Consider the following 461,373-nt stretch of genomic DNA (forward strand, 5'->3'; position numbering starts at 1 on the left):
ATTTTGGTTAGAACTGGGGCTGGTGAATATTCACTTCGTGAACACTTTGATAAATTAAGTGGGATTAAAATAGATTATATAGCCAATGACCTTAATGATGCTATAAACTGGTTGTATAAAAATTCTTGTTTAAATAATCAAGTGTAATATTACCCTGCTAATGAGAGCTGTCAATACAAACAAGGTGTTTCAACATGTAGCATCTTTTTTTGAAATAAAAAGGTTACGAGTCCTTTCATAAACAGAGTGTTGAGGTCGTTGGAATTAAGGTAAACCAGTAGAAGTGATGGTGACGGAATTAAAACAGACCGAACTATGAAAAATGACAAGAAACATGAAAGCTAACCAGGGGGAAATTGCTTAGAAATCTATGAATGGAGAGTGAATCGAATTGCTCCATAAAAAAAAACAAAAAGCACCTCGTGACCGGTCGAAGCTGATTGCAGTTACATTGTGGTCTTGTGTTGGGAGCCTGCTGCTGAAAACTTTCTGTCAGAGTTTATTAATGAAAACACCAGATTATGAAGAAGTAAAGGCAATAAGGACAAAGTTAGAGGAGTAGACCCACTTATCAAGGCCAAAATTAAAAAACATAGCATATAATTAATATGCTATGTTTTTTCTTGTTACACTAATGCACCCATTACTTTAATTGCTACATAAGGTTATCTTATGATGGAATAAAAACAAGTGTCAGTCAGCTTGTTGCCATCTGCGGATAAATCATCATTTCTTAAAGTGCCTTCAAATACAAAGCCAAGTTTTTCTGGGATAGCCCGACTTTTAAGGTTTGTAGATTCACACCTTATTTCAATTCTTCTAAATTTGATATTGTTTAATCCGAAGTCAGCTAATTTCTCCACTGCTTCTGTCATATATCCATTCCCACTAAATTTAGTATTTACCCAATACCCAATCTCACATTTAGGAATGGTCCAGTCAATCCTCTGAAGGCTAGTTGTCCCAATGAAGTGATTGCTGTTTTTATCAAAAATAAGAAAACGGAAACTTTCCCTCTTTAAAAAATTGATATGAGCATTTCTTAAATTGATCTCTGTTTCTTCAGCAGTAGGAAGTTTTTGAGCGAATGGCAACCACGCTTTTAATTCAGAAAAGGAATCCTTTATTGCTTGGTTTACAATTTTCCCGTCTCCTGTTTGGTGTGGTGCTCGAAGAATGAGTCTTTCTGTTTCTAACTGTAAAGGAATATCTAACAATAAAGGGTTCATTTCATTTCTCCTCTCGGAATTTTATATTTTAGCGTGTATGGAGAGTATTTAGTTCATACTGTTCGTTGTCAATTTATTGTAGCAGATACTTGATCGATTCTTTAGAATATGAAGGTGCATCTTAAGTAAGTGGAATTTTTGTTTGAGATTGTTCTCTGTTTAGTTATTTAAAATTTCCAACTGAACAACAAAATCATAAAGTGGGGTTGAGTAAATGCTTGGATTACCAAGAGGGGAAGTTTTTTTAGTTCCTTGGTTTGCTGAATGGGTCAAAGAATTTGATATGGAAAAGAAACGAATAGTAGAAGTTATCGGTCAGTACATAGTGAATGTCCACCATATAGGAAGTACAGCAGTAAATGGTTTGAGTGCGAAACCCATTATTGATATAGCGATCGAAATCAATCATTTTCTTGACGGAGAACAGTGCGTAACAGCTTTGCAAGGGCTGGGTTATTCTTATAGAGGGATCAATGTGTTACCTGAAAGACACTATTTCAGTAAAGGAGAACCACGTACACATCAAATCCATATGTATCAAACGGGCAATAGATATCTACTCGAACAAATAAATTTTAGGGATTACCTGAGAAGTAACGAACTAGCAAGAAGTGAGTACCAACAGCTTAAACTTAACCTAGCAAATGTAAATAAAAATGACAAACACAAATATGCAGAGGGAAAAACAGAATTTGTTAAGTCGATTTTAGATAAAGGTTCTCTTTAGGTGCTGAAAAAATTGATTTTATGCACAAGAAAAATCGCTGCAAAGAAGAGTTTCTTCTTTCTAATCAACAAATTGCAATTATTACCGATTCATGCTATAATGAAAAGTAATTATTTTTGTTCGGCGTAAAGGATAGTATGAAGATTGACTTTTCGTCTTGAGGGTACTTTGGGCAAGGATAGTATAATACATTGTGTGGTAAACGCACGAGGAGGCAACAATCATGGAACAAGGTACAGTAAAATGGTTTAACGCAGAAAAAGGTTTTGGATTTATCGAACGTGAAGAAGGCGACGATGTATTCGTACATTTCTCAGCTATCCAAGGCGACGGATTCAAATCTTTAGACGAAGGTCAAAAAGTATCATTTGACGTAGAGCAAGGTTCTCGTGGAGCTCAAGCTGCTAACGTTCAAAAAATTGCTTAATCTTCATTCTTTTAAAACAGGTTCTCTACGGAGAGCCTGTTTTTTTTGCATGAAAAAACCCTACTCAACGTACAAGTAGGGAGATGGTACAAGGTATTCGTAAAAATTTCATGCTTCAAAGGTTAGTTTAGTATAACATACTGGATTGACAATATGCGGAATTTCCATAAATTAATTTCTTTTATTTTCTTTATAAAGCGGACTGTTCAGTCATTCTGTTATTAAGAAAGATTGAAATGAAGTCATAATTTACTTATTAATCAATTAAATGAATATTTTTCCGGAGTGGAATATGGTAAAATCATTATGTTCTTTCTATAAAAATTGGAAATGTGGTGAATATATTGAAACGTATTTTGGGATCTTTTGTTTTTATATTTATCTTCAGTTTTTCTTTTGTTTTATTCGCAAGTGCAGAAGAGGTGAACATGTCATCTGGAGTCTCCATAAATGGAGAATTGAAATCCAAAAGTTCAATGAACCGATACAATTTTACAACGAATGCTGATGGAGAAGTATACATCAGGCTAGATAAGGCATCTGCCTCTTTTAGTATTACTCTATATGATTCGAAAGGGAATAAGATAGATTCTAATGAATCTTCATTTCCTGGTGAAGCTCTGGTTATCGATAATAAATTGAAAAAAGGGAATTATTATATTGAAGTTATGCCCAGTGAATGGGAAGGCGTAACTAAAGGTACATATCAACTAAAGGCGACATATCCAGGTGCTTTTAAGCGTAATTTAACAACCTTTGAACCAAACGACACTTTTGAAACAAGCATGAAGGTATCTAATGGTACCTATTATAAATCAACGATTGATAGTGAAATTGATAAGGATGTTTATCAGTTCACTTCCAACAAAGATGGTGAGTTATATCTTACTTTAGATCAGGAAACATCTGAATTAGAAGTCACTGTCTATAATGAGAACAAAAATGAAATTGTATCTGACTATACGTGGAATGCTGGAGAGAATATTGTCATTCACGAAAATATAAAAAAAGGAACCTATTATGTCAAAATAAAACCATACACCTCTAATTGGGAAGGAATATCAAATGCTAAGTACCGACTTAAAGTGACGTATCCAGGTTCTTTTAAAAGAGATTTAAATACTTACGAACCAAACGACACGTTTGAAACAGCAAGTCCGCTCATCTCAAATCAATATTACAAATCAAAGCACGAATCGGATTTGGATAGAGACGTATATCAATTTTCAACAGTGAAAGATGGAAAAGTGAAGATTAATCTAGATAAAATAACAGAAGGAGCCTCTATCGCTTTATACGACAAGAACGGTAATGAAATCACTAGGGAATATTTACCTGATATCTTTGGGACAAGTCCAGTTATTGATTTAAATCTAAAAAAGGGCAAATACTATATTGTTGTTGAGCCTAGACATTGGGATGGTGTATCCAGTCAAACATATCGTTTAAAAGCATCTTATCCAGATAAAACACCAAGCATAAACACAGTAACTGATCAATCAACAAATATCGTAGGTAATGCGGAAACGAATGCCAAAGTTTTCGCATATATTGGTCAAAAAAAATTAGGCTCTACAAATGCAAAAAAAGGGAAATATTCAATCAAAATTCCTAAACAAAAAGCTGGAACTTTAATCACTGTGTATTTAGTAGATTCTAATGGAGCGAGAAGTGGCAGTAAAACAATAAAAGTGTTAGATAGAACGCCTCCCGCTATACCAAGTGTTAATAAAATCACAAAAAATACAACGGTTATAACAGGTAAAGGTGAAAAATATGCTACAGTGTACGTTTATCATAAAAACAAGAAGTTAGGAACTGCAAAATTAAATAAAAATGGACAATTTAAAGTGAAAATAAAAAAACAGAAGAAAAATGCATTGATAACCGTTTATTTAAAGGATGCTGCCGGAAATAAGAGCAAATCTAAAGTGGTAAAGGTTTATTAGTGGACTATGTAAGACAACTTAAGGAGATATTGAAATGCTAAAACGATTCTTATTTATTTTTTCAACGCTCCTCATGGCGATTGCAGTATTATTTATCGCCGCAAAGGATTCACCTGGGAAGAACACGATTTCGTTAGATGACCCATTACCATTTATGCTGTCAGTAGGGATGGTGGTTTTCTTATTTATTCCTCCTTTGGTGATGTCGTTTTTTGATCATATTGTGGTTAGAGTAATATCTGGAATCTATCAATGTTTTATTGTGTTCTCATTCCTTGTCTTAATCCCTATAGGCTTTTTTATTCCAAACGGGGGAATGACTATTTTGATTTCAATTTTAGGCTTTTTGGTTAGCTTGTCCAGTATGGTCGTTACATTTATGCGAGGTCATCATAAAGAAAAAGGAGTTAGCATATAGCGATCCATAAAAAAGCCACGACTCAATAGAGAAGTGGCTTTTTTACGTTTGATCAAAAATCATAGAATTCTCTTCGGTCAGTCATAAAGTAATAAAATACTGCCATTTCAAAGAATATCAATCATAACGTCGAAATATCAATCACAAACCGGTAACGCACATCACTTTTCAGCACCCGTTCATACGCTTCATCAACTTGATTAGCGTTGATGACTTCAATTTGTGGTGCGATGTTGTGAGCAGCTGCGAAATCGAGCATTTCTTGTGTTTCTTGGATGCCGCCAACGAGTGAACCAGCAATGCTGCGGCGGCCGGAAATTAATGAAAAGACGTGGAATTGATCCGGCTTAGGCGGTGCACCGACGTTCACCAAGGTTCCATCTACACGGAGTAAGGACAAATAGGCATCCACGTTAATGTTGGCAGAGACTGTATTGAGAATGAGGTCATACTGACCGGCTAGTGTCTGAAACGTTTCAGGATCACTTGTAGCAAAGTAGTCTTTTGCGCCAAATGATAGTGCTTCTTCTTTTTTATTCAAAGAGCGGCTCAATACCGTCACTTCAGCACCTAGAGCGCTCGCGAATTGAATGGCGACATGACCGAGTCCGCCCATTCCGACGATAGCAACCTTTTTGCCAGGACCTGCCTTCCAGTGCTTTAATGGTGAATAAGTGGTAATGCCAGCACAGAGAAGAGGACTTGCGGCATCAAGGGGCAGTTGATCAGGAATGCTGACGACAAATCGTTCAGTCACAACAATTTTTTGACTGTAGCCGCCATAAGTCGGCTCCCCGTCATAGTCACGGCTGTTATACGTTTGGACAACCCCTTTTGTGCAATACTGCTCGTCTCCATTTTGACAATATTCACAGGTACCGCATGAATCCACAAAGCAGCCAACGCCTACACGGTCTCCGATCTGAAACTTTGTCACATCATCCCCTACAGCTGCAACGACCCCAGTAATCTCATGACCTGGAACCATCGGGAAAATGCCGCCGCCCCATTCATCAAAAGCGCTGTGGATATCTGAATGACAGATCCCGCTAAATTGAATATCAATTAAAATATCATGTGGACGAAGAGCTCTTCGTTCAATGGTCGTCCGTTCAAAATTCGCTTTTGCGTGTGAAACACTTAAAACATTTGATTGGTGCGTCTGACACATTCTTGATCATCCTTTCAAAAATAAGATTCGATTCTTTCTTCTATACTGTACGTCTTAAAGTGAACTCTAAGTCAATAGAAAACCCTCTTCAGGCTTTTAATAAAAGAATTGAGCCAAAAGCATCTTGCTTTCTTTTTCAAAATGGAGATGATGAGGAAAGGGAGATCGGAAGGTAAGAGAAAGAAGGAGAGTACAATGAAAATAGCACAAGCAGCAAAACAGCTCGATTTATCCACTGCGACACTTAGATATTACGAAAATATTGGTTTGATTAGGGAAATCAAACGTGACGATCATGGGATTCGTGATTATACAGAGGATGATCTTCAATGGATTGAATTTATCAAGTGTATGAGAAATGCAGGGCTCTCGATTGATGCGCTTAGAGAATATACAGCCTTATTTTTTGAGGATGATGATCATACGTTATCTTCGCGAAAAAACATTTTGGTCAATGAACGAGAAAGACTCGTCCAAAAACAAAAGGAAATCGAAGAGACCATTAAACGGTTGGATTTCAAAATAGAAAGTTATGAAGATATTATCCACAATCATGAGAAAAAACTCGCTCATCAGCTGAAAACTCATTCTAATTAAACGAAGAAAAACCTGTGACAAGTCACAGGTTTTTTTGATAGAGTTATCTTTTTGTGTAACGCACCCAGTTATAATGTGCGTGGAGCGGGGTAACACCGTTGTAGGAGCCGAGCCATTCATCGACACCTGCACCATTCCACAGGTTCATCATAATTTTCCCTGGTGTTTGAGGAATTTGAGTGGTGGCGGTATGTTTTAATTGTCCATCGACATACCATTTGATAGAGTTTGGCTGCCAGTCAAATGCATACGTGTGATAAGAGTTCGCTGCATCGAAACCAAGGTTGACGATCTTTTCATGATTTCCTACACCATTGGTATAGTAGTTAAACTGTACCTTTGTCGTATCTTTTCCTAGAAATTCAATGTCAATCTCATCCCAAGGCGTGCCATCAGTCGGTCCCGTATAAGTGAAGAAAGAAGAGACGATCCCCACATTTTTGGCTGGCTTCATGTTGACTTCATATAGCCCATAGCCGTACGTTTGAACGGAGCGGTTTTCTCCGCAGTCAAACTTGTTATAGGCAGGACTTGTGAGTGATAAACGCATTTCACCTGATGAGGTCATCGACACGTTATTTGCACGCCACGTACAGTTAAACATGTTTCCATTCGAGTATCCATCGGCTTTTTGCCATAACCCCGTATTATAGTTGTTAAAAGGTTCATAAAACGATCCACCCGTTTGTGCCGAGGCACCCGCAGTAAATGTGGATAAACTCAAGACTAATCCAGTGACAACCAGCATCAACATTCGTTTTACATGATAAGACATATAAGCATTCTCCTCTCCTTTTTGGAAGCGCTTTCTTAATAGATCATACATGATTCTGATAAAATGGAAAATCGGTCTAATTTCTGATATTAAGCAGGAGAGGTTGCTAGAATCTTCCCTTATTCTTGGGAAATGAAGTATCAATAGAAAAGGATCAAAAACACCAGTAGTGATGGTTGGGTTTTTAATCCTTTATATATGTGTTTTCTTTTTTGATCAGCTACCGAAAAAATCTTTTCGTATGCTGTTTACTATTTTTCTGTAGCTGCAATATCTAATAAACAGCCCACGAGTTCTTTTTTCCTAGAATAGAACGGAAAATGATCAGCATCAAGGGTATAAATACGTTCAAAAGATCTAGTGGCATACATCTGTCTTTGCAAGTCAATCGGAATGGAGCGGTCTTTTGTTGTTTCAATATATACGCTAGGCACATGTCCAAAGCGTATATTTGTTAGAGAGACCTTATCTTCAAAAGGCTGAACAGGCTGTGGGCGTATATTCCTTTTGAACAATCGCAGATCTTCCTCCGAACTTTCGTTGAGCATATCCTCTGCAATGAATTCTTCTATTAATGTAAGGGTCTGATCCTTTTCGTTCAACGTTGCTTTAGGACCACCTGATGCAATATCACTGACGGCTTGTCCATTCTCTGGGACAAAGGCGCAGACGTATACAAGTTTTTTGATCTTCTCTGGTATTTCCTCTGCTGCTTGTGATATGACCATTCCGCTCATACTGTGTCCTACTAAAATGACAGGCTGGTCTATTTTGTCAATTGTTGAAACAACTTTTTTTACATAGCTTTTTAGTGATACGTCCTGTGGAGGCGTAACATCTTCGCCGCTGCCAGGTAAATCAATAGCAACTACTTTATGACCTTTTTGTTGAAGAGCAGGTGTTATTTGGTCCCAGCACCAGCCACCTTGAAATGCACCATGAACGAATAGGAATGTATTCAATGAGATCACCTCTATTGTTTGATGTAACTATTATAGTTACACTTAGAAATACAGTCAAATGATATCGATTAAAAAAGAATGATTGACAAAGCGGACAGTTGTCCGTAAGATAATACCGTTACAATTGTCCTAAAGAGAAGCAAAGAAATTTGATTTAACACATAGAGATAAGTGTCATGTGGATGAAGGTAAAGAAGGTGAGCATGGTGGAAAAGGATATTGGGGAGGAAATTGAAGAGATCGCATTCTCCTTGTTTCAAGAATTTGGTGTAGAAAATGTCAGCATGCATAAAATTGCGAAAACAGCTGGTGTTGGGCAGGGCACTTTATACCGCCGCTACGCCAATAAAAGTGATTTGTGCCTTTCTATCCTTGGGGAGAGATTTGAACAGCTGATCCCAGCTTTGCATCTTTACTTGAGCAAAATAAGTGATCAGCCGGTCCGTGAACGTTTGCGCTACGTTCTCGAAGAAATTCATCTGATCGTCGGTCACCATTTAGACTGGATTCGAATGCTCACAATCTCTGGGAATTTAGAGCAGACAAGTAAAGTGTATGAGAGTCATTACAGTCAATCACTTAGACAAATCATTCGTGATTTGCTTGAAGAAGCGAGAGAAAAGGGAGAAGCGAACATACAGGATATAGAACTGACAACGTTATGTATGTCCTCTCCAATGACGCCTGAGCTCATGTTTTATATACATGAATCTGGCTATTCAATCGAAAAAATTGCTCAATTTGCTGCAGAAAAACAGATTTTATCCGTCTTTCAATAGACATGAAAGTGGCTCATTTCTGACCACCCTGACTTCCTAAGGTTCATCTAAATTGAAAAAGAAAAGGAGCCAACTTAATATGAACAAACAGAAAGCAGCAGCTTCTGAAATTCGAACGCTGCCCATTATTATTTCTTTTATCACAGCTGGATTTATTGGCCTGTTCAGTGAAACGGCATTAAACATGGCGCTGAGAAGTTTAACGTTAGACTTTGGAATTGAAGCGACGACTGCTCAGTGGTTGACAACAGGATATTTATTAACACTTGGTATTCTCGTACCGATTTCAGGACTCATTCTTCAATGGTTTACGACAAGACAGCTTTTCATTACATCGCTCGTCTTTTCAATCATCGGAACATTTATTGCAGCGGTTGCGCCGGTCTTTAGTATTTTAATGGTAGCACGTGTCGTGCAGGCAGTCGGCACAGCATTGCTTCTGCCGTTGATGTTTAATACGATTTTGGTCATCATCCCGCCTCATAAACGAGGCAGATCGATGGGGATTATTGGTCTTGTGATCATGTTTGCACCAGCTGTCGGTCCAACCGTCTCTGGTCTTATTCTGAAATCGCTGACGTGGCATTGGATTTTCTGGATTTCACTTCCTTTATTAATTGCTGCACTCGTATTTGGTTATATCTTTATGCAAAATATTACAGAACCAACAAGACCGAAAATCGATATCTTATCAATTGTGCTTTCAACCATTGGTTTCGGCGGAATTGTGTATGGCTTTAGCAGTGCCGGAGAAGGCGGCGGCTGGAGCAGTATGCATGTCATCGTGGCAATTGTAGTTGGTGTCATAGGGATTCTCGTGTTCTCCTTAAGACAGTTGAACATGAAAGAACCAATGCTGAACTTAAGCCCGTTTAAATATCCGATGTTTGTCATTGGGTTACTTTTGATTTTAGTGTGTATGATGGTGATGCTGTCTGCTATGATGATTTTGCCATTGTATCTGCAAACGTCCTTGGCGCTTTCTACATTTACAGCAGGTTTAATGCTATTGCCAGGTGGAATTATCAACGGACTGCTATCCCCAATCATGGGTGGTCTATTTGATAAGTTTGGTCCAAAATGGCTTGTCATTCCAGGTCTTGTCATTGTCGCAGCGACGATGTTTGGCTTTACGAATCTAGGTGTGAATACGTCGATTGGATTCATTGTAACCCTTCATATTACATTAATGATCGGAATCGCGATGATCATGATGCCTGCTCAAACAAATGGATTGAATCAGCTGCCGCCAGAGCTATATCCGCATGGTACAGCGATTATGAATACATTGCAGCAGGTGGCAGGAGCCATTGGTACTGCGATCGGTATCTCGATCCTTTCATCAGGAGCCCGCAGCTTTATGGAAAATGTGTCTGATCCCGCAAATCCGATGAATCAGCTGCTCGCCTTTACAAATGGCGTCCAGCATGCATTTATCTTTGCAGTGATCATGACGATCATCGGTTTGATTATTGCCTTCTTCATTAAACGAGTGAAGGTAGAACAGCAAGTATCATAAGAGAAATGAAAAGCACTGTGGACATAGCGCCGCAGTGCTTTTTTATTTGCTCAATGCTTGTTTCAAAGAGAGTGAAAACGGGGAGATAGTTAAAAAATGAACATTGAAAATTTGTTGCTGGTTTAGTAGGAGGAAAAGAGGAAAAGGAAACGAATGAGTAACTAAGAAATGAATAAGATAGGAGTCTGAGATCATGAACTTAGAAGAACAAATCAAAATCGCTGCTTCATTACGCCAGCCATCTGAAGGTTCATTAGCGAGTCAATCGGAACTAAAGCCAGTAAATCCTCCTGATGTGAACAAAATGGAATATGACATTCCAACAAGTGCTGGCGAAACAAAGGTGTGGGTGTTTAAGCCAGTGAACACATCAAAGCAGCCGCTTCCTGTTTTTGTGAATTTACATGGCGGCGGATTTATCATGGGCAGTGCTGAAATGGATAATCCATGGTGTCCAGTCATTGCAGACCGGGCGCAATGTATCGTGGTCAATGTCGAGTATCAGCTTGCTCCTGAGCACCCTTTCCCAGCCGCTCTCCATGAATGCTACGATGTACTGAAGTGGCTGTATGAACACCCTGATGAACTTCAAATCGATCGGAATGCATTAGCTATTGGTGGACATAGTGCAGGAGGAAATCTGGCAACGGCTGCTTGTCTACTGAATATTCAAAAAGGAAATACACTCCCAATTGCCTATCAAGTGCTTGATTATCCGCCACTTGATCTGGCCACTGATCCAGCACAAAAGCCAGCGTTTGAAGAAGCGATTCCAGTTGAATTGGCGAGACTCTTTAATTCCTTCTATCTGCAAGGCCAAGATCCGCACAATCCGCTCGTTTCTCCGGTTTTTGCAGATCGTTCATCCTTAGCACAAATGCCTCCAGCTCTCGTCATCACAGCAGAGAGGGATTCGCTAGCTGAAGAAGCCGAGCAATATGCTGCCAAATTAAAAGAAGCTGGGGTAGACGTCACGTACAAACAATTTAAAGGAGTTCCTCACGGCTTCACGCATGTGGGAGATTTAGCCATAGCTGAAGAAGCTTGGCATCTGATGGGGGATCAATTAAAGAAGGCGTTTGAATAAGAAAAGTAGAGTGATTCAAAAGCACAGGAGACAATGGGCCTGTGCTTTTATTACTATTTCTGAAAAAGAAAAGTGAATGTAAAAAGGGTCAGATATCTTTCCTCAAGGAATTATCCCTGGCTACTATATGAATAAGACTCATTGGAATTCCATTTACCTTGATGCAGACATTTGTAGAGGAGTTAATTGAACATTCCTACCAATTGGTTTTTCAAAAATGAACAAAAAATTTCAACATGACATCCTCCAAAATGATTCAAAAGGAAGTGACTGCGGAGTTGTATGTAAGTTAGACATAATGCCATCATTTGACTCTCTTCAAAATTGACTTGAGCGAAACGCTGTCGTTATAATTTAACCAGTTAGAAGACGCGAATAGGGGGATATAAAATGGGCTATACAGTCATTACAGGAGCAAGCTCAGGTATTGGATATGAGGCGGCTCTCGCCTTTGCAGCAAGAGGGAAAAATCTTATATTAGCTGCACGCCGGCTCGATAAACTCCAAGAATTGAAGAAGAAGATTCATGATCAATATCCCGATATCAAAGTAGTCATACAGTCAGTCGATTTAACAAACATAGAGCAAGTGTATTCATTTTATGAGTCATTGTCAGATTATGAGCTGGATACGTTCATTAATAATGCAGGGTTTGGCCACTTTGGCTCTATAGGAGAACAAGATTTAAGTAAAATTGGGAATATGCTTCATCTGAATATCGAAGCATTAACGATTCTATCCACCTTATTTGTTCGTGATTATGAGCAAGTAGAGGGGGCTCAGCTCATTAACATTTCTTCACGAGCAGGCTATACAGTCGTTGGCAATGCGGTCACCTATTCAGCAACGAAGTTTTACGTGAGCGCCTTTACAGAAGGGCTGGCCCTAGAGTTGAAAGGAAAAGGAGCCAAATTACAGGCAAAAGTATTAGCGCCATCTGCGACAGAATCAGAATTTGCAAAGCGTTCATTGGATGTAGACGAATTTGAATATGAAGGCAATTTCAAGAAATATCATACATCAAAAGAAATGGCAGCTTGTATGCTTGAGCTTTATGACAGTGAAAAAACAGTCGGTATTGTGGACGGAAAGACATTCGAATTTGAATTAAAAGATCCGATCTTTTCACATGCTGGTACAGTTATGAAATAAAGATTCCATCACTGAGGGAGATATCCTCAGTGATTTTTTTATGGTGTGATTGACTGTGTGGTCAAGCATAGGAGGAATGTAACAAGTGAAGGCGATGAAGCATCACAAAATTGCCCTTCATTACTATACAGAACAGGATTTTGTACGTCCTAGGAAGATCGCTCAAAATGGATACCGATTAGATGAGAAAAATGCTTTAAAGAAACTAATGAAAAAAACACCTTCGCGTTAGGTGTTTTTTTCATGCATTCTTTGATAAAACAAAGAATCACAAGTCCAGTAGATAAGACTGCTCATGATGATGATGGGTAAAGACGCCTTACTCCCAATTCCATCAATAAAAAAGAGCATAACAACCATTGCTATCAGTAAATACGCAGCTAAATAAAGAGGATGGAAAGCCTTTGGCTGCAAAGAAAACAATAACTGCAAAGGAACCGCAAAGACGAAATAAAAAACAAAAAAGATAGGAATATAAAATATCAGAAACGCAGGCTCAGCTTGAATAGGTGGAAATAAGCAGACAAACAAGCCGAGTAAAATAGAGCTGATGAATAGTGTGATTAGGATTTTGTAAAAGGGTTGAAGCGAATGCAAAATGTATACTCCTTTTTTGTAAAATTTACTATATTTTATCATAAATTCATTATCAAGCGTCGGTTATTTTTAAAATACGCCACCTTCAATACTCAACTTAATTACAGCAAAATTAGGTAATAAGAATTGAATAAATCATTAATATAACGCCCTTTTTACCTTTATTTGGTTCTATATCTTTGGCCTCATGTCGATGAATGAAGGTATGGTATAAAGTAAAGCCTATAGAAAGAGATTTAGCCATGAAATCCATCAAATGAGGAAAAGAGATGATCCAATGAACATGACAAAATGGTTAGGTGCTGTCCTTCTTTCTGTTTTATTACTGGTGACAGCAGCCTGTGCGAACACAGGCACTCAAGAGAATACTCAAAGCGAAAAAGAAAACGTATCCAATGAAACAAAAGAGAAAAACAAAGCAGTTGAAACAGGGAATAAGTCCTTATCAAATATTAAGGTATTAGCCACAGGGGGGACGATTGCTGGCAGTTCAGACAGTGATACAGATACGACGGGCTATAAATCTGGTGCACTTGGCATCGATAAAGTCATCGCTTCAGTTCCACAGCTGAAGGATATTGCAAATGTCACGGGTGAGCAGGTAGCGAATGTTGGAAGTGAAAATGTTGATGATGCTCTTCTTTTAAAATTAGCCAAGCGAGTGAATGAACTATTAAAAGATGATCAAGTAGATGGCATTGTCATCACGCATGGAACAGATACACTTGAAGAAACAGCTTACTTTTTACATCTGGTTGTCAAAAGTGATAAGCCTGTTGTGGTCGTTGGCTCAATGAGACCGGCATCGGCTATCAGTGCAGATGGCCCGCTTAACTTGTATCATGCGGTGAAAATTGCATCCACCAAAGAAGCAAAGGGTAAGGGGGTCATGGTCACATTAAATGATCGAATTGCTTCGGCTCGATTTATTACGAAAGCAAACACGACCACAACCGATGCCTTCAAGTCACTTGAGCAAGGATACATCGGAGTAGTTACTGGTGAAGTGGTGTCCTTTTATAACGAACCGACAAGAAAACATACAACTGAAAGCGATTTTGATGTATCGAAGATAAAAGAATTGCCACAAGTCGATATTTTATACGGCTATCAAAATGATCAAAAATATATGTATGATGCAGCAGTAAAAGCAGGTGCGAAAGGGATTGTTGTAGCCGCAGCAGGAAATGGAACGATGTCAACAGAAGCCATCAAAGGAGCAGCAGATGCAGTGAAAAAAGATGTGGTTCTCGTGCGATCAAGCCGTACAGGTAATGGGATTGTCACCCACGAAAAAACGGATGATGAACATCACTTTGTGTCGTCTGATTCATTAAACCCGCAAAAAGCACGTATTCTGCTCATGCTGGCACTAACGAAGACAAAAGATCCAGATAAAGTGCAGAGGTATTATGAACAATATTAATGAAGAAAAAGACCCGAGGCATATTGGGTCTTTTTTTATGCATGTTCCTGATGTTCAGCACGCTCCTTTAAAGAGAGTAAAATATGTCGCCAAATATCGTCTACATCAATAAGAAAGTGCCCTGCTTGATCTATATAATGGGTTTTGACGTTTGGAATCGCCTGAGCTATTTTTTCTATTTCTACAAATGGAGCCATTGTATCTTCTTTTCCGTGCCAGACATCAACAGGAATTTGAATATCTTTCATATCGAATGCCCATGGTTTCGAGAGTAAAATGGGTTCACGAATACATTCATCCACCGATTGACGAGTCGCTTCGTGTAAATGTGTCATCATCATCTCTAACTGCTCATCGGTTTGAAGGAATTGCCGATCCCACGGATGTAAATGCTTGTTCCCGTTTTTGGCCAGCTTCTTAAATTTCTCTGGTTTGTTCTCAATCATTTTCTTCTGGGAACGATAGCTTGCTTTCAATAGCCAAGGAAACTTCTTACTAAGGAAAAAAGCCAATTTGTTTTCTTTCAGCATACTTTTAGGCGGTTTCCCGTTCTGAAAAGGGGTTGTACTTGAGATCAGTGCAGCTGAAAGGACGTGCTCCGGCAATTGATAGGCACAACCAGCAGCGAATGCGCCGCCTCCAGATACACCCATCACTGAAAAATGTTGAATACCAAGATCATCTGCCACTTCCAGCACGTCTTTTGCCCAGTCTAAAATTGTACGGTCAGGTAGAGGGGTAGATAAACCAAATCCAGGTCGATCAACACAGATGAGACGAATGCCGAGTTCTTGAGAGATTGGATCATCATCTAAAAACATCACTCTTGATCCAGGTGTCCCATGAAAAAAGAATACTGGAAACCCCTCAAGATCACCGTATTGAGTCAAACCAACGTACCGGCCATCTTGTAAATGAATGCTTTGCATATTTTCATCCCCTTAATAGTTTAGATAACTTAAATGTTGATGAGAGAAACACCGTATTAAGGCGCTTCTTTTGCAATCTGATAGATTTTTTCGTATAGAGATAGTAATGTTTTTAAATCTTCTTTTGGAAGCTTTGCATAATATTTTTGTATAAGGTGCAGTTGAATGTCTTCCGTATTCTTGTGATAGTCATGGCCCTTTTGAGCAAAATCAACAATGATTTCTCTTCGGTTATGTGGATTAATTTCTCGTTTGACATAGCCGAGCTTCTCAAGCTTTGATACAAGCTGGCTAGCTGCGCTGGCAGAAATCGAAAAGTAATCAGCTAATTCATTGATTGTTCTCGTTTTCGTGCGCAATAGCTCAAGTGTCAGCTCTTGTTTGGCTGATAAATCTGCATACTCATGTTTTAAAAATCGCTGATACTCTTCTACATAAATTGAGCCTAGTGCATTCGAGTATTCAATGATCTTTTTACCGTAATGAATGATTTCCTCATCCAATGACATCACCTCTCTTTTATTATAGGCAATCTTTATATTTAAGTGAAGTTAAATATAAAGAAAAGTTAAATGAATGACGGATATACTTGAAAGGGAGATCACGGGTATATCCACTTTTTCATCAAAAAGGGACAAAGAATACTTCCCATGATTCCCGCACATTCATAAAATGTCGTTGGCTTGAATTTGAACACGTAGTACGCCAAAGTAGCCATGAAAAGGTCGCAGAAGAAAAATACGTATAAGTCCTTTTTGGTGATAGCGCAAATGACTGTTCTGTTTGTTTTCACATGAATCACTCCTTATGAAGTCAATGCCTTTTTCATTGTATTATGATAAAAATCCATTTATAATAAAAAAATAAACCAACTGGTCGGTTTTATTTTGTCCGTATGAAGAAATGCAGGGTAGAAAGGGATTGTGACACATGACAAGTACACAAAGCGGGGCTGGAAAGAGTGAGAAGACGAAGCAAAAAATCGTCACCGCTTCTCGTGATTTATTTGCGAAAAAAGGATATTCAGAAACATCCGTGCGCGATATTTTAGAGGCTGCTGAGGTGAGTAAAGGCAATCTCTATCATCATTTCAAAGGAAAAGAGTTTTTGTTTCTTCATATTATGGAAGAGGATCATCGTTTGATGATGGAAACGTGGCATGAGGAGAAGAAAACACAGCACCGGGCTGTCGATAAGCTCGCTGCATTTGCAGAGATGCTCAGTCAAATGGGCATTAACTACCCATTAATGAGAGCGAGTGAGGAATTTTGTGCCAGTGCTTTTACATCAGACGAAGTCATGGAGCGGCTGAACAAGATTGATGTCGATTTTGATGATGTGATGAGAGATATCTTACTTGAAGGAAACAAAGATGGCAGCTGGTCGATCCAGCATGTGGAGTCAAAAGTGAAAATATTACTTTCCGTTTTTTATGGATTAGACGTGTTATATAAAAATGACACCATTGAGCAGAAGAAAGAGTTACAAAAAGAGGCGATCTCATTGTTTATTCACGGAATCAACCATCATGAGTAACAAGTGAGTCAGTAAAGGGGAAACAAACATCATGCAAAAACCGATTCGTGAGCAAAAAGCAGTACTCGTGATTTTATTAAGTAATATATTTATTGCGTTTTTAGGCATTGGTCTCATTATTCCTGTCATGCCGCTATTCATGAATGTCATGCATCTAACAGGGAGTACGATGGGATACCTTGTGGCGGCGTTTGCCGTTGCCCAGCTCATCGCATCACCTATTGCAGGGAGATGGGTAGACCGCTACGGAAGAAAGATTATGATTGTGTCTGGGCTGTTTCTATTCGCGTTATCAGAACTCGTTTTTGGTCTTGGAACACACGTGTACGTCCTGTATGTTGCAAGGCTTCTAGGCGGTATTAGTGCGGCATTTATTATGCCGGCTGTCACTGCATATGTCGCAGATATTACGACCGTTCAAGAAAGATCAAAGGCGATGGGCTATGTCTCTGCGGCCATTAGTACCGGTTTTATCATCGGCCCGGGAATTGGCGGGTTTATAGCAGAATACGGCGTACGCCTGCCATTCTTTTTTGCGGCAGGGATTGCGTTTATTGCCGTCATTTCGTCTATGTTTATGCTGAAGGAGCCTTTAACAAAAGAAGAGCGAGAGAAGCAAATGAATGAAGTGAAAGAATCGACTTTCTTTAAAGATTTGAAAAAATCAATTCATCCAAGCTACCTCATCGCCTTTATCATTGTGTTTGTCCTCGCATTTGGACTATCTGCATATGAAACAGTCTTTAGCTTGTTCACAAATCATAAGTTTGGATTTGGTCCAAAAGATATTGCCGTGATCATTACCGTCAGCTCGATTGTGGCAGTCATCATCCAAGTACTTGTGTTTGGTAAACTGGTAAATGCCCTAGGAGAAAAAAGAGTCATTCAGCTATGTCTGATTATCGGGGCTGTCCTTGCTTTCGTTTCAACCGTTGTTTCAGGCTTTTTGGTTGTTCTGATTGTGACATGTGTCATTTTCCTTGCGTTTGATTTATTGCGTCCAGCATTAACGACCTTCTTATCCAAAATCGCTGGCAACCAGCAAGGATTTGTCGCAGGGATGAACTCTACCTACACAAGCCTAGGTACGATTTTCGGGCCGGCACTTGGCGGCATTTTATTCGATCAAAATATTCACTTCCCATTTTTATTCGCAGGTGTTGTCTTATTTCTTGGATTAGGCTTAACCCTGATATGGAAGGGGAAAGTGACAGAAGAAGCATCAGTAGAATAATATCATCCAGAATGTAAGAGACCTTTTAAATGAGGTCTCTTTTTTAAAAAAATTGCGCCTTTGCTGCAAAATCCCTTTTTTGGCAAAGAATTCTCTATGTCAGCAGCTTTTTCTTTATAATGGAAGGAAAGGAGGAGAAATCGTGCATCTATTGAAGCAGCAAAAGGCACCATTAATGAAAAAAGGAATTCGACAGATCGATCCGGCATATCCAGTGTTTGTAGATGCGGTCATGGATGGCATGATACAAGGACATCTTTATGTAGATGATGAAGCGCATCCGCTTGTTTATTTTCTCGAAGCTTCATGGGGCATTTATTATGTGGCAGGAAGGAGTGAAGCGGAGCTGTTGCGCTGTTCAGACTTCATTGTGGATGTGTACGAAAGGCAGAAAAGACAAAACGGCCGATTCACCTTATTTTCAGCAAATCCATTAACTGATGCGATGATGAAAAAATGTCTTGGGTTACATCTGAATGAGATGGAAAGACATGCGTACGTTTATTCACAGGCATATTCTCATGCCACTCAGCCTCATCCAGGCTATAGAGTAGAGCGGACAAATGAGCAGGTGATGACTGCAAGCAGTGCTTTCCCTTCTAGCTATTACGAAGCCTATTGGGGAGAAACAGCTCGTTTTCTATCAAAGGGAATCGGGATTGCCATTTTAAATGGAGAGAACGTGGTCAGTGAATGCGTCTCTATTTTTTCAAGTATGGATCGTGCGGAGATAGATATTTGGACAGATGAGTCTTATCGCGGAAAAGGTTTGGCGCTGCTGGCAGCTCAGCATATGATCAGCATCTGTCTTGAAAAAAAGAGGACACCGCATTGGGATTGCGATGTCCATCACCTAGCTTCAATCAAACTGGCAGAGAAGTTAGGCTTTCAGAGGCTCAAAACCTATCGATTGTTTTATGGTTCAAGATGAGAAGGTTTTGAGATACCACGCATCCATTGCAGAATGCTCAGAGCCTTCAAGCGGTTCTGAAAGAAGAGAAAAGCCATATCGCTGATAAAGGCCTATAGCTGCTGTTAATTCCCGGCGGGTTTCTAAATAACACGCTTCGTAGTATGCAGAGGCATATTCCAGCGCCGTATCCATCAGTTTTTTGCCCGCACCTTTTCCTTGTGCTTTTGGACTTAAATAAAGCTTTTGTAATTCACATACTCCCTTTGTAAATGGAGCAATCCCTACACCGCCCACAATCTCACCCTGCTCTTCAGCAATCCAATAGGCTGCATGAGTCAATGATTGATAGTATTCGAAAAGCTGGTCAAGTTGGGGATCAGTGTAGGCTGTTCCTTCAATCGCTAGATTCGCTGATTCTAGTGACTGGCGGATAATCGCTGCGATATACGGGTTATCTTTTTGCTCAATGGGTCTAATGTTCATTTGAAGTACCTCCATTGTTATGGGTTAGGAGTTGATATCACATGTTCTGGCTGCAAACCGCCTTTTTTACAATCGTTGTCTTGTGTCTCTCATGGTGGGCAGGGAAAAGACGCCGGCAGCGCCATGCGGGGTTCATTGTCCCAATATGCTTGATTTTATTTGGTTTGGTTTTATTGATTGTTAGTTTTTTTATTGGCAGATGGGAAGGCATGGTGCTTAGTCTAGCGAGTATCTCTATCGTTCTCTCTTCCATCATTTGTTTAATCATCGTCACTGGGATTCAATTTTTTAAAAAAGATGACCCTTCTTAAGCAGGAGCATCTGTATTCATCATGTTTTTATATTCTTCACGAAGGATGCCCATGATGATGACATCTGAGTATGTACCGTTGAAATAGAGCGCTTGGCGTCTTTTTCCTTCGTATTGAAATCCGGCTTTCTCATAGCTTCGAAAGGCCCTTGGATTGTGGGAAAAGACTTCAAGCTCAAGACGGTTGAGTTCTAATGTGTCAAAGGCAAATGCTTGAACCATCCGAACAGCTTCAGTGCCATAGCCTTTTTGAAAATGCTCTGGCCCGTGAAGCGCAATGCGGAAGCTTGCCGTATGATTGATTGGATCAATGTCCACAATCGCCGCATCTCCAATCATCTCTTTCGTGTCTAGCAGACAAATGGCGAAATCTCGTCTGCTGTCATCCTGCAAAAAGCGGGTATAGGCGGAGCGAATTTCTTCTAGTGTGAACGTTTTGCGTGTGCCAGTCATATAAAGTGTTTCTGCATGCTGGCATCCTCTTTGAATACCAGGATAATCTTGCTCTTCAATCGGTCTCAAAAATATACGAGTCATGACGGATCACCCTCCTCTATATATCGAGAGATTTCAATTAAATTCAGATCAGGATCACGGATATAAACAGATTCAATTGGACCTAATGTACCTGTGCGTCTGACCGGCCCCTCTTCAATGGGGACCACTTGCTTCCGGAGGTGCAGCAGCAAACTGTCCATGTCTAAATCGGTGATAAAGCACAAATCATGAGATCCAGGAAGAGGATGAGCTGCTTTTGGCTCAAATTCATGACCAGCTTCATGAAGGTTGATCTTCTGTAAACCAAAACGAAGCGCTTTACGGCCTTCACCAAAAGTTTCTTCCTTCATCCCTAATACGTTTGTATAAAAGCGAATGGTGTCCTCCATATGTTGTACAGTCAACACGATATGATCAAGTCGTCGTATCATCAGTCTCTCCTCCAAGTATGATCATTGATTGAACTGACTCTATTATATCATCACCTGAAGAGGATACCTTATTTAATCACGGTTTTATAGCTCCAGCTTTCCAAGGACATTTCCTTTCCGCGCAGTACCCTTTCATCAAACTCCATCCAGCCATTTTTTCGGTAGAAATGACGATTGGCCTCGTTGTGTGTCATCAGTGTAAACAGTCCGCCGCCTTGCCGGGCGATAAAGGGAAAAAGGCATTGCTTTAACATGCGGCTTCCGAGTTTTTTTCCTTGCTGGTCTTTTGCCACGACAAGTGCTTCTAAATACCAGTAAGGCTGCTTTAAGGAAGAACATGCTTTTTTCGCCTCCTTTAACACACGGAACACATGCTGAACCGCCGATATACCGCCAATGAAGAGCAGCTTTAACCCACCTGATAACACATAATCCATGAAGCCTGGTTCAGGAAGACGCGGATGCTTTAAAAGGGCAGCAGACACAATGTTCTCGTTTTCAACCCCGACCAAACAGATTTGATGCTGAAAATACACCTTTGTATTGACCAAATGCAGCTGACGAGCGAAAGCAGACCGGTTTGAGACCTTTTCACATAATAGGTCAAAAAATGAATAGTCCTGAAACGAATCATCTAACAACTCTGCCACTTGAGGCAGTTCATCCTCTCTAGCAAGTCTAAAATGAAACATATAATGGTCCTCCTTTACTGAACACATATAGATTATTGAACATGTGTTGAGTATAATAAGAAGTAAACCAATCGAACATCGGCAATGGATGAGATCCTGTTCATAAATAGACATTTGGCGCCTGATTGTTCAACAATGGAGGGGATGTCATGAAGGACAGACGAACAATCAAAACAAAAAGAGCCATTCGGGAAAGCTTCCTTGAGCTGTTAAAGGAAAAGGAAGTGCAGCAGATTACGGTATCAGAGCTATCAAGGAAAGCGGATTTAGGCAGGGGAACCTTTTATTTGCACTATCAAGATGTGTTTGATTTATATGAACAGCTTGAGAAAGAACTATTCGATCAGCTCGGGGGGTTATATGATGAAACCTTTCCAAGTCAGGATCCTCTTGATATGCTTTCCTTTTTAAACAAAACGACGGAGTACTTGAAAGAGAATCAATATATGTTGACGTTATTTGTAAAACCAAATGGTCCAACGACAAACCAATTCAAAGCATTTTTCAAAGAAAAAATCATGAAAGAGTGGCAGCTTGATCAGCGTCCTATTACAGAGAATGAGCAAATAGAGGCCTCTTTTGTCGTGTCTGGTGTCGTGGGTGTACTCGAGGAATGGATTCACGAAGAAATGACCATTGATGCCGGCAAGCTCGCGCATAAATTATACGAGCTTCTCCTCAAGGTGGAACAGGAATCGTAAAAAGTTATGTAGCCTTTGTCTTTCCTTTTTGATAAAATAGAATATATGTTCTTATTTGAAGTAAGGGAGTGGTGGGAGTGAGTGAGAAAAGGAAGCTGCTTTTTTATGGGGCGATGAGTATCGATGGATATTTAGCGAGAGAGGATCATCGGCTCGATTGGCTGATAGGGACAGAGGGCGAAGAAGAAACGAGCTATGACACCTTTTATGCGTCAGTCGATACACTGATCATGGGGCGCAATACATATGAACAAGTTCTTCAGCTGTCACCAGATGAGTTTCCTTATGAAGGAAAGACATGTTATATCATGTCACGTACGTTACAAGACAGTCTGGAAGGAACCCATATCATTCGCGAAGATGTCTTATCATTTGTGAAAAAATTAAAGAATGAAACAGGCCGGAATATTTGGATTGTCGGCGGCGGGGGACTGCTTCAATCTTTCATAAAAGAAAGATTGGTTGATGAGCTTTTTCTTCAAATCGTACCTGTCATCATTGGAAGAGGAATTCCTCTCTTTTCGCCGGCGGATCTGGAATCTAGGTTCTCATTACAGGAAGTAAATCAATATAAACAAATTGCTGAAATGCATTTTATCTTAAAAGAAGAGGATCACTGAACCAAGGTGGTCTTTTTTTTATGAAATAAACTCGTTGACAAGAAAATATCCTAGTGTTAGGATAAATTTATCCTAGTGTTAGGATTTATTGAAAAAGGAGTAGTTGCCATGGTGCAGCATGATCATGAATTAGATTTAAGGCTATTCCGCGTGTGGATGAAAGCCTATCAAGCCCTTTTTACAAATATCCAAAAAGACATTGAACGTTATGATATCGGATTTGAAAACTTTCAGATCCTTGAATTGCTCTACAGTAAAGGGCCTCAGCCTGTTCAAAAAATTAGCGATATCCTCTCAATCCCAAGTGGAAGCATGACATATGTCGTGAACAAACTAGAAAAACAAGAACTGGTGAAAAGGCAATGTGCGCCTTCAGATAAGCGGGTATTTCATGTATGGCTGACGGAAAAAGGGAAGCAATTGTTTGACGATATTTTCCCTAAACACACAGAGGTCATTTCGCAAAATCTAGCCTTTATTGAAAAAGAAGAAAAAGAGCAGCTCATTGAATTACTGAAAAAAATCGGTTTAGGTGCAAAACAACTTCGCGAAAAGGGGAAACAAGATGACACTCAGCTTTGATACGTTGGTACGTGAAAGACGATCCGCATCAAATTTTTTGCCAAATATCTCGATTTCGAGAGAAGAGCTTAACAGCATATTTGAAGAGGTCAAGCTGGCACCATCAGCTTTTAACTTGCAGCATACACAATATGTTGTCGTCCAAACAGAAGAGCTGAAAGAACAAGTAAGAGAAGCGGCATTTGGACAATATAAAGTGCACTCTGCTTCAGCAGCGATCATCGTACTCGGAGATCCAAAAGCTTATGAGCATGCAGGGGACATATATGAAGGCCTGAAAATGCTAGGCATTTTAAATACGCAGCAATACGAAGAAATGGTCAGAGAGACCGTGAGCTTTTATGAGCAGAGAGGGGCAGATTTCCAGAAGGAAGAAGCGATCCGAAATGCTTCCTTATCTGCCATGCTGTTTATGCTTGCCGCTAAAAATAAAGGCTGGGATACTTGCCCGATGATCGGTTTTGATCCCGAAGCAATGAAAAATGTATTAAACATTCAATCAGATTTAGTTCCTGTGTTAATGATTACACTTGGAAAAGAAAAAGTAGAAAGCAGACAAGCGAGAGGTTATAGAAAGCCAGTTTCTGAATTTGTGACATATTTATAAGATAGGGGGTTCCAATCATGGAACTAGGAATTAGTACATTTGTCGAAACAACACCTGATTTTCAAACAGGAAAAACAGTCAGTCATGCACAGCGTATTCGAGAAGTAGTAGAAGAAATTATTTTAGCAGATCAAGTCGGTCTCGATGTATTTGGCGTAGGTGAGCATCACCGTGAGGATTTCGCCGCATCGAATCCAGCTGTCGTCTTAGCGGCTGCAGCAACACAAACGAAAAATATTCGTCTGACGAGTGCAGTGACAGTCCTTTCATCAGCAGATCCTGTACGTGTATTTCAGGATTTTGCAACGCTAGATGGACTATCAAACGGACGTGCAGAAATTATGGCAGGCCGTGGTTCATTTATTGAATCATTCCCGCTCTTTGGCTATAACCTTGATGACTATGAAGAATTATTTGAAGAAAAGCTTGATTTGCTGTTGAAGTTGCAGCAGTCAGAGCGTGTTACATGGAGCGGCAAGCACCGCCCAGCCATTCAGGATGTTGGGGTATACCCAAGACCTGTTCAAGATCCGCTTCCGATCTGGATCGGCAGTGGAGGAAACCGTGAATCCGTCGTACGTGCTGGATTATTAGGATTACCGCTTGTACTTGCCATCATTGGCGGAAGTCCAAGACAGTTCGCACCGCTCGTTCAGCTGTACAAGCAAGCGGCAGTGCACGCTGGGCATGACCCTGAAAAATTAACTGTAGCATCACATTCTCATGGATTTGTTGCGGCAGAAACAGAGCTGGCAGCAGATCAATTTTTCCCATCCACACAGCATGTGATGAACACATTAGCGAGAGAGCGAGGCTGGGGACCTTATACTCGTTCTACGTTTGACGCAGCGAGAACTTTAGAAGGTGCGCTATATGTAGGAGATGCAGATACGGTGGCAGAGAAAGTCATTCATCTTAGAAAAAATGTAGGCATCACACGTTTTATGCTTCATGTACCGGTTGGTTCAATGCCGCATGATCAAGTGCTAAAAGCCATTGAGCTATTTGGAAAAGAAGTGGCTCCTAAAGTAAGAGAAGAGGTTGCCCGCTGGGAAGCAGAGCAAAAATAAATAAAAAGGCCGATCAAGAGAATAGGCTTGATCGGCCTTTTCTTATGCTTAAGGATCAGTGATACATGGTTTTACTGTAGGACATTTAGCAGCAGAAGCAATTGGTGTGATCGCCAAGGTGAAGAGGAAAACAATTTGAAAACAGATGAGCCATTTTTTCATGAAATCACCTCCGTTCACAATTGTTTCACTAGATTGAGATGAGGACAAAAGCATAGAAGTATGTAACACACTCTATCATAAGACAATGATATCATAATTTTCAAAAAAATGAAAAAATAAACTTACAAAAGTTCTAAATTATGGTATAGTTTATACGTTCAACAAAAAAGGGAGGGATTTTTTTATGAAAAAGGTCATATCTTCTGTTTTGGTTGGAGCAATTGTCTTAACGGGTGCTGGGATCACAACTGCTCCAGTGGAAGCAAAGGAGCAAACAAACAGTGAAGTAACGGCTCAGGCCAGTCGAACTGTTTCAGTAACAAGAACATATACGACATCAAACATCCCAGAAAGTATTGTATATGCAGAGGATGGCTGGGTAGGGATTTTAAAACAAACCTCTATTGAAGAATTAGGATTAGGAAAATATAGAGTCACATTTACTGGAACAGTGGTACGCGATCCGGGATTTAATTAAATAAACGTAAAGCTGACAGGTGGACAAGCCTGTCAGCTTTTTTCATGAGGATAATAAAGAATCATTTGCATCCGTACCATTTGTTCTCCGGTTTGTTTATACGTGTGCGTCCGGTCCGCTTTAAAACGAATAGAGTCTCCGGCTTTTAAGGTGTATTGTTCATCACCAATGGATAAATCAAGGACTCCCTCAAAAACAGTGATCAATTCCTCTGTTCCCCCAATGTGTTCACTCGCACGAAGCGACCCGCCTCGATCAATTTCCACTCGGTACATTTCAAATTTCCCCCGGTCGTCAAAAGGGAAAGTCGTGTATACACGATATTTTCCATCATCTTCAGTTAAAACCTGTGCATCTTCCTTGCGTACTACCTTGATTTCAGGCTGTGGTGCGTGAATGAGCTCACTAAAAGATACCTTTAATCCGTTGGCGATTTTCCACAAAGTCGTGATGGTAGGGGTTGATTCTCCTCTTTCAATTTGTCCAATCATCGTCTTGCTGACACCAGTTAATTCTGCCATCTTTTCGAGGCTTAATTTTTTTTGATCTCTCAGAAGCCTCACATTTTTAGAAATAATCGATTGTACGTCTTCCATGAAAAAAGCTCCTTTCTCTATTTACTTTATAAAGACCGAACGTTACAATAAAACGTAATGTACGCAATAAAGTAATTAAAGTCTAAATAACGTATAAGGGAGGCGGCATTTTGATTGTATCCATGTTGATCTATGCTTTTGTTAGCAGCTTTACCCCAGGGCCCAACAACATCATGGCCATGGTCTTTACAAATAAATATGGGGTCAAGCAAACATTTCGATTTTGTTTAGGTGTAGGTATCGGATTTCTCGTCATTTTGTGTTTGAGCTGCTTCTTTAATCTCATCCTTTATCAAGTGATGCCGAAAATAGGATGGGTCATGGCGTTCATCGGAGCTGCATACATGATTTATTTAGCGGTCAAAATCATGAAAAGTAAAGGCGGGGATGACGAAACACTTGATCGCTACAATCATTTTATCCCTGGTATGATGCTGCAATTTATCAACCCAAAAGCGATTTTGTATGGATTGACTGTGATTTCAACATTTGTTTTGCCATATGGACAATCTAATATGCAGTATGTCATATGGACGCTGATTCTCGCACTCATTGGCTTTCTTGGTACATTCAGCTGGAGCTTATTTGGCTCTTTGTATAAGCGTTTTTTGACTGCTTACGAAAAACCGTTCCAGTATGTGATGGGGCTGCTTCTGATATACAGTGCGATTTCGATGATATGGGGCTATGTGATGTAAGTAGTCAGGAGCTTGGCAGCTGTCTGCCCATCACAACAGTATCATAATATAATCCGTCACTCAGCCGTTTATCGTTTTTTAATACGCCTTCAATCAAAAAGCCGTGGTTCTCATATAACCGAATAGCTTTTTTGTTCGTTTCCAGCACTTGAAGTGACATCTTCTGTATACCCTGCTGATCTGCCCAGTCGATTGAAGCGGCTAAAAGCTCTTTCCCGATGTGATAGCCCCAAGCATCTTTCTGGATGGCGACGCCAAATGTCACTTTGTGAGCAAATCGCTTGAGTGAATGGCCCTCGCATCTTGAAAAACCGACAATTTTTCTTTCAATAGCAGCGACCAAAAATAAATGCCGGCTTTGCTTGCTATCCTCTTGAATCAAAGCCTCAAATGCTTTTTCATCAAGAAAGGCTTCGCCCGGTTCACGGTCTAAATACTCTGTTTCACCATCGATTTTCAGTCTGAGAGCTGATAACTGTTTGGCATCGGCCGCTGAAGCGGACCGAATATGATAGGTCAACCCACGAACTGTGAATATTTTTTCAGAGACGATCATGAAATAGAACACCAACCCTTCTTCTAATGTCTATCATACCTGAAACGTGTACATCGCACACTCAGATGTTTTGTATCTTTCAAAAAGGCTAAATGAATAGTATCAAACGTGGAGGTGGAACAAATGAGTAAAGAAAAAGGACATATGGATAAAGCGAAAGGAAAAACAAATCAAGTCAAAGGTCAAGTCAAAGAAAAGCTTGGTGAAGCAACCGATCATCAAAACTTGAAAGCAGAAGGGAAAAAGGATCAAGCAAAAGGAAAGCTTCAAGATAAAAAAGGGGATGTCAAAAATAAGCTGAACGAGTAGAACCGAAACAAGTGCGTTGCTTCATGTATTCCTCATCACATGTCTTTCATCAAAAAAATGAATAGATGTGTGAAAAGAATTGATTATACGTTCTCACGATCATCATGTAGACTTGAGAGAGAAGACATGATCAAGGGAGATGGATAAAATGGAGCACGTGTGGGGAAAAGTTGACGAGTATATCACAGACAAGTTGATTCCTAAAGATGATGTATTGGAGCAAACCCTTACTCATAATAAGCAAGCGGGTCTGCCAGAAATTGATGTGTCACCAGCCCAAGGGAAAATGCTTTATTTATTAGCAAAAACGAAGAATGCAAAGCGCATTTTAGAAATCGGGACACTCGGTGGATACAGTACTATTTGGCTGGCTCGTGCTCTTGAAGAGGATGGGGAACTCATCACATTAGAGGCTGTCAGCCATCATGTACAGATCGCACAGCAAAACATTAGCAGAGCGGGCTTATCAGAACGGGTGAGCATTTTGGAAGGAAAGGCATTAGATACGTTATCTCAGTTAAAAGAGAAGGCTGCGCTTCCATTCGATTTCATTTTCATTGATGCAGATAAACCGAACAATCCGAAATATCTGAAGTGGGCGTTAGATTTCTCGAAAAAGGGAACAGTCATTATTGCAGACAATGTCGTCAGAAATGGTGCAGTCCTTCATGACTCTGATGAGGATGAACGAGTACAAGGAACTCGTGAATTTTTCGATTTACTCAAACAAGAGCCGAGAATAGAGGCAACAGCGATTCAAACTGTTGGGGAAAAAGGTTATGATGGATTTGTATACGGAATCGTCAAATGAAACAAAGCTTAACCACATGTGGTTAAGCTTTTTCTTTTAGAAAAACCATCTAGCAGTGCCCATCAGCATGACGCCGGCAAGAACAGTAAGTGACAGGCTTTTTGTCCAAACAGCAATGAGTACAGTAGGAGTCAAGACAACAAGATACATCCAGTGAATGGTGACGCCTGTGCCTGTTGATGTATGGATGAAGAGATGCTCTGCAATCAAAGCTGTAAAGATACAAATAGGAATAAACGATAACCATTTCAGCACCACTTCAGGCAGCTGAATACTCCGTACAAATATAAAGGGTACGACTCTCGGAATGACGGTGACGATCATACAACCAACAATGAGCCATAACATAAAGCTGCTAATCATTTATCTGTCACCACCCCAATAGTTGCGACAAGTACAGTTGCTATGAGAACAGCCACATGTGATGGAACAAAATGAAGCAGAACAAACATAGCAATGACCATATACAACACAAGCGACAGGCGATGAGTTAACTTATTTTTGGGTACTGTCTGTAACGAAAGGACTAACAGTGCAGCAAACATCGCTGATAAAGCAAAATCAAGACCAAGCGCTTCAGGATTTGAAATCCAATGTCCAAAAATGCCGCCAAGTATGCAGGCCGCAATCCAGCATAAATACGCCGTTAAGTTCAGTCCGTGCATCCACCTGTTATTCAGCTTTCCTTTCTGCGCTAATTTATTTATCGCTACACCGAAGGATTCATCAGTCAGCAATAGACCGAATCCTATATTTTGTTTCACAGAGTAGCGTGTGAAATGAGGAGCAAGCGTCAGGCTGAGCAATAAATGCCGCAGATTGACAATAAATGTAGTGAAAATAATAGCGGAAAGGGGACTCCCTGTCACAAGCAGTGCACAGATAATAAACTGTGAAGCACCTGCGTAAATAAAAATCGATAAAAGCGCAATGTCCCATATACTTAACTGTGCGCTAATTCCAACAATTCCGAAGGCAAACCCAATACTCATATAACCGAGCAGGGTTGGCACACAATCTTTTATTCCCTCGAGAAACGGTTCATGTTCCGTGCTGGGAATGTGTTTCCTCGCTTCAATTTCCAACGTCCTCTACTCCTTTTCTCCGTGGCCACCTATAGTTTTACTTACTATATGAAAACGAATTCAGCATGTCAATACCCGTTTATCTTCTATTATATGAAGAAAAATGGTGACAAAAAAGGATTGAAGTCAACCAGAATTTGTTATAAAGTAGTCTGAAAATAAAAATAAATGAGGTGACGACAATGCTATGGAAGCCTTTATTTGAACATGATGTACCAAACACCCTCCGTCCATAACGGAGAGTGATCTCCGTTTGTGGATATGGCGATCAATATATCCAGTAACGGAGGGGAAAAGATGAAGGAAAAATATATAGGCGCCCTTTACCTAGCAATCGCTGCAAGTATTTGGGGCGGCATGTACGTTGTTGTCAAAGTAACAGTAGCGGTGGTTCCGCCGCTTGAGCTAGTATGGATGAGATATGCTGTAGCAGGAATCGTGCTGGTATGCACCATTTGGCGCTTGGGCTATTCCTTTCGATTAGATAAAAAAGATATCCCGCTTGTTGTCATGATCGGATTGATCGGAAATTTCCTATCAATTGTGACCCAAGAAATTGGCACCATGTATACGTCGGCACAAATGGGGGCTGTGATTACATCTGCGACCCCTGCTTTTATGGTGCTGTTTGCGTTCTTTCTATTAAAAGAAGCCATGACTGTTCGAAAGTGCGCATCCATCCTGCTTGCGACAGCAGGTGTATGGCTCATGATTGGACCAGTCGCAGTGCAAACAGATGAATTTGTTGGCGGTCTTTCATTAGTTTTCGCTGCTTTAACTTGGGCACTGATGTCTGTTTTGCTGAAACGAGTTCCAGGAAAATACCCTCAAGTCGTGACGACCACATATGCGATCATCATTGCATTCATTGTCTTAACACCAGCTGCTTTATTTCGTTTACCTTATCTAGATGTGGAGCAGATGGCAAGGCCAGAGATTTGGGGCGGCGTTCTCTATCTAGGCATCATCTCAACAGCTCTAGCATTCTTTTTGTGGAATAGAGGGCTTCAATTGATGGATGCCTCGAGCGGCAGTCTGTTCTTTTTCTTTCAACCGATCGTAGGGGCAGCTCTCGGCTGGCTGCTTTTAGGTGAAGAGATGGGGATACGCTCATTCATTGGGATTCTATGTATCTTTGCAGGAGTCTATACTGTACTGCGTCAAAAGGAATAAGAAGAGATGTCCCTTATAAAAGGGGCATTTTCTTTAAAATGGACAGGGAAGAGAGTAGAGGTTGGGGGGAAGCAGAATGATACAATTTCCGCATTTGCAAAAAGGACAAACAATTGGCGTTACAGCACCTTCCTCAGGTGTACGGCCATCTTTGCATGACATGTTTCAGCTTTCATGTGAACGAATGAAAAATAGAGGATACGATGTCATATGTGGAGAGACGGTCTGGCAGCAGGAAAAGGCAAAATCTGCGCCTGCGATAGAACGAGCAAACGAACTTCAGTACATGATGACATGTGAGGAGATTGATCACATCATCCCGCCATGGGGAGGACAGCTGCTTATGGAAGTGCTAGAGCATCTCGATTTCTCATCGATGAAAAAAAAGTGGATTCTTGGTTACTCAGATACGAGTGCACTTCTGCTGGCGTTGACATTAAAAACAGGCATTGCCACAGCGCATGGACCGAACTTAGTCGATCTTCAGGGAGAAGACCTTGATCAAACGACTGTTATGTGGGAAGAAGTACTTTCAACAAAAGAAGAAATGGACATAAGCCAGTTTTCTTCATCTATGTATCAAAAGGAATGGCAGCGTGACGATCCGATTAAACATGTCTTTCATTTAACAGAACCTACCGCATGGCATACGGTTGATCAACAAGAAAAGATGGTAAAGGGCAGACTGCTGGGTGGCTGCATTGATGTCATACGTCATTTAGCAGGGACACCTTATGGGGACGTCAAAACTTTTCAGAAAACATTCATAAAAGATGAACCGATTCTCTGGTATTTCGAAAACTGCGAATTAAATGCTGCAAGCGTGAAGAGATCGCTTGTTCAATTAAAACTAGCAGGTTGGTTTGATCACTGTTCAGGTATCATGTTTGGGCGTAGTGCAGTAAATGTGCCCGTTGAAGGGTATCAGTATCAGGATGTATATGAAGAATTACAAAAGGAATTACAAATCCCCATTTTTTACGACATAGATTGTGGGCATGTCCCGCCGCAAATGACGCTGATTAATGGGGCATATGCAGAAGTACAGCTGCATCCTCAAGGAAAAGCCGTACTAAAGCAAACATTTTTAGCATAAAAAAGGAAAGGGCGAACCCTTTCCTTCATATAACATTACATCCCTTTTGTTTCTTCACCTGCTTTTGGAACTTCCCACGCCGACTCACGGAATACTTTTTCCCATTTAGATACGACAATACATGCAACGGCATGCCCTGGAACATTCACGCCTGTTCGTGCCATATCCATAATTCGGTCAACACCGGCTATGATGGCAACGCCTTCTGCGGGAAGACCGACTGCATGAGCGGTTGCCAAAAGAACAACGAGTGAACCGGATGGCACAGCTGCAATACCTTTACTCGTTAACACAAGAACAAGCATCATTAAAAGCTGCTGTGACAGACTCATGTCGACACCAAACGCTTGTGCAAGGAATACGCAGGCAACCGATAAATATAAACTTGATCCGTCACAATTGAGAGAAAGACCAGATGGAATCACAAAGGAAACGATTCTTTTTGGACACCCGTATTTCTCCATTCGTTCCATCAATTGAGGAAGGACAGTTTCAGTACTCGTAGTAGAGAAGGCAACAAGGAACAAATCCCAAATCATTTTTAATACTTCGAAGTAGTTAAAACGGAAGATCAGTGCGACCAGAGGGAATAAAGCAAAGAGAATAATGAATAATCCTAAAAATACTGTTCCGACAAGCTTCATCATTGGGATTAATAAAACAATGCCATATTGGCCGACAGAAGCAGCCATTAATGCAAGAACCCCAATAGGTGCTGTCACCATCACCATCTGTGTGAGCTTAAACATAATTTGTGCCACTGATTCAAAGAAGGTGAGAACAGGAGCAGAGGCTTTACCGATGCCGCTTGCCGCTACACCAAATAAGATGGCGAAGAAAATGACAGCAAGTAAATCATTCTGAGCCATAACATCGACGATATTGGTTGGAATGATATCTAATACCATTTGTTTAAAGTCAACGACCTTCTCCGTATAACCATCTAATTCCCCAATATCTTTCTTAGCTAATTTAGAGAAATCGAGGCCAACGCCAGGCTTTAGCCCATTTGCCAATAATAGCCCGATCCCAAGAACAATGGTTGTGATGACCTCAAACCAAATGATCGTCTTTAATCCAAGGCTGCCCATTTTCTTCATGCCGCCGCTGCCGGCTGCACCAATAACAATGGTAGAGAACACGATTGGAACAACGATCATTTTAATCAGCCTGATGAATCCATCTCCAATTGGCCTGAGGGCCATTCCGAAGTCAGGGAAGAAATGGCCGATAAGAGCTCCTATCACCAAAGCGATCATGATTTGAAAAGCGATAAACTTTTTCATCATCTCTTACCTCCTTTAAATGCTTGGAAAAATATTAAGAATTTTCCAATAAATAAAAATTCTATGTGGCCATGTTTTGTCCTCCTTTGTATTTAGAAAGATTTTATTTAAGAATCATTGGAATTATGAAGAAAGAGAAGAAAATAGGGCTATTACATGTCTATTGATCTAAGAAAAAATCAATTTTAAAAAACATGAAACTTTTTTAGAAAAATGTATTGACCCTTTTATATGATTCATGGTATATTTTTATTCGTCGCTGATGACGTATTTGAAACACAGACGTTCACACACATGCGGCAAACAAATTTCAAAAAGATGTTGACTTAATAAAAACGATATGTTAAGATAATTAAGTCGCCTGATTAAGCGCCCGTAGCTCAATTGGATAGAGCGTTTGACTACGGATCAAAAGGTTAGGGGTTCGACTCCTCTCGGGCGCGCCAATACAAACCACGCGGGTGTAGTTTAGTGGTAAAACCTCAGCCTTCCAAGCTGATGTCGTGAGTTCGATTCTCATCACCCGCTCCATTTTTGAACATGATCTTTGAAAACTAAACAAGACAAAACGTACCTGTTAATTCGAGTTTTTATAAAAAAATCCTATGATACTTCATAGGTAGTCAGTCAAACGCTGATGAAAAACAAAACTTCGGTTTTGTACTTTTTCGGAGAGTTTGATCCTGGCTCAGGACGAACGCTGGCGGCGTGCCTAATACATGCAAGTCGAGCGGACAGAAGGGAGCTTGCTCCCGGATGTTAGCGGCGGACGGGTGAGTAACACGTGGGTAACCTGCCTGTAAGACTGGGATAACTCCGGGAAACCGGAGCTAATACCGGATAGTTCCTTGAACCGCATGGTTCAAGGATGAAAGACGGTTTCGGCTGTCACTTACAGATGGACCCGCGGCGCATTAGCTAGTTGGTGGGGTAATGGCTCACCAAGGCGACGATGCGTAGCCGACCTGAGAGGGTGATCGGCCACACTGGGACTGAGACACGGCCCAGACTCCTACGGGAGGCAGCAGTAGGGAATCTTCCGCAATGGACGAAAGTCTGACGGAGCAACGCCGCGTGAGTGATGAAGGTTTTCGGATCGTAAAGCTCTGTTGTTAGGGAAGAACAAGTGCGAGAGTAACTGCTCGCACCTTGACGGTACCTAACCAGAAAGCCACGGCTAACTACGTGCCAGCAGCCGCGGTAATACGTAGGTGGCAAGCGTTGTCCGGAATTATTGGGCGTAAAGGGCTCGCAGGCGGTTTCTTAAGTCTGATGTGAAAGCCCCCGGCTCAACCGGGGAGGGTCATTGGAAACTGGGAAACTTGAGTGCAGAAGAGGAGAGTGGAATTCCACGTGTAGCGGTGAAATGCGTAGAGATGTGGAGGAACACCAGTGGCGAAGGCGACTCTCTGGTCTGTAACTGACGCTGAGGAGCGAAAGCGTGGGGAGCGAACAGGATTAGATACCCTGGTAGTCCACGCCGTAAACGATGAGTGCTAAGTGTTAGGGGGTTTCCGCCCCTTAGTGCTGCAGCTAACGCATTAAGCACTCCGCCTGGGGAGTACGGTCGCAAGACTGAAACTCAAAGGAATTGACGGGGGCCCGCACAAGCGGTGGAGCATGTGGTTTAATTCGAAGCAACGCGAAGAACCTTACCAGGTCTTGACATCCTCTGACAACCCTAGAGATAGGGCTTTCCCTTCGGGGACAGAGTGACAGGTGGTGCATGGTTGTCGTCAGCTCGTGTCGTGAGATGTTGGGTTAAGTCCCGCAACGAGCGCAACCCTTGATCTTAGTTGCCAGCATTCAGTTGGGCACTCTAAGGTGACTGCCGGTGACAAACCGGAGGAAGGTGGGGATGACGTCAAATCATCATGCCCCTTATGACCTGGGCTACACACGTGCTACAATGGACAGAACAAAGGGCTGCAAGACCGCAAGGTTTAGCCAATCCCATAAATCTGTTCTCAGTTCGGATCGCAGTCTGCAACTCGACTGCGTGAAGCTGGAATCGCTAGTAATCGCGGATCAGCATGCCGCGGTGAATACGTTCCCGGGCCTTGTACACACCGCCCGTCACACCACGAGAGTTTGCAACACCCGAAGTCGGTGAGGTAACCTTTATGGAGCCAGCCGCCGAAGGTGGGGCAGATGATTGGGGTGAAGTCGTAACAAGGTAGCCGTATCGGAAGGTGCGGCTGGATCACCTCCTTTCTAAGGATATATGGAGCAGCGTGCGTTTTCGTCTTGTTTAGTTTTGAAGGATCATTCCTTCAAAACATGTCTCTAGCGAGACAGGATTGTTCTTTGAAAACTAGATAACAATAAGTAATACATTCACATTGAATGCAATGCAAAGTTCATCACACATAGTGATTCTTTCTAAAGTAAGAAATGGTTAAGTTAGAAAGGGCGCACGGTGGATGCCTTGGCACTAGGAGCCGATGAAGGACGGGACGAACACCGATATGCTTCGGGGAGCTGTAAGCAAGCTTTGATCCGGAGATTTCCGAATGGGGAAACCCACTGCTCGTAATGGAGTAGTATCCATACTTGAATACATAGAGTATGAGAAGGCATACCCGGGGAACTGAAACATCTAAGTACCCGGAGGAAGAGAAAGCAAATGCGATTCCCTGAGTAGCGGCGAGCGAAACGGGAACAGCCCAAACCAAGAGGCTTGCCTCTTGGGGTTGTAGGACACTCTATACGGAGTTACAAAGGAATGATATAAGCGAAGAGGTCTGGAAAGGCCCGCCAAAGAAGGTAACAGCCCTGTAACTGAAATGTTATTCTCTCCAGAGTGGATCCTGAGTACGGCGGAACACGTGAAATTCCGTCGGAATCCGGGAGGACCATCTCCCAAGGCTAAATACTCCCTAGTGACCGATAGTGAACCAGTACCGTGAGGGAAAGGTGAAAAGCACCCCGGAAGGGGAGTGAAATAGATCCTGAAACCGTGTGCCTACAAGTAGTCAGAGCCCGTTAACGGGTGATGGCGTGCCTTTTGTAGAATGAACCGGCGAGTTACGATCCCGTGCAAGGTTAAGCAGAAGATGCGGAGCCGCAGCGAAAGCGAGTCTGAATAGGGCGCATGAGTACGTGGTCGTAGACCCGAAACCAGGTGATCTACCCATGTCCAGGGTGAAGTTCAGGTAACACTGAATGGAGGCCCGAACCCACGCACGTTGAAAAGTGCGGGGATGAGGTGTGGGTAGGGGTGAAATGCCAATCGAACCTGGAGATAGCTGGTTCTCTCCGAAATAGCTTTAGGGCTAGCCTCAAGGTAAGAGTCTCGGAGGTAGAGCACTGATTGGACTAGGGGCCCCTACCGGGTTACCGAATTCAGTCAAACTCCGAATGCCGATGACTTATCCTTGGGAGTCAGACTGCGAGTGATAAGATCCGTAGTCGAAAGGGAAACAGCCCAGACCGCCAGCTAAGGTCCCAAAGTATACGTTAAGTGGAAAAGGATGTGGAGTTGCTTAGACAACCAGGATGTTGGCTTAGAAGCAGCCACCATTTAAAGAGTGCGTAATAGCTCACTGGTCGAGTGACTCTGCGCCGAAAATGTACCGGGGCTAAACGTATCACCGAAGCTGCGGACTGTTCTTACGAACAGTGGTAGGAGAGCGTTCTAAGGGCTGTGAAGCCAGACCGGAAGGACTGGTGGAGCGCTTAGAAGTGAGAATGCCGGTATGAGTAGCGAAAGACGGGTGAGAATCCCGTCCACCGAATGCCTAAGGTTTCCTGAGGAAGGCTCGTCCGCTCAGGGTTAGTCGGGACCTAAGCCGAGGCCGAAAGGCGTAGGCGATGGACAACAGGTTGATATTCCTGTACCACCTCCTCACCATTTGAGCAATGGGGGGACGCAGGAGGATAGGGTAAGCGCGGTATTGGATATCCGCGTCCAAGCAGTTAGGCTGGGAAATAGGCAAATCCGTTTCCCGTGAAGGCTGAGCTGTGATGGCGAGCGAAATTTAGTAGCGAAGTTCCTGATTCCACACTGCCAAGAAAAGCCTCTAGCGAGGTGAGAGGTGCCCGTACCGCAAACCGACACAGGTAGGCGAGGAGAGAATCCTAAGGTGATCGAGAGAACTCTCGTTAAGGAACTCGGCAAAATGACCCCGTAACTTCGGGAGAAGGGGTGCTTCTTAGGGTGTTAAAGCCCCGAGAAGCCGCAGTGAATAGGCCCAGGCGACTGTTTAGCAAAAACACAGGTCTCTGCGAAGCCGTAAGGCGAAGTATAGGGGCTGACGCCTGCCCGGTGCTGGAAGGTTAAGAGGAGCGCTTAGCGTAAGCGAAGGTGCGAATTGAAGCCCCAGTAAACGGCGGCCGTAACTATAACGGTCCTAAGGTAGCGAAATTCCTTGTCGGGTAAGTTCCGACCCGCACGAAAGGCGCAACGATCTGGGCACTGTCTCAACGAGAGACTCGGTGAAATTATAGTACCTGTGAAGATGCAGGTTACCCGCGACAGGACGGAAAGACCCCGTGGAGCTTTACTGCAGCCTGATATTGAATGTTGGTACAGCTTGTACAGGATAGGTAGGAGCCTTGGAAACCGGAGCGCTAGCTTCGGTGGAGGCATCGGTGGGATACTACCCTGGCTGTATTGACCTTCTAACCCGCTGCCCTTATCGGGCAGGGAGACAGTGTCAGGTGGGCAGTTTGACTGGGGCGGTCGCCTCCTAAAATGTAACGGAGGCGCCCAAAGGTTCCCTCAGAATGGTTGGAAATCATTCGCAGAGTGTAAAGGCACAAGGGAGCTTGACTGCGAGACCTACAAGTCGAGCAGGGACGAAAGTCGGGCTTAGTGATCCGGTGGTTCCGCATGGAAGGGCCATCGCTCAACGGATAAAAGCTACCCCGGGGATAACAGGCTTATCTCCCCCAAGAGTCCACATCGACGGGGAGGTTTGGCACCTCGATGTCGGCTCATCGCATCCTGGGGCTGTAGTCGGTCCCAAGGGTTGGGCTGTTCGCCCATTAAAGCGGTACGCGAGCTGGGTTCAGAACGTCGTGAGACAGTTCGGTCCCTATCCGTCGCGGGCGCAGGAAATTTGAGAGGAGCTGTCCTTAGTACGAGAGGACCGGGATGGACGCACCGCTGGTGTACCAGTTGTTCTGCCAAGGGCATCGCTGGGTAGCTATGTGCGGACGGGATAAGTGCTGAAAGCATCTAAGCATGAAGCCCCCCTCAAGATGAGATTTCCCATTCCGCAAGGAAGTAAGATCCCTGAAAGATGATCAGGTTGATAGGTCTGAGGTGGAAGCGTGGTGACACGTGGAGCTGACAGATACTAATAGATCGAGGACTTAACCTATATTCTAATGTGAAGCATGAACATTGTTATCTAGTTTTGAGAGAACATTCTCTCCATCAGGTTTGGTGGCGATAGCGAAGAGGTCACACCCGTTCCCATACCGAACACGGAAGTTAAGCTCTTCAGCGCCGATGGTAGTTGGGGGTTTCCCCCTGTGAGAGTAGGACGCCGCCAAGCTTGTTATCTTTATATCATCGCGGGGTGGAGCAGTTCGGTAGCTCGTCGGGCTCATAACCCGAAGGTCGCAGGTTCAAATCCTGCCCCCGCAACCAAAATGGTCCGGTAGTTCAGTTGGTTAGAATGCCTGCCTGTCACGCAGGAGGTCGCGGGTTCGAGTCCCGTCCGGACCGCCATTTTTATGACTTGTAAACGAAAACGTATAGTTTCGTTTTTTTTTATGTCTTTTTCTTTCTAGAAGTACCCAAGATGCAATGAAATGATGTGTGTTTGGCTACAATATAAGAAAGAAAAGATAGATTATTTCAACTCAGCCTGGTTTTTTCACACCAGGCTTTCTTTATATCATTTTTAGTTGGAACTGAGACTTATATTCGCTACACTAATACTAACTGTGTTTGACCTCATGTCTACTTAACCAATTGATTGCAAGAAGGGGCTGTCTTTTTATGGATGAATTTGATCTTATTCGCCGAATCACACCAAAAGATACATATCAGCGCTCTTTGATCATGGGCATCGGTGATGATGCAAGTGTTTATCAACCTCATTCACATTGTGAAGAGGTCGTTTGTGTTGATACAATGGTGGAGCATGTTCATTTTCGTTTTGACTTTTCAACACCATTTGAAGTTGGCTTTAAAGCACTGGCAGTCAATGTCAGTGACATCGCTGCAATGGGAGGGACCCCAAAATATTATCTTGTTTCAATTGCGATCCCGCCTCATGGTGATGAGACAATTGTTACGGAGCTTTACGAGGGAATGAAAGTGTTGGCTGACTCTTATCATATGGATTTGATTGGTGGAGATACAGTGGCCACCCGCAGTGACTTTGTCATTACCGTGACGGTCATTGGTGAGGTTTCAAAGGGAAAAGCTTGTTATCGTCACAGTGCTCAGACTGGAGACGTTGTCTTTGTCACAGGTGAACTTGGTTCATCAGCTGCTGGGTTATCAATCTTAATGAACGAAGCAGCCCCTTCTAAGGCGGTCGATGCTGATTTTTTTCTTAAGCGTCATAAAATGCCTCAGCCTCATATTGCTGCTGGACACATTTGTTCAAGTTTCCCGCGTGTTACCTTGAATGATGTGAGTGATGGATTAGCGAGTGAGTTGAATGAGATAGCCGAAGCGAGCTGTGTGATGATCGAGATAGAAGCTGATAAGCTTCCAATTCATCCAGATTTACAGGTGCTGCGCAAAGACTGGCTTGAATGGGTGTTGTTTGGGGGAGAAGATTTTGTTTTAACTGGTACGATACCAGAATGTGATTGGGAAAGCTTTGAATCGCAATGTCAAAAAGAAGGCATTCAGATCACACGTATTGGACAAGTCAAAGATGATCAAGCAGTCAGTGTTATGTTAAAAGACAATGATCAACAAACAATGTTAATGAAAAAAGGATATAATCATTTTAAGAAATGAGGTGACATCAACGGTGAAATTAACATGGACGACAAAAGGTGCGGATGAGACGAAACGAATTGCCGCTGCATTGGCCAAACTTGTGATGCCAGGCGATGTATTGACATTAGAAGGAGATTTAGGTGCAGGTAAAACCACTTTTTCAAAAGGTTTTGCGGAAGGCTTAGGAATTACCCGTATCGTCAACAGCCCCACCTTTACAATTATTAAAGAATATACCGATGGCAGACTGCCACTATATCATATGGACGTGTACCGCATGGAAGATGCAGAAGAAGAGATCGGCCTCGAAGAATATTTTGAGGGTGAAGGTGTATGCTTGGTTGAATGGGCACATCTTATTGAACCTCAATTGCCTTCTTCCTATTTAAAAATTGAAATGCTGAGAACAGAACGTGAAGAAGAACGGCATCTCACGTTTGATGCAAAAGGGGAGCGTTATGAGACCCTTTGTAAGGAGATGAAAGAATTTGACCATACTGGCCATTGATACATCAAACCATACACTAGGAATTGCTCTTGTAAGAGACTTCACTGTGATTGGGGAGAGCATTACGTATTTAAAAAAGAACCATTCCGTCCGAGCGATGCCTACTGTTGAAGCATTGATGAAAGAATGTGGTGTATCACCAAGCGAACTAAGCAAAATCGTTGTAGCAAAAGGACCTGGTTCTTACACTGGCGTTAGAATCGGTGTTACCATCGCAAAAACACTTGCGTGGACGCTGTCTATCCCGATATCAGCTGTTTCGAGTTTAGAAACACTTGCGGCAAATGGCCAATATTTTGATGGATATATCTCACCTTTATTTGATGCGAGAAGAGGCCAAGTTTATACCGGACTATATATGTTTGAAAAGGGTAAGATCAAAGAGGTAGAACCAGATCAAAATATCTTGCTCACGGATTGGCTTCATGAACTGAAGCAGACAGGAAAGCCTGTTCTATTTCTTGGACAAGATGTGCATCTTCATGAAGAGAGCATTCGCTCCATTTTAGGAGAAACGGCTGTACTGGCAGAGGGGACATTCCATAACCCAAGACCTTCAGTGCTTGCATTTTTAGGCGCAGATCGTCCTGCTGAAGATGTCCATCAGCTTGTTCCTAACTATATTCGTTTGGCAGAAGCGGAAGTGAAATGGCTTGAAGGACAAAAATAATCTTCACATAGCAGAGATACGACAAATGACAGTAGCGGATATTCCAGAGGTGTATACGATTGAAGTGCATTCGTTTACAGCGCCTTGGAAAAAGGAATCGTTTGTGTATGAGATTCTTCATAACCAATACAGCCATTATTTCCTCATTGAAGAAAATAAACAGCCTGTAGGGTATTGCGGAGTCTGGATTGTCATGGACGATGCACAAATTACGAACATTGCGATTCTCCCTGAGCATAGAGGAAAAGGCTACGGGGAAGCATTGCTTCGATATGTCATGGAATTTTGCAAAGAAAAAAAGACAGATCATCTTTCTTTAGAGGTGCGGGTTTCAAATACACCAGCACAATCCCTCTATGAAAAGCTCGGTTTCAGACCAGCTTCTATTCGAAAGAATTATTATACGGATAATGGAGAAGATGCATTAGTCATGTGGGTGAATATAAATGAGTGAACAAACAGATCGATTCATATTAGGTATAGAAACAAGCTGCGATGAAACAGCTGCGTCCATTGTCAAAAATGGAAAGGAAATCGTGGCAAATGTGGTGGCCTCGCAAATAGACAGTCATAAACGATTTGGCGGAGTTGTACCCGAAATTGCTTCAAGGCATCACGTGGAGCAAGTCACCATCGTATTAGAAGAAGTGATGGCACAGGCGGGTATGACTTTTAAGGATTTAGATGCGATTGCTGTCACAGAAGGACCTGGCCTCGTCGGTGCTTTGCTGATTGGTGTCAATGCAGCAAAGGCACTGAGCTTTGCCCATCAAATTCCTCTTGTTGGTGTTCATCATATTGCAGGGCATATTTATGCAAACCAGCTTGTTGATGAATTGGAGTTCCCATGTTTAGCTCTTGTTGTCTCCGGCGGACATACTGAGCTTGTTTTAATGAAGGAACATGGATCTTTTGAGGTCATCGGAGAAACTTTAGATGATGCAGCTGGAGAAGCGTACGATAAAGTGGCCCGGACGATGGGTCTCCCGTACCCAGGCGGACCTCATATTGATCGGTTAGCACATGAAGGAGAGCCGACAATTAAGCTTCCTCGTGCATGGCTTGAAGAAGGGTCTTATCACTTTAGCTTCAGTGGTTTAAAATCAGCTGTGATCAATACCTTACACAATGCGTCACAAAAGGGAGAAACGATTGCCCCAGAGGATTTGGCCGCAAGTTTTCAAGCAAGCGTCATTGAGGTGCTTGTTGGGAAAACATTGAAAGCGGCTGAAGCCTATGGCGTGAAGCAGGTCGTTCTAGCTGGAGGAGTCGCTGCCAATAAAGGACTAAGAAAAGCTTTAACCTCAGCATTTACGAAGCTGCCAGAAGTGAAAGTCATTATTCCGCCATTATCTCTTTGCACAGACAATGCAGCCATGATCGCTGCCGCTGGAACCATTGCGTTTGAAAAAGGAATCAGAGGCGATATGGCGATGAATGGCCAGCCAGGATTGCCGCTAGTCTCATATGAATAAAAACTCCTGTGGATGACAGGGGTTTTTATTTTTTATGAAAGCGATTTATTCACATGTAAACGTTATATATCCACAATTGTTAGAAAATTTTGTTTTAAAATGAAGAGGATGTGTATAAACACGATCTTTTTTGTGGATATGTGATTAAAACTCTGTGGATAAAGTGGATAAGTCTAATGTATTTAAGAATAATCAAGAAGTTATTGTGGGTATCATTGTGGATAATGAATTTTCTTTGAAAGAAAAAAGAGTACCTTTTAAGGCACTCTTTAAGCTTCTGACAGCTCTTCCCACTCCGCAAAAAGTGATTCCAGCTCTTGATTGAGTGTATCATTTTCTGTTTGAATGGCTTGGACCTTCTCGTGATCTTGAAAAATATCAGGATCACATAGCAGCTGTTCATTTTCACCGAGCTTGTCTTCGACGACAGCAATGCGTTCTTCAATTTCTTCGATTCTGCGCTGCTTTTGTCTTTCTTTCTTTTTCAGTTGTTTTTCTTCCGCATAAGAAAGCTTTGCCTTTTCTGCTGGCTGTGCAGCTTGTTTTTTAAGCGGCTCATTTTCTTGAAGTGCTTCCAGCTCTAGTTGTTCATTTTTCTTTTCAAGGTAGTAATCATAATCACCGAGATATTCACTTGTTTCTGTAGGCGAAAGCTCAAATACTTTCGTGGCGAGACGATTGATAAAATAACGATCATGCGAGACAAATAAGATGGTTCCTGGATAATCGATTAGTGCATTCTCTAAAATTTCCTTACTATCTAAGTCCAGATGGTTTGTCGGCTCATCGAGAATAAGAAAATTGGCTTTTTGGAGCATCAGCTTTGCCAGTGCAAGGCGTGCTTTTTCTCCACCGCTTAATGCATGGACGGGCTTTAAAACATCATCACCGGAAAAAAGGAAGTTTCCTAAACATGTCCGAATTTCTTTTTCATTCATATGAGGATAGTCATCCCAAAGCTCATTGAGCACTTTTTTCGAGGATGTCAGTTTGGCTTGCTCTTGGTCATAGTAGCCGATCGTGACATGAGATCCAAAAGTGATGTCGCCTTTTACTGGTGTTAATGTGTTCGTTAACGTTTTTAAAAGGGTTGATTTCCCGATCCCGTTAGGACCAATGAGTGCCACACTATCCTCGCGTTTAATCTGAAAAGAAAGAGAGGATAGGAGCGGTGTTTTTTCATCATAACGAATATCGAGGTCATGCACCTTGAGTACATCATTGCCGCTTTGTCTCGTAATATCAAAATGGAAGTTTGCGGATTTTTCATCACCTAAAGGCTTATCTAAACGATCCATTCGTTCGAGCTGCTTGCGTCTGCTTTGAGCGCGCTTTGTGGTTGAAGCTCTTGCTAGGTTGCGATCCACGAAATCCTGAAGCTTTGAGATCTCTTCTTGCTGCTTTTCGTATAGTTTCATATCCCGCTCGAGCTGCTCTGCTTTCAGCTCAAGATACTTACTATAGTTCCCTGCAAACTTTTTCATCGAAGTTCTTGAGACTTCATAGACGTGGTTTACGACTTTGTCTAAGAAATAGCGGTCATGGGACACGATGAGAATGGCACCTGTATAATTTTGCAAATACTGCTCCAGCCATGATAAGGTATCAATATCTAAATGGTTGGTCGGCTCATCCAGAATTAAGAGTTCTGGTTTCATTAATAAGAGCTTTCCAAGTGCTAAACGGGTTTTCTGGCCGCCGCTTAAAGATTGGACGGTTGTCTCATCTTCAAAATGACTAAAGCCGAGTCCATGAAGAATGGAGCGGACATCTGCTTCATATTGATAGCCGCCTTGATCTTTAAATTCCTGCTGAAGCCTGTCATAGGTTTTCATCAGGGCTTCCAGCTCAGAACCTGTGGAAGAAGCCATTTTCTCCTCAATGGTTCTCATCTCTTGTTCCATCTCTTTTAAATGATCAAAAACCGATAATAATTCGTCTTTTAGCGTACGTGTAGACGTCACATCGGTATGCTGTGCTAAATAGCCGATCGATAGGTCTTTTGGTTTGATGATCTCACCTTGCTCGTAAGACATTTGACCGGCAATGATTTTCAAAAGCGTGGATTTGCCTGCGCCGTTACGACCTACAATGGCAATTCGATCCCTTGCTTTGACTTCCAATTTTATATTCGTTAAAACGGTATCAGCGCCAAACGATTTGGACAGCTGATTCACTTGTAGAATCATCATGTAACTTCACCTCTGCTATAATATGTTAAGTGTAGCTTATCAGCAGTAAACCGGCAAATGTTACATACAATCGCCATATTCAAATGAAAGACAGATAGGAAAAAATAGTGTATCATTTGAGTGAGGGAGCGTTGAAAGATGAGTCAATTTAGCCACTTTAACGAACAGGGAAGAGCAAAGATGGTCGACATTAGTGACAAATCGTCTACAGTGAGAACCGCCGTTGCTGTTTCAAGTGTTCGTATGATAAAAGAAGTGTTTCATAAAATACAACAGCATGAAATTGGAAAAGGGGATGTGCTGTCTGTTGCACAGGTTGCTGGCATCATGGCAGCAAAGCAAACATCTACCATCATTCCAATGTGTCATCCGCTTGCACTAAAAGGCGTGGATATCTCCTTTCATTGGGAGGAAGACGGAAATGCGCACATCCTGAACATACAAGTACAGGTGAAAACAAAAGGAAGTACGGGTGTGGAGATGGAAGCGCTCACTTCTGCTTCAGTATGTGCACTGACCGTTTACGATATGTGCAAAGCGATTGATAAAGGCATGATCATCGGTCCAACCTATCTAATTGAAAAGACAGGCGGGAAAAACGGTGATTTTCACAGAGCATCTGATATTTAAGTTGGAGGACCTTATATGAATATAGATCAGTCAAAAATTCCACAAGCGACAGCCAAACGTTTGCCGCTATACTACCGTTTTTTAAAAAATCTGCATGCATCAGGAAAACAAAGGGTGTCATCAGCAGAGCTTAGTGATGCAGTCAAAGTGGATTCTGCTACCATTCGCCGAGATTTTTCGTACTTTGGTGCACTTGGGAAGAAAGGGTACGGCTATAATGTCGATTATCTCTTGACCTTCTTCAGAAAGACCCTTGACCAAGATGAAATGACCAATGTCATGCTCATCGGTGTCGGGAATTTAGGGACTGCTTTTTTACACTATAATTTCATAAAAAATAATAATACAAAAATTTCAATGGCTTTTGACGTCAATGAGAGTAAAATAGGAAGTGAGATAGGCGGCGTGCCTGTCTATGATTTGGATAAGCTTGAAGAGCATGTTCAAGAGGTAGGAGATATCCCTGTTGCAATTTTGACAGTACCTGCCGTAGCAGCTCAATCCATTACAGATCGTTTGATTGCCCTTGGCATCAAAGGAATCCTTAACTTTACGCCGGCTCGATTGAATGTGCCGGAACACATTCGAATTCATCATATAGATTTGGCGGTTGAACTTCAGTCTCTTGTGTATTTCTTAAAGCATTACTCTGTTACGCAGGAGGACTGACGAAAAGGGGTAAAGGGGGTGGAGCAAATGGGTCCGATCGGTCCTGGGAGTTTGATTCTGATTGCGATTGTAGCGCTCATTATTTTTGGGCCGAAAAAGCTTCCTGAATTAGGAAGAGCAGCAGGAGATACATTACGTGAATTCAAAAATGCCACAAAAGGCTTAGCTGATGATCAGGAAGAAAAAAAGAAAAAAGAAGATCAGTAGAATAGGATGAGCTTCATGAATGTCAAAGATATGCCGCTTATGGAGCATATTGTGGAACTGCGAAAACGCCTAGTGATCATTGCGATGTTTTTTGTCGCCTTTATGGTGGCTGGTTTTTTTCTCGCTAAGCCGGTCATTGTGTATTTACAAAATACCGATGAAGCGGCAACACTGACGCTGAACGCATTTAAGCTTACAGATCCACTGTACGTGTTTATGCAGTTCGCATTTGTCATTGCTTTGGTTTTGACGTGTCCCGTTATTTTATATCAGCTGTGGGCGTTTGTGAGTCCTGGCTTATATGAAAAAGAAAGAAAGGTGACACTTGCTTACATTCCGATTGCACTGCTTTTATTTTTGAGCGGTGTGGCTTTCTCTTACTTTATTTTATTTCCGTTTGTCGTCGATTTTATGATGCGAATGTCGAATGATTTAAATGTAGAGCAAGTCATTGGGATTCATGAGTATTTTACATTTCTAATGCAGCTAACACTTCCATTTGGCTTTTTGTTTCAGATGCCCGTCGTGTTGATGTTTCTCACCAGACTCGGCATCATCACACCGATGTTTTTATCAAAAATACGGAAGTATGCCTATTTTGTCCTCCTTGTCATTGCCGCACTCATTACACCGCCAGAGCTTGTTTCTCACCTCATGGTCACCTTGCCAATGCTCGTTTTATACGAAGTGAGCATTATCATTTCAAGAGTGACCTATCGCAAAATGCAGCAAACAGAGGAGAAAGAAAAACATTATGTTTCATAAAAAAGCATCATGATCCAATAAGGGATCACGATGCTTTTTCTATTGTGTAAGAAATTGATTGATCGTGTGAAAGAGGTGCTCATAATAGGCAGGCTCATGCGGGACAAAATTATGAATACCCACTTCTATGCTTTCCTCACGTCGTTCTCCGTTTGCATCAACTATAAAGCCCTCGATACGAATTCTTTCACATGATCCTGTTAAAAGCTGCTGTACATCAAGCAGCTTTGCTCTGTACAGACCAGCGACTTCTTCTTTCTGTAGATGAACTTCCATATGCTTTTCTTCATTCATATAAAGATACACATGGCAGAACTCACGGTCAATGAAAGAAGGCAGGTGAATTTCATCTTTTATGATTCCTGTATAAGTAAGGTCCTCAAAAGGAATAGAAAGACCAAGTTCTTCTTCTACCTCTCTTAAGCCATCAGAAGGCTGTTCATCTGCGAGAAGGTGACCTGCTGCGGTGATATCAAACAGTGAAGGAAAATCCTTTTTTGCAGGACTCCTTAGCTGAAAATAGAGATACACGGTGCCAAGCTCCTTTTTAAGAAGCCAGAAATGAAATGTTTCATGCCAAAGACCTTGGGCGTGGACATCTGAACGAGCGGCAGCTCCAATGGTTTCATGCTGATCATTGAAGAAACGAAGTTTTTCATGTTCCATGAAGTTACATCCTCCATAAAAAAACCATTTTCCAAACGCGGAAAATGGTTTTTAATTTATTTTTGTTGCTGTTTTTTGAGTTTGACAGAGAAGGCAAACATTTTAAGCGCGATATTGATATTATAGGCCGCAAACACCATCAGCAAAATGCTGTAAAATGACCACATGTCACCTGGGTTTTGAATGGCCATATAGGTGAAAGCGACACCTACGGCAAAATAAATGATGCCCCATACGACTGGGTTTCTCATGAGAAAAAGCCTCCAATAATCATTTGCATGGTTTGAGATTGTTCTTCAATCATTTTTTTCACTGGCTCAATCTGCACAAGAACGACAAGTGAATTCATCAGCATATGAGCGCCGATTGGAACAATGATTCGTTTTGTTTTCGCATATAAAAAGGCAAAGGTAAAGCCCATTGCGGTATAGAGTAAGATATGGGGAAAATCATTGTGTACAGCAGCGAAAACCACTGAACTGGCAAGTGCTCCAATGAAGAAATTCGTTTTTTCATAAATCACACCAAAGATGATTTTACGGAAAATGATTTCCTCTAAGATTGGACCAATCAGGGCGATGACGATCACAAGCCAAGGAACGGCATCCATAATGGATAAAATAGTTTGCGTATTTTCTGACTCACGGCCAATTCCGAATGCATATTGTTCAATCGCCCCCGCAATCGATTGTGCAAAGAGAGAAAGAAAGAAACCGCCAATGATCCATGCGATAGCAGAACCGATTGAAGCAGGCGCTTCATTTCGCAGTGAAGCTTTTGGGACGGTTCGAAGGATGAGCAGAATAATGATCAATCCGATACAGAAACTGATGATTGTCCACGTTCCTGATAATTTTGAAAGCTCTGTTTGAGTCATCGGTGTTTGAATGAATCCCAGCCATTTCATTATGAGAAAATAAGGAAACGCAGATACCTGTACCAATATATACGTTAAGATGATGTACCAATATTGTTTTTTCAAGTAACGAAAACCCCTTTACTAAAAGAACTAAATTTATTGTAACATAAGTCTTCTTTTTCGATGAAAAGGAAAGAATCTGAGATTCAAAAAGATCGTGAAAGCGTAAAAATTTTTAAAGGTTTTCACTTGAAATTGCAGAAGACATTCTTTATTATAATAAATGTGTTAGCACTCGCTGGTGATGAGTGCTAAAAAAGACTACATATAAAAATTGAGGAGGTTGTTTCTTATGTTAAAGCCATTAGGCGATCGCGTAATCATTGAACTCGTTGAATCTGAGGAAAAAACCGCTAGCGGTATTGTTTTACCGGATTCTGCAAAAGAAAAACCGCAAGAAGGTAAAATTGTTGCAGCAGGTTCAGGGCGTGTACTTGAAAGTGGTGAGCGCGTTGCGTTAGAAGTAAGCACAGGCGACCGCATTATCTTCTCAAAATATGCAGGCACTGAAGTGAAATATGAAGGAAAAGAATATTTAATCCTTCGTGAGAGCGACATTTTAGCTGTTATTGGTTAATCACATAAAAAAGCATTGAGATATATTTTCTAAAAAGACTGAGGAGGTTTCGTTATTATGGCAAAAGATATTAAGTTCAGTGAAGAAGCACGTCGTGCGATGTTACGTGGTGTAGATGCACTTGCAGATGCTGTAAAAGTAACTTTAGGACCAAAAGGACGTAACGTGGTTCTTGAGAAAAAATTCGGTTCTCCACTTATCACAAATGATGGTGTAACGATTGCAAAAGAAATCGAATTAGAAGATGCATTTGAAAACATGGGTGCAAAACTTGTGGCTGAAGTTGCAAGCAAAACAAACGACGTAGCTGGTGACGGTACAACGACTGCAACAGTTCTAGCTCAAGCGATGATCCGTGAAGGTCTTAAAAACGTAACAGCTGGTGCAAATCCTGTTGGCGTTCGTAAAGGGATCGAAGAAGCAGTAAAAGTAGCACTTGAAGGCTTGCACGAGATTTCTAAACCAATCGAAGGTAAAGAATCAATTGCTCAAGTTGCGGCTATTTCTGCAGCAGACGAAGAAGTCGGCAGCCTAATCGCTGAAGCGATGGAGCGCGTTGGCAACGACGGAGTTATCACAATTGAAGAATCTAAAGGTTTCACAACTGAGCTAGAAGTGGTTGAAGGTATGCAGTTTGACCGCGGATATGCTTCACCATACATGGTGACAGATTCTGATAAGATGGAAGCAGTTCTTGAAAATCCTTACATCTTAATCACAGATAAAAAGATCACAAACATTCAAGAAATCCTTCCTGTACTAGAGCAAGTTGTACAACAAGGAAAACCATTATTGCTTATTGCTGAAGATGTAGAAGGCGAAGCACTTGCAACTCTTGTTGTGAACAAACTTCGTGGTACATTCAACGCAGTAGCAGTAAAAGCACCTGGATTCGGTGATCGTCGTAAAGCAATGCTTGAAGACATCTCTGTTCTAACTGGCGGAGAATTAATCACAGAAGATCTAGGACTTGACCTGAAATCAACTGAAATCGGTCAGCTTGGCCGCGCGTCTAAAGTCGTTGTGACAAAAGAAAACACAACAATCGTTGAAGGTTCAGGAGATTCTGCTCAAATCGCAGCACGTGTGAACCAAATCCGTGCACAAGTAGAAGAAACAACTTCTGAATTCGATAAAGAAAAATTACAAGAACGTCTTGCAAAACTAGCTGGCGGCGTCGCTGTCATCAAAGTTGGTGCTGCAACTGAAACAGAACTAAAAGAGCGTAAACTACGCATCGAGGATGCACTGAACTCAACTCGCGCAGCAGTTGAAGAAGGTATCGTATCCGGTGGTGGTACAGCACTTGTGAATGTATACAACAAAGTCGCTTCAATTGAAGCTGATGGTGACGTTCAAACAGGTGTAAACATCGTTCTACGTTCTCTTGAAGAGCCAATTCGTCAAATTGCTCATAACGCAGGTCTTGAAGGATCCGTTATCGTTGAGCGCTTGAAAAACGAAGAAATTGGCGTAGGCTTCAACGCAGCAACAAACGAATGGGTAAACATGATCGAAAAAGGAATCGTTGACCCAACAAAAGTAACTCGCTCTGCACTTCAAAACGCAGCTTCTGTAGCAGCAATGCTTCTAACAACTGAAGCAGTCGTAGCTGACAAACCAGAAGAAGGCGGCTCAGGCGGCGGAATGCCAGATATGGGCGGCATGGGTGGAATGGGCGGAATGATGTAACACCCTCGAAAACCCCTTGAAATATAGGGGTTTTTGTTATGTCTTCATGATTTTGATCACATGCAATAAAAAGTACCAAGGATGATGAATTGAAACCCTTACTGCTTCTCAATCGTTAAAATAAGAGCAAGTGATTTCATGGGTCTTTACCCGACACGGTATTTTAAAAAGAAAAGCGGTGATCATATGGGCTTCACTACGTGGGTGGCGATTATTGTTGCACTGGCTGTCGTGTTTGGATTGTTTGGATCGAAGAAGCGTGATAAATAAGGAAAGAGTTGAAAACCCACTTCGAATTAAGGAGTGGGTTTTTGTTGCAAATACAACTTTTATCAGTTATATTAGCTATAGTTAATTGTTGTAAATACAACAAAAGGAGTTGAAATACATGAAAGAAATATTGCGGGAGATCGGTGTGATAGCTCGCGCGCTTGATTCCATAAGTAATATTGAATTTAAAGAGTACGATTTAACGAAGGGGCAGTATTTGTATCTTGTGCGTATTTGTGAGGAGCCTGGTATCATTCAGGAAAAGCTGGCGGAAATGATTAAAGTGGATCGAACTACGGCGGCTCGGGCTATCAAAAAATTAGAACTGAATGGGTTTATTGAGAAAAAAGATGATCGTGTGAATAAAAAAATCAAAAAGCTGTTTCCAACTGAAAAAGGGGAAGCGGTCTACCCAATGATTAAACGAGAACATGATTATTCGAATCAAGTGGCGCTGGATGGGTTTTCTAAGGAAGAAGCGGAACAGATTTATGAGTATCTTCTCAGGGTGCGAAAGAATATAGAAAAGGACTGGGAAGGTGTGAAAAAAGGGATAAAGAGAGACTACTAATTAATAAGGAGGGACGACTTTATGACCGTCACTTTCATTCGGTGCAATGAACAACATGTAAAGGAGCTTCAGAAAATTGGAACCGATACATTTAAAGAAACCTTTCTGGATCAAAACAAAGTGGAACATATCGAAGCGTACGTGAAGACAGCTTTTCACCTAAACCAGCTGTTAAAGGAATTACAGCACCCTTCTTCACAGTTTTATTTTGTTCAAGTGAATGGGGAAGTAGCTGGTTATTTGAAGATCAATATGGATGATGCCCAATCAGAAGAGATGGGGAGTGAAGCGTTAGAGATTGAAAGAATTTATATCAAGCAATCCTTTCAAAAGCAAGGATTAGGCAGATATTTAATCGATCAAGCCATTGAAATTGCGAAAAATCATCATAAACGGGATGTTTGGCTTGGGGTGTGGGAGCACAATAGTGCGGCCATCGCTTTCTATCAAAAGCTTGGGTTTGTTCGAACAGGGGTGCACGCCTTTCTCATGGGGGACGAAGAGCAAATGGATTTCATTATGACCAAAACATTGAGCTGATCAAAAAGGAGGAAGGGTACATGCATATCCCATCATTTTTTCGAGTGAAAGATATGGAGAAAATCAAATCATTTATTCAATCTCATTCATTTGCTACAGTTGTGACGACAATGAATGAAAAGCCCATTGCGACACATATTCCAGTGAGTTTTCATCAAGTTGGAGATTCGTATGTGATCTCGGGGCATATGGCGATTGGGAATCCTCAATGGAAAACCTTTGAAGAAAATGAAAAGGTGCTCGTCATCTTTCAAGGGCCGCATGCCTACATATCTTCTTCATGGTATGAAAAAGAAGCAGTACCAACATGGAATTATCAGGCTGTTCATGTTTATGGAAAGGCGGAACTGCTTGAAAAATCGGAACTGGTTAAGGAATTAACCACAATGCTGGAGACATACGAAAGTCACAGAGAACAGCCGGTGCTATGGGAGACGTTGTCTGAGGAACTGTTAGAGAAGCAAATGAAAGGCATTGTAGGCTTTAAGATCATCATTGATGAAGTTCAGGCTGCTTTTAAATTAAGCCAAAATCGCCACGAAAGGGATTATATCCGCATCATTGAACACCTGGAAGCAGAGGATGAAGTGGAAATGGCTGAGGAGATGAAAAAGAGTTCCATTTAAGAGACTTCTCGAAAGATTAGTTAATAAAAAGAATGAAACGTTACTTATAAACAAAAACACTTTCTTCTAGGAAAGTGTTTTTTAGTGGTGATAAAAAAAGCCCTCATCATTCAAGGGAATGAGTGAAAGTTTATTTTACTTTAACTGTGAATGTCACGTCTTTACTATTCATGTAATCGTCAGTTGTGACATCTCCAAATTTCAGTTTTAATTCTTTGATGTTTTTAATGTTGATCTCTTTGCCTTCAGGAGCTAAGAATTGAATAACACCATCCTGTTTAACGCCACCTTCAACTTCGCCACCAATATCACCGTCAGTCATAAACATATTCGCATCTAATTGCATGCTTCCAGCTACAACTTTTCCTTGATCTGGATAGAAGTTTAGAACTTTATCTGTCGTATTTTCGATATTCATTCCAACATTGATTCTATCCTTCATAATTTTAATCTCGCCAAGGTTTACTTTCATTCCTTGAGCCGTTGTTTTGTGTTTGCTCGCATTTATTTTCTTTGAACCATCGTCTTTTTTGTTTTTTGATTGTGTTTTTGTGCTTGTAGACTCTTTTTCTTTAGATGCACCTGTAGACACATCTTCTGTTGAGCCGCAAGCAGCCAGTGTAAATGTTAGCCCTAAAGCTAAAAATAAAGCATAGAATTTCTTCAAAATGAAAATCCCCTTTTGTTTAATTTATATAAGCGTCTTGTGCTTATACATTGACCATGACTATTATAATAGGATAAAAGCACTTTCGAATCAACAAAAAATGATAAAAATAGAAAATAATTGTTTTTAAGTGTTTTTTTATAAACCAGTTAGCTTAAAATTACATAAAATCCACTTCTTGTGACTTAAAACGAACTTGAATTTCCTTATAATAGAATTATTATAAGGGATTGGGAGTGATTGAGATGGATGGTTCGTCAATCAAGACGGTAAATAGAGAGGATCAACATGAATTCTTGTTTCTGAATATATCTTCAAATACAGTTGGGGCTCTTTCAAAGGAATCTGCTGAGAGGATTCTATGGGGGCGGGATACCGATGAAATACACCAATTGATGTATGTTCCTATTGAAAATTATGAAGACCTCAAATGGCTGATTCATTCTTTGCATAAAGCCATCATGGATGAAAAAGATGTACGTGTCGTTCTTGAATTGGCTGATCTACTCTATTTCTTTGTTGTCCCTGCTTACAAAGAAGAATTGATGAGCAAGGAAGATTTGTCACACATGGTGAATGATATATTATTTATGTTGGATCTTTGGACAGATGAAAACATAATAGAGTTAGTCAATTCCATTCAATATGAATTACAAATAGTAGAGAGAAAAGGCTTGTAGAGAAATCTCTACAAGCTTTATTCTCTATTCTTATGCAGTTGTGTTATTGACGACAGGCTCTTTTCTAAACACGCCCATGCAACCTGCAATGATGATTAATACAGCTGGTAGGATGAAGAACATAGAAATAGAAATAATGCCACCAACAGCAGATACTAATAATAAAATTCCACCAAGCTTTGCTTTTTTCTTTACGATGACAGATGCGACAATGGCAAGAATAGAGAAAAGCATTGCTGCCCAGCCTAATCCCGTAATTTCACTTGTGCCTGAATCGCTAAATGCCGCATCGATTCCTCCGAAAGCAAGAGCGAACATTGCGCCGAAAAATCCGAAAATACCTCCAATTAAACCTAAAACAAATTCTGTCGTTCTTTTCATAATACTTTCCTCCGATATGTAAATAAGAATTATTGGTACTTAAGAACCAACACAATCTTACTAATCGGCATTCTTTTCATAAAGTTAATAGTTTTGTTAAAAAAAACAAGAAAATCCATAAAGGATTTTCTTGTCCAATTATTGGGCTCTTTCCCAAGTGATTTTTGTTTCATTTGTTGTTTTCTTTCCTTTTGCGAGTACCTTACCGTTTTCTTGTTTCACGGTGATGTTTAGGTCATAAAAGGAATAGAGGGCGCCGAGGCTGTCATTTTCCGGTTTATGAAGATTGTTTTCTTTTTCAGTTGATGCTCCAATGGCCAGCGTTTTTGCAAAGTTTAAACCGATGACTTCAGCGTAATCACTATTGGTATCAGAGGAAGCCGTTACGTTTAAAGAAATGACTTTTTTCTTTTGATCAACGGTGATGTCAGTGTCTTTGATGAGTTTAGACTGTTCCATCACTTCTTTCGTTTCCTTTTGAATGCGTTCATTAATCGTTGGAAGTGCCTTAGATTCTGGTTTTTGTTCTTTTGTCGTATTTGAGCAAGCTGCTAGAATGGAGAGACTTGCAACTAGACTCATGAAAACAAGTAGACTTTTTTTCACGTTCGTTCTCCTTTTTTCGTCGAATGTTGTATGTTTATGTTACCACGAATCGTTGTTTTGATTAAAAGAGAAGTGTTGATAAGCTGTGAACAATAAAAAGCACCCAATGGAGGGTGCTTTTTTCTTATTGTGCTGAAAGGCTTGTACTTAATGGGATAGAAGAAATGACGGTGAATTTAGGAGCTGCGGCACCGGATTCTAAATTTTTACGTAAAAGTGACGATTTGATTGACCCGTCCCAATTTTTATAGACACTTCCTGATGTATTTGCACGAAGCTGTACATTCGAAAAGCTTGCTTGTGAATAGCTGTTTGTTCCATTATCCTGTACGCCATGTACCATTTTGACAACATCAAGGTTTTTCAGACGGCTAGGGTTGTAAACAGGCTGCTTATAGCGCAGTTTCCCATTGACATATAGTGACACCGTACCATCACCATTGTTGATGAGCTTTAAGTTGACACGTGCGCCATCTTTAATACTTGTATCGTATTCGCTGTTCCAGTATTTACTGCCGCCTTGTGAGCCGCTGCCTAGAAAAACTTTATAGCCAGAAGACGTTTTTGAAATACCGCTCTCTACTACAGCAGAGCCGAGACCGAGATACCAGTCCGCATAGCCGTTTTTAATGGTGGCTGTTTTCGGAAGGACAATATCAGCAGAGATACCTGACCATTTGGCTTCATCTGTTTGCGTCACAATGGCGCCGTGACGAGGACTAGCCGCTGAGGCAGGAAGACTTGAAAACATCAAAACGAAGGCCAAACTTACAATCAAAACGGTGAAACACTTTTTCATGAAAATTCCCCCTTAAATTTGATTCACTTTTATTATATAAAATGAAAGAGGGGGGCTGCTTACCATGTTCTGACTGTTTATGGTAGTATTTATGAACTTTATCGGTCATAAAGTGGTCAACTTGTATTTGAATTGTAATGTGTCTGTAAAATAACTGGGTTCATCTTCATGTATAATGAGTGCAGAAACCAAAAACGGAGGATTTCTTAATGAATAAAAAGCTTATCACGACAATCGTAACAGTAGCTAGTTTATTTTTAGCATTCAGTTTCTCACATGGAGCAAGTGCAAAAAAAGTAAGCGGCAATATTACTTGGTATAATGGTGTCGGCAAAAAAGGCGCAGATGGAAAAAAACTCGGTCATTGGGATGCAGCAACTAAAATGGGCTTTGACGTACCGAAAAAAGGTACAAAACTAAGAGTGACAACAAAAGCGAAACCACATAAAGTGATTACAGTATATAAATATGATGTAGGCAGAATGCCAAATGCTGTACTAGACGTAAGTCCAAAAGCATTCAAAGCACTTGGGTATAAAACAAGTAAAGGTGTCGTAAAAGGGCATTACACTTATTAATACATAGGCATGCAAAGAAGCGGGAAAAGTTCATTTTCTGGCTTCTTTTCTTGTAGAGAGGGTCTGAAAGGCAATGAAAAAATCAACATGGTGGATCATCACAGTCATTGGCGTCGCAGTGATTGCGGCAGTTATTTTCTTCATGATGAAGCCTGGGCAAGAGGCGAAACATACAGGGAAAGTCAAAACAAATCAAGATGCAAAAGACGAATTGCTCGTTTCATTTACAGATCAAAAGTTAAACAATACTTATTACTTGCATGATCGGGCGCTTCATACGGAGAAACTGACAGCATATCCTTCGATTGCTTATGATTCTACGAAACAAGTTTTATATTACACGTATACGGATGAAGACACGCAAAAGGTGAGTATTCGGGAATTAAATGTGAAATCTGACGAAGAAAAAACACTGTTTACGAGTGACGATTCTATCGACAGTATGAGGCTGTCTGGTGACGGAAAGAAGTTATTTCTAAGGTATAACAAGGATTCTGGAGAGCAATTTTATGTCGCATCTTTTGATTTGAAAACACACAAAATGAAAGAGCTGTATCCGGAAAAAAGCAAGGATGATACGGTGAGTTCATTTGCATATGATCCGACTTCAAATGATTTGGCGATCCAGCATTATTCTTTAAAAGAAGATTATCAAAAAACCGATGAAGCGAATGAAAAGGGCAGAGATCCTGAACCAACAACCATGAAAATCACCCTTCAAACAGGTGAGAAGGGAAAACGCATTGCACGTATCTCACAAACGATCAATGATATTTCATTTTCTCCAGATCATAAGAAATTGATTTATACAGAAGTAAAGGTTCGTAAAGAAAAAGAAATATCCTCGATTAAGTTGCTTGATGTAGAAACTGGAAAAACGACGACACTCGTTAAAAACAGCCAGGATGTTCATATTTTAAGTGCTGCACAGCCGCAATTTTCTACTGACGGGTCGTCTGTTTATTTCTTAGGTGTTGCAAAAAACGCAGAAGAATTAAAGGATGACACCGGACGAAAGGCGAAGGTAAGAACGATTTTTGAATACAATATGAAGAAGAAAACGGTGGAAGCCGCTTGGGAGAAGGATGGCGGAATTGTTAACAATTTCACTGTCAATCGATAAAGGAAACGTTCAGTTATTTATATAACTGGACGTTTTTTTATTTTGTCACTTGAAATGCTGGAGAAATGGTGGATTTATAGATGGAAAATCAATTTTTAAGCAGTGATACGAGGGCTATTTTCATATTTTGCTTATGTGACAGAGGAAAAGAAAAAGAGTAATATGAGTGAACATAAAAAAACGAGAGGACTGATGACATCTCGTTTTCTCTGTTTTATTTGTTTTCATCTAATAAGTTTTGAAAGATAAACAGGGCATTAATGGAGTGAGGGAAGCCAGCAACCTTTGTACAGTGTTTAATAATCTCCATAATCTCTATAACAGAAAGTCCCATATGTAATGCTTGTTCAAAATGAGTCTTTAACTCTTCATCACAATTGCCTTTTGTGATGAGGGAAGATAATGTGCTGATGGCCTTTTGTTTTTCATCTAATATGAAGTGATTGAATTCTTTTTGTTCACTGAGTTCAATGGTTAGTTGTTCAATGTTTGACCGAATGCTCTCGTTTTCATAAATTGAAAGCTTCTCTCTGTTACCTGCCGCTGTTTCTTGTTTGACCTGGCAAGTCTCTTTTTCTTCATTCAAATTGAACTCCTCCGTTTTTTATCGCAATTTTCCATTTGTTCGTTCATTATGGCTTAAGTGCCTTTTGATAGATGTAATGGGTATATAGTAGTATTATCGGTTGCTGCGTCAACATTTTAAGTATGGAATGCTCCTCAAAGGAATGATTCATGCAATTTATTTTTCCATTTTGAAATGGATCATAAAAGGGCTAATGAATGGATGTCCGTTAGCCCCTTTGTAATCAGCAGTTTCATAAGTTCTACGCATTTAGTGGAAGAGTGGTTTCATTTTTACTGAATGATATCCATCGGCCTCATCATGTCATAATCTTCATGTTCTAAAATATGACAATGCCACACATACCGGCCGCTGTATGGAACAAATCGAGCAACGATCCGAATGACTTCACCTGCATGCGCCTGAATGGTGTCCTTGTAGCCTTGTTCATGTAAAGGAGGCGCTTCGTTTGGTCCTGTATATACGATTTCTCCTGTCGATTGATAGACTTCTGTATCAAATGGTCTTCTGTCTAAAACCCTAAATTGAACAAGGTGCAAATGAATAGGGTGTGTACCCCTGGTTGGATTGACGATAGACCATACCTCTAGACTGCCAAGACGAGGATTTTCCGTGACAGGATCATTCCAAAAATGGTTATCGAGCAATAGGATAGGGCGGCCGTATTTATCCTGTGTGCCGGTAAGTGTGAGTGTACGCTCTCTATCAGCTCTACTTGGCCGAAGCGGTGGCAGCGGTTTGAAAATCGGACGTAATGTCTTAGGTACTCTCCCTTTTAGTGGACGTGTGACTTTGAATTGCATAATGTTCGCATCTGTTTCAGGGTTCACATCCTGTCCGCAGCCGGCTGTATTTTTGAGAGTGATCGTTTTGTTTTCGTAAGCTGAAAAGTCGATGATGACATCGAAACGTTCAGCAGGCGCGATGCTAAATGATTGATGGCGAACGGGTCTTGGCAAAAATCCCCCATCGGAACCAATTTGCATGATTGTAGCGTCGTTATCTAGATGCAGCTCATAAGTTCTAGTATTGGACGCATTTAAAATACGAAAACGGTATTTTCGCGGCTCTACTTCTAAATACGGCCATACTTTTCCATTGACTAAGATTGTTTCTCCACAAAAAAAGGGCACGATGGATGGATCTGGTATGTCACTGTCTTCTGGCGTGTTGTTTGGTCTGCTAGGATAAAACAGTGAGCCATCCTCCTGAAATGTACGGTCCATAATCATTAAAGGAATGTCATAGTCATCTTTCGGAAGCTCTAAGGACTTTTCAAATGCATCTGAGATTAAATAAAACCCAGCTAAACCGGCGTACACATTTAGTCGTGTCAATGCCATCGCATGATCGTGATACCACAATGTGCAGGCTTGCTGATGATTTGGGTATACGTAAGTCTCTCTTTCAAAGAAGGGGCCGGTTGCTTCAAAGTCCCGTGAAAACCAGGCTTCTGGATAGCCGTCACTGCTTGCTGGTGTGACACCGCCATGCAGATGAACGACTGTTTTGACCTCTGGTTCATCGTGATGCCCAGGATGAATGGTGTGATCGACAGGGAGGAAATGTTTTAATGGCAATTTGTTCATCCATTTCACTTTGACCTTTTCATTTCGATTGGCTTTAATGGTTGGACCAGGCAAACTGCCATTATAGGTCCATAGCTTGGTTGGGGGCAGGTCTCTATGAACTTTTAAGAATACCTCCTCCATAGCAATTTCATAATACGTTTGTCTTGGGTTCTTTTTGACGGGCTCCGCGACTTCTGGAATTGGAAGCTCGTCAACAAATTTTTCTAGGTTCATGTTGACTAATCCTCACTTAAATACAATTTGATACAGTATAAGTGCGGACATCCAAATAGGTGAATAAAATAAAAAAACCCGCTTTTCAGCGGGAGAATTACGGGTGTTTATTTTCAAGCGCCGCATTTGCAGGCACTTTTTTATTCGGTTTAAAGATAAAATAAGCAGCCAGTACGCTAAAGGTAATGATACTCGTCAAAATGAGCTGTGGCCGCATGGATTCGATAAACAGCATCGATGCCAAGATGGCGCAAATGACCAAAATGGTAAAGTACGTGAGGTATGGGAACAGCCACATTTTGATTTTGAGCTGTTCTGGATTTTCTTTTTCGATTTTACGGCGCATTCTTAATTGTGAAACGGCGATGACCAAGTAGACAAGAAGGGCAATGGCTCCAGATGCATTGACTAAGAACAAAAAGATGGTTTCAGGATAAAAATAGTTCATCATGACAGCAATGTAGGAAAAGAAGGTACCTGCGACTGTAGCCGCTACAGGAACACCACGTTTGCTGATTTTCATAAAGCGTTTCGGCGCTTCGCCTCTTTCTGCTAATGAATAAAGCATTCTGGACGTTGTGTACAATCCGGAGTTTAAACAAGATAGAACAGCTGTTAAGACAATAACGTTCATGACTTGAGCGGCTGATGGAACACCGATGTATTCTAATACCGCAACGAACGGGCTTGTTAAAATGCTTGCGGAATTCCACGGAAGTAAGGTGACAACGACAGCAATTGATCCGACATAGAATACGATAATACGCCATACAACAGAGCGTGTGGCTGTCGTCACAGATTTGACTGGGTCTGCTGATTCACCAGCCGCTATGGCCACAATCTCCGTTCCCATGAAGGAAAAGATGACGACAACGATTCCGAGTAACACAGAGCTGAATCCATTTGGAAGGAAACCGCCGTTCCCTGTTAGATTGGCAAGACCTGAAGTATGATGACCGCCAAAACCAAAGATAAATGCAAAACCAATGAGTAGAAAGAGAATGATGCTGACGACTTTAATCAATGAAAACCAATATTCAAATTCGCCAAAAGATTTAACAGAAAAGATATTTGTTAATGTTAAGAGGATTGTGAGGATAAGACTTGTGAGCCAAACAGGTGCATCTCCATACCAATATTGAATAATGGCAGCACCGGCAATGGCTTCGATGGCGATGACGATCACCCAGAAGAACCAGTAAAGCCAGCCGATTGTAAACCCGGCCCATGGACCGATGGCATCGCTCGCATATTGTGAGAAAGAACCGCTTGTCGGATAGGCACATGCCATTTCTCCAAGCATTCTCATAATAAAGATCACCAGAAGTCCGGCAAAAGAATAGGAAAGAATGGATCCAGGCCCTGCAGAATGAATGACAGCACCACTACCAACAAATAGCCCTGCCCCAATGACCCCAGCAATGGAAATCATCGAAATATGTCTTGTTTTAAGGTTTTTTTGAAGACCGTTTGTCATGTTGGACATTTCTTTACCTCCAAACATTTCTCATGAATAGAGAATTTGTTTTTAGAATATTTTAAATTTTATCATACTGAATTGTCATTCAGCATTGGACAGGTTATCAAACTGACATTTCAAACCTCTTAACATGATGTTAAAAAGTAGAAAGGATTTGAGAGATTATGTTCCCTCTTTTCCCTCTGTTTATTTTTAAAAATAGCATAAAAAAGGAAGGAGGGAAGTTGTGTCTCAAAATAAAATTATTCTGATAATTTACCAGAGAAGAGTGATTTGACGATATGTCCATTTCGAAGAGAATTGGAAAAAGGTTGATGGGAGTAGGTCTTGAGGTCATTTGACCTTGTAAAAATAAGTTTACTTAGGTCAACACATTTCTATTTATCCTATTTTGCTGACATAAGCGAATCATGTTGCTGTAGACCCACACGGGCTTTGCTTTGTAAGATAAATAATAGAAAAGTGATGTGTGAGGAGGCGCGGTTCAACATGGAGCGCTATAACGAATTAAGACAAGGTGAAACAGGTGCTTGGGTCAGCATCATTGCCTATGTGATCTTATCTGCGGTCAAACTCATTATTGGGTATGTGTTTCATTCAGAGGCTCTTTCAGCAGATGGATTGAATAACACGACGGATATTATTGCATCCCTTGCTGTGTTGATTGGGCTGCGTATTTCTCAAAAGCCGCCTGATGAAGATCATCCGTATGGTCATTTTAGAGCGGAAAATATTGCGTCTCTTGTGGCTTCCTTTATCATGATGCTTGTTGGACTTCAAGTTTTGCTGAGTGCAGGCCAGTCGCTCTTCTCATCTGAGCATCAAACGCCGGATTTGATCGCGGCTTGGACAGCAGCAGGAAGTGCTGTTGTGATGTACGGTGTGTATATTTATAACCGCAATCTGTCCAAACGAATTAATAGCCAGGCTCTCCATGCGGCAGCTGCTGATAATAAATCAGATGCGTATGTAAGTATTGGAACATTTGTAGGAATTATGGCCTCTCAATTTCAGCTGGCATGGATTGATACGCTAGCAGCCTTTGTCATTGGCTTAATTATTTGTAAAACTGCGTGGGAGATTTTCAGAGATGCCTCTCATTCGTTAACAGACGGTTTTCATATCAAAGATATGTCTAAATATAAAGAGACCATTGAAGCAACACCAGGAGTAGGCGATTTAAAGGATATAAAAGCGCGTTATCTTGGAAGTACAGTCCATGTGGATGTAGTGGTTGAGGTCGAGCCTAACTTGAACATAGCAGAAAGCCATGATATTGCAGATGAAATTGAACGAAGAATGAAGCAGGAGCATGATATTTTACACTCTCATGTTCATATGGAGCCAGCAAGTAAGTCAAAAGAAGAGAAGAAGTCTTTCCCATCGTGAGAAGGCTTCTTTTTTATACGTGCTGATGTTATATGCAAATGCGCGTTGTATGGTAAAGTTAGACTATATGAAATTTGACAGAAACGTGATAGGAGGATCAGGATGGCATTTGATGAACCGATGCATTCAGATTTACAAAAAATCGTAGATAACATCAATAAAGTCATGGTTGGGAAAAAAGACATTGCGATATTAAGCCTTGTAGCGATTTTGGCGAAGGGGCATGTGCTGCTCGAGGATGTGCCTGGTGTAGGGAAGACGATGATGGTTCGTGCTTTGGCAAAATCCATTGGCTGTGAGTTTAAGAGAATCCAATTCACTCCTGACCTTTTGCCTTCAGATGTAACAGGCGTGTCGATTTACAATAAAAAGACGAATGAATTTGAATTTAGGCAAGGACCGATCATGGGGCAGATTATTTTAGCTGATGAGATCAACCGGACTTCTCCTAAAACACAATCAGCATTGCTTGAAGCGATGGAGGAAGGCAGTGTCACAGTGGACGGAGAAACGATGCCGCTTGCGGATCCTTTTTTCGTCATGGCGACACAAAACCCAGTGGAATATGAAGGGACTTATCCGCTGCCAGAAGCGCAAATGGACCGGTTTTTATTCAAACTGCAGATGGGATATCCGACCATGCTCGAGGAGCTGGAGGTGCTCAACTTGCAGGAGAAACAATCCCCGATTGATACGCTCCAAGCTGTCATGACAAAGGAACATATCCATGCGTTGCAGCAGGCTGTTCAGACTATTCATGTGGATGCATCCATTAAAGAATATATTGTTGAAATTGCTCAAGCGACGCGTAAACACCCAGCTGTTTATCTAGGTGTGAGTCCAAGGGGATCGATCGCCTTGATGAAAGCGGCACAGGCGTATGCACTTTTGAATCAGCGCGATTATGTGATTCCTGATGATGTACAGTATTTGGCGACTTATACATTACCGCATCGTATGATTTTGACATCAGAAGCGACATATGAAGGGAAGAAGGCGGAGACACTGCTGCGGCAAATGCTTGAGCAAATTGGCGTGCCAGTTCAAAAGTCGATGACTCAATGAAGTCACGTCATCGTGTAGCAATTTCATTATGGTTAAGGGTGATGATGCTCATCATTCTCACTGCGGCAGCCTTTTGTTATGCCATGTTTCAGGGAGGGTTTGTGAGTTGGTTCCTTTTTTATGCATTTTTACCATATGCTTTGTATGCTTTGCTGTTTGCACTTGTGCCGCTTCGCGCGACAGCCAAGAGGACAATACAGCAAACAAGCTTAAAGGCGGGGGATGTGCTGTCCGTTGATCTTGAAATCAAGCGGACACATCCATTTCCGTACGTTTACGTCATGATAGAGGATGCTCCGCCAAATACCTTTCACTTACAGGAACAGATTGAAATGAAGCAAATGCTTTTTCCTTGGTTTCGGAAAACTTGGCGATTTTCCTATCAATTGAATGATGTCATGCGAGGAGAGCATCATTTGACAGCGGTTAGAATCAAAACGGGTGATATGTTTGGGTTTGTTGAAAAAGAAATCATCATTCCGTTAGAGAAAAAGCTGCTTGTCTACCCAAAAGTGCTGGATATCCCTGTAGAGCCTGCTGAGTCAGTGAGTGAAAATGGAGGCAAAGCGGTTCACTCGTGGTTCAATGAACCGGCCCATGTGACAACAGGTGTACGGGAATATCAGCAAGGAGACCGTTTTGCTTGGGTGGACTGGAAGACGACGGCCAGAAGAGGCCAGCTGATGACGAAGGAATTTGAACAGAATCAAGCAAAGGACCTTGTTGTGTTTGCTGATTTTACTGATCAAGCTGTTTTTGAAACAGTCGTCTCTATTGCGGCATCTGTTCTTCAAACGGCTGTGAAAAAAGGAGTGCCGTCAGGTCTTGTCCCTCTAGGAGATCAACATGCCTTTCGAGTCGATCAAGGAGAACTTCATTTACAGGACATGCTTTATTATTTAACAAGGGTGCAGCATCAGCCTTCCCGCGCACTAGAATATAAACCGTTAGCAGCGAGTGAGTACCAGCACTCAGGAAAATATGTCGTCACGGGTCAGCTGCAGGAGGAGCTTGAGGCAAGTCTCTTTGGAAATCGAAACAGAAAGAACATCACCGTGCTTTTAGTGAAGAAAGCCGTTGACCATTTCACGACAAAAGAAAAACAGCTTGTAGACCGGCTCAAGGCCTCTGGAATACGCATCACCCTTTTATTTGAAGACCGGCTGCACGAAAGAACTGTGAGGTGACAAACATTTATGCTGCATTCACATCTGCGGCAAAGCCGTTTTGAATTGTTCATCTATTATGCTGTAGCTTTTCTGCTGTTATGGGAGTGGCTTCGTCCGCTTCAAGATTTTACAGAGACGAGCCATACGTCTTATTTCATCATTTTTATCGGGCTTACGTGTTTGTTTACGTTCTTTCGTCTGAAGTGGTATGTGACGTTTCCTATTTGTGCTGGACTGATTTTGCTCGCCTTATATTTGATCTTTTATCAATCAGCGCCAGGCTATCCGGCTGCTTTGTTTGCTGATATCAAGGATAATATCACGTTAATGAGCATGGGCATGTGGAGTGATATGTACCCGTCTTTCCGCACATTGTTGTTTTATATTTTGCTGTGGCTGCTTGTCTACTTGCTACATTATTGGGTGGTCTATCAGCAGCGTATCTTTTTCTTTTTACTGATGACGATTGTGTATGTCACGATTCTTGATACGTTTACGCCATATGATGCGACTTTTGCAATTGTTCGTATTATGGTATTTGGCTTTTGTTTGCTTGGATTGCTGTATTTTGATCGACTGCGTTCAGCTGAGGGCGTTCGAGTGTCACAGAAAGCACGTCTAAAGTGGTTTTTGCCTATGCTGGCGCTTGTCCTTCTATCAGCGTCACTGGGTGCTTCTTTGCCAAAGTCTGATCCGAAATGGCCCGATCCTGTTCCGTTTTTTAAGGCGGTCACGAATCAAGATGGGACAGCCGGGCAGAATAAAGTGGGATATAGTGCAGATGATTCGGCGCTAGGCGGACCGTTTAGTGAGGACCGCACACCTGTTTTTAAATGGAGCGGAAAGGAGCCATCTTACTTTCGTGTAGAAACAAAAAGCATTTACACAGGAAAGGGCTGGGAGGATGCTTCAAATGATACGAAGCCTACTCGGCTAAAGGACGACACTGTGCCGAATCGGTGGTTTACTGAGCGAGTGAAAACAGAGGAGCATGAAACAAGAATTGATATAGAATCGGATTATCGATTTAATCATGCTGTGTATCCTATTGGAACGATCATGCTGACGCCAATGGAAAACATTCCGCTGCAAATCATGGGCAAAACGGAGAAAATTGTCCCGTCTATGCAAAACCCACCTAAAAATTTGGGGAACTATCAAGTCAGCTTTTTATCTCCTACATTTATCCTGGAGGATTTGCAGAGAATCAAAGTACCGACAAAGAAGCAGGTGAATCAGCAGGTTGGCCGTGAATACTTACAGCTTCCATCGTCACTTCCAGAGCGTGTGAAAACTTTGGCAAACAGCTTAACGGAAACGAAGGACAATATGTATGATAAAGCCAAAGCAATCGAGGATTATTTAGGATCTGCGAAGTTTTCATATGAAACGCAGAATGTCGCTGTGCCTGGTCGTAATGAAGATTATGTGGATCAATTTTTATTTGATACGATGATCGGCTATTGTGATAATTTTTCAACCTCTATGATTGTAATGCTTCGTTCGATCGGAATTCCGGCGAGATGGGTGAAAGGGTATACGTCTGGCCAGTTATATGAAACACAGATGGATGGAAACAATGTGTATGAAGTGACCAATAACAATGCGCATTCATGGGTAGAGGTTTATTTTCCAAACAGAGGCTGGGTCACCTTTGAACCGACAAAAGGATTTACAAACCCAGAGACATTTACGAATGAAGCTGTTTCAAGCGATCAAACGGATGATCAAAAGGAAGAAAAAGATCAGTCTAGTTCTGATGCAAGTGAAGATCAGCAGCAAGACCAGCCGAAGCAGCAGGAGACAGAGCAGCCGGCACAACCAAAGGAACAAACAGCGCAGGCAAAGCCAAATATGGTGCAGGTTGGTTGGGTTATAGGTTATGCGGCCGGAGCTATTGTCTTGCTTGGTTTCATCAGCTGGATGCTTTATCGATTTAGAACAAGATGGCTGCCATTCTTTATTGTAAGAAAGGTGAAACGTCTGCCAGAGGATGAAGCATTCTTCTATGCGTATGCAGCTCTATTAAAGCAGCTAGGGCGCAGAGGAATCGAGAAAAAGCCAGGTATGACACTAAGAGAATTCGCTTCGTTGATTGATGAGAAGAATGGAGATCATCATATGTCAGAGCTGACCCAGCTTTATGAACGTGCGCTCTACCGGCGAGAGGATGCCTCGGCGCTTTGGCAGCAATCGGCAAAGTTATGGGAAAATTTAATAAACAGGAGATAGTCTTGACCGCGTACCTTCCTGTTGTTAGAATAGGTGAATATTAAAACCTTCTAAAATACATGAAATTGAAGCGTTCGGATGTGAGTCTGGGCGCTTCAAAAGCGTGATTCACACTGAGAGCAGGTTTTCTCCTCTCATTTTTTCTGTGCGTTTATAAAAAACTATATTGGACATAGAGGTGACACCATGACAAATTTAGTAAATGAAATGATTTTGGTTCTCGATTTCGGCAGTCAGTACAATCAGCTGATCACACGCCGTATTCGTGAATTTGGTGTGTACAGTGAGCTTCATCCGCACACTTTAACTGCTGAAGAAATTAAAGAAATGGCACCTAAAGGAATCATCCTTTCTGGTGGACCAAACAGTGTTTATGATGAAGGATCTTTCCGCTGTGATGAAAAGATCTTTGATCTAGACATTCCGGTTCTAGGCATTTGCTACGGCATGCAGCTCATGACTCACTATTTAGGCGGGAAAGTAGAAGCGGCCAGCCAGCGTGAATATGGAAAAGCAGATATCCATATTAACGGAACACCTGCTTTATTCAAAGACCTTCCGACTGATCAAGTCGTTTGGATGAGCCATGGTGACCTCGTTGTTGAAGTACCAGAAGGCTTTACAGTCGATGCAACAAGTGCACATTGTCCAAACTCAGCCATGAGCTTAGCTGAGAAGAATTTCTATGGCGTTCAATTCCATCCAGAGGTTCGTCACTCTGAGTACGGAAATGACCTATTGAAAAACTTTGTCTTCGGCGTGTGTGATTGCGATGGCAAATGGTCAATGGAGAACTTCATTGAAATCGAAATGCAGAAAATCCGTGAAACAGTAGGCGACAAGCAAGTATTGTGCGCACTAAGCGGCGGTGTGGATTCATCTGTTGTGGCGGTATTGATCCACAAAGCCATCGGCGATCAGCTGACATGTATTTTCGTTGACCACGGTCTTCTTCGCAAAGGCGAAGCAGAAGGGGTTATGAAAACATTTAGCGAAGGTTTCAACATGAACGTGATTAAAGTAGATGCGAAAGATCGTTTCTTAAACAAGCTAAAAGGTGTGTCTGATCCTGAGCAAAAACGTAAAATCATCGGTAACGAATTCATTTATGTATTCGATGATGAAGCGGACAAGCTAAAAGGAATCGATTACTTAGCACAAGGAACACTTTACACAGACATCATTGAGAGCGGAACAGCAACGGCACAAACAATCAAATCTCACCACAACGTAGGCGGTCTTCCAGAAGACATGCAGTTCGAATTGATTGAGCCACTCAATACGCTATTCAAGGATGAAGTCCGTGCCCTAGGTTCAGAGCTTGGCATTCCTGATGACATCGTCTGGAGACAGCCATTCCCAGGTCCAGGGCTAGGTATCCGTGTACTAGGTGAAATTTCTGAAGAAAAACTAGAAATCGTCCGTGAATCTGATGCGATTCTACGTGAAGAAATTGCCAACTTCGGCCTTGAACGCGACATCTGGCAATACTTCACGGTTCTCCCAGACATACGCAGCGTAGGTGTTATGGGTGACGCAAGAACATACGACTACACAATCGGCATCCGTGCTGTTACATCTATCGATGGTATGACGAGTGACTGGGCAAGAATCCCTTGGGACGTGCTTGAAAAGATCTCAACTCGTATCGTCAATGAAGTGAAGCATATTAACCGCGTGGTGTATGATATTACGAGTAAGCCGCCTGCTACGATAGAATGGGAATAAATGTAAAAGAGCTAAAAACCTTTGTGTATCAAGGGTTTCTAGCTCTTTTTTATTTTTAACTGCACTTTTCCCTTCCGTTTTAATGTGTTAATGAATCATTCCATCCCTTACACACATCAATCCATTGTGAATAACCAGAGTGTTTTTCTAATTGTTTTATTGTGAGTTCAATAGCACTGTTACTGCTCCCGCAGGCTGGATAGACTGTCTCAAAACGTTTGAGTGAAATATCTAAATAAACAGAAACGCCATTCTTTATAGCAAAAGGACATACTCCGCCAATTTCATGACCGACCAAGTCAACGACCTCATGAGGAGAAAGCATTTTAGCTTTTGTTTTAAAATATTCCTTGAATTTTTTGTTATCAACTTTTGCATCGCCAGAGGTCACAATTAAAATAGCTTGTCCATTTACTAGAAAGGAGAGTGTTTTTGCGATTCTTTCAGGTTCGCAGCCCAATGCAGAAGCAGCCAAGTCTACGGTGGCACTAGACACTGAAAATTCTTGAATTCGAGTATCCATATCATATTGTTTAAAATAATCTTTTACTTGTTTGATGGACATTATCATTTCTCCTCTTTATTATCTATTATTTAATCGATATTGATGTGGTGTTAGGTGATACTTTCTCTTAAATAAACGAATGAAATGCTCTACATTTTGATAACCTACGGCTGCCGCAATATGATCTACTTGTGAATTGCTGCCAGTGAGCATTTCGCAGGCTTTTTCCAATCTTATTTCTTGTCGAATCTCACGAAATGATTTGCCAAGCTTACGAGCTATATATTTTGACAGGTAAGACTGTGAAAGGTTAAATTCCTCTGCCATCTCCTGGATGGTGATATGCTCACAACATTGCTGAATATATTGGAGCATTTCAATAATACGTATATCACGATATTGTTTGACCTGATTGACGTTCATATGACTTGGTTTGAATCTTAATAAGAGACATAATAATATCTCAAACAAATTATTCATAATCAACTGGTAACTAGGGAACCGATTATAATTTTCTGTAAATAGTTGAAGAGAGCAGTCTAGCAAATTTTTATCCAAGTGACTATGGAAAATAAGAATATTTTTATTTTCTTTTATATACAATGCATTCAAAAAGAACTCTGAAATGACATTGTTTCCTTTTAACATTTTAAAAAACACTTTTTGAAAAGTACTCTTACGGATCATGATTTGCATTGCGATTGTATTCTCCATTACAATTGGCTTGTGTATGGTGTCAGGAGGAATAAAGGCAATATCTCCTGATTTCAAAGTCATTTTTTTATCTTCCACTTCTACATACATCTCATTTTCCAGAACATAGATCATTTCAAAGAAATCATGGATAGCCGACAATTGAGGCATAAAACGGCTATACTTTCTCACTTCGATATCTTTCTCCTGACCTAACCACATGGTATCTTCCTTTTCAAATTCGTTCTGCCCTTTTTGCAAAAATTCTTCTATATATATTTGCTTATGCATTAAATTGTGTTTATCATAATCCTTCAAAAATAATTGCAATGATTGATTGTCATGCTTTTTCTGTTGGTATTGTTGATAAAAGATTTCTTGCTCGTTATATTCTCTTAAATATTGCATCACTTCATGTTTTTCAAGTTTATCTTTTTCCATCTACATCCAAACCTCTAGTTTATTTACTGCAACTACCAGGGCCTTCACTGTTGCTTCTATAATATCTTTATCAATTCCAGCACCCCAATGCATGTTTCCTTGATATGAAATTCCAATCTGTGCACAGGCTTTTGCTTGGGAATCTTTGCCCAAAGAATTCTGTTCATAGACTTCCAAAACATATTCAAGATGAAAATATGCTTTTAACGCATTACTGATGGCATCTAAACTTCCAGTGCCAGTTCCTTGTATTTCAATTTGTTGATCATCTCTCAGCAAAGTTAAGGTAACTTCCTGCTTCTCTCCTTTATGAAATTGATAATCAAGCAGCTGGAAATGAGGGTGATAATCAACATACTGTTCTTTAAAAACATGATATATTTCTTCGACAGACAATTCCCTACTTGTCTGATCAGATACTTTCTTCGCTTCATAACCCATGGCTTCATTCATTTTATATGGAAGTTGAATGCCATAATTTGTTTCTAGTATATAACCTATGCCGCCTTTTCCAGACTGGCTGTTGATTCGAATCACATCCGTTTGATAATTCCTACCCAAGTCAACTGGATCTACTGGGATATACGGAACGTCCCATTTATCAACTTTATTTTCTTTTCTATATTTCATACCTTTAGATATCGCATCTTGATGTGAACCAGAGAATGCGGTGAAAACCATCTCCCCAGAATAGGGCTGTCTCTCAGGAACAGTGATTCTTGTTAGTTTTTCATATTTTTTACGAATCGCTTCTAGGTTATTGAAATTCAATTTTGGATCATAACCTTGTGAATATATATTCATCGCCAAGGTAATCAAGTCAACGTTCCCTGTACGTTCACCGATACCAAATAATGTACCTTCGACTCTTTCTGCGCCAGCCAGAACACCAAATTCTGCATCACTCACCCCAGAGCCGCGGTCATTATGAGGATGAACAGATAATGTCACACTGTCTCGGTAAGACAGATTTTTGTGTATATACTCAATCTGACTTGCAAAGATATGAGGCATTGAATATTCAACTGTTGTCGGAATGTTGATGATGGCTTTATGAGTTGGTGTCGGTTTCCAAATATCTAAAACACTATTACAAATATCTAACGCATAATCAACTTCTGTTCCTGGAAAGCTTTCTGGACTATATTGAAAATAAATATCACTATTTGTTTTTTCGGCAAGTTCTTTTACTAAAATAGCTCCATCAATGGCAATTTGTTTAATTTCATCTTTTGTTTTCTTAAATACTTGTCTGCGCTGCGCTTCTGAAGTCGAATTATATAAATGAACAATCGCTTTCGGTACTCCCTTAATGGCTTCGAAGGTTCGGCGGATAATATGCTCTCTCGCTTGTGTGATCACCATAATCGTGACATCGTCTGGAATCATATGATGATCAATCAGTGTCCGTAACAGCCTAAACTCCGTATCAGAAGCAGCTGGAAATGCGATTTCAATTTCTTTAAAACCTATCTCTACTAGTAACTGAAACATTTCTAATTTTTCTTCTAAGTTCATAGGAATAGGTAATGCTTGATTACCATCCCGTAAGTCCACACTGCACCATATCGGAGCACTTTCTAATGTTTCTTTCTTCACCCAATCATAAGTAAGCTTCGGTGGCAAAAAGTATTTCTTTTCGTATTTTTTGTGGTTAAACATCATCGATTCCTCCTAGAAAATAGAATATAAAAAAAGCCTTTCATCCCCAATATTTACCTTGGAGACGAAAGACTTCTTCTTACGCGGTACCACCCCTGTTTCATGATAAACAAACATTATCATGCCCTTATTCGGATACAGATTGTTTGATCTGTATCCTTCCCATATAACGGTGGGGTGCCGACCTTAACTACATCAATACTTTTCATTTCACTAAGGCTACTCTAAGGTGAGTTCCCTGCTTTTTTGTTATTGCTTCTCATCAACCAGCAACTTTCTGAAAACATTTCGGCAAGTACTATTCCTTATCATCGCATTCTCATTTTTCTGATTTTTTCTATTATACCAAGTCTATAAAAAAGAGATAGTGATAGGGATATCTTTTTTAATTGATTTTTTTTGTTCTATGGGTGCTTATCTTTAATCCTCTTCACCAAATAAAATTCCGAGGCCACAAATAAAGGTGAGTGAATTCATAGCGAACAATAAAATCGCACCAATTTTTTTCATGACAATGAACCTCCTCTTAAATTCGATCTGCTAGCCTTCAAAATTTAAATTCACTGGTTCATCCTCTAAATGATCCACAGTATTTTGTTCTGTCACGGGGACACTTTCATCTACAATTTTAAAACTAAGTTCGTCCATCCAAATGTGACCTTGACCATGTAGTAATATGCCAAACGCAATGACTTCACTTTTGACTGGAACATCCAATACTATACTAAAATGATTCCAGCCGTTTGTTCCTGTAATGGGGCGGTTCATCATGTTGTCAAACGCAAGAACTTCACCTGAAGAATGGTCAATCCTCATCCATAAACCAGCTGAACCTTTCACATCTTCGCTTTTGACAAAAGCAGAAAATTGAAGGCGTTCTCCACGGTAACGATCAGACTTAATTTGCTGCATCAATGTCGCGAAACCTCGAGCTTTTTCATCTTTTGATTTTAAATAAGCGGAGTTAGTACCACTGTGAACAATTCTGTTATCCAAACCTGTTTCATAGTCAGATGGGGTGTCCCCCGTCATAATCCAGCCAGTAGGTGTGTTCTGATGATCAGCCATAATTGTTTCCTCCTCATTAATCACATTCCTTAATAATCTCCGATAACGTGCGGGTGACATGTCATATATTTTCTTAAAGGCTCTAGTGAAGGATTCCTGTGAACCAAAACGATACTGCAATGCGATGTCAATCGCCCGTTGGTCCGTATGAATTAAATCCTTCGCCGCTTGGGTCATTCGACGTTCCCGTATATAGTCAACAACTGACTTCTTAATCACTTTTTTGAACATACGGTGAAAGTGAAACCTAGAATAACCAGCGTGTTTCGCTAGAGTTTGAAGCGGTAAATCATCTTTCAGATGTTGTTCAATATAATTTAATGTTTCTTGAATCGTTTTCTCATGTTCTTGATAGGACAACCGAGCACCTCCTTGCCTTACGAGTTTAGTATAGCGGAAATGCTTTTTAGGAAACTTGACTTTTTGTGCTATGTTGCAATTTTAGAATGGACCTTATAGTCCTAGGTTCAGGACTGGGTATCCGTGTACTGGGTGGAGTTTCTGAAGAAAATCTAGAAATCATCCGGGAATAATATTTAATTCTACTCGAAGAAATTTCCATCTTAGGCTTTGAGTGAGACATCTGACAATATTTTGAGGTTCTCCCAGACATCCACAACAAAGGTGCCATGGATGACGCCAGAATATACGACTAAACAATTGGTATCGGTGCTATCACTTTGATTAATTACAGTTTCAGCAGAACTGCAAAAAATATTTAATTAGATAAATGTAGGTTGAGGGATATTGAAGGAAAATCAGATGTGAAGGGGATACAATGAATGAACAACTTAAAATTATTATTGATCTCATAATTAAAGCAGATAATACAATTGAAAAGAATATCATATTCGAAAAATTTTTTAATAAATCAGATCATATAAAAATATTCAAATATTAATGAAAGTTTTAAAAATAGGGAAATTAACGGTTATAAAATATTTCTCCTGACTATACAAAAATGTGGATTCTTGATAGTAATTATATTGGAGGGGATTACCGAAAATAAAAGTTGGTAAAGTTGTACATTTTGATTTGAATATTTTGACGTATTTAAACAGGTTATTAAATGATTATAGACAAAATATTCAGAAGAATGAATTTCTCGATTATCTAAATTTTTTTAAAAATAATCAATTCAATTATAATATTACTACTGCATTAATGGAACGCTCAATGTCCGATATAAGTGGTGTTGATAAGAATATTTGGAGGGTACTCTAAAAAAACTGTTGAGCCCATTTTAAATACAGTTTGGGATATTTACCATGTAAGATTAATAGAACAATCTTTTTTTATAGATAATAGTAATAAGGAAGAGATATTTTTATCATAATTTCAGTTCAAGAGATGATGCTTTTAATGAGTTATCTAAAATAAATCAAATAAAGGTTTTTGTAATTAATGATGGAAGACCGCTTGCAATTCGAGATATAGGTATAAAAGATATTTGTAACGACGAATTTTACAATGAGCTTTCATTCTTCATTTTTATTGCTATTTTTGGGCATTCTTCTCTGTTTTGATTTATTAGCCATATCGATCCTACAAATATAGACATCCCAAACATCTTTAAAATAAAACTTGTCAAAAATGTATATCCTTCGATTTCAATACCTAGCATAATTGTGGCTATTATGATTCCTATAAAACCAGCTAAGAAATATAAAATCAAAAATACACCTCCTCTAAAAACATCCTACTAAAACATTGAAAAGAACCCCTAACCAGGAGTTCCTTTCTCTATTCAATATTTTCTTAATGGGATATTTCCAATAAAGTTTTTTAGTGAAATTTTATAATGTTGTTCAATGTCACGTCCAAGGTTTTCATGTAATACCTTCATTTGTTCAATTATATAATTAAGATCGAATACATTATATAACTGTTGAGTTTCCCAAATAGTGGTGAGTCGAGCCTTATTATCAAATGGTATTACTGAAATAATGGGGTCGTCTTCCTCATACTCCATTGTGTAATATCTATACTCTGTAACTTTGTTTTTTTTCTTTATCTTTTTAATCCAGTCGTGCAAAGATGCATAAAATTCTAATAAGGCGATATTTTCTTCAAAATATACTTCGCCATTTATAACTATTTTAAACTCTCCCTCTACTCTTAGAGCTGTTGATGGATCTTTCTTCATGTTCTTTGGAATATCTTTCTCATCAGATGTGAACATATAATCAAATTCTACTTGATTGGATAAGCTGTCCATATTTTACCATCCCAACCTATAACTATTTTTATTTTTGTCTCACCTTTTGTTCCGATTTTCTTTTTCAGATTTGCAGTGATGACAAAGGATAGTTTTTTATTATTGTTTATAGTAAACGAAACATTTTTAGATTGTAAAGCTTCTTTTATCCATTTATTTACTGTGCTCTTGCTTTTGGTATCAAATTTTCTGTATCTACCTTTTGCATTACTAAGATGTTTGTTGCTAACAGAAAACTTAGAAACTTTTTTTATACCTTGTTTAATTACCTGTTTTTTAAAAGTTTTTATTATTAGCTTCTTTCCGTATTTTTTAATAGCATATTGAATACCAAACCTAGAAACAATTCCAACTATTATTGCTGGAACAATTGATGACTGAGCTTCTATGGTGCTAACTTTATACTCTTTTCCTGTTTCATCATCCACAAAGGTTGCTGTAAAATCATTTCCTTCAATCTCTTCAATTAACACGTTGAATTTGTTAGTTTCTTTTTCCCCATTTTCTAACTCTGTAATACCATCAACTGTGATTTCACCTGTCTCATGATTAATTTTCATGTCAGTTTGGACATTCATACTCTCAGCTTCAAGCTGAGTAGATATATTAACTTCATCTAGGCTTTCCTTAACTTCCATTAACATATCTTGTTCTAGCTCTATCCCCAATTCTTTTTCAACATTCACTTCATATTCTTTACTAGCATTCTCTTCTATTCTTAAAGCATCAGAATCAATTTCGCCTGATTTTGCACTTGCAAATTCAGGAACAACTCCACACAAAAACAATGTTAACACAAGAATTTTTATTAAAACCTTTTTCAATCTAATTCTCTCCCTTGTTACAAATAATCATCCCATTGCCATACTCTCTGTCATAACCTAGCTTTCCAAGATCAACTGTATTTTTCTTGAGTGTTTGATGAACATTCTCTTTAGATTTGTATTTTTTAGAATACAAACAGCCTATAGCACCTGTTGCAAACGCAGTTGCAAAGGATGTACCTTTTACCTTTGTATATCCTCCGTGTATATCAGTTGTTTTAATATTTACTCCAGGCGCAGAAAAGTCAATTTTTCCTTTTGCTGAAATTGGATCAATTTTTAGTTTTTCGTTAAGTGAGGATATCGATAAGACGCCTTCATATTTTGCAGGGTATTCAACAGTTAGACCTAATGTATTTCCAGAAGCAGCTGTAATTGTTATATTGTTATCTAAAGCAATTTTTATAACATTTCGTAATTCATCGTAGTCTTTTCCAAATCCGAAACTTATATTAATTATGTCTACCTTTTGCTCAATACACCATTTAATCCCTTTGACAACATCTTCAACTTTTCCTTTGCCATTTTTATTTAGTACCTTGACATCATAAATAATGGGATTCTGTGAAATACCTTTTATTTCTTCACCAGTTGCAGCGATTATTCCGGCAATTGCTGTACCATGACCATAATCATCTTCGATAGATTTTTTTGGTTTAATAGCATTGTACTCATAAAAAGTTAAATCTTTAAACTCTTTATGTGACTTATTAATACCGCTATCAAGGATAGCAATTTTGACATAATTCTTATGATTATTAGGTTTTTCATGACCTATAACTTTATATCCCCATAGCAGGTCTTTTTCCTTCTCTGTCTTGTATGATTTACTATTATCCTCAGAAACATCGCCAGATAGTCCCCAACATAATACAATTGCAAGAATCACTAGGCACGAAACAAATAGTAATAAGGCTTTTGACTTTTTCATTCAAGCTTCCTTCTCACATGCAGTATTTAGAATTAATACAGAATATACCTCCCTTCCCTTTTTATGAAATACAAGAATATATTAACCTATATTTATTTTGATGTAAATGTTATTTAAGGTAATATATCCTTATATATTTAAAATTTCCCATGCGTGTACTACTGTAAATATGCCAGTTCTTCTTCTTGACTCGTTTACTTAATAATTATCTATGATTTTTTTGATTAAAAATGTTTTGCCACTGCCAACTATGACCTGATAACACAATGAGTTTATTCATTACTTGTTGTAACCTCACTCCAACTCCACATGTCCAACGTTCTCCAAAATTGAAAGCGAAACAAGTAAACGTAAAAATAATGTCACTAAAATAGATTTTGAAAATGAAAAATCTAAATTAATCAGTGAAATTGCAAATGGACAAAAGCTCTTTTTTTGGAATATGAATTATTCCAACTAAAACAGATTAAAGAATAGGCTATTTTTATTTGAATCTTGTACTTAGAAAAGAAAAGTAAGTGAAATAGTGTAATTACTTAAGTGTGGATCTGCATTTTGTTCAAAAATTTTTACTATTACTGATACTATAATTATAGAAAGGGTGTTGAATATTGCTGGAATTGTAAGTAAATTAGAAGGGTTACCATGCAAAGAAACTCTAGTCATAAACTTGACTAGAGGTTTCTTACTGGGTAATTGTGCAATTTTAATTCATTCACTTTAACGCTTCTGTTTAAAAATCATTCAGTTTATTTGAAATCCCTCTTCAAAATCGAATAAATAAACACATCATCAAACCCATTCTGACCAAGATCATACTCCCTTAATAAACCCTCTCGAACAAAATCAACATTCTCCAATAATTGAACAGAGGACGTATTTGCTGGATCAATAATCGCTTCAATCCGATTCAGATACATTTCCTGAAACCCATATCGTAACACCGCAGCAATTGCTTCGCTCATGATGCCTTTTCTCCAATGATCGTGGTGTAATTCATAGCCGATTTCCGTGCGGCAGTGCTGTTTTTCTAGATTGAGAAAGCCGCAGCTGCCGATGATCGCAGGATCATCTTTTAGAGAAATGCCCCAGCGGATGCCTGTTTGTTCTTTGAAGATGTCGTGATACCACTTGATTTCTCCTTTTGTGTCTTCAATCGTTTCATGAGCATCAATGCCCATGTAGCGGCACACGGTTTCATTGGATAAGTAGATGTGCATATCCTCAGCGTCTTCGATTGTTGCTTGTTTTAAGATTAGTCTTTCGGTATGTATGGTTGGAAATGATTGCGGGAATATCAGTTTATGTCTATACATATTTTTCTCCTCGTGCAATTTTATTTAAATTATACCTGTACTGGTCGATTTTGTGTAATGCTTTGGTATAATATGTGAGAATGTGATTGCGGGGATAATTCACAAACAGAATTCGATTAAAAGCAAAAGAGGATAATTGAAATGGGTATTTTTCTAATTATGATCGTCATCGTGATGATCATCGTATCTTTAGCGATCTATTTGTTTAAAAAGGGAATCATCCATTCTAAAGTGTTAGTGATTGTAGGTTCTGTTTTAGGAGGAACCGCACTATTTGTTTGGGTGGCTATGTTTTTTAATTTTCACTCTGTATCTTTAACAAATGAATCGCTAGGTCATTTTAAGATTGGTGAAAAATTTGAGAGAGATCATACTTTTGTGGAGAATACTCAATTCTCCCATCCTAAACAGAGGGTCTATATGGAAAAAGAAAATCAAGATTTTGTAGTATCAGTTGATCAACATCATCGAGTTACATCTATTTACAATCAGTCAAAACAGAAAAAACTCAAAACATCTAAGGGAATCACTATTGGAGACGATTATTCATCTGTGCTACAAACATATGGAGATCAATTCAAGAAGCTCTGGTTTGTCGAAGGGTATAGCAAAGGTATACAATATCAAGATCAATCAAACGGTATCATTCTGGAGTTCTTTTTCAATGACAATAAACTAGCACTCATTGAACTTCGTAGTAAGCGGAAATAAAAAAGTAGAAAGTAAAAACAAGCATTTCAATTGAAATGCTTGTTTTTATGTTTCTTTTCCATAACATGTCTTACAATAAAAAACCCCTTCATTCCTGAGCCAAGCCTTTACCTCTGTCATTCCTCGTCTCTTTGGATAGACCAGCTTGACGTACACTTCTTCGTTTCCTTCTATCTTTTTCTGACAGCTAGCACACGTGGGTTCTTCAAATAGAAACAATCGACTTACTCCTTTTTGTACATATTTCTTCCATTATATCAAATGTTCGACATGTTCTTTGCGGCCCGTTATTCACTTTTTCTATTTTTGTCCGACATATGCTAAGGAAAAGAAATTTCCATTTGTTGAAACCGTTTGAGAGAAACCTTGCTCTAACAGGTGTAGGAGGTGTGGATGAGATGAAGCAAGTGCGTCTAATTAAAAAAGCACAAAAAGGGAATGTCCCGGCATTTGAGAAATTAATGCTGATGTATCAGGAGCGTTTATATAAAACGGCTTTTCTCTACACAAGAAATAAAGAGGATTCGTTAGATGCTGTTCAAGAGACGGTATTTAAAGCGTTTAAGCATCTATCTGGTTTGAAAGAACCGGCTTATTTTTCTAGCTGGCTGACGAGAATTTTGATTCATACAATTTTTGCGATGAAGAAAAAACAGCAAGATGTTGTTCCGTTTGAACAGCAACACGAAAGCGTGGAGCGTCATGATTTTTTGGAAGACAAGCTCGATTTAAAAAATGCACTTGAAGTGTTAGATGAGCAATACCAGGTGGTCATTCAGTTGTTTTATTTTCAAGATTATTCGATTTCGATGATGTCTGAACAGATGGGTGTGCCTGAAGGAACGGTCAAAACTCATTTGTATCGAGCAAGAAAGTTATTAAAGCAAACATTGGAGAAGGAGGAGAGTGTCGATGGAACGACAAGAAATGAAAAAGCTTTATGATGAGATTGATGTACCAACGGTGGAAGTGACCTCTGCGATTCGCCAAGCTATTGGGGATGTGAAAGCGGAACAGAAAAGACATTGGTTTAAATGGAACTGGAGAACGCCAATATACTCTGCCATTGTTCTCATCGTCCTTTACTTTTCATCAGGTTTCCTTTTTCCTTCTCTTAATACAGCAATGGCACGTGTACCGATTATTGGGCAGTTTTATATGATGTTTCACGATAAAGTTGGAATGGCTCTTTTTCAGAGTGATTTGGTGAAGCATGTCAATGAGGGGGCTGAATCAAGAGGGGTGACTGTGAAAGTAAACAGTGTGTACTATGATGCCGGGCGGCTTGTTTATACGTTTACTGTCGATCATTTGAATACAAAGGAAGGTTCTGTACCATTCATCGTCAGCAACTTAGATGATATAAATGAAAATTTCCAACCGAGTTACGACAATCAGGAATTGAAAAAATTAAAGGATGGCCGATATGTTGGACAAATGGAAGTCTATACAAATGGACAGACAATTAAGCAAGGTCAAAAAGCCCCACTCGTCATTTCAAAAATTGGAGATATTGTAGGGAATTGGCGTTTTGAATTACCTGTAGTGAAGCAAAAAACAACTTTATTAGCTGGACAAAAAGACGTGTCTATTTTAAATGGACGTTATCAAATAAGAAATGTAAAGGTAGAAAACGGAGTGAATGGCTCGGCTATTCAATATGCCATTGATTACAATGGTTTTGCCAAAGATGATAGAGTTAGTATATTTGGAATGAAGGATAATTTAGGGAATGAGTACGAGTTAGAATTAGGAACAAGGTTAGGAAGAAATCCACTTTCTCCTAAAAAAAATAGAGTCGATCATTTAACCATTTTGAATCAGCCGATCAATCCAAAGGCGACTGAATTGACATTTTACACAGATGTGAGATACGAACGAGAATACAGCCACATCATTCCTCTCAAGACAAAGCTGCCTGTTCAGTTCAAAACAAAACACCATGGCATCGGAATCAAAATCATTAAGATAGAGCAAAAAGACCGTTCTGTGATTGTTGATTATCAATTTACTGGAGTAGATCAAAAAGAATTAGATCAGGATGTGATGGAGAATATAGGTGAATTCATTGGATTAGGCGATGTTGAAAAGATGAAATCATGGCCCGATCCACAAGCAGACTATGAAAGCGGATATTACTTGAAGGGGAACCATGCGAAGGTGACGAATTTAAAGACAGCTTCCATGCAATCCACCTTTGAATTTGATGATAAGAATTTAGAGACTTTATCATTAAACCATTTTTCTTTTAAAGAATATGGGCTTTATCTTGATTTGACTGAACTGAACATGTTGGCACCACAGAAAGCGATAAAGGTAACCATTCCAGTCAAAAAAGAAACTTCAAAAGCTAGTCGATAAATAAGAGAGCGAACATGATTATACATGTTCGCTTTTTGTCTGTTGTACCACCAGTCGATGACGATTAAACGAATACCGAATCAACATCAACGCCACAAAACTAGCTAATCCGCCAATCCAGCTTAAGTTCGTGACATTTGTATACTGTATAATCACACCGCCCATTGACGATCCAAGCATCATGCCGATGTTCATAATCGCTGTATTAAAGCTTAGCACGGTTTCTGATGCTTGTGGTTTAAGGGAGATCAGATAAAATTGCTTCGCTGGTGTTGTTGTCCATGTGGCGATGCCCCAAATGGCGAGTGTGATCAAGACGCTAATTGTAGAGAATTGCGTAAAGAATAAGGCAAAGAGAGCGAACATCTGGATCATGATGCTGATCGAGATGGTTCGGTTTGGTCCCCATTGATCAACGGCGAAGCCGCCAAAGCGTGAGCCAATAAAAGCAGAAATGCCTAAGACGAGCAAGGCCATGCTTGTCATTTCAATTGAAAAGCCGGCGGTCTGTCGTAATAAAGGAGAGATATAAGCAAAGACCATCGTGTAGCCTAAGATCCAAAAGACCGTCGTGGCTAAGCCGCTGATCACTCTTCGGTCTTGAAGAATGTGTAATTGCTGCTTTAAAGGTAGATGTGAATGTCCCTCTATGCGTGGCAGCAATTGATAAAGAAGCAAGAAGAGACAAGCAGTACCTAGTGCAATGATGAGAAAAATATAGTGCCAATCCACATGACCTGATAGAAATGTCCCAATCGGCACACCAAGTACGAGTGAAACGGTGAATCCAGTGATGACAGTTGCCATTGCACTTCCCTTTTTTTCTGGCGGGGCGATCTGCGCTGCATAATTCGTGGCGACGACAATATATAAACCGCCGCTCATGGCCATGATGACCCGAGAGAGCAGAAGCAGCACAAAATGATGACTGAAAAAGGCGAGCATATTGCCTAAAATAAACACAAAAATAGCTGATAACAAAACCTTTTTTCGGTTCAGCTTCGACGTTGCCATGACTAAAAAGAGAGCGCCTACTGCATAAAAAAGAGAATAGACGGTGATGAGCTGTCCGGCAGCAGGAATGGAGATGTGTAAATCAACAGCAATGATATCTAGAATGCCTGACACGACGAATTCTGACGTGCCTGTAACAAATGAACCGACAGCTAAAAGAATGATCAATAGCTGATGAGATGTGTTTTTCATTTTGAACCCTTCCTTCATGTTGATACGTTGTCTTTAGTTTAAATTCCGTGCTAACATAAGTAAAATTGATGTTTTTCATGAAGGAGATGAGTAAATACTCATGAGCTTTGTTCGCTTTGATATTATCGCAAAAGTTGTGGAGCTTGGCAGTTTTACAGCAGCAGCTGAAGCATTAAATATGACGCAGTCAGCTGTCAGTCATGCAGTGGCGAATTTAGAGTCAGAGTGGGGTGTGTCTTTATTCATTCGTGACCGAAAAAAGGGCATTATGCTGACGGAAATTGGTCAAACGCTTCTCCCGCATATTAGAGAAGTGTTAAATAGAGTGGAGAAAATCCAGCAAGAAATTGCGTTAACGAAAAATATTGAAACGGGCCTGATTCGTATCGGCACATTTGCCAGTGCCTCTGCTTGTTTATTGCCTAAACTGCTTGTGAGCTATCAGAAAAAACATCCAAAAATCGAATTTAAATTCTATGAGGGAACGTATGAAGAAATATTGGAGTGGCTGGATTCTGGTATCATTGATGTTGGATTTGTTGTAAAAGGCCATGCGGATGAAGCCTTTGATTTACTGCCGCTTATGAAAGATGAGATGGTCGTCGCCTATCACCCAAATCATCGATATGAACAGCAGCCCATTGTAGATATAACAGATTTGGCGGGTGAACCATTTATTATGCCGACTGGCATGTATCAATCACATGTAGAGGATATTTTTTCAGAGGCGCAAATGAAGCCAGCTGTTTTATTTGAAGTTCATGATTGTACGACCATTGCCCGTATGGTCGGGGAAGGACTTGGCGTCACAATAGGCCCTGAGTTATTTTTAAAAACGCAGCAGCTTGTGCATATTCGCCAGCTGAATGTCTCTCATCATCGTGAGGTTGCACTCGCCTGTCCGTCGCTCTCTCAAGCTTCTCCGGCAGTGAAAGAGTTTTTCCATGTAGCCGAAGCGGTTTTTGCAAAAGAGAAGGATTTGGGGAAGGGTGTATAAAGAACTAGATGTGAATTTCCAAATTCGTGTAATAAGACGAATGAAGCGGACATTTCTTTGAAAAATGTTCGCTTTTCGTATTGTGTTTTAAAAATGAAGTTGGTACAATAGACACAGAAATCAAATAGATAGAAGTCGTATAATCGCGGGGATATGGCCCGCAAGTTTCTACCAAGCTACCGTAAATGGCTTGACTACGTCAATTCACACTCGTTTGATATAAATCATGCATTGTTCTTGTTTTATGTCACAGTCTGAATTCACATATGTAGTCAAGCGTCCCAAAATTGTTGGGGCGTTTTTTATTTGACTAGTGAATGGGGCAGGCTAAAGCAAAAGGACATGAAGGGAGTCAGTTGGCTTGAAACAGTTTTTTCAGTTTGATGAATTAGGTACGAATTACCGCAGAGAGATCATCGGTGGTTTAACCACATTTTTGTCGATGGCTTACATTCTGTTTGTTAATCCGATCACACTTGCATTAGTGTCTGTGCCGGATTTTCCAGATAAATTACGAATTGATCAGGGGGCAGTCTTTACAGCGACGGCGTTAGCTTCTGCTGCAGGGTGTATTCTGATGGGATTGATCGCCAGGTATCCGATTGCGATTGCACCCGGTATGGGTCTGAATGCGTTCTTCGCCTTTTCGGTTGTACTTGGCATGGGCATCAAATGGGAAGCTGCACTTTCAGGTGTGTTTGTTTCAGGATTGATTTTCGTTGCTCTTTCTTTAACAGGTTTCCGTGAAAAAATCATCAATGCCATTCCGGCTGAGCTGAAGCTGGCAGTTGGTGCGGGTATTGGTTTGTTCATTACGTTTGTCGGTCTTCAAGGCTCTGGCATTATCGCCAATAATGATAATACGCTCGTTTCGCTTGGAAATATTCATAGTGGTCCGGTTCTGTTAACGGTGTTTGGTATCGTTGTGACGGTCATTTTAATGGTGCTTCGAGTGAATGCAGGTGTTTTCATTGGGATGCTTGTGACAGCTATTGCAGGGATGATTTTTGGTCTTGTGCCAGTACCATCTCAAATTGTGGGAAGTATTCCAAGCTTGTCTCCAACCTTTGGTCAAGCCTTGATTCACTTACCAGAAATTTTCTCCATTCAAATGCTTGTCGTGATTTTAACGTTCTTATTCGTTGGGTTCTTTGATACAGCTGGTACACTTGTGGCTGTGGCAACACAGGCTGGTTTAATGAAAAATAATGAGCTGCCTCGTGCAGGAAGAGCGCTTCTGGCGGATTCTTCTTCTATTGTTGTAGGTTCTATTCTTGGTACATCTACAACAACATCTTATGTTGAATCTAGCTCAGGTGTTGCTGCTGGTGCGCGTTCTGGTTTTGCAGCTGTCGTCACAGGTATTTTCTTCTTGCTTGCGATGTTCTTCTCACCACTTTTATCCATCGTTACATCGAATGTAACAGCACCTGCTTTAATCATTGTCGGTGCGCTGATGGTCGCTCCGCTGGCGAAGATTGCATGGGATCGTTTTGAAATTGCGGTACCAGCTTTCTTAACGATGATTATGATGCCACTGACATACAGTATTGCAACAGGGATTGCGGTTGGCTTTATTTTCTACCCGATTACGATGATCTTTAAAGGGAAAGCCAAAGAAGTACATCCAATTATGTATGGATTGTTTGTCATCTTTATTCTATATTTTGCTTTCTTAAATCATTAATTGAACATTTGAAACAGCAGCTCATGGAAGCTGCTGTTTTTTTGTTAAAAAAATCAAAACATAGTTGACTTATAGGAATTATGTGTTTATGATAAAAAGACATAATTCGCTGATTGGATCACCAAAGGCGCTTTGATTTCCTTTTTTAATAGAAGGTTTCAGGGTGCCTTTTTTTCTTGCAGACATTCAAAAGGGGAGGAGATGTCTTTTGTCACGCTGGCTTCGACAGGTGATTGAACGAAAAAAGCAGGTGCTGATTCAAAAGCTCCTTTTATGGGGGCATGAAGAAGGGCAGGAAGCACTCATGCATTACACAATTCATGAGCTGGAAAATGAGGTTCTCTATTTAAAAGAGCGAAAACAAAAATAGGGGGATGAGCGATGGATGAACAAAAGCTGAATTATATTTTATCTGCCTTAAAAGGGATCGACTATGGATCAGTGGTCATCACCATTCATAATGGACATATTACACAGGTTGATACGACCAAAAAGACTCGGTTCCCCGCTCATCAGGAGAATCTCCGGGTCCAGCAAGGAAAGCGGAGTCAATATCGTTGACCATGAATTTCAACATTGATAAAAAGCTGATGGAGGCCGTCAGCTTTTTTGTTTTGTCTTATTTTCTCTCCATTTTAAAACCTCTGCTGCCTTGTATCCGTCTATTCGTATGAACGTCAAGGAATCTTGACTGAATAGAGAGACTCCGCTACTTTAAGAGGAGTCATCCGAACAGTTCATGCACTTTTAGCACTGTAAGGATTGGATAGGAGTTGATATGAGATGTTAGAGAAAGATCAAGATCAGGGGACATCTGAAAAGAAAAACGAAGAGTCATCAATAGATCAAGAAACAAGGCAATCCCGCCTCAGCCGCAGCGCTGCAAAACGAGGAAGAACCTCAAAAACAGCGGATGATGAGCGCTCAGCTATACAGCGTATACTGCAAGGTGTAGGAGGCGCGTTTAAGCGGTATGGTTCATATGGACTGGCGATGTTAAAATCACCGAGCCGGGCCATTAATCAAGCGGAAACATTGCGTATGAAGTACGCCTGGATCTCGATTGTGTTATTCAGCGTGTTTTTTGCTTTAGGCAACTATGTTCAATTAAAGGCGTCAAAGACCCGTTTATTAGGCTTTGGCATTCATTATTCTTTTGGCGACGCCTTTTTGAGAGTGGCAGTCTTTACACTCATTGTGTTGACATTGATGATGCTTACCGTCTGGCTGCTCGGAAAGTACATGCTAAAAGGCAACATATCACTGAAAGAAGTGATCATGAAGTTTGGTGCTGCGCTAGTGCCGGTGTTGGTTTTATCCATCCTTTGGCTTGTATTTGCCATGCTGAATATTCCATATGTGACCGTCATAATATCCGTAATGATGTTTGTCGGCCTCCAGTTGATTGCGGTCGTGCTCTTTCGCTCGATTCAATCGGAGCATGATGCCGTACGTGGAGATTTGATGTATGCGGGCTGGGTCTTTTTATTGGTTGAGCTTGTTATCATTGCGCTGCTCTGGGGCATAGTCGGGGAGTATTTGATTCCATCACTTGTTCCTGTTCGATTTGGATAAAACACACTGAAAACCTCCTTTTTTGAAAAAGGAGGTTTTCATGTTGAGAAGAGAAAAAAACGGGTAAACTCTTGGTAACAAACACCATCCTTGTTGTCGAAAGATATATGTGTTTTGATCGCGTAAATTTGATTGTATCAAGGTATGTTCTCTAGTAGAATATGGGGTGCTTTATTTGATTTTTTAGTGCAGGGGGTTCGAATCGTGCTTCAACAACTTTTATCCAATGCGTTCACCATGGTTTTAATCATTTTAGTGATTAATATTGTTTATGTTTCTTTTTCCACCATGCGTTTGATTTTAACGATGAAAGGCAGACGGTACGCAGCTGCTTTTGCGGGTACGATCGAAATGCTCATTTATGTCATTGGGTTAAGTATCGTTTTAGATAACTTAGATCAAATACAAAATGTCATTGCGTATGCGCTAGGTTATGGGATGGGGATCATTGTCGGGATGAAAATTGAAGAGAAGCTGGCACTTGGCTACACAACTGTTAACGTGATCACAAAAGAATTGGATGTCGATCTCCCAAGACAATTGAGAGAAAAAGGATATGGTGTCACCAGCTGGGTAGCAGGCGGTCTTGAAGGAGACCGGACAGCATTGCAAATTTTAACACCGAGAAAATATGAACTGCAATTATATGAAACGATTAAGACGCTGGATTCAAAGGCGTTTATCATTTCATATGAGCCCAAATCGATTCACGGCGGCTTCTGGGTGAAGGCTGTGAAGAAAAGGAGAATTAAAGAATGACCGCAAAACCAAAGAAGAAAAAATTCTATGTGGAAGACAACATGACGATTGATCAAGTGTTGTCCCAGATGGCAGCGGAAGGCTACTCGCCTGTCCGTCGAATGGAGGAACCGATTTTTCAAGAAAAGAAGGAAAATGGGTCGATTCAGATCATTCCGATTGGGAAAAAAATCGTATTTGAAGGAAAAATAGTCTAAATCCGAACATTAAAACGACGACTTCATAGATTGTTCGATAAATCCGTTGACATCATGAACATCCGTTGTTAAGATAAACATGAAATCAAAACACGAGCCTCATATAATCTTGGGAATATGGCCCATAAGTTTCTACCCAGTTACCGTAAATGACTGGACTATGCAGGATAGTGAACAAAACTGACATGGCAATTCAAAAGCGAACAGCGCTTACCATGGCCCGGTTTGTGTTGCTTCCTAACAATGCAATGCAAATCGGGCCTTTTTGTTCGGCGTTTGACAAGCTGCTTAGGTTTGGGAAGCGTGTCAAACGATACAAAATCGAATATCAGCTTAAAGGTGGGGACAAAATGAAGCCGCTTGTAGGTGTCATCATGGGAAGTACATCTGATTGGGAAACAATGAAAAATGCGTGCGACATCTTAGAGGAATTAAACATTCCGTACGAAAAACAGGTAGTATCCGCACACCGGACACCTGACTTGATGTTTGAATATGCGACTGAAGCAAGAGGTAAAGGACTAAAGGTCATCATTGCCGGTGCTGGAGGCGCAGCACATTTACCGGGGATGGTCGCAGCAAAAACGACACTGCCGGTCATTGGTGTGCCTGTACAATCAAAGGCACTAAACGGGCTGGATTCCTTATTATCCATCGTTCAAATGCCAGGCGGTGTACCAGTTGCTACAGTAGCCATTGGCAAAGCCGGTGCAACAAATGCAGGCCTTCTTGCCGCACAAATGATTTCAGCATTTGATGAAACGATCGCAGCTCGCCTTGAAGAAAGAAGAGAGCAGACAAAACAGACTGTTCTAGAAAGCAGTGATCAGCTTGGCTAAGCAGACCATTTTTCCAAACGCAACCATCGGGATCATTGGCGGCGGACAGCTTGGCAGATACATGGCTGTCAGCGCAAAGCAAATGGGGTACCGAGCAGCAGTTCTAGACCCAGTTGCACAATCTCCTTGCGGACAGGTTGCCGATAAAGAAATCACAGCCGCATATAGTGACCTTGAAGCGATTCGAAAGCTGGCAGACATCAGCGATGTGGTGACTTATGAGTTTGAAAATATTGATTATGATGCACTCAATCAGCTGAAGGAAGAAGCCTATTTACCACAAGGAAGCGACCTTCTCCTTTTAACTCAAAATCGTGAGACCGAGAAAAAAGGAATTGTAGACGCAGGCTGTGAAGTAGCGCCTTACCGCATCATTCATGATGAAAAAGAGCTGGAAGACGCAGTGGACGTGCTCGGTTTGCCAGCCGTGCTGAAAACATGCAGAGGCGGCTACGACGGAAAAGGACAGTATGTCATTAAAGAAAAAGGACAGCTTCAGGAAGCAGCTGCACTGCTCACACATGGAACTTGTATTTTAGAAAGCTGGGTTCCATTCCAAATGGAGCTATCAGTGATCGTCACTCGTTCTGTTCATGGAGAGATTGCAGTATTCCCAGTCGCTGAGAACATTCATAAGCATAATATTTTGTTCCAAAGCATTGTGCCTGCAAGGGTAGAGAGCCGCATTCAGGAGAAGGCGAAAGAACTGGCAACAACACTGGCTGAAAAGCTGGGGCTGGTTGGTACTCTTGCTGTAGAACTGTTCCTGACAAATGACGGAAAGCTGCTCGTCAATGAACTGGCACCACGCCCGCATAATTCTGGTCATTATACACTCGATTTATGTGAGACAAGTCAGTTTGAACAGCACGTCCGCGCTATATGTGGTTTGCCGCTTGGCGGTACAGCCCTTTTATCAGAGGGAATGATGGTGAATTTATTAGGCGATGAAGTGGACATTCCAAAAGAGCATCCTGAGCTTCTCAAAGAAGCGAAGCTTTATCTATATGGAAAGCATGAAGTAAAAGCCGGCCGCAAAATGGGGCATATGACGTTTATGAAACAGCTCGATGATGAGTGGATGACAAACATCACAAAGATATGGACTGAAAGAGATGGAGGAAACGGGAAATGATCGAACGTTACGCACGACCAGAAATGTCAGCAATCTGGACAGAGGAAAACAAATTTAATGCATGGCTTGAAGTAGAAATTCTCGCTTGTGAAGCTTGGGCAGAGCTTGGCGTCATTCCGAAAGAAGACGTTGTGACAATGCGCAAAAATGCAAGCTTTGATATTGGACGTATTTTAGAGATTGAACAAGACACGCGCCACGACGTGGTTGCCTTTACGCGTGCTGTCTCTGAATCTCTAGGAGAAGAAAGAAAGTGGGTTCATTACGGATTAACATCGACAGACGTAGTAGATACGGCGCTTTCATATCTATTAAAACAGGCGAACGATATCTTGCTCAAGGACATTGAGAGATTTGTTGACATACTAAAAGAAAAAGCAAAAGAGCACAAATATACCGTCATGATGGGCCGTACACACGGTGTACACGCTGAACCGACAACATTTGGCCTGAAGCTTGCTCTTTGGTACGAAGAAATGAAGCGTAACCTAGAACGTTTTAAACAAGCAAAAGCTGGCATTGAATATGGCAAAATCTCTGGAGCTGTTGGCACATATGCGAACATCGACCCGTTTGTTGAGCAATATGTATGTGAGAAGCTTGGCATCAAAGCTGCACCAATTTCAACCCAAACCTTGCAGCGTGACCGCCATGCAGATTACATGGCTACTCTTGCTTTAGTCGCAACGAGCATTGAGAAATTTGCTGTTGAAATTCGTGGTCTTCAAAAGAGTGAAACACGTGAAGTAGAAGAGTTCTTTGCCAAAGGACAAAAAGGGTCATCAGCGATGCCGCATAAGCGTAACCCAATCGGTTCTGAGAATATGACGGGAATTGCCCGCGTGATCCGTGGATATATGCTGACAGCTTATGAAAATGTACCGCTTTGGCATGAGCGTGATATTTCTCATTCATCTGCTGAGCGCATCATTTTACCAGATGCAACGATTGCACTGAACTATATGCTCAACCGTTTCTCAAACATCGTGAAAAACTTAACGGTTTTCCCTGAGAACATGAAACGCAACATGGACCGCACCCTTGGCTTAATTTACTCACAGCGCGTTCTTCTTGCATTAATCGATACAGGCATGGCTCGTGAAGAGGCATATGACACGGTTCAGCCAAAGGCAATGGAAGCGTGGGAGAAGCAAGTGCCGTTCCGTTCATTAGTAGAAGCAGAAGAAAAAATCACGTCACGTTTAACACCGGAACAAATCGCTGACTGCTTCGATTACAACTATCATTTGAAAAATGTTGATATGATTTTCGAACGTCTAGGTCTTGCGTAAGAAATGGGCCGCCTGCTTGCCAGGCGCCCAATCCTGAAAATTGCCAACATTCAAATTAGGAGGCCAACCTGAATGACTGTGAAACAAGAACTTCTCTACGAAGGCAAAGCGAAAAAAATCTATCAGACCGATGACGAGCATATTTTATATGTCGAATATAAAGACTCAGCTACAGCATTTAACGGCGAAAAGAAAGCCGAAATCGAAGGCAAAGGCAGACTGAACAACGAAATTTCGAGCTTAATCTTTCAAATGCTGCATGAGAAAGGAATCAACAATCACTTTGTGAAACGCCTTTCTGAAACAGAGCAGCTCATTCAAAAGGTACAGATTGTTCCGCTTGAAGTGGTTGTACGAAATGTAGTGGCAGGCAGTATGTCAAAACGCCTCGGCATTCCAGAGGGAACGAAACTGGACAAACCTTTGATTGAGTTCTACTACAAAGATGATGCACTCGGCGATCCGCTCATTACAGAAGATCATATCCGCATTTTACATGCAGCGACACCTGAGCAGGTCGAGGAAATGAAACAGATCACAAGACAAGTGAATGAAGAGTTAAAGCAAATCTTCTCAGACTGCCATGTGAATTTAATTGATTTCAAGCTTGAATTCGGAATAGATCACGAGAATCGTATTTTGCTAGCTGATGAGATTTCACCTGATACGTGCAGGCTTTGGGACAAAGATACAAACGAAAAGCTTGATAAAGACGTGTTCAGACGAAACCTGGGCGGCTTAACGAATGCATACGAAGAAATTTTCAAAAGACTTGGAGGCCATAAACATGTATAAAGTGAAAATTTTTGTCAGCTTAAAAGAGAGCGTTCTTGATCCACAAGGAAGTGCCGTGCAGCACGCTTTGCACAGCATGTCTTATCAGGAAGTAAAGGATGTCCGTATCGGGAAATACATGGAGCTTGTCATTGAAAAATCAGATCGTGATTTAGACACAGTCGTCAAAGAAATGTGCGAAAAATTACTTGCCAACACGGTGATTGAAGATTACCGCTATGAGGTGGAGGAGGTTGTCGCACAGTGAAGTTTGCAGTGATCGTCTTGCCTGGCTCTAACTGTGATATCGATATGTACCATGCGATTCAAGATGAGCTAGGTGAACAAGTTGAATATGTATGGCACGACGAAACGAGTCTTGACGGATTTGACGGTGTACTCGTACCAGGCGGTTTCTCTTATGGGGATTACTTAAGATGTGGTGCGATCGCCCGTTTCTCAAACATCATGCCGGCGGTGAAAAAAGCAGCTGAGGAAGGAAAACCTGTTCTTGGTGTTTGTAACGGGTTCCAAATTCTTCAGGAGCTTGGCATTCTTCCGGGTGCGATGAGACGAAATAAAGATTTGAAGTTTATCTGTCGTCCAGTTGAACTCATTGTAGAAAACAACGAAACGCAATTTACAAGCGGTTATCAAAAAGGCGAATCCATTACGATTCCTGTAGCGCACGGTGAAGGCAATTTCTACTGTGATGAAGACACTTTAGCAAAGCTCATTGAACGCGGCCAAATCGCTTTCACTTACGGAGACGATATTAACGGCAGTGTGAATCGTATTGCAGGTGTAACGAATGAAGAGGGCAATGTACTCGGCATGATGCCGCACCCTGAGCGCGCGGTTGATTCATTACTAGGCAGCGCAGACGGACTTAAATTGTTTCAATCTATCGTGAAAAATTGGAGGGACACTCATGTCACTACTGCTTGAACCAAGTCACAAGCAAATTAAAGAAGAGAAATTGTATCAGCAAATGGGATTGAGTGATGAAGAATTCGCTTTAATCGAATCCATTATTGGCAGGCTGCCAAACTACACAGAAACGGGCATTTTTTCTGTCATGTGGTCAGAGCATTGCAGTTATAAAAACTCAAAGCCTGTTTTAAGCAAATTCCCGACAAAAGGAGAGCACGTCCTTCAAGGTCCTGGGGAAGGCGCTGGAATCGTTGATATTGGAGACAACCAAGCGGTTGTATTTAAAATCGAATCACATAACCATCCATCTGCGATTGAACCGTATCAAGGAGCGGCGACAGGTGTCGGCGGAATTATCCGTGATGTATTCTCCATGGGTGCGCGTCCAATTGCTGTATTAAACTCTCTTCGTTTTGGTGAACTGACTTCACCGCGCGTGAAGTACTTGTTTGAAGAAGTAGTGGCAGGGATCGCAGGCTATGGAAACTGTATCGGAATTCCAACAGTCGGCGGAGAGGTTCATTTCGATCAAAGCTATGAAGGCAACCCGCTCGTAAATGCAATGTGTGTTGGATTAATCAACCATGAAGACATCAAAAAAGGGCAGGCCAAAGGTGTCGGCAACACGGTCATGTACGTTGGTGCTAAAACGGGACGTGACGGTATCCACGGTGCAACATTTGCATCTGAAGAATTTTCTGATGAATCAGAAGAAAAACGTTCAGCGGTTCAAGTCGGCGATCCGTTCATGGAAAAACTGCTGCTTGAAGCGTGCCTTGAAGTCATCAAAAACGATGCACTCGTTGGAATTCAGGATATGGGAGCGGCTGGCTTAACAAGCTCAAGTGCGGAAATGGCGAGTAAAGCAGGTTCTGGTATCGAGATGAATCTAGATCTTATCCCGCAGCGTGAAACTGGCATGTCAGCATACGAAATGATGCTGTCTGAATCTCAAGAGAGAATGCTTTTGGTCATTGAAAAAGGCCGTGAACAAGAAATCATTGATATTTTTGAAAAATACGATCTTGAAGCGGTATCAGTCGGTCATGTGACAGACGATAAAATGCTTCGTTTACTTCATCAAGGTGAAGTGGTATGTGAGCTTCCTGTTGATGCCCTTGCAGAAGAAGCGCCGGTTTATCACAAGCCATCAAGTGAGCCTGCATACTATCGTGAGTTTTTAGAAACAAAAGTTGAAACACCTGCTATCACAGATGCAGCCGACACGTTAAAGCAGCTCCTTCAGCAGCCGACAATTGCAAGTAAAGAATGGGTTTATGACCAATATGACTACATGGTTCGAACAAATACAGTCGTTGCACCAGGCTCTGATGCGGGCGTTTTAAGAATCCGTGGAACGAAAAAAGCTCTTGCAATGACAACCGATTGTAACGCACGTTATCTCTACCTTGATCCAGAGGTCGGCGGGAAAATCGCAGTCGCAGAAGCAGCACGTAACATTGTGTGCTCAGGCGCTCGTCCGCTTGCAGTAACAGATAACCTGAACTTCGGTAACCCAGAAAAACCAGAAATTTTCTGGCAAATTGAAAAATCTGCTGACGGTATTAGCGAAGCATGCCGCAAGCTAAGCACACCGGTTATCGGTGGTAACGTCTCTTTATATAACGAATCAAATGGAACAGCGATTTATCCAACACCAGTTATTGGGATGGTTGGTTTGGTGGAAGATACAGCTCATATTACGACGCAGTCGTTCCAGCAGGCTGGCGATGTGATTTTCGTCATTGGTGAGACGAAGGAAGAATTCGCAGGCAGTGAGCTTCAAAAGATGACAGAAGGCCGTATTTACGGAAAAGCACCAGAAATTGATTTGGATGTAGAGCTCACGCGTCAGGAAGCCCTTCTTGCTGCGATTCAAAACGGACTTGTTCAATCAGCACACGATGTGTCTGAAGGCGGTCTTGGTGTTGCACTTGCTGAAAGTACATTTGGAACAGACGGTCTTGGCGCTCATATCCAAATTGATTTAAACAGCGAAGCTTCATTATTCAGTGAAACACAGTCACGTTTTGTCGTCACAGTGAAACCAGAGCACCGCGAAGCGTTTGCTGCGGCTGTCAAAGATGCGAAAGAAGTTGGAACGGTCACAAATGATGGGGTATTCACTGTCAAAAATCAAGAAGGACAACAATGGATTCATGCAGCGGTCAACGAGCTTGAACGCGCATGGAAAGGAGCGATCCCATGCTTGCTGAAATCAGAGGCTTAAACGAAGAGTGTGGCGTCTTTGGGGTTTGGGGACACGAAGAAGCCCCGCAAATCACATATTACGGATTGCATAGTCTTCAGCACCGAGGACAAGAGGGTGCGGGAATCATTGCAACAGATGGTGAAAACCTGACGGCACATAAAGGCCTTGGATTGATTACGGAAGTCTTTCAAAACGGTGAGCTAAAGGATTTGAAAGGAAAAGGTGCGATCGGACACGTTCGGTATGCGACAGCAGGCGGAGGCGGCTTTGAAAATGTGCAGCCCCTCTTCTTCCGCTCGCAAAACAACGGCAGTCTTGCCCTTGCTCATAATGGGAACTTAGTGAATGCAACGCAATTAAAGCAGCAGCTAGAGAACCAGGGGAGTATATTCCAAACATCTTCTGACACTGAAGTGCTTGCTCATTTAATTAAGCGCAGCGGCTATGTTGAATTGAAAGAGCAGATCAAAAATGCCCTGTCCATGCTTAAAGGCGCATATGCTTTCTTAATTATGACGGAAACAGAAATGATTGTGGCTCTTGATCCGAACGGCTTACGTCCGCTTTCACTTGGTATGCTTGGGGACGCGTATGTTGTTGCGTCTGAAACATGTGCATTTGATGTTGTCGGTGCCACGTATTTACGAGATGTTGAGCCTGGAGAAATGCTGATCATTAATGATGAAGGCCTGAAATCTGAACGCTTCTCCATGAACATTAACCGCAGCATGTGCAGCATGGAATACATTTATTTCTCAAGACCTGACAGCAATATCAATGGCATCAACGTGCATAGTGCGAGAAAGAACCTTGGCAAAAAGCTTGCCGAGGAAGCGCATGTCGAAGCAGATGTTGTGACAGGTGTACCAGATTCGAGTATTTCTGCAGCGATTGGATATGCCGAAGCAACAGGTATTCCATATGAGCTCGGTTTAATTAAAAACCGTTATGTCGGCAGAACCTTTATCCAGCCGTCTCAAGCATTGCGTGAGCAGGGCGTGCGCATGAAGCTGTCAGCTGTGCGCGGGGTCGTCGAAGGAAAACGTGTCGTGATGGTCGATGATTCCATCGTACGCGGAACTACGAGCCGCCGCATTGTGACGATGCTAAGAGAAGCGGGTGCGACGGAAGTCCATGTCCGCATTAGTTCACCGCCTATCGCACATCCATGTTTTTATGGAATTGATACGTCCACACATGAAGAGCTGATTGCTTCTTCTCATTCAGTGGAAGAAATTAGACAGGAAATCGGTGCAGACTCCATTGCATTTTTATCTGTAGACGGTTTAATGGACGGGATTGGCAGGAAGTATGATGATCCGCAGCGCGGTCAATGTTTAGCATGCTTTACTGGGAAATATCCGACTGAAATTTATGAAGATACTGTTCTTCCGCATGTGAAGGAAACAGCACTGACGAAATAATCGAATAAAGGAGCAGCAGTCAAGATGATTTGATATGCTGCTCTTTCATTCTGCTGAAAATAAATGGAAGAGAAGCAGCTAAAAGGAGTGAATGGGATGTCAGAAGCATATAAAAACGCCGGTGTCGACATCGAAGCAGGATACGAAGCCGTCAAACGAATGAAAACACACGTGGAACGTACAAAAAGAGCAGGCGTCATGGGTGCTCTAGGCGGATTTGGCGGTATGTTTGATTTATCTGAGCTGCCATACAAAAAGCCCGTTCTTGTCTCAGGAACAGATGGTGTCGGAACGAAATTAAAGCTTGCCTTTTTAATGGATCAACATGATACGATCGGCGTTGATGCCGTGGCAATGTGTGTGAACGATGTGCTGGCACAAGGGGCAGAACCGCTCTTTTTCTTAGATTACCTAGCAGTTGGAAAAGCAGATCCGATAAAAATTGAATCAATCGTCAAAGGTGTGGCTGACGGCTGTGAGCAGTCTGGTTCAGCGCTTGTCGGCGGAGAAACAGCAGAGATGCCGGGTCTTTACACAGAAGATGAATATGATATTGCTGGTTTTTCAGTAGGCGTCGTTGAAAAGGATGAAATTGTGACAGGAGAGAGCATCAAAGAGGGGCACTTGCTTATTGGACTCAGCTCAAGCGGAATTCATAGCAATGGGTACTCTCTTGTTCGTAAAGTATTGCTGGAAGACGCTGGTCTGGATCTGCATCAAACGTATGAACCTTTTACAAGACCGCTTGGAGAAGAGCTTCTTGAACCGACCAAAATTTATGTGAAGCCTGTTCTTAAACAAGTGAAAGCCGGCAAGATTGACGGCATGGCACATGTGACAGGCGGCGGCTTTATTGAAAATTTACCGCGTATGCTGCCTGAAGGGCTTGGCGTTGAGATTGATAACGGCTCATGGCCAGTACCGCCAATTTTCTCCTTTATTCAAGAAAAAGGACAGTTAAAGGCAGAAGAAATGTTCAACGTGTTTAATATGGGCATTGGTTTTGTCTTAGCGGTAAAAGAAGATGACCTTGTCGAAGTGATCAGAGGACTTGAAGAAGACGGAGAGAAAGCATTTCTCATCGGCCGTGTTCAAAAAGGAGAAGGTGTCACATTCGGCGGTGGAAGCCTCTCATGAAGAAGTTTGCGATCTTCGCCTCTGGAAGCGGGACGAATTTTCAAGCCATTATGGATACATTAAAAAAAGAACAGTGGCAGGCAGAGGCCGCCATTGTGATTTGTGATAAACCGGGTGCAAAGGTGCTGGAGCGTGCTGAGAAAGAGGGCATTCCCTCCTTTGCCTTTACCCCGAAGGCTTTTCCGAATAAAGCCGCTTTTGAACAAACGATCATTGAACAGCTTAGGCTGCATGAAGTGGAATGGATTTTCCTTGCTGGGTATATGAGACTGATTGGTCCAACATTACTTGAAGCATTCAGAGGGAAAATTGTCAATATCCACCCGTCCTTGCTGCCAGCCTTCCCAGGGCTGGATGCCATTGGACAAGCCTATCAAGCAGGCGTCAAAGTGGCGGGTATCACCGTCCATTTTGTCGATGAAGGCATGGATACAGGTCCGATCATTGACCAAGCGTCGATTTACATCGAACAAGGGGAAGAGCTTGAATCGATTGAAAAAAGAATGCATGAACTAGAACACACACTATATCCAAAAGTGATCAAATCACTTTTAGAATTATCTTAATGAGGTGACGAAGGCATGACGATCAAACGCGCATTAATCAGTGTTTCCGATAAAACGAATCTTGTACCTTTTGTGAAAGAATTAACAGAACTTGGCGTTGAAGTGATTTCAACTGGAGGTACACATAAGCTTCTTCAAGAGAACGGCATTGATGTCATTGGAATTTCAGAAGTCACTGGATTCCCTGAAATCATGGACGGACGACTCAAAACACTTCACCCGAACATTCATGGCGGGCTTTTAGCAGTGAGAGAAAACGATGAGCATATGGCACAGATTGAGAAGCATGGCATTCAGCCGATTGATCTTGTTGTCGTGAATCTCTATCCATTCAAAGAGACGATCTCAAAAGACGATGTGACGTATGAAGAAGCGATTGAAAACATTGATATTGGCGGACCGGGAATGCTTCGTGCAGCATCAAAAAACCACCAAGACGTCACAGTGATTGTCGATCCTCGTGACTATGATACAGTCATCCAGCAAATCAAAGAAGGCGGCGTGTCACTCGAGAAAAAACGTGAGCTCGCTGCAAAGGTATTCCGTCATACGGCTGCTTACGATGCTCTGATTGCGGATTACTTAACAAACTTTGTGGGCGAAACAGAGCCAGAACAGTTCACTGTCACGTTTGAGAAAAAACAATCCCTTCGTTATGGAGAAAACCCGCACCAAGCGGCGACTTTCTATGAAAATGCTCTTCCAGCCAAAGGTTCTTTGGCTACTGCAAAGCAATTACATGGAAAAGAACTTTCCTACAACAATATCAAAGATGCAGATGCCGCTCTTCAAATTGTACGTGAATTCACGGAGCCAGCAGCTGTTGCTGTGAAGCATATGAACCCGTGCGGCGTTGGTACAGGAGAAACGATTGCAGAAGCATTTGACCGAGCATTCAAAGCAGATGAGACGTCTATTTTTGGCGGCATTGTGGCACTTAACCGTGAAGTAGACAAACAAACGGCTGAGGTGCTGCATACGATTTTCTTAGAAATTGTCATCGCCCCATCGTTCAGCCAAGAAGCACTTGACGTGTTAACAGCGAAAAAGAATCTTCGTCTATTAACATTAGATGTAGAAGCGGATCTCGGGAAAAAGGAAAAGCAGCTGACAAGTGTCCATGGCGGACTGCTTGTTCAGGATATTGACACGTACGGCTTAGAGGAAGCAACGATTTCTATTCCAACGAAAAGAGAACCAACAGAAGACGAATGGAAAGACTTAAAGCTTGCTTGGAAAGTAGTCAAGCATGTGAAATCAAATGCTATTGTCCTTGCGAAAGATCAAATGACAGCAGGAATCGGTGCTGGTCAAATGAACCGCGTGGGCTCAGCTAACATTGCAATTGAGCAAGCTGGTGAAAAGGCAAAAGGAAGCGCACTAGGCTCTGATGCATTCTTCCCAATGGGCGATACAGTGGAAGCTGCTGCAAAGGCAGGCGTCACAGCGATCATTCAGCCAGGCGGATCTATTCGTGATGAAGAATCGATTCAAAAAGCAGATGAATACGGCATCGCCATGGTCTTCACTGGCGTTAGACATTTCAAACATTAAGGGGATGACAGTGTGAACGTATTAATTATCGGCAGAGGCGGAAGAGAGCATACCATCGCATGGAAAGTGAATCAAAGTGAACTTGTCAGCCAAGTATTTGTCGCACCCGGCAATGATGGAATGACAGATGCTGCGAAGCTTGTACCAATCGACGAAGGCGATCATGAGGCGTTAATTCGTTTTGCAAAAGAAAACGAAATCGGCTTAACCATTGTCGGTCCAGAGGTCCCTTTAATCGCAGGTATCGTTGATGCATTTGAAGAAGCAGGTCTAAAAGTATTTGGACCGAATGCAAAAGCTGCGGTCATTGAAGGCTCAAAGGAATTTGCAAAAGACTTAATGAAGAACTACGATATCCCAACAGCCGCTTACGCTGCTTTTACATCGTTTGAAGAAGCAAAAGCATATGTAGAAGAAAAGGGTGCGCCGATTGTCATTAAAGCAGACGGGCTTGCCGCAGGAAAAGGCGTCACAGTGGCCATGACGCTGGAAGAGGCCGTCGATTGTCTGCATGATTTCTTAGAGGATGAAAAGTTTGGCGATGCAAGTGCATCTGTTGTCATCGAAGAATTTTTAACAGGCGAAGAATTTTCACTCATGGCCTTTGTCAACGGAGAAAAGGTGTACCCGATGGTGATTGCGCAGGATCACAAACGGGCCTTTGAAGATGACAAAGGGCCGAACACTGGCGGAATGGGCGCTTATTCACCAGTTCCGCAAATTTCAGATGAAGTGGTTCAGAAAGCCGTGGAAGATGTTGTGAAACCGGCAGCTCGCGCGATGGTGCAGGAAGGGCGTCCATTTACAGGCATTTTATATGCAGGTTTAATGCTGACACCAGAAGGCTCAAAGGTGATTGAATTCAATGCACGCTTTGGCGACCCTGAAACGCAGGTGGTTCTCCCTCGTCTTGAATCAGATTTAGTCCAAGTATTCCTCGATATTCTTGATGGAAAAGATGTGGACTTACAGTGGAAAGACACTGCGGCTGTCAGTGTGGTTCTTGCATCAGAAGGATACCCAGAAGACTATGCAAAAGGCACACCGATCGGTGCCTTGCAAACGACTGTCTCTGATGTCGTGACCTTCCATGCAGGAACAAAAAAAGAAAACGATCAATTCGTCACAAATGGCGGACGTGTAGCGAATGTGACCGCATTTGACGACACATTTGAAGCGGCAAGATCAAGAGTGTATGAAGCGGTTGAAGAAATCATACAGCCAGGTCTATTTTATCGCCGTGACATCGGTGCCCGTGCACTGAAGGCTGCGGGGAAAAACGTTTAATCAAAACACCTTTCTATCTGATGAGATGGAAAGGTGTTTTTTGTTCATGAGAAGGGATGCCGGCGGAATATGAAGAAGTAGTATGGGATGACGAGTTTATGAGGAGGCAGCATGGTCATTCAAGGAATTATTCTATTTGCAATCGTGTTACTTATTTTATTTATACTGTTCTCAAATCTCATCATGTATGAAGCGAGAAAGCAAAACAAAGCCAAAAAAGGCTCAGCCATTCGGTATATGATCATGTCGATTTTTTCTGGTATCGTCATTGTTTCATTTTCCATTTGGATTTTTTTTATTAGCTGATTTATAAGAGAGGATGAGTATATGGTGCAATTGAAGGAACTTGCGAACAAGCGTTTTTCTGCCTCGATCTGTATTGATTCATTTAATGAGCGAATCCGTTTGGATGACTACAGCGGCAGGGTGCGGGATGTGATTCAGTCGGTTCTTCAGGAAGCGGCAGACTCCAAGGCTTCTAAGGTCATTGTGAAAGTCAGGCGTGAGCATATGCCTCTTTTTTTAGAAAAAGGCTTTCGGCTTGAAGGCGTGTTTTCTCATTATTTTCTTGGAAGTGATGCGTACGGCATGTCGCTCTTTCTGACGGAGGATCGAATGAACAGCCCGTATTGGCTGAAGGAAGATGAAATTGTTGCGTCTATTCAGGAAAAGCCTCTCAAAAAAGACCAAGGCACGTGGCAGGATGAGTATGTGATGCGGAAAGCGGATACGCAGGATATTCACAAGCTGGCAAAGCTCTATGATGCCGTTTTTGAAACGTATCCTACGCCAATGAATGAGCCAGATTACATCCAAAAGGTGATGGAGGAAGGGACCGTCTTTTATGCCGTTGAACATGACGGTCACATTGTGAGTGCAGCATCCGCTGAAATCAATGCGCCGTATGGTCATGCGGAATTAACAGATTGTGCGACCCTTCCATCATACAGAAAACTAGGATTCATGCATCATTTGATTCTAGCACTCGAAAAAGAACTTCAATCCATGCACATCTATGTCTTTTATTCTCTCGCACGTGCACTGTCCTATGGAATGAACCAAGTGTTTTATCAGCTCGGCTATACGTATACCGGGCGTTTCCAAAACAACTGCTATATTTTTGACAAAATTGAAGATATGAATCTATGGGTGAAAACGCCGAATGAATCATGAAATGGTTCTCATCTGATCAAGCAGACCAGATAGGCGGTACGCCATGATACTGAGCTGCAGCTTCATCCGATCATCTGTTGATTTGAGGCTGCAGCCTGTTCTCGTTTCAATTTGTTTCAGCCGGTAGCTTAATGTATGCCTGTGAATAAACAATTCTCCCGCAGATTTTTGAATATTTTCATTGTGTGCCAAATACACTTCGAGTGTATGGATCAGGTCAGCGCCCTGTTTTTTCGTATAAAGCAAGGGACTTAACAGCTCCACGTAAAAGTCATGCAAATTCATACCCGCTTCATTCATTTCAAGCAGCATCCCGTATAAGCCGAGCTTTTGATAATGAATGATGCATTCGTCTGTCTTTAAAAGCGGAAGAAGCCTTGCTGCATACTGCGCTTCCTTCGCGCTTTTTGAAAAGAGACCGATCTGGTCATAGGCTCTCCCAATGCCAATCACAATCGGGTGGACGGGAAAAAAATAAGACCAAGTGCTTCGGCACTCTTCTGCTGCACGATACCACTCCGCTTCTTGAAACGCTTTTTTTCCTGCTGGTGTAAGAACAAAAATGGAATCGAGCCTTGTCTTAAGTAAAAAAGGAATATGTCTGCGTTCAAATATCGACGTGAGTAATTGAGATAGGCGCTGCATCATTTGGTGATCGAGCTGTGTGTGCTGATGCTGAAATTGAAAGTAGATGACCACCTGCTCATCGCTCATATCGTATTGCAGCTTTGTTGCCTGTTCGACCACATAGCTTTCTTCTGTGTATTGCTGCTGCAAAATATCATCTAACAAATGACCTTGCATTTGGTTTTCTGTATCTTGAATGGCTTTTTGCTTCAGCCATTCAATCGCATACACCGCCCCGGCATGCTCGATGGCAATCGCGTCGAGATGATGCCACGCATCCTTTTTCTTTAAAGATACAATAAATCCGAAAATATCGCCCATCGCAATTACTGGGCATGCAGCGAGGACAAACGCACCGCACGTGTCATAAACGAGCCTTCCTTTCTCCTCAGCCTGCTTGAGAAGAGGCGTCGTTTCGATTGGTTCATGATCTGTCAAAAAGCCAAAAGCAGGAGAGTACGTCACTTCATCTTTGATGAGATGAGCTGCTGTTTGCTGTAAAAAAACATCAAGCACAACGATGTTCGCCGAAGTGAGATGTGCCAGCTCATCTGTAATTTGGGTGACATTTTTATTGCTGACATTTAAATGGGTTAGTCTTTGGTGAATGGCTGAAGAATATTTAAGCTGATGGAGCTGGCTGCTGACGATTTGCTCTAGAACGGCTTTTGTAATGTCTGAGAAGTTGACATGTGAAGGAATCTCGATGAGTGGAATGCCGCTGTTTTTGGCAGCTTCGATCAGTGATGCCGGAATTTCCGTTAAGTATACGCCTTTATAAATCGCAATGGCCGATAGACGTTGAGATTGAATCAGCTCCTCAAGCCGGGCACGCCTTTCTAGATTGTCTGCAAGCCCAAAGCCGGTTGTGACGAGCAGCTCCCCTTCTGAAAGCCTTGAAGTATCTTCGATAATTTCCACGATGGTCACCCACTGAATGAGGCGGTCTAGTCCATTTTCCCCAGCAAGCAGCTTTGTTTCCTTCATGATATCGAGCGAGAGTGCATCTTTGACGAGAATCGCCATAGACTCATGACCTCCTTTTGAACACTCTTATACACGATGTATAAAAAATGCGTGTGAAATTCGGGCATGTGGCGAATGGAGGATGACTGCCCTCTTGATTAAGCTAATCTTATAACAAGTATACAAAATTTTCTTGCGATTCATGAAAAAAGAAAGATGCAGCTGCTGACGAGAGAGGGAGGAATGACAAAGTGGAGACCCGGGATTACTTAATCAAACCAATGTTGAATCAGCATTATCCTGTGGCTGTGAAAGGAGAGGGGATTTATTTATATGATCGGGACGGGAAAAAATATTTAGACGGCTCATCGGGTGCTGTCACGGCGAGTATTGGACATGGCATACGAGACATCATTGATGCCATGACAGAGCAAGCGGAAAAGGTGAGCTTTACGTACAGGTCACAATTCACAAATGAACCAGCAGAAGAACTTGCCTATGAATTGAGTACACTCTGCCCAGGGAACCTGAACTGGTCTTTTTTTGTCGGAAGCGGATCAGAGGCAACAGAAACCGCCATGAAAATAGCCATTCAGCATTGGCAGGAGCAGGGGAAGGCTGAGAAGAATCACATCATCTCAAGATGGATGAGTTATCACGGCATCACACTCGGTGCGCTGTCGATGTCAGGACATATTGCAAGGAGAGAGCGCTTTGAACCACTGCTCGAAAAACACCCGGTGCTGTCTCCGCCATACAGCTATCGTTCGTGGCTGCCAAAGGAAGAAAGCAAGCAGGTCGAATGGTATGTACAGGAATTTAAAACCGTCATCCAGCGTATAGGAAAAGAGAGGATTGCGGCTTTTATTGCAGAGCCGATTGTTGGAGCAGCGGGCGCGGCGCTTGTTCCGCCAGATGGATATTTTGCGGCGATGAAGCGAGTTTGTGAGGAAAACGATATTTTAATGATTGCAGATGAAGTCATGACAGGCTTTGGACGAACTGGGAAAATGTTTGCCATGGAACATTGGGGCGTCGTACCAGATATTATGGTACTCGGAAAAGGCATGAGCGCCGGCTATTCACCGATTGCGGCAGCTGTCTCAGCGGATCATGTGATTGCACCGATTCTCAGCGGTTCGGGCTCTGTGATGGCAGGCCACACTTATAGCGGCAATCCGCTTTCAGCAGCCGTCTCACTGGCTGTCATTCGATATATGAAAAAACACCAGCTTTCAGAACGGGCTGATCTGTCTGGCCGATATTTAATGAATGCTTTAAAGGATTTGCAAACAAATCATTCCATCATAGGAGATGTGAGAGGAAAGGGGCTGCTCATTGGCATTGAATTTGTCGCAGACCGATTATCGAAAACACCATTTCCTGCTCATGCTCAAATGACACATTTAGTTGTGGAGACGGCCAAGCAAAATGGTTTGCTTGTTTACCCAGCAAGCGCTGGAGAGGATGGTGTAGGAGGTGCAGCGGTCATGATCGCACCGCCGCTTTCCATTACGCAGCAGGAGATGGATGAACTGATTCATTTATTCGGGCAGACAATGACGCAGGTCGAGCAAGAAGTCATCAATCGAGGGTTTTTCCCATCTGCCATGTAGGGAGGAAAGATGATGAACAAAACAGCGAACTTAGATCAAGTCATCACGCATTTTAGAGACGGAATGACCATTATGTTTGGCGGGTTTGGCGGTGTGGGGTCCCCGCCATCATTGATCGATGCCATCCTAGAAGCCAATATTAAAGACCTGACATTGATCGGAAACGATGCAGGCTTCCCGCAAATCGGTGTTGGCAGGCTGATCACAGAAGGAAGAGTGAAGAAAATCATTGCCTCTCATATTGGCTCAAATCCAATTGCCGGGCAGAAAATGCAGGCAGATACACTAGACGTTCTTTTTTACCCGCAGGGCATCCTAGCAGAAAAGATCAGGGCAGGGGGGATGGGTTTAGCGGGCATTGTGACAGATGTCGGCATGGATAGCCTCAATCTTGATGAGAAACAATTGGTTCAGCTGGATGGAAAGAAGTATATTCTTGAGCCTGCACTGACCGCGGATATCGCGATTGTGAATGCCCTCAAAGCAGATGAAGCAGGCAACCTGATTTTTGATAAAAGTGCACGGAATACAAACCCGATTGTGGCGATGGCAGGAGACTGGACCATTGCGGAAGTAGAAGAGATTGTGCCTGTGGGCGGGCTTCATCCAGAGGAAATCGTCACACCAGGCGTATTTGTGAACCAGATCGTGCAATCAAAAGGAGTGAACTGGACATGGGCATGGGAGACATCGATTTAAGACACCGCATAGCCAAACGCGCGGCACAGGAAATTGAAGATGGCATGATTGTGAATCTTGGGATCGGAATCCCAACCCTTGCGGCTGATTACATTCCAGCGCATTACAACGTTTGGCTGCATGCAGAAAACGGCATTATGGGGGCAGGCGCTTCACCAGCACAAGGGGAAGAAGATCCGAATTTGTGCAATGCCGGGGGTTTTCCCATTACGTTAACAAAAGGCGGATCATATATGGACAGCACAACCGCTTTTGGCATCATTCGCAAAGGGATGCTGGATATGACCATTTTAGGTGCACTTGAAGTCAGCAGTCATGGGGATCTTGCCAATTGGATTGTGCCAGGGAAACGAGTGCCGGGTATGGGTGGAGCCATTGAACTTGCGCAAAAAGCGAAAAAGGTGGTGGTCGTGATGAGCCACCTTGATAAACATGGACAATCTAAGATAAAAGCAGCCTGCACGCTGCCCTTAACTGCTAAGTCTTGTGTAGATCTGATTATTACGGATATGGCAGTCATTGAGGTCAAATCACAGCTACTCATTTTGCGTGAAGTCATGCCGCCGTTTCAGCCGGAAGATGTCATGAGGGCGACAGAGGCGCCGCTCATTTTAGCGCCTGATGTCAAATCTGTTGTGTAGAAAGGATGACCGACTTTGCAGCCAACCACACGTATCAGAAACTGGATGAAAGAACATAAGGAGGAAGCCGTGACGCTTCTTCAGCAAATGGTGCAATGTGACAGCACACAAGGAAATGAGCAAGAAGTACAGCAAATCGTAGCAAATAAGCTTTCTGCCATTGGCTTTGATGTTGACGTATGGGACATTGGCGGGGATGACTTGCTGAACCACCCGTATTTTTATTCCCCGAGACGTTCCTTTAAAGGAAGTCCTAATGTCGCCGGACGATTGAAAGGAAAAGGGGGCGGCAAATCTATTTTATTAAATGGGCATGTCGATGTTGTCCCGGCAGGTGATCACAAACAATGGACATATCCGCCCTACAGCGGGCATATCATAAACGGGAGACTTTATGGACGCGGGGCAACAGATATGAAAGGTGGAAACGTTTCTTTACTCTTTGCACTTGAAGCACTGCATGCGCTTCAGATTCCGCTGAAGGGAGATGTCGTGTTTCATAGTGTTGTCGAAGAAGAGAGCGGCGGCGCAGGCACCCTTGCAGCCATACTGAGAGGATATACAGCAGATGCAGCCATCATTCCAGAGCCAAGTCATATGAAAATCTTTCCGATTCAGCAAGGATCTAAATGGTTCAGACTGCATATTAAAGGAAGGGCTGCTCATGGCGGAACAAGATATCACGGCGTTTCTGCTATTGAAAAGAGCACGATAGTCCTTTCACATATAGCGGCACTTGAAGAAGAAAGAAATCAGCGAATCACTGAGCCGCTGTTTCAGCATATCCCAATCCCGATCCCAATCAATATCGGGAAAATTCAAGGCGGTGATTGGCCATCCTCCGTAGCAGACCTTGTCACAATGGAAGGCAGGCTCGGGGTGATGCCGGGTGAAACGGTAGAACAGGCAGAGAAGGAATTAGAAAATTGGATGGCAGGACTCGGAGAAAAAGATGAATGGTTTCAAGAGCATCCTGTTGAGGTCGAATGGTTTGGTGCAAGATGGCTTCCGGGTTCAATCGATACGGATCATCCGCTTTTAGGTTTATTGAAGGAACAATATGAAGCGGTCATGAAGCAGCCGCCGAAGATCGAAGCCGCCCCTTGGGGAACGGACGGCGGATTACTGTCACAGGCGGCTGGTATTCCGATCATCGTGTTTGGACCTGGAACAACGGAGCTTGCCCATTTTCCGAATGAATCCATCGACATTGAACATGTGATTGAAGCAGCAGAAATTATTGCAGGTACAATTGTAGAATGGTGTGAAGCAGCGGAATGAGATGAAAATGATCACAAAAAAAGAAGGCTGCCTACTCAGCCTTCTCTTTATGTGTGTCCTGCTGCTCACACATATATGTCACTGGACAAAAACGAAGAATGCCAGATCCCAGTTTCATACCGCCAAACATGATGCCCAAAAGAAGCATTTTACTCCATGGTTTTCTAGCATATAAGGATCCAGCCACAGTACATATCGTCATTCCGCAGGCAATTCTAATGAGCGCTTCCATTAAGCCGAGATTAGGTTTCATTGAAGGTGAATCTCCTTTTTTAAATTATTTTAAGTGTGATTTCAAGAAATTGTAACGTTTCATTAATGCGTAACGTAGTTCGTTATGTTACGATAGGGCTAATACAAATGAAGGAGAGTATGTGAATGTCCGAACGTACTTTTAATTGGAGAAACAATGACATCCGCACACAAATCGATGTAGTCGACTCAAAAATAGTTCCAACACTCCTTTTAACGAATGGACTCGTGCTTAACCCGTTTTTGAAGCAATGGGTGAAGGCAAATATTTGGATACATGATGATCGAATTGTTTATGTCGGAGCAGAGCTTCCTCAAAATAAATCAGCTAAACGTGTGATTGATTGTGAAGGGAAATACATTGTGCCTGGGTATATAGAGCCTCACGCGCATCCGTTCCATATTTATAATCCCCAATCACTTGCAGAATATGTGTCTCAATTTGGCACAACAACGATGGTCAGCGATAACTTATTTCTTCTTTTGCAAAGCAATGAAAAGAAAGCGCTTTCCACTCTATGTGAATTAAAAAAGCAGCCATTTCAGTATTTCTGGTGGTCCAGATACGATCTTCAAACGGAAGTCAGATATGAAGATGAGATGCTGCCAGTTAACTACCGGAAGGAATGGATTGATCATCCTGACGTCCTCCAAGGCGGCGAATTAACAAGCTGGCCAAGATTGATGGACGGTGATGATCTCATTTTATATTGCATGCAAGAAACGAAGAAGCAGAGAAAACGAATTGAAGGGCATTTCCCAGGAGCTTCTGAGAAAACGCTAACAAAAATGAAGCTGTTTGGCGCGGACAGTGATCATGAAGCGATGAATGCGGACGATGTGTTAAAACGATTGTCCCTTGGCTATCATGTTTCATTGCGGCATTCTTCCATCCGCCCAGATTTAGTGAACATTTTAAGAGAACTGCATGAGCGTGACTTTAGACACTATGACCATTTTTTCTATACAACAGATGGTGCTGCCCCTCACTTTTATGAGGAAGGCATGATTAACCGTTTGATTTCGATTGCCCTTGAAGAAGGCGTGCCGATCATTGATGCGTATAATATGGCGACATTTAACATTGCAAAATACTATCAAATTGATGATTTACTAGGCGTTGTTGGCCCAGGCCGGCTGGCTTCTTTGAATATTTTAGATGATCCAATGAACCCAAATCCAGAAACGGTCATATCTAAAGGGATTATCCTCAAATTAGATGGCGAGAACCAGCATCAATTCCAAGAAACAAAATGGGAAAATGGCGGGCTGGCTCCATTAGATTTAGGCTACGATCTCACGATGAGTGATTTGCAATTTTCTATGCCGCTAGGTGTCAAGATGAGAAATGCCGTTATTATGGAGCCTTATACAGTGGAAATTGATAACTCCATCAACCAGCTCTCATGTGACCATGATCAAAGCTTCTTTAGCCTGATTGACCGAAAAGGTGAGTGGCGTGTGAATACGATGCTAAAAGGGTTCGCAAATAAAGTGCAGGGCTTTGTCAGCTCATTTTCGCTCACGGGTGACATTTTAGTGATCGGGAAAAATAAAGAAGATATGATGCTGGCACATAAGCGGATGAAAGAAATTGGCGGGGGAATCGTACTCACAGAGAACGGGGAAATTTTGCATGAAATCCCGCTGCAATTATCAGGCTGTGCATCGGCTGAACCGTTTGAGACTGTTCTTCAGCAGGAACAAACATTACGCGAGCTGCTCATTGAGCGCGGCTATCCATTTGACTGCCCAATTGATACACTTGTCTTTTTCCAAAGTACACATTTGCCGTATATTCGAGTGACACCAAGAGGAATATTTGATGTCATGAAAAAAACTGTACTCTTTCCGTCTATAATGCGTTAAAATATAACAGAGTGGAGCTGTATCATCTTTGTCACATTTCTGACTGCTGTTATAGGGCAGAAGTGAGCCATGGTTCTCTCACTGCCATGTAAGTGATCATGATCTTATGTGGAGCTGTTGACAAAGCAGAGGGCTTTGACATGACGAATGAAGTATTCTAATTGTAAAATGAATTTGCCGGTTACGCTGACCGGCCAACATATTTTGAATAACCCGAGCAAGGCGGGGCGCATATTTGTGGTCTCGCCGAGCTTTCTACAAAGCCTGTATATGAGGGCAGAAGACCTAACCAAGCAGAAGTCATCTTTATACTGGAAGCAAACAAGTTTGTCAGATTGTCATACAAGGAAAATGACAGAACTTGTCGAATTTGTTTACGATAAAGAAGCTTCGGCTTACGAAAGAACCTGACGGCATTTTCAGCGTAGACCCAAACCTGTCATGATCTGTTCAAAGCTCATTGCTGAGGTTTTAAAAAATTAGTCAGGAAAGATACCGCTTTCTTAGAAGAAGATCGTGCGAAGCGGTGTGGCAATAGTAAAGGAGAAGATGTATTAAGATGCAAATTGATAAATTAAGGGGCAAAAGCTTAGATCAGTTATTCAACTCCATCTTATCCCTTAAAGACCTGGAAGAATGTTATCGATTCTTTGATGATTTATGTACCATCAATGAAATCCAATCTTTATCACAGCGTCTTGAAGTAGCGCGTATGCTTCGCGAGGGAAACACGTATCATAAAATCGAGACGGAAACAGGTGCAAGCACTGCAACTATCTCACGTGTTAAACGCTGCTTGAACTACGGAAACGATGCCTATACGATGGCTCTTGACCGCGTAGCAGAACAGCAGGAAAATAACGAAACAAAATAAAGCAGCTTTCACTGTAAACAATCCTTTTTACGAAAAATGGACTTGTTTGCAGTTTTTTTATGAAAAGGCGGGCAGGGGCTGATAAAGTGCCTCTGTTTTTTACTTTAGCTCGCCCATAAACCATCTTTCTCCCTCATAGGAGATGCCTTCTTCGCTTGAGATGATTTCCTTAAACTCTACTGCTTGCAAACTTTATACGAAAAATGTCTATAAAAAAAGGTGCGTTTCCGCACCATTTCGAGCTAGACAGATGGCTGTGTGCCTGAGAACATAGGCACTTCGCTTGTCTGGCCATTCTCTTGTCTAAAAATAATATGTTTTTCATTAAAATGAATAGGCGATTCTATTCCCGCAGCTGCGGATAAGTTAAACAAACCTTCTCTAAGAGACAGGATATAATTGCACACTCGGTATTTTTTTTCTTCAATTGATAAACCCTTTTGCAGCTTTGGATCAGTCGTGGCGACCCCGACTGGGCATTTATTCGTGTGGCAGACTTGGGCGCGAATGCATCCGACTGAAAACATGAGACCTCTGGCAATATTCACAAAGTCAGCTCCCATTGAAAGGGCAATCGCAATTTTATCAGGCGAGAGAAGCTTGCCAGAAGCAAAGAGCTTCACTTGATCTCTGACACCGTATTCTTTCAATATTTGATGAACCATGGGGAGTGCCGTGAAAATCGGAAGCCCTGCGGAATCTGCCAATTCATGAAAGGACGCCCCTGTACCGCCTTCTCCGCCATCCACTGTAATGAAATCAGGGTGTTTCCCGCTTTTTTTCATATAGCTGGCAAGCTCTTCAATATTTTCTTTATGTCCGACAACAAGTTTGATTCCAACTGGCTTTCCGCCTATACTCCGAAGCTGTTCAATGAAATCAAACATGTCAGGAATGGAGTGGAACATCTCAAAGCGGTTTGGGCTGTCAATGGATTGGTGAGGCGGTAATTTACGGATATTCGCTATTTCTTCCGTCACCTTTTCGCCGTCAATATGACCGCCGCGTGTTTTTGCTCCTTGTGCCAGCTTGAGTTCAAAGGCTTTGACTTCCTCGTGTTCGCTTTTTTTCTTGAATTCTTCAAAGGAAAATGCGCCATCCTCTGTTCTAACGCCAAATAAACCGGGCCCAATCTGGCAAATGATATCTGCGCCGCCTTTGAGGTGATAAGGAGAAAGCCCGCCTTCACCTGTGTTCATCCACGTCCCGCCGGCCATTTTTAATCCTGAGGATAGAGCTGTAATCGCCCTGTCGCCTAAGGAGCCGTAGCTCATGGCAGATTGACCGATCAGTCCTTTCACATGGAAAGGCTTTTGACATGTGTGTTCGCCAATGACTTGTACATCCTCTTGATGGAGAAAGAAAGGATTTGCTTCGACTTCTTTGAAATGTTCACTTCTTCGCAGTAAATTGTCTTGATCAATCTGATACACTTTTGTTTTAATTTTTTCAGATTGATCGATTCGTAGTTCATCTCGCTGCTTTGGAAACAGGACGTTTCGAATGTAATAGCCTGGCTTGTCAAAATCACGTTTTGATCCAAAGCCCATCGTCCGGCTTTTGTACTTCCCTGACATGACTGCCTGCTCGTATTCTCTTCTTGAGAAGGGCAGCTCCTCTCGGTCATTCAGAAACAGATATTGGCGAAGCTCAGGTCCTATTTTTTCAAAAATAAACCGCAGCTTTCCAATGACCGGATAATTTCGCAGAACTGAATGTTCCTCTTGTTTTTCATCCCTCATCCAAATCCAGATCAATAGAATGATTGGGATGATCAAACAAATGACTAGCAATGCGCCGATGACAATTAAAGTTGTTGTCATGAAGATCCCCTCTTTTCTCTTTCATTGCTGTTGTTATTCCACTTTTTAATGAAAGAGAAACCACACCAGCATATTGTGACGTTTAGAAATGAAAAGGCGGGGTAACTTACAAATAAGATCATAAGGGGAGGGAACATACATGAATAAGCGTCCAAATGCGTATGTACTTGCAGGATTAGGGGTTGGAGGAGCTGTGTTATTAGCGGTAAAAAATAAACAGCATCTGAAAAAATGGGCAAGCATGTTCCGGTCAGATGAAAAGATTCCTGAAAAAGCCGGCCACCCAGATCCATTAGATATCCAAGACAACAAGATGGTCGACGAAGGGGCCATGACATCCGTTCATTATTTTAATGAAGTGAGACAATAGTTTGAAAAAACCGTTTTGAAAGATCAAAACGGTTTTTTTCTTGTGATGTTATAGCGAAGAGGATCGACAATAGTAAAACCGATCAGCCCATTGTGATCAGGTGTTGAGAATTGGAATTCAACGCCTGACAGTTGATAGGTTGAGAGAATTTCCTGATCCGTCAAACGTAAAGAAAGCTCATCCTCATATACCGGTACGTTCCGCAGGACCTTGGATTCTTCTGCAAATAACTCCAAGCCAGCCACTCGGCCCTCTTTGTCGATATCTACATTGACACATTCATTGACATCTAATTCAATGGTTTCTTTGATTTTCATATGCTCCGCTTGCGGGGTGATATAGATGTATCCGATGTCTATATTTTGTTCATATGTGATCGTTCTTTTCAATGGGGTCACCTGTTTCATTTTAATTTTAACTGTAGCTAATTAACGAGATTTGAAATTATGAATGGGTATCGAAAATAAATTAAAGAATATCAATTATTATAATAAACTAAAATTAAGAACATAGCAGGATGTGCAACGAATGTATCTTTGTATATACTTTAAAGGGATAAATTAACTATATTGGAGATGAATTATAAATGGCGGATTTGTATTTTTTTGAAAAAATGTCTGAACTGAGCCATATAGTACTTGTGTTGTGCGCATATGCTTTTTATTGGAGACTTAAGAAAACTAGAAATGAGAGGAAGCTCACTAATTTTGAACTTTTTCTAAAATATTTTATTTTATTTGGAGTATTAACTTGGGGAATCTCATTTGTGGTTTTAACAGTCTCATAATTCTGCGAAAAAAGTCGAATTAGCACTATTTATGTAAAAACAACTTATTTCTACCTTAAAACGAAAAATAAACTAACACTATATGTTATTATCAAAAATGACCATAAAATCAAATTTATGGTTTTTTTGTAGGTTATTTTAAGGAAAAGGGGAGTTTATACATTGATGAAAAAATTATTTGTATTCACATTGGCTTTATTACTTTCTATTGCAACAATAGTGCCAGTAGCATCAGCTGAAAATTCAGTAAATCCTGAGGCTGGATTGAAAGGGTTAACAAAAGAACAAATTGAAAAATCTGTAGCTGAAATAGAGTATATCTTTACTAAAATTCTAGTATTTGATGACGAAGCAGGTTATGTTGTTAACGAAAAGGAATTAGAAAAAGCTTCATACCCAGTTTATCAAAAAGAAGGCATGATCGCTTTTGCGAACTATATGAATCAACAAAAAGGTATTGCTACTACACAAAAAAACACTGTTCAACGTTGTCTTGAAGATGCTCTTGGTATAACCAAGGGGGCTTTAAATCAGGTTCAAAAGGCTATTGAAAAAGGTGAATGGTTAAGTGTTCTAGGGTTCCTAACTTTAACTGGAATTGCGGTATCACCTCCTGTATTATTTGGCTTTTTCTTGCTATGTGGTGCACCAACAGCACAAGTTGCTCCACTTGAAAAATAAAAAAAATGTGTTCATTTATTAAGAAAGCAGATGCTTAGCATCTGCTTTTTTGTTTCTAAATCTTTAAATCACGCCACCCATTTTCAAAAGAATGAAACTTTTAGCTAAAGGAGGTTACCCATTTTTTGCAGACACTGATTTTGTTATAATATTTAAATGGAATGAAACGAATGGAGGAACGTTTTTCATGTATGATGTTACCGAGTGGAAGCATGTCTTTAAACTCGATCCAAATAAAGAAATTTCTGATGAACAGCTAGAAGCGATTTGCGAATCTGGGACGGATGCCATATTGATTGGCGGAAGTGATCATGTGACAGAGGACAACGTGCTTCAATTGATGTCAAAAGTCCGCCGGTTTCTAGTGCCATGTGTGCTCGAAATCTCCACACATGAGATGATTGTGCCTGGCTTTGATCTGTATTTCATCCCGACCGTTTTAAACAGCTCTCACCCTGACTGGATTGTTGGGCTCCATAAGGACGCGATGAAGGAATTCGGTGATTTGATGTCAATGGAAGAGATTGTGCCTGAAGGTTATGTCATCTTAAATGAAGAGTGTAAAGCGGCCAAGCTCACAGAGGCAAATACAGCGCTGGATATCGATGACGTCAGGGCATATGCGAGAGTGGCAGAGCATTTGATGAAGCTGCCCATTTTTTATCTGGAATACAGCGGAACGCTTGGAGACATAGAGCTTGTCAAAGAAACAAAAGCAGTGCTTGATGAAACAGTTCTTTTTTATGGCGGCGGCATCGAGAACGCTAAGCAGGCAAAAGACTTCTCCCAGCATGCAGACGTCGTGGTTGTAGGAAATGTCATTTATGACAATTTCAAAGAAGCATTAAAAACAGTGGATGCAGTCAAAAAGTCATCATAGTCAAATAAGACGAAACGGGTTAAAATAGAACATAAGTTCGAATTGGCGGTGAATGGAATGAATGAAATATCGAATCATCTATTAGAAGGGCTGAATGACGCACAGAAAGAAGCAGTCAAAGCAACAGACGGTCCTTTATTGTTGATGGCAGGAGCAGGAAGCGGGAAGACACGGGTGCTCACACATCGAATTGCCTACTTGATGGCAGAAAAGCATGTGGCTCCGTGGAACATTTTAGCGATTACATTTACAAATAAAGCAGCACGTGAAATGCGTGAACGTGTCCAAGCTATTTTAGGGCCTGGCGCTGATGACATCTGGATCTCTACGTTCCACAGCATGTGTGTCCGCATTTTAAGACGTGATATTGACCGCATTGGTGTAAATCGCAACTTCTCTATTTTAGACACATCTGACCAGCTTTCAGTCATCAAAAACATTTTAAAAGAACGGAATATCGATCCTAAAAAGTTCGACCCGCGCAGTATTTTAGGATCAATCAGCAGTGCAAAAAACGAACTCATTGACGCAGAGGAATACGCCAAAACAGCTGGTGATTTCTATGATCAAGTGGTCAGCGATGTCTATACAGATTATCAAAAGCGTTTACTCAAAAACCAATCACTCGACTTTGATGATTTAATTATGATGACAATTCGTCTGTTTGAGCGCATTCCTGAAGTGTTAGAGCACTATCAGCGGAAATTCCAATACATTCATGTCGATGAGTATCAGGATACGAACAGAGCACAGTACATGCTTGTGAAACTGCTCGCGCAGCGCTTTCAAAATATATGTGTTGTCGGTGACTCGGATCAGTCTATTTATCGCTGGCGCGGAGCGGATATTACAAACATTCTCTCCTTTGAAAAAGATTATCCATCCAGTGAAGTGATTCTGCTTGAGCAAAATTACAGATCGACGAAACGCATTTTGCATGCCGCAAATACGGTCATTCAAAACAATGCAAACCGGAAGCCGAAAAATCTTTGGACAGAAAATGATGAAGGAGCGAAGATTGCCTATTATCGTGCAGATAATGAATTTGGTGAGGGTCAATTTGTCGCAGGAAAGATTCGTCAGCTTCATCAGAGCGGAAAGCGCAAATTATCCGATTTTGCGATCCTTTACCGGACAAATGCCCAGTCTCGTGTCATAGAGGAAACGTTAATGAAAGCCAACATTCAATACAACATTGTCGGCGGCACAAAGTTCTATGACAGAAAAGAGATCAAGGACATTTTGGCATACTTACGCCTAGTGGCAAACCCAGATGACGATATTAGTTTTGCACGAATTGTCAACGTACCAAAGCGCGGAATCGGTGCGACATCTGTTGATAAAATTGCAGCATATGCGGAGATGAATGACCTGTCTATGTTTGAAGCACTTGGTCAGGTGGATTTCATTGGACTGAGTGCACGGGCAGCCAATGCGCTTGATGAGTTCAAACAGCTCATTGATCAAATGACGAACATGCAGGACTATTTATCTGTCACTGAATTAACAGAAGAAATTCTAGAGAAAACAGGCTATCGTGAAGCGCTGAAGCTCGAAAAAACGATTGAAGCACAAAGCCGCTTAGAAAATATTGACGAGTTTCTATCCGTCACTAAGAACTTTGAAGAACAAAATGAAGACAAGTCACTTGTGACCTTCCTGACAGATCTCGCCCTCGTCGCAGACATTGATAAGCTGGATGAGAATGAAGAAGAAGATCAGGATGCTGTCATCTTAATGACACTTCACGCCGCAAAAGGTCTAGAATTCCCTGTTGTTTTCTTAATGGGAATGGAGGAAGGTGTCTTCCCGCACAGCCGTTCATTAATGGAAGATGCAGAGATGGAAGAAGAGCGCCGCCTCGCTTATGTTGGCATCACACGGGCTGAAGAAGAGCTTTATTTATCAAGTGCGAAAATGAGAACACTTTTCGGCCGGACAAACATGAACCTTGAATCTAGATTCATTCGAGAAATACCAGCCGATTTATTGGACAACCTAAATGAGAAAAAAGAAACAAAAACACCGTTTGGCCAAACAAGAGAAAGACCGCAAAGACGGGGACCTGTCTCACGTCCGCAAACACAAACGATTCAAAACACAGGCGGCGGCAGTATTGGCTGGGCTGTGGGCGATAAAGCGGCCCATAAAAAATGGGGCGTTGGTACGGTTGTGAGTGTGAAAGGCAGCGGAGACAGCACAGAGCTTGACATTGCGTTCCCAAGCCCTACAGGCATTAAGCGTCTTCTCGCAGCATTTGCACCAATCGAGAAGCAATAAACTGATAGGACTGACAAAACGGATGAATTGAAAGGAAGAAGCAGATGGATAAAGAAGCAGCGAAACGCCGGATCGAGGAACTGCACCAGATTTTGAATCAATACAACTACGAATATCATACACTTGATCGTCCAAGTGTTCCTGACGCTGAATATGATGCGCGGATGCGTGAGCTGATCTCTTTGGAGGAAGAGCACCCTGACTTAAAAGCAGCAGATTCTCCATCACAAAGAGTAGGCGGTGCTGTTTTAGACGCCTTTCAAAAAGTGCGTCACGGCACACCAATGCTCAGCCTTGGGAATGCGTTTAATGAACAGGACCTTCTTGATTTTGACCGCCGGGTTCGTCAAGCAGTCGGTGACGATATCGCATACAATGTCGAGCTGAAAATTGATGGACTCGCTGTTTCTCTCCGCTATGAAAATGGCGTGTTTGTCCGAGGAGCGACGCGCGGCGATGGAACAACGGGTGAGGATATTACTGAAAATCTCAAAACGATTCGTTCCATCCCGCTTAAAATCAAACGCCCTCTGTCGATTGAAGTGAGAGGCGAGGCATTTATGCCAAAACCTTCTTTTGAAGCATTAAATGAAAAAAGAATTCAAAACGAAGAAGAGCCGTTTGCAAACCCGCGTAATGCGGCTGCAGGTTCACTTCGTCAGCTTGATACGAAAATTGCAGCGAAACGAAACCTTGATATATTCGTCTACAGTATAGCGGAGCTTGATGAAATTGGTGTTGAAACGCAAAGCGCAGGACTTGATCTTCTCGACGAACTTGGCTTTAAAACAAACAAAGAAAGACGGATGTGCCAAACGATCGAAGAAGTCATCGACCTCATTGAAACATTAAAAATAAAGCGTGCCGATTTTTCATATGAAATCGATGGAATTGTCATTAAAGTCGATTCACTCGCTCAGCAGGAAGAACTCGGCTTCACAGCAAAAAGCCCGCGCTGGGCGGTTGCGTACAAGTTTCCGGCTGAAGAGGTCGTAACGAAGCTGCTTGATATTGAACTAAGTGTCGGACGTACAGGCGTGATTACACCAACAGCGATTCTTGAGCCTGTCAAAGTAGCAGGGACGACAGTTCAGCGTGCATCTCTTCATAATGAAGATTTGATCAAAGAAAAGGATATTCGCTTGTTTGATCAAGTGATTGTGAAAAAAGCCGGCGATATTATTCCTGAAGTCGCAGGTGTCCTTGTCGATCAGCGTACAGGCGAAGAAAAGCCGTTTCACATGCCAACTGAATGTCCAGAGTGTCATAGTGAGCTGGTGCGAATCGAAGGCGAAGTGGCCTTGCGATGCATCAACCCAGAATGTCCTGCCCAAATACGTGAGGGGCTCATTCACTTCGTTTCCCGTAATGCAATGAATATTGATGGGCTTGGCGAGCGGGTCATTACACAGCTCTTCAAGGAACAGCTAGTCTCTCGTGTGTCCGACCTTTACCGTTTAACGAAAGAAGAGCTCATTCAGCTTGAACGAATGGGCGAAAAATCTGTCGACAATTTACTGCGTTCGATTGAGCAGTCAAAAGAAAACTCTCTTGAGCGTTTACTATTTGGACTCGGCATTCGATTTATTGGATCAAAGGCGGCAAAGACCTTGGCGATGCATTTCGAAAACATCGATCAATTAAAGCAAGCAACGAAAGAACAATTACTTGAAGTCGACGAAATTGGTGAAAAAATGGCTGATGCCGTCGTCACGTACTTTGAGAAAGAAGAAATACTCGATCTGCTGAACGAACTAAAAGAGCTTGGAGTCAATATGACCTATACAGGGCCAAAGCCGGTAAAAGCAGAAGAAAGTGATTCCTACTTTGCAGGAAAAACCATTGTGCTGACAGGAAAGTTAGAAGAAATGGCGCGAAACGATGCAAAAGCAGCGATCGAAGCGTTAGGCGGCAAGCTGGCAGGTAGTGTGAGTAAAAAAACAGATCTAGTCATTGCCGGAGAAGCAGCGGGGAGTAAGCTGACAAAGGCAGAAGAACTCAATATTGAAATTTGGGACGAAGCTAAAATGCTCGAGGAGCTAAAGAAATAAGAGGAGTGTTTTCTATTGAAAAAGTTGTTATTGCTGCTGACAATGCTCACACTGGTATTGTCAGCGTGTGCACCTTTTGGGGGAAAGGAAGAGGAAGAGGTCACACAAAAAACGGATGAAACGAAGGAAACAAAGGAAACAGCCATCATCCCGATGTACAATATCTCAGACTCCTATTACAAAATGGTGCTGCCGTTTAAACAAGGAGCTGCGAGAGGTTTAACAGCGGAGCGTCTCAACACACGCTTGGACATTGATGAATTTGAAACAGGACTCATGCGCCTCGCAACCGAGTCATTTAATACGAACGACTATCTTTTCCAAGAAGGACAGCATTTAGATGAGGATACCGTTCTCAGCTGGCTGGCACGCAAAAAAACAGGCAGTGATCTGAAAAAGGCAGAAAAAGATGATAAAGACTTTAAGAATCTAGGCTTGAATCCTGCTCTTCCAAACTCAGGTTCAACAAAGTCTAAAAATGAAAATAGTCCCATCTACTTAGCTTCGATGCTAGAGCATAATTACTTAATTAGAAAAGATAAAAACAGCTTACAGCTTGGCGGAGTTGTCATTGGTCTTGCACTGAACTCTGTTTATTATTACCGTGAAAAGATCGGTGACCCACAGCAAGAGGTGACCATCGATTCATCGAAAAATTCAAAGAAACTTTTGGCAGAGGGTGAAAAAATCGCTGAACAAGTGATCAAGCGCATTCGTCAAATGGACGGACTGCAAAAAGTGCCTGTCATGATTGCCCTTTATAAGCAAGCACCAAAATCATCTATCGTTCCAGGTAACTTTATCGCCAAAACGGATGTGAAAGCAGGCTCCGCTGATATCGGAAATTGGGATACGATCGATGAGGAGAATGTATTCTTCCCTTCAGATAATGCGAAAAGCAGCTACAAAGATGATTCAGAGCGATTTGACCGCTTCAAGACAAAGGTCGAAGACTACTTCCCGAATTACACTGGTGTTGTAGGAAAAGGCTTTTACAAAAACGGCAACCTGCAAAAAATGAAAATCGAAATTCCAATGCAGTTCTATGGAAAAACGGAAGTCGTAGCCTTCACACAATATTTAACCGGTGAAGTCATGGATTACTACAAGAGTACCAATATCGAAATCAACATTACATCTTCTGATCAACAAGAAGCCTTGATTACGAAAAATGCTGAAGACAAAGAACCGACTGTTCATATATATGACTAAATAAAAACCGCCTTTTGGCGGTTTTTTAAATTAGTAAAAATGTATCAAATTATGAAAATATTGTTATAAAAAGTAGAAGTGTAGAAAATAATGTATTATTATGGGTGATAATGAAGAGAAAATGGAGATAAATATGAAAAACAAATCATTTTACTTTTTATTAGGGGGACAATCCCTAGCTAATTTCGGGGATTCACTATATGTCCTCGTTCTGACCATCCTGACATACCAATTAACAAATTCTACACTAATTGCTTCAATGGTGGCTGTCTCCCAGTTTGTTGGACAAGCACTTGGAGCGGTACTCATTCCTTTCTTTATGTATCAATTTAAGCTGAAAAGACTCATTATCTATTTGCAAATGTGTCAAATTGCTTTCTTCGGTTGCTTGATTTTCATTTATATTTTACAACTATCAACATTTACTATTCCTCTCTTTTTTATCATTGTATTTTTCCTTTCTTTGATAGATGGGGGAACCATTCCTGTTCGAAATTCGATGATCCCGCGTTTAGTAGAAAAGAACTTTTTACTAAAAGCCAATAGCTATATCTTAACTTCTGACCAAATTGTCCTTTTACTAGGATGGCTTTTAGGAGGGCTGTTTATTGGCATTCTTGGGCCGCAGTTTCTCCTCATTACGACACTTGTTTTATATAGTTTGTCGCTCATATCTATGCTTTTTATCATTGATACTGGGGCTGTAGCTAAACTAGAGCAACAGTCTGAATCATTTGGTACACGAATCTTTTCTGGCTGGAAGATCATGTATGAAAAGCCAACCATTCGAACATTAACGATTTTAGAAATGCTGTCCATGAGCGGCAGAAGTATCTGGACTGGTGCTATTATTCTTGTGTATGTCACTGAAGTCTTACACCAGCCTGAAACATGGTGGGGCTTTATTAACGCAAGCTATTTTGGCGGAACCATTCTAGGCGGTCTGCTCGTGCTGCGGTTCGCAAAGCATGTGGAACAGCGTTTGTTTGATCACATTTTTTACAGCTCGGTGATCGTAGCTCTGCTAACCCTGTGCTTAGGGTTGAATCATTCAGCATGGATGAGTTTATTGTTTGTCTTTTTATTAGGGCCGGCTTTTCAGCTTCGCAGTATTTCTATTCGTACCTATGTACAAGATACACTGAGTCAAATTGAATTGCCTAAAATACTATCAGCCCAACATACACTATCGACTTTTATATATGGAATGTCCATCCTCGTTATGAGCACCATGACCGATCTCTTTGGGGCAAGAGTCGTCTTTTTTATCAACGTTGTCCTGTTTACTGTGTCGGCTTTCCTAGCGTCTAGATTAAAAAATGAACAAATTTAGACAGTTTATCTCAATTATTTACAAAAATACCATTATGTGATTTAATAAGTTCGTAGAAATGTTAACTATATGAAAAGTAGAGGTGGCGTAATTGACTAGTAGTTTAGTATATTGGCCATTAACACATCCGCAGCGGCGCGTGATGAACATGGAAACATTTTATCCAGAAACACCAATTAATCATATTGGCGGTATTATTTTCGTCAATGGGCCGTTGCAGCTCGATAAACTGAAGCAGGCCATTGCAACATGTATCATGACGACAGAATCTCTTCGTCTCAAGCTAGTAGAGAAAGATGATGAGATGCTTCAATACGTTGATCCAAACGCCGATCATCATATTCCTGCCTATGAGTTTTCCACACATAAAGACATGCTGGAATGGGCTGAAAAAGCCTTCAAAACACCATTTCAATTACTAGAAACCTCTCTCGCCGAATTTGCTGTATTAAAAGTCGGTGAACAACAATCCGGTTATTTCATCAAATGCCATCATACAGTAGCAGATGGATGGTCGATGAAAGTAATCATCGATAAAATTAGCCAGCTTTACACTGCTCTTACACAAAGCTCCTCTATCGAACAAGAAGCAGACAATCATTCTGTTTTTATTGATAAAGAATCAAAATATATGAACTCCCCAAGATTTAAAAAAGATCAGCAATTTTGGAAAGAAACATTATCTGATGTGTCTGATAGTTATTTGGTACAGGGAACTGACCAAATCAAAGGCCATCGGCAAAGCCATTACCTTGATCGCCAACTCTCAGAACGAATCTATGAATTTATAGATACCCATCATTGTTCAATCAACTCTTTATTTACTTTAGGACTCTTCGTTTACTTGCATAAAAGATACCAGCAAAAAGATTTTATTATTGGGACGCCAGTTCTCAATCGTTCCGGGCAAAAGGAAAAAGCCACGTCCGGTATGACCGTTAGCACAATGCCATATCGAATGAAGATGAACCCTCATTTATCTCTATTAGAAAGTTTGTCAGACGTTCAAAAAAGCTATAAGACTTACTTCCTGCATCAGCGTTATCCCTATGACGCACTTGTCAAAGATTTAGAGCTTGCAAAGGCAGGATATGATCAGCTTTTTCAAATCTATATCAACTCCTACAGCACAAATATGGTGCAGGAGATGGAAGGATACAAAGTGGAATACATGGAGCTTTACAATGGATTCCAGCCATATGGCTTGCAAGTAGCTGTGAAAGAATGGGATGAAAAAGGGCAAATCGAGCTGCAATATGACTACAAAATCTCAGATTACAGCAATGAAGACATCAACTTTCTGCATGAAAGGATGCTTCTTTTTGTCGAGAACATACTTACCCAGCCCAAGCAGCTCTTAAAAGACGTACTGCTTATGACAGAGGAAGAGGAACATCGAGAGCTATATCAATGGAACGACACAGGCGTGCTATTCCCACAAAAGCAAAAAATTCATGAATTAATCACAGACATGTCAAAGACTTCTCCTGATCGAATCGCGATTCAGGACGGCTCTCATATCATGACATACGGTGAACTTGAGAGAAAAACCAACCAAATGGCGCATTTCCTGCAAACACATGGCTTACAGAGACATGACTTTGTTGCAATATGTATGAATCATTCACCAGAACTGATTGTACTATTGCTGGGGATTTTAAAGGCTGGAGGTGCATATGTACCGATTGATCCTGAGTATCCGCAGGAACGCATTCAGTTTATTTTGGATGACAGTCAGGCAAAGCTGTTTTTTACAGATCATGCATCTGCATACCATTTTAATGGTGATACGTACAATATCTACAACGTGTGGGATCAGTTGGATCCGTATGATGTGGAACATTCATTCATTGGAGATGATGAAGACGTCGCATACATGATTTATACGTCTGGTTCTACAGGACAGCCAAAGGGAGTGATGATTGAGCATCAAAGCTTAGTGAACTATATCATGTCTGCCAAAACAAACTATACAGATTCAGAAGATGACCATTTTGCTCTGTATTCGTCCATTGCATTTGATCTAACCATTACCTCCATTTATACGCCATTGGTTATTGGCAGTACAGTAGTCATCTATCGTCAAGAGGATCAGCCAGGCTTTTTATTAGAACATATTTTGTTTGATCAAAAAGCAAAGGTGATCAAGCTGACACCAGCTCATATGGCACTGTTAACAGATGCTGCACTGTCTCAGTCAGTGGTTAAACGGATGATTGTAGGAGGAGAACAATTATCGACTTCTTTGGCTAAAAGAATTACTGAGGCAAGTGATGGAAGGATATCCATCTTTAATGAATATGGACCAACTGAAGCAACCGTTGGCTGTATGATCCATCAGTTCCATCAAGATGATGGCGGGACATCGGTGTCAATTGGAGTGCCGATGCCGAATACAGAGATTTATCTTTTAGATGAAAATCAGCAAGTGGTGCTGCCAGGGACGATAGGAGAAATATATATTTCAGGCGCGGGTGTTGGAAGAGGATACTGGCAAAGACCTGATTTGCAGAAATCACGTTTTCTGCCCAATCCATTTGTAAGTCATCGCCGCATGTACCGAACCGGTGACATTGCGAAACGTGCAAGTGATGGAAAGATTGAATACATTGGCCGGATTGACCATCAAATCAAGCTTCGGGGCTACCGGATAGAGCTGGGTGAAATCGAACTTGCGCTTATGGCAATCGATGAAGTGGATAAAGCAGCTGTCATTGATCTAACTGATGAATCTGGAGAAAAACAGCTGGCTGCTTATATTGAATTGAAAGATGAAGAGCTAACCTCCTTTTTACTAAGGAAGAAATTATCAGATCAGCTGCCAGCTTATATGGTACCTGCCTATTTTGTTGTATTAAAAGAACTCCCGCTTACCCAAAATGGAAAAATCAATCGGGCAGCACTGCCTGATCCATTGTTGTCTCAAGTGGAAACAGCTGTTGAATGGTCGAAGGAAACAGCGGACATTGAAGGGATGATAGTAGACACAGCAAAAACTATCTTAGGGCATGAAAAGGTCGAACCGGCTGATCATTTTTATCAGCTTGGCGGCGATTCCATAAAGGCGATTCAATTTATTGCGAAGTTAAAAGACAAAGGACTCTATTTAAAAACCAAAGATCTATTTACTTATCCCATTTTTAGAGAAATGGCACAAGTCGTTCAGCAGGAACCAGTCTTACATATCTCACAAGAACAGGCTGTGGGCGATGTGAAATCGATCCCAATCATCGAATGGTTTTGGTCCCAGCGGTTAAAAGATAAACATCTCTGGCATCAATCTATCATTGTTCATTCAAAGAAAAAGATGGATGAAAGAATCGTGCAGAGTGCTTTAAAAGAGCTGGTCATTCATCACGACGGATTAAGGTTAAAAGTACATGAGGCGACAAACACCCTCTATTATGATGAAAACATTCAGGATATCCCGCTGACGATACACGATTTTACGGCATTGTCAGAAGAGAATGTGGAAGAAGCGCTGCAAGAAGTAGGATGTCAGATCAAGCAAAGGACTCATCTTTATCAAGGACCATTGATTCAGGCAGCGCTTTGTCAAACTGCTTCTCAATCACATCTCATTTTTGCCGCCCATCATCTTTTAGTTGATGGTATGTCTTGGCAAATTCTTGTGGAGGATTTGATTCAATTATTTCATGCAGAGAAGGGTTCAGCAGAAGTGCTTCCGCCAAAAACTCATTCATATCAAACATTTACAGAGCGGGTTAACGAGTATGCAGTATCAGAAGATGTAAAAGAGGTGTTCAACTATTGGAAAAATGTGGTTCAGGGTATTCAGCCTCTGTATCAAGTTTCTTCTAATGAGGGATATGTCAAAGACGAAGTCAAATTAACGAAGGCTTTATCTGTGGAGCTCACGGATCAATTGACCAATCAAGCGAATAAAGCGTACCAAACGCAGCCTCACGAACTGTTAATTTCAGCCTTAACGCAAGCCTGTTATCAGCAAACGAATCAAAAACGGATTTCTTTGGAATTAGAAGGTCATGGCAGAGATGCTGTGGAGGAAAATATTGATGTATCTAGAACGTGCGGCTGGTTCACCACCATGTATCCTGTGAATGTTCATGTTTCTGAATCACTCTCAGATCACATACGGGCTGTCAAAGAAACGATACGTGAGGTGCCGAATAAAGGTGCAGAATATGGGCTGTTGTCATTCATCAATAGGCAGCTTCCTGATCATTCAGCGCCGCAATTACGGTTTAATTATTTAGGTGAAATCGATCAGGTGCTTAAACAATCATCTGATTATGAGATGTCTTACTTTACATCGGGGATAGATTCGTCATTGGATAACCCGTTAACAACCGTCATCGATATGGTCGCTACCATCAAGGGCGGTCAGCTGATTTTCCATCTTTCTTTCAGCGAAAAACAGCTGTGTGAAACAGATATGATGCAGCTATTGCAAGAGATAGAACAGCAAATTGAGCGTATGGTACAGCATTGCTTAGAACAAGAAGGGATCGAATTTACACCGTCTGATTTTGAAACAGTTGATATGTCTCTTGAAGAAATGGATTCATTATTTACATGAGGAAAAATCAGCATGTTATCTACATTTCATTTTTGTTAGCTGTCTTATGGATAAGCGGCTTTGCCGGGGGGACACATGCAAAAGCAGTGATTTCATCTAAAGCCATTGATCAAGTGATAGAGGAACAGATGGAGCTTGGGCGCATTCCCGGCATGTCCGTTGTGGTTGTGAAAAAAGACGAAGTGGTGTACCAAAAAGGGTTTGGCTATGCGGATCAAAAGAAAATGAAGAAAGTGACAGCCAGTACTTTCTTTGAAATTGGTTCTACATCAAAGGCGTTTACCGCTCTTGCTATTGTGGAGTTAGAAAAGCAAGGGAAACTTCATTTGAAAGAACCGGTGAGCAGCTATATTCCAGGCTTTTTTCCAACATACCATGGAAAGTCTCAGCGTTTGACGGTGGAGCAATTAATGCATCACACAAGCGGCATTCCCTTTCAATCCATTGCACTTATCCAGCCAGATCATGCAAAAGATGCGCTAAAGAAAACAGTCCATCAACTGAAATCAATTGAGCTCCATCACAAGCCTGGCAGCTCCTTTGAATATGCCACCATCAACTATGATGTTCTTGGTCTCATCATTGAAAATGTGACAGGAACGTCATATGAGGCATATATGAAAGGACTGTTTAAAACGCATCATCTTAACCAAACAGAAGCTGGGCTAAAACGCATGAAATCTGGTGTTGTTTCAGAAGGATTTAAACTGCATTTCCTTGCTCCACATGCTTATGAAGCACCAGAATATCGAGGCAACACCCCTGCAGGCTATATTGTGATGAATAATCAGGATGTGGGGACTTGGCTGCAATATCAATTGACCGATTCAACTTGGTCTCGTTTTGTAAAAAATCCTGATCAGTTAACTGTGAAAGTCCCAGAAGAAGGGGAGCATGTCTATTACAATGCCGGCTGGTATATAGAAAAAACGCATGGGCAGGTGGAATCACTATTTCATGCTGGATCTAATCCGAATTATTCATCATTTTTTCTGATCCAGGCAAAAGAAGACGTTGCTATCGGAGTGTTAGCCAACATGAATAGCAGCTACACAGAGAAAACGGCACGTCTTATTGCCAAAACAATGACGGGTACAAATGAAGAAGCAGAGTCATCCATGGATCCATTTCAGCTCATTGATCAATTGAGTGTGGCAGCCACATGTCTTTTTATTTTGCTGCAAATAGTGTCAGTCGTTCGTTTTATCAAATGGAGGAAACGTGTAAGAAATGGCGTTCTGGTTCGCAGGCACATCTCACTTGGCGTATGGCTGAAAAGTATCGGCTGGGTACTGCTCCTAATTGGGATATTGCTTCTGCCAATGATTCTTTCGCAACTAGCCTTTAAGGGACTGCCTTGGAAAATGACTTTTGTATGGGGACCTTTCTCTCTCATTGAATTAGCGATTTCTTATTATTTGTTTTTCATTTGGTTTTGTACGATTGGTTTCATCAAAGGATTTATGGTGACATCTACTGCTGGAAAGAGAGGACAAGAAGATGACCGTCAAACAGATTTCAGGCATTCATCCTTATAATGATTTGTTTTATCGCAGCTGTTTCTTCAATTGCTTTTTTCCAATTGTGAAGCTGCATGGTCAAGAAGTCGCTCCATATTTATTAAATGATCAATTTGCATATGGACTTACAGAAGACGGTTTGCTACAGATTGACTGGATGTCGGCACACGATCCAGAAAAGATTATGAATTTACAGGGCATTCAAGTTGAAAAAATGACGCATTGTACCAATCTCATTGAAAAGGTCAAACAAGATGTGAGGCGTGACCGCCCGGTGATTGTATGGGTAGACCCTTACGTTCAGCGAGGTAGAAAAGAGTATTTGACAACACATAGCCGTCATTCGATTTTAATCACGGGTTTTCATGAAAATCAGCAAACCTTTCAGGTATTAGAGAATCGTCATTTAGATAATTTGTCGTATGAGCATCAAGTGCTGTCATATGGAGATGTGCAGAAAGGGTATGATACCTTTCATGATCATTTTCAGCCGAATGATCAATTCCATTCCTATGCGGCCTTCCACTTTGATCCGGTCAAGGTCTCGACTGAATTATTTGATCAAAAAACGGCTTATTTCCTGAGAAATATGCATGGTCACATTGACGCAATCGAAAAAGGAATTACAACTCTTGAAACATTTTATGAACAGTTTCCTCAATGGGATGATATCGAGAAGCTCGTAGCATCTTTCAATCAGATCATCAATACGAAGAAAGTAGAGATGTATCGACTGAGACTCATAAAAGGCGATCTACCTGAGCTGTTTCAATGGATGGAAAGTATTTTAGCAGAATGGGAGAAAGCGAGGCATCAGGCAGCAAAACTCTTTTTTTCAGGGGAAATGTCTAGTCGGTACCAAGCCAACATTAAAGCTTCCTTACAACAAATCATCCAAGATGAAAAAAAATGGCTGGAAATGTTGAAAATCAAATGCAAAAGGGAGTGTGGCGTGTCGTGAAGTTATTTTGCTTACCGTACGCAGGTGGAGCAAGTACCGTATTCAGTAAGTGGAAATCATATATAGACCGGTCTATAGAAATTCATGCCCTTGAACTCCCTGGGCACGGGACAAGAATGACAGAGCCTGTGCTGACAAATTTACAGCAAGTCGCAGATGATCTTTATCTACAGGCGTCCTCTTCCTTAAAAGAAGGAGAACCCTATGCCATTTTCGGTCATAGCATGGGAGCTGTACTTGCATACGAATTACAAAAAAGAATGAAAACAAGATTAAACAAAGAGCCTTGCCATGTTTTTTATTCTGGACGCTTTCCACCACATATTCCAGAGAAGAAAGTCTATCATCAGCTGTCAGATGCCAAATTAAAAGAGGCGATTATTGCGATGGGGGGCGTTCCTGAGGAACTTGCCGATAACCATGCAGTGCTTGATTTCTTTCTGCCGATTTTAAGAGCAGATTTTCAGCTTTTGGAGACTTATCAGTGTGATGAAGTCGTTCCAGCTGCTTGCCCAATTTCTATTTTTTATGGTACTCGTGATCTGCCTTCTGTGCTGTTTGATTTAGACGATTGGGATCAATATACAAGCAAAGATTGTGCGTTTTTTGAATTCGATGGAGATCACTTTTTTATTCATTCATTAACAAATGAAGTCGTAGAAAAAATCAATGTCATTTTAAAGCGAATTGGAGTGTTGGAGAAATGAACACGAAACACGTAGGCGTGATTGGAGCAGGTGTGATGGGGGCTGATATGGCATTAGACCTTTCAGCAAATGGCTATCAAGTCACATTGGTTGATGTCACAGAAGAAAAACTAAACGAAGCACTAGAAAAGATCAAGAAAACCTATCAATTGGTGCAATTTGTGAGAAAAAAGAAAATCTCATTGTCCTTAGAAGACGTATTGTCTCAAATTCAGCTATCGACTTCATTTGAAGGCTTACATGACGCACATATCGTCATTGAAAATGTGACGGAAGATTGGGAGATAAAAAAAACCATTTATGAAGAGCTGCGAGATATTTGTTCGAAAGAAACCATCTATTTTGTAAACACGAGCTGCATTTCCATTACAAAGGTAGGATCCCTTATGCATCATCCTGAAAAAGTTATTGGTGCACATTTTATGAACCCTGTTCCTCTTAAAGCGTTAGTTGAGGTGATTAGAGGAAAAGCAACTTCTGATGAAACAGTTGAAACGGCAAAAGGTTTCTTGAAATCCTTTGATAAAACACCTGTTGTGGTGCATGATTTTCCAGGGTTTGTTTCCAACCGTGTGCTCATGCTGACAATCAATGAAGCGATTTGGGCGGTGCAAGATCAAGTCGCGACACCAGCTGATGTCGATAAAATTTTCCGCGGGGGCTTCGGCCATAAAATGGGGCCGCTTGCGACAGGAGACTTAATTGGGCTTGATACGATTTTGAATTCATTGCTTGTTTTATACGAGAGCTACAAAGATCCGAAGTTCCGCCCATGTCCTCTGCTTGTCAAAATGGTCGATGCTGGTGAGTATGGCAAAAAATCAGGTAAAGGCTTTTTCCAATATGACATGTGAGAGGAGAAAAACAAATGGCTAAACAAATCAAGTGTGTTGTCTGGGATTTAGATCATACATTATGGGATGGAATTTTACTTGAATCAGATGAAGTGACGTTAAAGCCATCGATGAAGGAAGTGCTAACAGAGCTAGATGAGCGCGGGATCCTTTTATCCATTGCAAGCCGGAATGATGAAGCTGCTGTGAGGGAAAAGCTCTCCGCCTTTGGGATCGAACATTTCTTTCTTTATCCAGAGATTCATTGGAATGCCAAATCTAGTTCATTAGAGAGAATCAGCGAGCGCTTAAATATTCATAAAGATACCATTCTCTTTATCGATGATCAGCCATTTGAACGAGAAGAAGTGAAGGCAGTTCATCCAGAGATTACTTGCTGGGATGCGGTCGATTATATGACATTGCTCACAGATGATCGACTGCGACCAGCTTTTATCACAGAGGATGCAAAACGGCGCAGAGAAATGTACATGGAAGCAGATCAAAGGCAGCAGGAAGAAGAGAAATATGAAGGGCCGCCTGAAAAATTTTTGGCCTCTTTAAATATGAAATTCGTTATATCAGAAGCAGGAGAACAAGATCTCCAGCGAGCCGAAGAACTTACCGTTCGAACCAATCAATTAAATGCAAGCGGGAAAACCTACGATTACGCAGAGCTTGATTATTTCCGTCAATCAGACAATCACTTGCTTCTCGTCTGTGAACTTGAAGATAAATTCGGTTCATATGGAAAAATAGGACTCTCTTTAATAGAAGAAACAGGTGATACATGGCATGTCAAACTACTGCTTATGTCTTGCCGTGTTATGTCACGTGGAGTCGGGACCATTTTACTGACAACGATTTTGCAAGAGGCGAAAAAGAGAGGAAAACGGCTTGTAGCTGATTTTAAACAAACCGATCGAAACCGCATGATGTATATCACTTATAAGTTTGCGAATTTCAAAGAAATCGAGAATGGGGAAGATGGCTATATTTTGTTCGAAAACGATTTAAGCATGATTCAGCCCTTCCCAGAATACGTAGATGTCAACATTGAGATAAAGCAGAAGGACCCTGCCAAATAAAAAAGCGAAAAGCGAGGAGATTGAATGATGAACCTACACGAACAAGTAAGAGCATATATCGAGCAAAACCTAGTGGTATTTGATGAGGAAATGGAGCTTGGAAATGATGATCATATTTTTGAACAAGGCTTTGTCAATTCACTATTTGCGATGAAACTAGTGAACTATATTGAACATGACTTTCACTTCCAATTAGACAATGAAGACCTCGACATTGCTAATTTTAGTACGGTCAACCGTATTGTCGCCTTAATTGAGAAAAAACAACAGGGGGCGGCTCTTCATGAAAACAGCTGAACAAACAATCGATGCCATTGAAGAAATACGACAATATTGCAATGAACATATCCGTCCATTTGCCAATGAATTCGATGAGACAGAACATTTGCCGGAGTCGCTGATTCGAGATATGGCGAAAAGAGGCTATTTGGCGGCAGGTATCCCATCCTCCTATCAAGGATTGGGGCTTGATCCAATTGCATATGGACAGTTCACGGAACAAGTGGGGAAAGCTTGCTGTAACGTACGGACATTATTAACAGTGAATTCACTAGTAGGGGAAGCCATTCTTCGTTATGGAACAGAAGACCAAAAACAAGGCTGGCTCGTTGAATTAGCTAAAGGGGAAAAAATCGGTGCCTTTGCTTTGTCAGAGCCGAATATTGGCTCAGATGCCAATCATGTTGAAACTAGCTATCAAAAAAAAGGACAGTCCTATGTATTAAATGGGAAGAAAAAGTGGATTTCCTTCGGAGCGATTGCAGATTTCTTTATTGTGATTGCACGAGACGGCGAACAAGTCACGGCATTCCTTGTCGATCGAGATCAGACGGGTGTAGAGATTGAGAGAATTACTGGAATGATGGCAAATCGAGCGTCTTATTTAGCAGAAATCACTCTTGATCATGTGCAGGTACACGAAGACTGTGTCTTAGGGCCAGTTGGGGGCGGTTTTAACCACGTAGTGTCTCTGGCTTTAGACCATGGACGATACAGTGTTGCCTGGGCAGGGCTTGCCATTGCACAAGAAGCCGTTGATTCTCTCGTTACGTATTCACGTAAAAGAACTCAGTTTAATGAAAAACTGTACAAGCATCAAATGATCAAAGGAATGATCGGAGATGCAGTCACTCAGCTCCATGCAGCGAGAGCTTTATGCCTAAAGGCTGGAGAAATGCGAGAAGCGAATCATCCTGATGCGATCACAGAAACATCCATTGCAAAATATTTTACCTCCAAAATTGCTGTCGACATTACAAATACAAATGTCCAAATCCATGGTGGGAGTGGATTTAGCCGGGAAAACTCAGCTTCAAGATTATATCGTGAAGCGAAGGTACTTGAAATTATTGAAGGGACTTCGCAAATTCAGCAGCAGGTCATTGCTAACTATGGTTTACGCCATTATTTCGTGAAACATTCTTAGAAAGAAAGGAGATGATCCCATGGCATTACAGCCGAAGAAGCTGGATAAACAGAACATTGAAAATATGTTAGGTATCACTACGATCCAAGAAGGACTGCTTTTTCATCATTTAATGCAACCGGACGGAACGGCTTATTTTGAACAACTGCTGATCCAAATAGACGGGCCGGTTGATCGAGATCTCTTTGCACATTCATGGATGCATGTCACCAAACAGCATGAAATGCTTAGAACATTGTTTAGATGGCAGGAACTCGCAAGGCCAGTACAAATTGTGCTGAAGCAGCATCAGCCTGACATTCGATACCGTGATTTGACCCAAGCTGAGGAGCCTCTTCATTTGCTGAAAGAGGAAATAACAGCACAGGATCGAGAGGAACGATTTGATCTACAGGAAGTTCCATTTCGCTTGACATTATGTGAAGTAAATGAAGAAGTCAGCTGGGTTCTCATTAGCTTTCATCACATTTTATTGGACGGGTGGAGTCTTGGGATTGTATTAAGTGATTGGATGAGTGCATATGAGCGCTTATCAAATGAAGACAAACCTCTTCTTGAAAAAAGACCGTCCTATCAATCATTTGTTAAATGGCAGCAGCAAAATCTTCAACAGACAGAAGCACAAGCTGTCTACTGGAAAAATGTTTTCGATGGCTGGAGTTATGCAGAACTACTTCCAAAGTCAGGCGGTGCATATGAAGATTCAGGTGCTTTTCATCAATATGAACATCAAGTGGATGCTTCCATTGCGGAGAGGCTGAGCAAATTCACGAATCAACATGATGTGACATTGGCATCTGTCATGTATACGCTGTGGGGAGTTTTGCTATCTAAGTACGCCAACCAAGATGATATTGTCTTTGGAACAACAGTATCAGGAAGAAATGCGGATGTTCCTCAAATTGAAAAGATGACAGGTTTGTTCATTAACACATTACCGCTACGTGTCTCATTCGAACAGGATCGGCCGATTGTTGAACAGATGCAGGAAGTGAGCCGGGAAATCGCAGTGAGAAATGAATATGAACATACTCCGCTATCCGACTTAAAGAAATATGCAGGAATGACGGCAGAACAATCATTATTTGATTCAATCGTCGTCATTGAAAACTATCCACTAGATCGAATGCTCACGAAAAGCGATCAGCCTGTGCGTATTCGCAGATTTGAGATGAAAGAACAGACGGAATTCGATCTCACGCTTAGTGTACAGGCGTTTGATGAACAGCTGCATTTTTCATTGGTGTATAACCCCGTCAGCTTTTCCGCTGAACAAATTGAAAAGTGGTGTCAGCATTTTCTTCATCTCCTGTCTGATGCTTGTGATCACCCACAAAAATCTGCTGCTCAGTTACAGCTGCTATCAGAAGAAGAGATAGAAAAGCAGTTAACAGTTTTTCAGCAATATGGCGGGGCAACGTCTATCAATGAACCAACGGTGATTGACCTATTTGAAGAGCAAGTGGAGCGAACGCCAACGGCAGCCGCAGTTGAGTTTAGCGGTACGACGGTTACATATGAACAACTCAACAAGAGAGTGAATCAGCTCGCACGCTATTTACAAAATAAAGGGGTCAAACAGGAGCAGCGTGTCGGCATTTTAGCAGAGCATTCCATTGAAATGGTGATAGCATGCTTAGCTATTTTAAAAGCTGGCGGGGCTTACGTGCCAATTGATCCTGAATACCCGCAGGAACGAATAGAGTATCTACTAGAAGACAGCGGAGTAGAATGGCTCCTAACTCATCCGATTAAAGGACTCACCTATGCCTATAACGGAGAAAAAATTGATATCACACAGCCGGATCTATATACCGGATCATCAGATAACTTGGCAGAAGCCATCACCTCAGACCAAACAGCCTACTGCATTTATACATCAGGAACGACAGGAAGACCTAAAGGTGTACTCATTCATCATCTTGGTTTAGCCAACTATATTGATTGGGCGAAACAAGTATATGTTCGAGGAGAAACAAGGCATTTTGCTTTGTACACATCATTGTCATTTGACCTGACAGTTACTTCTATTTTCACACCGCTCATTTCAGGAAATACCATCATGATTTATCACCATGAAAATCGGCAGCTGCTTGTCGAAGATATCATAAAAGATAATCGCGTACATGTGATGAAACTGACACCATCTCATTTACAGTTTATTAAGCACCTGTCTTTCCCAGAAAGCCAAATGAAATGTTTTATTTTAGGCGGAGAACAGCTGGAAACATCTTTAGCGAAATCCATTCAGCAGTCATTCCCGCAGCCTATAGAAATTGTGAATGAATATGGACCAACTGAAACAGTGGTTGGCTGCATGATTCATCGATATGACCAGGACCTTGATCAAGACGTGTATGTACCGATTGGAAAACCTGCACAGCATACAGATATTCTTCTTTTTGACAGACATATGAATCTTATGCCGGAAGGAACCATCGGTGAATTATATATTGGGGGGAAAGGTGTTGCAAAAGGGTATTTGAATCGCCCAGAGCTGACCGAAGAGCGGTTTGTCGATCATCCTTTCCAGCCAGGTGAAAAAATTTATAAAACAGGTGATGCAGCCCGCATTCTGCCTAATGGGCTCATTCAGTTTTTAGGCCGAAATGATGATCAAGTGAAGCTGAGAGGCTATCGTATTGAAACAGGTGAGATTGAATTTTGGCTGAATGAACAGCCAGGGGTCAAAGCAGCAGCTGTTGCTGTAAAGCCAGATGTTTCTGGTACACCATGTTTAGCCGCATATGTTGTCACGACAGCCATACTCGATCAAGCTGCAATGAAACAAGCACTAGCCGGTCAGCTGCCAGATTATATGATTCCAACTCACTTTGTTCAATTGGATGATATGCCGCTGACTGCCAACGGCAAATTAGATAAACGGGCTTTACCTGCTTTGAAACAGGGGCAACAAATGAAAAAGCAGGCGGGCTCTGACAATCTTTCTGATACTGAGAAAGTCATTCAAGATATCTGGAAAAAAGTCCTCGGCTTAGATGAGGTAAGTGTTCATGACAAATTCTTTGACATTGGCGGGCATTCTCTAAACCTGATTCATGTTAATCAACAGCTCGCTAAGCAATTGAATCAAAGCATTCCAATGGTCGAAATGTTCCGCCGTCCAACGATTAGAGAGCTAGCTGCATATTTAAGCGGTGCAACAGAGCAGAAGGGATCTGGCACACAGCCTGCGAACCAAAAGAAAAGAAAAGCCAACGAGCCGATTGCGATTATTGGAATGGCAGGTAAATTCCCTGGTGCAGAAAATGTTGAGGCATTTTGGCGAAATTTGAAGAATGGAGAAGAATCGATTTCATTCTTTTCCGATGAAGAATTGCTAGAGGCTGGAATTGACCGCCAAACCTTTGAGCGTTCCGATTATGTAAGAGCAAAAGGTGTGATTGATGGACCTGATTTATTTGATGCATCCTTCTTCGGCTATTCACCAGGTCAGGCAGAAATCATGGATCCTCAAATACGGCTGTTGCATGAGTACGCCTATAAGGCGCTGGAAGATGCGGGGTATGTGCAGGAAGATTATCAAGGTAAGGTCGGTTTGTTTACTGGGTCCACATCCAACTTTCAATGGATTCAGCGTTTTGCATCTTCGCTTGATAGCAGCATGTCAGAGCTGTTTGAAGTGGGCTCGCTCAATGATACGTATACCGTGAGTACAAGAATTGCCCATAAATTGAATTTGAAAGGACCAGCGCTCACATTGCAAACCGCTTGTTCGACTTCTTTGGTCGCCTTGCATTTGGCCTGTCAATCCATTGCAAATGGTGATTCAGATGTAGCGCTTGCGGGAGGCGTGTCGATTTTACACCCAGTGAAATCAGGCTACATTTATCAGCAGAACATGGTGAAATCAAGCGATGGTCATTGTCGTGCATTTGACGATCAAGCAGATGGAACTGTTGGCGGAGATGGTGTGGGTCTTGTTGCTTTAAAAGCACTTAGTGAAGCCATAAAAGATGGAGACCATATTTATGCGGTCATTAAGGGCTCTGCCATCAACAATGATGGTGATCAAAAGGTTGGCTTCAATGCTCCAAGTGTTGAAGGTCAGACAAGGGTCATTCAGGATGCCTTACATCAAGCAGATGTTTCACCAGATACGATTGAATATATAGAAACACACGGAACTGGAACGTCACTTGGAGATCCGATTGAAATAGAGGCGCTCACAAAAGCTTTCGACACAGACAAAAAACAATTTTGCCGCATTGGGTCTGTGAAATCAAATATTGGACATTTGGATGCAGCGGCAGGAGCAGCTGGCTTGATTAAAGCTGTGCTTTCTCTTCAGCATCACACATTTGTGCCTAGTCTTCATTTCAAAAAAGCCAATGAAAACATTGCATTTGAGCATAGTCCTTTCTTTGTAAACACTGAGCTGACCGACTGGAAGCAGCCAGTATCACATTTGCGGAGGGCTGGTGTGAGCTCATTTGGAATGGGCGGAACCAATGCGCATGTCATATTAGAAGAAGCGCCGAAAAGGGATCGTCAGCAAATGCCTCGTTCGGCTGAGCTGCTTGTCCTTTCAGCAAAGAGCAAAACGAGTTTGGAACGAATGAAAGACAACCTTGTGAATCAGTTGGAAAACACGCCTTCTCTCAATTTGGCAGACGCAGCTTATACCTTGCAAACAGGCAGGCAGTCCTTTGGATTCCGTCAAGCCTTTGTTGCGGCCAGCAGAGAAGATGCATTGCGTGTATTAACAGAAAAGCAAGGCAAGGGTATTGGGAAGCTCATGCATTCGCATGTGGAGAAACAAAAGATTATTTTTATGTTTTCTGGACAAGGCAATCAATACCTCAATATGGGATTAGATTTGTACCGGGAGGAGCCTTACTTTAAGAAGCAAATGGATGCTTGTTTTCAAGCATATGAAGAAGCAACAGGGCGAAGTCTTGCTCGCATTCTTTATCCATTAGCGGCTGAAACAGAAAAGGCACGCGAAAAATTGGCAAGCACTCAATATGCACAGCCAGCCATTTTTGCCATTGAATATGCCCTTTCCATGCTCTTCATTGAATGGGGGATTCGTCCTGATGCAATGATCGGCTATAGCTTTGGCGAATTAACGGCAGCCGCTATATCAGGCCTTTTCAGCTTAAAGGAAGCAATGTCGATGGTCGCCTGCCGGGCGAATGCGATGCAGTCGTCGCCAGCTGGCATCATGATGAGTGTTCCATTACCTGAAGCAGAGTTAAAACCGATGCTTCCAGAAGATATTTCTCTCGCTGTTGTCAATGATTCCTCATGTATCGTGTCAGGTCTTGAAGCAGCGATAAGTGAATTTGAACAAGAGCTGAAGAATAACAGATTGATGTGTATGCGATTAGGTGGAACCATTGCTGCTCACTCACATGTCATGAAGGAAGCAGCGGAGCAATTTGGTGAAAAATTAAAGGATATTAAAGCCAAGCAGCTACGTATTCCATTCATTTCGAATTTGACAGGAGACTGGATGACAAATACGAGTGCTCAGGATATGTCCTATTGGAAAAGGCATATGACCGATACGGTTCGTTTTGCTGAAGGCATCACAAATATTTTACAGCAAGACAATATTCAATTAATTGAGATTGGACCAGGTCAAGATTTAAGCGTGATGGTCAACCGGTCACTGAACGGCATGAATCAGCATGTATGTCATGTGCTCAGACATGCAAAACAAGATGTGACGGATACTGAATTTTTACTTGGGCAGATTGGACGTCTTTGGACACACGGAATAACCATCGACTGGAACAGGTTCCATCTAAACCGTCAGCCGCAGAAAATGCCGCTGCCAACGTATGCGTTTGATCAAACCTCCTATTGGTATGATGCATCAGACCGTGTAAAACGCGATAAACCTAAGCAGTCTGGACGAAAGGAGCAAATGGATGAATGGTTCTATACCCCTTATTGGGAGGCGGACCTTTCCCCTTATGTGTCATCAGATGATTCCTCTTTTGGAGCCTTGCTTTTGTTTGCGGATTCATCTGTCTTTGGAGAGAAGGTTGCAGCCGAGCTTCTGACGAAACGGAACGAGTTCGTAGTGGTTCAGAAAGGAAATGAATTTACGAAGCATGATGAAAAAAGCTACACCATTCGGTCAAATAAGCCTTCTGATTATGAAAAGCTCATATCAAATCTGGCAGATGACCAAATCAACGTGTCAGAAGTTTGTCATCTATGGGGGCTTTCAGAACGACAGCCGTCTCAATCAGAAGAAGAATGGGTGAAACAAACGCAGCAAGATGCTTATTACTCCTTGCTTTATATCGGACAGACTTTGAAAAAATCTGTTTTGGACCAAAAAGTATCCATTACAATTCTATCCTCATTGACGTATGCCGTTGGCGGTGAGTCTATCCTTTATCCTGAAAAAGCAATCCATCTTGGACCTGCCATGGTTATTTCACAAGAAACACCGAACTTGCGTTACCGCATTCTTGATGTCGATCGCCCGGTGGCAAATGGGGTGCAGGAAAAGAGGTTGCTGAAACAAATTAGCGATGAGTTAGATCGAACATCTGGACAGCTTCTCACGGTCTATCGACGAAATAAGCGATATGTGAAAAAGTATGCCAAAGCTCTAGTTCCCGAAACAGGACATACTCAGTTGGCTAAAAAAGATGGTGTCTACATTTTAATTGGCGGTCTTGGGTTTATTGGATTGAATATTGCACAGTCTTTGACCGAGCAAACGAAGGGAACGTTGATCTTAACGAGCAGGTCTGGACTGCCTGATAGAAGCAAGTGGCAAGAGTGGCTTGCTACGCACGATGAACAGGATCCAACTAAGAAAAAAATACAAAAGGTAATGGCACTTGAAGAGGCTGGTGCAGAAGTTCTCATAAAGAAAGTAGATGTTCGCCACAGGGAAGATATCCAGCAATTGATCAACACGGTGGATGCGGCCTATGGACAGATTGACGGTGTGATCTATGCAGCTGGAGTGACGGGTGATCAATCCTTCAGAGTGATGGAGCAAACAGATGTCACATTCTCAGAACCCCACTTTGAAGCGAAGATGAATGGTGTACTTCATCTTGATGCCGCCTTAGGTGACCGATCACTTGATTTCTGTTTTGTACTGTCATCTTTGTCACCGATCTTAGGCGGACTCGGTTTCACAGCCTATACAGCTGTGAATCATTTCATTGATGCGTACGTGTATGAACGAAATCTTCGTTCAGAAATGCAGTGGTCTGTCATTAGCTTTGACGGCTGGGAATTTGAGCAAGGAAAGCAGCTTGATCTCCCAATCGGAGATGATGTCACCGAAACGTTAATTACAGAAAAAGAAGGAAGAAGGATCTTTGAACGATTGCTTTCACTGGATCAAGTGGAACAAATGGTTATTTCAACAACGTCTTTACATGATCGAATTCACCGATATGTAGACCGTTTATCCCGTGAGGAAGAGAGTGCCGGAGAGCATGCACAAGATGGAAACTTATATTCTCGGCCAGCGCTGTCAACGAATTATGTTGCACCTGAAACGGAGCTAGAGAAGGAACTAAGTCAGCATTGGCAAGCTTTCTTTAAAATTGATGAAATTGGCATAGATGATCATTTCTTTGAAATGGGTGGAGATTCTCTAAAGGCGATTACTTTCATTGGCATCATTCATCGCGCATTCAGTGTAGAGCTGACGCTTCCACAATTCTTCCAAATACCAACGATCCGATTAATGGCAGAATATATCGACCAAGCAGACACTGCTGCTTATCATGCGATTGAAAAAGCCGAAATGAAGGAGCATTATCCTCTGTCGTCTGCGCAAAAACGGTTGTATCTCATGCAGCAAATGGATGTAAGCAGCACAGGATACAACGAATTTAAAGCAGGACGAATTAAAGGAAGGCTCGATATCAACAGGTTGGAATGGGCATTTCAGCAGCTTATAAAGAGACACGAAAGTTTGCGGACAGCGTTTGTACTAGAGAATGGCGTCCCTTATCAAAAGATTGAAGAAGAGGTACCATTTGCAGTCATGTTGTTTGACCTCACAGAGGGATCGACACAAGGATCTGAGGAAGATCAAAAACAAGTGATTGAACAATTTTTGACTGCCTTTACGTTAAGTGAGGCTCCATTGATGAGAGTTGGTGTGATGAAGCTGGCAGAAGAGGAATTCGTGCTCATGCTGGACATGCATCACATTATCTCGGATGGTCTTTCTCAAGATATTTTGGTCAACGACTTTATGCAGTTATACGACGGCAGGACGCTTGAGCCTCTCGCTTTGCAATATAAAGATTTTTCAGAATGGCAAAATGACATACTTGCGTCTGAAGCATTGAAAGAATCGAGTGATTACTGGAAAAACCGGTTAGAAGGTGCCCCGCTGCTTGATCTGCCAACAGATTTCGATCGGCCAGAGGTGAGACAATTCCGCGGCGGACATTATACGTTCCGTATAGAAGAAGCGGAGCTGAACGCGTTTAAGCAGGTGATTTTAAAGGAAGACGCAACATTGTTTATGGGTCTGTTAAGTCTGTATCAGATTTTGCTTCATAAATTAAGCGGACAATCAGATATCACGGTTGGGGTTCCGGTAGCAGGTAGAAAACAAGAGGAGCTGCAGCAAGTCATTGGTATCTTTGTCAATATGCTGCCACTTCGTTTATATCCTAAAGCAGAGCTGACTTATCAGCAATTCCTTCAGGATGTAAAGGCGCATGTGATCGATGATTTCGGTCATCAAGAATATCAATATGAACAAATGGTGCAAGACCTCCAGCTGAGCCGGAGTGTCAGCCGGAATCTATTGTTTGATGCTGTGTTCGCCTTGCAAAATATGAATCAGCCAGAACTGAAAGTTGGCGGTTTAACCTTTAGTGATTATCCGTACGAGACAGGAACGTCGCGATTTGATTTACTCTGGATTGCGTATGAACAGGAAGACGGTCTTTCTTCAACGATTGAATATAATACTGAGCTTTTCACAGAGGAAACCATAGAGCGGATTGCAGGTTTGCTGAAAGACATCATGCGGGCTGTTTCAGTAGATGCGGTGAGAATAGAGGAAATTGAACTGACTTCTTCATTCAAGCAATTAGACGACGTATCTCTTTTCGAATTAGATGACTTAAAAATATAAGTAAAGAGGTGAATGGAAGAGTGATTGAACATGATGATTTTCAACTGAAAGCAGCGGCGAAGGAAAGGGTGAGGGAAAGAGCCTACTGGACATCTATTTTATCAGATGTTCAGCTGGATGGCCGCATTCCTCATACGGTTTCACAAGCCAAGCCTGCTGCTATGAACCGATCGCTTCATTCGTCCTTCCCGATGGCTGTAAACCATTCGTTAAAGCAATTATGTGGAGATTCTGATTTGCGCTTGTTTATCGTGCTGACCACAGCCGCTTTTGGCTTGCTTCAGCGTTATAGCGGAAAAACTGAGTTGATGGTGACTGTTCCTACAATGGAACAGTCCGCCAATCAATCCACCATTAATCATATGTTGCCGCTTAAGGCAGAGATTGATCCTCATATGAGCTTTAGCGCAGGGTTAGACGCAGTGAAACAATCGTTTCAGGAGGCAGTGCGTCATCAAAACTATCCTGTTCATATTTTAATGGATGAGCTTTGGCATTCAGTAGGAGATGACAAGAAGCGTGTCAATCTGGCATGTGCGTTTGAGACATTGCATGGGCATACTGACCGAGAACAGCTGCACGCGGATGTGCTCATTGTTTGGAAGAAAGAACAAGATCACCTTCATGCTGAAGTTCACTGGGATGCTTCCATTTATGAAGATCAAATGATGGAGCAGTTCTCTAGACATTTCATGACACTCACAGAGCAATTTCTTATAACGCCTGAACAAGCGATGAGCACACACTCATTTTTATCTGATATCGAGAAAAGTCAGCTGTTTGATTCGTTTCAAGGTGAGTCGCTCGCTTATCCAGTGGATCGTGATATTGTGTCATTATTTCAACAGCAAGTCCAATTGCATTCAGCACGAACGGCCGTTGTGTTTGGCACCACCTCCTATACATATGAAGAGGTTGATGATTTATCGGATCGCATTGCGCTTAGACTGTCTCAAAGTCAGATGACACGTGAGACCCCAGTTGGTCTCAGAATGAATCGGTCTGCTGAACTGGTCATTGCCATTCTTGGCATTTTAAAGGCTGGCTATGCTTACTTACCGATTGATGTCCATCTGCCGATTGAAAGAATTCGGTATATGCTCAAAAACAGCGGCGCTACAGCCATAGTATCGGACGAAGACGGACACGAAGGTTTGGATGTCGAGGTTCATGTTATTCAAGACATGCTTCAAGAATCCCCAATTAGAGAGAATCTCACTTGGTCTATTTCGCCTTCGGATATGGCGTATGTCTTGTATACATCGGGTACGACTGGGCATCCAAAAGGGGTCGTTATTGAACATCGTCATGTCATTAATTTGGTATACGGAATGAAAACACGCTTTTTTGATCTACTCCCTGGTGATTTGCAAGTAGGGATGCTCGCTTCTCATATTTTTGATGCATCTGTTCAAACCTTGTTCCCGGCATTGCTGCTAGGGCATACGCTGCATATTGCCAAAGATGAAGTCCGTATGGATGGGCATGCGTTATGGTCATTTTATCGAGACAACCACATTCAACTGTCAGATGTGACCCCCTCTCATTTAAAGCTGATGAACAAGGCAGCAGCGCAATCGAAACAAGACTTGCCTGCTTTGAACATGCTGCTTGTGGGCGGAGAAGTGTTCACAAAAGAGCTGATGGATCAATTTTTACAGCATGTATCAGGTGAAAAACTCATGATGATTAATGCATATGGGCCTACTGAATGTACGGTTCAGTCGTCATCCTTTTTGATTCCTCATGACTGGGATGAGCAAGTCATCCCTATTGGGCAGCCGATGCCAAATGAGCATATTTTCATATGTGACAAGCAAGGTGAGCCGGTGCCGATTGGTGTTTTTGGCGAATTGTATATAGCAGGTGCTGGTGTAGGCCGTGGGTACATCAATCATCCTGATCTCAACAAGGAGAAGTTTATCAAAAAAACAGAGCTGAGCAGCGGTATGTTATACGGTACGGGAGACCTTGCAAGATGGCGGTTTGATGGTTTATTAGAATTTGCTAAAAGAAACGACGGCCAAGTGAAAATCAGAGGATATCGAATTGAGCTCGAGGAAATCCGTAGAGCCCTTCTTGATGATCCAAGCATACAAGGACTGGTCCAAGATGTCATTGTCATCCCTAAGGAAACGAAGGATCAGGACCAATATATTTGCGCATATATCATGGCAAAACAAGTGATAGATCAGCGCGCACTTCGACAATCTTTAAGTAAAAGATTACCAGGTTATATGGTGCCGAGGCATGTCATTCATGTAGAGCAATTTCCTCTAAATCTATCAGGGAAATTGGATATTCAAGCACTGCCGAATCCAGAAGATCAGTTAGAAGGCAAATCAGAGCCGGTAACCATTCAAGTTCACAATGAAACAGAGCAGAAGCTTGTTCGTATTTTCGCGTCTATATTACAAGTCCCTGCTTCGCAGATTCGTATAGATGAACCGTTTTTTGATTTAGGCGGGAACTCTTTTAATATCGTTGAGCTGTCCAATAGAGTGAAAGAGGAATTTCAACAGGAGCTGACTGTGATGGAGCTGTTCCAATATACAACGGTTTCACAAATAGCTGCTCAATTAAAACACAAAGCATCAGGGCAAGAGCAACAAACAGAGGATGATGGAGAAAATGAAGCGGATGACTTAGAAAGTGCCGCACAACTGTTAGGCGGGATGATAGATGAGTAAGTTCACAGGATTAGAGGTTGCAGTGGTTGGGATGGCATGCCGTTTTCCGGGAGCGAAAAATATTCATCACTTCTGGGACAACCTTGCAAATGGGAGAGAGTCCATTACGTTCTTTTCTAAAGAAGAGCTGTTTGAGGCAGGAGTTGAACAAGAAGCATTAGATCATGATCAATATGTACGTGCCAAAGGAGCAGTCGATCAGCATGATCACTTTGATGCAGATTTCTTTGGTTATTCACAGCGTGAAGCAGAAGTAATGGACCCGCAAATCCGCATGTTTCATGAGGTCGCCTGGGAATCCCTAGAAGATGCAGGCTATAACCCTGAAACGTATCAGGAGCCGATCGGTTTATTTGGAGCTGCTTCTGCTAATTTATACTGGCAAGCTGCTTCCATGCTGATGAGATCCAATCACTCATCTGAACAATTTGCGGCTGTTCAATTAACGGATAAAGATTTCATGAACACAAAGGTATCCTACAAATTGAATTTGAAGGGACCGAGCGTAGCTATTGATACAGCTTGTTCTTCCTCTTTGACTGCAATTCATATGGCGGCGCGTGCCCTGATTACTGGGGAATGTAAAATGGCACTCGCAGGCGGCGTCACCATTACGACCCCTCACAAAAAAGGATACATGTATCAAGAGGGCATGATCATGTCGCCGGATGGGCACTGCCGGGCTTTTGATGAACAGGCGGAAGGAACCGTTGGCGGTGAGGGCTGTGGAGTTGTTGTGCTCAAATCATTAAAGCAGGCACTAAAAGATAAGGACCATATCTATGGCGTGATTAAAGGGTCAGCCTATAACAATGACGGTGGGCGGAAGGTTGGCTACACAGCGCCAAGCATAGAAGGACAAAGCGAAGTGATTAAAAAGGCGCTCAACATCAGTCGTGTAGAAGCTGAGAGTATTTCTTATATTGAAGCACATGGCACAGGGACGACTCTTGGAGATCCGGTTGAAATTGAGTCGCTGAAGCAAGCCTTTCAAACAGATAAAAAACAGTTTTGTGCGATTGGGTCTGTGAAAACCAATATTGGTCATCTTGACTCAGCCGCAGGGATTGCAGGTTTTATCAAAACAACACTTAGTCTGTACCATCAGATGCTGCCGCCAAGCCTTCATTATAAAAAACCTAATCCGAAAATTGATTTTGAATCAAGCCCGTTTTATGTGAATACAACACCTGTACCATGGAAGAAATCAGAGACCCCACTGCGTGCCGGTGTCAGCTCATTTGGAGTGGGCGGAACGAATGTGCACCTGATCATAGAAGAGGCACCCGCCGCCGATAAGCCGTCAGCAGACAGAGGTCATGAACTAATGGTGATTTCGGCAAGATCGAAGCAGGCGGTACAAAAGTCTGCTGAACAAATCACATCTTATTTAACAGAACAAACGAGCGTCTCACTATCCGATGCAGCATTTACGCTGCAAGAGGGACGAAAACATTTTCCTTATCGCCAAGCTTTTCTTGCAGGTCCTGACCGCACATTCCAGTCAGCCGGCCAGCCGCAAAAGGCCTTTCAACAGCCTGCGGTCGTTTGGATGTTCTCTGGACAAGGTGCTCAGTATGTGAATATGGGCAAGGATTTATATGAGAAAGACCCTGTATTTAAACAAACGCTTCAGAAATGTTTTGCCATCATTTTATCCTTATCAGGTGTTGAGATCGAGAACGTGTTATATCCAACAACCGAAGAAGAGTTTATAGAAGCTGAACAACTCATGCAGCAAACGTCATATACACAAATCATCTTGTTTAGTTTTGAGTATGCGCTTGCGTCGAAGCTGATGGGACTAGGCATACGTCCGCATTATTTCATTGGTCATAGTATTGGAGAAATCACGGCTGCCTGTGTGGCTGGTATGATCCATCTTGAAGATGCAATCCGTATCGTTTTAAAAAGAGGCAGTTTGATGCAAAAAATGCCTCCAGGTGAAATGGCCGGTGTGTCACTCCCTGCCGAAGAGATTAAACATGATCTTCCAGAAGGTGTCGAGCTTTCTGCTGTGAATAGCTCACAATTATCCGTTGTTTCCGGTCCGTCAGATCGGTTACAGGTATATATCGAACAAGCTGAAAAAAGAGGAGCTTCTGTCCAAATATTGAAAACCTCTCACGCCTTTCATACGAGTATGATGGCTGAAGCGTCCGAACAGTTGAAGAACGTTCTCTCAGAGATCACCTATCAGCAGGGAGAGGTACCGGTTCTTTCGAATGTGACAGGGAGCTGGTTAACGAATGAACAAGCCGCATCACCTGATTACTGGGCATCTCATATCAGGCAGCCTGTTTTATTTAGTCAAGGATTAGAGACATTACTTGGACTCGGAGAGATGGTTTTCATTGAAGTGGGGCCAGGTCATACGTTAACTCAATTCGTGAGACGCCATGATCACTATGATGTGAACAAAGCAGCAGCTGTTTCATTGGTGAGACATCCAAAAGAACAAGCAGCTGATGATGAATATATGGAAAAGGCCATAGGGAAACTGTGGAGTTACGGAGTGGAGCTAAACTGGAGCGCTGTCAGAAAAGAAAAGGCACCATATCGAGTTTCACTGCCAACGTATCCATTTGAGCATCAAATATTCCCTTCACCGCAGTTTAAAGCAGATCAGATGATGTCTGCTTTAACGCCAGAAAAGATGGAGAAACGATCAGCTGATTTTCAAGACTGGTTTTACATTCCGGTATGGGAGCGCTCTTCACCTGTACTAAAGGAGCAACATCATCAAGGAAAACGCATCTTGGTATTTGAAAAAAATGGTCATATTGGCGCCTATTTGAAAGAACGGCATGCAGAAGTGATCAGCGTATGTCAAAGTGATCATACGATGAAAGAAAATGACCATTTGCTGAAGGCTGACGTTTATATGCTGTCACACTTAGAGTGGGTTATGGCTGAATTGCAGCAAGCTGGATTTATACCTGAAGAGATCATCTGGATGCATGATGAACTGACGAAAGATACCGATGATCAGCCAAACTACTTATCTGTGCTCGATCTCGTCAGACTAATCAGCCAGTATCATAACACAAGCATACGTCTTCACCTTGTGACAAGCCAAGCACATGATGTGATCGGCATGGAGAAGGTCAATCCACTTCAAGCAACATTTACAGGGCTAGCTTTGACCATTCCTCAAGAATATCAGCATATTGAGTGTCAGCATATTGATGTATGTGAGGATACAAAGGCGAATTGGCCGCTATTCCTTTCATACGAGATTGCAATGCACGATCAAGAAGCAGTCGTTGCGTATCGCGTGAACAGCAGATGGATTCGAAAAGCTTCGAGAACACCTTTAAGAAAAGAGGGATCGTCCAAGCAGCCTTTCAAGTCTAATGGCGTTTACCTCATTACTGGCGGTATGGGCGGTATTGGCTTCACACTAGCTCAACATTTAGCAGAAACGTATCAAGCAAAACTTGTGATCATGAGCCGTTCGCAAATACGTGAACGCGCTGCCTGGCATGAGCTGCGTGATGCGAATGGGAAAGAAGCTGAGATCGTGAAAAAGCTGATGACTCTTGAAGAGTTAGGAGCTGATGTACAAGCTGTACAAGGTGATGTGTCAGATAAAGATGCTGTGCAGAAAGCGGTTCAGCTGGCTCATACGGCATTTGGTCATTTGCATGGTGTCATTCATGCGGCAGGAGAGGCAGATGGGAAAATCATTCAAGCAAGAACAGCAGACGATGAAATTCGTATGTGTCAGGCAAAAATCAATGGGACCTATGTGCTGAATGAAGCACTCAAGGATGAAACGCTTGACTTCTTTTTACTTTGTTCCTCTCTTGTTTCCTTTCTTGGAGCGGCTGGACAAGTGGCTTATGCAGCTTCAAACGCTTTTATGGACAGCTTTGCTCATGCCAAAAGGCAGGAAGGGAAGCCGGTTATTTCTTTAAATTGGGATCGGTGGGAGAAAGTCGGCATGGCACACGACTCGGCATTAGCGGCCAAAGTCAATGACATGATGGCGCTCGAGGAACAGGATGGAATTTCACCAGAACAAGGAATAAGGGCCATCCAGGAAGTGCTGCGTCTAGATTATCCGCAAATTCTTGTATCAGTTCAAGATATGGGCGAGAGAATGAAACAACGCTTAACCTCTCTGCAGCAAGAAGAAGAGCCGTCTCAAGAGATATCTCAGATCATAGATGATCGTCTAGAAGCATCCTTAAGTGATGTACTCAGCTCCTTTTTTCCTCATGAGCCGGATGTGAATGAGAATTTCTTTGAAATGGGTGCGACATCCCTTGATTTACTGCAGATGAGCGGTCAAATCAAATCAATTTATGGCATAGAGGTTCCGGTGGTCATGATGTACAGCCATCCGACCATCGCGGCATTGGCAGCAGAACTAAAGAAGATTCATGGAGTAGAAAAGCAAGAAAAGCAAGCTGTTACTGAATCAACCAATCTCCGAAAACAGGCGATGGCAGAAGGAAAAAATCGACGTAAACAGAGATTAAAACGAAAATAGATGGGAGAAATGCAGCGTATGTCTGATCAAGAGCAATGGATCGAATCTGGACTTGAAATTGCAGTCGTAGGATTAGCAGGTACGTTTCCCGGAGCACCGAATGTCCAATCGTTTTGGGAAAATATATCGCAAGGGAAAGAATCCGTTACGTTTTTCACTGATGAAGAATTAAAGGCAGCGGGTGTTGATGAGACGCTGTTAAAACGGTCTGATTATGTGAAGGCGAAGCCATATTTAGAAAATGCATCTTCTTTTGATGCAGACTTTTTTGGCTACTCTCCGCGAGAGGCATCCATTATGGACCCGCAAATTCGATTGATGCACGAATGCACATGGCATGCGCTAGAGGATGCTGGCTATGAGCCTGAGCAATATGAAGGGTTAATTGGCCTTTATGCCGGGGCATCTAGCAATTTATCGTGGATGGGGCAGCATATGTCGTCTCTTGAAAAGAATGAAGATGTGTTTCAAATCATGCATCTCAATGACCCGTCCTTCGCTTCCCGGGTTGCCTATAAATTAAATCTAAAAGGACCAAGTGTATCAGTGCAAACGGCTTGCTCCACGTCGCTTGTTGCTATCCATATGGCCTGCCAAGGATTAATCGGCGGCGAATGTGACCTTGCACTAGCGGGGGGCGTCACACTCCATCAGCCACAGATCACAGGATATCAATACCAAGAAGGAATGATTTATTCCCCTGATGGACATTGCCGTCCGTTTGATGAAAAAGCAAAAGGGACCATTTTTGGTGAAGGTGCAGGCGTTGTTGCACTAAAACGGTTAAAAGATGCGATAGAAGACGGAGATTTTATTTATGCCGTTGTAAAAGGATCTGCAACGAACAATGATGGAAGCAACAAAGTCGGCTATACAGCCCCAAGTGTCAGTGGACAGGCAAGTGTCATTGAATCTGCTTTAGAAATGGCTGAAACAGAGCCAGAGACAATTTCATATATCGAAGCACATGGAACAGGTACGCCTGTTGGAGATCCGATTGAGATTGAGGCACTTACTCGTGCTTTTCAAACAGAGCAAAAAGGCTTTTGCCGACTTGGGTCAGTCAAAGCCAATATTGGGCATTTAGATGCCGCCAGCGGTGTAGCAGGTTTTATCAAAACAGTCATGATGCTGCATCATCGACAATTTGCTCCAATGCCGCACTTTGAGAAGCCGAATCACCGTATTCCATTTGATCAAACGCCATTTTATGTTGGAACAGATAAAGAGGAGTGGAAGACGTCTCATTTGCCAAGGAGAGCTGGAGTCAGTGCCTTTGGTATAGGGGGAGCAAATGCCCATGTCATCTTAGAAGAGGCAAAGCCGAGAGAAGCAAACAGCACGACCTCGTCCAAAGAATTAATCGTGCTGTCAGCCAGATCAACGCATGATTTGAAGAACATGACAAAAAACTTGAAGGAATATGTCTCCTCACATCATGAACTCTCACTTGGTCAAGCAGCTTATACCTTACAAAGGGGAAGAAAAGCCTTCAAATATCGAAAAACGCTTGTCTGTTCCACACGTGATGAATTATTAGAACAGCTGCATGTGCTAAACGAAGAGACGCCAGGCAGAGAAAGTCTTCTTTATAAGCGGATAAACATGAGGCTGACTGGTTTTCATGAAGCAGGATTACGTGATTACATCAAGCTGTATGAGAAAGATCTTTCATTTAAAACAGAAGTGGATCGTTTAATGAGCCTCGTCCAATCCGTGATACCTATTAAAAAAGACGATCTGTTCCATTTCAAACAAAACGGTCACGCAGAAGTGGCTATGCTGATCATGACATCGGCTTTTGCCAGTCAGCTAAGATCACTTGGAATTGAACCAGACGTATGGATTGGAGAGGGCAGCGGGGTGTGGACAGCTTTATGTGCAGCAGATGGACTTGAGCTAACAGAGGCGGCATCTATTGTATACCGCCTTCATGACAACCAGATGATCAATCAAAAGCTGGCTGCATTGCCTCAGAAGACACTCCAACAACCTGTTTACATTGCGCAGACAGGGGAGGAACTAACTGCTTTCGATCCATCATCTGCAATGCGTTTCCTTGATATAGAACAGCCTGTAAAATCGCCTTTGTTCAAGCAAGAATCAACAGCCTTGATGATTGATCTTTCAAAGAAACAAGGAATTGTGGTTGAAAAGGGAGCAGAAAAAACAACCGAACCACTTGATGGAGACCTGATGCAAGTCGCAGGTGTTCTTTGGGAAATGGGGGTCGACTTAGCTTTTCCTTTAACAGAGGAGAAGAATAGGAAGCGCATTCCGCTTCCAGGCTATCCATTTCATAAAACAGATTTCTCTGTACAAACAAAAACGATGGCAGCTATTGAACCACAAAAGCCGAAGGCTGTGAAGCGTGACTTTCCTTCACTCGCCTCTTTACAAAAAGATATTCACACCATTGTTCAAAATCATTTTGGATTTGATCAAATGGATGATGACTCGCCATTTTTTGAATTTGGTGCGACATCACTTGATATATCTCAGCTTGCAGCAAAAATCTCTGAGCGAATGGATCAACAAATTGATACTGTTCAATTGTATCGGTTTGCTACAGTGGCAAGTCTTTCTGAATACTTATTTAAAGAACAGACGGAACGAGAGCAAACGCCAGCTTCTTTCCCAAAAAGAAATACATCACAGGAAAATCCAGATATTGCGATTGTCGGAATGGCAGGAAGATTCCCAGGGGCTTCATCGCTAGAAGACTTTTGGCAGCGTCTTGTGAATGGCGAAGAAATGATTCACTTTTTCACAGAAGAAGAACTCAAGAAAGCAGGGCTGGATGCGTCAGTCTATCAGCATCCGAATTTCATTGGAGCAAAAGGACGTTTACAAGAAATTGAAGGTTTTGATGCAGATTTCTTCAACTATTCTGCTAGAGAGGCAGAGCTAATGGATCCACAATTCAGGCTCTTGCATGAATGTGCTTGGGAAGCGCTGGAGGATGCTGGCTGTGACCCTGATAGAATGGCAGGGAAAATTGGAGTTTATACAGGAACAAGCCCAAATCATGAATGGCTGACACGCTTTGCACATCAAATGGAAGCAACCGAGCAATTCAGCGCAATGCTGTTAAATGATCGTGAGTTCTTTAGTACGCAACTCTCTTATAAATTGAATCTACACGGGCCTAGTGTGACGATGCAGACAGCTTGTTCGACCTCACTTGTCAACATTGGTATGGCCTGTCAAGCATTATTGAATCAAGAATGTGATGCAGCACTGGCAGGAGGTGTGACGGTCAGTTCTCCAGAAAATATCGGCTATATTTATCAAGATGGAATGATTCAATCAAAAGATGGCCATTGCCGTCCGTTTGACCAAGAGGCGAGCGGAACCATTTTCGGAGATGGAGCGGGGATCGTTCTGTTAAAACGTTATGAAGATGCGATAAGAGATGGCAACCCGATTCATGCGGTGATCAAAGGGGTTGGCGTAAACAATGATGGCAGCCGAAAAGCTGGTTTTACCGCTCCGAGTGTGGAAGGGCAGGCAGAGGTATTAAAAGAAACGTATGAAAAATCAGGTATAGATCCCGCGTCTATCGGTTATTTAGAAGCGCATGGTACGGGGACAAAAATGGGAGATCCAATTGAAGTATCCGCCCTTAGCCAAGTGTTCAAAGGAACAGAGCCGCTGACAATCCCAATCGGTTCAGTTAAAAGTAATGTCGGACATTTAAATAGTGCGGCAGGGATTGCAGGTCTGTTTAAAGCCATTTTGGCTATTCAGCACAAAACGATCCCGCCAACCATTCATTATGAATCACCCAATCAGGAGATTCCTTTTAAAGATACACCGTTTTATGTGAATCAAAAGGCGCTGTATTGGAAGGAATCAGATAAGCCGAGAAGAGCGGGGATTAGTTCCTTCGGTATCGGCGGGACAAATGCCCATATGATCATAGAAGAAGGCATACAGGCAAAGCAAAAGTCAGCTTCTAAGCAAAAGCAGCTGCTCGTCTTATCTGCAAAAACGGATACCGCTTTAGCGAAAATGACAGATCAATTAAAGCAGTATGTGATACAGCATCCTCAAGTTTCGCTTGAAGATATTGCTTATACATTGCGTTATGGCAGAAAGCAATTTCCATACCGAAAAGCCATTGTACTTGCTTCTGCTGATGAATGGCTGCAGCAGAAACAGCTTGAAACCAGTGTGTTCCGAAGCAAAAAATGGCGTAAAGCTACCTTTATGTTTTCAGGTCAAGGTGCTCAATATGCTGGCATGATGCGCGAATTATACGATGCAGAACCAGTGTTCAAATGGGAAGTGGATAGATGCTTCAAATATGTAATGGAGACGGAGCAAGTTGATTTAAAAGGCATTGTTTTTCCAGAGGATGAAACGAATGAAGACATCACAAAAACGTCAAATGCTCAGCCGCTTCTCTTTATATTTGAGTACGCATTAGCAAAATTACTTCAGCATAGCGGTGTTGAGCCAGAATCAATGATTGGGCACAGTATCGGCGAATATGTTGCCGCTTGCTTGTCAGGGGTCTTTTCTCTGGAGTCAGCATTAACACTCGTCATGGCAAGAGGCAGATTGATGCAAGGAATGGAAAAAGGCGCCATGCTTAGTGTGCAATTACCCGAGGCGGAGCTGAATTCGATCATTGATGAATCGCTTTCGATTGCTGCAGTCAATGCAAAAGACCTTTGTGTCGTTTCTGGTAAAGAAGAGCATATCACCGCTTTTGAAAAGAAATTACAGGACAAGGGAATTGTGACAAGACAGCTCCATACTTCTCATGCTTTTCATTCCTATATGATGGAGCCGATGCTTGAGGCGTTTCAACAATTCGTAGAGAAAGTAGAACTGCATGAGCCGACGATCCCGTTCATATCAAATGTGACAGGCACTTGGGCGACAAATGAAGAGGTGATGACAGCATCTTATTGGACCAACCATCTGCGTGGAACCGTTCGTTTTCATGAAGGTTTATCACAGCTGTTAACCGATGAAGTACGAGCTCTCATTGAGGTCGGACCTGGAAACAGCTTGACGGCATTAGCGAAACGTCATGAAAACAAAGAGTCACATCATGATGTCCTAAATATGGTGAGGCATGCAAGGGAACAAGTGGATGACCATGCGTATTTCTTAAAACGTATAGGAGAGCTATGGGCAGGCGGTTATGAGGTCAAAACGCAGCCGCGTCCAACTCAAGAGGAACGACAGCTTGTATCGCTTCCCACATATCCATTCGAACGAAAACGATATTGGATTGAAGCAGGGAAGCCCGCTTCTCCGCAGCTGTCCATTCCTAAGGAAACGAAGAAAAAAGAGATGAAAGAATGGTTCTATCTGCCTTCATGGGAGCAGCAGCCTCTAAAACCAGTTTTCGAAAAAGAACCAGAAGAGCAAACGTGGCTCATTTTCAAGGAACAGGATGCCTTTCATGAACTGTTTGCACAATCATTCAAAGAACAAGGAATCAAGGTCATTTTTGTCACAAAGGGTGAGGTCTATCAAGAGCTGGAGCAGGCGTTTACGATCAATCCGGCAGAAGGTAAGCACTACAGAAACATGCTAGATTCATTGTCTAATAAAGGTATCAATATCAATCGGATTCTGCATTTATGGGAATCTGCGAAAGAAGAGGACGGCTTGAATCGCCAAGCTGCCTTTCAGACGCATATTGAAAAGGGCTATTACAGCTTAATTTTCTTATCTCAAGCGATTGCTGCACAAAAAAATATTCGAGAATGCCGTTTGTTTACTGTCACTAGCGGAATTCAGCCAGTTACAGGGAATGAGATGATATGTGCAGAGAAAAGCGCAATGCTTGGGCCGGTTAAAGTCATTTCACAGGAATACCATCACATTAAATGCTGGAATATCGATGTGGAAGATGTGCCGGATGTTATGACTTGGAAGGAACAGGAGCTTGTCGATCTTATTGGACAGGAAATTATGCAGCCTGGAAAAGACCAGCTTGTAGCGTATCGCAATCGTCAACGCTGGGTGCAGAGCTACAAACGTTTGCCGCTGCAAAAAGATGATGGACTTCCGAAACTGATCAGGCCAAATGGTGTGTATCTCATCACGGGTGGTTTAGGCGGCATTGGATTTGTTCTATCAAAGATGCTGGCGAAAGAAGGAAATGCTCATCTTTATTTAACAGGAAGAACGGCATTGCCGCCAAGAGATGAATGGGCGTCATTTGTTCAACAAGAGAATGCCGATGAAGCGCAGCGTACAAGAATTAAGAAGGTACTCGAGCTTGAACGATTAGGTGCAACAGTAGAAGCGGTGCAGGCGAATGCAGGAGATCTTAAGCAGATGAAACATGTTTTTGAAATCATTCGCAAAAAGCATGGCGGCGTTGATGGTGTGTTCCATGCGGCAGGATTACCAGGAAGTACATCCTTCCGAGCCATTAAAGATATCCCATCTACACTGGCGCAGGGAGAGGATCAATTCCAATCAAAAGTGAAAGGGCTCGATGTGCTAGAGCAGCTGCTGGAGCAAGAACAAGCGGATTTTTGTCTCCTCTTTTCATCCATAAGTGCACTGCTCGGGGGCTTAGGATTCTCTGCTTACTCAGCAGCTAACTTATATATGGACGCATTTGCAGCTAGACTCAATCAAAATAGTCAAACTCCATGGATGTGTGTGAACTGGGATGCGTGGAATTTCTGGGGTGAGCTAGAATCCACAATTGGTGAATCGATTAATGAGCTTGCGATTTTACCAGAAGAGGGTGCTGAGCTGTTCCAATATGTTCTGTCTAACCGGCAGAATCGTCACATGCTCGTGTCCACAGGAAATCTTGAAGAACGGATAGATCAATGGCTGTCATTAGAATCGAAGGCTGCAGCGAGTGCGGATTCATATGAAGTGTCTAAGCACGAAAGACCAGAGCTGGGCAATCCGTATGTGGCTCCTCGAAATGAAACTGAAAAAGTGATCTGTCAAGTGTGGCAGGATTTTATGGGCATGGAGCAAGTGGGCATTCACGACAACTTCTTTGATTTAGGTGCAAGCTCGCTGGATATTGTTCAAGTGACCAATCGGTTAAATCAAGCACTTCAAACAAATGAAGCAGTGGTGACCTTGTTTACGTACCCATCTGTCGCAGAGCTTGCAAAATATATTCAGCCTTCTGAGGAATCAAAGGAAGATACGATGGAAGAAGAACTAGCCGTCGTCACATCAGGTGATCGAAGAGCTCGTTTTAAACAGCAACGGAATAAAAGATTGAGAGGCGGAATCGAGAATGAATGATACAACGAATCACTATCATGGCGCAGAAATTGCTGTTATCGGTCTTGCAGGTCGTTTTCCAGGTGCCAAAAACGTAGATGAATACTGGGAGAATCTGAAAAAAGGAAAAGAAACAATCTCCTTTTTTACGGAGGAAGAATTACGAAGTGAAGGTACAGATGAAGCCTTATTGAAAAACCCTCGTTTTGTCAAAGCAAAAGGGATGCTTGACGATGTCGATTTATTTGATGCGGATTTCTTTGACTATACTCCGAAGGAAGCGGCTATGATGGATCCGCAGTTCAGACTGTTTCATGAATGTGTTTGGACGGCACTTGAAGATGCTGGGTATGATCCGTTTGAATATAAAGGGCAAATCGGTCTTTATACAGGTGCAGGAATCAATACAGAATGGGTCATGAGAGCACTTCAAGGGGCAGCTCAAGGTGAGGATTCAAAAACGCTGGAAGCTGCTGTTCTAAATATGCGTGACTATTTGGCGACGATGATTTCGTATAAATTAAATCTAAAAGGACCGAGTATGGTGGTGCAAACCGCCTGCTCGACCTCGATGGTGTCGATTCATTTAGCTGTTCAGGCTTTATTAAGCGGAGACTGTCATATGGCTGTTGCAGGCGGTGTGTCCATTCGCCTGCCGCAAAAATCGGGTTATCTATATCAAGAAGGAATGATCCATTCTTCCGACGGTCACTGCCGCGTTTTTGATAATAAAGCAGATGGAACCGTTTTTGGAGATGGTGCAGGAGCTGTTATTTTAAAAAATTTAGAGGATGCAATTGAAGACGGCGATCACATTTATGCTGTCATTAAAGGATCTTCTATTAATAATGATGGAAATAGAAAAGTAGGGTATACGGCACCGAGTACGAAAGGCCAAGTATCAGCTATTAAGACAGCACTTCGAATGGCCGAGGTTGAACCTGAATCCATTTCTTATATTGAAGCACATGGAACCGGAACAACACTAGGAGATCCGATTGAAATTGAAGCACTCAAGCAAGCGTTTGATACAGATAAAAAAGGCTTTTGCCGCATTGGTTCTGTCAAATCAAATGTTGGTCATTTGAATGATGCATCAGGTGTCGCTGGCTTTATTAAAACCGTATTAAGCTTAAAGCATCAAGTGATTCCGCCAACGATTCATTTTGAAACACCGAATGAAAAAATTGAATTTGCTGATTCTCCATTCGTTGTAAATACGGATTTGACGCCATGGAGCGAGCAGGCCTCTCCTCGCAGGGCAGGTGTAAGCTCATTTGGGATTGGTGGAACAAACGCTCATGTCATTTTAGAAGAAGCACCTGCTGCACGTGTCCCAGCAGATCGCACAGAAGATAGTGAACTTCTTTTATTATCTGCGAAAACACCGGCAGCCCTTGAAAAAATGACGGATCGCCTTGCTGACTATTTACTTCAGCATCAGCAGCATATCCGTTTAAGCGATGTCGCCTATACGCTGCAAACAGGGCGCCATCATTTCCCGCATAAACGTGTCATTCTTGGAAGTGATACAGCTGACATGTTACAGGCGCTGAATCAAAGGTCAAAAGAGGTGGTCAAGACGGCCAGCTCTCAAACATCGAGCCGGCCAATCGTCTTTCTTTTCCCAGGCCAAGGATCTCAGTATGTGGACATGGGGCGTCAGCTTTATGACAAGTATCCAGTTTTTAAGGAAGCGCTGGATCAATGCTTGAATCAATTCAAACAGCATGTCTCAGTTGACCCGTTCAGCATTTTATTCTCAACAGAAGCAAGTGATGATCCTCAATTGATTAACCAAACCGAATATACACAGCCGCTTCTGTTTAGTATGGAATACGCTTTGGCTAAATTGCTGATGCATTTTGGCATCAAACCGCAGGCGATGATCGGTCACAGTATTGGAGAATACACTGCTGCTGCCGTATCTGGTTTACTGTCTGTTGAAGATGCCGTAGATCTCGTCTGTTATCGCGGACAGCTGATTAGCCAGCTTCCAAAAGGCTCTATGCTGAGCGTACCTTTGAGTGAACAGAAAGTGCTGTCATATTTGACGGATGACCTTTCACTTGCGGCAGTAAATGGACCTGAGTTATGTGTGGTGTCTGGTGAGACGGCATCTATTGATGCACTCGCTGAGAAGCTGGAGGCAGCTGGACATGGGTGCAGAAAGCTTCACACCTCTCATGCCTTCCACTCAAAAATGATGGATGATATCCTGCCATCATTCAAAGAAAAGGTAGCTGAGTATCAATTGAATGCGCCATCTATCCCGTATATTTCTAACGTCACAGGTACGTGGATTGAACATGAAGCAGTGCAAGATCCAGCATACTGGGCTGATCACTTGCGGCAAGCAGTTCGTTTCCGTGATGGAGCAGAGACATTATTAACGGAGCTTGATCCCATTTTTATTGAAGTTGGACCGGGGAAAACGTTAAGCGCCTTTATTCGTCAAGTCTCAAAGGATCACCATCAGCAGCCGATTCCATTGATGCGTCACCCGAAAGAAGAGGCAGCAGATGACCGCTACCTGCTGGGAAGATTGGGTGACATCTGGCTTCAAGGAGTGCCTGTGGACTGGACAAAATTACGAAAACAGAAATCGAATCAAAAAGTATCCCTGCCAACTTATCCGTTTGAACGACAAAGATATTGGATTGAAAAGGGAGATACAGCCGCGTTATCCTCGCCTTCAGGTGTGCAAATGGTTGTGCCGAAGGAAAACAAAGGGCAGGAAATAGAAGAAAGCAATCAATATCAATCCACTGAGGCGAATGGTATAGAAGCAACATTACAGCGGATGTGGAAAGATATTTTAGGTATTGAAAAGGTGGGAAGAGACGATCACTTCTTTGAGCTTGGAGGACATTCGTTAAATGCGACCGGTCTTATTTCTCAAATTCACAAAGAGTTTGGTGTAGAACTAACACTCACAGATATGTTCAACCATCCGACGATCGAGAAGCTCCAAGCATTCATTGAAAAGGCAGAGAAGCATCAATATTTCAAAATTGAACAGGTGGAACAGAAAGACACGTACCCATTATCCGCCGCTCAAAGACGAACATTCCTCATTCATCAGCGTATTGGTAAAGTGACTTCATATAACATGCCAATGGCTCTGAGATGTAAAGGTGAAATCGACGTCGAGCGCTTTGAACAGACCTTTAAGCAATTGATTGATCGTCATGAAACCTTGCGAACGACCTTTGAGTTAAAGGATGGAGAACCTGTTCAGCGGGTCCATGATGATTTTCAATTTGCTGTTGAAATGACTGAGGCTGATGAACAAGAATTAGAAGCACAAATCGATGAATTCATTCGTCCATTTGACTTAAAGGCTGCACCATTGATTCGTGTGCGTTTTGTGAAAATTGTAGAAGATGATCATCTTTTATTAGTTGATATGCATAATATTGTCGCTGATGGAGCGAGCATGAACATCTTTATTAAAGAATTTACTGAGCTCTATCGCGGGGAAACCTTGCCGGAACTTACTGTGCAATATAAAGATTATGCAGTGTGGCAAGACAAATATTTCCGCAGCGAGATGTTTCAAAAGCAGCAGGATTATTGGAAGGAGCAAATGGGCTCAAATGTTCCGACTTTGACAATGCCATATGATTTTGAACGAAAGGAACAATCCTTTTTGGGAAGAGCGATCAAATTTAATATTGAACCGCACATCGTTGAGAAAATTGAACAGCTCGCTGAACGATATCAGCTGACCAATAACGTCATCTTGTTCCAGCTTTATGGCCTGCTGCTCTCACGTTATGCCGATCAGCAAGAACTGATTGTCGGTTCTCTTGTGGCTGGAAGACGTCATGCAGATATTGAGCATACGATTGGGATGTTTACGAACTTCCTGCCAATCAAACTAGACATGGCACAAGAAGCATCCTTTATAGAACAATTGGTACAGACAAAACAAGTTCTACTCGATGCGTACGACCATCAAGAATACCCGTTTGACCAAATGGTCGAGCATTTGAATCCAAAAACAAGGCCGCATCGCAATCCATTTTTTGATACGATGCTTATCTATCACAATGAATACGATCCGAATATTAAAATTGAAGCTGATGGACTGACCTTTGAAACGCATGAGTTTGCAAAGGGAATTTCCAAACTCGATATGAAAATGGATGTTGTCAGAGAGGTAACGGGTGAGTTAAAGTGCGTCCTTCAATACAACCTTGCTCTGTTTAAACATGAGACGATGCAAGCTTTCGTCAAGCACTTCCAGCACTTGATCGAACAAGCTGTTCAAACACCAGATCAACTGCTCAAGGATTTCGCTGTGCTTTCACAGGAAGAAGAACAAGCAGCAAAAGAGAAAAGAGATCGTGCAGAGAAAAAAGAACCACTTGTGCTCACTATCAGCTCGACATTTACAGCAGATCCAGTTGCTCCTTACATTCAGTATTGGACCAAGCAGTTTGATGTGCAGTTCGATATTCAGTTTGCACCGTATGGGCAGGTGTATCAGGAGCTGTTAAATGAGCGTAGCCTTATCTCACAGAAGAAAAACGGTGCAAATCTTCTCCTCATTCGTCTAGAGGATATCGCTGGTCCAGCCCATCTCTCACTGGATGAAAAGAAAAAACTGGCTTCAGAGCATGCAGAAGAACTTGTAAACGTTCTGAAATCAAAAACAAAACATAACCTATATTTTGTTGGTATTCTCCCGATAAGTGCGGCTCTTAGGGACACGTTGCAAGACGTGGAACAAGAGTGGATTGCTCAGTTATCTAAGATAGGCGGTGTTCAGTTGATCGACTGTCGTCAGCTTGCTCAGCAATATCAGCTCGATGACATTTTTGATGAAAAAACAGAGCAAGCCGCACATCTCCCATTCACTGAAGTCTTTTGCGGTGCCATCGGTACAAAAGTCGCGCGAGAGATTGTGGCATGGAAAGGTGCACCATTTAAAGTAGTGGCCATTGATTGTGATCATACGCTGTGGAGAGGTATTGTTTCAGAAGACGGTGTGGAAGGCATCGACATTACGCCAGAACATCAAATGCTTCAGCGCTTCTTAAAGCAAAAACAACAAGAGGGAATGCTGCTTGTGCTAAGCAGCAGAAATAATGAAGAAGATGTGTGGCGTGTGTTTGAAAACCACCCAGATATGGTCTTACAAAAAGACGATATTGTCGACTGGCGGATCAATTGGGAAAGTAAACCGGGTCATCTAAAAGAAATGGCAGATTCACTGAACCTTTCATTATCTCAGTTTATTTTCTTAGATGATGACCCAGCTCAGTGCTTGCGAATGAATGAAGAGCTGCCAGAAGTGATGACATTGCTCTTACCTGCCAATGAAAAAGCCATTCCATTATTTGTTGAGCATGCTTGGGCTTTTGACCGTTATGATGTTACGGATGAGGATAGAGGGCGAACCATGAGCTACAAGGCTGAAAAAGCTCGTCAAAAAGAGAAAGCAGAGTCGCCGTCAATGGAACAATTTTTAAAAGATTTGAACTTGCACATGAGTATAACAGAGTGGGGAGAGCAGCACCTTGCGCGTGTGGCACAAATGAGCAGCCGCATTAACCAATTCCGCTTAAATGATCAGCACTTTGATGAACAGCAGCTGAGAGAGCGGATGGAAAATGCGCATGTTCAGGGCTGGCTCATTGAGGCAGCAGATCGCTTCAGTCATGAAGGGATTGTAGGAGCGATCTTGGCTCATCATGCAGACGACACGTTGAAAATTGATGCATGGATGCTAAGCTGCCGTGCTCTAGGGAAAGGGATTGAGCAAAAATGTCTGACATGGCTCGCCGAATACAGCCGTCAGCACCAGCTTTCTTCCATTGAATTTACGTTTGTATCGACCGGACGTAATGAACTATTCAAGTCATTTATGGAAGAGCAACAGATCCAGAAGATCGAGGGGCAGCAAACATATCGTATACAAGTGGCGGAAATCGGTTCATTGAGTGATCACATTCAAATCGCCGGTCACCTGTCACCTCCTCAGCACTCGACTGAAGAAAAAGAGGGTTACAAGATGGAGGCAGCAAGTCATCTCGCTTCTAAAGGTTTTACATGGGAAACGGTTCAAACAGATCAAACGCTGCATAGCGGTTATGTAAAAGCCCTTGAGGTACATGATGAAGATAGTCTACGTTCATTATTAACGACAAAATTTACAGAGGATCAAGGACTTTATGCACAGCCAACCAATGAACGTGAGGCATTACTTTTAGACATTTGGTGTGACATTCTTCATGTGGAAAAAGTAGGAATTGACAACGACTTTTTCGATTTAGGAGGAAATTCTTTACTTGCTGTCAAAATGGAAGTAGAGATTGAAAAGAAGGGTTGGTATGTTGATGATTTGAATTTTGCTGAAAAACACACCATTCGCGAATTAGCAAAATATATGAAGAGGGAGAATCAGCATGCATAAAGATGTAAAAGCCATATATGAAGAATCAAAAATTTTAGATGAGGCTACTCATTTATACGGGGTCAAGCGAAGTGATATCCACTTTATCGCAGATGCAGAAAACTATGTGTATGAACTAAAAAAAGATGGAGAGTCTTTCATTTTAAAAATTACTCATACCATCCGCAGATCACCTGATTATATTTTAGGTGAAATGGAATGGCTGCATCACTTAGCGAAGGGCGGACTTTCCGTTGCGAAACCAATTGCTTCATTAAATGGCCGTGATATCGAGCAAGTAGACGATGGGCAGGGCGGCGCATTTCTGCTTCGAGTCTATGAAAAAGCACCAGGTCGTAAAGTCGAAGAGGCGGACTGGAACGATGAATTGTTTTATGCCCTTGGACAGTACACAGGTCGCATGCACAAACTGACAAAAAGCTATCATTTGTCAGACCCGCGTTATAAAAGACAAGAGTGGGATGAAGAGGAGCAGCTGAAACTGCGTAAATATGTACCGGCAGATCAGACCCTTGTTTTCGAACAAGCGGATCGGTTGATGGAAAAGCTGGCAAAGCTTCCGAAAAATCAAGATACGTACGGATTGGTTCATGCGGATCTTCATCACGGAAACTTCCACTGGGATCAAGGGAAAATTACGACCTTCGATTTCGATGATATTGGGTACAACTGGTTTATGAATGACATTAGTATTTTGCTATACAATGTCTTGTGGTACCCAGTAATTCCATACGAAGACAAAGCTGCTTTTGCAGGAAACTTTATGAAACAGTTCCTTAAAGGCTATCGTGAAGAGAATGAACTTGGAGATGAGTGGCTTGCCTATATTCCTGATTTCCTTCGTTTACGTCACATGCTGATCTATGGCTTGCTACATCAAGCATTTGATTTGGCTGACATCGGAGAAGAAGAAAAGGCGATGCTCGCCGGCTTCCGTTCCGACATTGAAGAAGCAGCACCTATAACGACGTTTGACTTTACAAAGCTAAGTCAATCTTAAAATGAACATCCCCGCCTATATGATGAGGCGGGGATTGTTTTTATGGACGATAGGTGGATGGTGATTCAATGATTTGAAACAGGTTCTTTCCTTGCTTTGTATTATCGATCCAGCCCTGGAAGGCTGTTTTTCCAGGTCCGTATGCATAGACAGGGACATCCTCACCTGTATGGGCAAAGGTTGTCCAGCCTGAGAAAGAACGCTGATCGAAAATATGTTGAATGCTGAGTTGGATCGTACTGGCCTTTCCTGACTGTGCTGCTTTTTCTACCTGTGATATTTCACCTTCTGTGAGAGAAACTTCAATATAGGTCTGAAGGACATCACGTACAGATTGTCCGTCTGCGATTTTCTTAGCCATATAAACAGGTGTTTTCTTAGCAGCTAAGATGGGCACTGGGTCCCATTTGTAGCCAGTCTCACTTGTCATCCCATCTGTGCCAAACGAAAAACCGCCAGTCGCATGATCTGCCGTGATGACGACAAGTGTTTCTTGATCTTTTTTCGCGAACTGGAGGGCTGTTTGAACTGCTTTCTCAAAATCCTCCATCTCACTCATTGCGCCAACCACATCATTTTCATGTCCTGCAGAATCAATGGTACTGCCTTCAAGTAGCATGAAAAAACCATGCTGATTATCTTGATTCAATTGGGTGAGTGCTGCCTGCGTCATGTCTTTTAACTTAGGCACATGCTTCGGACGGTCGATGGCTCGATCCAGCTCGTCCTCCTGGAATAAGCCGAGCATTTTCGAAGATGATTGAGAGGTTAGATCATCTTTTGATCGCAGAATGGAATACCCGCTCTTCTTAAATTCTTGAACAAGATTACGGTCTTTTCGGTCAAAATATTGCATTCCGCCACCTAGAAGGATATCAACTTTGTGCTCTCCTCCTATTTTCTCATCAAAAAAGTGGTCTGCAATTTGTTCTTTATTTTTTCGGGAGACGTTATGTGTACCAAAAGCGGCAGGTGTTGCATCGGTGATGTCAGATGAGACAACAAAGGCTGTTTTCATTTTTGCTTCCTTCGCTGCTTCAACGACACTTCTAAGAGGTTGTTTTTCATGATTGACGGCGATGGCATCATTGTATGTCTTTTTTCCAGTCGCCATGGCTGTTGCTGCGGCAGCTGAGTCAGTAATATTATCTCGAGGATCATCTGGATGTGTGGTCTGCATCCCGACTAAATAAGGGTCCCAGACGGTTTTTCCTTTTACAGAAGCATGCTTTTCCTGCTTGAATGTACGGTAGGCTTTGATCATGGGCATCCCCATTCCATCACCAACGATAAAAATAATATTTTTTGGTGTTTTCGTTTGTTTCTTGTCTGCTGCATTCGTTGATACGGGAGTGACATAATGTGAGGTGAAAAGGACAGCTAATAAGAGTACTGCTAGAATTCCGCTGAAAAAAAATATACGTTTTTTACGATCCATAGAGCCCATGAAAAATCTCCTTTTATCATTTATTTCATAATTTGTATTTTATTTGAATGTTCAAAATGGTTCAACCCCTTATCCCATAAAAAAGGTGATGAGCCTTTTGTCTCATCACCTTTTATACCGTATCACACTTCACGCCAACGACGCCTTCTAGATCTTTAATATCAAAGTACACATCGGTTGTATAGCGGTCTTTATGCACACGTACGCGTACTTCCATGATCGGATAGTCCTTTTCTTTTAAATCATCAATTCGTACAGAATGAATGCGGATATTGAGGGCTTTCATTTCTTTTAAAATATCGGTCATGCGGTTTCTGTCAGAAAGAGACATTCTGATGCGGATTTCTTTTTCCTGCAGGCGAATCGGTCCGATCCGCTGGAAGAGCCATGGCAGGAATTCGACACTAATGAGAATAAAGAAAAGACTGAGGAAGGCTTCTTTATAAAACCCTGCACCTGTTGCAACCCCAAGCCCTGCTGCTCCCCAGATCATCGCAGAAGTCGTGAGACCTGAGATGACATCATTGCTTTTTCGAAGAATTACACCTGCTCCAATAAAACCAACACCAGATATAATTTGCGCCGGTAACCTGAGTGGGTCCATTTGAAGCTTAGAGACTCGAGGGAAATTGTAGGCTGCATCAATGCTGATGATGGTTAAGACGCAGGAGCTGACAGCAATGACAATACACGTTTTTAAGCCGAGGGGCTTTTTCTTCAGCTCCCGTTCAAGCCCGATAATCAGACCGATTAAGGTGGCCACGGCTAATTTTAAGACTGTATCCCATTCAATTGTCCAAAACATGCATATCGCTCCTTTCACTTCATGTACGTTTCACAACATGTATATGATCTTCTCACAGCCCATATGGCTGCTCAACTCTTATTTTATTCAGTTTCTGAAGAAAGAAAAGCTTTTTATTTTAAAAAGAGAGTCATCCGCATAGGGCAGATGACTCTTCATGTTCTTTATTTTGTTTCTTCTTCAAGATGATTTTCCATTTTGTTGAAAAGCTGTTTTGATGCTTTTGACGGCTTACTTGTCAATAAGCTCACAATAATGGCAGCTAATCCACTAAGCGTAAAGCCTGGAATCATTTCATAAATACCTGTGGCATGGTTGAGGCCTGTCGTAATCCATGTGAGAACCACAACCGCACCAACGATCATTCCAACTAGGGCACCGTGATGATTCATTCGTTTCCAGTATAGGCAAAGCAAGATGACTGGACCGAATGAAGAACCAAATCCTGCCCACGCATAACCGACAAGGTCAAGAATGGTGTCACTTGGGTTAAGTGAAAGGCAGAGAGCAATTACAGCGACAACGAGTACAGACATCCGGCCAATCATGACGAGCTCTTTGTCTGATGCTGTTTTTCTAAAGAACGTTCTGTATAGATCCTCTGTCATGGCACTTGCTGTGACAAGCAGCTGAGACGAAATTGAACTCATAATCGCAGCTAAAATGGCAGAAAGTAAAAATCCAGTGATATATGGATGGAACAATACTTTAGAAAATACGATAAAGATGGTTTCAGGGTCAGCCAGGTTCATACCCGTTTCATGAACATAGGCAACACCCACTAAACCGACAGACAGTGATCCAATCACTGAAATAATCATCCAGCTCATTCCGATTCGGCGTGCTGGTTTTAAATCTTTAACGGACGTAATGGCCATAAAGCGCACAATAATATGCGGCTGTCCAAAGTAACCTAGTCCCCAAGCAAGGAAGGAAATAATGCCAATGACGCTCGTTCCTCTAAAAATATCAAGCAATTTAGGGTCAATCTGTTGAATATCTTGGAATGTAGCAACAGGTCCGCCTAATTGTGTAAAGGCAACGATCGGCACGAGCACTAATGCTAAAAACATGATAGCTCCTTGGACAAAGTCCGTTAAGCTCACTGCCAAAAATCCGCCGAACAATGTATACAAAATGACAATACTTGACGTCAAAATCAGTCCAAACATGTAGTGAGCACCGAATGCTGACTCAAATAAACGTCCGCCTGATACCATCCCAGACGATGTATACAGGGTAAAGAAAATTAAAATGATGACGGCTGAAACAGCTTTTAATAAAGCAGATGAACCTTTGAAGCGTTTATCAAAGAAATCAGGAATCGTAATCGCATCATCCGCAATCTCTGTATAAGAACGTAAACGAGGTGCAAGAATGAGGTAGTTCAAGTAAGCACCAACGATTAAACCAATCGCAAGCCAGGCTGTCGATAAACCCGTTTTATACATTTCACCTGGCACACCCATCAGCATCCATCCGCTCATGTCTGCAGCACCTGCTGAAAGGGCTGTAACGAATGGGCCAAGCCCGCGTCCGCCAAGCATATAATCATTTAAATCATGTGTTTTCCTGAATGCATACCAACCAATGGCAAGCATCCCGATAAAATAAATAGATAAGGAAATTGTAACTTCAATACTCATTTTGTGTTCTCACCTTTTTCGTATTAATTTGACATCACCTCAATCAAAATATACAGAAGTGCGAAGGCAGCTTTTTTGCTTGACTGTCCCGCTCACTGCTATGGTTACTTAACCTAACAGAGTATTCCCAAGTGATCAACCTGCCTAAACCTCTTCATTTTGAAGAAAAAATGTACCGATCGATGATAAGAATCAATATGTAAGCGATTACAAAAATAAACAAAAGTAAAAATTTTCTGAAAAATAAAAAGTCACCTGTTGAATATTTCTTTTATCGATTTGATTATAAAGACGTTTCAAGAGAACGGACCTTTTACCGCACCTACGTAAAGTTGCTTTAGAACAGTAAAATTTGATATGATAAAGTGTATATGACTTATGATCATGACCACGAGTACGCATCATTTTTGGAGGTGAACCTGCATGTCAAGAATTTCAATAGAAGAAGTCAAGCACGTTGCCCATTTAGCAAGGCTTGCGATTACAGAAGAAGAAGCTGAGATGTTTACAGAACAGCTTGATAGCATCATTTCATTTGCAGAGCAGTTAAACGAGGTAGATACGGAAAACGTTGAACCTACTACACACGTATTAAAAATGAAAAACGTCATGAGAGAAGATGTTCCGAATAAAGGTCTTTCCATTGAGGCAGTCGTCAAAAACGCGCCTGATCATAAAGACGGCTATATTCGTGTGCCATCAATTTTGGACTAAAGGAGGCCCGAGACATGTCACTGTTTGATCACAAAATTTCTGAATTAAAAGAGCTTTTACATAAAAAGGAACTGTCTGTTTCTGATTTAGTGGACGAGTCTTATAAACGAATCAATGAAGTAGACGGAAAAGTACAAGCATTCCTTGCACTGGACGAAGAGAAAGCACGTGCGTATGCAAAGGAATTGGACGAGGCAGTTGGTGAAAAGGACGAGCTTGGCCTATTGTTCGGTATGCCGATCGGTGTGAAAGATAACATTGTTACAAAGGATTTGCGTACTACAGCTTCAAGTAAAATCCTGCAAAACTTTGATCCAATTTATGATGCAACCGTTGTGAACCGCCTAAGAGACGCTGAAGCAGTCACAATTGGTAAATTAAATATGGACGAATTCGCAATGGGATCTTCTACAGAGAACTCAGGCTACAAAGCGACGAAAAACCCGTGGAATTTAAACACTGTTCCAGGCGGATCAAGCGGTGGATCAGCAGCTTCTGTTGCAGCAGGTGAAGTACCGTTCTCACTTGGTTCAGATACAGGCGGTTCTATTCGTCAGCCAGCATCTTTCTGCGGGGTTGTCGGTCTTAAGCCGACATATGGCCGTGTATCCAGATACGGATTAATCGCATTTGCTTCATCATTAGACCAAATTGGTCCGATTACACGTAATGTAGAAGACAACGCATATGTTCTTCAAGCGATTGCAGGTGTCGATCAAATGGACGCAACAAGTGCAAATGTCGATGTCCCAGATTTTCTTTCTTCATTAACTGGCGACATCAAAGGCTTGAAAATTGCTGTGCCGAAAGAATACCTTGGCGAAGGCGTTGGCGAGGAAGCAAAAGAATCTGTTCTTCAAGCGTTAAAAGTATTAGAAGGACTTGGTGCTTCGTGGGAAGAAGTGTCTCTTCCGCATTCTAAATATGCGCTTGCGACTTACTACTTACTGTCTTCTTCAGAAGCATCTGCAAACCTTGCTCGTTTTGACGGCATACGCTATGGCTACCGTACAGATAATGCAGACAACCTGATTGATTTATACAAAAATACTCGTTCTGAAGGCTTTGGAGACGAAGTGAAGCGCCGCATCATGCTTGGTACATTCGCGCTAAGCTCAGGATATTACGATGCGTACTATAAAAAAGCACAAAAAGTCCGTACATTGATCAAAAAAGACTTTGAAGATGTTTTCGAAAAGTATGATGTCATTGTAGGACCAACAACACCGACTCCTGCATTTAACATTGGTGAAAAGACAAGCGACCCGCTAACCATGTATGCAAACGATATTTTAACGATCCCTGTTAACCTTGCAGGCGTTCCAGGAATCAGTGTGCCTTGTGGATTTGCAAATGGCCTTCCGTTAGGACTGCAAATCATCGGCAAGCACTTTGACGAAGGAACAGTGTACCGCGTGGCTCACGCTTTTGAGCAAGCAACAGATCATCATAAAGCAAAACCTGAACTGTAAGGGGTGAATCAGAATGAACTTTGAAACGGTAATTGGACTTGAAGTCCACGTAGAGCTAAAAACACAATCGAAAATTTTCTCAAGCTCGCCGACACCTTTTGGTGCAGCTGCCAACACGCAAACAAGTGTCATCGACCTTGGATATCCTGGCGTATTGCCTGTACTGAACAAAGAAGCGGTGAACTTTGCGATGAAAGCGGCCATGGCGTTGAACTGTGAGATCGCAACAGATACAAAATTTGACCGTAAAAACTACTTCTATCCTGATAACCCAAAGGCGTATCAAATTTCTCAATTTGATAAACCGATCGGTGAAAACGGCTGGATTGAAATTGAAGTAGAAGGCAAAACAAAACGAATCGGTATTACGCGTCTTCATTTGGAAGAGGATGCTGGGAAACTGACGCACACAGGCGACGGTTACTCACTCGTCGATTTCAACCGTCAAGGCACACCGCTAGTTGAAATCGTATCTGAGCCAGACATTCGCACACCAGAAGAAGCGTATGCTTACTTAGAAAAATTAAAATCCATTATTCAATATACAGGCGTTTCTGACTGTAAGATGGAAGAAGGCTCACTTCGCTGTGATGCCAACATTTCTCTTCGCCCAATCGGCCGTGAAGAGTTTGGTACAAAGACAGAGCTCAAAAACTTGAACTCATTCGCTTTCGTACAAAAAGGCCTTGAATTCGAAGAAAAGCGTCAAGAGCAAGTATTGCTTTCTGGCGGCTTGATCGAACAAGAAACCCGCCGTTATGATGAAGCGTCTAAAAAGACGATCCTGATGCGTGTCAAAGAGGGATCTGATGATTACCGGTACTTCCCAGAACCAGATTTGGTGGAACTGTACATTGATGACGAGTGGAAAGAACGCGTAAGAGCATCGATTCCAGAGCTTCCAGACGAGCGCCGCAAACGCTATATCGATGAGCTTGGACTGCCTGCATACGATGCAATGGTACTCACGCTGACGAAAGAAATGTCTGATTTCTTTGAAGCGACCATTTCAGAAGGTGCAGAAGCGAAGCAAGCATCGAACTGGCTCATGGGTGAAGTGTCTGCTTACTTAAACTCTGCTCAAAAAGAGCTGGACGATACAAAGCTAACGCCGCAAGGACTTGCTGGCATGATCAAGCTCATTGAAAAAGGAACAATTTCCTCAAAGATTGCGAAAAAGGTATTCAAAGAGCTCATTGAAAATGGGGGAGATGCAGAAACAATCGTCAAAGAAAAAGGACTTGTCCAAATTTCTGACGAAGGTGCGCTGCTTAAACTCGTTACAGAAGCACTTGATAACAACCCGCAATCCATTGAAGACTTTAAAAATGGTAAAGACCGCGCGATTGGCTTCTTAGTCGGACAAATCATGAAAGCATCGAAGGGCCAAGCTAACCCGCCGATGGTGAACAAGATTCTCCTTGAAGAAATCAAAAAGCGCTAAATCGCAAAAAACCGCCTTATGTAATAGGCGGTTTTTTTTTGCTTGAAATGACAGGGTCTTATCATAGATTCAGACCACCGCCGTATATCAATTTAGAGAATCTTTTCTTATAATGAAGCATAAGCGAAAGTGCACATTCGAAGGGGAAAAGGTGAGCTAAATCGAAAACAGCACGTCATGTTACTGAAGAAACAGCTTCAATTGCTCAACTGCTCTAAGAACAGCAGGGTCCACACACTTTTCTAAATTCGTCAGCATCCCTTTGATGACTGGCTTACGAGGTTCAGCTTTTGCCAGCTCTTCTTCAATCACTTCAATGGATACAACGGTATCATCTGAAAGCAGATGCTCAAGCTTTAACGAACGAAGCTCCTCTTGAAGGGAAGCAGCACTCGGCGCTTCATCATCCCAAATGGTTTGCTTCAAAATCGGCTTCGTCTGAGAACGAAGCAAGCCGTGGACCAGATCATCAAACCGTTCGAGTATAAAGGATGAGAGCTCATCAAATGATAATTGCATTTGATCCTGTAAAAGCAGAACCTGCACATATGATTGGATAATTCCTTGGATCATGACTGACAGGTCAGTTACATATGGTTCGATCTCCTGTCCATAAGTGGTCAAGATGGAAATTTGAATTTCATCGTTCATTTGCTTTTTCACAGTTTTTGAATACTTTTTAATCTGCTGGTTTTCTGGAATAATGTTCTCGCTGAGGATCAGAATGATAAAATCCTTGTTCTCAGCAAAATGCTGGAACTGTTCAGCGATTTGTTTCTGAAAGATCTCTCTTGGCGCGAGATGCTGATTCTCTTTTCGAATCATTTCGATAGTTTGCATCGAAGTGTCGATATAATATTCAAACGCTCGGTTGAAAAGCTGTTCTTTTGATTTGAAATGTAAATAAAATGCGCCTTTTGATATTCCGCATTCATCTGCAATTTCCTGAATGGTCGTAGAAGAAAAACCCTTTTTCGCAAACAATTGGATGCTTGCTTTAATGATTTTTTCTTTTTTTTCGTTCATGAAATAAGGCCCCTTCAGCTTTAGAATGTTACGTCAAACGCAAGTGAAATGGTTGACGGCATTGTATATCACCGTTTATTATGATATAGAATGACCAGTCAGTCAATACATAAAGGAAAATGGAGGATATAATGAATTCGATCATCAATTTTGTATTAAAGAATAAGTTCGCTGTATGGCTCATGACGATTATCGTAACAGTTGCTGGTCTATATGCCGGATTGAATATGAAACAAGAATCAATCCCGAATATCAACACGCCAGTCATTACGGTTTCTACAACGTACCCTGGCGCAACGCCGGACGAAGTATCAGATAAGGTGACAGATCCAATTGAAAAATCGATTCAAAACCTCAATGGGGTCAGCGTGGTCACTTCTAATTCATTTGAAAATGCATCATCCATTCAAATCGAGTACGATTACAACAAAGACATGGATGAAGCAAAAAAGGAAATTGAAGATGCGATTAGCAATATCGATTTCCCTGAAAATGCAGAAAAACCTAAAATCGCACGCTTTAGTATTAATGCGATTCCAATCCTAGCCCTAAGTGTCTCTGGTGATAAAGAATCATTACAAGACCTTACACAAAAAGTAGAAAATGATCTCGTTCCTTCACTTCAAGGATTAGACGGTGTCTCTTCTGTCGAAACTTCAGGACAGCAAATCAAAGAAGTAGAATTTTCGTTTAAACAAAAGAAATTGAAAGAATACGGTCTAGATGAAGATACTGTCCAAAACATGATCAAAGGCTCTGATGTGAATGTACCATTAGGTCTATATACATTTGGCAACAAACAAAAATCAGTTGTCGTGGACGGCAATATTTTAAGCGTCAAAGATTTGAAAAACATGCGCATTCCAGTTACACCAAGTGCAGGCGGCAGTGCGGGAAGCGCTGGAGCTGGAGCACCTTCTAACGGTTCAGAAAACCAAGGTGCGCAAGGTACGGAGCAGCAGGCTGGAAGTGCAAGTCAGGCTCAGCAGCAAGCAGGTGGAGGTGCAGCAAGCAGTCAATCTGTAGAGCTTCCGACGATCAAGCTATCTGAGATAGCAGATATTAAAGTCGTAAAAAATGCAGAATCGATCTCTAGAACGAATGGAAAAGACAGTATCGGTCTGCAAATTGTTAAAGGCTCTGATGCCAACACAGTGAGTGTAGCAGAAGAAGTGACAAAAGAGCTTGAGAAATTCAAAAAAGACAACAAAGGTATTAATGTAAGCACCACATATGATCAAGCAGAGCCGATTAAAGAGTCTGTCAGCACAATGCTGAACAAGGCGATCATCGGAGCGATCTTTGCGATCATTATCATTCTATTGTTCCTGAGAGATATCAAATCAACATTAATCTCGGTCATTTCCATACCGTTATCTCTGTTGATTGCTGTTTTACTATTAAATCAGCTGGATATCACATTAAATATTATGACACTTGGTGCCATGACCGTCGCCATCGGGCGTGTTGTCGATGACTCGATAGTGGTCATAGAAAACATCTATCGACGAATGGCGTTAAAGGATGAACCGTTAAAAGGCAAGGCACTCGTCAGAGAAGCCACAAAAGAAATGTTTATCCCAATCATGTCTTCGACGATAGTGACAATTGCGGTATTCTTACCGTTAGCATTAGTAGGTGGAATGATTGGTGAACTATTCATCCCATTTGCCTTAACGATTGTGTTTGCGTTACTTGCTTCACTGCTTGTCGCTATTACAATTGTTCCAATGATGGCACACACTCTATTTAAAAAGAACTTGTACGGCACAGCGAAAAAGGTAAAAGAACATAAACCAAGCAAGCTTGCTGGCGGTTATAGACGTGTACTTAATTGGACACTCAACCATAAATGGATCACATCAGGGATTGCCATTCTTATGCTTGTCGGAAGCTTATTCTTAGCACCACTTGTCGGTGTCAGCTTCTTACCACAGGAAGCAGAGAAAACGGCCATGGTGACATACACACCTGAACCTGGACAAACGAGAGAGCAAGCAATTGATGAAACGAAAAAAGCTGAAGAATATTTGATGAAACGTGACCATGTCAATACAGTTCAGTATTCTCTTGGCTCTTCAAATGCCATGACAGCAAGTGTTGGCGGTAACTCTAACGGTGCGTTATTCTTCGTACAATATGATGATGACACGCCAAACTTTGATAAAGAAAAAGACCGCGTGGTCAAAGCCCTTCAAGACAAAGCGTCTAAAGGGGAATGGAAATCACAAAACTTCTCATCTGCTGGTGCAAATAATACCGTGACATACTATGTGTACGGGGACAAAGCAAGTGATATTGAAGGCACAGTAAAAGATGTTGAGAACATCTTAAAAGATGAGAAAAACCTGAAAAATGTCAGCACAAGCTTATCTGAGAAATACGACGAATATACGTTTAATGCAGATCAAGAAAAACTGGCGAAACTAGGTCTAACTGCTTCACAAATCGCTCAAGCGATTGCACCTCAAAATAGTGAAACAACACTGACGAAAGTCACAGAGGACGGCAAAGAACTTGATGTGAAGCTTCAAACGGAAAAAGATGAATATAAGAGCAAAAAAGATTTAGAAAACAAAAAGATCACCACACCAACAGGGCAAGAAGTCCGAATTGGTGATGTCGTCAAAGTAAAAGATGGGACGACAGCAAATACGGTGACAAAACGTGATGGAAAAATCTACGCAGAAGTGTCTGGTGACATGACAACAGACGACGTCTCAAGTGTAACGCAGGATGTTCAGAAGAAAGTCGATAAGCTTGACCTAAAATCTGGCGTAACGATTGACACAGGCGGCGTAAGTGCGGATATCCAAGAATCCTTTACACAGCTTGGCCTTGCAATGCTAGCAGCGATTGCCATTGTGTATCTCGTTCTCGTCATCACATTTGGCGGAGGTCTTGCACCATTTGCAATTCTCTTCTCACTTCCATTTACGGTTATTGGCGCACTGCTTGGATTGTTTATAGCAAAAGAAACCATCAGCTTAAATGCCATGATTGGATTGCTCATGCTGATCGGTATCGTTGTAACTAATGCCATTGTCTTGATTGACCGAGTGATTCATAAAGAACAAGAAGGTCTCTCAACAAGAGAAGCATTACTTGAAGCAGGTACAACAAGATTACGTCCAATCTTAATGACGGCACTTGCGACAATTGGTGCACTGCTGCCACTCGCATTAGGATTTGAAGGCGGAAGCCAAATCGTATCAAAAGGACTTGGTGTTACCGTAATTGGCGGTTTAACAAGTTCTACACTTCTCACATTGGTTATCGTTCCAATCGTGTATGAAATGTTAAGCAAGTTTAGACGTAAGAAAAAGTACGCAGAAGAAGAGTAAGAGGAAGCCCCGCCAATGAGCGGGGCTTTTTTTATTTTGAAATCTGACAAACAGCTTTTCTCATAAGCTCTTCAAAAGCGTGGAAAAAGGCATCACGATCGACATGGTCAATCACTTGAATTGATTTTCCATCTGGATGCTCTTCAGTGCGACCTTGTCTAGGCGTTTCGGTATAAACGATTGCGTTCACTTCTTTTGAGCGAGTAAATGAAGAGGAAGCAAGAGTGATCGTTGTCAGCACGTCCCATAAGTAGTAAGTCGAGTTCGTTTCATGATGAATGAGCGGCGGACAAAAGGCGTAGCACTGTCCGATAAAATCTATTCCAATATGAGAACGAAGAGAAGCCCAGCGCTGACGTACATCAAGTGTAAGCGGGACTTGATTTGTACTTTCAAGCGCGACCATTTCAATAGGAAACGGTTCCTGAAAGACAGTGCTGACAGCATAAGGGTCCCAAAAGGCATTCCATTCTGCTGTCCCATCATGCTCGGGTTCTTCAACATTGCCTTTTTCAAGGAACGTGCCGCCCATCCACACCAATTTCTCAATTTTATTAGAGATCGAAGGATCTTCTTCTAAAGCGCGTGCAAGATCTGTGAGCGGACCAGTAAAGAGCAGGGTGACAGGTTCTTTTGCCTTCTTAACCGTTTCAATCAGGTGAAGGTGTGCTGGCAGCTTGGACACTTTTGTATCAACAGTGCCTTTTTCATTTAAAATTGGCAGAGCATCTACATAAAAAGCATGCATACGCCACTCCTTTGGAAATGGATTGACGCCTCTAGAAGTTGAAGCAGCAACTTCAATTTCATAAGGACTAAAGCGATCAATGATTTTTTGAGATGCACTGAGAGCAGGCTCTAAATAACAATCAGCAGGAATCACAGACATTCCGATCACTTTCACATGTTCCATTTGAAGGAGAAGAAATAAAGAGACGAGGTCATCAACACCGCCGTCATGATTAAAATAGACAGGCTTTTTCATCGCATATCATCCTTTACAGCGTTTTCTTTTATCTTATCAGAATGCTTTCTTGCTGAGGGAGTTTGGCTAGGAGATTTCACATAATTAGGTGGTTGTTTTGTTGCCATTTTCAAATCTCATAGTATAATTAAAGGTTGTTAGTGGTGAAAATAGATTGCATAATGAATATAGGATGATGATGAATGAAACGTGCTCGAATTATATACAATCCGACATCTGGGCGTGAACTCTTCAAGAAGAATTTACCGCAGGTTTTGCAAAAATTTGAACAAGCTGGCTATGAAACTTCTTGTCATGCGACGACATGTGCAGGAGATGCCACGCAAGCAGCAGAAAAAGCCGCACAGAGAGATTTTGATTTAATTGTAGCAGCAGGTGGAGACGGCACGATCAATGAAGTCGTCAACGGACTAGCACCGCTTGAAAAAAGACCGAAACTAGGAATTATTCCCGTTGGAACGACAAATGACTTCGCAAGAGCACTTGGCATTCCACGAGAAGGTGTTTTAAAAGCGACAGATGCCATTATTGAGGGTGTAGCGAAGCCGCTTGATATCGGTAAAGTCAATGGCCATTATTTTATTAATATTGCTGGCGGCGGCCGGTTAACAGAGCTCACCTATGAGGTGCCTAGTAAGCTGAAGACCATGCTTGGACAGCTTGCTTATTATTTAAAAGGCATGGAGATGCTTCCATCTATCCGCCCGACAGAAGTCGAAATTGAATATGACGGCAAATTGTTTCATGGAGAAATCATGCTGTTTCTTGTTTCACTCACAAACTCAGTAGGCGGCTTTGAAAAACTAGCGCCAGATTCCATTTTAGATGATGGGATGTTTGACCTGATTATTCTAAAGAAGGTCAATCTAGCAGAAGCCATTCGAGTGGTCAGCCTTGCACTCAGAGGCGAGCATATTCATGATAACAATGTCATCTACGCAAAAGCGAATCGCGTGAAGGTAGATGTAAAAGATAAAATGCAATTAAATTTAGATGGTGAATACGGCGGCATGCTGCCGGGTGAATTTGAAAACCTGTATCGCCATATTGAATTTATTGTGCCAAAAGCAACAGCTGAAAAAATAGGGTGAAGACTGAACTTGGTTCCTTATGGCGGCCAAGTTTTTCTTTGCAAATGAGGTGATAAAATTGGTGAAAATGAAACCGCCTGTTGAAAAAAATGAATACTACAATGTAACCTTTGAAGACTTAACGCATGAAGGTGCAGGTGTAGCAAAAATTGAAGGATTCCCTGTCTTTGTACCGAATGCCCTTCCTGACGAACAAGGGAAAATCAAAGTCACACGAGTCAAAAAAGGATTTGCTTTTGGACGACTCATGGAGCTGACAAAGGAAAGTCAGCACAGGCAAGATGCGCCATGTCCCATTTACAAGCAGTGCGGCGGCTGTCAAATTCAGCATATGAGCTATGAAGGCCAGCTGCTATTCAAACAAAAACAAGTAAAGGACGTTTTAGAGCGGATCGGCAAGCTTGATATGAGCCGTGTAAAAGTTCATCCTGTACTCGGCATGGAAGACCCTTGGAATTACCGAAACAAAGCACAAGTGCCAGTTGGCGAACGCGAAGGCGGACTTGTTGCAGGATTTTATCAGCAGCGTACCCATGAAATCATTGATATGGAAAAATGCTTGATTCAGCAGTCAGAAAACGACGAAGTGGTACAGGCAGTAAAAGACATATGCAATGCGTTTGGCATCAAAGCATATAACGAAGAGCGGCACAAAGGCTGGCTGCGTCATGTGATGGTTCGCTACGGTATTGCAACAGGTGAAATGATGGTTGTGTTTGTTACTAGAACAGCTGACTTTCCGCAAAAGCAGCAGTTGATTGAGCAGATTATAGCACGCTTCCCACATGTTCGGTCAATTGTACAAAACGTGAATTCAAAGAAAACAAATGTCATTTTCGGAGACGAAACAACCGTTTTATGGGGCGAAGAATACATTTATGACACGATTGGCGACATCAAATTTGCCATTTCGGCCCGCTCGTTTTATCAAGTGAACCCAGCTCAAACAAAGGTACTTTACGACAAAGCGCTTGAATATGCAGAGCTGCAAGGCGAAGAAACCGTCATCGATGCCTATTGCGGAATCGGTACCATTTCCTTATTTCTCGCACAAAAAGCAGGCAGAGTATATGGCGTTGAAATTGTCCCAGAAGCAATTGAAGATGCAAAACGCAATGCTGCCTTAAACGGAATCAATAATGTTGAATTTGCAGTCGGTGAAGCAGAAACCGTCATCCCAAAATGGTACAAAGAAGGCATCAAAGCAGATACCCTCGTCGTCGATCCGCCAAGAAAAGGCTGCGACGAAGCACTGCTTGACACCATTTTAAAGATGAAACCAAACCGAGTTGTTTATGTTTCCTGTAATCCTGGGACGCTTGCTCGTGATTTGAGAATTCTTGAAGATGGCGGGTATGTGACAGAGGAAGTGCAGCCTGTGGATATGTTTCCGCATACCTCACATGTGGAATGTGTAGCAAGTCTTGTGATTAATCAGTAATTTATTGTGACATCCCGATTCTGTGAAAAACATTGATATCGGGATGTTTTTATTTTTGTATGTTCAATCGGCCTAAAAAATGATATTTGGAAGTGGAATTAATATTTTTATCCCGCAATTCATCTCCAAATGTCCTTTTTTGCAATTTTGCCCGGTTCATATTAAAGTATATAATGATAAAAATTGCTGAAAGACTTTATAGAAGGACATGCCCTAAAAGGCGCTATGTCATGAGAGGAATTGGATGAAAGATGAGTAAAAATTTCTGGCGTGATTTACCGCGGCCATTTTTTATATTAGCACCAATGGAAGAAGTGACAGATGTTGTGTTTCGTCATGTTGTGAGTGAGGCGGCGAGACCGGATGTGTTTTTTACAGAGTTTACGAACAGTGAGAGCTATTGCCATCCTGATGGCATTCAAAGTGTGAAGGGGCGTTTAACGTTTACAGAGGATGAGCAGCCGATTGTTGCTCATATTTGGGGAGACAAGCCTGAGAACTTTAGACAAATGAGCATTGGAATGGCGGAAATGGGATTTCAGGGGCTTGATATTAATATGGGCTGTCCTGTCCCGAATGTCACCCAAAACGGAAAGGGCAGCGGCTTGATTCTTCGTCCAGACGTTGCGGCAGAGCTGATTCAAGCGGCAAAAGCAGGGGGATTACCTGTCAGTGTGAAAACAAGACTTGGTTTTACTGAGGTCGATGAATGGCGCGGGTGGCTTAGACATATTTTGGAGCAAGATATTGTGAATTTATCAATCCATCTTCGTACAAGAAAGGAAATGAGCCAGGTGGATGCGCATTGGGAGCTCATTCCTGAGATTAAGAAACTTCGTGATGAAGTAGCACCTGATACTCTTTTGACGATCAATGGTGATATTCCTGATCGTCAAACAGGCTTAAAGCTCGCTGAACAGTATGGAGTAGACGGCGTGATGATTGGGCGCGGAATTTTCCATAACCCATTTGCTTTTGAAAAAGAGCCGAGGGAGCATACAAGTGATGAACTGCTTGGTCTTTTAAGGTTACATCTTGATCTCCATGATCAATACTCATCACTAGGTTTGCGTCCATTCAAGGCACTGCACCGTTTCTTTAAGATTTATGTAAAAGGATTCAGAGGAGCGAGTTTCTTAAGAAATCAATTAATGAACACATCATCAACAGATGAAGTGCGTGCCATGTTGGATGAATTTGAAGCGAGAAATCAAGAACAATCATGACCAACAAGAGGAGGAGGGGGAACCCTTCTCTTTTTTATTAAACAGGACTATTAAACTAGTTCTCTTAAATGGTAAAATAATATAGAAATAACAATTGGAGGTATTTTATTTGAAACCATTTTGGGATAAAGATAGAGAAAGCGAAGAAACATTTAAGAAAATCAATGAGAAAGGCATTGCAAAAGCGGAAAAGAAGCTAGGCGTTATCCTGCCTGATACATATAAGCAACTGATCCTCGAACAAAATGGCGGGTATACATTGCATAATGCTTTTCCAACGGATCAGCCGAATGGATGGGCAGAGGATCATGTGTCATTTGATCATTTAAGAGGAATTGCCAAAGATGAAGGCATTATGGATAGTGATTATTTAATAGAAGAATGGGAATTGCCTGAGGGACTTGTGCTCATTTGTGGGGATGGTCATACGTGGATTGCATTGGATTACAGAGAAACAAAGGAGCATCCGCCGGTTCATTACTTTGATCTAGAAGATGAGACGGATTTCAAATTAGCGGATTCGTTTGATGAACTGATTGCTGGGCATTATACCGCTGAATAGCATGAATAGGAAAAGGCAGCAGCAAGTAGATATATTTCATTAAAACCGTTGTTATACAGTGTTTTTTGAGAGAGACAAAAGAGTCTCTCTTTTTTTTGCGAAGCAACATTGAATCTCTCTCCAAAACTGTATCTGTTATGTTTAAGTCTTATTATTCAATTGGTTCACTTTCCACTCACTAAATTTTCTGACGATAATATCTGCCACAATGTAAAATGGCAGAAAGCTGGAGTTGTCCACTTTGTTATATAAGTGAAACGGGGTGCTGCTTACATAGATGTTAAACATGGCATTTTGTGCAAGGAGGTTATTCCTTAATGTGGTCATGCTGATAAATTTGATATGTCTCGTTTTCACCAATTGAATGATTTCATCTAAATTCTTCGATTCACCCGATAAAGAAATGATAAATAAAAGGTCATCCTCACCAAATTCAATGATTCCATCTGTTAAATCCCGCTTGCTTCGTAATACTTGAGATTTCTTATGCAGTGACCATAGCTGCCGCTGTATATCATTTGCTAAATCAAGCTGTGCAGTTCCTGTCCCATAAATATAAATATACGGTGCACGATCAATCAGTTGATTTAATTGATGAAAGTCCAGCTGCTCCATATATTTTCTTGTCTGCCGGATGTCTTGATCAAGCAGCTGCATTAAATCCTGTGTGGTCTCTTCAGTGAAAGCATTTAATTTCACATAAGACTTTAAGTCACTGTAGCCGTCGAACCCTATTTTCTTGGCAAGCCGATGGATGGATGAGATGGAAGTATGAGCATATCGGGCAAGGTCCTGAATTTTCATTGTCTTCATTTCTTCAAGATGATCATGGATCGTTTTAATAATGTGCAGGTCATTCTTATTTAAATCTTCGAAGTATTTATTAACCAGCTTGTCCAGTATCATGCGATGTGCCCTCCAACATGAAAATATTTTCTTCCTGTGAAAATATAATCTAATGTTACAACTTGATTTCTAAATACGTCAAACCTATTGGTTTTTGTAAGCGCTGCCTTTACAGTGATGTTATGGATCAAGCAAAGGGGTTATGCTTATGAATGCAATCAAGCGGTTTGGCAGTGCTATGGTAGTTCCTGTACTTTTATTCGCGTTTTTTGGTATTGTTGTCGGCCTCGCGACTTTATGTAAGAATCCAGCGATTATGGGGGAAATGGCTGGAGAAGGTACGATGTGGTACAAGGTTTGGTCACTGATTGAAAGCGGGGGATGGACGATTTTCAATCATATGGAATTAGCCTTTGTGATTGGATTGCCCATCTCACTTGCAAAAAAAGCGCAAGCACGTGCGACGCTCGCAGCTTTGATGATTTATCTTGTATTTAACAATTATATTCATGCTATTTTGACACTTTGGCCGTCTACTTTTGGCGTTGATTTATCGCAAGGTGTCGAGAACGTAGCGGGTGTAAAAGAAATTGCGGGTATACCTACGCTGGATACAAGTATCATTGGTGCGGTGATGATATCTGGAATCGTCATTTGGATCCATAATCGTTTTTATGATCAAAAGCTGCCTGAAATGCTTGGGATTTTCCAGGGGCTTGTATTTGTTGTCATCATCGGATTCTTTGTGATGATTCCTATTGCTTTTATCGTTGCTTTTGTATGGCCCTATGTTCAGCAGGGGATTCAATCTCTCCAAGGGTTCATGGCACAGTCTGGTTATATTGGTGTCTGGCTGTTTCATTTCTTGGAAAGGGTGTTAATTCCAACAGGACTTCACCATTTTATTTATACACCTTTTGAGTTTGGTCCAGCGGCTGTAAATGGGGGGTTAAAACCATATTGGATTGCTCACTTAAATGAATTTGCGTCCTCCACTTCCGATTTGAAGGATCTTTATCCATACGGATTTTTATTGCATGGGAATATTAAGATGTTTGGCTGTTTAGGGATAGCTTTAGCCATGTATTTTTCAACACCGAAAGAAAACAGAAAAAAGGTTTTGGCATTGGTATTACCCGCCACATTAACAGCGGTATTTGCCGGAATTACAGAACCGCTTGAATTTACATTCCTATTCCTCGCGCCTTATTTATTTGTAATACATGCACTTCTTGGTGCGACCATGGTGACAATCATGAATATGTTTGGTGTTGTCGGAATGATGGGTTCCGGGTTTATTGAAATAGCTGCATTGAACTGGATTCCGCTCTCTTCAAATCATGGAGGGACTTATCTGATCCAAGCGATGATTGGACTTCTTTTTACAGCCGTGTATTTTGTCATATTTAGATGGATGATTGTGAAATTCGATATTCCATTACCAGGACGAAAACATGAGGAGGAGACGAGGCTATATACAAAACAGGATTATGAGAATGCTCATAAAAAAGGTCATGACCAAAAAGAAGCGCCCGTTTATGCATCTGAGTATGAAGAGAAAGCCGTGTATTTCTTAGAAGGTCTTGGCGGTAAAGAAAACATTAAAGATGTGACAAACTGTGCCACACGTCTGCGTATTACAGTGATTGACCCTAGCTTGGTGAAAGATAGGGACTACTTTACAAAAAATAAACTGGCCCACGGCATGGCGAAGAGTGGTCAAAGCATTCAAATCATTGTTGGCTTAAGTGTACCGCAAGTAAGAGAGTCCTTTGAGACAAAACTTTCATTAGATTAAAAAAGGAGCTGGATATCATGAAAAAATTTAATATTACCATCGCTGGAGGCGGAAGTACATTTACACCGGGGATCATTTTGATGCTGTTAGACTATCTAGATGAGTTCCCAATTCATACAATTAAACTCTATGATAATGATGAAGCTAGACAAAAGACGATTGCAGATGCATGTGAGATTATGTTAAAAGAACGGGCACCAGAAGTGCGATTACTGGCAAGCACGGATCCAGAAGAAGCCTTTACTCAAGTCGATTTTGTGATGGCACATATTCGTGTCGGGAAATATGCAATGCGAGAATTAGATGAGAAAATTCCATTGAAGCATGGAGTCGTCGGACAGGAAACATGCGGCCCAGGCGGGATAGCTTACGGAATGCGGTCCATTCCAGGTGTATTAGAACTTGTCGATTATATGGAAAAATACTCACCTGAAGCTTGGATGTTAAACTATTCGAACCCTGCAGCGATAGTCGCAGAGGCAACACGTAAGCTAAGACCGAATGCCAAAATTTTAAACATATGCGATATGCCAATTGGCATTGAAGAATTAATTGCAAAAAATTTAGGCTTATCTTCGCGGAAAGAACTAGAAGTCGATTACTATGGTTTGAATCATTTTGGCTGGTGGACAGATATTCGAGATAAAGCAGGAAATAGCTTAATGCCTGAGGTAATTAAGCATGTAAGCCAGCATGGTTATGCAACAGATGGAACATCTGAGCTAGAACAGCAGAAGAGCTGGAACAGCACATTAAAAAAGGCCAAAGATATTCAAGCGCTTGATCCAAAAACGATACCGAATACGTATTTGAAATACTATCTATTTCCAGATGAAGAAGTGGCACATTCAAATATCGAGTTCACGCGTGCCAATGAAGTGATGGAGGGGCGGGAAGCTTTTGTTTTTAGTGAATGTCAGGCCATCATTGATAAAGGAACTGCAAAGGAAACAAAGCTGACCATTGATGAACACGCTTCCTATATCGTTGATTTGGCACGAGCCATTGCTTTTAATAAAAAGGAACGGATGCTGATGATCGTAGAGAACAATGGCGCTATTAGGAACTTTGATCCAACAGCCATGGTCGAAATTCCTTGTATTGTTGGCAGCAATGGTCCAGAAAAATTAGTAGTTGGAGAGATTCCTAGATTTCAAAAAAGTCTTATGGAGCAGCAAGTTGGCGTAGAAAAACTAGTAGTAGAAGCATTTGAAGAAGGGTCCTATCAAAAATTATGGCAGGCCATCACATTATCGAAAACGGTGCCGAGTGCTAAAGTAGCAAAAGATATTTTAGACGACTTAATTGTGGCAAATCAAGCATTTTGGCCAGAGTTAACATAACACGAGAATAAGCAATATGGGCGTGACAGCGCTCATATTGCTTATTTGTTTTTTCAACCGATGTATTGTAAAAAGCCTCCTTACCAAAAGGGGGCCGCCATTCCTTACTCTGCGGTCTCCTCAACCTCACGGCTATCCTCTGTTTCACCAATATAAATAGGGCCGTTTGCGTGGTCGATTCGGATTGGCCACTCGTACGGAATTTGAAGACGTCTAGCAATGGCTCTCCAGAATTTTGTGGAATCCATTTCGAATTCTTGAAAGTCTTTTAATAAGTCTTTGTAAGACGAGCCATCAAATTGAATGAACATATCTTGAAGGCGCATGAACGCGACATGTCTCACTTCAAGTGCTGCTGCGGCATCCATTTCTTCTTCTGTTGCTTCTCCGATGATTGTACCTGCGGGCGGAAGCATGTCGTATACGTTAAATTCCTCTTCTTCTTCGTGTGCTGCATTGTGCTGTTGATCTGACATTTTTCTTCACTCCTTCTAGTTCTCAATCAAAACTTTATTTCGTGCTTACTTCTATTATCGGAAGGAAATGTGAAATGTGGAATGAAAAGTGGAGCAGATTCACAACTCTTGCTTTTTTCTCTTGAATCATCTATGATCAATTACAGATATAAAAGGTCTATAATAGATAGAAAGGGGTTTCCTTATGAAATATTCTAAAGCAACCAACTATGCGCTGCATACGATGGTGTTTTTAACTCTTGCGCCAAAGGGTAAAGCGATTGGCGTTGAGCCTCTTGCTAAGATGCAAGACCTTTCACCAACTTATTTATCCAAAATTTTAACAAAGCTTGTGAAGGCGGGATTGATTGAATCAACTCCTGGTGCAAAGGGAGGTTATACCCTTATCAAACGAAAGGAAGACATTTCTTTTTTAGATGTCATTCAGGCTGTAGAAGGACAAACGAATTTATTTCGCTGCTCCTTAGAGCATGACTCCTTTATGCCTCATGATGGCTGTTTGATTGAACAAGTTATGCAGGATGTTGAAACGAAAATGCAGGAGACATTAAGTCAAAAACGGTTAATTGATATTGCGAACCAAATTGAACAGACAGAAAAAAATCCATTTTTCAACATGTGATTTTTTTGAACTAATTATAGATATTAAGAGTCTTTAAAGTCTTGAATAGAAAAGGAGAGATTGATATGTTATTAGATTGTGCCATTATCGGAGGCGGGCCAGCCGGATTAAGTGCAGCACTTGTTGTAGGGAGAGGCAGAAAGCAGGTCATTGTATTTGATGATGAGCTGCCAAGAAATCGAGTGACGCAGGAATCACATGGATTTATTACAAACGATGGAATGACACCGTTTGAGATCAGACGAGCGGGAGAGGCAGATCTTCAAAAATACCCTAATATCAAAATCAAACGAAGTCGAATTGTTGATATACAAAAGAAAGAGGAAAGATTTACGTTACTAACACACGAGGGGGATACATTCAAAGCGAAAAAAATCATTTTAGCAACAGGTCTTCAGGATATACTGCCAGAGATCGAAGGAATTCATGATGTGTACGGAAAAACGTTGTTTAGCTGTCCTTTCTGTGATGGATGGGAATTAAAGGACAAAGAACTTGCCCTCATTGCAGAGAGTCAGCGAGCCCTGCATATGGCTAAGCTTCTTTCCAATTGGACAAAGGATTTGATCGTGTTTACGAATGGGCACGTGTTGGCTGAAGAGGACAAGGTACTTCTGACGGCACATTCTATTCAAGTCATTGATGTGCCAATTGTGTCGATTGATCAAGACAATGGGCAGCTGCGCTCTCTCCAGCTTGCAAATGGGGAGACAGTAAAAAGGGAAGGCGGTTTTGTCGCAAGTGAATTCAAGCAGTCAGCCCCATTTGCTGAAAAACTAGGCTGTCAAATGACGAAGAATGCTGGTATTGAAACAGATATCCTTGGACGTACAACCGTCAGTGGTGTCTTTGCATGTGGTGATAATCTAGGCGGTCCTGCTCAGTTAGTTCTCGCAGCAGCAGCTGGAAGCCAGGCAGGAATGGGTGTCATTCATGAACTGGTGCAAGAAGAGTTTCAAGAAAAAACATCTCTATGAAAAGAGATGTTCAGCGATGAACGGTTTTCTGTTTTGCTAAGACGTGAGCTGTCCATTCAAAAAGTGCGTAGATGACAAAGAAGATCAGGATCCAGCTGCTGACATCGACCCATACATTGGTGATCTGAATGATGTTCGCCTGATCAAGTCCAGCCTGTATCCACATGGTGATCAGTGCTGTAAGGAACACTTGTAAAAACCATTTTGATGTTTTCAATTGACCACACCTCCATCTCTTTCTATCATATAAGAAATGACAGTTTATTTCCAATTTGTTTCCCTATATGTTTCAACGGTAAAATGAAAAATAAAACGAGTGAAAGGAAAGCAAATGAGTGATCAAACAAATATGTTTCTAAAAAATCATTTTCCTCATCTTATCCTCACGCCGCCTCTTTTTTATGAGTGGCCTATTGGGCTTCGGTTTGAAGTGGCAGATTGGTCATTAGGAAAAGAATCGATTGTATTAGAAAAAGCGGGAGATCGTGCTTTAGAGATTGTGAAATATGTTTTTGATCCAGAAGACGAGATGCTGCTTGTGACGGATGTGTATACAGATCATGAACATGAATTAACGAAGCGTAAGCTCCTTGTCTATCAAAAATATGTGCATCGGCAAGTGAGGAACAGATTGCGCCACGAGCTTTTGACTTATGTACGTCCAGAAATAGAAGATTCACTGACATTAGAGAGATTTACACTCAAATGCCAGCTGCAAGACATTCGATTGCGTCCGCTTCTCCATGCGATGTGCCAGGAGGATTTCTATGCACCGAATCAAATCTTGAAGGGAAAACTGGGGTATGAAATTTACCTAATGAATCTCTCAAAAAAAATGATTTTTCACTTATATGATGATCGAGGCTGTGATCTCATTGCGGCAGATGCTGAGCGTCTACGCCCAGTCTATGAAGGCTTACAGCACTGGCTATTAGACTATGATCGTCCTCAGATGGACCGGCTGTTTGCAGCCAAATAAAAAAACCGCACTTTCGACAAGTGCGGCTTCTTTTTATGCTTCTACTTTATTGAAGAACTGTGGCAAATATTCTTTGTGTGCTTCTAGCATTTCATCTAGGATGCTTTTTGCAATTGCATCTGATGGGACAAGCGGGTTGATGGTCATTGCGACAAGAGCTGTGTTGTAATCGCCTGTCACGGCTGCTTCAGCAGCTACACGTTCAAAGGATTTAATTTGAGAAATAAGTCCTTTGACAGCGACCGGCATTTCACCAACAGCGATTGGTTTAGGACCGTCTTTTGTGATCACACAGTTGAGTTCAACCGCAGAATCATTTGGAATGTCACTAATAGCCCCGTTATTAATGGTGTTTACAGGCTGAATGTCATGCTTGTCGTTATAAATGGATGCAATCAAGTTGCATGCCGCATCACTGTAGTAGGCACCGCCTCGTTTTTCAAGCTGTGGCGGCTTGATGTCGAGATCAGGGTCTTTGTAAAGCTCGAACAAATCATTTTCTAATGCGCGAACGACTTCAGCACGTGTTCCTTCATTTGCTGCTGCTTTCTTTTCCTCAGCCAGCATATCACTTGTTTTGTAGTAGTAACGGTGATACGGACAAGGAATGACGCCAAGCCCTTTTAAGAAATCAGCATCCCACGGAATCGCTTGAATGTTGTTCATCGACATGCTGGAGTTTGGATCAGCCATGTCTTCGATGACTTGATCCATGATGCTTTTGCCATCTAAGAATACATTGAGTCCAAAGACCATATGGTTTAATCCAGCAAAGCTGACTTCGACTCTGCTTGCGTCGACACCAAGCCCTTTGGCGATTCCCATGCGAATGCCGATCGGCACGTTACATAAACCAACGACTTTACGATGGTTTGAATAACGAAGAACGGCTTCAGTGACCATACCAGCTGGATTTGTGAAATTCACAAGCCATGCATTCGGGCAAAGCTCTTCAATATCTTTGACAATATCAAGAATGACAGGAATGGTGCGAAGTCCTTTGAATAGACCTCCTGGACCATTTGTTTCTTGACCAATGACATCATATTTTAAAGGAATGCGTTCATCCTTCATACGTGCTTCAAGAAGTCCGACACGGAATTGTGTTGTGACAAAATCAGCATCTACAAGAGCTTTCCTGCGATCTAATGTTAAATGAACCTCGATTGGGAGCCCTGCTTTTTTGACCATGCGTTTTGCAAGATTTCCGACGATCTCAAGTTTTTCTTTTCCCGCTTCAATATCAACGAGCCAAAGCTCGCTAATCGGAAATTCATCGTATCGTTTAATAAATCCTTCTACAAGCTCTGGTGTATAGCTTGATCCTCCGCCAATTGTGACAACCTTTAATCCTTTTGCCATGTTCTGCACCTCCGAATAATGTAACGCGCAATGTTATAATAGAGAAAAGTCTTTTTTCTTGTTTGTACATCTATAGCTTATCGTGAGAGCATCATGTGCGTAAATGACTTCAGTGTCTTTAGGCAAGGGTGCCCTATTTAGAGATTTGTTACATAAAAGAAACATATTGTGACATGTAGTTGGAGAAAGGGGAAGTCAGATGTTTTCAAGTGAGGTCATTTCCAGCTTTAATGAACTAGAAAGCGCTTTATACCGATATATCATGGAAAACAGTGAAAAGGTCGTGTACATGAGAATTCGAGATCTTGCAGATGCTGCACATATTTCCACCTCGTCTGTCCTTCGCTTTTGCCGAAAAGTAAATTGTGAAGGCTTTTCAGAGTTTAAAGTGAAGCTCAAAATGTATTTAGAATCAGAGCAGACACCTTCTTTAAAAAGCACACAGCACTTTCTATATGAATTTATTGAACGAACATTGAAGGGAGACTTTGAGGGGAAAATTAAGGAGGCCGCGAAGCTCATTGCTGAGGCAAAAAATGTGCTGTTTATCGGAACTGGCAGTTCTGGCATTTTGGCGCAGTATGGGGCGAGGTACTTTTCAAGTCTTGAGAAATTTTCATTTTACATCAACGATCCGTTTTTCCCGATGAATATGCAGTATTTAGACAATAGTGTCACCATTGTGCTGTCTGTATCAGGGGAGAACAGTATTACGATTGATCATATTTCGAAGTTAAAAAGAGAAGGCAGCAAGATCATTAGTATTACGAATAACCAGCACTGCACGATTTCACGCATTTCAGATTTAAATATTGCCTACTACGTCACAGATGAGCGGGTCCACAGAGCCAATATCACCACACAGACGCCAGTTGTGTATATTTTAGAAGCCATGGCCCGTGACATGTTTGCGATGTTAAAAGAAAAGTAAAAGAGCCGCTGCATACATCAGCTGCTCTCTTTTTTCTGCTTCATAAAAGCAAGGATGGCAATGCCGGAACAAACGAGCACAAATAGACCGCCCAGTAAATACACAGACCTCGCCCCGTATACATCTGCAATCAATCCAACAAAGAAAATAGATAAACCGACCGATACTGAAGAAAGGACGTAGTGAGCCGAATACACCTTTGATAAATCATGTACTGGCGTTTCCGTTTGAAGAATGGTTTGCTGCGAAACATCTCGGATTTGGTAGGCAGGCCCCATCAAAATACAAAGCACCAAAGCAAGCCACGGCAGGCTGTTCAGTGAATAGACAATGGTCAGCACTGCATAAATGAATGAACCAGCTGCCATAAAGAGGAGAAGCTGTTTTTGAATAAACTGACTCATCCATGCAGCTAAGAGCCCGCCTATGATGGCACCTGTATAATAAGCGGCATTGATAAATCCCCACCATTCCTCACCTTGCTTTAAATCATGGGTGACAAAGGCAAGCGTAATCGCCCCGATCCACACAGCACCCGCAATATTTTCACAAACATCCATAAAGGTCAGGGTGCGAACCGTTTTATTTCTCCAAATGATCGTCCAGCCATCTTTGAAGCTGTTCATCTTATTTGCTTTTCGAACCGTCTCTTCTTGCTTAAGAAGAGGAAAGACAGGGATGAATAATAGATAAGACAACACAATCATGACACAGGTGATCCACATTAAATAAAATGGCCCGATCCATAGGACCAGCATTCCAGTGAACGAATAACCGGCGATTTGAACCATTTGATGAAAAATGGAGGCTGTACTGTTTGCTTTCACAAGCTGATTTGCTGGTACAAGCATCGGCATGATGGCCTGCATTAAAGGACTGATGAACCCGCCTGTGAGGGAAATCAAAATAAGCGCACTAAACAACCAGACCATATGCTGCTGAAAGAAATGAAATTGGGCTGTAAACACGATGAGCATCCCAAGACGTAAAAGCGGGACCCATTTCAATAGCCGGCCAGCTTGAAAGTAATCGGTTAAAACAGGAGAGAAGAGCCCAGCCAATAGCTGGCATATTGTTCTAATCAGCGGAAATACAGCCGCATAGGCAACAGATTGTGTATCTTGATAAATGACAAACGTGATCGTCATCACAAATAAAATATCACTCAGCATGAGAAGGCTTTTACTGCTTGTATAACACCAAAACTTGTTTCCCATATCAAACCGGCTCCTTTTCAAAAACAAGTTCAGTATAGCATGGTGATGGTGTGTCCAGAGGCTTTTCATTGAAAAATACATCTTAAGGATGAGAAGATTGTGATAAGCTAAATGAAGGACATTGTAAGGAAAGGGGTTCAATCGATTGAAAAAATTACCGGCACATGACTTTTTGGACAAACATGGCATCCCATATGAGGTCAAAACATTTTCTGCCGAAACAGAAAAGGGAGCAGCAAATGTAGCAGCAGCTCTTGGTTTTCGTGAAAGACAAATGATTAAAACATTGATTTTTGAAACAGGAGAAGGAGAGCAGCTGCTTGTGATGGTTGGCGCTGACCAGCATATTAAGTCAGGGAAACTCAAGAAAGCAGCCGGCTCCCGTAATATTAAAATGGCTTCACCGGAGAAGGTTCTTGAAGTGACGGGCTATCGAATTGGTTCGATTCCGCCGTTTTGCTGGCAGCCAGAAGGATTCCGCACCATTATTGAGGCTTCGTTATTAGAAGAGGAAATATTAGGTGTTGGGGCAGGCGAATGGGGAAATGAAATCCTCATCACCCCAGAACAATTAGTGAAAGCCTCAAAAGCTGTACCGTTTGACATCGTGCAGCCAGCTGAATAGAGAAAAAAAGTGCCTGTTTCAGAAGCAGGCACTTTTTTAATTGGCAGCAGGCGTAGTAAATGGACCGATACCTTTCATTTGCAGGAAGGCATCCACGGTTCTATTTTCTTCAAGATCATTCGCCCGTTTGCACACAACAACCGGTCTGACGATCTCAATGCCTTCAATGTACACGCGCCCAATTTCTTGCCGCTTGAGACTGCCATGAACCGCATCACGGGGAACAAGTGTGATGCCATATCCAGCTTTGATCATTTGAATCGCTTCATGAACACCGCTGAATTGTAAATCAACGGTCGGTTTTTTGATTCCTTTCGAGGTAAAAAGAGAAAAGAGCTTATCTCTTGTGGAACTGCCTTCTTCCCGCATCAAAAAAGGCTCCTGACTCAGGCGCTCCAGCGGGACCGTTTTTCCGTTCAACGGATGGTCAGCCGGCACAATAAAATCATAGCTTAAATTCGTTAAATGAGAAGTGAGGATCTCCTCATGGTGCAGATCCTCGATCACAGCGATGGCCACATCTGATTCATATTGAAGCAGGCTCTCTAAAACTTGAGCGGAGTTTCCGCTTTTTAATTCAATTTCTGTCTGTGGTGAAGATGTTTTAAAAGCAGCAAGCCAATCTGGCAGTAAAAAGTTGAGTGGTACATAGGTAGAAGCGATGCGGAGCCGCCCCTTTTTTCCGTTTTGTAAAAGTGTGATCTGATATTCTACTTCTTTTTCAGCCTCGAACACTTGCCGGGCATAAGGGTATAGAATTTTTCCCATTTCCGTAAGTGTAATGCCTCTGCCATTTCGTTTAAAAAGACGGAAACCGATCTCACTTTCAATGCTTCTAAGCTGAGCCGTCACAGCTGGCTGTGTCAAAGATAGCACGTCTGCTGTTTGTGTAACGCTTTTTGTCTCTGCGACCTTTGCAAAAATCCGAAGGGCATGTAAATTCAACTTTGCACCACCTATTAATTATTTTGATGGTTTAATCAAAAACATTCATTAGATTTATTATAAGGCATCCCTTATTGTAAAGATAGCGAAGGGGGAAGGAAAAATGGATCATCGTCAAAAGCAAGTGGTGTCAATATCGCTTATCACAGCATTTGCACTGATTGGGGATTCAATGCTTTATATTGTTCTTCCGATCTATTGGAAAGAGGTTGGTTTATCATCTATTTGGGAGGTCGGGCTGCTGCTGTCCATTAACCGATTCATCCGCATCCCGCTAACACCTGTCGTTTGGTGGCTCTATCGGTTTGTCCCAATGAAGACCGGTGTATTGATCGCTATTTTGATTGCATCAGTGACCACAGTGCTATATGGTGTGAGCGGTTTTTGGCTCCTGCTGATCTGCCGCTGCGCTTGGGGGCTGGCATGGACGTTATTGCGTATGAGTGGAATGAGATTAATTGCTGAGATGGAGGAAAGCTCTCAAGGGCATTATACGGGCATTTATAATGGCCTTTACCGGCTTGGCAGTTTATTCGGCATGTTATGTGGCGGAATATTCGCCAGCCTGATCGGCTTCCAGTTCATGACGCTTGTTTTTGGTTTACTCTCATTACTAGGAATCATTTTTTATGTCTCTTTGGATGAGATTGAAAAGGGAGAAGAGGGGCAGGTGTATCAAGTCATCAAACAGAGGTGGCTTGCACGAGATGTTGTAAAAGTATTAATGACAGGTATGCTGATCGCACTTGTGATCCAAGGGTTATTCGCATCAACCCTCAGTCATGTCATTGAAGCAAGGATCGGTCATGGTGAATTTGCTCTGTTCGGCTTTGTTATCGGAGCTTCGGCTTTAAGTGGAATCATTCAAGCGCTCAGATGGGGGTGGGAACCATTTGTAGCACCGAAAACGGGCAGATGGTTTGATGGGCTTGTAATGAAGGAACGAACGCTTTGCTGGATGTTTCTTTCATTTGGAGGTCTCAGTTTTCTGGCGGTCATGCTGAAGGTAAGCGGCTGGTTTCTTGTGATGCTGCTTTTGATCCAGCTGCTCTCAACAATCTTAACGACATTAACGGATACGCTTGCTTTTCAAAAAGCGTCTGCTCAAACAGATAAAAACCGCTTCCTCGCAAGCTATTCCTTTGTTCAAGATATGGGAGCGGCTCTAGGACCCTTGTGCGGATATACGATGATTCAGTTTTTTGGGTCAAGCAGCGTCTTTTGGCTGATGCTCATCATAAGCTTATTGCTTGTCAGCATGTGGGCAAGAGGCAGGGAGCTGAATGTTTCTTCTGATCCAGCGTAATAAATCAAGCGTTATACAAAAAAACTGCCTCATGCGCTGAATGCAAGAGGCAGTCGTGTGTTTTTATTCTAGATCTGAATCATAGGCTTTTTGCGTCAGCTGGCTGACCACCTCTTTTAACCCATTTGGTTTATGAAACTCAACAGGTGTGCTTCCTTTTTCGAAGACGATTTGATCTGCTTCAACGAGCACGACATATCGATTGTTGAGCTTTGCAATATGGATCGAGTGGCCAAAGTCTGCTAGAAGACCTTTGATTTCCGTTTCGCCTAGACGCATTTTCATTGTGATATCAGGGGTTTGTTCAACAATATGGGAGGCCGCTTGTGTGACCTGCTCTGTATCGAGTGTTTCTCTAATTTCTCGCTTTTCACTCGCTTCCCATATTTCAAGATCCTCTTCAAACTGCTTTAATTCTTCACTTTCATCCTGTAATGTTTCAAAAACCTGTTCCTGTACCATATTCATAACCTGTGATTTCATGATTTCAGGCATGGATTCACCGTATTCGACGAATTTCAAAAAGTCCTCAAAATAACGAGCGTGTGAAGATTGGTGAATTTTCACTTCAGCTTCCTCAGTCATTCCCTCTTCTGGCATAAACGGGTATTGAATCGATTTCATGTTTTTTGTCGTAATAGCCATTTCGACTTTTCTAATCAAGGTAGATGTATCAGCGATAGAAGCCACTTTTTGTTCGAAATCGCATTTCATAATAAAGACAAAGGAATCATCGAAATACTTTTTAGGAACAGCAGAAGCAACTAAAAAAACGCCGCCTCTGACAGCACTTGTATCTAAATATGTGCGAACAAACTGTTCACTGCATTCATTAAACAATTCTTTTGTATCTGCAAATCTCGTTTGATGAAATAGGTTGTAGTTTGGGTTTGAATCGAGCTCATGACCGGGTTCTACAATAAATCGGCCAATTTTGGTCGGTACTTGTTCAGATTTAGGGTGTCTGTCCACTTTTCGTTTGACGATTTTTTTCAGTTCACCGTCTAAAAAGTCCTTCAGCTCACTTTGTTCAAATTCTTCTTGATCTAGTGTTTGATAATGTTTAAATCGTTTATTTGCTTGTTCATCTTTGCCTTCGACTTCCACGACAAAGAATGATAGAAAACGTATCGTAAAATCCATTGATTGGTCACCACTTTTTCTTCTTCGGATATGTTGAGTATAGAAAAAGGAGTGAAAATCGTCAACGAATGGAGAAATATCGTGTCATTATTTCCCGAGAAATGTTTATTGAAAAACACTTGATAATAATTATCATTCTTGATAGAATGGTAAAAGAAAAGAAGGAACCTGCCAGTTCCTTCATCTCAGAGAAAAATATTATTTTGTTTCAAATGTTTCGCAATCAGTTTCAGCATTGCGAGTCACTTCAGTCATCGTGTTTTTACCGATTTTAATGGTAGAAGCGGTACAGCTGTTTTCAGCCCAAAAACGGCAAGAGTTCACTTCACAAAGAACGTTTTGTGCCAAGGGAATTCACCTCCGTAATTCATATTGAGAATGAAACAAGCTGCCACTTGAATTCATTCAATCTAGTAGTCTCTTTGTAGAAAGAGGCTGTTTGTGCTGGTTATGCACATGTTTATCATACCATCTACCCTGAAAATATACAATTTAAACTTTGGAAGAGCGAGAATATGAATCTCGCTCTTTTTTTATTTGTAAAAATAGTTAAATGCTAGGTGGCACACTCTCTCATTTCGACATATGAATAGAGTAGATTCAAAACCTGATGTCGGACAAAGTATGGGGGTACATGTACTGACTTTCCGCATAAAGATAGGGTTTTTAATCAAAAAATCTTCATAGAGAGATGAGGGGAGAAGATGAAAGCAGTCATTCTCTGCGGAGGAAAGGGAACGAGAATGAGTGAGGTCACACAAGCGCTTCCTAAACCACTTGCTATGATCGGAGATCGGCCTATTCTATGGCATATTATGAAAATCTATCAGTATTACGGTGTAGACGAATTTATCCTATTGCTTGGATATAAAGGAGAGAAGATCAAAGAGTACTTTCTGAACTACGACTGGCAGCATCACAGCATGCAGCTCGATATGGCGACAGGAGAAATGAAGCTTTTAGGGAAAAAGGAGAACTGGAAAATCACCTTTTTAGATACAGGTGAAGATACGATGACAGGCGGACGTTTAAAGCAGGCACAGGATTACATTGGTGATGAGACCTTTATGATGACGTATGGTGATGGACTGGCCAATATCAATATGTTTCATTTGCTGAAACGTCATCATGATCTTGGAGCAGCTGCGACTGTCACAGGCATTGAAAAGAAGTCCCAGTACGGGACACTGAAGGTGTATAACGGGATGGCACAATCCTTCTCTGAGAAGACAGACAGTATCGGGATGATCAATGGAGGATTTTTTGTGTTGTCTCCAAAGGTATTTGATTATTTGACAGATGATGATCAATGCGTGTTTGAAGCGGAGCCTCTTCAAAAACTGGCGGATGATGGAGAGCTTGCCGTTTATGAGCATCACGGATTTTGGACAGCAATTGATACGTATAAAAACCTGAAGGAAATCAACGACATGTGGACAGATGGAAAACAACCATGGAAGGTTTGGTGACAGCATGAGCGGATTTTGGAATGGAAAGAACGTATTTGTAACTGGATGTACAGGGCTGTTAGGGAGCTATCTCGTTAAGGAATTGATTGATCAAGGGGCAAACGTGACTGGACTTGTGCGTGATCAGGTGCCTCGATCGAATTTATATCAAGGCAGTCAGTTTGAAAAAATGAATGTGGTGCAAGGCGCATTAGAGGATATGCAGACGATTGAACGTGCGTTAGGAGAATATGAAATTGACACCGTCTTCCATTTGGCTGCCCAAGCCATTGTTGGGGTCGCAAATAGACATCCTGTTTCTACATTTGAAGCGAATATTTTAGGGACATGGAATGTGCTGGAGGCTTGCAGAAGACAGCCGCTGATCAAACGAGTGATCGTGGCATCAAGTGACAAAGCCTACGGTGATCAAGAGCAGCTGCCATACGATGAAGACATGCCGTTAAACGGGAAACATCCGTATGATGTCTCGAAGAGCTGTGCAGATCTCATTTCTCATACGTATTACAACACATATGGTCTTCCGGTTTGTATTACACGCTGCGGTAATTTATATGGAGGCGGAGATTTGAATTTCAACAGAATCATTCCGCAAACCATTCAGCTTGTGTTAGAAGGAAAGGCGCCGGAAATTAGAAGTGACGGGACATTTATTCGTGATTATTTCTACATTGAAGATGCAGTGAAGGCTTATTTGCTGCTAGCTGAGAAGATGGAGGAAAAAGGGCTGGCGGGAGAAGCCTTTAACTTTAGTAACGAGATTCAGCTGACAGTGCTTGAGCTTGTGGATAAGATTTTAAAGGCAATGGGAAGTGAACTGAAGCCTCGTATTCTCAACCAAGGAACACATGAAATTAAACATCAATATTTGTCAGCAGAGAAAGCGAGAAAGCTGCTTGATTGGAAGCCTGATTACTCCATTGATGAAGGCTTAGAGAAGACGATTGAATGGTACCGCGAATTCTTTCAAAAATAGAGGTGTAAAAAGATGAACAGCATATATTGTACGGTTCTTTCAAGTGGAAGACTTTATCAAGCCATTGCGTTTTTCTTATCGTTGAAGCAAGTAGAAGATGATGCTGTCATCAAGACGTTATGCATGGATGATGCTGCATTTGATTTGCTTCATCAAATGAATTTTCCGCATGTGGATCTTATTCATGTACGGGAGCTCGAAACACCAGAGCTGCTGGAGAAAAAAGAGGAACGGGATGCATCGGAATATTGCTGGACCTTAAAGCCGATTTGGATTGAGTGGTTATTTGAACAGGAGCAGGCAGAGAGCGTGACCTATCTTGATGCGGATTTGTTCTTTTATGAGAGCCCTCAGGTGATTTTTCAACATCAGCCGAATGCTTCTGTTTTAATTTCGAGAGGGGATATTGTCATTCCAAGCTTTGATGCAGAGGAAGTGAAGATGCTTCAGAAGCTTTTAGGACGCTATAACTCAGGCTTTCTGCATTTTAAAGGAGATGAAGCCGGACGAGAATGCCTCAGCTGGTGGAAAGAAGAATGCTTAAAAGAATGTAAAAATGCACCGGGAGAAGGCAAGTTTGGTGATCAAGGATATCTAGATCATATGCCGAGGCTGTTTGACAAAGTAGAAGATATTGAGACAAAAGGCGTGAATATTGGTCATTGGAACTATGGGCAGCATTCTTATCGGGAGGAGAATGGACGTATTCTTCTGGAGGATGGGCACCCGCTCATTTGCTATCATTACAGCGGCTTTCGGATTGTGAGCAAGGATGAGATGCAGCAAATTCATGAAAAAGGACGAAATGACCTGCCGTTTTTCCAAGAAGCCTATCGGCAAGTGCTTCGCCATGTGATTGAATCTGTGGAGCAGGTCGACCCGCTGTTTAACGGCTATGCCAAACGGGAGGAGGATGACGCATGAACGAAAAGCCAAAGGTAAGCGTCATTATTCCAAGCTATAATGCCAAAGAGCGTTTAGAAGGAAGCCTTTTTTCCTTAACGCTTCAGGAAACAGATATTCCATTTGAGGTCATTGTTGCCGATAATGGCTCAACGGATGGCACGATGGAAATGCTCGAGAATATTGAGGTGAACTTCCCATTTAAAAAGGTGCGTATTCCTGTCAATCAAGGGATTGCAAAGGGGCGTAATCATGCCATTCGCGAGGCGGAGGGAGATCTGCTCATTTTTCATGACAGTGATATGCTGGCAGAACCGAGATTTATTCAAAAGCATGCAGAGGCTCATGCTGACAGGGAGGATCTTGTCATTTGCGGTGTGTGCTGGAAGCGGATTTATCGCTATTTTTACAAAGCCTTTGATAAGGATCATATGAAGCGGTTGAAAAAGCAAGGACTGTATAAACGGAAAATGGAGGACAAAACACCTCTTTTATCATTGGAAGAAGTCGAAAATGGTGCATTTTTAGAGAAAAGCTTCGATTTGCAGTCTGAGTTTATTGATATTCTGAAAGACATTTTGGAAACGTACCACTATGATTTAGGTTCTTATGAGCTGCCATGGCGATTTTTTATTACAAATAACTCCTCTGTTAAACGTAAGCATGTCATGGCATTAGGGATGTTTGATGAAAATATCGTTCGGTACGGATTTGAGGATTATGATTTAGGGATTCGATTGAATCAGCTTGGTCTCTCCTTTGAATTGCGAGAGGATATCATGAGTGTGCATCAAGAGCATCCAAGTAATTTAACGTCATTTGATGACATCAAATACAACATTTTGTATATGTGTGAGAAGTATAACAATATTGATTCCATTGATGTCCACTTGGCTTTCTCTGGTCCGTTTTCTCACACTGTGACAAATGATATTGTGAAAGAAGTTCGGCAGCTGCGTGAGAATCCAGCATTTGATGACCTGTTATCCTATTTTTTAGAGCTGCTTCATTTGATCACAGAACGGAATGTAGGCATCAAGCGGGATAAAAAAGATATGCTGACAGCCAAGCATGTTCCTTTGAAAAAGCTGGCAGAAGCTGCGCAGCTTGCAAGGCAGGAATATGGCTGCACGGTACTTGTAGAAGCCATTCAAGGGCTGACGAAAGAGCTGTTGCGCGTTGATTTGTTCCAAGTGGATGTGTTGTAAATGGCGTCTTATCACTTTACAACCATTGTGTCGAATACCCATGTCTTTAAGCTTTTGGCGCTGATTCATTCGCTTGAGAAAAACGCCCATGCATTCAAGCTGTCGGTTTTATGTGCAGACCCTTTGGCTTACAAGGTGTTAAAGGAGTTCCCTCACCCGAATGTTCAATATGAACAGCTTGAAGACATTGAGGATGACTCCCTGCGCAAGGCAAAAGAGGATCGTACGTTTCATGAGTATTGCTGGACGTTAAAACCTGCTTTTCTGCTCAACATTCTTGAGTCCTCAGATGCGGATTATCTTGCCCATCTGGATACAGATTTGTATTTTTATCATGATCCAGAGGCGATTTTTGCAGAGAATCCAAGCGCTCATTTATTTTTAACGGATCATATGAATTCCAAGCGGTTCTATCATTTTTACGAGTTGTCTGGCCGTTTTAATACTGGGTTTGTAGGCTGTCGTAACACAGATGTTGCCAAACAGGCAGTCACGCAATGGAAAGAAAACTGTCTTGCACATTGTACAGTAGAAATGGATACAGAAAAAAAGACGTACGGAGATCAGCGGTATGTGGAAAGATGGGTTGATGATTTTGAAGGGGTTCATATCGTTGCATCTAAAGGAGCCAATGCGGCGATTTGGAACATTGAAAACTACAAGCTTTCAGTTGTAAAAGGAGAGATGTATCTCGACGAATGTCCACTCTTGTTCTATCATTTTTCTGCTTTTACGATCATTGACGAGAATACCTTTAACCTTAATTGGTATTACTATATGAAAGAACAGAAGCTTGTGGATCATTTGTATATTCCGTATGCGGACTTGGTTCATCAAAAGATTAAACAGGTGCAAAAGGTATTTCCAGAATTTAAGCAAGGATTTATTGCGAAAAAGCATGTTCCTGACACGCATTTTTATGAGAGATGAAAAAACCGCTCATTTATTGAGCGGTTTTCTTTTTATGATTCATTCCATTTGGAGATGGTTTGGTCGCTGGGAAGTAAGAAGGCTAGGATGCCTAATATCGGTAAAAAGGCAACACCGATCATGGTAGGCGTTAAGCCGAAGGCATCAATGAATGAGCCGAGGGCAACCGATCCGATTGCGCCCATACCAAACGCAAGCCCAACAGTTAAACCAGACATTGTGCCAATTTTCCCGGGAAATAGTTCTTGGGCATAAACCACGGTGACAGAGAAGCTTGATGTCAAAATGAGCCCGATCAGCCCGAGTAAAACATAAGCAAAAACCGGTCCGGCAAATGGCAGCAGCAGGGCAAGCGGGAATGATGCCAATAAGGAAACTAAAATCACGTTTTTCTTGCCAAAGCGGTCTGCAAGCGGCCCGCCTAAAAATGTCCCAATTGCACCTAGAATAAGAAATAAGAAGATATAAGTCTGTGATTCTTTAATCGTCAAACCGTATTGTTCAATCGCATAAAACGCATAGAAATTCGAAATGGCATTTCCATACCAAGAGCGGGCGAAGATGAGAAAGACGATAATGCCAAGTGCAATGAGTGCTGATTTACGATGAATATCAGATCTGACAGCTTTTGCAGGAGCTTTTTTCGCTTCGGCCCGAATGGTTTGAAGCCTTCCTGCGTACCATCTTGAAATATAAAGAAGGAAACCAACCGCCAACATTCCAACAATCGTAAACCAAGCCACGCCTGTCTGACCGAGCGGGACGAGCATTAATGCAGCGATAAGCGGAGCAAAGGCTTGACCTGTATTCCCGCCTACTTGATAGATGGACTGGGCAAGACCTCGTCTTGGACCAGCTGCCATGTTGGCAACACGGGAGCCCTCTGGATGGAAGATCGCAGAGCCGAGTCCGATAAAGACAACGCAAAGCAGAATGGTGGCAAACGACGGAGCAAACGCGAGTCCGAATATACCGACTGCACTTGAAAATAAAGCAATCGGAAGTGCATAAGGCATCGGCCGTTTATCTGTGTACCACCCAATAGCTGGCTGCATCACGGAGGAGACCATATTTAATGTAAAAGCAATCAGCCCTAATTGTGTAAAGGTCAGCCCCATTGAGCGTTCCAAAATAGGGAACATCGCAGGAATAACGGCTTGCAATGTGTCGTTCAGCATATGACAAATACCAATAATCAGTAAGATGGGATAAACCGTTGAGCCGGTAACAGAATGTTGAGGTTTATCCTTTGTACGAGCAGCAATGGCCAATGAGACTTCCTCCCTTCATTTATCTGTTTTCTGTTTTTTTGCATTCTTCTCATTTTATTCATAAGGTGAACTATAAAACAATAGCAAATTGTCATGATTTAGAAAAAAAGAGACACAAGCGCTTGATGAAGCGTGTGTCTCTAAAGGGTTATTTATAAAAAGAAGCGATCACAGGCTTCATTTTTTGAACGACGAGTCCACTGCCGCCGCGGTTTTTCACACCTTCGATCATACCGACGAGGACGTAATCTTCTTTTTTAGGATTAAACGCAAGTAAAAATCCATTTTCAGTGCCGTCTGTTGCACCTTGTTTGCTCTTTAATTCTGCCGTTCCCGTTTTAGCGGCAATATCCGCTCCTTCGATTTGTAAGGAGTGGGCTGTTCCGTTTGGACTGGTCACGACCTTAGTCAATGCGTCTTTCACTGTGTTTGCCGAGCCTTCTTTGATGATTTGTTTTGGTGATGCTGTTTTTTCATCTTGAATCACCCGTGGGTAGACAAGCTTGCCTCCTGTGGCAAATGGAGAATAGGCATGTACTTGTTCAATCGGTGACATGAGTAATTCGCCTTGCCCATACGCCGAGTCAGCCAGTAAGATATCCGATTGAATGCCATCGTTCGATACTTGTGCAGGCTTCATTGTAAATGGCATGTGTAAGTCTTCGCCAAATCCAAATGCTTTCACTTTTTTCTCGTAGGTGTCTTTGCCGATTTCGAGTGCTTCCTGTCCAAAATAAATATTGTCTGAGTACACAAGGGCATCGACCATATTTACTTTTTCTTTATCGTGAACCCGTGTGATGCGATAATTTCCCCAAGATTGATCCTTCTGCCATTTCAGTCCGTGAATGGTGCGCACTTTGTCAGGCTTTGTGACACCTGTTTCCAGCCCAATGGCTGCTGTAATGGTTTTGAATGTGGACCCTGGCGCATACCGGCTCGCATATCGAGCTTGGAATGGAAGGTCTGGATTTTCACTGTATGCCTGATATTGCTTAGGTGTAATCCCGTTTGTCATGAGATTGACATCGTAGGAAGGGGTGCTGACAAGCGCTAATAGATCGCCTGATGATGGATTCATGATTGAGACGGCCCCTTTTTCGCCTTTCAACTGATCATAGGCTTTTTTCTGTAAAGAAGCATCAATCGTCAGCTTCACTGTTTTTCCATCTTTTCGATCTGATTTTTGCAATGTTTCTTCAATACCTGTTTCATCATGGACGATGAGAATGCTTCCGCCATCTTGTCCGCGTAAGTTTTTGTCAAATGTAAATTCAAGGCCGGTTTTGCCGATGATTTGATCTGCCTTTAATGCTGGATTTCTTTTGATATCATCCGCATTTGCTTTTCCGACATACCCGGTGAGATGAGCGGCGGCTTTGTTATATGGATAGTAGCGCATTTCCTTCGTTTGATAGGTAACGCCATTTACGTCCTTTGGAATCGGCTCCTGTTTTAACATCGATTTGAGCGGGACAAACGTGTCGTCTGTGACCCATGCTTGTTTCAATTGATTGTTGATTAGTTCTTCCTCTATATCAAAAGCTTTGCTGATCTTTTTGATATTGCGTTCTTTTTCTTCTCCTGTTCCGAGCTTTCCTGGGATGACGCCAAGTGCGTTTCCACCAGTTGTTTCTGCCAGTGTACGTCCTTTTCGGTCGACAATGTTTCCGCGGACAGCAGGGTCAGCTTTGACCTTGATGGTATCTCCTTTCTCCATTTGCGGGAAGATGAGATTTGGCTTCCAGTCCACTTTCCACTTGTCGTCCTCTTCGGAAAGAACGCCCTTGTAAGACAGCTTATGCAGCTTGCCAAGAGACGTTTTCATCGTTACATCATAGGAAAATTGATACCCATTTCCTTTGTCCTGTTTTTCAACGTTGAGCTTTGAAATGTTCAGGTCATAAGCACCAATACCGTTGAAAATATTGTCGTATTTTTCGGCTAGTTGTTTTTTTGAAAAGTCATTGGCTTTCAAAGATGCACTTGTCACCTCATCTGCCAGCTTCGTAAAGTCTTTCTTCTTCATATGTTCCGTAAAGTTTTGAGCGGCTTTTAAAGCTTCTTTTTCCTTAGAGAAAAGAGTATCTTTTAAGAAAAAGAAAGCAGCAGCAACTACGATGATGCTAAGAAGAGGGATGATGACTTTTTTCTGTTTCCAAAATGATTTTTTTTGATCCGTATACAATGAAAACACCTCAATTTTTGATTAGATCCTCTATATTTTACAGTGATTGGTCGTGATTTGTATAGTTTCTCCTATGAAAATAGACCAAGGGATCATGTCAAGGTTTGGGTAATGGGGTTAAAAAACAGCTATTTCTAATGAAATATATCTTCATTTTTTCTTTTGATTTAAAGGATTTATTAAAAGATCATCGAATGTGAAAAATTAGAAAAAATATGACAAGCGCTTTCATTAGGGGGAATTGTTATCGTTTATAAAAAGGTGAATTTGATTGGACTTGTTCTTGGACCGACACTCTTTTTGCTCATTTTTTTTCTCATACCTGAAGATGAATTGACCTATGCTGCGAGGGTAGTCTTGGGCATTACGGCTTGGACGGCCACATGGTGGGTGACTGAAGCACTTCCCATTCCTGCTACATCTTTATTGCCTATCATCCTGCTGCCGACACTTGGCGGGCTTTCTATGGAACAGGCATCAAGGTCTTATGGAGATCCGATCGTCTTTATGTACATGGGAGGATTTATGATCGCAATTGCCATTGAAAAATGGAAATTACATAGAAGAATGGCCTTACACATTTTAAGGGTGATTGGCACAAGAAGTGACCGCATTGTATTAGGTGTCATGATCGCGACTGCTTTTTTATCTATGTGGATTTCGAATGCAGCGACTGCCCTCATGATGCTGCCAGTGGCACTTGCAGTGATTAAAGAGGTTAAGACAAATGAAATCTTATCTGGTCCATCTCTTGATCGATTCAGTAAAAGCATCTTATTGTCGGTTGCGTATTCAGCGTCAATAGGAGGATTGGCGACACTTGTCGGTTCTGTGCCAAATGCGGTGTTTGCTGCGATGTCAAAAAAACTGCTAGATCGGGAGATTATGTTTTTTGAATGGTTTATGTTTGGTTTTCCTGTTGCGCTGATTCTGCTCATTCTCTTATTTTTGTATTTGACGAGGGTACAGTTCAAGGTAGAACACACAGGTGAAATGAGTGCATCGTTCATTCAAAAGGGATTAGAGGATTTAGGAAAAATGAAAAGAGAAGAAAAATGGGTATTTGTTGTTTTTCTCATGACGGCGTTCTTATGGATTTTTAAGCTCTTTTTGTTTGGAGGGATGACCGTATCTGATACGTCTATCGCCATTTTCGGTGCCATGCTGTTATTTCTCATTCCAGCAACAAATGGAGAGAGAATATTAGAATGGCAGGATATGAAACAACTGCCTTGGGGACTTTTGCTTTTGTTTGGAGGAGGGCTTTCGCTCGCTACGGGCTTTGCAGAAACCAATCTAACAGGATGGATCGGAGAAAATCTACAGCATTTAAACGGGCTTTCGTATATCATGCTGTTGATTATTTTAACGGGAGCGATTCTGTTTATGACTGAAATTATGTCAAATACGGCTGTTGCCAATATGATTATTCCGATAACGGTAGGGCTTGGGCTTGCGATTGGAATCGAGCCGTATGGGTTAATGGCCGCTGCTGCTTTGGCTTCCTCTTGCGCGTTTATGCTGCCGATATCCACACCGCCAAACGCCGCTGTCTTTAGTGCGGATGTGCTGAAAATATCAGATATGGTCAGGGCAGGCTTTTGGTTAAATATCATCAGTATTGTGGTGATTGTTCTTGCGGTCTATTTCTGGCTGCCGATTGTGCTGAAAAGCTGAGTGCATTAAGAAGAAGGCTTTGATCGAATTGAGACGACCGGTGTTTTTGTTTCTTTTGGCTTCGGTGTTTGTGTGGATTTTTTGATGCGCGTTTCCTTTGGCGTGTAATAGGTTGCCCCAATATTGAGCCTGCCTTGAAGCTGGTCAATAGAAAGCTCCCCAAATTCTAAGTGGTAATCAATTTTGTCCACGTGCAGGGATTCGATATGGATGTGTGTATCTTCTGAGACAGGAGCAGCTGGTGCAGACATTTTTTGCTCAAGAGCGGCGAGTCTTTTTTCTAGCTCAACGACAGATGGGGATGGACTGGATTCAGTTTTTTTAAAGAGTGATTGAATGAAATGTTTCAAGTAGACCACAACCTTTTCTTACGCCTTACTCTAGTCTATGGAAAAGCTATCTGATATATACTTATAGAGATGACAAGAAAGGGGAGACGCATATGCTGCCTGCTCAGATTCACATTGCCCATATGAAAACGAATTCGATTGGCACAGGTTCATCCATGACGTTTGGCTCGACGTTTGTTCGCAATCATTGCAGTACGATCAAAAGAAACAATGGATTTGGGGAACAGAATGCTGATGGCGTGATCACGATCCTGCCAATTGAAACAATTGATGATCGTGATCAAATAGACGCAGTGAGTATCAATATTCGTCATCTATGATGATAGCAGTCGCTTTTCCTTCATCCTTTTGCAGGCGGATGTAAAGTACCCCGTCTTTAAAGGCAGCATTCATTTGACCAAGAATCATTTCTGGAAGGCGGATTTTCTTTTCAAACGGACCATACTTCCCTTGCTTTTGGCGAAAGTCCTGCTCGTTAAAAAAGGAAAAACGCTGTCCTTTCACAACCAAATATTCACCATATGATAACACCTGAACATCTTCCTTTCGGTAGCCAGGCAAGTAAATTAAGTATTGAATTTCTGCATGGGTTTCCACCATGTCGATTGGTGGAAACGACGCATCTGATCCCCGCTGATCCTGCTGTGTGAATGTAAATGGAGATGGACCGTTTGCCATAAAGGGGGATCTTTGCTCATCGTCGAAGATCATTTTCCAAAAATCATCTCCATGCATTTGCTGGGCAATATCCATCCACTGTTTCATTTTTTCGAAGTCCATGTGAAGACCTCCCGTTAACATACTTGATGGGTGCTTGCATATACCTATAAAAAGGAGGTTTATCTGTGGTTCAACCAACTCCGTATATCAATATTAATATTTTCATGTTAAAAATTAATTCCTTTGAAAATGCGTCGGCGGTGAATGTCGGACAAAATTTGTTAGCAGAGTGGCAAAACTCAGATAAAAAAAATCAGGGTTACGGACAGAATTTTGGAGATGCCAGCGGTTTTGTCGGTACAAAAAGCCATGTAGATGATCGAGATCAAGTGGACTCACCTGCCTCTTTTTCGCCAGCAGCTAAACCCATTCAAAGGAAGTGACGTGTGATGTTATTCTCACCTTCAGTCGTCAATGTCGGTGCTTTTAAAATCAATGCAATGGATCGGGGTGCATCACTGACGCTAGGACCTTATCAGCAGATTGATTATTTTCTCTCGATGAAATTGAATCAAGGTTTTGGTGAGGACAATGGAGATTGTTCACCGCTTGTCATTCCGATTTCAAGCGTGTTAGATCCAGATATGGTGGACTCAAATTCAGTCAAAAACAGCGTGGTTTAAGAAAAAAAGAGACCGGGAATCCCCGAGTCTCTTTTCTAATTTGTTTCATTCAGATGGCTTTTTCGTCTTGCATAGGTGAAATAGACAACAACACCGATGGCGATCCAGATGAGGAAGGCTCTCCATGTCTCCCATTTCAGTGTGAAAGCCAAGATCATACAAATGACCGCACTAATGATAGGAAGGACAGGGACAAAGGGTACTTTAAAAGCTGTATTCATATTCGGATGTTTTTTCCGGAGTACGATCACAGCGATAGAGATCACCGTAAAGGCCGCAAGTGTACCGATGCTGACTAAATTAGCAAGTGTTGATAAGTTGACGAATCCAACGATACATGACGCAACAGCGCCTGTCAGCCAAGTGTTGGCAACCGGTGTCTTAGATTTCGGATGAACGTTTGAAAAGATTTTCGGCATGAGCCCATCTCGGCTCATGGCAAAGGTTAAACGAACCTGAGCGTAGACAAGTGCAATTAACACTGTGGTAATCCCGATAATAGCACCTGCGGATATAATGCCAGCGACACTATTCAGGCCAACCACTTGAAGAGCAAAAGCGACAGGATCACTGACATTCAGCTTCGTATAGTGAACCATGCCAGTTAAGACGAATGAAACCCCGATATATAAAATCGTACAAACACCGAGCGCACCGATGATTCCAATTGGCATCGCCTTTTGCGGGTTTTTAACTTCTTCGGATGCATTAGCGATTGCATCAAATCCAAGGTAAGCAAAAAAGACAGTTGCCGCTCCAGCAATCACGCCATGGAAGCCCATTGGCATAAACGGTGTCCAGTTCTCAGGTTTGACGTAAGCAAAGCCTGAAATGATAAAGAGAAGGACGATGGCAATTTTGATCAGCACAATAATGTTATTCAGCTTTGTGCTTTCTTTGACGCCTCTTGAGACGATAAAGGTGATGAGTAAAATAATGAGTGCGCCTGGAAGGTTAAAGACGGCCCCGTCAGCGGCTCCAGGTGCAGCTGATAAAGCCTTCGGTATGTGCAGGCCAAATCCGCTGAGCAGTGATTGAAAATAGGACGACCATCCACTTGCTACAGCAGAGAGCGCAATAACATATTCCAGCATAAGATCCCAGCCCATTAAGAAGGCAAGAAATTCCCCAAGTGTTGCGTAGGAATACGTATAGACGCTTCCTGACACAGGAATGGATGAGGAGAATTCAGCGTAGCAAAAAGCAGCAAGGGCGCATGCGATCGCAGCCAAAATAAAAGATATAATAATCGCAGGTCCCGCATCATTTGCCGCAGCAACCCCCGTAATGACAAAGATTCCAGTCCCGACCACACAGCCAATGCCAAGCAAGATTAAATCAAACGTATTTAACGAACGGCTGAGCCGCTTTGTTTGACTTTCAAGCATGAGCTGGTCGAGAGATTTTTTTCGAAATAAAGAACTCATGTTGACCTCCTAATGGATAAATCTTTTCGTAAGACGAATGTTAGTATATGCGCAAATGACAATTTAGTCAATTGGTTGAAAAACGCTTTAAATCACTAAAGTGTTAAACGTCAAAACCGAATAAGTGTATAAAAAGAGACATCCGCCGTGAAATCGAAGGCGGATGTGGTGACAGACGATCTATGTCTGTTCAGCAAATATTTTTTCATTGTACAGCACACTTGGATGAGTCGGGTAATGGGCGGAGGAGGCAAGGTGATGTGTTTTGGCTTGCCCCAGGTCGCCGAGCTGATAATAACAGTAGCAAAGCTGAAGGTGAGGATACCACGTTTTATATTGTGTAAGTGTGAAGGCTGTTTCGTTTTCAGGAGCCTTCAGCGCCTGCTCATACCAAAAGATGGCCGCCTGATGTTTATTTTGTATTTTTAGATGATCCCCGATCCGGCAGCAAAACTCTGGCCGGGGCTGATCATATAAGAAGGATCGTAATAATGAGGATAAGGCCGCTTCCTCGAAACCTACCGCATAATAGCAGTCCGCTAAATATTGGCATGTGCGAATTTCATCCTCAATCCAGCACTGTTTTGTGTTTAAAAATTCATGATAAAAACGAATCGCCCTGACATGCTGACCGTTGTCTCTTAATTCATTGGCAAAGTAAAAGAGATCTCGGGGCGTCATGTCCTCTCCTTTTGCCAGCATGTTTTCATAAATTCGCAAGTTGCGCCCAGGCTCACCAAGAGTTGTTTTCTTGCGTTTTTGATGTGTGACGGCGATATCTGCTGGAAAGATGTTTCCATACACTTGAAGAAACTCATGAACGGCCCCATACCACTGAAAGTTCAACGAACGCTTCACAAGGCGATTTCTTCTATATTTGAAATTGACCTGACCGTCTTCATCGAATCCCACATGATAAAACATCGAAACGGCATCCACCGAGGGATCAAGTGTCTGCTTGAGCTGAAGCAGTTTTTGGCGGTCTTCTTCAAGCAGAACATCGTCAGCATCGAGCCATAAAATATACTCTTTCGCTGCATGTGAGAAAGCAAAGTTGCGTGCTTTTGCAAAATGCTGCACCCATTCAAAATCCAGTACCTTTGCTGAAAAAGAATGAGCGATCTCCTTCGTTTGATCTGTTGATCCCGTATCAACGATGATCATCTCATCGACAATGTCTTGAACAGAAGAAAGACAGTCTGCCAGCACTTCCTCTTCATTTTTCACAATCATACATAAGCTAATGGTTATCATCTTTAGATCACCTCTTCATAGTGTATCGAGCATCAAAAGGAAACATTCTTTTCAGCAGCGGGTTTTTTAAAACTAGTTTTCTGCTACTGGCTGATTTAAAATAAAGGAAGAATCTATGTAAGGGCTGATAAAATGAGTTTATTGAATGTTGAAGGATTATATAAAACCTATGGCGAGAAAACGCTGTTTGATCATATTTCGTTTCATATAGAACCGAAGGAGCGCATCGGATTGATTGGACCAAATGGTACAGGGAAGTCAACGCTTCTAAAAGTCATCGCGGGACTTGAATCATTTGAGGAAGGTGACATCACGAAAGCAGGGACACTTGATATCGAATTTCTTGAGCAAGATCCTGAAATGAGCGGAACTGAAACGATTCTTGACTACATTTTTTCTGGAACGGCACCAATGATTCAAACGATGAAGGCGTATGAACAGGCACTCGCCGATTTAGAGCATGACCCGCAAAATGAGGCAAAACAAGAGGCGCTGATGCGCATGCAAAACCGAATGGATCAGGAAGACGCTTGGGATGCGAACCTTTCAGCCAAAACGATTTTGACAAAGCTTGGCGTGAAAGATGTGAGCCGCTCTGTACATGCATTATCAGGCGGACAGAAGAAACGTGTCGCCATTGCTAAAAATTTAATTCAGCCTGCAGGTTTGCTGATTTTAGATGAGCCAACCAACCATCTTGATAATGCCACCATTGAATGGCTTGAAGGATACTTAAGCCAATATAGCGGTGCTGTCATTCTCGTGACGCACGATCGTTATTTCTTAAACCGGGTGGCCAATCGAATTTATGAGTTAAATCAAGGACAGCTTTATACGTATAAAGGAAATTATGAAGTCTTTTTAGAAAAAAGAGCGGAGCGGGAAGCAGAGGCTCAGGTGAAAGAAACGAAGCGTCAAAACTTGCTTAGACGAGAGCTTGCATGGCTGAGACGAGGAGCAAAAGCAAGAACGACAAAGCAGAAAGCACGTATCGGCAGAGTCGAAGAGCTGAAGGACCAAAAAGGGCCTGATGTGAAGGGAGAGCTTGATTTTGCCATCGGCTCGCACCGCTTGGGGAAACAAGTGATAGAGGCAGAAGACTTATCAATTTCATTTGCTGGCCAGACCCTTGTGGAGCGGTTTACAGATTTAGTTGTGCCGGGTGATCGTATCGGATTCATCGGACCGAATGGAGTCGGCAAAACCACTCTGCTGAACTGTTTAGCGGGTAAAATCGAACCGACCTCAGGACAATTGACCATTGGACAAACTGTTCGTATTGGTTACTACACGCAGGATCACAAGGAAATGAATGATGAGCTGACCATCATTGAGTATATCAAGGAAACAGCTGAGATCGTCAAGACGTCTGATGGCGCCATTGTCACAGCAGAGCAGATGCTGGAGCGCTTCCTTTTCCCAAGATCGATGCAGCGGACGTTTATTCGTAAGCTGTCAGGGGGAGAACGCCGCAGATTGTATTTATTGAAGGTCTTAATGGAAGAACCGAATGTTCTCTTTTTAGATGAGCCGACGAACGACCTTGATACAGAAACCCTCAGTATTTTAGAGGATTATTTAGAACAGTTCCCTGGCGTCGTCATCACCGTGTCCCATGATCGTTATTTCTTAGACCGAGTGGTTCACCGTCTGCTTGTCTTTGAAGGAAATGGCCGCATTTCACACTTCCAAGGTGCTTACAGCGATTATATGGAACAGGAAAAAGAGCAGAAACGGACAGAGACAAAGCCTGCTGAAAAACAAGTAGAAGCTGCGCCGAAAAAGAGAAAAAAACTTTCTTATAAAGACCAGCTTGAATGGGACGGGATTGAAGACCGGATACAGGCATTAGAGGAAAAACATCAGCAGCTCGAAGCCGGCATTGCGGAGGCAGGCAGTGATTTTGGGAAAATTCAAGAGCTGATGGACGAACAAAAAGCCGTTGCGGAAGAACTAGAACAAGCAATGGACCGCTGGACAGAACTGTCGCTTATGATTGAGGAATTAAATGAATAAAGAAGTGGAAATAAAAAACCTGTAGAGCGATCTACAGGTTTTTTTCATAGGAGCATTTGGCATACGCATCATGCTGGTGGATGGATTCCTCATTACGGCACTCGATTTGGTTAAAACTTTGACGTTTACGTTAAGGTTATAAAGGTGTATAATAAAACATGAATTGATGATCAGGAGGCACTGGTGATGGAATGGATGAAAATTGATCAAGTGGCGAAAAGAAGCGGACTAACAAAACGGACGATTCGTTTCTATGAAGAGATTGGTTTATTATCAGCACCAAAGCGGACAGAGGGCGGAGTCAGACTTTACTCAGAGGACGACATGGAAGAGCTAGAGAAAGTGATGCAGGCAAAAGAGGTACTCGGCTTTTCTTTACAGGAGCTTCAATCGTTTATGGAAATCGGAAAGCAGCTAGAGCTGAATAAAGAAGGCTACTTGCTGTCGCTTGATCCGAAGGAACGATTAGAGAAGCTGTTAGATATTGAGGCGCAGCTGACTGTGCAGCATCAATTAATTTCAAAAAAGCTTGAAACGATTCAATCCTTTAAAAAGGATCTTGAAGCGATGAAAGAAAGAGCGGCTCATGCAATTGAGCAATTACAAAAATAAACACCTCTGCGTGTTTATTTTATTTTGTCAACATTTGAAGGAAAGGTTCTGATGGAATGAAGGAAGAAGAAGTATTGAAACAGCGTACAAGTCTGCTTAGGCAGCCAAAAGCCGTTTGGGCTGTTGCCTTTGCGTGTGTGATTTCGTTTATGGGAATAGGACTCGTGGACCCGATTCTGCCAGCCATTGCATCGCAATTACATGCATCTCCAAGTCAGGTGTCTCTTTTATTTACAAGCTACTTACTTGTGACCGGCTTTGTGATGTTTTTCACCGGCTTTATCTCTAGCCGGATTGGTGCGAAATGGACATTATTAGTAGGACTCATTTTTATTATTGTTTTTTCTGCTTTAGGAGGTACTTCTTCAACGATTAATGAATTGATTGGCTTTAGAGGCGGATGGGGCATTGGGAATGCTTTATTTATTTCAACTGCACTCTCTGTCATTGTTGGTGTATCTGTTGGAGGAAGTGCGAAGGCCATTATTTTATACGAGGCAGCATTAGGTCTTGGGATATCGGTTGGACCGCTGCTTGGCGGTGAGCTTGGAACAATTTCTTGGCGCGGGCCTTTCTTTGGCGTTGCCGTGTTAATGCTCATTGCTCTTTTAGCGATTACCTTTATGCTTCCACCTATGCAAAAGCCGCAGAAAAAAGTGAAATTTTTCGAGGCTGTCGGGGCGTTAAAATATAAAGGACTTTTAACGATGGCATCTGCCGCTTTCTTATACAATTTTGGTTTCTTTGTGCTTTTAGCGTATTCACCATTTGTGCTCCATCTTGATGAGCATGGACTTGGTTATGTCTTTTTTGGTTGGGGGCTATTCTTGGCTGTGACCTCTGTCTTCTCAGCGCCGGTCATTCATCGCAAACTTGGGACATTGACTTCACTTGTGGTTCTGTTTGCTTCGTTTGCTGTGATCTTATTCGGCATTGGGATATGGACGTCTCATGTTGTGGTCGTGATCTGCGGAATTGTCATTGCTGGGGGAATTCTCGGTATGATCAATACAGTGCTCACAACAGCTGTGATGGGGTCAGCACCGGTTGAACGTTCAATTGCTTCATCCTCTTACAGTGCTGTACGGTTTATTGGGGGCGCGATCGCTCCCTGGATTGCCGGAGTTCTCGCTGAATCCTATACAGCAAGTACACCTTATTATGTCGGGGCTGCTGTTGTTCTTCTAGGCATGATTATTCTGCTCCTTGGACGTAAGCATTTGGTGAATATCCAAGCAGGTCATTAATTAGAAAAAGGCCTTATATCTTTTGAAGATATAAGGCTTTTTTGTCGTTATAATACTTTTGTCGTCCAAGATTCGCAATTCCAAGTTTCGGTTGCCACATCTTGATAAAATTCAGGTTCGTGAGAAATCAATAAGACGCTGCCTTTATATTCTTTTAAGGCGCGTTTTAGTTCTTCTTTTGCATCGACATCTAAATGGTTTGTCGGCTCATCGAGAACAAGTAAGTTGGTTTCTTCGTTGATCAGCTTGCAAAGACGGACCTTTGCTTTTTCTCCTCCGCTTAATACAGACACACGGCTTTCAATATGTTTTGTCGTTAATCCGCATTTTGCAAGAGCGGCTCTGACTTCGTATTGCGTGTAAGAAGGGAAGGTGTTCCATACTTCTTCAATACAAGTATTGCTGTTTTGTTCTTTTACTTCTTGCTCAAAGTAGCCAATATGCAAGAATTCTCCACGTTCCACCTCACCAGAAATAGGTGTGATTTCCCCAAGAAGACTTCGGAGCAGCGTCGTTTTTCCGATACCGTTAGCACCGTACAACGCAATTTTTTGCCCGCGTTCCATTTTCAAATTCAATGGGCGGGAGAGCGGTTCATCATAACCGATGACCAAATCTTTCGTTTCAAATATCAGTTTCCCAGACGTACGTGCCTGTTTAAAGTGGAATTCTGGTTTTGGCTTTTCTGCTGCCAGTTCAATCATATCCATCTTATCCAGTTTCTTTTGACGGGACATCGCCATATTTCTTGTGCTGACACGTGCTTTGTTTCTTGCGACAAAATCCTTTAGTTCAGCCACTTCCTGCTGCTGTCTTTTATAGGCTGCTTCAAGCTGCTGCTTCTTAACTTCGTACACTTGTTTAAATTGATCATAATCACCAACATAGCGCGTGAGCTCTTGATTTTCAACATGATAAATCAAGTTGATGACACTGTTTAAAAACGGAATATCATGTGAAATGAGGATAAACGCATTTTCATACTCCTGTAAATAGCGCTTCAGCCATTCAATATGCTGCTCATCCAAATAGTTGGTCGGCTCATCGAGAAGGAGAATTTCTGGCTTCTCTAACAGCAATTTTGCTAGCAGGACCTTCGTACGCTGACCGCCGCTGAGCTCCGTCACATCACGGTCTAATCCAAGATCCGTTAACCCAAGACCTCTTGCAATCTCCTCGACCTTAGAATCAATGATATAAAAATCATTGTTTGTCAATGCGTCCTGAATGACGCCAACTTCCTCTAACAGCTTTTCCAGCTCATCAGGATCGGCTTCACCCATTTTGCCATAAATGTCATTCATCGCAGCTTCCATTGAAAATAAATAATGGAATGCATCCTGAAGGACTTCACGGATCGTTCTTCCTTTTTCTAGCACGGTATGCTGATCAAGGTAGCCGACACGGACATTTTTCGCCCATTCGACTTTTCCTGCATCTGGCTCCAGCTTGCCAGTAATAATATTCATAAACGTTGACTTTCCTTCACCGTTGGCGCCGATTAAGCCGACATGCTCGCCTTTTAATAAACGGAAGGACACTTCGTGGAAAATGGCTCTGTCGCCAAAGCCATGACTTAAATCTTTAACAGATAATATCATTTTTTACACCTCAAATAGATTCAAAACGGCTAGTGCCTCTCATGATTATATCGAACTGTCCGGCTCGATAAAAGCATCAAAAGAAAAATTGCGTTTCAAAGCTGATTTTGAGATACTAAAGGATAGATTGAATGAGGATAAAGGAGATCGACATGACGGAAAATTGGGCATTTTTGAAAGAAGCAAAGCCATTTATTCAGGAAAACTTTCAAGCAGCTGGCTTCGAAAAACCAACAGCTATACAAGAAAAAACAGCAGAGTGGATTACGGAGAAGCGTGATGTGATCGCAGAATCGCCAACTGGGACGGGGAAGACACTTGCGTATGTACTGCCGCTTTTAAATAAAATTGATGTCAATATCAAGCATCCGCAAGTCTTAATCTTGGCACCTTCAAGAGAGCTTGTGATGCAAATCTTTGATGTCGTGCAAGAGTTCAAACAAGGATCAGACATCAAAGCGGTTTCCTTGATTGGTGGAGCGAACATCAAGAAGCAGCAAGAAAAATTAAAGAAACATCCGAACATCATTGTGGCGACACCGGGCCGAGTACAAGAATTAATCAAAATCAAGAAACTGAAAATGCATGAAGTCAAAACGATTGTATTAGACGAAGCAGATCAGCTTCTTGTGCCAGAGCATATGAAAACGATCCAAGGGATCATTAAGTCCACATTAAAAGAAAGACAAATCCTTTGTTTTTCTGCAACGTTGAAAGAAGAAACCGTTCAGCTGATCAAAGAAATGACATCTGAACCAGAAGTATTGAAAATTGCTAGAAGCGAGGAAGAAGCGCAGAAAGTGGGTCACTATTATCTGTTATGTGATCAGCGTGACAAAGTGAAACTGCTGCAAAAGCTATCACGGCTTGAGGACATGCAGGCGCTCGTTTTTGTGCGTGACATTACGAACTTAAGCATTTATGCAGAGAAATTAGCGTACCATCATGTCGACCTTGGTGTCCTTCATAGTGAAGCAAAAAAAGCTGAACGTGCTGTGATCTTGAAATCATTTGAACAGCGTGAATTCCCGCTCCTCCTTGCAACAGATATTGCAGCAAGAGGAATCGATATTGATGATCTGCCATATGTGATTCATGCAGATATGCCAAATGAAGAGGGATACATCCACCGTTCAGGCAGAACCGGACGCGCAGGAAAAGAAGGCGCAGTCATCAGTCTTGTCACACCTCAAGAGCAATCAATGCTGAAAAAAATGGCGAAAAAGCTGAATCTTTCGCTTGAAGAAATTGTGTATAAGCAAGGCCAGCTGCACCTTGCGCCCAAGCAGGCATAAGAAAAGGACCCTCCATTATTGGCAGGGTCCTTTTTTGTTATGAAATTTTGACAAGCTGTTTTCCGACATTTTCTCCTTTGAATAGTCCAAGGAATGCGTCAGGAATGTTGTCAAAGCCTTCTATGATTGTTTCTTTATATGTGAGTTTGTCTTCTTTTACCCATTGTGCGAGATCCTTCGCTGCCTCTCCAAAACGATCTGAATAGTTGCCAACGATGAAGCCTTGCATCAATGCGCTTGTTTTGATGAGTTTTGTTTGCACACGCGGTCCGATGTCCTCGCTTGCGCTAATATTATAAGAAGAAATTGCGCCGCACACTGGAATGCGTGCAAAACGGTTTAAATGATTCATCACCGCATCTGAAATCTCGCCGCCTACATTGTCAAAGTACACATCAACGCCGTTAGGACAGGCTTTTGCAATGGCATCATCTAAATCATTTGTTGTTTTATAATTAATCGTTTCATCAAAGCCCAATTCTTTTAAATAAGCGAGTTTATCATCAGATCCGGCAATTCCAACGACGTGTGCGCCTTTGATCTTAGCGATTTGTCCTACAACAGAACCAACAGCTCCTGCGGCTCCAGAGATGACAACCGTCTCGCCTTTTTTTGGCTGGCCAATCGTAAGCAGGCCGAAGTAAGCGGTTTGCCCTGGCATGCCCAAAATGCCTAAATAATAGGACAATGGCGCAATGGACGGATCAATTTTAGTGAGAGATTCAGCTTTGGCAGTGGAATATTCTTGCCATCCAAGGAATCCAAGGACAAAATCACCTTTTTCAAATTGAGGCGATTTCGACTCAACGACTTCTGCGACGACACCGCCCTGAATCACTTCATTTAGCTTGAACGGAGGTGTATAGGATTTTGTATCCTGCATTCGTCCTCTCATATAAGGATCTACAGAGACATATTTCGTTTGAATCAAGACCTCTCCCTCTTGCGGCACAGGTATATCTACTGTTTCAAAATGAAAAACATCTTTTGTAGGTAATCCTTTTGGACGTTTAGCTAATTGAATTTGCTTTTGTTGACTCATGTCAAATCCTCCCTTTCACTTACAGCCTAGATTTACATTAACATGATGCTTCTTTTCGTTCAAAACATACGGTCTTTTCAAAACACACACAAAAAAGCAGCCGCCATCTCATCGAAGGGACTACTTTTTCTGAAAAGATACAGAGAGGAGCGGCGGGAGACAGCCAAACAGCTGATACACATCCGCATCACGTTCTTTTAACAAATATTCGTTTGCATTTTGCATGGAGGCTTTCATCATATCGCGCGTCACAAAAGGGAAAAGGATATTCAAGTATGAGGACAACAGGTCTTGTGGATCTTGTTCAATTGACTCGATATCTCCAATGTTAATAATGATGGAAAAGAGATAATCAATGGAGATGTGAAAGTGCTGTTCGGCAAACAATGTAAGCGGCTTTGTATTTGCTTCTTCAGGATTCCACTTTTGAAAAAGCTGTTTCACCAAATCACTGACAACCCAAGCATTAAACTGCTGCTCCGCTGAAAAGTAATACATCAGCTCTCCCTCATTTCTAGCCTCCAGTATAAGAATTGTACAACAAATCAACAGGATTGAACATAATAATTCAGAAAATTTAGTCATTTTTACAGGCTTTTTGTCAAAAATAAGTCGATAGACATGGTACGTCCATCAAGCAAATTGGATGTGCTCGTGGAAGGTTTAATGTCAAAAGTGACGGGTAAAAGATTCGTAAGACGTTAAAGGAGGAATATAAAATGAAACCTGTTGTAAGAGAGTATTCAAATGATGAAACACTTCAAAAAGATGTAGAGCAATTAAAGGCACTCGGTGTTGCAAGAGAGGACATTTATGTTCTGTCCCATGACGATGACCGAACAGAGCGTATTGCAAGTAATGCAGATGCCAATACGATTGGCTCAAGAGAAGTTGGACTCAAACATGCGGTTGGGAACATCTTTAGTAAAAAGGGCGATGAGCTCCGCAATAAAATTCATGAAATTGGTTTCTCAAAAGAAGAAGCTGAGACATTTGAAGAACATTTAGACGAAGGGAAAGTCCTTCTCTTTGTCACAGATCATGAAAAAGTGAAAAACTGGGCGTAAACGCCAACCGAAAAAGCCTCTTACTTTTGTAAGGGGCTTTTTTTCATGCTTCCATGTCTGAAAGAGAGACATATATCTTTTTTACGATATTAAGTAAATACAGAAGTATGGAATAAATAGTAAACTCTCTAATTGAAAATGCCGTTATACCAATGAAAATCAAGAAGAATCAGAAAAAATAGTCGAAATATCACAAAAAACCATTCGGGAAATAATTATTGTATCTTTCTATTTTGATTTAAAATTAAATAAAAAAATTGTGTAATTTAGTAGATAAATTTCTTAGTTCTATTGGTTTAAGTTGTATTTTTGTGTAGAAATAAGTGTTTTAAGGTCAAAAAACCACGAAAATTACCTGTATTTTCAATTAGAAAATTCATTTTAATGTTTAGGAAATAATTTGTTGACAAAATAAACTAAAAACAATATATTTGGCTTAATCCAGTCATTATGGAATTAGTTGTTAAATTTCCGGCGGGTTTATTCGAAGCATAATCTAGTGAAAGGGGGTGGCAAGAACCAAAGCGTAAGCGCCTCTTAGATACAAAAATGTCTACTAGAACTGAACAAATCGTCGTTTACTTGAAGAAAAAATGATCGCCATTCTAAACAGTAGATTGATCTTTCTACTAAAAGCACAGTGTAAGAGATTGTCCAAAAGACGTTAAGTCCTTATAAAAAAGAGAAAGCGGTTTCAATAAGAAATGTGAGTTGATCGAACGGTAAAGGAGGTGAACTCATATGAAAAAAAGAGAGAACAAGCTGAGGCGATGCGGCCTTCGAAGGGCTGCATATGAGGATGAGTGCTGAAAAAGAAGAGTAAACATGTGGGGTGCTTCTCTCCTTTTTCAGAAAAACAGATTTTCCTGAAAAATCCATCTTTCATTTTAACATAAGGTTTTTGGCTTGAAAACCACCTTTGCCCGAAAAGAAGATTGTGAATTGAAGGAGGTTTCATGATGAAAAAGGCTTTGTACCATGAAGACAGTGGATTGTATTTAGAAAAGATGCGCATGGCATTCCAAGAGCATTATGAGCAAAGAACAGATATGTGGTCTACTGATCCATCCTTAACAGACGCAGCAGTGATGTCATTAAAGGCATGGCGTTCAAGGGAAAAGAATGCACTTGCTTCTGTGCTGGATATCGGGTGCGGCAACGGCCGTGCACTAGAACATTTAAGCGGGCTTTCCGCATATGTCGGTATCGACCTGTATGAGCATGAGGAGTGGGAAGGGTTACAGAAAAGAGAAACAGTTCCTGTCCATTTTGTTCATCAAGATTTTATGTCATGGTCCATGGATCAGGGACGCGGGATGCAGTTTGATTTAATTTTAGATCATGGCTGCTTTCATCATCAACATCCTGATGATCATGAACGTTATTTAAAACAGGTCTCTTCTTTACTTCATGAAGGCGGTGTCTTTTCACTTGTTGTCTGGGGAGAACAGTGGAAAACAGGATTAATCGGAGAAGATGGCCGTTTCCATTTTTCATTTTCAGATTCTCAGCTTGGCGAAAAAATTTGTACATCAGGTCTTGAGCTTGTATCCATATCACCGTTACAAGCGAAGGCTGGAATAAGCCAGCACCATGTCATTGCCGTCAAAATCTAGTACAAAGGTGAGTGATTCAAAGCTAGCAGAGGAGTTCATGGGAAGAAAGAGCGTCTGCCAAACAAGAGCGTTTGCTGCTCTGACAGAAAATAAAGCATATGAACCAAAATTTCTGCTCCTTTGTACTGGAAAAGGACAAGGTCTAAAACGATGAGAGACATCGCACATCCATTTTCTTCTGCGGGAGCACACAAGCTGAGGGAGTGCGTACACATATTCATCACTCCATCACTGCGCTATGGGAGTCGATTTGGGTGCAGTGATGAATAGGGGGGAGACTAATGAACAAGTTTGTAGATGAATTACAATCAATGATTCATCATTTTACCTTTCAAGATAAACACTATTTGCTCGTGGGGCCTGTGAATCTGCCAATTTCCATTCAACATGAAGAAGTGCCATTTAAGTGGTATGCCTTCGCACCTGTTGAACGGGATACAAAACCAACGATCGAATCGATTGTCCAAATGAGTACCGCGCAGCAAACCTTTTCCTCTTGTCTCTTATTTGGCGACTTTGAAAATGAACGGCCGCCGCTTGTGCGAATCCATAGTGTCTGCCAAACAGGAGATGTGTTTGGGTCACTGAAATGTGATTGTGGTCCACAGCTTGCATTATCGCTGAAGAAAATCACCGATTACGGAAAAGGCATGCTTGTGTATATGGCCAATCAAGAAGGTCGGTCTATTGGGCTGATGGCAAAAGCGTTGACGTATAAATTACAGGAGATGCAGCTGGATACTTTTGAAGCCAACCGCCTGATCGGCTGCGGGGATGATGATCGGCATTACGAGGAAGCAGCAGCTGTTTTGCACTATTTAAACAAAGGGAAACCATTGCATTTACTAACGAACAATCCAGATAAAGTCGATTCTATTGCAGCTTATGGTCTTCCTGTTTTGCGGTTTGATCATACGGTCGAAGCCTCTCTCTACAATGAAGCCTATTTAAAGGCAAAAGCAGCCTCAGGGCATATGGTCGATGAGAAGAAATTAATTAATCAATAGACGAGTTTATTGAAAGAAGGCGGGAGAAAAGCGTGAAACCTGATATCAATTGGATTCAAATCCCAAGCGGCTATGCAACGATTGGAAGTAATGAAGAAGATATGAAAAAGGCAGCAGAATTCTGGAAGGACAAGCTGCTCAATCCAACCTACGGCCGTGAGAAAAAATTTCAAAAATGGCTGTACAAAGAATTTCCGTCCTATCAGCCGTATATCAACGAATTTTTTATCTCAGATACGGTCGTCAGCAATGAACTGTATCAAAGCTATTGTGATGAAACAGGCCAGACATACCCGGAGAGTTTAACGAACGAAGAGCTTGGCGGGGGAAAAGATCATCCAGCTTGGGGCATGGACATTGAGGATGCCTTCTCGTTCTGTCAGTGGCTGAGCGGGAAACTTGGGATTGATGTTTCGATTCCTACTGAAGAAGAATGGGAGTATGCTGCCCGGGGAAACACGAGAAATCAATACCCGTGGGGAGATGAGTTTGATCCTTCTTACTGCAATACGCACGAATCAAATATTGAAAAAACGACGCCTGTCCGTCATTACGAAAAGGGCCGATCCTTATTTGGTCTTTATGATATGGGAGGAAACGTCGAGGAATGGGTCAACACCAAATATCACGTATATGAAGGCGGCATCGAGGTCGTCGATGATTTAACGGAAACACTCGGAAGTGATTACTATATTTTAAAAGGCGGCTCTTTCGCAAGAGGCGGAGATTTATGCAGAGTCGCAAGAAGACACGGGAAGCACCCAGATCCTGTTTTTCGATTTACTGGTTTTCGTTTAGTGACTCGTCAAAAACAACATATAAAGGTGGGAGTGTAAAACTATGCATAGAGGACCAATTACATCTGTTTTATCAACTCAGCACGACCAAATTGTTTACACTGGCGGCTATGACCGCTGTATTTATCAGTGGAACCGGGCGACGGGAGAAGGAACATTTATTGGCAGTCACGAGCATATCATTAACTCCATATCTCTTTCTGAAAACGGAAAGTATTTAGCAAGTGCATCGTCAGACTATACGATTCAATTGTATGATACAGGCACAAATACCCGAATCCGCACGTTGTTTGGTCATGCAGATGATGTAGAAGCCGTCGCTTTTGCGAAGCAGGATACTTTACTTGTATCCGTGTCTAGAGATAGAAGATGCTTAGTCTGGGATATCGAAACGGGCGCTATTTTAAGAGAATTCCATGGCCATAGCAAAGATGTATTAGCTGTATGGATACATGGTGATAAAGCTTATACAACAGGTGATGATGGATATGTCCTTGTATGGCTGTATGAAACCGGAGAAATTGTAGGGGAAATCGGCCCGTTTGATTATGAGCTCGATACAATCAGCGGCAGCAATCAAAAAGAAGTATTCGCACTTGGCAGAGATGATGGCACTGTTATTATTTACGATGCAGCGACTTTACAGGAGAAGAAAATCATCAAAGCCCATTTACAGGGCGTCAAGCGCGTGAATTTTTCTCCAAGCGGCAATTACTTGCTGACAGCAGGCTACGACCATTTAATTAAGCTGTGGAATTATGAAACAGGTGATTTAGTCGATACACTGCTGCCTCATAAATATCAGTGGGAGCGCTCACTTGTCTGGACAGAGGATGAGAAGTCAATACTAGGGGCCAGCTTTGGAAAAACATATTGTGAATGGTCGATCGAAAAGGGCAAAGTCATATCAGATGAGATCGAAATGGCGACACCATCTATCAATGATATTGCGCTGACTGATGCGGGTGATATTATTACCGCATCTGATGATGGAAAATTCAGAAAAAATGGGATTGAAATCGCCAAATCGACGGGCGTTTTAACAAATGGAGTAGCTGTTGCACGGGATGGAAGCTATTATGCGTGGGGAGATCATGCAAGTCAGGTGCATATTGTTCATGAGTCATTACAGCAAATGGTTTCGTTTGATCTTAACACAGGTCCGGTCAACAGCGTGTATTTCCACGAGGAGGATCGTCAATTTTATATTGGAACTTATGGCGGTTATGTCCATGTCATTTCGACAGAACACTTAAAGGAAATCGGCCGTTCCAAAGCACACGATTGTGCAGTTAAAGCATTAAAGGTAGAAGGAGATCTTATCATCACAGCAGCAGTTGAAGGAACCATCTGTCTTTTAGATAAAAAGAGTTTGTCCTTAAAAGCGGAATACATTGGTGCGACAGAGCTGTTAAATGATGTCTTTATTGATAGTAAACGAGACCGTATCGCCATTGTCAGCCGCGACAAGAATGTGAGATTGTTTGATTTGCATACAGGAAGAATTTTAGACCAGCATAACGAACACCAGTATTCGATTAAATCGGTCACAGTCACAGACTCAGGCTATATTGTAAGCGGTGATTATTGGGGCTATATCGTTGTGTGGAATCCAGAGCTGGATGTCAACACCGGCCCAATTAGAATTGCCCAAAATGGGATTAGTGCCATCAGACAATTAGGCAATGATGTATATGCAAGCTCATATGACGGCGGGATTTATCACGTTCGAGAAGATGGGACGCATACCGAAGTACTACGCTTATTTGAACAATTTCCGAAAGAAGTAATCTCTCATTAAGAAAAAGAATGTAAGCGGGGGATTCTCATGATAAGTGTTTGCAAGGAACATATGAAAAAAGGTCTGTCTGTACTCAATTGTCCGCATGTGCTCCTCATTAATAAATATGAATGTCGCAAATGCTGTTTTTGTAAACAACGAGCATCTTATAAACTTTTTTATTCCTTGCCTTACTATGATCGATCTGAAAAGAAACGGATGGAAAAAATATAGCACATGAGAATAGAACTCCTTCATTCCCTGAAGGAGTTCTTTCCCTTGAAAGAGAGGAAAGGAGACTTACATGAAAGACGATGTTTTTTATATGAAGCTAGCGATTGCCAACGCAAAGGCCATGAAAGGACAAACCTCGCCAAATCCGCTTGTCGGGGCAGTGGTAGTCAAAAAAGGTGAGATCGTTGGAATTGGTGCTCACATGAAGGCGGGCGAGCCGCATGCTGAAATTCATGCGCTGCAAATGGCAGGAGAAAAGGCGAAGGGGGCTCATATGTATGTGACGCTCGAACCTTGTTCGCATCATGGAAAAACAGGCCCTTGCTCAGAAGCCATTATAAAGAGCGGGGTGAAACGTGTGGTCATTGCCACTGGGGACCCAAATCCACTTGTAGCAGGTAAAGGGGTCACGATGTTGAAACAAGCAGGGATAGAAGTAGAAGAAGGGGTATGTAAGCGGGAAGCGGACAGCTTAAATCTTCCTTTTTTTCATTCGATACAATCAGACCTTCCGTATGTCATATTAAAAACAGCCATTTCATTAGATGGGAAAATTGCAACAGCTCATCAAGAAAGCAAATGGATTACAGGGACAGAAGCGAGGAATGAAGTGCAGCAATTACGTCAAGAAGCAGATGCTGTGATAACAGGCGTTGAAACCATTATTCAAGATGATGCAGGTCTTATTGTAAAAGATTCAATCGTGACACAGCCCATTCGTGTCATTTTAGATTCCACATTAAGGATTCCGCTTCATGCGAAATGTTTAAATGATCATATGGCAGAAACCATCATTTGTACCTCAAACAAGTACGATCAAAAAAAATACCATCAACTGGTGCAAAAAGGACATCAAGTATTTGTCACAAGCGGAGAAAATCGGACAGATCTTCATGCGGTGTTACGTATGCTGAAAAGGCGCTCTGTGATGTCGGTGCTTGTAGAGGCGGGAGGCAGTGTGAGCGCATCCTTTTTAGAAGCGTCCCTTGTGAACGAAGTCATTATTTATATGGCACCATTATTAATTGGGGGGAAAGATGCACCTACTTTCTTTGAAGGAGAAGGTACGAAAACATTAAAAGAAGCCATCCGGCCGGTAGATATGGATTATAGTATGGTAGGAAAAGATTTGAAAATGACGATGAGACTTTAATGAAAGAAGGACCTTGTGCATAAAGTGCAAGGTCTTTTGATTATTTTAAAAAAATAAAAGTGTACATACACCTTTCCCAGTCATGATGAATACGATGGATGGGGGTGATTCCATGAAAAGATGTAGGCAATGTGGTAAGACATATCCAACTCATTCGACAGACCACTACCAAAAAGGAAGCTGGTATGATGCGTATAAGGATGATGGCTGGGAATGTGATAGTTGTAAAAAAGGGATATCAGAAAAGCCAAGGAAACCAGTGAAAAATCCTTGCTGCGGAAAAGATCCTTGTGTTTGTGTGATTCAAGGTCCGCCAGGCGGGAGAGGAAGAAGAGGCCCAGCAGGTCCAGCGGGTGCAGTGGGTCCAGCGGGTCCGGCAGGCCCAGCAGGTCCAGCAGGTCCAATCGGTCCAACAGGCGTAGGTTTAACAGGCATCTTGGCATTTGATCCAGCAGTAGCACCAACCTACCCAGTAGGGCAAGTGGTGACATACGATGGCAGTACGTACGTCGTCAATTCAGTACCGCCATTAGGTACACCGGATACGTCGGCAGATTATACATTATTAGCTGCAGCGGGGGAAACAGGTACAGGGCCAACAGGTGTCACAGGAGATCCAGGTCCAACTGGAGCCACAGGAGCCACCGGCGTGGGTTTAACTGGGGTTGTACCGTATGATGCTGCAGCAGCACCAGAATATCCATTGGGGCAAGTGGTGACATATGAAGGTGGAACGTATCTTGTGAATACAGCATCACCAACAGGTACACCAGATACATCACCAGATTATACGCTTTTAGCCGCTGTAGGCGCGACTGGCGTTACAGGCGCTACCGGTACGGGTGCAACAGGAGAAATTGGTCCAACCGGAGCCACCGGCGTCACGGGAGCAACAGGAGAAATTGGTCCAACCGGAGCCACCGGCGTCACGGGAGCAACAGGAGAAATTGGCCCAACCGGAGCCACTGGTGTTACAGGAGCGACTGGAGAAATTGGTCCAACCGGAACTACTGGCACAGGAGTCACAGGAGCAACGGGTACCACCGGTGCAACCGGAGCAACCGGTGTCACAGGTGCAACTGGTGATACGGGAGCAACCGGAGCAACCGGTGCCACAGGGATTACAGGAGCGACGGGAGTAGGTCTAGCCGGCGTCACAGCGTTTGATCCAGCGGCAGCGCCGACATATCCAGTAGGTCAAGTGGTGACATATGAAGGAGGAACTTACCTCGTCAATACGGCGCCGCCAACAGGTACACCTGATACGTCACCAGATTATACGTTATTGGCCGCTGCAGGAGCGACTGGCGTTACGGGAGCAACAGGAGAAATTGGCCCAACCGGAGCCACTGGTGTTACGGGAGCGACGGGGGAAATTGGCCCAACCGGAGCTACTGGCACAGGAGCAACAGGGATCACAGGCGCGACAGGAGCAACTGGTGCAACCGGCGTCACAGGAGCAACTGGTGCAACTGGGATAACTGGTGATACAGGGGCAACAGGAGTGACCGGAGCGACAGGTGTCGGTTTATCTGGAGTTGCAGCGTTTGATCCAGCAGTAGCGCCAACCTATCCAGTAGGTCAAGTAGTGACATATGAAGGTGGAACATATCTGGTCAATACAGCGCCGCCAACAGGCACACCGGATACTTCTCCAGACTATACGTTATTAGCAGCCGCAGGCGCGACAGGTGTCACGGGAGCGACAGGAGCAACTGGGATAACCGGTGATACAGGAGCGACCGGAGCAACCGGCGTCACAGGAGCCACCGGGGTAACAGGAGATACGGGTGTAACCGGCGTCACAGGCCCAACTGGAGCAACTGGGATAACTGGTGATACAGGGGCAACAGGAGTAACCGGTGTAGGATTAACTGGTATTCTGACATTTGACCCAGCAACAGCGCCAACCTATCCAGTAGGTCAAGTGGTGACATATGAAGGTGGAACCTATGTTGTGAATACAGCGCCGCCAACAGGCACACCGGATACTTCTTCAGACTATACGTTATTAGCAGCCGCAGGCGCGACAGGTGTCACGGGAGCGACAGGAGCAACTGGGGTAACCGGTGATACAGGAGCGACCGGAGCAACGGGCGTCACAGGAGCCACCGGAGCAACTGGGGTAACGGGTGATACAGGAGCAACGGGCGTCACGGGTACAGGAGCAACCGGTGCAACTGGAGATACAGGAGCAACCGGCGTCACAGGAGCCACCGGGGTAACAGGAGATACGGGTGCAACTGGAGTAACCGGAGCAACTGGGGTAACGGGTGATACAGGTGCGACTGGAGTCACAGGAGCTACAGGTCTCACCGGAGCAACTGGAGTCACCGGAGCGACAGGAGTGACCGGTGCAACTGGATTAACTGGATTAACTGGAGTAACCGGAGCAACCGGTGTCACAGGAGCCACAGGCTTAACCGGAGCAACTGGAGTAACAGGAGCCACGGGAGCCACAGGTTTAACCGGAGCGACAGGAGTAACAGGAGCCACGGGAGCCACAGGTTTAACCGGAGCAACTGGAGTAACCGGAGCCACGGGAGCCACAGGTCTAACCGGCGCAACCGGAGCAACTGGATTAACTGGAGTCACCGGAGTTACAGGTCTCACCGGCGCCACCGGAGTTACCGGCGCAACGGGTCTAACCGGTGCAACAGGCGCCACGGGAGTCACAGGTACAGGAGCCACTGGCGCTACAGGTCCAACAGGAGTGACAGGATCGAGTGCGATCATTCCGTTTGCTTCAGGTACACCTGCTGTCTTGACGACAGTTGCAGGCGGTCTTGTTGGAACATCCAGCTTGATTGGATTTGGTAACTCAGCGACAGGTGTCAGTATTGTAGGCGGAATCATTGATTTAACCGGCGCTGCAGGCACTTTACTCAACATGGCGTTCTCAGTTCCGAGAGCTGGAACGATCACGTCATTTGCAGGCTATTTCAGCACAACAGCAGCTCTTTCTTTAGTCGGCACGAGTATTACCGTAACGGCTAGTCTATTCGCTTCACCGACACCAAATAACAGCTTCACACAAGTAGCGAGTGTCACATTAGCCCCAGCTTTAACCGGAGTTTTAACACTGGGTGCTATTTCAAACGGTATTGCGACTGGTCTAAATGTACCAGTCACACCGGAAACACGATTGCTTGTTGTATTCTCCGCATCAGCTACAGGTCTATCCTTAGTCAATACCGTAGCAGGCTATGCGAGTGCTGGTTTATCGATCACGTAATAGGTATACAGGGACGACTCGATTTTGAGTCGTCTTTTTTGTTTGAAAGAATTTTCTCTTAACTTAGTAAGAAAAAATGATATCATTTTCTTAGAGTCTATTCGGGTGAATCTACTGAATTAGGGGTTGTAGCGGTGAGAATGGGCAAAAGGAAAGTCACTTTACAAACGAAAATTTTGGGGTTAATTATCGGGCTTTTGCTTGTTGTCATTGCATTATTAACTATTTGTTTTGGTTTTTTGCAGACATCAGAAAGGCAGGGGCAAGCTGAACAGCTGGCGGTGCAGACCGCTAGAACGATATCATATATGCCGCCCATTAAAGCATCGGTGGCTCTATCAGCGTCCCAAAATGAAGAACAGGCAGTGCTTGAGCAAATGAAGGAGCAAGTAAGAGCACATGCCATCTTCATTTCCAATCGAAAAGGAAAGGTCCTTGTTCATACGAACCATGAGGACGTAGGAAAAACCATCAGTGTATCGGAAGGAAGAAGTACCCTCTTATTTGGAGGAACTTCCATATCAACTGATGATTCTAATGGTGAAACCGTTGTCAGAGGCAGTGCGCCCATTATGAAAGAAACAGAAGGGCATGAAGAAATTATCGGGACAGTCACCGTCGAATTTTTAAAAAAGGAAATTGATCAAGCGACAGCTCATCAGCTATTGAAGCTTAGCTATATTGCCCTTCTTGTGCTTTTGCCGGGCATATTCGGTGCAATTTTTTTAACGAAGAGTATTCGCAAAGATACATTAGGGCTTGAGCCGCATGAAATAGCTTCGTTGTATCGAGAAAGAGAAGCGATGCTGCTCGCTATAAAAGAAGGGATCATTGCGTTTGACCAGAAAGGCGCGATTACGATGATGAATACATCAGCTGAGCACATGCTGCGCGTCTCATCAGAGCTGCCCCTTCATATTGATCAAGTCTTGCCAAATGCCAAACTTCTTCTCTATTTAGAGTCAGAGACGATTGAACCTAACATCGAAACCGTCGTCAATGATAAAACCTATGTCTTAAATGTGAAAAAAGTAATGCAGGACAATCGAGCATTTGGAGGGATTGTGAGCTTCAGGGAGAAAACAGAGCTGACGAAGCTGCTGGATACATTAACAGAGGTCAGCCAATATTCAGAAGACCTGAGGGCACAAACACATGAATTCTCAAATAAGCTGTACGCCATCTTAGGCCTGCTTGAGCTGAAGCAAGTCGATGAAGCCATCGACTTAATTAAAGAAGAATATCACCTGCAAAACCGTCAGCACGATTTACTCATGAAGCAGATTCGGTCTCCTAAAATACAAGCCATCTTACTTGGCAAGTTAGGGAAAGCATCTGAGAAGAAAGTCCAATTTCACATTGATGAAAATAGCTCACTTGAGCCGCTCCCAGCTCATTTAAGTCTATCTCACTTTATCACCATCATTGGCAATCTCGTCGATAATGCTTTTGAAGCTGTATTAAATAAGGAGAAGCGCGAGGTTGACCTGTTCATCACAGATATTGGGTTTGATATTATCATAGAAGTGTCAGATTCAGGTGATGGAGTGAATGAAGAGGAATTGTCACAGATTTTCACAAGAGGTCATTCGTCAAAGGGAGAAGGACGAGGCTATGGGCTTGCGAATGTGAAAGAAGTATTGGACGAGCTTGGGGGCTGGATTGAAGTTGCGAACCAAAAAGAAGGCGGTGCCATCTTCACTGTATACATACCGAAAGGCACAAAGGGGGAATAGATGGTGATTAAGGTACTCATTGCGGAGGATGATTTTCGAATCGCTGCCATTCATGAATCTTATATACAAAAGATAGAAGGATTTAAGGTCGCCGGAAAGGCAAAGAGTGCAAAGGATATGTGGGAGGCGCTCCAAAGGGAACAAGTCGATCTCATTTTGCTTGATGTGTATATGCCTGATGAACTCGGCACAAACTTGCTGCCGCTTTTAAGAGAACGCTGTCCGGAAGTAGATGTGATCATAATCACGGCTGCAACAGAAACAACGCTTTTAAGAGATGCGCTTCATTACGGAGTGGTTCATTATTTAATCAAACCGGTGACCGCACAAAAGTTTGCACAAGTCTTAACCGAATATAAAGAGAAGAAAGACATCATCAATTCAAAGGATGAAGTCAATCAAACGATGATCGATCTGTTTTTTGGACAGATGCAGGAAGAGCCAAAACAAAGGGATGACAGAGATCTCCCCACAGGCATCAATTCACTGACCTTGGATAAAGTGAAAACATTGATGGCATCAGAGAATAGCGGGATTACAGCAGAAGAACTCGGGGAAAAAATGGGGGCATCACGTACAACTGCAAGACGGTACGTAGAGTATCTCGTCACAACAGGGGAATGCCGGGCAGAGCTTGCATACGGAATCATTGGCAGACCTGAACGGAAATATTATCCTGCTAAACAAGCGGAGTCATAAAAGATGAAAAAAGGAATATTTTTTGTTATCGTGCTCTGCCTTTGTATGACGCTCACCTTTAATGAAAAAAAGGCCGGTAATTCTTTCCTGCAGCAAAGCTCCTTATATATTGTGGTGTCGGGTGTGCCAGAGGGAGGATTCGACCAAACGGCTCAGGTGATGAAATCAGTGCTTGAACAAGAGAAACTGGTGAAACGGCCTGTGAACATTCTTTATCAAAGAGGCGGAACGGTGGATAAAGGGTGGACATACATGATGGAGCGAGAAGCCAACTATATCAGTTTAAATTCAAGCTTATTGTTAAGCCGTAATTTGCTTGGCAGCAGTAACGTGACGATGAATGATGTGACGCCGCTGGCAATCCTTGCAGAAGAGTGGCAGGTCGTCGCAGTCCCAGTGGATTCTCCTTTTTCAAATGGGAAGGAGCTGTTACACGCACTCAAGAAAAAACCAGATTCCTTAAAAATTGGGTTTGCCCCTGACTTTGGAAATGATGATCAAATCTCTTTCGCCCGGGCAGCAGAAATGGCAGGGATTGATCCATATCGCATTCAATTTCTGAAATTTGACAGTGCAGATGATTTATTTCAGGCGCTCATCGACCATGAGGTAGATGCAGCAACGACTACCATTACAGAAGTTCGTCATGATTATGAAAAAAAGAGGCTAAAGCTCGTAGCCACGACAACCAGCGAGCGCTTAGATGGATTTGAAGATGTGCCAACATGGAAAGAGCAGGGCATACCGCTCATCTTTTCCCATTGGCGCGGTGTGATGGGCCCAAAACAAATGAGTCAGCATGACATTCGTGAATGGGATCAGCTTCTTCAAAAAATGACGAAAACGAAGTCTTGGAAAAAGCGATTAAAGCAAAAGGGCTGGACAAGTCGTTATATGAACAGCAAAGAGGCAAAGATCTTTATGGAAAATCAATTAAGGCAATATGAGCAATTGATACAAGGAGAACAAGCGGTCGAGTGAGACCGCTTCCAGCGTGTAGACAAACCCTTGCATTCGCCCGCATTCCTGCGTGCCGGTGCTCACCAATCTCATATCGCTCCAGTACTCGTCTTTCCTAGACTTCAAAGGTTTTCTATCACGCTGAAAAGAAAACAAAGGGCTAAAATAAACCCTTTGTTTTTTTCATGGAATTAAAAAGCTCAATGTTTGAACAAAATGAACAAAAAGCATTTATCGACCGAAAAAGAATTAAAATTCATAATATTTACTTCAATTCTCACCTCAGATATGATGACAAAAAGGGTTGGAAATGGGATACCAACACATTAATGAAAGCGTATACAACATAAGGGGTGAACAATATGCTAGCAATCTTAGGATTTCTTATGATGATTGTATTTATGGTTTTGATTATGACGAAACGTATGTCTGTTTTAACGGCATTGGTGTTAACACCGATTGCATTTGCTCTTATTGCAGGTTTTCATTTTACTGAAATTTCAGACATGATTGTCAAAGGCGTGCAGCAAGTCGCACCGACAGCGGTCATGATCATGTTTGCGATTTTGTACTTTGGCATTATGATTGATGCGGGTTTATTTGATCCAATGGTGGCGAAAATTTTAAAAATCGTTAAAGGCGATCCATTAAAAATCGTGGTCGGAACAGCTGTCCTGACGATGCTTGTTGCACTTGATGGTGATGGAACAACAACGTATATGATTACAACAACAGCGATGCTTCCACTATTTACGCTGCTTGGCATCCGTCCAATTATTTTAGCGGGTATTGCCGGGGTTGGCATGGGGATTATGAATACAATTCCATGGGGAGGCGCTACACCTAGAGCGGCGAGTGCACTTGGCGTTGACCCTTCACTTTTATTTGGACCGATGATTCCAGTCATTGGTGCAGGGGTTCTCAGTATGATTATTGTTGCTTATTTTCTTGGAAAAGCTGAAAGAAAACGCCTTGGTGTGATTGAACTTGACCAGCCGATTCATGCAAATGAAATGGCAGCGGCACTGCAAGATGACATCAAACGGCCAAAGCTTTGGTGGTTTAACCTGGCATTGACTTTGTTATTAGTGCTGCTGCTTGTATCAGGTAAAGTCAGCTTAACTGTTCTATTTGTTCTTGCTTTCTGTGTGGCAATTATCGTGAACTATCCGAACTTAGATCAGCAGCGTGAGCGAATTGCCGCTCACTCAACAAACGTTTTAGCCATTGCTTCGATGATTTTTGCGGCAGGTGTTTTTACAGGTATTCTAACTGGAACGAAAATGGTCGATGAAATGGCGATTTCGATTGTATCTGCAATTCCAGAGCAGCTTGGCGGCTTTATTCCAGTCATTGTCGCATTAACAAGCGGGATCTTTACTTTCTTTATGCCGAATGATGCATACTTTTATGGCGTACTGCCGATCCTATCAGAAACAGCGGCAGCATACGGTGTCGATAAAATTGAGATTGCCAGAGCCTCTATTATTGGTCAGCCGATTCATATGTTAAGTCCACTTGTTCCATCGACTCATTTACTTGTTGGACTTGTTGGCGTATCACTGGATCAGCATCAGAAATTTGGGATGAAATGGGCGGTACTGGCAGTCGTCGCTATGACTGTCGTGGCGGTTCTCATTGGGGCCATTTCCATCTGGTAAATAAAAAAGTGTCTGCTGCGGGCAGGCACTTTTTTTAGGTCATATTGCCGGGCAGGCTCCATTCATTTGCCCTAGACAAAGATATGCCTGTTCCTCCAAAAGGTTTATTTTTGAAAAATACTGACACTTTTTCTGTTTTTTTCTTTATAATGCAAATCAACGAAGGGAGAGGATAGCATGTCCAAACGAAAAGGCACGATTCTTTTTGCTGCTGCATGCCTCTTGGCAGGCAGTTTGTCGATGGTGAGCCCAGCTTCAGCTCATGCAGAAACCCCTTATTATGGAAAGAATTATGAACAACCGGCTTCAGTGAAAAAGCTATACCCTAAGCCTGACGAGACGTTTGATACCCCTGCCTTTCAGAAAGAAGGAGAAGCATTTACGACACAAGAAGAGCTTCAAGCTTTCTTAAAAAACATTGTCCGCAAAAGCCCATATGCCACTCAGAAACAGATTGGAACATCCATTGAAGGTAGATCCATTCCGGCCCTGTACTTTACAAAGGATCGTTCCATCACGCCACTTTCAAAAAAGCCAACCATCTGGCTCCAAGCACAAATACATGGAAATGAACCAGCCTCCGGTGAATCTGCTCTCGTCATTGCAAAACGATTAGCAGGTGAAGAAGGAGAGCGTATACTCAATCATGTCAATATCATCATTGTTCCAAGAATCAATCCTGATGGTTCTTATGCGTTTGACCGCAGACTGGCAAACGGATTAGACGGAAACCGTGATCATATGACATTAGAATCTCCAGAACTGGCAGCCCTGCATCAAGAATTTAATCGGTATGCGCCAGAGGTAGTTATTGATGCCCATGAATACGATGTGGGTCAAAAGCAGTTTGAAAATATCGGTTCATCAGGCGCTCTCAAATATCATGATTTGCTTATTCTTTCAGGGAAGAATTTAAACATTCCTGAAAGCATCCGGCTGACATCAAATGAGTTATACGTTAACGGAGTTCGTGAAACGCTGACGAATAAAGGGTTTTCTAACGATTTGTATTATACAAACACAAGAGGAAAGGATGGAAAGATCGACATCTATGAAGGTGGAACGGATGCGCGAATTGGCCGTAATGCCCTTGCACTTTCGCCAGCCCTGTCATTTCTTGTAGAAAGCAGAGGGATTGGGATTGGAAGAGAGGATTTTGCCCGCCGCGTCGCTGCGCAAGTAGCCACCCATGAAAAAATCATTGAGACCACGGTGAAACATGCCAAACAGGTGAAGCGGCAAATGGTGACGGAGCGGCTGAAGCTGGTCAAAAAAGGACTGCAGCCAAATGATGATGATCAAGTGGTCATTCAAGATGATTTCCAAGCACCTGTCAATGACTCGCTGGAAATGGTTGATATTGAGAAGGGACAAACGACTCAAGTTCCTGTACGCTTTCACAGTGCGAGCGATGCTGTTCCTGTCTTAACAAGAGAACGGCCGACAGCTTATCTCATTCTTCCGGGGCATGAAGGAGTAGAAAAGAAACTCAGAACATTAGGATTAAAAAGTGTCACATTGCCGGCTGGCATGAAAGTGCCGGTACAAGCCTATCAGGTGACAAAGCGAGAGGAAAAGAGCAAAACAGATATTCAGCTTGAAACAAAACTCGTTGACAAGAAACGTCAGCTGCCAAAAGGAACAAAGGTATATGTCACGGCACAGCCGCAAACCAATTTGCTCTCACTTGCCCTTGAACCAGAATCAAAGGACAGCTATATGTCATCAGGGTTTATTGCTTCAAAAACAGGTGATGAACTGCCAGTCTATCGTTTCGTGCTTCCTCAAAAGACGTTAGGCATTCAATAAAAAAAGGCTAAAATAAAGATCATTTTAGCCCTTTTTCACCAATCTAAAGCGGCACTTGGCGTGCCGCTTTTTTATTTTCGTCCAGCTCTTATTTCATCTGTCATGCCTTCATATGGTGCTTCTGCGATAATGGTTTCGTCATTCACACCTGCATGATGGATATACGTAATGTCCGCAAATTCTGGGACAACATATTTCGGATAGGTTTCGTATTTTTCACGAGATTCTTTCATGAGATCGATGTAGTCATTTTGATAGCAGACGGTGATGTCTGGACGTTCATGCACCCATTTCGGGAAGAAGATGACGCCATGCATGCGTTTTTCTTCAGGCATAAAGTTCAGAGAGACGTCTGTCCCAGTTGGTTCTGTCCAAGAGACTTTGTATACGCCTTTTGTCAGCTTCACAATATTTACTTCTTGATCACGGACCCAGCGTCCTCCAACCATTCCGCTATGAATGCGGTAATCAATGGTGTGATCGTTTTTAATGTAAATCTCATATTCCCAGCCATTTTCATACGTATAAATCATATGAAGTCCAACGAATTGATCCATGTTTATTCCTTCTTTCATTAGAATGATGTTTTTTCAAACATGTTGTGATTTACATGTTTATTTTAAAGTCTATGATATACTATTGTCAAAGAATAAGCGTTGGAGGCCCATCATGAGAGTACTAAAATATGCCATTCTTGGCTTGCTGGATCAGCATGAGCTGACGGGATATGATATCACGAAACATTTTAAAGATTCCCTTGGACAGTTTTGGAGTGCGAAGCACAGTCAGATTTACCCTGAGCTGAAGCGTCTCACAGAGGAAGGGTTTATTGAATTTGATATTCACATACAAGGAAAAAAGCTGGAGAAGAAGGTCTATCAAATCACAGCGGCAGGAAAAGAAGAATTGCGTCAGTGGTTAAGAACAAAAGATCCGATTCCGGAAACAACAAAGGATGAATTCATGCTCAAAACCTTTTTCATCTCCTCCATGGACAAAAAAGAAGCGGCTGACCTGTTTGCCTATCAACTTTTAGAGCGCACCAAGAAAGTAGATGTGCTGGAACAAAAGCTGCACGCTTTGACAGAGGAAGACCCTTCTGCTGAATCACTGCATTCAGCGCAATTTGGGCATTACTTAGTGCTGACAAGGGCAATCGAAAGGGAAAAAGGCTATGTACGCTGGCTCCAAAAGACCCTTAAACGAATTGATTCATCTATGATCTAAGGACAATGGTCGGATGATTTGATAAAAAATGGTTTGAAACGAGTGAATTTATCAATAGAAACCGCTACAATGGATATATTCGTATTAAAGTGAGGCGAGTATGTTTGAGTAATCAAGAAGCGTTGTGGAATGAAGCAGAAGCTTTTATTTCTGTATGCTATGAAGAATTAAACAAGTCAAATGAAGAGAAAGCAGCACGTCTGCATGAAATAAAAAAAGAAATTGAGTCTGAAGGAATTTATACGCATACACTAGAGGAATTAGCTCACGGGGCGAAAATGGCATGGCGCAACAGTAACCGCTGCATTGGCCGTTTGTTTTGGTCGACCCTGCAAGTGCATGACTGCCGGCATGTAAAGACAGAGGATGAGGTGAAGGAGGCGCTCTTTCATCATATTGAGTATGCGACAAATGGCGGGAAAATCAAACCGTCCATTACGATCTTTCCCCCAGAGAAAAACAGACAGAAGGAAGTCGTCATTTATAATCATCAGCTCGTTCGTTATGCAGGCTATGAAACGGAATACGGCATCGTCGGCGACGAGGCATCTCTTGAATTAACAAAATTATGTGAAGCACATGGCTGGAAAGGGGAGGGCACACATTTTGATATTCTGCCTCTCATGTTTCAGCTAAAAGGTCAGCCGCCTGTTCTATATGAGCTTCCGAAAGAAATCGTCCAAGAGGTAGAGATCACCCATCCTGAATATGATGGATTCCGTGATTTGGGACTAAAATGGTATGCGGTCCCGATTATTGCTGATATGAAATTAGAAATTGGCGGTATTCATTACAATGCTGCACCGTTTAATGGCTGGTACATGGGCACAGAAATTGGCGCACGCAACCTAGCGGATGAAAACCGCTACAATATGCTGAAAAAAGTCGCTTCTCTTTTAGGACTGGACACAACCAAGAATGCGTCCCTTTGGAAGGATAAAGCCATTGTCGAATTGAACGTGGCGGTTCTCCATTCTTATCGCGAAGCAGGGGTAACCATTGTCGATCACCATACAGCAGCACATCAATTCAAGCAGTTTGAAAAGCAGGAAGAAAAGGCTGAACGCAAGCTGACCGGGGACTGGACATGGCTGATTCCGCCAGTATCACCAGCTGCTACCCACATCTTCCACAAGCATTACGACAATACCATTGTGAAACCAAACTATTTTTATCAGGAAAAGCCCTATCACAGGACAGAAAAAGCCTAGCGAGAGCTATATGTAATTCCATAAAAAGATGTCTTTTATCATAATACATGTGTCCTCTCATATGATGTTGAACATTTAAATTGATTAAAACAAAAGGGATAGATATCTATCCCTTTTTATTTATTTATGATGACCACAAAAGATCTCTTCCTTACTACAACAATGGGCGAAAGTTTGCGCTCTCGCATTCCACTTCTGGATGACTTTCTCACCCTGAGGCTGTTTATCCTTTTGCATTCCCTGCCAAGTTTGATCCCATGAGGACCATTCTTGATATTAACAGTTGTTATAACATTCAACTCCAATTTTTATTTTTTGTTTGAATTGCTTGTACTCGGTTCATCCAATTGCTCAGAATATCTGAGCCGCAGACTTATAAATACTAAGACCAATGCAATGACCGTTAGGAAAACCCCAAGCAATCGGAATCCTGTAAAGGTGAACGCACCTCCCATAATGATACCTGTCAACAGTGAAGATAAAATTGTACCCAAGTATCTTGATGTATTAAATAGGCCAGATGCTACACCAGCAATTTCTTTTGGAGAGCTTTTAAACAAAGCTGCCTGCATACCAACAGCGTTTAGCCCGTTGCTAAAACCGAATGCGGCTAACGCCAGGCACACACTGATGACTGGTGAACTTTGCGTCCATGTCACGATCCACACTGCCCCTACTACCATCAGTAATGAGGATACAATCAATGCAGGTCTGGGTCCTGATTTACCGACCCATTTCCCTGCTATTGGCGAAGCTACAATCGAGCTCAAGCCCAAGGTTAACATAAGAATCCCTGTCTGGAATTCACTGACATGACGTACCATTTGCAGGTATGACGGAATCCCAAAAAAGAGTGAATAATAAAGGAAGTTAACTAGCAAGTATTGTATATTGACCCAAGTCATCCCTGGATATTTGGCGAAGGTGCGTAAAGGAATAAATGGCGACACTGTTTTTAGCTCATGTCGTACGAATATTCCCACCGCAACGAGCCCGATTAGCACAACAACGATATTCCCCATAGAGAAATGCCCAGATGATTTCGCTGCCAGCAAGCCAACTAGAAGGGCAATCAGACCCACCGCAAAGAGCAGAATTCCTGGCACATCAATCACACCCAGTAATTTTCGAAACGACATGTCACGTGAAACCGTTGCTGCTGGCCCATCATTAGGAATCATTTTCCAAGCTAATATAAAGCTCGCCACTACAAACGGGGTATTGACGATGAAGATCGCTGGCCAGTCCCACCATTGAATAAGTACTCCTCCGGCAAAAGGTCCTATAGCTGCCGCACCGGATAGGAAAATTGATAAACCTGCTAAAGCATCTGATTGCTTTTCTGTAATATGAATGCGTACTATAGCTGTTCCAACTGCAATCAGCATACTAGTTCCGATGGATTGTACGATTCTGAACACAATAAGCCATCCGAAATTTGGAGAAAATGGAGCCAGAATAGAAGAAACTAAGGATACAACAAGACCAGCCAGAAATATCTTCCTCCTGCCGAATAAATCACTAGCCTTCCCCATGACAGGTTGGGCGATAGCACTAGCGATATAAAATGAAAACACAATCCAGGAAACAGCAGTAAAATCAATGCTATACACATGTTGCAACCTAGCAATAGCAACAGAAATCATTGATGAATTTAAAGGGTTTAATAATATACCTAGTCCAACGGATATCATTAACCATCTGCTACGAGAATTCATTTTTTCTCCCCCTTTAAATTTGTTATATTGATATCTTACTTGGCATTTTACATTCATTCCAACGCATTTAAAGTTATGATATCATTGACCAAAAGGAATGATTGGAGAGAAAATGAAATGGAACTCCTTCAACTACAATATTTTCTAGAGGTAGCTCGATTAGAGCATGTAACTGAAGCTGCACGAAGCCTCCACGTTACGCAATCGTCGCTAAGCAAAACGATTCAGCGTCTGGAAGAAGATTTAGGGGTGCCTTTATTTGATCGCACAGGCAGGAAACTGCGTTTAAATGAATTTGGCAACAAATTCATTCGTCGCGCGGAAAGGGCTTTGTTTGAGTTGGAACAGGGAAAACAGGAGATTAGCGATTTGTCTAGAGGAGAATCTGGCACACTAAAGCTTGCGGTAACCACAGCAAGCACTTTGCCTCAGATTATGCGAGAGTTTCGTAAAAAACGTCCTAATATCCAATTTCATGTGCAAATGCTGACCACACTGGAAATGGTCACGCTTTTACATCGAGGCGAAGTCGATTTTTGCTTGTCGTCCTCTCCTTTTCAAGGGGAAGACATCGAATGTCAAGTTGTCTTTGTTGATCCCATTCTTGTAGCAGTTCCTAATGGGCATCGACTGGCAGACCGAACTAGCGTATGTTTAACAGAACTTAAGGATGAATGCTTTGTCGGTATGAAAAGAGGATACGGCACTCGTGATTTAGTAGACTCTGTATGCAAATCGGCTGGAATTGACCTTAAATATGTGTATGAGGGCGATGAACCTACACGTTTGATCAGTCTTGTAGAAGCTGAAATTGGACTTGCCTTCATACCAAGCACAGCAAAAATATCATGGGGAAAGATTAAATATTTGCAAGTTGAGAATCATGAACTTGTACGTGATATCGCTTTATTATGGCATACAAGTCGATACATGACGCAAGCTTCATTGGAATTCCGTAAAGTAGTTCTAGACTATTTTGAGGCAATATCGAACCAGTCCAATTAATCTTATGCATGACTCGTACCGATTCGATGTTTTTACGAGGCCTAAGTCCCAACCAGCCTCAAACATATTTCTACAAGTAGATGGTGATGAACAGTTTACTTGACGGAATCAATGTCCCACGCCTCCGTACGTTCTAGCCTGGCTACTGATAGATTAAATCTAAATAAAAAAAGTTCAACCAGAAAGTTCTGGCTGAACTATATCATACGAAAGTTCCGTCTAACTATCATGAATAGGAATAATGTTTACATATAGCTAGGTTTTTTATGACCGTATTCGAAAATCCTGATAATGAGCAAGCTCGGTGAGCGGCTCCATTTGCATGTCGGTGACTTTTGAAAAAGGACTTCCTTTCCGGACAGTCTCTAAGAAATCAATCACTTTCTGCTGCTCACCCTCTACCTTTAACTCGACATGACCTTCATCTGTGTTGCGTACCCAGCCTTTCATTCCACGATTGACGGCTTCTCCCTGAACAAAATAACGAAAGCCGACTCCTTGTACACGTCCTTTTACAATGGCGTGATAATGAATCATGGTCATCTCTCCTTTTTTCACATCGTACCATAGCCTGCATCTGATCTTCACGCCTCGACTATGATTTGATTGTCAAACGATGTAAAATAAAGGCCAGTAGACAACCAAAGGAGATGGCCATCGTGGGACAAAAGAGATACGGCATAGAAGGAATCCAAGTGGGACAACCTATCATTACATATGCAAATGGAAAAGAAATCAAAACAGCCATCAACAAAAGGCGCATTCATGAGCCTGTGTATTTAAGTCAGGTCAATTTTGAAGGAGATGGTCAGGGGGATTTGGTTCATCATGGGGGTTATGATAAAGCCGTCTGCGTCTTTCCGTATGATCATTATGCTCACTTTGAACAATTTTTAGGGGTGCCATTACAGGAAGCTGCCTTTGGCGAGAATATAACAGTACGCCAGCTAGTCGAAACGAATGTGCATATTGGCGATGTGTTTCAGCTTGGAGATGCATTTGTTGAGGTGAGCCAGCCAAGACAGCCTTGTGTGAAATTGTCTCTTAAGCATGGCAACATGAAGCTTGTAAAGGAAGTGCAAAAAACAGGGTATACAGGCTTTTATTTACGTGTACTGAAAGAAGGCATGGTGCCGCCTGATGCATCGCTAGTACTAGTAGAAAAAGCGTCCCATCACATTACGGTCCATGAGGTCAACGAAGTCAAATATCGTCAAACAAGTCCAGAGAGACTGAAAGCCGTTCTTGAAGTAGATGCTTTAGCAGATGTGGTGAGGAAGTCTTTAGAAAAACGAATTCAGCACATTTAAAAAAAGCCGTACATCATTAAGATGTACGGCTTTTCAGCGTTTATGAGCTGCGTTTCTTTTGCTCAAGAAGATTTGCAAGGAAATATGTTTTTAAGCTTTGAAGCTTTCTTCCTTCATGCTTAGTCACACCAAGCTTCTTTAATTCTTCGACATACCAGCCTTTGCTACCATAATGCATGATAGAAAACTCCTTTCAATTGAAACTGCCTGCATTGTAACATCTCAAAAAAGGACGTGAAAAGCGTGCAGGTGTCAAGAAATGAAAACTGATTCTATCTGCCTATGATCCATGTATATGCTGGAAATATTGATTTATGAATTTGGCGGGTTGAGGGTAACGAGGATCATGCCGACCGTCATAATCATGATGACAACACCAAGATAGGTCATCATGGATTGTTTTTTCTTAATCCCTACAACCGTTAAGATAATACTTTCGATGAAAAAGATAACACCTATGATGATGAACCACATATCAAATAAGACCCCTTTCGCATATCTTTGCCTATTTTACCACAGGCTTTTTTGTTTAGTCGTGACAGATTCGTGAAACGGGCATGAAAAAATCCCCTCCAGTGAAGAAGGGGATACAGCGTGTAGACAAACCCTCGCATTCGTTGTCAGGTCTGCGCTCCGGTGCTCACGAATGTCAAATTCGCTCTGCTCCGCTGCTCGTCCTTCCTAGACTGCAAAGGTTTTCTATCACGCTGAAAAGAAGACAAAGGGCTAAAATCAACATCATTTTAGCCCTTTGTCAACAATCTGAATCCCCTCCAGTGAAGGAGGGGATAGCTGGCTTACAGCTTTGTTAAAATAATCGGTTCGTCTTTAGTGATCACAATCGTATGTTCAATCTGTGCGACTAGACTTTTATCTGGTGTTTTAAATGTCCAGCCATCATCAGCCTGATAAATCGATTCAGCATTTGTTGAAATGAAAGGTTCAAAGGCAATGACTGTGCCATTTTTAAACAAAGCATTATCGAATGGATCATAGTAGTTCAAGATATGGTTAGGTGCTTCATGCAGATTCTTCCCAATGCCGTGTCCTGTTAGGTTTTTAATGACGGTAAATCCTTGTTCTTTCGCTGTATTGTAGACCGCACGGCCAATTTGGTTTTGTCTTTTACCGGCTTTTGCATGCTTTAATCCTTCAAGGAACGCATCTTCCGCACACTTACATAATGCTTCAAGACGAGCATCACCTGTACCTAAAACGAATGAAATGCCTGTATCGGAATAATAGCCGTCCAGTTCTGCTGAGATATCAATGTTCACGAGGTCGCCCTCTTGTAAAATGGTTTTTTCACTTGGGATACCGTGTGCAACTTCATCGTTCACGCTGATACAAGTGGTACCAGGGAAGTCATATTCCTTTTCAGGTGCTGAATTGGCACCGTGCTCTTCTAATATTTTTTTCCCAATCAAATCTAATTCTTTTGTAGACATGCCTGGTTTCGCTTGGCTTTTCATTTCTTCTCTTGCCAAAGCGACAATTCGGCCGACTTTTTTTAAGGCTTCTAACTCATGATCATGTTTGACAATCACTGTTCATTCCCGCTTTCTATATCTTCATTCTATTCAATAGCTTACCACATTTTACGCAAAAAGAGTAAAGAGCGGAATTCAAATGGATGTGGACAAATTGGTATAGATAACTAGACGTGCATATGATATATTTTTTATGAACATCATGAATGCTTTGGTCATGATGATGACAAAGGGGGGGGAAATCAGATGGTGTTTCAGTTTTTTCAAAAGCTAGGAAAATCATTTATGCTTCCAATCGCTGTACTTCCAGCAGCAGGGATTATTTTGGCCATTGGGCGGGAGGATGTATTCAATATCCCGTTTATTCATGCGGCAGGGAATGCAATTTTTGCGAACTTGGCTTTAATTTTTGCGATGGGTGTAGCGATTGGTATTTCAAAGGATGGGAACGGGGCAGCGGCATTATCAGGAGCGATCTCTTATTTTATTTTGTCAGCCGGTACAACGTCGATTAACTCAACCAATAATATGGGGGTATTGGGCGGTATTTTATGCGGGCTTTTGGCAGGTTATGTTTACAATAAATTTAAGGATACGAAACTGCCGGAATACTTAGGTTTCTTTAGCGGAAGGCGGCTTGTGCCTATTATGACCGCACTTTTCACCATTCTATTAGCAGCCGTTTTCGGATATGTATGGCCGCCGATTCAAAGTGTAATCAATGATTTAGGAGAATGGATTTTAAGCCTTGGTGCAACAGGTGCAGGGCTGTTTGGTTTCTTTAACCGATTGCTCATTCCATTAGGACTTCACCATGTCTTGAATAACTTATTTTGGTTTCAATTCGGTGAATTCAGCGGGGCAACAGGGGATTTAGCGCGATTCTTTAAAGGAGATCCAAGTGCAGGTGTCTTTATGACTGGATTCTTCCCAGTGATGATGTTTGGTCTGCCAGCGGCATGTCTAGCCATGGTTGTAACTGCAAAACCTGAGAAACGAAAAGCAACAGCTGGTCTGATGATTGGGATGGCACTTACATCATTTATAACAGGGATCACTGAACCAATTGAATTTTCTTTTATGTTTTTATCACCACTTTTATATGGTGTCCATGCTATTTTGACGGGGCTTTCGCTTTTTATTGTGAACACCCTTGGGATTCATAGCGGCTTTGCCTTTTCAGCAGGTGCGATTGATTACGTCTTAAGCTTCGGTATTGCGCAAAAACCGATCTTGCTTCTTGTAGTAGGAATCATTTATGGCGTCGTGTACTTTGTCGTTTTCTATTTCCTCATTAAACTATTAAAGCTGAAAACACCAGGCAGGGAAGATGATGACATGGAAGATATCGCAACGGATGATGCGGTGACGGCAGGTGGGGCGAGTATGCTCGTAGAGGGGCTTGGCGGCAAAGACAATATCACCAACATTGATCATTGTGCCACACGTCTTCGCTTAACAGTAGAGGATACTAATTTATTAAATGAAGGTACATTGAAAAAAGCAGGTGCCAAAGGGGTGCTGACTTCTGGAAAAACATCCGTACAAATTATTATTGGAACGAATGTAGAATTTGTCGCAGATGATCTCCGTAAGGAAGTCGATCGAGATTAAAAAAAACGTTCAGCCAGGTCAAATGGGCTGAACGTTTTTTTGTTTACGCTGTTCGATCACTAGCACAATACTGATCACAACGAGTAAGAACCATGAGCTAATTTTCCCTAGATGAACAATGGACCAAGCATGCTGCTGATTTGGATATTGCCATGCGCCTAAAAAGGTGGTGACATTTTCGGCAATCCAAATAAAAAAGCCAATCAGGAGAAATGAAACAACAAGCGGCATTCGAAAGGAAGATGGTCCAACCTGAAACGAAACCGATGTTTTCCGAAACACAACAACAAGCAGACATGTCAGCCACCATCTGACATCATAAAGCCAGTGATGCGTAAAGAAATTGAGATAAATGCACAAACTGATGCCAATTGAAAGAAATGGATGAGGCCAGTCGGCCACTTTTACATGAAGTCGTGAAAATGCCTGATAAATATAACTAGCCACACTCGCATACATAAAGCCGCTATAAAGTGGAACCCCAAATATTTTTGTATAAGCTTCTTCTGGGTAGGACCAAGAGCCCATATGTACTTTATACACTTCTAAACAGATTCCTATGAGATGAAATAGACAAATGACCTTTAGCTCCGCCCAAGTCTCCAGCCGCAGCGTCAGCATCAGGATCTGAGCCGCGAGGCAAAGCAGTAGAATGAAATCATACCGGTGAAGAAAAGGAATAGACACCGTCTTTGATAGGGCAAGCGCCGCAAAGATCATGACGGGGAATAGACATGAGATGGCCTGTAAATAAGCAAAATGAAATAGTGTTTTCATACAAAATTAAACCCCTTTTTACGGTCTGAAATGACTTAGACGGTTTTCGCAAGGGAAAAGTTTACCTCAACTAGATATTCATGAACAATTTGTGAATATATATGTGAAAAAGATCACAAATTAGATATAGCATAGTATAATAAGATCATAAAGAAAATGTGAAATATTTCACATAATTTAAAAGGAGGCATCATCATGTTTACAAAATTCTTACAAACGAATGTATGGGCAGCCGTTATCCTTTTGGCAGCAAGACTTTATATCGGATGGACTTGGCTGACATCTGGTATTGGAAAACTAACAGGTGGATTTGATGCATCAGGCTATTTGCAATTTGCGATATCTGAACCTGTCGTCAAAGATGGTCATCTTGTGTATCCGTTATATGTATGGTTTTTAGAAAATGTCGCTTTGCCGAATGCCGGATTATTTAGTGCCATGGTCATGTGGGGAGAAATCTTAGTAGGCCTAGGATTAATTGTTGGATTGTTTACAACAACGGCAGCCTTTTTTGGAAGCGTGATGAATGTCTCTTTCCTACTAGCTGGAACTGTCTCTGTGAACCCGCTGCTTCTTCTGATCGCAGTCTTCATCATGGCAGCGAAAGGAAACGCCGGAAAACTTGGTCTTGATTATGTAGCAGGTCCAGTCCTCAAACGAAAATTGAAAAGAAAGCCGCAATTAGAAGTGGCATCATAATAAAAGAAAAGCATCCAGAGCATGTGCTCAGGATGCTTTTTTATTTAAGAATTGGCTTTTATCAAGTTGATATGCAGCACGGTGAGTTCATGCTGGCTGATATCAGGATCATGTCCAACGATAAATTCAAGCTCATAATCACCGGTTCGATACACATATTTTTTCTCTTTTGTCTGCGGAATGGTGCTCACTGAATCCGCTGGTCCAAGCTGTTTCTTTAGTAGTGCAGGGGTCATTCCACCAATATTCGTTTCTTTTTCTACATTCGTTCCGAAATAACGGATTTCATCAATCTTGCCTTTTGCATCATAGTGAAAAGCAAATCCTGGATTCCCCATTTCAGCGTGATAGAGATCAAAGCTGCTTTGTCCTGTTTCTGGGTATGGATTTCCGAGCTTATGATGAACGTCTTTTTTTGTTTGAACGCCTATTTTAAGCCCTTTTGCATAGTAAGGCATCTGCCCTTTATGTGCCAGCTCATAAATGCTGGTAAGCGCGGCTTTTGGACCTTGAGGAACGGATTGTTCTGCTGCTGGTTTGGCCGTGGCGTGTGCTGAGACAGCAGGGCTGAAACCGAATAGGGCAGACGAAGCAAGTGAGGCAGTCACGACAAAAGCTGCTGTTTTCTTCATGATAAATCCCTCCTTCTTCTCCTATACCCGGTGCAATCATGATCAAACGTAAAAAGAACCAGCTGATCAAGGATCGGCTGGTTCTTAGCATGAGAAAGTTATTTTGAAGAAGAGCTGGATTCATCTTTGGCGGAAGAGGAATCCTTTTCATCCTGTACTTTCTTTGTATAGTCATAGTCGTTGCGGTCAATCGGTGTAAAGCCTTTAGGTTTGTAGAAACGGAGTAAATCTTCGGTGACAATCTTATCAGATGTCTCCAGCATCTTTTTCACCGTTTCATTTTCTTGTGATGCCTTGTCAGTTGGCTCGATTTTCTCGCCTGTTTTGTTGCTGTAATAGTTATTGCCTACTTTCGTGTAGTCCTTAGACACGAAGTCACCGTTTCTAAATGGCACAAGCTCTTTAAAGTTCTTCGATAAGATATCAGAACCAGACATTAAATAGTTCTTCGTATCATCGCCAAGCAGGTGCAGAAGGGTTGGTGCGACATCGACTTCACCAGAGTATTTATGAATCTGTCCGCCTTTTACGCCAGGTACATGGATAAAGAGTGGCACACGCATGAGCTGTGCATTTTCATAATCTCCAATTTTTTGTCCAGTCACTTTTTCCATCGCATCATTATGGTTTTCAGAAATACCGTAATGATCTCCGTACATAATGACGACTGTGTTGTCATAGAGACCTGACTTTTTCAAATCGTTGAAGAACTGTTCAATCGCTTCATCTAAATAATGAGCCGATTGGAAGTAGTTATCGACGACAGAGTCTCCGAAGTCACCAGGTTCGAAATCAGTATCACCTTCATCCATTCCAAATGGGAAATGGTTCGATAATGTAATGAATTTCGAATAAAACGGCTGCTTCATGTTTTTAAGGATTGGCATGGATTCTTTGAAGAACGGTTTGTCCTTCAGTCCATAGTTCTTCGTATCCTGCTCGTTCATATCGTAGTACTCAGAATCGTAAAATCTGTCATATCCAAAGGACTTAAACATTTCATTACGGTTCCAGAAGGTTTTCGTGTTGCCATGGAATTCTGCTGACGTATATTGATCCTTCTTCAAAATACCAGGGAGTGCTTGATATGTGTTTTGCGCTTTGTTAATAAAAACAGAGCCCTGTGATAATGGGAATAATCCAGTATCCATCATAAATTCAGCATCAGACGTTTTTCCCTGTCCTGTTTGATGGAAGAAGTTATCAAAGTAAAACGTTTTATTGTCATGAGCTAGTGAGTTAAGGAATGGCGTGACTTCTTTTCCATTCACCTTATAATCAATGACGAAGTTTTGCAGTGATTCAAGAGAAATTGTAATGACGTTCATGCCTTTCGCTTTCCCGTAATAAGCGGGGTTAGGATCAGCGCTGTTCGCTTTTAAATAGTTCTCTACATCTGTTACGTCATTTGAATTTGCCAGAGCACGCTGACTGTTTGATTTCACATTTTGAATGGCATCAAACACAGTAAAGTTATAAGCACCTAAATATTTAACTAAATAATTGCGGTCGAACGATCTAGATAAAAGCTCTGGGCGATCGATTTCTGCAGCAACTAAGTTCAAAACAAAAATTACAACAGAGGACACAAGGACGAGTCTAAACGATTTTGACTTTTGAACAGGTACAGTGGCTGTACTTGTTTGCTGCTGCTTTTTCATGCGGACTGCAAGTACAATCAAAATGATTGTATCAATAAAGTAAAACACATCAGTCCAACGCATGAGTGAAAATGCACTATCACCTAATTGTCCGCCATTCGTTCCTGCCTGCATCACTGTAGGCAGCGTGATAAAGTCATTGAAGAATCGATAGTACACGATGTTTGCGTATAGTAAAAAAGACATGAAAAAGTGAATCACAATGATAGCGGCAGGCTGCCATTTTTTCTTGAACAATAATGCAAAGCCAAGAAAGAACAAGCTGGAGCTAATAGGATTCACGAAAAGCAAAATATGCTGAAGCACATTTGATATACCAAGTTTAAATTCGATTAAATACGCTGAATACGTTTTGAGCCATAGTAAGGTGGCTGCAATCAGAAAGAAGCCGAGACCTCTTTTTTGAATAAATGTTTTCATATAAACACTCCTTTTCTCCGTTAAACGGAAGAGGCGGAACGAAAGAAAACGAACCATTAGAATATACCACGAAATGCACAAATAGAAAAGTCATAACCAGTGAAGAGCCTTTGCAAGCCTGTCCGAGCAATAAAAGGAGAGAAAATGAAAATATTCGCCCGTCGAAAAACTTTTTATGAAAATCGACCTATTATTGACAGAAAATTCAGCAATTTTCCAGTTGCTATATCAATAAAACAGGTAAAAAGATACAAGTCTAAAGAATTAATTTAATTTCTACAATGGTCATTTAGAGAGTATTTCCATTGTTTATTAATGTTTATGCAGGTTAAACAAAAAAAATGAGCCATGTAATGGAATAAGACGATGGATAAAAATTCCTCCTATACGATATATCAATATATTTTTGTGTTTCGTGAACATAATGGTTTTCATGTGTTTTTTAAGGGTTTCATTTATTTTAATAAGTGAACAAATTATCTAAATATACTTAAGTGAACATATCGAGACTATAAACTTCTGAATTGGGGTCGATATAGACAGTGACAGGAAATCTTCCATTGAAAGGATTGATAGTATATGACTGTACGAGCAGAGAACCTCGTTCAGAACTGGTTTCCGAGTGAGGACGGAAATGCAGGAGAGCGTAAAGAACTCATCAAATTGATGGAGCAGATCATTTCAGGGGTCGATGACCTGAAAGATCCCAACCGTGCACACCTTAAAGGTGAAAAGAATCGTGGGGAGGACTTTTACAAAAAGCTCACTGAAACAAGTCAAATTCCGATGAACGGCCAGCAAGCGGAACTTGTGAATGAAGAATTACTGAAGCTTTTACATAACCATCCATACCACACCAAGTATTTCTTCACGAACATTTTGCCAATGGCAAGTACACCAGGAATTTTAGGCATGCTGACAGCTATGCTGGTAAACGGAAACAACCTTTGGGATGTTTATGGACCAGCAGGTGCGGAAGCTGAGGTCAGAGTGGTCTCAATGATGTCTAAGCTCATCGGATATGATCCAAATATGAGCGGGGGATACACAACATGGGGAGGTCAAGGAGCGATTTTTTCAGGACTTCGTTTAGCGATCGCAAAAGCTGCGCCGGAGTCACTGCGAAAAGGAGTTCCACAAAATCTTTATGCGTTTTGTTCTGATGCGGCACATTACAGCTTATTTAAGTCAATGGAAGCAACAGGACTTGGCACAAACAACTTAATCAGAATTAAGACGAATAAAGATCATTCAATGGATATGGAAGATTTGCGTTGTCAAATGGAACGTGTTGCACAGGGTGGCGGGATTCCCGTTTATATTGTGGCAACAACCGGAACAACAGATGCCATTGCAATTGATGATGTCAAAGGGGTACGTGAAACAGCAGAAGCGATTGCTGAAAAGTATGGTCTGAAGGTGCCGCATATTCATGCAGATTCGGCGCTGGGTGGATTCTTTGCTTTCTTTAATGAGTATGATGTATCAGAAAACCCGCTGCAATTCTCAGTCGGTGTTCTTCGTATGCTAAAAGAAATCAAAGCGAAATTCCAGCATCTTTCTCTTGCAGACTCGATGTGCTTTGATTTTCAAAAGCTCGGCCAAACACCTTACACATCCAGTTTATTCTTAGTGAAAAACGCTGCTGACTTAAAGCGTTTGGACCTGGAAGAACAAGAGACGCCATATGTTGGCCATAGAGGCTACGGTGAATACCATACGGGTTATACGCTTGAGTGCTCAAGAATGGGAAGCTCGATCAGTATGCTGAGTGTGCTCTTAACGTTTGGGGTTGAAGGCTATCAGCGCTTGCTCGGTCAATTCTTAGAAGTGAACCTTGCCTTCAGAGAAGCACTTAGTCGAGAAATTCCGCAAGCAGAAGTCGTGAATGATGACAACGTCGGAATGGCTACATTATTTAGAATTTACCTAGACGGCTCACCGCGTTTTCAAGAAGAGATTTCTGGTGAAGCGACTTCAATGGAAATTGAGCGAAACAATGAATTGAACAAAATGCTGTTTGAAAAACTTGGAGAGAAAAGAGATGAGATGTTCTTTGGCGATACAACGAAGTTTTTACTTGTCAACTCAAAAGAAGGTCAAGAATTCTATCTAAGTGTTAGTAAGTTTTTTGTCATCTCACCTTATACGTTACCAGAGCATATCCCTCATATCGTATCTTATTTAAAAGATGTGATTGCATCTGTTTGTGGACAATTTGAAAATGTACATGCTTAAATCAAATCTGAGAGTGGAGATGTAGGAAAAAATGGCGAAACAAAGGAAATTTGGAGGATACACGATATCCTCTAAAATCATGTCAGTCGTTACCGTAACATTACTCGCAACCGTTGCATTATTCGTTCTAACCTTTTATCTAGTGAGCCAGGATTTATCATCCCAGTTATTAAAGCAATTTGATTATCGATTAACAACAGATATTGATACAGCGAAGAAAGAGATCGATAATATGGATGGAAACGTCCTTGGTATTAGCGGGAAAGATGATCCCCTTTATGTGGAGGTCAAAAAGAAATTCACAGAGCTTCAAGAAGATCATACGCTTGAGAACTTATACGTGCTATCTAATAAAGGCGGCAAAGAAAGAATTATTATACTAACCGGTGAAGAAAATGACTTTGATCAAGATTATGCTTTTTCAGAAGAGATGAAACAAGCGCTCTCTGAAGATAAAATGGTCAAAAGTGATATTTACAAAGATTCATTTGGTACACATAAATCAGTCTTTTTGCCAATTAAGGATTCAGGCGGTGAGCTGACAGGGATTTTAGGCATTGATTTAGATGCGTCTGTCGTGCCTCAAACAACGCAGAAGTTGATGATCTATATCACAGTGGCATCTGCCATTGTGCTTATCGGTGGATTACTCTTCTCATACTTCATGGGAAGAAAGATTGCAAAACCAGCACGTTCCTTGATGGAATCAGCGAATCGAATCGCTGACGGTGATTTAACTGGTATGGTAGAGGTTGAAAGTAAAGATGAGATCGGCCAGCTTGCCGCATCCTTCCAAAAGATGCAGGGACGGATTAAAGAGCTCATTTCGAAAATCTCAAACTCATCTAGTGAAGTGTCGAAAATGTCTTCACAGCTTCGTACGGTGACGACCGAATCAAGTCAAAGTGCGCAGCAAGTATCAGAAGCTATGACAAATATGAGTGAAGGAATCAATGATTCTGTCGCAAATATCACGGATTGTACGACATCCGTTGCAGAGATCGATACTCAAATCGAAGGCGTCACAAAAGAAGTTGACGAAATGAAATCTGTTTCATCTGACGTACAAGCGCAATCAGAATCTGGTCAAAAATTAGTGAACCATGTGCTTGATCATCTGAATATGCTACATGACAAGATGACCAACTCAAAGCAGGCAGCAGAAGAATTACAATCTCATTCAACGGAGATTGAAAGTGTTATCTCAATTATTACGGACATTTCAGCCCAAACGAATCTGCTTGCACTGAATGCTTCAATTGAAGCGGCACGTGTTGGAGAAGAAGGAAAAGGGTTTGCTGTTGTGGCAGATGAGGTGCGCAAGTTAGCTGAGCAATCAGCGGATGCGGCTAAAACCGTTTCAGACCTTGTCATCGGCACACAGGAAAACAGTCAGCGCGTTCTTGAAAGTGTAGAGGAAAGTAGTAAAGCAGTGGAAGAAGGACGTGAGCAAATGGAAGGCACGTCACAAAATTTCGCTTTGATTTACGACGGTGTATCTCAGTTTTCAAGGAGAACGAACAATTTGCTTGCTTCTATTAAGCAAGTTGAGCAAGCATATCAAACGATTTCTACATCGATTGAGCAAATTTCTGTTGTATCAGAAGAACATGCAGCCAGCTCTCAAGAAGTGGCGGCAGCAACAGAACAGCAAAGTGCTGGTATGCAGCAAATTTCAAGTGCGATTGAACAGCTCTCTGACATGTCAGAGGACTTAGCACAAATGGTCTCAACCTTCAAAGTCGACAATAAATAACGAGAAAGGGCTAAAATATTTTAGCCCTTTTTCTCTTTTCAGCGAAGAAGGGACGAGCACCTGAGCGCAGGATAGACACCGAATGCGAGGGGGTGTCTAGATGCTGAAGCTGGCTCTTGTGAGAGAGCCAGCTTTTTTGCTATGCTTAATCAAATACTTGCGGCGAAAGGAGAAACGCTATGGATTTTGCGCAGAGATTATCAGAAGAACGGATCAAAAAAGCGATGGATAACGGGGCTTTTGAAGGATTATCTGGCTTTGGGAAACCTCTGCCAAAAGATGATGCTGCTCATGTACCAGAAGAACTTAGAATGGGCTACCGCATCATGAAAAATGCCGGATTTGCTGGGGAAGAAACAGCGCTGAAAAAAGAACTCATGACTGTCAAAGAATTACTTCAATCAAGCATAGATGGAGAAGAAAGAAAGAAACTGTCTCTTATCTGTGAAGAAAAACAAAAACGTCTGGATGAACTTACATCTAAGCGCCAAACTTTTGCCCGCCCAGCCTCCTCCTTTTACAAAAACAAGGTCTACGAGAAATTAACGGAGCATAAAAAAAGAGGATAACACGCTGCCTCTCCCTGAGCACATTGAGGGAGCTTTTTTATGTAAGCGCTGCATTTTGTTGTTGACTACATGTATATACAAATATAAAATATAAAGTAACATGTATATACAAGTTTTTTGGTTCTTTTTTCTTATATAAAAAAACGATCTCGGAGGGGATAGTATGGCTGATTATCAGGCAGCAGCAGATCAGATTGTGAAAGCCATCGGCGGCAAAGAAAATATTGATCAAGCGACACATTGTGTAACAAGGCTGCGCTTTGTGCTGAAAGATGAAGACAAGGTGGATGAGAAAGCACTTGAACAAATTGATGAAGTGAAGGGATCTTTCTCAGCGAACGGTCAATACCAAGTGGTTATCGGCCAAGGGGCCGTCAATCGAGTATATGCCGAAATGGTCAAAAGGACGGGGATTGGGGAAGCCACAAAAGAAGACGTCAAGCGTGCCTCTGATCAAAAATTAAATCCATTGCAGCGTGCTGTGAAAACGCTTGCGGATATCTTTATACCAATTCTTCCTGCCATTGTCACAGCCGGTTTATTAATGGGGATTAATAATATTTTAACAGCTCCTGATATTTTCTTCGATCAAAAATCGATTGTGGATGTGTATCCGGCATGGGCTGATTTAGCGAATATGATCAACTTAATTGCAGGCACTGCCTTCACCTTCCTGCCAGCATTAATTGGCTGGTCAGCTGTGAAACGGTTTGGGGGGAATCCGCTTTTAGGGATGGTCCTTGGTCTGATGCTCGTACACCCGGACTTGTTAAACGCATGGGGCTATGGAGCGGCTGAGAAGACCGGTGACATTCCTGTTTGGAACTTGTTTGGACTTGAAGTGCAGAAGGTAGGCTATCAAGGACAGGTTCTTCCGATACTCGTTGCTTCCTATTTACTTGCAAAGCTCGAATTATTTATCACAAAACGGACACCTGAAAGTATTCAGCTGTTAGTTGTTGCACCGATTACGTTATTAGTCATTGGATTTTTATCATTTATCGTCATTGGACCTGTTACCTTTGCAATCGGTAATGTTTTAACATCTGGACTTGTAGCCGTATTCCAGCAATTCGCAGCACTTGGCGGTCTATTATACGGCGGACTGTATGCAGCATTAGTCATTACAGGAATGCACCATACGTTCCTCGCTGTGGATATTCAATTGATTAACTCAAAGCTGCACGGCACGTTCCTATGGCCAATGCTTGCACTGTCCAATATCGCACAAGGATCAGCTGCACTTGCAATGATGTTTGTCTTAAAAGATGAAAAACAAAAAGGACTTTCGCTGACATCAAGTATTTCTGCTTATTTAGGAATTACCGAACCGGCGATGTTTGGGGTCAACCTGCGTTATCGATTCCCATTTATTTTTGCACTGATCAGCTCAGGATTAGCCGGTATGTTTATCGCCTCTCAAGGGGTGCTCGCAAGCTCAGTTGGTGTTGGAGGCATTCCAGGAATCTTCTCTATTATCCCGAAATATTGGGGGGCATTTGCAATTGGAATGGTGATTGTACTCATCCTCCCATTCATCGGTACTCTTTTATATGCAAAACTAAAAAAGAAGAAGGATTTTTCAGAAGAACTTAACTAGTGGTGGTGAAGGAAATTGAATCAGCAATCAAATGAACCATGGTGGAAAAAAGCGGTGGTCTATCAAATTTATCCGAAGAGCTTTTTAGATACAACGGGCTCTGGTACAGGGGATATCAATGGCGTGACGAAAAAGCTTGATTACATTAAAGAGCTTGGAGCGGATTGTATTTGGCTCACGCCAATGTATGAGTCCCCGCAGCATGACAACGGCTATGACATTAGTAATTATACAAAAATCCATGACATGTACGGCACAATGACAGATTTTGAACGCATGCTGAAAGAAGCGCATGAGAGAGGAATACGAGTCATCATGGATCTAGCCGTTAACCATACATCCATTTTCCATGAGTGGTTTCAAGCCTCGCGTGAGTCAAAGGATAACCCTTATCGAGATTATTATATTTGGAAGGAGCCAAAAGCGGACGGATCTCCGCCGAATGATTGGCAGTCGAAATTTGGCGGCCCAGCCTGGGAACTAGACGAAGTAACAGGAGATTATTATCTTCATTTATATGATGTCACTCAGGCGGATCTCAATTGGGAGAAGGATGAGGTGCGCAGGCAAGTATATGACATCATGCACTTTTGGTTTGAAAAAGGAATTGATGGGTTCAGGCTGGATGTCATCAACAACATCTCAAAGGATCAGCGCTTCTTAGATGACGCCGGACAATCTGTGCAAGGCGACGGCCGCATGTACTATACGGATGGGCCGAGAATTCATGAATTTCTGCATGAAATGAACCAGGAGGTTTTTTCGAAATACGATAGCATGACAGTTGGAGAAATGTCTTCAACGAATATCGCAGACTGCATTCGGTATACAAGACCTGATCGGCAGGAGCTGGATATGACGTTCAATTTCCATCATTTAAAGGTGGATTATCCAAACGGCGAAAAGTGGGCGATCGCACCATTTGATTTTCAAGAATTAAAGTCAATTCTGTCTGAATGGCAGACGAAAATGCATGAGGGCGGCGGCTGGAATGCGCTGTTCTGGTGCAATCATGATCAGCCGCGTATCGTCTCAAGGTATGGTGATGATGACACGTATCATCAGCAATCAGCGAAGATGCTGGCGACCACGATTCATCTGATGCAGGGGACTCCTTATATTTATCAAGGTGAGGAAATTGGCATGAAGAATCCTCGCTTTGAGGACATTTCGTCTTACCGTGATATCGAATCACTCAATATGTACGAAGTCATGCTTGAAAAGGGAAAATCAAAGGAAGAAGCACTCGCCATTTTACAGGTCAAGTCAAGAGATAATGCGAGAACACCAATGCAGTGGACCTCAGAGAAGAATGCAGGTTTCTCAACAGGAACACCTTGGATTGAGCCAGCCCATAACGACATTTCGGTCGAAGCTGCGTTAAAAGACCGGACGTCCATTTTCTATCATTACCAAGCCCTCTGCAGACTGCGTAAAGAACTTGATGTGATCACATATGGCAGCTTCTCCTTACTTTTAGCAGAAGATCCAAAGATTTTTGCTTATGTTAGAGAAAGCAAGGATGAGAAGCTCCTCGTGATCAATCACTTTTATCCAGGGGAGGCGGACTTTACGCTTCCTGATGAGCTTGTGCAGGCTGTAGATGAGATGGAGGGGCAAGTCCTGTTATCCAATTATGAGGATGTGCCGGCACATATCAAGGGATTTACGTTGCGCCCATATGAGTCAATCGTTTATCATTTAACCAAACGCTAGAAAATGGGGCGGAGGGAAAATGAAAGAGAATAAGTTTCGAGTGATTTATGATCAGCTCGCAAGACGAATTGAGCAAGGTGAATGGCAGGATAAAGGCATCCTCCCATCAGAACATGAACTTTCTATCATGTACGACACGTCCCGGGAGACGGTGAGAAAGGCATTAAATATTCTTGTACAAAATGGCTATATTCAAAAAATCCGCGGAAAAGGCTCTGTATTGCTGAATCGGGAGAAAATGCAGTTCCCTGTATCAGGTCTTGTCAGCTTTAAAGAGCTTTCCCAAACGCTTGGCCGAAAGACAGTCACAACGGTTCATGAATTTGGCTTAATTAAACCGGATCAGTATATTCAGTCTCAGCTGAAAATTGATGATCAGACAGACGTTTGGAAAGTCATTCGATCTCGTAATATTAGCGGGGAAGAAGTGATTTTAGACAAGGACTACTTCTTGCAAAAGCATGTCGAAGTCTTGACTAAAGACATATGCGAAGGATCAATCTACGAGTATATTGAAGGAGAACTCGGTGTATCGATCAGCTATGCTCAAAAGGAATTTGTGGTAGAGCCATGTACAGAAGAGGATGCGAAGTACCTTGATTTGAAGGGATTTGACCATGTCGTCGTGGTAAAGAATTATGTGTTCTTAGAGGATACGAGTCTATTTCAATACACAGAAAGCCGTCACCGATTAGACCGCTTCAGATTCGTCGATTTTGCTAGAAGAGAAAAAACGGACAGAGCATAGGCTCTGTCCGTTTCAATTTTTGGAGAAGCGGGGATATACAACGACAAGTTCATGATTTATAGGAGGAAAAATGATTAGACTGAATCGACCACTAAAATTACGGGATTTAGAAATTTTTAGCGTGATGAAAGATCATCGAATATTATGTTACGTGATCATTGAAGATACTCGAAAACCGTTTACGGAAGAAGATCGAAAACTAGAGCCATTATGTTATATGGATGAAGAAGATATACAAGCGATTTTGAATGTGTTTCATATTTCAATTATTAATGATGAAAAGTTAAGTGAAGAGGATTTAACTCTTGTAGAGGATTATTTTGCTGATTTTGTGAATAATACGAACTTAACGAATTTTATTATAAGAGATTATGTTCAAGAGGATTTATATGCCATCGATGATGAAGATGATATCACGTTCTTCAATAGAATGCTGCGTCATATAGGATCAGATAATGTGAAAGAATTTGATAAGCGCAATTGGATTTATTTATCCCAAGATTGAGATGAAAAGAAGACAAAGGGCTAAAATCAAGATCATTTTAGCCCTTTGTCAACAATATGAGGACAGAGCATACGCTCTGTCCTTTTTTAGGATGATACATTTTTTCTTGTACGCTTGCGCTGGTAGTAATATAGGATACCGCCTGAGGCAAGCATGAGTACGCCAATCAATACAGCTGTATACATCATCGTTGCTGTATTCGGCAGTGTGCCGCCTGGGAGTCCGGTTCCATCTTGGTTTGGATCTGTACCTGTACCTCCGCCTGGCGCTGAACTTCCGCCATCTCCGCCAGTTTGATCTGGCGTTGTTCCAGCTGCCCCGCTTTGGTTGAGAACGGTGTATTCGCTGAAGTGCTCAGTTTGACCTGAAACGACCCCATTTTCGAATGATCCATTACTTGTTTTGGCATAACGATTTTTCTTGCGGTCTACATAATATACACCAGGTTTCTTTGCCTTTTGAGGCTCATCTAATGTAAAGGAAAGTGTAACAGGATCTTTAAAGGTAGAAACCTTTTTCTGATCTTGTTTGATTTGGAAATCATACGTATCCGTTAATGCATTTTTCACCTTATCCGTCTTTGTCATCGATATTTCTGCGTTTTTCTCGGACAAGTTAGAGAGCGGTAATGCGAGTCCCACTTTGTCATGATAGATAGTGACGTTCGGATCTTGCTCTCTTTTTTTCAGCTCGGCTACCTGTGCTTTTGATAGAGACAATTGAACGTTTTTCGCTTCGCTCGCTTTGTCTAAATAGAGCAATGCTTTGTTTGTATGCTGCACATACGTTTGGAATTTCTCATCATCTTGAATGTCATAGGCGCCTTTTCCTTTCGCACGTGGAAGGAACACTTCTTTCACTCGATGATCGATGACAGGAGAAATATGCCCGCCGTCTGCCTGTTCAATTTGCTCCTTGAAGATTTCATAGTCAACATAGCCTAAGTCTTCGCCGTGAGAGGCTTCTGTAAAGACGCTGTAGCCATCGCCGCCTGTGCCGACAAATGCGTTTGTTGCCACGCGGTATGTTTTCTTATCATCAATGTCTGTTAGTTTGCCGTTTTTGTCTTTCAGTTTGACATCAATGAGTCTGCTGCCAGCTGGTTTACTCAGTGTAAACGTATATTCAATGCCAGCTACATGAGGGAACGCGCCGCCGCCTTCCTCAATGCCTGAAAGCCCTTGTTCGAGTGCTTTTTTAATTTGGCTGCCTTTTAGATCTGCGACATATAGTGTGTTTCCGAATGGCATGACCGTTAAAATGTCACCTAAAGTGATATCTCCTTTTTCAATGCTGCCTCGAATACCGCCGCCGTTTGTGATGGCAAGATCAGCACCAGCAGATTCCTGTGCTTTCTTCAGCATGCCGTCAGCAATAAAGTTCCCAAGGTTTGTTTCCTTCGCACGGACATGCTCTCGTTGTCCGTCTAAGAGGACATCGGTAGACCCGACTTTTTCCGTTTTTAAATCTTGAATATCTGCCTTGTACTGATCGAGGATCGCTTTTGCATCGGCATCTTCTTTGACAGAGTCATCGATGGTGATGAGGTCAAAAGAAGAGTCCTTTGGCTGTACGACCCCTTTTTGATTAAAGGCCACGTCTACTTTTCCTAAGAATTGTCCATAGTCTTTCACCTGCGCGACAATCGTTGGTTCTTTCTTATTGACGACCTTTAATTTTTCTACAAGGGTGTGCGTGTGACCGCCAATGATTAAATCAATACCGTCTACTTTTTGAGCAAGCTCAAGGTCACGGTTATAGCCAATGTGTGTTAAAGCAATGATTTTGTTGATTTTTTCTTTTGTTTGAATGGTGTTGACTGTTTCTTTTGCTTTCTTGTATGCATCCTTGAATTGAATGTTAGGACCGCTGCTGGATGTAATGGCCGTGTCTTCAGTGGTTAAGCCGAATACAGCCACCTTTTCACCGTTTACATCAAGCAGGATGTATGGGTAAATCCCAGCTTCTTTTTTCTCACCAGCTTTAAATGTGGCTGGCTTTTTCACTAAGCCGCTCAATTGTTTTTCCTTAGAGACATCAACGTTTGATGACACAATCGGGAATGCAGGCTTTTCAAATTGGTGACGATTTTTCGCATCTACATCTGAAGCATCGCCCGTCAGGAATTGACGAAGAACAGAAGGTCCTTTGTCAAATTCATGATTACCAAACGTCATGGCATCATATTTCATTAAGTTCATCAGTTTTAGGTCGGCAAGTCCTTGCCATTTTGTGAAATATAGGTCACCAGAGAAGACATCTCCAGCATCTAATAAAATGTTGTTCTTGCTTTCGGCTCGAACTTCTTTAATCTTTGTTGCACGTCTTGCCGCATCATCAAGGTGTGCGTGTGTATCGTTTGTATGCATCACTGTTAAATTCCAGTTGTCTGATGCAGGCGGTTCTGTTGTGTCATCCCCTTTAAAGGCTAGCTTGTACACGCCAAGACCATCTGTGCTCGCATTACGAACAAAGTCTACGCTGCTTGATTTTTCAGCAAACGGTTTAGCCAAAAGAGAAGATTCGAATGTGACTGTTGCGCCCTTGACTGGTGCAATGGACCAGTTTTGATCCGCACTTGGATTGATGGTTTTTTGTTCGATAATATAATCCATCAGCACTTGGCGGTTCTCATCAGCTGAGGCAAGCACCACTTTATCTTGCGTCAGATGCGGGAAGCCCCCGCCGCCAGAAGCACGATAGTTGTTCGTTACGACTAAAAATTCTTGATTGTCAGAGACTGGTTTCCCGTTGTAGGACAGGTTTTTGATGCGGTTTGCATTCGCATTAACAAGAGTGCCTGTTGTGCTGTACTTAGCAGGCTGCGTCACATCGACTTGATAGGTGACACCATCGATCACATCAAAGTTATACGAGCGGTATTCTTCGTTCAAAATAGGCTGTTCATTTGAATCGTTTGGTTTGATCTGATTAAACTGTCCGGCAGACATCTCGAGCCAGTCTTTCACTTCACTGCCTTTCAGTTTGACAATCTGCACGGTGTTGTCGTAAAGGTAGAGATCGCCGATATTTTTAATCGCTAAATCTCCTTTTGCGATATTCGTATAATAATTCACACCGTTTCGGCCGCCGGCTTTAAACGGAGCGCCTGCAGATAAAATCGGTAAGTTTTTGTATGACGTATCCTTCATTTTTTCTTGTGCATACCATTTTTGTGCATCTGTCACAATTTGAATAGAAGGGTCATCCATCACTTGAGCAAAAAAGCTGTTAATGTCTGCTTCTGTTTTACCGACAGGTTTTCTCACATAATCAAGTGTGTTTTGATGCGTCGTTTGAATGGCATCTTTCACAGTGCTGTTTTGAGAGGTGACTCCTGCAACAGATTCAATTTTTCCTGTTCCGTCTGTGACCTTCCATTTGCTGCCGTCAGGCTCTAATGTTAAATCAATGACTCCGAGGTAGCTTCCCCAGTTTTTTGACATGACGACTGGAATGCCGTTGATCGTTCCTTTTGAGACATCGAATTTGTCGACCCCGCTATATTCTGCGCTTGGGAATGTGCCGTGCTGGTGACCGGACACGATCGCATCGATGCCTTTCGTTTTCGTGGCAAGGTCAAAGATCATATTTTCTGATCCTTTAGGCGAAGCGGTTTTTTCAATTCCTGTATGGGCAAGAGCGACGATGATATCTGCGCCTTTTTCCTTCATTTCAGGAATGGTTTCATTGGCAGATTCGACGATATCCTGCACTTGAACTTGTCCATCTAAATTCTTCTTATCCCACGTCATAATTTGCGGTGGAACGAATCCTATGTAACCGACTTTCACAGTTTGTGAAGCTCCGTTTGCATCTTTAAATGTTTTTTCTTGGATCACATAAGGCGTAAAACGGTGTTCTCCATTTAACTTTTTGACGTTCGCATTGACAATCGGGAAGTTAGCCCCGGCAATAGTACCGTCAAGAAATGATAATCCGTAGTTAAATTCATGATTGCCAAGTGTTCCTGCATCGTACTTTAATTTGTTGAGTGTATGAATAATGGGGTGAACCTTTGTTTGATTGATGATGCGGTCTTTCTCATTTTTGTAAACGTATTCTCCAAGAGGGGTTCCTTGAATCAGGTCTCCGTTATCAACAAGGAGTGTATTTGGATTTTGTGAACGGTGCTTTTCAATCAGCTCGGCTGTTTTTGCCAAACCAAATTCATTTGTTTCTTTGTCGCTGTAATAATCATAGTTCATCATGTTCGCATGAACATCCGTTGTGGCTAAGATGCTGACTTTTACGGCATCGCCGTTTTCTATTGCTGCATGAGTAGGTACTGCTGGGAGAATGAGACTAATCATCATAATGGAAGTGAGCAGAATAGACAGGTTTTTCCTTCGTTTAGACCTATGTGTTTGCTTCTTCACCTGATCTCCGCCTTTCTAATTTTTTTGACCACAATACCTATTGTAGAAATGTTTCGTTAACTTTTGTAGTTATTTTTTGCAGATTATTGTAAAGATAACATAAATCATACGAATTACCTTGTTGAGGGAATATAAATAAGTCTAAATGCTTATTTTTATCATAAGGGGTTTTCTGATCGGGATAGGATGTTTGATTTCAATGTACCCGGGTATAGTGTGTAGTGTAAACGATAATCAAGCAGGAGGGTTTCTACATGGGTAAGAAAATTGCAGTTGTATTAACAGATTACTTTGAGGATGTTGAATTCACCGAGCCTGCAAAAGCCTTTAAAGATGCAGGCCATGAGATCACAGTAATTGAAAACGAAAAAGGTAAAACAGTGAAAGGGAAGCAAGGAGAAGCAGAAGTGAGAGTGGATGCGTCCATTGATAACGTGAAGCCTGAAGACTTCGATGCACTACTGATTCCTGGCGGTTTCTCACCAGACATTCTGCGTGCAGACGATCGCTATGTCCAATTCACAAGAGCATTTATGGACGAGAAAAAACCAGTATTTGCGATCTGTCATGGACCGCAATTGCTCATTACAGCGAAGACGCTGGAAGGCAGAGGCGCGACTGGCTATACATCCATTCAAGTAGATATGGAAAACGCAGGCGCAAAATTCAAAGATGAAGAAGTTGTCGTTTGTCAGGATCAGCTTGTGACAAGCCGTACACCTGATGACATTCCAGCATTTAACCGTGAATCATTAAAACTGCTCGCAAAATAAGCAGTTTTGACAGGATAAACAAAGCCAGCACCTTGCGGGGTGCTGGCTTTTTCTGTGCATGGATGGAAGAAAGCGGCGAAAACCGCAATCTGGTTTCCTTTGCACGTTTATTTTCTTAAGTTTTTTAGCTCGCTTGCAATGGCTTGCATTTCACTTGGGCTGAATGAAGATTTTTTCATCACCATTTGGTGTAGAAATTCAATATCTTCGTACTTGTCTGGACTGAAGTCCTCGGCTTTGATGACTCCAATGTTCAGCATATTTAACTTTTGCGAAATGTCTTCAATCAGCTGATTGACTTCAGCCGCTTTTTGCTCTGACAAGGGCGGCACGTCCTTTCCTGCATATGTGTTGAATAATATGTCTATTTTAACAGAAATGCAAAAGAATAAAAGGGCTATTAAGACGACACCGAGATGTTTTTCTCCTTTTTCTCCTGTTTGATCTTATCAATGATTCGTTTAGATTCAAACACGACAACTCCTGATAAACCAATGAGGCCGATTAAGTTCGGAACAGCCATCAGTCCGTTTAGCATATCCGCCACGCCCCAGACGAAATCATTCTTAAACACGGCACCGAAAAAGACAGCAATAACAAACACAACACGATAATACATCACATACGAATCTTTTGCCAAATATGTAAAGCATTTTTCACCATAATAGGACCAGCCAATAATGGTGGAATAAGCGAATAAAAGTAAGCCGATTGCAACAATGATTGAGCCGGTTGGTCCAAGGAAATGAGCAAAGGATAACGAGGTGAGTGCATCACTTTTTTCTGTGACGTACATATCGGCCATGACAATTGTGATCCCGGTTATGGAACAAACAATCATCGTATCAATAAATACTTGCGTCATTGACACAAGCGCTTGACGAGCAGGCATATCTGTTTTGGCAGCAGCAGCAGCGATTGGTGCAGAACCAAGACCTGCTTCATTGGAAAATACCCCTCTCGCCACACCCCAGCGGATTACGGTACCGATCGCGCCACCTGCAACGGCTTGACCTGTAAATGCATCCGTAAAAATGAGCCCGACTGCACTTGGGACAAGATCCGCATTCATGACAAGAATGATCAGCCCGCAAATGACGTAGAATAAAGCCATGACTGGTACAAAAATAGCCGTCACCCGGCCAATGCTTTTAATCCCGCCTAAAATCACGAGCGCAGTAAAGGCCGTAATAATAATGCCTGTGATCCATGTTGGAATCTGAAAGGTTGAATTCATGACACCAGAAATCGAATTTGACTGCACGAGATTCCCAATTCCAAAGGCAGCCGTAGCACCAAAAATAGCAAACAGCACCCCTAGCCATTTTTGCTTCAAGCCATGCTCCAAATAGTACATCGGTCCGCCGGACATTTCACCTTTTTCATTTTTGACACGGTATTTCACGGCGAGAACAGCTTCAGCATATTTTGTCGCCATTCCAAAGAACGCTGCAAACCACATCCAAAACACAGCGCCTGGTCCGCCGGCAATGACAGCAGAGGCGACCCCTACAATATTTCCCGTTCCAACCGTTGCAGCAAGAGCTGTCATTAATGCTTGGAAGTGAGAAATATCACCTTCTGATGTCTTGTCTTGCTTTGAAAATGCAAGCTTCAGCGAATAGGGGAGCAGCCTAATTTGAATGAAGAGTACGCGAAAGGTAAGGTAAATCCCAGTCCCCACGATCAAAAACAAAAGCGGTGGTCCCCATAATACATCATTGATACTGCTGACAATCTGTTCTACCCATCCCATATGTATCCCCCTTTATTTGTGCAGTTCTCCTAAAGTGTCACCTTTTTTTGTATAATGTGTCAATGCCGATGGGAGTTTTTCTTGCAAAGTTTTCAAAAGAAAAAGGGCTTGATATGATAGAGAAAAGGTTTTCGAAAGCAGCTCTTAGGGAAAAGATAGGAGGAGAATGAAGGATGATTCATGTATTATTCGTATGTCTTGGCAATATTTGCAGATCACCGATGGCGGAGGCCATGTTTAGAAAACGAGTAGAAGATGAGGGACTAAGCGAACACTTTGTCATTGATTCAGCAGGCATTGGCGGCTGGCATCAAGGAAGTCCTCCGCATGAAGGAACACGAAAACTGCTTGATGAAAAAGGGATCAGCTATGAAGGGATGTCCGCAAGACAAATCATGGATGAGGACATCACAGCATACGACTATATCATTGCGATGGATGCTGAAAATGTAGGAGCACTTCGCAGTATAGCCGGCTATGGGAAACATCACTTTATTGGCCGTCTTCTTGACTTTGTTGAAGACGATGATCGAGATGATGTGCCAGACCCTTATTACACTGGAAACTTCGAGGAAGTACATGATTTAATTGAAACAGGAATTGATCGTTTTTTGACGTATGTAAAGAAAGAGAAACACCTTTAACTGAAAGGAGATCAGACGAGATGGAAGAGAAAAATCAAATCATGCTTCGAGGAGCTGTGATAGGAGCAGCTTGCGGCGCACTGCTGACATTATTTCATCGGCCAACGAGAATCGCGCTGAAAGACAAATGGGATGACTGTCAGGAAAAGCTGGCGCAATACCGTCAGGAGCCAGCCAGAATTTCTGCTTGCGTGAAAGAAAAAATGGAAGAAACGAAGCAGCTGATGCGAACAGTCTCAGATGACTTGTCATTTTTAAATGAACAAGTCAATCAGTTAAAGGAAACAACCCCAAAAGTATTAGAGATTATTGAAGAAACAAAGGATCACTTTCGATCGAAATAGAAAGATTGATCATTGGAGATGAGGCGTATGGGTTTTGTTAAAGCGTTAATTGGACGCTTTTTGCTGCATGAAGGACCGGCAAAATCTGCTGAGCTTGCTTACTTCTTTTTGCTTTCATTATTTCCGTTTCTCATCTTCGTGCTGACGCTCGTTGGATATTTGCCGCTGACGTCGAAGGATGTCCTGAGCGTCATCTCTGGTTATGCGCCAGAAGGAGCGCTTTCCATGATTGAATCTATTGCTGAAGAGACACTGAACAGCCGTAACGGCGGATTGCTGTCATTCGGGATTATTGCCGCCCTTTGGTCTGCATCTAACGGCATTAATGCCGTCGTCAGAGCATTTAACCATGCTTACGAAGTTGAGGAAAATCGTTCCTTCGTTCTCGTACGTTTAACATCAATCATCTTAACCATCGCAATGGTTCTTACCATTATTTTCGCCTTAATGCTGCCTGTCTTTGGAAAAGAACTTGGCTTATTTCTCGCTAAATTAGTCGGGCAGTCAGATGCCTTTCTCACCATTTGGACGGCGATGAGGTGGATCATTAGCCCGCTGATTTTATTGATTGTGTTTACATCCTTGTACTATTTCGCCCCAAATATCAGGCTGAAATTGAAATTTGTTCTGCCAGGCGCCATTTTTGCATCGATTGGATGGATCTTTGTGAGCATGCTGTTCTCATTTTACGTAGGCGAGTTTGCTAATTACAGCGCGATGTACGGAAGTATTGGGGGAATCATTATTTTAATGATCTGGTTTTATTTAACCGGCATCATGATTATCCTTGGCGGCGAGCTCAATGCGCTTTTACATAAGCGTAAAATCGTACCAGGCAAGGTGTGAAGAAATTCGGGCATCCTAAAGAAGAACGAACATGTTCAATCTTGATGGATGGGGGAATCACATATGTCCAAACAATCGAAAAAAGGCGGAAGCAACACGAAACAAAACAAAGGCCATCAGCCAAAGCACAAAACAAGCGGCAGTGCGAACGGGCAAAATGGTTATCATTAAATGAAAAAAACTCCTCTGCGATGCGGGGGAGTTTTTATTTCGACAATCGTATATACCGCTTAAGGATAAAAGCTGTATCAGGTTTTGACTGGTAATGAGGATCATGCTGAAACCCTGCGTTTATCGCTACACGTTCACTTCTGACATGGCCAGCAGGGCAAAAAATTTCAAATGCATCCACTTTAGGAGCAAAGGTATCTGTCATATATTTCACGATGGTTGTCACAATGCCCTGTCCTTGCGCATCTTCATCAATCCAATAACCGATATTGCCTAATTGTTGATCAAACGTCAGACGGAACACACCGATTAATTGCTCGTTCAGCTGAATGCCAGCTTCCAATCCTCTTTGTTCATTGTAGGTGGTTTGAGTTGATTGAATAAACGTTTTGACCGCTTCTATGCTTTTGCAGTGATGAACCCATGGGAGCCACTCTCCTAAATGGGCATTATTCTTTTGAATAAGGCTAAATAGTGTGTCCGCATCATCTAATTGTAGAGATGCCAAAGTCAACTCATTTGTGATGTTATAGGTAAACAACGATTGACCCTCCATTTTAGTGACTTTCCACCACAGCCGTCGTTCTCCCAAATCGAACGCAGCAAAACACAAATAAAATCACGATGCTGACAAGGTAAAGTAAATTCATTCCTTCAAACGTTTGCACAAAGAATCCTCCGAGTACCGGCCCGAGAATACTTCCTGCACTAAACGCCATTCCGCACATCAAATTCCCGGCGGGAAGCAGATGCTTTGGCAATAAGTCTGTCATATAACTGATGCCAAGTGAGAAGGTGGAGCCTACAGCCATTCCAGCAATAAAGAAGCAGATGGCCACAGCCAAAACGGATTGAATGAAAATCCCTGCCAAAAGGAAAAAGAATGATCCAGCGAGTGTGACACATAAAATGATGCGGCGTCTGCCAAACCGGTCACTGAGCATCCCAAGAGGAAGCTGAAAGACAATGCTCCCAATGGCAAACGCAGGTAAAATAAACGCAACTGCATCTACAGTCACACCGCTTCTGAGTGCATACACAGGGAAGTTACTATTAAGCGTCGTTTCTAAAAAGCCGTAGCAAAAGGGCATCATAAAGGCGACCCAGCCAAATTGAAAGGCTTTTTTGAAGCGCTTCAAACTGTTTGTCTGCTCTGACGTCTGCACTTCGCCCGTATCTGGATATGTATTTTTTAATACAAACACAAGCAGCCAAATACATAAACTAACGGCACCAGAAACAATAAAAGGCAAAGATGGATTGATCTCAATGAGAGGAGTTAAAAAAGGGCCGGCGGCAAATCCAAGTCCAAACGATAATCCATATAGTGAAATATTTCGTCCGCGATTTCTCGAGGATGAAGCATAGGTCACCCACGTCTGTGTAGAGAAATGCAGCATATGGTCACCAATCCCGATCATGAGCCGGAGGAAGAACCAGACGACATAAGATTCAAAAAACACAAAGCTAAATAAGCTTAAAAAGACAGCGGCGCCTCCAATGACGATTAATGGCTTAAATCCAAACCGGCGAAGCGGTGCTTCCATAAAAGGAGACGCAAGCAGTACACCGAGATATAAGCCTGTGGCATGCAGGCCGTTTAACGTAGGAGAAGTACCGGCATGTTCAAAGATAATGGAAATGACAGGAAGTAATGCCCCCTGTGAAAAACCAGATACGGATACAAGTAAAATTAAAATCATAAAGTGAATTCTCGACATAAGATGCTCCTTACAAGTTCATGCTTTCATCGTACAATGGAACCATAGGGGTTTCAATAGAAAGGTGGAAAAGGAATGACGCTGACATACAAAAAGGATCATTGGATCGCACATATTGAGGACAGGCAGCTGCCTATTTCAGGAACAGAAGAACTGGGGTTCCGTCCATCTCAATTGTTCACCTCAGCCATTGCAGGCTGCTTTGGAGAAATGCTTATTCATGTATGCCGTAAAAAGCGAATATCCTATGAAGGGCTGACGATCACACCTGAAACGACAAGGGCAGGGGCTGTAAACAAAATTTCCTGCATTCATTTACATATCTTATTTGAAGCCATCAATACATCTGATGAACAAATCGATAAAGTGATCACCCTTGCATTGAAGCATTGCTCAATGGTGCAGTCTGTGAAAGGGAGTATTGATATCACTTTCTCACACGCGCGAATCTAAAATGTATACGATGCCGGTACTCACGAAAGAATAACAGTCAGACATATGTAAAGGAGAATGGCTGTATGAATCGTTTGTTTCTTGTAATTGTCGCAATCGGTGTTCCGCTATCGGTGATTGGCAGTTTTCTTCATTTCCCGCAGGTCATCATGTTTGCCGTTTATTGTATCGCCATTATTGGTCTTGCTAGTTTTATGGGAAGAGCCACAGAAAGTCTTGCCATCATTGCGGGGCCTAGAATTGGCGGACTTTTAAACGCCACATTCGGAAATGCAGTGGAATTAATCATATCGTTTTTTGCCTTAAAGCAAGGACTGACGGCCATCGTACTTGCTTCATTAACTGGATCAGTCATCGGAAATTTACTGCTTGTGGCGGGGCTGTCTTTTTTTGTTGGCGGATTAAAATATAAGCGCCAAGTGTTCAATGTCCATGATGCAAGGCACAATTCAGGCTTGCTCATGTTTGCCATCATTGTAGCGTTTGTCGTTCCAGAAGTGTTTTCGGTGGAGATGGCAGAGAATAAACAGTTTGTTTTAAGCATTGGGATCAGCATTGTGATGATTTTGCTTTATGTTGCGGCGCTTTATTTCAAACTAGTCAGCCACCGCGGTGTTTATGTTGCCAAGCAGGAGAGTGGGCAAGGTGAAGCGGAGACGGAAGAAGAAACACCTGAATGGTCTGGGAAGTTTGCCACCGTGATTTTGCTGCTTTCGACGATCGCAGTTGCGTACATTTCAGAGCGACTTGTTCATACATTTGATACGGTAGGAGAACAGTTTGGCTGGAGTGAGCTGTTTATCGGTGTCATTATTGTGGCCATCGTCGGCAACGCCGCAGAACATGCCTCAGCTGTCATCATGGCGTATAAAAACAAAATGGATGTAGCAGTGGAAATTGCCTTTGGCTCCACACTTCAGGTTGCCATGATGGTCGCTCCAATCCTAGTCATCAGCTCGCTATTTTTTGATAAGCAGATGCCGCTCATTTTCTCCTTGCCAGAGCTCATTGCGATGGCATCCTCTGTGCTGCTCACGGTGATTTTATCAAATGATGGGGATACAAACTGGTTTGAAGGCGCCACATTACTCGCTGCCTATTTTATTATGGCGATTGGATTTTTCCTTTTATAATCTTTTGTGGATAAGGGACGTCTTTGCGGAAAATACTATGGAAAAATGAATGAGAAAGAGTGATGATATGAAAAAGATGCTCCGCATCATGTTTGTTGTTCTCTTATCCTTAAGTTTTCTATACAGCTTTCCTGCGGAGGCGGCAAAGCCATTTAAAGTGCCATCCTCTGTCGCCAGTATCTCCAAGGAGAATACGTATCCAAACGCGTCACAGGATCAGCCGCTGCTCCAGCCGAGCGAGCTGACGGCTGAATTGTTCAAAACAACAAGTGTACCGATCGAGAATACTCATTTGATTAAAATGCTGAATGAATCCAGCATTTCAGGGACGCCATTAGCTGTTGGATACCGTGCGACCATTTTCCTCGGGAGATGGGCGCTGAGCTACGATTCAAACGAAACGGTCGCCAACTGGGAATACAAAAAAGTGAATACGAACCACATTGATAACAGAGGCGGCAACAAAACAGCCATTGGAAAATACGTTCAAAAGCAGCAAGTGAAAGTAAGCGGCGGCCTCACAGCAAAAGTGCCGAACCCAGAAGATGTGAAAACATTGATGATGCAAAAAGCGATTCAAAAAACAAAGCTGCCCCTCGCTTTTGACACCGTGATTGGTGCAGGAACAAAACGAGATCAATCATACCACGTCTCTCCGAAAAAAGCAGCATCGCTTCATGCCTATGCACCAGCGATTAACGAAAAAGGTAAGGTCACATACGGAGAAGTGTACCTTGTGCTAAAAGGAAATAAACGAAAACTCGTCGTAAAAAACGTGACCTCACAAGGAATCGGCGCTTGGATACCTGTTCAGGATCACTTGACGTTTGGGTTTCAAGGGATGAATTAATCTCCTTATCAATAGGAGAGACATTAACGCTTTATCCATGATTTTTAAAGAAAATAAAAAAGCCATAGTAGAAGTTGAATGAACTCAACGACTACTATGGCTTAAGTTTTTTATTCCCCTAAATCCACATTATGATAAACCTGCTGCACGTCTTCAAGCTCTTCTAATACATCGATCAGCTTTTCAAATTGTGCTTTCGATTCATCATCTAATGTCACTTCGTTTTGAGGGAGCATTGTGATTTCAGCGACAGTGAATTCTTCTACGCCGGCTTGTTTGAATGCTTCTTGTACTTGATGGAATTGATCTGGTTCAGCGTACACAATCACCGTTTCATCTTCTTCCATGATGTCACGTACATCAATGTCTGCTTCCATTAAAAGCTCAAGCGTTTCTTCTTCGCTTTTCCCTTCGACACCGATGACAGCTGTTTCGTCAAACATGTAGGCAACAGAGCCGCTTACGCCCATGTTTCCACCGTTTTTCCCAAATGCTGCTCGAACATCTGAAGCTGTACGGTTCACATTATTCGTGAGGGCGTCAACAATCACCATTGATCCGTTTGGACCAAATCCTTCGTAGCGCAGCTCATCGAAGTTCTCTTCCGCACCGCCTTTGGCTTTTTCAATGGCACGGTCCACAATGTGTTTTGGGACACTATATGTTTTTGCACGTTCTAGGACAAAACGAAGTGCTTGGTTTGATTCTGGGTTTGGCTCACCTTGTTTGGCAGCCACATAGATTTCACGCCCGAATTTTGCGTAAATACGACTTGTACTGGCATCCTTTGATGCTTTCTTTTCTTTAATGTTGTTCCACTTACGACCCATCTTATTCACTCTCTTTCACTTAGAAAATACACAGTATGAGGGTCCCCATGCTGCATGAAATCATTCTGCTATCTATTATACATGAATCAGTCAAGAGGATAGAAGTAAGAGGGCTGGAATGAAAAGAATTGTTAGCGAATGTTCAAGTGTTCCAAGTTTCTCGCAAGCCCGGGTCAGCGCGGCAACTTGTATATAAAAAAATAACCCCATCATAAATGAGGTTATTTTGCAGGCTGGGGATAAGCGAGATCCTCAAGTAATTTGACATCATGCTGATGAAGCTGTTTGATCATTTCTTTTCGCACAGCGAGGGCGGCTTCGAAGTAATTTTCGTCTTCGACCATTCCTTTTACTGTGATTTCAATCCCGCGATTCAGCTTATTCAAGCCCATAATTCCATGAACCTGAAAGGGTTCAATGGCGTTTTGGAATTCATCTTTTTTAAGAAAATCATGATGCATTTGATTTAAATTGTCACATGCTGATTCAAGTGCTTGGAAGGCGATATCTGGGTTTTGATTCGCGCTAATTAACACAGATTCCGTAATCCGCATGTAGTGCATGTTATAGTTTTGGATTTGACGGATATCCCCGTTAGAAATGGTTAACAGCTTGCCGCTCCATTCTCTAATTTGCAGAGAGCGGAGACCAATCTCTTCAATGGTTCCATTAAAGAGGTTATTCACCGTCACATAATCCCCTTTATGAATCTGTCGTTCATAAATGAGGAAAACACCTGCTAAAATATCACGAATCAGCGTCTGGGCGCCAAAACCAATGACGATCCCAGCGACACCAGCACCCGCAAGAATTTTCCCAAAGTCATGAAAGAAAAGAGAAATGACATAGAGCACAAAGCAAATCGAAGCGGTGTATTGCGTGACCGATTTGACCAAGCTCTCGATCGTTTGCTTCTTCTTGTCCTCGATAAACTCAGTTCGTTTAAAGAAAATTTGAAGAGCTTTGTTAATCATAAAGACGGCAAGCCAAAGAATGAGTCCAACAAGGAGAATTTCAATGTATTTGTTTTTGACCACTGTCAGAAATGTATCGTCCATCTATCGGTTACCCCCTGGCTGTACGAGAAGTAAAATCAACATCTTGATAATAGCTGTTTTTCACTAAAACATTCGGACCGAGGCACTGCACGCTTGGGCAATGACAATTCAGTTCTTTTGCTAATTTCGTGTCCATCCAGCGTGTATAGGCTGATTGCAATGTATCAGTTGCAATGTTTCCAAGCGGCGGTGTATCGCCAAAGTCTGTCACAATAATATTCCCATCAAAAATATTCACATTCAACCTTGAGCGTCCATCAGGGTCATTTCGTACCGTGACATTTTTCTCCTGGCGCAATCGGTTGAGGAGACGCTGGTCTTCTTCATCTGTACTGCATGAATAAAACGGCAGGGTGCCAAACAGCATCCAGGTGTTTTGATCACGAATATCAAGCAGCTGATGAATCGCATCCCGCATTTGCGGAAGCGTCAATGATTCAAGGGCGCTGGCGAAATCACTTGGATACATCGGGTGAACTTCGTGGCGCTGGCATTTCATTTCCTCGACGATTTGCCGGTGGATGTGTTCGATATATGGAAGCGTACGCTTATTCAGCATGGTTTCAGCGGATACGGTTACGCCCGCTTTGACAAGTGCCTGACTATTTTCAATCATGCGGTTAAATAATTTCTCGCGCTGCTCAAAGGTTGGTTTTCGATCCATCATGGCAAAACCGACTGTTGCAAACTCTTCGACAGTGCCCCAGTTATGTGAAATGTGAAGGACATCTAAGTATGGAATAATTTCTTCATACCGCGCCAAATCAAGGGTTAAATTTGAATTGATCTGTGTACGGACGCCGCGTTCATGGGCATACTTTAATAAAGGGACGACATATTCCCGTACAGATTTAAGAGAAAGCATAGGTTCTCCGCCTGTAATACTAAGTGAGCGCAGAAGCGGAACTTCATCTAAACGGCGAAGTAACAAATCAATCGGCAGCGCATTCGGATCCTTACGCTGTAAAGTATAGCCGACCGCACAATGCTCGCATCTCATGTTACACAGCGTTGTTGTCGTAAATTCAATATTTGTCAGCTTCATTTCTCCGTAATCCTGCACATCGAGATAGGCTTCCCAGGGGTCGTATGCAGGTGTAATCGGACGAAGTGCTGTTTTTTGGTTCATGGTATCTATCTCCTTTTCATTCGGGCAAACGTAGACCCGCCAACAGTTAATTTTAAGCCTCATCACGGTTATACGCAAGGGGGACACAATTGATTTGCAAGGGAAAAAAAGATAAGCTATAAACAAATGCTAAAGGGAGTGTATCGATGGGTAAGGCAGCAGACAGCAAAGAGCAGCAGGTTGATTATTTAAAGAACCGATTAGATATGTTTATGAATGTGATTGATTCATTAGATCCCGAATCAACAGACGTTGAGGATATAGACAGACTGATCCAGATGATTGACGACCTGGAAGCGAAATATGAACGGTTTAAAAATGATTGGAAGGAAGAATAGCTCGCGTGATGCGGGCTTTTTTCTTTAAATTGGCAGGTGAATCGGTGTATGAGTCTCGGTCTTATTCTGCAAAATAGAAGAAAAACCGGGAAGTGACGTAAATGAAAAAATACATGCTGATCTGTTTATGTGCGCTTTTTGTTTCCATGCCTCTCTCAGAAGCGGAAGCCGTGTCTAATAAGCCCATCCACTGGGGATTTGCGAAAAGTAAAGAGCACAGGCCGCCGGATGCGGGCAAAGAATTGACGGCACTGTTAAAAAAGTATGATGCGTTCTATTTAGGCAACACGAAAAAGAAAGAGATTTATTTTACCTTCGACAATGGCTATGAAAATGGGTACACACCCAAGATCTTAGACGTGCTGAAAAAACATCAAGTACCAGGCACCTTTTTTGTGACAGGTCACTTTGTAAAGGACCAGCCCGGGCTTGTCAAACGTATGGCAGAAGAAGGTCATATCATTGGCAACCATTCCTATCATCATCCTGATTTAACAACAAAAAGTACGAAAGAAATCAAAGAAGAATTGGACCGTGTCAATGAAGCTGTGTACAAAATCACAGGAAAACAAGATAACCTCTATCTTCGTCCTCCGCGCGGTGTGTTCAGCGAAAGGGTACTAAAAGAAACAAAACAGCTCGGCTACCAAACTGTTTTCTGGTCAGTAGCGTTTGTAGACTGGCATATCCATCATCAAAAAGGAAAACAGTATGCTTACGATCAAATGATGAAGCAGGCGCACCCAGGTGCCATTTACTTACTTCATACCGTCTCAAGAGACAATGCCGAAGCGCTGGATGATGCCATCACCGCTCTGAAAAAACAAGGATATTCCTTTAAAAGCCTAGACGATCTCATGCTTGAAAAAGTATGGCATCTGCCTCAGCTATAGAAAGAAGCCTGCAGAAGAACTGCAGGCTTTTTGATTATCCCTCTCTGATTTTACGCTGAAACAAAAGAGGGGGATGACGTGAAAAAGAGTCAATCAAGCCCTCACCGAAAATTGTGATGCTTTGCTCCCAAGGATGTCCTAGCAGCCCCCAATTCATTTCTTTTGATAAAAAGAAATAGTAATCCCCATTAGGGAGAACAGGAACTTTCCATTCTCCAAATTCATCTTTTTCAAACGAGCCATATGGTGTGATCCAGTAGCATTCGTGCTGCCAATCAAGTGTCAGCATATATTCGTCTGTACCGGTGATATTCTCCTGAAAAGAGAGCAGTGCCTTTTTTTCAAGATCTTCATCTGCATGTAGAAGAGAAGAGTCCTCAAAATACGCAGAGATGTCATATGTGATGTAAGGAGAGGGGGCTTGAAAAGAGGGAAAGCGAGAGATGCTTGGTCTAAATTTGAACTCTCGCGCAAAAGTCTTCCAGGCGAATTTTAATTCTTTGTCTTTCAGTGGAATCCAGTTTTCCATATTATTTTCCTCCCAAACACTTCTCTCAAAACACTATTTAAAAATTCTAAACCACCCTTTATGTTTAAACCACAAAAGCATTCCCGAGACGAGGAGACCCATGAAAATCAGCACGCCAAAATATCCGTATTTCCAGTGTAATTCAGGCATGTTGTCAAAGTTCATTCCGTACACCCCAACAATAAAGGTCAGTGGAATAAAAATGGTCGACACAATGGTCAATGTCATCATGATCGCATTCATCCGGTTGGAATTCAGCGTCTGATAGCTGTCTCGTAAATCGGCTGTCATATCACGGTTTGACTCAACAATTTCGGTTAGTTTTAATAGATGATCGTAAATATCATTAAAATACGCTTGACGGTTTGTGTCGCTTTTCATCGTATTTGTGTTCACAATACGATATAAAAGGTCCCTCATCGGGATAATCGTTCTTCGCAGTTTGAGCAAATCGGATCGGATTCCGAATACTTCGTTCATCAACGTGCCATACGTTTTATGCCCTTCTTCATCCTCAATTTCGTTCAGCCTGTCTTCAATTTGATAAATAATAGGGAAATAATCATCAACAAGCTGATCAATCAGCATGTAGGCAATATGCTCAGGTCCGCTGTTTCTCGCTTTATCAGACCCTTTGAGCTTTCGAATCACACGTTCAACGTACGGCGCTTCTTTCAAATGAAAGGTCACGATATAGTTTTCACCAACAAACAGATCGACTTCCTCAGAACGAAGCGTTTTTTGATTAAGGGCATGCAGCACGAAAAACAAATACCCTTCATAAAAATCAAGCTTGGGCCGCTGTAAATAATGAAAACAATCTTCAATCGCAAGCGGATGGAAATGAAAATATTCCTTTAAAAGCGCTGCTTCCTTTTCCGTTGGCGCATGAAAATCAATCCAATACCAGGCGATATCGGGGCTTGAAAGCTGCTGCAATGTTGCATGTTCAATCAAGTCGCCGTTTTTTGTCACTGCAAGTTTTCTCAGCATGTGCACCCCTCCAGACTTGCATTATATCATGAAGCAGCACCGGTGAACTTATACGTTTTCTTCATAAAAAAAGCCGATCTCATTTTTGAGATCGGTTCAATGTGCGTGTATGATTGATGGATAAAACCGAGAATTAAGGACGACGGAAGTTGACGAAACCACCATTACGGTCGAACCAGCCTCTAAATGCCCAGTTGATGTAGCCGCCGTCACCTTTGTTTGTGAAAGATCCATTTTCGAATACCCAGACTCCGTACGTAATACTTCCGTATTTCACAGTAGCAAACGTTTTGACGCCGTTGAAACGAGTCTCATAACCTTGGCTTAAGTTAAATACCATGACATTGTATTTTGCGCCAGCAGCATAGAAAGCAGACTCCATTAATCCTTTGACAAAGCCTTCACGGTTTGTGTTAGCATTTGCAGCATTGATTAATGCATTTGCAATACCAAGTACATCAAAGTTAATATTAACGTTTCCTGCAGTTGTAGATGCTTTACCTTCAGCAGCTTTGTTTAAGACAGTTTGCTGAAGTGTAGTAGAAACAGGTGCTGAAGTTTTTGGCTCAGCAGCGTCAGCGAATACTGGCAGTGTCGAAGAAACAGCAGTGGCAAGGGCAACAGAAAGAATTGTTTTTTTCATTGGTCGGATCTCCTTTGTTTTTAAATTTTGGGTCTTCTTTTTTGTAAAATGTGAAACTAAGTGAAGCCGGTCATCAATGAGGTAAATATGTTCCTGCAAGATAAAACAAATGATTGCCTAATCCGCTAATTTCTTTGTTCACCTCCTTGATATGTCATAATTATACAAATATTTTCGGAATGGAAGATATCACCCAGAGGTTCTATTTCTAATTTAAGGAAAATGAGCCTAAAATGTTGCAGGATGCTGTCGAATTTTAGCTGAATTCGACTAAAAACTTTCGTCTATCCAAAAGGAGAATGACCACAAATAAGGAAGATATAACTGATAAATTCTTGTACTCTTTATGTTTAAAAGTATTCAATCTAGAGAATCATTCATGCAAAATGAAACAATCACATCTGCGTATGTTTGCAGAAAGGAAGAGGACATGTATGTGGGAAAAACAGCTGGTGGTAGAGCCGCCGTATCATTTCGATCAAGTGCTTAGACGCTTATCAAGTGATCCATTAAAAGCAGTCGATTTGAATCAAAGAGAAATCAAAGTGCCGATCAGATTAGAGCAAAAACCTTATGTGGTCATCGTTCAAGCTACTGGAACAAAAGATGCACCTATGTTTCGGGTGCGGGCAGACGGCCCAGAGGAACCCCTTCTTTCTGAGGTGAAACGGATATTTGGCATGGAGCATCAATTACACATGATTCAAGACCATTTTTCTCAAACCAATCTAGCGCCCATTTTTGAGCAGCATATCGGAACGCCGCTCATGCTTGATTTCCATTTATATCATTGTTTAATGAAATGTATCATTCATCAGCAGCTTAATCTTTCGTTTGCTTACGAGCTCACGAAACGATTTGTCCATACGTACGGAGAGCAAATAGAAGGTGTATGGTTTGATCCTTTACCTGAAACCATTGCCTCTCTTGAGACAGATGATTTGAGAAAGCTTCAATTTAGTCAGCGAAAAGCAGAATATGTCATCGATGTATCGAAACGAATTGTGAGCGGCTCACTTTGTTTAGAGGAATTACACCATTTATCTGATTTGGAGGTGGAAGAGCGATTGCTTCCGATTAGAGGGATCGGACCTTGGACGGTTCAAAATGTGCTCATGAATGGGCTTGGAAGACCAAATCTTTTTCCGATGGCAGATATCGGCATTCAAAATGCAATCAAACGGCACTTCGACCTGCCTGAAAAACCGACAAAAGAAGAGATGTCAGCGCTAAGCAAGGAATGGACCCCATATTTAAGCTACGCTTCTTTATATTTATGGAGAAGCATTGAGACAGATAAATAACGGAAAGGAATTTTCTCTCTTTGTCTAAGACGTGATATACTAATGAGATGGAATAAAATGAAGACAACCTATCAAGGGTTCAAATAGAACGGAGAGAATAAAGTGAAAGAAAAACAGCAAGGTGCCCTTTTGCAAAAGGGACAGCAGTTTCCGCTTACCATTAAACGCCTTGGCATTAATGGTGAAGGGGTCGGTTATTTTAAAAAGCAAGTGGTCTTTGTCCCAGGTGCACTTCCAGGTGAGGAAGTGGTCGTTGAAGCAACGAATGTCCAAGCAAAATATGCAGAAGGTACAGTGAGGAAAGTGCGAAAGCGCTCCGAGCATCGAGTCAAACCGCCATGCCCAGTATACGAACAGTGCGGCGGCTGTCAGCTTCAGCATTTGGCGTATGAGCAGCAGCTAAATGAAAAGCGTGATATTGTCATTCAATCAATGGAGCGCCATACAAAGCTATCGGTTGAAAAGCTTGATATTCGGCCAACGATCGGCATGGAAGATCCGTGGCATTACCGAAACAAAAGTCAGTTCCAAGTAGGACGTTCTCACAGCGGAGACATCATTGCAGGACTTTATGGATTAAATTCCCATAAGCTTGTACCGATCAAGGAATGTATCGTGCAGCATCCAAAAACGAACAAAACAACAGGCGTTGTCCGCAAAATTTTAGAGAAATTCGGCGTATCGGTCTACAATGAACGGACAAGAAAAGGTGACGTACGCTCGATTGTCGTGCGTGTCGGCTTTGAAACAGGTGAAGTACAAGTCGTTCTTGTCACATCAAAACCTGAATTTCCAAAGAAAAAAGAAATCGCAGAAGCCATTCAAAAACGACTGCCTGAAGTGACGTCTATCATGCACAATATTAATGGTGAAAAAACATCAGTCATCTTCGGCCATAAAACATCTCACCTAGCTGGCAATATGGTCATCCAAGAATTTTTAGGAGACGTCTCCTTTGAATTGAGTGCACGTGCTTTCTTCCAATTGAATCCGAAGCAGACGCTGAAGCTTTACGATGAAGCGAAAAAAGCGGCCAAATTGACTGGCAAAGAAAAGGTTGTCGATGCGTATTGCGGCGTTGGAACCATTGGGATGTGGCTCTCAGATGGCGCAAAAGAAGTGAGAGGAATGGATGTCATCAAAGAATCAATTGATGATGCGAAGAAAAATGCCAAAAAACACGGCATGAAAAACGCGACCTATGTAACAGGAACAGCTGAACATTGGTTGCCAAAATGGGTCAAAGAAGGCTTTCGCCCTGACGTCATCGTCGTCGACCCGCCAAGAACAGGCTGCGAGCGCACCTTCTTAGACACCGTCAAACAAGTCAAATCAAAACGCTTTGTCTATGTCTCTTGCAACCCATCCACACTAGCAAAAGACCTTGAATACATGTCAAAAGACTACAAGATCGAATACATGCAGCCAGTTGATATGTTTCCGCATACCGCGCATGTGGAGTGTGTGGTGTCTTTATCTCTTAAATAAAAAGGAAATAACAGCTATGATGGACCGAAACCAGCAATAGAAAAGGCAGTATCTAAATGATAAAAACCCTTCCAACAGGAGGGGTTTTACTTTAACTAACAATCTATTTTTCCTATTCGGGTTCTTATTGTACTTAGTTCTCTATAGTGAGACACCCATCATGTACTCTCGATTCTCAAAACAACTTATGTCTCACGCAATTATCAGCTGGATGAATATAAAATCAAGGTCTTCGGCAAGGTGCTCTTTAAATATAATTTTAAGTATTTTAATGGGAGTGATTCAATATGAGACTGAAAGAACATGAAAAATAACAACTTTATACATTCGTAAGAGGCCCGCCAAATATTTAATCATTAAACTCAAAATGATAATTGGAGGGATTATGATGAATGCCAAACAGTTTTCTTCGTTTATAAAACAAGCAGATGAACCTTTTGTTGGGTGGGATTTCTCATTCATATCTGAAACTGGAAGAATGAAAAGTGAGCTGCTTTCATGGTCATATGGTAGTATAGCTACTTCTCTTGTTCAAAATGCAAAATCAATGCTGGACATGGGAACAGGTGGTGGAGAGTTTTTATCAAAATTAAGACCTTTTCCAACGTCAGTTTATGCTACAGAAGGTTACTTGCCTAATGTACCTATCGCAAAAGAACGATTAACACCCTTAGGAGTGAAGGTAGTTCAAATTTCTAATGATGGAAATCTTCCGTTTGAGACTGGAAAATTTGATCTTATCATCAATCAACATGAGTCATTTTCATCTAAAGAGGTGAGAAGAATTATCTCGAAAGAAGGTATTTTTCTAACTCAACAAGTCGGTGGACTCGATTGCATAGAGATTAATGAGAATCTAAGGGTACCAATAAATAAAGATTTTATTGATTGGAACTTAAAGAAAGCTTTAAACGAAATACAGGAGAATCATTTTGAGGTGTTGAAAAGTGCAGAAGAGTTCCCTATTCAAAGATTTTATGATATCGGAGCATTGGTGTATTATCTGAAAGCAATTTCTTGGCAAGTGCCAGGTTTTGAAATAAGTAATTTCAAGGATGAATTATACACCATTCATAAAATCATTGAACAAAAGGGTTATTTTGACGCAAAACAACACAGATTTATTATTTTAGCTAAAGCAGTTTAGTTGGAAATGGAGCCTTTGATATATTTGAAGGCTCCAGCCTAATTTTGAATAGATGCCACCACGAAACAAAAGATGAAAAATAATAAAACGTACGATTCAGTTGATCATATGTTTCCTTTTATTATTGTCGGGCTTGTAAGCATTCTAAAAATAGAGGAGGATAACGATGAGCCAATTTGATAGTCTAACAAAATACATACCGATGCTCCGCGAGGACCATATCGGAGAATGGGTGATCGATCAAGAAAATGATGGAACAGCTGAACGCCCAATCCAGATGCCTTTTGTCCATTATTCCGAAACTGTCCGTCACTTTATCGAAGATGTCTATACCTTTGCGGAACAACATCAAGAGCTGGAGCTTATCCGCTACAGAGAAATCCTCAAAGAAAATGGCATTGAAGGTGGATTGAACGATATCGAGAATGTGGACCTCTCACATTTAAATGCGCAGTGTATACTTGCACTCATCATGGGAGTGGTGAGTGCTGAGCGGTTTTGCGATGGTGCCATATTGGGTTCTTTTAAAAGTGGAGCCATCTTAAAATGGCTTGAAAGATTGAAAAACCTAGATGTATGACATCTAGGTTTTTTTATTTCTGAAACGAGATTATGAGCATGTGAATTGCTCCACTTCTTGACGAAATAGATCAAGCAGCAGCTGCTTGGTGTTTTCCAGAGAGAGATGGGGTTCCTTATGAGTTAAGATTCCTATTGGGATAAAAGGGTCCTCTATTTCTATTGGAACTTTAACAAATTCGTCTGATAATGGGGTAGAAGAAAGCACCACCCCGACGGAAGGAAACGCCTTTAGAAATGATGGAATCGCTGAAATCTGGCTGATGGTGTAAGTGAACGGCTCGACATTTATTCTTGAGAGTTCCTTTTGTAATTTCATGTGATATAAACAACTTTCCCCGCCAATAATCAAAGGCTGTTCATAAAGATCCTTGATCAATGAAATCGGTCCGACTTGATCTGCCTGCTGTTTTGCGATAATAAAAGACATTTCCTCCTTGTACAACTCCTCAAACGGAAGTGTATTCATCACAGGTTCCCCTGAAATGGCAAAATCAATCTCACCCTTGAGCAGAAGCTTGTGAAGAAAGTCTGTATTACCAATGATAAAGTGGCATGTGATATTCGGTTTTTGCCTCCTGAATGTTTGAAGGACGGAAGGAAGAATAGTGGCAGCAATTGGTTCTATGACGCCTATATTCAAGGTTCCGATTTCTTCTTTTTGGAGTTTTTGTGATTGCTCTAATACAAAATGCCAATGGAGTATCAGCTGATCAATCTCTTTGGCAAACAATTGTCCTGAAGGGGTTAATTCAGCCTCCCATCCTCTTACAAACAATTGAAATCCTAACTCCTTCTCTAATCGTTTGATCTGATTCGTTATGGTTGACTGTGCATAATTCAATTTTTGAGCGGCTTTTGAGAATGTCCCTTCCTGAATGATGGCTTGAAATGCTTTTAACTCTTTTAAGTCCATTTCTAATAATCTCCATTCATTTTATGAATACAATTTTATATATTATTCAATTATATAAAACAAGTATTGGGATGTAAAATGAATGTAGACAGAAAAAAGGAGATGACATTCATGCCATTTGTAAAAGTCAGCTATATGGAAAATGCGTACGATACAGAAAGCTTAGCTTCTGTTAGCCAAACGATCATGAAAGCTCTGATGAAAGAATTTCAAGTTCCTAAAAAAGACTACTTTCAGGTATTCAGTTCACATAAGAAAGAAGAATTTTTTTATAATCCCCATTATCTTCTTCGTCATGAAAGAGATCATCGTCTTTTATATATCCAAATTACATGTGGTCCAGGAAGAACCGACGGGCAGAAGAAGTCTTTATATAAGGAAATAGCTGACCAGTTGTATTGCCAGCTTCATATCTCGAAAGAAAATGTATTCATTATGCTGTATGAGACAGGGTTGGAGAATTGGTCCTTTGGAGAAGGACTTGCGCAGATGATCAAGTAACAGAACGAATGAAAGGGGAAATAGCTATGCATCAGCCAATCAAGCCAACTGTAAAATTCACTCTCGGAGATTTTGCCCCAGCATTTGTTGAGTATTCAGAAAAAGTTCTCTTTGGAGATTTGTGGAGGAGAGAGGAACTTTCTCTTAGAGATCGCAGTATGATTACAGTCTCAGCTTTAGTAAGTACGGGCAGCCTGAATCAGTTGGAATACCATTTACATCTTGCCAAAGAAAATGATGTCACGAAGAACGAATTGATTGAAGTCATCACTCATCTTAGTTTTTATATCGGATGGCCTAAAGCAGCTTCAGCACTAGAAGCGGCTAAACATATTTTGGAGGACGAATAAAGTTCATCAAACAACGTGACCTATTTGAAATAGGGCTTTTTATATGCAATAAATTGAATTTTAAAATCGCCTGTTGACTTTCCCCTTTACTGAAAGGTTTATACTTTGATCAGATCAACAAATCGGAGGAGATGCAGGATGTTTAAAATCGGTGATTTTTCTATGTTAAGTAAGGTCCCTGTCAAAACCTTAAGGTATTATGACCAAATAGATTTATTAAAGCCTAAGCAGATCGATCAAGAATCCGGATACCGGTATTACTCAGCTGAACAGCTGCTTGAGGTCAATCGGATTTTTCTGTACAAGGAATTAGGTTTTACGTTAAAGCAAATGGGTCAGCTTCTTCGTGAAGATATTTCTGTCGAGCAGATTCAGGGCATGTTTCTCTTGAAAGAGAGTGAGATTCAGCAATTGATCGAGAGAGAACAACAGAAATTAGCGCGTATTAAGGAGCGGATGCACCTCATCAAACGAGAGGGGTGTGTTGAAAAAGCGCAGGAGGTCATCATCAAATCGGTTGAAAGCAAATGTATCATGTCTTTTCAATCCCATGGAACTGTTGACGAAATCCCAACATTCTTTCAAACGTTTCATCATTTGTTACATAAACATCCGCAAGAATTGAACTCTGAGCCGCAAATCGTGCTGTGGAGGGAATCACTTGCTAAAGAAAGTGAGTTCGAATTTGAGGTTGGGTATTCCGCGAAAGCGTTAAGGGGCTCTCTTCCTCAGGGAATTACGATGCGCACGTTACCAGCTGAAGAAACCATGGCGACGCTCTTATTTCATTCAGATTCTCCATTTGCGCAATCTGCTTGTGTTGACCTGGCGACATGGATCGAACATAACGGATACCGCGTGAAAGAAGATCAGCCGGGGAGAGAGATTTATTACCCATTGTCTGAAAATGAAAAAGGAAGACTCATTGAAATTCAAATTCCTATAAAAAATGAAGTCAAATCGTAAACAATGCCCAAAGGAGAAAAGCCACGATGAAAAATAAAGCCGTTGTCTATTTACTTGCTTTAGCAGCCTTTTTAATTGGAACGATCGAATATATCATTACAGGAATTATTCAAATGGTCGCAGATGATTTACAGGTCACGACATCTGCTGCTGGTTTATTGGTCACATCATTAGCGCTCTCAGCAGCAATCGGCGCGCCGATTGTCATTGCACTGACCATCAATATCGACCGCAGAAAAATATTATCATGGATGCTGATCATTTTTACTTTAAGTAATATCATCACAAGTGTCAGCCATTCGTTTGAAATGGTGCTGATGACAAGGGTTTTACAAGGAATTAGTGGGGGAACGGCTATTGTGGTGGCAATGGCTGTGGCGACTCGTCTTGTCGAACGAGAAAAAAGAGGAACAGCGATTGGCATCATTTTAATGGGATTAAGCAGTTCCTTAGTTTTAGGTGTGCCAATCGGGACATTTCTAAGCAGCATGATTGGATGGAAAGCATTATTTGCAGCCATTGGATTGATCACGCTCATTCCGCTGATAGTTGTGTATAGGCGCATCCCTTCTATGAAAGAACAAGAACCGGTGACGCTAGGTATGCAATTATCGATATTAAAAGATAAGAGAATTTTGCTTGCAGTGGCAGTGACACTTTTTTATGTAGGCGGATATTCCACTTTATTTACCTATTTATCGCCATTCCTGCAAGAATCAGCAAACCTTAGCATCACAGAAATCAGCGGCATTTTATTGCTAGCGGGAATATGCAGCTTTTTAGGCTCCAGTCTTGGAGGGGTTGCAGCAGATAAAAAAGGCCCAACATTCACGATTTTCTCCGGAATTATTCTGCAAATCATCATGCTGATGCTGCTGGCATTTGTGTCAGGGAATCTCGTGGTCATGGTGGCGGTGATCATGATATGGATGATTGCTACATGGAGCACATCTCCAGCTCAGCAGCTGTATCTCGTCACACTTGTACCAAAATCTCCTGATATCGCATTAAGTGTCAATACATCGTTTATTCAATTCGGTTTTGCTTTAGGCTCGGGGTTAGGAGGGCTTGTATTGAGCAGGACATCTATACTGCACCTGAGCTGGATCAGCGCTGGAACGGTTCTTCTTGCTTTACTCATGACCATCTTGATGGTGGCGTTTGACCGAATCTCTCAGCAGAAGAGTTTGAAGGTAATGGAGCAAGGAAGGTAACATGAACGATTTCACTAGTGAACATACAAATTTAGTTTTGTATTGTGGGAACTACTTATTTAGGGTAGTACCTTGGCCCATTTCGTGGGCTTTTTTTTATAAAAATTCTTATCTCTGCACTTCTGCTTTATTACTTCTGTAAATACCTGATCTCCTTGTCATACTTTTGAATGAAATTGACTCAATAGAATTGACGCAAGAACCGTGAATAGGTGAAGATGAAATAAACTGTAAGATAAAGGGAGACGGATGATGATACATATCATATTTGGGGCGGCAGCTGCGGGTAGTTTAAAACAAGCAATACGTGAAATGAAGCAAGATCAAATAAATGATATCATCGCTTTTGATGATATTTATTCGATTGGACCACTTCTGTATTTACACGAACATAAAGGACAAGCGAACCGTATAGAGTGGCTGCGTAACGTGATGTCAAATGAATATGGCTATTTTGACGACATGGTCAACGATCAGCACAGAATGCTTCAGCAAATAAAAGAAATAAAAGCTGGCAGTCGTATACTTCTCTGGACAGGCAGTAATGCCCATGAGCAAATTGGCTTGCGATATGCCGTCTATTTATTAAAAGAGAAAAGCATAGAATTGTCAGTAATCAATACAACGACAGCATTTGATCAGCTGTTCAATACAAATACAAGAAGAATGGATATTCGACATTCCGGAGAAATCGCATCTGAAAAATTTAAAATTTTGTATGAGAGTAAAGAGCATATTCACCCAGTGACAAAAGAAGAGAGAGAAAGATTACAAAATGAATGGCTTTCACTTGCTAAAGAAAATCATACGCTGCGGATATGGAAAAAAGGACAAGTGATCAGCGTACCAGAAGATGAATTTGATGCTTATTTAGTGAAAATGGCTAAGCGGCTTCATCAGTCCGCACCAGAAGAGGAGTACATCGTCACTCCACGTCTAATAGGAGAAGTCATTGGTCATTTAGATCAGTATATCGGCGATGATTTTATTGAATATCGGCTGAAGACATTAATTGATCAAGGAATTTTTGACATGAAAGGAAAACGAACTTCCATGCGTTATTACTCAATTAAACTGACGGAGTTCGGTCAGAACTTCAAAAAATGGGTATGCTGTCGAGAGTTTGTAGATCATCCTTTTGTGAAAATTGAAGGAGATTACGGTGAACCTTTTCAGTGTGGGTATTGCGAATGTCATTTAGAAAGAGATGATGTACCAATGAGTGATACTCTTTTCTCAAAGATATGGAATTGGAACATACAGTATGGCCGCTGGTTTGACGAAGAGACCGATGATTTGCTGCCAAATGGCGTAGACATGGAAAGGAAGTTCAATCAAGAAGGAGAGCGTATCACTGAAGAAGTGAAACGAGCCTTGTCTCCTGCGTTTCAAATTGAATACAGCCCAAGTGAATACGCGCAATATTACATTTAAAGAATGAATTTTCTTATCACTGCACAAAATAAAGCTTTACACAATCCATCATCATCATGTAAGATATGGAGAAATTAAAAGCGAAGAAAAGGACATGAGCAATTTTTTACTGGTTACCAGAGAGGGAAGTGACGCTGAAATCTTCCTAACGCAGGAAAGTTGTCTTACCACCTTTGAGCTGTATTGGGGAAATCACAGTATCCAATATCGTCTACGCCACGTTACGGCACCAGAGCCATAAAGCGAATACGCGTTATGGGAATTTGGGTGGAACCACGGATATCACATTCGTCCCTTTATGAGGGATGGGTGTGTTTTTTTGTTCACTCATATAGGATCTTTGCTTTGAAAAGGACATGAGCAGCTTTTATCGGTTACCAGAGAGGGAAGTGACGCTGAAATCTTCCTAACGCAGAAAAGCTGTCTTACCACCTTTGAGCTGTATTGGGGAAAATTGCAGTATCCAATACCGTCAATGCCACGTTACGGCACCAGAGCCATAAAGCGAATACGCATTATGGGAATTTGGGTGGAACCACGGATTACACATTCGTCCCTTTACGCGGGATGGATGTGTTTTTTTATTTCAAAAAATAGGAAAGGTGTGTCGGTTATGAGAGAAAACATGGTGAAGATTCAATTTCCGGATGGAAAGATAAAGGAGTTTCCCGCAGGTACGACTGTCGCAGATGTTGCCTCCCATATTAGTCCGAGCTTAAGAAAAAAAGCAGTGGCGGGTAAGGTCAATGATCAAATGGTTGATTTAAGTAAAAAGCTATACAGCGATGTTTGGCTGTCTATTGTCACACTTGATTCGAAAGAAGGGCTTGAAGTGATGCGCCATACATCTGCCCACGTATTAGCCCAGGCTGTGAAAAGGTTATATAACAATGTCACACTGGGGATTGGACCGGTCATTGAAAACGGATTTTACTATGATATGAAGCTCAATCAATCATTAAGCGTAGAGGATTTAGCAGAAATTGAAAAAGAGATGAAAAACATCATAAATGAGAATCATCCTATCCAAAGAAAGGAAGTCTCTTACAAAGAAGCTGAAGCGCTGTTTGCACATGATCCTTATAAGCTGGATATTTTAAAAGATTTACCCTCTCAAGAAGCCATCACGGTTTATCAGCAAGGAGAATTTGTAGATTTATGCCGCGGGCCGCATGTACCTTCTACAGGGTACGTAAAGTCATTTAAACTAACACGTGTTGCAGGGGCTTATTGGCGGGGAGACAGCAATCAGGATGTATTGCAGCGAGTGTATGGTGTGGCGTTTCAACATCCAAATCATCTCACTGAGTATCTTCATTTCATGGAAGAAGCAAATAAACGTGATCACCGGAAATTAGGGAAACAGTTGTCCCTCTTTATGTTTTCAGAAGAAGCGCCAGGTATGCCGTTTTATTTACCAAAAGGTCAGATTGTCAGAAATGAATTAATGGCCTTTTCAAGAGAAGTGCGAGGCAAAGCGCAATACGAAGAAGTGAGTACACCGTTTATGATGAACCAAGAGCTTTGGGAAAAGTCAGGGCACTGGGATCATTATCATGAAAATATGTATTTCTCAGAAGTAGACCATACAAGCTTTGCTTTAAAACCGATGAACTGTCCAGGGCATATGCTCATGTTTAAAAACAGCTTATATTCCTACAGAGACCTTCCGATCAGAATGGCTGAGTTTGGTCAGGTGCATCGTCATGAATTTAGCGGAGCGTTAAATGGATTGTTCAGGGTCAGAACATTTTGCCAAGATGATGCCCATATTTTTTTAAGAGAAGATCAAATCGAAGCTGAAATCAAACGGATTTTCCAATTAGTTGATCATGTGTATCGGACATTTGGATTTGAGTATTCAGTCGAGCTATCCACTCGTCCAGAAAAAGCATTAGGCAATGATGCTATTTGGGATATATCCGAAACAGCGTTAAAAAATGTGCTTGATCGTCTAAAGGTCGACTACCAGCTGAATGAAGGAGATGGCGCATTTTATGGTCCAAAGATCGATTTTCATATTAAAGATGCCTTGCAGCGGAGCCATCAGTGCGCCACAATTCAGCTAGATTTCCAAATGCCAGAGAAATTTGGTTTAACATATATCAACGAAAAAAATGAAAAAGTTCGCCCAGTTGTGATTCACAGTGCCATTTTTGGTTCTCTAGATCGTTTCCTAGGCATTCTCATCGAGCATTTTGCGGGCGCTTTCCCATTATGGCTAGCACCAGTACAAGTACAAATCATCCCTGTCTCAACTGTTCACCTTGATCACTGCTTAGAGGTGCAGCAGCAATTAAGAAGTATCGGAATAAGAGCCACAATCGATGAGCGGGATGAAAAACTTGGCTATAAAATGAGAGAAGCACAAATGCAAAAAATCCCTTATATCGCGGTCATCGGCGATAAAGAAATGGAAGACAACACACTAAATATTAGACAGCACGGAGAAAAGACGTCAAAAGAGCTGTCTATTGAGAACTTTAAACACATGGCAGCTCAGCAAATAAAAGACAGATCGGCAGCTCAGATATGATGTGATGATTTTATGAAGAAGGATCAGACGTTCATTGAATGATGGGCGTCTTTTCATTTGCGAAAAAAGCCGAATTGACAGTAGAAAGGGAAAATATTGAAACATTTTTTCGTTAAAACCGTAATAGAGATAGAGCGCTCAACAGAAACCTTTAAAACGGAGAGGAGTATTGCATGGAACAAGCTGCCCTGAAAAAGATGAGGACAAAACAAATAATCGTCTCTAATTTAATAACCGGCATCATGATCGTCGCTTTTTATATCTTGATTCAACTGTCTGACATTCGATTTACACATTTCTTTCTTTGTTTAGGAATTATCATGCTCTTTCTAAGTATTTATGGTTTTATTAAAAAAGGATCAACAAAGTCTTTCATTCCTATTTTCGAGCAGATAGCCATTTATGAAAAAGAAAAATTGGGGGAAGAGTGGAAAAAAGAAAAGAGGACAGAAAATATTTCGAGAGTGGTATTGAGTGGTCTGATGTTCCTCCAGTCATTTAGTTTCCAAGATGTAACGATTCCATTCTTAAGCATACAGCCTATACTTTTACTTTTCTTATTATTTGTAACTCTAGCCCTTATTAATTTAAGCATGCTTTATCGCTTTAGAAAAATCGACCGGTCGACTGAAGGTGAATTAAATGGCTTTACAAAAGAATCAAACATGATGTCAATGGTTTTAGGATTATTATCAGTGATCATCATATTCGGCTTTATTATCACCTTTGTTCTTCCATAAGACTTAATCATTTTGAGGTGAAACAAATGAATGTAAACATTCAACAACTGATCGATCAGACAAAGGCGAAATTTGGTTTAGATCTTTACTATTTAAAAAGACACAGTTTTCATCGCTACGTCAATATGTTCAATGAAACGGTTTATACATTGAATATGGAATGGTTTCCCTCTCATGAAGCTGAACCCGAGGACGATGATCTAAACCCGGACGGCACAGCTGTGATTGACGTGAATTTGAATACAGGCCAGATTGAAACGGTCATTTTTGTCATGGACAAAACCTTCGCGAAGAATGGTGTCACATTTAAGAGGCCTTATCCAGCTCATGTCATTCAATGGATCGAACAAGAAACAGGGTTGGTCTATGGTGAGCATTTTCATATGCATCAAAAGGAGAAAGGGGAACTTTTTTTCGAAGAAGCAATAGATGGTGTGAAAGTGACGCCTTCAGGCAGAATCGAAGTGAAATGGGATGAACATGGGCAGCTCATTCACTATATACATCGAGGGCCATTTATGGCAAAAGAACGACTAAGAACTGAAGAATATGTGCTTTCCATTGATAGGATCGAGAATTTAGCTCAGCAGCAAGTGCAGCGGTTTGATTGGCCATCCTTCGAGCAGAATCGAATCCGCCCTATATATGCGTTAGAAGAAATTTATATCAAGAACGATGGAACAGGAATGATACCGTTTGAAATTGGGCGTGAAGAAACGCATTGTATCCACATGAATCAGGTCATGGAGTGGAATGAACCGTCAAACAAAGCTTTTGAAAAAAAGGAAATCGATATAAACGAGGACATTACTGCTGAACAAGCCTTCTCACTGGAGCCTTCGCCGGATACATTCCCGATCTCAAAAGAAGAGCAGGCTGAGTGTATCAAAGCGGTTCGCACCTTTTTGGCGCAAAAATATTCAAAGGATACAGGGAAGTGGGTGCTAAAAACACTCCACCGCGACCATGGCTGCATCGAAGCGATATTAAAAACGAATGAGCAAGAAGGCTGTGGATTTATGGATAAGATCAAGGTCTTCATTGATGCCGGCACTTTTGAAGCCATTAATTACATAGATAAAAAAGAGATGTTTCAAGTATGCGGGATACTCAATCCATCTCAAACAGCTAGTGAAATCACCATAACTCAGAAAGAAGCCTTTGAAACATTGAGAGAACGCCTCGAACTTACACCCATCTACGTCTATGACGATGTGCAAAAACAATATGTTTTATGCGGAAAGCTCGACTGTCATGAAGGCGTTGATGCAGTGAGCGGTGAAGTGTTCTCTTTGACAGACCTTTCATAACTTCTAAAAGAACAGTGAGCAGCTGTTCTTTTTTGCTCCATTTTCCTCTTTTTAGAATAAAAATGGAATTTTGTAGAAGGAAGTTGTCGTTTCATCACGAAAGAAACAGATAAGAATATGATCATAGGTCCATCGGTTGAAATTCGTATTTCATATAGTAAACGTCATACATAATGAAAAACCATTGCAGTAAAGTTGATCTACAAGTCTTTTAGAAGAAAAAATGAAATCATGTCTCTAGTAGTAAGCGAAACTAGACGGACTAAGATCATAGGATGAGTTGAACATGTTTGTTTTTAGGTAAGCTTAAAGCCATAAATAGAAGAAAGTGAGGATATCTGCCTTGAGTACATTGGAAGTGTTTCGTCAGTTTTTGGTTGACCATTATCCTGCGTTACAAGATGAGCTTTGGCTGAAAGATGTTGATACCCTTCGAATCTCTCCTATTCTTCATCCTTTTCTGAAAAGCAAGCTGCCAGAAGGAATCGAAAAATTCACTTGTGTTCTATTCACGCAGCAGACAGATCAAACCGCTGCACCGCTCAAAGTCTACCTTTTATTAGATGAATATGAGCAATCGCTTTACGCCATTGATTTGATGAATGAACAAATAGCGCTTCATTAATACAGAAGCAAAAAAGCTGCTTGAGAGCTCCTCAGCAGCTTTTCTTGTGAATATTAGTTTGTCATATCAACCAATCTTGAGTGCAAGTTGTCCACTTCTTTCTTTGTTGGAAAAGAGCTGATCAGCAGCGTAGACCGTCCTAATTGATTAGGAAGCTCAGTATCGGTCACAACCATATCAATCCCAAGTTGATCCATTGTCAGTTCATTTAATGTATTTTCTGGACTTGTGAAAATATGAATGAGAGGAGGCAATCTTAATTTAATTAAATCCGCAATAAACAAACTATGATTATAACCTAATGTTGAAATGACAAAAATGTTCAACACGTTTCTCCGATCCATTTCCAAATGAACAAGCCCCCTCCAGTTAGAAGTAATGATACGAATCAATTCTCGTTCATTTTTCACAAAAGACGCAAGTATATCGTCTGTTTTTAACTCTTGGATGATATGAGTAATCCTCGAATAGAAGTAAGGAAGCTGTTTTTTTACCTCTGATAAATACCTCGATTTCTTTTTGAAAAGGAATCCATCTCTTACGGTAATTTCCCTAGAATACACATAATATTGGAGCAGAATCAGTGTCATCGCCTTGCGATTAGCCACCTCTTGATGAAAAATCAACTCCAATTGATTGATAAAGGAATGAATGGCTTCGAAGAGGTGTGGTGTATGCGATTGAAAGAACGTCAATTTTTCTTCGACAGTTTCAATTGATTTATAATGGCCAATAGCTGGTTCAATCAATAGTAAAAAGACAAATTCGTGACGATCCAACGTAACACCAAAAGTGTCCTTTGTCATTTGGCAAACGTGTTCTTCTAAGTTTTTGATTTGTTTATAGATACCTTTAGCTGTAGATGTTTGTTTTTCCTGATCCATTGAGTACCTATAATTGCGTCGTATGGTAAAATTTTTCCTCACTCGGTGTATGGAAACGGCGAGCCATAGGCAAAATTTATCTATAGCCACATCAGGTAGATTGACTTCGAGCACCTGAAATAGCTTTTGTAAAAAATCAACTGCATCTTCCTTTTGAATATCTTCGAATGGCCAAAGCCTGCTTCCATACACTTCAAACAAAAATTCCACAAAAAATTGACGAATCTCCTTCTCATTTCCATGGAACTGCATACTATCTGGTCGTAACTCAATGTCATACGAGATAAGAAGCGAATTGATTTTATGAATGGTGTTATACAATGTGGATCTACTGATATTCAGCGCGTCCATCCATTCATAGAAAGACCTATTTTGTTCAAAGAAAACGCCGTCAATCAATCGAATTTCAATCGTATCTTTTAGAATTTCTTTGATATAGTAGTCGACTCGTATCGCCTGTGTATAACAAATGGATATGCCTTGTCTTGGCTTTATGTGGATTAACGGCTCTCCGTTTTCTGTTTGGAACGACTTCATTTGTTCTAAATCGCTTTGAATCGCACGAACCGAGCCGATATTTTCATTCGATATCTCTTGAAGGCTCCACCACTTATCTTTTGATACAAGCAGTTTTAAAATGTTTATCCATCTCTTTGATTTATTATCAATGAGCTCCATTAAACAACTAACTCCTTCCCTTGGCTTGCCTCTATATGATGAAGTTCACTTAAAGAACATTTGATTTTCTAAATAGGCATAAAATGATTTTAATGTTTAGGCTAAATCGTTTTGTCTTCACTTTTCATGATAAAAGAGAAAAAAATTAGACGAAAACAAATGTTATTCCCTGATTCTCCATATATTTCTTTTAAAAGGTGATAAGTAAGCCATGAATCCTATAAAAATGGATCATTTTAGATATTTAAGTTTATTTTTTTGCTGTTGAAACGGTAAATGTAAGAATAAAACGCAGCAGCTTTTTGATTACCATATGAAAGGGAGTAGAAAGGAAGGCGATTTATATAATGCTGAACTGACGCACCTTACATACGATATGATACATGCTTGTTTCATATGAACGAACCATATGTGAATACATGCTTATATATGCATGTACACATCGTTTATTGTTCATTCCAGTATAAATATAAAAATTCACATTTAATCTTTTCACGATCCTCTCACTATTCCCCATTTCTATAGACCCCAACCCAGTTACTCAATCCACTACTCATGATGACCTTTCAAGCTCATGATTGATCAACTCATTTTATTCATAGGGTCTTAAGGTGCCATTTTTAGAAAATATTGATCAGAAGCGGAGTGATTGATCTGACAGTATACTAATGATTTTTTTATCGTTGTTGAAAAATAATTTTAGAAAAGGGTGGATGTATTGAAAAGAATATTGTCGCTGGCACTCATTACAGTGCTAGTCATACAGTCTAGTATATTAGGAGTCTTGCCTTTAGCAGGGGCACAAGCAAAAGAAATTCAAGAAAACATTTATGGGGATATTGAGTTTGCTGATAGCGAAGGCAATAAGTTATCAAGCATGGAAGATCAGCAAGTAAGAAAAGCCACTGTGCATTGGTCTATAAAAGGAATTGATCTAAAAAAACAATATCCGTATGTTCTCACTCTTCCTTCAGCCATCCAGGTAGAGAAGGAGCAGAAGGAACCCATTACTGTGGGTGACATACCTGTTGGCGAGTATACCGTTTCAAAACAAAATGAAGTGACGGTGAAATTTAAAGAAGATGTTGAGATCGATCCAAATTTAGAAGGATCAATTGACATCGATGTCACCAGTATAACTCAGCAAGAAGAGAAAACAAAGCAAAATAAGGGTGAAGAAAGCCTTCCAAAAGATGACTCAATCTCATCTGAGAAAGATAAAGCTTCTAACAATCAAGAAGCCGCTCAAACGAAACAAAACGATGAAGATGAATTACTAAAAAACAAAGTGAGCGTGTCTAAGCGTGCAGGGCTGCAAAGTGTTTCAAAACAAATGCAGATACAAGAAAATCTCCTCACTGATGCGAAATTAATCTTTGAAGATCAGGAAGGAAATTCAGTTGAAAAGCCTGATATTAACTCGCTGATTTCTATTAACTATGAGTGGGCCATCCCGAACGGTCATAGCTATAATGGCGGGGATGAATTCCATTTCAAGGTTCCAGAGGAATTAGTGATTTATGAAAAAATCGATCGTCTTGAGATGAAATTTAATCAGGCAACCATTGGTTATTTTTCTGTAGATGAAAGCGGAAATGCCTCCATCGAATTCACTGATTTTATTAAACAATATTCAAATATCCATGGAACACTTCAAGTGTGGACGCAATTAGATAAAAAAACTGTCATTACTGAAGAAAAAGAAGTGGTCATTACCCCGATTGAAGGAAAGGATAAAATATCAATCCCGATTCAATACATTCCAAATGGCCCAAACGTCTCTAAAAAGGGAGAACCAAATCGATCTTACAATGCTGAAACCATTCAATGGACAGTAGATTTTAATATGGATTTAGAAGATGTGAAACAAGCGAAACTGTTAGATCCGATTCAAGAAGGTCAGGCGTTGAAAAAAGATTCAATTAAGCTTTATCGTATTGATACAAAGCTAAATGGTGAAACATCGATTGGTCAGCTGCTTGACGAAAACCACTACACAATTGGCCAAACAGCAGATGGTCAAGATTTCACGATTGAATTTAAAGATGACGTGCATCTAGCTTACCGTTTAATGTATGAAACAGATATTACGAATCAGGATCAATCTGCATTTCGTAATAAAGCGTCCCTTGTTTTTGGTGATAAAGTGATCAGTTCAGCAGAAGGAACAGTGAATGTGACAAGAGGCAGTCCTTTAAATAAAAAAGCCGCGCACTACGACCCAGTCACACAAACAATTACATGGGAAATTCGTTATAACTATAACGAAAAAAAGATTGCTGAAAAGGATGCTTTGTTAGAAGACTTCTTTAACGGCACACAGGCGCTGATATCTGATTCCATTCAAGTCAAAGAAGTCACAATTGATCAAAATGGCAACGAAGCTGGAACAAAAGCGTTTGAAAATTATGTGGTTCAACCTCAAAAAAAGGATGAACAAAACGGGTTTACCTTGCAATTCAATCAAGATATTCAATCAGCTTATCTCATCACCTATCAAACAAAAGCAACCGAGCGGATTTTTGAATCTGAAGAGATTATCAATACGGTAACAGCTGGCAAAGAGAGCAAACAAGGGAAGCAAAGAATTGACCAGCAAATTCTAACGAAAAATCATGGAACACCGAATTACAAGACCAAGACCATTCCATGGCGTATCACCTTCAACAAAGATCAACAAACGATGAACAATGTGATATTAAAAGATACGTTTACAAACGAAGGATTGACGCTGCAAAAAGATAGTTTAAAAGTGACGACAGGTAATACAGTGCTTGAAGAAGGCACAGATTATCAAATCGTTGAACATGCAAATGGATTTGATATTCAATTTACGAAAGAAATAAAGACAGAACATACCGTCACATATACAACGTCTTTTGATTATGAAAAAAGAGCAGATAAAGACCAAAAGAACTTGCGTAATCATGTAAAGCTTGAATGGGTAAATGAAGATGGCAAAGATTTGACGAAAGAAAATCAATCTGTCTTCACCCCTGACACATACACGCAGTCAAATGGCTTCAAAAACGGAACTTATAATGCAAAGAAAAAAGAGATCACATGGAATATCGGTGTGAACTATAACTTGAAACATCTAGAAGAGGCGAAAATCGAGGATTTCATTCAAGGAAATCAGCGTTTGCTTAAAGATTCAATCACCGTCTATTCGCTTGATTTACAAGGCGGGGAAAATGGAGCAGAAGAAAAAGAGGTATTAGCGAAAGAACATTATGACATCAAATTCCTTGAAAATGAAAAGGGAGAAACAGGCTTCGAAGTGATTTTCAAAAAAGCCATTGATTCCCCATACAAAATCACGTATCAAACAAGTGTTGAAGGAATGGATTTAGTACAGAAAACCTACGATAATAAAGCGACCCTTTATGATGGGCAGACAAAAGAATCTGATGTGAATGCAGTGGTGTCCATTCCAAATGGGGGGAAATACACGAGCAAATCAGGAAATCAGCAAGGGAAAGTCATTGATTGGAAACTGAATATCAACTTTGGTCAATCAACAGTCCAAGATGCGACGATTATAGACCATCCGAGCAGTAACCAAGCCATAATAGAAAACTCATTTCATCTCTATTCGACGACAATAGATGAAAAGGGGCAAGTGACAAAAGCAGAAGAGCTGGAAAAAGGGAAGGATTATGAGCTAGACCTTGAATTTGATCCAGATTCTTTTCAAATTAAATTTAAAGAAGAAATCACAAGACCATATATTTTAGAATACCAATCTCTCATTTTAGATAAAGTGGGAAGTACACTTCAAAACGAAGTAACGTTTAGAGGTGAAAATGTAAAAGAAATCAAAAAGGAATCTGAAGCCTCCGTTATTGTAAAACGCACCGCTGGTATGGGAGATGGCACGGGATCGATTGGTGCTTTAACCGTTAAAAAAGTAGATGCGAGTAGTGGAAAAGCGCTAAAAGGAGCAAGCTTCTCTCTGACAGATGCTGCGAGCGGCATCGTCATTGGTACAAAGACAACAGATGAAGAAGGAGCTCTTCGATTTGATCGTCTTCTGTATGGTGATTATATTGTGACAGAAGATAAAGCACCAGATGGTTACATTAAAACCAAGGATCCGATCCATGTAACGATTGATCAGCCTTACGAATCTGGAGATCAAGCGAAAACAGGAAATAGCATGACGGTGCAGAACCAAGAAATCCGCCAGCATGTCAAGTTAACGAAAAAAGACAAAGAGACGGGTGCAGCATTAGAGAATGCAGAATTTGAACTGAAAAATGAATCTGGAGAGACCGTCCAAACCGATTTGAAAACAGACGAAAAAGGAGAAATCCTTTTCAAACATCTTGAGCCAGGTTCCTATTATTTTGTGGAGACAAACGCACCGAAAGGTTATCAATTAAATCAGCAAAAATGGCCGTTCACCATTAAAGAAAATCAAACAGAAACAACGACTGTCACCGCAGTAAATGACATCATCAAAGGCTCAGCAGAATTGAGCAAAATAGGTGAAGGCGGGGAGCGACTAGAAGGTGCACAGTTCAAGCTTTTAGATCAAGATGGGCATGAGCTAAATGGTTCGCTTGTCACAGGAGAAAATGGCAAGATCACGATAAACGAACTAAGGCCGGGTACGTATCAGCTCATTGAAACAAAAGCACCAGATGGTTATGTATTAGATGAAACGCCAATCAAATTTGAAGTACCACTTGATCCAAAGGAACCAGTCGTCATTTCGCAAAAGAACCTATATGAGACAAGTGCATTAGAAGTGTTAAAAGAAGGGGAAGATGGCAAGAAGCTTCAAGGTGTTCGATTTGAAGTCTTGGATCAAAATGACGAAGTTGTGCGTAAAGATTTGACAACAGATGAAGATGGGAAGATTTTGGTCGACAACCTCAAACCGGGCAAATATCAGCTCGTGGAGACAGAGAGTGTTGATGGTTACCAAAAGAATAATAAACCTTATCCTTTTACCATCGAAATCGCACAAAAAACACCAGCAGAGATCAAAGTGATCAATGATCTCAAAACTGGATCTGTTCAGCTCACGAAGCTCGGTGAAAAGGATGATGTGCTTGAAGGAGCAGAATTTAAGCTTGTAGATGCAAATGGAAAAGAGATAAAAACAGGTCTCGTCACTGATCAGAACGGGAAGATCATCGTCAACGATCTGAAACCTGGAACCTATCAGTTTGTTGAAACGAAGGCGCCATTCGGTCATGAGCTTGACGAAACACCTGTCACTTTTGCTATTCCATTTAACCCTGAGAAGCTGGTCAGTGTGACAAAAGAAAATAGCCGCAAAACAGGCGGAGTGCTGCTGCACAAAAAAGGCGAAGATGGGAAATCATTAGAAGGGGTTGTCTTTGATCTATCTGATGATAAAGGAAAGATAGTGGCAGGAGGAGAAGGAATCACAACCAATCAGGATGGAAAGATCACCTTCACAGGGCTAAAACCTGGAACCTATCAATTTGTTGAAAGAAAGAGTCTTGAAGGCTATGAATTGAGTGCGAAACCACTTGTCTTTCAAGTTGAATTAGGTCAAAAAGAGTTGATTCAAGTGGAGGCAATCAATCAGCTTAAGAAAGGTTCTGTTGAACTCACAAAAATAGGAGAAGAAAAAGAAAGATTGAAAGGCGCAGAATTTACCCTTTTCAATGACGATGGTAAAGAATTGATGTCAGGTATAACAACCAACGAGAAAGGCATCATCACTGTCAACGATTTGAAACCAGGCGCTTACCAATTGGTTGAAACGAAGGCTCCTTTTGGACATAAACTAGATGCAGAACCAGTAGACTTTAAGATTGATTTCAATCCAAAACAACTGGTGAAAGTGACAAAAGAAAATATTCGGACGACAAGTGCTGTGCAGCTTCAGAAAAAAGGAGAAGATGGTCAGTTACTCAATGGAGTGACCTTCGATCTGCTTGATGAGCACGATCAACGTATAAAGAAAGACTTAAAGACAGACAAAAATGGTCAACTAACAGTCGATCAACTGAAGCCAGGCACCTATCAATTTGTCGAAACAGCAAGCATTGCCGGCTATGAACTGGATCAGACACCTGTCTCATTTAAGATTCGTTTAGGTCAAGACAAACCAGCAAAAGTAGAAATGATTAACAAACTGACGCCGGGAGCAGTGGAACTGACCAAAGTGGATGATGAGGGACACACGCTGGAAAATGCAGAGTTTGCTCTTCTGAGTAAAGAAGGAAAAACGTTGAAGAAATCACTTGTAACGGACCAAAAAGGAAAGCTTTACATCAATGATTTAAAACCGGGACAATATCAATTCGTTGAAATGAAAGCACCTCATGGCTATCAATTGGATGATAAGCCGATCCTGTTCACAATTGAGAAAAATCAGCAGAAGCCGCTTCAATTAACAGCGAAGAATCACTTGATCTTAGGAAGTCTGCGTATCATAAAGGTAGACCAGCAGACAGATAGAACCTTAAAAGGGGCATCCTTTGACATTCGTACAAAAGCCGGGAAAACCATAAAATCTGTGACAACAGGAAAAGATGGAGAAGCTATTGTCAAAGGGCTTAAACCTGGAGAGTATCTACTCACAGAGACGAAAGCTCCAGATGGTTATGTAGTTTTAAAGAAGCCGCTCGCTTTTACAATTCAAATGGGCGAAGTGGAGATCAAGACAATGATTGTGAAAAATGCACCAGTGAAGAATGAAGAGGATCACACGAATCCTCCAGCCTCAGATAAAGGGGATCAGCATCCGCCTCATGGCTCAAACGGTGAGCTGCCAAAGACTGGTGAAGAATGGCTGCGTTATTTGATGTATGCAGGGATTTTACTAGTAGCTTCTGGAACTGTTCTTCTTGTTGTCAGAAGAAGAACCATTCAGTAAAAGGAAGGAACGAGTGTATTGATGAAAAAAAGAACCTTATTAGGCAGCTTTTTGGTGGTCACGGGGCTGATGCTCATCTCCGTTCCTTTTCTATATGAGTGGCGAACTTCTCAAGAGACAGCAGCAATGGAACAGGCATTAAAGATGATTGAAGAAAATGACAGTGATGCCCTTTCTTCTATTCCACATTTAACTGTGTCAGAAGAAGACCTGCGAGATGTGATGGAGCTAGAGATCCCGTCAATTAATTTAAACGAAAAAGTGCTTCCTGTTACATCAAAAGAAAATTTAGGTATAGCACTGACTCAAATTAAATCTCATCAAATGCCAGGTGAAGGTAATTTCACGATTGCAGGGCATAGAGGGTATAGAGGTGACCGGCTTTTCCGGCAGCTGCCAGAGGTACCTAAAGGAGAAAAAGTTGTCTTACATCATCAAGCTGAAACATACGAATATAAAATTGTCAGCTCAGCTACAATTGAACCGACGGATGTGGATGTACTAAAGGATCGTGGGAAAAATGAACTGACATTGATCACCTGTACACTTGATGGTCAGAAACGATTTGTCTTAAAAGGAATACGAATCAACGCTTCAAAGGGTGAGCAGCCATCGGATGTATAACACCAACATAATAAATGATGGATGCGATGGAAAAGCAGCGCTCACGACCGATATGTTACACCAATTGTTATCAGAGCATTATCCAACTTTAAAAAACGAACGTTGGGAAGTTGATGTAGATACAATTCGGGCTTCACCTATTCTTCACCCTTTATTAAAAAGAAAGCTGCCAATTGGTATTGAAAAATTCACCTGTGTTTTGTTCACGCAGCAGACAGCAGCTTTTGGAGAGCCTTTGATTGTGTACTTTTTATTGGATGAGAAGAGCGAATCGATTTACGCAATGGATCTCTTGCTCGAGCAGCAAGACACCCATTAAACGAGAAATAAATTAGCGGGTTCGATTTTAAGGTGGAAAAATAAAATCAGTTATATCATGAGGACTCTAATTCGTATATGAATTAGAGTTCTTTTATTTGTTTATATATAGTCGTCTTACTAACTTTATTATCTACTAAGAAGGCGCTGCCTAGCAGATAGTCTCCAATGTTTAGATGATAAAGATTTTATAAAATGGATTGAAAACAGAGGTCATAATCACGATTGGCGACCAAAGAAGATCATCTAGTTTTTATCCTTTCCCTGTTTCTTCAGAAGGAATATCAGAAAGTGCTAAAGATAATCATGTGTTGACTCCAAAATACTGATAAAATTTATATAGATATTCCTTAATTATAGGTGTGGAGGTAAAAGCATGCGAAAAGAAGACCCCCAATATATTTTTCATCATGATAAACGACCAGAAGTTGTTCATGATTTAGCCGATGTAGATGAAAATTCCACTGAGTTGTTAATCACAGGAAAAACAAAAAATATTGAAAGGTTGAAATCTTTTTCTAACCTGACGAAATTGTGGATTTACAAAGTGAACCAAAAGGAATTCAATACGATCTTAAGCTTAGTTAATCCCAAAATGCTCTTTGTGCATGAACTGAGAGTAGAAGATTTATCAATCATCAGTTCTCTTAAAGATGTTGAGGTATTGGCACTTGAATGGAATACAAAGGCACAAAGTTTATGGGATATATCAAAAAACACGTTTTTAAAATCTTTATCCATAACAGATTTTTCAAAGTTGAATGACATAGCCCCTTTGCAAAAAAACACTGGTTTAGAATTTCTACAATTGTCAGGCGGGATTTGGAATACATTAAATATAAATACTCTTCAACCTTTAAGATACCTCAAAAATTTAACATATCTGTGCTTATCAAATATAAAAGTGAAGGACGAGTCTTTGGAGCCGATATCGGAATTAGAGGGACTCAAGGAACTTGAAATTTCGAACCAATTCCCGACAGAAGAATATGCCAGGTTATCCGTAACCCTCCCAAATACGAAGTGTGATCGTTTTGCGCCATACATCTATTTATCAAGTCCTATTGTAGATAAAGATGTGATGGTGATTGGAAAGCGAAAACCGAAATTAAATTCAAAAGTTGATGGGGAAAAGTTGCAAAAATACGAAGAACAATTTAAAGCGTACCAAGAAAAGTTTATAAAATAACTTAAAAAGCAATGGAAAATCAATTCCATTGCTTTTTGTAGGGCTAATACCATCATAAACTTTTTCTATCTTGTGATTCAATTATGCAAACAACTTCAGCCCAACCACACCAATCACAATCAGCAGCAAGCTGAGTATACGAATCATGTTTTTCGGCTCTTTAAATAGAATCATATTAAACAAGACAGAGCCCGCCGTTCCAAGCCCGATCCAGACCGTATAGGCGACGGATACTTGAACGGATGAGAACGAGGCGTATAAAAACAAAAAGGATAAGGCAAACCCGCCGACAAATAAAATGCCTGTCGTGATTTGCTTTTTCTTACTAAACATATTGAGGCCAATGGTTCCGCCGATTTCGCAGGCAGAGGCCAACAGTACAAAAAACCAGCCCATTTAAACCGCTTCTCCTTTCTGCTCATGGGCATCTCCATCAGACACTTTCAGTCCAATAATCCCGAGAATTAAAATACCCATAAATAAGAGCTTTTCTAATGAAAACGAACCGCCGAACAGCACATAATCCATCAAAGATGTCCCTATCGTTCCAACTCCGGCAAACACGGCGTACACGGTCCCTGTCGGCAGCTTCTCGCAGGCCTTCATTAAAAAATAAAAATCAACTGGGATCAGGCAGATAATGATCGCCCATTCCCACACAGCATCAGCCCTATTTAAACCAAACACCCAAAGTAATTCGAATAAACAAGTGAGTGCAACATACATCCAGCTTTTTTTCATCGTATTTCCTCCTAAAAACTTAAAAATGACGATTCGTCATTTTGAAACCAAAAAAGAGCGTACAGCAAGTGCTGTACTCAGATTGTCGACAAAGGGCTAAAATGAACTTGATTTTAGCCCTTTGTCTTCTTTTCAGCGTGATAGAAAACCTTTGCAGTCTAGAAAGGGCGAGTACCGGAGCGGAGCGAATTGGACATTCGTGAGCACCGGAGCGCAGACCTGACACCGAATGCGAGGGTTTGTCTACACGCTGCGTACAGCGAGTGCTGTACTAAGTTAAGGTGTCTCTATGCCAAGCGCGTAAAGAAGAAATTGCTTCACCTCTCGCTTTTGAATCAGAACCTCTTCTGTATCTGTTTCCGTAAATAAGTACATTTGCTCAGCAGACGATTCGAGTAAACCGATAATGAATTTAGCTGCATATTGACAGTTCAAATTCGCACGGACTCTTTTGTCCTGCTTTGCTTTTTCTAGAAAAGCAGCGACCCATTTGTAAATCGGCTCATAAATATCTTCCCATTCCTTTAAATGCTCGGTGGCGGCTAAGCCTGAGTAGGTCAGGGCAAGGACATCACGGTATTGTCTTGTAAAAGCAAAGATGAATTCAACAAGCGCATCTGCTTGATCGAGGACATCTGCATGCTGAGTTAATTCCTTTTCAATTGCAGGCACCATCTGTGCGATAAGATGTTCTGCGATAGCAGGCATGACGGAAAGCTTTGAAGGAAAATATAAATAAAAAGTTCCTTGCGCTACTCCTGCTGCTTTCACAATATCCGAAATGGTCGTCTTTTCGATTCCTTTTTCTTTAAACGCATCAATCGCAGCAAGCATAATCTTTTCTCGTTTCGACATATCATCACCGACCTTAAATGACTGAATGTCATTCATTTTAGCGGGGGAATGACGATTTGTCAATATGGTTTTCTCTTCATTGAATGTGAGAATAAGTGATGAATAGATGCGGGCAAGCCTGAATAAGCTGTAAATATGGTCAAGCATCATCATGTGAGAAAGGGGCAGCTCTCTGTATGACTTCCAGTGCTATGTTTTCCATTGCTTATTTTCTCCTGCTCGTCCCGCTCTATTTACATATGAGGTACAGACAGGCAAAAAAGCACAATCGTTTTATCTATTTGCGAACGGAATTGGTCCTTGCCAGTCTGTTTATTTATACGAATGTTTTACTATATTTGACGGTCTTTCCAAATCGTTTTTCCGCCCCAAGGGATCAGGTGAGTGTCAACCTCATGCCTTTGCAGTCCATTTATCAAAATCTTCACGCCTACCATCACGGCTATCCAAATCTTGTCTTTTTAAACTTAGCAGGCAACATATTGTTATTTGTACCACTCGGGTTTTTTCTATATCAAGCCTTTCGAACCATGCGCTGGCAAAAGGCGGTTCTTGGGGGCTTTCTCCTGTCAACCATGATCGAATTGCTCCAATGGATGTTCTCGCAATCTGGTATCATTACAAGAAGCAGCGATATTGATGATATTCTTTTAAATACGCTTGGCACAGCGCTAGGCTGTATCGTGTATCAGATCTATCGAAAAAGGAAGGAGAAATTTGAGTGAAGCGAGTTTGTATCATTCCATGTGGCGCGAAGAAAATTTGGGATGTCGATCCAGAAGCAGGGAGCCAGCCAGCGAACCATGTCTATTTAAGTCCCCTGCATCAGCGTACGAAAAGCTATGCTCAAACGTTCTTTTCAGACTGGATGATCTTATCAGCAAAGCACGGGTTCTTAAAGGCAGATGATATCATACATGAAAATTATGATGTGGCTTTTGGTACACCGCGTGCTAAGCAGATCACACAAGAAGAACTGAGCCAGCAATTTCATCAAAAAAACCTTTTCGCATATGATGAACTGGTGGTACTAGGTGGAAAGAAATATCGAAAAGTGATCGATCCTTTATTACAGCCTCATCAAAAAGCAAATTATCCGCTGGCTCCATATAAAGGAATTGGCTACATGCTTCAGGCATTACATCAAGCAGTGGAATCAAAAGTAGAACTTCCGCCGCATATTTAACACATTCACATCTACCGGTAAGCAGGGTTTTGATCTTTAAAAAGAGAATAATTGAAATAGCGATGCTGATTGTTTCATATCTTTTCAGCAGCCACTAGCATACCCGTATCGCTTGGGTAAATTGGCTCAATGAAAAAGGGAGGCGTATGAACATGACAACCATCTATTTAGCTGGTGATTCGACCGTTTCATCTTATCCAGATCGTCCTGTTCAAGGAGGATGGGGAGAGTTTTTACACCGCTATACAGCGCAAGGGGTGAACGTCGAAAATCGTGCCATTGGTGGAAGAAGCTCAAAAACATTCATTGAAGAAGGACGCCTTGATGACATATTGGCTGACATTCAGCCAGGAGACTGGCTTTTCACGCAAATGGGGCACAATGATGCTTCCAAGGAAAAGCCTGAGCGGCATACAGATCCTTTCACAACGTATAAAAGCTACCTGTCTCAATATATTCATGGAGCAAGAGCAAAAGGGGCAACACCACTTTTATTAACGCCAGTCGGCCGTTTTCATGAAAAAGACGGAGAATTTATCAATGATTTTCCTGATTACTGTGCCGCTATGAAAGAATTAGCCGATGAAGAAGAAGTTCTTCTCGTTGATTTAAATACCGCAAGCCTTCAGTTTTATCAAATTTCCGGCATAGAGAAAACGACCTCTTACTTTATGCTGTCAACAGGAATTGAGGATCGCACGCACTTTACAAAAGAAGGCGCAGATGCGATTGCAAGACTTGTTTCTCTTGAATTAAAAGACCTTGGTTTAACCATTGTATGATGGATGACAGGACGAGTGAGCGCTCGTCCTGTTCTTTTTTTGAAGAAAGCTATTGATTCTCTTCACTAGAGTAGACTACAATAGGTATATATGATAATGAGAATCAATATCACTGAAAAATAGATCATTCGATGGAAAACTGGAGGGACTCAAATGACAGATCAGCTTGAATTGTTTGACGTCACCATTATTGGAGGCGGTCCAGCAGGCATGTATACCGCCTTTTATAGTGGGATGCGGGACTTAAAGACGAAGGTACTTGAGTACAACGAAAGCCTTGGCGGGAAAATCCTTCTGTATCCTGAAAAGGTCATTTGGGATGTCGGCGGTTTGCCGCCAACAAGAGGAGAACAGCTGATACAGCAGCTGGAAACACAGGCGAAAACATTTGAACCAGAGATTGCACTGAATCAAAAAATCACGTCATTTGAGCGAGATGAACATAATCACATCATACTGACGGCTGAAAATGGTGATCGTCATTTGACAAAGACCCTCATATTAGCGATGGGTCACGGCATTCCAGTTCAGCGGAAACTTGAAATCGAGGATGCAGACCGCTATGAAGTGACAAACCTTTATTACACTGTCCAGGAGCTTAAGACATTTGCAGGGAAGCGAGTTGTTATTTCTGGAGGCGGCGACTCAGCGGTTGACTGGGCCAATGCCCTTGCACCGATTGCTGAAAGTGTCACCGTCGTGCATCGCCGTGACATGTTTGGCGGACATGAGAAAAACGTCGCCAACATGAAGGCAACTTGCAAACGAATTTTAACCCCGCATGAACTAACAGAGCTGCATGGTCAAGGCGACAAAATTGCTGCGGTCACTATTCAAAACATAGAGACAGGTGAAAAAGAACGAATTGAAACAGATGCTGTGATTGTCAATCACGGGATGAAAGGCGATTTAAGCGTGCTATCAGAATGGGGCCTCAAGCAAGGTGAATGGGGACTGATCGAGGTTAATGAAAAAATGGAAACCAATTTACCGGGCGTCTATGCGGTAGGCGACTTGTGTACACATAAAAGCAAGGTCCGCTTAATTGCCGGCACGTTTGTTGATGGAGTCAATGCACTGAATAGCGCAAAGCTGTACATCGAACCAGAAGCTGAAAAAGTGGCATACGTTTCCTCTCATAACGAACGTTTTAAGGAGAAAAACAAAGAATTGCAAACGGCTGGAGCTCGTTGAAGCATTCAAATAACATAGCAAAGTGCTGCCCGTATGTGGCAGCACTTTTTATATGGGTCCATTAATTGCGAGGCGCAAATAACATCACACTGACTCCAGCCAAACAGATCAAAGCCCCCATCCAGTCATATAGATCAGGTGTTTTTCGATCGACCCACCAGCCCCACAATACAGCAAGAATGACAAAAACACCGCCATAGGCAGCATAAACCCGTCCGAAAGTCGGGAACTGCTGGAAGGTTGGAATGACGCCATATGCAACCAAGATGAGGCTGCCGGCGATCCCGAAGCTGACAGGTTTTGCTTCACGCAGCCAAAGCCATACCAAATAGCCGCCGCCAATTTCTGCTAAGCCTGCTAATAAAAAAAGAACAATCGTCACCATCATATACGGACACTCCAATTTCTCCAATTTACACCCTATTATGACATGGGGAAAGAATGCGTTCTACCCAATTAAATTGAGAGGGAGATGAGAGTTTACTAAAATCAACTGATGAGAGAGTGGTCACACATGGATTCGGTGATCCAAATGGTCTGTTATGTCGTAAAGTAAGTACATTCTCATGAGGAGCACACTTCCTATTTCAACGCTCTTTTTTTCTCCTTGAAAAAAGAGTAAAGTACAAGGTAGGCTTATTTCAGCAAATCGAGTGATAAGCAATACGTGAAGGATTTCATGATGGATGCGCATGCTCTTTCTCATGAAAAAGGAAGGAGATGACCATGGACACATTGCAAGATTTTGAGCTGTATCACAAGATCAAATATGATCGTCACAAGCCCTCGCTTGAAGTGCTGTACGATCGTTATGAACGTGTATTATATTCGTTTATTTATAAAATGACTGGCAACCGTGAGCTCGCGGAGGAAGTACTTCAAGAGGTCTTCATCAAGCTCTGGCGCGGCATAGGAGAATATCATACCGATAAAGGGAAGTTCTCCTCGTGGTTATTCATGATGTCACGCAACACGGCCATTGACCTTTTAAGAAAGCATCGGAATGAAACGGCTTTGGAAGATGAGCATATTGAATATTTAGCTGATCATCAAGAAGATGTATCAAAAGAAGTGGAATGGAACGAGGAAAAACAGAACATACGTGAAGCAGTTTCTACATTGTCAAAAGAACAGCAAGCCATCATAGAAGATGTCTATTTTAAAGGGATGACACAAAAGAGCATCGCCGAAAAGCTGGGCATCCCTATTGGTACGGTTAAGGGAAGGGTTCGATTGTCATTGAAGCATTTGCGATCGAAACTGTCGCGCGGTGGAAAGGAGGAAGAGGCATGAATCAGTGTAAACATCAAGTAATTGATTATTTTAATGGGCATTTACAAGGAGAAGAAAAAACGCAATTTGAAGCGCACATCAAGCACTGCTCAGCTTGCAAAGAAGAGCTTGAAGAATTGACATCGCTCATGTCTGACATTCCATTTCTAGCCGAAGATCAAATACCTCCAGCAGGGATGAAAGACCGTATTTTATCCCAGGTGTTTGAAGAAGAGACAGTCGAAGAAAAGAATAGCCATATAAAAGAGCTCAAGGCTGCACCTGAGCCAAACGAAATTAAACCGCTGCAAAAGAAACGAAACCAGTGGCTCTTACCGCTCGTTGCGGCACTGCTTCTCATATCAGCAGCTGGAAATGTGTATTTCTTATCGAATGGAAAAGAACAGGCGGAAGAACCTGTCAGGGTTGTTGCCACAAAATCACTGGCATCGGCCGCATCACCAAAAACGACGGGTGCTTTTTCAGTGATAGAGCATAACGGCAAAAAAGAACTTGTGGTGAGTGCAGACGGCTTAAAGGGTCAGCTTGATTCATCTGCTGTTTATCAAGTGTGGCTCATTAAAGGAGATCAGCCGGTTCCAGCCGGTGCCTTTAAAACAGATAACAAAGGGGAAGGAACCGTCACCTATGCGTTATCTGAAAAAGAAGCAAGCGAATCATGGGATACCGTGGCTGTGACCCTTGAACCAAAAAAGGATAACAAGCTTCCGCAAGGTCCAGTCGTACTAAGCGCTGCTTTTTAAGTTTGATCCATGAAAAGGATGCCTTCTTGGGGCATCCTTTTTTTGATAGCGAAGGGGAACATTTTGGCAATTGAAACGTAGTACATATGGAGGTGAAACACATGAAAACATCTATAGAAAAAGACCTATTTCTCTTATCAGTCAGACACACATGTATTACCATTTATTTTCTTGTCATTCCATTTTTAATCCCATTCTTTTATCACCCATCGCCTTTATTCATTGCGCTCATTGTACTTTTTATCACTCATAACTTAGCGGAAAGTATCATTTGGTTTTATAAATCGAGAAAAATCAGAAAGCATCAGTCTGGTGATCTATCAAAACGAGGACATGGCTTGACCAAGATCGTGCAAAGGCTTGAACAGCTGATGATGATCAGTTTTGTGGTGTTTTTTATAAACGAATGGATCCAGGGGATAGCAGATATGTCTAACCTCTTTTTCATTACTTTTTTCTTCATCATTGTTTTCCTGCAACACATCCAGTTTTACTACGTTCAGCTATTTTTTAAATCCAACAGCTGGTTCACTTATGTTCCTTCTTTGCAAAAGGCACGTCCTTCATATATGGCGAGGGAGCGAAAGGCCCTGAAAAGGTCATAAATGTGCCATCACTCGTTTGATCCAGCCATAAACATCAGAAAATTATGATAAAATGTGGAAAGAAAGAATAGAGAAAGGGAGTGCGAGCGAGTGAAAGCAGTTGGACTATTGGAGTATTTGCCGATTGAGCATGAGCAAAGCCTGATGGATCAGGAGGTCGAAAAGCCTAAGGCGTCTGGCAGAGATGTACTCGTGAAGATAGAGGCTGTTTCAGTGAATCCAGTTGATACAAAGGTGAGATCACCGAAGGATCAGAAGGAAGAAAAACTGAAAATTCTAGGCTATGATGCAAGCGGTACGGTTGTTGAAGTGGGCGAAGCGTGTACATTGTTTCAGCCAGGTGATCACGTATACTACGCGGGAGATATTACGCGTCAAGGATCGAATAGTGAATATCAGCTTGTGGATGAGCGTATTGTGGCGAAAAAGCCTGCCAATCTATCCTTTGCAGAAGCAGCCGCGATGCCCCTTACAACAATTACGGCTTATGAGGCTTTATTTGACCGGATGCATATGAAGCGGAATGCTGAAGGTTCAACCTTGCTGATCATTGGTGGTGCAGGAGGTGTTGGGTCTATCGCCATTCAACTAGCCAAATTAGCGAAGGCAACTGTAATCGCTACCGCATCAAGACCAGAAACAAAAGAGTGGTGTCTGTCATTAGGTGCCGATCATATCATTGATCATCATCAGCCGCTTTTAGCGCAGCTCGAAGAAAAAGGAATCGGCGAAGTGGATTTTATTTTATGCTTAAATGATACAGATGGACATTTCAAAGGCATGGCAGAAGCGATAAAACCGCAAGGCACGATCTGTACCATTGTCGAAAACGAGCACAACCTAGACATTCAATTACTCAAAAATAAAAGTGCGGCATTTGTATGGGAATTCATGTTCACACGCCCTATGTATGAAACAGCGGACATGATCAAACAGCATGAGCTTTTGACAGAGGCGGGTGAGTTATTTGAGCAGGGGAAAATAACGCATACCTTAACAAAGGTTCTCAGTCCGATCAATGCTGCTAACTTAAAGCAGGCACATCAAACGCTTGAGCAAGGAAAGATGATTGGAAAATTTGTACTTGAAGGATTTGAAAGAGGAGAGAGCGTATGACGTCATTACAATATCCGATTGGCTTATATGAACCGGTTGAAACAAAAACGAAAGCACAGCTTGAAGCATGGATTGATGAGCTGGCTGCAATCCCCGAAGAGTATGAAGCGGTGACCGCACCGCTGACAGATGCTCAGCTTGATACACCTTATCGGCCGGGAGGATGGACTGTTCGTCAGCTCATTCACCACGTAGCAGACAGCCATCTAAATGCATACTTACGATTCAAGCTTGCTCTCACAGAAGATACACCGGACATACGTCCATATGATCAGGAGGGATTTGCCTCACTTCCTGACAGCAAGGCGCCCATCAGTTTATCCCTGCCTTTGATCAGCAGTCTGCATCGCAGGTGGGTCACTTTACTGCGGGGAATGTCAGAGGAGGACTTCAACGCTTCTTATTATCACCCTGCCGATCAACAAACGGTGTCCTTATATGATGCAGCAGGAATGTACGTCTGGCATTCAAAGCATCACCTTGCTCATATTACGGAATTAATCAAAAGAAATCAGTGGAATTAAAGGAGTAAACGCATGTCTGGAAGAAGAATTGTCGGTGCCATGTTTATCTGTATGGCGGCATTGTTTTATATAGCGAAATATGCTCTTTTTGAGATACGCTATAGTAACAGCTTAGGCTCAGAAAGAACGATTGAGGAACTTGAACAGCTGATTCCTGGCGGTACGTGGATCAGCATCTTCTTTCTCATCATCGGTTTAGCCTATCTTTTATGGGATGACAGGGAAGTGATTCGTAAAAATCTTTTCACCCCAGATCGACAAGTAGAAGAAACAAAAAAGACGGACAACAAGTGACCGTCTTTTTCCCTTTTCATGTTTAGCCGCGTTCAGGACGCAGTGCTTTTTCTAAGATAGCAAGGCCTTCATTGACTTTTTCTTTTTCCTCGTCATTGAGCCGCTGCAGGGAATTTTTGATTTTTTCGTGTCCTTTTTGATAAATACTTCTGAAAATATTTTTCGCTTCCTCTGTCAGTTCTACGACAATGATTCTCCGGTCACGCTCAGAGTGCTTTCGCACGACAAAGTTAGACTGTTCTAACCGGTCAAGCAGACCTGTCATATTGGACAAAGAAGCGCCCATTTTTTCAGCGATTTCAGATACTTTGAGAGAGCCATGGTTATTGAGCAGCATGAGCACCTTCATTTGAGGCATACTCATATCAAGCTTCATCCATTCAGAAACATCTCCAAGACCTGCAGCTGTGAGCACTTTCATATAAAGAACCCATGTCTTTTTTTCTTCTGGAGATAGAATCTCTTCTTTTAATACGGTGGTGTCATGAATATTATATTCCACGCTTGTTCACTTCCTTTAAGCGGCTCTTTTTCTTTATATTACTGATTTTTACTTCTAATTGAAAGGTTCGTCAAGCTTTTGAATGTTAAACTGCATGAATCAAGTGGTATTTGTTGTATAATAATGTTCAGTTGAAATAATGAAGCAACCTAGAAAGTTGGGAAAAACATGTGGAACAAAAAAACGGGTATGACGATCTTAAAAATGCTTTTTCCGATCGTCATTATTCTTGTCTTGATTTTTGTCGCGAAGCAGGAGCTGAGCGGACTTTCCATTAAAAAGACGTTTTATATTATTGACAGCTTGAACCGAATGGACTTGTTTATTCTTGTCTTTCTTGGACTTGTCGCGGTTTTATCGATGTCCTTATATGATTTTATTTTACGAAAAAGCCTTGATATGCCCATCAGCGGCTGGAAAACGATACGCATTTCCTGGATTGCGAACTCCTTTAACAGTGTTCTTGGATTTGGCGGTCTATCAGGAGCAGGGCTTAGAACGCTTCTCTATAAGGAGTACATAACAGATACGAAAAAATTGCTGAAAGGCATTGCCCTTTTGACTTCCTCTGTCCTTTTGGGCTTATCTATTTTCAGTGATTTGATCTTGGTCAGGGTGCTTCCTGTTGAAAGTATTATCAGCCAGGAGCCGTGGCTATGGGCATTTGTCATTATCTTTGCCTGTATTGTACCGATTTATATCGTCATGGCATCCATTCGAAAAAGCTCGATCGAGAGCGGTGAAAATGGACTGAAGCATCCAATTTACGCTTATATCGGTGCATCGTTTTTAGAATGGCTGGCAGCTGGACTTGTCATGTACATGGCTGTCGTCTCTATGGGGATGAATGTCGATGTCCGAATAGTCTTAGGTGTATTTGCGATTGCGTCAATCGGCGGTTTAATCAGTATGGTTCCGGGCGGATTTGGTTCGTTTGACCTGATCTTTTTACTGAGCATGCAATACATTGGTTTTGATAAAGAGATGGTGCTGACGGCGCTCGTCTTGTACCGCTTCGTGTACTCGATTTTCCCGTTTATCTTAGGGCTTTGTCTAGCTGCTTACGATTTAACGGGAACGACGCTTAGACGTCTTGAAGGCAATCCGAAAATGGCACCTGCCATTGAAACGACGAACGTTTTAATTGTTTTGCACCGTGCTTTATTAATCCGTTTATTGTACGGATCTTTATCGATTTTAACCTTTGGAAGCGGCTTGCTTATCATGGCATCTGTTGTGCTTCCAGTCGATCGATTAGGTGTGATTACCAGCATTCCACGCTTTCTGTTATCAGGATTTAATGGTCTTTCTTTAATGTTCGGAATCATTCTGATGATTTTGTCCATTGAAGTGTATAAAAGAACGAAAAGATCGTATGTGCTGACAATGATCTCTTTAGCAGGCGGTTTTGTGTTTACTTTGTTAAAGGGGTTTAACCTCAGTCTGATTTTTATTTTGCCAGTCATCATGGCTGTGTTTTTCTCTCTTCGAAATCAATTTGTAAAGCAGCAGGCACCTTATTCCTTGTATCAGTTTGTGGCGGCTGCCGCTGGTTATTTATTCGTGCTCTTTAACTATAATGTTATTGGCAACTTTATTTGGACAAAAATCGGGCATTTCTTGAGTAAGGATTACTTGGTGCATAATGAACGGCATATCACGATGACAAGCATGATCGCTCTCATCGGTGTCCCGCTTTTCTTCTTCATTAGTAAACTGATCTTTAATAAGAAAGCATTTCCGATTGGAGAAAAAGCAGATGAGGAAAAACTAAAAACGTTTTTAGAAGAAAAGGGCGGAAATGCCCTCAGTCATCTTGGCTTTTTAGGCGACAAAAAACTATTTTTCTCAAGTGATGGAGAAGCAATGCTTCAGTTTGGGCGAATTGGCCGCTGCGTCATTGTGCTCGGAGATCCATCTGGACGTGAGGCGTCTTATCCGCTTGTACTTGAAGAGTTTTTACAGGAGACAGAAAAAGCCGGCTACCGCGTCGCTTTTTATCAAGTAGAACGAGAAGGGATGGCTCTTTATCATGACTTAGGCTTTCACTTCTTTAAGCTTGGGGAAGAAGCCATGGTCGATTTAGAAACGTTTACTCTGTCAGGTAAGAAAAAATCAAATTTACGAGCTGTGGCGAATAAATTTGAACGAGAAGGCTACACCTTTGAAATGCTGGAACCTCCCTTTTCAAATGAGTTGATCTCAACCTTAAAGCAGATTTCTGACAGCTGGCTCGGAAAGAAAAAAGAAAAAGGATTTTCGCTCGGTTATTTTCAAGAAGACTATCTTCAAAAAGCACCGATTGCGATTCTAAAGGATGAGCAAGGGCAGATCATTTCCTTTGTATCATTGATGCCGATGTATCAAGAAGGGGAGATTTCCATCGATTTAATGCGTCATATGCATGATGCACCGAATGGGATGATGGATGCGCTGTTTATCCACCTGTTTCAATGGGCGAAAGAAAGAGGCTACAAATCGTTTAACATGGGAATGGCACCTTTATCGAATGTGGGGACGTTCCATCAGTCCTTTCTTACGGAGCGTTTGGCGAGTGTTATTTTCAACAATGTCAGATACATGTACAGCTTCAGCGGTTTACGGTCATTTAAACAGAAATATAAGCCTGAATGGCGCGGGAAATATTTAGCGTATAAAAAGAATACGTCACTGCCTGTCACAATGGTACTTGTCACCAAGCTGATCGGGATGGACCCAAATCGAAAGCGCCGTCCATAAACCAAAAGACCTTTACCTTTCACTAGGTGAAGGTTTTTTTAGACAAAAGAATAGCAAAAGTGGTAAAGTTGAAGGGGAAGGGGGATGTTCATATGACATTAAATGAATGGTTTACAAAGGGATTAGCTGAACGTACATATGTACACAACATGGAGAAAAACCGGGAAAATCTGCTCACGGTGTACAACCAGTATGCAATTCATCAAAAAGAAAAAGAGCTGCTTCAAAAGCTGCAAAAGAAAAAGCTCAGAGCACTTGTCATCACAGCGGATTGGTGCGGAGATGCGATGGTCAATGTCCCAATTTTCATGCGTATTGCAAATGAAGCACTCATTGATGCGCGCTATTTCATTCGGGATGAGCATCTAGACCTGATGGATCAGTATTTAACGAACGGGACCGCAAGATCGATTCCGATTATCGTCATCATTGATCAGGATGGGAATGAAGTGGGCAAATGGGGACCTCGCTCAGCAGAAGCGCAGCGCTTTGTCGACGAGAAAAAACCGGATAAAGATGCACCTGATTATGAAGAAGCTTTTCAAGTATTTGCGAAAGAAGCCGCACATCACTATACGACAGACCGCTACTTATGGAAAGATATTGAGAAAGAAATAGTAGAAGTTTTGGCAAAAATATAAACCAAAAGACTACTTCGCCGCAATGGGAAGTAGTCTTTTTTTATCTTGTTTTTGCGTTTTACCTACAAAACCACCGCATAAAGATGTAGAAAACCGCAGAATTCTATCAAATACCGCAGAAAACCGCAAAGCACCACGATTTTCCCAACCACTTTTAGTTGAAAAACCTCATATATGCCATGAAATCAATGATTTTGCCCTTATCCAAAGGCTCATATAACGCACAACGGTTGGCTTTTTCCCAATACAAGAGGCCCAGCAACTATAGTAATCTAGTTGTAATCTCCTTTGAACGAACTAAAAAAATGACGGAAAAGGACAGGCGATCAATTTATGAAAAAAATCATTTATCTCGATCAAGAAAAAAAGAAGCTCGCTGAATCGAAAAAAAGAGAACAGCGTTCCATTAAATCACTGAGGCTGCTTGTGTTTTATGACGGACAAAGCCCTGCATGTGCAAAAACGATTGATGTGTTAAGATCACTCGATTGGAAAAATCGGATTCACTTTGAATCCTTTAGACACTCGCAGCTGCTCAGGCTGAATAAAATCAGTGAAGAGAAGGCGGAAAAACGAATTGTGTCTATTTCCCTAGCCAAAAATCAAAAGAATTCAGGGATTTATACTTGGCTGCGTATGGCCTGCCATATCCCTGCATTATGGGGAACGGTCCCATTCATCGTGCTCAGCATCTGGCTTGGCTTTGGACAGCATGCGTACGATTTCTTTGCAAAAAGACGGTATATTCATTCTGTCAAACGGGTGAACCATCATGACACAGATCAACAAGAGACCATTTAATAAATAGAAAAAGCATGACCTTCGATCGGCAGAAGGTCATGCTTTTTTGTAATAGGGAAGATATACTGTTAAATGATCGAGCAATTTCTTTGTGTAGGACTTATAGGCCTGCTCATCAAGCTCAGCACCTGCATAGGTAAGTAAGGTCCTAAGAGCAAACAAATATTCACTGTGCAGCTCATTGTGTTCAAAGTAAGGAAGGGCTGCTTCGACCAAATAGGTTTTCAAATCAAGAGGGTTTTCCTCAATCATCAATTTATAGATTTTGATCATATATAAACAGTTTGGCTGAATACGAGGCTGTTTTAACAGCTCGTGTATGTAGGGAAGTGCTTTTTTGCGGTCATATTCAGCATATAGTGTCGCAATTTCATATAGCGTTTCACAGTAACGATCTTCTATCTGTTCTTGATTAAAGTAATTGAGTGAATCTAGTAAATAAGGCACAGCTGAAGAGAAATCACCTTCACGTTTTAAGAGCACCCCGTAATAAAAATAAGCGGACATTTTAATATAGGCATCAGGATGAAGGGACGTGTGCAAAATCACTTCCTTTATATATTTCTTCGCAGTTTGATAGGCTTTTAGTTCAAGTGAGATCACGCCGTGAATGAGTGTACAGTGAATAATCCGCTTGAAATTGTTCTTTTGTCTATATAAATCCATCGCTTGATGTGTCGCTTCAAGCGCATCACCCAGCTGTCCCATGTTTCCAAGGGCTTTTGCATAGTGATAATACAAATCACTTTGTTCGACTGAAGCGTAGGAAAAGCAGCTTTCAAGCTTTTTGAGCCCATCTTCAAGCTGACCAATTTTAATTTGATGAATGCCGTCAAGATATTCAAAAATTTCTTTTTCCGTTTCAATAAAGGTTTTTTCGAATTTTTTGAGCACGCGGTGTGTTTTTAAGGCAAGCGGCTGTTTGTCCGTTAATAAATAAAATTGAAATAAAGACAAATGGTACTGAATTCCTAAATCGAGCGAAAAGAACTGCTCCTCGTGCTGAATGATCATTTCTGCATTTTGTTCAGCCTGATCGAGAGCATAGAAATACATATTCATTTGAAACTCATCCAAAAGTGACAGCAGATGACGCGCCTTTTGTGACAGCTTTTCTTGGCTGATGCCAAGCCGTTCAAGCAGCAAATTGATCGTATCTTGATTGGCCTCCTTTGAGCCATTTTCAATTTTACTTAAATGAGAGACAGAACAAATTCCTTCTGCCAATTCAGATTGGGTCATATTTTGTTTATAACGGTAGAGTTTAATGATTTGTCCAATATTGATTTTCATTCCATCCAGAAGCCTCCCTTCCAATCATGGTTGAAAGCCTTTTGACAAAAAAACCAGATCAGACAAAATGGGAATACTTGAAAATCATTTCATCATCTTGGCTTTTTTCTCAAAATTTGTTTAAAACGTAATATGATTGTAACATTACTTGAAAAAGTCAAACAACTATTTAGACGGGGAGGAGGGATACTTGATTTGCAACTGCACGCGATGACGTTTATAATGTGAATGAGAATCAATTTCAATTAAGTTGATTGAAAGGATGACATATCATATGCCAGAAACGAAACAACAAACAGAAGCGTTAACGGTTCGAGACGCTGTCAGATATAGACGATCGATTCGAAAATTCAAAGACATACCGGTGACGATTGAGCAGCTTCAGCCGCTATTAGAGGATGCAGTCTATGCACCGAACCATAAAATCACGGAGCCGTGGCGCTTTTTATATGCGGTGACGGATGAAGCGAAAGCGGCTTTTGTAGAGCGCTTTATTGCTTTCTTTCAGCGCAACAACCCAGATGCAAAAGAAGAAAAAATCAATCAATACAGAGAATACTTTTCTAAGGTTCCAGCGCTTTTACTTGTCGTGCTAAAAGAAGACGAGAACCCTGTCGTGAGAAATGATGATTTTGCCGCCGTCAGCGCACTTATTCAAAATCTTCAGCTGCTTGCGTGGGATCAAGGAATCGGTATGGTATGGAAGAGCGGACGTATTTTATACGACAAAGGCTTTCAACAAGACATGGGATTAAAGGAAAACGAACGGTTTGCTGCGATCCTTCATATAGGTTATCCAGAAGAGGTGCCTGAGGAAAAATCACGCCAGAAAGCATCAAGTCTTCTTACTGAAATCAAATAAAAGAAAAGCAGACCGCTGAATAAGGTCTGCTTTTTTACTTATTGTTTTTTGGCGCGCTGATCGGCCGCTTTCATACGTGCCATTGCTTTTACGTCATTCGGATCTGCAAGTTCTTTGGAAAATTCAACATATTCGCCATCCGTCTCTTGTGCCGCGAGCTCGTGGTTGGATTTTTTGTGTTGGTCTTTTTTCAAAGCCTTTCCCTCCTTTACAAGATCACTTTAGTTATGTGCTTGTTGGAGGGGAATATCCGTCTTATTTGTTTCTTTTTTCTGCTGCTCTTTCCGCTTTTTTGAATTCCTGCTGATACAGGACTTCTTGGGTTTTCTTCAGCTTCGAAGTTGGCTGGTGTTCTTTTTTCTTCATCAAAATCGCCCCCTCATATCATTTCTAATAGGATGGGTGTTTTTGACAACATTTATTCCTTAGAATGCAAAATTGCTTCTTTTAGTTCAGGGTGCAAAAAGTCATAAGAAGAGAGCAGTGCTTTTTTTGGCAGAGCACGCTGACCTTCTAAAACAAGTAATGACATTTCACCAAGGGCCGTTTTGATCACAAAAGATGGCACTTTCAGCCAATGGGGGCGGTGAAGGGCAGAAGCAATGGTTTGTCCAAGCTGTTTCATTTGAACAGGATTCGGTGATGTCACATTGAGCGGGCCTGAGAGGTCGTCATTATGAATCGCATAAGCAATGAGATGTGCCACATCCTCAACATGAATCCATGAAACCCATTGCGAGCCAGAGCCGATTGTCCCGCCGGCAAACAGCTTGTAAGGAAGTGTCATCAGTGGCAGTGTCCCTTTTTCGCCTAACACGACGCCAAAGCGGGTGTAGACCGTACGAATGCCGAGTGCTTCAATCTTTTGTCCCTCAGCTTCCCAAAGTTTTGATGTATGACTTAAGAAATCAGTATCTGTAGGATGTGATTCCTCCGTAAAATCTCCTGTTTGAGATGTGCCATAAATTCCGACAGCACTTGCTTGAATCAGCACAGATGGCTTTGATTCCTGCGCTTCTATAATGCGTCTTACCTCTTGTGTTGATTTGAGACGGCTGGAGAGGATGCCTTCTTTTGCCTTGTCTGTCCAGCGTGTAAAAATGGATTTTCCAGCAAGGTTAATCCATACATCGATGGCAGGCAATTCATGCTCAGGTGCAGCACCTTCAGTCAGCCACTGCACATAATGTAAATGATTTTGTTCGGATTCCTTTGGATTTCTTGTTAAAATATATAGATGATGTCCCTCAGCAGCGAGCACTTTTGTGACATGCTGGCCGATAAAACCGGTTCCTCCGGTAATGGCGATATTCAATTGACATCTCTCCTCTCATATACATACCTATATCTTTCACGATTTTGAATCAGAAGAAACATCCTGACTGTTTTGGAAAAGGAGTGATCACAGGATGCCCTATATTACAAAAATTTCTGCTCAGAAAAACAATACCGAGCGGGTCAACATCTTTCTTGATGAAAAATACGCCTTTAGCGTTGATTTAGATGTGCTCGTCCAGCATGATTTGAAAAAAGGAAAAGAGCTGGACGAAGCAGATATCATTGAGATTCAATTCGGTGATTCAGTGAAAAAAGGATTTCAGCAGGCCGTTGATTATTTATCCTACCGCATGAGATCAGTGAAAGAAGTCACCGATTATTTAACGAAAAAAGAAATCCCTGCACCTGCTATTAGTGAAATTATACACAAATTGAAGCATTATAAGTATGTAAATGATCTTGAATTTGCAGAAGCCTATGTCAGCACCCACCGAAAAACGAACAGTAAAGGACCGTCCGTCCTAAAAAAAGAATTGAAGCTCAAGGGGATAGACGATGAAACGATTGAACAGGCGCTATCCCAATACCCTGATGACTTACAGCTGGAGGAAGCTGTAAAGCAGGTTCTCAAGCTTGTCAAAAAAGAAAAAAATCGTTCTGCAAAAGAGATCGAGCAGCGCATCAAGCTGCAGCTGCAGCGAAAGGGATTTTCGTTTGAGATCATTGATAAAGCCCTTCAAGAAGCCTATGATGGACAAGAAGAGGAAAAGGAAGAAGAAGCCCTCCTTTATATGCTGGAGAAGGCAAAACGCAAGGTAGGGTATGACGGATCATTTGAAAAGAAGATGAAAGTGAAGCAATTTTTGTTCAGAAAAGGCTTTGATCTCGATACAATTGATCACGTTTTAGACAAAGGGGAATGACAGATGGAAAAACGCTATAGTGAGATGACAGAATACGAATTGAAGCAGGAGATTGCCGCCCTTTCTGAAAAAGCTCGAAAGGCTGAGCAGCTTGGCATTGTGAATGAATACGCAGTTTTAGAACGGAAAATCGATATGGCAAAAGCCTATTTATTAGATCCAGCTTCGATTCAAACGAAAACAACTTATCAAATTAAAGACACAGAAGAAGAGTTTTATGTAGAATATTTAAATGGCGTTTTTGCGTGGGGATACAGAGTATCGGCTCCAAATAAAGAAGATGCCCTGCCGATTTCAATGCTGACGCAAAAGGACTGATCCCAAGTGATCAGTCCTTTTCTTTACTTAGAACGCTGTTTACGGACGTTGTTCTGAAGTACGATGTCGTGCTGCGTTTGCTGCGTTTCTCCGTTGACCTGAGAGGCAGAATGCTTTGCATTTGCCCATGGTTGAGGGTAAGCGGTTGTCCTTAATTGAACAAAGTCTGCCATATACGATTTCCCATTTGAACTCATATCTCAAGCACTCCCTTTGGAAAAATTAGCGTTTCCCTGATGCCCTCATACGTTCCTGTGGACGTGTATTCGTTTCACCATTCGGCCGTTTAGACGCATAAGCATCTGTAGCGCCTGGTTCGCCTTCAAACTTGTGATTTACCTGATTTGGAAAGCCTTTTGCTTTATTACGCATATCGATTCCCTCCAAACAATACAAATCATTTGCGTCTTTTGAAGACGTAAGGGTAGTATATGAAAAAAGAAGTTTTTTTAAAAAGGCACTTTCTGCTAGATGAAGGAGGAACAAGCATGGAACAATACTTTGAGCGACTAACAGAACAACTTATGGAAAAAAACAATATGCTGACATATGACGAAGCACGTACATGGGTAGAGCTGCTTTGGAGTGATTTTGAAACGACCTATGCAAAGGCTGGCCGCAAGTATAAAGGACAGGAAACAACAGAACGAATTGTCCAAGAGTGGATCGAGAGCTACGGCGCGCAGCTGCATTTATTTCAAAATAAACAATCAAAGGCAAACGAGCATCTGCAACAAAACAATCGAGGGCTGCTTCATTAAAAGGTTGCCCTTTTACTTCCATTCATCTTTTTCAATAATAAGGAAAATATACAAACGAACAAATAACTTTATGAAACAATACCCAGTCTGTGATCGAAATTACAGGCTTTTTACAATGATTAAACTTAAAATTACATTAAATTCATCCTGCTGAAAATCACTGGAAATAAAACTCTGATATAATGAAACGATTGAAGAGACATGTAATTTATGGATAATAAAAAAGGGTTTCGTTTTCTGACAAAAAAGGAATAATGAACATATCAGACTATGTGAAAAAAGTGAAGAGAAGGTGCGATATGGAACGGGAACTGCTCTCTGTTATAATTCCTTCTTACAATGAAGGTGAAAACATCAGACGAATCTTTGAGGCACTCGAGGAAGAGTTTCGCGATTTTCATTATGACTTTGAAATCATCTTTGTAAATGATGGAAGCAAAGACAACACGCTTCAATACATGAGAGAGCTCTCTCGCAAAAGTGCAAAGGTTAAATATATTTCCTTTTCGCGTAACTTTGGAAAGGAAGCCGCTATTTTGGCAGGTCTTGAACATGCAAAAGGAGCAGCTGCGATTATTATGGACGCCGATCTGCAGCACCCGACGTATTTAATTCAGGACTTTGTCAGAGGGTATGAAGAAGGCTATCATCAAGTCATTGCCAAACGGAATCGTAAAGGTGACAGCAAGCTGCGCTCTTACCTGTCATCCATGTACTATAAGGTGATGAACAAGGTAGTAGAAGTGGACTTGCGTGATGGCGTCGGGGATTTCCGTTTAATTTCACGCCAAGCCATCGATGCACTTCTCCAGCTGAAAGAGGGAAATCGTTTTTCGAAAGGGCTTTTTTGCTGGATTGGGTTTGAAGAAAAGGTCATCTATTATGAAAATGTAGAAAGACAGCATGGTGATACAAAATGGTCACTGAAGAAATTATTTAACTATGGCATTGATGGCGTCATTTCCTTTAACAACCGCCCGCTGCGAATTTGTTTTTATACTGGCATACTGATCTTATTTCTCTCATTGATTTACATCGTGGCCACCTTTATTCAAATCGTCAGAACGGGCATTATGGTGCCGGGTTATTTTACTTTAATATCGGCTGTGCTGTTCCTCGGAGGTGTCCAGCTTTTGAGTCTAGGCGTGATTGGAGAATATATTGGCCGTATTTATTATGAAACGAAAAAGAGGCCGCATTATTTAATCCAGGAATCAAATGTGATGGAACAAGAGACAAGCTCAAAGGAACAAGACCGAGTGTTAACACAGTTATTTAAATAACGTGGAGTCAAATAACCGGCAAGCACGAATCGCTTGCTGGGTTGTTTTGTTTCAAAGAATAGTGGATCTTTTGTGGAAAGGATTTAGATGATGAAACGTAGATGGATAATGATAGGAATGTGCCTCATTCTCGCTTTATTAGGACACTCCTTTTTCTTATATGAATATACGCAGGGCCGGTATATGACAGGAGATGGAGACGGGATCTCACAAATGCTCCCATTTAAAAAGCTGCTGTACGATGAATACGTCAAAGGGAACTTCTTTTATTCCTATCAATTCGGTCTGGGCGGCGGTACATATACCCAATTAGGTTATTATTTCACAACGTCGACTGTCTTTATGGTCACAGTCGCTGTCGTCTGGCTGATGAATGCACTTCATCTTATCCAGTCAACGGACATCCATTTCTGGGCAAATGCCGTCATTTGGCTGAGTGTGATCAAGCTGACGCTCATTCTGTTCATCGCTTACCGTGTGCTTCTTTCAATGGTCCAGCATAGGCTGAGCGCATTAACAGGAGCCGCAATCTACGGATTGTCTATTGTGTATTTTCGGCATCAAACGTTTTGGGAGTTTTTCACCGACAGTATGATGTGGCTCCCGCTGCTTGTACTTGGGATTGAACGGATTTTCAAAATGGGTAAGCCGGCTTGGTTTATTGCGAGTTGCAGCCTGATGCTCATCAACAATTTTTACTTTGCTTATATTCATTTTATCTTTTTAGCGATCTATCTTGTCTTCAGATATATCATCAAGCTGAGAAGTGAGGAGCATGGGTGGAAGGTGTTCTGGACGCTGGCGGTCTCTACGCTGTTATCCTTTGGAATCAGTGCTGCCTTTTTTGTCCCGTCTGTCTATGGATTTCTTAATAATATAAGACCGCCATATGATCAATCTATACCTTGGTTTGATCTGCATGATCATCTGCTGTTTACAAGCAGGGTGTATTTATTACCTGTGATTTTTCTCATTTGTATGTTCCTCGTTCCGCTTTACCGGAACAGGTGGTTTTTCATGTTTACATCGATCAGCGTTCTGCTCATTGTTTTTCACTACAGTCCAAAGATGGCGAGCGTGTTTAATGGTTTTTCAGCACCGCAGTACAGGTTTGAATACATTCTTGCCTTTACAGTTGGGGCGGTCGCAGCCATCACCATCAAGCATTTCTCGCAAATCGAGTGGAAGTGGAAAAAGCGTGCGGTCTTAGGCGCTTGGATCGTATTTCTTCTCGCAGTCATCTTATCAGAACGAGCAAAGGGAAATATGGATGTTGTTGTATTTACAGGCATAGGACTGCTTGTGATCAGCTTGTTTTTCCTTATGATTCATGCGGAAAAACGTCAGCACCTTCGTTTCTTTTCAGCTGTGCTCATCGTTGTCAGCTTACTGACAGCAGGCGTGTATCAGCAGGGCTATTTATCTGAAAGAAGCAATATTAAGAGCGTATCAGATACGTATCTGAATAGTGAGGCATATGCTGGACATGAACAAATGAAGCTCATTCAGCAAATTCAAAGCCGCTCTTCAAAAGATCCGCTTGCCCGGATTGACTGGATGAACGGCGTGCGCAACAACACCCCGTTATTTGAAGGCTTTCAAGGCATGAGTGCGTATTCAAGTATATTGAATCAGCATTTGCTCAATTTCTACTGGAATGACCTGCAAATCGATATGGGCCGGGAAAGTGTCAGCCGTTATGCAACAATGGGGGACAGGGCGAATTTATACAGTCTGACCTATGGAAAGTATTATATGAGAGACAACACGATGTCCTACTCACCGCCAGCTTATTTTAAGCCAATATTGGAAAGCGAGCATTATAAAGTGTATGAAAATACAAGGCCGCTGCCATTTGCAAGAACAACAAGCACCATTTATTCAGAAGAATCCTTAAAGGATGCCTCAGCACTTGATAGGGAGCATGCGATGCTGCAAGGTGTGATTTTAGACAAAAAAGGAAACGCAAAAATGGAGCACGCGCCAGATCGAGTCAAGGATACAAAGATTCATACGGAACAAGCCGTATACGAACACGGCGTGCTTGATGTATACGGAGAAACAGGCGGCCTGAATATCACGCTGCCAGATGATATGGCCCGCGCTGGAGATGTGTATGTGAGCTTTTATGTGAAGCGGACAGACCGGAACGAAGGATTTCAGTTATCCGTTGACAACTACGTCACCTCACGAAAAAGCAATACATCCATCTACAAAACAGGCGTCAATGAAGTGACGATTCGAGTCCCTGCGGAAAAAATCCTTTCCATTCGAGTACCAAAAGGGACGTATGAACTCGATCAACTGAGGCTGTATCAAGAGCCTTACCGCATCCTAGAAAAGGCATATGAAAAAGAAAAACAGGATGTTGGCAGCCAGCAAGTAAAGCTCGAAAACAACCGCTTTACGATTTCATATGATAACAAACGCGGCGATGATTATATGGTTCTCCCAGTACCATATGAAAAAGGCTGGGAGCTCACAGTAAACGGACAGCAGACTGATATTGAACAAGCCAATTACGCCTTTATCGGTTTTCCAATAGAAAAAGGCAAAAACGAGATTGTCTTAACGTACTATCCGCCTTATATCAGAATTCTCGCGTTGATTTCACTCGTCAGTTTGATTGGTGCGATCCTATATGCACGGAGAAAACACAAGAAACACCACTTTTCATCATAAGTGGTGTTTTTTTTATCTTTCATCTCATACGTAAGTTTTTTCATCCCATTCAATATTGTATTCGTTCATTTTTTTATCAATATCGTTTTGAATACTCATGTGCTGAAATAGCGCATTCAATTCTTCTGTCCTCTTTCTTCGATCCTGTTCATAATAATAGAACGCATCTCGATAATCATGATCCCTCAGCATCTTTGCTATGACCATCGCATCTTCTAGACTATACGATGCTCCTTGACCAACAAAAGGATTAGCCGTATGTACAGCATCACCTACAAGAACAACGCGTCCTTTTGACCACACAGAGAGATTCTTGATTTCATAAATACTTCTTGGGAAAAACATCTCTGTATGATCGATAATGTCATAAAGGTGCTTCGGAATATTCCAGCCTTCCATTTGTTGATATAATAACTGTCGAATGGTTTCTTTATTGGCTTTCTCAAAATGTTTTGTAGGTAACTTCTCAGGACACTGAGAGAAAGCTTGCCATAAAATATTCATTTTATTTGTTGGATGCGCTTTTCCAAAAATGAATTGAAAGTTTCCGTCATTGTAAAAATAACTTGTTGCCTCATCCAATACAAAATCCTTCACAAACGATACCCCTTGAAGTCCCCAAAAACCGCTATAGTCTAATTTAGCATTAAACGCAACCGCTTCTCTTGTTTTCGAAAAAGTTCCATCTGCTCCTATTACAATATCACCTGTTATCACAGTTTCATCTTCAAAAAGAACCTGAACGGAATGAGGCTGCTGTTTGATCGAGGTTACCTTTTTGTTGTATTTCACTTCTATTCCTTGGCGTTGCACTTCCTTTAAAAGAATGGTTATGATTTGTGCTCTCATGACGTTGATCAAAGGGGCATGATGATATTTTTCACTATGATTGTTAAAGATTGCTTCCACTTCATTTTCACTGTTTATTTGCTGGATTTTCTTTATCACGGTTGCATTTGCTATCACTTCATTTTTACACCCGATTTCATCCAAAATCTTTACCCCATTTGGAGACAGTAAAAAACCTGCGCCTGTTTCTAATTTTTCATCTGACCTGCTTTCATAAATCGTACTTTCCATTCTAGCCTTTTTTAAAAATAAAGAAGTAGCCAATCCTGCTACACCACTGCCGATAATGATCACATTTTGAGATTTCATCATTTTTCCTCCTTTTTTATAAACAGACCGGTCGGTTTATTTTAGTGCAAAAAAATAAGCTTTTTCATGTAGGACAGCGTATGACAATTCCCCCTTTTTATTTGGTAATTAAAGTATATGATAATATGTTATACATGATTTCGCAAGGATGAAACAAACCAATTTCTGATAAAACAAACATGGAGGGGATAACAAAACATGAACAAAGACACCGTGATAAAACACTATCAACACTCCATTGAATGGGTACAGTCGCTAACGGAATTAACAGACAAAGAGTGGCGCAGCGCCATCGCTGAGGGAAAATGGAGCATTGCTGAGATCATCGCTCATTTCGTTCCGTGGGATGAATTTATTTTACACGACCGTTTAAAGGAATGTTGGAACGAGCAAGCGTTACCGCAGGCACCTGATGCGCATGAAATGAATCAGCAGTCAGCCGAAAGAGCAAGAAAGGAAGAAAGAAGCGAGACGATTGGGCGATTTATTTCTGTCAGAACAGAATTACTTCAAGAAATGAAAAAAATCGAACCATCTCGCTGGAATGAACCTTTTTTTATTGGTCAAACCATGCTGACGTTATTAAGTTATTTCCAAGGGCTGATCGAACACGATATCCATCATATGAAGCAAATCACTAAGCGTCTTTCTCAAACGAAAACGTCGCATAATCAAACAAAAAATGAAACAACCAAAGGCTTAGGGCAAAGAGAATTTCCTCAGAAGTAGACAGTAAAATGCCGCCTACCAATTCATCTGATAAATAGACAGCACCCCAAATAAACAAGAGATGAATTGAAATGGCATAGAAAACGATGGAGCGTTTTTTGGAACGGCACTTTCTAACAATCCTCATGAGCACATGCTCCACATGCTCAAAGGATATCCCAAGTACCACATAGATGCCCATAAATAAAAGCATCGATAAAATCGATTGATAAAAAGCACCCGTTAAATGAAAGAACAGTACACAAAACAACAAAAATATGTAACAGACAGCCGACGCCGCCATGAGCCATTTCAGCCCTTGCCATAAAGCGTGAACAGATTGCTGCATAGGTGAATCAACACTCCTTTACATGAAGATACCTGCAAAAAGGACAGCCTTTTTGCAGGAAGTTATATGTTAATCCTCTTTTTTAGGTGCAGCGATCACAGGATGTTTTTCAGTATCAAGCAGTTTTAAGAAGTCTTCGCCTTGATCTAAATGATCAAGAACAAGCTGTTTCGGTGTGACCGCAAGCCACTGATTGAGTGAAATGTCTGCATAATGATCGCTCTTAAAGATTTCTAAGAAATAAAGCGGTTCGTCGCCTGTATTTTCTACATAATGCCCCATCGCAAATGGGACATATCCAACGTCTCCCGCCTGATAGTTGAAGGTTCTCGCATGTCCATCAGAAGCAAATACCGTCATTCGTGCTTTTCCAGAAATGAAATATTGCCATTCATCCGTATTTGGATGCCAGTGCAGTTCGCGAATGGCACCTGGATCAACTTTCACAAGAGCGGATGCAATCGTTTTAGATGCTTTGAAATTGGTAGAGTCCGCAATCCACACTTGTCCGCCGCTTGATGTAATCGGCTCCTGTTTTAACAGCTCATATTTAAAGGAATTCGGGACTTCTCCTTGCTCTGTTTTCACCTTGTCACATTCAAGGGAACCAGGAATTCCTTTTTGGAAAATATACTTTTCTTTCTCTGGCAGCTTGTCAAACTGCTCTTTTGTCATACCGAAGTTCTTGAGCACGACTTCCTCTGGCGTGTGGGCAAGCCAATCGGTTACTTGGAACGTACTATTTTCTGAGAATGACCCATCATCAAACACAAGCAAGAATTCAGCTCCCGGTTCAAGTGCTTGGATAGAGTGCGGCAGGCCAGAAGGGAAGTACCACAAATCACCCTCAGTCACATCCTCTGTAAAATTGCGCCCCTCTGCATCAACCGATGTAATCCGGGCTTCCCCATAAATCATGTACGCCCATTCCGCTTCCTTATGCCAGTGCAGCTCACGAATCGCACCAGGCTTTAGCCGCATATTGACAGATGCAAGACTTTTAGAGATCGGCAGTTCGCGGACTGTTACCTCTCGGGCATAGCCGCCTTTTTCTAAACGATTGTGTGTATCAGAAAAAGAATATTTCAGGTTGGAGACCGTTCCATGATCGGTTTCTGGCGGCGTGAGCATATCTGGATTTTGTCTGTCCCGCTCGAGATTACGTGGAATTTTGACCGTTGCTCCTTTTTCTCCTCGAATCGGCTGTGGTATTCCATTTTGCTTTTCACTCATGATAAAATCCCCTTTCAACATCGTATTGTGTGAGGTGACAAAAGGCCTTTCATTTCGCCCTCGTTTTCATAAGGTGAAACGAATCAGGCAGATGTCAATCTGATTCATCATTTTTTTGAGCAGCGACTAATCGTTGGATGAGCTTGCTTAATTCATCAAACTTTCGTTCAAAGCGTGTCAGCAAGTAAACCGTCAAAATGGCAGGGAAGCCAGCCTGACCGAGCTGCTTCAGCCATTCCTCTGAAAAAAAGGTCTCCATTTGTCTCACCTCCCAGCGGATGCTCGTCTTCTATATAAGTGGTATGAAAGAAGAAAAAGGAAAGCAGAGGGGGAGAAAATGAACCATTAGACCCGTTTCACGAAGTTTACTTTTTTTAACTTTTGTCCACTTAATGCTAGTAGAGGGAACAAAGGGGAGGATGCACATGGATTATCGGCTGTTATTGAAAGCAAAATGGAAGGAAATCATTGATCACCCGCTCATTCAGCAGTTTTTAAGCAACCCGAAAAACGAGCAGCTGCTCCGGCAGGTCATGGAAGAGCCAAACGAGGAAAATGCCAAAAAACTAGATTCCGAGTTCAAACAGTTCTATCAGAAAATCCGCATCATCAAGTATATCTCCACAATGATACGCATCTTTTCAGTCGACTTTGACAAACGAGTAAAAAAGAAACAGCAGCGTTTTCCGCTCATACTCGATCATCCTGATACGCAAGAAGTGAAAGACCCTGTTCAAACAGATACGTATGAAGCTGTGCTCTTCAACCAGCAAGACTTAGGGGAGCATCTGCAAGACCAAACATTGTACAAGGCCTACCAGCAGCTCACAGACAAACAAAAAATGGTCCTAACCCAAATCTATGTCGAAGGCCAAACGATGAAGGAAATAGCCGATCAGTTAGGCGAAACAAGACAAAACATCTCAAACATTCACAAAAAAGCACTCAACAAACTAAAAGAAGAAACAGGGGGAGATGTCCGTGCACGAAGACAAAATGACCAATGGAGAAATGGAAGAACTCATTGAAACCTTCACACCCATGATCAAAAAGAAACTACAAAACACGGCATATCAAGAAAGAGAAGACCTCGAACAAGAACTCTATATCAAACTCATCGAAAAAATAGACCGGCTGATTTATCAAGAGGGGCCTGGCTTTTGGGAGTTTATTGTGGAATATATGACGAAGTTGTAAAAGTGAAGCACAAAAAAAGACTCGCTCACACAGAGCCGAGTCTTAATTTTTTTTGCAGTTTTTCTTCACTGAAAATCCAGCCGGTATAGGAATTTTTGATTTGGTGGTCCATGTCGATATGGCAGATCGCGACAAAAGGATAGTGACCTTTGCTTCGGTAGCGCAAATCAATGAACCGCACCTCATAATGATCCTTAAATTTATCCACTTCCCACCGGTAGACAGGGGAGAAGGAGAGAAAGGCTGAAATGTTTTCATCTTGTTTGGCAATTTTCATAATTTCAGTATCCGGGACCGGCACACGGTTAAACGTGTCTAAAATGACGACTTCTCCATTCATGCTGCGCCCAACATGGAAAGAGGATTTACATTTCACGGCAATGCGCCATTGTCTGAACTTCATTGTAGGCGAAATAATAATCTCTTCAATTTCATCGAATCGTGCACGCAGCTGACGTTTAATCTGAAGCTGCATGATGACCCTGACGATATAGTAACAGAAAATCACGGCATACAGCGTAATAAACGTATAGCCGGGATGTCCGCCAATCGCCCAAACGACAATGGCGACAAGGTGTGTAAAAAAGATAAACGGATCAAACGTATTAATGATCCCAAGCGCTACCCATTTCTTTGAAAATGGACGAATGGCCTGCGTGCCGTATGCATTGAAAATATCGACAAACACATGAAGGACAACGGCTAATAGTGTCCATAACCAAAGGTGAAGTAAATTCGCCCCGGGCACAAATGGGAAAATCATAGCCGGAATCAGCAATGACCAAAACAGTACAGCCGGAATGGAATGTGTAAATCCTCGGTGATTTCTTATATAAACCGCATTATTTTTTAGTTTTAGCACAGTATCAATGTCTGGTGCTTGGGAGCCGGCGATGGTCGCGATCATCACGGCGTGTGCCATGTGTGGATCTGCGCTGACGGCTGGATCTAAAAGTGCAAGTCCCCCAAGAGAAATGCCCATTACTACATGAGTACCAGTGTCCAATTGATTACCTCCTAGTTGTCATGCTTAGGAACAATCATACAAAGTATACGTCTCCAATCAAGACTATGTGCAAAATCACTTTTGCTTTATCCCGATTTAATGTAACATGTTAACGTATCTACAAACAGTATACAACAAATAAGGTTCTATTCAGAACGTTAGCCCTCGGTCCAATGAGAAGGAGTATAGATATGAAAGACATTCAAGAAAAGCTGGACCGCAAAGATATTGCGGGATTTCAGCATGATTTAATTGATTGGTATGAAAAAGAACAACGAACATTGCCATGGCGTGAAAATCAAGATCCATACCGCGTCTGGGTATCAGAAGTGATGCTTCAGCAAACGAGAGTAGATACGGTCATTCCGTATTTCAACCGGTTTATGGAGCAATTCCCGACGGTGAAGGATCTCGCTTTAGCTGATGAAGAAAAGGTCATGAAAGCATGGGAAGGTCTTGGCTACTACTCAAGAGTGCGTAATTTACAGGCAGCTGTGAAAGAAGTATATGAATCCTACGATGGTATTGTCCCTAATACGAAAGAGCAATTTTCAAAGCTCAAAGGTGTAGGCCCGTATACGAGCGGCGCAGTGCTGAGTATCGCCTATAACAAGCCGTATCCTGCGGTAGACGGCAACGTCATGAGGGTCATTTCTCGTATTTTGTCCATATGGGATGATATTGCAAAACCAAAAACGAGAAACATTTTCGAGTTTGCGGTCGATCAGCTCATTTCCCGGGAAAAGCCGTCAGAATTTAATCAAGGGCTGATGGAGCTTGGTGCGCTCATTTGTACCCCAACATCCCCTGCCTGCCTCATTTGCCCTGTGAACATGCATTGCTCGGCATTCGAGGAAGGCGTTCAGTATGAGCTCCCAGTGAAAAGCAAAAAGAAAAAGCCGACTGCAAAATCAATGGCAGCAGCGGTGTTATTTGATGACGCAGGCAACCTATATATTCATAAGCGGCCAAGTACAGGCCTGCTTGCGAATTTATGGGAATTCCCTAACATGGAAACCATGAAGGGAAGAAAAACGGAAAAAGAGCAGCTGATTGATTTCTTAAAAGAGGAGGCGGGTGTACAAGCGGAGCTTGGTGATTTAGAAGGCACCATTCAGCATGTATTTACCCACCTCATCTGGAATATTTCTGTTTTCTTTGGACGAGTTACCTCTGTATCTGATGACACGAAGCTGAAAAAAGTCACAACAGAAGAATTTGAGGCATATGCTTTGCCAGTCTCACACCAAAAAATTTGGAAGCTGGCACTTGAGCAGCCTAGTCATATTTAACCGTTGTCCCGTGGGTATAATCAGCTTCATTTCGGTGCAGACCCCCGCGGTCTTCGATTTCAGAAATGATTTCTCGATACTTAGATTGCCCTTCTTCATTCAAATAAGGTAAAATTTGTTGGAAAGCATGATGAAAGTAAGCAAGCTCAGTATCTTTCCATTGATCCTTGGACATCATGCCAAGCTGGCTTAAATCGCGTCCGACATACATGAATGTAACCTCCTAATAGGAACTTTCCTATTAGTGTGAAGCGAATGAACGAAAACTATTCAAATCAGGAGATGAACCATAATGAGTCAACGTAAATGTGCATTAATTACAGGAAGCAGCAGAGGAGTAGGGAAGGAAGTAGCCCTTCGCCTCGCTGAAAAAGGATATGACATTGTCATTAACTATGCGAGAAGCAAAAAAGCCGCACTTGAAACAGCGGAAGAAATTGAAGCGATGGGTGTCAAAACATTGGTTGTCAAAGCAAATGTAGGCCAGCCTGAGAAAATCAAAGACATGTTTCAGCAAATTGACGAAACCTTTGGCCGTTTAGATGTATTTGTAAACAATGCGGCATCAGGTGTTCAGCGTCCCATTATGGACCTTGAAGAAAATCATTGGGACTGGACGATGAATATCAATGCGAAAGCCTTGTTATTCTGCGGACAAGAAGCGGCGAAACTAATGGAGAAAAACGGCGGCGGACATATCGTCAGCATTAGTTCTCTTGGCTCTATCCGCTACCTTGAAAATTACACAGTCGTCGGCGTATCAAAAGCAGCACTAGAAGCTTTAACACGTTACCTTTCTGTTGAGCTTTCACAAAAAAATATCGTCGTCAACGCTGTATCAGGCGGCGCGATCGATACCGATGCACTTAAGCACTTCCCGAACCGTGAAGAGCTTTTAGAAGATGCGAAGAAAAATACACCTGCCGGCCGAATGGTGGAAATTAAAGACATGGTCGACAGCGTGGAATTCCTTGTATCAGGCAAAGCAGACATGATTAGAGGCCAGACGATTATTGTAGATGGCGGACGTTCTTTGCTTGTTTAAAAAAATCATGAATAGGATGTACACCTTCTGCACAAATTAATGTGCGTGGAGGTGATAATGATGGATCAACAACAAAACAAAACAAACGCACAACAAGTGAAGAAACAAAACCAAGCTGCTGCACAAGGTGGTCAATACGGCACTGAATTTGCTAGCGAGACTGACGCACAGCACGTAAAAAAATACAACCAAAAAGCTGAGCAAAACAAACAACAAAACAGCTAATCACTGAAACAAAGGAAAGCACTTCATATACGAATGAAGTGCTTTTCTTTTTGCCCCTCACCACCATCCGACAAAACCTGTAAAACCTCTACATAAACAGTCAAAGGATTTCCTCCTTCTTTCAAGAAATGGTATACAGACAAAAAGTGGATTCGATAAAAAGGGAGGAGTTAGATGTCTGATTTCGATCAGCTTGTAAAAGAACAAATGCAGCTCATGGATCAGCTGCTCGATGTGCAGGGAGAACTCGATCTATGCTTAGAAACAGAAAAACAATTGCTGCAGGATGAAAAAAAAGAAGAGTGGCATAGGCTTTGTGATCAGATCAAACAGAAACGTGAGGAACTGCAAAAAGTGCAAACCTTGTTTAAAAAACAGACAGAAGAGGTCATCAATTCATATAAACAGATGGAAAAGAGTTCTAGCGTGATGTAAGTCAGTGTGCCGTTCAATTGGGTTGAATGGCTTTTTCATTTCATTTTTTAATGATGTAACGGTATAATATAATAGAGACATGTTTAGTTGGGAAATTAGGTCTTTGGACTGTTAGGTTTGTTTGTTATAGAAAGTAGGGGAGAAAATATGGGCTATCCCAAGGAAGGAGAAACCATCCAAATTCAAAGCTATAAACATAATGGCTTGATCCACAGGATTTGGAATGAAACCACCATTCTGAAAGCAACGGAATTGTGTATCATTGGTGCAAACGACCGTACAATGGTGACTGAATCCGACGGCCGTACTTGGATGACGAGAGAACCGGCTATTTGCTATTTCCATGCAAAACAATGGTTTAATGTAATTGGGATGCTTAGAGATGATGGGGTATATTATTACTGCAACATCAGCTCTCCTTTTGCGACAGATGATGAGGCAATTAAGTATATTGATTACGATTTAGACGTCAAAGTCTTTCCAGACATGACGTACAATATTTTGGATGAGGACGAATATGCAGATCATAAGAGGCAGATGAATTATCCAAAAGAAATCGATAGTATCTTAAGAGAGCATCTGAATACATTACTGCATTGGATTCACCAGCGGAAAGGTCCGTTTGCTCCTGAATTTGTGGATATGTGGTATGAACGTTTTTTACATTATACAAAATAAGCAAGAGCATCGAAAAACCTGTTTGGCTTTTTAGGCTAACAGGTTTTTGACTGCGTACGGATAAGAGGCACTGATAGATTGGGAAGGAGATTTACATGGGGGTCATTAAACGCTACATGGCTTTTGTAACACCGTATAAAAAACAGATTGCATTGACAATGGTCATCGGAATGATTAAGTTCTCGATTCCCTTAACCTTGCCTCTGCTTTTAAAATATGTCATTGATGATGTCATTCAAGGCTCGGGGTCAGCTGAAGAAAAGACATCAACTCTACTGATCATAATGGGAATCATGCTCGTATTATTTTTAGTGTTGAGGCCGCCTGTTGAATACTATAGACAATACTACGCTCAGTGGACAGGCAGTAAGGTTTTGTTTGATATTCGGGAGAAGCTGTTCTCGCATATTCAAAAGCTAAGTCTTCGTTATTATGCCAACACGAGAACAGGAGAAATTATTTCAAGAGTGATCAACGATGTGGAGCAGACAAAGGAATTTGTCATCACAGGTCTTATGAACATTTGGCTGGATATGATGACTGTACTGATCGTGATCGCTATTATGTGTACACTGGATCTGAAGCTCACCATCGTGTCTGTCATTATTTTTCCGCTATACGCGTTTGCAGTAAAGTATTTTTACGGACGGCTTCGTAAGCTGACAAAAGAGCGGTCACAGGCGCTGGCTGAAGTGCAAGGGCACCTGCATGAGCGAGTACAAGGAATGCCGGTCATTCGAAGCTTTGCGATTGAAGAATATGAACAAGAGAATTTTCATGATGAAAACAAAAATTTCTTAAACAAAGCAATCAACCATACGAATTGGAATGCAAAAACATTTGCTGTCGTCAATACCATCACCGACATTGCGCCGCTGTTAATCATTGCATTTGCGGGTTACACCGTGATTAACGGGTCGCTTTCAATTGGGACGATGATCGCCTTTGTCGGCTATATTGACCGGATGTATAATCCGATTCGCCGTCTCATTAACTCATCCACGACGTTAACCCAGTCCGTTGCATCAATGGATCGGATCTTTGAGTTTATTGATGAGCCATATGAGGTCACAGACCGGCCGAATGCAAAAGAAGCCAATCATTTAAAAGGAGAGGTAGAGTTTAAACATGTGTCGTTTCGTTATGAACACACGCAGGAAGAGATTCTGCACAATATCTCCTTGAAAGTAGAAAAAGGACAAACGGTTGCCCTTGTAGGAATGAGCGGTGGAGGGAAGTCGACACTCGTCAGCTTAATTCCAAGGTTTTATGATGTGACGAACGGGTCACTTGAAATTGACGGCATTGATATCAAAGAGTACAAAGCAAGAAGTCTTCGAAATCAAGTCGGAATGGTGCTGCAGGATACGTTCCTATTCAGTGACACAATTAAAGAAAATATTGCGGTTGGTGACCCTGAAGCATCTTTTGAAAAAATCGTGTCGGCTGCAAAAGCGGCAAACGCCCATGATTTTATTATGTCTCTTCCTGAAGGATATGACACGAAAGTAGGAGAACGGGGCGTGAAGCTGTCAGGCGGACAAAAACAGCGGATTTCCATTGCAAGAGTATTTCTAAAAAATCCACCGCTTTTAATTTTAGACGAAGCGACGTCTGCACTTGATTTAGAAAGTGAGCATTACATTCAAGAAGCGATGCAAAAGCTGGCGAAGGATCGCACAACCTTTATTGTCGCACACCGATTATCAACCATTACACACGCTGACCAAATTGTGGTCATGGAACAAGGCGAAATTGTGGAAAAGGGAACACACGAAGAATTAATGAATCAAGACAGCCACTATCGTCATTTATTTACCATTCAAACATTAAATTAGTAGAAGCCTATCCGATTCTAGCGGATAGGCTTTTTTATGCTTGTCAAAAACATGACATATTTCCCAGCTTGTCTCAATACAATTTTAAAAAGTATGACGGGGTGGTGAATATGTGAAAGAACAAGACGTGCTGCTAGATGTCAAACAGCTGTCCATTGCGTTTCAGCAGAAAAAGCAAAAAGTGCCCATCGTCCATCACATATCGTTCTCGATTCAAAAAGGGGAAACGTTAGGAATTGTGGGCGAATCTGGCTGCGGGAAAAGTATCACAAGCATGTCATTAATGGGATTGAATCAGCAAACCGATACAACGGGCGAGGTCCATTTCGAAGGGCAAAATCTGCTGTCACTTTCAGAGAAACAGTGGCGAGAGATAAGAGGAAATGACATTTCGATGATTTTCCAAGAGCCCATGACCTCTCTGAACCCATTAATGACCATCGGCAAACAAATGACGGAAGCCCTTTTCACACATCAAGCAATCGGTCAAAAAGAAGCAAAAGCGAAGGCGGTTGATCTTCTTGAAACAGTTGGGTTGAAGCAAGCGGAATCGCTGCTTAAAAAATATCCACATGAATTATCAGGCGGCATGCGCCAGCGAGTCATGATTGCGATGGCAATGCTTTGTCACCCAAAGCTCATGATCGCTGATGAACCGACAACTGCACTTGATGTAACCATCCAAGCACAAATCCTTCGTCTGCTCAAAAAGCTGAACGAAGAAATGGACACTGCTATTTTATTTATTACCCATGATCTAGGTGTCGTGCGGCAAATATGCCAGCGAGTCATGATTATGTATGCCGGTCGAATTGTAGAAGAAGGAACCGTTGACCGTATTTTCCAAAAACCTCTGCATCCCTACACGAAAGGTCTTTTCGCCTCAGTCCCATCGTTTAAAGAGAAAAAAGAAAAACTCATCTCTATTGCAGGTCATGTGCCAAAGCCAGGGGCCATCCGGTCCGGCTGTCAATTTGCACCACGCTGCCCATATCAAATGGCGCAATGTCTTGAAAAAGATCCAGCCTTACAATCCATAGAACACAATCACCGCGTGGCATGTTTTCTAATGGAAGGAGGAGAAGACACTGAGTCACCCACTCTTGCAAGTGAATCAGCTGACAAAACGGTATGACACAGCCGCTTTTTTTTCTAAACATAAACAATCGACTTTGGCATTAAATCAAGTGTCCTTTCACGTGAAGGAAGGAGAAACGCTTGGCATTGTTGGTGAATCAGGCTGCGGTAAATCAACACTTGGCAAAAGCCTAATGAGATTGACTGAACCGACGTCAGGCTCTATTCAATTAAAAGGGCAGGAGATCACCCTTCTAAAAGAACGAGACATGCGTTCCTTAAGAAAAGATATTCAAATGATCTTTCAAGATCCATATGCTTCTTTAAATCCGAGAATGAAAATCAAAGATATTTTAGAGGAACCGCTGATTGTCCATCAGCATGGGACGAAAGCAGAAAGACGGAAACGGGTAAAAGAGATGCTGCACATTGTTGGGTTTGATCCGTCTTACGGGGAACGTTATGCGCATCAATTCAGCGGCGGACAAAGGCAGCGTATCGGTATCGCTAGAGCACTTATTACGCACCCAAGTCTAGTTATTGCCGATGAACCAGTTTCGGCTTTAGATGTATCCGTTCAAGCGCAAATTTTGAATTTGATGCTTGAATTGCAAAAGACGCTTTCTCTGACGTATCTGTTTATTTCTCACGACCTTGGGGTTGTCAGATATATGAGTGACCGGATCGCCGTCATGTATGCTGGGCGCATTGTGGAGATGGGGCCTGCCGAAGATGTGTTTCACAGCCCGCTTCATCCCTATACGTCGCTGCTTCTGAAATCCATTCCACATATGGATCACGTACTAGAGGCGCAAGATGTGGCAGCAGAAGAAACCACAATGACGGAACGCGGCGGCTGTCCTTTCTACAAAAGGTGTCCAAAAAGATGGGAGAAATGCCTGAAAGCAGTTCCTGCTTTGTATGAGGAGGCACCGGGGCACGCGGCCGCGTGTTATTTATATCAAAAGGAGGAACACAATGAAGAAGACATGGTTATTCAGTAGTTTCATTTTTGTGCTGGCACTGGCGCTCTTTTTAGGGGGATGCTCGTCTTCACCGACATCAGAAGAAAAGGCAACAAAAGATACCCTCGTATTTGGCAGAGGGGGAGATTCCACTTCACTAGATCCAATCACAACAACAGAAGGCGAAACCTTTAAGGTCACAGAGAATATATTTGAAAAGCTTTTGAATTACGGTGAGAAAGACACGACCATCCATCCTGGCCTCGCAACAGAATGGGATGTTGCAAAGGACGGAAAATCATACACGTTCTACTTAAGAAAAGGTGTGAAATTCCACGATGGTACAGACTTTAACGCAGAAGCAGTGAAATTCAACTTTGACCGCTGGATGAATGGAGACGCAGAAAAGTTTCCTTACTATGGTATGTTTGGCGGCTATAAAAAAGATAAAGGGCATGTCATTAAAGACATCATCGTCAAAGGCGAGCATGAAATTGAATTTCAGCTAAAGCGCCCGCAGGCGACATTCCTCAAAAACATTGCCATGTCACCATTTGGCATCGCCAGTCCAGCCGCAGTTGAAAAAAGCGGCGATTCATTTAGAGAAAATCCAGTGGGGACAGGACCATTTAAGTTTAAAGAGTGGAAGCAAAACGACCGTATCGTGTTAGAAAAAAACGAGGATTATTGGCAGAAGGATAAACCAAAGCTGAATCAAATCATCTTCCGCTCCATTCCAGAAAACTCTGCTCGTTTAAATGCCCTTAAAACAGGTGAGATCGACTTAATGGATGGCGTGAATCCGTCAGATTTAGATGGCATTAAAACCGATAAAGCACTCCAGCTCATTGAAAGACCATCGATGAACGTAGGCTATATCGGACTGACCGTCACAAGAAAGCCGCTTGATAACAAGCTGGTTCGTCAGGCACTCAATTATGCGGTCGATAAAGAATCGATTATTGAGTCATTTTATGGCGGACTTGCTGAGCCAGCAAAAAATCCATTGCCGCCAGCTTTAGAAGGCTACAATGACGACATTGAGCCATATCCGTATGATCCAGAAAAAGCGAAAGAACTATTAAAAGAAGCGGGCTTCCCTGACGGCTTTCGCATCAAGCTTTGGGCGATGCCTGTACCACGTCCATACATGCCAGATGGGATGAAGGTAGCAGAAGTCATTCAGTCAAATTTTGAAAAGGTCGGCGTCAAAGCAGAAATTGTCACATATGACTGGGCGACCTATTTAGATAAAGCAAGTAAAGGGGAAGCAGATGTGTTCTTATTAGGCTGGACAGGGGACAATGGCGATCCTGATAATTTCATTTACACACTGCTGGACAAAGACAGCATTGGCGGTAACAACTATACATTCTTCGAAAACGATAAAATGCATGACATTCTCATTGAAGCGCAAACAGACACAGATCAAAAGAAACGAAATGAGCTGTATAAAAAAGCGCAGGAAATCATTCATGACGAAGCGCCTTGGATTCCATTGGTGCATTCGATTCCAATGCTTGCCGCTTCTAATGATTTAAAAGGCTATCAGCCGCATCCAACTGGTTCAGAAGCTTTAACTGACGTGTATTTCGAATAAGCAAATAAGGGAGATCATGTATCTCCCTTATCAAACAAAGATAAAGGCGGTGAAAGCTGTTTGTTTGCTTATTGTATGAAGCGGGCAGGAATGCTCATCCCAGTACTGATCGGAATGACATTGGTCGTGTTTTCAATTATTCGTTTTATACCTGGAAATCCAGCGCAGGTCATCTTAGGACAGCGGGCAACGAAAGAGGCTGTAGAACAATTAACGATCCAGCTCGGTTTAGATCAGCCATGGTACGTTCAATACGGTCATTATATGCTTGGCCTTTTAAAAGGGGATTTAGGGACTTCCATTCGAACAGGAGCGGCTATTGCCCAGGAAATGAAGCCTTACTTATTTGCGACGTTAGAATTGACCTTTTTTGCCATGGTGCTGGCGATTGTCGTGGGAGTGAATGCCGGAATCATTAGTGCTTGGTTTAAGCATTCCTTCTTTGATTATGCCGCGATGTTTATTGCACTCATCGGAGTGTCCATGCCAATTTTCTGGTTAGGCTTAATGGGGCAGTGGCTGTTCTCGATCGAATTAGGTATTTTGCCGACAACGGGCCGAGAAGACGTAAGGAATCCAGTCGAATCGATTACGTATATTCATACACTGGACACGCTTTTACAAGGCCGGTTTGATCAATTCGCTGACAGCATCAAGCATTTGATCTTACCAAGTACAGCCCTCGCCACAATTCCTGCTGCGATTATTGCGAGAATTACAAGGGCAAGTATGCTGGAAGTGCTTCATTCCGACTTTATTCGAACAGCAAAAGCAAAAGGAGTACGTTCATTTTTTATCATTTATCAGCATGGCCTGAAAAATGCGCTCATTCCGATCTTGACGATTATTGGTCTTCAGACAGGACTCTTGCTTGGTGGAGCGATTTTAACAGAAACCATTTTTGCTTGGCCGGGAATTGGGCGGTATATATATGACGCCATCAGTTATCGTGATTACCCAGTCATTCAAACAGGTATTCTCGTCGTTGCGCTTATATTTGTCCTGATCAATTTCATTGTGGACATCTTGTATGCGGTCATTGATCCAAGGATTAAATATTAGGGAGGGAGAGTGACAATATGGAAGCACAAAAAGAACTTGAACTACCTCAGCCAAAAGATGAACGCTCTCAATCATTGATTCTTGAATCAATGAAGCAGTTCTTTCAGCATAAGCTGGCGGTCATTGGTAGTGTGATTGTTTTTTTATTTCTGATCCTAGCGATCTTTGCGCCGCTCATTGCTCCTTATGGAATCAATGAACAATCACTCGGTGAGCGATTTAGTGCCCCTTCAGCTGCACACTGGTTTGGTACGGATGATTTCGGCAGAGATATATTTTCAAGAGTTGTGCATGGAGCACGGATTTCCTTATGGGTCGGCTTTTTCTCGGTCCTCGGGTCTGTCATTTTAGGCACACTGCTTGGATTGATAGCAGGCTATGGCGGAAGAGTGTTAGATGCTGTGATCTCCAGATTGTTTGATATTTTACTTGCTTTTCCTAGCATTCTATTAGCGATTGCTATTGTCTCCATCCTAGGCCCCTCCTTACAAAATGCCCTTATTGCCATTGCGATTATTAATGTCCCAACCTTTGGACGGCTCGTTCGTTCAAAAGTGCTGAGTATTAAACAAGAAGAATACGTGCTGGCAGCAAAGGCGGTGGGGATGTCACACCGCCGCATCGTTCTGCGCCACATCCTGCCAAATAGTATGGTGCCGGTCATCGTACAGGCAACGCTAGCGATCGGAACGGCAATTATTGAGGCAGCCGCTTTAGGCTTTTTAGGATTGGGGGCACAGGCGCCAAGTCCAGAATGGGGGAAAATGCTCGCCGATGCGAGGCCTTATCTCGTTCAAGCCCCTTGGACATTATTCTTCCCAGGAATAGCGATCATGCTGACTGTTTTAGGCTTTAACCTGATGGGGGATGGATTAAGAGACACACTAGATCCTAAAATGAAGAAAATAAAATAAGACCGATTCTCAGAATCGGTCTCAGCGCGCGGGCAAACCCTCGCATTCGGTGTCAGTCCTGCGTGCCGGTGCTCACGAATACTCAATTCGCTCCGCTCCGGTACTCGTTCTTCCTAGACTGCAAAGGTTTTCAGGTCACGCTGAAAAGAAGACAAAGAGCTAAAATCAAGATCATTTTAGCTCTTTGTCAACAATTTAAGACCGATTCTAGGAATCGGTCTTTTCTATTTATGCTTCTTTTTCTTCTGTCTCGATTTCACTATCTTTTGGGTGATACGTCTGGAAGCTTGTAATCAATGTATCTAAATGTTCTAATTCATCACGGTATTCGATGATGCTGGACATGACATTCAGCATGTTGTAATCGAGCAGGTCATTTTCTTGGTTTTGCTGATGCTGAATAAATGATTTCGTTAACGTCTCAAGGCGAAGAGAGCATTCATTTTGAAATTCATCGTCCTGCGGCTTCATTTTTCCGACGAATTTCATCAAGGTGCGCTCATGCCAATACAGTAAATAATCAATTTCATCCGTTAAGCTTTCCCTGAAATGCTCTGGCATCAAATGAATCTCATTTTCTAATTTATGAAGCTTTTTCAGTAAATACAGAGCACGATTTGAAGTCATAATGGCCTGCCTGAACAAAACAAGCTTTCTTGATTTGACATAGGTGGTTTTCTTTAAATAGCTTCGTTCCTCTTTGTATAACAAGTAAATATGATCTAATTTGATCATGCGTTCTTTTATTTGATCGATGTCATCCTTTAAAGTGGAATGATCAGTAGACTGTCTGGAGGTCAGACGGATCCATTTTAAAATCTCCTCCGTATTTTCCATAATGTGATGAACAAGCTTTGTTTCATACTTTGGCGGCAGGAAGATTAAATTCACTAAAAATGAAGAAAGAACTCCTAACACCACAGTAGCTGTTCGAATTAAGGCAAAGGAAAGGAAATGATCCCCTGCACTTTCTAAAATCGCAATGACGGTTACAAGTGCAATTGGTATGGTGTGTTCAATTTTCAGCTTTAAATTAATGGCGATGACCATGACGGCGGTTAAACCGATAATGACTGGTCCTGTGCCAAAAAGCAGACCGAACGTAATGGCAAGCGCTGCTCCAATAATATTGGCTTGCACTTGATCAACAATGGTTAAAAAAGATCGATAAATTGATGGCTGGATAGCAAATACAGCTGCAATTCCCGCGAAGACGGGCGTTGGCAACCCAAGCCATGTTGCCAGGTAAAGCGCGAGTACAATGGCAATACCAGTTTTTAAAATACGGGCTCCAAGTTTCATTGGTTTTGTCCCTGCATTCCTTTCTTTTCGATAATAGATGATCACTCGTCATTTATCATTCATATTTTGATGAAACAACTAAGTAATATACAGCGGTCTTCCGAAATATTCAAGTGATTTTTGAAAGTTCATGAAAACATCTAAAGAAGGTATTGAGAAGAAATGTAACAGATTCGCACGCTTTTGACAAACAAGAGTTGGTAAATAAAAAAACAGGCGCATGTTTTTACGCCTGTTTTGGACTTCATTATGATTGTTTTAGCTGTGCAAATGCATGATCTACTGCTTTTAGCGTCTCAGAAATATCTTTTTCAGTATGTGCGATCGTTAAGAACCAAGCTTCATATTTAGAAGGAGCGAGGTTAATGCCTTGGGCGAGCATTAATTTGAAGAAACGGGCAAACATTTCGCCATCCGTATTTTCAGCCTGCTCGTAGTTCACAATCGTTTCTGTTGTGAAATAAATTGTGAGCGCTCCTTTTAAGCGATTCACTGTAATATTTACTTGATGCTTTTTGGCATGGGCTAAAATCCCTTCTTCTAACATAGCGCCAAGCTGATCAAGACGCTCGTAAACACCGTCTTCTTTTAACACTTCCAAGCAGGCAATACCTGAAAGAATGGATGCAGGATTTCCTGCCATTGTGCCAGCTTGATAGGCTGGTCCAAGCGGGGCAACTTGTTCCATAATTTCTTTTTTACCGCCGTAAGCGCCGATAGGAAGTCCGCCGCCAATAATTTTTCCTAATGCAGTAAGGTCAGGTTTTACTTGAAGCAAGTCCTGTGCACCGCCATACATAAAGCGGAAAGCGGTAATGACTTCATCATAAATCACCAGTGCGCCTTTTTCATGTGTGAGGTCATTGACCTGCTGCAGGAAACCGTCCTTAGGCTCTACGATGCCGAAGTTCCCGACAATTGGCTCGACAAGGACAGCTGCTACTTCATCACCCCAGCGATCTAATGCTTCTTTATAGCTGTCAATATCATTAAATGGAACGGTAATGACTTCATTAGCGATACTTTTTGGTACGCCCGCAGAATCAGGTGTTCCTAAAGTGGAAGGACCAGAGCCTGCTGCCACAAGCACAAGATCAGAGTGGCCGTGATAGCATCCGGCAAACTTAATGATTTTTGTTCTGCCTGTATATGCGCGAGCCACGCGAATCGTTGTCATCACCGCTTCTGTACCTGAATTGACAAAACGAACTTTGTCCAAAGCAGGCATGGCTTCCTTCAGCATTTTAGCAAAAGTGACTTCATGTTTCGTTGGTGTTCCGTAAAGGACACCTGTTTCAGCCGCTTTCGTGATGGCTTTTGTAATATGCGGGTGGGCATGTCCTGTAATAATTGGACCGTATGCTGCTAGATAGTCAATATAGCGGTTTCCGTCAACATCCCAAAAATAAGCGCCTTCTCCTCTTTCCATCGCAACGGGTGAACCGCCGCCTACTGCCTTATATGAACGAGACGGGCTGTTGACACCTCCAACAATGTGCTCCAGCGCCTCTTGATGTAATTTTTCTGATTCTGTGAATTTCATAAATAGCCTCCTATCTCAACGTATCACGTCGTCTAACATTATTTTAACATGCCGATGCAAGCGTCCTTAGTTGAATATCCTCTCAAAATTGGATAGGCTAATTAAAAAATAGGTTGGAGGGATTGTGTCATGACAATCGAAGTAGGGCAGCAAGTACCTGACATTGAATTAACCGGTGACAACGGGGAGAAAGTAAAGCTTTCTGATTTTAAAGGAAAACATATTGTCCTTTATTTCTATCCAAAAGATATGACACCAGGCTGTACAACAGAAGCATGTGATTTCCGCGACCGCCATCAAAGCTTTGCAGAATTAGATGCTGTCATTATCGGCGTAAGCCCAGACAGTCAGGACAAGCACCAAAAATTTAAAGAAAAACATGATTTGCCGTTTCTGCTTCTTGTAGACGATGAACAGAAATTGTCTGAAGCCTTTGGGGTATGGAAGCTGAAAAAGAACTTTGGCAAAGAATATATGGGAATCGAGCGTTCAACGTTTCTTATTAATAAAGAAGGCACGCTTGTGAAAGAATGGCGAAAAGTAAAGGTGAAAGACCACGTAGAGGAAGCACTTGAGGAATTGAAAGCTCACGCTTAATATCCTCACAGGATGAGATCGGCAGTCATGCCGGTCTTTTTTGTAAAGAAGAATAGGTAAAAAAGAGGATTGTAATTGACAAAGTTTCGGCTCTGGGGGTACACTATTTATAAAGATTATAATATAAGAATATTTTTGAAGAGAGGTGCATGATGAAATGGCTGCTCACGAACTAAAAGACGCTTTAGATGCTCTAAAAGAAACCGGTGTTCGAATTACTCCGCAGCGCCATGCCATCTTGGAGTTTCTCGTAAATTCTATGACTCACCCAACCGCGGACGATATATATAAAGCACTTGAAGGAAAATTTCCAAACATGAGTGTCGCAACGGTTTACAACAATTTACGAGTCTTCCGGGAATCTGGATTAGTAAAGGAATTAACGTATGGTGATTCCTCAAGCCGATTTGATTTTGCGACATCTGACCACTACCATGCGATTTGTGAAAACTGCGGAAAAATCGTAGATTTTCACTATCCTGGCCTTGATGAAGTTGAACAGCTTGCATCCCATGTGACGGGCTTTAAAGTCAGTCATCATCGCTTGGAGATCTATGGAACTTGTCAAGAATGTGCGAAAAAAGAAAATCATTAATGAAAAAAGCTGACCGTTTAAATGGTCAGCTTATTTTTATGACTTTTTTCGATTGTAGGATTCATCAAACTCTTTACCTTCTAATGCTGGATCAAGTGTAAGCGGCTCTCTGCAATGCATGCACATGTCCACACGCCCAAGCACTTTTGTTTCCTTCTCACAGCCTGGACAAACGACACGTACAGCCTTCGTAGAAAGCATACCAATCCAAAAGTAAACGGCTGTACTTAATCCAATCGATAAGACGCCAAGCAGCATAAAGAAAGTCGACAGCCAGATCGATTCCTTGAAGAACACACCGATATACATGATCAGAAAGCCAACAAAAACCAAACTAAGTGCAAATGTTCTGATTTTATTAATCTTACTGGAGTATTTCGCCATCCCTAGTCCCCCTTATCTCCAATATAGCACATTTTACCTTTCCGTTTGAATTAGTTATAGAGTTTTGTGAATAAATTGCTTATAATGATTCAATGATCTTTTTTCATGTATTGAAGGAATTTTGATTCTATGAGGAGAAATACATAGCATTAGAGAAGAACTTTACACCCGAGTATTGGAGGAATCACTATGGAAAATCTTCTCCGTCCTATTTATCAAGAGAGAGCAAGCCATCCAGACACATTAGCTGTGATTATAGTAGAAAGAAGACATAAAGTATCTTCTGAGACGGATAACTTTGATGCAGCACTTTTAGTCATCGTAAAAGAAGCGGAAGAGCCGTTATTTATCAAGCACTATGAATCCGATCACCAAACAGCTTCTTTAAACGTTGTCACAGATGATCAACTGAAGGAATGGATTACCCTCGGTACTAACCGCCGAATCATCGATTGGATTTTGAATGGAAAAGTCCTGTTTGATCGAAATGAATATATCTTCAACTTAATTGATGAACTAAGTACATTCCCGTTTTCAAACCGCAAGCTCAAAATCGGTTTAGAATATGGCAAGCTCATTCGCAGATATATAGAAGGAAAAGCATTTTTTGAGTCAAATCAATTCCTTGATGCATATAATTCCATTGTGCATGCCCTGCATCACTTAGCACGTATTGAAGTAATTGATAAAGGCTTCCACCCAGAAGTGACCGTTTGGAACCAAGTGCGTCACATGGAGCCGGAAGTATACAAACTTTATTCAGAACTGATTGAAAGCCATGAAAGTCTGCATAAACGTTTGGAACTTTTATTTTTAGCAAATGATTTTTTGATCCATTCAAAAGCAGAAATTGGTGCCGCTCATTTGCGTCATGTCATGGAACAGAAGGATATATGGCTTTTTGGTGAGCTTCTTGCACATCCTGATCTTAAGTATTTCACGCCTGACCTTAGCGTCATGATTGATTTCTTTGTGGAAAAAGGAATTGTTCAAGTGGAGCCGATTGAGACAAAGGGACAAAAAATCTATCATCGAGGATATTTTGTGAAAAAAGATATTGACGCATGAATATTATGATGGTATATTATTAAACGTCGCTAACGAGCAACTGAGTTGCTTTGAAAGAAAAGCTGACAAAAAGAAATTCTAAAAAACGCTTGACGCACACGGTGCTCAAATGTTATATTAAGAAAGTCGCCTCTGAGCGATAACGAAGATGATCTTTGAAAACTAAACAAGACAAAACGTACCTGTTAATTCGAGTTTTTATAAAAAAATCCTATGAAACTTCATAGGTAGTCAGTCAAGCTGGCGAGGCAGGAAGTGATCACATGCTAAGTTCGCTACATCGTGTAGCAGCGCATGTGTGATATGCATCCTGCATACCTCGGAGAGTTTGATCCTGGCTCAGGACGAACGCTGGCGGCGTGCCTAATACATGCAAGTCGAGCGGACAGAAGGGAGCTTGCTCCCGGATGTTAGCGGCGGACGGGTGAGTAACACGTGGGTAACCTGCCTGTAAGACTGGGATAACTCCGGGAAACCGGAGCTAATACCGGATAGTTCCTTGAACCGCATGGTTCAAGGATGAAAGACGGTTTCGGCTGTCACTTACAGATGGACCCGCGGCGCATTAGCTAGTTGGTGGGGTAATGGCTCACCAAGGCGACGATGCGTAGCCGACCTGAGAGGGTGATCGGCCACACTGGGACTGAGACACGGCCCAGACTCCTACGGGAGGCAGCAGTAGGGAATCTTCCGCAATGGACGAAAGTCTGACGGAGCAACGCCGCGTGAGTGATGAAGGTTTTCGGATCGTAAAGCTCTGTTGTTAGGGAAGAACAAGTGCGAGAGTAACTGCTCGCACCTTGACGGTACCTAACCAGAAAGCCACGGCTAACTACGTGCCAGCAGCCGCGGTAATACGTAGGTGGCAAGCGTTGTCCGGAATTATTGGGCGTAAAGGGCTCGCAGGCGGTTTCTTAAGTCTGATGTGAAAGCCCCCGGCTCAACCGGGGAGGGTCATTGGAAACTGGGAAACTTGAGTGCAGAAGAGGAGAGTGGAATTCCACGTGTAGCGGTGAAATGCGTAGAGATGTGGAGGAACACCAGTGGCGAAGGCGACTCTCTGGTCTGTAACTGACGCTGAGGAGCGAAAGCGTGGGGAGCGAACAGGATTAGATACCCTGGTAGTCCACGCCGTAAACGATGAGTGCTAAGTGTTAGGGGGTTTCCGCCCCTTAGTGCTGCAGCTAACGCATTAAGCACTCCGCCTGGGGAGTACGGTCGCAAGACTGAAACTCAAAGGAATTGACGGGGGCCCGCACAAGCGGTGGAGCATGTGGTTTAATTCGAAGCAACGCGAAGAACCTTACCAGGTCTTGACATCCTCTGACAACCCTAGAGATAGGGCTTTCCCTTCGGGGACAGAGTGACAGGTGGTGCATGGTTGTCGTCAGCTCGTGTCGTGAGATGTTGGGTTAAGTCCCGCAACGAGCGCAACCCTTGATCTTAGTTGCCAGCATTCAGTTGGGCACTCTAAGGTGACTGCCGGTGACAAACCGGAGGAAGGTGGGGATGACGTCAAATCATCATGCCCCTTATGACCTGGGCTACACACGTGCTACAATGGACAGAACAAAGGGCTGCAAGACCGCAAGGTTTAGCCAATCCCATAAATCTGTTCTCAGTTCGGATCGCAGTCTGCAACTCGACTGCGTGAAGCTGGAATCGCTAGTAATCGCGGATCAGCATGCCGCGGTGAATACGTTCCCGGGCCTTGTACACACCGCCCGTCACACCACGAGAGTTTGCAACACCCGAAGTCGGTGAGGTAACCTTTATGGAGCCAGCCGCCGAAGGTGGGGCAGATGATTGGGGTGAAGTCGTAACAAGGTAGCCGTATCGGAAGGTGCGGCTGGATCACCTCCTTTCTAAGGATATATGGAGCAGCGTACGTTTTCGTTTTGTTTAGTTTTGAAGGATCATTCCTTCAAAACATGTCTCTAGCGAGACAGGATTGTTCTTTGAAAACTAGATAACAATAAGTAATACATTCACATTGAATGCAATGCAAAGTTCATCACACATAGTGATTCTTTCTAAAGTAAGAAATGGTTAAGTTAGAAAGGGCGCACGGTGGATGCCTTGGCACTAGGAGCCGATGAAGGACGGGACGAACACCGATATGCTTCGGGGAGCTGTAAGCAAGCTTTGATCCGGAGATTTCCGAATGGGGAAACCCACTGCTCGTAATGGAGTAGTATCCATACTTGAATACATAGAGTATGAGAAGGCATACCCGGGGAACTGAAACATCTAAGTACCCGGAGGAAGAGAAAGCAAATGCGATTCCCTGAGTAGCGGCGAGCGAAACGGGAACAGCCCAAACCAAGAGGCTTGCCTCTTGGGGTTGTAGGACACTCTATACGGAGTTACAAAGGAATGATATAAGCGAAGAGGTCTGGAAAGGCCCGCCAAAGAAGGTAACAGCCCTGTAACTGAAATGTTATTCTCTCCAGAGTGGATCCTGAGTACGGCGGAACACGTGAAATTCCGTCGGAATCCGGGAGGACCATCTCCCAAGGCTAAATACTCCCTAGTGACCGATAGTGAACCAGTACCGTGAGGGAAAGGTGAAAAGCACCCCGGAAGGGGAGTGAAATAGATCCTGAAACCGTGTGCCTACAAGTAGTCAGAGCCCGTTAACGGGTGATGGCGTGCCTTTTGTAGAATGAACCGGCGAGTTACGATCCCGTGCAAGGTTAAGCAGAAGATGCGGAGCCGCAGCGAAAGCGAGTCTGAATAGGGCGCATGAGTACGTGGTCGTAGACCCGAAACCAGGTGATCTACCCATGTCCAGGGTGAAGTTCAGGTAACACTGAATGGAGGCCCGAACCCACGCACGTTGAAAAGTGCGGGGATGAGGTGTGGGTAGGGGTGAAATGCCAATCGAACCTGGAGATAGCTGGTTCTCTCCGAAATAGCTTTAGGGCTAGCCTCAAGGTAAGAGTCTCGGAGGTAGAGCACTGATTGGACTAGGGGCCCCTACCGGGTTACCGAATTCAGTCAAACTCCGAATGCCGATGACTTATCCTTGGGAGTCAGACTGCGAGTGATAAGATCCGTAGTCGAAAGGGAAACAGCCCAGACCGCCAGCTAAGGTCCCAAAGTATACGTTAAGTGGAAAAGGATGTGGAGTTGCTTAGACAACCAGGATGTTGGCTTAGAAGCAGCCACCATTTAAAGAGTGCGTAATAGCTCACTGGTCGAGTGACTCTGCGCCGAAAATGTACCGGGGCTAAACGTATCACCGAAGCTGCGGACTGTTCTTACGAACAGTGGTAGGAGAGCGTTCTAAGGGCTGTGAAGCCAGACCGGAAGGACTGGTGGAGCGCTTAGAAGTGAGAATGCCGGTATGAGTAGCGAAAGACGGGTGAGAATCCCGTCCACCGAATGCCTAAGGTTTCCTGAGGAAGGCTCGTCCGCTCAGGGTTAGTCGGGACCTAAGCCGAGGCCGAAAGGCGTAGGCGATGGACAACAGGTTGATATTCCTGTACCACCTCCTCACCATTTGAGCAATGGGGGGACGCAGGAGGATAGGGTAAGCGCGGTATTGGATATCCGCGTCCAAGCAGTTAGGCTGGGAAATAGGCAAATCCGTTTCCCGTGAAGGCTGAGCTGTGATGGCGAGCGAAATTTAGTAGCGAAGTTCCTGATTCCACACTGCCAAGAAAAGCCTCTAGCGAGGTGAGAGGTGCCCGTACCGCAAACCGACACAGGTAGGCGAGGAGAGAATCCTAAGGTGATCGAGAGAACTCTCGTTAAGGAACTCGGCAAAATGACCCCGTAACTTCGGGAGAAGGGGTGCTTCTTAGGGTGTTAAAGCCCCGAGAAGCCGCAGTGAATAGGCCCAGGCGACTGTTTAGCAAAAACACAGGTCTCTGCGAAGCCGTAAGGCGAAGTATAGGGGCTGACGCCTGCCCGGTGCTGGAAGGTTAAGAGGAGCGCTTAGCGTAAGCGAAGGTGCGAATTGAAGCCCCAGTAAACGGCGGCCGTAACTATAACGGTCCTAAGGTAGCGAAATTCCTTGTCGGGTAAGTTCCGACCCGCACGAAAGGCGCAACGATCTGGGCACTGTCTCAACGAGAGACTCGGTGAAATTATAGTACCTGTGAAGATGCAGGTTACCCGCGACAGGACGGAAAGACCCCGTGGAGCTTTACTGCAGCCTGATATTGAATGTTGGTACAGCTTGTACAGGATAGGTAGGAGCCTTGGAAACCGGAGCGCTAGCTTCGGTGGAGGCATCGGTGGGATACTACCCTGGCTGTATTGACCTTCTAACCCGCTGCCCTTATCGGGCAGGGAGACAGTGTCAGGTGGGCAGTTTGACTGGGGCGGTCGCCTCCTAAAATGTAACGGAGGCGCCCAAAGGTTCCCTCAGAATGGTTGGAAATCATTCGCAGAGTGTAAAGGCACAAGGGAGCTTGACTGCGAGACCTACAAGTCGAGCAGGGACGAAAGTCGGGCTTAGTGATCCGGTGGTTCCGCATGGAAGGGCCATCGCTCAACGGATAAAAGCTACCCCGGGGATAACAGGCTTATCTCCCCCAAGAGTCCACATCGACGGGGAGGTTTGGCACCTCGATGTCGGCTCATCGCATCCTGGGGCTGTAGTCGGTCCCAAGGGTTGGGCTGTTCGCCCATTAAAGCGGTACGCGAGCTGGGTTCAGAACGTCGTGAGACAGTTCGGTCCCTATCCGTCGCGGGCGCAGGAAATTTGAGAGGAGCTGTCCTTAGTACGAGAGGACCGGGATGGACGCACCGCTGGTGTACCAGTTGTTCTGCCAAGGGCATCGCTGGGTAGCTATGTGCGGACGGGATAAGTGCTGAAAGCATCTAAGCATGAAGCCCCCCTCAAGATGAGATTTCCCATTCCGCAAGGAAGTAAGATCCCTGAAAGATGATCAGGTTGATAGGTCTGAGGTGGAAGCGTGGTGACACGTGGAGCTGACAGATACTAATAGATCGAGGACTTAACCTATATTCTAATGTGAAGCATGAACATTGTTATCTAGTTTTGAGAGAATATTTTTAAAATATCTCTTGATTTATTTTCAATACATAGTATAATATCTTTTGTCACTAAATTGTCTGGTGATGATGGCGAAGAGGTCACACCCGTTCCCATACCGAACACGGAAGTTAAGCTCTTCAGCGCCGATGGTAGTTGGGGGGTTCCCCCTGTGAGAGTAGGACATCGCCAGGCTTTCTTCATTCCGCAGTAGCTCAGTGGTAGAGCTATCGGCTGTTAACCGATCGGTCGTAGGTTCGAATCCTACCTGCGGAGCCAATTTGGAGAGCTGTCCGAGTGGCCGAAGGAGCACGATTGGAAATCGTGTAGGCGGTAACCCCGTCTCAAGGGTTCGAATCCCTTGCTCTCCGCCACAATTTACATAATAAAGGGCCCGTTGGTCAAGCGGTTAAGACACCGCCCTTTCACGGCGGTAACACGGGTTCGAATCCCGTACGGGTCACCATTTTTATAGAATATACACCAGCATTTTTTATTCGGAGGATTAGCTCAGCTGGGAGAGCATCTGCCTTACAAGCAGAGGGTCGGCGGTTCGAGCCCGTCATCCTCCACCATATCTTTTATATCGTCGCGGGGTGGAGCAGTTCGGTAGCTCGTCGGGCTCATAACCCGAAGGTCGCAGGTTCAAATCCTGCCCCCGCAACCAAAATGGTCCGGTAGTTCAGTTGGTTAGAATGCCTGCCTGTCACGCAGGAGGTCGCGGGTTCGAGTCCCGTCCGGACCGCCATTTTTCAAAAGAATACTTGGCTCGGTAGCTCAGTTGGTAGAGCAACGGACTGAAAATCCGTGTGTCGGCGGTTCGATTCCGTCCCGAGCCACCACTATTTGCCGGTGTAGCTCAATTGGTAGAGCAACTGACTTGTAATCAGTAGGTTGGGGGTTCAAGTCCTCTTGCCGGCACTGTTTTTCAAAAGTGGAGGGGTAGCGAAGTGGCTAAACGCGGCGGACTGTAAATCCGCTCCCTCCGGGTTCGGCGGTTCGAATCCGCCCCCCTCCACCATTTTTTGTTTTCATAGGGGCATAGTTTAACGGTAGAACAGAGGTCTCCAAAACCTCCGGTGTGGGTTCGATTCCTACTGCCCCTGCCAATTATACTTTATAATTCATTACATCTATGGCGGTTGTGGCGAAGTGGTTAACGCACCAGATTGTGGCTCTGGCACTCGTGGGTTCGATTCCCATCAATCGCCCCATTTTATTATTGGGCTATAGCCAAGCGGTAAGGCAACGGACTTTGACTCCGTCATGCGTTGGTTCGAATCCAGCTAGCCCAGTTGATGTGCGGAAGTAGTTCAGTGGTAGAACACCACCTTGCCAAGGTGGGGGTCGCGGGTTCGAATCCCGTCTTCCGCTCCAATAATGGCGGCATAGCCAAGTGGTAAGGCAGAGGTCTGCAAAACCTTTATCCCCGGTTCAAATCCGGGTGTCGCCTTTTTTGAAAAGACTGCCGGGGTGGTGGAATTGGCAGACACACAGGACTTAAAATCCTGCGGTAGGTGACTACCGTGCCGGTTCAAGTCCGGCCCTCGGCACCATTGTTTTTAAATATAAGTTGCGCTCTTTAATGATCATGCCGGTGTGGCGGAATTGGCAGACGCGCACGACTCAAAATCGTGTTCCTCACGGAGTGCCGGTTCGACCCCGGCCACCGGTATCTAGTTTTAGATATTCTTTATTATCGTCAATCACAGAAGAATTAAAGAATATCAACGTTTAAAACGTCTTTCTACAAATTGTAGGAGGGCGTTTTTTATTTGTTTTTTAGCTGATTTTTCACACGATAAAATTACTTCAAATCGTTTCACTGCTGAAAGGGGACCTAGCTAAATGGCAAGACGTAAAAATATTTTAGACCAAGGTGAATTGGCAATTTTAGAAAAGGAAACTAAGTCTTATGTTGAATCATTTCGGGATGCTATTGAATTATTTGTTTAGGACTGTGAGTAATAAATTTTTAAGGCGTTTCTTAATTCTCTAACAGCAATATGACAGAGGAACATATTAAGGAGATTACTTTTACTTTATTGATGGTTACCTTATGATTAAACTAAAGAGGCAGGATAATTGAAGAAGGATTGGATATAAATTGTACATAAGAGGTGTTGTAATGATTACGGTTAAAAATGCTGAAAGTTATCTTAAAGATAGCATTGGTGAAGATACCGATGATATAAAAAAGGTTTGGGAAACATTTAAGGCTTTTTCAAAGGAGACAGTTGAGGGCGAAGAAGATAAAGAAATTTTATTTCAGTGTGGTGTCTATGATTTTACAGGAGAGGAAGTATTTCATTTTGACTTTGTACGTCAGTTTACAGTTTATGAAGAAGATGATTATTCTCACATGGAACAACTACACTGTGAATTTTTATTTAAACCAACAAGCGAGTTAAAAAAGTTAAAGGTGGTAGAAGAATGGTCAATGGATTATGACGATATCGATCATTTTTTTTATCATATTGAAAGTATTCATGAGTTTAAAATACCTTTGAGTTTAAAGCCGATAAAATCAGAAATATATCGGGAAGAGCTTTAATTCTTCATTCATTAACGGGTGCTTTACTATAAGAGGGTATACCTTGCCTTTTTGGAATAATTTATCATCTGGTTCGACCCCGGCCACCGGTATCTGTTAAAAGTTTCATGATTGGTTTTTCCATGAACCTAACGTTTCACCCTCGTGGTAAAACGTTTTTTTGTGGTTTAAATGAGTTATTTAGATAAAAAATAGGAACCTATTAGAACATAATGAGTATGTACTTCTTTTAGCAGAATAATCTTTAGATGATTTGCAACATTTGATAAGATACATTTAACCATGTAAGGAAACAAAATGGAGCAGCACATTCACATAAAACTGTTGTACTACCTTTGAGTAACTAAATGAATATTTGTGGGTACATACACATCTTTAACTGACATCAACATGGTGACCCAGTTTGAGGGGAGAATTTATGAAAAAACAAAATGCTCATGAAGAGTTATTGACAGGTGGAAATGTCTCGAACGTATATCGTTCGGGAGATACGGTTCGTCGAGAAGTAAAGTCAGACAATATCAATATACGAAAGCTGCTAAAGCATTTAGAAAAAAAGAATTTCTCCTATGCTCCAAAGTTTTTAGGGGTTGATGAACAAGGTAGAGAGATATTGTCCTTCATTGAAGGCGTAGCCGGTCATGAGCCTTTAAAAGAATATATGTGCTCTCACCATGCCTTAAAAGAAATAGCGAGAATGCTTAGACTGTATCATGATGCTGTTCATGATTTTCCCATTTCAGACGATTGGGAACGAATGGACAATACGCCTGTCGAAATAGAGGTTGTGTGTCATAATGATTTTGCAATGTACAACATCATTTTCAATAATGAAAAACCAGTAGGTATCATTGATTTTGATGTAGCTGCTCCTGGTCCAAGACTTTGGGATATCGCATATACTCTGTATACATGTGTACCTATCAGTAGGTTTTTTCGCACCAAAACAGGAGACATCGTGAACTATCATTCATCAGACCATGCAGACCAGATAAAGCATAGAGTGAAACTGTTTTTTGAAGCTTATGGTGAGGAAATAGCAGAAGATTATTTGGATATGGTGCTGCTGCGTTTAGAAGGATTATGTCAGTATATGAAACGAAAAGCGAGTGAGGGGGATATCGCTTTTCAAAACATGATTCAAGAAGGACATCTTGAACATTATCAAAAAGACATTCAATTTATTCATGAACATGGAAAAGAATGGATGTAAAGAGGCGGCGTTGTGATTATGCAAACGAAGACGATATTACAGGCTATCATTCAAGACGAGGGAGTAAATGATTATCCTCTTTTTAGACAGTACTGTGTGAGAAAAGAACAGGGCCTGCGTAAAGATGCGCTAAACGTTCTTCAGGCCTTTATTGAAGAGATGAAAGAGAACGATTTTGAAGTACAGCGGGAATTTGCTGCTCGGCTGTTTGAGTGGATTGAACGGTTTGAGGATGGTCATCATCTGCTTGTGTATCCGCTGGTGAATGGGGTGCTCCAGCCTGTTCTTCAAGAGTGGGAGAATGTTGATCCATTAGATGTGAGACCGCACCGCTGGCAAGGTATGTTTGTACATCAAGGAGAAGGGCTGCCCTATTTATTGAAGGCACTAGAGCTTGGAGGCAGAAGTGAGCAGCGTGTGATTGTTCAAATTTGCGAAACCTATTTATCGGCCTTGTGGTATTCGTTTCATCATATACATGAAGATCTTTATTTAAGCACCTATGAGAAGGATCAAGAGAGAATTCAAGGGATTGAACGTGTTATGATGCTGATTCAAGATCAAAGAACTCGTACGAATGTTCAAAAACAAGCTGTCTATTATGACCAGCTTTTAACGGACTGGATGACGTTTCAGCAGACGGAGACAAGGGGCTTTATGAAATGGTGTGCGGAGCGTAAGAAACCGTATGAGTGGGTAGAGTCCTTTTATTATCAGCAATAGATGAGAAAACGGCAGAGTTCATTCTGCCGTTTATTTATGCCATATTCGTTCTATTTCTACATGATTTGGTTTGAAATATCTCAGGGTATAGACATCTGGATTGCTTAGTTTCTTCCACTCTTCGAATCCAATCGTTGAATCGGCGTGTTTAAGAAGCAGGCTCATGATATTGCCATGTGTGACGAATAGGGTATGATCTTTTTCTAATTTAATTTGTTCGTGGAGTGCTTCTACAATACGATTCATGGCTTCTTGGCTCGATTCTCCGCCTTCACAGGTCATATGTAAGTCTGTAAAACTGAGCTTTAGTTTCTCATACCAATCGTCTATTGGTTTGCTGCTTAATACACGTTCAGAGAGGCGCTGATCGATTTTTATCTCGAGCTGTTTTGCATGAGCAAGGGGTTCAGTAGTTTGGATCGCTCGTTTATAAGGACTTGAGATAATTTGATTGAGATGAATGCTGGAAAAAAACTGTGCCAGTTCATGAGATTGAGTGATGCCTTGTGGCGTTAAAGCTGCATCTTTAGATTGTCCATCTGCTTGGCAGTGTCTGACGATATAAAATGTTTTCATTGAATACACCTTTCATTGAGTATAAAAAAATCATCCAGTATTGGATGAGGATTTACGAAGGTCTAGGTAAGCTTGTTCGTATCTGTTTCTTTATAGGGATCTGTGAGCTTGGAGGTCAGGTCTAGATTGAACAAAAAATCATCGACGGTGTCTGTGCCAAAGGGAAGTGTGGAGAAGTCGATTGGGATGCTGTCTTCTTGCTTTTCTGAAGTGATTTGCTGTGCAGGCTGCTTTTTTCTCCAGTTCTTAAACAAGCGCATGTGAGGCCTCCTTTTCTTTGAAAAAGATGGATTTATACATAATATACGGGGAGAGTTGTCCAGGCGTCAAATGTTTTCTTCAAAAGGAACGATTCAATTGATAAACAAGAGCCACAGGAAAGTGCGGCTCTTGTTGTCAGTTTACATTGCATGCTGTAATGCTTGTAGTAATTTACTTTCGCATCTTAAGTTGTAGCGCTTCTTATGGAGTTTCTCCGTTTTAAACCTGCCTATGACACGTCGAACATCGGGATCATAAATGATGAGCTCCCTGCAAGTTTGATCATGTAATAGTGCTTGAAACCAGCTATATTTTTTGAGATGTGCTGCGTTCCTCGAGATATCCTCTTCATCCACTTGTAGAAAAGGGATATACACAGCAAGTGAAAAGATGTCTAAAATGAATCCCATTTTGCTTCCTCCTTTCATTGTTATTCATTACGCTTAGGAGAAGGCAAGGTTTCATTCAATAAACGTTAAAAACAATCCCAGTGCATAAACCATTCTTTTGATTCTTTGTCATAATAGAAATACATCGTGCCGTTATCACCAATCATGAAACGAGGTTTTTCTTCTGAGGCGATTTGCAGCATGAATTCGCCTTGTTGTTGATGGGGCGGGGATTGAATATACGCCCCATACCCACCGATTTTTGTGAACGAATAATTTGTGTATTGATTAAAGAAGTGGTTTGTGGCTTCTTCACTTTCGTTTACTTCTGATAAATCGATGTATGACCATGCTTCTTCCCAGCAAGGGAAGTCCCTTTGCTCACTTTCCGTTCCATTGGATTTGAAAGGCTTTGAGCCCTCTCACTTCTTCAGGAGTTTCAGCTACTTCTAAACCTTCGATTGATGCATATTCAATGAGCTTCCAGCCTTCACCGTTTTTGGTGATATCAATCGGAAGTGTTTTCTGATTAAGAAAAATTTGAATCAGTTTACATTCATTGAAGCCGTTCATTCCTCCTGGCACTTCTGGTAAATAAATTTGTAAAATCGGAATCATGGCCCCATCTTGATCTGTCGGCCAGCCTTGGTTAGGATCGATGAAAAAATGGCTGGCAAACCAGCTGTGTATAGCTGGATCAGGACGGAAGCCGCCAATTTTGGCGATGGCTGGCGTTTTCCCGATTAGATTTAATTCTTGAAAAGCTTTGATTTCCATGGGTTATTCCTCCAGCCTTTAGCCTGCAATGTGTGCATCATGAAATGTGCCATTTATATTTCCTGTGACAATAATGACATGACCCCAAAATAAATCACCGTCATGATAGTAGACTTCAAACTCTCCCTCAGGGTAAACATGCAGGCTTTCAAGTGAAATGCGGCTTATAAATTGATTCAGTGTGAGTTCTTCTTGCTTTTCAGCTGATTCGTCTTGTTCCTGCCAATCCTTTGCTAGATCTATCAGCTGATTCGCGGCAAATGATTTAATAGAAGAATCCCATTTGGCTTGCTCTTGCATAAGTTGGTTTGCTGTTCGAAGAGAGTCATTTATTTTTTCATCTTCTTCGAGGTTGAAGTAGAGAAGGCACTCTTCATTGCTCCATTGGATCGTTTTTTCAAATAAGTCTAGTCCTTTTACTAACTCAAAGGTTCCAAGTATGTCATCATGATAATACACAGGCTTTTGGGCTTCTTCTAAAATTTCTTGAAGCGCTTGATCCTTTGTGTCTGTATCGATCAAAGATACAAGCATGAATTCACCTTCGCCTTTTCGAACCTGAAGTGTAACGATTGATTCTTTATGTAATTGTGCCTGTTTTTCCCTTAATCCCTCGTCATCTGTTAACCAGCAAAGTCTTACATTTTCGGTTATGATATGACCGTTTTCTTTCCAAGCAATCAGTGGAATAGAAGCGGTCCAAAGAGGTGCCTGGCCTGCTTTTCCTGCCCCTACGCCAGAAGGTCCTGTAACAGCAATGATAGTGACTACATCTTCTGAAAATCTTTCTTCAAAAGTGTTGATTTGTTTGTTAATCTTCATGTGATGTCCTCCAGCCTGATTTTTTTGTCATGAACATATAAGTGTTGTGATCAAGTTCTACCTCTTTATCACACCGCACATCAGTAGGGGAAATCAAGCTTTTTTTGTTTAAAACTGTTTTTTTAGGGAGGTACATGGATTAATGGAGGTTGAGTCACAATAAAAGAAGCAAGGATCGAATTTTGTATAAATTTGGGTAAATGAGTCGAAAAGCCTAGGTTATTCTTCCTTTTCTTTATAATTACTTTGACACGAATAGATGAAAAAAGTAAAGTAATACTGAGTGATTTACAAAACCTTATTCATCCACTAAAACATGAAGTGTGCGTAAATTTAATGTAAATGGATATTTTTCCTTTTATTTACTCGTATTTTTTTTGAAACTTATGATGCTTCTCATTCGTTATATTAAAGGAGCGCATGTATCCGGCGGAGACAGAGCATCGGCATGCTTGGCGAAGAAGATTTACATTTGCAAAATGAATGTAAATTTTTTATGATTTCATTTATATCAGAACGATGATAAGAAAGAAGAGGTTTTATGAAAAAAATATTTGCAAACAAATATAGCTTTTTTGTTTTGGCTGTCCTTTTATTCTGGGCTAAATCGTACACAGCCTACAAAATGGACTTTAATTTAGGAGTAAAAGGTTCTTTTCAAGAGGGGCTTCTCTTATTGAATCCATTTAGTTCAGCCATCGTGTTTTTTGGACTTGCTCTCTTTTTGAAGGGGCGTAAATCTGCCATTGTTTTAATTGTTATTGATTTTATTATGACCGCACTTTTATATGCAAATGTAGCGTATTACCGTTTCTTTGATGACTTTTTGACTTTCTCAACAATGAAGCAGGCAGGAAATCTTGGGGGAGGCATGACTGGCGGTGTGCTAGCAAGCATTAAGCCGCATGACCTTTTATACTTCCTTGATATTATCATTTTGATTGCGATTGTCATTTGGAGACCAGAAGTGAAGAAGTTCCAAATGAAAAAGACGTTTGCACTGCTGATTGTAGCTGCAGGTATTGGACTGTTCTTTGTAAACCTTCATTTGGCTGAAAAGGATCGTCCAGAATTATTAACGAGAACCTTTGATCATAAGTATGTTGTCAAATACTTAGGTGTTTATAACTATACGATTTATGATGGGGTACAAGCAGCACAAAACGCAACACAGGTAGCAAATGCAAGCAGTGAAGATTTAACGGATGTTGTGAACTATACGTCCTCTCACTATGCGAAGCCAAATGCAGAGTATTTTGGTAAAGCAAAAGGCAAAAACATTATTAAAATTCATTTAGAAAGCTTCCAGTCTTTCTTAATTGACTACAAATTAAATGGAGAAGAAGTGACTCCATTCTTAAACAAACTGGCTCATGGGAAAGACGACTTTACGTATTTTGATAACTTCTTCCATCAGACAGGTCAAGGGAAGACATCAGATGCTGAGCTGATGATGGATAATAGTATGTTTGGCCTGCCAGAGGGAGCAGCATTTGTGACAAAGGGTGAAAATACCTTTCAATCACTACCTGCCATCCTAGATCAAAAAGCAGGCTATACGAGTGCAGTACTTCATGGGGACTATAAATCTTTCTGGAACCGTGACACGATTTATAAACATATGGGAATTGATCAATTCTTTGACGCTTCCTATTACAACATGGATGAAGAAAACCTTGTGAATATGGGTCTGAAGGATAAACCGTTCTTCAAAGAATCAATTCCAATGCTAGAATCAATGAAAAAGCCATTTTATGCACATTTAATGACACTGACAAATCACTATCCATTTAATTTAGATGAAAAAGATGCGACAATCGCTAAGGCAACAACTGGCGATAAAACAGTCGATAACTATTTCCAAACAGCAAGATATTTAGATGAGTCATTAGAGCAATTCTTCAAAGACTTGAAAAAATCAGGTATGTATAAAGACTCAGTCATTTTATTATATGGTGACCATAACGGTATTTCTGAGAACCATAACCGTGCAATGAGTGAAATTCAAGGGAAAGAAATCACTCCTTATCAAAATGCACAAAACCAGCGTGTTCCGCTCATGATTCGTATTCCTGGTAAGAAGGGCGGCGTGAACCATACGTATGGTGGTGAAGTCGACGTTATGCCAACACTTCTTCACTTACAAGGTATCGATTCAAATGAATTCGTGAATTTTGGAACAGACTTATTCTCTAAAAAGCATGATGAGACTGTTGCCTTCCGTAATGGAAACTATGTGACACCGAAATACACACTTGTCGATAATACCGTTTATGATACGAAAACGGGTAAAGTGGTGAAACAAAATAAAAAGACAGAGGCGATTAAAGCCCGTGTTGATAATCAGTTAAGTCTTTCAGATAAAGTGCTCTATAGGGATCTTCTTCGATTCCATAAGTTATCTGATTTCAAACCAGTGAATCCATCGGATTATTTCTATGGTAAAGCAAACAAAGAAAAAGAAGCGGATTCTTCTGCTAACTAACTGAGTTTTGGGCAAGCACAGAAAGGTGCTTGCCTTTTTCTCTCTCTTCGCTTGATTTGTTGGCAAAATATGTTTATATTTAGGGAGAAACAAGCGTGACGCCGGCTGGCAGCTGGTGACACACATTTCGTCCTTGGGGAATTCAGGAGGAGCTTATGACAACAAATACAAAAACACAAAAAAAGAAATCAGAATTATGGGGCTGGATCAAAGCCATCTTAATCGCATTTATTGCTGTTTTTATCATTCGGAACTTTTTATTCGCGCCATACATTGTCAAAGGATCTTCCATGTATCCGACATTGCATGATACAGAGCGGGTGTTTGTGAATAAAACGGTTGATTATTTCGGTGATTATAAACGAGGACAGATCATTGTTCTTGATGGGGAAGACCGCAGCACTCATTATGTCAAACGATTGATTGGTTTACCTGGTGATAAAATTGAAATGAAAAATGATCAGCTATATGTTAATGGAAAAAAAGTGGCGGAGCCTTACTTAGCGTCAAACAAAAAGAAAGCAGCTGCAGATGGCACCTTGCTGACACCTGATTTTGGCCCTCTGACTGTTCCAAAAGGAAAGTACTTTGTCATGGGCGACAATCGCCAAAATTCAATGGACAGCCGCAACGGCTTAGGTCTTTTTACAAAGCGTGATATTCAAGGAACTACCTCATTTGTATTTTATCCTTTCCAAGACATTCGATTACTCAATCATTAATAAACAATAAAAAAGCACACAGCCGTGTGCTTTTTTCTATGTCATTCAGACTGACTTTTTGTAATCGCCTGTTCAAGATCTGCAAGAATATCTTCAATCGCTTCTGTTCCAACAGATAAACGAATGAGCTCTGGTGTGACACCTGTCGCTTTTTGTTCTGCTTCGCTTAATTGCTGATGCGTTGTGCTGGCAGGGTGAATGATGAGGGATTTAGAATCGCCCACGTTTGCGAGATGGGAGAAAAGCTGCACAGAATCAATGAGCCTTTTACCTGCTTCGCGTCCACCTTTAATACCGAATGTGAGGATTGCACCTTGTCCTTTTGGTAAATAGGTTTGAGCAAGCTCATAGGATTCGTGACTTTCAAGACCCGGATAGCTTACCCAATCGACAAGAGGGTGATCCTGTAAGAATTGTGCTGTTTTCAAGGCATTTTCACTATGCCGCTCAAGACGAAGATGTAATGTTTCTAAACCCTGCAGAAGTAAAAATGAGTTGAATGGCGACAGAGCTGCCCCTAAATCACGTAATAGCTGTACTCGTGCTTTTGTGATATAAGCTGCTTCTCCAATCGCTTCTGTATATGTCAGACCGTGATAGCTTGGATCTGGTTCAGTCAGTCCTTTGAACTTATCGCTGTCAGCCCAAGGGAATCGGCCGCTATCAACGATGACGCCGCCAATTGATGTACCGTGACCGCCAATAAATTTGGTTGCTGAGTGGACGACAATGTCTGCACCAAACTCGATAGGTCTTAATAAATAAGGGCTGGCGAGCGTATTATCCACAATAAGCGGGATATGATGCTTGTGTGCAATGGCTGAGATGGCTTCAATATGTAAAATGTCGCCTTTTGGATTTCCAATGCTCTCTGCATACACTGCCTTTGTTTTGTCTGTGATCGCCGCTTCGAGTTCTTCAAGGTTGGATGAATCGACGAATTTTACTGTAATTCCAAGTTTTTTGAGTGTATGGGCAAATAAATTGTAGGTGCCGCCATAAAGACTGCTTGAGGAAACGATTTCATCTCCGGCTCCTGCAATGTTTAAAATAGAATAAGTCGTCGCTGCTTGTCCAGAAGAAACAGCAAGTGCACCAATTCCACCTTCAAGCTCAGCGATACGCTTTTCAAATACGTCATTTGTAGGGTTCATAATACGTGAATAAATATTTCCCGGTTCCTGAAGACCAAATAAATTCGCTGCATGCTCACTGTCTCTAAAACCAAAGGAGCTCGTTTGGTAAATAGGCACGGCTCTTGAATAGGTCGCTGAATCAAGCTCCTGACCTGCGTGAATGGCTTTTGTTTCTAAACGAAATGGACGTTCCTCTGACATGTGTGTATCCTCCTTTTGTTAGATAAAACCAACTGTTTTGATAAGAAATATTTAATAAGACTATAAATCTTGTTCCCTGCTCGGTCAATCATTTTTTAGATAAATCTGAAAAAACAATAAATATAGTTGACAGGTAGGAATAGTGTGTATTAACATGAGCATACTGAAAACACGAACAAGAATGGCTGATCGGTCAACCGAAGGCTCTATCACTCAAGCATGAGTGAAGAGCCTTTTTTTATTTGAAAAAGAAAGGATGATGAAAATGGAAAAAAAGAAAAAACGAAAAAAATACAGAAAACACATGGATCTCACACTAGACATATTGATTGAGCGGAACAAATATGAGATTTACAGCAGCAAGGAACGAATAGAAGCGATTTACGATCGGATCGATGAAAAACATACAAGGACAAAATAACCATTTTATAAATTTGAGTTGATTTATGGGATTAATATGATTTAGGATGGTGCTAACAAATCAATATGATTAGCTGATCGGACAACGCGAAGGCTCTTATCTCTTTTTTGGGATAAGGGCCTTTCTGTGTATTTATCTGATCGCAAGAGGAGTGAAGGCTTCAATGACGATTTCAATTGATATTGTGGATAAAACCTTTTGGAAAAACAAACAGTCCATTCGGGTACTTGAAAACTTAAGATTGAGCATCATTCCTGGTGAATTTATAACAGTAATAGGTCCGAGCGGATGCGGGAAAAGTACGTTGCTAAAAATCATAGGCGGGCTCGACACAGTGTATGATGGGCAAATTTTGATAGGAGATAGACAGGTCACAGAACCAGGAATGAAACAGGGCTTTATCTTTCAGGAACACCGCCTGTTTCCATGGCTGACAGTCGAAGAAAATATAGCGGCCAATTTCAATTTAAAACAACAGGATGTACGCCGCAAAGTGGATGAACTGATTGAAATTGTTCGTTTAAAAGGATTTGCACACGCTTATCCACATGAGCTCTCCGGAGGAATGTCGCAACGGGTTGCCATTGCGAGAGCACTCCTTCGTGATCCGGAGATCTTATTGCTGGATGAACCATTTGGTGCGCTGGATGCATTCACACGAAAGCACTTGCAGGATGTGCTGCTGGACATTTGGCAGGAGAAAAAAACAACAATGATTCTCGTTACTCATGATATTGATGAATCGATTTATTTAGGAAATGAAATTGTGCTAATGCAAGCGAGACCTGGCCGAATCCATAAAATTCTTCCTGTGAACCTGCCTTTTCCGCGTGATAGAACGTCAACCGCTTTTCAAAGCTTAAGACAAAAGGTGCTTTCAGAATTTGAGAAAACAGATGAATTGTTACTAACTGATGGATCAGGGATTTAGGGAGGGGAAATCGCATGAAAAAGAAACAGATGATCGTTATCTTTTTGACTCTGCTGCTTGTTTTAGCAGGGTGTGATCAAGCAGCAGACGGCTCAGAAAACAAGGTGAAAGAAATTAGGATTGGGATTCAGCAAAGTTTGAGCCCGCTGCTTTTAGCAAAGGAAAAGGGCTGGTTTGAACAATCATTTGAAAAAGAAGGAGTGAAGGTAAAGTGGGTGGAGTTTCAAAGTGGTCCTCCTCAATTTGAAGGACTTGCTGCAAATCAATTAGATTTCTCGCAAGTTGGAAACTCACCTGTCATAGCAGGTCAGGCAGCAGGTATTGATTTTAAGGAAATTGGTTTATCTCAGGATGGGCTGAAAGCGAACGGTATTTTAGTGAATAAGAACAGTAAGATTCAAAAAGTAGAAGACTTAAAAGGGAAAAAAATTGCTGTCGCTAAAGGGAGCAGCGGCTTTGATTTTTTATACAAAGTATTAGATCAGGCAGGTTTATCTGCGAAGGATGTTCAGATCATTCAGCTTCAGCCAGATGAAGCGATATCAGCATTTGAAAATGGGTCCGTTGATGCTTGGTCGATCTGGGAGCCGTTCTTATCACTTGAAACGATAAAGAAGGGAGCAAAGCTGCTAGTGAATGGGGAAGCGACCGATTTATATTCTCCAGGTTTCACACTTGTTCGAACTCAGTTTGCTGATCAGCATCCTGAACTAGTAGTGAAATTTTTAAAGGTATATGACCATGCAGTGAAGTGGCAAAAAGCACATCCAGAAGAGGCTGTTACTCTATATGCGCGTGTAAAAAATTTAGATAAGAAGGTCGTCACACAAGTATTAAACAATACGGAACCACTCAATAAGCCCATTTCGAAGAAGATCATCAATGCTCAGCAGCATACCGCTGATTTTCAATATCAAACAAAAGCGATCAAGAGAAAAATTGATGTCAATCAGGTTGTAGATAATTCGTTTATTGAAAAAATGCTAAAAGAGGAGATGAATAAATGAAAGCTATTTCGAACCCGGCTTTAGCATCTAAAATTGAGCGGTCAAAGAAAAAAAGGAGAAAAGCTTCTTCTTTATATAAGTTAAAGGGACTGGTATTACCTCTCCTACTTATTGCAGTTTGGCAGATCATAGCTGGTTCTCAAATCGTTTCTTCCACTGTACTTCCTTCGCCTGTCTTAATTGCAGAATCCTTTCGAGAGTTGATTCGTTCTGGTGAACTGTTTGGCCATCTATACATCAGCCTTTATCGAGCGATATGTGGATTTTTACTAGGGGGAGGCTTAGGTCTTTTGCTGGGCGTATGCGTAGGGTTTTCTAAAAAAACAGAGCAGTATGTAGATCCGACATTGCAAATGTTGAGAACCGTTCCACATTTAGCGGTCACTCCTTTATTCATCCTCTGGTTTGGCTTTGATGAAACGGCGAAAATTTTATTGATTGCACTTGGGGCTTTTTTTCCGATTTATATTAATACTTTTCTAGGTATTCGCAGTGTAGACAATAAGCTGTTTGATGTGGCTCGCGCCTTAGAGTTTAATGTGTATCAAAGCATCACAAAGCTGATTTTACCGGCTGCTCTTCCTCATATTCTTCTGGGCGTGAGACTGTCATTAGGAATTGCTTGGCTTGGTTTGGTGGTAGCTGAGTTGATGGGTTCAAGCAGCGGGGTAGGCTATATGATTATGGATGCAAGGCAATTCTCTCAAACGGATAAAGTGTTTGTAGGAATTATCATCTTTGCAGTAGTTGGTAAGCTGACAGATTCATTTGTACGTCTGTTAGAAAAGCGTCTGCTCAAGTGGCGCACTAGTTATCAAGGTGAATAATAACAGGGGGCGATGTTATGAATATTTTATGGTTTATTCCAACGCATGGAGACGGCCGTTATTTAGGATCAGCAAAAGGGGCAAGACAGGCAGACTATCCATATTTTAAACAGATTGCTCAAGCAGCTGATCAGCTTGGTTATACAGGGGTCTTGCTGCCTACTGGGAGATCATGTGAAGATCCATGGCTGACGGCAGCTGCTTTAGCTGCGGAAACCACTCATTTAAAGTTCCTCGTGGCTCTTAGACCAGGGCTGATGCAGCCGTCTGTTGCTGCTAGAATGACTTCTACATTGGATCGTCTTTCAGGCGGGAGACTGTTGATTAATGTGGTAGCAGGGGGAAGTAAAGAGGAGCTTGAAGGGGATGGGCTGTTCATTTCTCATGATGAACGCTATGAGGCAACAGAAGAATTTTTGACAATTTGGAAGCGGTTATTGAATGGAGAAAATGTACAATTTCATGGCAAACATCTACAAGCGGAGAATGGCCGTCTGTTATTCCCGCCAGCTCAAACACCCCATCCACCAGTCTTTTTTGGCGGATCATCAGCAGCAGGAATTCAAGCAGCCGCCAAGCATACAGATGTCTATTTAACTTGGGGCGAACCGCCTGCACAAGTAAAAGAGAAAATTGCACAAGTGAAGAAACAGGCTGAAAAGGAAGGAAGAACGGTGAAGTTTGGCATTCGTCTTCATGTGATTGTGAGAGATACCGAAGAGGAGGCATGGGAGGCAGCGGAACATCTGATTCGTCATTTGGATCAAAAAACAATTGATGAGGCGCAAAAAGTGTTACAGAGGATGGATTCAGTAGGTCAAAGACGAATGGTGGAATTGCATCAAGGGAGGAAAGACAAACTTGAAATCAGCCCAAATCTTTGGGCAGGCATTGGTTTAGTACGCGGCGGTGCAGGAACAGCACTCGTCGGAGACCCGCAAACAGTAGCAGAACGTATCCTAGAATATGAGTCTCTAGGCATTGATACATTTATCTTTTCTGGATACCCGCATCTAGAAGAAGCTTATTATTTAGCAGAGCTTGTTTTCCCGCTCCTTCCATTCAAGAGATCAGGGGCTACAGGACTCTCTGTGCCAGCTGGTGAAATCATTGGGAACAATCATTTCCCAGATGCTGCCTCTGCTGCTAGTTCCTCATAAATATGAAAAAGCAAAGCAGTCTGCGATGGCTGCTTTGCTTTTTTCATAGAATAGCGGGAGTCTTATGTTGTGTACTGCTGAACAAAGTAAGGGCTTTTTTCCCAATCGCTTTTCTTGTATATACACATTTATAGAGTCAAGAAAAGAAGGGAAATATGCCCACTCTTTTATCAGAATGATCAGTAAATATTTCATAATTGGCGTTATTGTGACATAAAATCAGGACTTTTTTATCTGATATATCGGGGGAATTCTTTCTATCTCACAAAAAAGAAAGAATAAATATGATAGATGATAAATATGGACTATTTGAAAAAAAGGAGAAAAAAGATGGTGCAAATGACATTAAATGGGTTTTGTGGTTCTTATGGGGTGTCAAAATCTAGTAAATAAGAGAGGGTTTAAACGGATGAAAGGGAATAATTGAATAAAAAGTCACATTTTAATCAAATGTATGTTCGGTCAAAAATGGGATGTTCTGTAGATGTTTGGAGTGTGACGCCTATGATACGATCATCATAAGCTGGGAGGTGAAAAGTATGACTTATGCAGCGCCGCAAGTTGACTATTCCACTATGGAACCTGCTATTATGGACCAAGCTTGGTTCTTAGTATTTGTTGCTGTCCTTCTTGGATTGGGAGCAACAGTTGTTCTAGGAGCAGCAGTTTGGTGTATCGCAAACGGCAAGGGTAGCTTTACAGGAGCCGTTCAGTGGGAAAGTGGCTTAAAAGTCAAAATTGAATGTAAGTAGCTATACTTAGGATTCATCTTTTTGCTTCTTAGATAAGACACCAGGGCTAAACCGTCTGTGGCGGGCGGTTTAGCCTGATCTGTTTTTAAAGAATATGCAGACACTTGGAGGTTATATGTTTACGATCGAGAATTTAACCAAGACGTATAAAAATAACGTGACTGCTGTCAATGATTTTCATTTAAAGATCGACCCTCATCAAATCGTTGCTGTTGCTGGACCGAATGGTTCGGGTAAAACAACGATGATTAACTGTATACTCGGCATTATTAAGCATACAGAAGGAAGGATTCACTTGCAGGACGTCCCAAATGATGAACCATCCTTTAAAAAACAAGTAGCCTATGTTCCAGATGACCTGCTGCTCCCTGAAGCATTGACTGGTGCTGAATATTTAGATTTTGTTTCTTCTATGTATGAATGTAAAACAATTCACAGAAGAAATCAACTAATTGAACTGTTTGATATGGACTCGGCTTTATCAAGACCGATCGAAACCTATTCACATGGGATGAAAAAAAAGACACAGCTGATTGCTGCATTTATGCTTGATAGTCAATTGGTGATCATGGATGAGCCCTTTAGAGGACTTGATATTGAAGCGGTTATAAACACAAAGAAACTGATGAAGCGGTATGCCGAGCACCATGGTGCGATCTTGCTTTCAACGCATGATATGCTTTCAGCGGAAGAGCTGTGCCACAAAATCGCCATTATTTCTAAAGGAAATAAAATGGATGAAGGGAAGGTCTCAGCCTTAAAGGAGAAGTATCAATCAAGCACACTGGAACAGGTGTTTCTGAAAGCTTCAATGTTAAGTGATAGGGGTGCACATTTTGATGAAATCATTAATCATTTCTAAAATGATGCTTAAAATGTGGCAGCAGGAGATGTATAAGCTCTTTGATACTCAAACGAAGCGAATCATTGTGGTCTTATTCTTTTTGTTTGCCGTCACAATGGGAGCCATTATCGGATACAGCTTTACAGGTGTCTTTATGAAGGCTTTCTTAAATGGAGATGAACGTTCACTTGGATTACTTGTCGTGTCAATGGCGATCAATGCCTCTATTTTTACAAGCTTGTTATTCGTTTTGATCAAGGTCAGAACACCTGAACAAGACCGATTTTCTATGCAGCTCAGCTGGTTCCCGCTCTCTACCTTTCAGAAAAGTTTTGGATACTTCATTCCGATGGTGACAGTGGTGGCAGGGCTTGTTTTATTTTTTATCGGCATCCTGCTTTTACCTAATTTTATTGCCCAGGGAATAGGTATTTTCTTTATCTTTACTTTCTTTTTGATGGTGCTTTTGCAGTCGCTTTTTGTCTTAATGCTGCTGCAGTTTATTTACAATATCACTTATTTGCTCGTTTTGAAATTAAGATTACCGTTGCAAAAATTTGCAGCGATATTTGTTTTATTGGCACTCGTTGTCACGTATGGATTGACGCACTTTGATATTAGCCAAATTCAGCAATCATATATTCAGTTTGATTATCATTTGATGTATTTGACAGCACCGTTTTTCTTAGCCACACAAGGAATGCCTCCTGAAGGGGTAAATTATGCCATCTTGATTCTGATCATCCTCTTATCGGCAGGCGGCGCATTTCTTTCTCTGGCGATGATGCCGATTATGGCAGAGAAAAAAGCGTTAACCTTTTTACACAAATTGCCGTTCTCTTCTTCAAAGAAGTGGTCGCTTATTGTGAAGGAAATGAAATCACAGGTGCGAAATGAAGAAAATATTTTAAATTTTCTTATTCTCCTTATTGTGATCTTATTCGTTCGTTATCAGTTTGGATTCCGCTTTGAAGAGGAAGCATTTTTTGTTCTTTGCGCTCTTGCTGGATTAACAGCCTTCAATTCGTTTGGCAATGATAAACGAATGCTGGGCATGTATAAAACATTTGGTCTGAGATCGTGGGAAGTGGCTTTGTATAAGTTTATCGGCCTTCTGCTCGTAGGTGTACTGCAAATTGTTTTATTCATGCTGACAACGCTGACGCTTCCTGATCAGATTTGGCACGCATTGATTGGTGCCGCTGTGTTATGCAATGCGACTGCGCTCTTTTATGTGGTAGGTATTTTACTTCCTCTTGATCGAAACAATCCCTATACAGGCATTTTTTCATTTGGAGCGCTTATTTTACTCATGATTCCGATTGTTTTTATTGGAAACTATGTCATAGGGGCGTCGAGTCAAACGCTTCAATGGCTGCTTGTGGCTGCATTTGAGGGTCTGCTCATCTTTGCCATATACAAAGGTTTTTCATGGAGGTATTCACATGATTCAACTTCTTAACAATAAGCTAAAGATTGAGCGGGTACCGGCACTAGCGCCGTATGTGACCTTACAAAAGAGGCATCTCACGGATACGCAGTATGGAAGCACCCTCCCGATCAATGAAAGTGCCTATCATATGTTAACGAAAGTGGACGGTAAAAGAACAGAAGCGAGTATTACCGCAGAGCTCGCCGATTTGTTTCAGGTCGATGAGTCGGTGATTGCTCGTGATTTTTATCAGCTGATGACGGGATTGAATCAGCATCACTTGCTGTCTATTCATTATCATTCACCATATCGGATTGTGACAGCGTGCTGCCAATTTTTCAAGCAGTATCAAGTCAAAATGAAGGAACGATTTGATTGTACTGGTCACTCGTTCCTTCACATTTTTGGGACGGCTTTGCTCATGGTGACACGTAAAATCATCTTTTTCTGGATGCTTTTCATGGTCATGGCAGGGATCGCTTTTTTATTCATTCCTGATCCGTCGATTGCAGCCATTGCGATTTATTTTACGATTATTTACTTCGGGTTAATTACCGGAACCGCCTTACATGAGGCGGCACATGGCTATGCGCATCGAAAATTTGCAGGACGGGATGGTCCTCAAGGCTTTTTTGCGAGTGACATGATGTCAGTGAAGTTTGTAAGGCCCGTATTAGATCCATTTCAGAAAAAGCAGGTATGGATTACGCTGCTTGGACCGCTTGTTCCCGGTGTGATTGGCGCAGCAGGCATTATTGTCACCATTTTATTTCTAAAAGAAAACCCGGTTTCGACAGCTTTTTTCATCTTTTCAATCACGTATTTTATTCAATTACTCTATCTTCTTCCGTTTATGGGGGATGGTAAGTCCATTATGAAGCAGCTATTGCTTGGGGGAATGGGAGGGCAACGATCATGAACGTACAGGCGATAAAACAAGGCGCGATAGTTGGTAGTTTTCTAGGATTCTTAGGCTTTCCGATGCTGACAATCGGTGTACTGTTCTATCATTTATTTCAATCAAAAACGAATGATGCTTTATTATTTAACAGTCTCGCTTTTGAGATGGAAGGCTCTTCCGCATTTACTTTTCAGATCAAGCCAAACTTTTTTATTTATATGATGGTGATTTTTGCTGTGAGTTTTCTCATTGTGGCATTCCTATCAGCCATGAAACAGAAAAAAGCAAAAGGTTAGGAGGATTCTCCTAACCTTTTTTTGTGTTACGACCAAATTTTAGTATAATAAGAAATAAAAAACATCAAAGGGGATCACAATGGTTAAAAAATGGAGCATTCTTTTATTCACAGTTTTTCTATTAGCAGGATGCGGCGAGAAAGCCGAAGAAACCACGACAACCGAAAAGACGGTTTCGACAATAAAAACAGAGCCTGCCACTAAAAACCAAGTAACCATCGAACAAATGAAACTCTCAAAAAAAGAAAAAAACTTACTAGAAGCAGCAACGACTAATGAAAAGGTGGCTCTGACACTGAAAGGATTAACGAAGAATAATAAGAGTATTACGTTTATCAGGAGTCATTACAAAAATGGACGATTAGTGAATAAGGAAGCATCATCTGCTACCTTTACTTTACACCAGGATGGAACTGACCAAACGGTGAACGTACTTCTTCAATTACATCATGAGAAAGATACATATGAATCACAATTTAGTATTTGGTCAAATAAAAAGAATGATGGAATGACGAAAGCGACATCAAGCTTTCCGTTCAAAGTAAGTGACTATGTATTTTCTGCACAATCTGAAACTGTCAAAGTTGCTTCTGGAGGAAAGGCACTGATTGCGTATACAGCGGCAATGGGGAAGGATGGAAATTCACCAATGCTTGAGGAAATTCAGAAGAATCCAAAGCAAGCGCTGAAAAATAAGTCACATGCATACTTATTTTATATCCAGCTAGATAAATAACTATCGTAATATATACGGAGAATATGAAGTTTTTTGACGAAAAATCTTCATATTCTCTTGACGAATTGTTAAGAAAGTTGTAACATAATAAAAGTCAACGCGATGACGTTGCTTTTAAAAGATTGATGCGGGTGTAGTTTAGTGGTAAAACCTCAGCCTTCCAAGCTGATGTCGTGAGTTCGATTCTCATCACCCGCTCCAATACATAATTTTGTTTATAACGCAGTATTTCGTTTCTTAGATAAACGAAGTGTTGCGTTTTTTATTATGTCAGTATAATGTGAAAAAGCACTGTCAAGCTACAGTGCTTTTTCAATGAGTTCATATTTGCTTTCTCCGCCATGTATTTGTACAAACATCTTCGTCAAGGATTGAATAAGAGCTTCACTCTTTTCCCGGGAAATAGATGGCGGGAAAAGGATGATTTGAAGAATGTTCTTTGTGTCTTGAGAAATTTGTGCTTTACTTGCTTGAGAAAATAATCCATTCAGTCCTGCGCTGTCCTGCCATTCGATGTGACCAGCCTCATGTTTTGCCAGTGAAAGCGGTCCTTTGATGCGATCGGCATCTAAAGTCAGGATAGGTAAGAAATATTTTAGTGAGAAAAATATCGACAAATCCTGTACGGAATTGGTCGAGTCAATAAATTGTTCCTTTTGGATGTCAGAAAGAAGTGGAAGGAAAGGAACGTCTTTTAAAATATCCGTCCATTCTTTGATGGCTGGTACTTCTTCTAAAACTTTATCTTCATATTCAAAAAATAAAGATTCTTGAAACAGGCGTAAGCGGCCTTTTAACATTTGAGGTGATGTACCCACTTCGATATGCGAATATTTAATCTGTCCAACATGGATAGACGGGTTTTGAGGATGAGAAATTTCCATATGTATCTTCACAGTGACTCACTCCAATCGGTCATGATACACTCGTATTATACTGAAAACAACAGAAGAAACAAAGAAAGGAGGTTTGCAAGGTGATTCATGTTGGAGAATTAAAAGAAGAATTGATTCAATATGCGAAAGAAATTGGTGTCGATAAAATTCGATTTGCAAGTGCCGACACATTTGATTCATTAAAGGACCGCCTCATCTTACATGAATCGTTAGGGTATTTGTCAGGCTTTGAAGAGCCTGATATTGAAAAAAGGACAAACCCTTCTTTGCTGCTTCCGAAGGCCAAATCAATTGTTGCAATAGCGCTCGCGTATCCTTCCAAAATGAAAGATGCTCCTCGAAGTACAAAGGATGCGAGACGGGGGATTTTTTGCCGGGCTTCATGGGGAACGGATTATCATGTTGTGCTGAAAAAAAAGCTTGATATGCTCGAAGAATTTTTGCGAAGCAAACATGTTGATATACGGACAAAATCAATGGTGGATACAGGAGAATTGTCTGATCGTGCTGTAGCGGAACGTGCTGGCATTGGTTTTAGTGCAAAAAACTGTATGATTATCACGCCAGAGTTTGGATCTTATGTTTATTTGGCTGAAATGATCACAAATGTCCCATTTGAACCGGATGAGAAAATTGAAGATCAGTGCGGAACTTGTAATAAATGTGTGGATTCGTGTCCAACGGGTGCGCTGGTGAATCCAGGGCAGCTGAATTCTCAGCGGTGTATTTCATTTTTAACGCAGACAAAAGGCTTTTTACCTGACGAATTTCGTTCGAAAATAGGGAATCGATTGTACGGGTGTGATACATGTCAAACTGTCTGCCCGATCAATAAAGGAAAAGACTTTCATCTGCATCCTGAAATGGAGCCGGACCCTGAAATTGCAAAGCCGCTGTTAAAGCCGCTTCTGACGATCAGCAATCGTGAGTTTAAGGAAAAATACGGTCATGTTTCAGGTTCATGGCGGGGGAAAAAGCCCATTCAGCGGAATGCAATTTTGGCACTCGCTCATTTTAAAGATACATCTGCCTTACCAGTGTTAGTTGAGTTGATGCACAAGGATCCAAGACCGGTCATTCGGGGAACGGCTGCTTGGGCAATTGGCAAAATTGGCGATGATCAGCAGCTCCCAGAGCTGGAAAAGGCCCTTGAGCGGGAAAGTGATGAAGAAGCGAAAGAGGAGATTGTGAAAGGGATTGAGCTCCTGCAGACACCTTTAAATACTAAATAACATCCCTGTGAACATAGAATGAACCAAACAAAGATTTTAAAAAATGTTTGGTGGTGTCTGTGTGAAACAATTATTAGAGAAAACTTTAGAAGACAGGCTGGCGTATTTAATCAATGACCGTGCAATCAAACAGCCGCAGCTTATGTCTGATGTGGAAGCAGTAGAGCGGAAAAAAGAGCTTTTTGCTAGAAGACAGGTTGAGATTGTGAAGGCAAAAGCAAAAACAAAACTTCTCGATTCAGCCATTCAAGATGATGGGGCTCAGCATGTGCAGTACCTTGCTCATCTCACATATGTATGCAAGGATGTAGACGATTCTTTTTATTTAGAGGAACAGGTGGAAAAAAGAGAAGCATTTCTTTATAACAACATGCTTGTTAAAGATCGGATGATGTTAGAAGAGCGGCAAAGCGAAGAGCATATGGATGAGCGCTTTCAGACCGAAGATCAATTTGGGAGAGCCTTTCATTATGACCGGCGGGCTGCCGTGAAGTATGCGGAGACATATTGGAATAAACGGAATCCAGCCTATAAAAACTTTGAAGATAACTGTACAAATTTTATTTCACAATGTTTGAAAGCAGGGAATGCGCCAACGAGAGGGTATCCGAACCGCGGGTCTGGCTGGTGGGTGCGTCCGCATACGTGGAGCTATAGCTGGACGGTGGCTCATTCGATGAAAAATTATTTAGCGAATTCAAAAGCGGGTTTGAGAGCAAAGAAACTCAAAGAAGCGCACGAGCTTCAAATTGGTGATGTCATTTGCTACGATTTTGAAGGTGATGGAAGGTATAATCATACAACCATTGTCGTTGATCATGACAAAGGCGGAATGCCTCTTGTGAATGCACAGACGTATGACTCCCGCATGCGCTATTGGTCATATGAGGATTCGACTGCCTATACACCTGCTATTCGATATATGTTTTTTCACATTTTGGACGATGCCGCGAAGGATAGTTAGTGGTATAATGTTGAGCGGAAAAGAAAATTAGAGGTGAACTTTTTTGGGACTTCATGTCGTTTTATATCAACCAGAGATTCCAGCTAATACTGGAAATATTGCGCGTACATGTGCAGCAACAAATACAACCCTTCATCTGATTCGTCCGCTTGGTTTTTCGACAGATGACAAAATGCTGAAGCGTGCAGGACTCGATTATTGGAAATATGCCAATGTGGTCTATCATGATTCACTTGATGAATTGTTTGAGGCACATCCGAAGGGGCAATTTTTCTATATCACTAAATTTGGCCAAAAGCCGCACACAACATTTGATTACTCTCAGCTGGATGAAGACTATTTCTTTGTGTTTGGAAGAGAGACAAGTGGATTGCCGAAAGATTTGATTGAACAAAATATGGACCGTTGTCTTCGTTTACCGATGACAGAGCATGTTCGTTCTCTGAATCTGTCGAATACGGCAGCCATTCTTGTATATGAGGCACTTCGCCAGCAGCAATATCGCGATCTCACATAAGATCATGATAAAAGCCGAGATACTGAACTCGGCTTTTTTATGTGAAATCACTTTTTTTGACATGTTGAAAATGAAAAGGATGTTCCGCAAATGGAACATCCTTTTTTTCATTTACCAGGCTTGCCTTCGTAGCCAGCAGTGAAAATGGATACTAAAAACGTAATGATGACGCCCATCATAATGACCGTTCTCATATAAGCTCCCCCTTATCCCTTTGTTCCGTTCGCTGCCTGTTTCATATGATGTGAAGTTCACCTTGAAAAGCAGGAGAAGAAAATCATTTTTCTCCTATTTTTCCTTTATTATGAAGGGTCTTGCGGATGGTTGTCAATTCAGTTTGCCAATTCGTCATTTTGAAGAACGAAAGCATGTAATAGGACGCCTCCGCATAGATTGTAAAACAGTATCTGATTTCTAGCTTCAATCTTGAAAGAGGAGGTTCATATGGATATTTTAAAGAAAATCGAACAGCACAGAGAAGAAGAGCAGCGTCTCAAATGGGAAGGCACATTCAGCGATTATTTAGACATTATTAAGGAAAATCCACTTGTCGCTCAATCTGCTCATTCTCGCGTTTATCATATGATTAAAGACAGCGGGATTGAAGAGGAGAATGGGGTCAGAACCTACAAATTTTTTGATCAGGAGCTGTTTGGCTTAGAGGAATCACTCGAAAGATTAGTAGAGGAATATTTTCACCCTGCTGCAAAGCGGCTAGACGTCAGGAAGCGTATTTTATTACTGATGGGACCAGTAAGCGGGGGGAAATCGACGCTTGTCACTAGATTGAAAAGAGGACTTGAAGAATATTCATTAACAGATCATGGCGCAGTTTATGCGATCAAAGGCTGCCCTATGCATGAAGATCCGCTTCATCTCATTCCGCAAAATCTGCGGGAGGATTTCTATAGAGAATATGGGATTCGTGTGCAGGGGAATTTGTCGCCTCTGAACATGATGAGACTGGAAGAGGAATATGGCGGCAGAATTGAGGATGTAAGGGTCGAGCGGATCTTCTTCTCTGAAGATAAACGGACCGGCATTGGTACCTTTAGTCCGTCTGATCCGAAATCTCAGGACATTGCCGATTTAACAGGCAGCATCGATTTTTCAACCATTGCTGAATTTGGATCAGAGTCAGACCCCCGCGCCTACCGCTTTGATGGAGAACTCAATAAAGCAAACCGAGGGATGATGGAGTTTCAGGAGATGTTAAAGTGTGATGAGAAATTTCTCTGGCACCTCCTGTCATTAACGCAGGAAGGGAACTTTAAGGCAGGAAGATTCGCCTTAATTAGTGCAGATGAATTGATCGTCGCCCATACAAATGAAACCGAGTACCGGTCGTTTATTTCAAATAAAAAGAACGAGGCTTTGCATTCAAGAATTATTGTGATGCCAATTCCTTATAACTTAAAGGTTACAGAAGAAGAACGCATTTATCATAAAATGATTTCAGAAAGTGATGTCTCAGATGTGCATATTGCCCCGCATACGCTGAAGGTAGCAGCAATGTTCTCCATTTTGACGAGATTGAAAGAGCCGAAGCGTTCTGATATTGATTTGGTGAAAAAAATGCGTCTGTATGACGGAGAAAGTGTCGAAGGCTTCCAATCAGTCGACATTGATGAGATGAAAAAGGAATTTCATGACGAAGGGATGAGCGGAATTGATCCGCGGTATGTGATTAACCGAATTTCATCTACCATTATTCGAAAGAATATGGAATCGATCAATGCACTGGATGTTCTTCGCTCCTTAAAAGAAGGGCTTGATCAGCATCCGTCTATCTCCAGCGAGGACCGGGAGCGTTATTTGAATTTCATTTCAGTCGCGCGAAAAGAGTATGATGATATTGCGAAGAAGGAAGTGCAAAAGGCCTTTGTGTATTCCTATGAGGAGTCTGCGAAAACGCTGATGGATAATTACTTAGATAATGTCGAGGCATACTGCAATAAAAACAAGCTGCGTGATCCGTTAACGGGTGAAGAAATGAATCCTGATGAAAAGCTCATGCGTTCAATTGAAGAGCAGATCGGTATTTCTGAAAACGCCAAAAAAGCATTTAGAGAAGAAATTCTGATTCGTATTTCGGCCTATGCGAGAAAGGGAAAACGCTTTGATTATAATTCGCATGAGAGATTGCGGGAGGCCATTCAGAAGAAGCTGTTTGCTGATCTAAAAGATGTGGTGAAAATCACGACATCGACGAAGACACCGGATGAACAGCAGCTGAAGAAGGTCAATGAAGTAGTGGCTAGATTGATTGATGAGCATGGCTATAATTCAACAAGTGCAAATGAACTTTTAAAATATGTAGGCAGTCTTCTGAATCGTTAATAAATGAAGGAGGCATTATTGGCGCATCAGCACCGGTAATGTCTTTTTTAAAAATGAACGTCAACTTGGATGACGAGCAGCATACGATAAAGGAATCGATGGTTAGAAGAATTGTGCAAATAGGTGAGGAGGGGGATGGATGTCCCGGCAAGAAAAAAGTCAGTTTATTGTGTCTCAGGAAGACTGGTCCCTCCATCGAAAAGGCTATGACGACCAGCAGCGTCATCAGAAAAAAGTCAAAGAGGCGATTAAAAACAATTTGCCGGATCTTGTCACAGAAGAAAGCATCATCATGTCGAATGGAAAAGATGTTGTCAAAATTCCGATTCGCTCATTAGATGAATATAAAATTCGGTATAACTACGACAAAAATAAGCATGTGGGTCAAGGCGATGGAGACAGTGAGATTGGCGATGTTGTTGCACGCGACGGCTCAGACAGTAAGCAGGGCCAAGGAAAGGGGCAGGGCGCTGGAGATCAAGCTGGTGAGGATTATTACGAAGCAGAAGTCTCATTAATGGATCTCGAGGAAGCACTGTTTCGTGAACTAGAACTGCCAAACCTCAAGCAAAAGGAGCTTGACGACATCATTGTTGAACAAATTGAGTTTAACGATATTCGCAAAACCGGGTTAACAGGAAATATCCACAAAAAACGAACAATGCTGTCGGCATTTAAACGAAATGCGATGACAGGCAGTCCTTCCTTTTATCCAATCTACCCAGAGGATATCAAGTATAAAACGTGGAATGAAGTGACCAAACCAGAGTCGAAAGCCGTCGTTTTGGCGATGATGGATACGAGCGGAAGTATGGGACTTTGGGAAAAATATATGGCGAGAAGTTTTTTCTTTTGGATGACACGATTCTTACGGACAAAGTATGAGACAGTCGATATTGAATTTATTGCCCACCATACAGAGGCGAAGGTGGTAGACGAAGAACATTTCTTCTCACGGGGTGAGAGCGGGGGGACCATTTGCTCGTCTGTCTATCGAAAGGCACTAGAGCTCATAGACGAACGATACCCGCCGTCGCGATATAATATTTATCCTTTTCATTTTTCTGATGGTGACAATTTGACCTCAGACAACGCCCGGTGTGTGAAACTTGTTTCTGAAATCATGAAAAAAGCCAATTTATTCTGCTATGGTGAAGTCAATCAATACAACCGGCATTCTACGTTAATGTCAGCATATAAGCACATTCAGGATGAGAAATTTAAGCATTATATTTTGAAGCAAAAATCAGACGTTTTTCTCGCACTAAAAAAATTTTTTCAGCAGGAAGAAGTTCTTTCATAACCAGCACATTTGAAAAAACCTTTCAGCATAAGGGCTGAAAGGTTTTTTGTGTGGAGAAGGAAAGGATCGCCAAAAAAAAAAGTAAAACTTTCTCTTTGACATTTCAATTTTCATTTATTAATATTTAATCTTGTTAAATATAAGTTTTTCAAAAAAGATGCCGATCGTCTTTTCTTCTTTTTCTGCTCTTTGCTCATAAGTGAACAATAAGTATAAATGGGCTGCACACCATGATAGGGGCGGGAGTAGATGAAGGGAAAAGGACAGATTGTTGAGCTTGTTTCATATTCTGTCAGATGATGGGCATTCTAAGTTTGCTAAAGCAGATGACACTATATTTTTATACATGAAAGGAGAAACAAAACATGAACAGAGGGCGTTTATTGCTAACGAACATTATTGGCCTTATTGTGATTCTTGCCATTATTGCCGGAGGTGCTTATTACTACTACGAAAGCACAAACTTTGTTAAAACAGACGAGGCAAAAGTGACAGGTGACATGTACCAAATTACAGCACCAGCAGCTGGACAAATCAAAGGCTGGGATATCAACGAAGGTGACGAAGTAGAAAAAGACAGCACAGTTGCAAAAGTTGAAGGACAAACAAAAACAAACATTAAAGCAGTGGCTGATGGCACATTAGTCAAAAAAGAAGTACAAAACAATCAACAAGTGCAGCCTGGTACAGTTCTTGGTGAAACAATTGATTTAAGCAAGCTTTACATTACAGCAAATATTAAAGAAACAGATATTAAAAACATTGAAAAAGGCGACAAAGTCGACATCGTTGTAGATGGAGATCCTGATACAACATTTGAAGGAACTGTTGAACAAATTGGTTATGCGACAAACTCAACATTCAATATGCTGCCAGCAACTAATTCAAGTGGCAACTATACAAAAGTAACGCAAAAAGTAGCAGTGAAAATTTCAATTAAAAACCCATCAGACAAAGTACTTCCAGGTATGAATGCTTCTGTCAAAATTTCATCTTAATGATGATTGATATCAAAAAATGAAAGGAGGTTGTCTGAGATGGCAAATCAACCTGCAGCGACAAAACAGGGAACAGGCTCCTTGTCTTTACTGATCATTTTAATGGCCGGTTTGTTCGTAGCGATTTTAAACCAAACGCTTTTGAACGTAGCCATGCCTCATTTAATGACAGAATTTAATGTGAGTGCAACGACGATTCAGTGGCTGACAACAGGCTACATGCTTGTCAACGGTGTGCTGATTCCGTTGTCTGCGTTTTTAATCACACGTTTTGGACAGCGCAGCTTATTCCTAGTGGCTATGATCTCGTTTACACTAGGTACATTTATTTGCGGCATTGCGCCAAACTTTTCAACGATGCTCATCGGCCGTTTGATTCAGGCTGTCGGCGGCGGTATTTTACAGCCGCTCGTCATGACAACAATCCTTTTTATTTTCCCTCCGGAAAACAGAGGGAAAGGAATGGGGATTTTCGGTCTTGCGATGATGTTTGCTCCTGCAGTAGGACCAACATTATCTGGTTACATTATTGAACATTATTCTTGGCGTATTATGTTTTATGGACTTGTGCCAATCGGTGCGATTGTCATTATCGCGGCTTTCTTTATGTTTAAAAATATTGTAGAGCCTAAAAAAATCAAGCTGGACAGTCTTGGTGCAATTCTTTCAATCGTCGGTTTTGCTTCCCTTCTATACGGAGTGAGTGAAGCAGGAAGTGATGGTTGGACAGATCCGATCGTCTTATCTACGATTATTATTGGTGCGATTGCGATCATTCTCTTTATTTTCCAACAGTTGAAAGTTGATAATCCGATGCTTGATTTCCGCGTATTTAAATACAGCATTTTCTCATTATCAAGTGTCATTAACGTCATTATTACGGTTGCCTTATATACGGGGATGTTCTTACTTCCGATTTATCTGCAAAACCTCGTTGGGTTTACGGCATTGCAATCTGGGCTATTAATGCTTCCAGGGGCACTTGCGATGCTCATTATGTCCCCGATTTCAGGAATCTTGTTTGATAAATTTGGACCTCGTCCGCTTGCCATTGTGGGGATGCTCATTACCGTTGTCACGACATATGAGTTTACAAAGCTGACCATTGATACTTCCTATAGTCACATAGTGCTCATGTATGCAGTACGTGCATTTGGTATGTCACTCTTGATGATGCCAGTTATGACAGCAGGGATGAACCAATTACCGCAGCACTTAAACAGCCATGGTACAGCGATGTCTAATACATTAAGACAAATTAGCGGTTCCATCGGTACGAGTTTGATCACAACGATTTATACGAATCGGACGACATTCCATTATTCCAATATGGCGGATCAAACAAATACAGCGGACCCGTTCTTTATGAATTCATTCCAGGCGGCTGTATCGAATGTGATGCATCATATGGGTATGACAGCAGAAGCTGCTCAAAAATATGTATCCACCCAGCTCTTTACGAAAGCACAGATCGATTCAAACGTGATGGGTATCAATGATGCTTATATGTGGGTGACATTATTCTGTGCGGCTGGTGTCATTCTCAGCTTGTTCCTGCGAGATGTTCGTAAGGATAAAAAGCGAAAAGAACAGCAGCATAAGAAACAAGAAATATCACTGCTTCCAGCACCTAAGGAAGCAAACCAAGATGCAAGATAAGTGTGGAGGGACCGTACATGAAAATTTATGTTGTATACGATAGTGAAGGTGACCATACAAAAGCACTTGCAGAAGCGATTGCAGCAGGCGCGGGTGAAACAGAGCAAGCTGAAGTATTCATTGATCACGTGAAAGATGCGGATATTCGCAAGCTTGATCAAATGGATGCGATCATTTGGGGCTGCCCTGGTCACTTTGGTACCATTAGTTCTGGGTTAAAGACATGGATTGACCGTCTCGGCTACTTATGGGCAGAAGGAAAACTAATCGATAAAGTCGGTGCTGTTTTCTGTACAACTGCTACAACACACGGCGGTTTAGAAATGACAATGCATAATTTGATCACACCAATGTTCCACCAAGGAATGCTTGTTGTCGGCCTTCCTGGAAATGTTCCAGAGAATGCTTTATACGGCTCTTACTATGGAGCTGGTGTGACATGTCCGATCGATTCAGATGAATTGATTTCGACTGAAGGCATTGAACTTGGAAAAGCACTAGGAAGACGTGTAGCATCAGTCACTGCATCATTTAAGCGATAAGGAGAGGGTTCTTTTGGCGACGATTATTGTAGCGTTAGTAGCTGCTGTTCTAGTCATTATTGGATTAGTAGCGTTCAATGTCAGACACGCATCAGCCGATAAGGAAGAGATCAAAGAAGATGTCTCCAATCAGCCTGACGTGCCGCATAGCGAGCCAGAAGCTGTGGCGAGACATGTAGAGCCTGAAGTTGAAAAAAAAGCGTCAGAGCCTTCTCAAACGGATGATGCTGCGTCTGGCGACGATTTCTATAGACAGGCGCTTCAAAAGTTTAAGCAGCCAGAACCACCTGTCAAAGAAGAAGAACCAGAGACAAAAATGAATGATGATATGTATCGTTCTGCTTTGCAGAAGCTAAAGCAGAAGGACAAATAAAAAAGAGAACCTCTCATCAGGTTCTCTTTTTTTATGGCACAAAAAAACCGCCGGCAGAAGCCGAGCGGTTTTCCTTCACTCTATAAAGTGCTAAAAGAGCAGATGCTCTTAAATTACGCTTTGTTAACGTTAGCAGCTTGTGGTCCACGGTTACCTTCAACGATTTCGAAAGAAACTGATTGACCTTCTTCTAAAGTTTTGAAGCCTTCGCCTTGGATAGCAGAGAAGTGAACGAATACATCGTCTTGACCTTCTACTTCGATGAATCCGAAACCTTTTTCAGAGTTGAACCATTTTACTTTACCTTCTAACATGAAATTTCCTCCTAAAGCGATCTTAACGCTTAAATTCACTATTCTTGCTCTTACACAAACTTCAAAGACGAAAACTCTTTCAAAACTTTCTTCTTAAAGATGATACGAACAAAAATAATTACCTTTACTTTACCAGTGTTTGCGGGAAAAAACAACTGTTATACGAAAACTTTTTTAAAAATAATTAGTGCTAACAAATTGAGGAAAATGCCTATGTCAAATGGTCTTTTTTTCTCTCTGAAAAGCTCACTTGATTTCGGCCGGACTCCTTCGCTTTATAGAGCTCCTGATCAGCTATAATCGGTAATTGCTTGATGTCTGCACCAGTTCCATGAGAAGAAGCACATCCAATTGATACCGTAGTGTGAATGGACAGACCGTTTTTTAAATAAATCGGCTGATCGGCTATTTTTTTTCGTAAGCGTTCTGCAATCTGCCATGTTTTTTCAATTGTACAATTTGGTAGAAGGACAGCGAATTCTTCACCGCCAATCCGACCAATATAATCAGAGCTTCTTGTGTTTTTAATCAGTCTTGTACCGATTTCTTTTAAAACAATATCTCCCTCATGATGCCCATATTGATCATTGATGGTTTTGAAGTAATCGATGTCTAGGTAAATAAGGGACATTTGATGGATAGGCTGCTTCAACTTCTTAGTAAAAGCATCACTTAATACCTCATCGAACTTCCGTTTATTTAAAACACCTGTTAAAAAGTCATAATGAGCTTGGAATTTATACAAATTTAACAGCTGATATGCTTTTGTTTGATGCTCAATGACATAAAAGTTAAACAATCCAGCAATATATGAGAAAATCCAATAAGTAGAATGCAGCTGAAATGATGTCTCATGCACGATCAAGATGAACAGGCTTGTGGCAACCACATTACCAATCGTAATGGATAACAGCATTTTCACAACATGATTCATATGACGCTCTGCAATCAAAAAGGAAGCGGCTGCGATAAACATCATGGAAAAAATATTGATGGAAGAAGCGATATTGGCTTCAATTAATAATCGGCCAATGATCACAACAAAAGCTGCAATCATTGTTTGGGCGATGCCTCCATAAAAGGCCGTTAAAATAAGGGGAATATGTCTTAAATCGATGATCGCTGGTCCTGTTTTAATAGAGAAGAACATTAAAAGGACACCGAGTAACCCAGAAAGCATGCCTTTGCATATTTGTCTGAGCAAGGTATCTTCTTTCTTTAGAAAATTCTCTTTAAACACAAGTATAAATAAGTAATGGAAAGTAACAAGAATTGTTAAATTAATAAAGAGGTCTCTTAGCAAATAGAATCACCTTTTTAAAATTACTAAAATTTGTTGCAAAAGAAAAGGGGAAAACAGATAATTAATAAAAATTTTAATGATGAGGAATTGAAGAAAATGCGAGGAAAACGCTTTCCAGATCAAACGGACTGGCTTTCTTTTTTTGAAAAAATGCCAGATGCCGGATTTGAAAAAGAAATGCCGATTGAATATCAAGATTTGACGTTTCGGTTCGAGAATCAGGAGGAGCGATTTGTTGTAACTATGTCGCTTGCTATGAAGGAATTTACCTTAAAAGTCGTTCGAAAAAAGACCGAAGCTGTTTTGGGAATATATGATTTTAAAACAGTACAGCATGTAGAAATAAAAAAAGATCAGAAGGAAAAAAAGGAACTTTTGCTGATATTAGAGCATCATGACGACTTCATCACAACAATCGAAATGACATTTTTACCTTCCTTTTGTCTTATGGTCAAAGAACATTTTTCAGGAGAATAAACAGGAGCCTCTATTTATGAAGGCTCCTGTTTTTATTATTTGTGCTCAATGTCATTGATGACTTGCTGGATCGATTCATCATCCATCACATTCATCACATTTTCATCAATGTGAAGAGATTGCGCATAAGACTCTCTTGGCTGATGGGTTCTTGATGGTGATTGTTGCTGGTTCGATTGATTTGGCTGGACAGCTGTGAATGCTTGCTTGATCATTTGTCCAACTTCACCTGTTCCTTTTGATTCTTTGTGTGAGTGTGACTCATGGCGAGATGAGTCTTGGTGCTGATGGCTTGCGCCTTTCATCATTGAAGACATATTCATTTGTGTCATGCTTTTCAGCCTTCTTCGTAAAACCGGGGAGAATAATGCAATGATAGCTGTTGATACTGCGATCATTGCGCCAGTGCTCATACCTTTTCTTTTTCTAAACAAACGAATCCCTCCATTTGATCGTGATGATCTTTCATCAAGTTTAGGATGACCAAACAAAGCTGAATTATGAATTCATTTTGCGGAAACAGAGGATGTGTGCATAAAAACCCGGCTGGATGAAAAACCTATGAGCAAAAGGAGGGAATAATTGATGAATAAGAAATGGATGCTATCTTTACTGCTCGTGCCAACATTAATCACCGCTGGGTGTGGAATGAACAATCAAGGCGATGAGCGTAGAGGAACAATGAAAAGGCAATATGAAAATGTCACATATAAGAATGACAACATGAGACAGGATCAGCCAGATGTTCAAACACCTCAGAAGGTCAAAGTGGCAGATAAGGCGTCAGAACTTGTAGCGAATATGCCTGAAGTGAAAACAGCGAACGTGCTTGTCACAGGAAAAAACGCATTTGTTGCCGTTGTACTTGAAGGCAATAAAAGCGGTGATGTAACGGACGATCTGAAAAAGAAAATTTCAGACAAAGTCAAATCAACGGATCAACAAATCGACAACGTGTATGTATCTGCTAATCCAGACTTTGTCGATCGTATGAAAGGTTACGGAAAACGTATTAAAAGCGGAGAGCCAATTTCAGGATTCTTCGATGAATTTACTGAAACGGTTAGACGTGTCTTCCCTGAATCAAAATAGCTACGACAAAAGCCGTATGTCATATGCGGCTTTTTTGTTTGGAACCGCACCTCGCGCACCTGACTGCATAAAGTAAAAAATATATCACCTCTTGTTGATCTTTGTTTCTTCATAGAAAGAGAAAGAGGGTGCAGGATGAATTCAGGTGGGGAGCAAATGAAAGCCAAGCCGTCATTGATTCATAAAAAACTTGTAGGCGGAATGATTGCAGCAGGTCTGATTTTTTATGCTTTCACCGCGTACTTGATTTATGTTGCGTTTCAGCTGACAGGACAATATTTGGAGCAGTCTTCTCCTAAAACGGTTATCACGGAGGGACTCAATAAGCAAGTCTATGAACATATTCGAATCTACTATGCAGAGGAAGAGGATGCTTTTGTTGATCTGACCATAGAGGCCATGAAACAGGCAGAGAAGAGAACAGCGTCAGTGTTTCAGTTTGAAGCTGACAGACCTTTAGACGTTATTTATTTTGATGATAAAGAGACGATCGAACAAATGGCTGGAATTAAGCATATAACCGGATTTTACTCTGATCATGATCAAATGATTGGGTTATATCCAGATAAACGGGAAGCATTATTGAAGAAAGAGACTCTGCCTTTATACTTTTTCAATACGCTTTTTATTCATGAGTATGCTCATTTTGTTTTCTATGAAAAGGTCCATTCATATGAAGTATCTCCAGGCATTTTTCCGCTTTGGTTCCACGAAGGAACAGCAGAGTGGACGGCCTATGACGTGTTAAATGCTACGTCTGAACGCTTCGACGTGATTCCATTTCAATCTCTTCATTCTGATCAAGACTGGCAGAACTCCCGGGTAACGTATGAGACAGATGTCTATTTACAAAGCTATTATATGATCTATGAGCTGGTGCAGCTTTACGGACGAGATGTCATACATGAGATCATGGAGGAAACTGCGAAAACGGGCCAATTTGCTAGCGGCTTTGAACAGGCGACGGGGGAGAGGCTCACAGATTTTGAAGAACAGTTTAAAGTGATGTACCAAAGAAAAAACGGCTGACCAGAGAAGGGGTCAGCCGTTTTTTTAATGAAGCGGTTTTTGTTGATCAGCCTTGCTAGGAGGCATTTGAACCTGCCCCTGAAGCGGTGCAAAAGCTGACGTCATGGCTGTCATGTCTTGTTTGGAAAGCTGAGGAACTTGATAGTAGCCATGCTTGTTTTGATACAAGAAAATTTCATAGGCCATTTCGATAAAGTTCGGGATCTGCGCAGCAAGCACACGTCTGACAACAGGGTTTGTAACTTCTAATGCGGACATGGAAAGTAACCCAGCGTGTGATTTGACTAGGCTGAGCATATGTCCTGTGATGCCTAAGTCTTTTACATCCTGTAAGGACTGATTCGGCTTCTTCGGCTGAGTAGGTTTGATTCCGTATGTCACTTGTGTGTGTTCTTTCATCATATAAGTAGCGGTTTCTTCACTAGGCTTTTGGCCTGTAGAAAAACAATCTACAGTGACATTGTACTGGGATAAAACGAATTGATATTGTCGATCCAAGATGTCGGATAATGCAGGATCTTGAATAAATTGCCGCAGGATCATATATTGATCCAAAATATTAATCGTGCCGGCTAAAATTTCATGTAAATCGAATAACTCATGCCCGCCATGGTTGAGTTCAGGCTGCTGAGCGCTTCCTTGAAACATTGGCTGCTGATCGTTTTGCATTGAGATTCCTCCTTTTGTTTATACATTCTGTTTTAATGTGAGGATGTTTTCTCGTTTTCATGCAAAAAACATTATTTACAATTAGAGGGTTTTCTTTCTTTTTGTCGAAAAAAAGTATCAGACGAATGAACATGGGGGTACCAGATGCAGGACAAAATCATTAATCGTTTGATAGAAGACGAACATGTGCAGGCACCAGTGATCGGCATCGGTGTTTCGCCGTTTGAACAGCATCATCTTGAGGCTTTTTTTCAATCGTTGCCACATGAATTAAATGCCTCTTTTATTGTTGTGCAAAATCATGTGACAGGCGATTGTATAACAGATTTAGAAGCACTTGTTTTACCGATTGGCTACCGGGCAAAAACGATTAAACATGGTGAGAAAGTCATGAAGAAGACCATCTATTTTTGTCCGCAGCATGCGGCTGTGACGTTAACAGAAGATCATCGGCTTCATGTATCAGAGCAGCTGCCCACAAACAAGGCATGCTCTGTTGACTCGCTTTTTAAGTCACTTGCCAGTGTTCAAAAGGAAGAGGCGTTTGCGATCTTTTTTCAAAAAGGTCATTGTGTGGGGAGTGGATTGCTTCGGTTGGTTGAGCAAGGCGGTACAGCTTTATCATGCAGTGAGGTAGAGAGTGGTTTTGACAGCATGTATCATCACACATTCAAAAATCCATCCACCCTTGCAGCTTATATGGCCAATATCATCAATGTCCCGCATGTGGATGAGGCGGAGCCAGCTTTACTAAGAATCATTGAACGTCTCGAAATGTATAAAGGGATTGCCTTTTCTACCTATGAAAAGAAAAGGCTGCTTTCTGTTATTCAAAAACGCATGCGCACCGCAGACGAACCGATGTCATTATTAACAGAGTACGATCGTTTATTAGAAAGAGAACCAGATGAGCTTGACCGCCTGCATGCCCAGCTCCTAAGCGGCACGACTGCTTTCTTTAGAGATATGGAGGCTTTTCGAGTATGTGAACAGAAGGTGATCCCGTCAATCATTGACCATTCGATGAACAACGGGAAATCTCGATGCCGAATTTGGATTGCGGGATGTTCGACAGGGGAAGAAGCTTATTCTTTTACGATTTTATTTTTAGAAGAAATGAAGCGAAGAGATGTGTCCATTGAACTTCAAGTCTTTGCGACAGATATCAACCGAAAAGCCATTCAAATAGCTAGTAAAGGTCTTTATTCGATAGAGTCTATGGCAAGCATACCGGAAAAATGGCGGGCGCGATATTTCGAAAAAAAAGGTGACGCTTTTATTGTGAAGCAGTCGCTTAGAAAACATATTGTTTTTGCTCCTCACAATTTATTGATTGATTCACCTTTTATCCACCTCGATTTTATCAGTTGCCGAAATGTTCTGATGTACTTTGAGCCAGAAGTACAAAAACGAGTATTATCCCGATTCCAATATGCTTTAAAAGATCAAGGGGTGTTAATCTTAGGGCCAAATGAAACTGTTCCCAATATTCCTCGATTGTTTCAATTATTCAATGAGAAGTGGAACATTTACACCTATTCAAATGTTCCTGCATCTAGTGTCCCTTGGGTATATGACGCTCGTGATGCCGAGTTAAAAAAGCGAGCTGCACAATATATGGAAGAAGTGAGCGGAGAATATGACGCATGCATGGTGATCAATGATTGTGACAAAATTCTGGCGATGTCAAATGGGGCCTATTCCTTCTTAGACCGTACAGAAGTGTCAGATCAATCATGTGAATATGTCACACCTGATTATTTGAAAGAGATGTTGAGTCAAACCTTTCAAAAGGTATGGACGGACGAGACAGAGGTTGTGTTTCAGCATGTTCTCATTTCGGAAAAAGGAAAAAAGCAGTATGCGGATTTTATTGTAAAGAGTTTTGATCACCGTTTTAAAGGGGTATACGTCATTCTCATTCGAATGAATGAGAGAGGGAAAATTCAAGAGAACAGCAGGGAAAAAGGGATGCCAGATCAGAATTCAGTTTATCAACAGCGTATTGTCGATTTAGAAAATGAACTCAATGAAATTAAACAAAAAGAGCAGGAGGCAAGGGCTCAATTAAAAGTGAAAAACACGCAAATAGCGGAGCTTGAGAAAAAACATGAACATTTTATTAATATCATAAACAACTTAAGGGTAACAAGGGAAGAACTGTATAGACCTTCTGTTAAGCCTCAGCTTGCGACGTTGTTTGTGGACCGGGACATGAATATTCGCTATTACACTCCTACAGCCGCCTCTTTATTTACTTCAGCTCAAATAAGGCAACAGCAATCCTTTCAGGCGATGGCTAAGAAGCTTACGCAGGAAACGCTCTATCATGACATACAATCGGTTATCTCGGACAGGCGCGTCATCGAACGGGAAATTGAAACGAATGAAGGAGAACAATTCACTGTTCACATTACACCTATCTTTGATCAAGATCATGAGGGAGCGGTGATGACGTGGATTAAAATGACGGAAATGACAAAAATCAAACAGTCACTCCATCTAGCGGTAACAGCACTGGATAACAGCCATATCCATATTGTTGTTGCAACTGAGGAAGGGGTCATCCAATGCGTGAATCAGCGCTTTTGCCAGTTTGTACAGCAGCATGAATATGACCTGATCGGCAAAGATATTTTTTCTGTCTATCATTCGCTGTGTCAATGTGATGATTTAGAAAAGCAATGGGACGTTTGTTTAAAAGAAGGCAGCTGGACTGGTGAGCTGTACTTTCAGGATATATCAGGCCGTGAACGATGGGAGAGGGTCTCTTTACACCGAATTGATGATCCTGACAAAATGCAGTCAACCGTGATGCGGATTTCAGAGGACATTACCAATCAAAAGCAGTCAGAGAAGATGCTGATGAAGTCAGAGATGCTGTCCGCAGTTGGTCAGCTTGCAGCCGGCATCGCCCATGAGATACGGAACCCGCTGACGTCGTTAAAGGGATTTTTACAGCTGATGATTCAAAGTAAGAAATATCAGAAGGATTATGCAGATGTCATGATGTCTGAATTTAATCGGCTTGAAGCGATTATTAATGAATTCCTTGTGCTCTCTAGAAGCAAATCGGTGAAATTTGAGCCGGTACATGTCAATCTTCTGCTCGAAGAAGTGATCATGGTCGTTGAATCACAGGCGGTTTTAAAAGGCGTGTCTATTCAGAAGAATTTGTCTCCGTCGCTGCCAAACATTCAAGGTATACCGAATGAACTGAAACAAGTTTTCTTAAACATTCTTAAAAACGGTATTGAAGCGATGGATGGTGTGACAGGTGTCATTCAAGTCACATCCGTATTGGAACATAATCAGATGATGCTGATTTTTGAAGACCAGGGAAAGGGCATACCAGAAGACGAAATAGGGAAACTAGGTGAACCTTTTTATACAACGAAAGAAAAAGGGACTGGCCTTGGTTTAATGATGACGATTAAAATCATTGAAAGCCATGGCGGCAGCATTCGTTTTGAAAGCAAAAGCTTTGAGGGGACACGAGTGATTATTACGTTTCCAATGAGCTGAAAGACATAAGATTTACAAGAAATCCATCTACCATCAATAATTACTTAGTACACTATGAGAGATAAAGCTCGGAAGGGGAGGGTCTAATGAAACGTGTTCAATCCATTCGAATGATCTGCTGTCTGGTTTTAGTGATCTTTAGTCTGCAATCCTTACTGCCTGGCATGATCACAGCAGAACAAGCCATTGCGTCTGAAAAGAAGGAAACGGTTTGGAACCAAAAGAAGCCAATGAAAATAAAGAAAGCCCGTCAGCTGATCGGAGAGACGGTGACGGTGAGTGGAATTGTGACAGCAGACCAATCGGCTATAGGCAATGGGAAACTGTCAACGTACATTCAAGACAAATCAGCTGGAATCAATATTTATTCAGCACAGCAAAGCAATTTCCCAGAACTAAAAGCAGGCATGAAGGTGACAGTAACGGGGAAGATCACGTCTTATAAAGGACTGATTGAAATTGTGCCGGATCGAGACCGTCTGAAGATCGATGGTGTGAATCAAACTTTGCCAAAACCGAAGCGAGTCTCCGTGAAACAACTAGAAACGGATCAGGCACGTAAACATGAAGGAAAACTTGTGAAGGTCAATGGCTATGTTGAATCAAAACCAGAGCAGCCGGCTGGCGGTGGATACAATGTAGTGATCATTGATAAAAAATATCACAGCACCATCCTTAGAGTGATGGTGGATACAAGTGCCATTGATGAAGTAAAGACAGGGAAATGGTATGAGTTTACAGGAGTGTTAAGCAGATATGATACGCTGCAGGTGCTTCCAAGACACAAAGGTGATGTCAGTCTGCTGAAACGCCAGCCAAAGCCGCCAAAAATGAAGAAAGAATACGATGCAACGGTTGACCGGGTGGTAGATGGAGATACGATTCATTTAAAGAAGCCTGTGCTTGGTACAACAAAAGTGCGCTTTGTGAATATGGACACGCCGGAAACGTACCATAAGCCAAAAAATGAATTAGATCAAAACCAGCTGCGTTTTGGACAAAAGGCGGCGGACTATTTAAATACGCTTCTTTCAAGCGGAGATAAAGTCACATTAAAGATTGGTCCTGAAGCGAAGGACGGCTATGGACGTCTTTTAGCTCAAGTGAAAACCAAAAAAGGGGTCAATACGAATTTAGAGCTTGTGAAAAAAGGATATGCCCCTACGTATTTCATCTGGCCGGTTGGAGATGAAAAGGACTATCAGATGTTCCAAAAAGCTGTCAAAGAGGCAAAAGAAAAAGGGCTGGGCATATGGAACGAAGCGGACCCGCTGCTGGAACAGCCGTTTGAATTTAGGGCACGTGAACAGAAAAAAGGACTGACACGCTACGTCGGTGATTCATCAGCGAAAACGTACGTATCGCCTGACAGCTGGAAAGAAATCGCTGTAGATAAACGCATCTTTTTTGCTTCAAAAGAAGAAGCAGAACAGGCTGGCTATCAGCCGGCAGAGGAAGCTGGGGAAGTCCCGTTAACCATTTTAAGCATGAATGATTTACACGGAAAAATTGATCAACAATACGAACTGGATCTAAAAGGTGATGGCAATAAAGGGACGTACGGGCGGATGGATTATGTGGCGGCTTATATGAAACAAAAACAAGCAGCAAACAAAAATACGATCACAGTCCATGCTGGAGATATGATTGGCGGCAGCTCTCCAATATCGTCTCTTCTGCAAGATGAACCAACAGTTGAACTCATGGAGAACATTGGCTTTGATGTTGGCACGGTCGGCAACCATGAATTTGATGAAGGGGTGGACGAGCTATTACGTATCATAAATGGCGGAGATCATCCTAAAGGAACAAAGGGATATGACGGACAGAATTTTCCGCTCGTTTGTGCAAACTGTGAATACAAGGATACAGGCAAACCACTTTTACCTGCTTATGAAATCATGGATGTCGAAGGAATTCCTGTAGCATTTATCGGTGTTGTAACAAAGTCAGCCGCAGGAATGGTCATGCCAGAAGGGATTAAAGACATTCAGTTTACAGATGAAGTCAAAGCCGTAAATGAAGCCGTTAAGGAACTAAAACAAAAAGGGATCAAAGCCATAGCGGTCTTAGCTCATATGACAGCATCGCAAAATGGAGACACCATCACTGGAGAAAGTGCGAAGCTTGCCAAAGAAGGCGATGATGAAATTGATGTCATCTTTGCAGGGCATAATCACGAAGTCGTAAACGGAGAGGTCAATGGGAAATTAATTGTTCAAGCATTTGAATATGGGAAGGCCATTGGCGAAGTTAATGTAACACTTGACCGCAAAACGAAGGATATTGTCAAAAAGAGTGCAAATATCCAGTACGTAGACCAATCTGGTATTGAAAAGGACAAGGAAGCAGCCGGCATCCTAGCACATTACGGGAAAGAAGTTGAGCCGATTATTAGTGAGGTAGTTGGAGAAGCTGGTATCAAAATGGAAGGCGGCTATTCAAATGATGGAGACACGCCGCTCGGTAATTTGATTGCTGATGGCATGAGGTATTCTATGAAAAGTGATTTTGCCATGATGAATGGCGGCGGCATCAGACAAAACCTTGAAAAAGGGCCGATTACGTGGGGAGATCTGTTTAATATTCAGCCTTTTGGCAACGTATTAGTTAAACTTGAGATTAAGGGGAAAGACTTGGCTGAGATCATTGAAGCGCAAATTTCTCCTCAATTTGGACCAGATTATAGCATTTCGGGCTTTTCATATTCCTATGATCCGGTAACATATAAAGTAGTCGACTTAAAGCTGCCAGATGGATCAGCCGTTGCGCTCGATCAAACATATACACTCACCGTGAATAACTTTATGGCAACTGCCACTGGCAGTAAATATGCACCGATAGGAAGGCTTGGGAAAAATCCTGAAACAGGTCCAGAGGATTTAGAAGCCACTGTCGCTTTTGTGAAGAGCTTTGAAGGGGCTTCCATTGTGTATCAAAAAGAGGGACGCATTCAAAAAGCAAAACAAGAAGAAAAAGCAGCAAGCTAAAGAGCGTATCATCTAAGAGAAATGTAACAGGTAAAGGAGTTTAAGCATGAAAAAGTGGCTTGCACTTACTGTGATGACAGCAGGAATTGTCTTGCTAGGCTGGGGAATTTGGCAAATCGCCTCTACACACCTTCAAACAGCACAATCATTAGAAGACGCGAAGAAAGCGGTAGCGGACGATCAAAGGATGTCAAAAAAGCAGTTTTCTCCTGAAGTGGGGAAAGCCTCTGGCATCCTGACGATTCCGAAATTAAAAGCAGACCTTCCCATTGTCGAAGGGACAGATGCGGATGATCTTGCCAAAGGAGTCGGGCATTACAAAGGCAGTTATTACCCTGATCAAAAGGGACAAATCGTCCTATCTGGCCATCGTGACACGGTATTTCGCCGAACAGGTGAATTGAATATTGGCGATCAGCTGAAAATCACTGTGCCGTATGGTGAGTTTGTTTATGAAATCACACATACGAAAATCGTGGATCAGCATGATACATCCATTATTACTTTGCAGAATAAAAAGGAAGAGCTCGTGTTAACGACATGCTATCCATTTCATTTCGTCGGCAATGCACCAGAGCGGTACATTATTTATGCAAAAAGAGCATCTGTCTAAACAAAAAGAGCCTGCATTAAACAGCAGGCTCTTTTTTTAATGGATGATCTCGTCCATGAGCTGAGCCATATCTAGTGGAAGCGGTGCTTCTATGCTCAGTTGCTCACCTGTAAAAGGATGTGTCATCTCTACTTGTTTGGCATGGAGAGCGCATCTGTTGATATGATGGCGAGCTCCGCCATAAAGTGTATCTCCGGCTAAAGGGTGCCCAAGACTGCTAAGATGGACTCGAATTTGATGTGTTCTTCCCGTCTCAAGTTGCAGCTTGACGGCTGTCATTTGCAGGCGTTTATTGATGTTCATGACCTGAAAGTGAGTGACAGCACTTTGACCAGTAGGAGAGATTCTTCGTCTGACGGCATGATGCTTGTCACGGCCAATCGCTGCCTCGATAGTGCCTTTCTTTTTCTTGAAAAGTCCTTCTGCGATAGCGATGTAGGTTCGGCTGATCGTTTTTTTAGAAAGCATTTGATCAAGCGCAGCATGAGCAAATCTGTGTTTGGCAAAAATGACCGTGCCGCTTGTGTCTTGATCGAGTCTGTGAATATGTCTCACTCGCTTTTCCTCGCCATTTGCTTGAAAATGAAAGGCTACAAGGTTTGCCAGTGTGCCCGTTTGTCCCTTTTCATTCGGGTGCGTTGGTCGTCCAGCGGGCTTTTGCACAATCAATAAGTGCTCGTCCTCAAAGAGTACCTCTAATTCACCATATTCTGGCGTCACATCACTTTCTTCCGTTTCAAATAAATCGATCAGGATGTGATCGCCTGTACTGACTTTTGCCGCATGATGGGCAGGCTTTTGATTTAAACGTATTTTTTGATGCTCCATCCAAAAATGGATAATCGGTTTTGAGGCCGACACGGCTGTTTTTAAAAACTGACTCAGTGAAGTGTCATGATCCTGCTCACCTGCTTTTAGCGAGAGCGTGTGTCCGTTAATGTTCATGATATTCGTTCCTCTCTTTGGGTATATATAGGAAACACTTACCTTGGCGAACGCCTTTTTTTCTGTGCTATTCTGAATGGAGAAATAACGACAGAGAGGTAGATGTCACGTGAGAATAATGAAAGCTGCTACAGACCTGCAAGAGCAGGCAATTGAAGAAATATCAAAGGATGTTGAAGATCTTCTATCCCATGCTGTCGGTGAAAACCCAGCTGCGCGTCAACAAGAACGCCCGCTGACCTTTGTTGAAGGGGTTTATAACGGGACGATGGACGATGCTTTTCGTATTTTATCGGGACTTCAGCTATTACATACCATTATTGTAAAACCTAAACGCCATATTACAAAGCGTGATCGTGAGCTATTCGAGCGAAACCGTGAGCAGGTCAATGCATGCGGCTTTTCTTTTCCGTTTGATTTAGACGATTTTGCCAGCCGCCGTCTTCAAAATGCGTAAAAGTTGGTGTGAACTTCCTTGTTAAGTTACAAGGCTGCCGCACATACTATTTTTAAGGGAACGGAGAAACCTTTAGATCTGTAATACCAAACCCGCTCTTTTTCAACATTGCCTATTTCTCCACGAATCGGAGCGCTTGGATCTCTTGCAGAAAAAACCGAACACGGGTAGGAGCCTGACAAAATGGTACAGGCTCCTTTTATACATAATTATTTTAGCAGACATTCATCTTTGAAAGTCAATTTTATTCACGATATGATAGCATTGAGTATCATATTAAAGACTTTCGTAAAAAAAAGGAGTGGCCTCGTTGGTAAAGGCGATTATATTTGATTTTGACGGATTAATTTTAGATACAGAAACACATGAATATGAAGTTTTACAAGAAATGTTTGCAGAGCATGAGTCGGAGCTGCCTCTTTCTGTATGGGGCAACGTTATTGGGACGCAGGCAGGTTTTAAGCCTTTTGAATACTTAGAAAAGCAGCTAGGAAAGACGCTCGATCATGAGGCACTCACAGCGGACCGGCGTTCTCGTTTTCAAAAGAGAATGAAGGATGAATCAGCACGGCCTGGTGTAGAAGCTTATTTACAGGCAGCGAAGGAGCTTGGAATTAAGATTGGACTTGCTTCCAGCTCAGACTATAAATGGGTGTCTGATCACCTGAAGCAAATTGGTCTTTTCGATTACTTTGAATGTATTCGCACGTCAGATGATGTGGAAGAAGTCAAACCAAATCCAGAGCTTTATTTGCAAACCGCAAGCTGCTTAGGTGTAGAGCCAAAGGATTGTGTGGCATTTGAGGATTCAGTGAATGGATCAATTGCTGCCAAACGCGCAGGCATGAAATGCGTCATCGTCCCAAACAAAGTGACGAGCACGCTGCAGTTTGAAGAATATGATGTCAGATTAGAATCCATGGCTGAAATCGAATTGCTCCAGCTATTCCATCAGCTTGAAAAAGAGGATCAGTAAGGGGGCAAAAACATCATGGCAGAAAAACTCGATTTAACGCGGTTTGAAAAAAGAATGGTGATTCGTAATATCCGGGAAGAAGATATTGACCGCATCATCGCCTTGCAGGAGATATGCTTTCCGGGCATGGACCCTTGGAAACGAGAGCACCTTGAAAGCCATCTTGAGCATTTCCCAGAAGGTCAGTTTTGTGCTGAATTTGAGGGAGAAATCATTGGCTCTTGTTCAAGTTTATTAATTAACTTTGATGAATACGATGACCGTCATACTTGGCAGGACATCACAGATGATGGGTACATCACAAACCATAATCCAGATGGGATGAATATGTATGGAATTGAAGTGATGGTTAGTCCTGAATACCGCCGCATGAAAATTGGCCATCGTTTATATGAAGCAAGAAAAGACTTAGCGAGAAGATTAAATTTAAAAAGCATCATCATTGGCGGACGCATCCCGAATTATCATAAATACCAAGAGGAAATGACGCCTCGTCAATATGTGGAGCAGGTCATGCTTCACCAAATTTATGATCCTGTTTTATCTTTTCAGCTGTTAAATGAATTCAGCCTCATGCGGATCAATCCGAATTACTTGCCGGACGATAAGGCATCGAGCACATATGCGACGTTAATGGAATGGAACAACGTCGATTATCGTCCGCAATCGAAGAGATATTATAAATCGGCATTCCCAGTTCGTATTTGCGTCATTCAATATGCGATGAAACAAATTCATTCTTTCGAGGAATTCATGAATCAGGTGGAGTATTATGTTGATGTCGCATCAGATGCGTCAGCTGACTTTGCCGTATTCCCAGAAATCTTTACAACGCAGCTCATGTCTTACTTAGAGGAGCGCTCCCCAAGTCTTGCAGTGCAAAGGATCACAGAATATACCGAGGACTACATTAATTTGTTCACAGACCTTTCTGTGAAGTACAACATTAACATCATTGGCGGATCCCATTTCGTTGAAGAGGAAGGGAAAATCTACAATATCGCTTATTTATTTAGACGTGATGGAACAATTGAAAAGCAATATAAGCTCCATATCACACCGAATGAAAGAAAATGGTGGGGGATTTCAGCAGGTGATCAGGTTCGGGTATTTGATACAGACTGTGGTAAAATTGCGATCCAAATTTGCTACGATATTGAATTTCCTGAGCTTGCTCGAATTGCAGCTGATAAAGGAGCGAAAATTATTTTTACTCCGTTCTGTACAGAAGACCGCCAAGGCTATTTAAGAGTGCGTTACTGTGCACAGGCTAGAGCGGTTGAAAACCAGATTTATACCGTAATCTCAGGAACTGTCGGAAACCTTCCGCAAACCGAAAATATGGATGTCCAATATGCACAGTCAGCAATTTTTGCCCCTTCTGACTTTGAATTTGCAAGAGATGGGATTGTAGGAGAATGTAATCCAAATATAGAAATGGTTGTCGTTGGCGATGTCGATTTAGAAATTTTAAGAAGACAGCGGCAAGATGGAACGGTACGTCAGCTCAAAGACCGAAGAAGAGACGTGTACCATATTGAATATAAGAAATAATGAAAAGAAGCGCCTATCACAAGGCGCTTCAGCGCGCAGACAAACCCTCGCATTCGGTGTCAGGTCTGTGCTCCAGTGCTCACGAATGTTTCATTCGCTCCGCTCCGGTGCTCGACCTTCCTAGACTGCAAAGGTTTTCTATCACGCTGAAAAGAAGCGCCTGTCACAAGGCGCTTTTTTTTGATTAAGAGACACAGTAGCAGTACGAGCGCTGCTACCTGTTCAAGATTCATCATCATTTTTTTGCTTAAATAAGATGGAGAGCTTATTTTTTCATGCGATAAAGGGATGCCGGAGCAAAATCTGAATATACTGAAACGAGATCATGTGTTCAAAAAGGAGAGGAACATGGGACGACAAGCTAAACATTTGTATATCAATTTACCGGTAAAGCATGTCAAGGAATCAAAGGCTTTTTTTGAGCAGCTGGGTTTTGACTTTCAAGAGCAGCTGACCAATGATCAGGCAGCTTGTTTGGTCATTGGTGACACCATTACGGTCATGCTGTTAACCCATAAGCATTTTCAAACCATCTCAGAAAAACAATTGGTGGATGCAAGGCAGGGATCAGAGGTCATTGTCTCTATGCGGGTTGATTCACGAAAAGAGGTCGATGAGCTGGTGGAGCAGGCGATGGCAGCAGGCGGGTCACCGTTTAAGGAAAAGCAGGATCATGGGTTCATGTACGGTTGGAGCTTTCAGGATCTTGATGGTCATTTGTGGGAAGTGTTCTATTTGGATGAGGAGAGAAGCGGCCTTTCATAGGGTGCTTCTTTTTTATTGTTTAACAGTGGTATGATTATGAGGGAGAATAGGAATTCATCTAGAGAAAAGTAGGTGCAGCATGGAGTTTTTACTTGTCTTACTGCCAGTGTTCGGTATTTTCCTTATCGGGTATATTGGGCAGAAGGCTATTGGTTTTGACATACATACGCTCTCATCAATGTCTTTATATTTAATGTCACCATTTCTTGCGTTTGAAACCTTTTATCAAAACAAAGTATCGATGGACTATGTGTACCTATCTATTTTTGTCGTCGGACTTTGTCTTTCACTTGTTTTATGTGTCTTTATTTTATCTCGTATTTATGGTTATTCGAAGGAAATGTATTGTGCCATGATTCTGTCGTCAGCATTTATGAACAATGGGAATTACGGCACGCCTGTTGTCCTGCTTGTCTTCGGAGCAGCAGGTTTAGATATTGCCATCGTCTTAATGGTGCTGCAGCAGCTTGTTATGAGTACGATCGGTATGTATTATGCAGCAAAGGGCGGAGAGGATGCAGGGGATGGGAAGGTCGTGCTGAAAAAAGTGCTGCGTATGCCGGTTGCATATGGGGCACTCCTCGGTCTATTATTTCAGCTGATGGATCTTACACTACCTAAAGAGGTAATGACGGGTGTCCAGCTTGTGGGAGATGCCGCCATACCGACGATTATGCTTATTTTAGGCATGCAGCTCGCCGTCATTTCTTTTAAGCAAGTGGATTATCGCAATATTTCTTATGCTGTATTGCTGAAGCTGTTTATTTCACCACTCATCGCATTTGGCTTTACACTCATTTTACCGGTAGATGATCTAGTGAAACAAATTATGATCTTAGTTGCAGCCATGCCGACAGCAGCAAATACCACGCTCATGGCTGTACAATTTCGAACGAAGCCTGAGTTTGTCTCAAGCACGACATTTCTCAGTACCGTTTTAAGCATCGTGACATTACCAGTTTTATTATGGATTTTATCTATGCACCCTCTGGGATAGGGGATAGACGGCAAAACAAAGGGGGACATATCAATGAATGCAGATGTTCATTTTCAAGTGAGTGATGTGTTGAAAACAAAGTATTTTGCCCATGCAAAAGTGTTAGCAGGAGAAAAGGGATTGTTTCGGCAGGTCAAATGGGTCCATGTGCTAGAAGTACCTGCTGTAGAAGATTTGTTAAATGGGGGAGAGCTCATCCTAACAACAGCCGCAGGCTTTCATGATCAATTGGATGTGTTTCAAGCATTTTTAAAACAGCTGATCGATTCTGGTGCGGCAGGCTTATGTATTGAATTTGTTCCGCTCAGATTCGATGTGCCGGAAGAACTGATTGCGTATGCAGAAGAAAGAGATTTTCCGCTGATTTTGTTTACAAAAGAAGTGAAATTCGTCAACATCACACAGCATCTCCATACGATGATGATTGAACGCCAGTATCAAATGATGGCTGATCTAGAAGCACTATCATCAAAGCTGAATGAGCTTTTGCTGACTCCCCATCCGCAGATGGATATTTTGGATCAAGTGTATCAGCACGTAAGGGGCATTCTTTTACTCATTCCTGTTCAGGGGGAGCCGATTATTTTATGTGATTCCTCCAAACAAACCGAAGAGATGGTCATGAATTATTTACAGTTTGCTTCCTTGCCAAAAGGATACGAAGTGACCAAAAAAGAAGTGCTTGCACTCAAGCAGACATTTGCAGACCTTGTGCTCATTCATCAAACAAACACACTCTCAGAATTCGAACTGCTCGTAATGGATAAAGGGGCAAATGCTCTTGCCCAGCAAACGCTAAGAGAGCTTTATACAGAAGAGCTGAAGAAGACAAAAGAGAACGAATGGCTGCAAAAATGGTTCCAAGAAGAGCATACAGAAAGAGATATTTTAGAGCATCTTGAAGAAACAGAAGGATTGAAAAAGCCAACCGGCTGTGTGGTGATGCTCTTTCAAAAGCATCATCAAATCGAAGAAATCGCAGGAAATCTATATTTTCTCGTATCGTGCCGCTCTATCTTTCAGCGAGCGGGTTTCCATTTGATTCCTTATGAGCATCAAGGACAAACCTTGTTTATTTTATTGAACACGAGAAAGAAGGAGGATTGGAAAGAGCGTGCAGAGAGGGCTGCGAGTGATATCAAACAATTGTATGAGCGCGAGCAGCCCCGCGGAACTGTGATCAATTTTAGCATCGGTCCATATTGTGAACAGTTTCAGCATATGAGAAAAAGCTTTCAAGCAGCCAAAGAAGTGCTGCATTTAAAGAAAGTGATGCCCCAGCGTGTGGAAAGCCCATTTTATCAAGATTTGCATATGCTCCGTCTCATGCCTGTCATGAAGGAAAGCGGACTGCTTGAATGTATGGTGAAAGAGTATTTGGAGCCTGTCATTTTATATGATAAGCAAAATAGCGGAAGACTTTATCAAACGCTGAATATCTTTTTACAGACAAACGGTTCTAAAAAGGAAACTGCAAGCCAGCTCTATATTGTCAGGCAGACGCTTTATCATAGACTAGATAAACTGCAAGCATTGCTTGGCGAGGATATGATGCAGGCACCGAAACGACAGGCGCTTGAATTTGCGATTCTTGCATATGAATTCCTGCAAGGAAATGACCGTTAACGAAGTATGTTAGATTTGCTAAGCATCCGAGTAGAGTGTCTTACGATTCTTTTCAATCAGTTGACGATCTGTCTAATGTAATGGGCCCGGCCCCTTTTTTATAATGAAAGTAATGGTTGGTTCTCTCTTACGGGCGGCCTAGTTTCAGTTTCATATGCCTCCCTTTTCAGCCATATAATGAATAGAGGGGCAATGTGCTGCTGAAGCGGTTTAAGCTTCTTTAATGATGAAAACGGATACATGGGGGTCGGGAAGATGAAAATACATGAGCAGGCTCAAAATCTTCAGGCGAAAGATGATCAGTTGATCTGGCATCATATGAAAGGGACAAACAAGGAAAATGAAAGCATGGTCATTCACAAGGCAGAAGGCGCATGGGTGACTGATATTCATGGGAATCGCTATTTAGACGGGATGTCAGGTCTTTGGTGTGTAAATGCCGGTTATGGCAGAAAAGAGCTTGCAGAAGCGGCATATGAGCAGCTAAATACAATGCCTTACTATCCGCTGACGCAAAGCCATGTGCCAGCGATTCAGCTGGCTGAAAAGCTAAATGAATGGCTTGGCGGGGACTATGTCATCTTCTTTTCTAACAGCGGTTCTGAAGCCAATGAAGCCGCATTTAAGATCGCCAAACAATATCATGCGCAAAAAGGAGAGAGCACAAGAACAAAGTTCATCTCCAGGTATCGGTCGTATCACGGTAATACCGCAGCAGCTCTTGCTGCAACGGGGCAGGCGCAGCGTAAATATAAATATGAACCATTAGGTCAAGGCTTTATCCATGTCGCACCGCCTGATATGTATCGTCATCCTGAGGATCAAGATACATTGGCAAGTGCAGCGGCAATCGATCAAGCCATGACGTGGGAACTAAGTGAGACCATTGCTGGGGTCATTATGGAGCCGATTATTACAGGCGGCGGTATCTTAATGCCTCCGAAAGGGTATTTGAAGAGGGTCAAAGACATCTGTGAGGCTCATGGAGCACTTCTCATTGTGGATGAAGTCATCTGCGGATTTGGCCGGACAGGGAAGCGGTTTGGTTTTATGCATGAGGAAGTAAAGCCGGACATTATCACAATGGCAAAAGGGATCACAAGCGGCTATTTACCTCTTTCTGCAACGTGCGTGAAACGAGAAATCTATGAAGCGTACGCAGGGGAAGATACGTATGACAGGCTGCGCCATGTAAATACATTTGGCGGTCACCCTGCTTCTTGTGCGGTTGCCCTTGCCAACCTAGAGATCATGGAAAACGAGAAATTAGTAGAACGGTCTGACACGCTGGGGCAAGACATGCTTGAACGTTTGCAAGAGTTAAAAGAGCATCCATTTGTCGGCGATGTCAGAGGGAAGGGCCTGCTGTTTGGTATTGAACTTGTTCAGGATCAACAGTCTAAAAAACCGGCTGATCCACAGGTTGTCGGTCAATTGATTGCAGAATGTAAAAAACGCGGACTGATCATCGGGAAAAATGGTGATACGGTTGCCGGCTATAATAACGTTGCCCAGCTTGCACCGCCGCTAAATATAACAAATGAAGACGCCTCATTTATTATCAACACGTTAAAAGAAAGTATGGCACAGTTATAGCAGAGAGCTTTCTCTGCTTTTTTCTATGGGAAAGGCACATACGTTAAGATGCTACTAGGTAAAATCAGCATTGGATACACTAGGTGTATTGAAAAATAGAAGAGATTCTATTACTGTTAGGAGAAGACTGAACCAATACACTTTAGAAGGAGACGGCATATGAGTTTTCATGATCAACCCATTCTACCTGCTGTTCGCAATATGAAGCAATTTGAGGAATTTTTAAAAAGTCCATTTACATATGGGGTCTTACTTGATGTGCATTTAGGCCGGCTAAAGGGCATCATGAATGAGGCAAATGCCCATCATAAAAAAATGTTTGTCCATGTCGATCTCATTCATGGGATCAAACATGATGAGTATGGAACGGAATTTATTTGTCAGGAAATGAAGCCGGCAGGAATTATTTCTACTAGGTCTTCTGTCATAGTAAAAGCCAAGCAAAAAAAGGTATATGCCATTCAGCGAATGTTTTTACTTGATACAAGTGCGATGGAAAAAAGCATGGAGTTCGTAGGAAAACACCGCCCAGATTTTATTGAAGTATTGCCAGGAGTCGTACCGGATTTAATTACAGAAGTGCGCGAGCGAGCTGGGATTCCAATATTTGCAGGCGGGTTTATCCGTACAAAAGAAGACGTAGAAAGAGCGCTTGAAGCAGGAGCTACAGCTGTGACAACATCGAATACAGCCCTTTGGAAAGCGTTCCAAAAGTGAAAAAGATAAAATGTGAAAATTGATTGACAACGTTTTCATCCTCTGATACTATAGCACTAAGTTAATATCATGTGATGGAGAAATGGAGATCCACAACAGCGCTTTACTAGGTGACAAATGACCCTGATGTAAAGTATGTTTGTTGTGGATCTTTTTTCTTTATCTTTTTTTACACATTCATAGGGGATGGCAACTGAACCAGAGGAGGAATTTTCATGACACCATTTTGGGGTGAAGTCGTAGGTACAATGCTTCTCATTATTTTTGGAGGCGGTGTATGTGCGGCAGTCAATTTAAAGAAATCGCTCGCATATCAGTCCGGCTGGATTGTAATCGCTTTCGGATGGGGATTTGCAGTAGCCATAGCAGCTTATGCAACAGGTGGAATCAGCGGAGCACATTTGAATCCAGCACTAACAATTGGGCTTGCGCTAGAAGGAAGTTTTCCTTGGGCTGATGTACCAATGTATATTGCCGGCCAAATGCTTGGCGCATTAATAGGAGCTATTATTGTCTTTTTACATTACTTACCGCACTGGAAAGCAACAGACGATCCAGGTGCAAAGCTGGGTGTATTCTCAACTGGTCCTGCGATTCCGCATACTTTTGCAAACGTACTTAGTGAAGTCATCGGTACATTTGTATTGGTTCTAGGAATCTTAGCGATTGGTGCAAATAAATTCGCAGACGGAATCAATCCGCTGATTGTTGGATTCTTAATTGTCGCAATTGGTCTTTCTTTAGGTGGAACCACTGGTTATGCAATTAATCCTGCACGTGATTTAGGTCCGAGAATTGCACATGCGATTCTGCCGATTCCAGGTAAAGGTCCATCGAATTGGAAGTATGCTTGGGTGCCAGTCGTTGGTCCAATTTTAGGCGGCGCATTTGGCGGTGTTTTCTACAATGCAGCTTTTAAAGCGAACATCACACCAGCCTTTTGGATTGTAAGCGTTATTTTAGTTGTGGTATTGTTAGGACTCTATGTCTCTACGAAAAATCAAACAAATGCTGTAAATGAAAGTATGTAAGGGGAGGAAAACACCATGGCAAAAGAAAAATATATTCTCGCTTTAGATCAAGGGACAACAAGTTCAAGAGCGATCTTATTTGATCAAGAAGGCAAAATTGCACATACAGCTCAGAAGGAATTTAATCAATATTTTCCGAACCCAGGCTGGGTAGAACATAATGCAAATGAAATTTGGAGCTCTGTTCTATCCGTCATTTCAACTGCTTTAATTGAATCAGGCATTGAAGCAGATCAAATCGCCGGTATCGGAATTACGAACCAGCGTGAGACAGCTGTTGTTTGGGATAAACATACAGGCGCACCCGTTTATAATGCAATTGTTTGGCAGTCTAGACAAACGTCTGGCATTTGTGAAGAGTTAAAAGCGGAAGGACACAATGAAACGTTTAGAAATAAAACAGGTCTTCTCATTGATGCTTATTTCTCAGGGACAAAAGTAAAATGGATTTTAGACAATGTAGAAGGTGCTCGTGAGAAAGCAGAAAATGGCGACTTGCTGTTTGGCACAATTGATACATGGCTCATTTGGAAGATGACAGGCGGTCAATCACACGTCACAGATTACTCCAACGCGTCAAGAACGTTAATGTTCAACATTTACGATCTGAAATGGGATGAAGAACTACTTGAGATCCTTGGCGTACCTGCTTCTATGCTTCCAGAGGTGAAACCATCTTCACACATCTATGGTGAAACAACAGACTATCACTTCTTCGGCAGAAATATCCCGATTGCAGGAGCGGCGGGAGACCAGCAGTCTGCACTATTCGGTCAGGCTTGCTTTGAAGAAGGAATGGCGAAGAACACGTATGGCACAGGATGTTTCATGTTGATGAATACAGGGGAAAAAGCAATTAAGTCGGATCATGGTTTATTAACAACAATTGCATGGGGCATTGACGGTAAAGTTGAATATGCTTTAGAAGGAAGTATTTTCGTAGCTGGTTCAGCGATCCAGTGGCTGCGCGATGGACTGAGAATGTTTAAAGACTCAAAAGACAGCGAAGCCTATGCGGAGCGCGTTGAGTCAACAGATGGCGTATATGTCGTTCCAGCATTCGTTGGTCTAGGCACACCATACTGGGACAGTGATGTCAGAGGCGCTGTATTCGGATTAACACGCGGTACTTCTAAAGAGCACTTTGTCCGTGCAACGTTAGAATCACTTGCATATCAAACGAAAGATGTTTTAGATGCGATGGAAAAGGATTCAAACATCTCATTAAAAACTTTGCGTGTGGATGGCGGAGCTGTAAAGAATGATTTCTTAATGGGCTTCCAAAGTGATTTGCTGGATGTACCAGTAGAGCGTCCAGAAATTAATGAAACGACGGCACTCGGTGCGGCCTATCTTGCGGGAATAGCAGTTGGCTTCTGGAACGACCGTTCAGACATTGCAAAACAATGGAACCTTGACAAGCGCTTTGACCCTAAAATGGAAGAGGACAGCCGTGACTCGTTATACAGCGGGTGGAAAAAGGCTGTAAAAGCAGCTCAAGCTTTCAAATAAACCAAAAGTATGGTATACTTCAAGTAAGTTAATAGAACGGTTGGAGAACTGGAGAGACCGCAGGCACCGAAGTGTAGAAATACGCTTTGGGTGTTTGCGGTCTCTTTTTCTTTACCGTACAACATGGGAGGAACAAGAGATGACTTTTTCTAGCTTAGAAAGAGAACAAATGCTGCAGGAAATGACAAAAAAACCATATGATGTGTTTATCATTGGTGGGGGTATAACAGGCGCTGGTACAGCACTTGACGCGGCTTCACGCGGAATGCGTGTCGGTCTTGCAGAAATGCAGGATTTCGCAGCAGGTACGTCCAGCCGCTCAACGAAACTAGTGCACGGCGGACTTCGTTATTTAAAACAATTTGAAGTGAAAATGGTCGCAGAGGTCGGTAAAGAGCGTGCCATTGTATACGAAAATGGTCCTCATGTGACAACGCCAGAATGGATGCTTCTTCCGATGCATAAAGGCGGGACATTTGGTAAGTTTTCAACCTCTATTGGACTTAGAGTGTATGACTTTTTAGCTGGCGTAAAGCATAGCGAACGCAGAAGCATGCTAAGTGCGAAAGAAACACTTGAAAAAGAACCGCTTGTCAAAAAGGACGGCTTAAAAGGCGGCGGCTACTATGTTGAATACCGTACAGATGATGCACGCCTCACAATTGAAGTCATGAAAGAGGCTGTGAAATTCGGAGCGGAAGCGGTCAACTATGCGAAAGTAAAAGAATTTATTTATGATAAAGGCAAAGTGGTTGGTGTTGTCATTGAAGATGTCATGACGCAGAAAACATATGATGTGTATGCGAAGAAGATCGTCAACGCGACAGGTCCATGGGTAGATCAGCTGAGAGACAAGGACCACTCAAAAGAAGGAAAACACTTACAGCATACAAAAGGAATTCACTTAGTATTTGACCAATCGGTCTTCCCATTAAAACAAGCGATTTACTTTGACACGCCTGATAAACGTATGGTCTTTGCCATTCCAAGAGAAGGCAAAACGTACGTTGGAACAACAGATACAGTGTACAAAAAACAGCTGGAACACCCGCGTATGACAAAAGCCGATCGTGACTATGTCATCCAAGCGATTCAGTACATGTTCCCTGACCTCAATATTACAGAAAAAGATGTAGAATCGAACTGGGCCGGTCTTCGTCCGCTCATTCATGAAGAGGGCAAAGACCCTTCAGAAATTTCTCGTAAGGATGAAGTGTGGACATCATCTTCAGGCTTAATCACCATTGCTGGTGGTAAATTAACAGGCTACCGTAAAATGGCTGAGCATATTGTCGATCTAGTACGTGATGGATTGAAACAGGAAACGGGCAAAGATTACGGACCATGTAAAACAAAACATATGCCAATCTCAGGCGGCCATGTAGGCGGATCTAAAAACATGGCAGCCTTTGTTCAAGCGAAAACAGCAGAAGGCGCATCTGTTGGTTTAACAGAACCGATTGCACAAAAACTAGCTGAAAAATATGGTTCAAACGTCAGCAGTGTCTACAAACGAGTAGAGCAGCTTCAAGGGGAAGCAGACAAACGAAACATTCCAGCATATGTGCTGGCAGAGCTTGTCTATGCGATCGAAGAAGAACTAGCTGTAACACCTGTTGATTTCTTTTTAAGAAGAACAGGAAGCCTATTATTTAATATCAACTGGGCAAAAAAATACGCACAGCCTGTTGTTGACTACATGGCAGAGCGTTTTGGCTGGGATGAAGCAGCAAAACAGAAACATCAAACAGAATTAGATCAACTATTCCATGAAGCAGTCGTACCGCTTGATGCTGAATAAAAAGAAGACAAAGGGTTAAAGCAAGATCATTTTAGCCCTTTGTCAACAATCTGAAAGCCGATCATGTATCGGCTTTTTTTATTTGTGCAACATTTTTTCTAACTGCTAATGATATAGCATGACATAAAGGATGATTCCATATAAAATAACAGTAGATGTTATTTTATTGATGATAAGAGCTGGGGAGGACGACCATGAGTTGGAAGACGAATTATGAGCGATGGATCAATGAGAAGCACCTGGATACTGAACTAAAGGAATGGCTGGAGACGCATCAAGATGACCACCAGGCACTTGAAGACTGTTTCTACAAAAACCTTGAGTTCGGCACTGGAGGAATGCGCGGTGAGATTGGTGCAGGCACGAACCGAATGAATGTGTACACTGTTCGTAAAGCATCAGCAGGTCTTGCTGCGTATATTGCGAAACATGGAGAGGATGCAAAAAATAGAGGCGTCGCCATTGCATATGATTCACGCCATAAATCGCCTGAATTTGCGATGGAAGCAGCCAAAACCCTTGCTTCACAAGGCATTCAAACGTATGTATTTGATGAATTGCGTCCGACACCAGAGCTCTCCTTTGCGGTTCGAGAGCTGCATGCATTTGCTGGAATCGTCGTGACAGCAAGTCATAATCCACCAGAATATAATGGCTATAAAGTGTATGGTGAAGATGGCGGGCAGCTGCCTCCATCTGAAGCAGATCAAGTCATTCAAGAAGTAGATGCAATTGAAAATGAACTGTCGATTTCAGTTGATTCTGAAGAAACGTTGAAACAGCAAGGGCTGATCAAAATAATCGGAGAAGAAATCGACCATGCTTATATTGAAAAATTAAAAACCATTAGTGTGCACCCTGAGCTGGCACATGAGGTCGATGTCAAAGTCGTGTTTACTCCGCTTCATGGGACAGCCAATCACCCTGTCAGAAACGGGCTGCATGCTCTTGGATATCAGCATGTCACTGTTGTGCCTGAGCAGGAAAAACCAGATCCACAATTCTCAACAGTGACCTCGCCGAATCCAGAGGAGCATGCCGCATTTGAGTACGCCATCAAGCTTGGCGAAAAACAAAATGCCGATATCCTCATTGCCACAGACCCAGATGCTGACAGGTTAGGCATTGCGGTCAGAGATCACGAAGGTGAATTTATCGTCTTAACAGGTAACCAAACAGGCGCTCTGCTGCTCCATTATTTATTATCTGAAAAACAAAAGCTGGGTCAGCTGCCGCCTCGTCCCGTTGTGATGAAAACCATTGTTACAAGTGAGCTTGGGCGCGCTGTAGCATCAGCTTTTGGTGCCGACACGATAGACACACTCACAGGCTTTAAATTTATTGGAGAAAAAATTAAGCAGTTTGAAAAGAGCGGAGAATACACGTTTCAATTCGGTTATGAAGAGAGCTATGGCTATTTGATCGGTGACTTTGCCCGAGATAAAGATGCGGTGCAAGCGGCACTTTTAGCCGTTGAAGTCGCTGCTTTCTATAAAAAGCAGGGCAAGTCCTTGTACGATGCGCTTGTCGATATTTTCAAGCAGTTTGGATTTTACCGGGAAGGATTAAAGTCGTTAACCTTAAAAGGAAAAGAAGGAGCAGAGCAGATTTCAGCGATCCTTCATACCTTTAGAACAAACCCGCCAGCTGCCATCGCAGGGCAGCGCATCACAGTGATTGAGGATTATCAATCAAGTCAAAGACAACTTGTGGCTGAAAAGAAAGAGGAAACCATTCACCTGCCAGCATCAAATGTGCTGAAATACTTCCTTGAGGATGGTTCATGGTTCTGCTTAAGACCTTCCGGCACTGAGCCTAAAGTGAAATTTTATATTGCAGTCAAAGGCACGTCTTTAACAGATAGTGAAGAAAAGTTAAAGCATTTGTCAGAAGAAGTGATGAAAGTCGTTTATGATATTGTGGAAGAAACAGCGAAATAACGAAAGACAAGGCCGTCGTGTATGAATACATGATGGCTTTTTCTCAGCCAAAAGGATGAGAAGAAATCATTCTTTTGGAGAAAGAGCGACGAGGGGGCTCATGGTATAATGAGCGTAATGAGAAGTGAAGGCTGCAAATGCCGGGGGTAAACAGTATGGGAGAATACCAAGAGAAGGTTGAAACATTAAAAACGTTAAAAGAAATTGCTGAAAAGCTAAATGAAGGCATGGAAATGAAAGAAACGCTCCATGAAGTGCTCCATATGCTGATGGATGTCACAGGCTTTCATTCAGCATGGATTTATTTTATAGAAAAAGACGGGTCATATGAACTGATGGCAGAGGTTTCCTTACCTGAAGCACTTGCAAAGCATCAAAAGCAGCTCATGTGTCAAAATGATTGTTATTGCATCAACCGATATACAAAAGGTTCACTGCAATCAGCCACCAATATTATTAATTGCAAACGGATTGAAACGGCAATAGAAGAAAAGCTTGGGGATACAGAAGGAATTACTCATCATGCGACCGTACCGCTAAAAGCGTGTAAGCGTACGTTCGGCTTATTAAATGTGGCGGCAAAAGGAAAAGTCACGTTTACGCAAGAAGAGCTGAATTTGCTTGAAAGCATTGCACTTCAAATTGGCACCGCCATTCAGCGGATGAAGCTTGTGCAAAATGAACAGCAGCACGCACTTCTGGAAGAAAGAAACCGGCTCGCACAGGACTTGCATGATTCTGTCAACCAAATGCTGTTCTCTGTGAGTCTGACGGCTAAGGCTGCACGGCAAATGACAAGTGATCAGAATTTAGGGGAAATGATTGATTTTATTCAGCATTTGTCACAAGACGCTCTGATTGAAATGCGGTCACTCATTTGGCAGCTGAGACCAAGAGGCCTTGAAAAGGGGTTTACGACAGCAATTGAAGAGTATGCACAGCTTTTAGGATTACGCTGCACTTTATCTTTATCAGGCTGTATAGAAATGGATCATTCTCACAATGAAACTTTGTTTCGGGTATGTCAAGAAGCGCTGAATAACTGTCAAAAACATGCGGAAGTAGAAGAAGTCGAGGTCAAGCTTGAGCAATCAAAAGACACGTTGGAGATGAAAATCATTGACCACGGAAAAGGTTTTCAATATGACGAGCAGATGAGCCTTCCTTCACTTGGGCTGAAAGGGATGTCTGACCGCATCCAAAGAGCAGGTGGTACATTTTGTATCTATTCAGAATTAGGTAAAGGAACCACGATTCATGTAAAAGTGCCATTTTCACAAGAAAGGAAGGGATCGTCATGAGAGTTGTCATTGCAGATGATCATCATATTGTGAGAAAAGGGCTTGTGTTTTTCTTGCAGACACAGTCTGATGTGGACATCGTTGGTGAGGCGTCCAATGGGCAAGAGGCATTAGAGGTTGTCAGAGAAACCCGGCCTGACATTGTCTTAATGGATTTGTCTATGCCTGTCATGAATGGCATTGAGGCAACGAAACAAATGACGCTGGAAATGCCGGACTCCCGCATTGTGATCCTGACAAGCTATGCGGATAAAGATTATGTCATTCCCGCCATTCAGGCAGGGGCGAAGGCCTATCAATTAAAGGATGTAGCACCAGAAAAGCTGCTTTCGACCATGATTGAAGTGCAAAATGGCACCTATCAGTTAGATGGTCATATCACGACCTTTCTTGTGCAGCATCTGACAGAGCCAAAAGAGCAGAAATGGGCATTGATGAAAGAGCTCACCAATAGAGAGCGAGATGTCTTATTTGAGATTGCAAAAGGCAAAAGCAACAAAGAAATTGCCTCATCGCTGTTTATTTCTGAAAAGACTGTCAAAACGCACGTATCCCATGTATTATCAAAATTAGAGCTGGCAGATCGAACCCAAGCGGCTCTGTATGCAGTGGATTATCAAAAAAATCAGCCAAAAGAGCTGCTATGACAGACTAAAACTTTTAAGCGCACATTCAATTCAGTGAATTGAATAAAAAAGAGCACAGATGTTGGTTATTTGACGTGCCCTTTTGCGTAAAAAGAGAAGCATGAACAGCCTAATTTCTAATAGAAAAACAAAAAAAAGACTTGATGAGAGTATGCTCATCAAGTCTTTTTTTATTTTAAAGGAGGTGATGAGATCCATACATTATCTCTAACGCTTCCGTCTATTTCATATCAGCCACTTTATGTTCCCAGCACTGCGCACTGCTAATTGTATGGAAAAGGGAAGGGCTAAAAAATTCATTTTAGCCCTTTTTCTTTATGTGTACATCGGTTGTGAATAAACTTCAGCAGCAGCAGCTTCTGAAGCATGGTCAATGTACTGCAGGAGCCCATATAAACATTTTTCAACATCTGCATCGTTCCGGTTAAATTGATACGCATGTAAGAAATGCTCAATACGTTTCGAGAGCAAATCATCTTGCGTACGTACCATAAGAATAAGTAAATTATCCCATTGCGAGCGATGCGTATAATAAAGTGCTTTATCATAATCCGCCACATTCATTAAACCTTCTCCTTTCCCTTGAGAAGTCCTCATTAGTTTGCTCGGATCATATCGACTTTTTCAGGGGAAAAGTTGGTGTCCGCATCAATCGTGTACCGGGAATTATAGGCTGAATAATTGCTTCATGTATGAAAAAGGACCGGCCAGCTAAACCTAAACAAAACATATATGAAAGTGAGATCAATGATATCATGCAGCCGAAATGGTGGATGCTTATTGCAGCAGGAATCGTTTTGCTTGGCAGTTTGATGATTCATCCTGCATCAAAAGCAGCGGTGCAGCCGTTTGAAAATTGGGAAAGACTTGCGTACACAGCGTTTAAAGATGAATATAAAGGTGCCGCTTTAAATGATTATCATTACATTGGCCGGACAGAAGTGAATGATGAGCAGACAAAAGATGTGTTTCGCGTCACTGTAAAGGAAGGATCAACTCGCTTTGCCGCACATGCAGAAATTTATTTTCATCCGGTGACCGGTCATTTGATTAGTATTAACGTGTTTCGATTATAAAAAAGCCCCTTTTTTTGTAAAGGGTGCTTGAGGCGTTCAGTCAAAAAAGACAAAGGGCTAAAATAAAGATCATTTTAGCCCTTTGTCCAACAATTTTTTTCGAAATGGAATTACTTCATGCTACCTTGAAGATAAGCGCGAATATCCACACCAAGTGAATCCGCTAATCGCTGGCCGTAATCTTCATCGGCACGATAGAAGTTGCAGATTGCAAGTAATTTTGTTTGGTCATTCACATCTTTCAAATCAGCTGTTAGGTTTTTAATCAATGCTTGTTTCTCTTCTTCAGAGTAGCTTCGATATTTTTCTCCAGCTTGTTTGAAATCGTTCGGTTTTTCAATTTTTTGTCTCACCATACGGTCACCGTGAAGAACTGGCTCACTTTCTTTGTAGTGAGGGTTTTCTTTTGGCTGATCGGCATAACGGTTTGGTTCATAGTTAATATGACCGCTTGGACGAGTCGTTGTCATAAAGCCATCCTGCTGGTTATTGTGTACAGGTGCATAAGGGCAGTTAACCGGAATGCGCATGTAGTTCGCACCAAGACGGTGGCGCTGCGTATCAGGATATGAGAACAGACGGCCTTGAAGCAGTTTATCTTCAGATGCCTCAATTCCTGGAACAAATGCACTTGGCGTGAAAGCAGACTGTTCTGTTTCAGCAAAGAAATTCTCAGGATTGCGGTTGAGTGTCATGCGTCCTACTTTTTGAAGCGGGTAATCTTCCTCGCTCCACGTTTTTGTTGGGTCACATGGATCATAATCAAGGTCATCATAATCGCTAAGCGGCATAAGCTGAACATATAAGTCCCATGCTGGGAAGTTGCCTTTTTCAATGCGGTCATATAAATCTCTTGTCGCATGCTGGAAATCGTTTGCTTGAATTTCCGCTGCTTCTTCCATAGATAAGTTGCGAATACCTTCAGAAGGTCTCCAGTGATATTTCACATATTTTGCTTCGCCGTATTTGTTCACCCATCTAAATGTATGCACACCAGAACCGCGCATTTCAGCGTAGCTTGCAGGGATTCCTTCGTCAGAGAAAAGCCATGTGAGCATATGAGTGGATTCAGGCGTTAAGGTCATAAAATCCCAATAACGGTCAGGATCTTGAATATTGGTTACAGGATCTGGCTTGAGAGAGTGAACCATATCAGGGAATTTCAATGCATCACGAATAAAGAAGATCGGCAAGTTGTTACCAACGAGATCATAGTTGCCTTCTTCTGTATAAAATTTGACAGCAAATCCGCGCGGGTCACGCAATGTTTCAGGTGAACCTTTCGGATGAATAACGGTAGAGAAGCGAACAAAAACGTCTGTTTGTTTTCCTTCTTCACTTAAGAAAGCTGCTTTTGTATGTTTCTCCATGCTGTTTTCTACTTCAAACACACCGTAAGCGCCGGCGCCTCTTGCATGAACGACGCGCTCTGGAATACGTTCACGGTCAAAGTGTGCGAGTTTTTCAATCAAATGGTAATCATCAAGAAAGGTAGGTCCGCGGTGACCAGCTGTTCTTGAGTTTTGGTTATCGCCAACAGGCACGCCTTGGTTCGTTGTCAAATTTTTATGATTTGAATTTGTCATTCTATTCTCCTCCTGTAAACAAAAAAGTGTTTTCTAGCAATCTATATACCCTAATTATATTGAATCAAACATGATAGTCAATATTTATTTATAATAATTTTAAATAAATTATTATTACAAGAAGGTAAAGAAAAAGACGAAAGAATAAATTCTTTCGCCTTAAAGCAGGAGCTCTCTAAGAGCATCTTTGTTTTGTGTTAAATCGTTTAGTGTGTATCGGTCTAGAACGCTTAAATAAGCAGTGAGTGCTTCATGAAGTACATGCTTTAATGAACAAATTGGGGAGATGATGCAGCTGTTTTTCTTTGGATCAAAGCATTCAACCATGACTAAATCATCCTCTGTATAACGGACAACCTCTCCAATATTAATGCTTTCTGGGCTTTTTCCAAGCCTGATCCCGCCATTTCTTCCGCGAATTGTTTCCACATACCCGCGTTTTCCAAGATGATAAATCACCTTCGTCAGATGATTTTTAGAAATGCCATAAACATCGGCGATCTGCTGAATATTTGACAGTTCATTATTTTCTCTCGAAGCTAAATAAATGAGTACCCTTAATGAGAAATCTGTGTAATTCGTAAGTTTCATTTTGACGACCTCTAAACCTAATAGAGTTTTGTATCATCGTAACACATTTTAGACAAAAACTGTTCGAGAAAGTGTAAAATGTGACAACATTTAAAACATGTATTATAAATATTGCTTTTAGAGACTGTCATCTATTACGATAAAGATGTATTTAAAATACTTCTTTTGAAAGAAGGAATGACGATGTTATCTAAAGATCAAATGAATGCAATAAAGCAATCAGCTCCTCTACTAAAAGCCGAGGGAACCAAGCTTGTCACTGTTTTTTATCAAAATATGATTCGCCAGCACCCGGAGCTGCTCAATCAATTTAATAAAACAAATCTGATGAACGGAAGTCAGCCAGAGGCACTTGCTGCGACACTATATCAAGCTGCACTGCACATTGATCGGTTAGAGGAATTACTTCCTGCGGTCAAACAAATTGCCCATAAGCATGTCAGTGTCATGGTCAAAAAAGAACAATACCCAATTGTCGGATATCACCTGATTGAAGCGATGAAAGAGGTGTTTGGCTTAAGAGAAGAAAATGCCACTTTATTAGCTTGGAAAGCTGCATATGACATCATTGCGAATATTTTCATGACCATAGAAGCAGAAATGATGGATGAAAATGTGAAACAGACAGGCGGATGGGCAGATGTGAAGCCGTTTGTGATTAAGAAAAAGAAGCAAGAATCTCCATCGCTTATCTCTTTTTATTTAGTACCAGAAGATGAATCAGAGCTGCCAATGTATAAAGCAGGCCAATACATTACGGTTCAGGCAGATATGCCAGGAGAAGCCTATATGTGCAGCAGACAATACAGCTTATCAGACGAGCATCATCCATCTTATTACCGTATTACAGTGAAGCGTGACGGTCATGTGTCTACATTTTTGCATGATGAAATGGAAGAAGGGGACGTTCTTCAAGTGAGTATGCCGCAGGGAATGTTCTGTTTGCAAGATGACATAAAAGAGCCTGTTTATTTCATCAGTGCTGGGTCTGGTGTCACACCAATGATTGGTTTAGTGAAAACTGCCGCACAAAACAGCCAGACATTCACGATGATTCATGCAGATCGATTAGAGGATGTAAACGCTTTTGAAAATGAGTTTGAACGCGTTCTAGCTTCAGCTTCCTATGGACGCATCATCCTATGTAACGAACAATTTGCGCAGTCTGGAAAGGGTGAACTTGTTGAGAAAGCGGCTTCCCGCATTGACCGTCCATTTCTTCAATCGGTGATCGGAGAAGGGAAAGGCCAATTCTATCTATGCGGTTCCCCGGTGTTTACACAGGAGATCATTCATCATCTAAAAGAGCTGGGAATTCCAGCACACCATATTCATTTCGAAGCATTCGGCGGGCAATCCACGAAAGAAATAGAAGTCGTCTAAACGATTGGCGGAACATCATGTTTTTTTACATACGCTCATATAGTAGGGATAAGTCCGATGAGGAGGGATGGTTTCCTTGAGCGTATCTGAAAAACGTCTTTTACAAAGAGCGATTGATGAAATTACAGAAATTGCAGAAGGATTTGGTCTAGATTTTTATCCGATGAGGTATGAAATCTGTCCCGCGGAAATTATTTATACGTTCGGTGCATATGGAATGCCAACACGATTCAGCCACTGGAGCTTTGGGAAGCAATTTCATAAAATGAAGCTTCATTATGATTTAGGGTTAAGTAAAATTTATGAACTTGTCATCAATTCAAATCCTTGCTACGCCTTTCTACTTGATAACAATACGCTTGTTCAAAATAAATTAATTGTGGCTCATGTATTGGCACACTGTGATTTCTTCAAAAATAATTGCCGTTTCCAAAACACAAAACGAGATATGGTCGAAAGTATGTCAGCAGCGGCAGAGCGGATCAAAGAATATGAGCATATCCATGGAACAAAAGAAGTCGAGTCCTTTTTAGATGCCGTATTGGCTATCCAAGAGCATATTGATCCGTCTCTTGTTCGATCAAAATTAAGCTGGAATATGGACGATGAAGAAAGTGAAGATGATAAACCAAAACGTCAAACGCCATATGATGATTTGTGGGGAATGGATGAGCCGAAAACGCGTGAGAAAAAGAAAACCGTTAAGCAGTTTCCGCCAAAGCCGGAAAAGGATCTTTTACTCTTTATTGAGGCGCATTCCCGCGAGCTGGAGCCGTGGCAGCGGGATGTCCTTACCATGCTGAGAGAAGAAATGCTCTATTTTTGGCCGCAGCTGGAAACAAAGATTATGAATGAAGGCTGGGCATCGTATTGGCACCAGCGGATTATGCGGGAGCTTGATTTGGATTCAAGTGAATCGATAGAGTTTGCGAAATTAAATGCAGGTGTGGTGCAGCCATCTAAAACAGGCATCAATCCTTACTATTTAGGGCTGAAGATTTTTGAAGATATCGAAGAGCGCTATAACAACCCGTGTGAAGAATTAAAAAAAGCAGGGGTCACAGAAGGATCTGGCCGCAGTAAAATGTTTGAAGTCAGAGAAATTGAGTCAGATATTTCCTTTATTCGAAACTACTTAACGAAAGACCTTGTGATGAGAGAAGATTTGTACTTGTTTCAAAAGCAGGGGAGAGACTATAAAGTCATTGATAAAGAATGGAAGGCGGTTCGTGATCAGTTAGTCAGTATGAGAGTGAATGGCGGCTTTCCGTATTTGACCGTGATCGATGGCGACTATTTAAAAAATAACGAACTTTATATCAAGCATTGGTATGAAGGCATTGAACTTGATCTGAAATACTTAGAAAAAGTCCTTCCGTATTTATATCAGCTGTGGGGAAGAAGTGTGCATATCGAGTCCGTTCTTGAAGGAAAAGAAGTGATGTTTTCTTATGATGGAAAAGGGGTTCATAGGAAATATCTTGCATGAAAAAGACCAAAAAAGATGTCTCTTAGCAGACATCTTTTTTGTCCATTTTATTGGTTTTTCAGCAGTTTGAAAATGTGTTTTGCTTGATCGGTATTTTCCATTAGACCTTTTAGCTGCTGGCTTGTTGGACCATACGCAAAGAATGGAACTTCATCACCGGTATGACCAGATGTTGTCCAGCCTGTATGTGATCTTGTATTGATCACTTCTTCAATCGCATCATCAATTTTAACAGTATCCTTTGTTTCAGCGGCCTTTTGAATAGATGCTATTTCTTCTTTTGTGAAATCAAGATTGATATATTGTTTCAGGGCTGATTCGACAGGCATGCCGCTGACAATTTTGTTTGCGATAAAGTCAGGCGTTTTTTTCGCTGCTTTTACCGGTTTGTAATCCCAGCTCCCTGAACCGTCTGCTCCGAAGGAAAGTCCGCCAGTTGAATGATCCGCGGTCGTGATGACTAACGTGTTTTTATCCTTTTTCGCAAAACGAATCGCTTCTTCAAATGCTTTTTCAAAATCCTTCATTTCGCTCATCGCACTGACAATATCATGATCATGTCCAGCCCAGTCAATTTGACTGCCTTCGACCATAAGGAAAAATCCTTTTTTGTTTTTAGACAGCTGTTTGATGGCTGAGGATGTCATGTCTTGCAGGGAAGGGGTCGTTTGATCACGATCAATGGCTTTATCGAGACCTCCATCGGCAAAAATGCCTAACACTTTTTCATTTTTGTTTTTTTGTAAGGCGGCTTTATTGGTGACATAATCATAACCGGCTTGTCTGAATTCATTCGTCAGATCACGATCCTTTCGGACAAAGTCGACAAGTCCTCCGCCAAGCATGACATCGACTGTATGCTGTTTTCCGATTTTCTCATCGAAGAAATCATCAGCGATGGCTGCAGTGTTTTTCCTAGACACATCGTGAGCGGCATACGCAGCAGGCGTAGCATTTGTTAATTCAGATGTCACGACAAGACCCGTCGATTTTCCTTTTCGTTTGGCTTCTTCTAAAACGGTTTTTAGTTTTTTGCCGTTTTTGTTTACACCAATGGCATTGTTGTATGTCTTTTTACCAGTTGCCATGGCTGTACCAGCTGCTGCTGAATCGGTAATGTTATTTTTAGAGTCGTCAGGGTATGTTTTGTGCATGCCAGTGAGGTAAGGGTCAAACGCTGTTTGCTTTGAAAGGTCACCGTTGTGTTTAAATGAGCGGTAAGTTGAAAGATAGGGTGTTCCCATGCCATCTCCAATCAGCACGATCACATTTTGCACGTCATTTTTCGGCTTCTTTTTAGCCTCAGCTTTGTCAGCTTGTCCAAATTCAATCCCTGAAAAAATGCCAATCGATAGCACAGATGCTGCTGCCACTGCAGCGATTTTCGTTTTCGAGCTTTTCAACACACTCATTCATTTTGCCTCCTCATTGTTTATGTATCGCTCTTACGTTTACAATGGTAGAGCAGAAGTGTGGATTCCTTTTTACAGCACCGTAAAGTTCACTTTAAAATTGTAAAGGTCCACTTTACATAGAATGAACCAAAAAGAGAAATGAATGTATCATTTATCCATGACAAGATGCGATTATTTTGTCATGATTGTGTAATAAAAATGAAATAAAAAGAACCCTAAAAAAAAATAAATTTTGCCGAATTAATAAGCATAATGTCGTAGGAAGTCAAGACTATTTCTTCTGGTATTTGATCCTTATAATAGGGAGTAGATAAAAATTCGGATCAGATAGATACATACAGGAGGAACAAATGAAAAAACAATTGATCACAGCTGCAAGTGCAGTTCTACTTGGGACGACATTATTTGCCGGAGCTGCCTCAGCACAATCAGTAAAAGTTCAAAAAGGTGACTCTCTTTCTGTTCTAGCGAAAAGATACAAAACAAGCGTGAGCAAAATTAAATCAGACAATAAGCTGAAATCTAACGTGATTTATGTTGGACAAACCTTAAAAGTGAATGGCACTTCTTCGAAAAAAGCAGTGAAGACATCAAAAACAACAACAAAAGTAAAAACGGCTTCAGCAACTGCCACTCATAAAGTTGTCAAAGGTGATACATTATCTAAGATTGGCAAAAAATATGGGATGACTGTGAAAGAGTTGAAATCGTTAAATAAACTTAAAACAGACCTCATTAAAATCGGGCAAAAGCTAAAGGTGAAAAAGACGTCTAAAGTAAAGACGAAACCTGTGAAAGAAAAAACAGTTTCTACTTCTTCCTTAAACACGTCTAAGCTCATAGCAGATGCTAAAGCGCAAAACGGTACTCCATATAGATGGGGTGGAACGACACCGAAGGGCTTTGATTGCAGCGGATTTATGTGGTATATCATTAACAAACAAAAAAAGATTTCAAGACAAACAACTGAAGGTTTCTGGGGATCGATGAAAAGTGTATCCAAACCAAAGGCTGGAGATTTTGTCTTCTTTACAACGTATAAATCAGGTCCATCTCACATGGGTGTCTACCTTGGAAACAATAAGTTTATCCATGCTGCTTCTGACGGTGTAACGATCAGTGATATGACATCAAGCTATTGGAAGCCTATTTATCTTGGAGCGAAAACATTTGTAAACTAATTCATTTTAAGAGACTGCTATGAAGCAGTCTCTTTTTTCATATATCATTTATGCCGCAGAAACTGGTCTTTTTCTCATAGATCACTATCAGTCTAAAGGCTTTAAAATAACATAATTGTGGACCCGCTTTTAAAAAAAGGGTCTTATTTTTGTTGAATAATAAGTATATGAAAAAAATATAATCTTCCATGTTGTATAATAAATAGAGGGAGCCAAACTATCAATTGAATAAGGATTGAAGAAAATCTAACCGTTTTATTGACAATATTTTCGTTGATGTATAAGAATTTTCACTCTATTTTTAAAAAAAGTGTTTTCATTTTTTAATTTTCATATATAATAATTTTACGCCACCAATTTATTGTGCTAAATTTAATCTAAATATTCAGAAAATATTGTGAATTATATGAATGTGGCGTCTTTAGACTGATACTAAGTTTTGGGAGTGATGGTATGAGCAATTCATTGTTTAGAAAAAAGAGCATTTCAGAGCTCATTGCGGCAACACAAGGGGAAAAAGCATTAAAAAAGGAATTGGGTTCATTTGATTTAACCATGCTGGGCATTGGAGCCATTATCGGGACAGGGATATTTGTTCTAACAGGTACAGGAGCCGTCACTGCGGGGCCAGGACTTGTTCTATCATTTGTCATCGCAGGTCTTGCTTGTTTGTTTGCAGCACTGTCATATGCGGAATTTGCTTCCACAGTGCCTGTATCAGGGTCTGTGTATACATTTACGTACGCATCAATGGGGGAATTTCTAGCATTCATCATTGGATGGGATTTAATATTAGAATATATGCTGGCCGCTAGTGCCGTTTCAGCGGGCTGGTCAGGCTATTTTGTGTCTTTTTTAAATGGGATAGGGATTCATATACCAGTTGAGTTAACAGCAGCACCAGGTGGTTTAAAAGGGCAAGTGACATATTTTAATCTTCCAGCATTTATTATTTTAATGGTCATCACCTTCCTGCTGTACTTTGGTATTAAAGAATCAAAACGAGTCAATAACATCATGGTTATTATGAAAATTGCTGTGATTCTGCTCTTTATTTTAGTCGCTGTGAAATATGTAAAACCTGAAAACTGGACACCATTCGTACCATTTGGGACATCAGGGGTCTTAAGTGCAGCAGCCCTAGTATTCTTTGCATTTATTGGGTTTGATGCAGTTGCTTCTGCGGCAGAGGAGACAAAAAATCCATCACGCAACCTGCCTAGGGGGATTATTACTTCCTTATTGATTTGTACACTGCTTTATGTCGTTGTCAGTGCGATTATGACGGGCATTGTTCCTTTCATGAATTTTGAAGGAGTATCACATCCAGTGTCTCTCGTTTTACAAGTAGCCGGACAAAACTGGGTGGCTGGTATTGTGGATGTCGGAGCGATTCTAGGGATGACAACCGTAATGCTTGTCATGCTGTACGGCCAGACACGCGTGATGTTTGCCATGTCTCGTGATGGCTTGGTGCCAAAGGTATTATCAAAAGTTCACCCAAAGCATAAAACTCCTTACATCAATACACTGTTCTTCGGTACATTGTCAGCATTAATGGGTGGATTTATTCCACTTGATGAGCTGGCAAGCCTAGTGAATATCGGGACACTTTCAGCATTTATTTTGATTTCAGTGGCGGTCATTGTGATGAGAAAAACGCAGCCGAACTTACCACGAGCTTTCAGATGCCCAGCAGTTCCGCTTATTCCGATCTTAGCTATTCTATCTTGCGGATTGCTCATTTATAAGCTTGGTGCAATCACCTTTGTTCGTTTCTTAATCTGGCTTGCCATTGGGCTGGTTGTGTATTTCTTATATTCAAGAAAGCATTCAGAATTGAATAAAAAGTAAATGAAAAAAGCCCGTGCTGCTTGGCATTAGTCAAGTAACACGGGCTTTTGCTTTTGAGTGCTGATTAAAAACCTAACTGAAGATCGACATCGATTGATACGATGGCATAGACACAAACAATGACAAAGATATTCAGTACGACACCGAGGAAACCTGGACCCGTACGGCCTTTTTTAATGAACAGTTCAATAATGCCAAATGGAACTGCGGCCATTGCAAAAGGAAGCATTTGAAAAGAATAAAATGTCACGTTGCTGATAATGGCGAGGTTTAGCATGAGCAGGGATAATATCGCTGTGCCGACAGAAATCCAGCCAAATACATTATGCTCTTTAAAAATTCTTACCAATTCCATAATTCCACCTCGCTCACTTTTGCCGTTTTAATGCGTTTTGTCTTTACAAATTTCTCAATTTCTTTAGAAGGTCCAGTGACCACAGAGCCATAAACGGTGACGCCATTTTGATCGATATAGCGTATACGATTAGACAGATCAAGATCAGGTCTGCCAGAGATCGTTGTTGCCCATGTCGGGTGCTGATTAACATAAGCAAGGGCATCTTTGAATTGATCTACCTCAGTTTTTGATGTGTGCTGAAGCTCTTTTAAAAATTCAGAGTCCTTCCCAGGAAAGCCGATTGGCCGCTGATTTCCACTTAATGAATCCTCTGTTTTAATCGCATTCCACAGCACTTTCATATCATATTTTTTAGCAAAGGAATAAATATCCTTTGGTGTGTAAGCTCTGTCATAGGATACATACACTTCACTTACTGTTCCTTCAGGAAGTTTGTCTAACGTAGTGAGTGTTTGTTTTTTTGAGGCATCTGCCTGCGCCGAAGGATGGGTAAAGAAACCCTCCGTTTCGCGTGCGCTGTCACCATAATAAGAAATAGTAGGCTGCTTTAATTTATCGAAAAACATCTCGATTTGTTCACTGCCAATGGCTTCTGTTTTATTGCCAATTTGCTTTTGCAGCTTCAATTCGGTGTTCATCCCAAAAAGCTTGACCTGACCTTTTAAATCCTTCATATCAATGGCCACGTTTGGTTTGGTCAAAGCGACGGTGACAGCGGCTGTTTCCATGAAGTGATTGCCTTTGCTCTCGGCTCCGCCAACGCCGTAGTATAAATAACTTCCTAATGTACAAAGCGGTAAAATAATGAGTGTCGATATGACAGCAAGTACGGAAATACGTAAATATGACTTTCTTTTTCCGTATTGTAAAATGGCTTTTTGCTTCTCAGGACTGATGGAAAAATCTGTCCAATCCGAGTCGTTCAGTTCCTGGCTTAAGCGTTTTTCGTTTTCTTCAAGCTCTTCCTCAAACGCTATCATTTCTTCCTCATTCATCTCACCATTATTATATTGTTCCCATCGCTTGTTAAACTCTTCATTCATCATTAACACCTCTGTTGTAAAGTGCTTTTAGGCGCTGCCTTGCACGAAATAAAACACTTTTGAAATTTGCTTCAGTAATATTCATGACCTTGGATGCTTCCTTGTAATTTAGTTCTTTTAAATAATACAATGTCAACGCTTCCTTGTAGTTATCTGGAAGCTGCTCTAAATACATGGTGAGGACTTCCTTTATTTCAACCTGTTCAGCAGGGCTTTGTACAGACGTTTGTAAAAGACCGCCAATGAGGTCATCCGATATGGTCACTTCTTTTTTATGTTTCCTGACATAATCAATAAAAGCATTTCGTGCCACCTGAAATAACCAAGGTTTCACTTTGCTATGGTCGTAGGAATGAATATGTATATACGCACGCATAAAGGTTTCCTGCAATAAGTCTTCTGCCAAATGTTTGTCTTTTGTCATGGAGAGCAGAAACCTGTAAACATCGTTCATATACATTTGATAAATTTCATCGATCGTCACTGATTTTTCTCCCCTCTATGTTATACACGCATAAGAAAGGCATAAAGTTGCACGAAACTTCTCATTACCGTACATTACTCATTTCTTTCGCCGAATCAAAATCATTTCTCCTTATCATAGCGAAATTTGCATCATTTATAAAGTATTTTCAATAGAACAAATCAGGAAAAAACATCGAAAAACGACAAAATTGGACACAATTCCTATTCTATTCTCCCCTAAAACCTTGTGCTTGAATACAGTCAGAACGTTCATTTTTAAACGAAAAAAATAGGAAGGATTGGACTGTGTACAAATTTTTAGTACCAGGTAATAAAAAATTTGTTATAATAGAGACAAATCCTTCATTCTTCAAACAAAGGAAGTGCACTATGTATAAATTTTCAGGCTATACCGTCAAACTATTATTTGGTCTCCGAGGTGGAATTAAAGTATATCAAAAAGAGAATCTGCCAACTGATCGGGGTTTTGTCATTGCTTGTACACATGAGGGTTTTGTGGATGTTCTTGCATTAGGCGCAGGAATTCTTCCGTTTGAGATCCACTACATGGCGAAAAAAGAATTGTTTGCAAATAAATGGATCGGTGGATTTTTAAAAAAGATTCATGCCTTTCCTGTTGATCGAGAGAATCCTGGGCCAAGCAGTATTAAAACGCCCATTAAATTATTAAAAGAGGGAAAGATCGTTGGGATTTTTCCAAGCGGAACACGTACAACAGAGGATGTTCCTCTAAAAAGAGGGGCGGTTACCATTGCGCAGCTCGGTAAAGCACCAATTGTTCCAGCCGCATACAAAGGGCCTTCAAATGCGAAAAGCCTTTTCAAAAAAGGGAAAATGCGCTTAATCATTGGTGAACCGATTGAGCTGTCTGAATTTGACCATCTGCCGCCAAAAGATAGATTAGGTGCCATGACAGAAGTATTAAATACAAGAATCAAAGAGCTAGAAGCTCAATTAATGGAAAAGGCATAAGAAAAACGACCGCTTGCTTAGGCAAGGGTCGTTTCAGCGTGTAGACAAACCCTCGCATTCGGTGTCAGTCCTGCGTGCCGGTGCTCACGAATGCTCAATTCGCTCCGCTCCGGTACTCGTCCTTCCTAGACTTCAAAGGTTTTCTATCACGCTGAAAAAGAAGACAAAGGGCTAAAATAAAAATCATTTTAGCCCTTTGTCCACAATGTGAAACGCCCACTTGCTTAAGCAAGTGGGCGTTTTTTGTTACGAAGCGCCTTCTTCAGCTGCTTCTAATAATTGTTCATTTAACTTTTTTACTTCGATGTATGCCACATGGTGTCCATCGACTTCATTAATAATAAATTCATAGCCTTGTTCACGAATGGCGTCATTTTTCTCTACTTCATATTTCTGAGTAAGGAACCAGCCGCCGATTGTGTCGACCTCTTCATTATCAAGCTGTGTACCTAATAGCAGGTTGACTTGATCAACAAGAACCTTGCCATCAAAGATGTAATGGTCTTCTCCAAGTTTACGCACTTCGTTGATTTCATCAATGTCGAACTCATCACGAATTTCACCAACGATTTCTTCAAGGATGTCTTCAACGGTCACAAGACCTGCTGTACCGCCATATTCATCTGATAAAATGGCCATGTGTACACGTTCACGCTGCATTTTGAGCAGTAAATCATGAACAGGAACCGTTTCAATCACATGAATAATCGGATTTACAAACTTTTCGATCGTATCGCTTGTAGAGCACTCTCCGCTAATGCAGGCAGTGAGAACCTCTTTAATGTTAAGAACACCGATAATGTTGTCTTTGTCGCCATCTTCAATTGGATAACGTGTATATTTCTCTACCTTTGTTACCTTCAGCATTTCCTCAATGGTAATATCATGAGGGAAGCTGACAACTTCGGTACGAGGAATCATAATTTCTTTCGCCAGACGGTCATCAAATTCGAAAATTTTATTTACATATTTGAATTCAGACTGGTTAATCTCGCCGCTCTTATAGCTCTCTGATAAAATAATCCGCAATTCTTCCTCAGAGTGCGCCATGTCATGCTCAGATACTTGCTGAAGACCGAACGCTTTCGTTAACAAACGAGCAGATCCATTTAATACCCAAATGAACGGGAACATCACTTTGTAAAAGATCATCAGTGGTCTAGCAAAAAGAAGGGATACTTGCTCAGCCTTTTGAATGGCGAGTGTTTTCGGTGCAAGTTCTCCAACGACAACGTGTAAAAACGTCATGATACTAAACGCAATAATAAAAGTGACAATAGAACTAGCTGATTGAGGAATGGACAACTCTGCAAAGAGCGGCGCAAGCATATGCGCAATTGTTTCTTCCCCTAACCAACCAATACCAAGGGCGGTAATGGTAATACCAAGCTGACAGGCTGATAGGTACTCATCAAGGTGAGTCGTTACATGCTTGACAGCAACTGCTGTTTTATTACCTTCTGCGATTAACTGATCAATTCTTGAGCTTCTTAAGCGAATGATCGCAAACTCTGATGCAACGAAAAACGCGGTTAAAGCTATAAGTAAAGCAACTATGAGTAAATTAACTATGTCCAATTAAGGCCTTCGTTCTGACTTTGAGAACGAAGGTAACACCTCCTGTTTAGTAAAAATTTTAACTTAACAGCAGTAAAAATGATTGGACAGCCGTCATTTTTTCAGGAGTAAGCTGCTCTTTTAGTTTTTCACGTTGTTCTGGCTGAAGCTGCTTACAACGTGCCAAAATGCGGTCCATATGCTCATTCATCCGATCGATATCAGAGGTTAAATGGACAAGTTCATCATGATCTTCCTTTTGAGAAGGGAATTGTTCATCTAATCTGGATTTGATGTCAGAAAGAGCCAATCTCTGCTGTTTGCAAAGAACGATTAATTGTAATCGTTTTAAAGCATATTCATCGTAATAACGATAATTTGAGCAAGATCTAACAGGCGCAAGCAAACCTAGATTTGTATAATAATCTACAGTTCGTTTCGTCACCTGTGCAATCTGTGCTAGTTCACCAATACGATACTTTTTCTCAGCCCCATCTGAACATCTCCTCCTAACCGTCACGTTATAGTTTATGAAAATAGTTTAATATAATTCTAGTCTGAAACACAAGTTAATTGTTCATATTTCCTGCCAATAAGAAGAAACAGAGGAGGATTTCCCTCAATTTAGTCAGTCATGTCAAAAACAGCATGATGATACAGGAATTTTCAGATTATTTATGGTAAGATAAAATGAATACCGTTTCATATATATGTAGAGAGGCGGAATTTTACGTGAACCGGAGGTGGTTAAGTGGGGCCCTCAATGTAGTCTTATTTAATCAGTTAACCGTTTTGCAAAACATAACATCATCAATCAGGAGGTGACTCCTTGTTCTTCTAAGAAAGAGCAAGGTTAAATGGACGATATTGTTAATCTGAGTATAGTCGGTGTTTTGATTGCTTTAACAGCTTTCTTTGTTGCATCTGAATTTGCCATAGTAAAGGTGAGAAGTTCAAGAATTAATCAGCTTGTTGCCGAAGGGTCCAAAAAGGCCATCATGGCGAAAAAGGTGACATCAAGGCTAGATGAATATTTGTCAGCCTGTCAGCTCGGTATTACAGTGACATCCCTTGGTTTAGGGTGGATTGGTAAGCCGGCTGTGAAAGAACTTTTGGTTCGAGGTTTTGGTTTGACAAACATTCCTGATTCAGCAATCAGCCTGATCTCAGCTACACTTGCGTTCTCTATTATTACCTTTTTGCATGTAGTTGTAGGTGAGCTTGCACCAAAAACGCTTGCCATTCAAAAGGCGGAAAAAATGACACTATGGCTGTCAGGCCCGCTGCATGCATTTTATATCCTTATGTTCCCTTTCATTTATGTGTTAAACGGGTCAGCACGTCTGCTAACTAAAATGATGGGCATTGATATGGGGTCTGAAAAAGAACATTCCCATTCTGAAGAGGAACTGAAGATTTTATTATCTGAGAGCTTAAAAAATGGGGAAATCAACCCATCAGAATATAATTATATGAACAAGATTTTCGATTTCGATAATCGAATTGCCAGAGAGATCATGGTACCGCGGCGAGAAATTTGTGCGATTCCAGAAGATATGCCGTTAGATGATATCCTCGCCATCATGACGCAGGAAAAGTATACACGTTTCCCTGTGTTTTCAGGAGATAAAGACCATGTCATTGGCATGCTGAACAAAAAGCAGCTCTTTGCAGATCTTGTGTATCAAGGTGAAAAAGATCAACTGAAAATTCAAGATTATATATATCCAGTGATTGAGGTTATCGACACGATTCCTATTCAAGAGCTTCTCGTCAAGATGCAGCGTGATAGAATGCATATGGCGATCTTAACTGACGAATATGGCGGAACGTCTGGACTTGTCACAACGGAAGATATTTTAGAAGAGATTGTCGGAGATATTCGAGATGAATTCGATGAAGATGAACAGCCAGTGATTCAAAAAAGAGCCGATCATCATTATGTTTTAGATGGCAAAGTGAGATTAGATGAAATTCAAGATTTGATCGAGATCTCTTATCATGATGAGGAAATTGATACAATCGGCGGACTCATCTTAAAAGAGAATATTGATATCAGAGAAGGACAATCCGTCTATCTTGATGATATTCGAATGAAAGTGCTGGAAATGGATGGACGCTACGTTAAAAAGATCGATTTGAAAAAAGGCGTCACATCGTCAGAAAAAAGCAGTGCACGCACTGGGCTTGATATAAAGGAGCCGCTGCTAGTAAACGAAATGACCTTGAGCGAAAAATAAGCTCAAGGTTTTTTTAGGTATTTAGTCTCTTTTATACGAATGTATGTTCGGTATATAATAAGAACGAACGTTCGATAAAGGGGGATGGACATGCTTTGGTATGAAACAGCAAGTATCACGGAGAAAAAAACCTCAATGAAACGAATTGAGTTTCATTTAAAGAATTTCAAAAATTATCAAGCAGCAATCTTAAATATCGAAAGGCAGCTTGAAAAAAGAAGCCCGCATCATCTCGACCACATGACAAGGAAAAAGTTAGAAGAGCAAAAAAATCAGTATGAACTCATCGTTGCTTGTATTGAAACGGCATTAAAAGAGTTGGACGAAATAGAGCAGCAGCTCATCGATTACAAATATTTTCGAGATTGGCGGATGGCAAAGTGTGCAATGGAAATTGGCTATAGTGAAAAAACACTCTTTTTGATGAAGCGCCAGCTGATGGATCAGCTGCTCATCAGCTTAGCCGCTATTACCAATATTTAAAGATGCTGTCCTATTTGATAAAACGCAGCAAAGAGACATAAAGACCCGATGATTGTGACCAATAAGTAGACAGCAAGTTGTCCAATTTGCCGCTCTTGCAGCATGGACGCAGCCTCTACACTAAATGTAGAGAAGGTTGTAAAACCACCGAAAAACCCAGTACCTATGATCATTAGCAGCGGATCACTGTCAGTCACTGTACCTGTCAGTAAACCTAAACCGGCAGCGCCGAGTAAGTTGATGAGAATAATACTATACGGAAAACGAGTATGAAACTTGGTTTTCTGAATCGATTGACTGAGGAAAAAACGAAGGGCACTGCCTATCCCGCCGGCAACAGCTGTATAAAATACAATCATTTATCTGCTTCCTTTCGGCTGCTCATCTTGTTGAAAGAGGCGCTGAGCGGTGATCAGTCCACATAAGGCAGCGCCCACTCCGGCAATCACTGAGAGTAGAATGTACATGATACTTGATGTGAACAGTCCATCTTGTAATAAGAGAACCGTTTCTTTAGAAAAAGTGGACATTGTCGTAAAACCACCGCAAAATCCTGTTCCGATCAAAGCAGCAAGATATTTTTTTCCTTTCCGAAACATAAAATACCCTGTTGAAAAGCCAAGAAGCAGACTGCCTGTCATGTTTTCAATCAGTGTTGCATAGGGGAATGTCTGGCTGACAACGGATTGGCTAAGTTCATATCTGCAAAGAGTACCAACCAATCCACCGATAAATACGGCGAGATATGCTTTCATTTACATCATTTCTCCTTTAGAAAAAATGGCGGGTGATCCGTCACCACTCCATCAATGTGGTATGTTTTCATCTTGTCGGCTGTTTTTTGATCTTTCACTGTCCATATAAAGACATCCATTCCAAATGAGTGGATGCGATCAATCCACCATCTGTTGATCATCGTTTTCTTCATATTAAGGCAATCCGCAAAGGAGCTGTACTCCGCTAATTTCCTTTTCGTCAGTTTAAAGGCAGAGGGTTTTATAATAAAAGCTGTTCGAAGAGAAGGGGCGTAAGCTTTGACTCTTTGAAGTGCATTGGCATCAAAAGATTGAACCATGATGTGACGGGAATAGGCAAACCGGTTGATGATGTCGACAACTGCCTTTTCAATCCCAATCTGCCGTTTTGGATGCTTGATCTCAATCAGTATCCCGACACGCTGACTGTATCTTTCAAGAATTTCCTGTAAGGTGGGAATTCGTTCGTTGGCGTACTGAGAATGAAACCAGCTTCCTGCATCCAATTTCTTCAGCCGATCAAGTGTATAACCTTTCACTAAGCCGCTTCCGTTACTCGTTCGCTCAACAGTATCATCATGGATGACGGCTACGTGCTGATCCATTGTCAGCTGTACGTCTAGCTCAATATAATCCGCACCCTGCTGAACAGCTAAATCAAATGCGGCGATTGTATTTTCTGGGGCAGCGCTTGAAGACCCTCTATGCGCGATAATATACACATGCTCCAGCTCCTGACATAAGTTCTGGTCTTATCATATCAAATTTTTGCTGTTTTTCCTTCTTTACTATATGGTACGAGGGAGAGCTGTATGTAATGGAACATGGCATATGGTGAGAAAGCATCGTGTATGAAAGGTGAAAAGTTGCAGGAATATCCCAAGCTCTTATTGAGTAAATCTGAACTACATCATTTTTTCTTCGATCAATTTTGTCCAAATCGTCAGCGTTCGTCAAAATATTAGTGCTTTCGTCATGTTGACTGAAAATTCTGATGTTTTATAATGATGAAAAGGAGGCGAGATGATTGGGTAAAGGGAGAATTAGAGTGGAAGAACGTATTAAGGCCGAAACGGATGCTGAAATGTTTAAAGCGACTCTCCTTGATCAGGCTCAGAAGAAAAAGTAGTTTGCTGCCCGTCGATATGTCTCTAGCCAAAATTTCATATTTGAACTTCATGCCTCGGGATCAGTCCCGAGGCTTTTTATGTAGAGGTCAGACATTTAAGAGAGGACATGAACGAAGGTTATATTATAAACTAGAGAGGATTGTTTTAAAGGAGAGAGACAGACATGTTTACACAAAAATGGATGGATACATATTTTACAGTAGATATTGCGATCCAAATTGGTATTAGCCTTTGTATTTTATTGCTTTTTTTATTGCTTCGGAAAGTATTTACGAAGTATTTATTTCAGCTTCTGTTTAGGCTGACGAATCGGTCTAAAACGGAGGTCATTAACCAAATTGTTGTGGCATTTGAAAAACCAGCCAGGCTGTTTTTCGTGGCACTTGGTTTATATTTTGCGTTAAGACAAGCGCCATACTTTGAGCATCATATGGATGTCATCATTAAATTGTATAGATCTTCTATTATATTGATGCTGACGTGGGGGCTTTGTAATTTAACCGCTGCATCTTCTTTCTTGTTTCAAAAGGTCAATTCGAAATTTGAATTAGATATGGATGATATTTTAGCACCATTTTTATCAAAGGTACTTCGCTTCATTATTATTGCACTGAGTATTAGTGTCATTGCACAAGAATTTAATTATGACGTAAATGGACTTGTGGCAGGTCTCGGTCTAGGTGGTCTAGCCTTTGCGCTCGCCGCTCAGGATACAGTGGCTAACTTTTTTGGAGGGATTGTCATCATTACCGAGAAGCCTTTTACGATGGGCGACTTTGTGGAGACACCAAGTGTTCTTGGGACTGTGGAGGACATTACATTTCGAAGTACAAGGTTTCGAACACCTGCTGAAGCCGTCGTGACCGTTCCGAATTCTACACTTTCAAAGGAGCCAATCACAAACTGGACAAGAATGAATAAACGTCAGATTACGTTTTCTGTTCGCGTTTCCTACAATACACCAAAGGAAAACATTGATCAGTGTATTAAGCGTCTCAAACAGATGCTACACGAGCATGATGGGGTGCATAAAGAGACGATTATGGTAAATCTCGATGTACTGGCAGACAGCTATTTGAACTTGTTTTTCAACTTTTACACAAACACGACAGCTTGGTCTGAAAACCTTGATATTAAGCAGGATATTAACTATCGCATCATAGATATTTTCCACGAGGAAGGCGTAGAATTTGCTTTCCCTGGTCAGGCCATTTATATGAAACAAAAAGGTGAGAAGCAGCTGGGTGAATAAAGGAGGAATGGTGAGTGGACCACACAAAGGTGGATGTGTTAAGAGAGAAATTATCGCAGGCTTCACATATCACAGTACTCTCAGGTGCAGGTATGAGTACAGAATCGGGTATTCCTGATTTTAGATCAACGGGTGGTCTGTGGACAGAAGATACTTCCCGCATGGAGGCGATGAGCCGGTCCTACTTTTTATCAAATCCTCATCAATTCTGGCCAAAATTTAAAGAATTGTTTCAAATGAAAATGAGTGGAGAATATGAGCCAAACAGCGGGCACACCTTTTTAGCCAGCCTTGAGCAACAAGGGAAGCATGTGGATATTTTTACCCAAAATATTGACGGTCTTCATAAAAAGGCGGGAAGCCAGCATGTATATGAACTCCATGGCTCCATTCAAACGGCCACTTGTCCATCGTGTCAGGCGGTATATGATCTGCCTTATTTATTAAAAGAAGAGGTGCCGGTCTGTCAAAGGGTTTCCTCAGACGGCAGTACGTGTGGATGTGTGCTAAAAACAGATGTTGTCCTATTTGGCGATATGGTCAAACATTTAGACCAAGTGGAGACATCACTTCAGAAAACGGACATGCTCCTCGTCATGGGGACTTCCCTGGAGGTAGCGCCAGCAAGGTATATTCCAGAAGATGCAGCTCATGATCCTTCCATCTTCATGGTGATGATGAATTTGAGTGAAACAGAGTTCGATCCGCTTTTTGATCTTGTCTTTCATGAGCGAATTGGCGATCTCGTGAAAGCTTTATAAATCATTAAAAAACCCGCATTCTAAAGGTGCGGGTTTTACTTTATTGCTGCAGCGGCTTCATTGTTTCATCAAGGACTTCAAATGTATAGCCCTTTGCCTTTAGCTGCGTAATTAAGCTGCTTAAGTATTTTGCCGTCGCCGGCTGATCATGCATTAAGATGATTTTTGGTTCTTTTGGATTTTTTGTCTCCAGCACTTGCAGCTGATTTAATACCTCTGGTACATATTTTGAGCTTTTATATTTCCAATCAAGACTGTCAATGGTCCAGTCCCAGTAGACAAAGCCTTTTTGTTTTAAACGTGCTTTTTGCTGATCGGTTAAATTTGGGGTGCTGCCATAAGGTGTTCTCACAAGATGGGTATACTCACCTGTCACAGAAGCCAAAATGCGCTGATCTTCCTTCATCTCGTTAACAGGAGAATCTTTTTTTTGATAAAAGCGTTTCACATCATGGGTGATGCCATGAAGCCCTAATTGATGACCTTCTTGATGGAGTCTTTTCACAGCTGCCGGGTGTTCTTTAATCTGTGGTCCGAGCATAAAGAATGTGGCTTTCACTTGATGCGCTTTTAGCACATCTAACAGCTGATTTGAAGTCGCTGATGGACCATCATCAAAGGTTAAAAAGATCGTTTGATCCGTTATATGTTTATCTGAATTGATCTTAAAATGTGCATCTAATGTTTTTCGAGAAGCATCTTTTGCTTTCATACTAGTGCTTGTGTCTCTAAATTGACTGCTTGCAGATAATTTCGCCGGCTGATCTGCTGCCTGCATATTGGTTTTGGACATATCCCAAATAAAAAAGAGGATCAGTGTCAGGATGACAAAACCAATCGCCTTTGAGAGCAGCATTGTGTTTGAAGGTGTCTGTTTTTTTTTAACCCGTTGCATTACAATCGCTCCAATAAATCAAAAATTTGTGTCGAATCATGTAGTGGATTCTGTCTTTTTCCGCTGTTTTTTGTCGTGTTTATATGGAGTAAGTATACAGGAAAAAAGAGCCTATGAATATAGAAGATGCTAAAAAATTGGAATCTTTTTGGTTATCAATCTATATTTGTTACAATGAAAGGTTATCCATTTCATATGATGTGAAATAATTCTGAATAATCATTGAAACGAACCCATTTATCCGCTAAGATAGCATCAGATTCAACCATTATTGCAAAGCGAAGGGGAGATTCCATATGAAAATATTGTACAATGGAGATTTCATTGAAAAAAAGGATGCACATGTTGATATTGAGGACAGAGGCTATCAATTTGGTGACGGAGTCTATGAGGTCATCCGTGTATACAATGGTACTTTGTTTACGTTAAAGGAACATACAGAGCGTCTGTTCAAGAGTGCAAAGGAAATTGGCATTCATCTGCAAGGTACAGTATCAGATATGGAAGAAAAGTTACAGCAGCTCGTCGCTCACAATCAATTAACAGATGGCGGTGTGTATATTCAAGTCACGCGGGGTGTCGCCCCTCGTAAACATCAATATAGTGATTCTCTTACTCCTCAAATCACGGCATATACTTTCCAGGTGAAAAAGCCTGTTCAAGAGCAGAAAGCTGGGGCAAAGGCCATTTTATCTGAGGATCTTCGCTGGTTAAGGTGTGATATCAAAAGCTTAAACCTTTTATATAACATCATGGAAAAGCAGAAAGCATCTGAAGCTGGTGCGTTTGAAGCAATCCTTGTGAGAGACGGTTTTGTGACCGAGGGAACCTCCTCGAATGTATATGCCGTGATTGATGGCGTGATTCGTACTCACCCTGCAAACAATCTCATTTTAAACGGCATTACTCGTAGAAAGCTGCTGGAGGTATGTGAGGAAGAAGGGTGTACTGTTGAAGAAACTCGTATAAGCAAAGAAGAACTGCTGCGCGCTCAGGAAATTTTCATCAGCTCGACGACAGCTGAAGTCATTCCGATTGTTGAAATAGATGGCGAGCCAGTAGGGGAAGGCGTTCCAGGAGAGCTGACAAAGCGCGTACAGGAAGGCTTCCAGCAAAAAATTAAACATGAAAGTGAAGCATCGATCTCTTCATAAATAAAAAAGGCTGTAAACTAATGTTTACAGCCTTTTGTGATGCATTTATTTCACAATAAGCACAGGTATATCTGATTTTGCTGATAACTTTTCACTCACACTGCCAAACAGCATTTTTTTCAATCTGCTTTGGTCACGTGCTCCCATGACGATGAGGTCTGCTGATATTTCCTCCGCATATTCGATAATCGCTTCCGCTGGTTCTCCCTCTACAATTTCAATGGCAGCCTCAAACTGCTCCTCATTTAAAAGCATTCTTGCTTCCGCAACGACCTCTTCTGTATGGTCTTCAAAAATCAAGGGACTTTGCTGTTCATCATGAGGTACATAGACAGGGGGTGTTTGAAGATCTGCCGTACCGCCGCCGATATAAGCTCCGCCAGTCATTGGGCGCGGCACATCAAACACCTGTCTGTCTGTTTTGCCATCATGTGCATAGGTAACGGTCAGCTTGGCATGTAAGGTTTTAGCTAAAGCGATTGCCTTTTTTAATGCTTTCTTACTGTCTTCATGTCCATCAAACGCTACGACCATCCGATCAGCTTGAAACAATGTCCTCATTCCTTTCAAAAGGAGTCTTTACACTCATGGTATACCCGTTAATAGAAAAAGATACACATGAAGGAGAATGATTTTTGTTAGAAAATTTCATTTATTGAAAAATATTTATTGACAAAATAGTGACAGCCACTATAAGATAAAAAAAGATTCAAGAGCCAAAAGGAGGAAATGTCATGTGCAACATTGGAAGAATGAAATCAAACTGCATGAATGGGTTGATTCACGTGACAATTACACCTTCATTGGTCATGGAAAAGGAACTCGTCTGTTCCAATTGATCGGATGAATCAAGGCGTATGTTGCGTATTTGTCAACATGCGCCTTTTTACATGACGAAAAGAGGCGTACCAGCCAGCTGGTGGCCTCTTTTTTTGTTGAATTCATTTCGTATTTCGAAATAAAGGGATGAAAAACAACAAGTAAATGAAGAGGAGTGAAAGCATGTGAACATGCCAAAATCAAGACAAATGACAAAAGCTCAAAAAACGAAACAAGGTGACTTGCAGGAAAATTTAGAAAGCGGCTAGCTTGAAAAGGAGAGACAAACATGTTTTCAGTATTTGCGAAATTAGGCTGGTTCTTTAAACAAGAGTGGAGGCGTTATACGATTGCTATTACGCTCCTGCTCATTGTGAATGTGCTTGAAATGCTGCCGCCAAGATACCTTGGCCAGGCAGTTGATGACATTCGTTCTGGTCAATTTACAACATCCAGTATTGTGTTTTATGTGACCATTTTTTGCTTACTAGGTGTCGTCGTCTATACACTTACATATTTTTGGATGTATCAGTTATTTGGCGGCGCAAATGTCATGGAGCGTGTGATGCGTGGGAAACTGATGCGCCACTTGCTTAAGATGACGCCTACTTTTTATGAAAAGAAAAAAACGGGCAACTTAATGGCATTAGGTACAAACGACTTGAATGCTGTGGCCTTAACGACAGGCTTTGGCGTTCTGACCTTGGTTGATTCCACTGCTTATATGCTGATGATCTTCTTTACGATGGGGCTGACGATTAGCTGGAAATTAACCTTAATGGCGATTATTCCTATGCCGCTGATGGCGCTCTTGATTGCGTTTTATGGAAGCAAAATCCATGAGCGCTTTACAGTCGCTCAAGATGCATTTGGTGATATGAACGATCGCGTTCTTGAATCAGTGGCAGGTGTCCGGGTCATTCGGTCTTTTGTGCAGGAGAAACAAGATGTCGAACGCTTTCGAGAAATGACAGATGATGTATTTCAAAAAAATATGCGAGTGGCGATCATTGATTCTTTGTTTGAGCCGACAGTGAAATTACTTGTGGGGATCAGCTACTTAATCGGAATCGGCTACGGAGCCTATCTCGTGTTCCAAAGTGATTTAACCATTGGGGAGCTTGTTGCATTTAACGTCTATCTTGGCATGATGATCTGGCCAATGTTTGCGATCGGCGAATTGATTAATATTATGCAAAGAGGAAATGCGTCGTTAGACCGGTTAAATCATACACTCAGCTACAAGCCGGACGTAACAGATGCTGCTCAGCCGAAAACGTTACAAGAGCCTGGAGATATTGAGTTTGATCATGTGACATTCAGATATCCAACCTCATCTAAAGATAATCTCATTGATGTGTCCTTTACCGTTCGAAAAGGGCAGACGATTGGGATTACAGGCAAAACGGGAAGCGGCAAAACGACCATTGTCAAACAGCTTCTGCGCCAGTACCCGGCAGGTGATGGGCAAATCTTGCTATCAGGTGTTCCGATCCAAGACATTGAATTAGATCAGTTATTTCAATGGATCGGATATGTACCGCAGGATCATATACTTTTCTCAAAAAGCGTGGAACAGAATATGCGCTTTGGTCATCGTGACGCGAAACAAGATGAGTTAGCACAAGCAATCAAAGATGCTTACTTTGAAAAGGATTTACGCCTTTTGCCAGAGGGTCTGGAAACCATGGTTGGGGAAAAAGGTGTGGCGCTGTCAGGCGGACAAAAACAGCGAATATCCATTGCACGTGCTTTATTAATTGATCCAGACATTTTAATTCTGGATGACTCATTGTCTGCGGTAGATGCAAAAACAGAAACCGCTATCCTAGAAAATCTAAGACAAAACCGTCATGGCAAAACGACGTTTATTACAACTCATCGCCTATCAGCTGTTGAACATGCCGATCTCATTCTTGTCATGGAAGAAGGGCGCATTGTCCAAAAGGGCACCCACAACGAGCTCATCCAGCAGGATGGGTGGTACAAAGAACAATTTTTGCGTCAGCAGCTAACAAATCAGCTGGAAGGAGGGGATGAGGCATGACAACAGGAAGAAGACTCCTTGCCTACGCACTCCTATATAAGAAAGTATTGTCTGTTGCCTTAATCTTTCTAATGATTGCAGTTGGTGCTGAGCTGACAGGGCCGTTTATTGGGAAGAAAATGATTGATGATCATATTTTAGGTGTAGAAAAACCGTATGTCGAGGTCAATGAAAAGACAGACAAAACCGTTTATTACCAGGGAAATAACTATATACGAAGCGATCGATTAAATAATGGAATGGATTCTGGAAAGCAAATCAATGTAGTGCAAGTCGGGTTCGGTTACTATTTTGTGAATGAGCCGATTCGTTTTGATGGAAACAGAAAAATATCGGGAGATCAGCTCACCATTAATAATGGGAACGAGCGTGAAACCTATGAGGTAAAGCGTTTATCAAAAGAGGAGATTTTCGCTTTTTATCAGCCAGAAATCAGTGGTTTGGTGCAGCTTGTTCTATTTTATCTAGGACTGCTCATCGTTGCGATTTTCTTTCAGTATGGGCAGCATTATTTGCTCCAGAGGATTGCAAATCGAATTATTCAAAAAATGAGGGTAGACGTATTTGAGCACATCCAAACGCTGCCGATCCGATATTTTGATAATTTACCGGCTGGAAAAGTTGTCGCGAGGATTACCAATGATACGGAAACCATTCGTGATTTATATGTAACAGTCCTTGCAAATTTCGTGACAAGTGCTATTTACATGATTGGGATTTACATTGCCATGTTTTTATTAAATGTGAAGCTGGCACTCATCTGTTTGGTCGCAGTACCGATTATTTTCCTATGGTCGATGACTTATAGAAAGTTTGCATCAGTGTACAATCACCGCATTCGTTCGATCATCAGTGAAATCAATGCCAAACTAAATGAAGCCATTCAAGGGATGACAATCATTCAAGCCTTTCGTCATGAAAAAGCGACGCAAGAGGAATTTGATGAGCTGAACAACAATCACTTTCGATATCAGCGAAAGATGCTGCATTTAAATTCACTTCTTTCACATAACTTGGTTAACTTGCTGCGAAATTTAGCATATGTGGCACTCATTTGGTATTTTGGCGGTGCGTCGCTAAGTGCGACAGGCATTGTGTCCATTGGTGTGCTCTATGCGTTTGTCGATTATTTAAATCGATTGTTCCAGCCGATTACAGGCATTGTGAATCAGTTCTCTAGGTTGGAATTAGCAAGGGTTTCATCAGAAAGGGTTTTCCGATTATTAGATGAACCAGGAACAGAAGTGGAAGAACCTGTTCAGAAGAAGCTGGAGGGACACGTTCAGTTCAAAGATGTCACCTTTGCTTATAATGAAGGGAAAAATGTCTTAAAGAACATTACGTTTGAAGCGAAGAAAGGTCAAACGGTTGCACTTGTGGGGCATACTGGTTCTGGGAAAAGCTCGATCATGAACTTGCTGCTGCGTTTTTATGACATTCAGCAAGGAGACATTCTCATAGATGGCGAAAGCATTTATGATCAGTCGCGCCAAACGCTCCGTAAACAAATGGGCATTGTGCTGCAAGACCCGTATTTATTTTCTGGAACGATTGCTTCCAATGTGAGCTTAGGAAATGAAGACATCAAAAGAGAAACGATTGAATCCTCATTAAAGCAAGTAGGTGCCGCAGAGTTATTGAAGCATTTGCCAGAAGGCTTTGATGAACCAGTCGTTGAAAAGGGAAGCACCCTTTCCTCAGGGGAACGTCAGTTGATTTCATTTGCGCGCGCATTGGCGTACGATCCAGCAATTTTAATTTTAGATGAAGCCACCGCGAACATTGATACAGAAACAGAAGCGATCATTCAGCGGGCGCTTGATGTAGTTAAAGAAGGACGAACGACTTTTGTGATCGCTCACCGATTATCCACTATTAAAAAAGCCGATATGATCTTGGTGTTAGAAAAAGGTGAAATCGTCGAGCGTGGCAGTCATGAACAACTCATGCAGCAAGAAGGGCTGTATGCACAAATGTATGAACTGCAAAAAGGTGCTGTTGCAAACAGCTGATGAATAGTAGAAAAAAAGAGCCTCATTCAATTGGAAGAGGCTCTTTCCTTTGCATGAAAAAGTCGAGGGTTCTGTCCTCGACTTTTACTGGTTATATTGTTTGGACAGGCATCATCATCAATAAGCGATGCCGACGCGTTGATGTACAAACTCCTTCGAATTTAACTGCTGATATAAAAAGTGTGCGGTATCTTCAACTGAAATTTTCTTTCCATCTATAGGGAGAAAATCTTTCTCATAGCGATATGACCGTGTCACTTCTCCATCTGGTAAATAGGTTGGACAAATAATGGTCCAATCTAGATCAGTCGATTGAAGGATTTCAAACGCTTTCGCATGCTCTTTAGCTGCTCGGGAAGTGGTCCGTCTTGATTCATTTGTTTCAAAACGGTAGAGCTCCGGCTGCTGCCTTGCTTTTAAAATACCTGCTGTACCAATTGTAATAATTCTTGATGTATTCGTTTGCTTCATGGCTTGTACGATATGCTCCATTGAAACAGATAATGTATCATCACCATCTGTTGATAGACAGCTCACAACAATATCTGCTCCTTTGATTGTCTCAAGCACATCTTCTCGATTTCTTGAATTGCCGGTGACTTGAAACATACCCGCAAGCATTTCTTCTCGGTTTGTCCGAATCAATGAACGAACCATGTAACGCTCATCTACTTGAACGAAACGAAGAAATGCTTGTCCTACACGTCCATGAGCACCGAAAAGAGCTATTTTCATCTGTTCGATCCCTCCACTACATACTATAAGTGAAAAGAACCCAAATTGGTACAACTTTTATGTGATGCTTTTTTTATAAAGATGAAAGGACCGAATACTATGAGCATATTCACATAATAGAGAGATCCCTACAAATTGTAAAAGTTCAAAGTTCATACCAGAAAAAATGTCCATGAAGATCCGCTCCTTTCTACTACATGATATGAGCTGAAAGGAGTTTGGTGAGGGATAAAAACAAAAAAAGAAGACACCATAAGAGGTGCCTTCTATGATCCAGATATGAAATTAAGCTTTTGTTCCGCCAAGGTTTTGTTGAGCGAAAGACACAAGACGTTTTGTAATTTCTCCACCAACTGAACCGTTAGCACGAGATGTTGTTTCTGCTCCAAGATTTACACCAAATTCAGAAGCGATTTCGTATTTCATTTGATCGATCGCTTGCTCTGCTCCAGGAACTAGTAATTGGTTTGAACTATTAGAATTAGCCATGATGTGATTCTCCTTTTTGTATATGATTTGTTTTTTTGGTTGGGTTTGCTGGAATCGCACCAGCGAAATGATCAAGTCATTTGCCACTTGGCGAAACCCAATGCAGTAACTGCTTTGTACTAAGTATTATGGTTATTTCCGAAAAAAACATACGAAAAAAGAACATGGTAAATGTTGTGTTAACATACAAAAAACCATCACCCAATGATGAGTGATGGTGCTGCTTATATATCTTTTTATTCTGCTGAGCGAATGCGCAGCTCCGTATCCGAATCAAAGAAATGGGCTTTGTTCATATTAATCGCAAGAGGGATAGACTGTCCGGCCTGTACATCGGTACGAGAATCAACACGTGCAATAAACGATTGACCATCGATAGAAGAATAAAGCATCGTTTCTGCCCCCATTAATTCAGCTACTTCTACGTCAGCATGAATTTTTGTGCCTTCAGACGCCTCTATAAATACTGGTTCATCGTGAAAATCTTCTGGTCTGATGCCTAAAATGACATCCTTTCCAATATAGCCTTGGCTGCGTAATACTTTCATCTTTCCTTCTGGTACACGAATATGAGTTTTTCCAACCGCAATGGCACCGTCAGAGAGCTTTCCTGTAAAAAAGTTCATCGCAGGTGAGCCGATAAATCCACCTACAAACACATTCTCTGGGTTTTCATATACATCTTTCGGCGCTCCTACCTGCTGAATAAAACCATCTTTCATGACAACAAGGCGTGTTGCCATTGTCATGGCTTCAGTCTGATCATGTGTCACATAGATAAATGTTGTTTGCAGACGCTGATGAAGCTTAGAAATTTCAGCACGCATCTGAACACGGAGTTTTGCATCTAAATTAGAAAGCGGCTCATCCAAAAGGAAAACCTTTGCATCACGTACAATCGCTCTGCCAAGTGCAACACGCTGTCTTTGACCGCCAGACAGTGCTTTTGGTTTTCTGTCTAAATATTGCTCAAGCCCTAATATTTTAGCGGCATTTCGAACCCGCTCATCAATTTCTGCTTTTGGAAACTTCCGAAGCTTTAATCCAAAAGCCATATTATCGTACACATTCATATGAGGATATAATGCATAGTTTTGGAAAACCATTGCGATATCCCGGTCTTTCGGCGCTACATCATTCATCCGTTTTCCATCTAACAGAAAGTCTCCTTGTGATATTTCTTCTAGACCTGCAATCATGCGAAGGGTTGTTGATTTTCCGCAGCCTGATGGACCAACAAACACAATAAATTCTTTATCTTCTATATGTAGATTAAAGTTGTCTACTGCTGTTACTTTGTTATCGTATACTTTATAAATTTGATTGAGCATCATTTCAGCCATTAGATGTCAGCCTCCCCAGTCCCTCTTTTTTTGAAAGCGCTTTACTAGTAAATAAAGTGTATAAAATGAGGAAGAGTCTGTAAATGGACAACGTGCACAACATCCTATTTTCATTTTTGGGCAGGGTGCTCAAGTCTTCATTCTTTATGAAAGATCGAGTAGAGTCATCATCAAATAAGCAGCGGATGCTTCTGGAAAATGTCGTATATCTAGCCCAGTGCGCTCAATAAATTTATCAATTCGATATTGAAGACTGTTTCTGTGAACATATAACGCTTTTGCTGCCTTGGATGCGTTTAAATTACATTGCATATAGGTCATGAGAGTTCGGTAAACATCCCGGTCAAAGACCGCTTCTTTAAAAGCATCTGAAATAGCATGAGAGAGTGCGGATGCATCATAACAAATGAACGAAGGCAGGCATTGATAAAATGTGGCAGCCCCTGATCTAAGCTTTTCTCGCTGCATATGGTATAAAAATAGCTGTTGTTCATTTAATAACCTCATCTGTAAATGGTCATTTGGCAAATGCAGCTGTCCTTGTATAAAGACTGAGTCTGTTAAAAAATCACTTGTAATAGCCAGAGACAAATCATTTAACTGATCTAATTGACTGTTTTCTGATGTGGCATTTGGTTGAATCAGCATAGCTGTTTCAGGGCCTGTCCATATGAAATGAGTATGTTCGAGGCTGTTATTCACAGCCTCTTTTATTTGCTGTCTTTGTTCTTCTTGATGGATCATTTGAAAATAATAAACACGGACGGGATGTTGAACAGTTAGTGGTTTGTTTTCAAAAAGATAGCTGAACCATTTTTGTTCATCCTCGGTCTGCGCTTTTTGAAATAGATCAATTGGTGTAAGAAAAGAGTTGAGAAGAAGTGTTTCTCTTTCTGAAAGCTCCGATTTGTTTACTCCAAATATTTCACCTTCGTCTGTTTGATACCAAAGAATTTGTTTGTCATGAGTAGGTGTGCTGATGATATGGTCTCCGTAAACAAGTTTTAATTTTTCTAACATGGCGGGGCTCCTTAAACAGTTTAATCATAGACATGGAACAGCATTAATTCGTGGATTTCTTCTTTTAAAGTTGGCTCTACTTCATGGGGCGGAAGCTGAGAGCCCCATTCAATGTCACCTGTTTTGTGGTAGATGCCTTCATAGTGTGCACCGTTGTGGAAAAAGGATATTTTCCAGCCTGGCAATTGTGCTTTCTTAAAAAGGGGTTTCCATTGAAAATGAGAAATCATATCATCATTGCCTCCTTGCTTTTATTGATGAAACAATAAACAAACACGACAACACGGAAACAACCTTGAACTTGATTTTATTGTATCTCATCTTATGAAAAGAGCATAGAAAAAGCATAGATTTAAGAGCACTGACATGTGACAAAAAAGCGTCAGTAGACGTTCGCGTGATCTGAAGTGGTGAGTGCCGTTTTTGAAAGGTAAGATGCGTAATCCATGATTCTTTTCCCAATCAGCCATTCTGATTTTTTCAAAGAGACATGCTGGAAAATCTCTCGGCCAGGGCGAGAATTGGCTTCGAACATCCAAATTGCACCTGTTTGATCAATGCCTAAGTCAAAACCGATTTCACCAATATGCCCGGTCATTTTTTTATCTATCACTTGGCTAAGCATGATGGCAGTATGAGAAAGCTGCTGTAAAATCTGCAAACGTTTCTTTTCATCTGGAAAGACAGCATAAAGTGTTTTCACCGTTCCCCCGTGTAACTGGTGAGTCGTGATGGTATGGTCTCCAGAAACCTTTGCTGCTGCTGCTGTGACTGTCCAATCACCTTCTTTATTTTTATTCGTATGAACTCTGAAATCCATCGGTTGATTGTCTATTTGAAGAAGCTCAATGCCTTGTTGTGCAATAAAATCATGAATTGCATGATCCTTTCGCAGCCTTTGAACAAACTGATCTATTGAATCATATGGAATAGAATTTCCGAAATTTGAGGATACAGTGATTCCGTCGTTTTCCTTTTTTAACTGATAAATCCCGTCTCCATGACTTCCGTTTGTCGGTTTTAAGTATATAACTTGATGCAGATGGAGAAGTGTTTCAATTTTACTTAGAGCGTCCACGGGATCTAATTGTACAGAATGTGGGAGAAAGGACCATGTTTTTTCATCTGTTAATAGCTGTTCGTGAATCTCCCATTTATTAAAAAAGTAAGGATTGAACCAAGGGATATCATAGTCTTGGGTGAGTTTTCGCTTCGTTTCTTGAATGAGTGCCGACTGAGCAGCTTTTCTATTTGGAAGCCGGTCATAAATGACTGACGGAAGGGGAAGCTGTTTTTTAACCCATGAATCTTCGTGGTACAACAGTCCTTCTACAATTCCTTTTTCCCAATCAATAGAATGTGACCCAAAAAGATAGGCAAAACCAGGATGCTGCCTGAAAGAGTGCAGCAGTTTGATAAAAAATTCTGATCTCGTTCCTAATGGCTGTGTACTTTGCTCAAAACCTGCAGTGAAAATGCCCATCAACGGCCCTATAAAAAGTGTATGGTCAATGATGATCACATCAGCTTTTGATTGGTAAGGAATCAGTAAACCTCTGTATAAATCTTCAGATAATAAAATTTTATTTGGATGCTGATGATAGGAAATGTTGAAGCCATCTACTAAACGAGATCCTAGAGCAAGAGAATAGATGGCATCTTTCTGTTTATAATGGACGGGAAGATGAATTGTTTTTTCACTTGTAAGGTGTGGGGCGATGATGCAGCGCTTTCTATTCATAAGAAACCTCCTTCGGTTGAGATTTTATCGATTGCGCATGTTCAAGAATGATACGAATCAATTCGTGTTCCTTCTCAGGATAAACATTTAAAAAAGCGGACCGCCCTGGCTTTGATCTGATATTTGATATGAAAAGTCTGCCTTCACTTGTATGAAGTAAGTCTACTGCGAATTCAAAGCAAGGAGAGTAAGTTTTATCTATATAAGCTGGGAGTGATGCCTGAATGGATGCCATATCATCTAAAAGGAGTTCCTTGATGTGTGGCTGCAATGTATTTAGATAGTGTTCAAAGCCTATCACAGGAGCTGATTTTTGTGTATGACTTAAAAGACTATTTTCTGCAGGTGATTTTGTGTGAATTCCCATGCGTTTCCATTGATTTTGTGAATCTTTCATAAGGAAAATCTTGATTTCATTGAATAAAATTTCTTTTTGATCATTCGTGTTGAAAAATTGAAGGAAATACCGGCCTGCATATTTTTTGCACCAGCGCTCCAGCTCTGACGTACGAGAAAATGTAATGGTTTGATTGGAACTTAGTTGAACAGTAAATGTTGATTTGCCATCAAAGGAAATGAAGTAAGTAGATGCTGCATGCTGATGGGAGAGAGGCTGCATTCTACAATAACCGCCAGCCCCGTACTCCCTTACCATATTGATCAGGTCTGAGGGCTCTTTTAATAAAAAGCAGCCAGGTAAATATGGCTGTGAAGCAGAGAGGAGACGGAGCTGCTCAAATAGCACCATTTTATTTGAAATGCCGGTATTCAAAAAATCTGTTTTTGGATATTTTTTTAGCCATTCCATGATGGGTTTTGCTTTTTTAGATTGTGCGTCATGCCGGTAAAGACATCGGTCATAAATCAAGTCGGGAATCGGAAATTGTGCGTCGGCAAACCCTTGGCCATTCGTATATGTTTGGCCTTGTATCATATTTGAAGCCGGCTTTAAATCAAATGGTGTAAAACGAACAACCTCTAAACGATAAGAAGAGGCAGCTTTGGCGAGCTGCCGTGTGAATGCCTCTTCATACTGCGGAGAAAGGCTCGCAATACCTAATGTTTTCATTAAAAAACACCTTCTTTTCAACTTCTTTTTTTACCATCAAAAAACATTTTTTTATGATTTTACATAAAGCTTACGCTCCTTTATCATTACGACAGATCGCTTGATCATATGTCTCGCTGCATGCTTCATTTGCTTGGGAACTTGACAACAACTATAATACGTATAGATCAAAACAATAAACCTCGGGTGTTGTTTGAAAGGTAGATGACGACTTTGAATATATTCACAACGTTTATCTTTATGATTGTTATCGGCGCAGTCATAGGAGCAGCGACAAACCATCTTGCAATTAAAATGCTTTTTCGGCCTTATAAGCCATATTACTTATTCGGAAAACAGCTTCCATTTACACCAGGGCTTATCCCTAAAAGAAGAGACGAAGTAGCCAAGCAGGTTGGTGTCATGGTTATGGAGCATTTGCTCACGCCAGAAGGTATTCAAAAGCGATTTGAATCATCGGAGGCAAAGCAGGAGATCCTGCGTACAGTCCATCAATATATTGACAAAGGCGCAAATATGGAGATCACCGTATTCTCCCTGCTAGAAAAATTCGGCGTTTCACAGGCTGATGTTAAAGCAGATAGATGGCTCCATCAGTGGTCTGACCAGAAGCTCGCTTCATTGCTTGAAACATATAACGAGCAAACTTTATCTGAATTGCTCCCGGTAGAAGTGGAAACCAAAATATCATCAAAAATTCCAGATGCAGCAGATTATATTTTAAAGAGAGGCATTCATTATTTTGAAAGTGATGAAGGCAAAGCCAGGCTTGGCAATATGATTGATGATTTCTTAAAAGAACGGGGAATGCTTGGCAGTATGGTCCAAATGTTTCTAGGGAATTCAAGCTTAATTGATCGTGTACATCCCGAAATCATCAAGTTTTTAAGAAACGCAGAAACAAAAAGATTTTTATCAGATTTACTTGTTCAAGAATGGGACAAGGTGAAGCTATTTTCTCTTCATGAGCTTGATGAAAAATGGAATGTGAAGGAACTTATTTTTAGTGTGAAAAATCAATTGCTTTCTCATTTCTCTACAAAGCTGATATTAGACAAACCAGTTGGAACATATGTCAGTGCTGTAGCGGATGACCTTAAAACACATTTTGCGCCAGTGTTGATTGATAAGGGGATCGAAGCGGCTTCAAATGCTTTAGAGAGTCTGCTTGCAAAGCTGCAATTTGAAGATATCATTCGTGAACAAATTGAACTTTTCCCGCTTGAAAAAATGGAAGAGCTTGTAGTCAGCATCTCTAATAAGGAGCTGAAGATGATAACATTTCTAGGCGGTCTTTTAGGCGGGATGATTGGTGCTATCCAGGCTGTTTTTGTGGCGCTATTCTAAGACAAGCTATAGAAATTTTAATGAATTCATTGTATATATGTGAAACGAAAGCCATAGTTTGTTATAGTGGAGTGGTGTCCGCCGATCATATCGGTGATAACGGATAGAAAGGAGACATAACATGTCTGTAAATCTTTATGATGTTGCATATGACCTTGAAAAAGCATTGCGTCATAGCGAAGAATATTCAACTTTAAGAAATCTTTATGATGAGGTAAACGCGGATGAGTCCTCTAAAAGAATGTTTGAGAACTTCCGTGACATTCAAGTAAACCTTCAACAAAAACAAATGACTGGTCAAGAGATCACACAAGAAGAAGTGGAGCAAGCTCAAAAAACAGTTGCTCTTGTTCAGCAGCACGACAAAATCTCTCAGTTGATGGAAGCAGAACAACGTGTGAGTGTTCTTATCGGTGAATTAAATAAAATTATCATGAAGCCACTTGAAGAGCTTTATGGGAATCCAGAAGAAAACTAATAGAAAGGGCGATGTCATTCGCCCTTTTTTGTTTTATTTTTTCTCCTCAATATCTTTTAAAAAAAGGTTGTCGAAGCACATAAATTCTGCGATAATACTTATATTGAAAGTGCTTTCAAAAGGCGCTCTCAAGGGACAATTGGGTGCGTTTCACTTGGGATTTATGGCGGTGAGCCAAACGAGAGAGAAGCGCTTCTGGGAGAAACGCAAAGCATCATAAGGGGATCTGATATAAGCAATGCTTTGGTGTGTAAATGATAAGGGGATCATGGGGAGCTTCATCACTCCATTGTAACGCATCCAAACCATACATAAAAAAAAGCCTAGGGGTAGGCTTTTTTTATTTATCCATCTATTCATAACCTGGGGCTCTTTCAACTGCATGTTCTAAAGCACCAAGCTAGGGCATATCCTCATCGTAAGTACAGTCATCAAGAAGGGGGATGCCTCAGTGTCAAAAAAACTACTTGCACTCAATATAGATGGGACGTTACTTCGTTCCAATGGTAAAATCCATTCTGCTACAAAAGAAGCTGTGGAATATGTAAAGAAAAAAGGGGTTTACGTGACGATTGTCACCAACCGGCATTTTCGTTCCGCTCAAAAAATTGCCAAGGCGTTGAAGATTCCAACATCAACCCTTGTGACGCATAGTGGTGCATTTATCGCCGATAAACTCGATGAGCCGCTTCATGTGAAAAAATTAACGGAAGAAAAGACGTTTAATCTTGTGCAAATCCTTGAAAGCTTCGATTGTAATGTCCGCTTGCTGCATGAAAAATTCTCGATCGGCAACCGGAAAAAAACGCAGTCTCAGCTGATGGGAAAGACGCTCATTCATCCGTCTGATCCTATTTTCTATCCCGTCCAATTTGTTGAATCTTTAAGTGATATGCTGATGGATGAACCAGTCAGTACACCAGTGATTGAAGTATATTCGACCGCGGAGCTTCAGCCTGAGATTCACAGGACCATTCAACAAGCATTCCCATCTGTTGATCTTATTAGGATCAGTGATGAGAAAATGAATATTGTATGCAAAGGGGTTTCGAAGGAAGCGGGACTTTCTCTTTTAACCTCTGCACTCGGTTTTACTTTAGAAGATACGGTTGTCATTGGTCATGGAACAGATGACATTCCAATGCTTGAATTGGCTGGTTTAGGCGTTGCTATGGGAAATGCCCCCAATGATGTCAAGCGCAAAGCCGATTGGGTGACGCGCTCGCATGATGAACAGGGTGTGGCTTATATGATCAAGGAATACTTTAGAATGCAGCAAAGAGAAGGATTTTTACATCAATTCGATATTAAGCGATAATACAGTGAAGGCCCTGTCAATCAAGAAATGACAGGGCCTTCGTCTGTTCCCTTCATTGCTTTTCCTACATGAATTTTGTAAAATGAAACAAGTTTGAAGATAAAGGTGATATGATGCGAATTTTAATTAAAGGGCTGTCAGATGAACGATTTCATCGCCCGCTTGTCAATATAGCCAATTTATTTGAAGAAGATAGTGAAGTGATGTTTGAACCAAGTGAACTGGATGATGGTTTGATCATGGAATTTAGCTGGAAGGAAGAAAATGGCATGGTGGAAGCATCTGGTCATATCGATGGATCAGACATCACCAGTCGTTTTTCGCGGAATGTCCCAGAGAGCTTGAACGATAAGGAGCGCTGGAAACAAATCAAAAACACAGTGCTGTCTGTTTATTTACACTTGCTTCAGGAGCACACAGGAATGACACAAAAGTGGGGGATTCTCACAGGAATACGTCCGACGAAATTGCTCCATAAGATGCTGAGAGAAGGCATGTCAAAGGAAGATGCACATGAGGCATTAAAGCGTGATTACTTGATTCATGATGAAAAAATCAATTTGATGCAGGAGATTGTCGATCGTCAGCTTAAAGCCATTCCAGATCTGTATGACCTTCAGCAGGAAGTGAGTATTTATATTGGCATTCCTTTCTGCCCCACAAAATGTGCTTATTGCACGTTCCCTGCTTACGCCATTAAAGGACAAGCTGGCAGAGTGGGAACGTTTTTGTTTGGTCTGCATTATGAAATGCAAAAAATGGGCGCATGGCTTAAAGAACATGGAATTAAAGTGACGACTGTTTACTTTGGCGGAGGCACGCCAACGAGCATCACAGCGGAAGAAATGGATTTGCTGTATGAAGAAATGTATCGCTCGTTCCCAGATGTGAAGCATATACGGGAAGTGACTGTCGAAGCAGGGCGTCCTGATACGATTTCGCCTGATAAGCTAGAGGTGCTAAACCGCTACAATATTGACCGGATTAGCATTAACCCGCAATCGTATGAGAATGAAACACTAAAGGCTATTGGCCGGCATCATAGTGTGGAAGAAACGATTGAAAAGTATCACTTATCAAGACAGTACGGCATGAATAATATCAATATGGACTTAATCATTGGATTGCCGGGAGAAGGGCTCAAAGAATTTCAGCACTCCTTGCAGCAGACTGAAGAGCTCAAGCCTGAATCTTTAACCGTGCATACACTCTCCTTTAAAAGAGCATCTGAAATGACGCGCAATAAGGAGAAATACCAAGTAGCAGACCGAGAAGAAATCACACGTATGATGGATGAAGCGGTCTCTTGGACGAAAGCACATCAATATCACCCGTATTATTTATATAGACAAAAAAATATTTTGGGAAATCTCGAAAATGTCGGGTATTCATTAGATGGACAGGAAAGTTTGTATAATATCATTATCATGGAAGAAGTACAGACAATCATTGGCATTGGGTGCGGTGCAGCGAGTAAATTCATTGATCCACGGACAGGAAAAATTACGCAGTATGCCAATCCAAAAGATCCAAAATCGTATAATGACCGGTATGAACACTATACAAAAGAGAAAATTCAATTCCTTGAATCATTATTTGTTTCTCACGTTTAAACACTGCGATGACGCAGTGTTTTTTTCATTTGTAAAAGGGTATATAAGTGATAAAAAGTTAAAGCAGGTGTACATATGATAGATGTGATCGGAATTGGGATTGGGCCCGCCAATTTAGGATTGGCCGCTTTGTTAGAGGAGTATGAGGATGTCTCATGCTGTTTTTTTGAACAAGAGTCTGAGTTTGCTTGGCATCCTGGTATGCTGATCAAAGGAACGGATTTGCAAGTTTCCTTTTTAGCAGACCTTGTCACAATGGCGAATCCAAGGAGCAGGTATACATTTTTAAATTATTTACATGAATCAAATAGACTTCACCGATTCTATACATTTGAACAGTTTGATATCCCGCGGAGAGAATTCAATGAGTATTTATCATGGGTGGCAGGGGAATTAGACAGCTGTCAGTTCGGGATGAAGGTAGAAGAAGTGACGGACTGCCAAGATGGCTACCTTGTGAAAGTCAGACGGCTGAACGATGGTTCGCTTTCTGAATATCGTGCAAAGCATGTCGTGTTAGGCACAGGAAGCAAACCAATGATTCCAGTCGATGTGCCTGAAGCAGCATACCCATATGTGACCCATAGCAGCCGTTATTTAGATCAGCAGAAAGCACTTCACGAAGCTGAGTCGGTGGCGGTAATCGGCTCAGGGCAGAGTGCAGCTGAAATTTTCTTAGACCTGCTTCAGCATCAAAAGAAAGGACAGCAGCTTTCATGGTTTACGCGTTCTAGTGAATTTAGAGAGCTGGAGACGGCAGAGCTTGGCCAAGAGCTTTTTACACCAAAGTATGTCGAGTATTTTCATTCGCTTCCTTATGAAGAACGTATGAACACATTGCCTAGGCTGACAGGATTAAGAAATGGCATCGATGCATCAACGCTTTCGCGCATTTATCAGGAGTTGTATCATCGCTCTGTTTCAGGTGAAGAGCCATCTGTGCTCATTCAGCCAATGACAGAGCTTGAAGCGATTCAAAGAGGAGAGCATCAGCCTTTGGAGCTGTATCTCAAACAGTGGCAACTGAAGAAAGAAAAAAGCATAACTGTAGATCATGCTGTATTGGCTACAGGGTATACACCGAATATTCCTGAATGGTTTAGTGCATATGAACCTTTGATTGAATGGGAAAGTGAAGAGCATTTTAAAGTGACAGACGACTTCAGGCTTGTGTTCAAAGACAAGCGTTCAAATCATTTCTTTACATTCACGAATCTTGATCATTCTCATGGAACAGCGGCAACCAATTTGAAACTATCGATTTACCGCAACCAGAAAGTCATTCGAACCATTCGCGGGGCCGAGGAAGCGCCAGTCAAGCAAGAAACTGCATTTCAGCAATTTGAATAAAACATAAAAAAGGGCCCAAGCATAGGGCCCTTTTTCATTAGATCGTCGTTTCTTTTTTTACTTTTGGTTTTTCAGGTTTCCATTTGAAGATTTTGTTTAGGATTTGATAGATTTTCTTAGATTCTTTCGTTACGAGCGGTCCTAAGATCGCAAGGATTAAGACATACAAAGCAGCAAAGGGCTTCAAAGTAGCGGCAAGTCCGCCGGCGATGCCAAGCTCGGCAACAATGATTGAAAACTCTCCTCTCGATACGATGGTTAATCCAATATTAGAAGAGGCTTTATGAGAAAATCCAGCTCTCCGTCCAGCGAACATTCCGGCTGTGAAGTTCCCAATTAAGGTAAGAATCACAGCGCCGATCGCAAGCCAGAAGGCATCACCCAATGTAAACGGATCGATACTGAGACCAAAGCTGAAAAAGAACATCGCTCCAAAGAAATCTCTAAACGGAACCACGAGATGCTCGATGCGGTCTGAGTGCTCTGTTTCTGAGAAAACAAGACCAAGTAAGAGAGCTCCAATAGCCTCTGCTACATGAATTGTTTCTGAAAAACCAGCGACAAAGAACAAAGCGGCAAAAATCACAATGATAAATACTTCGTTCGAACGGATATCAAACAACTTATTTAATAGTTTTGGCAGCTTCCGCGCAATGATAAAGAAAAGCATCATATAACCAAAAGCGATTAAAATCGATAATAAGGCACCGCCAACAGTAGTGGCATCTCCAAGGACAAGACCTGATACGACAGATAAATATACGGCAAGGAAAATATCCTCAAACATAATAATCCCTAGAATTAACTCTGTTTCAGGATTTGCCGTCCGTTTCAAATCGACAAGGACTTTGGCCACAATGGCGCTGGATGAAATGGTGATCACACCTGCCATAATGAGAATCTCAAGGAATCCAAACCCTGTGATAAAACCGTAGAGCAGTCCTAAGCTGAAGTTGATCAAAATATAAATAGATCCGCCGACTGCAATAGATTTACCCGATTTAATGAGTTTTCCGACAGAGAACTCAAGTCCAAGATAGAAAAGAAGGAACAGGACGCCCATTCTGCCAAAAAACGAAATGATCTCCGTGCTTTCGATAAATTTCAAATCAATGATCCCGATAGTTGGAGCATGCGGCCCAACAATCATTCCGAGGACAATGAGAAAAGGGATGATAGAAAATTTAATTTTATTGGCGATTAAGCTGGCGATGGCGATAAGAATTAGCGCCGTCCCAACTTCAAAGACTAAATGATCCATTCATCACTCTCCCCCTCTAGAAAGAAAATCACGTACCAATCGTTTCAAGTGTTTTCTTTCGCCCGAAATGACCATCGTATCATTTGCTTGAATAATCGAATCGGCACCAGGGTTGAGTAATTTTTCATTTGTATGTTTAATGATCGCAATCACGGTGACTTCATAATTTTGTCTCACATCTAAATCACCGAGTGTATGTCCAACCGCTTTTGCACCTTTTTCCACTTTAAACCATTCAATGATTAAGTCGTTGAAGGCCATTTCAATGGTTTCTAATGCCTGCGGTTTATACACCATACCGCCGATAATAGCAGCGATTTGCCGGGATTCAGCATCATCGAGTGAAATGGTAGACAGCACTTCATCTGGATCATCATCGTCAAAACGATAAATTTCCCGTCTGCCATCATCATGAATCACAATCGTCATCTTTTCTCTATTTCTCGTTTCAATTTCAAATTTCTTTCCGATCCCAGGAAGATCATTTTCTTTAATGTTCATTTTATCCCTCCG

The 461,373-nt window shown here is 41.7% G+C and carries 420 protein-coding genes, 21 tRNA genes, 6 rRNA genes, 4 pseudogenes, 2 riboswitches and 3 other annotated features (1 of these 456 running past the window's edge); of the genes and pseudogenes, 310 read left to right on the forward strand and 141 right to left on the reverse strand.

All coding sequences use genetic code 11. The annotated features are described in order from the left end of the window. Together NSU11_RS02775 and NSU11_RS02780 are read left to right on the forward strand one after the other, a co-directional pair. Nucleotides 1-147, forward strand: partial view of an HAD-IIIA family hydrolase gene (locus NSU11_RS02775; protein ID WP_008346879.1) — the final stretch only. The gene continues 399 nt to the left of window position 1, outside the view; only the last 147 of its 546 coding nucleotides appear in the window; its start codon lies off the left edge, out of view; the stop codon is at nucleotides 145-147. Nucleotides 148-400: 253 nt separating this feature from the next. Further along, nucleotides 401-478: pseudogene (locus tag NSU11_RS02780) on the forward strand (hypothetical protein); the annotation flags it as partial. 187 nt (nucleotides 479-665) lie between these two features. On the opposite strand, the gene NSU11_RS02785 reads toward NSU11_RS02780, so the two are convergent. Beyond that, entirely contained in the window at nucleotides 666-1,229 is a 564-nt protein-coding gene (locus NSU11_RS02785; protein ID WP_008346769.1) for a GNAT family protein, read from the reverse strand. Nucleotides 1,230-1,443: 214 nt separating this feature from the next. Between NSU11_RS02785 and NSU11_RS02790 the strand changes: the two genes are divergently transcribed. The 4 genes from NSU11_RS02790 (at nucleotide 1,444) to NSU11_RS02805 (ending at nucleotide 4,750) form a co-directional block, all read left to right on the forward strand. Next, nucleotides 1,444-1,956, forward strand: a complete 513-nt coding sequence (locus NSU11_RS02790) for a GrpB family protein (RefSeq protein ID WP_008346767.1) — start codon at nucleotides 1,444-1,446, stop codon at nucleotides 1,954-1,956. 223 nt (nucleotides 1,957-2,179) lie between these two features. Continuing rightward, the gene (cspC, locus tag NSU11_RS02795) at nucleotides 2,180-2,383 is read left to right on the forward strand and encodes a cold shock protein CspC (protein ID WP_008346765.1); all 204 of its coding nucleotides are present in this window, start codon (nucleotides 2,180-2,182) and stop codon (nucleotides 2,381-2,383) included. A gap of 335 nt (nucleotides 2,384-2,718) precedes the next feature. Then, nucleotides 2,719-4,332, forward strand: a complete 1,614-nt coding sequence (locus NSU11_RS02800) for a PPC domain-containing protein (protein WP_232516916.1) — start codon at nucleotides 2,719-2,721, stop codon at nucleotides 4,330-4,332. Between the two features lie 34 nt (nucleotides 4,333-4,366). Beyond that, entirely contained in the window at nucleotides 4,367-4,750 is a 384-nt protein-coding gene (locus tag NSU11_RS02805; RefSeq protein WP_034622752.1) for a hypothetical protein, read from the forward strand. 121 nt (nucleotides 4,751-4,871) lie between these two features. On the opposite strand, the gene NSU11_RS02810 is transcribed toward NSU11_RS02805, so the two are convergent. Continuing rightward, on the reverse strand, nucleotides 4,872-5,921 hold the full coding sequence (locus NSU11_RS02810) for an NAD(P)-dependent alcohol dehydrogenase (RefSeq protein WP_048240345.1): 1,050 nt from the start codon (nucleotides 5,919-5,921) through the stop codon (nucleotides 4,872-4,874). A 195-nt stretch (nucleotides 5,922-6,116) separates the two neighbouring features. Here NSU11_RS02810 and NSU11_RS02815 point away from each other — a divergent pair, with 195 nt between their 5' ends. Next, nucleotides 6,117-6,518: a MerR family transcriptional regulator gene (locus tag NSU11_RS02815; protein WP_008346757.1), complete on the forward strand. Its 402-nt coding sequence runs from the start codon at nucleotides 6,117-6,119 to the stop codon at nucleotides 6,516-6,518. A 43-nt stretch (nucleotides 6,519-6,561) separates the two neighbouring features. Here the strand turns inward: NSU11_RS02815 and NSU11_RS02820 are convergent, their stop codons facing one another. Together NSU11_RS02820 and NSU11_RS02825 are read right to left on the reverse strand one after the other, a co-directional pair. Next, a complete protein-coding gene (locus NSU11_RS02820) occupies nucleotides 6,562-7,293 on the reverse strand; it encodes a glycoside hydrolase family 16 protein (protein WP_122631439.1) in 732 nt (243 codons plus the stop codon). A gap of 251 nt (nucleotides 7,294-7,544) precedes the next feature. Then, nucleotides 7,545-8,255, reverse strand: a complete 711-nt coding sequence (locus tag NSU11_RS02825; RefSeq protein WP_122631438.1) for an alpha/beta fold hydrolase — start codon at nucleotides 8,253-8,255, stop codon at nucleotides 7,545-7,547. 206 nt (nucleotides 8,256-8,461) lie between these two features. Here NSU11_RS02825 and NSU11_RS02830 point away from each other — a divergent pair, with 206 nt between their 5' ends. From NSU11_RS02830 to NSU11_RS02855, 6 genes are all read left to right on the forward strand, one after another. Beyond that, nucleotides 8,462-9,034 (forward strand): TetR/AcrR family transcriptional regulator, encoded by a 573-nt coding sequence (locus NSU11_RS02830; RefSeq protein ID WP_024425406.1) that lies wholly within the window; start codon nucleotides 8,462-8,464, stop codon nucleotides 9,032-9,034. Nucleotides 9,035-9,113: 79 nt separating this feature from the next. Then, nucleotides 9,114-10,553 carry a DHA2 family efflux MFS transporter permease subunit gene (locus NSU11_RS02835; RefSeq protein ID WP_342493786.1) on the forward strand — a complete coding sequence of 480 codons (1,440 nt, stop codon included), beginning with the start codon at nucleotides 9,114-9,116 and terminating at the stop codon, nucleotides 10,551-10,553. A gap of 193 nt (nucleotides 10,554-10,746) precedes the next feature. Further along, on the forward strand, nucleotides 10,747-11,640 hold the full coding sequence (locus tag NSU11_RS02840; RefSeq protein WP_311165067.1) for an alpha/beta hydrolase: 894 nt from the start codon (nucleotides 10,747-10,749) through the stop codon (nucleotides 11,638-11,640). 390 nt (nucleotides 11,641-12,030) lie between these two features. Continuing rightward, complete coding sequence (locus NSU11_RS02845) at nucleotides 12,031-12,792, forward strand: SDR family NAD(P)-dependent oxidoreductase (RefSeq protein ID WP_185854125.1); 762 nt, start codon at nucleotides 12,031-12,033, stop codon at nucleotides 12,790-12,792. 85 nt (nucleotides 12,793-12,877) lie between these two features. Beyond that, nucleotides 12,878-13,024: a hypothetical protein gene (locus NSU11_RS02850; protein ID WP_180992606.1), complete on the forward strand. Its 147-nt coding sequence runs from the start codon at nucleotides 12,878-12,880 to the stop codon at nucleotides 13,022-13,024. A gap of 642 nt (nucleotides 13,025-13,666) precedes the next feature. Beyond that, nucleotides 13,667-14,815 (forward strand): type II asparaginase, encoded by a 1,149-nt coding sequence (locus NSU11_RS02855; protein WP_044335118.1) that lies wholly within the window; start codon nucleotides 13,667-13,669, stop codon nucleotides 14,813-14,815. A 35-nt stretch (nucleotides 14,816-14,850) separates the two neighbouring features. Here the strand turns inward: NSU11_RS02855 and NSU11_RS02860 are convergent, their stop codons facing one another. Together NSU11_RS02860 and NSU11_RS02865 are read right to left on the reverse strand one after the other, a co-directional pair. Next, a complete protein-coding gene (locus NSU11_RS02860; RefSeq protein WP_311165068.1) occupies nucleotides 14,851-15,744 on the reverse strand; it encodes an alpha/beta hydrolase in 894 nt (297 codons plus the stop codon). Nucleotides 15,745-15,800: 56 nt separating this feature from the next. Further along, nucleotides 15,801-16,253: a helix-turn-helix domain-containing protein gene (locus tag NSU11_RS02865; RefSeq protein ID WP_025093559.1), complete on the reverse strand. Its 453-nt coding sequence runs from the start codon at nucleotides 16,251-16,253 to the stop codon at nucleotides 15,801-15,803. Between the two features lie 421 nt (nucleotides 16,254-16,674). Here NSU11_RS02865 and NSU11_RS02870 point away from each other — a divergent pair, with 421 nt between their 5' ends. The 3 genes from NSU11_RS02870 to NSU11_RS02880 all read left to right on the forward strand — a co-directional run bounded on the left by NSU11_RS02870 (nucleotide 16,675) and on the right by NSU11_RS02880 (nucleotide 19,445). Continuing rightward, nucleotides 16,675-17,280, forward strand: a complete 606-nt coding sequence (locus NSU11_RS02870; protein ID WP_024427803.1) for a TetR/AcrR family transcriptional regulator — start codon at nucleotides 16,675-16,677, stop codon at nucleotides 17,278-17,280. Between the two features lie 31 nt (nucleotides 17,281-17,311). Beyond that, entirely contained in the window at nucleotides 17,312-18,514 is a 1,203-nt protein-coding gene (locus NSU11_RS02875; protein WP_248351604.1) for an MFS transporter, read from the forward strand. Between the two features lie 142 nt (nucleotides 18,515-18,656). Next, nucleotides 18,657-19,445, forward strand: a complete 789-nt coding sequence (locus tag NSU11_RS02880) for a GNAT family N-acetyltransferase (protein WP_311165069.1) — start codon at nucleotides 18,657-18,659, stop codon at nucleotides 19,443-19,445. On the opposite strand, the gene NSU11_RS02885 is transcribed toward NSU11_RS02880, so the two are convergent. Beyond that, nucleotides 19,437-19,910: a GNAT family N-acetyltransferase gene (locus NSU11_RS02885; protein ID WP_025093555.1), complete on the reverse strand. Its 474-nt coding sequence runs from the start codon at nucleotides 19,908-19,910 to the stop codon at nucleotides 19,437-19,439. The two genes, NSU11_RS02880 and NSU11_RS02885, sit on opposite strands and share 9 nt — an antisense overlap. Nucleotides 19,911-19,951: 41 nt before the next feature. Between NSU11_RS02885 and NSU11_RS02890 the strand changes: the two genes are divergently transcribed. Next, entirely contained in the window at nucleotides 19,952-20,221 is a 270-nt protein-coding gene (locus NSU11_RS02890; RefSeq protein WP_024425418.1) for a YesK-like family protein, read from the forward strand. Here NSU11_RS02890 and NSU11_RS02895 read toward each other — a convergent pair. From NSU11_RS02895 to NSU11_RS02905, 3 genes are all read right to left on the reverse strand, one after another. After that, nucleotides 20,218-20,757 carry a GNAT family protein gene (locus NSU11_RS02895; RefSeq protein ID WP_024427798.1) on the reverse strand — a complete coding sequence of 180 codons (540 nt, stop codon included), beginning with the start codon at nucleotides 20,755-20,757 and terminating at the stop codon, nucleotides 20,218-20,220. The genes NSU11_RS02890 and NSU11_RS02895 overlap by 4 nt on opposite strands. After that, entirely contained in the window at nucleotides 20,754-21,149 is a 396-nt protein-coding gene (locus NSU11_RS02900) for a VOC family protein (protein ID WP_024425420.1), read from the reverse strand. The genes NSU11_RS02895 and NSU11_RS02900 overlap by 4 nt, the downstream gene beginning before the upstream one ends. A gap of 68 nt (nucleotides 21,150-21,217) precedes the next feature. Then, on the reverse strand, nucleotides 21,218-21,841 hold the full coding sequence (locus tag NSU11_RS02905) for a GNAT family N-acetyltransferase (protein ID WP_197172254.1): 624 nt from the start codon (nucleotides 21,839-21,841) through the stop codon (nucleotides 21,218-21,220). A gap of 149 nt (nucleotides 21,842-21,990) precedes the next feature. Here NSU11_RS02905 and NSU11_RS02910 point away from each other — a divergent pair, with 149 nt between their 5' ends. From NSU11_RS02910 to NSU11_RS02935, 6 genes are all read left to right on the forward strand, one after another. Next, nucleotides 21,991-22,542 carry a TetR/AcrR family transcriptional regulator gene (locus NSU11_RS02910; protein ID WP_024425422.1) on the forward strand — a complete coding sequence of 184 codons (552 nt, stop codon included), beginning with the start codon at nucleotides 21,991-21,993 and terminating at the stop codon, nucleotides 22,540-22,542. Nucleotides 22,543-22,619: 77 nt separating this feature from the next. Further along, a complete protein-coding gene (locus tag NSU11_RS02915) occupies nucleotides 22,620-23,162 on the forward strand; it encodes a dihydrofolate reductase family protein (protein WP_171463998.1) in 543 nt (180 codons plus the stop codon). Nucleotides 23,163-23,270: 108 nt separating this feature from the next. Beyond that, the gene (locus tag NSU11_RS02920; protein WP_025093552.1) at nucleotides 23,271-23,744 is read left to right on the forward strand and encodes a MarR family transcriptional regulator; all 474 of its coding nucleotides are present in this window, start codon (nucleotides 23,271-23,273) and stop codon (nucleotides 23,742-23,744) included. After that, nucleotides 23,728-24,351, forward strand: a complete 624-nt coding sequence (locus NSU11_RS02925) for a nitroreductase family protein (protein ID WP_059376109.1) — start codon at nucleotides 23,728-23,730, stop codon at nucleotides 24,349-24,351. The genes NSU11_RS02920 and NSU11_RS02925 overlap by 17 nt, the downstream gene beginning before the upstream one ends. Nucleotides 24,352-24,368: 17 nt before the next feature. Continuing rightward, a complete protein-coding gene (locus NSU11_RS02930) occupies nucleotides 24,369-25,421 on the forward strand; it encodes an LLM class flavin-dependent oxidoreductase (protein WP_059376111.1) in 1,053 nt (350 codons plus the stop codon). 346 nt (nucleotides 25,422-25,767) lie between these two features. Then, nucleotides 25,768-26,061: a hypothetical protein gene (locus NSU11_RS02935; RefSeq protein ID WP_342493787.1), complete on the forward strand. Its 294-nt coding sequence runs from the start codon at nucleotides 25,768-25,770 to the stop codon at nucleotides 26,059-26,061. A 32-nt stretch (nucleotides 26,062-26,093) separates the two neighbouring features. Here NSU11_RS02935 and NSU11_RS02940 read toward each other — a convergent pair whose 3' ends face one another. Then, a complete protein-coding gene (locus NSU11_RS02940) occupies nucleotides 26,094-26,657 on the reverse strand; it encodes an XRE family transcriptional regulator (protein ID WP_024425428.1) in 564 nt (187 codons plus the stop codon). 110 nt (nucleotides 26,658-26,767) lie between these two features. Between NSU11_RS02940 and NSU11_RS02945 the strand changes: the two genes are divergently transcribed. Next, nucleotides 26,768-27,355: a LysE family transporter gene (locus NSU11_RS02945; RefSeq protein WP_024425429.1), complete on the forward strand. Its 588-nt coding sequence runs from the start codon at nucleotides 26,768-26,770 to the stop codon at nucleotides 27,353-27,355. Nucleotides 27,356-27,359: 4 nt separating this feature from the next. Here NSU11_RS02945 and NSU11_RS02950 read toward each other — a convergent pair whose 3' ends face one another. Further along, entirely contained in the window at nucleotides 27,360-27,911 is a 552-nt protein-coding gene (locus tag NSU11_RS02950) for a GNAT family N-acetyltransferase (RefSeq protein ID WP_024427791.1), read from the reverse strand. Between the two features lie 123 nt (nucleotides 27,912-28,034). Between NSU11_RS02950 and NSU11_RS02955 the strand changes: the two genes are divergently transcribed. After that, nucleotides 28,035-28,220, forward strand: a complete 186-nt coding sequence (locus NSU11_RS02955) for a CsbD family protein (RefSeq protein ID WP_024427790.1) — start codon at nucleotides 28,035-28,037, stop codon at nucleotides 28,218-28,220. Between the two features lie 148 nt (nucleotides 28,221-28,368). After that, nucleotides 28,369-29,031, forward strand: a complete 663-nt coding sequence (locus NSU11_RS02960) for an O-methyltransferase (protein ID WP_025093548.1) — start codon at nucleotides 28,369-28,371, stop codon at nucleotides 29,029-29,031. A gap of 36 nt (nucleotides 29,032-29,067) precedes the next feature. On the opposite strand, the gene NSU11_RS02965 is transcribed toward NSU11_RS02960, so the two are convergent. Beyond that, nucleotides 29,068-29,394 carry an AzlD domain-containing protein gene (locus NSU11_RS02965; RefSeq protein ID WP_024427789.1) on the reverse strand — a complete coding sequence of 109 codons (327 nt, stop codon included), beginning with the start codon at nucleotides 29,392-29,394 and terminating at the stop codon, nucleotides 29,068-29,070. Further along, nucleotides 29,391-30,116 carry an AzlC family ABC transporter permease gene (locus tag NSU11_RS02970; RefSeq protein WP_075610951.1) on the reverse strand — a complete coding sequence of 242 codons (726 nt, stop codon included), beginning with the start codon at nucleotides 30,114-30,116 and terminating at the stop codon, nucleotides 29,391-29,393. The genes NSU11_RS02965 and NSU11_RS02970 overlap by 4 nt, the downstream gene beginning before the upstream one ends. A 297-nt stretch (nucleotides 30,117-30,413) precedes the next feature. Between NSU11_RS02970 and NSU11_RS02975 the strand changes: the two genes are divergently transcribed. Together NSU11_RS02975 and NSU11_RS02980 are read left to right on the forward strand one after the other, a co-directional pair. Continuing rightward, nucleotides 30,414-31,289: an EamA family transporter gene (locus NSU11_RS02975; RefSeq protein WP_197172247.1), complete on the forward strand. Its 876-nt coding sequence runs from the start codon at nucleotides 30,414-30,416 to the stop codon at nucleotides 31,287-31,289. A gap of 76 nt (nucleotides 31,290-31,365) precedes the next feature. Then, nucleotides 31,366-32,385 carry a S66 peptidase family protein gene (locus NSU11_RS02980; RefSeq protein ID WP_197172235.1) on the forward strand — a complete coding sequence of 340 codons (1,020 nt, stop codon included), beginning with the start codon at nucleotides 31,366-31,368 and terminating at the stop codon, nucleotides 32,383-32,385. Between the two features lie 35 nt (nucleotides 32,386-32,420). Here NSU11_RS02980 and gltP read toward each other — a convergent pair whose 3' ends face one another. After that, nucleotides 32,421-33,671, reverse strand: a complete 1,251-nt coding sequence (gltP, locus tag NSU11_RS02985; protein ID WP_024425437.1) for a glutamate-aspartate/proton symporter GltP — start codon at nucleotides 33,669-33,671, stop codon at nucleotides 32,421-32,423. A 369-nt stretch (nucleotides 33,672-34,040) separates the two neighbouring features. Between gltP and NSU11_RS02990 the strand changes: the two genes are divergently transcribed. The 12 genes from NSU11_RS02990 (at nucleotide 34,041) to tsaD (ending at nucleotide 43,237) form a co-directional block, all read left to right on the forward strand. Then, nucleotides 34,041-34,117, forward strand: a tRNA-Arg gene (locus NSU11_RS02990). 11 nt (nucleotides 34,118-34,128) lie between these two features. Further along, nucleotides 34,129-34,202: transfer RNA gene (locus tag NSU11_RS02995), tRNA-Gly, on the forward strand. Between the two features lie 134 nt (nucleotides 34,203-34,336). Then, nucleotides 34,337-35,885: ribosomal RNA gene (locus NSU11_RS03000) — 16S ribosomal RNA — on the forward strand. Nucleotides 35,886-36,067: 182 nt separating this feature from the next. Beyond that, nucleotides 36,068-38,998, forward strand: a 23S ribosomal RNA gene (locus NSU11_RS03005). Nucleotides 38,999-39,059: 61 nt separating this feature from the next. Further along, nucleotides 39,060-39,175 (forward strand): 5S ribosomal RNA (rrf, locus tag NSU11_RS03010). The 16S, 23S and 5S rRNA genes sit together here with 4 tRNA genes alongside, the layout of an rRNA operon. Nucleotides 39,176-39,193: 18 nt before the next feature. Beyond that, nucleotides 39,194-39,270, forward strand: a tRNA-Met gene (locus NSU11_RS03015). 4 nt (nucleotides 39,271-39,274) lie between these two features. Beyond that, a tRNA-Asp gene (locus NSU11_RS03020) sits at nucleotides 39,275-39,351 on the forward strand. Nucleotides 39,352-39,624: 273 nt separating this feature from the next. Beyond that, nucleotides 39,625-40,602: a thiamine-phosphate kinase gene (thiL, locus tag NSU11_RS03025; protein WP_197172012.1), complete on the forward strand. Its 978-nt coding sequence runs from the start codon at nucleotides 39,625-39,627 to the stop codon at nucleotides 40,600-40,602. Between the two features lie 13 nt (nucleotides 40,603-40,615). Further along, complete coding sequence (tsaE, locus tag NSU11_RS03030) at nucleotides 40,616-41,092, forward strand: tRNA (adenosine(37)-N6)-threonylcarbamoyltransferase complex ATPase subunit type 1 TsaE (protein WP_044335667.1); 477 nt, start codon at nucleotides 40,616-40,618, stop codon at nucleotides 41,090-41,092. Further along, nucleotides 41,073-41,762 carry a tRNA (adenosine(37)-N6)-threonylcarbamoyltransferase complex dimerization subunit type 1 TsaB gene (gene tsaB, locus NSU11_RS03035; RefSeq protein ID WP_025092761.1) on the forward strand — a complete coding sequence of 230 codons (690 nt, stop codon included), beginning with the start codon at nucleotides 41,073-41,075 and terminating at the stop codon, nucleotides 41,760-41,762. Before tsaE ends, tsaB begins: the two co-directional genes overlap by 20 nt. Before the next feature lie 25 nt (nucleotides 41,763-41,787). Beyond that, on the forward strand, nucleotides 41,788-42,216 hold the full coding sequence (rimI, locus tag NSU11_RS03040; protein WP_034622166.1) for a ribosomal protein S18-alanine N-acetyltransferase: 429 nt from the start codon (nucleotides 41,788-41,790) through the stop codon (nucleotides 42,214-42,216). Next, nucleotides 42,209-43,237, forward strand: a complete 1,029-nt coding sequence (gene tsaD / locus NSU11_RS03045; protein ID WP_197172030.1) for a tRNA (adenosine(37)-N6)-threonylcarbamoyltransferase complex transferase subunit TsaD — start codon at nucleotides 42,209-42,211, stop codon at nucleotides 43,235-43,237. The genes rimI and tsaD overlap by 8 nt, the downstream gene beginning before the upstream one ends. Nucleotides 43,238-43,506: 269 nt before the next feature. Here tsaD and NSU11_RS03050 read toward each other — a convergent pair whose 3' ends face one another. Beyond that, nucleotides 43,507-45,429 (reverse strand): ABC-F family ATP-binding cassette domain-containing protein, encoded by a 1,923-nt coding sequence (locus tag NSU11_RS03050; protein WP_311165072.1) that lies wholly within the window; start codon nucleotides 45,427-45,429, stop codon nucleotides 43,507-43,509. A 138-nt stretch (nucleotides 45,430-45,567) separates the two neighbouring features. Between NSU11_RS03050 and moaC the strand changes: the two genes are divergently transcribed. The 4 genes from moaC to tatC are packed head-to-tail and all read left to right on the forward strand — an operon-like array spanning nucleotide 45,568 to nucleotide 47,700. After that, complete coding sequence (moaC, locus tag NSU11_RS03055) at nucleotides 45,568-46,059, forward strand: cyclic pyranopterin monophosphate synthase MoaC (protein ID WP_311165073.1); 492 nt, start codon at nucleotides 45,568-45,570, stop codon at nucleotides 46,057-46,059. Between the two features lie 15 nt (nucleotides 46,060-46,074). Continuing rightward, nucleotides 46,075-46,728: a redox-sensing transcriptional repressor Rex gene (locus NSU11_RS03060; protein WP_008355687.1), complete on the forward strand. Its 654-nt coding sequence runs from the start codon at nucleotides 46,075-46,077 to the stop codon at nucleotides 46,726-46,728. Nucleotides 46,729-46,755: 27 nt separating this feature from the next. Then, complete coding sequence (locus tag NSU11_RS03065; RefSeq protein WP_008355689.1) at nucleotides 46,756-46,935, forward strand: twin-arginine translocase TatA/TatE family subunit; 180 nt, start codon at nucleotides 46,756-46,758, stop codon at nucleotides 46,933-46,935. A gap of 6 nt (nucleotides 46,936-46,941) precedes the next feature. After that, a complete protein-coding gene (tatC, locus tag NSU11_RS03070) occupies nucleotides 46,942-47,700 on the forward strand; it encodes a twin-arginine translocase subunit TatC (RefSeq protein ID WP_098676753.1) in 759 nt (252 codons plus the stop codon). Nucleotides 47,701-47,739: 39 nt separating this feature from the next. Here the strand turns inward: tatC and NSU11_RS03075 are convergent, their stop codons facing one another. The 3 genes from NSU11_RS03075 to NSU11_RS03085 are packed head-to-tail and all read right to left on the reverse strand — an operon-like array spanning nucleotide 47,740 to nucleotide 49,348. Further along, nucleotides 47,740-48,366 carry an NUDIX domain-containing protein gene (locus tag NSU11_RS03075; protein WP_311165074.1) on the reverse strand — a complete coding sequence of 209 codons (627 nt, stop codon included), beginning with the start codon at nucleotides 48,364-48,366 and terminating at the stop codon, nucleotides 47,740-47,742. A 56-nt stretch (nucleotides 48,367-48,422) separates the two neighbouring features. Next, nucleotides 48,423-48,617: a YdiK family protein gene (locus NSU11_RS03080; RefSeq protein WP_003213897.1), complete on the reverse strand. Its 195-nt coding sequence runs from the start codon at nucleotides 48,615-48,617 to the stop codon at nucleotides 48,423-48,425. Beyond that, nucleotides 48,614-49,348: a CPBP family intramembrane glutamic endopeptidase gene (locus tag NSU11_RS03085; RefSeq protein ID WP_311165076.1), complete on the reverse strand. Its 735-nt coding sequence runs from the start codon at nucleotides 49,346-49,348 to the stop codon at nucleotides 48,614-48,616. Before NSU11_RS03085 ends, NSU11_RS03080 begins: the two co-directional genes overlap by 4 nt. A 229-nt stretch (nucleotides 49,349-49,577) precedes the next feature. On the opposite strand from NSU11_RS03085, the gene groES reads away from it, so the two are divergent. The 6 genes from groES to NSU11_RS03115 all read left to right on the forward strand — a co-directional run bounded on the left by groES (nucleotide 49,578) and on the right by NSU11_RS03115 (nucleotide 53,561). Further along, the gene (gene groES / locus NSU11_RS03090) at nucleotides 49,578-49,862 is read left to right on the forward strand and encodes a co-chaperone GroES (RefSeq protein ID WP_024426730.1); all 285 of its coding nucleotides are present in this window, start codon (nucleotides 49,578-49,580) and stop codon (nucleotides 49,860-49,862) included. 57 nt (nucleotides 49,863-49,919) lie between these two features. After that, nucleotides 49,920-51,554: a chaperonin GroEL gene (gene groL, locus NSU11_RS03095; protein ID WP_024424467.1), complete on the forward strand. Its 1,635-nt coding sequence runs from the start codon at nucleotides 49,920-49,922 to the stop codon at nucleotides 51,552-51,554. 138 nt (nucleotides 51,555-51,692) lie between these two features. Continuing rightward, nucleotides 51,693-51,824: a hypothetical protein gene (locus NSU11_RS03100; protein WP_254968466.1), complete on the forward strand. Its 132-nt coding sequence runs from the start codon at nucleotides 51,693-51,695 to the stop codon at nucleotides 51,822-51,824. A gap of 118 nt (nucleotides 51,825-51,942) precedes the next feature. Next, on the forward strand, nucleotides 51,943-52,395 hold the full coding sequence (locus NSU11_RS03105; protein WP_073204057.1) for a MarR family transcriptional regulator: 453 nt from the start codon (nucleotides 51,943-51,945) through the stop codon (nucleotides 52,393-52,395). Between the two features lie 21 nt (nucleotides 52,396-52,416). Further along, complete coding sequence (locus NSU11_RS03110; protein WP_197202854.1) at nucleotides 52,417-52,935, forward strand: GNAT family N-acetyltransferase; 519 nt, start codon at nucleotides 52,417-52,419, stop codon at nucleotides 52,933-52,935. A gap of 20 nt (nucleotides 52,936-52,955) precedes the next feature. Then, complete coding sequence (locus NSU11_RS03115; RefSeq protein WP_024424472.1) at nucleotides 52,956-53,561, forward strand: FMN-binding negative transcriptional regulator; 606 nt, start codon at nucleotides 52,956-52,958, stop codon at nucleotides 53,559-53,561. Nucleotides 53,562-53,691: 130 nt separating this feature from the next. Here the strand turns inward: NSU11_RS03115 and NSU11_RS03120 are convergent, their stop codons facing one another. After that, complete coding sequence (locus NSU11_RS03120) at nucleotides 53,692-54,228, reverse strand: hypothetical protein (RefSeq protein WP_024424473.1); 537 nt, start codon at nucleotides 54,226-54,228, stop codon at nucleotides 53,692-53,694. Nucleotides 54,229-54,464: 236 nt separating this feature from the next. Between NSU11_RS03120 and NSU11_RS03125 the strand changes: the two genes are divergently transcribed. Further along, on the forward strand, nucleotides 54,465-54,908 hold the full coding sequence (locus NSU11_RS03125; protein ID WP_197172050.1) for a hypothetical protein: 444 nt from the start codon (nucleotides 54,465-54,467) through the stop codon (nucleotides 54,906-54,908). A 30-nt stretch (nucleotides 54,909-54,938) separates the two neighbouring features. Here NSU11_RS03125 and NSU11_RS03130 read toward each other — a convergent pair whose 3' ends face one another. The 3 genes from NSU11_RS03130 to NSU11_RS03140 form a co-directional block, all read right to left on the reverse strand. After that, nucleotides 54,939-55,289 carry a DUF4064 domain-containing protein gene (locus NSU11_RS03130; RefSeq protein ID WP_024424475.1) on the reverse strand — a complete coding sequence of 117 codons (351 nt, stop codon included), beginning with the start codon at nucleotides 55,287-55,289 and terminating at the stop codon, nucleotides 54,939-54,941. A gap of 138 nt (nucleotides 55,290-55,427) precedes the next feature. Beyond that, nucleotides 55,428-55,895 carry a hypothetical protein gene (locus NSU11_RS03135; RefSeq protein ID WP_024424476.1) on the reverse strand — a complete coding sequence of 156 codons (468 nt, stop codon included), beginning with the start codon at nucleotides 55,893-55,895 and terminating at the stop codon, nucleotides 55,428-55,430. A gap of 124 nt (nucleotides 55,896-56,019) precedes the next feature. Further along, on the reverse strand, nucleotides 56,020-56,694 hold the full coding sequence (locus NSU11_RS03140) for a hypothetical protein (protein WP_024424477.1): 675 nt from the start codon (nucleotides 56,692-56,694) through the stop codon (nucleotides 56,020-56,022). A gap of 209 nt (nucleotides 56,695-56,903) precedes the next feature. Between NSU11_RS03140 and NSU11_RS03145 the strand changes: the two genes are divergently transcribed. Then, nucleotides 56,904-57,272: an RlpA-like double-psi beta-barrel domain-containing protein gene (locus NSU11_RS03145; RefSeq protein ID WP_024424478.1), complete on the forward strand. Its 369-nt coding sequence runs from the start codon at nucleotides 56,904-56,906 to the stop codon at nucleotides 57,270-57,272. A gap of 73 nt (nucleotides 57,273-57,345) precedes the next feature. Further along, entirely contained in the window at nucleotides 57,346-58,395 is a 1,050-nt protein-coding gene (locus tag NSU11_RS03150; protein WP_208945848.1) for a hypothetical protein, read from the forward strand. A gap of 214 nt (nucleotides 58,396-58,609) precedes the next feature. On the opposite strand, the gene NSU11_RS03155 is transcribed toward NSU11_RS03150, so the two are convergent. The 3 genes from NSU11_RS03155 to gabP all read right to left on the reverse strand — a co-directional run bounded on the left by NSU11_RS03155 (nucleotide 58,610) and on the right by gabP (nucleotide 62,272). Continuing rightward, nucleotides 58,610-58,981, reverse strand: a complete 372-nt coding sequence (locus tag NSU11_RS03155; protein ID WP_270125905.1) for a carboxymuconolactone decarboxylase family protein — start codon at nucleotides 58,979-58,981, stop codon at nucleotides 58,610-58,612. A gap of 272 nt (nucleotides 58,982-59,253) precedes the next feature. Further along, the gene (locus tag NSU11_RS03160; RefSeq protein WP_311165078.1) at nucleotides 59,254-60,786 is read right to left on the reverse strand and encodes a multicopper oxidase domain-containing protein; all 1,533 of its coding nucleotides are present in this window, start codon (nucleotides 60,784-60,786) and stop codon (nucleotides 59,254-59,256) included. A 97-nt stretch (nucleotides 60,787-60,883) separates the two neighbouring features. Continuing rightward, nucleotides 60,884-62,272: a GABA permease gene (gene gabP / locus NSU11_RS03165; RefSeq protein ID WP_039176895.1), complete on the reverse strand. Its 1,389-nt coding sequence runs from the start codon at nucleotides 62,270-62,272 to the stop codon at nucleotides 60,884-60,886. A 483-nt stretch (nucleotides 62,273-62,755) separates the two neighbouring features. Here gabP and NSU11_RS03170 point away from each other — a divergent pair, with 483 nt between their 5' ends. The 5 genes from NSU11_RS03170 to guaA all read left to right on the forward strand — a co-directional run bounded on the left by NSU11_RS03170 (nucleotide 62,756) and on the right by guaA (nucleotide 69,849). Next, on the forward strand, nucleotides 62,756-63,655 hold the full coding sequence (locus NSU11_RS03170; RefSeq protein WP_024424483.1) for a cation diffusion facilitator family transporter: 900 nt from the start codon (nucleotides 62,756-62,758) through the stop codon (nucleotides 63,653-63,655). Between the two features lie 102 nt (nucleotides 63,656-63,757). Then, a complete protein-coding gene (locus tag NSU11_RS03175; protein ID WP_149125935.1) occupies nucleotides 63,758-64,720 on the forward strand; it encodes a MoxR family ATPase in 963 nt (320 codons plus the stop codon). A gap of 101 nt (nucleotides 64,721-64,821) precedes the next feature. Next, the gene (locus NSU11_RS03180; RefSeq protein WP_254968481.1) at nucleotides 64,822-65,907 is read left to right on the forward strand and encodes a DUF58 domain-containing protein; all 1,086 of its coding nucleotides are present in this window, start codon (nucleotides 64,822-64,824) and stop codon (nucleotides 65,905-65,907) included. 9 nt (nucleotides 65,908-65,916) lie between these two features. Continuing rightward, nucleotides 65,917-68,121 (forward strand): transglutaminaseTgpA domain-containing protein, encoded by a 2,205-nt coding sequence (locus NSU11_RS03185; RefSeq protein ID WP_197172060.1) that lies wholly within the window; start codon nucleotides 65,917-65,919, stop codon nucleotides 68,119-68,121. Nucleotides 68,122-68,307: 186 nt separating this feature from the next. Next, nucleotides 68,308-69,849 carry a glutamine-hydrolyzing GMP synthase gene (gene guaA, locus NSU11_RS03190; RefSeq protein WP_024424487.1) on the forward strand — a complete coding sequence of 514 codons (1,542 nt, stop codon included), beginning with the start codon at nucleotides 68,308-68,310 and terminating at the stop codon, nucleotides 69,847-69,849. A 79-nt stretch (nucleotides 69,850-69,928) separates the two neighbouring features. Here guaA and NSU11_RS03195 read toward each other — a convergent pair whose 3' ends face one another. The 4 genes from NSU11_RS03195 to NSU11_RS03210 all read right to left on the reverse strand — a co-directional run bounded on the left by NSU11_RS03195 (nucleotide 69,929) and on the right by NSU11_RS03210 (nucleotide 74,578). Continuing rightward, nucleotides 69,929-70,414, reverse strand: a complete 486-nt coding sequence (locus tag NSU11_RS03195) for a YbaK/EbsC family protein (protein ID WP_149125932.1) — start codon at nucleotides 70,412-70,414, stop codon at nucleotides 69,929-69,931. Nucleotides 70,415-70,432: 18 nt separating this feature from the next. Then, nucleotides 70,433-71,488, reverse strand: a complete 1,056-nt coding sequence (locus tag NSU11_RS03200) for an AraC family transcriptional regulator (RefSeq protein WP_024426713.1) — start codon at nucleotides 71,486-71,488, stop codon at nucleotides 70,433-70,435. Further along, nucleotides 71,489-73,150 carry a 2-isopropylmalate synthase gene (locus NSU11_RS03205; protein ID WP_149125931.1) on the reverse strand — a complete coding sequence of 554 codons (1,662 nt, stop codon included), beginning with the start codon at nucleotides 73,148-73,150 and terminating at the stop codon, nucleotides 71,489-71,491. 57 nt (nucleotides 73,151-73,207) lie between these two features. Beyond that, nucleotides 73,208-73,471 (reverse strand) — a binding site (T-box leader). A 219-nt stretch (nucleotides 73,472-73,690) separates the two neighbouring features. Then, on the reverse strand, nucleotides 73,691-74,578 hold the full coding sequence (locus NSU11_RS03210) for a helix-turn-helix domain-containing protein (protein ID WP_163115526.1): 888 nt from the start codon (nucleotides 74,576-74,578) through the stop codon (nucleotides 73,691-73,693). A 104-nt stretch (nucleotides 74,579-74,682) separates the two neighbouring features. Between NSU11_RS03210 and NSU11_RS03215 the strand changes: the two are divergent. Next, a pseudogene (locus NSU11_RS03215) lies at nucleotides 74,683-74,874 on the forward strand (GMP synthase (glutamine-hydrolyzing)); the annotation flags it as partial. Between the two features lie 809 nt (nucleotides 74,875-75,683). On the opposite strand, the gene NSU11_RS03220 reads toward NSU11_RS03215, so the two are convergent. From NSU11_RS03220 to NSU11_RS03240, 5 genes are all read right to left on the reverse strand, one after another. Further along, nucleotides 75,684-75,893 carry a hypothetical protein gene (locus tag NSU11_RS03220; protein WP_024424492.1) on the reverse strand — a complete coding sequence of 70 codons (210 nt, stop codon included), beginning with the start codon at nucleotides 75,891-75,893 and terminating at the stop codon, nucleotides 75,684-75,686. A 72-nt stretch (nucleotides 75,894-75,965) separates the two neighbouring features. Further along, nucleotides 75,966-76,436, reverse strand: coding sequence for a hypothetical protein (locus NSU11_RS03225; RefSeq protein WP_024424493.1), 471 nt, complete (start codon nucleotides 76,434-76,436; stop codon nucleotides 75,966-75,968). Further along, nucleotides 76,412-77,260 (reverse strand): SAR2788 family putative toxin, encoded by an 849-nt coding sequence (locus NSU11_RS03230; RefSeq protein ID WP_024424494.1) that lies wholly within the window; start codon nucleotides 77,258-77,260, stop codon nucleotides 76,412-76,414. The genes NSU11_RS03225 and NSU11_RS03230 overlap by 25 nt, the downstream gene beginning before the upstream one ends. 1 nt (nucleotide 77,261) lies before the next feature. After that, nucleotides 77,262-78,191 (reverse strand): S8 family serine peptidase, encoded by a 930-nt coding sequence (locus tag NSU11_RS03235; RefSeq protein WP_024424495.1) that lies wholly within the window; start codon nucleotides 78,189-78,191, stop codon nucleotides 77,262-77,264. Nucleotides 78,192-78,940: 749 nt separating this feature from the next. Then, nucleotides 78,941-79,507, reverse strand: coding sequence for a GNAT family N-acetyltransferase (locus tag NSU11_RS03240; RefSeq protein WP_029707591.1), 567 nt, complete (start codon nucleotides 79,505-79,507; stop codon nucleotides 78,941-78,943). Between the two features lie 141 nt (nucleotides 79,508-79,648). On the opposite strand from NSU11_RS03240, the gene NSU11_RS03245 reads away from it, so the two are divergent. Continuing rightward, nucleotides 79,649-80,218: a hypothetical protein gene (locus NSU11_RS03245; RefSeq protein ID WP_024426710.1), complete on the forward strand. Its 570-nt coding sequence runs from the start codon at nucleotides 79,649-79,651 to the stop codon at nucleotides 80,216-80,218. Between the two features lie 45 nt (nucleotides 80,219-80,263). Here NSU11_RS03245 and NSU11_RS03250 read toward each other — a convergent pair whose 3' ends face one another. Next, nucleotides 80,264-80,437: a hypothetical protein gene (locus tag NSU11_RS03250; RefSeq protein WP_041116052.1), complete on the reverse strand. Its 174-nt coding sequence runs from the start codon at nucleotides 80,435-80,437 to the stop codon at nucleotides 80,264-80,266. 179 nt (nucleotides 80,438-80,616) lie between these two features. Between NSU11_RS03250 and NSU11_RS03255 the strand changes: the two genes are divergently transcribed. Both NSU11_RS03255 and NSU11_RS03260 read left to right on the forward strand, forming a co-directional pair. Next, entirely contained in the window at nucleotides 80,617-81,162 is a 546-nt protein-coding gene (locus NSU11_RS03255; protein ID WP_056767506.1) for a sigma-70 family RNA polymerase sigma factor, read from the forward strand. After that, entirely contained in the window at nucleotides 81,131-82,579 is a 1,449-nt protein-coding gene (locus NSU11_RS03260; protein WP_056767509.1) for a DUF4179 domain-containing protein, read from the forward strand. The genes NSU11_RS03255 and NSU11_RS03260 overlap by 32 nt, the downstream gene beginning before the upstream one ends. Nucleotides 82,580-82,597: 18 nt before the next feature. Here the strand turns inward: NSU11_RS03260 and NSU11_RS03265 are convergent, their stop codons facing one another. Next, on the reverse strand, nucleotides 82,598-83,785 hold the full coding sequence (locus NSU11_RS03265) for an MFS transporter (RefSeq protein ID WP_056767512.1): 1,188 nt from the start codon (nucleotides 83,783-83,785) through the stop codon (nucleotides 82,598-82,600). A gap of 100 nt (nucleotides 83,786-83,885) precedes the next feature. Here NSU11_RS03265 and NSU11_RS03270 point away from each other — a divergent pair, with 100 nt between their 5' ends. The 21 genes from NSU11_RS03270 (at nucleotide 83,886) to ablB (ending at nucleotide 103,326) form a co-directional block, all read left to right on the forward strand. Continuing rightward, the gene (locus NSU11_RS03270) at nucleotides 83,886-84,782 is read left to right on the forward strand and encodes a LysR family transcriptional regulator (protein ID WP_101676665.1); all 897 of its coding nucleotides are present in this window, start codon (nucleotides 83,886-83,888) and stop codon (nucleotides 84,780-84,782) included. Nucleotides 84,783-84,897: 115 nt separating this feature from the next. Beyond that, nucleotides 84,898-84,999: riboswitch (purine riboswitch) on the forward strand. A 144-nt stretch (nucleotides 85,000-85,143) separates the two neighbouring features. Then, nucleotides 85,144-86,469 (forward strand): NCS2 family permease, encoded by a 1,326-nt coding sequence (locus NSU11_RS03275; protein WP_024424502.1) that lies wholly within the window; start codon nucleotides 85,144-85,146, stop codon nucleotides 86,467-86,469. Between the two features lie 208 nt (nucleotides 86,470-86,677). After that, the gene (locus NSU11_RS03280) at nucleotides 86,678-86,839 is read left to right on the forward strand and encodes a hypothetical protein (protein ID WP_162860200.1); all 162 of its coding nucleotides are present in this window, start codon (nucleotides 86,678-86,680) and stop codon (nucleotides 86,837-86,839) included. 11 nt (nucleotides 86,840-86,850) lie between these two features. Continuing rightward, nucleotides 86,851-87,030: a YezD family protein gene (locus NSU11_RS03285; RefSeq protein WP_024424503.1), complete on the forward strand. Its 180-nt coding sequence runs from the start codon at nucleotides 86,851-86,853 to the stop codon at nucleotides 87,028-87,030. Nucleotides 87,031-87,252: 222 nt separating this feature from the next. Further along, nucleotides 87,253-88,044 (forward strand): hypothetical protein, encoded by a 792-nt coding sequence (locus tag NSU11_RS03290; protein ID WP_034623017.1) that lies wholly within the window; start codon nucleotides 87,253-87,255, stop codon nucleotides 88,042-88,044. A gap of 204 nt (nucleotides 88,045-88,248) precedes the next feature. Beyond that, the gene (locus tag NSU11_RS03295) at nucleotides 88,249-88,803 is read left to right on the forward strand and encodes a DUF2179 domain-containing protein (RefSeq protein ID WP_024424505.1); all 555 of its coding nucleotides are present in this window, start codon (nucleotides 88,249-88,251) and stop codon (nucleotides 88,801-88,803) included. Further along, nucleotides 88,800-89,000 carry an NETI motif-containing protein gene (locus NSU11_RS03300; RefSeq protein ID WP_012009137.1) on the forward strand — a complete coding sequence of 67 codons (201 nt, stop codon included), beginning with the start codon at nucleotides 88,800-88,802 and terminating at the stop codon, nucleotides 88,998-89,000. Before NSU11_RS03295 ends, NSU11_RS03300 begins: the two co-directional genes overlap by 4 nt. 79 nt (nucleotides 89,001-89,079) lie before the next feature. Next, a riboswitch (purine riboswitch) is annotated at nucleotides 89,080-89,181 on the forward strand. Between the two features lie 169 nt (nucleotides 89,182-89,350). Next, nucleotides 89,351-89,839 (forward strand): 5-(carboxyamino)imidazole ribonucleotide mutase, encoded by a 489-nt coding sequence (gene purE, locus NSU11_RS03305; protein WP_039183007.1) that lies wholly within the window; start codon nucleotides 89,351-89,353, stop codon nucleotides 89,837-89,839. Next, nucleotides 89,832-90,974, forward strand: coding sequence for a 5-(carboxyamino)imidazole ribonucleotide synthase (gene purK, locus NSU11_RS03310; RefSeq protein WP_056767523.1), 1,143 nt, complete (start codon nucleotides 89,832-89,834; stop codon nucleotides 90,972-90,974). The genes purE and purK overlap by 8 nt, the downstream gene beginning before the upstream one ends. After that, nucleotides 90,971-92,266 carry an adenylosuccinate lyase gene (gene purB, locus NSU11_RS03315; RefSeq protein ID WP_008355754.1) on the forward strand — a complete coding sequence of 432 codons (1,296 nt, stop codon included), beginning with the start codon at nucleotides 90,971-90,973 and terminating at the stop codon, nucleotides 92,264-92,266. The genes purK and purB overlap by 4 nt, the downstream gene beginning before the upstream one ends. 72 nt (nucleotides 92,267-92,338) lie before the next feature. Further along, nucleotides 92,339-93,061 carry a phosphoribosylaminoimidazolesuccinocarboxamide synthase gene (gene purC / locus NSU11_RS03320; protein ID WP_342493788.1) on the forward strand — a complete coding sequence of 241 codons (723 nt, stop codon included), beginning with the start codon at nucleotides 92,339-92,341 and terminating at the stop codon, nucleotides 93,059-93,061. Beyond that, entirely contained in the window at nucleotides 93,054-93,308 is a 255-nt protein-coding gene (purS, locus tag NSU11_RS03325; RefSeq protein WP_003214349.1) for a phosphoribosylformylglycinamidine synthase subunit PurS, read from the forward strand. The genes purC and purS overlap by 8 nt, the downstream gene beginning before the upstream one ends. Continuing rightward, on the forward strand, nucleotides 93,305-93,988 hold the full coding sequence (gene purQ / locus NSU11_RS03330; protein WP_024424510.1) for a phosphoribosylformylglycinamidine synthase subunit PurQ: 684 nt from the start codon (nucleotides 93,305-93,307) through the stop codon (nucleotides 93,986-93,988). The genes purS and purQ overlap by 4 nt, the downstream gene beginning before the upstream one ends. Continuing rightward, nucleotides 93,972-96,203: a phosphoribosylformylglycinamidine synthase subunit PurL gene (purL, locus tag NSU11_RS03335; protein ID WP_151863239.1), complete on the forward strand. Its 2,232-nt coding sequence runs from the start codon at nucleotides 93,972-93,974 to the stop codon at nucleotides 96,201-96,203. The genes purQ and purL overlap by 17 nt, the downstream gene beginning before the upstream one ends. Continuing rightward, complete coding sequence (gene purF / locus NSU11_RS03340) at nucleotides 96,179-97,609, forward strand: amidophosphoribosyltransferase (protein WP_024424615.1); 1,431 nt, start codon at nucleotides 96,179-96,181, stop codon at nucleotides 97,607-97,609. The genes purL and purF overlap by 25 nt, the downstream gene beginning before the upstream one ends. Before the next feature lie 96 nt (nucleotides 97,610-97,705). Continuing rightward, a complete protein-coding gene (purM, locus tag NSU11_RS03345) occupies nucleotides 97,706-98,746 on the forward strand; it encodes a phosphoribosylformylglycinamidine cyclo-ligase (protein WP_024424511.1) in 1,041 nt (346 codons plus the stop codon). Then, nucleotides 98,743-99,312, forward strand: a complete 570-nt coding sequence (gene purN, locus NSU11_RS03350; protein ID WP_041108687.1) for a phosphoribosylglycinamide formyltransferase — start codon at nucleotides 98,743-98,745, stop codon at nucleotides 99,310-99,312. The genes purM and purN overlap by 4 nt, the downstream gene beginning before the upstream one ends. A gap of 15 nt (nucleotides 99,313-99,327) precedes the next feature. Continuing rightward, nucleotides 99,328-100,866: a bifunctional phosphoribosylaminoimidazolecarboxamide formyltransferase/IMP cyclohydrolase gene (gene purH / locus NSU11_RS03355; RefSeq protein WP_025092624.1), complete on the forward strand. Its 1,539-nt coding sequence runs from the start codon at nucleotides 99,328-99,330 to the stop codon at nucleotides 100,864-100,866. Nucleotides 100,867-100,878: 12 nt separating this feature from the next. Beyond that, nucleotides 100,879-102,153: a phosphoribosylamine--glycine ligase gene (purD, locus tag NSU11_RS03360; RefSeq protein WP_025092625.1), complete on the forward strand. Its 1,275-nt coding sequence runs from the start codon at nucleotides 100,879-100,881 to the stop codon at nucleotides 102,151-102,153. 111 nt (nucleotides 102,154-102,264) lie between these two features. Further along, a complete protein-coding gene (locus tag NSU11_RS03365) occupies nucleotides 102,265-102,459 on the forward strand; it encodes a hypothetical protein (protein ID WP_024424515.1) in 195 nt (64 codons plus the stop codon). Nucleotides 102,460-102,480: 21 nt separating this feature from the next. After that, the gene (gene ablB / locus NSU11_RS03370) at nucleotides 102,481-103,326 is read left to right on the forward strand and encodes a putative beta-lysine N-acetyltransferase (protein ID WP_056767534.1); all 846 of its coding nucleotides are present in this window, start codon (nucleotides 102,481-102,483) and stop codon (nucleotides 103,324-103,326) included. Here ablB and NSU11_RS03375 read toward each other — a convergent pair. Then, nucleotides 103,321-104,979, reverse strand: coding sequence for a PucR family transcriptional regulator (locus NSU11_RS03375; protein WP_185854154.1), 1,659 nt, complete (start codon nucleotides 104,977-104,979; stop codon nucleotides 103,321-103,323). The two genes, ablB and NSU11_RS03375, sit on opposite strands and share 6 nt — an antisense overlap. A gap of 191 nt (nucleotides 104,980-105,170) precedes the next feature. On the opposite strand from NSU11_RS03375, the gene NSU11_RS03380 reads away from it, so the two are divergent. Genes NSU11_RS03380 through NSU11_RS03395 form a run of 4 tightly spaced genes read left to right on the forward strand, consistent with a single transcriptional unit; the run spans nucleotide 105,171 to nucleotide 109,156 of the window. Next, nucleotides 105,171-106,535 carry an aspartate aminotransferase family protein gene (locus NSU11_RS03380; protein WP_039176960.1) on the forward strand — a complete coding sequence of 455 codons (1,365 nt, stop codon included), beginning with the start codon at nucleotides 105,171-105,173 and terminating at the stop codon, nucleotides 106,533-106,535. A 12-nt stretch (nucleotides 106,536-106,547) separates the two neighbouring features. Next, nucleotides 106,548-107,234, forward strand: coding sequence for a CoA transferase subunit A (locus tag NSU11_RS03385; RefSeq protein WP_084096353.1), 687 nt, complete (start codon nucleotides 106,548-106,550; stop codon nucleotides 107,232-107,234). Then, nucleotides 107,210-107,875: a 3-oxoacid CoA-transferase subunit B gene (locus NSU11_RS03390; protein ID WP_024424520.1), complete on the forward strand. Its 666-nt coding sequence runs from the start codon at nucleotides 107,210-107,212 to the stop codon at nucleotides 107,873-107,875. The genes NSU11_RS03385 and NSU11_RS03390 overlap by 25 nt, the downstream gene beginning before the upstream one ends. A 15-nt stretch (nucleotides 107,876-107,890) precedes the next feature. Then, entirely contained in the window at nucleotides 107,891-109,156 is a 1,266-nt protein-coding gene (locus NSU11_RS03395) for a peptidase (protein WP_073204129.1), read from the forward strand. 31 nt (nucleotides 109,157-109,187) lie between these two features. Here the strand turns inward: NSU11_RS03395 and NSU11_RS03400 are convergent, their stop codons facing one another. Further along, nucleotides 109,188-109,409, reverse strand: coding sequence for a DUF2892 domain-containing protein (locus tag NSU11_RS03400; protein ID WP_024424522.1), 222 nt, complete (start codon nucleotides 109,407-109,409; stop codon nucleotides 109,188-109,190). Nucleotides 109,410-109,534: 125 nt separating this feature from the next. Here NSU11_RS03400 and NSU11_RS03405 point away from each other — a divergent pair, with 125 nt between their 5' ends. Then, nucleotides 109,535-111,277 (forward strand): adenine deaminase C-terminal domain-containing protein, encoded by a 1,743-nt coding sequence (locus tag NSU11_RS03405; RefSeq protein ID WP_087976810.1) that lies wholly within the window; start codon nucleotides 109,535-109,537, stop codon nucleotides 111,275-111,277. Nucleotides 111,278-111,836: 559 nt separating this feature from the next. Continuing rightward, nucleotides 111,837-112,151, forward strand: a complete 315-nt coding sequence (locus NSU11_RS03410; protein ID WP_024424524.1) for a YerC/YecD family TrpR-related protein — start codon at nucleotides 111,837-111,839, stop codon at nucleotides 112,149-112,151. 242 nt (nucleotides 112,152-112,393) lie between these two features. Here NSU11_RS03410 and NSU11_RS03415 read toward each other — a convergent pair whose 3' ends face one another. After that, nucleotides 112,394-113,974, reverse strand: coding sequence for an FMN-binding glutamate synthase family protein (locus NSU11_RS03415; RefSeq protein WP_151040302.1), 1,581 nt, complete (start codon nucleotides 113,972-113,974; stop codon nucleotides 112,394-112,396). A gap of 139 nt (nucleotides 113,975-114,113) precedes the next feature. Here NSU11_RS03415 and NSU11_RS03420 point away from each other — a divergent pair, with 139 nt between their 5' ends. Further along, on the forward strand, nucleotides 114,114-114,344 hold the full coding sequence (locus tag NSU11_RS03420; protein ID WP_003214314.1) for a hypothetical protein: 231 nt from the start codon (nucleotides 114,114-114,116) through the stop codon (nucleotides 114,342-114,344). Nucleotides 114,345-114,367: 23 nt separating this feature from the next. Here the strand turns inward: NSU11_RS03420 and NSU11_RS03425 are convergent, their stop codons facing one another. Next, nucleotides 114,368-114,733 (reverse strand): DUF2283 domain-containing protein, encoded by a 366-nt coding sequence (locus NSU11_RS03425; protein WP_024424526.1) that lies wholly within the window; start codon nucleotides 114,731-114,733, stop codon nucleotides 114,368-114,370. A 563-nt stretch (nucleotides 114,734-115,296) separates the two neighbouring features. Between NSU11_RS03425 and NSU11_RS03430 the strand changes: the two genes are divergently transcribed. The 20 genes from NSU11_RS03430 to NSU11_RS03525 all read left to right on the forward strand — a co-directional run bounded on the left by NSU11_RS03430 (nucleotide 115,297) and on the right by NSU11_RS03525 (nucleotide 165,615). Beyond that, nucleotides 115,297-115,812, forward strand: coding sequence for a hypothetical protein (locus NSU11_RS03430; protein WP_117612521.1), 516 nt, complete (start codon nucleotides 115,297-115,299; stop codon nucleotides 115,810-115,812). A 187-nt stretch (nucleotides 115,813-115,999) separates the two neighbouring features. Continuing rightward, the gene (locus NSU11_RS03435; RefSeq protein WP_151040298.1) at nucleotides 116,000-116,692 is read left to right on the forward strand and encodes a heptaprenylglyceryl phosphate synthase; all 693 of its coding nucleotides are present in this window, start codon (nucleotides 116,000-116,002) and stop codon (nucleotides 116,690-116,692) included. Nucleotides 116,693-116,749: 57 nt separating this feature from the next. Then, complete coding sequence (gene pcrA, locus NSU11_RS03440) at nucleotides 116,750-118,972, forward strand: DNA helicase PcrA (protein WP_024426683.1); 2,223 nt, start codon at nucleotides 116,750-116,752, stop codon at nucleotides 118,970-118,972. Between the two features lie 44 nt (nucleotides 118,973-119,016). Further along, on the forward strand, nucleotides 119,017-121,023 hold the full coding sequence (gene ligA, locus NSU11_RS03445; RefSeq protein ID WP_024424531.1) for an NAD-dependent DNA ligase LigA: 2,007 nt from the start codon (nucleotides 119,017-119,019) through the stop codon (nucleotides 121,021-121,023). 42 nt (nucleotides 121,024-121,065) lie between these two features. Further along, nucleotides 121,066-122,235 (forward strand): CamS family sex pheromone protein, encoded by a 1,170-nt coding sequence (locus NSU11_RS03450; RefSeq protein ID WP_224427106.1) that lies wholly within the window; start codon nucleotides 121,066-121,068, stop codon nucleotides 122,233-122,235. 133 nt (nucleotides 122,236-122,368) lie between these two features. Continuing rightward, nucleotides 122,369-123,568 carry an MFS transporter gene (locus NSU11_RS03455; protein ID WP_025092636.1) on the forward strand — a complete coding sequence of 400 codons (1,200 nt, stop codon included), beginning with the start codon at nucleotides 122,369-122,371 and terminating at the stop codon, nucleotides 123,566-123,568. Between the two features lie 91 nt (nucleotides 123,569-123,659). After that, complete coding sequence (locus tag NSU11_RS03460) at nucleotides 123,660-128,129, forward strand: non-ribosomal peptide synthetase (protein ID WP_197202866.1); 4,470 nt, start codon at nucleotides 123,660-123,662, stop codon at nucleotides 128,127-128,129. Further along, nucleotides 128,126-129,667, forward strand: a complete 1,542-nt coding sequence (locus tag NSU11_RS03465) for a serine hydrolase domain-containing protein (RefSeq protein WP_056767557.1) — start codon at nucleotides 128,126-128,128, stop codon at nucleotides 129,665-129,667. Before NSU11_RS03460 ends, NSU11_RS03465 begins: the two co-directional genes overlap by 4 nt. Continuing rightward, nucleotides 129,630-130,610, forward strand: a complete 981-nt coding sequence (locus NSU11_RS03470) for a C39 family peptidase (protein ID WP_149125919.1) — start codon at nucleotides 129,630-129,632, stop codon at nucleotides 130,608-130,610. The genes NSU11_RS03465 and NSU11_RS03470 overlap by 38 nt, the downstream gene beginning before the upstream one ends. Next, complete coding sequence (locus tag NSU11_RS03475) at nucleotides 130,607-131,317, forward strand: alpha/beta fold hydrolase (protein WP_056767853.1); 711 nt, start codon at nucleotides 130,607-130,609, stop codon at nucleotides 131,315-131,317. Before NSU11_RS03470 ends, NSU11_RS03475 begins: the two co-directional genes overlap by 4 nt. Beyond that, nucleotides 131,314-132,171: a 3-hydroxyacyl-CoA dehydrogenase family protein gene (locus NSU11_RS03480; protein WP_149125918.1), complete on the forward strand. Its 858-nt coding sequence runs from the start codon at nucleotides 131,314-131,316 to the stop codon at nucleotides 132,169-132,171. Before NSU11_RS03475 ends, NSU11_RS03480 begins: the two co-directional genes overlap by 4 nt. 14 nt (nucleotides 132,172-132,185) lie before the next feature. Next, nucleotides 132,186-133,238, forward strand: a complete 1,053-nt coding sequence (locus NSU11_RS03485; protein ID WP_025092642.1) for an HAD-IIIC family phosphatase — start codon at nucleotides 132,186-132,188, stop codon at nucleotides 133,236-133,238. Between the two features lie 27 nt (nucleotides 133,239-133,265). Then, a complete protein-coding gene (locus tag NSU11_RS03490; protein ID WP_024424539.1) occupies nucleotides 133,266-133,535 on the forward strand; it encodes a phosphopantetheine-binding protein in 270 nt (89 codons plus the stop codon). Further along, complete coding sequence (locus NSU11_RS03495) at nucleotides 133,522-134,664, forward strand: acyl-CoA dehydrogenase family protein (protein WP_044334123.1); 1,143 nt, start codon at nucleotides 133,522-133,524, stop codon at nucleotides 134,662-134,664. Before NSU11_RS03490 ends, NSU11_RS03495 begins: the two co-directional genes overlap by 14 nt. A gap of 19 nt (nucleotides 134,665-134,683) precedes the next feature. Then, the gene (locus NSU11_RS03500) at nucleotides 134,684-143,773 is read left to right on the forward strand and encodes an amino acid adenylation domain-containing protein (protein ID WP_342493789.1); all 9,090 of its coding nucleotides are present in this window, start codon (nucleotides 134,684-134,686) and stop codon (nucleotides 143,771-143,773) included. Between the two features lie 20 nt (nucleotides 143,774-143,793). Then, nucleotides 143,794-146,463, forward strand: a complete 2,670-nt coding sequence (locus NSU11_RS03505; protein ID WP_149125915.1) for a non-ribosomal peptide synthetase — start codon at nucleotides 143,794-143,796, stop codon at nucleotides 146,461-146,463. Further along, nucleotides 146,456-150,961, forward strand: coding sequence for a type I polyketide synthase (locus NSU11_RS03510; protein ID WP_151040288.1), 4,506 nt, complete (start codon nucleotides 146,456-146,458; stop codon nucleotides 150,959-150,961). The genes NSU11_RS03505 and NSU11_RS03510 overlap by 8 nt, the downstream gene beginning before the upstream one ends. Before the next feature lie 18 nt (nucleotides 150,962-150,979). Further along, nucleotides 150,980-158,212, forward strand: a complete 7,233-nt coding sequence (locus tag NSU11_RS03515) for an SDR family NAD(P)-dependent oxidoreductase (protein ID WP_311165083.1) — start codon at nucleotides 150,980-150,982, stop codon at nucleotides 158,210-158,212. Further along, on the forward strand, nucleotides 158,205-164,615 hold the full coding sequence (locus tag NSU11_RS03520) for an HAD-IIIC family phosphatase (protein ID WP_342493790.1): 6,411 nt from the start codon (nucleotides 158,205-158,207) through the stop codon (nucleotides 164,613-164,615). Before NSU11_RS03515 ends, NSU11_RS03520 begins: the two co-directional genes overlap by 8 nt. Continuing rightward, nucleotides 164,608-165,615, forward strand: a complete 1,008-nt coding sequence (locus tag NSU11_RS03525) for a phosphotransferase enzyme family protein (RefSeq protein WP_025092649.1) — start codon at nucleotides 164,608-164,610, stop codon at nucleotides 165,613-165,615. The genes NSU11_RS03520 and NSU11_RS03525 overlap by 8 nt, the downstream gene beginning before the upstream one ends. Nucleotides 165,616-165,655: 40 nt before the next feature. Here the strand turns inward: NSU11_RS03525 and NSU11_RS03530 are convergent, their stop codons facing one another. The 3 genes from NSU11_RS03530 to putP all read right to left on the reverse strand — a co-directional run bounded on the left by NSU11_RS03530 (nucleotide 165,656) and on the right by putP (nucleotide 169,513). Beyond that, a complete protein-coding gene (locus NSU11_RS03530) occupies nucleotides 165,656-167,062 on the reverse strand; it encodes an alkaline phosphatase (protein WP_024424546.1) in 1,407 nt (468 codons plus the stop codon). A gap of 112 nt (nucleotides 167,063-167,174) precedes the next feature. Continuing rightward, nucleotides 167,175-167,873, reverse strand: coding sequence for an MgtC/SapB family protein (locus NSU11_RS03535; protein ID WP_171464090.1), 699 nt, complete (start codon nucleotides 167,871-167,873; stop codon nucleotides 167,175-167,177). Nucleotides 167,874-168,031: 158 nt separating this feature from the next. Beyond that, nucleotides 168,032-169,513, reverse strand: coding sequence for a sodium/proline symporter PutP (putP, locus tag NSU11_RS03540; protein WP_216100151.1), 1,482 nt, complete (start codon nucleotides 169,511-169,513; stop codon nucleotides 168,032-168,034). 423 nt (nucleotides 169,514-169,936) lie between these two features. On the opposite strand from putP, the gene gatC reads away from it, so the two are divergent. From gatC to gatB, 3 genes are read left to right on the forward strand one after another with little or no spacing between them, the layout of a single operon-like run. Then, a complete protein-coding gene (gene gatC, locus NSU11_RS03545; RefSeq protein ID WP_024424549.1) occupies nucleotides 169,937-170,227 on the forward strand; it encodes an Asp-tRNA(Asn)/Glu-tRNA(Gln) amidotransferase subunit GatC in 291 nt (96 codons plus the stop codon). Between the two features lie 14 nt (nucleotides 170,228-170,241). Next, the gene (gene gatA, locus NSU11_RS03550; protein WP_024424550.1) at nucleotides 170,242-171,699 is read left to right on the forward strand and encodes an Asp-tRNA(Asn)/Glu-tRNA(Gln) amidotransferase subunit GatA; all 1,458 of its coding nucleotides are present in this window, start codon (nucleotides 170,242-170,244) and stop codon (nucleotides 171,697-171,699) included. A 13-nt stretch (nucleotides 171,700-171,712) separates the two neighbouring features. Further along, the gene (gene gatB / locus NSU11_RS03555) at nucleotides 171,713-173,143 is read left to right on the forward strand and encodes an Asp-tRNA(Asn)/Glu-tRNA(Gln) amidotransferase subunit GatB (protein WP_024424551.1); all 1,431 of its coding nucleotides are present in this window, start codon (nucleotides 171,713-171,715) and stop codon (nucleotides 173,141-173,143) included. 180 nt (nucleotides 173,144-173,323) lie between these two features. Here gatB and NSU11_RS03560 read toward each other — a convergent pair whose 3' ends face one another. After that, complete coding sequence (locus NSU11_RS03560) at nucleotides 173,324-174,169, reverse strand: TetR/AcrR family transcriptional regulator (protein WP_122631741.1); 846 nt, start codon at nucleotides 174,167-174,169, stop codon at nucleotides 173,324-173,326. A 131-nt stretch (nucleotides 174,170-174,300) separates the two neighbouring features. Here NSU11_RS03560 and NSU11_RS03565 point away from each other — a divergent pair, with 131 nt between their 5' ends. Beyond that, a complete protein-coding gene (locus NSU11_RS03565; protein ID WP_044334143.1) occupies nucleotides 174,301-177,513 on the forward strand; it encodes an efflux RND transporter permease subunit in 3,213 nt (1,070 codons plus the stop codon). Nucleotides 177,514-177,544: 31 nt separating this feature from the next. Here NSU11_RS03565 and NSU11_RS03570 read toward each other — a convergent pair whose 3' ends face one another. Further along, a complete protein-coding gene (locus tag NSU11_RS03570; RefSeq protein ID WP_034623068.1) occupies nucleotides 177,545-178,498 on the reverse strand; it encodes a nucleoside hydrolase in 954 nt (317 codons plus the stop codon). A gap of 182 nt (nucleotides 178,499-178,680) precedes the next feature. Here NSU11_RS03570 and NSU11_RS03575 point away from each other — a divergent pair, with 182 nt between their 5' ends. From NSU11_RS03575 to NSU11_RS03590, 4 genes and pseudogenes are all read left to right on the forward strand, one after another. After that, complete coding sequence (locus NSU11_RS03575; protein ID WP_024424554.1) at nucleotides 178,681-179,589, forward strand: diacylglycerol kinase; 909 nt, start codon at nucleotides 178,681-178,683, stop codon at nucleotides 179,587-179,589. Nucleotides 179,590-179,650: 61 nt separating this feature from the next. Beyond that, nucleotides 179,651-181,030 (forward strand): 23S rRNA (uracil(1939)-C(5))-methyltransferase RlmD, encoded by a 1,380-nt coding sequence (gene rlmD / locus NSU11_RS03580; protein WP_216100154.1) that lies wholly within the window; start codon nucleotides 179,651-179,653, stop codon nucleotides 181,028-181,030. Nucleotides 181,031-181,281: 251 nt separating this feature from the next. Beyond that, nucleotides 181,282-182,256: a tRNA-dihydrouridine synthase gene (locus NSU11_RS03585; protein ID WP_122631743.1), complete on the forward strand. Its 975-nt coding sequence runs from the start codon at nucleotides 181,282-181,284 to the stop codon at nucleotides 182,254-182,256. Nucleotides 182,257-182,365: 109 nt separating this feature from the next. After that, nucleotides 182,366-182,815 (forward strand): annotated as a pseudogene (locus NSU11_RS03590) (SMI1/KNR4 family protein); the annotation flags it as partial. A 144-nt stretch (nucleotides 182,816-182,959) separates the two neighbouring features. Here the strand turns inward: NSU11_RS03590 and NSU11_RS03595 are convergent. After that, complete coding sequence (locus tag NSU11_RS03595) at nucleotides 182,960-183,724, reverse strand: MurR/RpiR family transcriptional regulator (RefSeq protein WP_197172114.1); 765 nt, start codon at nucleotides 183,722-183,724, stop codon at nucleotides 182,960-182,962. 148 nt (nucleotides 183,725-183,872) lie between these two features. Here NSU11_RS03595 and NSU11_RS03600 point away from each other — a divergent pair, with 148 nt between their 5' ends. Beyond that, nucleotides 183,873-185,462, forward strand: a complete 1,590-nt coding sequence (locus NSU11_RS03600) for an alpha-glucoside-specific PTS transporter subunit IIBC (RefSeq protein WP_342493791.1) — start codon at nucleotides 183,873-183,875, stop codon at nucleotides 185,460-185,462. Nucleotides 185,463-185,479: 17 nt separating this feature from the next. Continuing rightward, nucleotides 185,480-186,805: a 6-phospho-alpha-glucosidase gene (locus NSU11_RS03605; protein ID WP_034623075.1), complete on the forward strand. Its 1,326-nt coding sequence runs from the start codon at nucleotides 185,480-185,482 to the stop codon at nucleotides 186,803-186,805. A gap of 104 nt (nucleotides 186,806-186,909) precedes the next feature. On the opposite strand, the gene NSU11_RS03610 is transcribed toward NSU11_RS03605, so the two are convergent. Continuing rightward, nucleotides 186,910-187,281 (reverse strand): hypothetical protein, encoded by a 372-nt coding sequence (locus tag NSU11_RS03610; RefSeq protein ID WP_133744839.1) that lies wholly within the window; start codon nucleotides 187,279-187,281, stop codon nucleotides 186,910-186,912. 184 nt (nucleotides 187,282-187,465) lie between these two features. Between NSU11_RS03610 and NSU11_RS03615 the strand changes: the two genes are divergently transcribed. Both NSU11_RS03615 and NSU11_RS03620 read left to right on the forward strand, forming a co-directional pair. Next, on the forward strand, nucleotides 187,466-187,903 hold the full coding sequence (locus tag NSU11_RS03615) for an Rrf2 family transcriptional regulator (protein WP_034623077.1): 438 nt from the start codon (nucleotides 187,466-187,468) through the stop codon (nucleotides 187,901-187,903). Between the two features lie 65 nt (nucleotides 187,904-187,968). Beyond that, nucleotides 187,969-188,880, forward strand: a complete 912-nt coding sequence (locus tag NSU11_RS03620) for an NAD(P)/FAD-dependent oxidoreductase (protein ID WP_149125902.1) — start codon at nucleotides 187,969-187,971, stop codon at nucleotides 188,878-188,880. Between the two features lie 10 nt (nucleotides 188,881-188,890). On the opposite strand, the gene NSU11_RS03625 is transcribed toward NSU11_RS03620, so the two are convergent. Further along, nucleotides 188,891-189,097: a hypothetical protein gene (locus tag NSU11_RS03625; RefSeq protein ID WP_149125901.1), complete on the reverse strand. Its 207-nt coding sequence runs from the start codon at nucleotides 189,095-189,097 to the stop codon at nucleotides 188,891-188,893. Between the two features lie 114 nt (nucleotides 189,098-189,211). Between NSU11_RS03625 and NSU11_RS03630 the strand changes: the two genes are divergently transcribed. After that, complete coding sequence (locus NSU11_RS03630; RefSeq protein ID WP_171464037.1) at nucleotides 189,212-189,859, forward strand: DUF3885 domain-containing protein; 648 nt, start codon at nucleotides 189,212-189,214, stop codon at nucleotides 189,857-189,859. A 33-nt stretch (nucleotides 189,860-189,892) separates the two neighbouring features. On the opposite strand, the gene NSU11_RS03635 is transcribed toward NSU11_RS03630, so the two are convergent. After that, complete coding sequence (locus NSU11_RS03635; protein ID WP_024424565.1) at nucleotides 189,893-191,221, reverse strand: 6-phospho-beta-glucosidase; 1,329 nt, start codon at nucleotides 191,219-191,221, stop codon at nucleotides 189,893-189,895. A gap of 199 nt (nucleotides 191,222-191,420) precedes the next feature. Here NSU11_RS03635 and NSU11_RS03640 point away from each other — a divergent pair, with 199 nt between their 5' ends. Beyond that, nucleotides 191,421-192,152 carry a MurR/RpiR family transcriptional regulator gene (locus NSU11_RS03640; protein WP_024424566.1) on the forward strand — a complete coding sequence of 244 codons (732 nt, stop codon included), beginning with the start codon at nucleotides 191,421-191,423 and terminating at the stop codon, nucleotides 192,150-192,152. 17 nt (nucleotides 192,153-192,169) lie between these two features. Here NSU11_RS03640 and NSU11_RS03645 read toward each other — a convergent pair whose 3' ends face one another. Next, the gene (locus NSU11_RS03645; RefSeq protein WP_103132303.1) at nucleotides 192,170-193,369 is read right to left on the reverse strand and encodes an MFS transporter; all 1,200 of its coding nucleotides are present in this window, start codon (nucleotides 193,367-193,369) and stop codon (nucleotides 192,170-192,172) included. A 145-nt stretch (nucleotides 193,370-193,514) separates the two neighbouring features. Here NSU11_RS03645 and NSU11_RS03650 point away from each other — a divergent pair, with 145 nt between their 5' ends. Further along, a complete protein-coding gene (locus tag NSU11_RS03650) occupies nucleotides 193,515-193,994 on the forward strand; it encodes a YbaK/EbsC family protein (RefSeq protein WP_024426664.1) in 480 nt (159 codons plus the stop codon). Between the two features lie 36 nt (nucleotides 193,995-194,030). Here the strand turns inward: NSU11_RS03650 and NSU11_RS03655 are convergent, their stop codons facing one another. After that, nucleotides 194,031-194,939, reverse strand: a complete 909-nt coding sequence (locus tag NSU11_RS03655; protein WP_024424569.1) for a LysR family transcriptional regulator — start codon at nucleotides 194,937-194,939, stop codon at nucleotides 194,031-194,033. 103 nt (nucleotides 194,940-195,042) lie between these two features. Here NSU11_RS03655 and NSU11_RS03660 point away from each other — a divergent pair, with 103 nt between their 5' ends. Then, complete coding sequence (locus tag NSU11_RS03660; protein WP_044334999.1) at nucleotides 195,043-196,245, forward strand: MFS transporter; 1,203 nt, start codon at nucleotides 195,043-195,045, stop codon at nucleotides 196,243-196,245. Between the two features lie 63 nt (nucleotides 196,246-196,308). Here the strand turns inward: NSU11_RS03660 and NSU11_RS03665 are convergent, their stop codons facing one another. Next, nucleotides 196,309-197,388, reverse strand: a complete 1,080-nt coding sequence (locus NSU11_RS03665) for a DUF3900 domain-containing protein (protein WP_044335001.1) — start codon at nucleotides 197,386-197,388, stop codon at nucleotides 196,309-196,311. A 198-nt stretch (nucleotides 197,389-197,586) separates the two neighbouring features. Then, nucleotides 197,587-197,736, reverse strand: coding sequence for a DUF1540 domain-containing protein (locus tag NSU11_RS03670; RefSeq protein WP_073204211.1), 150 nt, complete (start codon nucleotides 197,734-197,736; stop codon nucleotides 197,587-197,589). 356 nt (nucleotides 197,737-198,092) lie between these two features. On the opposite strand from NSU11_RS03670, the gene rfbF reads away from it, so the two are divergent. From rfbF to NSU11_RS03695, 5 genes are read left to right on the forward strand one after another with little or no spacing between them, the layout of a single operon-like run. Then, nucleotides 198,093-198,857, forward strand: coding sequence for a glucose-1-phosphate cytidylyltransferase (rfbF, locus tag NSU11_RS03675; RefSeq protein WP_342493792.1), 765 nt, complete (start codon nucleotides 198,093-198,095; stop codon nucleotides 198,855-198,857). 4 nt (nucleotides 198,858-198,861) lie between these two features. Beyond that, the gene (locus NSU11_RS03680) at nucleotides 198,862-199,833 is read left to right on the forward strand and encodes a GDP-mannose 4,6-dehydratase (protein WP_025092661.1); all 972 of its coding nucleotides are present in this window, start codon (nucleotides 198,862-198,864) and stop codon (nucleotides 199,831-199,833) included. 12 nt (nucleotides 199,834-199,845) lie between these two features. After that, entirely contained in the window at nucleotides 199,846-200,757 is a 912-nt protein-coding gene (locus NSU11_RS03685; protein WP_283859938.1) for a putative nucleotide-diphospho-sugar transferase, read from the forward strand. Next, complete coding sequence (locus NSU11_RS03690; protein ID WP_283859939.1) at nucleotides 200,754-201,944, forward strand: glycosyltransferase family 2 protein; 1,191 nt, start codon at nucleotides 200,754-200,756, stop codon at nucleotides 201,942-201,944. The genes NSU11_RS03685 and NSU11_RS03690 overlap by 4 nt, the downstream gene beginning before the upstream one ends. Beyond that, nucleotides 201,945-202,874: a putative nucleotide-diphospho-sugar transferase gene (locus tag NSU11_RS03695; protein ID WP_342493793.1), complete on the forward strand. Its 930-nt coding sequence runs from the start codon at nucleotides 201,945-201,947 to the stop codon at nucleotides 202,872-202,874. 32 nt (nucleotides 202,875-202,906) lie between these two features. On the opposite strand, the gene NSU11_RS03700 is transcribed toward NSU11_RS03695, so the two are convergent. Both NSU11_RS03700 and NSU11_RS03705 read right to left on the reverse strand, forming a co-directional pair. Further along, entirely contained in the window at nucleotides 202,907-204,145 is a 1,239-nt protein-coding gene (locus tag NSU11_RS03700; protein WP_024426656.1) for an MFS transporter, read from the reverse strand. Between the two features lie 148 nt (nucleotides 204,146-204,293). Next, entirely contained in the window at nucleotides 204,294-206,333 is a 2,040-nt protein-coding gene (locus NSU11_RS03705; protein ID WP_342493794.1) for a penicillin-binding transpeptidase domain-containing protein, read from the reverse strand. Between the two features lie 261 nt (nucleotides 206,334-206,594). On the opposite strand from NSU11_RS03705, the gene NSU11_RS03710 reads away from it, so the two are divergent. Then, nucleotides 206,595-208,010 (forward strand): DASS family sodium-coupled anion symporter, encoded by a 1,416-nt coding sequence (locus NSU11_RS03710; protein WP_024424579.1) that lies wholly within the window; start codon nucleotides 206,595-206,597, stop codon nucleotides 208,008-208,010. A 5-nt stretch (nucleotides 208,011-208,015) separates the two neighbouring features. On the opposite strand, the gene NSU11_RS03715 is transcribed toward NSU11_RS03710, so the two are convergent. Further along, on the reverse strand, nucleotides 208,016-208,360 hold the full coding sequence (locus NSU11_RS03715; protein WP_024424580.1) for a hypothetical protein: 345 nt from the start codon (nucleotides 208,358-208,360) through the stop codon (nucleotides 208,016-208,018). 92 nt (nucleotides 208,361-208,452) lie between these two features. On the opposite strand from NSU11_RS03715, the gene NSU11_RS03720 reads away from it, so the two are divergent. Next, nucleotides 208,453-208,680 carry a hypothetical protein gene (locus tag NSU11_RS03720; protein ID WP_024424581.1) on the forward strand — a complete coding sequence of 76 codons (228 nt, stop codon included), beginning with the start codon at nucleotides 208,453-208,455 and terminating at the stop codon, nucleotides 208,678-208,680. Here NSU11_RS03720 and NSU11_RS03725 read toward each other — a convergent pair. Beyond that, entirely contained in the window at nucleotides 208,661-209,140 is a 480-nt protein-coding gene (locus NSU11_RS03725) for an Hsp20/alpha crystallin family protein (RefSeq protein WP_024424582.1), read from the reverse strand. The two genes, NSU11_RS03720 and NSU11_RS03725, sit on opposite strands and share 20 nt — an antisense overlap. Before the next feature lie 65 nt (nucleotides 209,141-209,205). On the opposite strand from NSU11_RS03725, the gene NSU11_RS03730 reads away from it, so the two are divergent. Together NSU11_RS03730 and NSU11_RS03735 are read left to right on the forward strand one after the other, a co-directional pair. Next, nucleotides 209,206-209,463: a hypothetical protein gene (locus NSU11_RS03730; RefSeq protein ID WP_003213975.1), complete on the forward strand. Its 258-nt coding sequence runs from the start codon at nucleotides 209,206-209,208 to the stop codon at nucleotides 209,461-209,463. A 6-nt stretch (nucleotides 209,464-209,469) separates the two neighbouring features. Continuing rightward, on the forward strand, nucleotides 209,470-209,703 hold the full coding sequence (locus tag NSU11_RS03735) for a hypothetical protein (RefSeq protein WP_024424583.1): 234 nt from the start codon (nucleotides 209,470-209,472) through the stop codon (nucleotides 209,701-209,703). Between the two features lie 35 nt (nucleotides 209,704-209,738). Here the strand turns inward: NSU11_RS03735 and NSU11_RS03740 are convergent, their stop codons facing one another. Both NSU11_RS03740 and NSU11_RS03745 read right to left on the reverse strand, forming a co-directional pair. Further along, a complete protein-coding gene (locus NSU11_RS03740) occupies nucleotides 209,739-211,130 on the reverse strand; it encodes an amino acid permease (RefSeq protein ID WP_024424584.1) in 1,392 nt (463 codons plus the stop codon). A 180-nt stretch (nucleotides 211,131-211,310) separates the two neighbouring features. Continuing rightward, entirely contained in the window at nucleotides 211,311-212,384 is a 1,074-nt protein-coding gene (locus NSU11_RS03745; RefSeq protein ID WP_024424585.1) for a glycosyltransferase family 2 protein, read from the reverse strand. A 132-nt stretch (nucleotides 212,385-212,516) separates the two neighbouring features. Between NSU11_RS03745 and NSU11_RS03750 the strand changes: the two genes are divergently transcribed. From NSU11_RS03750 to NSU11_RS03760, 3 genes are all read left to right on the forward strand, one after another. Further along, nucleotides 212,517-214,400: an ABC-F family ATP-binding cassette domain-containing protein gene (locus NSU11_RS03750; RefSeq protein ID WP_342493795.1), complete on the forward strand. Its 1,884-nt coding sequence runs from the start codon at nucleotides 212,517-212,519 to the stop codon at nucleotides 214,398-214,400. 186 nt (nucleotides 214,401-214,586) lie between these two features. Beyond that, nucleotides 214,587-215,012, forward strand: coding sequence for a MerR family transcriptional regulator (locus NSU11_RS03755; protein ID WP_024424586.1), 426 nt, complete (start codon nucleotides 214,587-214,589; stop codon nucleotides 215,010-215,012). 56 nt (nucleotides 215,013-215,068) lie between these two features. After that, complete coding sequence (locus NSU11_RS03760) at nucleotides 215,069-216,259, forward strand: MFS transporter (RefSeq protein WP_024424587.1); 1,191 nt, start codon at nucleotides 215,069-215,071, stop codon at nucleotides 216,257-216,259. 47 nt (nucleotides 216,260-216,306) lie between these two features. Here the strand turns inward: NSU11_RS03760 and NSU11_RS03765 are convergent, their stop codons facing one another. Beyond that, a complete protein-coding gene (locus tag NSU11_RS03765; RefSeq protein ID WP_024424588.1) occupies nucleotides 216,307-217,860 on the reverse strand; it encodes an ABC-F family ATP-binding cassette domain-containing protein in 1,554 nt (517 codons plus the stop codon). Between the two features lie 152 nt (nucleotides 217,861-218,012). Between NSU11_RS03765 and NSU11_RS03770 the strand changes: the two genes are divergently transcribed. Next, complete coding sequence (locus tag NSU11_RS03770) at nucleotides 218,013-219,155, forward strand: DEAD/DEAH box helicase (protein ID WP_024424589.1); 1,143 nt, start codon at nucleotides 218,013-218,015, stop codon at nucleotides 219,153-219,155. A gap of 37 nt (nucleotides 219,156-219,192) precedes the next feature. On the opposite strand, the gene NSU11_RS03775 is transcribed toward NSU11_RS03770, so the two are convergent. Both NSU11_RS03775 and NSU11_RS03780 read right to left on the reverse strand, forming a co-directional pair. Beyond that, entirely contained in the window at nucleotides 219,193-220,197 is a 1,005-nt protein-coding gene (locus tag NSU11_RS03775; protein WP_024424590.1) for an NADP-dependent oxidoreductase, read from the reverse strand. Nucleotides 220,198-220,317: 120 nt separating this feature from the next. After that, nucleotides 220,318-220,695: a YfmB family protein gene (locus tag NSU11_RS03780; RefSeq protein ID WP_024424591.1), complete on the reverse strand. Its 378-nt coding sequence runs from the start codon at nucleotides 220,693-220,695 to the stop codon at nucleotides 220,318-220,320. Nucleotides 220,696-220,916: 221 nt separating this feature from the next. On the opposite strand from NSU11_RS03780, the gene NSU11_RS03785 reads away from it, so the two are divergent. The 12 genes from NSU11_RS03785 (at nucleotide 220,917) to NSU11_RS03840 (ending at nucleotide 237,951) form a co-directional block, all read left to right on the forward strand. Further along, nucleotides 220,917-221,264: a general stress protein gene (locus NSU11_RS03785; RefSeq protein WP_024424592.1), complete on the forward strand. Its 348-nt coding sequence runs from the start codon at nucleotides 220,917-220,919 to the stop codon at nucleotides 221,262-221,264. A 959-nt stretch (nucleotides 221,265-222,223) separates the two neighbouring features. Next, nucleotides 222,224-222,880: a methyltransferase domain-containing protein gene (locus NSU11_RS03790; RefSeq protein ID WP_024424594.1), complete on the forward strand. Its 657-nt coding sequence runs from the start codon at nucleotides 222,224-222,226 to the stop codon at nucleotides 222,878-222,880. Between the two features lie 281 nt (nucleotides 222,881-223,161). After that, nucleotides 223,162-223,887 carry a GTP cyclohydrolase II gene (locus NSU11_RS03795; RefSeq protein WP_024424596.1) on the forward strand — a complete coding sequence of 242 codons (726 nt, stop codon included), beginning with the start codon at nucleotides 223,162-223,164 and terminating at the stop codon, nucleotides 223,885-223,887. A 32-nt stretch (nucleotides 223,888-223,919) separates the two neighbouring features. Beyond that, nucleotides 223,920-224,723 (forward strand): SUMF1/EgtB/PvdO family nonheme iron enzyme, encoded by an 804-nt coding sequence (locus NSU11_RS03800; protein ID WP_024424597.1) that lies wholly within the window; start codon nucleotides 223,920-223,922, stop codon nucleotides 224,721-224,723. 4 nt (nucleotides 224,724-224,727) lie between these two features. After that, nucleotides 224,728-226,485, forward strand: a complete 1,758-nt coding sequence (locus NSU11_RS03805) for a WD40 repeat domain-containing protein (RefSeq protein ID WP_024424598.1) — start codon at nucleotides 224,728-224,730, stop codon at nucleotides 226,483-226,485. A gap of 283 nt (nucleotides 226,486-226,768) precedes the next feature. Further along, the gene (gene ribD / locus NSU11_RS03810; protein WP_342493796.1) at nucleotides 226,769-227,851 is read left to right on the forward strand and encodes a bifunctional diaminohydroxyphosphoribosylaminopyrimidine deaminase/5-amino-6-(5-phosphoribosylamino)uracil reductase RibD; all 1,083 of its coding nucleotides are present in this window, start codon (nucleotides 226,769-226,771) and stop codon (nucleotides 227,849-227,851) included. 112 nt (nucleotides 227,852-227,963) lie between these two features. Further along, nucleotides 227,964-231,086 carry an exosporium glycoprotein BclB-related protein gene (locus tag NSU11_RS03815; RefSeq protein ID WP_342493797.1) on the forward strand — a complete coding sequence of 1,041 codons (3,123 nt, stop codon included), beginning with the start codon at nucleotides 227,964-227,966 and terminating at the stop codon, nucleotides 231,084-231,086. A 140-nt stretch (nucleotides 231,087-231,226) separates the two neighbouring features. Further along, nucleotides 231,227-232,822: a sensor histidine kinase gene (locus tag NSU11_RS03820; RefSeq protein WP_171464049.1), complete on the forward strand. Its 1,596-nt coding sequence runs from the start codon at nucleotides 231,227-231,229 to the stop codon at nucleotides 232,820-232,822. Nucleotides 232,823-232,825: 3 nt separating this feature from the next. Next, nucleotides 232,826-233,521, forward strand: coding sequence for a response regulator (locus NSU11_RS03825; RefSeq protein ID WP_025092679.1), 696 nt, complete (start codon nucleotides 232,826-232,828; stop codon nucleotides 233,519-233,521). Between the two features lie 3 nt (nucleotides 233,522-233,524). Further along, nucleotides 233,525-234,502: a tripartite tricarboxylate transporter substrate-binding protein gene (locus NSU11_RS03830; protein ID WP_111291784.1), complete on the forward strand. Its 978-nt coding sequence runs from the start codon at nucleotides 233,525-233,527 to the stop codon at nucleotides 234,500-234,502. Between the two features lie 341 nt (nucleotides 234,503-234,843). Next, on the forward strand, nucleotides 234,844-236,142 hold the full coding sequence (locus NSU11_RS03835) for a citrate:proton symporter (protein ID WP_024426631.1): 1,299 nt from the start codon (nucleotides 234,844-234,846) through the stop codon (nucleotides 236,140-236,142). A gap of 177 nt (nucleotides 236,143-236,319) precedes the next feature. Next, nucleotides 236,320-237,951: a M14 family metallopeptidase gene (locus NSU11_RS03840; RefSeq protein WP_149125885.1), complete on the forward strand. Its 1,632-nt coding sequence runs from the start codon at nucleotides 236,320-236,322 to the stop codon at nucleotides 237,949-237,951. A 71-nt stretch (nucleotides 237,952-238,022) separates the two neighbouring features. Here the strand turns inward: NSU11_RS03840 and NSU11_RS03845 are convergent, their stop codons facing one another. After that, a complete protein-coding gene (locus tag NSU11_RS03845) occupies nucleotides 238,023-238,508 on the reverse strand; it encodes a phenolic acid decarboxylase (protein WP_008341777.1) in 486 nt (161 codons plus the stop codon). A gap of 112 nt (nucleotides 238,509-238,620) precedes the next feature. Here NSU11_RS03845 and NSU11_RS03850 point away from each other — a divergent pair, with 112 nt between their 5' ends. Both NSU11_RS03850 and NSU11_RS03855 read left to right on the forward strand, forming a co-directional pair. Beyond that, nucleotides 238,621-239,178 (forward strand): PadR family transcriptional regulator, encoded by a 558-nt coding sequence (locus NSU11_RS03850; protein WP_024426629.1) that lies wholly within the window; start codon nucleotides 238,621-238,623, stop codon nucleotides 239,176-239,178. A gap of 104 nt (nucleotides 239,179-239,282) precedes the next feature. Beyond that, nucleotides 239,283-240,389 (forward strand): nitric oxide synthase oxygenase, encoded by a 1,107-nt coding sequence (locus NSU11_RS03855; protein WP_197172175.1) that lies wholly within the window; start codon nucleotides 239,283-239,285, stop codon nucleotides 240,387-240,389. 308 nt (nucleotides 240,390-240,697) lie between these two features. On the opposite strand, the gene NSU11_RS03860 is transcribed toward NSU11_RS03855, so the two are convergent. Further along, nucleotides 240,698-242,107, reverse strand: a complete 1,410-nt coding sequence (locus tag NSU11_RS03860) for an MFS transporter (protein WP_197172178.1) — start codon at nucleotides 242,105-242,107, stop codon at nucleotides 240,698-240,700. Between the two features lie 117 nt (nucleotides 242,108-242,224). Between NSU11_RS03860 and NSU11_RS03865 the strand changes: the two genes are divergently transcribed. Then, nucleotides 242,225-243,112, forward strand: coding sequence for a LysR family transcriptional regulator (locus tag NSU11_RS03865; protein WP_024426626.1), 888 nt, complete (start codon nucleotides 242,225-242,227; stop codon nucleotides 243,110-243,112). Nucleotides 243,113-243,376: 264 nt separating this feature from the next. On the opposite strand, the gene NSU11_RS03870 is transcribed toward NSU11_RS03865, so the two are convergent. Further along, on the reverse strand, nucleotides 243,377-243,649 hold the full coding sequence (locus NSU11_RS03870) for an acylphosphatase (protein WP_024426625.1): 273 nt from the start codon (nucleotides 243,647-243,649) through the stop codon (nucleotides 243,377-243,379). A gap of 122 nt (nucleotides 243,650-243,771) precedes the next feature. On the opposite strand from NSU11_RS03870, the gene NSU11_RS03875 reads away from it, so the two are divergent. Continuing rightward, nucleotides 243,772-244,422 carry an MOSC domain-containing protein gene (locus tag NSU11_RS03875; protein ID WP_034623126.1) on the forward strand — a complete coding sequence of 217 codons (651 nt, stop codon included), beginning with the start codon at nucleotides 243,772-243,774 and terminating at the stop codon, nucleotides 244,420-244,422. A 40-nt stretch (nucleotides 244,423-244,462) separates the two neighbouring features. On the opposite strand, the gene NSU11_RS03880 is transcribed toward NSU11_RS03875, so the two are convergent. The 3 genes from NSU11_RS03880 to map all read right to left on the reverse strand — a co-directional run bounded on the left by NSU11_RS03880 (nucleotide 244,463) and on the right by map (nucleotide 245,969). Beyond that, nucleotides 244,463-244,600, reverse strand: coding sequence for a YflJ family protein (locus NSU11_RS03880; RefSeq protein ID WP_064497716.1), 138 nt, complete (start codon nucleotides 244,598-244,600; stop codon nucleotides 244,463-244,465). A 134-nt stretch (nucleotides 244,601-244,734) separates the two neighbouring features. After that, entirely contained in the window at nucleotides 244,735-244,896 is a 162-nt protein-coding gene (locus tag NSU11_RS03885) for a hypothetical protein (protein WP_087978305.1), read from the reverse strand. Between the two features lie 323 nt (nucleotides 244,897-245,219). Next, nucleotides 245,220-245,969: a type I methionyl aminopeptidase gene (gene map, locus NSU11_RS03890; RefSeq protein WP_024424611.1), complete on the reverse strand. Its 750-nt coding sequence runs from the start codon at nucleotides 245,967-245,969 to the stop codon at nucleotides 245,220-245,222. Nucleotides 245,970-246,158: 189 nt separating this feature from the next. Between map and nagE the strand changes: the two genes are divergently transcribed. Continuing rightward, nucleotides 246,159-247,526 (forward strand): N-acetylglucosamine-specific PTS transporter subunit IIBC, encoded by a 1,368-nt coding sequence (nagE, locus tag NSU11_RS03895; RefSeq protein WP_042968202.1) that lies wholly within the window; start codon nucleotides 246,159-246,161, stop codon nucleotides 247,524-247,526. Between the two features lie 18 nt (nucleotides 247,527-247,544). Here nagE and NSU11_RS03900 read toward each other — a convergent pair whose 3' ends face one another. After that, nucleotides 247,545-248,303, reverse strand: coding sequence for a DUF817 domain-containing protein (locus NSU11_RS03900; RefSeq protein ID WP_254968651.1), 759 nt, complete (start codon nucleotides 248,301-248,303; stop codon nucleotides 247,545-247,547). A 195-nt stretch (nucleotides 248,304-248,498) separates the two neighbouring features. Between NSU11_RS03900 and NSU11_RS03905 the strand changes: the two genes are divergently transcribed. After that, on the forward strand, nucleotides 248,499-249,002 hold the full coding sequence (locus tag NSU11_RS03905) for a DoxX family protein (RefSeq protein ID WP_024424614.1): 504 nt from the start codon (nucleotides 248,499-248,501) through the stop codon (nucleotides 249,000-249,002). A gap of 44 nt (nucleotides 249,003-249,046) precedes the next feature. Here NSU11_RS03905 and NSU11_RS03910 read toward each other — a convergent pair whose 3' ends face one another. Continuing rightward, on the reverse strand, nucleotides 249,047-249,634 hold the full coding sequence (locus NSU11_RS03910) for a YjgB family protein (RefSeq protein ID WP_342493798.1): 588 nt from the start codon (nucleotides 249,632-249,634) through the stop codon (nucleotides 249,047-249,049). Nucleotides 249,635-249,732: 98 nt separating this feature from the next. Then, nucleotides 249,733-251,715, reverse strand: a complete 1,983-nt coding sequence (locus NSU11_RS03915) for an LTA synthase family protein (protein ID WP_342493799.1) — start codon at nucleotides 251,713-251,715, stop codon at nucleotides 249,733-249,735. Nucleotides 251,716-252,294: 579 nt separating this feature from the next. Between NSU11_RS03915 and NSU11_RS03920 the strand changes: the two genes are divergently transcribed. The 7 genes from NSU11_RS03920 (at nucleotide 252,295) to NSU11_RS03950 (ending at nucleotide 260,847) form a co-directional block, all read left to right on the forward strand. Further along, nucleotides 252,295-253,953 carry a pyridoxal-dependent decarboxylase gene (locus tag NSU11_RS03920; protein WP_024425283.1) on the forward strand — a complete coding sequence of 553 codons (1,659 nt, stop codon included), beginning with the start codon at nucleotides 252,295-252,297 and terminating at the stop codon, nucleotides 253,951-253,953. A 31-nt stretch (nucleotides 253,954-253,984) separates the two neighbouring features. Next, complete coding sequence (locus NSU11_RS03925) at nucleotides 253,985-255,709, forward strand: methyl-accepting chemotaxis protein (protein ID WP_025092688.1); 1,725 nt, start codon at nucleotides 253,985-253,987, stop codon at nucleotides 255,707-255,709. Between the two features lie 179 nt (nucleotides 255,710-255,888). Continuing rightward, a complete protein-coding gene (locus NSU11_RS03930) occupies nucleotides 255,889-256,278 on the forward strand; it encodes a DUF1992 domain-containing protein (RefSeq protein ID WP_024425281.1) in 390 nt (129 codons plus the stop codon). A gap of 163 nt (nucleotides 256,279-256,441) precedes the next feature. Then, entirely contained in the window at nucleotides 256,442-257,878 is a 1,437-nt protein-coding gene (gene treP, locus NSU11_RS03935) for a PTS system trehalose-specific EIIBC component (RefSeq protein WP_024425280.1), read from the forward strand. 15 nt (nucleotides 257,879-257,893) lie between these two features. Next, nucleotides 257,894-259,594 carry an alpha,alpha-phosphotrehalase gene (gene treC, locus NSU11_RS03940; RefSeq protein WP_024425279.1) on the forward strand — a complete coding sequence of 567 codons (1,701 nt, stop codon included), beginning with the start codon at nucleotides 257,894-257,896 and terminating at the stop codon, nucleotides 259,592-259,594. Between the two features lie 19 nt (nucleotides 259,595-259,613). Further along, nucleotides 259,614-260,342 (forward strand): trehalose operon repressor, encoded by a 729-nt coding sequence (treR, locus tag NSU11_RS03945; protein WP_024425278.1) that lies wholly within the window; start codon nucleotides 259,614-259,616, stop codon nucleotides 260,340-260,342. A 70-nt stretch (nucleotides 260,343-260,412) separates the two neighbouring features. Continuing rightward, on the forward strand, nucleotides 260,413-260,847 hold the full coding sequence (locus tag NSU11_RS03950) for a hypothetical protein (protein ID WP_024425277.1): 435 nt from the start codon (nucleotides 260,413-260,415) through the stop codon (nucleotides 260,845-260,847). An 86-nt stretch (nucleotides 260,848-260,933) separates the two neighbouring features. On the opposite strand, the gene NSU11_RS03955 is transcribed toward NSU11_RS03950, so the two are convergent. Beyond that, nucleotides 260,934-265,226: a multifunctional 2',3'-cyclic-nucleotide 2'-phosphodiesterase/3'-nucleotidase/5'-nucleotidase gene (locus NSU11_RS03955; RefSeq protein ID WP_342493800.1), complete on the reverse strand. Its 4,293-nt coding sequence runs from the start codon at nucleotides 265,224-265,226 to the stop codon at nucleotides 260,934-260,936. Between the two features lie 254 nt (nucleotides 265,227-265,480). On the opposite strand from NSU11_RS03955, the gene NSU11_RS03960 reads away from it, so the two are divergent. Continuing rightward, complete coding sequence (locus NSU11_RS03960; RefSeq protein ID WP_024425275.1) at nucleotides 265,481-265,999, forward strand: type 1 glutamine amidotransferase domain-containing protein; 519 nt, start codon at nucleotides 265,481-265,483, stop codon at nucleotides 265,997-265,999. A 107-nt stretch (nucleotides 266,000-266,106) separates the two neighbouring features. Here the strand turns inward: NSU11_RS03960 and NSU11_RS03965 are convergent, their stop codons facing one another. Then, a complete protein-coding gene (locus NSU11_RS03965) occupies nucleotides 266,107-266,322 on the reverse strand; it encodes a DUF1128 domain-containing protein (RefSeq protein ID WP_003214000.1) in 216 nt (71 codons plus the stop codon). 77 nt (nucleotides 266,323-266,399) lie between these two features. After that, a complete protein-coding gene (locus tag NSU11_RS03970; RefSeq protein WP_342493801.1) occupies nucleotides 266,400-267,755 on the reverse strand; it encodes a sodium:alanine symporter family protein in 1,356 nt (451 codons plus the stop codon). 173 nt (nucleotides 267,756-267,928) lie between these two features. Here NSU11_RS03970 and NSU11_RS03975 point away from each other — a divergent pair, with 173 nt between their 5' ends. Genes NSU11_RS03975 through NSU11_RS03985 form a run of 3 tightly spaced genes read left to right on the forward strand, consistent with a single transcriptional unit; the run spans nucleotide 267,929 to nucleotide 269,589 of the window. After that, nucleotides 267,929-268,399, forward strand: coding sequence for a low molecular weight protein-tyrosine-phosphatase (locus tag NSU11_RS03975; protein WP_048240118.1), 471 nt, complete (start codon nucleotides 267,929-267,931; stop codon nucleotides 268,397-268,399). A gap of 20 nt (nucleotides 268,400-268,419) precedes the next feature. Then, entirely contained in the window at nucleotides 268,420-268,743 is a 324-nt protein-coding gene (locus NSU11_RS03980) for a YtxH domain-containing protein (RefSeq protein ID WP_342493802.1), read from the forward strand. Between the two features lie 27 nt (nucleotides 268,744-268,770). Further along, nucleotides 268,771-269,589 (forward strand): YhjD/YihY/BrkB family envelope integrity protein, encoded by an 819-nt coding sequence (locus NSU11_RS03985; protein WP_342493803.1) that lies wholly within the window; start codon nucleotides 268,771-268,773, stop codon nucleotides 269,587-269,589. A 205-nt stretch (nucleotides 269,590-269,794) separates the two neighbouring features. Here NSU11_RS03985 and NSU11_RS03990 read toward each other — a convergent pair whose 3' ends face one another. Both NSU11_RS03990 and NSU11_RS03995 read right to left on the reverse strand, forming a co-directional pair. Then, the gene (locus NSU11_RS03990; RefSeq protein WP_342493804.1) at nucleotides 269,795-270,301 is read right to left on the reverse strand and encodes a GNAT family N-acetyltransferase; all 507 of its coding nucleotides are present in this window, start codon (nucleotides 270,299-270,301) and stop codon (nucleotides 269,795-269,797) included. Between the two features lie 16 nt (nucleotides 270,302-270,317). Further along, complete coding sequence (locus tag NSU11_RS03995) at nucleotides 270,318-271,481, reverse strand: MFS transporter (RefSeq protein ID WP_342493805.1); 1,164 nt, start codon at nucleotides 271,479-271,481, stop codon at nucleotides 270,318-270,320. Between the two features lie 75 nt (nucleotides 271,482-271,556). On the opposite strand from NSU11_RS03995, the gene NSU11_RS04000 reads away from it, so the two are divergent. From NSU11_RS04000 to NSU11_RS04010, 3 genes are all read left to right on the forward strand, one after another. Next, complete coding sequence (locus NSU11_RS04000) at nucleotides 271,557-271,934, forward strand: OsmC family protein (RefSeq protein ID WP_197172191.1); 378 nt, start codon at nucleotides 271,557-271,559, stop codon at nucleotides 271,932-271,934. 65 nt (nucleotides 271,935-271,999) lie between these two features. Further along, nucleotides 272,000-273,067, forward strand: a complete 1,068-nt coding sequence (gene cax / locus NSU11_RS04005) for a calcium/proton exchanger (RefSeq protein WP_034623163.1) — start codon at nucleotides 272,000-272,002, stop codon at nucleotides 273,065-273,067. Nucleotides 273,068-273,155: 88 nt separating this feature from the next. Continuing rightward, nucleotides 273,156-273,917 carry a YfkD famly protein gene (locus NSU11_RS04010; RefSeq protein WP_223255680.1) on the forward strand — a complete coding sequence of 254 codons (762 nt, stop codon included), beginning with the start codon at nucleotides 273,156-273,158 and terminating at the stop codon, nucleotides 273,915-273,917. Nucleotides 273,918-274,027: 110 nt separating this feature from the next. On the opposite strand, the gene NSU11_RS04015 is transcribed toward NSU11_RS04010, so the two are convergent. The 3 genes from NSU11_RS04015 to yfkAB all read right to left on the reverse strand — a co-directional run bounded on the left by NSU11_RS04015 (nucleotide 274,028) and on the right by yfkAB (nucleotide 276,934). Next, on the reverse strand, nucleotides 274,028-274,747 hold the full coding sequence (locus tag NSU11_RS04015) for a YebC/PmpR family DNA-binding transcriptional regulator (RefSeq protein WP_034283703.1): 720 nt from the start codon (nucleotides 274,745-274,747) through the stop codon (nucleotides 274,028-274,030). Between the two features lie 221 nt (nucleotides 274,748-274,968). Further along, nucleotides 274,969-275,805: a mechanosensitive ion channel domain-containing protein gene (locus tag NSU11_RS04020; RefSeq protein WP_151040226.1), complete on the reverse strand. Its 837-nt coding sequence runs from the start codon at nucleotides 275,803-275,805 to the stop codon at nucleotides 274,969-274,971. Between the two features lie 7 nt (nucleotides 275,806-275,812). Beyond that, nucleotides 275,813-276,934 (reverse strand): radical SAM/CxCxxxxC motif protein YfkAB, encoded by a 1,122-nt coding sequence (gene yfkAB, locus NSU11_RS04025; RefSeq protein WP_197202906.1) that lies wholly within the window; start codon nucleotides 276,932-276,934, stop codon nucleotides 275,813-275,815. Between the two features lie 146 nt (nucleotides 276,935-277,080). On the opposite strand from yfkAB, the gene NSU11_RS04030 reads away from it, so the two are divergent. Together NSU11_RS04030 and pdaA are read left to right on the forward strand one after the other, a co-directional pair. Next, entirely contained in the window at nucleotides 277,081-277,272 is a 192-nt protein-coding gene (locus tag NSU11_RS04030; protein WP_012009274.1) for an SE1561 family protein, read from the forward strand. Between the two features lie 101 nt (nucleotides 277,273-277,373). Continuing rightward, on the forward strand, nucleotides 277,374-278,165 hold the full coding sequence (pdaA, locus tag NSU11_RS04035; RefSeq protein ID WP_024425259.1) for a delta-lactam-biosynthetic de-N-acetylase: 792 nt from the start codon (nucleotides 277,374-277,376) through the stop codon (nucleotides 278,163-278,165). Nucleotides 278,166-278,199: 34 nt separating this feature from the next. On the opposite strand, the gene NSU11_RS04040 is transcribed toward pdaA, so the two are convergent. The 3 genes from NSU11_RS04040 to NSU11_RS04050 all read right to left on the reverse strand — a co-directional run bounded on the left by NSU11_RS04040 (nucleotide 278,200) and on the right by NSU11_RS04050 (nucleotide 280,330). Beyond that, nucleotides 278,200-278,694, reverse strand: coding sequence for a DUF2716 domain-containing protein (locus tag NSU11_RS04040; RefSeq protein WP_342493806.1), 495 nt, complete (start codon nucleotides 278,692-278,694; stop codon nucleotides 278,200-278,202). A 33-nt stretch (nucleotides 278,695-278,727) separates the two neighbouring features. Further along, on the reverse strand, nucleotides 278,728-279,687 hold the full coding sequence (gene corA / locus NSU11_RS04045) for a magnesium/cobalt transporter CorA (RefSeq protein WP_149125868.1): 960 nt from the start codon (nucleotides 279,685-279,687) through the stop codon (nucleotides 278,728-278,730). A gap of 133 nt (nucleotides 279,688-279,820) precedes the next feature. Then, nucleotides 279,821-280,330 carry a hypothetical protein gene (locus NSU11_RS04050; RefSeq protein ID WP_024425256.1) on the reverse strand — a complete coding sequence of 170 codons (510 nt, stop codon included), beginning with the start codon at nucleotides 280,328-280,330 and terminating at the stop codon, nucleotides 279,821-279,823. Nucleotides 280,331-280,764: 434 nt separating this feature from the next. On the opposite strand from NSU11_RS04050, the gene NSU11_RS04055 reads away from it, so the two are divergent. The 4 genes from NSU11_RS04055 to NSU11_RS04070 all read left to right on the forward strand — a co-directional run bounded on the left by NSU11_RS04055 (nucleotide 280,765) and on the right by NSU11_RS04070 (nucleotide 284,849). Next, nucleotides 280,765-281,634 (forward strand): DNA-3-methyladenine glycosylase, encoded by an 870-nt coding sequence (locus NSU11_RS04055; RefSeq protein ID WP_044334673.1) that lies wholly within the window; start codon nucleotides 280,765-280,767, stop codon nucleotides 281,632-281,634. Nucleotides 281,635-281,736: 102 nt separating this feature from the next. Then, on the forward strand, nucleotides 281,737-283,122 hold the full coding sequence (rlmD, locus tag NSU11_RS04060) for a 23S rRNA (uracil(1939)-C(5))-methyltransferase RlmD (protein ID WP_171464069.1): 1,386 nt from the start codon (nucleotides 281,737-281,739) through the stop codon (nucleotides 283,120-283,122). Nucleotides 283,123-283,510: 388 nt separating this feature from the next. Then, the gene (locus tag NSU11_RS04065; RefSeq protein ID WP_034623173.1) at nucleotides 283,511-284,269 is read left to right on the forward strand and encodes a methyltransferase domain-containing protein; all 759 of its coding nucleotides are present in this window, start codon (nucleotides 283,511-283,513) and stop codon (nucleotides 284,267-284,269) included. A gap of 166 nt (nucleotides 284,270-284,435) precedes the next feature. After that, nucleotides 284,436-284,849 (forward strand): DUF6508 domain-containing protein, encoded by a 414-nt coding sequence (locus tag NSU11_RS04070; protein WP_073204326.1) that lies wholly within the window; start codon nucleotides 284,436-284,438, stop codon nucleotides 284,847-284,849. Nucleotides 284,850-284,879: 30 nt separating this feature from the next. Here the strand turns inward: NSU11_RS04070 and NSU11_RS04075 are convergent, their stop codons facing one another. After that, nucleotides 284,880-285,764 carry a LysR family transcriptional regulator gene (locus NSU11_RS04075; RefSeq protein WP_342493807.1) on the reverse strand — a complete coding sequence of 295 codons (885 nt, stop codon included), beginning with the start codon at nucleotides 285,762-285,764 and terminating at the stop codon, nucleotides 284,880-284,882. A 111-nt stretch (nucleotides 285,765-285,875) separates the two neighbouring features. On the opposite strand from NSU11_RS04075, the gene NSU11_RS04080 reads away from it, so the two are divergent. The 9 genes from NSU11_RS04080 to NSU11_RS04120 all read left to right on the forward strand — a co-directional run bounded on the left by NSU11_RS04080 (nucleotide 285,876) and on the right by NSU11_RS04120 (nucleotide 295,440). Further along, a complete protein-coding gene (locus tag NSU11_RS04080; protein WP_122632138.1) occupies nucleotides 285,876-286,265 on the forward strand; it encodes a tautomerase family protein in 390 nt (129 codons plus the stop codon). A gap of 26 nt (nucleotides 286,266-286,291) precedes the next feature. After that, nucleotides 286,292-286,615 carry a carboxymuconolactone decarboxylase family protein gene (locus NSU11_RS04085; protein ID WP_122632139.1) on the forward strand — a complete coding sequence of 108 codons (324 nt, stop codon included), beginning with the start codon at nucleotides 286,292-286,294 and terminating at the stop codon, nucleotides 286,613-286,615. 138 nt (nucleotides 286,616-286,753) lie between these two features. After that, on the forward strand, nucleotides 286,754-287,581 hold the full coding sequence (locus NSU11_RS04090; RefSeq protein WP_342493808.1) for a MerR family transcriptional regulator: 828 nt from the start codon (nucleotides 286,754-286,756) through the stop codon (nucleotides 287,579-287,581). A 26-nt stretch (nucleotides 287,582-287,607) separates the two neighbouring features. Continuing rightward, complete coding sequence (locus NSU11_RS04095) at nucleotides 287,608-288,795, forward strand: MFS transporter (protein ID WP_024425249.1); 1,188 nt, start codon at nucleotides 287,608-287,610, stop codon at nucleotides 288,793-288,795. Between the two features lie 252 nt (nucleotides 288,796-289,047). Then, nucleotides 289,048-290,229 (forward strand): DUF1835 domain-containing protein, encoded by a 1,182-nt coding sequence (locus NSU11_RS04100; RefSeq protein ID WP_122632141.1) that lies wholly within the window; start codon nucleotides 289,048-289,050, stop codon nucleotides 290,227-290,229. Nucleotides 290,230-290,303: 74 nt separating this feature from the next. Continuing rightward, nucleotides 290,304-290,528 (forward strand) — a binding site (T-box leader). 37 nt (nucleotides 290,529-290,565) lie between these two features. Next, nucleotides 290,566-290,790 (forward strand) — a binding site (T-box leader). A 52-nt stretch (nucleotides 290,791-290,842) separates the two neighbouring features. Next, complete coding sequence (gene thrS / locus NSU11_RS04105; protein ID WP_342493809.1) at nucleotides 290,843-292,765, forward strand: threonine--tRNA ligase; 1,923 nt, start codon at nucleotides 290,843-290,845, stop codon at nucleotides 292,763-292,765. 173 nt (nucleotides 292,766-292,938) lie between these two features. Then, on the forward strand, nucleotides 292,939-293,505 hold the full coding sequence (locus NSU11_RS04110; protein WP_342493810.1) for a hypothetical protein: 567 nt from the start codon (nucleotides 292,939-292,941) through the stop codon (nucleotides 293,503-293,505). 26 nt (nucleotides 293,506-293,531) lie between these two features. Further along, nucleotides 293,532-294,815: a hypothetical protein gene (locus NSU11_RS04115; RefSeq protein WP_342493811.1), complete on the forward strand. Its 1,284-nt coding sequence runs from the start codon at nucleotides 293,532-293,534 to the stop codon at nucleotides 294,813-294,815. A gap of 343 nt (nucleotides 294,816-295,158) precedes the next feature. Continuing rightward, nucleotides 295,159-295,440 carry a hypothetical protein gene (locus NSU11_RS04120; RefSeq protein WP_024425245.1) on the forward strand — a complete coding sequence of 94 codons (282 nt, stop codon included), beginning with the start codon at nucleotides 295,159-295,161 and terminating at the stop codon, nucleotides 295,438-295,440. A 53-nt stretch (nucleotides 295,441-295,493) separates the two neighbouring features. On the opposite strand, the gene NSU11_RS04125 is transcribed toward NSU11_RS04120, so the two are convergent. Further along, on the reverse strand, nucleotides 295,494-297,002 hold the full coding sequence (locus NSU11_RS04125) for a helix-turn-helix domain-containing protein (protein WP_342493812.1): 1,509 nt from the start codon (nucleotides 297,000-297,002) through the stop codon (nucleotides 295,494-295,496). Between the two features lie 709 nt (nucleotides 297,003-297,711). Here NSU11_RS04125 and NSU11_RS04130 point away from each other — a divergent pair. The 4 genes from NSU11_RS04130 (at nucleotide 297,712) to NSU11_RS04145 (ending at nucleotide 305,995) form a co-directional block, all read left to right on the forward strand. Next, entirely contained in the window at nucleotides 297,712-303,864 is a 6,153-nt protein-coding gene (locus NSU11_RS04130) for a SpaA isopeptide-forming pilin-related protein (protein ID WP_342493813.1), read from the forward strand. 21 nt (nucleotides 303,865-303,885) lie between these two features. Continuing rightward, nucleotides 303,886-304,488: a class D sortase gene (locus NSU11_RS04135; protein WP_149125861.1), complete on the forward strand. Its 603-nt coding sequence runs from the start codon at nucleotides 303,886-303,888 to the stop codon at nucleotides 304,486-304,488. After that, nucleotides 304,481-304,807, forward strand: coding sequence for a hypothetical protein (locus NSU11_RS04140; RefSeq protein ID WP_025093488.1), 327 nt, complete (start codon nucleotides 304,481-304,483; stop codon nucleotides 304,805-304,807). Before NSU11_RS04135 ends, NSU11_RS04140 begins: the two co-directional genes overlap by 8 nt. Nucleotides 304,808-305,182: 375 nt before the next feature. Further along, nucleotides 305,183-305,995 (forward strand): leucine-rich repeat domain-containing protein, encoded by an 813-nt coding sequence (locus tag NSU11_RS04145; protein ID WP_342493814.1) that lies wholly within the window; start codon nucleotides 305,183-305,185, stop codon nucleotides 305,993-305,995. A gap of 81 nt (nucleotides 305,996-306,076) precedes the next feature. Here the strand turns inward: NSU11_RS04145 and NSU11_RS04150 are convergent, their stop codons facing one another. The 3 genes from NSU11_RS04150 to NSU11_RS04160 form a co-directional block, all read right to left on the reverse strand. After that, nucleotides 306,077-306,391, reverse strand: coding sequence for a multidrug efflux SMR transporter (locus NSU11_RS04150; RefSeq protein WP_003217878.1), 315 nt, complete (start codon nucleotides 306,389-306,391; stop codon nucleotides 306,077-306,079). Further along, a complete protein-coding gene (locus NSU11_RS04155) occupies nucleotides 306,392-306,736 on the reverse strand; it encodes an SMR family transporter (protein ID WP_076822860.1) in 345 nt (114 codons plus the stop codon). Nucleotides 306,737-307,012: 276 nt separating this feature from the next. Then, nucleotides 307,013-307,591, reverse strand: a complete 579-nt coding sequence (locus tag NSU11_RS04160) for a TetR family transcriptional regulator (RefSeq protein WP_024425822.1) — start codon at nucleotides 307,589-307,591, stop codon at nucleotides 307,013-307,015. Nucleotides 307,592-307,767: 176 nt separating this feature from the next. Between NSU11_RS04160 and NSU11_RS04165 the strand changes: the two genes are divergently transcribed. The 4 genes from NSU11_RS04165 (at nucleotide 307,768) to NSU11_RS04180 (ending at nucleotide 310,753) form a co-directional block, all read left to right on the forward strand. Continuing rightward, nucleotides 307,768-308,316, forward strand: coding sequence for a VanZ family protein (locus NSU11_RS04165; protein WP_024425238.1), 549 nt, complete (start codon nucleotides 307,768-307,770; stop codon nucleotides 308,314-308,316). Then, nucleotides 308,313-308,777: a DUF6884 domain-containing protein gene (locus NSU11_RS04170; RefSeq protein ID WP_149125858.1), complete on the forward strand. Its 465-nt coding sequence runs from the start codon at nucleotides 308,313-308,315 to the stop codon at nucleotides 308,775-308,777. Before NSU11_RS04165 ends, NSU11_RS04170 begins: the two co-directional genes overlap by 4 nt. A gap of 152 nt (nucleotides 308,778-308,929) precedes the next feature. Continuing rightward, nucleotides 308,930-309,559, forward strand: coding sequence for a rhamnogalacturonan acetylesterase (locus NSU11_RS04175; RefSeq protein ID WP_025093483.1), 630 nt, complete (start codon nucleotides 308,930-308,932; stop codon nucleotides 309,557-309,559). 153 nt (nucleotides 309,560-309,712) lie between these two features. Further along, nucleotides 309,713-310,753: an NAD(P)/FAD-dependent oxidoreductase gene (locus tag NSU11_RS04180; protein WP_025093482.1), complete on the forward strand. Its 1,041-nt coding sequence runs from the start codon at nucleotides 309,713-309,715 to the stop codon at nucleotides 310,751-310,753. A gap of 61 nt (nucleotides 310,754-310,814) precedes the next feature. On the opposite strand, the gene NSU11_RS04185 is transcribed toward NSU11_RS04180, so the two are convergent. After that, complete coding sequence (locus tag NSU11_RS04185) at nucleotides 310,815-311,141, reverse strand: YnfA family protein (RefSeq protein WP_024425235.1); 327 nt, start codon at nucleotides 311,139-311,141, stop codon at nucleotides 310,815-310,817. A 338-nt stretch (nucleotides 311,142-311,479) separates the two neighbouring features. On the opposite strand from NSU11_RS04185, the gene NSU11_RS04190 reads away from it, so the two are divergent. The 6 genes from NSU11_RS04190 (at nucleotide 311,480) to NSU11_RS04215 (ending at nucleotide 315,328) form a co-directional block, all read left to right on the forward strand. Continuing rightward, on the forward strand, nucleotides 311,480-312,046 hold the full coding sequence (locus NSU11_RS04190) for a sigma-70 family RNA polymerase sigma factor (RefSeq protein ID WP_208946107.1): 567 nt from the start codon (nucleotides 311,480-311,482) through the stop codon (nucleotides 312,044-312,046). Beyond that, complete coding sequence (locus NSU11_RS04195) at nucleotides 312,043-312,789, forward strand: anti-sigma factor (protein ID WP_056767774.1); 747 nt, start codon at nucleotides 312,043-312,045, stop codon at nucleotides 312,787-312,789. The genes NSU11_RS04190 and NSU11_RS04195 overlap by 4 nt, the downstream gene beginning before the upstream one ends. Nucleotides 312,790-312,890: 101 nt before the next feature. After that, nucleotides 312,891-313,394 carry a hypothetical protein gene (locus NSU11_RS04200; RefSeq protein ID WP_254806343.1) on the forward strand — a complete coding sequence of 168 codons (504 nt, stop codon included), beginning with the start codon at nucleotides 312,891-312,893 and terminating at the stop codon, nucleotides 313,392-313,394. Between the two features lie 90 nt (nucleotides 313,395-313,484). Continuing rightward, nucleotides 313,485-314,510, forward strand: coding sequence for a zinc-binding alcohol dehydrogenase family protein (locus NSU11_RS04205; RefSeq protein ID WP_212052908.1), 1,026 nt, complete (start codon nucleotides 313,485-313,487; stop codon nucleotides 314,508-314,510). Continuing rightward, on the forward strand, nucleotides 314,507-315,034 hold the full coding sequence (locus tag NSU11_RS04210; protein WP_025093479.1) for a YfiT family bacillithiol transferase: 528 nt from the start codon (nucleotides 314,507-314,509) through the stop codon (nucleotides 315,032-315,034). The genes NSU11_RS04205 and NSU11_RS04210 overlap by 4 nt, the downstream gene beginning before the upstream one ends. A gap of 12 nt (nucleotides 315,035-315,046) precedes the next feature. After that, a complete protein-coding gene (locus tag NSU11_RS04215; protein ID WP_125587471.1) occupies nucleotides 315,047-315,328 on the forward strand; it encodes a hypothetical protein in 282 nt (93 codons plus the stop codon). 22 nt (nucleotides 315,329-315,350) lie between these two features. Here NSU11_RS04215 and NSU11_RS04220 read toward each other — a convergent pair whose 3' ends face one another. After that, nucleotides 315,351-315,830, reverse strand: a complete 480-nt coding sequence (locus NSU11_RS04220) for a MarR family transcriptional regulator (protein WP_024425228.1) — start codon at nucleotides 315,828-315,830, stop codon at nucleotides 315,351-315,353. A gap of 168 nt (nucleotides 315,831-315,998) precedes the next feature. On the opposite strand from NSU11_RS04220, the gene mprF reads away from it, so the two are divergent. The 3 genes from mprF to NSU11_RS04235 all read left to right on the forward strand — a co-directional run bounded on the left by mprF (nucleotide 315,999) and on the right by NSU11_RS04235 (nucleotide 320,011). Next, nucleotides 315,999-318,569 (forward strand): bifunctional lysylphosphatidylglycerol flippase/synthetase MprF, encoded by a 2,571-nt coding sequence (gene mprF, locus NSU11_RS04225; RefSeq protein ID WP_025093478.1) that lies wholly within the window; start codon nucleotides 315,999-316,001, stop codon nucleotides 318,567-318,569. Between the two features lie 92 nt (nucleotides 318,570-318,661). Then, on the forward strand, nucleotides 318,662-319,210 hold the full coding sequence (locus NSU11_RS04230; protein WP_024425227.1) for a thioredoxin family protein: 549 nt from the start codon (nucleotides 318,662-318,664) through the stop codon (nucleotides 319,208-319,210). A gap of 333 nt (nucleotides 319,211-319,543) precedes the next feature. After that, a complete protein-coding gene (locus NSU11_RS04235) occupies nucleotides 319,544-320,011 on the forward strand; it encodes a DUF393 domain-containing protein (protein ID WP_024425226.1) in 468 nt (155 codons plus the stop codon). A gap of 36 nt (nucleotides 320,012-320,047) precedes the next feature. Here NSU11_RS04235 and NSU11_RS04240 read toward each other — a convergent pair whose 3' ends face one another. Beyond that, entirely contained in the window at nucleotides 320,048-321,304 is a 1,257-nt protein-coding gene (locus tag NSU11_RS04240; protein ID WP_024425225.1) for a transcriptional regulator, read from the reverse strand. A 274-nt stretch (nucleotides 321,305-321,578) separates the two neighbouring features. Here NSU11_RS04240 and NSU11_RS04245 point away from each other — a divergent pair, with 274 nt between their 5' ends. Continuing rightward, nucleotides 321,579-322,166: a nitroreductase gene (locus tag NSU11_RS04245; protein ID WP_197202913.1), complete on the forward strand. Its 588-nt coding sequence runs from the start codon at nucleotides 321,579-321,581 to the stop codon at nucleotides 322,164-322,166. 38 nt (nucleotides 322,167-322,204) lie between these two features. Here the strand turns inward: NSU11_RS04245 and NSU11_RS04250 are convergent, their stop codons facing one another. From NSU11_RS04250 to NSU11_RS04260, 3 genes are all read right to left on the reverse strand, one after another. After that, entirely contained in the window at nucleotides 322,205-322,360 is a 156-nt protein-coding gene (locus NSU11_RS04250) for a YfhD family protein (RefSeq protein ID WP_024425223.1), read from the reverse strand. Nucleotides 322,361-322,421: 61 nt separating this feature from the next. Then, nucleotides 322,422-322,532, reverse strand: a complete 111-nt coding sequence (locus tag NSU11_RS04255; protein ID WP_017358836.1) for a YfhE family protein — start codon at nucleotides 322,530-322,532, stop codon at nucleotides 322,422-322,424. Between the two features lie 52 nt (nucleotides 322,533-322,584). Continuing rightward, nucleotides 322,585-323,481 carry a TIGR01777 family oxidoreductase gene (locus NSU11_RS04260; RefSeq protein ID WP_171464081.1) on the reverse strand — a complete coding sequence of 299 codons (897 nt, stop codon included), beginning with the start codon at nucleotides 323,479-323,481 and terminating at the stop codon, nucleotides 322,585-322,587. Nucleotides 323,482-323,575: 94 nt separating this feature from the next. On the opposite strand from NSU11_RS04260, the gene recX reads away from it, so the two are divergent. Then, entirely contained in the window at nucleotides 323,576-324,367 is a 792-nt protein-coding gene (recX, locus tag NSU11_RS04265; protein ID WP_024425221.1) for a recombination regulator RecX, read from the forward strand. 3 nt (nucleotides 324,368-324,370) lie between these two features. Continuing rightward, nucleotides 324,371-324,685, forward strand: coding sequence for a YfhH family protein (locus tag NSU11_RS04270; RefSeq protein ID WP_041087336.1), 315 nt, complete (start codon nucleotides 324,371-324,373; stop codon nucleotides 324,683-324,685). A 23-nt stretch (nucleotides 324,686-324,708) separates the two neighbouring features. Here the strand turns inward: NSU11_RS04270 and NSU11_RS04275 are convergent, their stop codons facing one another. Continuing rightward, complete coding sequence (locus NSU11_RS04275) at nucleotides 324,709-324,882, reverse strand: YpzG family protein (RefSeq protein ID WP_008360604.1); 174 nt, start codon at nucleotides 324,880-324,882, stop codon at nucleotides 324,709-324,711. A gap of 25 nt (nucleotides 324,883-324,907) precedes the next feature. Further along, entirely contained in the window at nucleotides 324,908-325,057 is a 150-nt protein-coding gene (locus NSU11_RS04280; protein WP_003217849.1) for a small, acid-soluble spore protein K, read from the reverse strand. Nucleotides 325,058-325,173: 116 nt separating this feature from the next. Here NSU11_RS04280 and NSU11_RS04285 point away from each other — a divergent pair, with 116 nt between their 5' ends. The 3 genes from NSU11_RS04285 to NSU11_RS04295 all read left to right on the forward strand — a co-directional run bounded on the left by NSU11_RS04285 (nucleotide 325,174) and on the right by NSU11_RS04295 (nucleotide 329,411). Further along, nucleotides 325,174-325,446, forward strand: coding sequence for a YfhJ family protein (locus NSU11_RS04285; protein ID WP_024425219.1), 273 nt, complete (start codon nucleotides 325,174-325,176; stop codon nucleotides 325,444-325,446). 299 nt (nucleotides 325,447-325,745) lie between these two features. Continuing rightward, nucleotides 325,746-326,729, forward strand: a complete 984-nt coding sequence (locus tag NSU11_RS04290) for a glycosyltransferase family 2 protein (protein ID WP_024425218.1) — start codon at nucleotides 325,746-325,748, stop codon at nucleotides 326,727-326,729. Between the two features lie 87 nt (nucleotides 326,730-326,816). Next, a complete protein-coding gene (locus tag NSU11_RS04295) occupies nucleotides 326,817-329,411 on the forward strand; it encodes a YfhO family protein (RefSeq protein ID WP_342493815.1) in 2,595 nt (864 codons plus the stop codon). A 24-nt stretch (nucleotides 329,412-329,435) separates the two neighbouring features. On the opposite strand, the gene NSU11_RS04300 is transcribed toward NSU11_RS04295, so the two are convergent. Beyond that, nucleotides 329,436-330,569, reverse strand: coding sequence for an NAD(P)/FAD-dependent oxidoreductase (locus NSU11_RS04300; protein WP_342493816.1), 1,134 nt, complete (start codon nucleotides 330,567-330,569; stop codon nucleotides 329,436-329,438). A 198-nt stretch (nucleotides 330,570-330,767) separates the two neighbouring features. On the opposite strand from NSU11_RS04300, the gene NSU11_RS04305 reads away from it, so the two are divergent. Beyond that, the gene (locus NSU11_RS04305) at nucleotides 330,768-331,298 is read left to right on the forward strand and encodes a DinB family protein (RefSeq protein ID WP_171464084.1); all 531 of its coding nucleotides are present in this window, start codon (nucleotides 330,768-330,770) and stop codon (nucleotides 331,296-331,298) included. Here the strand turns inward: NSU11_RS04305 and NSU11_RS04310 are convergent. The 3 genes from NSU11_RS04310 to NSU11_RS04320 form a co-directional block, all read right to left on the reverse strand. Next, on the reverse strand, nucleotides 331,207-331,626 hold the full coding sequence (locus NSU11_RS04310; RefSeq protein WP_342493817.1) for a regulatory YrvL family protein: 420 nt from the start codon (nucleotides 331,624-331,626) through the stop codon (nucleotides 331,207-331,209). The two genes, NSU11_RS04305 and NSU11_RS04310, sit on opposite strands and share 92 nt — an antisense overlap. Nucleotides 331,627-331,695: 69 nt before the next feature. Then, nucleotides 331,696-332,859 (reverse strand): oxalate decarboxylase family bicupin, encoded by a 1,164-nt coding sequence (locus NSU11_RS04315; RefSeq protein WP_024425215.1) that lies wholly within the window; start codon nucleotides 332,857-332,859, stop codon nucleotides 331,696-331,698. Nucleotides 332,860-332,953: 94 nt separating this feature from the next. After that, a complete protein-coding gene (locus NSU11_RS04320) occupies nucleotides 332,954-333,118 on the reverse strand; it encodes a YvrJ family protein (protein WP_073204399.1) in 165 nt (54 codons plus the stop codon). A 166-nt stretch (nucleotides 333,119-333,284) separates the two neighbouring features. Here NSU11_RS04320 and NSU11_RS04325 point away from each other — a divergent pair, with 166 nt between their 5' ends. Continuing rightward, entirely contained in the window at nucleotides 333,285-333,887 is a 603-nt protein-coding gene (locus NSU11_RS04325) for a sigma-70 family RNA polymerase sigma factor (RefSeq protein ID WP_024425214.1), read from the forward strand. Beyond that, nucleotides 333,835-334,056, forward strand: a complete 222-nt coding sequence (rsoA, locus tag NSU11_RS04330; RefSeq protein WP_029707333.1) for a sigma-O factor regulator RsoA — start codon at nucleotides 333,835-333,837, stop codon at nucleotides 334,054-334,056. The genes NSU11_RS04325 and rsoA overlap by 53 nt, the downstream gene beginning before the upstream one ends. Before the next feature lie 25 nt (nucleotides 334,057-334,081). Here rsoA and NSU11_RS04335 read toward each other — a convergent pair whose 3' ends face one another. Then, nucleotides 334,082-335,062, reverse strand: a complete 981-nt coding sequence (locus NSU11_RS04335; protein ID WP_342493818.1) for a metal-dependent hydrolase — start codon at nucleotides 335,060-335,062, stop codon at nucleotides 334,082-334,084. A gap of 191 nt (nucleotides 335,063-335,253) precedes the next feature. Here NSU11_RS04335 and mutY point away from each other — a divergent pair, with 191 nt between their 5' ends. Next, on the forward strand, nucleotides 335,254-336,354 hold the full coding sequence (mutY, locus tag NSU11_RS04340; RefSeq protein WP_149125843.1) for an A/G-specific adenine glycosylase: 1,101 nt from the start codon (nucleotides 335,254-335,256) through the stop codon (nucleotides 336,352-336,354). On the opposite strand, the gene NSU11_RS04345 is transcribed toward mutY, so the two are convergent. Further along, the gene (locus tag NSU11_RS04345; RefSeq protein WP_003217808.1) at nucleotides 336,341-336,565 is read right to left on the reverse strand and encodes a hypothetical protein; all 225 of its coding nucleotides are present in this window, start codon (nucleotides 336,563-336,565) and stop codon (nucleotides 336,341-336,343) included. The two genes, mutY and NSU11_RS04345, sit on opposite strands and share 14 nt — an antisense overlap. Nucleotides 336,566-336,646: 81 nt before the next feature. On the opposite strand from NSU11_RS04345, the gene fabL reads away from it, so the two are divergent. From fabL to NSU11_RS04395, 10 genes and pseudogenes are all read left to right on the forward strand, one after another. After that, nucleotides 336,647-337,399 (forward strand): enoyl-[acyl-carrier-protein] reductase FabL, encoded by a 753-nt coding sequence (fabL, locus tag NSU11_RS04350; protein ID WP_024425211.1) that lies wholly within the window; start codon nucleotides 336,647-336,649, stop codon nucleotides 337,397-337,399. Nucleotides 337,400-337,474: 75 nt separating this feature from the next. Beyond that, a pseudogene (locus tag NSU11_RS04355) lies at nucleotides 337,475-337,624 on the forward strand (gamma-type small acid-soluble spore protein); the annotation flags it as partial. 174 nt (nucleotides 337,625-337,798) lie between these two features. Next, complete coding sequence (locus tag NSU11_RS04360) at nucleotides 337,799-338,059, forward strand: YgaB family protein (protein WP_149125842.1); 261 nt, start codon at nucleotides 337,799-337,801, stop codon at nucleotides 338,057-338,059. Between the two features lie 147 nt (nucleotides 338,060-338,206). Further along, nucleotides 338,207-338,737, forward strand: coding sequence for a DUF402 domain-containing protein (locus tag NSU11_RS04365; RefSeq protein ID WP_024425209.1), 531 nt, complete (start codon nucleotides 338,207-338,209; stop codon nucleotides 338,735-338,737). Between the two features lie 95 nt (nucleotides 338,738-338,832). After that, nucleotides 338,833-340,575: an ABC transporter ATP-binding protein gene (locus tag NSU11_RS04370; protein WP_133744902.1), complete on the forward strand. Its 1,743-nt coding sequence runs from the start codon at nucleotides 338,833-338,835 to the stop codon at nucleotides 340,573-340,575. A gap of 112 nt (nucleotides 340,576-340,687) precedes the next feature. After that, nucleotides 340,688-341,710: an ABC transporter ATP-binding protein gene (locus NSU11_RS04375; protein ID WP_122632170.1), complete on the forward strand. Its 1,023-nt coding sequence runs from the start codon at nucleotides 340,688-340,690 to the stop codon at nucleotides 341,708-341,710. Next, on the forward strand, nucleotides 341,679-342,656 hold the full coding sequence (locus tag NSU11_RS04380; RefSeq protein WP_080708071.1) for an ABC transporter ATP-binding protein: 978 nt from the start codon (nucleotides 341,679-341,681) through the stop codon (nucleotides 342,654-342,656). Before NSU11_RS04375 ends, NSU11_RS04380 begins: the two co-directional genes overlap by 32 nt. Next, nucleotides 342,631-344,217, forward strand: coding sequence for an ABC transporter substrate-binding protein (locus NSU11_RS04385; RefSeq protein ID WP_151863195.1), 1,587 nt, complete (start codon nucleotides 342,631-342,633; stop codon nucleotides 344,215-344,217). The genes NSU11_RS04380 and NSU11_RS04385 overlap by 26 nt, the downstream gene beginning before the upstream one ends. A gap of 60 nt (nucleotides 344,218-344,277) precedes the next feature. Beyond that, on the forward strand, nucleotides 344,278-345,279 hold the full coding sequence (locus tag NSU11_RS04390; RefSeq protein WP_024425205.1) for an ABC transporter permease: 1,002 nt from the start codon (nucleotides 344,278-344,280) through the stop codon (nucleotides 345,277-345,279). Between the two features lie 17 nt (nucleotides 345,280-345,296). Continuing rightward, nucleotides 345,297-346,193, forward strand: a complete 897-nt coding sequence (locus NSU11_RS04395) for an ABC transporter permease (RefSeq protein WP_073204415.1) — start codon at nucleotides 345,297-345,299, stop codon at nucleotides 346,191-346,193. Between the two features lie 228 nt (nucleotides 346,194-346,421). Here NSU11_RS04395 and NSU11_RS04400 read toward each other — a convergent pair whose 3' ends face one another. Together NSU11_RS04400 and NSU11_RS04405 are read right to left on the reverse strand one after the other, a co-directional pair. After that, a complete protein-coding gene (locus tag NSU11_RS04400; RefSeq protein WP_024425203.1) occupies nucleotides 346,422-347,495 on the reverse strand; it encodes an aromatic acid exporter family protein in 1,074 nt (357 codons plus the stop codon). A gap of 247 nt (nucleotides 347,496-347,742) precedes the next feature. Beyond that, nucleotides 347,743-349,038, reverse strand: a complete 1,296-nt coding sequence (locus NSU11_RS04405; protein ID WP_024425202.1) for a glutamate-1-semialdehyde 2,1-aminomutase — start codon at nucleotides 349,036-349,038, stop codon at nucleotides 347,743-347,745. A gap of 129 nt (nucleotides 349,039-349,167) precedes the next feature. Here NSU11_RS04405 and bcp point away from each other — a divergent pair, with 129 nt between their 5' ends. Then, a complete protein-coding gene (gene bcp / locus NSU11_RS04410; protein WP_024425791.1) occupies nucleotides 349,168-349,635 on the forward strand; it encodes a thioredoxin-dependent thiol peroxidase in 468 nt (155 codons plus the stop codon). A 157-nt stretch (nucleotides 349,636-349,792) separates the two neighbouring features. Beyond that, nucleotides 349,793-350,230: a peroxide-responsive transcriptional repressor PerR gene (perR, locus tag NSU11_RS04415; RefSeq protein WP_012009347.1), complete on the forward strand. Its 438-nt coding sequence runs from the start codon at nucleotides 349,793-349,795 to the stop codon at nucleotides 350,228-350,230. A 36-nt stretch (nucleotides 350,231-350,266) separates the two neighbouring features. Here perR and NSU11_RS04420 read toward each other — a convergent pair whose 3' ends face one another. Beyond that, on the reverse strand, nucleotides 350,267-350,614 hold the full coding sequence (locus tag NSU11_RS04420; RefSeq protein ID WP_024425201.1) for a YgzB family protein: 348 nt from the start codon (nucleotides 350,612-350,614) through the stop codon (nucleotides 350,267-350,269). Between the two features lie 189 nt (nucleotides 350,615-350,803). Here NSU11_RS04420 and NSU11_RS04425 point away from each other — a divergent pair, with 189 nt between their 5' ends. From NSU11_RS04425 to NSU11_RS04535, 23 genes are all read left to right on the forward strand, one after another. After that, complete coding sequence (locus NSU11_RS04425; protein ID WP_024425790.1) at nucleotides 350,804-351,682, forward strand: nucleotidyltransferase-like protein; 879 nt, start codon at nucleotides 350,804-350,806, stop codon at nucleotides 351,680-351,682. Between the two features lie 316 nt (nucleotides 351,683-351,998). Then, a 16S ribosomal RNA gene (locus NSU11_RS04430) occupies nucleotides 351,999-353,547 on the forward strand. A gap of 182 nt (nucleotides 353,548-353,729) precedes the next feature. Beyond that, nucleotides 353,730-356,660 (forward strand): 23S ribosomal RNA (locus NSU11_RS04435). A gap of 109 nt (nucleotides 356,661-356,769) precedes the next feature. Then, nucleotides 356,770-356,885 (forward strand): 5S ribosomal RNA (rrf, locus tag NSU11_RS04440). Nucleotides 356,886-356,894: 9 nt separating this feature from the next. Beyond that, nucleotides 356,895-356,969, forward strand: a tRNA-Asn gene (locus NSU11_RS04445). Between the two features lie 4 nt (nucleotides 356,970-356,973). Further along, a tRNA-Ser gene (locus NSU11_RS04450) sits at nucleotides 356,974-357,064 on the forward strand. A gap of 17 nt (nucleotides 357,065-357,081) precedes the next feature. Further along, nucleotides 357,082-357,156, forward strand: a tRNA-Glu gene (locus NSU11_RS04455). A 33-nt stretch (nucleotides 357,157-357,189) separates the two neighbouring features. Next, nucleotides 357,190-357,265, forward strand: a tRNA-Val gene (locus tag NSU11_RS04460). Nucleotides 357,266-357,280: 15 nt separating this feature from the next. Then, nucleotides 357,281-357,357 (forward strand) — tRNA-Met (locus tag NSU11_RS04465). A gap of 4 nt (nucleotides 357,358-357,361) precedes the next feature. Further along, nucleotides 357,362-357,438, forward strand: a tRNA-Asp gene (locus tag NSU11_RS04470). An 18-nt stretch (nucleotides 357,439-357,456) separates the two neighbouring features. Continuing rightward, nucleotides 357,457-357,532: transfer RNA gene (locus NSU11_RS04475), tRNA-Phe, on the forward strand. 6 nt (nucleotides 357,533-357,538) lie between these two features. Beyond that, nucleotides 357,539-357,611, forward strand: a tRNA-Thr gene (locus NSU11_RS04480). A gap of 15 nt (nucleotides 357,612-357,626) precedes the next feature. Further along, a tRNA-Tyr gene (locus NSU11_RS04485) sits at nucleotides 357,627-357,711 on the forward strand. Nucleotides 357,712-357,725: 14 nt separating this feature from the next. Then, nucleotides 357,726-357,799 (forward strand) — tRNA-Trp (locus NSU11_RS04490). A gap of 29 nt (nucleotides 357,800-357,828) precedes the next feature. Then, nucleotides 357,829-357,904, forward strand: a tRNA-His gene (locus tag NSU11_RS04495). Nucleotides 357,905-357,913: 9 nt separating this feature from the next. Beyond that, nucleotides 357,914-357,985, forward strand: a tRNA-Gln gene (locus NSU11_RS04500). A 7-nt stretch (nucleotides 357,986-357,992) separates the two neighbouring features. Continuing rightward, nucleotides 357,993-358,067, forward strand: a tRNA-Gly gene (locus NSU11_RS04505). Between the two features lie 5 nt (nucleotides 358,068-358,072). Beyond that, a tRNA-Cys gene (locus NSU11_RS04510) sits at nucleotides 358,073-358,143 on the forward strand. A 14-nt stretch (nucleotides 358,144-358,157) separates the two neighbouring features. After that, nucleotides 358,158-358,246 (forward strand) — tRNA-Leu (locus tag NSU11_RS04515). A 37-nt stretch (nucleotides 358,247-358,283) separates the two neighbouring features. Beyond that, nucleotides 358,284-358,365: transfer RNA gene (locus NSU11_RS04520), tRNA-Leu, on the forward strand. Between the two features lie 453 nt (nucleotides 358,366-358,818). Then, nucleotides 358,819-359,244 carry a hypothetical protein gene (locus tag NSU11_RS04525; RefSeq protein WP_149125838.1) on the forward strand — a complete coding sequence of 142 codons (426 nt, stop codon included), beginning with the start codon at nucleotides 358,819-358,821 and terminating at the stop codon, nucleotides 359,242-359,244. 418 nt (nucleotides 359,245-359,662) lie between these two features. Further along, nucleotides 359,663-360,457, forward strand: a complete 795-nt coding sequence (locus NSU11_RS04530; protein WP_149125837.1) for a phosphotransferase — start codon at nucleotides 359,663-359,665, stop codon at nucleotides 360,455-360,457. 18 nt (nucleotides 360,458-360,475) lie between these two features. Then, nucleotides 360,476-361,180, forward strand: a complete 705-nt coding sequence (locus NSU11_RS04535; RefSeq protein ID WP_149126692.1) for a hypothetical protein — start codon at nucleotides 360,476-360,478, stop codon at nucleotides 361,178-361,180. Between the two features lie 30 nt (nucleotides 361,181-361,210). On the opposite strand, the gene NSU11_RS04540 is transcribed toward NSU11_RS04535, so the two are convergent. The 6 genes from NSU11_RS04540 to NSU11_RS04565 form a co-directional block, all read right to left on the reverse strand. Further along, the gene (locus NSU11_RS04540) at nucleotides 361,211-361,756 is read right to left on the reverse strand and encodes a histidine phosphatase family protein (RefSeq protein ID WP_149125836.1); all 546 of its coding nucleotides are present in this window, start codon (nucleotides 361,754-361,756) and stop codon (nucleotides 361,211-361,213) included. A gap of 62 nt (nucleotides 361,757-361,818) precedes the next feature. Beyond that, nucleotides 361,819-362,016 (reverse strand): hypothetical protein, encoded by a 198-nt coding sequence (locus tag NSU11_RS04545; RefSeq protein WP_025093286.1) that lies wholly within the window; start codon nucleotides 362,014-362,016, stop codon nucleotides 361,819-361,821. 141 nt (nucleotides 362,017-362,157) lie between these two features. Next, nucleotides 362,158-362,427: a hypothetical protein gene (locus NSU11_RS04550; protein WP_149125835.1), complete on the reverse strand. Its 270-nt coding sequence runs from the start codon at nucleotides 362,425-362,427 to the stop codon at nucleotides 362,158-362,160. Between the two features lie 65 nt (nucleotides 362,428-362,492). Beyond that, complete coding sequence (locus NSU11_RS04555; protein WP_342493900.1) at nucleotides 362,493-362,747, reverse strand: DUF1963 domain-containing protein; 255 nt, start codon at nucleotides 362,745-362,747, stop codon at nucleotides 362,493-362,495. Nucleotides 362,748-362,787: 40 nt separating this feature from the next. Continuing rightward, entirely contained in the window at nucleotides 362,788-363,183 is a 396-nt protein-coding gene (locus tag NSU11_RS04560) for a hypothetical protein (protein WP_342493819.1), read from the reverse strand. A gap of 18 nt (nucleotides 363,184-363,201) precedes the next feature. After that, nucleotides 363,202-364,005, reverse strand: a complete 804-nt coding sequence (locus NSU11_RS04565; protein WP_025093289.1) for a DUF2262 domain-containing protein — start codon at nucleotides 364,003-364,005, stop codon at nucleotides 363,202-363,204. 541 nt (nucleotides 364,006-364,546) lie between these two features. Between NSU11_RS04565 and NSU11_RS04570 the strand changes: the two genes are divergently transcribed. Then, nucleotides 364,547-366,490: an LTA synthase family protein gene (locus tag NSU11_RS04570; protein WP_024427404.1), complete on the forward strand. Its 1,944-nt coding sequence runs from the start codon at nucleotides 364,547-364,549 to the stop codon at nucleotides 366,488-366,490. Between the two features lie 155 nt (nucleotides 366,491-366,645). Continuing rightward, nucleotides 366,646-367,212: a signal peptidase I gene (gene lepB / locus NSU11_RS04575; protein WP_024425343.1), complete on the forward strand. Its 567-nt coding sequence runs from the start codon at nucleotides 366,646-366,648 to the stop codon at nucleotides 367,210-367,212. Between the two features lie 41 nt (nucleotides 367,213-367,253). Here the strand turns inward: lepB and NSU11_RS04580 are convergent, their stop codons facing one another. Next, nucleotides 367,254-368,549, reverse strand: a complete 1,296-nt coding sequence (locus NSU11_RS04580; RefSeq protein WP_034624044.1) for a homocysteine synthase — start codon at nucleotides 368,547-368,549, stop codon at nucleotides 367,254-367,256. 265 nt (nucleotides 368,550-368,814) lie between these two features. Here NSU11_RS04580 and NSU11_RS04585 point away from each other — a divergent pair, with 265 nt between their 5' ends. The 12 genes from NSU11_RS04585 to NSU11_RS04640 all read left to right on the forward strand — a co-directional run bounded on the left by NSU11_RS04585 (nucleotide 368,815) and on the right by NSU11_RS04640 (nucleotide 378,057). Beyond that, a complete protein-coding gene (locus NSU11_RS04585) occupies nucleotides 368,815-368,970 on the forward strand; it encodes an FbpB family small basic protein (protein WP_029706872.1) in 156 nt (51 codons plus the stop codon). A 163-nt stretch (nucleotides 368,971-369,133) separates the two neighbouring features. Further along, complete coding sequence (locus NSU11_RS04590) at nucleotides 369,134-369,901, forward strand: ABC transporter ATP-binding protein (protein WP_034624043.1); 768 nt, start codon at nucleotides 369,134-369,136, stop codon at nucleotides 369,899-369,901. A 14-nt stretch (nucleotides 369,902-369,915) separates the two neighbouring features. Next, nucleotides 369,916-370,908, forward strand: coding sequence for an aliphatic sulfonate ABC transporter substrate-binding protein (locus NSU11_RS04595; protein ID WP_197172740.1), 993 nt, complete (start codon nucleotides 369,916-369,918; stop codon nucleotides 370,906-370,908). Then, complete coding sequence (locus NSU11_RS04600) at nucleotides 370,905-371,735, forward strand: ABC transporter permease (protein WP_025093293.1); 831 nt, start codon at nucleotides 370,905-370,907, stop codon at nucleotides 371,733-371,735. Before NSU11_RS04595 ends, NSU11_RS04600 begins: the two co-directional genes overlap by 4 nt. A 17-nt stretch (nucleotides 371,736-371,752) precedes the next feature. Then, on the forward strand, nucleotides 371,753-372,895 hold the full coding sequence (gene ssuD, locus NSU11_RS04605) for an FMNH2-dependent alkanesulfonate monooxygenase (RefSeq protein ID WP_197172741.1): 1,143 nt from the start codon (nucleotides 371,753-371,755) through the stop codon (nucleotides 372,893-372,895). A 539-nt stretch (nucleotides 372,896-373,434) separates the two neighbouring features. Continuing rightward, nucleotides 373,435-373,647, forward strand: a complete 213-nt coding sequence (locus tag NSU11_RS04610) for a hypothetical protein (protein ID WP_024425336.1) — start codon at nucleotides 373,435-373,437, stop codon at nucleotides 373,645-373,647. 115 nt (nucleotides 373,648-373,762) lie between these two features. Next, the gene (locus NSU11_RS04615; RefSeq protein WP_197172742.1) at nucleotides 373,763-374,509 is read left to right on the forward strand and encodes an ABC transporter ATP-binding protein; all 747 of its coding nucleotides are present in this window, start codon (nucleotides 373,763-373,765) and stop codon (nucleotides 374,507-374,509) included. Next, the gene (locus NSU11_RS04620; protein WP_197172743.1) at nucleotides 374,487-375,953 is read left to right on the forward strand and encodes a hypothetical protein; all 1,467 of its coding nucleotides are present in this window, start codon (nucleotides 374,487-374,489) and stop codon (nucleotides 375,951-375,953) included. The genes NSU11_RS04615 and NSU11_RS04620 overlap by 23 nt, the downstream gene beginning before the upstream one ends. Further along, nucleotides 375,937-376,842 (forward strand): PqqD family protein, encoded by a 906-nt coding sequence (locus NSU11_RS04625; protein WP_044333672.1) that lies wholly within the window; start codon nucleotides 375,937-375,939, stop codon nucleotides 376,840-376,842. Before NSU11_RS04620 ends, NSU11_RS04625 begins: the two co-directional genes overlap by 17 nt. Then, on the forward strand, nucleotides 376,839-377,120 hold the full coding sequence (locus NSU11_RS04630; RefSeq protein ID WP_044333670.1) for a hypothetical protein: 282 nt from the start codon (nucleotides 376,839-376,841) through the stop codon (nucleotides 377,118-377,120). The genes NSU11_RS04625 and NSU11_RS04630 overlap by 4 nt, the downstream gene beginning before the upstream one ends. Nucleotides 377,121-377,199: 79 nt before the next feature. After that, nucleotides 377,200-377,856 (forward strand): hypothetical protein, encoded by a 657-nt coding sequence (locus tag NSU11_RS04635; protein WP_206533968.1) that lies wholly within the window; start codon nucleotides 377,200-377,202, stop codon nucleotides 377,854-377,856. Nucleotides 377,857-377,983: 127 nt separating this feature from the next. Beyond that, nucleotides 377,984-378,057, forward strand: a tRNA-Gly gene (locus NSU11_RS04640). A 98-nt stretch (nucleotides 378,058-378,155) separates the two neighbouring features. On the opposite strand, the gene NSU11_RS04645 is transcribed toward NSU11_RS04640, so the two are convergent. After that, nucleotides 378,156-378,752 carry a hypothetical protein gene (locus NSU11_RS04645; RefSeq protein WP_241257974.1) on the reverse strand — a complete coding sequence of 199 codons (597 nt, stop codon included), beginning with the start codon at nucleotides 378,750-378,752 and terminating at the stop codon, nucleotides 378,156-378,158. A gap of 83 nt (nucleotides 378,753-378,835) precedes the next feature. Between NSU11_RS04645 and queG the strand changes: the two genes are divergently transcribed. The 9 genes from queG (at nucleotide 378,836) to NSU11_RS04690 (ending at nucleotide 388,680) form a co-directional block, all read left to right on the forward strand. After that, a complete protein-coding gene (gene queG / locus NSU11_RS04650; RefSeq protein WP_024425329.1) occupies nucleotides 378,836-379,984 on the forward strand; it encodes a tRNA epoxyqueuosine(34) reductase QueG in 1,149 nt (382 codons plus the stop codon). A 61-nt stretch (nucleotides 379,985-380,045) separates the two neighbouring features. After that, complete coding sequence (locus tag NSU11_RS04655; RefSeq protein ID WP_024425328.1) at nucleotides 380,046-380,948, forward strand: amidase domain-containing protein; 903 nt, start codon at nucleotides 380,046-380,048, stop codon at nucleotides 380,946-380,948. Between the two features lie 43 nt (nucleotides 380,949-380,991). Continuing rightward, nucleotides 380,992-381,465: a tRNA (uridine(34)/cytosine(34)/5-carboxymethylaminomethyluridine(34)-2'-O)-methyltransferase TrmL gene (gene trmL / locus NSU11_RS04660; protein ID WP_024425327.1), complete on the forward strand. Its 474-nt coding sequence runs from the start codon at nucleotides 380,992-380,994 to the stop codon at nucleotides 381,463-381,465. Nucleotides 381,466-381,909: 444 nt separating this feature from the next. Next, nucleotides 381,910-383,805 (forward strand): PrkA family serine protein kinase, encoded by a 1,896-nt coding sequence (locus NSU11_RS04665; RefSeq protein ID WP_024425326.1) that lies wholly within the window; start codon nucleotides 381,910-381,912, stop codon nucleotides 383,803-383,805. A 139-nt stretch (nucleotides 383,806-383,944) separates the two neighbouring features. Then, nucleotides 383,945-385,108 carry a sporulation protein YhbH gene (gene yhbH / locus NSU11_RS04670; RefSeq protein WP_024425325.1) on the forward strand — a complete coding sequence of 388 codons (1,164 nt, stop codon included), beginning with the start codon at nucleotides 383,945-383,947 and terminating at the stop codon, nucleotides 385,106-385,108. Between the two features lie 365 nt (nucleotides 385,109-385,473). Next, a complete protein-coding gene (locus NSU11_RS04675) occupies nucleotides 385,474-386,106 on the forward strand; it encodes an HlyD family efflux transporter periplasmic adaptor subunit (protein WP_024425324.1) in 633 nt (210 codons plus the stop codon). 39 nt (nucleotides 386,107-386,145) lie between these two features. Continuing rightward, on the forward strand, nucleotides 386,146-387,765 hold the full coding sequence (locus tag NSU11_RS04680) for a DHA2 family efflux MFS transporter permease subunit (RefSeq protein ID WP_024425323.1): 1,620 nt from the start codon (nucleotides 386,146-386,148) through the stop codon (nucleotides 387,763-387,765). 17 nt (nucleotides 387,766-387,782) lie between these two features. Next, on the forward strand, nucleotides 387,783-388,307 hold the full coding sequence (locus tag NSU11_RS04685; RefSeq protein WP_024425322.1) for a flavodoxin family protein: 525 nt from the start codon (nucleotides 387,783-387,785) through the stop codon (nucleotides 388,305-388,307). 13 nt (nucleotides 388,308-388,320) lie between these two features. Then, on the forward strand, nucleotides 388,321-388,680 hold the full coding sequence (locus NSU11_RS04690; RefSeq protein WP_024425321.1) for a hypothetical protein: 360 nt from the start codon (nucleotides 388,321-388,323) through the stop codon (nucleotides 388,678-388,680). A 113-nt stretch (nucleotides 388,681-388,793) separates the two neighbouring features. Here NSU11_RS04690 and cspB read toward each other — a convergent pair whose 3' ends face one another. Next, entirely contained in the window at nucleotides 388,794-388,994 is a 201-nt protein-coding gene (gene cspB / locus NSU11_RS04695) for a cold shock-like protein CspB (protein ID WP_008349061.1), read from the reverse strand. Between the two features lie 211 nt (nucleotides 388,995-389,205). Then, nucleotides 389,206-390,297 carry a diguanylate cyclase gene (locus NSU11_RS04700; protein ID WP_151862929.1) on the reverse strand — a complete coding sequence of 364 codons (1,092 nt, stop codon included), beginning with the start codon at nucleotides 390,295-390,297 and terminating at the stop codon, nucleotides 389,206-389,208. A 96-nt stretch (nucleotides 390,298-390,393) separates the two neighbouring features. Between NSU11_RS04700 and NSU11_RS04705 the strand changes: the two genes are divergently transcribed. Beyond that, complete coding sequence (locus NSU11_RS04705; protein ID WP_024425319.1) at nucleotides 390,394-390,774, forward strand: hypothetical protein; 381 nt, start codon at nucleotides 390,394-390,396, stop codon at nucleotides 390,772-390,774. Nucleotides 390,775-390,809: 35 nt separating this feature from the next. On the opposite strand, the gene NSU11_RS04710 is transcribed toward NSU11_RS04705, so the two are convergent. Then, nucleotides 390,810-391,208 (reverse strand): hypothetical protein, encoded by a 399-nt coding sequence (locus NSU11_RS04710; protein ID WP_024425318.1) that lies wholly within the window; start codon nucleotides 391,206-391,208, stop codon nucleotides 390,810-390,812. A 151-nt stretch (nucleotides 391,209-391,359) separates the two neighbouring features. On the opposite strand from NSU11_RS04710, the gene NSU11_RS04715 reads away from it, so the two are divergent. Further along, nucleotides 391,360-391,866, forward strand: a complete 507-nt coding sequence (locus tag NSU11_RS04715) for a YhcN/YlaJ family sporulation lipoprotein (protein ID WP_047202861.1) — start codon at nucleotides 391,360-391,362, stop codon at nucleotides 391,864-391,866. A 156-nt stretch (nucleotides 391,867-392,022) separates the two neighbouring features. Beyond that, on the forward strand, nucleotides 392,023-392,895 hold the full coding sequence (locus NSU11_RS04720; protein WP_024425316.1) for a hypothetical protein: 873 nt from the start codon (nucleotides 392,023-392,025) through the stop codon (nucleotides 392,893-392,895). Between the two features lie 24 nt (nucleotides 392,896-392,919). On the opposite strand, the gene NSU11_RS04725 is transcribed toward NSU11_RS04720, so the two are convergent. Then, a complete protein-coding gene (locus NSU11_RS04725) occupies nucleotides 392,920-393,564 on the reverse strand; it encodes a spore coat protein (protein WP_024425315.1) in 645 nt (214 codons plus the stop codon). Nucleotides 393,565-393,708: 144 nt separating this feature from the next. On the opposite strand from NSU11_RS04725, the gene NSU11_RS04730 reads away from it, so the two are divergent. From NSU11_RS04730 to NSU11_RS04740, 3 genes are all read left to right on the forward strand, one after another. Continuing rightward, nucleotides 393,709-397,089 carry a CheR family methyltransferase gene (locus tag NSU11_RS04730; RefSeq protein WP_342493820.1) on the forward strand — a complete coding sequence of 1,127 codons (3,381 nt, stop codon included), beginning with the start codon at nucleotides 393,709-393,711 and terminating at the stop codon, nucleotides 397,087-397,089. Between the two features lie 86 nt (nucleotides 397,090-397,175). Further along, nucleotides 397,176-400,079: a 5'-nucleotidase C-terminal domain-containing protein gene (locus NSU11_RS04735; RefSeq protein ID WP_342493821.1), complete on the forward strand. Its 2,904-nt coding sequence runs from the start codon at nucleotides 397,176-397,178 to the stop codon at nucleotides 400,077-400,079. 46 nt (nucleotides 400,080-400,125) lie between these two features. Further along, entirely contained in the window at nucleotides 400,126-400,692 is a 567-nt protein-coding gene (locus NSU11_RS04740; protein ID WP_024425312.1) for a class D sortase, read from the forward strand. A gap of 36 nt (nucleotides 400,693-400,728) precedes the next feature. Here the strand turns inward: NSU11_RS04740 and NSU11_RS04745 are convergent, their stop codons facing one another. Beyond that, a complete protein-coding gene (locus tag NSU11_RS04745) occupies nucleotides 400,729-401,637 on the reverse strand; it encodes an RluA family pseudouridine synthase (protein WP_342493822.1) in 909 nt (302 codons plus the stop codon). A 109-nt stretch (nucleotides 401,638-401,746) separates the two neighbouring features. Here NSU11_RS04745 and NSU11_RS04750 point away from each other — a divergent pair, with 109 nt between their 5' ends. The 14 genes from NSU11_RS04750 to NSU11_RS04815 all read left to right on the forward strand — a co-directional run bounded on the left by NSU11_RS04750 (nucleotide 401,747) and on the right by NSU11_RS04815 (nucleotide 418,557). Then, a complete protein-coding gene (locus NSU11_RS04750; protein WP_024425310.1) occupies nucleotides 401,747-402,094 on the forward strand; it encodes a DUF5365 family protein in 348 nt (115 codons plus the stop codon). 310 nt (nucleotides 402,095-402,404) lie between these two features. Continuing rightward, on the forward strand, nucleotides 402,405-403,070 hold the full coding sequence (locus NSU11_RS04755; protein ID WP_024425309.1) for an HAD family hydrolase: 666 nt from the start codon (nucleotides 402,405-402,407) through the stop codon (nucleotides 403,068-403,070). A 15-nt stretch (nucleotides 403,071-403,085) separates the two neighbouring features. Continuing rightward, the gene (locus NSU11_RS04760; protein WP_060699425.1) at nucleotides 403,086-404,624 is read left to right on the forward strand and encodes a bifunctional GNAT family N-acetyltransferase/carbon-nitrogen hydrolase family protein; all 1,539 of its coding nucleotides are present in this window, start codon (nucleotides 403,086-403,088) and stop codon (nucleotides 404,622-404,624) included. Between the two features lie 348 nt (nucleotides 404,625-404,972). Continuing rightward, the gene (locus tag NSU11_RS04765; protein ID WP_024425308.1) at nucleotides 404,973-405,389 is read left to right on the forward strand and encodes a VOC family protein; all 417 of its coding nucleotides are present in this window, start codon (nucleotides 404,973-404,975) and stop codon (nucleotides 405,387-405,389) included. Nucleotides 405,390-405,468: 79 nt separating this feature from the next. Beyond that, a complete protein-coding gene (locus NSU11_RS04770) occupies nucleotides 405,469-406,386 on the forward strand; it encodes an AEC family transporter (protein WP_024425307.1) in 918 nt (305 codons plus the stop codon). A gap of 33 nt (nucleotides 406,387-406,419) precedes the next feature. Further along, on the forward strand, nucleotides 406,420-408,012 hold the full coding sequence (locus NSU11_RS04775; protein ID WP_341081025.1) for a PucR family transcriptional regulator ligand-binding domain-containing protein: 1,593 nt from the start codon (nucleotides 406,420-406,422) through the stop codon (nucleotides 408,010-408,012). 255 nt (nucleotides 408,013-408,267) lie between these two features. Continuing rightward, the gene (locus tag NSU11_RS04780) at nucleotides 408,268-409,608 is read left to right on the forward strand and encodes an aspartate aminotransferase family protein (protein ID WP_341081027.1); all 1,341 of its coding nucleotides are present in this window, start codon (nucleotides 408,268-408,270) and stop codon (nucleotides 409,606-409,608) included. Nucleotides 409,609-409,767: 159 nt separating this feature from the next. Continuing rightward, on the forward strand, nucleotides 409,768-410,325 hold the full coding sequence (locus NSU11_RS04785; RefSeq protein WP_024425304.1) for a glycerol-3-phosphate responsive antiterminator: 558 nt from the start codon (nucleotides 409,768-409,770) through the stop codon (nucleotides 410,323-410,325). A 215-nt stretch (nucleotides 410,326-410,540) separates the two neighbouring features. Continuing rightward, nucleotides 410,541-411,356, forward strand: a complete 816-nt coding sequence (locus NSU11_RS04790; protein WP_024425303.1) for an MIP/aquaporin family protein — start codon at nucleotides 410,541-410,543, stop codon at nucleotides 411,354-411,356. 15 nt (nucleotides 411,357-411,371) lie between these two features. Further along, the gene (gene glpK, locus NSU11_RS04795) at nucleotides 411,372-412,868 is read left to right on the forward strand and encodes a glycerol kinase GlpK (protein ID WP_073204478.1); all 1,497 of its coding nucleotides are present in this window, start codon (nucleotides 411,372-411,374) and stop codon (nucleotides 412,866-412,868) included. Nucleotides 412,869-413,007: 139 nt separating this feature from the next. Beyond that, the gene (glpD, locus tag NSU11_RS04800) at nucleotides 413,008-414,669 is read left to right on the forward strand and encodes a glycerol-3-phosphate dehydrogenase (RefSeq protein WP_024426602.1); all 1,662 of its coding nucleotides are present in this window, start codon (nucleotides 413,008-413,010) and stop codon (nucleotides 414,667-414,669) included. A 194-nt stretch (nucleotides 414,670-414,863) separates the two neighbouring features. Next, nucleotides 414,864-416,609, forward strand: a complete 1,746-nt coding sequence (locus NSU11_RS04805) for a phospho-sugar mutase (protein ID WP_024425300.1) — start codon at nucleotides 414,864-414,866, stop codon at nucleotides 416,607-416,609. A 155-nt stretch (nucleotides 416,610-416,764) separates the two neighbouring features. Then, on the forward strand, nucleotides 416,765-417,910 hold the full coding sequence (locus NSU11_RS04810; protein WP_024425299.1) for a GAF domain-containing sensor histidine kinase: 1,146 nt from the start codon (nucleotides 416,765-416,767) through the stop codon (nucleotides 417,908-417,910). Beyond that, nucleotides 417,907-418,557 carry a response regulator transcription factor gene (locus tag NSU11_RS04815; protein ID WP_024425298.1) on the forward strand — a complete coding sequence of 217 codons (651 nt, stop codon included), beginning with the start codon at nucleotides 417,907-417,909 and terminating at the stop codon, nucleotides 418,555-418,557. Before NSU11_RS04810 ends, NSU11_RS04815 begins: the two co-directional genes overlap by 4 nt. A gap of 315 nt (nucleotides 418,558-418,872) precedes the next feature. On the opposite strand, the gene NSU11_RS04820 is transcribed toward NSU11_RS04815, so the two are convergent. After that, nucleotides 418,873-419,121 (reverse strand): YhdB family protein, encoded by a 249-nt coding sequence (locus tag NSU11_RS04820; protein WP_024425297.1) that lies wholly within the window; start codon nucleotides 419,119-419,121, stop codon nucleotides 418,873-418,875. Nucleotides 419,122-419,369: 248 nt separating this feature from the next. On the opposite strand from NSU11_RS04820, the gene NSU11_RS04825 reads away from it, so the two are divergent. Continuing rightward, complete coding sequence (locus NSU11_RS04825) at nucleotides 419,370-419,633, forward strand: YqzG/YhdC family protein (protein ID WP_224426432.1); 264 nt, start codon at nucleotides 419,370-419,372, stop codon at nucleotides 419,631-419,633. A gap of 110 nt (nucleotides 419,634-419,743) precedes the next feature. Here the strand turns inward: NSU11_RS04825 and NSU11_RS04830 are convergent, their stop codons facing one another. After that, on the reverse strand, nucleotides 419,744-421,219 hold the full coding sequence (locus NSU11_RS04830) for a catalase (protein ID WP_024425295.1): 1,476 nt from the start codon (nucleotides 421,217-421,219) through the stop codon (nucleotides 419,744-419,746). A gap of 159 nt (nucleotides 421,220-421,378) precedes the next feature. Further along, nucleotides 421,379-421,810 carry an Rrf2 family transcriptional regulator gene (locus tag NSU11_RS04835; RefSeq protein WP_024425294.1) on the reverse strand — a complete coding sequence of 144 codons (432 nt, stop codon included), beginning with the start codon at nucleotides 421,808-421,810 and terminating at the stop codon, nucleotides 421,379-421,381. Nucleotides 421,811-421,993: 183 nt separating this feature from the next. Between NSU11_RS04835 and NSU11_RS04840 the strand changes: the two genes are divergently transcribed. Beyond that, nucleotides 421,994-423,193 carry a globin domain-containing protein gene (locus NSU11_RS04840; protein WP_149125813.1) on the forward strand — a complete coding sequence of 400 codons (1,200 nt, stop codon included), beginning with the start codon at nucleotides 421,994-421,996 and terminating at the stop codon, nucleotides 423,191-423,193. A gap of 76 nt (nucleotides 423,194-423,269) precedes the next feature. Next, complete coding sequence (locus NSU11_RS04845) at nucleotides 423,270-424,682, forward strand: SpoVR family protein (RefSeq protein WP_024425292.1); 1,413 nt, start codon at nucleotides 423,270-423,272, stop codon at nucleotides 424,680-424,682. A 47-nt stretch (nucleotides 424,683-424,729) separates the two neighbouring features. Here NSU11_RS04845 and NSU11_RS04850 read toward each other — a convergent pair whose 3' ends face one another. Further along, nucleotides 424,730-426,094, reverse strand: coding sequence for an alkaline phosphatase (locus NSU11_RS04850; protein ID WP_041109908.1), 1,365 nt, complete (start codon nucleotides 426,092-426,094; stop codon nucleotides 424,730-424,732). Nucleotides 426,095-426,447: 353 nt separating this feature from the next. Here NSU11_RS04850 and NSU11_RS04855 point away from each other — a divergent pair, with 353 nt between their 5' ends. After that, the gene (locus tag NSU11_RS04855; protein WP_024426592.1) at nucleotides 426,448-427,278 is read left to right on the forward strand and encodes a C40 family peptidase; all 831 of its coding nucleotides are present in this window, start codon (nucleotides 426,448-426,450) and stop codon (nucleotides 427,276-427,278) included. A 453-nt stretch (nucleotides 427,279-427,731) separates the two neighbouring features. Beyond that, nucleotides 427,732-429,132: an amino acid permease gene (locus NSU11_RS04860; RefSeq protein ID WP_197202926.1), complete on the forward strand. Its 1,401-nt coding sequence runs from the start codon at nucleotides 427,732-427,734 to the stop codon at nucleotides 429,130-429,132. Between the two features lie 64 nt (nucleotides 429,133-429,196). On the opposite strand, the gene NSU11_RS04865 is transcribed toward NSU11_RS04860, so the two are convergent. From NSU11_RS04865 to NSU11_RS04875, 3 genes are read right to left on the reverse strand one after another with little or no spacing between them, the layout of a single operon-like run. Then, a complete protein-coding gene (locus tag NSU11_RS04865; RefSeq protein ID WP_024425288.1) occupies nucleotides 429,197-429,487 on the reverse strand; it encodes a hypothetical protein in 291 nt (96 codons plus the stop codon). Next, entirely contained in the window at nucleotides 429,475-430,533 is a 1,059-nt protein-coding gene (locus NSU11_RS04870) for an anti-sigma factor (protein WP_024426591.1), read from the reverse strand. The genes NSU11_RS04865 and NSU11_RS04870 overlap by 13 nt, the downstream gene beginning before the upstream one ends. Continuing rightward, nucleotides 430,526-431,017: a sigma-70 family RNA polymerase sigma factor gene (locus NSU11_RS04875; RefSeq protein WP_024425287.1), complete on the reverse strand. Its 492-nt coding sequence runs from the start codon at nucleotides 431,015-431,017 to the stop codon at nucleotides 430,526-430,528. The genes NSU11_RS04870 and NSU11_RS04875 overlap by 8 nt, the downstream gene beginning before the upstream one ends. 371 nt (nucleotides 431,018-431,388) lie before the next feature. On the opposite strand from NSU11_RS04875, the gene NSU11_RS04880 reads away from it, so the two are divergent. Further along, the gene (locus NSU11_RS04880; RefSeq protein ID WP_197202928.1) at nucleotides 431,389-431,991 is read left to right on the forward strand and encodes a 1-acyl-sn-glycerol-3-phosphate acyltransferase; all 603 of its coding nucleotides are present in this window, start codon (nucleotides 431,389-431,391) and stop codon (nucleotides 431,989-431,991) included. 246 nt (nucleotides 431,992-432,237) lie between these two features. Here NSU11_RS04880 and NSU11_RS04885 read toward each other — a convergent pair whose 3' ends face one another. Then, the gene (locus NSU11_RS04885; RefSeq protein ID WP_087975657.1) at nucleotides 432,238-433,569 is read right to left on the reverse strand and encodes a hemolysin family protein; all 1,332 of its coding nucleotides are present in this window, start codon (nucleotides 433,567-433,569) and stop codon (nucleotides 432,238-432,240) included. Between the two features lie 58 nt (nucleotides 433,570-433,627). Next, nucleotides 433,628-434,068, reverse strand: a complete 441-nt coding sequence (locus NSU11_RS04890; RefSeq protein ID WP_034667702.1) for a MerR family transcriptional regulator — start codon at nucleotides 434,066-434,068, stop codon at nucleotides 433,628-433,630. A 337-nt stretch (nucleotides 434,069-434,405) separates the two neighbouring features. On the opposite strand from NSU11_RS04890, the gene NSU11_RS04895 reads away from it, so the two are divergent. Continuing rightward, nucleotides 434,406-435,788 (forward strand): hemolysin family protein, encoded by a 1,383-nt coding sequence (locus NSU11_RS04895; RefSeq protein WP_342493823.1) that lies wholly within the window; start codon nucleotides 434,406-434,408, stop codon nucleotides 435,786-435,788. 90 nt (nucleotides 435,789-435,878) lie between these two features. Beyond that, nucleotides 435,879-436,271 carry a hypothetical protein gene (locus NSU11_RS04900; RefSeq protein WP_024425732.1) on the forward strand — a complete coding sequence of 131 codons (393 nt, stop codon included), beginning with the start codon at nucleotides 435,879-435,881 and terminating at the stop codon, nucleotides 436,269-436,271. Here NSU11_RS04900 and crcB (NSU11_RS04905) read toward each other — a convergent pair. Genes crcB (NSU11_RS04905) through NSU11_RS04915 form a run of 3 tightly spaced genes read right to left on the reverse strand, consistent with a single transcriptional unit; the run spans nucleotide 436,268 to nucleotide 437,748 of the window. Next, a complete protein-coding gene (gene crcB, locus NSU11_RS04905) occupies nucleotides 436,268-436,630 on the reverse strand; it encodes a fluoride efflux transporter CrcB (protein ID WP_024426588.1) in 363 nt (120 codons plus the stop codon). The two genes, NSU11_RS04900 and crcB (NSU11_RS04905), sit on opposite strands and share 4 nt — an antisense overlap. Further along, nucleotides 436,631-437,026 (reverse strand): fluoride efflux transporter CrcB, encoded by a 396-nt coding sequence (crcB, locus tag NSU11_RS04910; protein ID WP_024425734.1) that lies wholly within the window; start codon nucleotides 437,024-437,026, stop codon nucleotides 436,631-436,633. It lies immediately after the preceding gene. 5 nt (nucleotides 437,027-437,031) lie between these two features. Further along, nucleotides 437,032-437,748: a glycerophosphodiester phosphodiesterase family protein gene (locus NSU11_RS04915; protein ID WP_197202930.1), complete on the reverse strand. Its 717-nt coding sequence runs from the start codon at nucleotides 437,746-437,748 to the stop codon at nucleotides 437,032-437,034. A 305-nt stretch (nucleotides 437,749-438,053) separates the two neighbouring features. Between NSU11_RS04915 and NSU11_RS04920 the strand changes: the two genes are divergently transcribed. From NSU11_RS04920 to NSU11_RS04930, 3 genes are all read left to right on the forward strand, one after another. After that, on the forward strand, nucleotides 438,054-438,155 hold the full coding sequence (locus NSU11_RS04920) for a YhdX family protein (RefSeq protein WP_017360338.1): 102 nt from the start codon (nucleotides 438,054-438,056) through the stop codon (nucleotides 438,153-438,155). Nucleotides 438,156-438,319: 164 nt separating this feature from the next. Beyond that, on the forward strand, nucleotides 438,320-439,408 hold the full coding sequence (locus NSU11_RS04925) for a mechanosensitive ion channel family protein (RefSeq protein WP_024425736.1): 1,089 nt from the start codon (nucleotides 438,320-438,322) through the stop codon (nucleotides 439,406-439,408). 14 nt (nucleotides 439,409-439,422) lie between these two features. Further along, entirely contained in the window at nucleotides 439,423-440,169 is a 747-nt protein-coding gene (locus NSU11_RS04930) for an NAD-dependent protein deacylase (RefSeq protein WP_197202931.1), read from the forward strand. Nucleotides 440,170-440,209: 40 nt separating this feature from the next. Here the strand turns inward: NSU11_RS04930 and NSU11_RS04935 are convergent, their stop codons facing one another. Further along, nucleotides 440,210-441,064 carry a polysaccharide deacetylase family protein gene (locus NSU11_RS04935; protein ID WP_024426585.1) on the reverse strand — a complete coding sequence of 285 codons (855 nt, stop codon included), beginning with the start codon at nucleotides 441,062-441,064 and terminating at the stop codon, nucleotides 440,210-440,212. 296 nt (nucleotides 441,065-441,360) lie between these two features. Here NSU11_RS04935 and dat point away from each other — a divergent pair, with 296 nt between their 5' ends. Next, nucleotides 441,361-442,218 carry a D-amino-acid transaminase gene (gene dat, locus NSU11_RS04940; protein WP_120207501.1) on the forward strand — a complete coding sequence of 286 codons (858 nt, stop codon included), beginning with the start codon at nucleotides 441,361-441,363 and terminating at the stop codon, nucleotides 442,216-442,218. 45 nt (nucleotides 442,219-442,263) lie between these two features. Here the strand turns inward: dat and NSU11_RS04945 are convergent, their stop codons facing one another. Continuing rightward, the gene (locus NSU11_RS04945; RefSeq protein WP_025093324.1) at nucleotides 442,264-442,770 is read right to left on the reverse strand and encodes a universal stress protein; all 507 of its coding nucleotides are present in this window, start codon (nucleotides 442,768-442,770) and stop codon (nucleotides 442,264-442,266) included. Nucleotides 442,771-443,326: 556 nt separating this feature from the next. Between NSU11_RS04945 and NSU11_RS04950 the strand changes: the two genes are divergently transcribed. Together NSU11_RS04950 and NSU11_RS04955 are read left to right on the forward strand one after the other, a co-directional pair. Next, nucleotides 443,327-445,084 (forward strand): ABC transporter transmembrane domain-containing protein, encoded by a 1,758-nt coding sequence (locus tag NSU11_RS04950; protein ID WP_034282232.1) that lies wholly within the window; start codon nucleotides 443,327-443,329, stop codon nucleotides 445,082-445,084. Continuing rightward, on the forward strand, nucleotides 445,081-447,096 hold the full coding sequence (locus NSU11_RS04955; RefSeq protein WP_025093326.1) for an ABC transporter ATP-binding protein: 2,016 nt from the start codon (nucleotides 445,081-445,083) through the stop codon (nucleotides 447,094-447,096). Before NSU11_RS04950 ends, NSU11_RS04955 begins: the two co-directional genes overlap by 4 nt. Nucleotides 447,097-447,213: 117 nt before the next feature. Here NSU11_RS04955 and NSU11_RS04960 read toward each other — a convergent pair whose 3' ends face one another. From NSU11_RS04960 to NSU11_RS04990, 7 genes are all read right to left on the reverse strand, one after another. Then, nucleotides 447,214-447,831: an NAD(P)H-binding protein gene (locus NSU11_RS04960; RefSeq protein ID WP_024425743.1), complete on the reverse strand. Its 618-nt coding sequence runs from the start codon at nucleotides 447,829-447,831 to the stop codon at nucleotides 447,214-447,216. Between the two features lie 285 nt (nucleotides 447,832-448,116). Then, nucleotides 448,117-448,320 (reverse strand): alpha/beta-type small acid-soluble spore protein, encoded by a 204-nt coding sequence (locus NSU11_RS04965; RefSeq protein ID WP_024425744.1) that lies wholly within the window; start codon nucleotides 448,318-448,320, stop codon nucleotides 448,117-448,119. 236 nt (nucleotides 448,321-448,556) lie between these two features. Continuing rightward, entirely contained in the window at nucleotides 448,557-449,663 is a 1,107-nt protein-coding gene (gene ugpC, locus NSU11_RS04970; protein WP_024425745.1) for a sn-glycerol-3-phosphate ABC transporter ATP-binding protein UgpC, read from the reverse strand. A 144-nt stretch (nucleotides 449,664-449,807) separates the two neighbouring features. After that, complete coding sequence (locus NSU11_RS04975; RefSeq protein WP_024426580.1) at nucleotides 449,808-450,683, reverse strand: helix-turn-helix domain-containing protein; 876 nt, start codon at nucleotides 450,681-450,683, stop codon at nucleotides 449,808-449,810. A 20-nt stretch (nucleotides 450,684-450,703) separates the two neighbouring features. Next, entirely contained in the window at nucleotides 450,704-450,913 is a 210-nt protein-coding gene (locus NSU11_RS04980; protein WP_003211787.1) for a YheE family protein, read from the reverse strand. A 152-nt stretch (nucleotides 450,914-451,065) separates the two neighbouring features. Next, nucleotides 451,066-452,424 (reverse strand): YheC/YheD family protein, encoded by a 1,359-nt coding sequence (locus NSU11_RS04985; protein WP_025093327.1) that lies wholly within the window; start codon nucleotides 452,422-452,424, stop codon nucleotides 451,066-451,068. After that, the gene (locus tag NSU11_RS04990; protein ID WP_025093328.1) at nucleotides 452,417-453,493 is read right to left on the reverse strand and encodes a YheC/YheD family protein; all 1,077 of its coding nucleotides are present in this window, start codon (nucleotides 453,491-453,493) and stop codon (nucleotides 452,417-452,419) included. The genes NSU11_RS04985 and NSU11_RS04990 overlap by 8 nt, the downstream gene beginning before the upstream one ends. A gap of 213 nt (nucleotides 453,494-453,706) precedes the next feature. Here NSU11_RS04990 and NSU11_RS04995 point away from each other — a divergent pair, with 213 nt between their 5' ends. The 5 genes from NSU11_RS04995 to NSU11_RS05015 all read left to right on the forward strand — a co-directional run bounded on the left by NSU11_RS04995 (nucleotide 453,707) and on the right by NSU11_RS05015 (nucleotide 459,599). After that, nucleotides 453,707-454,840 carry a DUF445 family protein gene (locus NSU11_RS04995; protein WP_024426577.1) on the forward strand — a complete coding sequence of 378 codons (1,134 nt, stop codon included), beginning with the start codon at nucleotides 453,707-453,709 and terminating at the stop codon, nucleotides 454,838-454,840. A gap of 121 nt (nucleotides 454,841-454,961) precedes the next feature. Then, nucleotides 454,962-455,318, forward strand: coding sequence for a YlbF family regulator (locus tag NSU11_RS05000; RefSeq protein WP_024425750.1), 357 nt, complete (start codon nucleotides 454,962-454,964; stop codon nucleotides 455,316-455,318). Between the two features lie 451 nt (nucleotides 455,319-455,769). After that, the gene (locus NSU11_RS05005) at nucleotides 455,770-456,636 is read left to right on the forward strand and encodes a Cof-type HAD-IIB family hydrolase (RefSeq protein ID WP_039177545.1); all 867 of its coding nucleotides are present in this window, start codon (nucleotides 455,770-455,772) and stop codon (nucleotides 456,634-456,636) included. A 113-nt stretch (nucleotides 456,637-456,749) separates the two neighbouring features. Then, a complete protein-coding gene (locus NSU11_RS05010; protein WP_206534474.1) occupies nucleotides 456,750-458,249 on the forward strand; it encodes a coproporphyrinogen III oxidase in 1,500 nt (499 codons plus the stop codon). A gap of 75 nt (nucleotides 458,250-458,324) precedes the next feature. Then, nucleotides 458,325-459,599, forward strand: coding sequence for a SidA/IucD/PvdA family monooxygenase (locus NSU11_RS05015; protein ID WP_206533957.1), 1,275 nt, complete (start codon nucleotides 458,325-458,327; stop codon nucleotides 459,597-459,599). A gap of 37 nt (nucleotides 459,600-459,636) precedes the next feature. Here the strand turns inward: NSU11_RS05015 and NSU11_RS05020 are convergent, their stop codons facing one another. Together NSU11_RS05020 and NSU11_RS05025 are read right to left on the reverse strand one after the other, a co-directional pair. Further along, the gene (locus NSU11_RS05020) at nucleotides 459,637-460,860 is read right to left on the reverse strand and encodes a cation:proton antiporter (protein ID WP_024426572.1); all 1,224 of its coding nucleotides are present in this window, start codon (nucleotides 460,858-460,860) and stop codon (nucleotides 459,637-459,639) included. Between the two features lie 3 nt (nucleotides 460,861-460,863). Beyond that, the gene (locus NSU11_RS05025; RefSeq protein ID WP_024425442.1) at nucleotides 460,864-461,361 is read right to left on the reverse strand and encodes a cation:proton antiporter regulatory subunit; all 498 of its coding nucleotides are present in this window, start codon (nucleotides 461,359-461,361) and stop codon (nucleotides 460,864-460,866) included. Between the last annotated feature and the right edge of the window lie 12 nt (nucleotides 461,362-461,373).

Origin of the sequence: Bacillus sp. FSL R5-0712 (assembly GCF_038593285.1) — a bacterium.
Classification (GTDB): Bacteria; Bacillota; Bacilli; order Bacillales; family Bacillaceae; genus Bacillus; species Bacillus safensis.

Excerpts from the sequence above, each read along its gene's own strand:
- NSU11_RS02785 (WP_008346769.1), bottom strand. The coding sequence starts at position 1,229 with ATGAACCCTTTATTGTTAGATATTCCTTTACAGTTAGAAACAGAAAGA.
- NSU11_RS02790 (WP_008346767.1), top strand. The coding sequence starts at position 1,444 with ATGCTTGGATTACCAAGAGGGGAAGTTTTTTTAGTTCCTTGGTTTGCT.
- cspC (WP_008346765.1), top strand. The coding sequence starts at position 2,180 with ATGGAACAAGGTACAGTAAAATGGTTTAACGCAGAAAAAGGTTTTGGA.
- NSU11_RS02805 (WP_034622752.1), top strand. The coding sequence starts at position 4,367 with ATGCTAAAACGATTCTTATTTATTTTTTCAACGCTCCTCATGGCGATT.
- NSU11_RS02810 (WP_048240345.1), bottom strand. The coding sequence starts at position 5,921 with ATGTGTCAGACGCACCAATCAAATGTTTTAAGTGTTTCACACGCAAAA.
- NSU11_RS02815 (WP_008346757.1), top strand. The coding sequence starts at position 6,117 with ATGAAAATAGCACAAGCAGCAAAACAGCTCGATTTATCCACTGCGACA.
- NSU11_RS02820 (WP_122631439.1), bottom strand. The coding sequence starts at position 7,293 with ATGTCTTATCATGTAAAACGAATGTTGATGCTGGTTGTCACTGGATTA.
- NSU11_RS02835 (WP_342493786.1), top strand. The coding sequence starts at position 9,114 with ATGAACAAACAGAAAGCAGCAGCTTCTGAAATTCGAACGCTGCCCATT.
- NSU11_RS02840 (WP_311165067.1), top strand. The coding sequence starts at position 10,747 with ATGAACTTAGAAGAACAAATCAAAATCGCTGCTTCATTACGCCAGCCA.
- NSU11_RS02845 (WP_185854125.1), top strand. The coding sequence starts at position 12,031 with ATGGGCTATACAGTCATTACAGGAGCAAGCTCAGGTATTGGATATGAG.
- NSU11_RS02855 (WP_044335118.1), top strand. The coding sequence starts at position 13,667 with ATGAACATGACAAAATGGTTAGGTGCTGTCCTTCTTTCTGTTTTATTA.
- NSU11_RS02860 (WP_311165068.1), bottom strand. The coding sequence starts at position 15,744 with ATGCAAAGCATTCATTTACAAGATGGCCGGTACGTTGGTTTGACTCAA.
- NSU11_RS02865 (WP_025093559.1), bottom strand. The coding sequence starts at position 16,253 with ATGTCATTGGATGAGGAAATCATTCATTACGGTAAAAAGATCATTGAA.
- NSU11_RS02870 (WP_024427803.1), top strand. The coding sequence starts at position 16,675 with ATGACAAGTACACAAAGCGGGGCTGGAAAGAGTGAGAAGACGAAGCAA.
- NSU11_RS02875 (WP_248351604.1), top strand. The coding sequence starts at position 17,312 with ATGCAAAAACCGATTCGTGAGCAAAAAGCAGTACTCGTGATTTTATTA.
- NSU11_RS02885 (WP_025093555.1), bottom strand. The coding sequence starts at position 19,910 with ATGAACATTAGACCCATTGAGCAAAAAGATAACCCGTATATCGCAGCG.
- NSU11_RS02890 (WP_024425418.1), top strand. The coding sequence starts at position 19,952 with ATGTTCTGGCTGCAAACCGCCTTTTTTACAATCGTTGTCTTGTGTCTC.
- NSU11_RS02895 (WP_024427798.1), bottom strand. The coding sequence starts at position 20,757 with ATGACTCGTATATTTTTGAGACCGATTGAAGAGCAAGATTATCCTGGT.
- NSU11_RS02900 (WP_024425420.1), bottom strand. The coding sequence starts at position 21,149 with ATGATACGACGACTTGATCATATCGTGTTGACTGTACAACATATGGAG.
- NSU11_RS02905 (WP_197172254.1), bottom strand. The coding sequence starts at position 21,841 with ATGTTTCATTTTAGACTTGCTAGAGAGGATGAACTGCCTCAAGTGGCA.
- NSU11_RS02910 (WP_024425422.1), top strand. The coding sequence starts at position 21,991 with ATGAAGGACAGACGAACAATCAAAACAAAAAGAGCCATTCGGGAAAGC.
- NSU11_RS02920 (WP_025093552.1), top strand. The coding sequence starts at position 23,271 with ATGGTGCAGCATGATCATGAATTAGATTTAAGGCTATTCCGCGTGTGG.
- NSU11_RS02925 (WP_059376109.1), top strand. The coding sequence starts at position 23,728 with ATGACACTCAGCTTTGATACGTTGGTACGTGAAAGACGATCCGCATCA.
- NSU11_RS02930 (WP_059376111.1), top strand. The coding sequence starts at position 24,369 with ATGGAACTAGGAATTAGTACATTTGTCGAAACAACACCTGATTTTCAA.
- NSU11_RS02935 (WP_342493787.1), top strand. The coding sequence starts at position 25,768 with ATGAAAAAGGTCATATCTTCTGTTTTGGTTGGAGCAATTGTCTTAACG.
- NSU11_RS02940 (WP_024425428.1), bottom strand. The coding sequence starts at position 26,657 with ATGGAAGACGTACAATCGATTATTTCTAAAAATGTGAGGCTTCTGAGA.
- NSU11_RS02950 (WP_024427791.1), bottom strand. The coding sequence starts at position 27,911 with ATGATCGTCTCTGAAAAAATATTCACAGTTCGTGGGTTGACCTATCAT.
- NSU11_RS02955 (WP_024427790.1), top strand. The coding sequence starts at position 28,035 with ATGAGTAAAGAAAAAGGACATATGGATAAAGCGAAAGGAAAAACAAAT.
- NSU11_RS02960 (WP_025093548.1), top strand. The coding sequence starts at position 28,369 with ATGGAGCACGTGTGGGGAAAAGTTGACGAGTATATCACAGACAAGTTG.
- NSU11_RS02965 (WP_024427789.1), bottom strand. The coding sequence starts at position 29,394 with ATGATTAGCAGCTTTATGTTATGGCTCATTGTTGGTTGTATGATCGTC.
- NSU11_RS02975 (WP_197172247.1), top strand. The coding sequence starts at position 30,414 with ATGAAGGAAAAATATATAGGCGCCCTTTACCTAGCAATCGCTGCAAGT.
- NSU11_RS02980 (WP_197172235.1), top strand. The coding sequence starts at position 31,366 with ATGATACAATTTCCGCATTTGCAAAAAGGACAAACAATTGGCGTTACA.
- gltP (WP_024425437.1), bottom strand. The coding sequence starts at position 33,671 with ATGAAAAAGTTTATCGCTTTTCAAATCATGATCGCTTTGGTGATAGGA.
- thiL (WP_197172012.1), top strand. The coding sequence starts at position 39,625 with ATGGATGAATTTGATCTTATTCGCCGAATCACACCAAAAGATACATAT.
- rimI (WP_034622166.1), top strand. The coding sequence starts at position 41,788 with ATGACAGTAGCGGATATTCCAGAGGTGTATACGATTGAAGTGCATTCG.
- tsaD (WP_197172030.1), top strand. The coding sequence starts at position 42,209 with ATGAGTGAACAAACAGATCGATTCATATTAGGTATAGAAACAAGCTGC.
- NSU11_RS03050 (WP_311165072.1), bottom strand. The coding sequence starts at position 45,429 with ATGATGATTCTACAAGTGAATCAGCTGTCCAAATCGTTTGGCGCTGAT.
- moaC (WP_311165073.1), top strand. The coding sequence starts at position 45,568 with ATGAGTCAATTTAGCCACTTTAACGAACAGGGAAGAGCAAAGATGGTC.
- NSU11_RS03060 (WP_008355687.1), top strand. The coding sequence starts at position 46,075 with ATGAATATAGATCAGTCAAAAATTCCACAAGCGACAGCCAAACGTTTG.
- NSU11_RS03065 (WP_008355689.1), top strand. The coding sequence starts at position 46,756 with ATGGGTCCGATCGGTCCTGGGAGTTTGATTCTGATTGCGATTGTAGCG.
- tatC (WP_098676753.1), top strand. The coding sequence starts at position 46,942 with ATGAGCTTCATGAATGTCAAAGATATGCCGCTTATGGAGCATATTGTG.
- NSU11_RS03075 (WP_311165074.1), bottom strand. The coding sequence starts at position 48,366 with ATGGAACATGAAAAACTTCGTTTCTTCAATGATCAGCATGAAACCATT.
- NSU11_RS03080 (WP_003213897.1), bottom strand. The coding sequence starts at position 48,617 with ATGAGAAACCCAGTCGTATGGGGCATCATTTATTTTGCCGTAGGTGTC.
- groES (WP_024426730.1), top strand. The coding sequence starts at position 49,578 with ATGTTAAAGCCATTAGGCGATCGCGTAATCATTGAACTCGTTGAATCT.
- groL (WP_024424467.1), top strand. The coding sequence starts at position 49,920 with ATGGCAAAAGATATTAAGTTCAGTGAAGAAGCACGTCGTGCGATGTTA.
- NSU11_RS03100 (WP_254968466.1), top strand. The coding sequence starts at position 51,693 with ATGGGTCTTTACCCGACACGGTATTTTAAAAAGAAAAGCGGTGATCAT.
- NSU11_RS03105 (WP_073204057.1), top strand. The coding sequence starts at position 51,943 with ATGAAAGAAATATTGCGGGAGATCGGTGTGATAGCTCGCGCGCTTGAT.
- NSU11_RS03110 (WP_197202854.1), top strand. The coding sequence starts at position 52,417 with ATGACCGTCACTTTCATTCGGTGCAATGAACAACATGTAAAGGAGCTT.
- NSU11_RS03115 (WP_024424472.1), top strand. The coding sequence starts at position 52,956 with ATGCATATCCCATCATTTTTTCGAGTGAAAGATATGGAGAAAATCAAA.
- NSU11_RS03130 (WP_024424475.1), bottom strand. The coding sequence starts at position 55,289 with ATGAAAAGAACGACAGAATTTGTTTTAGGTTTAATTGGAGGTATTTTC.
- NSU11_RS03140 (WP_024424477.1), bottom strand. The coding sequence starts at position 56,694 with ATGAAAAAGTGTTTCACCGTTTTGATTGTAAGTTTGGCCTTCGTTTTG.
- NSU11_RS03145 (WP_024424478.1), top strand. The coding sequence starts at position 56,904 with ATGAATAAAAAGCTTATCACGACAATCGTAACAGTAGCTAGTTTATTT.
- NSU11_RS03150 (WP_208945848.1), top strand. The coding sequence starts at position 57,346 with ATGAAAAAATCAACATGGTGGATCATCACAGTCATTGGCGTCGCAGTG.
- NSU11_RS03160 (WP_311165078.1), bottom strand. The coding sequence starts at position 60,786 with ATGAACCTAGAAAAATTTGTTGACGAGCTTCCAATTCCAGAAGTCGCG.
- gabP (WP_039176895.1), bottom strand. The coding sequence starts at position 62,272 with ATGTCCAACATGACAAACGGTCTTCAAAAAAACCTTAAAACAAGACAT.
- NSU11_RS03170 (WP_024424483.1), top strand. The coding sequence starts at position 62,756 with ATGGAGCGCTATAACGAATTAAGACAAGGTGAAACAGGTGCTTGGGTC.
- NSU11_RS03175 (WP_149125935.1), top strand. The coding sequence starts at position 63,758 with ATGGCATTTGATGAACCGATGCATTCAGATTTACAAAAAATCGTAGAT.
- NSU11_RS03185 (WP_197172060.1), top strand. The coding sequence starts at position 65,917 with ATGCTGCATTCACATCTGCGGCAAAGCCGTTTTGAATTGTTCATCTAT.
- guaA (WP_024424487.1), top strand. The coding sequence starts at position 68,308 with ATGACAAATTTAGTAAATGAAATGATTTTGGTTCTCGATTTCGGCAGT.
- NSU11_RS03195 (WP_149125932.1), bottom strand. The coding sequence starts at position 70,414 with ATGTCCATCAAACAAGTAAAAGATTATTTTAAACAATATGATATGGAT.
- NSU11_RS03200 (WP_024426713.1), bottom strand. The coding sequence starts at position 71,488 with ATGGAAAAAGATAAACTTGAAAAACATGAAGTGATGCAATATTTAAGA.
- NSU11_RS03205 (WP_149125931.1), bottom strand. The coding sequence starts at position 73,150 with ATGTTTAACCACAAAAAATACGAAAAGAAATACTTTTTGCCACCGAAG.
- NSU11_RS03225 (WP_024424493.1), bottom strand. The coding sequence starts at position 76,436 with ATGGACAGCTTATCCAATCAAGTAGAATTTGATTATATGTTCACATCT.
- NSU11_RS03235 (WP_024424495.1), bottom strand. The coding sequence starts at position 78,191 with ATGAAAAAGTCAAAAGCCTTATTACTATTTGTTTCGTGCCTAGTGATT.
- NSU11_RS03240 (WP_029707591.1), bottom strand. The coding sequence starts at position 79,507 with ATGTATAGACATAAACTGATATTCCCGCAATCATTTCCAACCATACAT.
- NSU11_RS03245 (WP_024426710.1), top strand. The coding sequence starts at position 79,649 with ATGGGTATTTTTCTAATTATGATCGTCATCGTGATGATCATCGTATCT.
- NSU11_RS03255 (WP_056767506.1), top strand. The coding sequence starts at position 80,617 with ATGAAGCAAGTGCGTCTAATTAAAAAAGCACAAAAAGGGAATGTCCCG.
- NSU11_RS03260 (WP_056767509.1), top strand. The coding sequence starts at position 81,131 with ATGGAACGACAAGAAATGAAAAAGCTTTATGATGAGATTGATGTACCA.
- NSU11_RS03265 (WP_056767512.1), bottom strand. The coding sequence starts at position 83,785 with ATGAAAAACACATCTCATCAGCTATTGATCATTCTTTTAGCTGTCGGT.
- NSU11_RS03270 (WP_101676665.1), top strand. The coding sequence starts at position 83,886 with ATGAGCTTTGTTCGCTTTGATATTATCGCAAAAGTTGTGGAGCTTGGC.
- NSU11_RS03285 (WP_024424503.1), top strand. The coding sequence starts at position 86,851 with ATGGATGAACAAAAGCTGAATTATATTTTATCTGCCTTAAAAGGGATC.
- NSU11_RS03290 (WP_034623017.1), top strand. The coding sequence starts at position 87,253 with ATGTTAGAGAAAGATCAAGATCAGGGGACATCTGAAAAGAAAAACGAA.
- NSU11_RS03300 (WP_012009137.1), top strand. The coding sequence starts at position 88,800 with ATGACCGCAAAACCAAAGAAGAAAAAATTCTATGTGGAAGACAACATG.
- purE (WP_039183007.1), top strand. The coding sequence starts at position 89,351 with ATGAAGCCGCTTGTAGGTGTCATCATGGGAAGTACATCTGATTGGGAA.
- purB (WP_008355754.1), top strand. The coding sequence starts at position 90,971 with ATGATCGAACGTTACGCACGACCAGAAATGTCAGCAATCTGGACAGAG.
- purC (WP_342493788.1), top strand. The coding sequence starts at position 92,339 with ATGACTGTGAAACAAGAACTTCTCTACGAAGGCAAAGCGAAAAAAATC.
- purS (WP_003214349.1), top strand. The coding sequence starts at position 93,054 with ATGTATAAAGTGAAAATTTTTGTCAGCTTAAAAGAGAGCGTTCTTGAT.
- purL (WP_151863239.1), top strand. The coding sequence starts at position 93,972 with ATGTCACTACTGCTTGAACCAAGTCACAAGCAAATTAAAGAAGAGAAA.
- purF (WP_024424615.1), top strand. The coding sequence starts at position 96,179 with ATGCTTGCTGAAATCAGAGGCTTAAACGAAGAGTGTGGCGTCTTTGGG.
- purM (WP_024424511.1), top strand. The coding sequence starts at position 97,706 with ATGTCAGAAGCATATAAAAACGCCGGTGTCGACATCGAAGCAGGATAC.
- purN (WP_041108687.1), top strand. The coding sequence starts at position 98,743 with ATGAAGAAGTTTGCGATCTTCGCCTCTGGAAGCGGGACGAATTTTCAA.
- purH (WP_025092624.1), top strand. The coding sequence starts at position 99,328 with ATGACGATCAAACGCGCATTAATCAGTGTTTCCGATAAAACGAATCTT.
- NSU11_RS03365 (WP_024424515.1), top strand. The coding sequence starts at position 102,265 with ATGGTCATTCAAGGAATTATTCTATTTGCAATCGTGTTACTTATTTTA.
- ablB (WP_056767534.1), top strand. The coding sequence starts at position 102,481 with ATGGTGCAATTGAAGGAACTTGCGAACAAGCGTTTTTCTGCCTCGATC.
- NSU11_RS03375 (WP_185854154.1), bottom strand. The coding sequence starts at position 104,979 with ATGGCGATTCTCGTCAAAGATGCACTCTCGCTCGATATCATGAAGGAA.
- NSU11_RS03385 (WP_084096353.1), top strand. The coding sequence starts at position 106,548 with ATGAACAAAACAGCGAACTTAGATCAAGTCATCACGCATTTTAGAGAC.
- NSU11_RS03390 (WP_024424520.1), top strand. The coding sequence starts at position 107,210 with ATGGGCATGGGAGACATCGATTTAAGACACCGCATAGCCAAACGCGCG.
- NSU11_RS03400 (WP_024424522.1), bottom strand. The coding sequence starts at position 109,409 with ATGAAACCTAATCTCGGCTTAATGGAAGCGCTCATTAGAATTGCCTGC.
- NSU11_RS03405 (WP_087976810.1), top strand. The coding sequence starts at position 109,535 with ATGTCCGAACGTACTTTTAATTGGAGAAACAATGACATCCGCACACAA.
- NSU11_RS03410 (WP_024424524.1), top strand. The coding sequence starts at position 111,837 with ATGCAAATTGATAAATTAAGGGGCAAAAGCTTAGATCAGTTATTCAAC.
- NSU11_RS03415 (WP_151040302.1), bottom strand. The coding sequence starts at position 113,974 with ATGACAACAACTTTAATTGTCATCGGCGCATTGCTAGTCATTTGTTTG.
- NSU11_RS03420 (WP_003214314.1), top strand. The coding sequence starts at position 114,114 with ATGAATAAGCGTCCAAATGCGTATGTACTTGCAGGATTAGGGGTTGGA.
- NSU11_RS03430 (WP_117612521.1), top strand. The coding sequence starts at position 115,297 with ATGAAAAAATTATTTGTATTCACATTGGCTTTATTACTTTCTATTGCA.
- NSU11_RS03435 (WP_151040298.1), top strand. The coding sequence starts at position 116,000 with ATGTATGATGTTACCGAGTGGAAGCATGTCTTTAAACTCGATCCAAAT.
- pcrA (WP_024426683.1), top strand. The coding sequence starts at position 116,750 with ATGAATGAAATATCGAATCATCTATTAGAAGGGCTGAATGACGCACAG.
- ligA (WP_024424531.1), top strand. The coding sequence starts at position 119,017 with ATGGATAAAGAAGCAGCGAAACGCCGGATCGAGGAACTGCACCAGATT.
- NSU11_RS03450 (WP_224427106.1), top strand. The coding sequence starts at position 121,066 with ATGCTCACACTGGTATTGTCAGCGTGTGCACCTTTTGGGGGAAAGGAA.
- NSU11_RS03455 (WP_025092636.1), top strand. The coding sequence starts at position 122,369 with ATGAAAAACAAATCATTTTACTTTTTATTAGGGGGACAATCCCTAGCT.
- NSU11_RS03465 (WP_056767557.1), top strand. The coding sequence starts at position 128,126 with ATGAGGAAAAATCAGCATGTTATCTACATTTCATTTTTGTTAGCTGTC.
- NSU11_RS03470 (WP_149125919.1), top strand. The coding sequence starts at position 129,630 with ATGACCGTCAAACAGATTTCAGGCATTCATCCTTATAATGATTTGTTT.
- NSU11_RS03480 (WP_149125918.1), top strand. The coding sequence starts at position 131,314 with ATGAACACGAAACACGTAGGCGTGATTGGAGCAGGTGTGATGGGGGCT.
- NSU11_RS03485 (WP_025092642.1), top strand. The coding sequence starts at position 132,186 with ATGGCTAAACAAATCAAGTGTGTTGTCTGGGATTTAGATCATACATTA.
- NSU11_RS03490 (WP_024424539.1), top strand. The coding sequence starts at position 133,266 with ATGAACCTACACGAACAAGTAAGAGCATATATCGAGCAAAACCTAGTG.
- NSU11_RS03495 (WP_044334123.1), top strand. The coding sequence starts at position 133,522 with ATGAAAACAGCTGAACAAACAATCGATGCCATTGAAGAAATACGACAA.
- NSU11_RS03500 (WP_342493789.1), top strand. The coding sequence starts at position 134,684 with ATGGCATTACAGCCGAAGAAGCTGGATAAACAGAACATTGAAAATATG.
- NSU11_RS03510 (WP_151040288.1), top strand. The coding sequence starts at position 146,456 with ATGAGTAAGTTCACAGGATTAGAGGTTGCAGTGGTTGGGATGGCATGC.
- NSU11_RS03515 (WP_311165083.1), top strand. The coding sequence starts at position 150,980 with ATGTCTGATCAAGAGCAATGGATCGAATCTGGACTTGAAATTGCAGTC.
- NSU11_RS03520 (WP_342493790.1), top strand. The coding sequence starts at position 158,205 with ATGAATGATACAACGAATCACTATCATGGCGCAGAAATTGCTGTTATC.
- NSU11_RS03525 (WP_025092649.1), top strand. The coding sequence starts at position 164,608 with ATGCATAAAGATGTAAAAGCCATATATGAAGAATCAAAAATTTTAGAT.
- NSU11_RS03530 (WP_024424546.1), bottom strand. The coding sequence starts at position 167,062 with ATGGGCTCTATGGATCGTAAAAAACGTATATTTTTTTTCAGCGGAATT.
- putP (WP_216100151.1), bottom strand. The coding sequence starts at position 169,513 with ATGAGTATTGAAGTTACAATTTCCTTATCTATTTATTTTATCGGGATG.
- gatC (WP_024424549.1), top strand. The coding sequence starts at position 169,937 with ATGTCAAGAATTTCAATAGAAGAAGTCAAGCACGTTGCCCATTTAGCA.
- gatA (WP_024424550.1), top strand. The coding sequence starts at position 170,242 with ATGTCACTGTTTGATCACAAAATTTCTGAATTAAAAGAGCTTTTACAT.
- gatB (WP_024424551.1), top strand. The coding sequence starts at position 171,713 with ATGAACTTTGAAACGGTAATTGGACTTGAAGTCCACGTAGAGCTAAAA.
- NSU11_RS03560 (WP_122631741.1), bottom strand. The coding sequence starts at position 174,169 with ATGAACGAAAAAAAAGAAAAAATCATTAAAGCAAGCATCCAATTGTTT.
- NSU11_RS03565 (WP_044334143.1), top strand. The coding sequence starts at position 174,301 with ATGAATTCGATCATCAATTTTGTATTAAAGAATAAGTTCGCTGTATGG.
- NSU11_RS03570 (WP_034623068.1), bottom strand. The coding sequence starts at position 178,498 with ATGAAAAAGCCTGTCTATTTTAATCATGACGGCGGTGTTGATGACCTC.
- NSU11_RS03575 (WP_024424554.1), top strand. The coding sequence starts at position 178,681 with ATGAAACGTGCTCGAATTATATACAATCCGACATCTGGGCGTGAACTC.
- NSU11_RS03585 (WP_122631743.1), top strand. The coding sequence starts at position 181,282 with ATGAGTAAAAATTTCTGGCGTGATTTACCGCGGCCATTTTTTATATTA.
- NSU11_RS03595 (WP_197172114.1), bottom strand. The coding sequence starts at position 183,724 with ATGATACTGGACAAGCTGGTTAATAAATACTTCGAAGATTTAAATAAG.
- NSU11_RS03600 (WP_342493791.1), top strand. The coding sequence starts at position 183,873 with ATGAATGCAATCAAGCGGTTTGGCAGTGCTATGGTAGTTCCTGTACTT.
- NSU11_RS03605 (WP_034623075.1), top strand. The coding sequence starts at position 185,480 with ATGAAAAAATTTAATATTACCATCGCTGGAGGCGGAAGTACATTTACA.
- NSU11_RS03610 (WP_133744839.1), bottom strand. The coding sequence starts at position 187,281 with ATGTCAGATCAACAGCACAATGCAGCACACGAAGAAGAAGAGGAATTT.
- NSU11_RS03615 (WP_034623077.1), top strand. The coding sequence starts at position 187,466 with ATGAAATATTCTAAAGCAACCAACTATGCGCTGCATACGATGGTGTTT.
- NSU11_RS03620 (WP_149125902.1), top strand. The coding sequence starts at position 187,969 with ATGTTATTAGATTGTGCCATTATCGGAGGCGGGCCAGCCGGATTAAGT.
- NSU11_RS03630 (WP_171464037.1), top strand. The coding sequence starts at position 189,212 with ATGAGTGATCAAACAAATATGTTTCTAAAAAATCATTTTCCTCATCTT.
- NSU11_RS03635 (WP_024424565.1), bottom strand. The coding sequence starts at position 191,221 with ATGGCAAAAGGATTAAAGGTTGTCACAATTGGCGGAGGATCAAGCTAT.
- NSU11_RS03640 (WP_024424566.1), top strand. The coding sequence starts at position 191,421 with ATGTTTTCAAGTGAGGTCATTTCCAGCTTTAATGAACTAGAAAGCGCT.
- NSU11_RS03645 (WP_103132303.1), bottom strand. The coding sequence starts at position 193,369 with ATGGGAAACAAGTTTTGGTGTTATACAAGCAGTAAAAGCCTTCTCATG.
- NSU11_RS03660 (WP_044334999.1), top strand. The coding sequence starts at position 195,043 with ATGGATCATCGTCAAAAGCAAGTGGTGTCAATATCGCTTATCACAGCA.
- NSU11_RS03665 (WP_044335001.1), bottom strand. The coding sequence starts at position 197,388 with ATGGATTTTACGATACGTTTTCTATCATTCTTTGTCGTGGAAGTCGAA.
- rfbF (WP_342493792.1), top strand. The coding sequence starts at position 198,093 with ATGAAAGCAGTCATTCTCTGCGGAGGAAAGGGAACGAGAATGAGTGAG.
- NSU11_RS03680 (WP_025092661.1), top strand. The coding sequence starts at position 198,862 with ATGAGCGGATTTTGGAATGGAAAGAACGTATTTGTAACTGGATGTACA.
- NSU11_RS03685 (WP_283859938.1), top strand. The coding sequence starts at position 199,846 with ATGAACAGCATATATTGTACGGTTCTTTCAAGTGGAAGACTTTATCAA.
- NSU11_RS03690 (WP_283859939.1), top strand. The coding sequence starts at position 200,754 with ATGAACGAAAAGCCAAAGGTAAGCGTCATTATTCCAAGCTATAATGCC.
- NSU11_RS03695 (WP_342493793.1), top strand. The coding sequence starts at position 201,945 with ATGGCGTCTTATCACTTTACAACCATTGTGTCGAATACCCATGTCTTT.
- NSU11_RS03720 (WP_024424581.1), top strand. The coding sequence starts at position 208,453 with ATGCTGCCTGCTCAGATTCACATTGCCCATATGAAAACGAATTCGATT.
- NSU11_RS03725 (WP_024424582.1), bottom strand. The coding sequence starts at position 209,140 with ATGGACTTCGAAAAAATGAAACAGTGGATGGATATTGCCCAGCAAATG.
- NSU11_RS03735 (WP_024424583.1), top strand. The coding sequence starts at position 209,470 with ATGTTATTCTCACCTTCAGTCGTCAATGTCGGTGCTTTTAAAATCAAT.
- NSU11_RS03740 (WP_024424584.1), bottom strand. The coding sequence starts at position 211,130 with ATGAGTTCTTTATTTCGAAAAAAATCTCTCGACCAGCTCATGCTTGAA.
- NSU11_RS03745 (WP_024424585.1), bottom strand. The coding sequence starts at position 212,384 with ATGATAACCATTAGCTTATGTATGATTGTGAAAAATGAAGAGGAAGTG.
- NSU11_RS03750 (WP_342493795.1), top strand. The coding sequence starts at position 212,517 with ATGAGTTTATTGAATGTTGAAGGATTATATAAAACCTATGGCGAGAAA.
- NSU11_RS03755 (WP_024424586.1), top strand. The coding sequence starts at position 214,587 with ATGGAATGGATGAAAATTGATCAAGTGGCGAAAAGAAGCGGACTAACA.
- NSU11_RS03760 (WP_024424587.1), top strand. The coding sequence starts at position 215,069 with ATGAAGGAAGAAGAAGTATTGAAACAGCGTACAAGTCTGCTTAGGCAG.
- NSU11_RS03765 (WP_024424588.1), bottom strand. The coding sequence starts at position 217,860 with ATGATATTATCTGTTAAAGATTTAAGTCATGGCTTTGGCGACAGAGCC.
- NSU11_RS03770 (WP_024424589.1), top strand. The coding sequence starts at position 218,013 with ATGACGGAAAATTGGGCATTTTTGAAAGAAGCAAAGCCATTTATTCAG.
- NSU11_RS03775 (WP_024424590.1), bottom strand. The coding sequence starts at position 220,197 with ATGAGTCAACAAAAGCAAATTCAATTAGCTAAACGTCCAAAAGGATTA.
- NSU11_RS03780 (WP_024424591.1), bottom strand. The coding sequence starts at position 220,695 with ATGTATTACTTTTCAGCGGAGCAGCAGTTTAATGCTTGGGTTGTCAGT.
- NSU11_RS03785 (WP_024424592.1), top strand. The coding sequence starts at position 220,917 with ATGAAACCTGTTGTAAGAGAGTATTCAAATGATGAAACACTTCAAAAA.
- NSU11_RS03790 (WP_024424594.1), top strand. The coding sequence starts at position 222,224 with ATGAAAAAGGCTTTGTACCATGAAGACAGTGGATTGTATTTAGAAAAG.
- NSU11_RS03795 (WP_024424596.1), top strand. The coding sequence starts at position 223,162 with ATGAACAAGTTTGTAGATGAATTACAATCAATGATTCATCATTTTACC.
- NSU11_RS03805 (WP_024424598.1), top strand. The coding sequence starts at position 224,728 with ATGCATAGAGGACCAATTACATCTGTTTTATCAACTCAGCACGACCAA.
- ribD (WP_342493796.1), top strand. The coding sequence starts at position 226,769 with ATGAAAGACGATGTTTTTTATATGAAGCTAGCGATTGCCAACGCAAAG.
- NSU11_RS03815 (WP_342493797.1), top strand. The coding sequence starts at position 227,964 with ATGAAAAGATGTAGGCAATGTGGTAAGACATATCCAACTCATTCGACA.
- NSU11_RS03820 (WP_171464049.1), top strand. The coding sequence starts at position 231,227 with ATGGGCAAAAGGAAAGTCACTTTACAAACGAAAATTTTGGGGTTAATT.
- NSU11_RS03830 (WP_111291784.1), top strand. The coding sequence starts at position 233,525 with ATGAAAAAAGGAATATTTTTTGTTATCGTGCTCTGCCTTTGTATGACG.
- NSU11_RS03835 (WP_024426631.1), top strand. The coding sequence starts at position 234,844 with ATGCTAGCAATCTTAGGATTTCTTATGATGATTGTATTTATGGTTTTG.
- NSU11_RS03840 (WP_149125885.1), top strand. The coding sequence starts at position 236,320 with ATGTCCAAACGAAAAGGCACGATTCTTTTTGCTGCTGCATGCCTCTTG.
- NSU11_RS03845 (WP_008341777.1), bottom strand. The coding sequence starts at position 238,508 with ATGGATCAATTCGTTGGACTTCATATGATTTATACGTATGAAAATGGC.
- NSU11_RS03850 (WP_024426629.1), top strand. The coding sequence starts at position 238,621 with ATGAGAGTACTAAAATATGCCATTCTTGGCTTGCTGGATCAGCATGAG.
- NSU11_RS03860 (WP_197172178.1), bottom strand. The coding sequence starts at position 242,107 with ATGAATTCTCGTAGCAGATGGTTAATGATATCCGTTGGACTAGGTATA.
- NSU11_RS03865 (WP_024426626.1), top strand. The coding sequence starts at position 242,225 with ATGGAACTCCTTCAACTACAATATTTTCTAGAGGTAGCTCGATTAGAG.
- NSU11_RS03870 (WP_024426625.1), bottom strand. The coding sequence starts at position 243,649 with ATGATTCATTATCACGCCATTGTAAAAGGACGTGTACAAGGAGTCGGC.
- NSU11_RS03880 (WP_064497716.1), bottom strand. The coding sequence starts at position 244,600 with ATGCATTATGGTAGCAAAGGCTGGTATGTCGAAGAATTAAAGAAGCTT.
- NSU11_RS03885 (WP_087978305.1), bottom strand. The coding sequence starts at position 244,896 with ATGTGGTTCATCATCATAGGTGTTATCTTTTTCATCGAAAGTATTATC.
- nagE (WP_042968202.1), top strand. The coding sequence starts at position 246,159 with ATGGTGTTTCAGTTTTTTCAAAAGCTAGGAAAATCATTTATGCTTCCA.
- NSU11_RS03900 (WP_254968651.1), bottom strand. The coding sequence starts at position 248,303 with ATGAAAACACTATTTCATTTTGCTTATTTACAGGCCATCTCATGTCTA.
- NSU11_RS03905 (WP_024424614.1), top strand. The coding sequence starts at position 248,499 with ATGTTTACAAAATTCTTACAAACGAATGTATGGGCAGCCGTTATCCTT.
- NSU11_RS03910 (WP_342493798.1), bottom strand. The coding sequence starts at position 249,634 with ATGAAGAAAACAGCAGCTTTTGTCGTGACTGCCTCACTTGCTTCGTCT.
- NSU11_RS03915 (WP_342493799.1), bottom strand. The coding sequence starts at position 251,715 with ATGAAAACATTTATTCAAAAAAGAGGTCTCGGCTTCTTTCTGATTGCA.
- NSU11_RS03920 (WP_024425283.1), top strand. The coding sequence starts at position 252,295 with ATGACTGTACGAGCAGAGAACCTCGTTCAGAACTGGTTTCCGAGTGAG.
- NSU11_RS03925 (WP_025092688.1), top strand. The coding sequence starts at position 253,985 with ATGGCGAAACAAAGGAAATTTGGAGGATACACGATATCCTCTAAAATC.
- NSU11_RS03930 (WP_024425281.1), top strand. The coding sequence starts at position 255,889 with ATGGATTTTGCGCAGAGATTATCAGAAGAACGGATCAAAAAAGCGATG.
- treP (WP_024425280.1), top strand. The coding sequence starts at position 256,442 with ATGGCTGATTATCAGGCAGCAGCAGATCAGATTGTGAAAGCCATCGGC.
- treR (WP_024425278.1), top strand. The coding sequence starts at position 259,614 with ATGAAAGAGAATAAGTTTCGAGTGATTTATGATCAGCTCGCAAGACGA.
- NSU11_RS03950 (WP_024425277.1), top strand. The coding sequence starts at position 260,413 with ATGATTAGACTGAATCGACCACTAAAATTACGGGATTTAGAAATTTTT.
- NSU11_RS03960 (WP_024425275.1), top strand. The coding sequence starts at position 265,481 with ATGGGTAAGAAAATTGCAGTTGTATTAACAGATTACTTTGAGGATGTT.
- NSU11_RS03970 (WP_342493801.1), bottom strand. The coding sequence starts at position 267,755 with ATGGGATGGGTAGAACAGATTGTCAGCAGTATCAATGATGTATTATGG.
- NSU11_RS03975 (WP_048240118.1), top strand. The coding sequence starts at position 267,929 with ATGATTCATGTATTATTCGTATGTCTTGGCAATATTTGCAGATCACCG.
- NSU11_RS03980 (WP_342493802.1), top strand. The coding sequence starts at position 268,420 with ATGGAAGAGAAAAATCAAATCATGCTTCGAGGAGCTGTGATAGGAGCA.
- NSU11_RS03985 (WP_342493803.1), top strand. The coding sequence starts at position 268,771 with ATGGGTTTTGTTAAAGCGTTAATTGGACGCTTTTTGCTGCATGAAGGA.
- NSU11_RS03995 (WP_342493805.1), bottom strand. The coding sequence starts at position 271,481 with ATGTCGAGAATTCACTTTATGATTTTAATTTTACTTGTATCCGTATCT.
- NSU11_RS04000 (WP_197172191.1), top strand. The coding sequence starts at position 271,557 with ATGACGCTGACATACAAAAAGGATCATTGGATCGCACATATTGAGGAC.
- cax (WP_034623163.1), top strand. The coding sequence starts at position 272,000 with ATGAATCGTTTGTTTCTTGTAATTGTCGCAATCGGTGTTCCGCTATCG.
- NSU11_RS04010 (WP_223255680.1), top strand. The coding sequence starts at position 273,156 with ATGTTTGTTGTTCTCTTATCCTTAAGTTTTCTATACAGCTTTCCTGCG.
- NSU11_RS04015 (WP_034283703.1), bottom strand. The coding sequence starts at position 274,747 with ATGGGTCGTAAGTGGAACAACATTAAAGAAAAGAAAGCATCAAAGGAT.
- NSU11_RS04020 (WP_151040226.1), bottom strand. The coding sequence starts at position 275,805 with ATGGACGATACATTTCTGACAGTGGTCAAAAACAAATACATTGAAATT.
- yfkAB (WP_197202906.1), bottom strand. The coding sequence starts at position 276,934 with ATGAACCAAAAAACAGCACTTCGTCCGATTACACCTGCATACGACCCC.
- NSU11_RS04030 (WP_012009274.1), top strand. The coding sequence starts at position 277,081 with ATGGGTAAGGCAGCAGACAGCAAAGAGCAGCAGGTTGATTATTTAAAG.
- pdaA (WP_024425259.1), top strand. The coding sequence starts at position 277,374 with ATGAAAAAATACATGCTGATCTGTTTATGTGCGCTTTTTGTTTCCATG.
- NSU11_RS04040 (WP_342493806.1), bottom strand. The coding sequence starts at position 278,694 with ATGGAAAACTGGATTCCACTGAAAGACAAAGAATTAAAATTCGCCTGG.
- corA (WP_149125868.1), bottom strand. The coding sequence starts at position 279,687 with ATGCTGAGAAAACTTGCAGTGACAAAAAACGGCGACTTGATTGAACAT.
- NSU11_RS04050 (WP_024425256.1), bottom strand. The coding sequence starts at position 280,330 with ATGAAAAAAACAATTCTTTCTGTTGCCCTTGCCACTGCTGTTTCTTCG.
- NSU11_RS04055 (WP_044334673.1), top strand. The coding sequence starts at position 280,765 with ATGTGGGAAAAACAGCTGGTGGTAGAGCCGCCGTATCATTTCGATCAA.
- NSU11_RS04065 (WP_034623173.1), top strand. The coding sequence starts at position 283,511 with ATGAATGCCAAACAGTTTTCTTCGTTTATAAAACAAGCAGATGAACCT.
- NSU11_RS04070 (WP_073204326.1), top strand. The coding sequence starts at position 284,436 with ATGAGCCAATTTGATAGTCTAACAAAATACATACCGATGCTCCGCGAG.
- NSU11_RS04075 (WP_342493807.1), bottom strand. The coding sequence starts at position 285,764 with ATGGACTTAAAAGAGTTAAAAGCATTTCAAGCCATCATTCAGGAAGGG.
- NSU11_RS04080 (WP_122632138.1), top strand. The coding sequence starts at position 285,876 with ATGCCATTTGTAAAAGTCAGCTATATGGAAAATGCGTACGATACAGAA.
- NSU11_RS04085 (WP_122632139.1), top strand. The coding sequence starts at position 286,292 with ATGCATCAGCCAATCAAGCCAACTGTAAAATTCACTCTCGGAGATTTT.
- NSU11_RS04090 (WP_342493808.1), top strand. The coding sequence starts at position 286,754 with ATGTTTAAAATCGGTGATTTTTCTATGTTAAGTAAGGTCCCTGTCAAA.
- NSU11_RS04095 (WP_024425249.1), top strand. The coding sequence starts at position 287,608 with ATGAAAAATAAAGCCGTTGTCTATTTACTTGCTTTAGCAGCCTTTTTA.
- NSU11_RS04100 (WP_122632141.1), top strand. The coding sequence starts at position 289,048 with ATGATACATATCATATTTGGGGCGGCAGCTGCGGGTAGTTTAAAACAA.
- thrS (WP_342493809.1), top strand. The coding sequence starts at position 290,843 with ATGAGAGAAAACATGGTGAAGATTCAATTTCCGGATGGAAAGATAAAG.
- NSU11_RS04110 (WP_342493810.1), top strand. The coding sequence starts at position 292,939 with ATGGAACAAGCTGCCCTGAAAAAGATGAGGACAAAACAAATAATCGTC.
- NSU11_RS04115 (WP_342493811.1), top strand. The coding sequence starts at position 293,532 with ATGAATGTAAACATTCAACAACTGATCGATCAGACAAAGGCGAAATTT.
- NSU11_RS04125 (WP_342493812.1), bottom strand. The coding sequence starts at position 297,002 with ATGGAGCTCATTGATAATAAATCAAAGAGATGGATAAACATTTTAAAA.
- NSU11_RS04135 (WP_149125861.1), top strand. The coding sequence starts at position 303,886 with ATGAAAAAAAGAACCTTATTAGGCAGCTTTTTGGTGGTCACGGGGCTG.
- NSU11_RS04140 (WP_025093488.1), top strand. The coding sequence starts at position 304,481 with ATGTATAACACCAACATAATAAATGATGGATGCGATGGAAAAGCAGCG.
- NSU11_RS04145 (WP_342493814.1), top strand. The coding sequence starts at position 305,183 with ATGCGAAAAGAAGACCCCCAATATATTTTTCATCATGATAAACGACCA.
- NSU11_RS04150 (WP_003217878.1), bottom strand. The coding sequence starts at position 306,391 with ATGGGCTGGTTTTTTGTACTGTTGGCCTCTGCCTGCGAAATCGGCGGA.
- NSU11_RS04155 (WP_076822860.1), bottom strand. The coding sequence starts at position 306,736 with ATGAAAAAAAGCTGGATGTATGTTGCACTCACTTGTTTATTCGAATTA.
- NSU11_RS04160 (WP_024425822.1), bottom strand. The coding sequence starts at position 307,591 with ATGTCGAAACGAGAAAAGATTATGCTTGCTGCGATTGATGCGTTTAAA.
- NSU11_RS04165 (WP_024425238.1), top strand. The coding sequence starts at position 307,768 with ATGACTTCCAGTGCTATGTTTTCCATTGCTTATTTTCTCCTGCTCGTC.
- NSU11_RS04175 (WP_025093483.1), top strand. The coding sequence starts at position 308,930 with ATGACAACCATCTATTTAGCTGGTGATTCGACCGTTTCATCTTATCCA.
- NSU11_RS04180 (WP_025093482.1), top strand. The coding sequence starts at position 309,713 with ATGACAGATCAGCTTGAATTGTTTGACGTCACCATTATTGGAGGCGGT.
- NSU11_RS04185 (WP_024425235.1), bottom strand. The coding sequence starts at position 311,141 with ATGATGGTGACGATTGTTCTTTTTTTATTAGCAGGCTTAGCAGAAATT.
- NSU11_RS04190 (WP_208946107.1), top strand. The coding sequence starts at position 311,480 with ATGGACACATTGCAAGATTTTGAGCTGTATCACAAGATCAAATATGAT.
- NSU11_RS04195 (WP_056767774.1), top strand. The coding sequence starts at position 312,043 with ATGAATCAGTGTAAACATCAAGTAATTGATTATTTTAATGGGCATTTA.
- NSU11_RS04200 (WP_254806343.1), top strand. The coding sequence starts at position 312,891 with ATGAAAACATCTATAGAAAAAGACCTATTTCTCTTATCAGTCAGACAC.
- NSU11_RS04210 (WP_025093479.1), top strand. The coding sequence starts at position 314,507 with ATGACGTCATTACAATATCCGATTGGCTTATATGAACCGGTTGAAACA.
- NSU11_RS04215 (WP_125587471.1), top strand. The coding sequence starts at position 315,047 with ATGTCTGGAAGAAGAATTGTCGGTGCCATGTTTATCTGTATGGCGGCA.
- mprF (WP_025093478.1), top strand. The coding sequence starts at position 315,999 with ATGTGGAACAAAAAAACGGGTATGACGATCTTAAAAATGCTTTTTCCG.
- NSU11_RS04230 (WP_024425227.1), top strand. The coding sequence starts at position 318,662 with ATGACATTAAATGAATGGTTTACAAAGGGATTAGCTGAACGTACATAT.
- NSU11_RS04235 (WP_024425226.1), top strand. The coding sequence starts at position 319,544 with ATGAAAAAAATCATTTATCTCGATCAAGAAAAAAAGAAGCTCGCTGAA.
- NSU11_RS04240 (WP_024425225.1), bottom strand. The coding sequence starts at position 321,304 with ATGAAAATCAATATTGGACAAATCATTAAACTCTACCGTTATAAACAA.
- NSU11_RS04245 (WP_197202913.1), top strand. The coding sequence starts at position 321,579 with ATGCCAGAAACGAAACAACAAACAGAAGCGTTAACGGTTCGAGACGCT.
- NSU11_RS04255 (WP_017358836.1), bottom strand. The coding sequence starts at position 322,532 with ATGAAGAAAAAAGAACACCAGCCAACTTCGAAGCTGAAGAAAACCCAA.
- recX (WP_024425221.1), top strand. The coding sequence starts at position 323,576 with ATGCCCTATATTACAAAAATTTCTGCTCAGAAAAACAATACCGAGCGG.
- NSU11_RS04270 (WP_041087336.1), top strand. The coding sequence starts at position 324,371 with ATGGAAAAACGCTATAGTGAGATGACAGAATACGAATTGAAGCAGGAG.
- NSU11_RS04275 (WP_008360604.1), bottom strand. The coding sequence starts at position 324,882 with ATGAGTTCAAATGGGAAATCGTATATGGCAGACTTTGTTCAATTAAGG.
- NSU11_RS04280 (WP_003217849.1), bottom strand. The coding sequence starts at position 325,057 with ATGCGTAATAAAGCAAAAGGCTTTCCAAATCAGGTAAATCACAAGTTT.
- NSU11_RS04285 (WP_024425219.1), top strand. The coding sequence starts at position 325,174 with ATGGAACAATACTTTGAGCGACTAACAGAACAACTTATGGAAAAAAAC.
- NSU11_RS04290 (WP_024425218.1), top strand. The coding sequence starts at position 325,746 with ATGGAACGGGAACTGCTCTCTGTTATAATTCCTTCTTACAATGAAGGT.
- NSU11_RS04295 (WP_342493815.1), top strand. The coding sequence starts at position 326,817 with ATGATGAAACGTAGATGGATAATGATAGGAATGTGCCTCATTCTCGCT.
- NSU11_RS04300 (WP_342493816.1), bottom strand. The coding sequence starts at position 330,569 with ATGAAATCTCAAAATGTGATCATTATCGGCAGTGGTGTAGCAGGATTG.
- NSU11_RS04305 (WP_171464084.1), top strand. The coding sequence starts at position 330,768 with ATGAACAAAGACACCGTGATAAAACACTATCAACACTCCATTGAATGG.
- NSU11_RS04310 (WP_342493817.1), bottom strand. The coding sequence starts at position 331,626 with ATGCAGCAATCTGTTCACGCTTTATGGCAAGGGCTGAAATGGCTCATG.
- NSU11_RS04315 (WP_024425215.1), bottom strand. The coding sequence starts at position 332,859 with ATGAGTGAAAAGCAAAATGGAATACCACAGCCGATTCGAGGAGAAAAA.
- NSU11_RS04320 (WP_073204399.1), bottom strand. The coding sequence starts at position 333,118 with ATGGAGACCTTTTTTTCAGAGGAATGGCTGAAGCAGCTCGGTCAGGCT.
- NSU11_RS04325 (WP_024425214.1), top strand. The coding sequence starts at position 333,285 with ATGGATTATCGGCTGTTATTGAAAGCAAAATGGAAGGAAATCATTGAT.
- rsoA (WP_029707333.1), top strand. The coding sequence starts at position 333,835 with ATGTCCGTGCACGAAGACAAAATGACCAATGGAGAAATGGAAGAACTC.
- mutY (WP_149125843.1), top strand. The coding sequence starts at position 335,254 with ATGAAAGACATTCAAGAAAAGCTGGACCGCAAAGATATTGCGGGATTT.
- NSU11_RS04345 (WP_003217808.1), bottom strand. The coding sequence starts at position 336,565 with ATGTATGTCGGACGCGATTTAAGCCAGCTTGGCATGATGTCCAAGGAT.
- fabL (WP_024425211.1), top strand. The coding sequence starts at position 336,647 with ATGAGTCAACGTAAATGTGCATTAATTACAGGAAGCAGCAGAGGAGTA.
- NSU11_RS04360 (WP_149125842.1), top strand. The coding sequence starts at position 337,799 with ATGTCTGATTTCGATCAGCTTGTAAAAGAACAAATGCAGCTCATGGAT.
- NSU11_RS04365 (WP_024425209.1), top strand. The coding sequence starts at position 338,207 with ATGGGCTATCCCAAGGAAGGAGAAACCATCCAAATTCAAAGCTATAAA.
- NSU11_RS04370 (WP_133744902.1), top strand. The coding sequence starts at position 338,833 with ATGGGGGTCATTAAACGCTACATGGCTTTTGTAACACCGTATAAAAAA.
- NSU11_RS04385 (WP_151863195.1), top strand. The coding sequence starts at position 342,631 with ATGAAGAAGACATGGTTATTCAGTAGTTTCATTTTTGTGCTGGCACTG.
- NSU11_RS04395 (WP_073204415.1), top strand. The coding sequence starts at position 345,297 with ATGGAAGCACAAAAAGAACTTGAACTACCTCAGCCAAAAGATGAACGC.
- NSU11_RS04400 (WP_024425203.1), bottom strand. The coding sequence starts at position 347,495 with ATGAAACTTGGAGCCCGTATTTTAAAAACTGGTATTGCCATTGTACTC.
- NSU11_RS04405 (WP_024425202.1), bottom strand. The coding sequence starts at position 349,038 with ATGAAATTCACAGAATCAGAAAAATTACATCAAGAGGCGCTGGAGCAC.
- bcp (WP_024425791.1), top strand. The coding sequence starts at position 349,168 with ATGACAATCGAAGTAGGGCAGCAAGTACCTGACATTGAATTAACCGGT.
- perR (WP_012009347.1), top strand. The coding sequence starts at position 349,793 with ATGGCTGCTCACGAACTAAAAGACGCTTTAGATGCTCTAAAAGAAACC.
- NSU11_RS04420 (WP_024425201.1), bottom strand. The coding sequence starts at position 350,614 with ATGGCGAAATACTCCAGTAAGATTAATAAAATCAGAACATTTGCACTT.
- NSU11_RS04425 (WP_024425790.1), top strand. The coding sequence starts at position 350,804 with ATGGAAAATCTTCTCCGTCCTATTTATCAAGAGAGAGCAAGCCATCCA.
- NSU11_RS04525 (WP_149125838.1), top strand. The coding sequence starts at position 358,819 with ATGATTACGGTTAAAAATGCTGAAAGTTATCTTAAAGATAGCATTGGT.
- NSU11_RS04530 (WP_149125837.1), top strand. The coding sequence starts at position 359,663 with ATGAAAAAACAAAATGCTCATGAAGAGTTATTGACAGGTGGAAATGTC.
- NSU11_RS04535 (WP_149126692.1), top strand. The coding sequence starts at position 360,476 with ATGCAAACGAAGACGATATTACAGGCTATCATTCAAGACGAGGGAGTA.
- NSU11_RS04540 (WP_149125836.1), bottom strand. The coding sequence starts at position 361,756 with ATGAAAACATTTTATATCGTCAGACACTGCCAAGCAGATGGACAATCT.
- NSU11_RS04545 (WP_025093286.1), bottom strand. The coding sequence starts at position 362,016 with ATGCGCTTGTTTAAGAACTGGAGAAAAAAGCAGCCTGCACAGCAAATC.
- NSU11_RS04550 (WP_149125835.1), bottom strand. The coding sequence starts at position 362,427 with ATGGGATTCATTTTAGACATCTTTTCACTTGCTGTGTATATCCCTTTT.
- NSU11_RS04560 (WP_342493819.1), bottom strand. The coding sequence starts at position 363,183 with ATGGAAATCAAAGCTTTTCAAGAATTAAATCTAATCGGGAAAACGCCA.
- NSU11_RS04565 (WP_025093289.1), bottom strand. The coding sequence starts at position 364,005 with ATGAAGATTAACAAACAAATCAACACTTTTGAAGAAAGATTTTCAGAA.
- NSU11_RS04570 (WP_024427404.1), top strand. The coding sequence starts at position 364,547 with ATGAAAAAAATATTTGCAAACAAATATAGCTTTTTTGTTTTGGCTGTC.
- lepB (WP_024425343.1), top strand. The coding sequence starts at position 366,646 with ATGACAACAAATACAAAAACACAAAAAAAGAAATCAGAATTATGGGGC.
- NSU11_RS04580 (WP_034624044.1), bottom strand. The coding sequence starts at position 368,549 with ATGTCAGAGGAACGTCCATTTCGTTTAGAAACAAAAGCCATTCACGCA.
- NSU11_RS04585 (WP_029706872.1), top strand. The coding sequence starts at position 368,815 with ATGGAAAAAAAGAAAAAACGAAAAAAATACAGAAAACACATGGATCTC.
- NSU11_RS04590 (WP_034624043.1), top strand. The coding sequence starts at position 369,134 with ATGACGATTTCAATTGATATTGTGGATAAAACCTTTTGGAAAAACAAA.
- NSU11_RS04595 (WP_197172740.1), top strand. The coding sequence starts at position 369,916 with ATGAAAAAGAAACAGATGATCGTTATCTTTTTGACTCTGCTGCTTGTT.
- NSU11_RS04600 (WP_025093293.1), top strand. The coding sequence starts at position 370,905 with ATGAAAGCTATTTCGAACCCGGCTTTAGCATCTAAAATTGAGCGGTCA.
- ssuD (WP_197172741.1), top strand. The coding sequence starts at position 371,753 with ATGAATATTTTATGGTTTATTCCAACGCATGGAGACGGCCGTTATTTA.
- NSU11_RS04610 (WP_024425336.1), top strand. The coding sequence starts at position 373,435 with ATGACTTATGCAGCGCCGCAAGTTGACTATTCCACTATGGAACCTGCT.
- NSU11_RS04615 (WP_197172742.1), top strand. The coding sequence starts at position 373,763 with ATGTTTACGATCGAGAATTTAACCAAGACGTATAAAAATAACGTGACT.
- NSU11_RS04620 (WP_197172743.1), top strand. The coding sequence starts at position 374,487 with ATGAAATCATTAATCATTTCTAAAATGATGCTTAAAATGTGGCAGCAG.
- NSU11_RS04625 (WP_044333672.1), top strand. The coding sequence starts at position 375,937 with ATGATTCAACTTCTTAACAATAAGCTAAAGATTGAGCGGGTACCGGCA.
- NSU11_RS04630 (WP_044333670.1), top strand. The coding sequence starts at position 376,839 with ATGAACGTACAGGCGATAAAACAAGGCGCGATAGTTGGTAGTTTTCTA.
- NSU11_RS04635 (WP_206533968.1), top strand. The coding sequence starts at position 377,200 with ATGGTTAAAAAATGGAGCATTCTTTTATTCACAGTTTTTCTATTAGCA.
- NSU11_RS04665 (WP_024425326.1), top strand. The coding sequence starts at position 381,910 with ATGGATATTTTAAAGAAAATCGAACAGCACAGAGAAGAAGAGCAGCGT.
- yhbH (WP_024425325.1), top strand. The coding sequence starts at position 383,945 with ATGTCCCGGCAAGAAAAAAGTCAGTTTATTGTGTCTCAGGAAGACTGG.
- NSU11_RS04675 (WP_024425324.1), top strand. The coding sequence starts at position 385,474 with ATGAACAGAGGGCGTTTATTGCTAACGAACATTATTGGCCTTATTGTG.
- NSU11_RS04680 (WP_024425323.1), top strand. The coding sequence starts at position 386,146 with ATGGCAAATCAACCTGCAGCGACAAAACAGGGAACAGGCTCCTTGTCT.
- NSU11_RS04685 (WP_024425322.1), top strand. The coding sequence starts at position 387,783 with ATGAAAATTTATGTTGTATACGATAGTGAAGGTGACCATACAAAAGCA.
- cspB (WP_008349061.1), bottom strand. The coding sequence starts at position 388,994 with ATGTTAGAAGGTAAAGTAAAATGGTTCAACTCTGAAAAAGGTTTCGGA.
- NSU11_RS04705 (WP_024425319.1), top strand. The coding sequence starts at position 390,394 with ATGCGAGGAAAACGCTTTCCAGATCAAACGGACTGGCTTTCTTTTTTT.
- NSU11_RS04715 (WP_047202861.1), top strand. The coding sequence starts at position 391,360 with ATGAATAAGAAATGGATGCTATCTTTACTGCTCGTGCCAACATTAATC.
- NSU11_RS04720 (WP_024425316.1), top strand. The coding sequence starts at position 392,023 with ATGAAAGCCAAGCCGTCATTGATTCATAAAAAACTTGTAGGCGGAATG.
- NSU11_RS04725 (WP_024425315.1), bottom strand. The coding sequence starts at position 393,564 with ATGCAAAACGATCAGCAGCCAATGTTTCAAGGAAGCGCTCAGCAGCCT.
- NSU11_RS04730 (WP_342493820.1), top strand. The coding sequence starts at position 393,709 with ATGCAGGACAAAATCATTAATCGTTTGATAGAAGACGAACATGTGCAG.
- NSU11_RS04735 (WP_342493821.1), top strand. The coding sequence starts at position 397,176 with ATGAAACGTGTTCAATCCATTCGAATGATCTGCTGTCTGGTTTTAGTG.
- NSU11_RS04740 (WP_024425312.1), top strand. The coding sequence starts at position 400,126 with ATGAAAAAGTGGCTTGCACTTACTGTGATGACAGCAGGAATTGTCTTG.
- NSU11_RS04745 (WP_342493822.1), bottom strand. The coding sequence starts at position 401,637 with ATGAACATTAACGGACACACGCTCTCGCTAAAAGCAGGTGAGCAGGAT.
- NSU11_RS04760 (WP_060699425.1), top strand. The coding sequence starts at position 403,086 with ATGGCAGAAAAACTCGATTTAACGCGGTTTGAAAAAAGAATGGTGATT.
- NSU11_RS04765 (WP_024425308.1), top strand. The coding sequence starts at position 404,973 with ATGGGACGACAAGCTAAACATTTGTATATCAATTTACCGGTAAAGCAT.
- NSU11_RS04770 (WP_024425307.1), top strand. The coding sequence starts at position 405,469 with ATGGAGTTTTTACTTGTCTTACTGCCAGTGTTCGGTATTTTCCTTATC.
- NSU11_RS04775 (WP_341081025.1), top strand. The coding sequence starts at position 406,420 with ATGAATGCAGATGTTCATTTTCAAGTGAGTGATGTGTTGAAAACAAAG.
- NSU11_RS04780 (WP_341081027.1), top strand. The coding sequence starts at position 408,268 with ATGAAAATACATGAGCAGGCTCAAAATCTTCAGGCGAAAGATGATCAG.
- NSU11_RS04785 (WP_024425304.1), top strand. The coding sequence starts at position 409,768 with ATGAGTTTTCATGATCAACCCATTCTACCTGCTGTTCGCAATATGAAG.
- NSU11_RS04790 (WP_024425303.1), top strand. The coding sequence starts at position 410,541 with ATGACACCATTTTGGGGTGAAGTCGTAGGTACAATGCTTCTCATTATT.
- glpK (WP_073204478.1), top strand. The coding sequence starts at position 411,372 with ATGGCAAAAGAAAAATATATTCTCGCTTTAGATCAAGGGACAACAAGT.
- glpD (WP_024426602.1), top strand. The coding sequence starts at position 413,008 with ATGACTTTTTCTAGCTTAGAAAGAGAACAAATGCTGCAGGAAATGACA.
- NSU11_RS04805 (WP_024425300.1), top strand. The coding sequence starts at position 414,864 with ATGAGTTGGAAGACGAATTATGAGCGATGGATCAATGAGAAGCACCTG.
- NSU11_RS04810 (WP_024425299.1), top strand. The coding sequence starts at position 416,765 with ATGGGAGAATACCAAGAGAAGGTTGAAACATTAAAAACGTTAAAAGAA.
- NSU11_RS04815 (WP_024425298.1), top strand. The coding sequence starts at position 417,907 with ATGAGAGTTGTCATTGCAGATGATCATCATATTGTGAGAAAAGGGCTT.
- NSU11_RS04820 (WP_024425297.1), bottom strand. The coding sequence starts at position 419,121 with ATGAATGTGGCGGATTATGATAAAGCACTTTATTATACGCATCGCTCG.
- NSU11_RS04825 (WP_224426432.1), top strand. The coding sequence starts at position 419,370 with ATGATTCATCCTGCATCAAAAGCAGCGGTGCAGCCGTTTGAAAATTGG.
- NSU11_RS04830 (WP_024425295.1), bottom strand. The coding sequence starts at position 421,219 with ATGACAAATTCAAATCATAAAAATTTGACAACGAACCAAGGCGTGCCT.
- NSU11_RS04835 (WP_024425294.1), bottom strand. The coding sequence starts at position 421,810 with ATGAAACTTACGAATTACACAGATTTCTCATTAAGGGTACTCATTTAT.
- NSU11_RS04840 (WP_149125813.1), top strand. The coding sequence starts at position 421,994 with ATGTTATCTAAAGATCAAATGAATGCAATAAAGCAATCAGCTCCTCTA.
- NSU11_RS04850 (WP_041109908.1), bottom strand. The coding sequence starts at position 426,094 with ATGAGTGTGTTGAAAAGCTCGAAAACGAAAATCGCTGCAGTGGCAGCA.
- NSU11_RS04855 (WP_024426592.1), top strand. The coding sequence starts at position 426,448 with ATGAAAAAACAATTGATCACAGCTGCAAGTGCAGTTCTACTTGGGACG.
- NSU11_RS04860 (WP_197202926.1), top strand. The coding sequence starts at position 427,732 with ATGAGCAATTCATTGTTTAGAAAAAAGAGCATTTCAGAGCTCATTGCG.
- NSU11_RS04865 (WP_024425288.1), bottom strand. The coding sequence starts at position 429,487 with ATGGAATTGGTAAGAATTTTTAAAGAGCATAATGTATTTGGCTGGATT.
- NSU11_RS04870 (WP_024426591.1), bottom strand. The coding sequence starts at position 430,533 with ATGAATGAAGAGTTTAACAAGCGATGGGAACAATATAATAATGGTGAG.
- NSU11_RS04880 (WP_197202928.1), top strand. The coding sequence starts at position 431,389 with ATGTATAAATTTTCAGGCTATACCGTCAAACTATTATTTGGTCTCCGA.
- NSU11_RS04895 (WP_342493823.1), top strand. The coding sequence starts at position 434,406 with ATGGACGATATTGTTAATCTGAGTATAGTCGGTGTTTTGATTGCTTTA.
- NSU11_RS04900 (WP_024425732.1), top strand. The coding sequence starts at position 435,879 with ATGCTTTGGTATGAAACAGCAAGTATCACGGAGAAAAAAACCTCAATG.
- crcB (WP_024426588.1), bottom strand. The coding sequence starts at position 436,630 with ATGATTGTATTTTATACAGCTGTTGCCGGCGGGATAGGCAGTGCCCTT.
- crcB (WP_024425734.1), bottom strand. The coding sequence starts at position 437,026 with ATGAAAGCATATCTCGCCGTATTTATCGGTGGATTGGTTGGTACTCTT.
- NSU11_RS04925 (WP_024425736.1), top strand. The coding sequence starts at position 438,320 with ATGTTTACACAAAAATGGATGGATACATATTTTACAGTAGATATTGCG.
- NSU11_RS04935 (WP_024426585.1), bottom strand. The coding sequence starts at position 441,064 with ATGCAACGGGTTAAAAAAAAACAGACACCTTCAAACACAATGCTGCTC.
- dat (WP_120207501.1), top strand. The coding sequence starts at position 441,361 with ATGAAAATATTGTACAATGGAGATTTCATTGAAAAAAAGGATGCACAT.
- NSU11_RS04950 (WP_034282232.1), top strand. The coding sequence starts at position 443,327 with ATGTTTTCAGTATTTGCGAAATTAGGCTGGTTCTTTAAACAAGAGTGG.
- NSU11_RS04955 (WP_025093326.1), top strand. The coding sequence starts at position 445,081 with ATGACAACAGGAAGAAGACTCCTTGCCTACGCACTCCTATATAAGAAA.
- NSU11_RS04960 (WP_024425743.1), bottom strand. The coding sequence starts at position 447,831 with ATGAAAATAGCTCTTTTCGGTGCTCATGGACGTGTAGGACAAGCATTT.
- NSU11_RS04965 (WP_024425744.1), bottom strand. The coding sequence starts at position 448,320 with ATGGCTAATTCTAATAGTTCAAACCAATTACTAGTTCCTGGAGCAGAG.
- ugpC (WP_024425745.1), bottom strand. The coding sequence starts at position 449,663 with ATGGCTGAAATGATGCTCAATCAAATTTATAAAGTATACGATAACAAA.
- NSU11_RS04975 (WP_024426580.1), bottom strand. The coding sequence starts at position 450,683 with ATGTTAGAAAAATTAAAACTTGTTTACGGAGACCATATCATCAGCACA.
- NSU11_RS04980 (WP_003211787.1), bottom strand. The coding sequence starts at position 450,913 with ATGATTTCTCATTTTCAATGGAAACCCCTTTTTAAGAAAGCACAATTG.
- NSU11_RS04985 (WP_025093327.1), bottom strand. The coding sequence starts at position 452,424 with ATGAATAGAAAGCGCTGCATCATCGCCCCACACCTTACAAGTGAAAAA.
- NSU11_RS04990 (WP_025093328.1), bottom strand. The coding sequence starts at position 453,493 with ATGAAAACATTAGGTATTGCGAGCCTTTCTCCGCAGTATGAAGAGGCA.
- NSU11_RS05000 (WP_024425750.1), top strand. The coding sequence starts at position 454,962 with ATGTCTGTAAATCTTTATGATGTTGCATATGACCTTGAAAAAGCATTG.
- NSU11_RS05010 (WP_206534474.1), top strand. The coding sequence starts at position 456,750 with ATGCGAATTTTAATTAAAGGGCTGTCAGATGAACGATTTCATCGCCCG.
- NSU11_RS05015 (WP_206533957.1), top strand. The coding sequence starts at position 458,325 with ATGATAGATGTGATCGGAATTGGGATTGGGCCCGCCAATTTAGGATTG.
- NSU11_RS05020 (WP_024426572.1), bottom strand. The coding sequence starts at position 460,860 with ATGGATCATTTAGTCTTTGAAGTTGGGACGGCGCTAATTCTTATCGCC.
- NSU11_RS05025 (WP_024425442.1), bottom strand. The coding sequence starts at position 461,361 with ATGAACATTAAAGAAAATGATCTTCCTGGGATCGGAAAGAAATTTGAA.